The 446,715-nt window shown below is 68.1% G+C and carries 429 protein-coding genes, 6 tRNA genes, 2 rRNA genes, 1 other RNA gene, 3 pseudogenes and 1 riboswitch (2 of these 442 running past the window's edge); of the genes and pseudogenes, 206 read left to right on the top strand and 235 right to left on the bottom strand.

Features of this window, described 5'->3' with window-relative positions; all coding sequences use genetic code 11:
* The 6 genes from M8231_RS05285 to M8231_RS05260 form a co-directional block, all read left to right on the top strand.
* Nucleotides 1-51, top strand: a tRNA-Leu gene (locus M8231_RS05285); it begins 34 nt to the left of the window's first position.
* 66 nt (nt 52-117) lie between these two features.
* Entirely contained in the window at nt 118-1,533 is a 1,416-nt protein-coding gene (gene mgtE / locus M8231_RS05280) for a magnesium transporter (RefSeq protein ID WP_250202402.1), read from the top strand.
* A gap of 80 nt (nt 1,534-1,613) precedes the next feature.
* On the top strand, nt 1,614-2,696 hold the full coding sequence (locus M8231_RS05275; protein WP_250202401.1) for a lysozyme: 1,083 nt from the start codon (nt 1,614-1,616) through the stop codon (nt 2,694-2,696).
* A gap of 46 nt (nt 2,697-2,742) precedes the next feature.
* The gene (locus M8231_RS05270; RefSeq protein WP_249750904.1) at nt 2,743-3,906 is read left to right on the top strand and encodes an isovaleryl-CoA dehydrogenase; all 1,164 of its coding nucleotides are present in this window, start codon (nt 2,743-2,745) and stop codon (nt 3,904-3,906) included.
* Between the two features lie 32 nt (nt 3,907-3,938).
* Nucleotides 3,939-4,121, top strand: coding sequence for a DUF3008 family protein (locus M8231_RS05265; RefSeq protein WP_250202400.1), 183 nt, complete (start codon nt 3,939-3,941; stop codon nt 4,119-4,121).
* 79 nt (nt 4,122-4,200) lie between these two features.
* Nucleotides 4,201-4,860 carry an exopolysaccharide biosynthesis protein gene (locus M8231_RS05260; RefSeq protein ID WP_249750905.1) on the top strand — a complete coding sequence of 220 codons (660 nt, stop codon included), beginning with the start codon at nt 4,201-4,203 and terminating at the stop codon, nt 4,858-4,860.
* A 248-nt stretch (nt 4,861-5,108) separates the two neighbouring features.
* Here M8231_RS05260 and flaF read toward each other — a convergent pair whose 3' ends face one another.
* Nucleotides 5,109-5,471: a flagellar biosynthesis regulator FlaF gene (gene flaF, locus M8231_RS05255; RefSeq protein WP_249750906.1), complete on the bottom strand. Its 363-nt coding sequence runs from the start codon at nt 5,469-5,471 to the stop codon at nt 5,109-5,111.
* A complete protein-coding gene (gene flbT, locus M8231_RS05250) occupies nt 5,431-5,853 on the bottom strand; it encodes a flagellar biosynthesis repressor FlbT (protein ID WP_249750907.1) in 423 nt (140 codons plus the stop codon). Before flbT ends, flaF begins: the two co-directional genes overlap by 41 nt.
* Before the next feature lie 158 nt (nt 5,854-6,011).
* Between flbT and M8231_RS05245 the strand changes: the two genes are divergently transcribed.
* From M8231_RS05245 to M8231_RS05215, 7 genes are all read left to right on the top strand, one after another.
* A complete protein-coding gene (locus M8231_RS05245; RefSeq protein WP_250202399.1) occupies nt 6,012-6,452 on the top strand; it encodes a hypothetical protein in 441 nt (146 codons plus the stop codon).
* 10 nt (nt 6,453-6,462) lie between these two features.
* Nucleotides 6,463-6,657 carry a hypothetical protein gene (locus tag M8231_RS05240; RefSeq protein WP_249750909.1) on the top strand — a complete coding sequence of 65 codons (195 nt, stop codon included), beginning with the start codon at nt 6,463-6,465 and terminating at the stop codon, nt 6,655-6,657.
* A 63-nt stretch (nt 6,658-6,720) separates the two neighbouring features.
* Nucleotides 6,721-7,581, top strand: a complete 861-nt coding sequence (locus tag M8231_RS05235; RefSeq protein ID WP_249750910.1) for an AAA family ATPase — start codon at nt 6,721-6,723, stop codon at nt 7,579-7,581.
* A gap of 75 nt (nt 7,582-7,656) precedes the next feature.
* Entirely contained in the window at nt 7,657-8,442 is a 786-nt protein-coding gene (locus M8231_RS05230; RefSeq protein WP_249750911.1) for a methyltransferase type 11, read from the top strand.
* Between the two features lie 98 nt (nt 8,443-8,540).
* Nucleotides 8,541-9,182 (top strand): YfbR-like 5'-deoxynucleotidase, encoded by a 642-nt coding sequence (locus M8231_RS05225; protein WP_430641182.1) that lies wholly within the window; start codon nt 8,541-8,543, stop codon nt 9,180-9,182.
* Between the two features lie 4 nt (nt 9,183-9,186).
* Nucleotides 9,187-10,128, top strand: coding sequence for an NUDIX hydrolase (locus tag M8231_RS05220; RefSeq protein ID WP_250202398.1), 942 nt, complete (start codon nt 9,187-9,189; stop codon nt 10,126-10,128).
* 94 nt (nt 10,129-10,222) lie between these two features.
* Nucleotides 10,223-10,312, top strand: a tRNA-Ser gene (locus M8231_RS05215).
* A gap of 52 nt (nt 10,313-10,364) precedes the next feature.
* Here M8231_RS05215 and nadC read toward each other — a convergent pair.
* The 6 genes from nadC to M8231_RS05185 all read right to left on the bottom strand — a co-directional run bounded on the left by nadC (nt 10,365) and on the right by M8231_RS05185 (nt 15,641).
* Entirely contained in the window at nt 10,365-11,225 is an 861-nt protein-coding gene (gene nadC / locus M8231_RS05210; RefSeq protein WP_249750912.1) for a carboxylating nicotinate-nucleotide diphosphorylase, read from the bottom strand.
* Complete coding sequence (locus M8231_RS05205; RefSeq protein WP_249750913.1) at nt 11,222-12,739, bottom strand: L-aspartate oxidase; 1,518 nt, start codon at nt 12,737-12,739, stop codon at nt 11,222-11,224. The genes nadC and M8231_RS05205 overlap by 4 nt, the downstream gene beginning before the upstream one ends.
* On the bottom strand, nt 12,736-13,605 hold the full coding sequence (locus tag M8231_RS05200; protein WP_249750914.1) for a metalloprotease: 870 nt from the start codon (nt 13,603-13,605) through the stop codon (nt 12,736-12,738). Before M8231_RS05200 ends, M8231_RS05205 begins: the two co-directional genes overlap by 4 nt.
* Before the next feature lie 55 nt (nt 13,606-13,660).
* Nucleotides 13,661-14,740 carry a quinolinate synthase NadA gene (nadA, locus tag M8231_RS05195; RefSeq protein ID WP_249750915.1) on the bottom strand — a complete coding sequence of 360 codons (1,080 nt, stop codon included), beginning with the start codon at nt 14,738-14,740 and terminating at the stop codon, nt 13,661-13,663.
* An 84-nt stretch (nt 14,741-14,824) separates the two neighbouring features.
* Entirely contained in the window at nt 14,825-15,034 is a 210-nt protein-coding gene (locus M8231_RS05190; RefSeq protein ID WP_249750916.1) for a helix-turn-helix transcriptional regulator, read from the bottom strand.
* A complete protein-coding gene (locus M8231_RS05185; protein ID WP_250202397.1) occupies nt 15,027-15,641 on the bottom strand; it encodes a hypothetical protein in 615 nt (204 codons plus the stop codon). The genes M8231_RS05190 and M8231_RS05185 overlap by 8 nt, the downstream gene beginning before the upstream one ends.
* 524 nt (nt 15,642-16,165) lie before the next feature.
* On the opposite strand from M8231_RS05185, the gene ilvA reads away from it, so the two are divergent.
* Nucleotides 16,166-17,680 carry a threonine ammonia-lyase, biosynthetic gene (gene ilvA, locus M8231_RS05180; RefSeq protein ID WP_250202396.1) on the top strand — a complete coding sequence of 505 codons (1,515 nt, stop codon included), beginning with the start codon at nt 16,166-16,168 and terminating at the stop codon, nt 17,678-17,680.
* Nucleotides 17,681-17,879: 199 nt separating this feature from the next.
* Complete coding sequence (locus tag M8231_RS05175) at nt 17,880-18,221, top strand: VOC family protein (protein ID WP_249750919.1); 342 nt, start codon at nt 17,880-17,882, stop codon at nt 18,219-18,221.
* Nucleotides 18,222-18,224: 3 nt separating this feature from the next.
* Here the strand turns inward: M8231_RS05175 and M8231_RS05170 are convergent, their stop codons facing one another.
* Complete coding sequence (locus M8231_RS05170) at nt 18,225-19,064, bottom strand: hypothetical protein (RefSeq protein WP_250202395.1); 840 nt, start codon at nt 19,062-19,064, stop codon at nt 18,225-18,227.
* A 61-nt stretch (nt 19,065-19,125) separates the two neighbouring features.
* Nucleotides 19,126-20,424 (bottom strand): sensor histidine kinase, encoded by a 1,299-nt coding sequence (locus M8231_RS05165; RefSeq protein ID WP_250202394.1) that lies wholly within the window; start codon nt 20,422-20,424, stop codon nt 19,126-19,128.
* Nucleotides 20,425-20,501: 77 nt separating this feature from the next.
* Between M8231_RS05165 and M8231_RS05160 the strand changes: the two genes are divergently transcribed.
* Nucleotides 20,502-21,691, top strand: a protein-coding gene (locus M8231_RS05160; RefSeq protein ID WP_376785546.1) for an IS3 family transposase whose coding sequence is annotated in 2 segments (ribosomal slippage) — nt 20,502-20,760 and nt 20,760-21,691 — 1,191 coding nt in all. Because the reading frame shifts where the segments join, the coding sequence is not laid out codon by codon here.
* On the opposite strand, the gene M8231_RS05155 is transcribed toward M8231_RS05160, so the two are convergent.
* Entirely contained in the window at nt 21,661-22,071 is a 411-nt protein-coding gene (locus M8231_RS05155) for a hypothetical protein (RefSeq protein ID WP_250202393.1), read from the bottom strand. The genes M8231_RS05160 and M8231_RS05155 overlap by 31 nt on opposite strands.
* 63 nt (nt 22,072-22,134) lie before the next feature.
* Nucleotides 22,135-22,788 carry a thiamine phosphate synthase gene (gene thiE / locus M8231_RS05150; protein WP_250202392.1) on the bottom strand — a complete coding sequence of 218 codons (654 nt, stop codon included), beginning with the start codon at nt 22,786-22,788 and terminating at the stop codon, nt 22,135-22,137.
* A 120-nt stretch (nt 22,789-22,908) separates the two neighbouring features.
* Between thiE and M8231_RS05145 the strand changes: the two genes are divergently transcribed.
* The 6 genes from M8231_RS05145 (at nt 22,909) to M8231_RS05120 (ending at nt 27,015) form a co-directional block, all read left to right on the top strand.
* Nucleotides 22,909-23,094 carry a (2Fe-2S)-binding protein gene (locus M8231_RS05145; RefSeq protein WP_249750923.1) on the top strand — a complete coding sequence of 62 codons (186 nt, stop codon included), beginning with the start codon at nt 22,909-22,911 and terminating at the stop codon, nt 23,092-23,094.
* 135 nt (nt 23,095-23,229) lie between these two features.
* Nucleotides 23,230-23,730, top strand: coding sequence for a bacterioferritin (bfr, locus tag M8231_RS05140; protein WP_249750924.1), 501 nt, complete (start codon nt 23,230-23,232; stop codon nt 23,728-23,730).
* Between the two features lie 59 nt (nt 23,731-23,789).
* Nucleotides 23,790-24,350: a tryptophan-rich sensory protein gene (locus M8231_RS05135; RefSeq protein ID WP_250202391.1), complete on the top strand. Its 561-nt coding sequence runs from the start codon at nt 23,790-23,792 to the stop codon at nt 24,348-24,350.
* Nucleotides 24,351-24,452: 102 nt separating this feature from the next.
* Nucleotides 24,453-25,019, top strand: a complete 567-nt coding sequence (efp, locus tag M8231_RS05130; protein ID WP_249750926.1) for an elongation factor P — start codon at nt 24,453-24,455, stop codon at nt 25,017-25,019.
* Nucleotides 25,020-25,112: 93 nt separating this feature from the next.
* A complete protein-coding gene (locus M8231_RS05125; protein WP_249750927.1) occupies nt 25,113-25,919 on the top strand; it encodes an inositol monophosphatase family protein in 807 nt (268 codons plus the stop codon).
* A 40-nt stretch (nt 25,920-25,959) separates the two neighbouring features.
* Nucleotides 25,960-27,015, top strand: a complete 1,056-nt coding sequence (locus tag M8231_RS05120; RefSeq protein WP_249750928.1) for a glycerophosphodiester phosphodiesterase — start codon at nt 25,960-25,962, stop codon at nt 27,013-27,015.
* Nucleotides 27,016-27,081: 66 nt separating this feature from the next.
* On the opposite strand, the gene M8231_RS05115 is transcribed toward M8231_RS05120, so the two are convergent.
* Complete coding sequence (locus M8231_RS05115; protein ID WP_250202390.1) at nt 27,082-28,938, bottom strand: ABC transporter transmembrane domain-containing protein; 1,857 nt, start codon at nt 28,936-28,938, stop codon at nt 27,082-27,084.
* A gap of 135 nt (nt 28,939-29,073) precedes the next feature.
* Here M8231_RS05115 and rpmE point away from each other — a divergent pair, with 135 nt between their 5' ends.
* Nucleotides 29,074-29,298, top strand: a complete 225-nt coding sequence (rpmE, locus tag M8231_RS05110) for a 50S ribosomal protein L31 (protein ID WP_201217105.1) — start codon at nt 29,074-29,076, stop codon at nt 29,296-29,298.
* A gap of 159 nt (nt 29,299-29,457) precedes the next feature.
* On the top strand, nt 29,458-31,020 hold the full coding sequence (locus M8231_RS05105; RefSeq protein WP_249750929.1) for a L,D-transpeptidase family protein: 1,563 nt from the start codon (nt 29,458-29,460) through the stop codon (nt 31,018-31,020).
* 11 nt (nt 31,021-31,031) lie between these two features.
* On the opposite strand, the gene rcdA is transcribed toward M8231_RS05105, so the two are convergent.
* The 3 genes from rcdA to M8231_RS05090 all read right to left on the bottom strand — a co-directional run bounded on the left by rcdA (nt 31,032) and on the right by M8231_RS05090 (nt 32,572).
* Entirely contained in the window at nt 31,032-31,568 is a 537-nt protein-coding gene (gene rcdA, locus M8231_RS05100; RefSeq protein WP_430641183.1) for a protease adaptor protein RcdA, read from the bottom strand.
* 91 nt (nt 31,569-31,659) lie between these two features.
* Nucleotides 31,660-31,863: a DUF1192 domain-containing protein gene (locus M8231_RS05095; protein WP_249750931.1), complete on the bottom strand. Its 204-nt coding sequence runs from the start codon at nt 31,861-31,863 to the stop codon at nt 31,660-31,662.
* A gap of 106 nt (nt 31,864-31,969) precedes the next feature.
* Complete coding sequence (locus M8231_RS05090) at nt 31,970-32,572, bottom strand: beta/gamma crystallin-related protein (protein WP_249750932.1); 603 nt, start codon at nt 32,570-32,572, stop codon at nt 31,970-31,972.
* Nucleotides 32,573-32,796: 224 nt separating this feature from the next.
* Between M8231_RS05090 and M8231_RS05085 the strand changes: the two genes are divergently transcribed.
* Complete coding sequence (locus M8231_RS05085) at nt 32,797-33,459, top strand: DUF1013 domain-containing protein (RefSeq protein WP_250202389.1); 663 nt, start codon at nt 32,797-32,799, stop codon at nt 33,457-33,459.
* 97 nt (nt 33,460-33,556) lie between these two features.
* Here M8231_RS05085 and M8231_RS05080 read toward each other — a convergent pair whose 3' ends face one another.
* The gene (locus M8231_RS05080; protein WP_249750933.1) at nt 33,557-33,730 is read right to left on the bottom strand and encodes a YdcH family protein; all 174 of its coding nucleotides are present in this window, start codon (nt 33,728-33,730) and stop codon (nt 33,557-33,559) included.
* Between the two features lie 116 nt (nt 33,731-33,846).
* Between M8231_RS05080 and M8231_RS05075 the strand changes: the two genes are divergently transcribed.
* From M8231_RS05075 to M8231_RS05050, 6 genes are all read left to right on the top strand, one after another.
* Complete coding sequence (locus M8231_RS05075; RefSeq protein ID WP_250202388.1) at nt 33,847-34,446, top strand: UbiX family flavin prenyltransferase; 600 nt, start codon at nt 33,847-33,849, stop codon at nt 34,444-34,446.
* A complete protein-coding gene (locus M8231_RS05070; RefSeq protein ID WP_250202387.1) occupies nt 34,443-34,913 on the top strand; it encodes a TIGR02444 family protein in 471 nt (156 codons plus the stop codon). The genes M8231_RS05075 and M8231_RS05070 overlap by 4 nt, the downstream gene beginning before the upstream one ends.
* Before the next feature lie 35 nt (nt 34,914-34,948).
* Nucleotides 34,949-35,173: a YdcH family protein gene (locus tag M8231_RS05065; RefSeq protein WP_249750935.1), complete on the top strand. Its 225-nt coding sequence runs from the start codon at nt 34,949-34,951 to the stop codon at nt 35,171-35,173.
* A 175-nt stretch (nt 35,174-35,348) separates the two neighbouring features.
* On the top strand, nt 35,349-35,996 hold the full coding sequence (locus M8231_RS05060) for a M23 family metallopeptidase (RefSeq protein ID WP_250202386.1): 648 nt from the start codon (nt 35,349-35,351) through the stop codon (nt 35,994-35,996).
* An 80-nt stretch (nt 35,997-36,076) separates the two neighbouring features.
* Nucleotides 36,077-37,036 (top strand): ABC transporter ATP-binding protein, encoded by a 960-nt coding sequence (locus M8231_RS05055; RefSeq protein ID WP_249750937.1) that lies wholly within the window; start codon nt 36,077-36,079, stop codon nt 37,034-37,036.
* Nucleotides 37,033-38,397, top strand: coding sequence for an ABC transporter permease (locus M8231_RS05050; RefSeq protein ID WP_250202385.1), 1,365 nt, complete (start codon nt 37,033-37,035; stop codon nt 38,395-38,397). The genes M8231_RS05055 and M8231_RS05050 overlap by 4 nt, the downstream gene beginning before the upstream one ends.
* Nucleotides 38,398-38,479: 82 nt before the next feature.
* On the opposite strand, the gene rpsU is transcribed toward M8231_RS05050, so the two are convergent.
* A complete protein-coding gene (gene rpsU / locus M8231_RS05045) occupies nt 38,480-38,716 on the bottom strand; it encodes a 30S ribosomal protein S21 (protein WP_250202590.1) in 237 nt (78 codons plus the stop codon).
* A gap of 188 nt (nt 38,717-38,904) precedes the next feature.
* Between rpsU and M8231_RS05040 the strand changes: the two genes are divergently transcribed.
* Nucleotides 38,905-39,564: a COQ9 family protein gene (locus M8231_RS05040; RefSeq protein ID WP_250202384.1), complete on the top strand. Its 660-nt coding sequence runs from the start codon at nt 38,905-38,907 to the stop codon at nt 39,562-39,564.
* A gap of 41 nt (nt 39,565-39,605) precedes the next feature.
* Here the strand turns inward: M8231_RS05040 and M8231_RS05035 are convergent, their stop codons facing one another.
* Nucleotides 39,606-40,688: a 5-(carboxyamino)imidazole ribonucleotide synthase gene (locus tag M8231_RS05035; protein ID WP_250202383.1), complete on the bottom strand. Its 1,083-nt coding sequence runs from the start codon at nt 40,686-40,688 to the stop codon at nt 39,606-39,608.
* Nucleotides 40,689-41,180, bottom strand: a complete 492-nt coding sequence (gene purE, locus M8231_RS05030; protein ID WP_249750940.1) for a 5-(carboxyamino)imidazole ribonucleotide mutase — start codon at nt 41,178-41,180, stop codon at nt 40,689-40,691.
* A 122-nt stretch (nt 41,181-41,302) separates the two neighbouring features.
* Here purE and M8231_RS05025 point away from each other — a divergent pair, with 122 nt between their 5' ends.
* Nucleotides 41,303-41,866 (top strand): GGDEF domain-containing protein, encoded by a 564-nt coding sequence (locus M8231_RS05025; RefSeq protein WP_249750941.1) that lies wholly within the window; start codon nt 41,303-41,305, stop codon nt 41,864-41,866.
* 22 nt (nt 41,867-41,888) lie between these two features.
* Here M8231_RS05025 and M8231_RS05020 read toward each other — a convergent pair whose 3' ends face one another.
* Nucleotides 41,889-43,706: an SGNH/GDSL hydrolase family protein gene (locus tag M8231_RS05020; RefSeq protein ID WP_250202382.1), complete on the bottom strand. Its 1,818-nt coding sequence runs from the start codon at nt 43,704-43,706 to the stop codon at nt 41,889-41,891.
* A 128-nt stretch (nt 43,707-43,834) separates the two neighbouring features.
* Nucleotides 43,835-44,737, bottom strand: a complete 903-nt coding sequence (locus M8231_RS05015) for an enoyl-CoA hydratase-related protein (RefSeq protein WP_249750943.1) — start codon at nt 44,735-44,737, stop codon at nt 43,835-43,837.
* Nucleotides 44,738-44,853: 116 nt separating this feature from the next.
* Between M8231_RS05015 and tldD the strand changes: the two genes are divergently transcribed.
* The 3 genes from tldD to M8231_RS05000 all read left to right on the top strand — a co-directional run bounded on the left by tldD (nt 44,854) and on the right by M8231_RS05000 (nt 47,256).
* Nucleotides 44,854-46,284 (top strand): metalloprotease TldD, encoded by a 1,431-nt coding sequence (tldD, locus tag M8231_RS05010; RefSeq protein WP_249750944.1) that lies wholly within the window; start codon nt 44,854-44,856, stop codon nt 46,282-46,284.
* Between the two features lie 62 nt (nt 46,285-46,346).
* The gene (locus tag M8231_RS05005; RefSeq protein ID WP_249750945.1) at nt 46,347-46,637 is read left to right on the top strand and encodes a hypothetical protein; all 291 of its coding nucleotides are present in this window, start codon (nt 46,347-46,349) and stop codon (nt 46,635-46,637) included.
* A gap of 10 nt (nt 46,638-46,647) precedes the next feature.
* Entirely contained in the window at nt 46,648-47,256 is a 609-nt protein-coding gene (locus tag M8231_RS05000; RefSeq protein ID WP_250202381.1) for a hypothetical protein, read from the top strand.
* On the opposite strand, the gene M8231_RS04995 is transcribed toward M8231_RS05000, so the two are convergent.
* The gene (locus M8231_RS04995) at nt 47,250-48,215 is read right to left on the bottom strand and encodes a TraB/GumN family protein (protein ID WP_249750947.1); all 966 of its coding nucleotides are present in this window, start codon (nt 48,213-48,215) and stop codon (nt 47,250-47,252) included. The two genes, M8231_RS05000 and M8231_RS04995, sit on opposite strands and share 7 nt — an antisense overlap.
* A gap of 165 nt (nt 48,216-48,380) precedes the next feature.
* Here M8231_RS04995 and M8231_RS04990 point away from each other — a divergent pair, with 165 nt between their 5' ends.
* Nucleotides 48,381-50,456: a TonB-dependent receptor plug domain-containing protein gene (locus M8231_RS04990; RefSeq protein ID WP_249750948.1), complete on the top strand. Its 2,076-nt coding sequence runs from the start codon at nt 48,381-48,383 to the stop codon at nt 50,454-50,456.
* Between the two features lie 75 nt (nt 50,457-50,531).
* Here the strand turns inward: M8231_RS04990 and M8231_RS04985 are convergent, their stop codons facing one another.
* A complete protein-coding gene (locus M8231_RS04985; protein WP_249750949.1) occupies nt 50,532-52,316 on the bottom strand; it encodes a peptide MFS transporter in 1,785 nt (594 codons plus the stop codon).
* Between the two features lie 236 nt (nt 52,317-52,552).
* Here M8231_RS04985 and M8231_RS04980 point away from each other — a divergent pair, with 236 nt between their 5' ends.
* Nucleotides 52,553-53,704, top strand: a complete 1,152-nt coding sequence (locus M8231_RS04980) for an N-acetyltransferase (RefSeq protein WP_249750950.1) — start codon at nt 52,553-52,555, stop codon at nt 53,702-53,704.
* A 4-nt stretch (nt 53,705-53,708) separates the two neighbouring features.
* Here the strand turns inward: M8231_RS04980 and mscL are convergent, their stop codons facing one another.
* The 5 genes from mscL to aroA all read right to left on the bottom strand — a co-directional run bounded on the left by mscL (nt 53,709) and on the right by aroA (nt 58,503).
* Complete coding sequence (gene mscL, locus M8231_RS04975) at nt 53,709-54,131, bottom strand: large-conductance mechanosensitive channel protein MscL (protein ID WP_249750951.1); 423 nt, start codon at nt 54,129-54,131, stop codon at nt 53,709-53,711.
* 17 nt (nt 54,132-54,148) lie between these two features.
* A complete protein-coding gene (locus M8231_RS04970; RefSeq protein ID WP_249750952.1) occupies nt 54,149-54,439 on the bottom strand; it encodes an integration host factor subunit beta in 291 nt (96 codons plus the stop codon).
* A gap of 254 nt (nt 54,440-54,693) precedes the next feature.
* Nucleotides 54,694-56,397 (bottom strand): 30S ribosomal protein S1, encoded by a 1,704-nt coding sequence (gene rpsA / locus M8231_RS04965; RefSeq protein WP_249750953.1) that lies wholly within the window; start codon nt 56,395-56,397, stop codon nt 54,694-54,696.
* Nucleotides 56,398-56,551: 154 nt separating this feature from the next.
* Nucleotides 56,552-57,196 (bottom strand): (d)CMP kinase, encoded by a 645-nt coding sequence (cmk, locus tag M8231_RS04960; protein WP_249750954.1) that lies wholly within the window; start codon nt 57,194-57,196, stop codon nt 56,552-56,554.
* Nucleotides 57,193-58,503 carry a 3-phosphoshikimate 1-carboxyvinyltransferase gene (aroA, locus tag M8231_RS04955; protein WP_250202380.1) on the bottom strand — a complete coding sequence of 437 codons (1,311 nt, stop codon included), beginning with the start codon at nt 58,501-58,503 and terminating at the stop codon, nt 57,193-57,195. Before aroA ends, cmk begins: the two co-directional genes overlap by 4 nt.
* 127 nt (nt 58,504-58,630) lie before the next feature.
* Between aroA and M8231_RS04950 the strand changes: the two genes are divergently transcribed.
* From M8231_RS04950 to M8231_RS04935, 4 genes are all read left to right on the top strand, one after another.
* Nucleotides 58,631-59,089: a TIGR02300 family protein gene (locus M8231_RS04950; RefSeq protein ID WP_249750955.1), complete on the top strand. Its 459-nt coding sequence runs from the start codon at nt 58,631-58,633 to the stop codon at nt 59,087-59,089.
* A gap of 210 nt (nt 59,090-59,299) precedes the next feature.
* Nucleotides 59,300-59,375: transfer RNA gene (locus tag M8231_RS04945), tRNA-Ala, on the top strand.
* Between the two features lie 91 nt (nt 59,376-59,466).
* Complete coding sequence (locus M8231_RS04940; protein WP_249750973.1) at nt 59,467-60,531, top strand: glycosyl transferase family 90; 1,065 nt, start codon at nt 59,467-59,469, stop codon at nt 60,529-60,531.
* A gap of 100 nt (nt 60,532-60,631) precedes the next feature.
* A complete protein-coding gene (locus tag M8231_RS04935; RefSeq protein ID WP_249750974.1) occupies nt 60,632-61,006 on the top strand; it encodes a hypothetical protein in 375 nt (124 codons plus the stop codon).
* A gap of 6 nt (nt 61,007-61,012) precedes the next feature.
* Here M8231_RS04935 and M8231_RS04930 read toward each other — a convergent pair whose 3' ends face one another.
* Nucleotides 61,013-61,171, bottom strand: a complete 159-nt coding sequence (locus M8231_RS04930) for a hypothetical protein (RefSeq protein WP_250202379.1) — start codon at nt 61,169-61,171, stop codon at nt 61,013-61,015.
* A gap of 167 nt (nt 61,172-61,338) precedes the next feature.
* Here M8231_RS04930 and M8231_RS04925 point away from each other — a divergent pair, with 167 nt between their 5' ends.
* The 4 genes from M8231_RS04925 (at nt 61,339) to M8231_RS04910 (ending at nt 66,261) form a co-directional block, all read left to right on the top strand.
* Nucleotides 61,339-62,970, top strand: a complete 1,632-nt coding sequence (locus tag M8231_RS04925; RefSeq protein ID WP_250202378.1) for a peptide chain release factor 3 — start codon at nt 61,339-61,341, stop codon at nt 62,968-62,970.
* 112 nt (nt 62,971-63,082) lie between these two features.
* A complete protein-coding gene (locus tag M8231_RS04920; protein ID WP_249750975.1) occupies nt 63,083-64,498 on the top strand; it encodes a tetratricopeptide repeat protein in 1,416 nt (471 codons plus the stop codon).
* A gap of 86 nt (nt 64,499-64,584) precedes the next feature.
* Nucleotides 64,585-64,920 carry a hypothetical protein gene (locus tag M8231_RS04915; RefSeq protein ID WP_249750976.1) on the top strand — a complete coding sequence of 112 codons (336 nt, stop codon included), beginning with the start codon at nt 64,585-64,587 and terminating at the stop codon, nt 64,918-64,920.
* 105 nt (nt 64,921-65,025) lie between these two features.
* Complete coding sequence (locus tag M8231_RS04910) at nt 65,026-66,261, top strand: hypothetical protein (RefSeq protein WP_250202377.1); 1,236 nt, start codon at nt 65,026-65,028, stop codon at nt 66,259-66,261.
* 3 nt (nt 66,262-66,264) lie between these two features.
* On the opposite strand, the gene M8231_RS04905 is transcribed toward M8231_RS04910, so the two are convergent.
* The 6 genes from M8231_RS04905 to M8231_RS04885 form a co-directional block, all read right to left on the bottom strand.
* Nucleotides 66,265-67,494 carry an MFS transporter gene (locus tag M8231_RS04905; RefSeq protein WP_250202376.1) on the bottom strand — a complete coding sequence of 410 codons (1,230 nt, stop codon included), beginning with the start codon at nt 67,492-67,494 and terminating at the stop codon, nt 66,265-66,267.
* Nucleotides 67,495-67,515: 21 nt separating this feature from the next.
* Complete coding sequence (locus M8231_RS04900; protein WP_249750980.1) at nt 67,516-68,337, bottom strand: TIGR00282 family metallophosphoesterase; 822 nt, start codon at nt 68,335-68,337, stop codon at nt 67,516-67,518.
* Nucleotides 68,334-68,879: a 5-formyltetrahydrofolate cyclo-ligase gene (locus M8231_RS04895; protein ID WP_249750981.1), complete on the bottom strand. Its 546-nt coding sequence runs from the start codon at nt 68,877-68,879 to the stop codon at nt 68,334-68,336. The genes M8231_RS04900 and M8231_RS04895 overlap by 4 nt, the downstream gene beginning before the upstream one ends.
* Nucleotides 68,880-68,944: 65 nt before the next feature.
* Nucleotides 68,945-69,106: non-coding RNA, 6S RNA (gene ssrS, locus M8231_RS17060), on the bottom strand.
* A gap of 57 nt (nt 69,107-69,163) precedes the next feature.
* Nucleotides 69,164-69,469: a cell division protein ZapA gene (locus M8231_RS04890; protein ID WP_249750982.1), complete on the bottom strand. Its 306-nt coding sequence runs from the start codon at nt 69,467-69,469 to the stop codon at nt 69,164-69,166.
* A complete protein-coding gene (locus tag M8231_RS04885; protein ID WP_249750983.1) occupies nt 69,469-69,720 on the bottom strand; it encodes a hypothetical protein in 252 nt (83 codons plus the stop codon). The genes M8231_RS04890 and M8231_RS04885 overlap by 1 nt, the downstream gene beginning before the upstream one ends.
* 138 nt (nt 69,721-69,858) lie before the next feature.
* Here M8231_RS04885 and tkt point away from each other — a divergent pair, with 138 nt between their 5' ends.
* Nucleotides 69,859-71,808, top strand: a complete 1,950-nt coding sequence (gene tkt / locus M8231_RS04880; RefSeq protein ID WP_249751844.1) for a transketolase — start codon at nt 69,859-69,861, stop codon at nt 71,806-71,808.
* A 198-nt stretch (nt 71,809-72,006) separates the two neighbouring features.
* Nucleotides 72,007-73,203: a formate-dependent phosphoribosylglycinamide formyltransferase gene (gene purT, locus M8231_RS04875; protein WP_249750984.1), complete on the top strand. Its 1,197-nt coding sequence runs from the start codon at nt 72,007-72,009 to the stop codon at nt 73,201-73,203.
* A gap of 194 nt (nt 73,204-73,397) precedes the next feature.
* Here purT and M8231_RS04870 read toward each other — a convergent pair whose 3' ends face one another.
* Nucleotides 73,398-74,672, bottom strand: coding sequence for a S41 family peptidase (locus M8231_RS04870; RefSeq protein ID WP_249750985.1), 1,275 nt, complete (start codon nt 74,670-74,672; stop codon nt 73,398-73,400).
* A gap of 107 nt (nt 74,673-74,779) precedes the next feature.
* Between M8231_RS04870 and M8231_RS04865 the strand changes: the two genes are divergently transcribed.
* The 3 genes from M8231_RS04865 (at nt 74,780) to carB (ending at nt 79,284) form a co-directional block, all read left to right on the top strand.
* Nucleotides 74,780-75,478: an HAD family hydrolase gene (locus M8231_RS04865; RefSeq protein ID WP_249750986.1), complete on the top strand. Its 699-nt coding sequence runs from the start codon at nt 74,780-74,782 to the stop codon at nt 75,476-75,478.
* 127 nt (nt 75,479-75,605) lie between these two features.
* Nucleotides 75,606-75,920 (top strand): hypothetical protein, encoded by a 315-nt coding sequence (locus M8231_RS04860; RefSeq protein WP_249750987.1) that lies wholly within the window; start codon nt 75,606-75,608, stop codon nt 75,918-75,920.
* 25 nt (nt 75,921-75,945) lie between these two features.
* Nucleotides 75,946-79,284 (top strand): carbamoyl-phosphate synthase large subunit, encoded by a 3,339-nt coding sequence (carB, locus tag M8231_RS04855; RefSeq protein ID WP_249750988.1) that lies wholly within the window; start codon nt 75,946-75,948, stop codon nt 79,282-79,284.
* Here the strand turns inward: carB and M8231_RS04850 are convergent.
* From M8231_RS04850 to M8231_RS04825, 6 genes are all read right to left on the bottom strand, one after another.
* A complete protein-coding gene (locus M8231_RS04850) occupies nt 79,275-80,270 on the bottom strand; it encodes a mitochondrial fission ELM1 family protein (protein ID WP_250202375.1) in 996 nt (331 codons plus the stop codon). The genes carB and M8231_RS04850 overlap by 10 nt on opposite strands.
* 62 nt (nt 80,271-80,332) lie before the next feature.
* The gene (greA, locus tag M8231_RS04845; RefSeq protein ID WP_249750989.1) at nt 80,333-80,806 is read right to left on the bottom strand and encodes a transcription elongation factor GreA; all 474 of its coding nucleotides are present in this window, start codon (nt 80,804-80,806) and stop codon (nt 80,333-80,335) included.
* 142 nt (nt 80,807-80,948) lie between these two features.
* A complete protein-coding gene (locus M8231_RS04840; RefSeq protein WP_249750990.1) occupies nt 80,949-81,143 on the bottom strand; it encodes a hypothetical protein in 195 nt (64 codons plus the stop codon).
* Between the two features lie 43 nt (nt 81,144-81,186).
* Nucleotides 81,187-81,852 carry a glutathione S-transferase family protein gene (locus tag M8231_RS04835; RefSeq protein WP_249750991.1) on the bottom strand — a complete coding sequence of 222 codons (666 nt, stop codon included), beginning with the start codon at nt 81,850-81,852 and terminating at the stop codon, nt 81,187-81,189.
* A 65-nt stretch (nt 81,853-81,917) separates the two neighbouring features.
* Complete coding sequence (locus M8231_RS04830) at nt 81,918-82,127, bottom strand: cysteine protease (protein ID WP_249750992.1); 210 nt, start codon at nt 82,125-82,127, stop codon at nt 81,918-81,920.
* An 83-nt stretch (nt 82,128-82,210) separates the two neighbouring features.
* Complete coding sequence (locus tag M8231_RS04825) at nt 82,211-83,533, bottom strand: amidohydrolase (RefSeq protein WP_249750993.1); 1,323 nt, start codon at nt 83,531-83,533, stop codon at nt 82,211-82,213.
* Between the two features lie 126 nt (nt 83,534-83,659).
* Here M8231_RS04825 and M8231_RS04820 point away from each other — a divergent pair, with 126 nt between their 5' ends.
* Both M8231_RS04820 and M8231_RS04815 read left to right on the top strand, forming a co-directional pair.
* Complete coding sequence (locus tag M8231_RS04820; RefSeq protein WP_249750994.1) at nt 83,660-84,949, top strand: dicarboxylate/amino acid:cation symporter; 1,290 nt, start codon at nt 83,660-83,662, stop codon at nt 84,947-84,949.
* A gap of 24 nt (nt 84,950-84,973) precedes the next feature.
* Entirely contained in the window at nt 84,974-85,996 is a 1,023-nt protein-coding gene (locus M8231_RS04815; protein ID WP_249750995.1) for a mechanosensitive ion channel family protein, read from the top strand.
* Nucleotide 85,997: 1 nt separating this feature from the next.
* Here M8231_RS04815 and M8231_RS04810 read toward each other — a convergent pair whose 3' ends face one another.
* Nucleotides 85,998-86,750: an alpha/beta hydrolase gene (locus M8231_RS04810; protein WP_250202374.1), complete on the bottom strand. Its 753-nt coding sequence runs from the start codon at nt 86,748-86,750 to the stop codon at nt 85,998-86,000.
* Nucleotides 86,751-86,812: 62 nt separating this feature from the next.
* On the opposite strand from M8231_RS04810, the gene M8231_RS04805 reads away from it, so the two are divergent.
* On the top strand, nt 86,813-87,877 hold the full coding sequence (locus tag M8231_RS04805; RefSeq protein ID WP_250202373.1) for a FecCD family ABC transporter permease: 1,065 nt from the start codon (nt 86,813-86,815) through the stop codon (nt 87,875-87,877).
* Nucleotides 87,874-88,650, top strand: a complete 777-nt coding sequence (locus M8231_RS04800; RefSeq protein ID WP_249750998.1) for an ABC transporter ATP-binding protein — start codon at nt 87,874-87,876, stop codon at nt 88,648-88,650. Before M8231_RS04805 ends, M8231_RS04800 begins: the two co-directional genes overlap by 4 nt.
* 4 nt (nt 88,651-88,654) lie before the next feature.
* Here M8231_RS04800 and M8231_RS04795 read toward each other — a convergent pair whose 3' ends face one another.
* Genes M8231_RS04795 through M8231_RS04775 form a run of 5 tightly spaced genes read right to left on the bottom strand, consistent with a single transcriptional unit; the run spans nt 88,655 to nt 94,782 of the window.
* Entirely contained in the window at nt 88,655-89,509 is an 855-nt protein-coding gene (locus M8231_RS04795; RefSeq protein ID WP_249750999.1) for a class I SAM-dependent methyltransferase, read from the bottom strand.
* Between the two features lie 14 nt (nt 89,510-89,523).
* Nucleotides 89,524-90,645, bottom strand: a complete 1,122-nt coding sequence (locus tag M8231_RS04790) for a YncE family protein (protein WP_249751000.1) — start codon at nt 90,643-90,645, stop codon at nt 89,524-89,526.
* 24 nt (nt 90,646-90,669) lie between these two features.
* On the bottom strand, nt 90,670-91,794 hold the full coding sequence (locus tag M8231_RS04785; protein WP_250202372.1) for an ABC transporter substrate-binding protein: 1,125 nt from the start codon (nt 91,792-91,794) through the stop codon (nt 90,670-90,672).
* 10 nt (nt 91,795-91,804) lie between these two features.
* A complete protein-coding gene (locus M8231_RS04780) occupies nt 91,805-92,725 on the bottom strand; it encodes an alpha/beta hydrolase (RefSeq protein ID WP_249751003.1) in 921 nt (306 codons plus the stop codon).
* The gene (locus M8231_RS04775) at nt 92,725-94,782 is read right to left on the bottom strand and encodes a TonB-dependent receptor domain-containing protein (protein WP_250202371.1); all 2,058 of its coding nucleotides are present in this window, start codon (nt 94,780-94,782) and stop codon (nt 92,725-92,727) included. The genes M8231_RS04780 and M8231_RS04775 overlap by 1 nt, the downstream gene beginning before the upstream one ends.
* A gap of 196 nt (nt 94,783-94,978) precedes the next feature.
* On the opposite strand from M8231_RS04775, the gene M8231_RS04770 reads away from it, so the two are divergent.
* From M8231_RS04770 to M8231_RS04765, 3 genes are all read left to right on the top strand, one after another.
* Complete coding sequence (locus M8231_RS04770; protein ID WP_250202370.1) at nt 94,979-97,015, top strand: TonB-dependent receptor; 2,037 nt, start codon at nt 94,979-94,981, stop codon at nt 97,013-97,015.
* A 330-nt stretch (nt 97,016-97,345) separates the two neighbouring features.
* Complete coding sequence (locus M8231_RS17055; RefSeq protein WP_082382656.1) at nt 97,346-97,828, top strand: isoprenylcysteine carboxylmethyltransferase family protein; 483 nt, start codon at nt 97,346-97,348, stop codon at nt 97,826-97,828.
* Nucleotides 97,829-97,973: 145 nt separating this feature from the next.
* Nucleotides 97,974-98,387 carry a four-helix bundle copper-binding protein gene (locus M8231_RS04765; protein WP_054765342.1) on the top strand — a complete coding sequence of 138 codons (414 nt, stop codon included), beginning with the start codon at nt 97,974-97,976 and terminating at the stop codon, nt 98,385-98,387.
* 65 nt (nt 98,388-98,452) lie between these two features.
* Here M8231_RS04765 and M8231_RS04760 read toward each other — a convergent pair whose 3' ends face one another.
* From M8231_RS04760 to M8231_RS04740, 5 genes are all read right to left on the bottom strand, one after another.
* Nucleotides 98,453-98,833 carry a copper-binding protein gene (locus tag M8231_RS04760; RefSeq protein WP_054765341.1) on the bottom strand — a complete coding sequence of 127 codons (381 nt, stop codon included), beginning with the start codon at nt 98,831-98,833 and terminating at the stop codon, nt 98,453-98,455.
* Nucleotides 98,830-101,979: an efflux RND transporter permease subunit gene (locus M8231_RS04755; RefSeq protein ID WP_054765340.1), complete on the bottom strand. Its 3,150-nt coding sequence runs from the start codon at nt 101,977-101,979 to the stop codon at nt 98,830-98,832. The genes M8231_RS04760 and M8231_RS04755 overlap by 4 nt, the downstream gene beginning before the upstream one ends.
* Complete coding sequence (locus M8231_RS04750) at nt 101,976-103,277, bottom strand: efflux RND transporter periplasmic adaptor subunit (RefSeq protein ID WP_082382655.1); 1,302 nt, start codon at nt 103,275-103,277, stop codon at nt 101,976-101,978. Before M8231_RS04750 ends, M8231_RS04755 begins: the two co-directional genes overlap by 4 nt.
* Entirely contained in the window at nt 103,274-104,473 is a 1,200-nt protein-coding gene (locus M8231_RS04745; protein WP_250202369.1) for a TolC family protein, read from the bottom strand. Before M8231_RS04745 ends, M8231_RS04750 begins: the two co-directional genes overlap by 4 nt.
* 244 nt (nt 104,474-104,717) lie before the next feature.
* Entirely contained in the window at nt 104,718-105,167 is a 450-nt protein-coding gene (locus M8231_RS04740) for a hypothetical protein (protein WP_224761380.1), read from the bottom strand.
* A 122-nt stretch (nt 105,168-105,289) separates the two neighbouring features.
* Between M8231_RS04740 and M8231_RS04735 the strand changes: the two genes are divergently transcribed.
* Nucleotides 105,290-106,561: a hypothetical protein gene (locus M8231_RS04735; RefSeq protein WP_054765339.1), complete on the top strand. Its 1,272-nt coding sequence runs from the start codon at nt 105,290-105,292 to the stop codon at nt 106,559-106,561.
* 30 nt (nt 106,562-106,591) lie between these two features.
* Here the strand turns inward: M8231_RS04735 and M8231_RS04730 are convergent, their stop codons facing one another.
* From M8231_RS04730 to M8231_RS04715, 4 genes are all read right to left on the bottom strand, one after another.
* On the bottom strand, nt 106,592-107,320 hold the full coding sequence (locus M8231_RS04730) for a PepSY domain-containing protein (RefSeq protein WP_054765338.1): 729 nt from the start codon (nt 107,318-107,320) through the stop codon (nt 106,592-106,594).
* 13 nt (nt 107,321-107,333) lie between these two features.
* Nucleotides 107,334-107,762, bottom strand: a complete 429-nt coding sequence (locus tag M8231_RS04725; protein WP_054765337.1) for a DUF411 domain-containing protein — start codon at nt 107,760-107,762, stop codon at nt 107,334-107,336.
* Between the two features lie 95 nt (nt 107,763-107,857).
* Nucleotides 107,858-108,325, bottom strand: a complete 468-nt coding sequence (locus M8231_RS04720) for a YybH family protein (RefSeq protein ID WP_054765336.1) — start codon at nt 108,323-108,325, stop codon at nt 107,858-107,860.
* A gap of 89 nt (nt 108,326-108,414) precedes the next feature.
* Nucleotides 108,415-109,065: a DUF2231 domain-containing protein gene (locus M8231_RS04715; protein ID WP_054765335.1), complete on the bottom strand. Its 651-nt coding sequence runs from the start codon at nt 109,063-109,065 to the stop codon at nt 108,415-108,417.
* A 117-nt stretch (nt 109,066-109,182) separates the two neighbouring features.
* On the opposite strand from M8231_RS04715, the gene M8231_RS04710 reads away from it, so the two are divergent.
* The 5 genes from M8231_RS04710 to M8231_RS04690 all read left to right on the top strand — a co-directional run bounded on the left by M8231_RS04710 (nt 109,183) and on the right by M8231_RS04690 (nt 111,368).
* Nucleotides 109,183-109,464 (top strand): hypothetical protein, encoded by a 282-nt coding sequence (locus M8231_RS04710; protein ID WP_066551049.1) that lies wholly within the window; start codon nt 109,183-109,185, stop codon nt 109,462-109,464.
* Nucleotides 109,464-109,901, top strand: a complete 438-nt coding sequence (locus M8231_RS04705) for a Spy/CpxP family protein refolding chaperone (RefSeq protein WP_054765334.1) — start codon at nt 109,464-109,466, stop codon at nt 109,899-109,901. The genes M8231_RS04710 and M8231_RS04705 overlap by 1 nt, the downstream gene beginning before the upstream one ends.
* An 8-nt stretch (nt 109,902-109,909) precedes the next feature.
* On the top strand, nt 109,910-110,488 hold the full coding sequence (locus M8231_RS04700; protein ID WP_054765333.1) for an RNA polymerase sigma factor: 579 nt from the start codon (nt 109,910-109,912) through the stop codon (nt 110,486-110,488).
* 108 nt (nt 110,489-110,596) lie between these two features.
* Complete coding sequence (locus M8231_RS04695) at nt 110,597-110,932, top strand: hypothetical protein (protein WP_054765332.1); 336 nt, start codon at nt 110,597-110,599, stop codon at nt 110,930-110,932.
* A 25-nt stretch (nt 110,933-110,957) separates the two neighbouring features.
* Complete coding sequence (locus M8231_RS04690) at nt 110,958-111,368, top strand: copper resistance CopC family protein (protein ID WP_066551038.1); 411 nt, start codon at nt 110,958-110,960, stop codon at nt 111,366-111,368.
* A 160-nt stretch (nt 111,369-111,528) separates the two neighbouring features.
* On the opposite strand, the gene M8231_RS04685 is transcribed toward M8231_RS04690, so the two are convergent.
* The 6 genes from M8231_RS04685 to M8231_RS04660 form a co-directional block, all read right to left on the bottom strand.
* Nucleotides 111,529-112,092, bottom strand: coding sequence for an HAD family hydrolase (locus tag M8231_RS04685; RefSeq protein ID WP_250202368.1), 564 nt, complete (start codon nt 112,090-112,092; stop codon nt 111,529-111,531).
* Between the two features lie 312 nt (nt 112,093-112,404).
* Nucleotides 112,405-113,928 carry a copper resistance protein B gene (locus M8231_RS04680; protein WP_250202367.1) on the bottom strand — a complete coding sequence of 508 codons (1,524 nt, stop codon included), beginning with the start codon at nt 113,926-113,928 and terminating at the stop codon, nt 112,405-112,407.
* Entirely contained in the window at nt 113,925-115,727 is a 1,803-nt protein-coding gene (locus M8231_RS04675) for a copper resistance system multicopper oxidase (RefSeq protein WP_054765329.1), read from the bottom strand. Before M8231_RS04675 ends, M8231_RS04680 begins: the two co-directional genes overlap by 4 nt.
* A gap of 137 nt (nt 115,728-115,864) precedes the next feature.
* Nucleotides 115,865-116,356 (bottom strand): DUF305 domain-containing protein, encoded by a 492-nt coding sequence (locus tag M8231_RS04670; RefSeq protein WP_224761373.1) that lies wholly within the window; start codon nt 116,354-116,356, stop codon nt 115,865-115,867.
* A 49-nt stretch (nt 116,357-116,405) separates the two neighbouring features.
* Complete coding sequence (locus tag M8231_RS04665; RefSeq protein WP_054765328.1) at nt 116,406-117,086, bottom strand: DUF305 domain-containing protein; 681 nt, start codon at nt 117,084-117,086, stop codon at nt 116,406-116,408.
* Between the two features lie 274 nt (nt 117,087-117,360).
* Nucleotides 117,361-119,715 carry a heavy metal translocating P-type ATPase gene (locus M8231_RS04660; protein WP_250202366.1) on the bottom strand — a complete coding sequence of 785 codons (2,355 nt, stop codon included), beginning with the start codon at nt 119,713-119,715 and terminating at the stop codon, nt 117,361-117,363.
* Nucleotides 119,716-119,815: 100 nt separating this feature from the next.
* Between M8231_RS04660 and M8231_RS04655 the strand changes: the two genes are divergently transcribed.
* Both M8231_RS04655 and M8231_RS04650 read left to right on the top strand, forming a co-directional pair.
* Entirely contained in the window at nt 119,816-120,091 is a 276-nt protein-coding gene (locus tag M8231_RS04655) for a metal-sensitive transcriptional regulator (protein ID WP_066551027.1), read from the top strand.
* A 283-nt stretch (nt 120,092-120,374) separates the two neighbouring features.
* A complete protein-coding gene (locus tag M8231_RS04650) occupies nt 120,375-121,535 on the top strand; it encodes an acyltransferase family protein (RefSeq protein WP_250202365.1) in 1,161 nt (386 codons plus the stop codon).
* Here the strand turns inward: M8231_RS04650 and M8231_RS04645 are convergent.
* Nucleotides 121,498-121,887, bottom strand: coding sequence for a hypothetical protein (locus tag M8231_RS04645; protein ID WP_066551023.1), 390 nt, complete (start codon nt 121,885-121,887; stop codon nt 121,498-121,500). The two genes, M8231_RS04650 and M8231_RS04645, sit on opposite strands and share 38 nt — an antisense overlap.
* 158 nt (nt 121,888-122,045) lie before the next feature.
* On the opposite strand from M8231_RS04645, the gene M8231_RS04640 reads away from it, so the two are divergent.
* From M8231_RS04640 to M8231_RS04630, 3 genes are all read left to right on the top strand, one after another.
* Nucleotides 122,046-124,178 carry a TonB-dependent receptor gene (locus M8231_RS04640; RefSeq protein ID WP_250202364.1) on the top strand — a complete coding sequence of 711 codons (2,133 nt, stop codon included), beginning with the start codon at nt 122,046-122,048 and terminating at the stop codon, nt 124,176-124,178.
* A 7-nt stretch (nt 124,179-124,185) separates the two neighbouring features.
* Nucleotides 124,186-125,229: a PepSY-associated TM helix domain-containing protein gene (locus M8231_RS04635; RefSeq protein WP_250202363.1), complete on the top strand. Its 1,044-nt coding sequence runs from the start codon at nt 124,186-124,188 to the stop codon at nt 125,227-125,229.
* A 280-nt stretch (nt 125,230-125,509) separates the two neighbouring features.
* Nucleotides 125,510-126,553, top strand: a complete 1,044-nt coding sequence (locus tag M8231_RS04630; protein WP_250202362.1) for an acyltransferase family protein — start codon at nt 125,510-125,512, stop codon at nt 126,551-126,553.
* A 29-nt stretch (nt 126,554-126,582) separates the two neighbouring features.
* On the opposite strand, the gene copD is transcribed toward M8231_RS04630, so the two are convergent.
* Entirely contained in the window at nt 126,583-127,503 is a 921-nt protein-coding gene (gene copD, locus M8231_RS04625; protein ID WP_054765322.1) for a copper homeostasis membrane protein CopD, read from the bottom strand.
* A 4-nt stretch (nt 127,504-127,507) separates the two neighbouring features.
* A complete protein-coding gene (copC, locus tag M8231_RS04620) occupies nt 127,508-127,870 on the bottom strand; it encodes a copper homeostasis periplasmic binding protein CopC (protein WP_066551017.1) in 363 nt (120 codons plus the stop codon).
* A gap of 1,036 nt (nt 127,871-128,906) precedes the next feature.
* Between copC and M8231_RS04615 the strand changes: the two genes are divergently transcribed.
* Both M8231_RS04615 and M8231_RS04610 read left to right on the top strand, forming a co-directional pair.
* Nucleotides 128,907-129,143, top strand: a complete 237-nt coding sequence (locus M8231_RS04615; protein WP_066551015.1) for a hypothetical protein — start codon at nt 128,907-128,909, stop codon at nt 129,141-129,143.
* A 273-nt stretch (nt 129,144-129,416) separates the two neighbouring features.
* On the top strand, nt 129,417-130,922 hold the full coding sequence (locus tag M8231_RS04610; protein WP_250202361.1) for a TonB-dependent receptor plug domain-containing protein: 1,506 nt from the start codon (nt 129,417-129,419) through the stop codon (nt 130,920-130,922).
* A 15-nt stretch (nt 130,923-130,937) separates the two neighbouring features.
* On the opposite strand, the gene M8231_RS04605 is transcribed toward M8231_RS04610, so the two are convergent.
* Nucleotides 130,938-132,127 (bottom strand): IS3 family transposase gene (locus M8231_RS04605; protein ID WP_250201334.1). Its coding sequence is split into 2 segments (ribosomal slippage): nt 130,938-131,875 and nt 131,875-132,127, totalling 1,191 coding nucleotides; the frame shifts between segments, so codons are not numbered across the junction.
* A 94-nt stretch (nt 132,128-132,221) separates the two neighbouring features.
* On the opposite strand from M8231_RS04605, the gene M8231_RS04600 reads away from it, so the two are divergent.
* The 3 genes from M8231_RS04600 to M8231_RS04590 are packed head-to-tail and all read left to right on the top strand — an operon-like array spanning nt 132,222 to nt 134,897.
* On the top strand, nt 132,222-132,530 hold the full coding sequence (locus tag M8231_RS04600; RefSeq protein WP_250202360.1) for an ATPase, T2SS/T4P/T4SS family: 309 nt from the start codon (nt 132,222-132,224) through the stop codon (nt 132,528-132,530).
* Nucleotides 132,496-134,316: a type IV secretory system conjugative DNA transfer family protein gene (locus tag M8231_RS04595; RefSeq protein WP_112862334.1), complete on the top strand. Its 1,821-nt coding sequence runs from the start codon at nt 132,496-132,498 to the stop codon at nt 134,314-134,316. The genes M8231_RS04600 and M8231_RS04595 overlap by 35 nt, the downstream gene beginning before the upstream one ends.
* Entirely contained in the window at nt 134,313-134,897 is a 585-nt protein-coding gene (locus M8231_RS04590) for an LPD7 domain-containing protein (RefSeq protein WP_112862335.1), read from the top strand. The genes M8231_RS04595 and M8231_RS04590 overlap by 4 nt, the downstream gene beginning before the upstream one ends.
* A gap of 9 nt (nt 134,898-134,906) precedes the next feature.
* Here the strand turns inward: M8231_RS04590 and M8231_RS04585 are convergent, their stop codons facing one another.
* The 9 genes from M8231_RS04585 to M8231_RS04545 form a co-directional block, all read right to left on the bottom strand.
* Complete coding sequence (locus tag M8231_RS04585) at nt 134,907-135,755, bottom strand: hypothetical protein (protein ID WP_201462396.1); 849 nt, start codon at nt 135,753-135,755, stop codon at nt 134,907-134,909.
* Complete coding sequence (locus tag M8231_RS04580) at nt 135,752-136,768, bottom strand: nucleotidyl transferase AbiEii/AbiGii toxin family protein (protein ID WP_112862337.1); 1,017 nt, start codon at nt 136,766-136,768, stop codon at nt 135,752-135,754. Before M8231_RS04580 ends, M8231_RS04585 begins: the two co-directional genes overlap by 4 nt.
* Nucleotides 136,761-137,354 carry a DUF6088 family protein gene (locus tag M8231_RS04575; protein WP_161638948.1) on the bottom strand — a complete coding sequence of 198 codons (594 nt, stop codon included), beginning with the start codon at nt 137,352-137,354 and terminating at the stop codon, nt 136,761-136,763. The genes M8231_RS04580 and M8231_RS04575 overlap by 8 nt, the downstream gene beginning before the upstream one ends.
* 71 nt (nt 137,355-137,425) lie before the next feature.
* Nucleotides 137,426-138,418: a relaxase/mobilization nuclease domain-containing protein gene (locus M8231_RS04570; protein WP_112862604.1), complete on the bottom strand. Its 993-nt coding sequence runs from the start codon at nt 138,416-138,418 to the stop codon at nt 137,426-137,428.
* On the bottom strand, nt 138,415-138,936 hold the full coding sequence (locus M8231_RS04565; RefSeq protein WP_055808206.1) for a MobC family plasmid mobilization relaxosome protein: 522 nt from the start codon (nt 138,934-138,936) through the stop codon (nt 138,415-138,417). Before M8231_RS04565 ends, M8231_RS04570 begins: the two co-directional genes overlap by 4 nt.
* Before the next feature lie 227 nt (nt 138,937-139,163).
* Nucleotides 139,164-139,310 (bottom strand): hypothetical protein, encoded by a 147-nt coding sequence (locus tag M8231_RS04560; RefSeq protein ID WP_169802110.1) that lies wholly within the window; start codon nt 139,308-139,310, stop codon nt 139,164-139,166.
* 49 nt (nt 139,311-139,359) lie between these two features.
* Nucleotides 139,360-139,701 carry a hypothetical protein gene (locus tag M8231_RS04555; protein WP_157076425.1) on the bottom strand — a complete coding sequence of 114 codons (342 nt, stop codon included), beginning with the start codon at nt 139,699-139,701 and terminating at the stop codon, nt 139,360-139,362.
* A 91-nt stretch (nt 139,702-139,792) separates the two neighbouring features.
* Nucleotides 139,793-140,683: an ArdC family protein gene (locus M8231_RS04550; RefSeq protein ID WP_250202359.1), complete on the bottom strand. Its 891-nt coding sequence runs from the start codon at nt 140,681-140,683 to the stop codon at nt 139,793-139,795.
* A 68-nt stretch (nt 140,684-140,751) separates the two neighbouring features.
* On the bottom strand, nt 140,752-141,048 hold the full coding sequence (locus M8231_RS04545) for a DUF736 domain-containing protein (protein ID WP_054765695.1): 297 nt from the start codon (nt 141,046-141,048) through the stop codon (nt 140,752-140,754).
* 924 nt (nt 141,049-141,972) lie between these two features.
* Between M8231_RS04545 and M8231_RS04540 the strand changes: the two genes are divergently transcribed.
* Both M8231_RS04540 and M8231_RS04535 read left to right on the top strand, forming a co-directional pair.
* Nucleotides 141,973-143,319: a dihydrolipoyl dehydrogenase family protein gene (locus tag M8231_RS04540; RefSeq protein ID WP_248119741.1), complete on the top strand. Its 1,347-nt coding sequence runs from the start codon at nt 141,973-141,975 to the stop codon at nt 143,317-143,319.
* A gap of 69 nt (nt 143,320-143,388) precedes the next feature.
* Nucleotides 143,389-143,625: a DUF2188 domain-containing protein gene (locus tag M8231_RS04535; RefSeq protein WP_054765692.1), complete on the top strand. Its 237-nt coding sequence runs from the start codon at nt 143,389-143,391 to the stop codon at nt 143,623-143,625.
* Nucleotides 143,626-143,654: 29 nt separating this feature from the next.
* On the opposite strand, the gene M8231_RS04530 is transcribed toward M8231_RS04535, so the two are convergent.
* From M8231_RS04530 to M8231_RS04510, 5 genes are read right to left on the bottom strand one after another with little or no spacing between them, the layout of a single operon-like run.
* Nucleotides 143,655-144,776: a hypothetical protein gene (locus M8231_RS04530; protein WP_054765691.1), complete on the bottom strand. Its 1,122-nt coding sequence runs from the start codon at nt 144,774-144,776 to the stop codon at nt 143,655-143,657.
* Nucleotides 144,760-145,680: a HEPN domain-containing protein gene (locus tag M8231_RS04525; protein ID WP_066625035.1), complete on the bottom strand. Its 921-nt coding sequence runs from the start codon at nt 145,678-145,680 to the stop codon at nt 144,760-144,762. The genes M8231_RS04530 and M8231_RS04525 overlap by 17 nt, the downstream gene beginning before the upstream one ends.
* A 46-nt stretch (nt 145,681-145,726) precedes the next feature.
* On the bottom strand, nt 145,727-146,086 hold the full coding sequence (locus M8231_RS04520) for a bleomycin resistance protein (RefSeq protein ID WP_054765689.1): 360 nt from the start codon (nt 146,084-146,086) through the stop codon (nt 145,727-145,729).
* A 34-nt stretch (nt 146,087-146,120) separates the two neighbouring features.
* Nucleotides 146,121-146,339, bottom strand: coding sequence for a GDCCVxC domain-containing (seleno)protein (locus M8231_RS04515; protein ID WP_054765688.1), 219 nt, complete (start codon nt 146,337-146,339; stop codon nt 146,121-146,123).
* On the bottom strand, nt 146,336-146,722 hold the full coding sequence (locus tag M8231_RS04510) for an MFS transporter permease (protein WP_066624881.1): 387 nt from the start codon (nt 146,720-146,722) through the stop codon (nt 146,336-146,338). The genes M8231_RS04515 and M8231_RS04510 overlap by 4 nt, the downstream gene beginning before the upstream one ends.
* A 110-nt stretch (nt 146,723-146,832) precedes the next feature.
* Between M8231_RS04510 and M8231_RS04505 the strand changes: the two genes are divergently transcribed.
* Nucleotides 146,833-147,192 (top strand): MerR family transcriptional regulator, encoded by a 360-nt coding sequence (locus tag M8231_RS04505; protein WP_248119735.1) that lies wholly within the window; start codon nt 146,833-146,835, stop codon nt 147,190-147,192.
* Between the two features lie 43 nt (nt 147,193-147,235).
* Here the strand turns inward: M8231_RS04505 and M8231_RS04500 are convergent, their stop codons facing one another.
* A complete protein-coding gene (locus M8231_RS04500) occupies nt 147,236-147,799 on the bottom strand; it encodes a manganese efflux pump MntP (RefSeq protein ID WP_054766931.1) in 564 nt (187 codons plus the stop codon).
* Between the two features lie 223 nt (nt 147,800-148,022).
* Here M8231_RS04500 and M8231_RS04495 point away from each other — a divergent pair, with 223 nt between their 5' ends.
* The 5 genes from M8231_RS04495 to M8231_RS04475 all read left to right on the top strand — a co-directional run bounded on the left by M8231_RS04495 (nt 148,023) and on the right by M8231_RS04475 (nt 150,436).
* Entirely contained in the window at nt 148,023-148,298 is a 276-nt protein-coding gene (locus M8231_RS04495) for a metal/formaldehyde-sensitive transcriptional repressor (protein ID WP_054765685.1), read from the top strand.
* Nucleotides 148,299-148,308: 10 nt separating this feature from the next.
* The gene (dmeF, locus tag M8231_RS04490) at nt 148,309-149,178 is read left to right on the top strand and encodes a CDF family Co(II)/Ni(II) efflux transporter DmeF (RefSeq protein WP_248119732.1); all 870 of its coding nucleotides are present in this window, start codon (nt 148,309-148,311) and stop codon (nt 149,176-149,178) included.
* A gap of 256 nt (nt 149,179-149,434) precedes the next feature.
* Nucleotides 149,435-149,635 carry a hypothetical protein gene (locus M8231_RS04485; RefSeq protein ID WP_250202358.1) on the top strand — a complete coding sequence of 67 codons (201 nt, stop codon included), beginning with the start codon at nt 149,435-149,437 and terminating at the stop codon, nt 149,633-149,635.
* Nucleotides 149,636-149,707: 72 nt separating this feature from the next.
* Nucleotides 149,708-149,938 (top strand): hypothetical protein, encoded by a 231-nt coding sequence (locus M8231_RS04480; protein WP_054765671.1) that lies wholly within the window; start codon nt 149,708-149,710, stop codon nt 149,936-149,938.
* Between the two features lie 30 nt (nt 149,939-149,968).
* Nucleotides 149,969-150,436, top strand: a complete 468-nt coding sequence (locus tag M8231_RS04475) for a DUF411 domain-containing protein (RefSeq protein ID WP_201462388.1) — start codon at nt 149,969-149,971, stop codon at nt 150,434-150,436.
* Here the strand turns inward: M8231_RS04475 and M8231_RS04470 are convergent.
* The 8 genes from M8231_RS04470 to M8231_RS04435 form a co-directional block, all read right to left on the bottom strand.
* Nucleotides 150,401-151,567: an acyltransferase family protein gene (locus M8231_RS04470; protein WP_250202357.1), complete on the bottom strand. Its 1,167-nt coding sequence runs from the start codon at nt 151,565-151,567 to the stop codon at nt 150,401-150,403. The two genes, M8231_RS04475 and M8231_RS04470, sit on opposite strands and share 36 nt — an antisense overlap.
* 118 nt (nt 151,568-151,685) lie before the next feature.
* Entirely contained in the window at nt 151,686-152,285 is a 600-nt protein-coding gene (locus M8231_RS04465) for a cation efflux transmembrane domain-containing protein (RefSeq protein WP_250202356.1), read from the bottom strand.
* Entirely contained in the window at nt 152,285-155,506 is a 3,222-nt protein-coding gene (locus M8231_RS04460; RefSeq protein ID WP_201462386.1) for an efflux RND transporter permease subunit, read from the bottom strand. Before M8231_RS04460 ends, M8231_RS04465 begins: the two co-directional genes overlap by 1 nt.
* Nucleotides 155,507-155,514: 8 nt before the next feature.
* Nucleotides 155,515-156,702, bottom strand: a complete 1,188-nt coding sequence (locus tag M8231_RS04455; RefSeq protein WP_066624849.1) for an efflux RND transporter periplasmic adaptor subunit — start codon at nt 156,700-156,702, stop codon at nt 155,515-155,517.
* Entirely contained in the window at nt 156,702-157,958 is a 1,257-nt protein-coding gene (locus tag M8231_RS04450; protein ID WP_250202355.1) for a TolC family protein, read from the bottom strand. The genes M8231_RS04455 and M8231_RS04450 overlap by 1 nt, the downstream gene beginning before the upstream one ends.
* 53 nt (nt 157,959-158,011) lie before the next feature.
* A complete protein-coding gene (locus tag M8231_RS04445; RefSeq protein ID WP_066624846.1) occupies nt 158,012-158,341 on the bottom strand; it encodes a hypothetical protein in 330 nt (109 codons plus the stop codon).
* Nucleotides 158,342-158,409: 68 nt separating this feature from the next.
* A complete protein-coding gene (locus tag M8231_RS04440) occupies nt 158,410-159,060 on the bottom strand; it encodes a class I SAM-dependent methyltransferase (protein ID WP_054765663.1) in 651 nt (216 codons plus the stop codon).
* Nucleotides 159,057-159,707, bottom strand: a complete 651-nt coding sequence (locus M8231_RS04435) for a cation efflux transmembrane domain-containing protein (RefSeq protein WP_054765662.1) — start codon at nt 159,705-159,707, stop codon at nt 159,057-159,059. Before M8231_RS04435 ends, M8231_RS04440 begins: the two co-directional genes overlap by 4 nt.
* A gap of 157 nt (nt 159,708-159,864) precedes the next feature.
* Here M8231_RS04435 and lspA point away from each other — a divergent pair, with 157 nt between their 5' ends.
* The 7 genes from lspA to M8231_RS04400 all read left to right on the top strand — a co-directional run bounded on the left by lspA (nt 159,865) and on the right by M8231_RS04400 (nt 167,746).
* Complete coding sequence (gene lspA / locus M8231_RS04430) at nt 159,865-160,389, top strand: signal peptidase II (protein ID WP_082382684.1); 525 nt, start codon at nt 159,865-159,867, stop codon at nt 160,387-160,389.
* On the top strand, nt 160,386-160,928 hold the full coding sequence (locus tag M8231_RS04425) for an MAPEG family protein (RefSeq protein ID WP_054765661.1): 543 nt from the start codon (nt 160,386-160,388) through the stop codon (nt 160,926-160,928). The genes lspA and M8231_RS04425 overlap by 4 nt, the downstream gene beginning before the upstream one ends.
* Nucleotides 160,929-160,982: 54 nt before the next feature.
* A complete protein-coding gene (locus M8231_RS04420) occupies nt 160,983-161,417 on the top strand; it encodes a MerR family transcriptional regulator (protein ID WP_054765660.1) in 435 nt (144 codons plus the stop codon).
* Between the two features lie 163 nt (nt 161,418-161,580).
* A complete protein-coding gene (locus M8231_RS04415; RefSeq protein WP_201462384.1) occupies nt 161,581-162,840 on the top strand; it encodes a cytochrome P450 in 1,260 nt (419 codons plus the stop codon).
* 72 nt (nt 162,841-162,912) lie between these two features.
* Nucleotides 162,913-164,313 carry a dihydrolipoyl dehydrogenase gene (gene lpdA, locus M8231_RS04410; protein ID WP_197273300.1) on the top strand — a complete coding sequence of 467 codons (1,401 nt, stop codon included), beginning with the start codon at nt 162,913-162,915 and terminating at the stop codon, nt 164,311-164,313.
* Between the two features lie 163 nt (nt 164,314-164,476).
* The gene (locus M8231_RS04405; RefSeq protein ID WP_250202354.1) at nt 164,477-166,408 is read left to right on the top strand and encodes an FTR1 family protein; all 1,932 of its coding nucleotides are present in this window, start codon (nt 164,477-164,479) and stop codon (nt 166,406-166,408) included.
* Between the two features lie 228 nt (nt 166,409-166,636).
* A complete protein-coding gene (locus tag M8231_RS04400; RefSeq protein WP_250202353.1) occupies nt 166,637-167,746 on the top strand; it encodes a Fic family protein in 1,110 nt (369 codons plus the stop codon).
* Between the two features lie 186 nt (nt 167,747-167,932).
* Here M8231_RS04400 and arsH (M8231_RS04395) read toward each other — a convergent pair whose 3' ends face one another.
* From arsH (M8231_RS04395) to M8231_RS04375, 5 genes are read right to left on the bottom strand one after another with little or no spacing between them, the layout of a single operon-like run.
* On the bottom strand, nt 167,933-168,688 hold the full coding sequence (arsH, locus tag M8231_RS04395; RefSeq protein ID WP_003169308.1) for an arsenical resistance protein ArsH: 756 nt from the start codon (nt 168,686-168,688) through the stop codon (nt 167,933-167,935).
* Nucleotides 168,685-169,104 carry a GNAT family N-acetyltransferase gene (locus M8231_RS04390; RefSeq protein WP_003169309.1) on the bottom strand — a complete coding sequence of 140 codons (420 nt, stop codon included), beginning with the start codon at nt 169,102-169,104 and terminating at the stop codon, nt 168,685-168,687. Before M8231_RS04390 ends, arsH (M8231_RS04395) begins: the two co-directional genes overlap by 4 nt.
* On the bottom strand, nt 169,104-170,192 hold the full coding sequence (gene arsB / locus M8231_RS04385) for an ACR3 family arsenite efflux transporter (protein ID WP_054765657.1): 1,089 nt from the start codon (nt 170,190-170,192) through the stop codon (nt 169,104-169,106). The genes M8231_RS04390 and arsB (M8231_RS04385) overlap by 1 nt, the downstream gene beginning before the upstream one ends.
* Nucleotides 170,189-170,614, bottom strand: coding sequence for an arsenate reductase (glutaredoxin) (arsC, locus tag M8231_RS04380; protein WP_003169312.1), 426 nt, complete (start codon nt 170,612-170,614; stop codon nt 170,189-170,191). Before arsC (M8231_RS04380) ends, arsB (M8231_RS04385) begins: the two co-directional genes overlap by 4 nt.
* Nucleotides 170,615-170,621: 7 nt before the next feature.
* A complete protein-coding gene (locus M8231_RS04375; protein ID WP_250202352.1) occupies nt 170,622-170,957 on the bottom strand; it encodes an ArsR/SmtB family transcription factor in 336 nt (111 codons plus the stop codon).
* 206 nt (nt 170,958-171,163) lie between these two features.
* Here M8231_RS04375 and M8231_RS04370 point away from each other — a divergent pair.
* Nucleotides 171,164-172,359, top strand: a protein-coding gene (locus tag M8231_RS04370) for an IS3 family transposase (protein WP_250201343.1) whose coding sequence is annotated in 2 segments (ribosomal slippage) — nt 171,164-171,434 and nt 171,434-172,359 — 1,197 coding nt in all. Because the reading frame shifts where the segments join, the coding sequence is not laid out codon by codon here.
* Nucleotides 172,360-172,372: 13 nt separating this feature from the next.
* Here M8231_RS04370 and M8231_RS04365 read toward each other — a convergent pair.
* The 13 genes from M8231_RS04365 to M8231_RS04305 form a co-directional block, all read right to left on the bottom strand.
* Nucleotides 172,373-173,215 (bottom strand): hypothetical protein, encoded by an 843-nt coding sequence (locus M8231_RS04365; RefSeq protein WP_250202351.1) that lies wholly within the window; start codon nt 173,213-173,215, stop codon nt 172,373-172,375.
* A 240-nt stretch (nt 173,216-173,455) separates the two neighbouring features.
* Nucleotides 173,456-174,367, bottom strand: a complete 912-nt coding sequence (locus M8231_RS04360) for a HEPN domain-containing protein (RefSeq protein WP_054765272.1) — start codon at nt 174,365-174,367, stop codon at nt 173,456-173,458.
* Between the two features lie 147 nt (nt 174,368-174,514).
* Complete coding sequence (locus tag M8231_RS04355; RefSeq protein ID WP_250202350.1) at nt 174,515-176,524, bottom strand: ParB/RepB/Spo0J family partition protein; 2,010 nt, start codon at nt 176,522-176,524, stop codon at nt 174,515-174,517.
* Nucleotides 176,525-176,888: 364 nt separating this feature from the next.
* Nucleotides 176,889-177,947: an acyltransferase family protein gene (locus tag M8231_RS04350; RefSeq protein WP_250202349.1), complete on the bottom strand. Its 1,059-nt coding sequence runs from the start codon at nt 177,945-177,947 to the stop codon at nt 176,889-176,891.
* Nucleotides 177,948-178,015: 68 nt separating this feature from the next.
* Nucleotides 178,016-178,426, bottom strand: a complete 411-nt coding sequence (locus tag M8231_RS04345; protein ID WP_112862346.1) for a hypothetical protein — start codon at nt 178,424-178,426, stop codon at nt 178,016-178,018.
* Nucleotides 178,427-178,430: 4 nt separating this feature from the next.
* The gene (gene copM, locus M8231_RS04340) at nt 178,431-178,874 is read right to left on the bottom strand and encodes a CopM family metallochaperone (protein WP_250202348.1); all 444 of its coding nucleotides are present in this window, start codon (nt 178,872-178,874) and stop codon (nt 178,431-178,433) included.
* An 82-nt stretch (nt 178,875-178,956) separates the two neighbouring features.
* A complete protein-coding gene (locus tag M8231_RS04335) occupies nt 178,957-179,868 on the bottom strand; it encodes a cation diffusion facilitator family transporter (RefSeq protein WP_055808174.1) in 912 nt (303 codons plus the stop codon).
* Entirely contained in the window at nt 179,865-180,467 is a 603-nt protein-coding gene (locus M8231_RS04330; RefSeq protein WP_017505580.1) for a cation efflux transmembrane domain-containing protein, read from the bottom strand. Before M8231_RS04330 ends, M8231_RS04335 begins: the two co-directional genes overlap by 4 nt.
* Nucleotides 180,467-183,688, bottom strand: a complete 3,222-nt coding sequence (locus tag M8231_RS04325; RefSeq protein ID WP_017505581.1) for an efflux RND transporter permease subunit — start codon at nt 183,686-183,688, stop codon at nt 180,467-180,469. Before M8231_RS04325 ends, M8231_RS04330 begins: the two co-directional genes overlap by 1 nt.
* A 12-nt stretch (nt 183,689-183,700) precedes the next feature.
* Nucleotides 183,701-184,900, bottom strand: a complete 1,200-nt coding sequence (locus tag M8231_RS04320; RefSeq protein ID WP_017505582.1) for an efflux RND transporter periplasmic adaptor subunit — start codon at nt 184,898-184,900, stop codon at nt 183,701-183,703.
* A complete protein-coding gene (locus M8231_RS04315) occupies nt 184,900-186,153 on the bottom strand; it encodes a TolC family protein (protein WP_219895948.1) in 1,254 nt (417 codons plus the stop codon). Before M8231_RS04315 ends, M8231_RS04320 begins: the two co-directional genes overlap by 1 nt.
* Before the next feature lie 58 nt (nt 186,154-186,211).
* Nucleotides 186,212-186,565, bottom strand: coding sequence for a hypothetical protein (locus M8231_RS04310; RefSeq protein ID WP_017505584.1), 354 nt, complete (start codon nt 186,563-186,565; stop codon nt 186,212-186,214).
* A 130-nt stretch (nt 186,566-186,695) separates the two neighbouring features.
* Nucleotides 186,696-187,373, bottom strand: coding sequence for a cation efflux transmembrane domain-containing protein (locus M8231_RS04305; protein ID WP_219895949.1), 678 nt, complete (start codon nt 187,371-187,373; stop codon nt 186,696-186,698).
* A 55-nt stretch (nt 187,374-187,428) separates the two neighbouring features.
* Here M8231_RS04305 and M8231_RS04300 point away from each other — a divergent pair, with 55 nt between their 5' ends.
* A complete protein-coding gene (locus M8231_RS04300) occupies nt 187,429-187,854 on the top strand; it encodes a MerR family transcriptional regulator (RefSeq protein ID WP_017505586.1) in 426 nt (141 codons plus the stop codon).
* 12 nt (nt 187,855-187,866) lie between these two features.
* Here M8231_RS04300 and arsH (M8231_RS04295) read toward each other — a convergent pair whose 3' ends face one another.
* The 5 genes from arsH (M8231_RS04295) to M8231_RS04275 are packed head-to-tail and all read right to left on the bottom strand — an operon-like array spanning nt 187,867 to nt 190,894.
* A complete protein-coding gene (gene arsH / locus M8231_RS04295) occupies nt 187,867-188,634 on the bottom strand; it encodes an arsenical resistance protein ArsH (RefSeq protein ID WP_055808170.1) in 768 nt (255 codons plus the stop codon).
* Nucleotides 188,634-189,050 carry a GNAT family N-acetyltransferase gene (locus tag M8231_RS04290; RefSeq protein ID WP_017505587.1) on the bottom strand — a complete coding sequence of 139 codons (417 nt, stop codon included), beginning with the start codon at nt 189,048-189,050 and terminating at the stop codon, nt 188,634-188,636. Before M8231_RS04290 ends, arsH (M8231_RS04295) begins: the two co-directional genes overlap by 1 nt.
* Complete coding sequence (gene arsB / locus M8231_RS04285) at nt 189,050-190,129, bottom strand: ACR3 family arsenite efflux transporter (protein WP_055808168.1); 1,080 nt, start codon at nt 190,127-190,129, stop codon at nt 189,050-189,052. The genes M8231_RS04290 and arsB (M8231_RS04285) overlap by 1 nt, the downstream gene beginning before the upstream one ends.
* Nucleotides 190,126-190,551, bottom strand: a complete 426-nt coding sequence (arsC, locus tag M8231_RS04280) for an arsenate reductase (glutaredoxin) (protein ID WP_017505589.1) — start codon at nt 190,549-190,551, stop codon at nt 190,126-190,128. The genes arsB (M8231_RS04285) and arsC (M8231_RS04280) overlap by 4 nt, the downstream gene beginning before the upstream one ends.
* Nucleotides 190,552-190,558: 7 nt before the next feature.
* Nucleotides 190,559-190,894, bottom strand: coding sequence for an ArsR/SmtB family transcription factor (locus M8231_RS04275; protein ID WP_017505590.1), 336 nt, complete (start codon nt 190,892-190,894; stop codon nt 190,559-190,561).
* 135 nt (nt 190,895-191,029) lie between these two features.
* On the opposite strand from M8231_RS04275, the gene M8231_RS04270 reads away from it, so the two are divergent.
* Nucleotides 191,030-191,323 (top strand): helix-turn-helix transcriptional regulator, encoded by a 294-nt coding sequence (locus M8231_RS04270; RefSeq protein WP_081600486.1) that lies wholly within the window; start codon nt 191,030-191,032, stop codon nt 191,321-191,323.
* On the opposite strand, the gene M8231_RS04265 is transcribed toward M8231_RS04270, so the two are convergent.
* From M8231_RS04265 to M8231_RS04230, 8 genes are all read right to left on the bottom strand, one after another.
* Nucleotides 191,277-192,530 (bottom strand): tyrosine-type recombinase/integrase, encoded by a 1,254-nt coding sequence (locus M8231_RS04265; RefSeq protein ID WP_055808164.1) that lies wholly within the window; start codon nt 192,528-192,530, stop codon nt 191,277-191,279. The two genes, M8231_RS04270 and M8231_RS04265, sit on opposite strands and share 47 nt — an antisense overlap.
* 567 nt (nt 192,531-193,097) lie before the next feature.
* Nucleotides 193,098-193,976, bottom strand: a complete 879-nt coding sequence (locus M8231_RS04260; RefSeq protein WP_250202347.1) for a hypothetical protein — start codon at nt 193,974-193,976, stop codon at nt 193,098-193,100.
* 30 nt (nt 193,977-194,006) lie between these two features.
* Complete coding sequence (locus tag M8231_RS04255) at nt 194,007-194,939, bottom strand: NAD(P)/FAD-dependent oxidoreductase (protein WP_250202346.1); 933 nt, start codon at nt 194,937-194,939, stop codon at nt 194,007-194,009.
* A 490-nt stretch (nt 194,940-195,429) separates the two neighbouring features.
* Nucleotides 195,430-196,539: a major royal jelly family protein gene (locus M8231_RS04250; protein WP_250202345.1), complete on the bottom strand. Its 1,110-nt coding sequence runs from the start codon at nt 196,537-196,539 to the stop codon at nt 195,430-195,432.
* Complete coding sequence (locus M8231_RS04245) at nt 196,539-197,213, bottom strand: putative quinol monooxygenase (protein WP_250202344.1); 675 nt, start codon at nt 197,211-197,213, stop codon at nt 196,539-196,541. The genes M8231_RS04250 and M8231_RS04245 overlap by 1 nt, the downstream gene beginning before the upstream one ends.
* A gap of 57 nt (nt 197,214-197,270) precedes the next feature.
* Entirely contained in the window at nt 197,271-198,110 is an 840-nt protein-coding gene (locus tag M8231_RS04240; RefSeq protein ID WP_250202343.1) for an aldo/keto reductase, read from the bottom strand.
* Between the two features lie 198 nt (nt 198,111-198,308).
* Nucleotides 198,309-198,617, bottom strand: coding sequence for a putative quinol monooxygenase (locus M8231_RS04235; protein ID WP_250202342.1), 309 nt, complete (start codon nt 198,615-198,617; stop codon nt 198,309-198,311).
* Nucleotides 198,618-198,656: 39 nt separating this feature from the next.
* Entirely contained in the window at nt 198,657-199,070 is a 414-nt protein-coding gene (locus M8231_RS04230) for a GlcG/HbpS family heme-binding protein (protein ID WP_250202341.1), read from the bottom strand.
* Between the two features lie 242 nt (nt 199,071-199,312).
* Between M8231_RS04230 and M8231_RS04225 the strand changes: the two genes are divergently transcribed.
* Together M8231_RS04225 and M8231_RS04220 are read left to right on the top strand one after the other, a co-directional pair.
* Nucleotides 199,313-200,560 (top strand): zinc-dependent alcohol dehydrogenase, encoded by a 1,248-nt coding sequence (locus M8231_RS04225; RefSeq protein ID WP_250202340.1) that lies wholly within the window; start codon nt 199,313-199,315, stop codon nt 200,558-200,560.
* A gap of 426 nt (nt 200,561-200,986) precedes the next feature.
* Nucleotides 200,987-201,615 (top strand): annotated as a pseudogene (locus tag M8231_RS04220) (IS3 family transposase); the annotation flags it as partial.
* Nucleotides 201,616-201,634: 19 nt separating this feature from the next.
* On the opposite strand, the gene M8231_RS04215 reads toward M8231_RS04220, so the two are convergent.
* Together M8231_RS04215 and M8231_RS17050 are read right to left on the bottom strand one after the other, a co-directional pair.
* The gene (locus tag M8231_RS04215; RefSeq protein WP_250132254.1) at nt 201,635-202,702 is read right to left on the bottom strand and encodes an IS3 family transposase; all 1,068 of its coding nucleotides are present in this window, start codon (nt 202,700-202,702) and stop codon (nt 201,635-201,637) included.
* Nucleotides 202,669-202,821: pseudogene (locus M8231_RS17050) on the bottom strand (transposase); the annotation flags it as partial. The gene M8231_RS04215 and the pseudogene M8231_RS17050, both read right to left, overlap by 34 nt.
* Before the next feature lie 64 nt (nt 202,822-202,885).
* Between M8231_RS17050 and M8231_RS04205 the strand changes: the two are divergent.
* A pseudogene (locus M8231_RS04205) lies at nt 202,886-203,422 on the top strand (IS3 family transposase); the annotation flags it as partial.
* Between the two features lie 130 nt (nt 203,423-203,552).
* On the opposite strand, the gene M8231_RS04200 reads toward M8231_RS04205, so the two are convergent.
* The 7 genes from M8231_RS04200 to M8231_RS04170 form a co-directional block, all read right to left on the bottom strand.
* Nucleotides 203,553-206,207, bottom strand: coding sequence for a DEAD/DEAH box helicase (locus M8231_RS04200; protein ID WP_250202339.1), 2,655 nt, complete (start codon nt 206,205-206,207; stop codon nt 203,553-203,555).
* A complete protein-coding gene (locus tag M8231_RS04195; protein WP_250202338.1) occupies nt 206,204-213,715 on the bottom strand; it encodes a sacsin N-terminal ATP-binding-like domain-containing protein in 7,512 nt (2,503 codons plus the stop codon). Before M8231_RS04195 ends, M8231_RS04200 begins: the two co-directional genes overlap by 4 nt.
* Before the next feature lie 71 nt (nt 213,716-213,786).
* Nucleotides 213,787-214,946 (bottom strand): IS3 family transposase gene (locus tag M8231_RS04190; protein ID WP_250202337.1). Its coding sequence is split into 2 segments (ribosomal slippage): nt 213,787-214,688 and nt 214,688-214,946, totalling 1,161 coding nucleotides; the frame shifts between segments, so codons are not numbered across the junction.
* Between the two features lie 30 nt (nt 214,947-214,976).
* On the bottom strand, nt 214,977-216,293 hold the full coding sequence (locus M8231_RS04185; RefSeq protein WP_250202336.1) for an McrC family protein: 1,317 nt from the start codon (nt 216,291-216,293) through the stop codon (nt 214,977-214,979).
* Entirely contained in the window at nt 216,293-218,422 is a 2,130-nt protein-coding gene (locus tag M8231_RS04180; protein WP_250202335.1) for an AAA family ATPase, read from the bottom strand. Before M8231_RS04180 ends, M8231_RS04185 begins: the two co-directional genes overlap by 1 nt.
* 39 nt (nt 218,423-218,461) lie before the next feature.
* Nucleotides 218,462-219,523, bottom strand: coding sequence for a hypothetical protein (locus M8231_RS04175; RefSeq protein ID WP_250202334.1), 1,062 nt, complete (start codon nt 219,521-219,523; stop codon nt 218,462-218,464).
* Nucleotides 219,524-222,883, bottom strand: a complete 3,360-nt coding sequence (locus M8231_RS04170; protein ID WP_250202333.1) for a TM0106 family RecB-like putative nuclease — start codon at nt 222,881-222,883, stop codon at nt 219,524-219,526. It lies immediately after the preceding gene.
* 51 nt (nt 222,884-222,934) lie between these two features.
* Between M8231_RS04170 and M8231_RS04165 the strand changes: the two genes are divergently transcribed.
* Nucleotides 222,935-223,918 (top strand): helix-turn-helix transcriptional regulator, encoded by a 984-nt coding sequence (locus M8231_RS04165; protein WP_250202332.1) that lies wholly within the window; start codon nt 222,935-222,937, stop codon nt 223,916-223,918.
* A 20-nt stretch (nt 223,919-223,938) separates the two neighbouring features.
* Nucleotides 223,939-224,610, top strand: a complete 672-nt coding sequence (locus tag M8231_RS04160; RefSeq protein WP_250202331.1) for a HEPN domain-containing protein — start codon at nt 223,939-223,941, stop codon at nt 224,608-224,610.
* Between the two features lie 140 nt (nt 224,611-224,750).
* Here the strand turns inward: M8231_RS04160 and M8231_RS04155 are convergent, their stop codons facing one another.
* Nucleotides 224,751-225,341, bottom strand: coding sequence for a DUF6088 family protein (locus M8231_RS04155; RefSeq protein ID WP_431307126.1), 591 nt, complete (start codon nt 225,339-225,341; stop codon nt 224,751-224,753).
* 371 nt (nt 225,342-225,712) lie between these two features.
* On the opposite strand from M8231_RS04155, the gene M8231_RS04150 reads away from it, so the two are divergent.
* From M8231_RS04150 to M8231_RS04105, 10 genes are all read left to right on the top strand, one after another.
* A complete protein-coding gene (locus M8231_RS04150; RefSeq protein ID WP_250202330.1) occupies nt 225,713-226,447 on the top strand; it encodes an alpha/beta fold hydrolase in 735 nt (244 codons plus the stop codon).
* Nucleotides 226,440-227,570 carry a PAS domain-containing sensor histidine kinase gene (locus M8231_RS04145; protein ID WP_250202329.1) on the top strand — a complete coding sequence of 377 codons (1,131 nt, stop codon included), beginning with the start codon at nt 226,440-226,442 and terminating at the stop codon, nt 227,568-227,570. Before M8231_RS04150 ends, M8231_RS04145 begins: the two co-directional genes overlap by 8 nt.
* A gap of 431 nt (nt 227,571-228,001) precedes the next feature.
* The gene (locus tag M8231_RS04140; RefSeq protein ID WP_250202328.1) at nt 228,002-229,423 is read left to right on the top strand and encodes an IS1182 family transposase; all 1,422 of its coding nucleotides are present in this window, start codon (nt 228,002-228,004) and stop codon (nt 229,421-229,423) included.
* A gap of 160 nt (nt 229,424-229,583) precedes the next feature.
* Entirely contained in the window at nt 229,584-230,534 is a 951-nt protein-coding gene (locus tag M8231_RS04135; protein WP_250202327.1) for an ArdC family protein, read from the top strand.
* Between the two features lie 163 nt (nt 230,535-230,697).
* Nucleotides 230,698-232,836, top strand: coding sequence for a ParB/RepB/Spo0J family partition protein (locus M8231_RS04130; RefSeq protein ID WP_250202326.1), 2,139 nt, complete (start codon nt 230,698-230,700; stop codon nt 232,834-232,836).
* A gap of 128 nt (nt 232,837-232,964) precedes the next feature.
* Entirely contained in the window at nt 232,965-233,381 is a 417-nt protein-coding gene (locus tag M8231_RS04125; RefSeq protein WP_250202325.1) for a hypothetical protein, read from the top strand.
* Complete coding sequence (locus tag M8231_RS04120) at nt 233,378-233,641, top strand: DUF6117 family protein (protein ID WP_250202324.1); 264 nt, start codon at nt 233,378-233,380, stop codon at nt 233,639-233,641. The genes M8231_RS04125 and M8231_RS04120 overlap by 4 nt, the downstream gene beginning before the upstream one ends.
* On the top strand, nt 233,638-233,934 hold the full coding sequence (locus M8231_RS04115; protein ID WP_250202323.1) for a hypothetical protein: 297 nt from the start codon (nt 233,638-233,640) through the stop codon (nt 233,932-233,934). The genes M8231_RS04120 and M8231_RS04115 overlap by 4 nt, the downstream gene beginning before the upstream one ends.
* Before the next feature lie 161 nt (nt 233,935-234,095).
* A complete protein-coding gene (locus M8231_RS04110) occupies nt 234,096-238,403 on the top strand; it encodes a strawberry notch family protein (RefSeq protein WP_250202322.1) in 4,308 nt (1,435 codons plus the stop codon).
* A complete protein-coding gene (locus tag M8231_RS04105) occupies nt 238,403-239,467 on the top strand; it encodes a DUF7146 domain-containing protein (protein WP_250202321.1) in 1,065 nt (354 codons plus the stop codon). Before M8231_RS04110 ends, M8231_RS04105 begins: the two co-directional genes overlap by 1 nt.
* 21 nt (nt 239,468-239,488) lie before the next feature.
* On the opposite strand, the gene M8231_RS04100 is transcribed toward M8231_RS04105, so the two are convergent.
* Genes M8231_RS04100 through M8231_RS04090 form a run of 3 tightly spaced genes read right to left on the bottom strand, consistent with a single transcriptional unit; the run spans nt 239,489 to nt 241,237 of the window.
* Nucleotides 239,489-240,742, bottom strand: a complete 1,254-nt coding sequence (locus tag M8231_RS04100; RefSeq protein WP_250202320.1) for a type II toxin-antitoxin system HipA family toxin — start codon at nt 240,740-240,742, stop codon at nt 239,489-239,491.
* Nucleotides 240,735-241,046, bottom strand: coding sequence for a helix-turn-helix domain-containing protein (locus tag M8231_RS04095; RefSeq protein ID WP_250202319.1), 312 nt, complete (start codon nt 241,044-241,046; stop codon nt 240,735-240,737). Before M8231_RS04095 ends, M8231_RS04100 begins: the two co-directional genes overlap by 8 nt.
* 20 nt (nt 241,047-241,066) lie before the next feature.
* The gene (locus M8231_RS04090) at nt 241,067-241,237 is read right to left on the bottom strand and encodes a hypothetical protein (protein ID WP_250202318.1); all 171 of its coding nucleotides are present in this window, start codon (nt 241,235-241,237) and stop codon (nt 241,067-241,069) included.
* A 392-nt stretch (nt 241,238-241,629) separates the two neighbouring features.
* Between M8231_RS04090 and M8231_RS04085 the strand changes: the two genes are divergently transcribed.
* The 32 genes from M8231_RS04085 (at nt 241,630) to M8231_RS03935 (ending at nt 266,047) form a co-directional block, all read left to right on the top strand.
* Nucleotides 241,630-242,556 carry a DUF2493 domain-containing protein gene (locus tag M8231_RS04085; RefSeq protein ID WP_250202317.1) on the top strand — a complete coding sequence of 309 codons (927 nt, stop codon included), beginning with the start codon at nt 241,630-241,632 and terminating at the stop codon, nt 242,554-242,556.
* Nucleotides 242,557-242,640: 84 nt separating this feature from the next.
* The gene (locus M8231_RS04080) at nt 242,641-242,853 is read left to right on the top strand and encodes a FitA-like ribbon-helix-helix domain-containing protein (protein ID WP_250202316.1); all 213 of its coding nucleotides are present in this window, start codon (nt 242,641-242,643) and stop codon (nt 242,851-242,853) included.
* 38 nt (nt 242,854-242,891) lie between these two features.
* Nucleotides 242,892-243,314: a type II toxin-antitoxin system VapC family toxin gene (locus tag M8231_RS04075; protein WP_250202315.1), complete on the top strand. Its 423-nt coding sequence runs from the start codon at nt 242,892-242,894 to the stop codon at nt 243,312-243,314.
* 285 nt (nt 243,315-243,599) lie between these two features.
* On the top strand, nt 243,600-243,767 hold the full coding sequence (locus M8231_RS04070; protein WP_169800607.1) for a hypothetical protein: 168 nt from the start codon (nt 243,600-243,602) through the stop codon (nt 243,765-243,767).
* A gap of 132 nt (nt 243,768-243,899) precedes the next feature.
* Nucleotides 243,900-244,340 (top strand): hypothetical protein, encoded by a 441-nt coding sequence (locus M8231_RS04065; protein ID WP_250202314.1) that lies wholly within the window; start codon nt 243,900-243,902, stop codon nt 244,338-244,340.
* A gap of 573 nt (nt 244,341-244,913) precedes the next feature.
* Entirely contained in the window at nt 244,914-245,240 is a 327-nt protein-coding gene (locus tag M8231_RS04060; RefSeq protein WP_250202313.1) for a DUF736 domain-containing protein, read from the top strand.
* Nucleotides 245,241-245,559: 319 nt separating this feature from the next.
* Nucleotides 245,560-245,826 (top strand): helix-turn-helix domain-containing protein, encoded by a 267-nt coding sequence (locus M8231_RS04055; RefSeq protein ID WP_250202312.1) that lies wholly within the window; start codon nt 245,560-245,562, stop codon nt 245,824-245,826.
* A 96-nt stretch (nt 245,827-245,922) separates the two neighbouring features.
* Nucleotides 245,923-246,183, top strand: a complete 261-nt coding sequence (locus tag M8231_RS04050) for a DNA -binding domain-containing protein (protein ID WP_250202311.1) — start codon at nt 245,923-245,925, stop codon at nt 246,181-246,183.
* Between the two features lie 72 nt (nt 246,184-246,255).
* Nucleotides 246,256-246,651: a transcriptional regulator domain-containing protein gene (locus tag M8231_RS17045; RefSeq protein WP_431307125.1), complete on the top strand. Its 396-nt coding sequence runs from the start codon at nt 246,256-246,258 to the stop codon at nt 246,649-246,651.
* On the top strand, nt 246,542-247,072 hold the full coding sequence (locus tag M8231_RS04045; RefSeq protein ID WP_250202310.1) for a DUF2285 domain-containing protein: 531 nt from the start codon (nt 246,542-246,544) through the stop codon (nt 247,070-247,072). The genes M8231_RS17045 and M8231_RS04045 overlap by 110 nt, the downstream gene beginning before the upstream one ends.
* Nucleotides 247,073-247,207: 135 nt before the next feature.
* The gene (locus M8231_RS04040; RefSeq protein WP_250202309.1) at nt 247,208-247,489 is read left to right on the top strand and encodes a helix-turn-helix transcriptional regulator; all 282 of its coding nucleotides are present in this window, start codon (nt 247,208-247,210) and stop codon (nt 247,487-247,489) included.
* Nucleotides 247,490-247,506: 17 nt separating this feature from the next.
* Nucleotides 247,507-248,664 carry a replication initiator protein A gene (locus tag M8231_RS04035; RefSeq protein WP_250202308.1) on the top strand — a complete coding sequence of 386 codons (1,158 nt, stop codon included), beginning with the start codon at nt 247,507-247,509 and terminating at the stop codon, nt 248,662-248,664.
* Entirely contained in the window at nt 248,661-249,314 is a 654-nt protein-coding gene (parA, locus tag M8231_RS04030; RefSeq protein WP_250202307.1) for a ParA family partition ATPase, read from the top strand. The genes M8231_RS04035 and parA overlap by 4 nt, the downstream gene beginning before the upstream one ends.
* On the top strand, nt 249,311-249,562 hold the full coding sequence (locus tag M8231_RS04025; RefSeq protein WP_183952318.1) for a hypothetical protein: 252 nt from the start codon (nt 249,311-249,313) through the stop codon (nt 249,560-249,562). Before parA ends, M8231_RS04025 begins: the two co-directional genes overlap by 4 nt.
* The gene (locus M8231_RS04020) at nt 249,559-250,080 is read left to right on the top strand and encodes a DUF2840 domain-containing protein (protein ID WP_250202306.1); all 522 of its coding nucleotides are present in this window, start codon (nt 249,559-249,561) and stop codon (nt 250,078-250,080) included. Before M8231_RS04025 ends, M8231_RS04020 begins: the two co-directional genes overlap by 4 nt.
* Nucleotides 250,077-250,622 carry a S26 family signal peptidase gene (locus tag M8231_RS04015; RefSeq protein ID WP_431307124.1) on the top strand — a complete coding sequence of 182 codons (546 nt, stop codon included), beginning with the start codon at nt 250,077-250,079 and terminating at the stop codon, nt 250,620-250,622. The genes M8231_RS04020 and M8231_RS04015 overlap by 4 nt, the downstream gene beginning before the upstream one ends.
* Nucleotides 250,623-250,690: 68 nt before the next feature.
* Nucleotides 250,691-251,026, top strand: coding sequence for a DUF736 domain-containing protein (locus M8231_RS04010; RefSeq protein ID WP_205396686.1), 336 nt, complete (start codon nt 250,691-250,693; stop codon nt 251,024-251,026).
* Between the two features lie 69 nt (nt 251,027-251,095).
* Nucleotides 251,096-251,806 carry a lytic transglycosylase domain-containing protein gene (locus tag M8231_RS04005; RefSeq protein WP_250202305.1) on the top strand — a complete coding sequence of 237 codons (711 nt, stop codon included), beginning with the start codon at nt 251,096-251,098 and terminating at the stop codon, nt 251,804-251,806.
* A 246-nt stretch (nt 251,807-252,052) separates the two neighbouring features.
* Entirely contained in the window at nt 252,053-253,792 is a 1,740-nt protein-coding gene (locus tag M8231_RS04000) for a relaxase/mobilization nuclease domain-containing protein (protein WP_250202304.1), read from the top strand.
* Nucleotides 253,793-253,818: 26 nt separating this feature from the next.
* Nucleotides 253,819-255,822, top strand: coding sequence for a conjugal transfer protein TraG (locus tag M8231_RS03995; protein ID WP_250202303.1), 2,004 nt, complete (start codon nt 253,819-253,821; stop codon nt 255,820-255,822).
* Nucleotides 255,823-255,826: 4 nt separating this feature from the next.
* The gene (locus M8231_RS03990; RefSeq protein WP_250202302.1) at nt 255,827-256,276 is read left to right on the top strand and encodes a CopG family transcriptional regulator; all 450 of its coding nucleotides are present in this window, start codon (nt 255,827-255,829) and stop codon (nt 256,274-256,276) included.
* A gap of 167 nt (nt 256,277-256,443) precedes the next feature.
* Complete coding sequence (gene trbB, locus M8231_RS03985) at nt 256,444-257,427, top strand: P-type conjugative transfer ATPase TrbB (protein WP_250202301.1); 984 nt, start codon at nt 256,444-256,446, stop codon at nt 257,425-257,427.
* 29 nt (nt 257,428-257,456) lie between these two features.
* Complete coding sequence (locus M8231_RS03980) at nt 257,457-257,756, top strand: TrbC/VirB2 family type IV secretion system protein (RefSeq protein ID WP_250202587.1); 300 nt, start codon at nt 257,457-257,459, stop codon at nt 257,754-257,756.
* Nucleotides 257,756-258,037, top strand: a complete 282-nt coding sequence (locus tag M8231_RS03975; protein WP_250202300.1) for a VirB3 family type IV secretion system protein — start codon at nt 257,756-257,758, stop codon at nt 258,035-258,037. The genes M8231_RS03980 and M8231_RS03975 overlap by 1 nt, the downstream gene beginning before the upstream one ends.
* A gap of 14 nt (nt 258,038-258,051) precedes the next feature.
* Complete coding sequence (trbE, locus tag M8231_RS03970; RefSeq protein WP_250202299.1) at nt 258,052-260,511, top strand: conjugal transfer protein TrbE; 2,460 nt, start codon at nt 258,052-258,054, stop codon at nt 260,509-260,511.
* On the top strand, nt 260,508-261,305 hold the full coding sequence (trbJ, locus tag M8231_RS03965) for a P-type conjugative transfer protein TrbJ (protein WP_431307123.1): 798 nt from the start codon (nt 260,508-260,510) through the stop codon (nt 261,303-261,305). The genes trbE and trbJ overlap by 4 nt, the downstream gene beginning before the upstream one ends.
* Before the next feature lie 10 nt (nt 261,306-261,315).
* Entirely contained in the window at nt 261,316-261,600 is a 285-nt protein-coding gene (gene trbK-alt, locus M8231_RS03960; protein ID WP_250202298.1) for a putative entry exclusion protein TrbK-alt, read from the top strand.
* A 3-nt stretch (nt 261,601-261,603) separates the two neighbouring features.
* Nucleotides 261,604-262,962, top strand: a complete 1,359-nt coding sequence (gene trbL, locus M8231_RS03955) for a P-type conjugative transfer protein TrbL (protein ID WP_250202297.1) — start codon at nt 261,604-261,606, stop codon at nt 262,960-262,962.
* Nucleotides 262,959-263,648 (top strand): conjugal transfer protein TrbF, encoded by a 690-nt coding sequence (gene trbF / locus M8231_RS03950; protein WP_250202296.1) that lies wholly within the window; start codon nt 262,959-262,961, stop codon nt 263,646-263,648. The genes trbL and trbF overlap by 4 nt, the downstream gene beginning before the upstream one ends.
* Nucleotides 263,645-264,625 carry a P-type conjugative transfer protein TrbG gene (gene trbG / locus M8231_RS03945; protein ID WP_250202295.1) on the top strand — a complete coding sequence of 327 codons (981 nt, stop codon included), beginning with the start codon at nt 263,645-263,647 and terminating at the stop codon, nt 264,623-264,625. Before trbF ends, trbG begins: the two co-directional genes overlap by 4 nt.
* Nucleotides 264,622-265,806: a TraB/TrbI/VirB10 family type IV secretion system protein gene (locus M8231_RS03940; RefSeq protein ID WP_250202294.1), complete on the top strand. Its 1,185-nt coding sequence runs from the start codon at nt 264,622-264,624 to the stop codon at nt 265,804-265,806. Before trbG ends, M8231_RS03940 begins: the two co-directional genes overlap by 4 nt.
* A gap of 1 nt (nt 265,807) precedes the next feature.
* Nucleotides 265,808-266,047, top strand: coding sequence for a DUF2274 domain-containing protein (locus M8231_RS03935; protein ID WP_250202293.1), 240 nt, complete (start codon nt 265,808-265,810; stop codon nt 266,045-266,047).
* Here the strand turns inward: M8231_RS03935 and M8231_RS03930 are convergent.
* A complete protein-coding gene (locus M8231_RS03930; RefSeq protein WP_250202292.1) occupies nt 266,042-266,935 on the bottom strand; it encodes a LysR family transcriptional regulator in 894 nt (297 codons plus the stop codon). The genes M8231_RS03935 and M8231_RS03930 overlap by 6 nt on opposite strands.
* 369 nt (nt 266,936-267,304) lie before the next feature.
* Here M8231_RS03930 and M8231_RS03925 point away from each other — a divergent pair, with 369 nt between their 5' ends.
* From M8231_RS03925 to M8231_RS03895, 7 genes are all read left to right on the top strand, one after another.
* Nucleotides 267,305-268,531 (top strand): ATP-binding protein, encoded by a 1,227-nt coding sequence (locus M8231_RS03925; RefSeq protein WP_250202291.1) that lies wholly within the window; start codon nt 267,305-267,307, stop codon nt 268,529-268,531.
* 55 nt (nt 268,532-268,586) lie between these two features.
* On the top strand, nt 268,587-273,755 hold the full coding sequence (locus M8231_RS03920; protein WP_250202290.1) for a DEAD/DEAH box helicase: 5,169 nt from the start codon (nt 268,587-268,589) through the stop codon (nt 273,753-273,755).
* Between the two features lie 4 nt (nt 273,756-273,759).
* The gene (locus M8231_RS03915; RefSeq protein ID WP_250202289.1) at nt 273,760-276,525 is read left to right on the top strand and encodes a DEAD/DEAH box helicase; all 2,766 of its coding nucleotides are present in this window, start codon (nt 273,760-273,762) and stop codon (nt 276,523-276,525) included.
* A 3-nt stretch (nt 276,526-276,528) separates the two neighbouring features.
* Nucleotides 276,529-281,355: an Eco57I restriction-modification methylase domain-containing protein gene (locus M8231_RS03910; RefSeq protein WP_250202288.1), complete on the top strand. Its 4,827-nt coding sequence runs from the start codon at nt 276,529-276,531 to the stop codon at nt 281,353-281,355.
* Nucleotides 281,348-283,318 (top strand): DUF2326 domain-containing protein, encoded by a 1,971-nt coding sequence (locus M8231_RS03905; RefSeq protein WP_250202287.1) that lies wholly within the window; start codon nt 281,348-281,350, stop codon nt 283,316-283,318. The genes M8231_RS03910 and M8231_RS03905 overlap by 8 nt, the downstream gene beginning before the upstream one ends.
* A gap of 8 nt (nt 283,319-283,326) precedes the next feature.
* On the top strand, nt 283,327-284,085 hold the full coding sequence (locus tag M8231_RS03900) for an HNH endonuclease (RefSeq protein WP_250202286.1): 759 nt from the start codon (nt 283,327-283,329) through the stop codon (nt 284,083-284,085).
* A gap of 156 nt (nt 284,086-284,241) precedes the next feature.
* On the top strand, nt 284,242-284,526 hold the full coding sequence (locus M8231_RS03895; RefSeq protein WP_250202285.1) for a helix-turn-helix transcriptional regulator: 285 nt from the start codon (nt 284,242-284,244) through the stop codon (nt 284,524-284,526).
* Here the strand turns inward: M8231_RS03895 and M8231_RS03890 are convergent.
* The 6 genes from M8231_RS03890 to guaB all read right to left on the bottom strand — a co-directional run bounded on the left by M8231_RS03890 (nt 284,504) and on the right by guaB (nt 291,803).
* Nucleotides 284,504-285,760, bottom strand: coding sequence for a tyrosine-type recombinase/integrase (locus M8231_RS03890; protein ID WP_250202284.1), 1,257 nt, complete (start codon nt 285,758-285,760; stop codon nt 284,504-284,506). The two genes, M8231_RS03895 and M8231_RS03890, sit on opposite strands and share 23 nt — an antisense overlap.
* A 317-nt stretch (nt 285,761-286,077) precedes the next feature.
* Nucleotides 286,078-287,640 carry a glutamine-hydrolyzing GMP synthase gene (guaA, locus tag M8231_RS03885; protein ID WP_250202283.1) on the bottom strand — a complete coding sequence of 521 codons (1,563 nt, stop codon included), beginning with the start codon at nt 287,638-287,640 and terminating at the stop codon, nt 286,078-286,080.
* Nucleotides 287,637-288,332, bottom strand: a complete 696-nt coding sequence (locus M8231_RS03880) for a 5'-methylthioadenosine/S-adenosylhomocysteine nucleosidase (RefSeq protein ID WP_249751066.1) — start codon at nt 288,330-288,332, stop codon at nt 287,637-287,639. Before M8231_RS03880 ends, guaA begins: the two co-directional genes overlap by 4 nt.
* Nucleotides 288,329-289,774, bottom strand: a complete 1,446-nt coding sequence (locus M8231_RS03875; protein ID WP_250202282.1) for an RsmB/NOP family class I SAM-dependent RNA methyltransferase — start codon at nt 289,772-289,774, stop codon at nt 288,329-288,331. The genes M8231_RS03880 and M8231_RS03875 overlap by 4 nt, the downstream gene beginning before the upstream one ends.
* A gap of 9 nt (nt 289,775-289,783) precedes the next feature.
* Complete coding sequence (locus M8231_RS03870) at nt 289,784-290,176, bottom strand: MAPEG family protein (RefSeq protein ID WP_249751069.1); 393 nt, start codon at nt 290,174-290,176, stop codon at nt 289,784-289,786.
* A 169-nt stretch (nt 290,177-290,345) separates the two neighbouring features.
* Nucleotides 290,346-291,803 (bottom strand): IMP dehydrogenase, encoded by a 1,458-nt coding sequence (gene guaB / locus M8231_RS03865; protein WP_249751070.1) that lies wholly within the window; start codon nt 291,801-291,803, stop codon nt 290,346-290,348.
* A gap of 190 nt (nt 291,804-291,993) precedes the next feature.
* Here guaB and M8231_RS03860 point away from each other — a divergent pair, with 190 nt between their 5' ends.
* Nucleotides 291,994-292,536, top strand: a complete 543-nt coding sequence (locus tag M8231_RS03860; protein WP_249751071.1) for a DUF2061 domain-containing protein — start codon at nt 291,994-291,996, stop codon at nt 292,534-292,536.
* Between the two features lies 1 nt (nt 292,537).
* Here M8231_RS03860 and M8231_RS03855 read toward each other — a convergent pair whose 3' ends face one another.
* Complete coding sequence (locus tag M8231_RS03855; RefSeq protein WP_249751072.1) at nt 292,538-293,263, bottom strand: RlmE family RNA methyltransferase; 726 nt, start codon at nt 293,261-293,263, stop codon at nt 292,538-292,540.
* A 71-nt stretch (nt 293,264-293,334) separates the two neighbouring features.
* On the opposite strand from M8231_RS03855, the gene M8231_RS03850 reads away from it, so the two are divergent.
* The 3 genes from M8231_RS03850 to M8231_RS03840 all read left to right on the top strand — a co-directional run bounded on the left by M8231_RS03850 (nt 293,335) and on the right by M8231_RS03840 (nt 295,433).
* Nucleotides 293,335-293,796 (top strand): peptidylprolyl isomerase, encoded by a 462-nt coding sequence (locus M8231_RS03850; protein WP_201216905.1) that lies wholly within the window; start codon nt 293,335-293,337, stop codon nt 293,794-293,796.
* Between the two features lie 279 nt (nt 293,797-294,075).
* A complete protein-coding gene (locus tag M8231_RS03845; protein ID WP_249751073.1) occupies nt 294,076-294,780 on the top strand; it encodes a CoA transferase subunit A in 705 nt (234 codons plus the stop codon).
* Between the two features lie 2 nt (nt 294,781-294,782).
* Entirely contained in the window at nt 294,783-295,433 is a 651-nt protein-coding gene (locus M8231_RS03840) for a CoA transferase subunit B (RefSeq protein ID WP_249751074.1), read from the top strand.
* Between the two features lie 3 nt (nt 295,434-295,436).
* On the opposite strand, the gene M8231_RS03835 is transcribed toward M8231_RS03840, so the two are convergent.
* From M8231_RS03835 to flgK, 8 genes are all read right to left on the bottom strand, one after another.
* Nucleotides 295,437-296,111, bottom strand: coding sequence for an ABC-type transport auxiliary lipoprotein family protein (locus M8231_RS03835; RefSeq protein ID WP_249751075.1), 675 nt, complete (start codon nt 296,109-296,111; stop codon nt 295,437-295,439).
* Nucleotides 296,108-297,046: an MlaD family protein gene (locus tag M8231_RS03830; protein ID WP_250202281.1), complete on the bottom strand. Its 939-nt coding sequence runs from the start codon at nt 297,044-297,046 to the stop codon at nt 296,108-296,110. Before M8231_RS03830 ends, M8231_RS03835 begins: the two co-directional genes overlap by 4 nt.
* A 13-nt stretch (nt 297,047-297,059) precedes the next feature.
* Nucleotides 297,060-297,860, bottom strand: coding sequence for an ABC transporter ATP-binding protein (locus M8231_RS03825; protein ID WP_249751077.1), 801 nt, complete (start codon nt 297,858-297,860; stop codon nt 297,060-297,062).
* Entirely contained in the window at nt 297,857-298,972 is a 1,116-nt protein-coding gene (locus tag M8231_RS03820; protein WP_249751078.1) for an ABC transporter permease, read from the bottom strand. The genes M8231_RS03825 and M8231_RS03820 overlap by 4 nt, the downstream gene beginning before the upstream one ends.
* Before the next feature lie 229 nt (nt 298,973-299,201).
* Complete coding sequence (locus tag M8231_RS03815) at nt 299,202-300,653, bottom strand: UdgX family uracil-DNA binding protein (RefSeq protein ID WP_250202280.1); 1,452 nt, start codon at nt 300,651-300,653, stop codon at nt 299,202-299,204.
* Nucleotides 300,654-301,892, bottom strand: a complete 1,239-nt coding sequence (locus M8231_RS03810) for a putative DNA modification/repair radical SAM protein (RefSeq protein ID WP_250202279.1) — start codon at nt 301,890-301,892, stop codon at nt 300,654-300,656.
* Nucleotides 301,893-301,960: 68 nt separating this feature from the next.
* On the bottom strand, nt 301,961-302,929 hold the full coding sequence (locus tag M8231_RS03805) for a flagellin family protein (protein WP_249751080.1): 969 nt from the start codon (nt 302,927-302,929) through the stop codon (nt 301,961-301,963).
* Nucleotides 302,926-305,016 (bottom strand): flagellar hook-associated protein FlgK, encoded by a 2,091-nt coding sequence (gene flgK / locus M8231_RS03800; RefSeq protein WP_249751081.1) that lies wholly within the window; start codon nt 305,014-305,016, stop codon nt 302,926-302,928. The genes M8231_RS03805 and flgK overlap by 4 nt, the downstream gene beginning before the upstream one ends.
* Before the next feature lie 390 nt (nt 305,017-305,406).
* On the opposite strand from flgK, the gene M8231_RS03795 reads away from it, so the two are divergent.
* From M8231_RS03795 to mnmA, 5 genes are all read left to right on the top strand, one after another.
* Nucleotides 305,407-307,383, top strand: coding sequence for a flagellar hook-length control protein FliK (locus M8231_RS03795; RefSeq protein ID WP_249751082.1), 1,977 nt, complete (start codon nt 305,407-305,409; stop codon nt 307,381-307,383).
* Nucleotides 307,384-307,385: 2 nt separating this feature from the next.
* Entirely contained in the window at nt 307,386-308,108 is a 723-nt protein-coding gene (locus tag M8231_RS03790) for a flagellar hook assembly protein FlgD (RefSeq protein WP_249751083.1), read from the top strand.
* A 49-nt stretch (nt 308,109-308,157) separates the two neighbouring features.
* Entirely contained in the window at nt 308,158-309,921 is a 1,764-nt protein-coding gene (gene flgE / locus M8231_RS03785; RefSeq protein WP_249751084.1) for a flagellar hook protein FlgE, read from the top strand.
* A 172-nt stretch (nt 309,922-310,093) separates the two neighbouring features.
* Entirely contained in the window at nt 310,094-310,378 is a 285-nt protein-coding gene (gene sciP, locus M8231_RS03780) for a CtrA inhibitor SciP (RefSeq protein WP_201217154.1), read from the top strand.
* 102 nt (nt 310,379-310,480) lie between these two features.
* A complete protein-coding gene (mnmA, locus tag M8231_RS03775) occupies nt 310,481-311,698 on the top strand; it encodes a tRNA 2-thiouridine(34) synthase MnmA (RefSeq protein WP_430641186.1) in 1,218 nt (405 codons plus the stop codon).
* Here mnmA and M8231_RS03770 read toward each other — a convergent pair.
* Genes M8231_RS03770 through M8231_RS03760 form a run of 3 tightly spaced genes read right to left on the bottom strand, consistent with a single transcriptional unit; the run spans nt 311,695 to nt 313,328 of the window.
* A complete protein-coding gene (locus tag M8231_RS03770; protein WP_249751086.1) occupies nt 311,695-312,036 on the bottom strand; it encodes a VOC family protein in 342 nt (113 codons plus the stop codon). The two genes, mnmA and M8231_RS03770, sit on opposite strands and share 4 nt — an antisense overlap.
* Before the next feature lie 54 nt (nt 312,037-312,090).
* On the bottom strand, nt 312,091-312,792 hold the full coding sequence (locus M8231_RS03765) for a helix-turn-helix transcriptional regulator (RefSeq protein WP_249751087.1): 702 nt from the start codon (nt 312,790-312,792) through the stop codon (nt 312,091-312,093).
* A gap of 44 nt (nt 312,793-312,836) precedes the next feature.
* The gene (locus M8231_RS03760) at nt 312,837-313,328 is read right to left on the bottom strand and encodes a winged helix-turn-helix transcriptional regulator (RefSeq protein ID WP_249751088.1); all 492 of its coding nucleotides are present in this window, start codon (nt 313,326-313,328) and stop codon (nt 312,837-312,839) included.
* A 174-nt stretch (nt 313,329-313,502) separates the two neighbouring features.
* On the opposite strand from M8231_RS03760, the gene M8231_RS03755 reads away from it, so the two are divergent.
* Nucleotides 313,503-314,375 (top strand): acyl-CoA thioesterase, encoded by an 873-nt coding sequence (locus M8231_RS03755; protein WP_249751089.1) that lies wholly within the window; start codon nt 313,503-313,505, stop codon nt 314,373-314,375.
* Between the two features lie 56 nt (nt 314,376-314,431).
* On the top strand, nt 314,432-314,710 hold the full coding sequence (locus M8231_RS03750) for a hypothetical protein (protein ID WP_249751090.1): 279 nt from the start codon (nt 314,432-314,434) through the stop codon (nt 314,708-314,710).
* On the opposite strand, the gene M8231_RS03745 is transcribed toward M8231_RS03750, so the two are convergent.
* Genes M8231_RS03745 through queC form a run of 3 tightly spaced genes read right to left on the bottom strand, consistent with a single transcriptional unit; the run spans nt 314,707 to nt 316,429 of the window.
* Nucleotides 314,707-315,075, bottom strand: a complete 369-nt coding sequence (locus M8231_RS03745) for a 6-pyruvoyl trahydropterin synthase family protein (RefSeq protein ID WP_249751091.1) — start codon at nt 315,073-315,075, stop codon at nt 314,707-314,709. The genes M8231_RS03750 and M8231_RS03745 overlap by 4 nt on opposite strands.
* Nucleotides 315,075-315,710 carry a 7-carboxy-7-deazaguanine synthase gene (gene queE, locus M8231_RS03740; RefSeq protein ID WP_249751853.1) on the bottom strand — a complete coding sequence of 212 codons (636 nt, stop codon included), beginning with the start codon at nt 315,708-315,710 and terminating at the stop codon, nt 315,075-315,077. The genes M8231_RS03745 and queE overlap by 1 nt, the downstream gene beginning before the upstream one ends.
* Nucleotides 315,707-316,429, bottom strand: coding sequence for a 7-cyano-7-deazaguanine synthase QueC (gene queC / locus M8231_RS03735; protein WP_249751092.1), 723 nt, complete (start codon nt 316,427-316,429; stop codon nt 315,707-315,709). The genes queE and queC overlap by 4 nt, the downstream gene beginning before the upstream one ends.
* 209 nt (nt 316,430-316,638) lie before the next feature.
* Between queC and M8231_RS03730 the strand changes: the two genes are divergently transcribed.
* Nucleotides 316,639-318,255 carry a response regulator gene (locus M8231_RS03730; RefSeq protein ID WP_250202278.1) on the top strand — a complete coding sequence of 539 codons (1,617 nt, stop codon included), beginning with the start codon at nt 316,639-316,641 and terminating at the stop codon, nt 318,253-318,255.
* Here the strand turns inward: M8231_RS03730 and M8231_RS03725 are convergent.
* Nucleotides 318,252-319,286: a ligase-associated DNA damage response exonuclease gene (locus M8231_RS03725; RefSeq protein ID WP_250202277.1), complete on the bottom strand. Its 1,035-nt coding sequence runs from the start codon at nt 319,284-319,286 to the stop codon at nt 318,252-318,254. The two genes, M8231_RS03730 and M8231_RS03725, sit on opposite strands and share 4 nt — an antisense overlap.
* Before the next feature lie 72 nt (nt 319,287-319,358).
* Between M8231_RS03725 and M8231_RS03720 the strand changes: the two genes are divergently transcribed.
* From M8231_RS03720 to M8231_RS03700, 5 genes are all read left to right on the top strand, one after another.
* Nucleotides 319,359-319,814 (top strand): PaaI family thioesterase, encoded by a 456-nt coding sequence (locus M8231_RS03720; protein ID WP_249751095.1) that lies wholly within the window; start codon nt 319,359-319,361, stop codon nt 319,812-319,814.
* Nucleotides 319,811-320,209 (top strand): PaaI family thioesterase, encoded by a 399-nt coding sequence (locus tag M8231_RS03715; RefSeq protein ID WP_249751096.1) that lies wholly within the window; start codon nt 319,811-319,813, stop codon nt 320,207-320,209. Before M8231_RS03720 ends, M8231_RS03715 begins: the two co-directional genes overlap by 4 nt.
* Nucleotides 320,210-320,372: 163 nt before the next feature.
* Nucleotides 320,373-320,723, top strand: coding sequence for a hypothetical protein (locus tag M8231_RS03710; protein WP_249751097.1), 351 nt, complete (start codon nt 320,373-320,375; stop codon nt 320,721-320,723).
* 93 nt (nt 320,724-320,816) lie between these two features.
* Entirely contained in the window at nt 320,817-321,245 is a 429-nt protein-coding gene (locus M8231_RS03705) for a hypothetical protein (protein ID WP_249751098.1), read from the top strand.
* Between the two features lie 56 nt (nt 321,246-321,301).
* Complete coding sequence (locus M8231_RS03700; RefSeq protein ID WP_249751099.1) at nt 321,302-321,937, top strand: S24 family peptidase; 636 nt, start codon at nt 321,302-321,304, stop codon at nt 321,935-321,937.
* Nucleotides 321,938-322,064: 127 nt separating this feature from the next.
* On the opposite strand, the gene M8231_RS03695 is transcribed toward M8231_RS03700, so the two are convergent.
* The 3 genes from M8231_RS03695 to M8231_RS03685 all read right to left on the bottom strand — a co-directional run bounded on the left by M8231_RS03695 (nt 322,065) and on the right by M8231_RS03685 (nt 324,980).
* Nucleotides 322,065-322,538, bottom strand: coding sequence for an SH3 domain-containing protein (locus tag M8231_RS03695; RefSeq protein WP_249751100.1), 474 nt, complete (start codon nt 322,536-322,538; stop codon nt 322,065-322,067).
* Nucleotides 322,539-322,857: 319 nt separating this feature from the next.
* On the bottom strand, nt 322,858-324,528 hold the full coding sequence (locus M8231_RS03690) for a lysine--tRNA ligase (RefSeq protein WP_249751101.1): 1,671 nt from the start codon (nt 324,526-324,528) through the stop codon (nt 322,858-322,860).
* A gap of 41 nt (nt 324,529-324,569) precedes the next feature.
* On the bottom strand, nt 324,570-324,980 hold the full coding sequence (locus M8231_RS03685) for a hypothetical protein (protein WP_249751102.1): 411 nt from the start codon (nt 324,978-324,980) through the stop codon (nt 324,570-324,572).
* 145 nt (nt 324,981-325,125) lie between these two features.
* On the opposite strand from M8231_RS03685, the gene queA reads away from it, so the two are divergent.
* Nucleotides 325,126-326,211, top strand: a complete 1,086-nt coding sequence (gene queA / locus M8231_RS03680) for a tRNA preQ1(34) S-adenosylmethionine ribosyltransferase-isomerase QueA (protein ID WP_250202276.1) — start codon at nt 325,126-325,128, stop codon at nt 326,209-326,211.
* A gap of 45 nt (nt 326,212-326,256) precedes the next feature.
* Here queA and M8231_RS03675 read toward each other — a convergent pair whose 3' ends face one another.
* Nucleotides 326,257-328,638: a penicillin-binding protein 1A gene (locus tag M8231_RS03675; RefSeq protein WP_250202585.1), complete on the bottom strand. Its 2,382-nt coding sequence runs from the start codon at nt 328,636-328,638 to the stop codon at nt 326,257-326,259.
* Between the two features lie 176 nt (nt 328,639-328,814).
* Here M8231_RS03675 and M8231_RS03670 point away from each other — a divergent pair, with 176 nt between their 5' ends.
* From M8231_RS03670 to ychF, 5 genes are all read left to right on the top strand, one after another.
* The gene (locus M8231_RS03670) at nt 328,815-329,243 is read left to right on the top strand and encodes an organic hydroperoxide resistance protein (protein ID WP_249751103.1); all 429 of its coding nucleotides are present in this window, start codon (nt 328,815-328,817) and stop codon (nt 329,241-329,243) included.
* Between the two features lie 4 nt (nt 329,244-329,247).
* A complete protein-coding gene (locus tag M8231_RS03665) occupies nt 329,248-330,357 on the top strand; it encodes an FAD-dependent oxidoreductase (protein WP_249751104.1) in 1,110 nt (369 codons plus the stop codon).
* Nucleotides 330,358-330,367: 10 nt separating this feature from the next.
* Nucleotides 330,368-331,372: a cobaltochelatase subunit CobS gene (gene cobS / locus M8231_RS03660; RefSeq protein ID WP_249751105.1), complete on the top strand. Its 1,005-nt coding sequence runs from the start codon at nt 330,368-330,370 to the stop codon at nt 331,370-331,372.
* Nucleotides 331,373-331,398: 26 nt separating this feature from the next.
* On the top strand, nt 331,399-331,899 hold the full coding sequence (locus M8231_RS03655) for a surface-adhesin E family protein (RefSeq protein ID WP_249751106.1): 501 nt from the start codon (nt 331,399-331,401) through the stop codon (nt 331,897-331,899).
* A gap of 136 nt (nt 331,900-332,035) precedes the next feature.
* On the top strand, nt 332,036-333,133 hold the full coding sequence (gene ychF / locus M8231_RS03650; RefSeq protein WP_250202275.1) for a redox-regulated ATPase YchF: 1,098 nt from the start codon (nt 332,036-332,038) through the stop codon (nt 333,131-333,133).
* Here the strand turns inward: ychF and M8231_RS03645 are convergent.
* On the bottom strand, nt 333,123-333,455 hold the full coding sequence (locus tag M8231_RS03645; RefSeq protein WP_250202274.1) for an ArsR/SmtB family transcription factor: 333 nt from the start codon (nt 333,453-333,455) through the stop codon (nt 333,123-333,125). The two genes, ychF and M8231_RS03645, sit on opposite strands and share 11 nt — an antisense overlap.
* A gap of 109 nt (nt 333,456-333,564) precedes the next feature.
* Between M8231_RS03645 and M8231_RS03640 the strand changes: the two genes are divergently transcribed.
* Nucleotides 333,565-334,308 (top strand): glucose 1-dehydrogenase, encoded by a 744-nt coding sequence (locus M8231_RS03640; protein WP_249751110.1) that lies wholly within the window; start codon nt 333,565-333,567, stop codon nt 334,306-334,308.
* 18 nt (nt 334,309-334,326) lie between these two features.
* On the opposite strand, the gene M8231_RS03635 is transcribed toward M8231_RS03640, so the two are convergent.
* From M8231_RS03635 to petA, 6 genes are all read right to left on the bottom strand, one after another.
* The gene (locus M8231_RS03635) at nt 334,327-334,833 is read right to left on the bottom strand and encodes a hypothetical protein (RefSeq protein ID WP_249751111.1); all 507 of its coding nucleotides are present in this window, start codon (nt 334,831-334,833) and stop codon (nt 334,327-334,329) included.
* Nucleotides 334,834-334,877: 44 nt separating this feature from the next.
* Nucleotides 334,878-336,488, bottom strand: a complete 1,611-nt coding sequence (locus M8231_RS03630) for a M28 family peptidase (protein WP_250202273.1) — start codon at nt 336,486-336,488, stop codon at nt 334,878-334,880.
* Nucleotides 336,489-336,563: 75 nt separating this feature from the next.
* Nucleotides 336,564-338,225: a M28 family metallopeptidase gene (locus M8231_RS03625; protein ID WP_249751114.1), complete on the bottom strand. Its 1,662-nt coding sequence runs from the start codon at nt 338,223-338,225 to the stop codon at nt 336,564-336,566.
* 155 nt (nt 338,226-338,380) lie between these two features.
* Entirely contained in the window at nt 338,381-339,253 is an 873-nt protein-coding gene (locus M8231_RS03620; RefSeq protein ID WP_250202584.1) for a cytochrome c1, read from the bottom strand.
* A 10-nt stretch (nt 339,254-339,263) separates the two neighbouring features.
* Entirely contained in the window at nt 339,264-340,604 is a 1,341-nt protein-coding gene (locus tag M8231_RS03615; RefSeq protein WP_250202272.1) for a cytochrome b, read from the bottom strand.
* A gap of 16 nt (nt 340,605-340,620) precedes the next feature.
* A complete protein-coding gene (gene petA / locus M8231_RS03610) occupies nt 340,621-341,178 on the bottom strand; it encodes a ubiquinol-cytochrome c reductase iron-sulfur subunit (protein WP_249751115.1) in 558 nt (185 codons plus the stop codon).
* A gap of 195 nt (nt 341,179-341,373) precedes the next feature.
* On the opposite strand from petA, the gene M8231_RS03605 reads away from it, so the two are divergent.
* Nucleotides 341,374-341,823, top strand: a complete 450-nt coding sequence (locus M8231_RS03605) for a tRNA (cytidine(34)-2'-O)-methyltransferase (protein WP_250202271.1) — start codon at nt 341,374-341,376, stop codon at nt 341,821-341,823.
* Between the two features lie 8 nt (nt 341,824-341,831).
* Here the strand turns inward: M8231_RS03605 and M8231_RS03600 are convergent, their stop codons facing one another.
* Entirely contained in the window at nt 341,832-342,563 is a 732-nt protein-coding gene (locus M8231_RS03600; protein WP_249751116.1) for a CPBP family intramembrane glutamic endopeptidase, read from the bottom strand.
* A 117-nt stretch (nt 342,564-342,680) separates the two neighbouring features.
* Between M8231_RS03600 and M8231_RS03595 the strand changes: the two genes are divergently transcribed.
* Entirely contained in the window at nt 342,681-343,217 is a 537-nt protein-coding gene (locus M8231_RS03595; RefSeq protein WP_249751117.1) for a hypothetical protein, read from the top strand.
* A 6-nt stretch (nt 343,218-343,223) separates the two neighbouring features.
* Here the strand turns inward: M8231_RS03595 and M8231_RS03590 are convergent, their stop codons facing one another.
* The gene (locus tag M8231_RS03590; RefSeq protein WP_250202270.1) at nt 343,224-344,105 is read right to left on the bottom strand and encodes a LysR substrate-binding domain-containing protein; all 882 of its coding nucleotides are present in this window, start codon (nt 344,103-344,105) and stop codon (nt 343,224-343,226) included.
* 144 nt (nt 344,106-344,249) lie between these two features.
* On the opposite strand from M8231_RS03590, the gene M8231_RS03585 reads away from it, so the two are divergent.
* The 4 genes from M8231_RS03585 to M8231_RS03570 all read left to right on the top strand — a co-directional run bounded on the left by M8231_RS03585 (nt 344,250) and on the right by M8231_RS03570 (nt 350,261).
* Nucleotides 344,250-345,392 (top strand): TIGR03364 family FAD-dependent oxidoreductase, encoded by a 1,143-nt coding sequence (locus M8231_RS03585; protein WP_250202269.1) that lies wholly within the window; start codon nt 344,250-344,252, stop codon nt 345,390-345,392.
* A complete protein-coding gene (phnX, locus tag M8231_RS03580) occupies nt 345,392-346,234 on the top strand; it encodes a phosphonoacetaldehyde hydrolase (protein ID WP_250202268.1) in 843 nt (280 codons plus the stop codon). The genes M8231_RS03585 and phnX overlap by 1 nt, the downstream gene beginning before the upstream one ends.
* A 15-nt stretch (nt 346,235-346,249) precedes the next feature.
* Complete coding sequence (locus M8231_RS03575; RefSeq protein WP_250202267.1) at nt 346,250-347,518, top strand: DUF5690 family protein; 1,269 nt, start codon at nt 346,250-346,252, stop codon at nt 347,516-347,518.
* A gap of 154 nt (nt 347,519-347,672) precedes the next feature.
* Nucleotides 347,673-350,261 carry a TonB-dependent receptor gene (locus M8231_RS03570; RefSeq protein WP_249751122.1) on the top strand — a complete coding sequence of 863 codons (2,589 nt, stop codon included), beginning with the start codon at nt 347,673-347,675 and terminating at the stop codon, nt 350,259-350,261.
* 94 nt (nt 350,262-350,355) lie between these two features.
* On the opposite strand, the gene M8231_RS03565 is transcribed toward M8231_RS03570, so the two are convergent.
* From M8231_RS03565 to M8231_RS03495, 15 genes are all read right to left on the bottom strand, one after another.
* Entirely contained in the window at nt 350,356-351,036 is a 681-nt protein-coding gene (locus M8231_RS03565) for a hypothetical protein (protein ID WP_250202266.1), read from the bottom strand.
* A 253-nt stretch (nt 351,037-351,289) separates the two neighbouring features.
* Nucleotides 351,290-351,366: transfer RNA gene (locus M8231_RS03560), tRNA-Arg, on the bottom strand.
* Between the two features lie 194 nt (nt 351,367-351,560).
* Entirely contained in the window at nt 351,561-351,971 is a 411-nt protein-coding gene (locus tag M8231_RS03555) for a hypothetical protein (protein ID WP_249751158.1), read from the bottom strand.
* 59 nt (nt 351,972-352,030) lie between these two features.
* The gene (locus M8231_RS03550; RefSeq protein ID WP_249751159.1) at nt 352,031-352,618 is read right to left on the bottom strand and encodes a response regulator; all 588 of its coding nucleotides are present in this window, start codon (nt 352,616-352,618) and stop codon (nt 352,031-352,033) included.
* Nucleotide 352,619: 1 nt separating this feature from the next.
* Nucleotides 352,620-352,958, bottom strand: a complete 339-nt coding sequence (locus M8231_RS03545) for a DUF8776 family protein (RefSeq protein ID WP_249752008.1) — start codon at nt 352,956-352,958, stop codon at nt 352,620-352,622.
* Nucleotides 352,958-353,500: a chemotaxis protein CheD gene (locus M8231_RS03540; RefSeq protein WP_250202265.1), complete on the bottom strand. Its 543-nt coding sequence runs from the start codon at nt 353,498-353,500 to the stop codon at nt 352,958-352,960. The genes M8231_RS03545 and M8231_RS03540 overlap by 1 nt, the downstream gene beginning before the upstream one ends.
* Nucleotides 353,497-353,886, bottom strand: a complete 390-nt coding sequence (locus M8231_RS03535) for a response regulator (RefSeq protein WP_250202264.1) — start codon at nt 353,884-353,886, stop codon at nt 353,497-353,499. Before M8231_RS03535 ends, M8231_RS03540 begins: the two co-directional genes overlap by 4 nt.
* 17 nt (nt 353,887-353,903) lie before the next feature.
* Nucleotides 353,904-354,938, bottom strand: coding sequence for a protein-glutamate methylesterase/protein-glutamine glutaminase (locus M8231_RS03530; RefSeq protein WP_249751161.1), 1,035 nt, complete (start codon nt 354,936-354,938; stop codon nt 353,904-353,906).
* Complete coding sequence (locus M8231_RS03525; RefSeq protein ID WP_250202263.1) at nt 354,935-355,798, bottom strand: CheR family methyltransferase; 864 nt, start codon at nt 355,796-355,798, stop codon at nt 354,935-354,937. The genes M8231_RS03530 and M8231_RS03525 overlap by 4 nt, the downstream gene beginning before the upstream one ends.
* Entirely contained in the window at nt 355,795-356,250 is a 456-nt protein-coding gene (locus M8231_RS03520) for a chemotaxis protein CheW (protein WP_250202262.1), read from the bottom strand. Before M8231_RS03520 ends, M8231_RS03525 begins: the two co-directional genes overlap by 4 nt.
* Before the next feature lie 2 nt (nt 356,251-356,252).
* Nucleotides 356,253-358,424 (bottom strand): chemotaxis protein CheA, encoded by a 2,172-nt coding sequence (locus tag M8231_RS03515; protein ID WP_250202261.1) that lies wholly within the window; start codon nt 358,422-358,424, stop codon nt 356,253-356,255.
* A gap of 27 nt (nt 358,425-358,451) precedes the next feature.
* A complete protein-coding gene (locus M8231_RS03510; RefSeq protein ID WP_250202260.1) occupies nt 358,452-358,817 on the bottom strand; it encodes a response regulator in 366 nt (121 codons plus the stop codon).
* Nucleotides 358,814-359,089 carry an STAS domain-containing protein gene (locus tag M8231_RS03505; RefSeq protein ID WP_250202259.1) on the bottom strand — a complete coding sequence of 92 codons (276 nt, stop codon included), beginning with the start codon at nt 359,087-359,089 and terminating at the stop codon, nt 358,814-358,816. Before M8231_RS03505 ends, M8231_RS03510 begins: the two co-directional genes overlap by 4 nt.
* Complete coding sequence (locus M8231_RS03500) at nt 359,089-361,032, bottom strand: methyl-accepting chemotaxis protein (RefSeq protein WP_250202583.1); 1,944 nt, start codon at nt 361,030-361,032, stop codon at nt 359,089-359,091. Before M8231_RS03500 ends, M8231_RS03505 begins: the two co-directional genes overlap by 1 nt.
* A gap of 43 nt (nt 361,033-361,075) precedes the next feature.
* Entirely contained in the window at nt 361,076-361,744 is a 669-nt protein-coding gene (locus M8231_RS03495) for a TorF family putative porin (protein WP_249751163.1), read from the bottom strand.
* Nucleotides 361,745-361,971: 227 nt separating this feature from the next.
* Between M8231_RS03495 and M8231_RS03490 the strand changes: the two genes are divergently transcribed.
* From M8231_RS03490 to M8231_RS03475, 4 genes are read left to right on the top strand one after another with little or no spacing between them, the layout of a single operon-like run.
* Entirely contained in the window at nt 361,972-363,453 is a 1,482-nt protein-coding gene (locus M8231_RS03490) for a sensor histidine kinase (RefSeq protein ID WP_250202258.1), read from the top strand.
* Nucleotides 363,450-364,061 carry a response regulator FixJ gene (gene fixJ / locus M8231_RS03485; RefSeq protein WP_250202257.1) on the top strand — a complete coding sequence of 204 codons (612 nt, stop codon included), beginning with the start codon at nt 363,450-363,452 and terminating at the stop codon, nt 364,059-364,061. The genes M8231_RS03490 and fixJ overlap by 4 nt, the downstream gene beginning before the upstream one ends.
* A 34-nt stretch (nt 364,062-364,095) precedes the next feature.
* Nucleotides 364,096-366,582 carry a helicase-related protein gene (locus M8231_RS03480; RefSeq protein WP_250202256.1) on the top strand — a complete coding sequence of 829 codons (2,487 nt, stop codon included), beginning with the start codon at nt 364,096-364,098 and terminating at the stop codon, nt 366,580-366,582.
* A complete protein-coding gene (locus M8231_RS03475; protein ID WP_249751166.1) occupies nt 366,579-366,854 on the top strand; it encodes an RNA-binding S4 domain-containing protein in 276 nt (91 codons plus the stop codon). Before M8231_RS03480 ends, M8231_RS03475 begins: the two co-directional genes overlap by 4 nt.
* On the opposite strand, the gene M8231_RS03470 is transcribed toward M8231_RS03475, so the two are convergent.
* Nucleotides 366,844-367,470: a YceI family protein gene (locus tag M8231_RS03470; protein ID WP_249751167.1), complete on the bottom strand. Its 627-nt coding sequence runs from the start codon at nt 367,468-367,470 to the stop codon at nt 366,844-366,846. The two genes, M8231_RS03475 and M8231_RS03470, sit on opposite strands and share 11 nt — an antisense overlap.
* A gap of 174 nt (nt 367,471-367,644) precedes the next feature.
* On the opposite strand from M8231_RS03470, the gene fdxA reads away from it, so the two are divergent.
* On the top strand, nt 367,645-367,986 hold the full coding sequence (gene fdxA, locus M8231_RS03465; RefSeq protein WP_250202255.1) for a ferredoxin FdxA: 342 nt from the start codon (nt 367,645-367,647) through the stop codon (nt 367,984-367,986).
* Between the two features lie 11 nt (nt 367,987-367,997).
* Here fdxA and M8231_RS03460 read toward each other — a convergent pair.
* The 7 genes from M8231_RS03460 to M8231_RS03430 all read right to left on the bottom strand — a co-directional run bounded on the left by M8231_RS03460 (nt 367,998) and on the right by M8231_RS03430 (nt 373,178).
* A tRNA-Leu gene (locus tag M8231_RS03460) sits at nt 367,998-368,084 on the bottom strand.
* Nucleotides 368,085-368,130: 46 nt separating this feature from the next.
* On the bottom strand, nt 368,131-369,576 hold the full coding sequence (locus M8231_RS03455) for a M20/M25/M40 family metallo-hydrolase (protein WP_249751168.1): 1,446 nt from the start codon (nt 369,574-369,576) through the stop codon (nt 368,131-368,133).
* A 64-nt stretch (nt 369,577-369,640) separates the two neighbouring features.
* Nucleotides 369,641-369,880 (bottom strand): DUF3297 family protein, encoded by a 240-nt coding sequence (locus tag M8231_RS03450; protein WP_249751169.1) that lies wholly within the window; start codon nt 369,878-369,880, stop codon nt 369,641-369,643.
* 95 nt (nt 369,881-369,975) lie between these two features.
* The gene (locus M8231_RS03445; RefSeq protein ID WP_249751170.1) at nt 369,976-370,884 is read right to left on the bottom strand and encodes a MotE family protein; all 909 of its coding nucleotides are present in this window, start codon (nt 370,882-370,884) and stop codon (nt 369,976-369,978) included.
* Between the two features lie 16 nt (nt 370,885-370,900).
* On the bottom strand, nt 370,901-371,458 hold the full coding sequence (locus M8231_RS03440; protein ID WP_249751171.1) for a DUF6468 domain-containing protein: 558 nt from the start codon (nt 371,456-371,458) through the stop codon (nt 370,901-370,903).
* Entirely contained in the window at nt 371,458-372,519 is a 1,062-nt protein-coding gene (gene fliM / locus M8231_RS03435; protein WP_431307122.1) for a flagellar motor switch protein FliM, read from the bottom strand. Before fliM ends, M8231_RS03440 begins: the two co-directional genes overlap by 1 nt.
* Nucleotides 372,520-372,521: 2 nt before the next feature.
* The gene (locus M8231_RS03430) at nt 372,522-373,178 is read right to left on the bottom strand and encodes a flagellar basal body-associated FliL family protein (RefSeq protein WP_249751172.1); all 657 of its coding nucleotides are present in this window, start codon (nt 373,176-373,178) and stop codon (nt 372,522-372,524) included.
* A gap of 162 nt (nt 373,179-373,340) precedes the next feature.
* On the opposite strand from M8231_RS03430, the gene flgF reads away from it, so the two are divergent.
* From flgF to M8231_RS03390, 8 genes are all read left to right on the top strand, one after another.
* Nucleotides 373,341-374,081 carry a flagellar basal-body rod protein FlgF gene (gene flgF, locus M8231_RS03425; protein ID WP_249751173.1) on the top strand — a complete coding sequence of 247 codons (741 nt, stop codon included), beginning with the start codon at nt 373,341-373,343 and terminating at the stop codon, nt 374,079-374,081.
* A 12-nt stretch (nt 374,082-374,093) separates the two neighbouring features.
* Complete coding sequence (gene flgG, locus M8231_RS03420; RefSeq protein ID WP_249751174.1) at nt 374,094-374,882, top strand: flagellar basal-body rod protein FlgG; 789 nt, start codon at nt 374,094-374,096, stop codon at nt 374,880-374,882.
* Between the two features lie 3 nt (nt 374,883-374,885).
* Nucleotides 374,886-375,503, top strand: coding sequence for a flagella basal body P-ring formation protein FlgA (locus M8231_RS03415; protein ID WP_249751175.1), 618 nt, complete (start codon nt 374,886-374,888; stop codon nt 375,501-375,503).
* A gap of 20 nt (nt 375,504-375,523) precedes the next feature.
* Nucleotides 375,524-376,258, top strand: a complete 735-nt coding sequence (flgH, locus tag M8231_RS03410) for a flagellar basal body L-ring protein FlgH (protein WP_249751176.1) — start codon at nt 375,524-375,526, stop codon at nt 376,256-376,258.
* A 77-nt stretch (nt 376,259-376,335) separates the two neighbouring features.
* On the top strand, nt 376,336-376,800 hold the full coding sequence (locus M8231_RS03405) for a hypothetical protein (RefSeq protein ID WP_249751177.1): 465 nt from the start codon (nt 376,336-376,338) through the stop codon (nt 376,798-376,800).
* Between the two features lie 49 nt (nt 376,801-376,849).
* Complete coding sequence (locus M8231_RS03400) at nt 376,850-377,278, top strand: hypothetical protein (protein ID WP_249751178.1); 429 nt, start codon at nt 376,850-376,852, stop codon at nt 377,276-377,278.
* 5 nt (nt 377,279-377,283) lie between these two features.
* Nucleotides 377,284-377,778: a hypothetical protein gene (locus M8231_RS03395; protein ID WP_249751179.1), complete on the top strand. Its 495-nt coding sequence runs from the start codon at nt 377,284-377,286 to the stop codon at nt 377,776-377,778.
* A gap of 77 nt (nt 377,779-377,855) precedes the next feature.
* Nucleotides 377,856-379,649 (top strand): DUF885 domain-containing protein, encoded by a 1,794-nt coding sequence (locus M8231_RS03390; RefSeq protein ID WP_249751180.1) that lies wholly within the window; start codon nt 377,856-377,858, stop codon nt 379,647-379,649.
* A 127-nt stretch (nt 379,650-379,776) separates the two neighbouring features.
* Here M8231_RS03390 and M8231_RS03385 read toward each other — a convergent pair whose 3' ends face one another.
* From M8231_RS03385 to cysG, 5 genes are read right to left on the bottom strand one after another with little or no spacing between them, the layout of a single operon-like run.
* Nucleotides 379,777-380,775 (bottom strand): cysteine synthase A, encoded by a 999-nt coding sequence (locus tag M8231_RS03385; protein WP_250202254.1) that lies wholly within the window; start codon nt 380,773-380,775, stop codon nt 379,777-379,779.
* Between the two features lie 31 nt (nt 380,776-380,806).
* Entirely contained in the window at nt 380,807-381,883 is a 1,077-nt protein-coding gene (locus M8231_RS03380; RefSeq protein ID WP_249751181.1) for a phosphoadenylyl-sulfate reductase, read from the bottom strand.
* A complete protein-coding gene (locus M8231_RS03375) occupies nt 381,867-383,537 on the bottom strand; it encodes a nitrite/sulfite reductase (protein WP_250202253.1) in 1,671 nt (556 codons plus the stop codon). The genes M8231_RS03380 and M8231_RS03375 overlap by 17 nt, the downstream gene beginning before the upstream one ends.
* Nucleotides 383,537-383,824 carry a DUF2849 domain-containing protein gene (locus tag M8231_RS03370; protein ID WP_249751183.1) on the bottom strand — a complete coding sequence of 96 codons (288 nt, stop codon included), beginning with the start codon at nt 383,822-383,824 and terminating at the stop codon, nt 383,537-383,539. The genes M8231_RS03375 and M8231_RS03370 overlap by 1 nt, the downstream gene beginning before the upstream one ends.
* Entirely contained in the window at nt 383,821-385,206 is a 1,386-nt protein-coding gene (gene cysG / locus M8231_RS03365) for a siroheme synthase CysG (RefSeq protein WP_250202252.1), read from the bottom strand. Before cysG ends, M8231_RS03370 begins: the two co-directional genes overlap by 4 nt.
* 123 nt (nt 385,207-385,329) lie before the next feature.
* On the opposite strand from cysG, the gene gcvA reads away from it, so the two are divergent.
* Nucleotides 385,330-386,259: a transcriptional regulator GcvA gene (gene gcvA, locus M8231_RS03360; protein WP_249751186.1), complete on the top strand. Its 930-nt coding sequence runs from the start codon at nt 385,330-385,332 to the stop codon at nt 386,257-386,259.
* A 36-nt stretch (nt 386,260-386,295) separates the two neighbouring features.
* Here the strand turns inward: gcvA and M8231_RS03355 are convergent, their stop codons facing one another.
* From M8231_RS03355 to M8231_RS03340, 4 genes are all read right to left on the bottom strand, one after another.
* A complete protein-coding gene (locus M8231_RS03355) occupies nt 386,296-387,333 on the bottom strand; it encodes a DNA adenine methylase (protein ID WP_249751187.1) in 1,038 nt (345 codons plus the stop codon).
* Between the two features lie 57 nt (nt 387,334-387,390).
* Nucleotides 387,391-388,836, bottom strand: coding sequence for a pyruvate kinase (gene pyk / locus M8231_RS03350; RefSeq protein WP_249751188.1), 1,446 nt, complete (start codon nt 388,834-388,836; stop codon nt 387,391-387,393).
* Between the two features lie 137 nt (nt 388,837-388,973).
* Nucleotides 388,974-390,641: an alkaline phosphatase family protein gene (locus M8231_RS03345; RefSeq protein ID WP_250202251.1), complete on the bottom strand. Its 1,668-nt coding sequence runs from the start codon at nt 390,639-390,641 to the stop codon at nt 388,974-388,976.
* Between the two features lie 92 nt (nt 390,642-390,733).
* Nucleotides 390,734-391,987 (bottom strand): dipeptidase, encoded by a 1,254-nt coding sequence (locus M8231_RS03340; protein WP_249751190.1) that lies wholly within the window; start codon nt 391,985-391,987, stop codon nt 390,734-390,736.
* Nucleotides 391,988-392,196: 209 nt separating this feature from the next.
* Here M8231_RS03340 and hemF point away from each other — a divergent pair, with 209 nt between their 5' ends.
* Both hemF and M8231_RS03330 read left to right on the top strand, forming a co-directional pair.
* Nucleotides 392,197-393,078, top strand: coding sequence for an oxygen-dependent coproporphyrinogen oxidase (hemF, locus tag M8231_RS03335; protein ID WP_249751191.1), 882 nt, complete (start codon nt 392,197-392,199; stop codon nt 393,076-393,078).
* The gene (locus M8231_RS03330; protein WP_249751192.1) at nt 393,075-393,266 is read left to right on the top strand and encodes a hypothetical protein; all 192 of its coding nucleotides are present in this window, start codon (nt 393,075-393,077) and stop codon (nt 393,264-393,266) included. Before hemF ends, M8231_RS03330 begins: the two co-directional genes overlap by 4 nt.
* 18 nt (nt 393,267-393,284) lie before the next feature.
* Here M8231_RS03330 and M8231_RS16865 read toward each other — a convergent pair whose 3' ends face one another.
* Nucleotides 393,285-394,160, bottom strand: coding sequence for a LysR family transcriptional regulator (locus M8231_RS16865; RefSeq protein WP_283843777.1), 876 nt, complete (start codon nt 394,158-394,160; stop codon nt 393,285-393,287).
* Between the two features lie 77 nt (nt 394,161-394,237).
* Between M8231_RS16865 and M8231_RS03315 the strand changes: the two genes are divergently transcribed.
* Nucleotides 394,238-395,293, top strand: coding sequence for a YeiH family protein (locus M8231_RS03315; RefSeq protein WP_250202250.1), 1,056 nt, complete (start codon nt 394,238-394,240; stop codon nt 395,291-395,293).
* On the opposite strand, the gene M8231_RS03310 is transcribed toward M8231_RS03315, so the two are convergent.
* The gene (locus M8231_RS03310) at nt 395,290-396,021 is read right to left on the bottom strand and encodes a glutamine amidotransferase-related protein (protein ID WP_249751193.1); all 732 of its coding nucleotides are present in this window, start codon (nt 396,019-396,021) and stop codon (nt 395,290-395,292) included. The two genes, M8231_RS03315 and M8231_RS03310, sit on opposite strands and share 4 nt — an antisense overlap.
* Before the next feature lie 22 nt (nt 396,022-396,043).
* Complete coding sequence (gene rlmJ / locus M8231_RS03305) at nt 396,044-396,856, bottom strand: 23S rRNA (adenine(2030)-N(6))-methyltransferase RlmJ (protein WP_249751194.1); 813 nt, start codon at nt 396,854-396,856, stop codon at nt 396,044-396,046.
* Nucleotides 396,857-396,964: 108 nt separating this feature from the next.
* On the opposite strand from rlmJ, the gene M8231_RS03300 reads away from it, so the two are divergent.
* Nucleotides 396,965-397,990, top strand: a complete 1,026-nt coding sequence (locus tag M8231_RS03300; protein ID WP_249751195.1) for a DNA topoisomerase IB — start codon at nt 396,965-396,967, stop codon at nt 397,988-397,990.
* 77 nt (nt 397,991-398,067) lie between these two features.
* Here M8231_RS03300 and tdh read toward each other — a convergent pair whose 3' ends face one another.
* The 7 genes from tdh to M8231_RS03265 all read right to left on the bottom strand — a co-directional run bounded on the left by tdh (nt 398,068) and on the right by M8231_RS03265 (nt 407,235).
* On the bottom strand, nt 398,068-399,120 hold the full coding sequence (gene tdh, locus M8231_RS03295; RefSeq protein WP_249751196.1) for an L-threonine 3-dehydrogenase: 1,053 nt from the start codon (nt 399,118-399,120) through the stop codon (nt 398,068-398,070).
* Nucleotides 399,120-400,310, bottom strand: a complete 1,191-nt coding sequence (locus M8231_RS03290; RefSeq protein ID WP_249751197.1) for a glycine C-acetyltransferase — start codon at nt 400,308-400,310, stop codon at nt 399,120-399,122. The genes tdh and M8231_RS03290 overlap by 1 nt, the downstream gene beginning before the upstream one ends.
* A 64-nt stretch (nt 400,311-400,374) precedes the next feature.
* The gene (locus M8231_RS03285; protein ID WP_249751198.1) at nt 400,375-401,253 is read right to left on the bottom strand and encodes a DUF4232 domain-containing protein; all 879 of its coding nucleotides are present in this window, start codon (nt 401,251-401,253) and stop codon (nt 400,375-400,377) included.
* 51 nt (nt 401,254-401,304) lie between these two features.
* Nucleotides 401,305-401,727, bottom strand: a complete 423-nt coding sequence (gene mce, locus M8231_RS03280) for a methylmalonyl-CoA epimerase (protein ID WP_249751199.1) — start codon at nt 401,725-401,727, stop codon at nt 401,305-401,307.
* Complete coding sequence (scpA, locus tag M8231_RS03275; RefSeq protein WP_249751200.1) at nt 401,724-403,880, bottom strand: methylmalonyl-CoA mutase; 2,157 nt, start codon at nt 403,878-403,880, stop codon at nt 401,724-401,726. Before scpA ends, mce begins: the two co-directional genes overlap by 4 nt.
* Nucleotides 403,877-405,256, bottom strand: coding sequence for a methylmalonyl-CoA mutase family protein (locus M8231_RS03270; protein WP_250202249.1), 1,380 nt, complete (start codon nt 405,254-405,256; stop codon nt 403,877-403,879). Before M8231_RS03270 ends, scpA begins: the two co-directional genes overlap by 4 nt.
* Complete coding sequence (locus tag M8231_RS03265; protein WP_249751202.1) at nt 405,256-407,235, bottom strand: acetyl-CoA carboxylase biotin carboxylase subunit; 1,980 nt, start codon at nt 407,233-407,235, stop codon at nt 405,256-405,258. Before M8231_RS03265 ends, M8231_RS03270 begins: the two co-directional genes overlap by 1 nt.
* A 125-nt stretch (nt 407,236-407,360) precedes the next feature.
* On the opposite strand from M8231_RS03265, the gene M8231_RS03260 reads away from it, so the two are divergent.
* Nucleotides 407,361-407,735 (top strand): GIY-YIG nuclease family protein, encoded by a 375-nt coding sequence (locus M8231_RS03260; RefSeq protein ID WP_250202248.1) that lies wholly within the window; start codon nt 407,361-407,363, stop codon nt 407,733-407,735.
* Nucleotides 407,736-407,884: 149 nt separating this feature from the next.
* On the opposite strand, the gene M8231_RS03255 is transcribed toward M8231_RS03260, so the two are convergent.
* Nucleotides 407,885-409,420 (bottom strand): acyl-CoA carboxylase subunit beta, encoded by a 1,536-nt coding sequence (locus M8231_RS03255; RefSeq protein WP_250202247.1) that lies wholly within the window; start codon nt 409,418-409,420, stop codon nt 407,885-407,887.
* A 131-nt stretch (nt 409,421-409,551) separates the two neighbouring features.
* Between M8231_RS03255 and M8231_RS03250 the strand changes: the two genes are divergently transcribed.
* Together M8231_RS03250 and M8231_RS03245 are read left to right on the top strand one after the other, a co-directional pair.
* Nucleotides 409,552-410,994 (top strand): helix-turn-helix domain-containing protein, encoded by a 1,443-nt coding sequence (locus M8231_RS03250; protein WP_249751203.1) that lies wholly within the window; start codon nt 409,552-409,554, stop codon nt 410,992-410,994.
* A gap of 174 nt (nt 410,995-411,168) precedes the next feature.
* Complete coding sequence (locus M8231_RS03245) at nt 411,169-411,501, top strand: response regulator (protein WP_249751204.1); 333 nt, start codon at nt 411,169-411,171, stop codon at nt 411,499-411,501.
* A gap of 22 nt (nt 411,502-411,523) precedes the next feature.
* On the opposite strand, the gene M8231_RS03240 is transcribed toward M8231_RS03245, so the two are convergent.
* From M8231_RS03240 to M8231_RS03205, 8 genes are all read right to left on the bottom strand, one after another.
* The gene (locus tag M8231_RS03240) at nt 411,524-412,711 is read right to left on the bottom strand and encodes an acetyl-CoA C-acyltransferase (protein WP_249751205.1); all 1,188 of its coding nucleotides are present in this window, start codon (nt 412,709-412,711) and stop codon (nt 411,524-411,526) included.
* Between the two features lie 62 nt (nt 412,712-412,773).
* Entirely contained in the window at nt 412,774-413,715 is a 942-nt protein-coding gene (locus M8231_RS03235; protein ID WP_250202246.1) for a flavin reductase family protein, read from the bottom strand.
* 80 nt (nt 413,716-413,795) lie between these two features.
* Entirely contained in the window at nt 413,796-414,581 is a 786-nt protein-coding gene (locus M8231_RS03230) for an enoyl-CoA hydratase (RefSeq protein WP_249751207.1), read from the bottom strand.
* Nucleotide 414,582: 1 nt separating this feature from the next.
* Nucleotides 414,583-415,482, bottom strand: a complete 900-nt coding sequence (mmsB, locus tag M8231_RS03225) for a 3-hydroxyisobutyrate dehydrogenase (RefSeq protein ID WP_250202245.1) — start codon at nt 415,480-415,482, stop codon at nt 414,583-414,585.
* A gap of 28 nt (nt 415,483-415,510) precedes the next feature.
* A complete protein-coding gene (locus M8231_RS03220; protein ID WP_249751208.1) occupies nt 415,511-416,560 on the bottom strand; it encodes an enoyl-CoA hydratase/isomerase family protein in 1,050 nt (349 codons plus the stop codon).
* Entirely contained in the window at nt 416,557-417,693 is a 1,137-nt protein-coding gene (locus M8231_RS03215) for an isobutyryl-CoA dehydrogenase (RefSeq protein ID WP_250202244.1), read from the bottom strand. Before M8231_RS03215 ends, M8231_RS03220 begins: the two co-directional genes overlap by 4 nt.
* A 7-nt stretch (nt 417,694-417,700) precedes the next feature.
* On the bottom strand, nt 417,701-419,203 hold the full coding sequence (locus M8231_RS03210; RefSeq protein ID WP_250202243.1) for a CoA-acylating methylmalonate-semialdehyde dehydrogenase: 1,503 nt from the start codon (nt 419,201-419,203) through the stop codon (nt 417,701-417,703).
* Between the two features lie 84 nt (nt 419,204-419,287).
* Entirely contained in the window at nt 419,288-420,187 is a 900-nt protein-coding gene (locus tag M8231_RS03205; RefSeq protein WP_250202242.1) for a LysR family transcriptional regulator, read from the bottom strand.
* A 98-nt stretch (nt 420,188-420,285) separates the two neighbouring features.
* Here M8231_RS03205 and M8231_RS03200 point away from each other — a divergent pair, with 98 nt between their 5' ends.
* The 4 genes from M8231_RS03200 to M8231_RS03185 all read left to right on the top strand — a co-directional run bounded on the left by M8231_RS03200 (nt 420,286) and on the right by M8231_RS03185 (nt 426,014).
* Nucleotides 420,286-422,418, top strand: a complete 2,133-nt coding sequence (locus M8231_RS03200) for a malate synthase G (RefSeq protein WP_249751209.1) — start codon at nt 420,286-420,288, stop codon at nt 422,416-422,418.
* Nucleotides 422,419-422,468: 50 nt separating this feature from the next.
* Complete coding sequence (locus tag M8231_RS03195; RefSeq protein WP_249751210.1) at nt 422,469-423,383, top strand: HpcH/HpaI aldolase/citrate lyase family protein; 915 nt, start codon at nt 422,469-422,471, stop codon at nt 423,381-423,383.
* A 156-nt stretch (nt 423,384-423,539) separates the two neighbouring features.
* Nucleotides 423,540-424,517, top strand: coding sequence for a LacI family DNA-binding transcriptional regulator (locus M8231_RS03190; protein ID WP_348521885.1), 978 nt, complete (start codon nt 423,540-423,542; stop codon nt 424,515-424,517).
* Nucleotides 424,518-424,667: 150 nt separating this feature from the next.
* Nucleotides 424,668-426,014, top strand: a complete 1,347-nt coding sequence (locus tag M8231_RS03185) for a glycoside hydrolase family 30 protein (protein ID WP_250202241.1) — start codon at nt 424,668-424,670, stop codon at nt 426,012-426,014.
* Here M8231_RS03185 and M8231_RS03180 read toward each other — a convergent pair.
* From M8231_RS03180 to M8231_RS03165, 4 genes are all read right to left on the bottom strand, one after another.
* Nucleotides 425,987-427,516 (bottom strand): tryptophan halogenase family protein, encoded by a 1,530-nt coding sequence (locus M8231_RS03180; RefSeq protein WP_250202240.1) that lies wholly within the window; start codon nt 427,514-427,516, stop codon nt 425,987-425,989. The two genes, M8231_RS03185 and M8231_RS03180, sit on opposite strands and share 28 nt — an antisense overlap.
* A gap of 32 nt (nt 427,517-427,548) precedes the next feature.
* Nucleotides 427,549-429,498 carry a glycoside hydrolase family 3 protein gene (locus M8231_RS03175; RefSeq protein WP_250202239.1) on the bottom strand — a complete coding sequence of 650 codons (1,950 nt, stop codon included), beginning with the start codon at nt 429,496-429,498 and terminating at the stop codon, nt 427,549-427,551.
* 86 nt (nt 429,499-429,584) lie between these two features.
* Nucleotides 429,585-432,491, bottom strand: coding sequence for a TonB-dependent receptor (locus tag M8231_RS03170; protein WP_431307121.1), 2,907 nt, complete (start codon nt 432,489-432,491; stop codon nt 429,585-429,587).
* Between the two features lie 219 nt (nt 432,492-432,710).
* A complete protein-coding gene (locus M8231_RS03165) occupies nt 432,711-433,697 on the bottom strand; it encodes a LysR family transcriptional regulator (protein WP_250202237.1) in 987 nt (328 codons plus the stop codon).
* A gap of 178 nt (nt 433,698-433,875) precedes the next feature.
* Here M8231_RS03165 and M8231_RS03160 point away from each other — a divergent pair, with 178 nt between their 5' ends.
* From M8231_RS03160 to M8231_RS03145, 4 genes are all read left to right on the top strand, one after another.
* On the top strand, nt 433,876-435,894 hold the full coding sequence (locus M8231_RS03160) for a TonB-dependent receptor domain-containing protein (protein ID WP_250202236.1): 2,019 nt from the start codon (nt 433,876-433,878) through the stop codon (nt 435,892-435,894).
* A gap of 23 nt (nt 435,895-435,917) precedes the next feature.
* The gene (locus M8231_RS03155) at nt 435,918-437,327 is read left to right on the top strand and encodes a YncE family protein (RefSeq protein ID WP_249751216.1); all 1,410 of its coding nucleotides are present in this window, start codon (nt 435,918-435,920) and stop codon (nt 437,325-437,327) included.
* 7 nt (nt 437,328-437,334) lie between these two features.
* On the top strand, nt 437,335-437,769 hold the full coding sequence (locus M8231_RS03150) for a transcriptional repressor (protein WP_249751217.1): 435 nt from the start codon (nt 437,335-437,337) through the stop codon (nt 437,767-437,769).
* A 142-nt stretch (nt 437,770-437,911) separates the two neighbouring features.
* Nucleotides 437,912-438,283, top strand: coding sequence for a MerC domain-containing protein (locus tag M8231_RS03145; protein ID WP_250202235.1), 372 nt, complete (start codon nt 437,912-437,914; stop codon nt 438,281-438,283).
* A gap of 52 nt (nt 438,284-438,335) precedes the next feature.
* Here the strand turns inward: M8231_RS03145 and M8231_RS03140 are convergent, their stop codons facing one another.
* Both M8231_RS03140 and M8231_RS03135 read right to left on the bottom strand, forming a co-directional pair.
* Nucleotides 438,336-439,091, bottom strand: coding sequence for a class I SAM-dependent methyltransferase (locus tag M8231_RS03140; RefSeq protein WP_249751218.1), 756 nt, complete (start codon nt 439,089-439,091; stop codon nt 438,336-438,338).
* A 5-nt stretch (nt 439,092-439,096) separates the two neighbouring features.
* The gene (locus tag M8231_RS03135) at nt 439,097-439,384 is read right to left on the bottom strand and encodes a helix-turn-helix domain-containing protein (RefSeq protein ID WP_250202234.1); all 288 of its coding nucleotides are present in this window, start codon (nt 439,382-439,384) and stop codon (nt 439,097-439,099) included.
* Between the two features lie 76 nt (nt 439,385-439,460).
* Here M8231_RS03135 and M8231_RS03130 point away from each other — a divergent pair, with 76 nt between their 5' ends.
* Entirely contained in the window at nt 439,461-441,533 is a 2,073-nt protein-coding gene (locus tag M8231_RS03130) for a TonB-dependent receptor domain-containing protein (protein ID WP_250202233.1), read from the top strand.
* A 55-nt stretch (nt 441,534-441,588) separates the two neighbouring features.
* Here the strand turns inward: M8231_RS03130 and M8231_RS03125 are convergent, their stop codons facing one another.
* From M8231_RS03125 to M8231_RS03095, 7 genes are all read right to left on the bottom strand, one after another.
* Entirely contained in the window at nt 441,589-442,128 is a 540-nt protein-coding gene (locus M8231_RS03125; RefSeq protein WP_250202232.1) for a flavin reductase family protein, read from the bottom strand.
* Between the two features lie 25 nt (nt 442,129-442,153).
* The gene (locus tag M8231_RS03120; protein WP_249751221.1) at nt 442,154-443,152 is read right to left on the bottom strand and encodes a bile acid:sodium symporter family protein; all 999 of its coding nucleotides are present in this window, start codon (nt 443,150-443,152) and stop codon (nt 442,154-442,156) included.
* Nucleotides 443,153-443,157: 5 nt separating this feature from the next.
* A complete protein-coding gene (locus tag M8231_RS03115) occupies nt 443,158-444,186 on the bottom strand; it encodes a methionine synthase (protein WP_249751222.1) in 1,029 nt (342 codons plus the stop codon).
* A gap of 27 nt (nt 444,187-444,213) precedes the next feature.
* Nucleotides 444,214-445,200 (bottom strand): DUF1852 domain-containing protein, encoded by a 987-nt coding sequence (locus M8231_RS03110; RefSeq protein ID WP_249751223.1) that lies wholly within the window; start codon nt 445,198-445,200, stop codon nt 444,214-444,216.
* A 109-nt stretch (nt 445,201-445,309) separates the two neighbouring features.
* Nucleotides 445,310-445,532, bottom strand: a riboswitch (cobalamin riboswitch).
* Between the two features lie 306 nt (nt 445,533-445,838).
* A tRNA-Met gene (locus M8231_RS03105) sits at nt 445,839-445,915 on the bottom strand.
* Nucleotides 445,916-446,019: 104 nt separating this feature from the next.
* Nucleotides 446,020-446,134: ribosomal RNA gene (gene rrf / locus M8231_RS03100) — 5S ribosomal RNA — on the bottom strand.
* 89 nt (nt 446,135-446,223) lie between these two features.
* Nucleotides 446,224-446,715: ribosomal RNA gene (locus M8231_RS03095) — 23S ribosomal RNA — on the bottom strand; it runs 2,288 nt beyond the window's last position.

Here is a 446,715-nt window from a genome sequence, read left to right as displayed (position 1 = left end):
GAGGTCGCTGTGGGGCAACCCGTGGAAGTTCGAGTCTTCTCGACCGCACCATCTGGTTTGACAGGGCGATTCATCGGCTAACTGCGGCTGGGCACACTACCAACGGGAGGCGACAACGTGAGCACCACGGACACCGCCCTCCTGAGCGCCGAGCCGGATGTCGAGGAACACGTCGCCCTGGACGAGGACTACGTCCTCACGCCCGGCTTCGTCGAAAAGGTCGTGGACGCCGCCGACGACGGCGACGGAATGCGGCTGCGCTCGCTGCTGGAAGACCTGCACCCCGCCGACGTCGCCGACCTGATGGGCTTCCTGACGGCCGAGCACCGGGCCGTGGTGGTGCTGTGGCTGCCGCCCGAACTGCTGGCCGAGACCCTGCCCGAGCTGGACGACGGCATCCGCGAGGAGGTGCTGGAGCGCGTGCCGCACGGCACCCTGGCCGAGGCGCTGCAGGAACTGGATTCCGACGACGCCGCCGCCGTGGTCGAGGACCTGGAGGACGACCAGCGCGAACGCGTCCTGGCCGCCATGCCCGAGGTCGACCGCGCCGCCATCGAGAGCAGCCTGGGCTATGCTGAGGATTCCGCCGGCCGCCTGATGCAGCGCGAGGTCATGGCCGCGCCCCAGTTCTGGAACGTCGGCGACACCATCGACCACATCCGCCGCCAGGGCGACGACCTGCCCGAACTGTTCTTCGACATCTATGTGGTCGATCCCGTGAACCGCCCCGTCGGCGGCGTGGCGGTCAGCAGCCTGCTGCGCGCCCCCCGGTCCACGCCCCTGTCGGACCTGATGGACCCGATCAACGAGATCGCCGTCGACCAGGACCAGGAAGAGGTCGCCTACATCTTCGAGAAATACCACCTGATCTCGGCGCCCGTGGTCGACGCCGGCGGGCGGCTGGTGGGCCAGATCACCGTCGACGACATCGTCAACATCATCCAGGAAGAGAACCGCGAGGACATCCTGCGCCTGGCCGGCGTGTCCGACGAGGATCGCGGCTCCAGCGTGGCCGAGATCGTGCGCGGCCGCGTGCCCTGGCTGGCGATCAACCTGGCCACCGCGGCCCTGGGCGCCAGCGTCATCGGCCTGTTCGAGGGCACCATCCAGCAGATCGTGGCCCTGGCGGTGCTGATGCCGATCGTGTCGGCCATCGGCGGCAACGCCGGGACCCAGGCCCTGACGGTGACGGTGCGGGCGCTGGCGACGCGTGAGCTGAACTCGGCCAACGCCACGCGCACCTTCCTGCGCGAACTGGCGGTGGGCATGGCCAACGGCCTGGTCCTGGCGCCGCTGATCGGCGTGGCGGCCGCCTTCTGGTTCCGCGACGAGGACTGGCGCATCGGCCTGGTCATCGCCGCCGCCATGGTGCTGAACCTGCTGGTCGCGGCGATGGTGGGGATGCTGACGCCCCTGACCCTGTCGAGGCTGAAGCTGGACCCCGCGGTGTCCTCGGCCGTGTTCGTCACGGCGACGACGGACTTCTTCGGCTTCCTGATCTTCCTGGGCCTGGCGACGATCGTCCTGCTTTAGCCGCGAGGCGGGCGTAGGTCGGCCCGCCCCTTGCTGAGATCGGTGCGAGGGCCCCGCCTCCGTATCGAATTGGGTCAATCGTGTCCGAAGCCGTAGTGAATCCGAACAAGGTGTCCCGCGCCGGGGTCATCCTGATCAAGAGCTTCGAGGGCTTTCGCCCGGCGGCCGTGCGCCGCGCCGACGGCGTGTGGGTGATCGGCTATGGCCACACCGCCTCGGCCCGCGAGGGCGCCACCGTCTCGGAATCGGACGCCGAACTGCTGCTTCAGTACGACCTGATCCCGGTGGTGCGCGCCGTGCGCGAGGCGGTCACGGTCCCGCTGAACGGGCATCAGTTCGACGCCCTGGCCAGCTTCGCCTTCTCGGTCGGGGTCGAGCGGTTCCTGGTCTCAGACGTCCTGGTCCTGGTCAACGCCGGCCGGCCGCAGGACGCCGCCGCCGCCATCCTGGGCTGGCACGACGCGGCCGAGGCACATCTGCCGCCGCGTCGCCGCACCGCCGAGCGCGCCCTGTTCAACACCGCGCCCGGCGCGCCCGCCGCCCTGGTCGACCTGCTGATGCAGCCTCTGGCGCCGTTTCCGGCCGTGGCCGCGCCGCAGGACGCCTCGCCCCAGGACGCCGACGTGGCGCCTTTCCCCAGCGCGAACGACGCCGATTTCGGAGCCTCGGCTCCGGCGGGTTTCGGCACGGACGGTCCCCTCACCGCCCGTGATCCGATAAGAGCGGCCCCGGCGTCTCTCGACGCCGGGGCGGTTCTGACGCTGACCGAACGGACCGCCACGGACCGACTGGCCCTGTCGGCGGCCAACGACGCCCCGCCCGCGCCTGCGGCTGCGGACCCCGCCCCGGCGGACACCCGCGTGGTGTGGTCGGGCGACGCCCCGGCCGCACAGACTGACGAGGCCGCCGCCCCCGCCGAGGCCGCCGAGACCTTGAAGCCGGCCCCCGCCAGCGCCGATCCGGGCAGCCCCTGGCCCTTCTTCATCCTGGGCGCGCTCGGCATGGTGGCCTTGGGGGCCGCCGGGGCCGCCTTTCGTCGTGCGGCGCATCCGGGCGGCGGCGACACGGGACTGATCGGCGCCGCCCTGGGCGTCATCGCCGTCGCCTGCATCGCGGTCGCGGGCTGGAACCTGTATCAGCGCTGGGGCCGTCCCGGCCGCTGAAGGCCGCGCTTGGCGAAGGGCCGTGCGCGATGCTACGCCCTTGGGCATGAGCATTCCCTTCGCGCCCCAATCCATGGAATTCGGCCTCGGCGAGACCGCCGACGCCATTCGCGACACGACCGCCCGCTGGGCCGCCGACCGGCTGGCGCCGCGCGCGGCCCAGATCGACGCGACCAACACCTTCGCGCGCGACCTGTGGCCCGAGATGGGCGAACTGGGGCTGCACGGAATCACTGTCGAGGAAGAGTTCGGCGGCCTGGGCCTGGGCTACCTGGAACACGTCGTGGCGATGGAGGAGGTGTCGCGCGCCTCCGCCTCGATCGGCCTTTCCTACGGCGCCCACTCCAATCTGTGCGTCAACCAGATCCGCCGCTGGGGCACGCCCGAGCAGAAGGCGAAATACCTGCCCAAGCTGATCTCGGGCGAACACGTCGGCTCCCTGGCGATGTCGGAGGCCGGCTCCGGCTCGGACGTCATGTCGATGAAGACCCGCGCCGACAGGAAGGGCGACCGCTACGTCCTGAACGGGACCAAGTTCTGGATCACCAACGCCCCGCACGCCGAGACCCTGGTGGTTTACGCCCGCACCGGCGACGGCAACGGCGGCGTCACCGCCTTCCTGATCGAGAAGGGCATGAAGGGCTTCAGCGTCTCCAAGAAGCTGGACAAGATGGGAATGCGCGGCTCCGACACCGCCGAACTGGTGTTCGAGGACTGCGAAGTCCCCGAAGACAACATCATGGGCGGCGAAGGACGCGGCGCCGCCGTGCTGATGAGCGGCCTGGACTATGAGCGCGCGGTGCTGTCGGCCGGTCCGCTGGGCATCATGCAGGCGGCGCTGGACGTGGTCCTGCCCTACGTCCGCGACCGCAAGCAGTTCGGCAAGGCCATCGGCTCGTTCCAGCTGATGCAGGCCAAGGTGGCCGACATGTACGTGGCCCTGAACAGCGCCCGCGCCTACGTCTATGCGGTCGCCCGCGCCTGCGACCAGGGCAAGACCACCCGCTACGACGCCGCCGGCGCCATCCTGCTGGCCTCCGAGAACGCCGTGAAGGTCACGCTGGAAGCCGTCCAGGCCCTCGGCGGCGCCGGCTACACCAGGGAATGGCCGGTCGAGCGGCTGGTCCGCGACGCCAAGCTCTACGACATCGGCGCCGGCACCAACGAGATCCGCCGCTTCCTGATCGGCCGGGAACTGCTGGGAAGCTGACGGCTTCTCCTTCACGGAAGGAGACCATCCCCATGCCCGCCAAATCCGCCGCCCAGCAAAAGGCCGCCGGCGCCGCCCTGTCGGCCAAGCGCGGCGACACGCCCAAGTCCGAACTGAAGGGCGCGTCCAAGTCGATGCTGTCGATGAGCGAAAAGCAGCTCGAGGAATTCGCCCACACCAAGCGCAAGGGCAAGCCCGAGCACGTCAAGCGCTGAGCCTGCGGCGCGGCGGCTTGGCGATCTTACGAAACGGTATGTGGCGGGCCGGGATCATCTCGCCTAAATGCCTCCAACCGTGACCCGAGCGCCGCTGCCGATGCCCCCGATCGACGACCAGACCGACGCCACGCGCCGCTTCTCCGACGTGCTGGAATCCCTGGGCGAGGGCGCGGACCCGAAACTGACGCTGCAGGAACTGGTCGCCGCCTTTGGCGAGCGCGGCTTCGGCGCGATCATCCTGGTGCTTTCGCTGCTGGCCCTTCTGCCCTGGCCGCCGGGCGGCAAGGCGGTCTTCGCCCTGCCCATAATCCTGATGTCGCTGGAGCTGGCGTTTCAGCGCGACACCGTCTGGCTGCCCCGCTGGGCCCTGCGCGCCTCGGTCAGCCGCGCGGCCTACCGATCGGGCGTCTCGCGCATCATGAAACTGATCCGCAGGGTCGAGGCGCTGACCCGGCCCCGCCTGCACTATCTCACCGGCGAGGTCGCCGACATCGTGACCGGCCTGGTCTGCGTGGTCCTGGCGCTGATCATGGCGCTGCCCATTCCGTTCGGGGACGCCCTGCCCGGCATCGCCCTGGTGCTGTTCGCCATGGGCATGATGCAGCGCGACGGCGCCGCCATCATCCTGGGCGTGATCGCCACGGCGGCCTGCGGCCTGTACCTGTTCCTGATCTGGGCCACGGTGGTGGAGGTGGCCCACCACGTCGCGGGCTGGTTCGCCCACCTGGCGGGCTGAGAGAACAAAAGGGCCGCCGCGTCGCCGCGACGGCCCTTCATTGTCTGACCGCGAACGGCCGGACCGCAACTCAGCCTGAAAGGATCAGGCCCGAACCTCTCCGAGGCCCAGGGTCGCGGCCACCGCACGCGATTGATGACAATGAGACACTGGATCACCTCCTTTCGACTGTTGAACAGGGAGATGAAAGGTAAGACGCCCCAAGGCCTTGTGCAAAGAGGCTTCCCGATTTCGTGAAGGGCGCGCCGTCAGGCCGCCTGCTGCTGGCCCGACAGGCCCTGCATCATCATGCGGTTCAGGTCGATCAGGTCCTGGAAGGTCTCCTCGCCGCGCATGACGGCCGACGAATGGCGGTTCACGAACAGGCTCAGCGAGATGATCTGCGCCCGCATCGACTGGCCCAGGGCGTTGTGCGGGCTGGTGCAGTCGGTCGCCAGCGCGCTCCACAGCCGCCGGTTCCAGTCCAGGGCGTCGATCCGCGTCGCCACGTCGGTCGGCTCCACGCCCGAGGCGTGGACGAGCGCGCGCGTCACCTGACCGAACAGGCGATACTCCATGTCGCGCGGCGACTCAGTCCGGGTCGCCGCCGCCGTGTACGCCTGAAGCGACATTCAGCACTCTCTCTTCATATTCGACAATCTTGCGGGCCGACATCAGGGCCTTGTAGTATTCGCGCGCCAGCACGTGGCGCGACGCCGAGACGCACTCGGCCAGGATGTCCGCATTGCGGGTGGCGCCCATGAACTCGGTGATGCGCAGCGCCATCTCGTCGTAGAACTTGGCCGCCGATCCCTCGTCCAGATACATCATCATGATCGGGAAATAGATGCGGCGCGCGGGCGTGGTGACGTCCTCGGCCTGCATGATGTCCTTCTCGCGCAGGACGCTGGCCTTGTTCTGCAGGATCAACACGCCCCGACGATCGCCGTTCTGCACCACGGCGCCGTTCAGCACGAACTTCTCGCCCGGCTTGAGAGACAGCTTCAAAGGCATCGGCGGAGGACTCCCACGATCCGGCGCGATCGCTTGCGTCATAAGCCGACCGGAACGAATCCAGGTTAAAGAAGCAGGGTTAACCATCCCTTGTCCGCCGGGTCCGTGGGAACGCCTAGCCCCCGCCTCACGTTGTCGAACCAGACAGGAGGCGAACGATGGCCGACATCGATTTTGACGACGATCAGGAACAGTCCGAAACCTTCGACGAGACGCATCTCGACGACGAGGGCGACGGCGAATTCCTGCTGGACGAGGCCGATCCGGTGCTGGACGTGACCCAGGCCGACGGCGACGCCGACGAGGACGCCTTCGACGAGGACGACCTGGACATCGACGACCAGCTGGCCCTGGACGGGGTCGAGCGCGAAGCCGACGCCCTGCTGGGCGTCGACGGCGAGCAGCGCAACCAGTCCGACGCCGACAGCAACGGCGCCCAGGCCGACGACGAGGTCGAACTCGTCTATTCCGGACTGATGCGGAACCAGCGCGGGGCCCAGGCCAGCGCGGCGCACTGGGAGGCCAAGCGCCTCTCGGACGACGACATCGAAGACCTCGGTTACGGCCCCGACGCGGACGCCGATCAACCGCAACGATAAGGAGAGACCCATGGACAAGGACGCCCGTCGCGACGCCGACACCGACACCCCGCACGCCAAGCGCGCGCCCGCCGACGCCGCCAAGCCTGATCAGCTGAACGAAGGCGACCGCAAGGCCGAAAGCCGCCAGGAAGCCCTGGTCGACGAAGGCATCGAGGAAACCTTCCCCGCCAGCGACCCGGTCTCGGCCAAGCGCATCACCTGATCGCTGTTCAGGATCGCCCCGATCCGCTAACCCGCTTCGTGACATTCACGGAGCGGGTTTTTCATGGGCCGGTTCGAAGGCACCGATCGCTATATCGCCACCGACGACCTGAAGGTCGCGGTCAACGCCGCCGTGGCGCTGGAACGGCCGCTGCTGATCAAGGGCGAGCCCGGCACGGGCAAGACCGTCCTGGCCTATGAGATCGCCAAGGCCTTCGACGCCCCCCTGATCACCTGGCACGTCAAGTCCACGACCAAGGCCCACAACGGCCTTTACGAATACGACGCCGTCAGCCGTCTGCGCGACAGCCAGCTGGGCGACGAACGCGTGCACGACGTCCGCAACTACCTGAAGAAGGGCAAGCTGTGGGAGGCGTTCACCGCCCCCGTCCGCCCCGTCCTTCTGATCGACGAGATCGACAAGGCCGACATCGAGTTCCCGAACGACCTGCTTCAGGAACTGGACCGGATGGAGTTCTACGTCCAGGAGACCGACGAGACCATCCGCGCGGACATCCGCCCCATCGTCATCATCACCTCCAACAACGAAAAGGAGCTGCCGGACGCCTTCCTGCGCCGCTGCTTCTTCCACTTCATCCGTTTCCCGGACGCCGAGACGCTGGCCGCGATCGTCGAGGTCCACTTCCCCGGCGTAAAGCCGCGCCTGGTCGCCGAGGCGCTCAGGACCTTCTACGAGATCCGCGACACGCCGGGCCTGAAGAAGAAGCCCTCCACCTCGGAACTGCTGGACTGGCTCAAGCTGCTGCTGGTCGAGGACATCGACGCCGAGACCCTGCGCGAAAAGGCGCCGAACAAGCTGATCCCGCCGCTGCACGGCGCCCTGCTCAAGAACGAACAGGACGTGCACCTGTTCGAGCGGCTGGCCTTCCTGAACCGCCGCGAAGGCGGCCGGCCCGGCGGCTGAGGCCGGCATTACCTCGATTTCACTGGAACGGCGGCGCGCCAGGCGCACAATGACCGGCGACAAGAGGTGTCGACCATGCGTTTCGTTCTGATCCCCCTGATGCTTGCCGCCGGCCTGGCCGGCTGCGACGGCGACAACGCCGTCCGCATCACCACGACCACCACCTCTTCCTCCTCCCCTGACGCCCTGGGCGTGCTGAAGGTGGTGGACGCGCTGCAATGCCCCCAGACGCTGGGCGCCCTGACGCGCAAGGGTTCGGCCGATCCGGGCGGCGCCGCCTGCACCTATGGCGGGCCGCGCGGCTCCGAGGTGGTGCTGCATCTGGTGCCGCTGGACGGTCTCACCGTCGAACAGGCGCTGGCGCGGTTCGAGCAGGACGCCCTGGCGGCCATGCCCCAGGCCGCCGTCCGCATCGACGCCCGCGCCGATGACGGAGACCAGCCGGAAACCGCTTCGGTCCAGGCGCCGGGCGTCAACATCCAGGCCAAGGGCGAGGACGCCACCGTCAGCCTGCCGGGCCTGCACATCGAGACCCAGGGCGACAAGGCCAGCGTCCGCATCGCCGGCATCAACATCCAGTCCGCGGACGGCCAGGGCGTTCGCACCGAAAAGACCGCCGTCAGCGTCGACTCCGCCGGCGACACGACCCGCGTGCGCACCCGCGCGCCCGGCGACAGCACCCGCGTCACCTTCCTGCTGGCCGACGACGCGGTACCGCCCGGCGGCTGGCGCCAGGTCGGCTTCGAGGCGCGAGGCCCCGCCGGCGGCCCCCTGGTGGTGGCGGCCGTGCGCTCCAAGGATCGGCATGACCGGGTGTTCGACGCCGCCAAGGACCTGGTCGCCCTGAACGTCGGCGACTAGGCTTTTCCACGCTTGGCGTGCCCTATCGGGCCGCCGCGCCTTGATCCGCGGCGCGCAATGCGTCACCTGACCTGCCCAACGACTGCAGGACGGACGACTTGGCCGAGCGCCCCCGGAAGAAGAACGAACCCCGCGCCTGGCAACGGATGCTGTCCGGCCGCCGGCTGGACCTGCTCGATCCCTCCCCGTTCGACATCGAGATCGAGGACATCGCCCACGGCCTGGCGCGCGTGGCGCGCTGGAACGGCCAGACCATCGGCGAGCACGCCTTCTCCGTCGCCCAGCACAGCGTCGTGGTCGAGGAGATCGCCGCCCACATCAAGCCGGGCCTGGACCCGAAATGGCGCCTGGCCGCCCTGCTTCACGACGCCTCGGAATATGTGATCGGCGACATGATCTCGCCGTTCAAGGCGGCGCTGGGCTCGGGCTACAAGGAGTTCGAGGCGCGGCTGGAGGCGGCGATCCACGTCCGCTACGGCCTGCCGCCCAAGACGCCCCAGACCATCAAGTCCCTGATCAAGAAGGCGGATAAAGCCTGCGCCTTCTTCGAGGCCACCCAGCTGGCGGGCTTCACCGAAAAGGAATCCCTGGGCTTTTTCGGGTCGCCCCCGCCCGGCTACAGCCTGGTGATCGAGCCCCAGCCGGCCTCGGTCGCCCAGGCCCGCTATCTGGAGCGATACCAGGTGCTGGCCAAGGCGGTCGGTCTGATCCCCTCCGACGACGCCTGGCACACGGAGTAGGGACATGGCGCAGGCGACGGAACAGGGGGTTCGCATCGGCCTGTCGGTCGTCGTCATGACCCTGCGGGGCGCCCAGGCCGTCGTTCTGACCGCGCCGATCGAAGGCGGCGTCCGCGCCCTGCCCTTCGGCCCCTTCGACCCCGCCCGCGACCGCACGTTCGAGCGGGCGCTGCGCGACTATGTGACCGACCAGACCGGCTTTCGCCTGGGATTCGTCGAGCAGCTCTACACCTTCGGCGACGCCGGCCGCGCCTCGCCGCGCGCCACGCCGGGCCCGGACCAGATGCGCGAGGTCTCGGTCGGCTATCTGGCGCTGACGCCCGACGCGGCCGACGACCAGACCCACGATTCGCGCTGGGACGCGGTGTTCGACTTCTTCCCGTGGGAGGACCGGCGCGGCGGCGCGCCGGCCCTGCCCGCCGCCGTCGCCCAGCGCCTGCTGGACTGGGCCGGCGCCGACCCGCGCCGCCTGGCCCGCGCGCGCGCCCTGTTCGCCCTGGCCCCCGACCACCGCTGGAACGAGGAGCGGGTGCTGGAGCGCTACGAGCTGCTCTATGAGGCGCGCTTGGTGGCCGAGGCCTTTCGCGACGCCGACCAGCCCGCCCCGCCCGACACGCCCGGCCGGCCGATGGCTTCGGACCACCGCCGGATCCTGGCGACGGCCCTGGGCCGGCTTCGCAGCAAGCTGAAATACCGCCCCGTGCTGTTCGACCTGACGCCCGAGACCTTCACCCTGTCCCAGCTTCAGGCCGCGGCCGAGGCCATCGCCGGGCTGTCGCTGCACAAGCAGAACTTCCGTCGCGGGGTGGAGCGCACGGGCCTGGTGGAGCCCACCGGCGTGATGTCGGCCGCCACCGGCGGCCGGCCCGCCGAACTCTTCCGGTTTCGCGGCGTCGATCCCCAGGCGGGGGCCGCTCCGGGCCTGTCCCTGCCCGCCCAGCGATAGCGGACGGATTTCTTTCACGAACGGCTTGCGATGCGCCGCGCCGCCCATTAGAGAAGCCGCTCGCTCAACCATGCCTTCATGGAAACGGCCTCGCGGAGAGGTGGCAGAGTGGTTGAATGTACCGCACTCGAAATGCGGCGTGCCTTTACGGGTACCGGGGGTTCGAATCCCCCCCTCTCCGCCATTCCGCCGAAAACAGCCTGGTCTGATCCGCCGATCCCGGCCGACGGCGCGGGTCAGAGCGCGTCCAGGCCGATGTCCAGATTCGGCGCGGAGTGGGTCAGGGCGCCGACCGAGATGACGTCGACGCCGGTCTCGGCGATGGCGCGCACCGTGGTCAGGTCCACCCCGCCCGAGGCTTCCAGCGTCAGCCGTCCGTCCACGCGACGCACGGCCCGGCGCAGGTCCGCCAGGCTGAAGTTGTCCAGCATGACGACGTCCGGCCCGACGCCCTCGGGCAGCAGGGCCAACACCTGGTCCAGCTGGTCCAGCCCGTCCACCTCGACCTCGACCTTCATCAGGTGCGGCGCGAAGGCGCGGGCGCGGCGCACGGCCTGCCCCACCCCGCCGCAGACGGCCACGTGGTTGTCCTTGATCAGTATGGCGTCGTCCAGGCCGAAGCGGTGGTTGATCCCGCCGCCGCAGGCGACCGCGTGCTTCTCCAGCGCCCGCAGGCCCGGCGTGGTCTTGCGCGTGTCGGCGATGCGCGCCTTCGTGCCCGCGACGGCCTCGACATAGGCGCGCGTCAGGGTCGCCACCCCGCTCAGCCGGCCCAGCAGGTTCAGCGCCGTCCGCTCGGCCGACAGGAAGGCGCGCGCGTTCGCCTCGACCACCGCCAGCACCGTCCCGGCCTCGAACGCCTCTCCGTCGCGATGACGCGGGTCGACGCGCGCCTCGGCGTCCATCGCCCGCACGGCCAGCCGCACCGCGTCGATCCCGGCCAGCACCCCGGGCTTGCGCGCGGTGAAGGCCGCCGTCATCCGCGCCGTCGCCGGAATGCAGGCGGCGGCCGTCACGTCCCCGGCCCGCCCCAGGTCCTCGGCCAGGGCCAGGCGCACGACGGGCTCGATCATGACGTCGGGAAGGCTTCGCATCATTCCGCCGCCAGCATTTCCGGCTGCGTCAGGCGCACCCGCGTGCGCCGCGCCTCGGCCGCCGTTTCCGGATAGTCCGAGCGATAGTGCCCGCCCCGGCTTTCGCGCCGGTCCAGCGCCGCCTGCACGACCAGCCGCGCGGCGATCAGCGGCGCCGCCGGGCCGTTCTCGGCCTCCAGCCGGTCGATCAGCGCCAGCACGCCCGACAGGCCCGCCGCGTCCCGCACCACCCCGACATGATCGGTCATCGCCGCCCGCAATTCCGCCAGCGCCGCCTCTGGCAGGTCGGCCAGCCGGGGCGCCGGGCGCGGCCGCCCGCCTCCGGTCTGGGCCGCCGCCGCCCGGCCCGCGCCGCGTCCGAAGGCGGCCGCCTCCAGCAGCGAGTTGGACGCCAGCCGGTTGGCCCCGTGCACGCCGGTCGCGGCGCACTCTCCGACCGCGTACAGGCCCGCCAGGCTGGTGCGCCCGTCGACCTCGGCGGCGATCCCGCCCATGTGATAGTGGCAGGCCGCCATCACCGGGATCGGACTGACGCGCGGGTCCAGCCCGCTTCTCAGACAGGCGGCGAAGACGGCGGGAAACTCGTGCGGGAAGGCCTCGCCCACCGCTGCGCGCGCATCCAGAAAGGCGCCGCGCCCCTGCATCCGCGCCGCATGGACGGCCCGCGCCACCACGTCGCGCGGCTTCAGGTCGGCGTCGGCCGCCTGGCCCAGCAGGAACCGTCCGGCCCCGTCGATCAGCCGCGCCCCCTCGCCACGCAGCGCCTCGGTCGCCAGCGGCGCGGGGTCCAGCCCCACGTCCATCGCCGTGGGATGAAACTGCACGAACTCGGGATCCAGGATTTCGGCCCCGGCCAGGGCGGCCAGCGCCATCCCCTCGCCCTTCAGCGCGCCGGGCGTGGTCGTCGCGGCGTAGAGGCCGCCCGCGCCGCCGGTCGCCAGCACCACGGCTCGCGCGACGATCTCCAGGCGTCGCCCGGCCCCGCCGCGCCCCACCGCCGCGCCGACCACGCGGCCCGTCTCGTCCTGCAACAGGCCGGTCAGCCGGGCGTCTTCCCAGACCTCGATCGCCTTCTCGGCGCGCACGGCCGTGACCACGGCCGACAGGATGGCCCGCCCGGCCCCGTCGCCGCCCACGCGGGCGACGCGGGCCACGCTGTGCGCCGCCTCCAGGCTGACGACGAAGCCGCCGTCGGCGTCCCGGTCGAACGGCGCGCCCAGGGCGGCCAGCCACTCCACCGTCTCGCGGCCCCGGTCCGTCAGCGCGCGCGCCGCCTCGGCCTCGACCAGGCCGGCGCCGGCCGCCTCGGTGTCGCGGGCGTGCAGGACGGGCGAATCCGCCGCGGTCAGCGCCGCCGCCATTCCGCCCTGCGCCCAGGCCGAGGAACAGCCGCTCAGCAGCGGCTCGGGCGTGACGACCAGCACCCTGGCCCCCGCGCGCGCCGCCTCCAGCGCCGCCGACAGCCCCGCCAGGCCCGCGCCGACCACCAGCACCCCGTCATGGCGCACGCGGTTCATCGCCCGAACCCCAGATAGGCCAGGCCCAGCCGCACGGCGTCGGCGGGCGAACCCTCCGCCACCGGCAGCAGGGCGCCCACGGCCGCCGCGCCGCACAGCGCCGCCGTCAGCAGATACAGACCCAGGCTCTTGCCCGCCTCGAGCCAGCTCAGCGTTCCCCAGGCCGGACGCCACACGCCCCGCTTCAGGTGCGCGACGACCGCCAGGCCCAGGAAGACCGCCAGGATGAACCGCCCCGTCGAGACGCCCCACCAGACCACGGCCGCGCCGATGACCAGCAGCACGACCTGCTCCAGCCGCGGATGCACCCGGGTCAGCACCGGCCCCAGCGCCTTGGAGCCGTCCAGCGGCGGCGCGGGAACCAGGTTCACCAGGTTCAGCATGGCGATGAAGAAGGCGCCCGCCATCCACTCGCCCTGCCCGGTCGCCAGGCCGACGGCGACGAAGGGGATCATGGCCAGAAGGCCGAACGCCGGCCCCGCCAGCGACACCAGCACCCCGTCCCATTCGCTTCGGGGCTCGCGCCGGCCCTTGGCCAGACCGCCCAGGAACGGAATGATGTAGATGCGCGCCGGCCCCATGCCCACGCCGTTCATCACCAGGGCGTGCCCCGCCTCGTGCACGAACAGGCCGAACAGGATGGCGCCGGCCACGATCACGCTGCCGGTGATCCACCACAGGAAGCCGCCCATCAGCAGGGTGGAGGCCGCGGCCCAGACCAGGCTCTGGTCCTTTTCGACCGGCGCTTGGTCCGCGGCGGGGGCCGTGGCGCGGGCCGGCCCGGCGACGGGGGCGGCCTCGGGCTTGGGGTCCCAGGGGCCTGGGGCGCGGCCCGGCTTGCGAAGGGTGTTTTCGGTGTCGCTCATGGCGGTTCAGATGGGCCTCGCGCCCGGTCCCGACGAGGGGACCGAACGCCGCGCCTCAGATCAGCTCCACATCGACGTGGTGGCGCGCCTTGACCAGATCGTAGCGCGCCGGCTTCACCGGCGGCGGCAGGTCGATCATCCGCTGCACGGCCAGGCGGCCGCGCTCCAGCATCTCTTGCGGCACGGTGACCTCGAACTGCATGTGCGCCAGGCAGTCGCGGATGTTCTCCAGGGTGATCCGCTTCATGTGCGGGCACAGGTTGCACGGCCCCACGAACTCGACCCCCGGCACGTCGCCCTTGATGTTGGACGCCATCGAACATTCGGTGATCAGCACCACCCGCTTGGGCTTTCGCTGCTCGACATAGTCGGTCATCGCCGCCGTCGATCCGGCGAAGTCCGACGCCGCCAGGATTTCTTCGGGACATTCGGGGTGGGCCAGGACCTCGGCGTCCGGCCAGGCGTCGCGCATGTCGGCGATGTCCTGGACGGTGAAGCGCTTGTGCACCTCGCAATGGCCCTTCCAGGCGATGATGCCCACCGTCGTCTGGGCCGCGACGTTGCGCGCCAGGAATTCGTCGGGGATCAGGATGACGCGGTCGACGCCCCATTCCCTGGCCGCCCATTCCACCACCTGCACGGCGTTGGCGGATGTGCAGCAGATGTCGGTCTCGGCCTTCACGTCGGCGGTGGTGTTCACATAGGTCACGACCGGCAGGCCCGGATAGCGCTGCTTGATCAGTCGCACGTCCGCGCCGGTGATCGACGACGCCAGCGAACAGCCGGCCCGCAGGTCGGGGATCAGCACCGTCTTCTCAGGCGACAGGATCTTGGACGTCTCGGCCATGAAGTGCACGCCCGCCTGGACGATCACCTTGGCGTCCGACCGCGCGGCCTCCTTGGCCAGGCCCAGGCTGTCGCCGACATAGTCGCCGACGCCGTGGAAGATTTCGGGCGTCATGTAGTTGTGGGCCAGGATCACCGCGTCGCGCTCGCGCTTCAGCCGATTGATCTCGCTGATCAGCCGGGCCTGTCCGGGCCATTCCAGCGGCGTGACGTGGTCGCGGACCTTGGCCCACACCCCGGCGGTCTCCCGCTCCAGTTCCTTCGTCAGACCAAAGGCGCCGTCGGCCATGATCGTCACTCCCTACCCTTATGCTCAAAGTTAGCATAAGCAGGACCAATGTAGGCCGATCCAGGGGGGACGCAAGGCCTTCGTTCAGTCGCTCAGTCGGAACAAATCGTCCAATGGCGCATCCAACGCCTTGGCCAGCATCAGCGCCACCACGACCGAAGGCGTGAATACACGGTTCTCGATGGTGTTCACCGTCTTGCGCGACACCCCAGCGCGGTCCGCCAGTTCTTGCTGCGTGAGCCCCGCCTCGACCCGCACGTCTTTCAACCGCACAAGCAATCTGGGCTCAGCCACGCGACGCCTGCCGATCCAGCCACCAATACCTCAGCGCGGCGGTCAAGGCCGCCAGTTCGAACAGCGCGGGCATGCCCGCCACCGCCAGCGGCGGCTGGAACAGACCGGCGACAAACAGAACGGCCGCCGCGATCAAGGTCGCCGTGACGGCCCAGACCAGCGCGTCCTGCCGGAAGAAAATCGTCAGTTCGTCCGCTGGCTTCGGCAAGGCGCCTGGCCGCCTTCGTGCCTGCTTTCGTCCCAGGATCACAGCCATGACCGCCACCGGAATGGCGAGTGAAGACAACGCTCGATATCCCTCGCGCAGCCCCTCGTCGCCCGCGGCGACTCCCCAGGCCGCTTCGACGCCAAACACCATGTAAACGAGGCCGAATGCAGCTAGCCCGAGCAGGTTCAATGCTTCCGCGCTTTGAACGTGATCCCGCCCGCCACCGATCCTTGCCGCCTCAAGGTCTGCTTCGCGTTGCCCCCACAGATCGAACGCCAGCACGACCGTCAAACCCAAAACCAGAAAGGCCAGGCCCAAACCGGCCATCGAGAACAGCGCATATCCGCCGCGCATGGTCGCCGACACCGCCAACAACGCCGAAGCCGCCATCGTCAGCAAGCCCAGCAAGCCCCATTGCCACCGCTGTCGCCGCAACCGGGCCCGCGCCCTCGACATCGCCAGATTCTCAGACGTCCGATCCATACCCCCCTCCGGCAAACGATACCTATGGGTTACATATAACCTACAGGTTACATCAGCAAGGGCCGAACTCGGCGCGCCGCGCGTCAGGCCACGCCCCCATCCTATTTCTCGCGAGAAATCGAAGACCAATCAACGACATGGTCTAGGGACATCGCCATCGACCCGCCACGCCCTGAAACCGTGTCATGCTCATGCTGACGACCGGGCTGGACGGCAGAGGGAGATTTCGCACTATTCACACTATTCACACGGTCTTTTTCGCCGCCGCCATCCGCAGCCGCGCCCGGAGGCCGACGGATTCACACGATTCACACTGTGTTTTTTCGTTGGATGCGAAATCGCGGCCGGCGCCGTGGCCGCAACAACCTTCCCCGGGCGGCCGACATCGCCTAGACGGACAGCGCGATCCTTCCGACCGACGGCCCCAAGACGACATTTTCATGCAGGACACCCTTCGCCGCATCCTCACCGCCCGCGTCTATGACGTGGCCGAGGAAACGCCTCTCGACCCGCTGGAGCGCCTGTCGGGCCGCCTGTCGCGTCCGGTGCTGCTGAAGCGCGAGGATCTGCAGCCGGTCTTCTCGTTCAAGATACGGGGCGCCTACAATCGCATCGCCCAGTTGACCCAGGCCGAACTGGCCCGGGGCGTCATCTGCGCCTCGGCGGGCAATCACGCGCAAGGGGTGGCGCTGGCGGCGGCGCGGCGCGGGGCGGCGGCGACCATCGTCATGCCGACCACCACGCCGGGCATCAAGGTGGCGGCGGTGCGCGCCCTGGGCGGCCAGGTCGTGCTGCACGGCGACGGCTTCGACGACGCCTACGCCCATGCCCGTTCGCTGGAGGCCGAGACGGGCGCGACCTTCATCCACCCGTTCGACGATCCCGACGTCATCGCCGGCCAGGGCACGGTCGGCCTGGAGATCGCGCGCCAGCACGCCGATCCGATCGAGGCCGTCTTCCTGCCCATCGGCGGCGGCGGCCTGGCGGCGGGGGTGGCGGCCATCCTTCGCTTCCTGCGGCCGGAGACGAAGATCATCGGCGTGGAGCCGGTGGACGCCCCCACCATGAAGACCGCCATCGCCGCCGGCGAGGTGGTCAGCCTGAACGAGGTCGGCCTGTTCGCTGACGGCGTGGCCGTGCGCCGCGCGGGCGACCTGACCTTCCGGCTGTGCCGCGACCTGCTGGACGAGATCGTCCTGGTCGACACCGACGCCATCTGCGCCGCCGTGAAGGACATCTTCGACGACACCCGCGCCATCGCCGAACCGGCCGGGGCGCTGGCCCTGGGGGGGCTCAAGGCCTGGGCGGCCGATCATCCCGGCGCCGGCTCGCTGGTGGCGATCAATTCGGGCGCCAACGTCAACTTCGACCGGCTGCGCCATGTCGCCGAGCGGGCCGAGCTGGGCGAGGGCGCCGAGGCCCTGCTGGCCGTGACCATGAAGGACGACCGCGACGACTATCGCCGCTTCCTCGACAGCCTGGACGGCCGGTCGGTGACCGAGTTCAACTATCGCTGGTCCGGCGACGGGGTGGCGCAGATCTTCGTCGGCGTGGCCCTGCGCGGCGGCCAGGACGAACGGCTGGACCTGGTCCAGGCGCTGCGCGCGGGCGGCTACGACGTCGAGGACATGAGCGACAACGAAACGGCCAAGCTGCACGTCCGCTACATGGTCGGCGGCCGCACCGTCGGCCTGCCGCACGAGCGCATCCTGCGCTTCCAGTTCCCCGAGCGGCCGGGCGCCTTCCTGCGCTTCCTCAACAGCCTGCAGCCAGAATGGGCCCTGACCCTGTTCCACTATCGCAACCACGGCGACGACGTCGGCCGCGTGCTGGCCGGCATCAGCGCCCCGCCCCAGGATCAGGCGCGCTTCGACGCGGCCCTGGCCGCCCTGGGCTATCCCTACGTGGAGGAGACCGACAATCCCGCCTGCCGGCTGTTCCTGGACGGCGCCTGAGGCCGGTCGTTGGCGGGCCGCTCGGCCGCGGAGGGTCCCGCACGCCCCTGCCCCGTTCGCATGAGGGCCAGAAGCCCCGTCGATCCGGTCATCACGATCATGCCCGACTCCCTGCTATTGCGAACCGTTAGCAGGTTTGCGCGGATCGGCCCTTCGTGCAAGCGTCAGATGTCGGTGGCGATCGACAGGAGCATCAACCGTGCGTGAAGACGGAAAACTCGACTACCTCGAACTGCCCGCGACCGATCTGGGAGCGACCAGGGCCTTCTACGCCGACGCCTTCGGCTGGACCTTCCAGGACTACGGCCCGACCTACGCCGCCTTCGACCAGGGGCTGGACGGCGGCTTCGACGCCGACCCCGCCGAGCGGACGCGCACGCCCCTGCCCGTCCTCTACGCCCACGACCTGGAAGCCATGCTGGCCAAGGTCCAGGCGGCGGGCGGAACGGTGGCAAGGCCCATCTACGCCTTTCCGGGCGGCCGGCGCTTCCACTTCACAGACCCGGCCGGGACCGAACTGGCGGTGTGGTCCGAGACGTAAGGCTCAGCGCGGCTCGACCGACTGGGCGATCTGCTCGGCCAGCAGGCTGTCCTCTCCGTCCAGATAGGACAGCCAGACGTGGGTCTCGCGCGATTCCAGGTCCTTGGCGAACAGGTGCTCCACGGCCCGGCGGCGGCCGTCCTGCTCGATCACCACCGAGGCCCGGCCGCCAGCGTCGATCAACTGCCCGTCATAGATCGGGAACTGCGAGGCCGGACCCTGGTAGATCATCACGAAGCTGCGCCCGTCGCGCTTCACGGCATAGACCTTGGCCTGCGGCCCCGCGTCCGAGGGCTCGATCGTGAAGCCGGCCGGCAGATCGATCCGAAACGGCAAGGCCGCCAACGGATCGGCCGGCGTGTCCGCCGCCGGCGCGGGCCGCGTCGCCGGGGCTGGCGAAGCCGCGGCGGTCGGCGGCGGGGCCGCGACCGGGACCCGCGCGGGCGCAGGCGCGGGCGCGCGCTCTGGGGCGGGTTCCGGAGCCGGCTGCGGGGTCGGGGCGCGCGTCGAGGGCGCCACGGTCGGGGGCGCCGCGGTCGGGGGCGCCATGATGGCGGCGGGCGGGGCGCTGTTCAGGTCCCGGGTCAGCGACGCCCCCGGGCGTTCCGGCGCCGGGACCGAGGGCGCGGTCGCGGCCCGCGGCGGCGTCGAACGGCGAGCCGGCGCCGGGGCTTGGGTTTCAGGTTCAGGTTCGGCTTCAGGCTCCGCCGGCCGGACGGGCGCGGGGGTCGTCATCGCGCCCGGCGGCGCGCTGTTCAGGTCGCGGGTCAGGTCGGTCGCCGAGCGCGCCGGCGGCGCGGCCTGGCCGGAAAGGAGGACGGCGGCGAGAACGAGCACGGTCATGCGACGACCATCGCCCGCGACTGCGGCGACGGCAAGGCCACGCCGCCGCGCGGGGCGCGTCTCACGCCTTGGGCAGCAGGATCCAGAAGGTCGCGCCTTCGCCTGGCGCCGAGATCACGCCGATCGAACCGCCCTGCAGCTCCACCAGCCGCTTGGCCAGGGCCAGGCCGACGCCGTGCCCCTCGATCGTCGACCGCTCCAGCCCCAGGCGGTTGAAGGGCTCGAACAGCTGCGCCTGCTTCTGCGCGGTCAGTCCGGGCCCGAAGTCGGTGACCTCGATCCTGATCCAGTCGTCCAGGCGCGAGGCCCGCATCAGCACCCGCTCGCCCGCCGATCCGTACTTCAGGGCATTGGTGACCAGGTTGCCGACGACCTGGGCCATCCGCTGGGAATCGGCCAGGGCGATCAGCCCGTCGCCTTCGCAAAGCAGGTCGATCGCGACGTTGCGCGCCTCGGGCCGCAGGATGGCCGAGCGGCGCACGTCCTCCAGCAGGCCGGGCACGTCCGTGGGTCGCAGCTCGACCTTGACCGCGCCCGCCTCCGCCCGCGCCACGTCGAGCAGGTCGTGGGCCAGCGCCTCCACCTGGCGGGCGGTCTTGACCAGCATGTCGGCCATCTCCGCCTGCTGCGGCGTCACGGGGCCCAGCTGACCCTTGCCCCACAACTCGCCGATGCCGATCACGCCGGCGACCGGGCTCTTGATCTCGTGGGCGACATTGGCCAGGAGGCGCGACTTGGCTTCCGAGGCCTTCTCGGCGCGGATCTGGCCCAGCCTGGCGCGGTCGGCCAGCCGGTCGCGTTCCTCCAGCAGGGCGGCGACGAGCAGCACGGGCACGAAGGCGATGAGCACCAGCATCTGGGCGCGCAGCACCTGCTCGCTGGGCGTCAGGCCCTGCGAATAGGGGCCGTAGCCCTCCATGGCGCCGCCAATGGCCAGGACGGCGACCACGACCAGGCTGAAGCTCATGCCCGCCACGCCCAGCCGCACGGCGATCAGGAACAGCATCGGCGCCATGAAGGCGCCGATCGGCGCATGCGCCATGAAGGCCAGATAATAGACCAGGAACAGCCCGCCCAGCAGCACCGCCGCCTCCAGCGCGCGCGCGGGCCGGGCGAAGCGCCGCAGGGTCGATCGGGTCAGCGACAGCCCCAGGCAGCCGATCAGCGCGATCCCCAGCGCATGGCCGAACCACCAGGTCTGGGCCGCCTCCACCAGGTCGCCGGCGCCGAACAGGCTCAGCGCGCCGGCCGACAGCACGGCCGCCGGCAGCGGCGCCAGCGCCGCGCATCCCAGGAAGCGGACGATGCCCGTCAGGCTGGACACGTTCAACGTGGGCGCGAACCGCCGGGCCAGCACCACGGCGGTGACGATCTTGACGTGACCCCCTGAAACTCCTCCAGGAATAGCTAGAGTCCGCCCAACGAAGGACGGACAGAATGAAGCGATCGAGGTTCACGGAAGAGCAGATCATCGGGATCCTGCGGGAGCAGGAGGCCGGTGTGGCGACGGCGGAGGTGTGCCGACGCCACGGGGTCAGCTCGGCGACCTTTTATAAATGGAAGGCCAAGTTTGGCGGGCTCGACGTGTCGGAGGCTCGGCGGCTCAAGGCGCTCGAGGATGAGAACGCCCGGCTGAAGCGGATGCTGGCGGACGCGATGCTGGACAACGTGGCCCTGAAGGACGTGCTGGGAAAAAAGTGGTGACGCCCGCCGGCTATCGCGAGGCGGCTGGCCATCTGCAGGCCGCCTACGAGATGAGCGAAAGGCGGGCGTGTCGTGTTCTGGGCGTCGATCGGACGAGCGTGCGCTATCAGGCGACGCGCCCGGACGACGGCGCTCTGCGCGACCGGCTGAAGGCCCTGGCCCAGGAACGTCGACGGTTCGGCTATCGTCGCCTGCACGTGCTGCTGCGGCGCGAGGGCCATGCGGTCAACAGGAAGCGGGTCCAGCGGATCTATCGCGAGGAGCGATTGACGGTGCGCCGGCGCGGCGGCCGGAAGCGAGCGATGGGCACGCGGCGACCACTGGACCTGCCGCTGGCGCCCAACCAGCGCTGGTCGCTGGACTTCGTCGCAGACCAGATGACGGACGGGCGGCGCTTCCGCATCCTGACGGTGATCGATAACTGCACGCGCGAGTGCCTGGCGCTGGTGGCCGACACCTCGCTGTCGGGCGCGCGGGTCGTGCGGGAGTTGGACGCCGTCATCCGGCAGCGAGGGCGGCCCGACACCATCGTCAGCGACAACGGCACGGAGTACACCTCGAACGCTGTCCTGGCCTGGGCCGACGACACCGGCGTCGGCTGGCATTACATCGCACCGGGCAAGCCCCAGCAGAACGGCTTCAACGAAAGCTTCAACGGGCGGCTGCGTGACGAGCTGCTGAACGAGACGCTGTTCCGCTCGCTGCCGCACGCTCGCGCCGTGCTGGAGGCGTGGCGACGCGATTACAACGAGCAGCGTCCGCACTCGAAGCTCGGGTGGCTGACGCCGCAGGCTTATGCAGAAGCGCTCACCGGAAACATCGGCCGGCCTGCTGCGCTGGTTGATGGCTGCGCAGACCGGCCTCTTGCCAACCCAGCCAATCACGGCTCAGATCAACCTAGGACTCTCGTTATGGCTGGATGAGAAACGGGGGTCACGTCAATCTCCACCATGTTGGTGGCGGTGAACAGCATCGACAGGGCGGGCGGGTTTCCCGCCACGATCTCGCCGATCAGGATGCTGCCCGCCAGGATGGAGCCCAGCGCCAGATCATGTCGCCGCCCGCGACTTGTCCTGAGCCAGACGGCGACCGCGACGCCGCCCGCCGCCCAAAGGCCCACGATGAGGCCCGAGGTTCGCGCATAGCCGACCGCCAGGGCGACAAGGATCGCGACCGCCAGCGCCGTGACCACCGGCACCATCGGGTGCGCGAACAGGTCGATCCGGCCGGCCTCCAGGGCGACGGCCGGCGCGCCCTGGGGGCGGACCTCGGACTTGACGTCGAGCGCAGGGCTCATGGTCATGTGGGACTCGCTGAACTTCACTGTTCCGCAGAGTGGCCGATCTTCCCTAAGATTCCCCTGAGATCAGGTTTTCAACGCAAGATTGAACGCCTTAACGGCGGCGGCTTCACCTTCGCCATAGCTCCAGACGCCGGCGCTGACCGCCACGAAGTCGGCCCCGGCCCGGGCCGTCTCGGCCGCCGTCTCGACCGTTATGCCGCCGATGGCGACGCAAGGGACCTCGACCGTCTCCTGCCATTCCGTCAGCAGGTCGAGCGGGGGTCGATGGGTCGTGACCTTGGTGTCGGTGGGAAAGAAGGCGCCGAAGGCGACGTAGTCGGCCCCCGCTTCGGCGGCGTCCCAGGCCAGGTCGCGGTCGTCGTGACAGGTCACGCCGATCATGGCGTCCGGCCCCATGATGCGGCGCGCGTCGGCCAGGGAGGCGTCCCCCTGCCCGATGTGCACCCCGTCGCATCCCGTCTCTCGCGCCAGGTCGGGCCGGTCGTTCAGGATGACGGCGACGCCGCGCCGTCGCGCGACCGGCGCCAGCACGGCCACGGCGCGGCGGATCGTGTCGTCGTCGGCGGGCTTCAGCCGGATCTGCAGCGCCGCGACGTCGCCGGCGGCCAGGGCCGTCTCCAGACGCCCGGCGAACGCCTGCAGATCGGCGATCGCGGGCGGGGTGATCAGATAGAGCCGGCACGGCGGCCGGTCGGAAATGCGAGGTTCACGCGCCATGCCTTCGCCCTGCGCCGCCCCGCTCGCCGCGTCAACGGCGCAGGCGTGCGAACGACTTGCAATCGCCTTTATCCTCGCTATAGAGAACCATTATCAGTCTCATCGAACGCGTGATCCCTCGTGTACGTCTGCAACTGCAACGGTCTTCGCCAGCGTGACGTCGCCCAGGCCATCGAGGCCGGCGCCTGCCGCCCGCGCGACATCTTCGCCCGCCACCAGTGCCAGGCCCAGTGCGCCAAGTGCGTCTGCGAGATGCGCCAGATGATCCAGGACAGCCACGAAGCCTTCGCCCTGGCGGCCGAATAGTCTTTCCGCGTCCGAAAATCACTCGCACTATCAATGTAGTGATAAAAACTCGCAAATAAACAACGCGGGTTTTACTGTGATATCCACGGCTCGAAGGACGGCGCGCTTGGCCCGTCGCGACGAAGGACAAGAGCCATGAAGGGCGATCCCGCGATCATCCGCACCCTGAACGCGGTGCTGACCAATGAACTGACGGCGGTGAACCAGTATTTCCTGCACGCCCGGATGTTCGAAAGCTGGGGCCTGGCGCACCTGGGCGACGTGATCTACCGGGAATCGATCGGCGAGATGAAGCACGCCGACATGTTGATCAAGCGCATCCTGTTCCTGGACGGCCTGCCCAACCTGCAGGATCTGCACAAGCTGAAGGTCGGCGAAGAGCCGATCGAATGCCTGAGCGCCGACCTGCAGCTGGAGATCGACAGCCGCGCGGCGACGGCGGCCGCCGTGACCCAATGCGAAGAGACGCGCGACTATGTCAGCCGCGACCTGCTGATGAAGATCCTGGCCGACACGGAAGAGCACATCGACTTCCTGGAGAACCAGCACAAGCTGATCGAGCTGATGGGCGCGCAGAACTATCTGCAGTCGGCGATGAAGGAGATCGTCACCGAAGGCGCGGCCACCGGCGGCTGACGGAACCCGGGTCGGTCCCGGTCATTAGCCCTTTTCGAAGAGGCAGCTGGGAGCCGACCATGACCGACATCGACGACGCCATCGACGACGTGAGGGACGCCGCCACAGACTTCCTCAACAGCGAGGGCCGCAGCGTGGGGCACGTCGCCCTGGGCGTGGCCCTGACGGTCGGTTTCGCGCTGCTGGCCTCGGGCATCGCCTCGGGCGCGCTGCGGCCCAAACGCACGCTGAAGCACGTCCGGAACCGCGACCTGCCGGTGACGGAAAAGCCGCGCGGGGCGTTCAGCCTGATCCTGCCGGCGGTGTTTTCCGCCACCACCCTGTCGGCGGTGCGCGTCTGGAACGCCCCGCCCCGGCGCGAGCGCACGGTGGCGATGGCGCTGTGGGCCGCGGCCCAGACCGTCAACGCCGTCTGGCTGGGCCTGCGGCCGTCGTCGATGTGGAAGCAGGTCGCAGCCGCGATGTCGGCGGCCGGCCTGGCCGCCGCCTTCGCCCACGAGGCGCGCAAGCTGGACGAAGGCGCGGGCAAGATGGCTTCGCCCACCGGGTCCGGGGTGCGGCTGGGCAACTTCCTGCATCGCAAGGCCGACGAGGCCGCCCGCGAACGCACCCTGCACTGAGACGCGCGCCAGCTTGCCCTTTGCCGGGGCTTCCTCTAGGGATCGCGCCCTGTTCGCCCCGCCGCCTCGGCCGCGCGGCCCGCTCTTTCCCCATGTGAATCCATGAAGATCAACGGCAACACCATCAAGCCCGGCATGGTCCTGCAGCATAACGGCGGCCTGTGGGTCGTCACCAAGGCCAGCCACGTCAAGCCCGGCAAGGGCGGCGCCTTCGCCAACGTCGAGGCCAAGAACCTCGAGACCGGCAACAAGCTGAACGAACGTTTCCGCTCGGAAGACAAGGTCGAGCGCGTGACGCTGGAACAGAAGGACTTCTCCTATCTGTTCGACAACGGCGACAGCCTGGTGTTCATGGACGACGCCACCTACGAGCAGATCGAACTGCAGAAGGACTGGGTCGGGGACGAACGCATCCCCTATTTGCAGGAAGGCATGAAGGTCGTCATCGAGATGCACGAAGAGCGTCCGATCGGCCTGGAGCTGCCGGAACAGGTCGTGCTGGAAGTCGCCGAGACCGAGCCCACGGTGAAGGGCCAGACCGCCTCTTCGTCCTACAAGCCCGCCCTCGCCTCGAACGGCGTGCGCATCATGATCCCGCCGTACATGTCGGCCGGCGAAAAGATCGTCGTCGACACCACGACCGGCGAATACGTCCGCCGCGCGGACTAAGACCACCGGCCCGTTCGGGCCGGTCCCTTTTTGAACTTCTCCGCCTGTCCGGGCTCGACGCCTTTCAAGGACCTGCGGACCAGGAGATCCTCGATGGCCCTCGCCTCCGCCCTTCTTCAAGTGATGACCGACGCGGTTCGCAAGACCGCCCGCCCGATGATGCGCGACTTCGGCGAGGTCTCGCAGCTTCAGGTGTCGCGCAAGGGGCCCGGCGATTTCGTCACCGCCGCCGACCTGAAGGCCGAGGAGACGCTGTTCGAACTGCTGACCAAGGCCCGCCCCGGCTACGGCTTCCTGGGCGAGGAGCGCGGCCTGGTCGAGGGCACGGACAAGTCCCACACCTGGATCGTGGACCCGATCGACGGCACCACCAACTTCATGCACGCCATGCCCCACTTCGCCATCACGGTGGGGCTGGAGCGGCGCGCGCCGGACGGGTCGTCCGAGATCGTGGCCGGCGTCACCTACAACCCCGTGATGAACGAGCTGTTCTGGGCCGAAAAGGGCAAGGGCTGCTATCTGAACGACCAGCGCATCCGCGTCTCGGGCCGCAAGGACCTGGCCGACAGCCTGGTCGCCACCGGCCTGCCCTTCATCGGCAAGACGGGCCACGCCCAGGCCATCAAGGACATCCATGCGGTGGGCCAGCGGGTCGCGGGCATCCGCCGCCTGGGCTCGGCCGCCCTGGACTTCGCCTGGGTCGCGGCGGGGCGGTACGACGCCTATTACGAGCGCAATCTGAAGCCCTGGGACGTGGCGGCGGGCGTCCTGTTCGTCACCGAGGCCGGCGGCACGGTCACGACCATCGAGCCCGATGGAGACCCCAAGACGGGCGCCAGCATCCTGGCCACCAACGCCGAACTTCACCCCGCCCTGCGCAAGGTGCTGCAGGCGGCGTGATCGTCACCGGCCTGTCGCGTCGGCGCCCTACCCAGGGCGCATGATCCGCGCCATCGTGACCGCCCTGACCCTGCTCGCCGGAGCGCCCGCCGTGGCCCAGTCGCCGCTGATCATCGCCCATCGCGGCGCGTCCGGCGAACGGCCCGAGCACACGCGGGCGGCCTATGAGCTGGCGATCGAACAGGGCGCGGACGTGATCGAGCCCGACCTGGTCCTGACCAGGGACGGCGTCTTCGTCAGCCGCCACGAGAACGAGATCGGCGGCACGACAGACGTGGCCGACCGGCCCGAGTTCGCCGCCCGCCGCACGACCAAGGTCATCGACGGCGTGGAGACCAGCGGCTGGTTCACCGAGGACTTCACCCTGGCCGAACTGAAGACGCTGCGGGCCCGGGAGAGGCTGCCGCAGGTGCGAACGGGCAATGTCGCCTTCAACGACCGCGATCCGATCCTGACCTTCGACGAGGTGGCGGCCCTCGCCCGCGAGGCGTCCGCGCGGACCGGGCGGACCATCGCCGTCGCGCCGGAACTGAAGCACCCCACCTATTTCGCCTCGATCGGCCTGCCGATGGAGGATCGGTTCGTCGCCGAACTGGAAAAGCTGGGCCTGACGGGCGCCGACGCCCCGATCCTGATCCAGTGTTTCGAGGTGGGGCCGCTGGAGCGGTTGTCGATGCGTATCGACGCGCCGCTGGCGCAGTTGATCAACGGCTCCGGCGCCCCCGCGGATCGGCCGCAGCAATCCTATGCCGAGATGATCACGGCGGAGGGGCTGGGCAGGATCGCCGGCTACGCCGCCTGGGTCGCGCCCGAGATGACGCTGGTCCTGCCGCGCGACGCCGAAGGACGCTCGGGCGCGCCCAGCCGGATCGTGGCCGACGCCCATGCGGCGGGGCTGAAGGTCGTCGTCTGGACAGCGCGGGCCGAGAACGCCTTTCTGCCGACGGAACATCGGCGCGGCCAGGACTTCGCCGCCCACGGCGACATGCCGGCCTATGTCCGCGACCTGGCGAGGACGGGCGTGGATGCGGTGTTCAGCGACTTTCCGGGCCTGGCGCGCGAGGGGCTGGAAAAGGTCGAGGCTTCGACGCCCTGACGCCTCGGCTTCCCCCGTCCCGCCATCGTCGGGCCACGCCAGGGGACGACGGGACGAAGGGGACCGTCAGGTGCCCCGGAACTGCAGTTCCGCCAGCCGGGCGTAGAGGCCGCCGCGCGCGACCAGTTCGGCGTGCGTCCCCTCCTCCACCACGCGGCCGTCGTCCATGACCACGATGCGGTCGGCGCGCAGGACCGTGGCCAGGCGGTGGGCGATGACCAGGGTGGTGCGCTCCTCCATCGCCTGGTCCAAGGCCGCCTGGACCAGGCGCTCGCTTTCGGCGTCCAGGGCGCTGGTGGCCTCGTCCAGCAGCAGGATCGGCGCGTCGCGGACCAGGGCGCGGGCGATGGCCAGGCGCTGGCGCTGGCCGCCCGACAGGCTCTTGCCGCGCTCGCCCAGCGGCGTGTCGAACCCTTCCGGCAGGGCGTCCAGGAAGGTCAGGGCCTGGGCCTTCTCGGCGACGGCGCGGGCCTCCTCGACCGTGGCGTCCTCGCGGCCGAAACGGATGTTCTCCAGCGCCGAGCCCGAGAACAGCGGCGTCTCCTGCGACACCCAGGCGAAGCGATCGCGCACCTGGACCGGGTCGGCGTCGCGCACGTCCACGCCGTCCACCGACACCAGCCCCGACTGCGGGTCGTAGAAGCGCAGCAGCAGGCGGAACACCGTCGACTTGCCCGCGCCGGACGGGCCGACCAGCGCCACCGTCTCGCCCGGCCGCACCGTCAGGCTGAAGCCCTTGAGCGCCGGCAGGTCGGGCCGCCCCGGATAGGCGAACTGGACCGCCGACATCGACACCTCGCCGCGCGGGGGTTGCGGCAGGGCGCGCGGATGGGCGGGCGCGGCGATGCCCGGCGTGGCCCGCATCAGCTCCTCGATCCGCTCCATGGCGCCGGCGGCCTTCTGCACGTCGCCCCAGCTTTCGCCCAGCGCGCCGACCGCGCCGGCGGTGAAGACCGACAGCAGCACGAACTGCAGCAGCGCGCCCGGCGACATCACGCCCGACACCACGTCCAGCGCCCCCAGCCACAGCACCAGGGTCACGCCGCCGAACATCACCACGATGATCATGGCGGTCATCAACGCGCGGGCCTTCATCCGCTTGAGAGAGGCGTCGAAGGCGTCCTCGACCGCCGCGCCGAAGCGGGCGATGGCGCTGTCGCCGCGCCCGAAGGCCTGGACCGTCTCGATGGCGTCCACGCTCTCTCCGGCGAAGCCCACGGCGCCGGCGAACCGGTCCTGGGAGGCGACGGTCAGCTTGCGCACCTTGCGGCCGAACAGGAAGATCGGTCCCAGCAGGAAGGGCACGATCAGCAGCACCAGGCCCGTCAGCTTGGGGCTGACCACGAACAGCAGGGCCAAGCCGCCGATAAGGGTCAGGAAGTTCCTCAGCGCGAACGAGATGGAGGTCGTCATCAGGGTGTCGACCAGGGCGATGTCGGTGGTCAGGCGCGACAGCACCTCGCCCGTCCGCATCCGGGCGTAGAAGGACGGGTCCAGGGTCAGGATGCGCCCGAACAGACCCTTGCGCAGGTCGGCGATGGTCCGCTCGCCGGTGCGGGTGACGAAATAGTAGCGCGCCGCCGACGAAACGCCCAGGAACAGGGCGTTGGCCCCCAGCAGCAGGAACCAGAAGTTCAGGTTCCGGCCGCCGTCCTCGAACCCGTGGTCGATGGCCCCGCGCGCCAGGGCCGTCAGCGACAGGGACGACGCGGCCGCCGCCACCAGCCAGAACAGCGCCGCCAGCGCATGGCCCTTGTGCCGCATCGCAAAGGGGATCAACCGGGCCAGGGGGCGGATGTCGCGGCGGCGCGCGCGCTTGTCCCCGGCGTCGGCCATCTGCTCGGCCAGCACCGCGCCGGCGCCGGGACGTCCCTGGGCCTCGGCCCGGGCGGAATAATCGGTGGCGTCGTATCGGTCGGTCATTGCGCCCGCCTCTTGCCCCGGAACGCCCCCCGGTGTAAACGCCGCCCCTCATTCCCGCCGGAGTTCTGGCGGGTTTCTCATTTCATGCGCAGCGACGGTCGGCATCGTCATCGCGCCAGAGACCGGACGACGACCATGAAGGCGGACACGCACCCCGACTACCACTTCATCACCGTGGTGATGACCGACGGCACTTCCTACAAGACCCGTTCGACCTACGGGAAGGAAGGCGACACGCTGAACCTGGACATCGATCCGACGACGCACCCGGCCTGGACCGGCGGCAACGCCCACCTGATGGACCGCGGCGGCCGCGTCTCGCGCTTCAACAACAAGTTCGCCGGCTTCATCAAGAAGTAAGCGCGACCCCGCTGCGACACGGTGCAGCGATCAGGTCTCGAAAAGCGCCGGTCGGACGACCGGCGCTTTTTGTTTGCCCGGAACGCCGATAACATGGCGGCGTTCGGATTTCAGGGGCTCCGGCGTCGCGCGCCGGGTCGATCAAGAAGCGGAAGAGTCATGAACAGACGGCAACTGGGTCTCGGCGTCGCATCGGCGACCCTTGCCCTCGGCTCGGCGGCGCGCGCGCAGCAGGTCTATATGCAGCGCTCGCCCGAGGCGACCGCCTTCTACAACAGCTTCACCGACCAGATCGGCCGCCTGCCCCAGGATCAGCAGCCGGACGTGCGCGCCTTCTACGAACTGAACGGCTGGCGGCCGGTGTGGACGCGCGAACGCCTGCGCGACCTGAACGCCGTCGCCGCCCGCGCCGAACGGCACGGCCTGTCCGGCGCGGACCAGTTCGACTTCGTCGGCCTGGCGGCCGATCCGGCCACCTCCGACCTACGCACCACCGCCGCGGCCCTGGCCTACGCCCGCATCCTGGCCGAGGGCAAGGTGCGCCCCGAGACGGTCGAGGAGCTGTGGGAAATGCAGAAGAACCGCGTGGACCTGCCGCGCGGCCTGAACGACGCCCTGTCGCGCGGCGTCCTGTTGGACTGGTACGAAGGCCTGGCGCCGACCGACATCGGCTACACCAACCTGTCGGCGGGCTATGTCCGCTACAGCCGCCTGGCCAATCAGGGCGGCTGGCCCGCCTTCGCCGCCGGCGCGACCATCGAACCGGGCGCCAGCGACCGCCGCGTCCCGGCCCTGATCGACCGCCTGACGGCCGAGGGCGACCTGTCGGCCGCCGACGGCGCGCGCCTCAAGGCCCAGGGGCTGGTCTATGATTCAGAGCTTCAGGCCGCGGTCCGCAGCTTCCAGACGCGTCACGGCCTGGGCGCCGACGGCCGCGTCGGCCCGGCCACCCAGCGTTCTCTGGGCGCCTCGGCCCAGGACCGAGCCCGCCAGATCGCCCTGAACCTGGAACGCCGCCGCTGGCTGAAGCGCGACGTCGCGCCCGAGCGGATCGAGGTCAACACCGCCGCGGCCATCATGGTCTATTGGAAGGACGCCAAGCCGGTCCATTCCAACCGCGTCGTCGTCGGCTCGCACGACAACCAGACGCCCAGCCTGGAGAAGCCCTTCGCCTCGGTCGTGGCCAACCCGCCCTGGTATGTCCCCGCCGGCATCGCCCGGCGCGAGATCCTGCCCAAGGGCCCCGGCTATCTGGCCGCCAACGACATGTATGTGTCGAACGGCACGGTCATCCAGCGCGCCGGTCCGAAGTCGGCGCTGGGCTATGTGAAGTTCGAGCTGCGCGACAGTTACGCCATCTTCCTGCACGACACGCCGTCCAAGGCGGCCTTCAACCTGTCCATGCGCCAGCGCAGCCACGGCTGCGTGCGTGTTCAGGGCGCGGTGGAGTTCGCCCGCCTGCTGCTGTCGCCCGATCCGGCCAAGCTGGAACAGTTCGACGTGGCGCAGGACAGCCGCGAGACCACCCGCGTGACCACGGGCCGCGAAATCAGCGTGCGTCTGCTGTACTGGACCGCCTTCGTCGACGGCCAGGGCCGCGTGGCCTTCCGCGAGGACGTCTATGACCGCGACGCCAAGCTGGCCCAGGCGCTGGGCATCGCCGTCAGCCTGCCGCGCGTGGTCGACGACGGCCGCAAGGACGAGAACGACGTCGGGCCGTAGGGCCGGCCGGATCAGCCCCGGAAGGCCGCCTCCAGCATTCCCAGCTGGCTGAGGACCGGATTGGGCGGCGTCTCCTGGGCGTCGCCCAGATACATCCGGCGGTCCAGGTGCAGGGCCCGGTCGAACAGCTTTTCGGACCGCACCAGGTATTCGACCAGGGCGATCGGCAGTTCGGCGTGGCTGGGCTCGGCGTCGATCTTGCGCTCGTTCAGGCGATAGCGCGGCTCGCACGCGGCTTCGGGCGTCATGTCGCCTTCGCGCACGGCCCGCTGGACCAGCAGCCAGGACGCGATCTGCATCAGGCGCGTGGTCAGCTTCATGCTTTCCGCCGCATAGGCCAGGGCGGCCGAGCGGGACAGGATGCGGGATTCGCGCCGCCCCTCCCCGTCCAGATACGCCGCCGTTTCCTCGACCAGCTCCATGCCCTCGCGGAAGGTGCGGTCGAACAGTTCGGAACGCGCGAAGTCACGCACCGTGCGGGCGCGGTCCGGCCCGGCCGGAGGTTCGGAAAAGGAAGGATCGCCCACGGTCAACTCAGACATCTTCATCGGGAATACGCACGCCTGTCCTGCAATCGGCCGGGGAGCCGGAACTCCGAACACGGACTGCAATGGTCATGCCACGAAAGCGGCGCAAGCGTCAGGGCCTGAAGGTGAAAAGCGCGTCCGCCGCGCTCTTCTTGGCGCGCTTGGCGTCCATGGCGGCGCGCGACCGTTCGATCTCGGCCTCCAGATCGGCGACCCTTTCGGTCAGGTCCTCCACCGAATAGGCGTCCAGGTCCTCGCGTCGCAGGGCGCTCAACGCCTCGTCCCGCCGCGGGCGCGGCTCCAGATCCTCGAACATGGCCTCTCCTCGCGTCGCTGGCCGGATTCCGAGTCCTATCACAAAGCCGGGCGCTGACGAATGGGCGCAGGCGGGCGACGCGTCCGTCGACGCGTCGCCGTTCGTTCTACCAGCGCCGCGCGGGACGGAGCGAGGAGATGCGGTCGTTGAAGCCGCTGGAGCCCAGGTTGCGCTCGTCGCCGCTGACGACGCGGCAGGACCCGCGGAAATAGGCGTCGGTGCAGACCTCCCAGCGCCCGCGCAGGCGGATCGAGCTGATCCGGTCGTTCATGCCCGACCGATCCAGGTTGGCCACCTCGCTGTTGAAGCTCATGGAACGGCCGCGGTAGTTGGAATCCTCATAGACGGTGATCGACGTCCGGCCGCCGCCCCAGCCGTCGCCGGGACGGTCCGGCCGGTCAGGGCGACCCGGCGTGCCCGGGTATCCTGGACGGCTGTCCTCATAGCTTCCCCGCACATTGCCGCAGACCAGCAGGCCGTTGTCGTTGGCGATCTCGGCGCTGGAACAGCGCGCCAGTTCGATGGAGGTGCCGCGCGGCTGGCCGCGCTGGTCGCGGCAATCGGCGTAGAGACGGCCCTGGTTCACATAGGCGCCGGTGCAGCTCTGGGCGTAGCTGCCGCGGGGGGCGACCCGTTGCTGAACGTCCGTCGGCCCCTGTCCGGGGGCCATCATCGCAGCGGCCATGGCCGCGCCAAGCAGAATCGACATGGGTTGGTTCCTCTCTCTCTCCCGGATGTCTAAGACTTCAGGACCGCCAAGGTTGCGCGGCGCACATGAACCTTTGCTGTACGCCCTTGTCGGGCGGCGTTTTCTTTTCTTCCGAATAGGCCTATATCGGCGTCATCAGCGCCCGGTCGAAAGGCCGGGCGCCGTCGTATCCAACGCCCGCCGCATCGCGCCGCGCGGGCCCAGAAGAACCGGGACCCAAGTCCATGAGCGACATCCTGATGCCCAAGGCCACCGCGGTCTGGCTGGTCGACAACACCTCCCTCAGCTTCGAGCAGATCGCCGACTTCTGCGGCCTGCATCCGCTGGAAGTGCGCGGCATCGCCGACGGCGACGTGGCGCGCGACATCCGCGGCGTCGATCCGGTCACGGGCGGCCAGCTGACGCGCGAGGAACTGGACAAGGCCCAGGCCGATTCCAACTACCGCATGAAGGCGGTCGTCAGCCGCCACGCCGAACTGCTGAAGTCGGCCAAGCCCGCCCCGAAATACACGCCCGTCTCGCGTCGCCAGGACCGTCCCGACGCCATCGCCTGGTTCGTGCGCAACCACCCGGAAGTGACCGACGCCCAGATCGCCAAGCTGCTGGGCACCACCAAGTCCACCATCGAGAGCGTGCGCAACCGCACCCACTGGAACACCGCCAACATCAAGCCGGTCGATCCCGTGACCCTGGGCCTGGTCGGCCAGCTGGCGCTGGACGAAATCGTCAGGAAGGCCGCCGAGAAGAAGGCCAAGGACGACGCCAAGAACGGCGGCGGCACCATCCTGCCGGTCGCCGAGGAGATCGAGCCGGAGTTCGTGCCCGAGGAGCCGGAGGCGCGCGGCGCCGAGCCCACGGCGGATTCGGTGTTCGGCACGAAGAGCTGATCGTCCAACCCTTCCCAAGTGGAGAGGGCCCGAACGAAAAACGGCCCCGGAGAGCGATCTCCGGGGCCGTCGTCGTGTTTCGGGAGGTCGGGAACCGCTAGTGGGTTCGCGCCTCCAGGCTGGTGATCTCTTCCTTCAGCCGAAGCTTTCTCTGCTTCAGCTCCCTGACCTGCAGCGTGTCCACGGATGGCCGGGTCATCTCCTTCTGGATGGTCTCATCCAGGGTGCGATGACGATTACCCAGTTCGCGAATACGAGCCTCGATGGTCATGGCTTGCGCCTCCGTTGGTTAGGGACCACTAGAGTGAGCGCCCGGTTCGACAGGCTGTGGAATCACATTCCGGTGACAGCCGGCCGCGCCGGACACCAGGGAGGCTGACCCCTAAAATGGTCGATGATGTGAACGGAGCCGTACGAAATTCGCCGCCCCGGATGGTCGTCGGAATTTCAGGCGCTTCCGGCGCGATCTACGGCGCCCGCGTGCTGGACGCGCTGAACGACCTGGGCGTCGAGAGCCATCTGGTCGTGACCAAGGCCGCCCTGCTCACATTGTCGCAGGAGACGGATCTGACCGCCGACGGCCTGTCGGCGAAGGCCACGGCGACGCATCGACTGGCCGACGTCGGCGCCAGCATCGCCTCCGGCTCGTTCCGCACCCTGGGCATGATCGTCGCGCCCTGTTCGGTCCGGACGATGAGCGAGATCGCCACCGGCGTGACCTCATCGCTGCTGACCCGCGCCGCCGACGTGACGCTGAAGGAGCGCCGACCGCTGGTGCTGATGGTGCGCGAGACGCCCCTGCACCTGGGCCATCTGCGCACGATGACGGCCCTGGCGGAAATGGGCGCCGTGATCGCCCCGCCGCTGCCCGCCCTCTACGCCCGCCCCGCCTCGATCCAGGAGATGGTCGATCAGTCGGTCGGCCGCGCCCTGGACCTGTTCGGCCTGGACTGGAGCGCCGTGCGCCGGTGGGACGGCCTGAAATGAGCGGAGGCCTGTGGGACTGGTCCGTGGCCGCCTATGGCGCGCCCGGCGTCGCCGACGCCTGCCTGACCCTGCAGGATCATCACGAACAGAATGTGCCGCTGCTGCTGTGGTCGGCCTGGCTCGCCGCCACCGGCCGACGCCCCGACGAGGAAACCATCGAGGCCGCCTGCGACACAGCCCGTGCGTGGGACGGCGTGGTCGTGGCGCCGTTGCGCGCGGTGCGCCGCACCCTGAAGGCGCCGGTCCCCGACATCGACGACGGCCCCCGCCAGTCCGTGCGCGACCGCGTCAAGGCGCTGGAACTCGAGGCCGAGCGCCATCTGCTGGAGGCGCTGGAGGCGCTGGCCCCCGCGCCGGACGGCGCGCCGCGCCCGGCCATCGATGGCCTGACCGCCACGACGCGCCTGTGGTCGCGCGTCACGCCGCGCCCGGCCCTGATCCGCCTGGCCGAGGCCCTTCCGGCGTGAATCGCCCTGACGTATAAGCCCGCCGGGGATTCGACATGAACGACGACGTTCCGGAAATCAGCGAGGAGGAAGCGGCGCTTCACGCCCGCGTCAAACTGCTGCGCCAGGAGCACGCCGAGCTGGACGCCTCGATCGAGGCCCTGTCCGCCGCCGCCGTGCCGGACCAGCTGATGATCGCCCGGATGAAGCGCAAGAAGCTGTCGATCAAGGACGAGATCGTGAAGATCGAGGACCGCATCCTGCCCGACATCATCGCCTGACGGACCGTTCGGCGCGCGCGTTCCCCCGGTGCGACCATGCGCCGCCCGCCCCGTCCCAAAGTCGCCCCATGCGCCCGGCATAAGCGGCCTCCTCGCCGGGATGGCCGCGCGGCCCCGCGCCGCCCCGTCCCGGTTCCCGCGCCCTCATCGCGCCTGTTGTCGGAGACGCCGCCGAATGCGACGCCTGTTCTCGTCCGCCCCCCTGGAAAAGGCGGGGACGCGGGCGAAATCCCTGTTGATCCACTCCGGCCAGACGGCCGCCTTCGCCGCCGTGGCCGTCCTGGCCGCCGCGGCCGCCCCGAATGTCGCCACCCAGCCGCCCGCGCCCCTGACGGAGGCCAAGGCGGCCCCGGTCGCGCCGCCCGTCAAGGCCGAGGTCGAGGACGCCGGCCCGATCATGCGCCAGATCGTCTTCGCCGCCCCGGTCCGCGGCCATGCGGTGAACTCCAAGTTCGGCCTTCGCAAACTGGCGATCGAGGCCAAGGCCCGGGCGCACAAGGGCGTGGACATCGCCGCCCCCAAGGGCACGAGCGTCTTCACCGCCGCCGAGGGCCGCGTGGTCCGCACCGGCTACGAGGCCGGCGGCTACGGCGCCTTCATAGAGGTGCGCCATCCCAACGGCATGAGCACCCTGTACGCCCACCTCAGCCGCATCGACGTGACGCGCGGCGCGGCGATCGCGGCCGGCCAACGCATCGGCCTGGTCGGCTCCACCGGCTATTCCACCGGGCCGCACCTGCATTTCGAGGTGCGCCGCAACGACGCCCAGATCAATCCGGCCAAGGTCGTCGGCCGCAGCTTCGCCGTGGTCGTCGAAGCCTGACCGCGACAGCGGGTCCGTCGTTTGCCGCTGGCCTTCTGCGTCGCCCTTGCTAGGCTCGCCGCAAAGGGACGGGAGGCGACATGGCGGCGGCGTTGACGCTGGAAGGCGTGGGCAAGCGGTACGGAACGTTCGAGGCCGTGCGCGATCTCAGCTTCCAGGTGGAGAAGGGTTCGATCTGCGGCTTCTTGGGCCCGAACGGCGCCGGCAAGACCTCGACCCTGCGGATGATCCTGGGCCTGCAGCCGGCGACGTCCGGGCGCATCGACATCCTGGGCGCGGCCGACGGGCGCGAGGTGCGCGACCGAATCGGTTTCCTGCCGGAGGAGCGCGGCCTCTATCGCAAGATGACGCCGGTGGAGGCCATCGCCTTTTTCGGTTCGCTGAAGGGCCTGCCCGCCCATGAAGGCCGCAAGCGCGCGGTCGCCCTGCTGGAGCAGCAGGGGCTGGGCGCCTCGCAGAAGAAGAAGATGAAGGAGCTGTCCAAGGGCATGGCCCAGAAGGTCCAGCTTCTGGCCTCTGTCGTGCATCGCCCCGAATTCGTGATCCTGGACGAACCCTTCTCGGGCCTGGACCCGGTCAACCAGCAGGGCCTGGAGACCATGATCCGCGACCTGGCCGCCCAGGGGGCCACGGTCCTGTTCTCCACCCATGTGATGCAGCACGCCGAGCGGCTGTGCGACAAGGTGGTGCTGCTGGCGCGCGGGCGAAAGGCGTTCGAGGGCTCGGTCGAGGCCGCCAGGGCCACCGCGCCCCGCTTCCTGGAACTGGACGGCGCCCTGTCGACCCAGGCGGTCGCCGCCCTGCCCGGCGTGACGGGGGTCGAGGTGGTGGACGAGGCGGGCGACACGCGGCGGCTGAAAGCGGCGCTGGCTGCGGGCGCGGGCGGCCAGGACACGCTGAAGGCCGCCTTCCTGACCGGACTGGACGTGCGCGGCTTCGCCCTGAAGGAGCCGACGTTGCACGACGCCTTCATCGGCCTGACCGGCGACCATCCGGACCAGCCCCAGACCTCTTCCCACACCGCGGAGGCGGCCCGATGAACCGCACCCTTCTGATCGCGCGCCGCGAATACGTGGCCTACGCAAAGACGGTGGGCTTCTGGCTGTCGCTGTTGGCCTTTCCGATGTTCGCCGTGCTGGGCGGCGCCATTCCCGTTCTCATCCGCTCGTCCGAGCCGGTGCGCGCCGTGGCCGTGATCGAGGAAGGCCCGGCCGCCTCCGGCCTGGCCGCCGCGGTCCGCGACGCCCTCCAGGCCGAGGTCGATCAGGCCCGAACCCGCGTGGAGGACGCGACCGGACAGGCCGAGGCCGGCGCCGGCCGGGCCGTGGCCACCGCCCTGGCCGCGCCCAAGATGCGTCTCGTCGCGCCGCCCCCCGCCATCGCCGACGCCCCGCCGGGAGCGGCGCGCGACGCCGCCATCCGCGCGGCGCTGGACAAGCAGGCGCCCGAGGACCAGCGGCTGGACGCCGTCGTCTTCCTGACGCGCCAGGACGGCAAGCCCGCCGCCCAGGTGTGGACCAGCCGCACCAACGACGACAACGTCGCCGGCTTCATCCGCGACGCCCTGTCCGACACCTATCGCGAGCAGACGCTGGGCGCCGCCGGCGTGCCCGCCGCCGTCATCGCCGATGTCGAGGACTTCCGGCCGGAGGTGAAGGCCTTTTCGCCCAATGCGGCGGGCGGGGGCGAGGTGTCCCTGCGCGACCGCCTGCCGTCGTTCATCGGCCTGGGGGCCGGGTTCGTTCTGTGGTCGCTGATCCTGACCGGCGCCTCGATCCTGCTGAACAGCGTGATGGAGGAAAAGTCCAACCGCATCCTGGAGATCCTGCTGTCCTCGGCCTCGGCGACCGAGATCCTGACGGGCAAGGTGCTGGGCGTGGCCCTGCTGACGCTGACGGTCCTGGCGGTCTGGGGCGGCATCGGCGCCTTCAGCCTGCTCAGCGCCGCGCCCGACGTGGCCGTGGATGTGGGCCAGGCCCTGCTGCGCGACGGCATGGTCTTCTACTTCATCGCCTACATGGTGGGCGGCTATCTGATGTATGCGGTCCTGTTCGCCGCCATCGGGGCCTTTTGCGAGACGCCGCGCGACGCCCAGACCCTGATGGGGCCGATCATGATGGTGCTGGTGGTGCCCATCCTGGTCATGCAGATGGCCCTGCGGACGCCCGACGCCATCGTGGTCAAGGTGCTGTCGTGGATCCCCCTGTTCACCCCCTTCCTGATGAGCGCGCGCGCGCCCGCCCATCCGCCGATGATCGAGATCGTGCTGACCCTGATCGGCATGTTCGCCGCCGCGGCCCTGATGGTCTGGATCGCCGGCCGCGCCTTCCGCGCCGGCGCCCTGTCGGACGTGAAGCTGAGCTGGAAAAGCTTCGGCCGGGCGATCACCGGCCGGGCCTGACGCGCGGAAGAAGTCCTCAACACGGAAAGAAAAAGGCCGCTCCGATGGAGCGGCCTTTGATCTTTCAGGCTTTCGCCTGGTCTTAGCGGCCGGCGCGCGGCTTGGGCGCGGGCAGCAGGCCCTCGCGCTGGGCGCGCTTGCGGGCCAGCTTGCGGGCGCGACGGACGGCTTCCGCCTTTTGGCGGGCGCGCTTTTCCGACGGCTTTTCGTAGTGCACGTGGCGCTTCATTTCACGGAAGCTGCCTTCGCGCTGCATCTTCTTCTTCAGGGCCTTGAGCGCCTGATCGACGTTGTTGTCGCGGACGAAAATCTGAACCAGGGTTCTCTCTCCTTTGGCCGCCCGCCGCGTCCTTTCGAAGGGAGACGGGCAGACAAATAAAATCCTCTTCCGAAAGCAGGGCTCCCGGATGAAGGCGCGCTGATACACGAGCCTCCCGCCGCTGTCCAGCCGATGCCGACGATTGTGAAGGCTCGAAAGCGGTCGCCGACAGGCGTATGATCGGCGTCATGACGCACGCCGCCGACGGGGCCCCCGACTGGGCCGCCCAGACCGAACAGACCGTCCTGGACGCCGCCATCGCCCGCGCGCCCGCCCTGGGCTGGAACGCCCGGCTGGTCCGCGAGGCGTGCGAGGCCTGCGGCCTGTCGCTGGGCGATCAGGAACTGCTGCTGCCCAACGGCGCGCGCGATCTGGCCGCCCTGCTGTCGCGTCGCCACGACGCCCGCGCCCTTCAGGCCCTGGGGGCCGTCGACGCCGCCGCGCTGAAGATTCGCGAGCGAATCGCCCGCGCCGTGTCCGAACGGATGGAGGCCGGCGCCGCCGACCTGGAGGCCACGCGCCGCTGCGCCGCCTTCCTGGCCCTGCCGGTCAACGCCGACCTGGGGCTGAAGCTGGCGTGGGAAAGCGCCGACCACCTGTGGCGCTGGGCCGGCGACACGGCGACAGACTGGAACCACTATTCCAAGCGCACCATCCTGTCGGGCATCCTGATCCCCGCCCTGACCCTGCGCTGGTTCGACGGGCGCGAGGCGGCGGAGGCGTTCGTGGCGCGCCGCATCGACAACGTCATGGCGTTCGAGAAGTGGAAGGCCGGCAAGGACTTCGACGCGCCGTTCCGGAAGGTGACCGACGCGCTGAGCCGGATGCGCTACGGCGCGCGAGCGTAAGCGCCTTTCCGTTCATCCCGGCTTTCGCCGGGATGAACGGATCAAAGAGAACCGAGCACCCGGTTCACATGGGCCATCTTGCGGCCCGGGCGCGCCTCGGCCTTGCCATAGAGATGCAGACGGCGATCGGACTTTCCGGCCAGGTCGCGCCACTGGTCGACCTCGTCGCCCAGCAGGTTGCTCATCTCGACGCGGGCGTGCGCCGCCGTGGGGCCCAGCGGCCAGCCGGCGACGGCGCGGACGTGCTGCTCGAACTGGTCGCAGACGCAGCCGTCCTGGGTCCAGTGGCCGGTGTTGTGGACGCGCGGCGCGATCTCGTTGACCAGCAGGACGTCGTCGCCCAGATCGAACAGCTCGACCCCGATCACGCCGACATAGTCCAGGCCGTCCAGGATGGCCTCGGCGATGGCGCGGGCGCGGACCTGGGTGGCCTCGTCCACCGTCGCGGGGGCCAGGGTGGTGCGCAGAACCCCGCCCTCGTGCCGGTTCTCGCCCAGCGGATAGACCGCCATCCGCCCGTCCCAGTCGCGCGCGGCGATGACCGACAGTTCGCGCACGAAGGCGGCGCGCGCCTCCAGGATGGCCGGGCGGCCGCCCAGGCTCTCCAGCGCGGCGGGCGCGTCCTCGATGGCGCGGATCCAGACCTGGCCCTTGCCGTCATAGCCCTCGCGCCGGGTCTTCAGCAGGGCCGGCAGGCCCAGTTCGGTCAGGCCCACGACCAGGTCGTCCAGGGTGTCGACCACGGCGAAGGCCACCGTCGGCGCCCCGACCGCGTTCAGGAAGGTCTTTTCGTCCACCCGGTCCTGCGACACGCGCAGCGCCGTCGGCCCTGGCGCGACCAGGGCCCCGGCCTCGGCCAGCCGCTCGATCGAATCGGCGGGCACGTTCTCGAACTCGAAGGTCACGACGTCGGCGGCGCGGCCCAGGGCGGTCAGGGCGTCCGGGTCGTCATAGGCGGCCACGATCTGGCGGGCGGAAACGCGGCCGGCGGGGCTGTCGGGCTCCGGGTCCAGGATCACGACGTCCAGCCCGAGGCGCGAGGCGGCCTGGCTGAGCATCCGGCCCAGCTGGCCGCCGCCCAGGATGCCAAGGGTCGAACCGGGGGGAAGCGGCAGATCGGGCACTCAGTCCTCGACGGTTTCGGCGATGGAATCGGTCTGGGCGGCGCGGAAGTCTTCCAGACGTCCCGCCAGGGCCGGGTCGGCCAGGCCCAGGATCTGCGCGGCCAGAAGCCCGGCGTTGGCGGCGCCCGCCTCGCCGATGGCCAGGGTGGCGACAGGCACGCCCGCCGGCATCTGCACGATCGACAACAGGCTGTCCAAGCCCTTCAGCGCCTTGGACTGGACCGGCACGCCCAGCACCGGCAGTTCGGTCATGGAGGCGACCATGCCCGGCAGGTGGGCCGCCCCGCCGGCGCCGGCGATCACCACCTTGAAGCCGGCCCCCTTGGCGCCCGTCGCGAACTGAACCAGCCGATGGGGCGTGCGGTGCGCGCTGACGACGCTGGCCTTCCAGCCGACGCCCAGCTGGTCCAGCCGATCGGCCGCCAGCTTCATGGTGGGCCAGTCGGACCGGCTGCCCATGATGATCGCCACCGGGGTTTCGGAAGTCGCCATGCGTTCGGGCCCCTCTCGGAAAGGCGCCCGTTACAGCACACGCGTTGCGCCCGCAACCAACGGCGTTAGCATCGGCCTGTCGCGCGACCTGCTGAGTCGCGCTCCGGGGAGCCTTTCGCGCCGTGACCGACGTGGCCGATATCGACCTGAACGCCGAGATCGAGCGCCTGCGCGCCGAGGTCGAGACCTTGCGCCTGCGCGCCGAGGCGGCCGAGGCGGCGGCCGATCACGACGTCCTGACGCCGGCCCTCAACAGGCGCGGCTTTGTTGCGGTCATGCAGCGGACCATCGCCTACTGCCGGCGACACGACGTGCCGGCGACGCTGCTCTATCTGGATCTGGACGGGTTCAAGGGGGTCAACGATCGGCTGGGCCACGCGGCCGGCGACGCCGCCCTGGTCAAGGTCGCCGAACTGATGCTGGCGAACCTGCGCGAATCGGACGCCGTGGGCCGCCTGGGCGGCGACGAGTTCGCCCTGCTGATGCTGAATGCGGGGCTGGACGAGGGCCGCGCCAAGGCCCGGCAGCTGGCGGAAACCCTGGCGGCCGAACCCTTCGCCTGGGAGGGCCGGACCGCGCCCCTGGGCGGATCGTTCGGCGTGCGCGCCTGGGACGGCCATGCCGATCCCGAAGCCTGGCTGGCCGAGGCCGACGCCGCCATGTGGGTGCGAAAGAAGGGGCGCTGAGGCCCCTTCCCGCTCGTATTGCTTACAGCGGCAGCCGAAGCTGGACGCCGCCCATGTGGCTGTCGGCGTGATCGCCGAAGCGGCCGCGATAGCCGACCGTCACCCGAACGGGCCCGACCTCGCCCTCCAGCCCGGCCGAGGCCAGGACCTGGCCGCCGAACGGATCGTCGATCTCGCGTTCCAGAACCTGGGCCGGATTGTTGTGGAGGCCGACCCGCAGCGGATCGGAGCTGTCGTCCAGCGCATCGCGATAGCCCCCTTCGGCGAACAGGGCGAAGCCGCCCAGGTCGGCCTCGGCGCGCAGCGCCACCTCGCCGCTCAGCGCCTTCAGGTCTCGATCCTGATACGCGTACTGGGCCGCGAGACCCTGCTCGAAATAGCCGTCCACCTGGCTGGAGGTCCACGTCAGGGCCGCGCGCGGCGACAGGGCGACGCCGCCCATGTCGAACCAGGTTCCCGCCTGCAGGCGCGCGCCGGTGCTGACCGCGGTCGTCTCGGCGGTGTGGACGATCGGCGCCAGGCTGGTGATCCGCTTCATGTCGTCGATATTGTCGCGCGCCACCCCGACCACGCCGTTGACGAAGACGCCCGACGGCGCGCGCCAGCCGGCGTAGAGGTCCAGGCCGAAGCTCTCGACCTCGAACGTCAGCGTCTGGCTTTCCACGTCGCTGACCCGCGCGGTCCCCGCCAGGCCGACGCGCATCGCCTCGGACGGGCCGGCCTCCAGCGCGATCCGCCCGCCCCAGCCGTCGGACGACGCGTCGCCCACGACGCCGCGCGCGTCGTAGTCGGCGCTGTCGACCATGGCCGAGCCGGTCAGGGACACCCCCCGCGTCCAATCCTGGCGGCCCGAGAAGGCCTCGCTGGCGGCGTCCAGCGCATCCTCGCGGTGCCGGAAGGCCGTCTCGCCCGCCAGCGTCGCCTGGGCGCCGATGTCGGCGTAGTAGAGATAGTCCGTCGCCAGGCGGGCGATCGCCCGGTGGCCGGCGGCCGTCGGATGGACGTCGTCGAAATAGAAGTAGGTGTCGGGACTGGCGCAGACGCTGGTCCCGGTGAAGCATTTGTCCGTAACGTTGGTGAAGCCGAAGTCGGCGGGATTCGCGGCGATGACGTCGCCAATCCTGAACAGGTCCATCAGGATGATGTTGCTGCCCGGTTGCGCCGCCGCTGTGGCGTTCAGCTTGGTCAGCAGCGTCGAGTTGAAGTTGCCGGCCGCGGCGTCCGCCAGGCCGGCCGCGGGCGCGCCGGCGGGCGAGCGAAACTGCGGCGTCAGGCTGAGCTTGGGCAGATTGGCCACCAGGATCGTGCCCGCCCCGGCGCCGGCGACGGCGTTGACCAGGGTGTTGACGTTGCTCGAGGCGGTGTTGGTGACCGTGTTCATATAGGCCAGGGGCGCCGACGAGGCGCCGGCCAGGGCCAGGGTCTGAAAGATGTCGTTGGCGCCGCCCAGCACCGTGACCAGGTCGCCCTGGCCGAACCGGCCGCCGCGGCCGGTGTAGGCGCCCAGTTGCGCCAGCATTCCCGGCGGGGGCGTGGTCGACGCGTCGGTCCGCGATCCCCCGAAGGCGTAGTTGATGCTGCCGGAGACCGAGCCCGTGAAGTTGGCGGCGTTGAAGCCCAGCAGCTCGGTCCACACCGGCCCGCTGGAGAAGCGGCCCTGGAAATAGGGCGGCGACGGCGGCGTCGCGCCTCCGGTCGCCAGATACAAGTTGCCGTTGTCGCTCAGGCTGTCGCCGAAAACGACCAGGCGATCATAGGATTGCGCCGAGGCGGCGCCGGCGAAGGCGCAGGCGGCGAGCGCGAGGGCGGCGACGGCGCCGCCGGTGACGAAACGTGGCATTGAATCCTCCCACGGCCGTCATGAGCGCGGCCGTTGAGGCTCACTGTGCGCCTGTTCGCGGCGAGCGCAAGATGCCGTTTCGTCAGCATCTGGAGCAATTTTGCGCGACCTGATGCGGCTGTGCGGCTTTACCCCGCCCAGTTGGGCGGGCGCTTGTCCAGGAAGGCGGCGACGCCTTCGCGGCCTTCGTCGGACACGCGGGCGCGCGCGATGCGGCGCGCGGTGTCGTCGATCAGACCCGTGTCGATCTTGTGGTGAGCGAGGTCGTGGACCAGCCGCTTGGCGTCGCCCATGGCGCCGGGCGCATTGGCCGACAGGCTGTCGGACAGCATCTCGATGAACTGGTCGACCGAACCTTCCGGCAGGACCATGTCGATCAGGCCGGCGTGGGCCGCGTAGTCGGCGTCGAAGATGTTGCCGGTCAGGAACAGCTGGCGCGCGCGGCGCGCGCCGACCGCCTCGATCACATAGGGGGCGATGGTCGCCGGAATCAGGCCCAGCTTGACCTCGGAAAAGGCGAAGCGCGCGCCCGCCACGGCCACGGCCATGTCGCAGGCCGCCACGATGCCGGCGCCGCCGCCCATGGCCGACCCTTCGACCACCGCCACCGTCAGGGCGGGCACGTCGTGCAGGGCCTTCAGCATCCGGGCCAGGCCTTGCGCGTCGGTGCGATTGTCGGCCTCGGACCAGCCGGCGGCGTCGCGCATCCAGTTCAGGTCGGCGCCGGCGCTGAAGGTCCCGCCCGCGCCGCGGATGAAGACGACGCGAACCCGGTCGGCGCCGTGCAGGGTCTCGAACGCCTCGTGCAGGGCGGCGATGGTCGCGGCGTCGAAGGCGTTCTTCTTGTGCGACCGGTTGATGGTGACGAAGACCACGCCGTCGGCGGTGGCGTCGATCTGGACCAGATCGTCGTTGGCGTCCGGCGCCGGGTCGGCGACCAGCGGGTGGGCGATGCGGTTGATCTCGGCCTCTTCGGCGTCGGTGACGTCCAGGGCTTCCAGGTCGGCTTCGGTCGGCTTGCGGTCGGTCATGTCGGGCTCCTTGGCCGAAGAACGTTCGGGAGGGATGTAGCGCTCCCGGTCGCCGTTGGAAAAGCGCTTGTCGCCGGACAGGTGACGAAGCGCGCGCGAGACCCTACCTAGAGCCCATGACCGTTCACGCCTCCCCGCCGCCCATCCTCGAAACCGCCGGGGTCGATCCCGACGAGGCCCTGTCGATCCTGAAGGGCGCCTTGGCCGGCGCCGACGACGGCGAGCTGTTCCTGGAACGCGCCGAGAGCGAGAGCCTGGTGTTCGACGACGGGCGGCTGAAGTCGGCGGCCTATGACGCGACCGAGGGCTTCGGCCTGCGGGTCGTGGCGGGCGAGACCGCCGGCTACGCCCACGCCAACGAGATTTCGGCCGCCGCCCTGCGCCGCGCCGCCGATAGCGCCGCCCTGGCCAAGCAGGGCCACGCGGGCGTCGCGGCCGACGCCCCGCGCGCCACCAACCAGAAGCTCTATGGCGAGGTCGATCCCCTCGCCTCGCCCGCGTTTTCCGACAAGATCGCCCTGCTGGCCGAGATCGACGCCTGGGCCCGCGCCCGCGATCCGCGCGTGGTGCAGGTCTCGGCCTCGCTGGTCGGAGAGCGGCGGGCCATCGAGATCCTGCGCGCCGACGACCGGGCGGTGCGCGACATCCGCCCGCTGGTGCGGCTGAACGTCTCGGTCACCGTCGAGCAGGACGGGCGGCGCGAGAGCGCCTCCTCCGGCGCCGGCGGCCGCGCCGGGTTCGAGACCTGGGTCGCGCCCGAACGCTGGCAGGCCCAGGTGGACGAGGCGTTGCGCCAGGCGCTGGTGAACCTGGAGGCGGTCGACTGTCCGGCCGGTGAGATGGACGTGGTGCTGGGCGCCGGCTGGCCCGGCGTGTTGCTGCACGAGGCCATCGGCCACGGGTTCGAGGGGGACTTCCACCGCAAGGGCTCGTCGGTCTTCAACGGCATGATGGGCAAGCGGGTCGCCGCGCCGGGCGTGACGGTGGTGGACGACGGCTCCATCGCCGGGCGGCGCGGCTCGCTGTCCGTCGACGACGAGGGCACCCCGACGCAGCGAAACGTGCTGATCGAGGACGGGATCATGGTCGGGCTGATGCACGACCGGCTGTCCGCGCGGCAGATGGGGGTTCAGGCCACCGGCAACGGGCGACGCCAATCGTTCGCCCATATGCCCATGCCGCGCATGACCAACACCTTCATGGAGGGCGGCAAGGATTCGAAGGCCGACATGATCGCCGGCACCAAGCGCGGCCTCTACGCCGCCAACTTTTCGGGCGGCCAGGTGGACATCACCAACGGCAAGTTCGTCTTCCAGTGCAACGAGGCCTATCTGATCGAGGACGGGGTGATCACCGCGCCCGTCCGGGGCGCCACCCTGATCGGCGACGGCGCCACGGCCCTGACCCGGATCGAGATGATCGGCGACGACTTCGCCTTCGACCCCGGCGTCGGCGTCTGCGGCAAGGCGGGCCAGGGCGTGCCGGTCGGCATCGGCCAGCCCAGCCTGAAGATCGCCGGCCTGACCGTGGGCGGCACGGCGGTCTGAGCCTAGCGGAACCGTATCGGACAGTGACGTGTTTCCCCGCCACACCGGAGAGGAGACCCCCAATGCCCACCGAACGTACTGTTGAGCATCCCGACGGCCGCGTCGAACGCATCACCGAGACCTCGGCGGCCCCCACCGTCGTCGAACGTCGCGGCGGCGGCGGCATGGGCGCCATCGTGGCGCTGGTCATCGGCCTGCTGGCCGTGCTCGTGATCGGCTATTTCCTGATGAACATGAGCCGCAACGACGCCGTGGAATCCAACGCCATCGCCGGCGCCGCCGACAGCGTGGGCAATGCGGCGGACAACATCGGCGACGCCGCGCGCGACGCGGTTCCCGAACGCCCCAACTGATTTCGCTTCGATGGCGCCGCGCCCGGATCGGCTGAACGCCTGGCTTTCCAGTCCCCGCCTGCGCTGGGGACTGGGCGGTCTGGCGATCGTCGCGACCGGCGCGGCGTTCGTCGCGATGACGGCGCGTCCTGCGCCGGCGACGGCCGAGATCGACCCGTCCCTGATCCAGATTCGCCTGGTGGCGCCCCCCGAGCCCGAGGTCGAGCCCGGAGAGGTCATGGATGTGGGGCGGCTGAGCGACGGTTTCGACCGGGCCGTGCTGATCCGAGCCGAGGCCGCCCGCCGCGCGGACGAAGCCGCCGCCGCGGCCGCCCTGGCCTATCATGAAGACGACTATGGCGACGCCTACGTCGAAGAGTCTGATCAGGACGCCGTTCGCGGGGTTCGATCCGACGGCTGGCGGCCGGTCGTGACCCTGCCGGCGCCGCCCCGGCGCCCGACCGACCAGGCGCAGGCCTTCGTCGGGTCCCCCGCCGCCTACGGGTTCGACGCCCCTCGGCCCGACTACGCCGCAGAACGTCGCGCCCGACGCGACGCGTGGGAGGCGCGGGCCGCCCAAGACGCCGCGCGCGACGCCGCCGAACGGCGCGCCCGCCCCTACGCCGACATGGGCTACTGAGCCGCCGACGGCCCGGCGCGCCAGTCGGGACCGCGCACCTCCAAGCCGGCCGCCTGAAGACGATCCAGCACGCCCTCGTCCTCGGCCAGGAGCCGCAGCGGCGCCACCGCCAGCGTCACGCCGGGCTCCGCCAAGGCGGCCTGAACCGCCGCGATCCAGCGTTGCCGCAGCGCCGGCCCGATTTCGGGATCGCCCGTCGGCCAGCAGCGGTCGAAGGCCTGGTCCAGCGGATTGGCCAGCACGGCCGCGACCCGCAGTCGGCTCCAGTCGTCCAGGCGTCGCGCCGCCCCCTCGGGCCCCGCCTCGGCCGCGCGCGACGCCGCGTCCAGACAGGGCAGATAGGTCTCTGGCGGCGCCTGGAGCAGGTTGTCGATCATCTCGTCGCCCCGCACGAAGCCCACCGACTGGCCGGGCACGTCGGCCTGGCGCGCCGCTTCGCGCACCACGCGCTCCACCGCCCGCTCTCCCCGGGGCGCGCCCGCGCTCCTGAGCAGATCGAAGCTCTGGGCGGTGGGCGTCTCGGTGCGCCACCCCTGCGCGCGCTCGCCGGCGTGCAGCCGCTCCAACCGCGCCATCAGTTCGGGTGACGCGTAATCGGCGATGGTCGTGTCCTTGGGCAGCCGGGCCACGGTGCGGATGCGCCAGATGACCCGCATCACATCGGCCAGCGAAGCCCGGCCCTCGATCGGATAGAGGATCCGCTCGGCCCGCGCGGTCGCCGCCTCCAGCGCCTCGGGCCGCCAGGCGTAGTCGCGGGGCACGCCGGAGATGGCGCCGACCAGGATGACCGATCCCGTCGCGGTCTCCACGGTCCACATGGGCAGGCCGGCCCGGCGCGCCACCACCACGATCTCGTCCACCGTGGCGACGGCGTCCTGCGGCGGGGCCGGCTGGGCCGAAACGCCGCCAGCGCCCAGCAGCCCGACCATCAGGCCCAGGCAGACGATCTTCAATCGCATGGCGACCTCCCAAACATTACAAACCGTATAGACTTCGTCTCTGAAGTATTGGCACGTGAAATCCCTGTAATGATGTCGCCGATTTAATCCACCTTTCCGCCTTGTAACTGGAGATGACCGGCGCGGATCGTCACACCTTCCCCACCAAATCCGAGGGGAAGACCAATGACAAAGACCGCCCTGATGGCCACCACCGCCCTGCTGTTCGCCAGCTCCGCGGCCTGGGCCGGCGACGAACCGCAAGTGGCCGAGGCCCCCGTGCCGACCGGCGCGACCCGCCAGGCGCCCCTGGCCGACGCCGCCCAGCGCGGCGTGCTGGTGTTCACGCCCGACTTCTTCGCGGCCCAGAGCCCCAACACCGCGCTGGACATGGTCAACCGCGTCCCCGGCTTCTCGGTCGACGACGGATCGGGCGCGCGGGGCTTCGAGGGCGCGGTCGGCAACGTCCTGATCAACAACGCCCGGCCGGCCTCCAAGAACGACACCGGCTCGAACGTCCTGTCCCGCACCCTGGCGCGTCAGGTGGACCGGATCGAGCTGATCCGCGGCGGCGCGCCCGGCATCGACATGCAGGGCTATTCGGTCGTGGTGAACGTCATCCTGAAGGCCGAGAGCAGCCGCCAGTCGATCCTGACCTGGAACACCACCCAGTTCGAAGGCGCCGGTACGGACCTGTACGGCGGCAGCTATCAGTTCACCGCGCGCGAGGGCGACCGGAGCTGGGGCGTGACGCTGTCCGACGGCGTCAGCATGAGCGATTCCAACGGCGCCGGGCGGCTGATCCGCCGGGATGCGGCCGGGAACGTGCTGCGCGACGAGGCGACGATCAACGACGGCTATGGCGGAGGAAACTCGATCCGCGGCACCTACGCCGGCCCTCTGGCGGGGGGCAAGGTGGACCTGACGGCCCGTTACGGCGTCAACGACTGGCACAGCTACGACATCGCCCAGTCCGCGACGGCCTATCGCGAAAGCCGCGACGGCGAGGACAGCGACGGCGGCGAGTTCGGCGTCACCTGGGAGCGTCCGCTGAACGACCGCTTCAAGCTGGAAACCCGGCTGATGCACGATTTCGGCAGCTGGGACGGGTTGTCGACCTATACGGTCCGCGAGGACGGCGTCGCCGCCCCCGAGCAGGCCTTCGCCTATTCCGGAAACAGTTCGGAAAGCATCCTGCGCGCCCTGGTCCGCCACGAACGTTCGCCCAAGGTGACGATCGAGACCGGCGGCGAGATCGCCTACAACATGCGCGAGACCGAACAGGCCTTCACCGTCGGCGGAACGAACATTCCCCTGCCCAGCGCCTCGGTGAAGGTGGAGGAGACCCGCGGCGAGCTGTTCTCCAAGGGCACCTGGCGGCTGCACCCCGATCTGACGCTGGAGGGCGGTCTGCGGCTGGAGGCCTCGACCATCAGCCAATCGGGCGACGCCGACCAGGAAAAGAGCTTCTTCTTCGCCAAGCCGCGCTTCCAGGCGACCTGGACGCCGATGCCCGACAACCAGCTGCGCTTCCGCTTCGAGCGCGAGCTGGGCCAGCTGGACTTCTCGGACTTCGCCGCCTCGGCCGAACTGCAGGACGAGAACGTGTTCGGCGGCAACGTCGACCTGGAACCGGAACAGCGCTGGATCAGCGAACTGACCTACGAGCGCCGCTTCTGGGGCGAGGGCGTGGTCTCCATCGGTTATCGCCACGACGAGATCGTCGACGTGATCGACGTGATCCCCCTGGCCGACGACCTGTCGGCGATCGGCAACATCGGCGACGGCACGCTGGACCAGCTGTCGCTGAACGTGGTGGTCCCGCTGGACAAGATCGGCTTCACCGGCGGCCAGTTCACCTTCAAGAACGACTGGAACAAGACCCGCGTGACGGACCCGACCACGGGCGAGGAACGCCCCATCTCGGGCGTGCGCTCGACCCAGGCCAACGTCGGCGTGCAGCAGGACATCGCCAGCTGGAAGCTGCAATGGGGCGTCAACTGGCTGCCCTATCTGAGCGGACAGCCGACCTACGACCCGGACCAGGTCTCGGGCTGGCGCGGATCGGACTATGTCGAGGCCTTCGTGGAATACAAGCCGACCTCCACCCTGGCGATCCGCGCCCAGCTGAACGTGTGGGACGACTTCACCCTGCGGCGCACGGTCTTCACGGACCGCGAGACGCGCGACACCCTGTTCGTCGAGGAGCGGGAGATCGATCCCCGCACCTTCGTCTCCCTGCGGATCCGCAAGACGTTCTGAGGTCGGAGAGCGGCAAAGAAGAAGCCCCGGCGGATCGCTCCGCCGGGGCTTTTCCGTGCCGGATGGTTCAGCCGGTCAGTGGACGCCGGCCATGCCCTTCTTCAGCAGCGGCGAGATCAGCAGCAGGAAGACGCCGACGCCGACGCCGACCCAGCCGATGGTCCCGAAGATGGAGCCATACGTCTGCAGCGCCAGTGCCGGGCTGGTGACCACCCCAGCGACGGTGTCCGTCGCCGTCGCCTTGGCGATGATGCCGGCGACGATGTGGGCCACCGAACTGGACAGGAACCAGACGCCCATCATCAAACCGACCACCCGCGCCACCGACAGCTTGGTGATCATCGACAGGCCCACGGGCGACAGGCACAGTTCGCCGATCGTGTGGAAGAAGTAGGTCAGGAACAGGAACATCAGGGGGACGCGGAAAGCGTCGTTCGCCATGTTCGACGCCGCCCAAGTCAGGACCAGGAAGCCGAAGCCCACCAGCACCAGACCAAAAGAGAACTTGACCGGCGTGGAAGGCTCGCGATTGCGCTTGGCCAGCCAGACCCACAGGGCGGCCATGACCGGGCCGCCGAGCACGATGATGCCCGGATTGAAGGTCTGGGTCATGGCCGCGTTGAACCAAGAGGGCATTTCGGTCGACTGGTCTGCGAACAGGGTCAGCGAGGAGCCGGCCTGTTCGAACAGGGCCCAGAACAGCACGGAGAAGAAGATCAGCACCTGGGCGACCAGCATGCGCGACCGCTCGGCGCCCTTCAGACGCAGCACGGTGAAGCCCACCACGCCCGCGAAGATAACCCCGGCGATCCACGGCAGCGCCGTCTCGATGATCTCGTGACGCTGCATCAGGAGCCAGGTCGGGATCACCGCGATGATGCCGGCGATCCAGAAGAAGGGCACCAACGGCACGCCCAGGATCGAACGGCCCTGGATCGGAACCGGCGGTCCGCCACGGCCCTCGAGCCACGACTGGCCCAGAACGAAGGTCAGGAGGCCCGCCAGCATGCCGATGCCGGCCAGACCAAAACCGTAAGCCCAGCCGTATTTGATGCCGAGATAGGAACAGGCGATCGTGGCCAGGAAGGAGCCGAGGTTGATGCCGACGTAGAAGATGGTGAAGCCGCCGTCGCGACGGGGATCATTCTCTTCGTAGAGGGCGCCGACGACGGTGGAGATGTTGGCCTTCAGGAATCCGACGCCGACGATGATCAGCGACAGCGCCAGGAACAGGACCGGCTCGCCCAAGGTGGTGTCGCGGGTGGTTTCCAGCGTGTATCCGCCGGCGGCGGTGAAGGCGGGGAAGCCGGCCTGGGCCGATGCTTGCGGCGCGGCGGCGGCGGCCGGATCCAGAGCGCCGGTCGGTTGGGCGTCGAGAGCGGCTCCTGTGGCGACGGCGGCGACGTCGGCGGCGTTCGCGGCCGACGGCTCGGCGCCGACGGTGGAGACGCCTTCGGGCGTGATTGCGATGTGAACGCGCTCGTCACCGTTGACGGCGAAGATCTGACGGTTCTGGTCGCGACCCTCGACCTGAAGTTCATAGGTGGTGTCGCCGATGGTCAGGCGTTCACGGCCGCCCGAGCCTTCGAAAGCCATGGTGAAGTGGCCCAAGACCAGCAATACGGCGCCGATGATGACCGCCTTGCGTGATCCCAGATACCTGTCGGCGATCATGCCGCCGATGACCGGCATCAGATAGACCAGGGCGGCGTAGGCGGCGTAGATGCCCTGCGCCTCGGCCGGGCCGAACAGGAAGTGCTGCGTCAGGTACAGGACCAGCAACGCCCGCATGCCGTAGTAGGAGAACCGCTCCCACATCTCGGTGAAGAACAGGATCACCAGCCCCCGCGGGTGGCCCAAGAATGTCTTGCGAGGCGCGAGCGCCCCCCCATCCGTCGCTGTCAACGGCTCACTCCCAACTGCCGCGCCATGACCCGGCGCGCGAAAGGCGCATAAGCAGCACGGTCGGCCCGCCCGAACAAGGCTTAAGGCTAGCGCCGCGTTAACTTGTCCCGTCCCCGGCGGGCTGGCCCGCGCCGTGCTTGATGGCTGGGCGACCGGCGCGGGATGTGCCGGCGTGGGACGAGGAGAAGGCGATGGCCGTGCGGCCGATGCAGCCGTCGGACTATGAGGGGGTCAACCGCCTCTATCGCTCGGTCGGCTGGCCGGAACGGTCGCTGGCGGGCTGGCGCTGGCTGGAGGCCAACCCCGCGCGGCTGGAGACCGCCGCGCCGGTCGGATGGGTGATCGCCGACGAGGCCGACGCGCCCGCGGCCGTGGTCGGAAACCTGGTGCAGCGCTTTCACGCCGGCGAGCGCCGACTGATCGGCGCGACGGGCTTTTCGATCGTGGTGCCGCCGTCGCGGGCGGGGGTCAGCCGGTCCCTGATCCGTGCGGTGATGAAGCAGCCGGGTCTGTTCGCCGCCTACACCTTCAACGCCAATCCCAAGGCCGCGCCGCTCTACAAGATGTTCGGCCTGCGTCCCTTCCCGGACCGGACGCACGCCTTGAAGCTGTCCTGGCGGGTCGACTGGGCGGCCAGCCTGGGCGGACGCCTGCTGCGCGCCCTCTACGCTCGCACGCCGGCGGAACGGGCGCACCGGATCGGCGAACGGCTGCTGAACCGCCGACTGGATGCGAACCGGCCGTTGCGACTGCCCGAGGGGGTGCAGGTTCTGCGCGATCTGTCGGACCGCTCGGCCTACGCCGCCTACTGGACGACGCTGAAGGCGGCGACGCCGCTGGTCGCGGATCGGTCGCCCGAGACGATGCGCTGGCGACTGGCCGACCCGGACCAGGCGCGCCCGCCCCTGCTGCTGGCCGTGGTGCGCGACGGCGCGATCCAGGCCACGGCGATGGCGATGATCGCCAAGACCAGCATCCTCGAGCCGCCCTGTCTGGACATCATCGACCTGACCGCCCTGCCCGGCCCTGGGGCGGACGGGGACATCCAGGATCTGGCGCGCACGCTGATCGCCAACGCCCGGGGAATGGGCGCGGCCAAGGTGCGGTTGCCGATGGTGTCGCCAGACCTCTTGGCCCGGTTGGGGCCGCTGGCGACGCGGGCCCGCAAGGAGGGCGGCTGGGGTCATTGCCACGCCCGCATCACGGACGACGCCCTGGCCGCGCTGTGGGCGCCGACGCCGTTCGACGGCGACTTCTCGATCTGCTCGCGGCCGGCGCCGGTTCGGTCCGTCCCCGCGGCGCGGCGCCGGCCCGCAACCGTCGGTCAGGCGATGAAGGCCTGACGCCTCAGGGGTTGGGGCGGGCCTTCAGTTCGTCGCGGATCTCGGTCAGCAGGGCCTCGGTCGGGGTCGGGGCCGCCGGCGCCGGATCGGGCTGGGCCGCCTGCTGACGGCGCAGGGCGTTGACGCCCTTGACCACCAGGAAGACCACCCAGGCCACGATCAGGAACTGGATGACGGTGTTCAGGAAGGCGCCGTACTGGATGGCGACCTTCTCGACCTCTTCGGTCGCCGGATTCTCGGGCCGCAGCACCCATTCCAGCTTGGAAAAGTCGATGCCGCCGGTGATCAGGCCGATGGGCGGCATCACCACCTGGTCCACCAGGCTCTTGACGATGCCGTTGAAGGCCGCGCCGATGATGACGCCGACGGCCAGGTCGACGACGTTGCCCTTGACCGCGAACTCGCGGAATTCGGAAACCAGGCTCATGGGATGCTCCTTACGGTTCAGGCGTCGCCGGATGCGTTCAGACGTTCGCGCAATTCCTTGCCGCTCTTGAAGAAGGGCACCGCCTTGGCGGGGACGTCGACGGTCTCGCCGGTGCGCGGGTTGCGGCCCTGCCGCGCGGGCCGCGACCGGACGGAAAAGGCGCCGAAGCCGCGCAGTTCGACCCGGCCGCCCTCGGACAGGGCGTCGGTCATCTTGCCGAGAATGACATTGACCAGCCGCTCCACCTCCGCATGGGTCAGATGGGTGTTCTCGGCCGCCAGTTTCTCGATCATCTCCGACTTGATCATGAAAGCCCCTGCCCTGACCCTTCCGCTGAGACGTGCTTTGAGGTTCGGTCCACCCTAACCCCCGAACGACATTGCACAAAGCCCCTTTGCGCGCCTTCGTTCGACGGCACCATGTCGGTTGCCGGACAGAGGCGCAAGGGGACAGGCGGGCGCCGACGCGCGCCCGGACGCAAAAAAGGGCGGCGAGGTGATCCCCCGCCGCCCGATCTTGGCCTCCGTCGCGGAGCGCGAGGCGCTCCGCGATTTGAGAGTCCTTACTCCTTGGAGCCGGCGTTCTTCAGCGCGGCGCCCAGGATGTCGCCCAGCGAAGCGCCCGAGTCGGACGAGCCGAACTGTTCGATGGCTTCCTGTTCGTCCTTCATTTCCAGCGCCTTGATCGACACCGAGACGCGGCGCGAGGCCTTGTCCACGGCGGTGATCATGGCGTCGACGCGGTCGCCGACCGAGAAGCGTTCCGGACGCTGCTCGTTACGGTCGCGCGACAGGTCCGACTTGCGGATGAAGGCCGTGACGGGCGCGTCGTCCTCGCCGAACTTGACCTCGATGCCGCCGGTCTCGATCGACGAGACGGTGACGGTGATCTGCTGGCCGCGGCGATAGGTGTCGCCTTCGCCGATCGGATCGCCGCCCAGCTGCTTGATGCCCAGCGAGACGCGTTCCTTCTCGACGTCGACGTCCAGGACCTTGGCCTTGACCATCTCGCCCTTGCGGTAGCGCTGGATGGCTTCCTCGCCCGACACCGACCAGTCCAGGTCGGACAGGTGCACCATGCCGTCGATGTCGTTGTCCAGACCGATGAACAGGCCGAACTCGGTGGCGTTCTTGACTTCGCCCTCGACGGTCGAGCCGATCGGGTGGTTGGCGACGAAGGCGTCCCACGGATTGTCCTGGGCCTGCTTCAGGCCCAGCGAGATGCGGCGCTTGGAGGCGTCGACGTCCAGCACGACCACGTCCACTTCCTGCGAGGTGGAGACGATCTTGCCCGGATGGACGTTCTTCTTGGTCCAGGACATTTCCGAGACGTGCACCAGGCCCTCGACCCCGGCTTCCAGCTCCACGAAGGCGCCGTAGTCGGTGATGTTGGTGATGCGGCCCGTGTACTTGGCGCCGACCGGATACTTGGCTTCCACGCCGTCCCAGGGGTCCGACTGCAGTTGCTTCATGCCCAGGCTGATGCGCTGGGTGTCCGGATTGATCTTGACGATCTGCACCTTGACAGTGTCGCCGACGGCCAGGACCTGCGACGGGTGCGAGACGCGCTTCCACGACATGTCGGTGACGTGCAGCAGGCCGTCGATGCCGCCCAGGTCCACGAACGCGCCGTAGTCGGTGATGTTCTTGACCACGCCTTCGCGGACTTCGCCCTCTTGCAGCTGGCCGACCAGCTCGGTGCGCTGTTCGGCGCGGGCTTCTTCCAGGATGGCGCGACGCGAGACGACGATGTTGCCGCGCGGACGGTCCATCTTCAGGATGGCGAAGGGCTGCTCCTTGCCCATCAGCGGGCCGACGTCGCGGACCGGACGGATGTCGACCTGCGAGCCCGGCAGGAAGGCCGAGGCGCCGCCCAGGTCGACGGTGAAGCCGCCCTTGACGCGGCCGACGATGGCGCCGTTGACCGGCTGGCCTTCGGCGAACACGGCTTCCAGACGGGTCCAGGCTTCCTCGCGGCGGGCCTTATCGCGGCTGATGACGGCTTCGCCCAGGGCGTTCTCGACGCGCTCCAGGTAAACCTCGACGTTGTCGCCGACCTTGGGCAGCTTGGCGTCTTCGCCCTGGCCGAACTCGCGCATGGCGATGCGGCCTTCGGTCTTCAGGCCGACATCGATGATCACGATGTCCTTTTCGATGCCGACGACGCGGCCGTGAACGACCTGGCCTTCGCCGAAGTCGCGGCCTTGCAGCTGTTCGTCGAGAAGGGCGGCGAAATCGTCGCGGGTGGGGGTGAGAGTGTCAGTCATGGAGCCGAGAAGCGTCCTGTAAGGGCTAGGGCGCGCGACCGGACGGTCCCGCGCGGGATGGATTGAAAGGATAGTCAGGTCGTCGGATGCGAGACCGGTCGGCCAGGAACGCCCGCGGAGATCGAGGCCGGCGCGTTGGATTTGCGATCGGGGCTCAGAGCCCGTGTCTCGCTCGCGCGGTCTCGACGATACGGCGGGCCGCATCGAAGGCGGCCTCTATACCCATGTCGGTGGTGTCCAGCAAGACCGCGTCCTTCGCCTGCACCATCGGGGCGGCGCCGCGGCCGGCGTCGCGCTCGTCCCGGCGGCGGATGTCGGCCAGCATGGCGTCGAAGGAAATATCGATGCCGCGCGCCGTCAGCTGCTTCCAGCGCCGCGTGGCGCGGACCTCGGGCGTGGCGGTGACGAACAGCTTGGCCGCGGCGTCCGGCGCGATCACCGTGCCGATGTCGCGCCCGTCCAGCACCGCCCCGCCCGGCTGCCCGGCGAAAGCCTGCTGCAGCTCCAGCAGGGCGGCGCGAACGGCGGGATGGCCCGCGACGCGGCTGGCCGCCTCGCCCGCCTCGCCGGTGGTCAGGCGTTCGTCCTCCGTCAGGCCGGCCGGAACCAGGGACCAGGCGGCGGCGGCGGCGGCCTCGGCGTCGTCCAGCGAATGGCCGTCTCCCAGCACCTTCACCCCCACGGCGCGATACAGCAGGCCGGTGTCCAGGTGCGGCAGGCCGTATGTCCGCGCCAGGCGCGCGGCGATGGTGCCCTTGCCCGAGGCGGCGGGTCCGTCGACGGCGATGACCAGGGTCACCCCATTTCTCCGCCCAGGCCGTTCATCATGTCGACGAAGCCGGGGAAGCTGGTGGCGATCATGCCCGGCTCGTCGACGGACACCGGCTCCTGCGCGGCCAGGCCCAGGACCAGGTGGCTCATGGCGATGCGGTGGTCGTGGGCGGTGTGGACGGTCGCGCCGCCGGCCACCGAGGCCGAACCGGTGACGATGAAGCCTTCGGGCTCCTCCTCCACCTGGACGCCGCAGGCGCGAAGACCCGCCGCCATCAGCGCGATCCGGTCGCTTTCCTTGACGCGCATCTCACCGACGCCGCGCATGACGGTGACGCCCTCGGCGAAGGCGGCGGTGGCGGCCAGGATCGGATATTCGTCGATCATGGAAGCGGCCCGGGCCTCGGGCACGACGATCCCCTTGAGCTTCGAATGCCGAGCGGTGATGTCGCCGACCGCCTCGCCCCCCGCGTTGCGCCGGTTCGCGATCGTCAGGTCCGCGCCCATGGCGATCCAGGTGTCGAACAGTCCGGTTCGGAGGGGGTTCAGCATGACGCCCTCGACCGTCACTTCCGAACCGGGGACGATCAAGCCGGCGGCCAAAGGAAAGGCGGCCGACGACGGGTCGCCCGGCACGGCGACGAAGGTTCCCGTCAGCGGCTGACCGCCTCTCAGCGAGATTGTCCAGCCCTCGCCGTTGTCCTGAACCCCGACCTCGGCGCCGAAGGCGCGCAGCATCCGCTCGGTGTGGTCGCGGCTCTTCTCCGGCTCGACCACCGTCGTCACGCCGTCGGCGTTCAGCCCGGCCAGAAGGATCGCCGACTTGACCTGGGCCGAGGCGACCGTCTGCACATAGTCGACGGCCTTCAACGCCCCGCCCGTCAGGGCCACCGGCAGCCGGTCCTCGGCCGCCAGCCAGTCGAAGCGCGCGCCCATGTCGGCCAGGGGTCCGGTGACCCGCTTCATCGGCCGCTTGCGCAGCGACTGGTCGCCGTCGAAGGTCGCCGTCAGCGGATAGCCGGCCGCCGCCCCCATCAGCAGGCGCACCCCCGTTCCGGCGTTTCCGCAGTCGATGACCGACCGCGGGGTGCGAAAACCGCCCGCGCCCTCGACCCGCCATCTGCCGTCTTCCAGGCGGTCGACGCGGGCGCCGAAGGCCTGGACGGCGCGGGCCGTGGCCAGGACGTCGTCGCCTTCCAGCAGCCCCTCCACCTCGGTGACGCCCGAGGCCATGCCGCCCAGAATCATCGACCGGTGCGACATCGACTTGTCGCCCGGCGCGCGCACCCTCCCCGACAGGGCGGTCGAGCGTCGGGCGGTCAGTTGGGAAGGCATCGGCACCCGCTTCAGGCTGGATCATGGGGGAACGCCGCGCGGGCGCGCGAAAGACAGCTTTTGACAGCGGCCCTAAGGGGTGGCAAGGGACCGCCCCGAAATTCAATCCGTTGGAAAGTCTCCTCCCGTGGCCAATCCCGAACTGGGCGCCAAGCAGGTCTGCCCGAACTGTCAGGCGAAGTTCTACGACCTGAACCGTCGCCCCGCCCACTGCCCCAAGTGCGGCACGGACTTCGATCCGGAAGAAGCGCTGAAGCTGCGCGGCCGCCGCGTCCGTCCCGGCTATCCCGCCGACGACGAGGACGCCGAGGACCAGGTCAAGGACAAGGCCGCCGACAGCGACGACGACGAGGAAGAGGACGTCCGCGCGCCGGAGATCGACGAGGAAGGCCATGAGCCGATCCTGACGCCCGACGACGATGACGACGCGAGCGACAACAACGACGACGCCGGCATGAACTCGTCCGACGGCGACGACGACGACGTCCTGGACGACGACGATGACGACTCCGTGCCGTTCATCGAGGACGACGACGACGATTCCATCGACGAGGACATCGCCAAGCCGTCGCGCGACGACGACTGATCCCAGGGGTTGCGCCTGCCGCGTCACGCGGCGCGGCAGGCCGAGTGTTTTCCGCCTTCAAGGTTGAAAACACGAAGAATTTTCGCAAATGGAAGCGATGCGAAAATAAATCTGAAAACGGGCTTGATCACCGAAAAGCCCTGACATAGTTTCCGCCGCCTCGCCGGGGGCCATCGCAAGATGAACCGGGCGGACCAGACCGAAAGGTCCGGGGCTATAGCTCAGTTGGTAGAGCGCTTGAATGGCATTCAAGAGGTCAGCGGTTCGACTCCGCTTAGCTCCACCAGTTTCCTGAAGCCCGGTTGCGAAGGCAGCCGGGCTTCTTTGCTTTTCGTCTCGCGTTGACCCGGCGCGCGACGCGCCGCATGGCTGCCGCGATGACCGACGCGCCCTCATTCGACGACCGCCTGGCGACCTATGCGGCCCCGATCGCGGGGGCGACGCCGACGACCTATGACGTGCCCGATACGGTCGAAATGGCGCTGTGCGGCCCGGCCCAGACGGTGGACGAGGTGCTGGAGACGCTCGCTGGCCTGCCCTACGGGCGCGCTCAGGCGGCGAAGTTCCCCTCCCGGCGCCTGCGCGAACTGGTCGAGACCTATGTGGCGCCCGTGTCGCGCGCCTTCCTGGCCGCCGGACGGCGGCGCCCCTTCCTGGCCCGTCTGGGCGACAACCGCGACGCCATGAGCCGCCCCGGCTTCGTCAAGTCGCGGATGATCGAGGATCCGGGCCAGGGCGTCCTGGCCCCGCTGAACCACGCCCGGCATTTCAGCCCCGTCGCCGATGTCGCCGCCGTGGATCGCCCCTACGCCGACAAGGACGACCGCCTGGTCTGGCGCGGCGCGACCACCGGCCGCTTCATCCGCGCCGAGCCGGACGCCCCGCCCTATTCGGCCCGCTACCATGTCCACCGCCTGGCGGGCGAAGGCGCGGCCCGCGCCGACTGGGATATCGGCTACAGCCTGGTCACCCGTCCGCAGCACCTGGTCGACGTGCCGCTGGAGACGATCCACGCGGCGACGCGCCCGCACCTGTCGATGACGCAGCTGCTGGGCTCTAAGTTCCTGCTGGTGCTGGAGGGCAACGACGTCTCCTCCGGGCTGAAATGGATCCTGGCTTCGCAGTCGGTCCCGGTCATGCCGACGCCGACGGTCGAATCCTGGGCTTGCGAGGCGATGCTTCGGCCGTTCGTCCATTATGTGCCGGTCGCCTCGGACCTGTCCGACCTGGCCGAGGTCCACGCCTGGTGCCGCGACAACGACGCCGCCTGCCGCGACATGGCCCGCGCAGGCCAGGTCTTCATGGCCGCCTTCGGCGACCCCGAGAGCGAAGACCGGCTGCTCGCGGCGGTGGTCCAGACCTATGCCGACCGGGTGACGCTGGCGCCGGGCGGACCCGAGGCGCGCGCCGTCCTGGCCCGGATCGCCGGACTGTCATGGTGAGATTCGCTTAACCGCGTCCGTGAACGGGACCGCAAGCGCCGATCGCTAGGGTGATCGACAGGACGACGTTTCCGTCCGGCCTGTCCGAGCGTTTCGCCCCATGCTGTTTCTTCTGAACGACGTCGTGTTCGATCTGGACGAGGCCTGCCCGGCCACGCCCGCCGACGCGCGCCGTTTCGAACAGCTGGGCTTCGACTATGTGCTGGAGCTGGGCTGCGAGCTGTTCGCCGAGGATCCGCTGCTGCATCGAAACGACCCGGCCCGGGCGCGTCGCCTGGCCTGGTTGATCGCCAACCGCAGCCCCGACGTGAACGCCGCCCTGTTCGCCGCGCCGGACGCCGGGTGCGAGCCCGATCTGGTCGAGCCGCGCTTCTGCGCCCTGCCCGAAGCGGTCATCCGCCAACTTCAGGCCAAGGGCCGTCGCCTGGACGCGGTCGCCGCCGACCGCGCCGTCTGGAACCGCCTGGCGGCCTGACCCGGTCTAGACCAGGGTGTTGAACACCACGTGGACCAGCGTGGCCACGCCGACAATGAAGCCGAAGCCGACCGCCAGGCCGATCGCGGGATGCAGCTTGTGTTCGGTGGAACGTTCGCTCGGCGCATAGCCGATCGCACGGTCTTCAGGATGGATCACAGCCATCGTCGTTTCCTTTCCCTTCACGGGCGTCCCGCTCTGATGGCGGGATCGGCGCCGTTGACAGGACAATGACTCCAATAGCCCTCTATGGCGAGGGGTTATTTGATCTCGCGCAAAATCGTGACTTCGGGCCCGGTTCGGGCTAGTTGCGCCGCTCCGAGGATCCCGACATGTCGACACTGACCCTGCCCGAGGAGGCTGCGCGACGGCGCACCTTCGCCATCATCGCCCACCCCGACGCCGGCAAGACGACCCTGACGGAGCACATCCTGCTGGCCGGCGGCGCCATCCGCGCGGCCGGGGCCGTGCGGGCGCGGGGCGAGAACCGGCGGGCGCGCTCGGACTGGATGAAGATCGAGAAGGAACGCGGCATCTCCGTCACCGCCTCGGTCATGACGTTCGAGCACGACGGCAAGATGTTCAACCTCTTGGACACGCCGGGGCACGAGGACTTCTCGGAAGACACCTACCGCACGCTGACGGCCGCCGACTGCGCCATCATGGTGCTGGACGCCGCCAAGGGCATCGAGCCGCAGACGCTGAAGCTGTTCGAGGTCTGCCGCCTGCGCGACATCCCGATCATCACCTTCATCAACAAGCTGGACCGCGAGGCCCAGGACCCGATGACGCTGCTGGACGACATCGCCAGCCGGTTGCAGCTGGACCCGTCGCCGATCTGGTGGCCCGCCGAGAGCGGTAATCGCCTGCGGGGCATGGCGCAGCTGGGGACCGGCACGTTCCAGCCTTACGCCCGCAAGACCGCCGGCTCGGACGAAGACCCGGACCATCCCGCCGCCCTGCCGCTGTCCGACGCCGCCGCTCATTTCGAGGGCTCGGAGCAGGCCGACCTGGCCGAGGCGCTGGAGCTGGTCGAGGCGGGCTACAAGCCCTTCGACCGTCAGGCCTTCCTGGAAGGGCACATGACGCCGGTGTTGTGGGGGTCGGCCCTGCGCCACTTCGGCATCGACGAACTGCTGAAGGCCATCGGCGACTGGGCCCCGGCGCCCAAGACCATGAAGGCGAGGAAGGAGGCCCCGCCCGAGACCCGCAACGCCCCGGCGCCCGAGGATGTCGTGGTCGAACCCGGCAAGGACGAGGTGACGGGCTTCGTCTTCAAGGTCCAGGCGAACATGGACCCCAACCACCGCGACCGCATCGCCATGTTCCGCATGGCCTCGGGCAGCTTCAAGCGCGGCATGAAGCTTAAGGTCCAGAACACGGGCAAGCAGCTGTCGGTGAACGCACCCATCATGTTCTTCGCCTCCGATCGCGAACTGGCCGAGGACGCCTACGCCGGAGACGTGATCGGAATTCCGAACCACGGCGTGCTGCGCGTCGGCGACAGCCTGTCGGAAAGCGGCATGATACGGTTCGCCGGCCTGCCCAACTTCGCCCCGGAAATCCTGCAGCGCGTGCGGGTCAAGGATCCCCTGAAGGCCAAGCACCTGAAGAAGGCGCTGGAAGGCCTGGCCGAGGAAGGCGTGACCCAGCTGTTCCGGCCCGAGTTGGGCTCGGACTTCATCGTCGGCGCCGTGGGCCAGCTGCAGTTCGAGGTCATGGCCGACCGGCTGGGCGAGGAATACGGCCTGGAAGTCATCTTCGAGCACAGCCCCTACGCCGAGGCGCGCTGGATTTCGGGCGAGAAGGCGGACCTGGAGGATTTCGCCTCCAAATACCGCCCGCAGATGGCCGTCGATATCGACCAGAACCCGGTCTTCCTGGCCAAGTCGTCATGGGAGACCGGCTATGTCGGCGAACGCTTCCCCAAGATCGCCTTCCTGAAGACAAAGGAGCGCGGCTGATCGGGGCAGGACGTCGCGTTGCGGCTGTCATCTTCTCCGAGTAAGCCCTGTGGGGGGACGTGTGGAGGACGGCGTGAGGGTTGGGGCGATTGTATCGGCGGCCGCAGTCGCGATGGCCGCAGCGACGCCGGCGAACGCCGAATGGCTGCGGGCCGAGACCGACAACTTCGTCGTCTATGGCGAGGGGCGGCCCGACGACCTACGCCGTCATGCCGAGAAGCTGGAACGGTTCGACGCTATGATGCGTCGCCAATTCGGGATCGGCGCGGCGGAGGGCGCGCGCAAGTTGCCGGTCTATTTGGTCTATACGGGCCGGGAACTGCGGGAAATTCACCCCGGCCTGCCGGAAGGCGCGGCAGGGTTCTATTCGGCGAGCGAGATCGACGTCTACGCCGCGCTTAATCGGCGCAGCGGCGACGACGTGCTGCTGCACGAATACGCCCACCACTTCATGTACCAGAATTTTCCGGGCGCCTATCCCGGCTGGTTCACGGAAGGATTCGCCGAGTTCTTCATGACGGCGACGGTCGAGAACGCCGACGCCGTGAAGGTCGGCTACTTCAATCAGGGCCGCCTTAACGTACTGAACCACGTCGCCTGGATTCCCATGGAGACGCTGCTGACGGCGCGGCCGCGCCAGTTGCAACAGCGCTATGCGCGCGCCGCCTTCTATTCGCAGTCCTGGCTGCTGACCCACTATCTGGTTATGGACCCCGAACGTCGCCGGGGCCTGGACGCCTATCTGGCGGCCGTCGGCCGCGGAACGCCCGAGGCGGAAGCGCTAAAAACCCACCTGGGCCACGACTACGCCAGCCTGGAAGCCGCCTTGCGCGCCTATCTTCGCGGACGAATGGGTTATGCGGAAGCGGACCTGTCGGACGTCCATCCGGAGGTGCGCTTCGCCGCGCTGCCGGCGAGCGCCGATCGTCTCCTGTTCGACAGCTTGACGATCCGCTACCCCAAGTCGCCGCAGGAAATCCAGGAACTTCTCCCTCGCATACGGGCGGACGCGGCCCCCTATCCCGAAGACCCTCTGGCCCTGACCACCCTTGCCCGGGCCGAATTCCAGTGGGGTGATGCGGAGGCGGGCGAAGCGGCGCTAGCCAAGGTTCTGTCGATAACGCCCGACGACCCTGAGGCCCTGCAACTGGCTGCGAACCGGCGAGTAATGCAAAGTCGGGAGGCGACGGACGAGGCGGCGCGGCTGATCCTCGTCAACGAGGCGCGCGGCTATCTGGCGCGTGCGGTCCAGGCCGCGCCGACGGACTACCGCATCTACCTAGCCCTGGCGAGAACGCGACGCGGCGCGACGGGATATCCCAACGACAACGACCTGCAGACGTGGCGTCTCGCGGTGGCCTATGCGCCTCAGGTGATGGGGATAAGGCAGGAAGCGGCCGAGGCGTTGAGGGCCGGCGGACGGGAAGACGAGGCCCGGGCCGTGCTTCAGGCCGTCGCGAACAATCCCCACTCGGATGGCCGAACAGCCTTGCCCGAAGGCGCCCAGTCAGGCGCCGATGCACGCTGAACGACGACGCGGTCGCCCGCCCCTTCCCCTGCGACGAGGAAGGCGCCATCGTTCCGCCCGTCGGGCGCCTTAGCGCCGGAGGCATCATGGTTCTCGCACCCGCCGTCGCCGCCGTCCTGTTCGCCCAGTCCCCGGGCGGGCTGGTTTCCTATGAGGAAGCGGTGCGCTGCGCCGGCCTGACCCAGGCGGCGTCGGAACTGGAGGGCGGCGAAAGCCCGGAGGGGCGCGCGCTCTATGACGCCGCCCTCTACTGGTCGCTGGCGGCCATGCGGGCCGGCACCGCGGCGGGCCGGACCAGCCAGGCGGCCGAAAACGACCAGACCCGCGCCCGCATCGAAGGTGTGCGCCAGTTGAGCGCCGACGCGCCCGCCGCGCGGGCCGCCCTGCGCCAATGCCGCGAGCGCGCGCCCAAGCTGGACTGAAGCTGGGGATAAGACCCGGCGAACCGGAGCGGCGGCGTCGCGTTTGCTTTGCAGACGCCTGGGGCGCAACCTTCGTCCCGAACCGGGAATACACGCGAGTCGCCCATGTTCGAGTTCGGCCGAGACCTTCGCAAACTGTTCGACAAGGCGCGCGAGAGCGAGGATCTGGGCTGGGTCGAGCTGATCGGCGTGGACCTGTTGCACGCCGAGGCGCGCCGCGAATCCATCGACGCCGGCCGCGTCTCCTGCGCCCGACCCTTCGAGACCGAACGCCGCGCCGGCGCGCTGTGGCGCGAGCACGCCCGCCGCACGGGCGCGGGCGACAGCCTGGATCGGGCCGAGCGCGCCGCCGAAGGTCTTTCGCGCGCCGCCGCCTCTGACGATCAGCGCGCCCTGGCCGCCATCGACCGCGCCCAGGTGCTGTTGTTGCGGTTCGACCTGTGCGGCGATCCAACCCGGTTGGCGATGGCGCTGGAGGGTTTCGGCGCGGCCCGGCCGACGCGACGGGGCTGGGTGACGGCGGAGGCGATGGCGGTCCAGGCCCTGGTCCAGGCGCGCCAGGCCCGTCTGTCGAACCAGGGAGAGGCGCTGCAGGAGGCCTCCGCCGCCCTGGACGCCGCGGTGCAGGCCGCCGTCGCCAAGGGGCTGCCCAACGCCGACGACCTGAAGCTGGATCGCGCCGCCCTGGCGCTGGAGGTCGGGATCCTGAACCGCGACAGCCGCCTGCTGGACCTGGCGGGCCGGGACCTGAGCGCCCTGGCCGAGACCTTTTCGCCCGACCGCCGGCCGCTGAGCCGGGCGCGGGTGCTGGCGCTGTGCGGCGCCGGACTGTCGGCCCTGGCCGCCGCCGCCGGCCATTCCCAGGCCCAGGCGCAGGGGCTGATGATGTTCCAGGCCGCCGCCGAACAGTTCACCCCCGATCACAGTCCCCTGGACTGGGCCGCGATCCAGGTGGCCCAGGCCGGCGAAGGCGACGGCCCGCTGATGCCTCTGGTCCAGGCGGAGGCCCTGACCCAGGGCCAGGGATTGGTGCTGGGCGCCCTGTCGCGCGAACGACGGCTGGCGCGCGAGATCGCCCTGGCGGCCGAGGTCGGCGACCGGGCCGGGCTGGACCAGATCGAGACGCGGCTGCGCGACCGCCTTCCGGCCGCGGGCAAGGCGCCGCTGGACTGGGTCGCCGATCAGCTGGGCATGGCCCGCCTGGCCCTGGCGCGCCTGGCGGTCGGCAAGGCGCCGCCCCCCGCCCTGACGCTGGGCCTGCTGGAGGCCGAGGCCGTGGCCCGCGAGATGGGCGCTCTCGTTCTGGCCGACCGCGCGGTCGGTCTGCGCGCCCGGGCGTAAGGGTCAGTTCCGCTTCAGGGCCCCGAACAGGACCGCGCCCATCGCGAAGGCGGCCGCCGACAGCCACAGCACCGGACGGTAGCCGGCCTGGACCAGATCCAGCGCCGCCAGGGCCATCAACGGGGCCCAGGCCTGCGGCAGGGCGGCGGCCAGGTTGATCAGGCCCAGGTCCCCGCCTCTCTGGTCGCGCGGCGGCAGGGCGTCGACCATCAGCCCGGTCTCAACGGCGTAGTAGATCCCCGTGCCCAGGCCGTGAACGGCGAAGGCGGCGACGACCCAGGGCCAGTCCGACGCCATCGCCAGAAGCCCGCCCGACATCGCCAGAACCGCCGCGCCGGTCACGGCCGCCCCGCGCCGCCGTCGCAGCCGCCCACCCGCCAGTCCCAGGACCAGCGACACCCCCAGGACGACGCCGAACGACACCCCGGTCAGCAGCGCCAGACCGGCCTCCGGCGGCGCGCCGTAACGGGCCTGGAAGTTCGTGTCCGCGGCGATGAAGTAGAGCAGATAGACGTTGCCGACGACGAAGCCGGTGGTCATCGCCGACCGGCCCAGCCAGACCAGAACGAAGTCCCTGTGGGCGAACGGCCCGAACCAGGCCGTGACCGAGCCGGGCGTCGCCTCGACCGGCGCTTCGCCGTCGCGCGCGCCGTCTTCGCGCATGCGGAACACGAAGGGCAGGACGCCGACGACCAGGATCGCCGCCAATGCGCCGTAGCGGGCCCCGTCCTGTGTCAGCCAGCCGCCGACCAGGGCCGCGCCGACCATGTTTCCCAGCGGATAGCTGACCCCCATCGCCGCCGACAGACGCCCCCGCGCGGCCGCGGGCGTCCGGTCGGCGAACAGCGCCAGAAGCGCGGCCAGCAAGGCGTTGAAGCCGATCTGGAACAGCACCACCCCCGCCGTCAGCGCCGCGCCCGTGGTCGCCGTGGCGATCACCGCATAGGCCGCCAGAACCCCGGCGACGCCGCCCGCCATCCACGGCCGCCGACGCCCCAGACGCGAGCGCGTCCGATCGCTCAGCACCCCGGCCGCGACATTGGAGACCGCCGCCGTGATCGCGCCCCAGAACAGGGCCGTGCTCAGCAGGGTTTCCTTGGCGGCGGCGTCGATCGCCTCCGCCCGCAACGGGACCAGCATTCCCAGCAGCGGCGCCATGGCGATGAAGGCCGCTAGATAGGCGACGCCCAGCCCCGCCATGAACGCCGACGACGGCGCCGCATCATCGCGCATGACGCCCTCCCCGGCGGGACTTCAGACCACGGGCACGGCCTGGCTCAGTCGACCGCCGACGCGGATCGGCTCCACGCGCGTCGCCAGGCCGGTGCGGTCGTCGGTCTCGACGAAGACGCCGCACACCGTCGCGGGTCCCGACGCCGGCGTGTAGCGGCCGCCGGAGATGCGGGTGGTGAAGCGCCGCAGGGGCTCGTCCTTCTCGTTGCCGATGACGCTGTCGTAGTCGCAGCAGCCGCCGGCGTCGGTCTGATAGGCCGTGCCGCCGGGCAGGATCTGGCAGTCGGCGGTGGGCACGTGCGTATGGGTGCCGACCACCAGCGACGCGCGCCCGTCGCAGAAGTGGCCCATGGCCATCTTCTCGCTGGTCGCCTCGCAATGCATGTCGACGATCACGGCGTCGGCCACGGCGCCCAGGGGGGCGGCGGCCAGTTCGCGCTCCACCGCGCCGAAGGGATCGTCCATCGGATCCATGTGCACGCGGCCCAGCACGTTCATGACCAGCACGGTGCGGCCGCTGTGGGTTTCGAACAGATTGGCCCCGGCGCCCGGCGCGTCCATCAGGCGCGGATAGTTGGCCGGCCGGATCAGGCGCGGCTCGCGCACGATATAGGTAAGAGCCTCGCGCTGGTCCCAGCTGTGGTTGCCCAGCGTCAGGCAGTCGGCGCCCGCCATGAACAGTTCGCGCGCCGTGTTCTCGGTGATGCCGAACCCGCCCGCCGCGTTCTCGGCGTTGACCACCACGAAGTCGAGCTTCAGGTCGCGCTTCAGGCCCGGAAGATGGTCGCTGATCCCGTCACGGCCGGACTTGCCGATGACGTCGCCGAAGAATGCCAGTCTCATTCGAAAGCCGTATAGCCGGTCTCGGCCAGAACGCCATGCAGGCGGATGTCGTGCGGGTCGAGGTCCAGCCGATCGACGACTTGGCCAGCATAGGCGAAGCCGACCCGCGCGACGTCGGGCCGGGCGGCGAAGGTGCGATCATAGTAGCCGCCGCCCTGCCCCAGCCGCCCTCCTTCGGCGTCGAAGGCCAGCAACGGCGTGACGATCAGATCGGGGTCGACCACCGCCGCCAGCGGCAAGGGGGCGGGACATCCCGCCACATCCAACTCCAGCGGATCACCGAACGACCAGGCGCGAAAGATCATCGGCGCGGCGCGTTCAAGGACCACGGGTAGGCACAGCCGGCGCCCGGCCGCTTCCAGCGCCATCGCCAAGGCGTCGGTGTCCAGTTCCGAGCCCACGGCGCGATAGAGGGCCACGATCTGGCCCGGCGGCAGGCGATCAGCATGGGAGGCGGCGCGCGAGGCGGCCGTCGGATCGGCCTCGGCCAGCCGCTTTCGCAGGGCGCGGGCCGCCGATCTGAGTTCGTGCTTGTCGGACATTGCGGGCGCTCAAACAGCGAGCGACCGCGTCGCGAGCGGTGGCGCCCAGACCAAAGAGAAAGGGTGGCGGCGCCGCGTGAACCGTGAAGGGCGGTTTAAATCCTCTCGACCTGGGTAGCCAGGTGGGCTCCGTGTGCCCGGGCCCTCGAGCCCAAACAGGGACAGATCCCTTCGAGTGAATTAAGGTCGCGAGGAAATGTTGCCTTCGACGAGGGCCGCAGCAGGACCCGCCGCCGGACAAGATAGGCGTTCGCGTCGTCCGGCGCCAGAGCGCCGTGCTGTCGTCAGACGCTCTGGGCGATCTTCTCGATCCGGGCGGCCACGGCGTTCAGCGCCTCGGCCACGCCGTCGGACGATGCGGCCGCCGGCGCCGCCGACGCCTTGCCGCCCCTCGCCTCCTGCAGTTCGTCGGCCAGGATCAGCGCCGACATCAGGAACAGCCGCAGGTCGCCGACATTGCCCACGCTGTCGGCCACGGCGCGCACCTGGGCGTCGAACTGCCGGGCCAGGGCGCGCACGCGGTCCTCCTGGCCGTCGGCGCATCCGACGGCGTAGGGGCGCCCGTTGACCTCGACCGTCACCGTCGCCATCAGACGGCCCCTTCCGTTTCGGCCAGCACCTCGCGCACCGCCTCGGCGGCGCGGGCCAGGGCCTGGGACGCCTCGCGACCGGCGGCCTCCAATTCGGCCACGCGCGCGGCCTCGGGCCGGGGCGCGAACAGGTCGTCGTCCGGGATCGGCGGCGCCGAGGCCGGGCGCGCCTTCAGGTCCAGGATCTTGCGTTCCAGTTCGGCCAGGGCCCGGTCGATGCGGGCCCGTGCGGCCGTGGTGGCGTCGGCCATCGGTCGCTCCTTCAGATTCCGTATAGAACCCGAGGACGCGTCGGGGTAAAGGCGGCGCGCCCCTGTTTTTCCGCCTTCCGACGAAAGGTCTCCGCCGTGACCGACGCCAAAGCCGCACCTAAGGCCACCCCCGAGCAGATGGCCAACGCCATCCGCGTCCTCGCCATGGACGGGGTCGAGAAGGCCAAGTCGGGCCACCCCGGCATGCCGATGGGCATGGCCGACGTGGCCACGGTGCTGTTCTCCAGGTTCCTGAAGTTCGATGCGGCGCATCCCGACTGGGCCGACCGCGACCGCTTCATCCTGTCGGCGGGCCACGGCTCGATGCTGATCTACGCCCTGCTGCACCTGACGGGCTACAAGGCGGCGACCAAGGAAGAACTGTCGAACTTCCGCCAGTGGGGATCCAAGACCGCCGGCCACCCGGAATACGGCCACATGCCGGGCGTGGAGGTCACCACCGGCCCGCTGGGCCAGGGGCTGGCGACCTCGGTCGGCTTCGCCCTGGCGGAGCGCCATCTGGCGGCCAAGTACGGCGACGATCTGGTCGATCACCGCACCTGGGTGATCGCCGGCGACGGCTGCCTGATGGAAGGCGTGTCGCAGGAGGCCATCGCCCTGGCCGGCCGGCTGAAGCTGTCGAAGCTGACGGTCCTGTGGGACGACAACGAGATCACCATCGACGGCAAGGTGTCGCTGTCGGACGCCACCGACCAGAAGGCGCGCTTCAAGGCCGCCGGCTGGGCCGTGCGCGCCATCGACGGCCATTCGATGAGCGAGATCAAGGCCGCCCTGAAGTGGGCCCAGCGTCAGGAAAAGCCGACGCTGATCGCCTGCAAGACCAAGATCGGCAAGGGCGCCGCCACCATGGAAGGCAGCCACAAGACCCACGGCGCGGCCCTGGGCGCCGCCGAGATCGCCGCCACCCGACTGGGCCTGGCCTGGGACCACGACCCGTTCGAACTGCCCGCCAACATCGAGGAGGCCTGGCGCAAGGTCGGCCGTCGCGGCGCCAAGGATCGCAAGAAGTGGGAGGCCCGCCTGGCCGCCTCGCCGCAGGCCGCCGACTTCACCCGCGCCATGAGGGGCGACCTGCCCGAGGGCGCCTTCGACGCCCTGAACGCCAAGATCGCCGAACTGGTCGAGACCCAGCCCGCCCAGGCCACGCGCCAGTCGTCCGGCGCCGCGCTGGAGCAGGTGTTCGCCGCCATCCCCGAACTGGTCGGCGGCTCGGCCGACCTGACCGGCTCGAACAACACCTTCGTCAAGGACACGCCGATCCTGGACGCCCCGACCTATGAGGGGCGCTACGTCAACTGGGGCATCCGCGAGTTCGGCATGGCCGCCGCCATGAACGGCCTGGCGCTGCACGGCGGCGTCATCCCCTACGGCGGCACCTTCATGGTGTTCTCCGACTACAGCCGCCCGGCCATCCGCCTGGGCGCCCTGATGGGGGTCCGCGCCATCCACGTGCTGACCCACGACTCCATCGGCCTGGGCGAGGACGGCCCGACGCACCAGCCGGTCGAACACCTGGCCGCGCTGCGCGCCATTCCGAACCTGCTGGTCTTCCGCCCCGCCGACACGGTCGAGGCCATGGAATGCTGGAAGATCGCGCTGGAGACGAAGACCGCGCCGTCGGCCATGGCCCTGTCGCGTCAGAAGACGCCGGCCGTCCGCACGGTCGCCGCGTCGGACAATCTGTCGGCCCGCGGCGCCTATGAGATCAAGGCCGCGAACGGAGAGGCCAAGGTCACCATGTTCGGCACCGGCACGGAGCTGGCGCTGGCGCTGAAGGCGGCCGAGACGCTGGAGGCCGAAGGCGTGGCGACCCGCGTCGTCTCCGTCCCCTGCTTCGAACTGTTCGAACGGCAGGACGCCGCCTATCAGGCCTCGGTCATCGGCCGGGGCACGGTGCGCGTGGCGGTGGAAGCCGCCATCAAGCAGGGCTGGGAACGCTTCATCGGCGAGGACGGCGGCTTCGTCGGCATGACCGGTTTCGGCGCGAGCGCTCCGGCGGAGGTGCTTTACGAGAAGTTCGGCGTCACGGCCGAGGCGGTGGTCGCGGCGGCCAAGGCGCGTCTGTAAGCCTCGGATCCTCCCCCGCTTGCGGGGGAGGGGGACCACGCGCAGCGTGGTGGAGGGGGCGGATGCAGGCGAGATGTATCCGCATGGACTCCGCTTGAACTTTCCACAGCCGGTGCGAGGTCCGCCCCCTCCACCGCTTCGCGGTCCCCCTCCCCCGTTGCGCTGCGCTTCACAGGGGAGGAGCGCAAGGAGCAGATGATGAAACTGGGCACCCCGCTTTCAGACAGCGCCGTCCGCGTGATGCTGCTGGGCTCCGGCGAACTGGGCAAGGAAGTCGCCATCGAGCTTCAACGCCTGGGCGTCGAGGTCATCGCCGTCGATCGCTATCCCAACGCCCCCGCCATGCAGGTCGCGCACCGCAGCCACGTCATCCCCATGACCGACGCCCAGGTGCTGAACGGCGTCATCCTGGCCGAGGCGCCGCACATCATCGTGCCCGAGATCGAGGCCATCGCCACCGACGTGCTGGCGGGGATCGAGGCCGCCGGCCTGGCCCGCGTCATCCCCACCGCGCGCGCCACCCAGCTGACCATGAACCGCGAGGGCATCCGCCGCCTGGCCGCCGAGGAGCTGGGCCTGCCGACCAGCCCCTACGCCTTCGCCGGCAGCGCGATGGAACTGGCCGAGGCGGCGAACCGCATCGGCCTGCCGGTCTTCGTCAAGCCGGTCATGTCGTCCTCGGGCAAGGGGCAGTCGATGATCGACGCCCTGGAGGACGCCCCCAACGCCTGGGCCTACGCCCAGTCCGGCGGCCGGGTGGACGCCGCCCGCGTCATCGTCGAGGGCCGCATCGACTTCGATTTCGAGATCACGCTTCTGACCGTCCGCTCGCTGGGCGCCGACGGCCAGGTCCGGACCGACTTCTGCGCCCCCATCGGCCATCGCCAGGTGAAGGGCGACTATGTCGAAAGCTGGCAGCCCCAGGCCATGAGCCCCGCCGCCCTGAGCGCCGCCCAGGACATCGCCGGCAAGGTCACGGACGCGCTGGGCGGCCTGGGGGTCTTCGGCGTGGAGCTGTTCGTCAAGGGCGACCAGGTCTGGTTCTCAGAGGTGTCCCCGCGCCCGCACGACACGGGCCTGGTCACCCTGGCCACCCAGACGCAAAGCGAGTTCGCCCTTCACGCCCGCGCCATCCTGGGCCTGCCGGTCGACGTGAGCCAGCGCGAGCCGGGCGCCAGCGCGGTCATCTATGGCGGCGTGGAGGCGCAAGGCATCGCCTTCGAGGGCGTCGCCGAGGCTCTTTCTGTTCCGACCGCCGACCTGCGCCTGTTCGGCAAGCCCGAGAGCTTCGAGCGGCGGCGCATGGGCGTCGCGACCGCGCGCGGCGCCGACGTCGATCAGGCCCGCGAACGGGCGCGCCAGGCCGCGGGCCGCGTCCGGCCGGTCGCCGGCTGACGTCCAATCGACGTTCAGTCTGGCGTCGTCCTTCCTGGGCGTCCGTGAGGACGAACCCGGAACCCAGGAGGCGAGCATCCGGCGTCGAACCCGGCCAGTAGCGTGACTGAAGCCCTGGGTTCCGGGTTCTTCGCTACGTTCAGCCCCGGAATGACGGACTAGGCATGCCCGGGCCCCCTGAATGTCGATCAAACCTAGCGATCCAAGACGGCTGCGGCCGTCGAGCCCACCCCCTTCAGGGCCGCAATGGCCGCCTCCAGGGTCGGATCGTCGCCCGAGCGCCGCTGGGCCAGGGTGCGCGGCGCGGCCAGGTCCGGCGTCACGCCCCGCTTCTCCAGCCGCACGCCGCCTGTCGTGACGAAATCCGATCGGCTCAGCGTCAGCCGCCCGCCGTCCGGCAGGTCGGTGTCCTGGGCGATCAGGACGGACCCGCCCGTCGTCTCCCCGACGACCAGGCCGCGCCCGGCTTCCTGAAGGGCGGCGGGGGTCAGTTCGGCGGCGCTGCGGCTGGCGCGATCGACCAGCACGGCGACCGGATTGGCGACCGGCTCTTCATGATCGCCGCAATCCCCGTCGGCGCGCAGCACGATGGCGCGCCCCGAGCGCGTGGTGCGGGTCGCCCAGGCCTGGCCGCGCGGCAGGAAACAGGTCAGCACCGACTCCGCCTCCCACAGCCGCCCGCCGGGATTGGCGCGCAGGTCCAGGATCACGTCGACGTCCGGCTCCAGTCCGTCGAGCTGGCTTGCGACCCAGCGGCCCAGGCCTTCATCGAACTGCTCGACCGTCAGCACCAGGACGCCGGGCCGGGAGCGGTCGGCGGTGAACGGCTGGGGGCCGTCCATCAGGCGCGGCGTCACCGTCACGTCGCGGCGCGCGCCGGTCTCGTCGGTCAGCGCCAGTTGAACCGGCCGCCCGTCGAACACCTCGACATCCGCGCCCCAGGCCCGGCCGTCCAGGGTGTTCAGGGTCCAGCCGATCTGCACGCCCGCGGCCTCGGCCGGCGATCCGGCCCGCACCCGCTCCACCGTCCAGACGTCCCGCTGGTCCCCCGCCATCAGGGTCAGCCCCATGACGGCGCGGCGCTGGTATTGGCGATCCTGGCGGCGCACGGCAGCCGGCGGGCTGGCCCCGGCGTGGCCGTCGTCCAGCAGCTCCAGCATCTCGTTCAGCACATGATAAAGCGCGCGGTCGTCGCCGGCCGCCAGCGCCTGCGGCCGGAACCGCTCGCGCGCCGCGCGCCAGTCCACGCCGTGGAGCGTCGGATCGTAATAGCCGCGTCTAACCTCTTCCCACACGCGGTCGAAGACACGCCGGTTCATGCGTGCGCGCTCAGGGCTGGGCCCGACCATGGCCGCGGAGGCGGCCGGCGCGTCGACGGCCTGGCTCACCGAAACCGCGGGCGCCCCCGCCGTCAGCGCCAGGCCGATCAGGACGACGCCCAAGAGCCTGCGATGCGCGGTCCGGTTCATGACGACGTTGTCGGCAATAACACGCCCCGCATCAAGGGGCGGCGCCCGCGCACGCTTGCTTCCACGCAGGCGCCGCGCCAAACAGCCCTCCCATCCCCGGAGCGACCATGCCGATCACCACCGTGGGCCTCGACGCCGACGACACCCTTTGGCACAACGAGACCCTCTTCCGCCTGACCCATGCGCGGTTCGTCGACCTGCTGGACGACCACGGCGACGCCGACGTGATCGAGGCGCGCCTGGCCCAGGTCGAGCGTCGCAATCTTCGGCTCTACGGCTATGGGATCAAGGGCTTCACCCTGTCCATGATCGAGACCGCGATGGAGTTGTGCGACGGCGGCGCCCCGCCCGAGGTGGTGCGCGAGATCTTGGCCGCCGGCCGCGAGATGCTGGCCCATCCGGTCGAGACCCTGCCCGGCGTGGACGAGGTGGTCGCCCAGCTTTCCGAACGATACCGCCTGGTCCTGATCACCAAGGGCGACCTTCTGGACCAGGAGCGCAAGCTGGCGGCCTCGGGCCTGGGCGAACGTTTCAGCGCCGTCGAGATCGTCTCGGAAAAGGATCGCGGGACCTACGAGCGCGTCTTCGCCCGCCACGGCACCGGTGCGGCCGAGGCCGTCATGGCCGGCAATTCCATGAAATCCGACGTGCTTCCCGCGATCGAGGCCGGCGCCTTCGGCGTCCACATCCCCTATCACGTCACCTGGGCGCACGAACTGGCGGACGCCCCGGAAGGCCACCCCCGCTACGTCTCGCTCAGCCGCATCGGCGAACTGCCCGACTGGATCGCAGCGATCGACGCATAAGCTCTTGCCCCCCCGGCCTGCCCTCTCTAAACGGGCCGCTTAACCGACAACATGACGCGCACGTCGCATGGCCCCGCCGTGCGGGGACTTCTCGCGCGCGCGACGAGCGAAGGACGACGCGAAGACCTTGGACGCCTCCGACATCAGTCATGACGAACGCGACGCCATGGTGCGCGCGGCGCTGGCCGAGCAGGGCGACAGCGGCGTGACGCCGCGCCATACGCTGTTCTACTTCTATGGCGAGGGCGACCACGGCGATCTGAACGAGGTCGCCCGTCGCGCCGGCTTCCTGACGCGCGGCGCCGACGACATGACGGTGCTCGAGACGACCATGGCGGTGGACGAGGCGTCGTTCTCGGCCACCTCGGCCATGATGCAGACCTGGGCCGCGGCCTTCCAGCTGGACTACGACGGCTGGGAATGCGCGGTCGTGACCCATTAGCGTTCAATAAGAAGAAGAGGCTCCCATGCCCAAGCGCACGGACATCCAGTCCATCCTCATCATCGGCGCCGGCCCGATCGTCATCGGCCAGGCGTGCGAATTCGACTATTCCGGCGTGCAGGCCTGCAAGGCGCTGAAGGCCGAGGGGTACCGGGTCATCCTGGTCAACTCGAACCCCGCCACCATCATGACCGACCCGGAGGTGGCCGACGCCACCTATATCGAGCCGATCACGCCCGAGATGGTCGAGAAGATCATCGTCAAGGAAAAGCCCGACGCCCTTCTGCCCACCATGGGCGGTCAGACGGCGCTGAACACCGCCCTGGCCCTGCATGAATCGGGCGCGCTGGAGAAGCACGGGGTCGAGATGATCGGCGCCAAGGCCGAGGTCATCGACAAGGCCGAGGACCGCCAGAAGTTCCGCGACGCCATGGACAAGCTGGGCCTGGAGAGCCCCCGCTCCAAGGCCGCCCATTCGATGGAAGAGGCGCTGGAGGGGCTGGAGTTCGTCGGCCTGCCCGCCGTGATCCGCCCGTCCTTCACCCTGGCCGGCACCGGCGGCGGCATCGCCTATAACCGCGAGGAGTTCGAGGAGATCGTCCTGCGCGGCCTGGACCTGTCGCCCACCACCGAGGTGCTGATCGAAGAGTCCGTGCTGGGCTGGAAGGAATACGAGATGGAGGTCGTCCGCGACACGGCGGACAACTGCATCATCATCTGTTCGATCGAGAACGTCGATCCGATGGGGGTCCATACGGGCGATAGCATCACCGTCGCCCCTGCGCTTACGCTGACCGACAAAGAATATCAGCGGATGCGGACCGGCTCGATCAACGTCCTGCGCGAGATCGGCGTCGAGACCGGCGGATCGAACGTCCAGTGGGCGATCAACCCCGCCGACGGCCGCATGGTCGTGATCGAGATGAACCCGCGCGTGTCGCGCTCGTCCGCCCTAGCGTCCAAGGCCACCGGCTTCCCCATCGCCAAGGTCGCGGCGCGCCTGGCCGTGGGCTATACGCTGGACGAACTGCAGAACGACATCACCCAGGTCACGCCGGCCAGCTTCGAGCCGTCGATCGACTATGTCGTCACCAAGATCCCGCGCTTCGCCTTCGAGAAATATCCGGGGTCGGAGCCCCTGCTGGGCACCTCGATGAAGTCCGTGGGCGAGGTCATGGCCATCGGCCGGACCTTCCAGGAATCGATGCAGAAGGCCCTGCGCGGTCTGGAGACGGGCCTCAACGGCTTCGACGAGATCGAGATCGACGGCGTGGCCGGCGCCGAGGACGACGCCGCCGCCCGCGCCGCCGTGGTCCGGGCCCTGGGCGTCCCCACCCCCGACCGCATCCGCGTCATCGCCCAGGCCTTCCGCCACGGCCTGACGGTGGAAGAGGTCGCCGCGGCCTGCGCCTATGAGCCGTGGTTCCTGCGCCAGATCGCGGACATCGTGCGCGAAGAGGGGCATATCCGCGTCCGGAGCGCGGACCTCCAGGTCCGCACCGGCGAGACGAAGGCGGACGTGGACATCCGCGCGCCATTGTTCCGCAAATGGAAGGCGATGGGCTTCTCCGACGCCCGGATCGCAAAGCTGACCGGGACGACCGAGCGCGAGGTCCGCACCCTGCGCCGTTCGCTGGGCGTCCGCCCGGTGTTCAAGCGCATCGACACCTGCGCGGCCGAGTTCGCCAGCGCCACCGCCTATATGTATTCGACCTACGAGACCGGCGTCCTGGGCCAGGTCCCCGAGTGCGAATCCGAGCCGTCGGACAGGAAGAAGGCCATCATCCTGGGCGGCGGGCCGAACCGGATCGGCCAGGGGATCGAGTTCGACTACTGCTGCTGCCACGCGGCCTTCGCCTTCGACCAGATCGGCGTCGAGTCGATCATGGTCAATTGCAACCCCGAGACCGTCTCGACCGACTACGACACCTCCGACCGCCTGTATTTCGAGCCGCTGACGGCCGAGGACGTGCTGGAGCTGATCGAGGTCGAGCGGTCGAAGGGCGACCTGATCGGCTGCGTCGTCCAGTTCGGCGGCCAGACGCCGCTGAAGCTGGCCCATGCGCTGCAGGAAGACGGCATTCCGGTGCTGGGAACCTCGGTCGACTCCATCGACCTGGCCGAGGACCGCGAACGCTTCCAGCAGATGCTGGAGGGGATCGGCCTGCGCCAGCCGCCGAACGGCCTGGCCCGCAGCGCCGAGGAAGCCGCCGCCGAGGCCGACCGCGTCGGCTATCCCGTGGTCCTGCGCCCCTCCTACGTCCTGGGCGGACGGGGCATGATGATCGTCCACGACCGCGAGCAGCTGGACCGCTACGTCCATGAGGCCATGCGCGTCTCGGGCGACGATCCCGTCCTGATCGACCACTATCTGAACCGCGCCACCGAGGTTGACGTCGACGCCCTGTGCGACGACGAGACGGTCTTCGTCGCCGGCGTGCTGGAGCATATCGAGGAAGCCGGCGTCCATTCGGGCGACAGCGCCTGCTCCATGCCGCCCTACTCCCTGTCCGCCGAGACGGTCGCCGAGCTGAAGCGCCAGACCACCGAAATGGCCAAGGCCCTGAAGGTGCGCGGCCTGATGAACGTGCAGTTCGCCATCGAGGAGCCGCACGGCGAGAACCCGCGCATCTTCGTGCTGGAGGTCAACCCGCGCGCCAGCCGCACGGCGCCCTTCGTGGCCAAGACCATCGGCCAGCCGATCGCCGCCATCGCCGCCAAGGTCATGGCCGGCGTTCCGCTGTCCTCCTTCGGCCTGACGGACAAACCTTACGACCATATCGCGGTGAAGGAGGCGGTCTTCCCCTTCGCCCGCTTCGCCGGCGTCGACACCGTGCTGGGGCCGGAAATGCGCTCGACCGGCGAGGTCATGGGCCTGGACTGGAAGCGTGACGGCGAGGCCGACATGGCGCCCGCCTTCGCCCGCGCCTTCGCCAAGTCCCAGATCGGCGGCGGCACCACCCTGCCGACCTCGGGCTGCGCCTTCATCTCGGTCAAGGACGAGGACAAGCCCTTTATCCTGGATGCGGCCAGGACCCTGCTGGCCGAGGGCTTCACCCTGATCGCCACGGGCGGCACCCACGCCTATCTGGTCGAACAGGGGCTGGAGGTGGGCCTGGTCAAGAAGGTGCTGGAAGGCCGCCCGCACATCGTCGACGCCATGAAGAACGGCGAGGTCCAGCTGGTCTTCAACACCACCTCGGGCAAGCAGTCGCTGCAGGACAGCTTCAGCCTACGCCGCACCGCCCTGATGATGAAGATCCCCTACTACACCACCACCGCCGGCGCCCTGGCGGCGGCCCAGGCCATCGGCGCCATCAAGGCCGGCGACCTGGATGTGAAGGCGATCCAGGCCTACGCCTGAGCCGCCATCGCCTCCAGCACCGCGCGCGCGGCGCGGTCGGTCTCCGCCAGCGGCTCATAGGTCCAGGGCGTCAGCGCCCCGTCGAACGGGCGCGCGGCGCCGTGGGACCGAAGGTCGGCGTGCAGGCGGGCGAACTTGCCCGCAGGCTTCAACGGGACCATCGGCAGGACATGGACCGGCTTGCCGGTCGAGGCGGCCTCGGTCGCCATGTTGGCGCTGTCCTCGGTCACCAGCACATGGTCGGCGGCGTTCAGGAAGGCGAACAGGGGATTGTCCCCCTGCCCGTCCCAGATCCAGCCCGGCAGCGGCGACAGCCGCGCCGTTATCGCGGCCCTGGCGGCCTCGGGCGTGCGGCGCGAGAAGGTCAGCAACAGCGAACCGCCGACCGCGTCCACGGCGCGCGCGATCTGATCGGCCAGGGCGGCGGCGTGGGCGTCAGGCAGATCAAAGGCCTTGGACCGACCGCCCACGAGAACCGCCACGTGCGGATGCGGCAGGCCCGCCAGCCGGTCCGCGAAGGCCGGCGCCGCCTCGGCCAGCCTTGCCGGCGTGATGCGGTGCGGCGAGCCGGTGATCTCGAACACGTTATCGCCCGACAGGCCGTCGTGCGCCGGCGCCACCACCATGCCGAACCGCCCCAGCGCCCAGCGGGGATCCTGGGTCTGGACCACGAAGGTCCGCCCGCCGCTCCAGCGCGCGACGCGGACGGATAGCGGCAGGGTCGCCCGGCCGGTGGCGATCCACAGGTCGGGCCACGGCGGCGTCAGCTTGTCGGAGGACGGGTCGAGCATCGCCGACGTCTTCCACGCCGACGGCAGACGGTCGAACAGCGGCCGCCAGCGGATACGCTTCACGGCGATGTCGGCGGGGGTCAGCCGCTGCACGGCCTCGGCCAGGCCCAGCGCCTGGTTCTCGATCCCCGCGCGGCCGTCGGAAACGACCCAGATGGACAGAGGATTGGAGCGGCCCTGCGGGGCCGCCCCCACCCGGTCGCTGGCGCGACCACCCTCCCCGGACGGGGAGGGAGAGACGTTCGGGCGCGGCGCCCCTACTTCCACTCGACCTTGAGGATTTCGTAGGCCTTGACGCCGCCGGGGGTGTTCACCTCGACCACGTCGCCGACCTCCTTGGAGATCAGCGCGCGCGCGATCGGCGAGGCGATGGAGATCTTGCCCTGCTTCACGTCGGCTTCGTGTTCGCCGACGATCTGGTAGCGGCTCTCTTCCTCGGTGTCCTCGTCCACGACAGTGACGGTGGCGCCGAACTTGACCTGTTCGCCCGACAGTTTGGAGACGTCGATCACCTGGGCGCGGCTCAGCTTGTCCTCGATCTCGGCGATCTGGCCCTCGATCCAGCCCTGGCGCTCCTTGGCGGCGTGATACTCGGCGTTCTCGGACAGGTCGCCGTGCTCGCGCGCCTCCGAAATGGCGGAGATGACGCTCGGCCGTTCGACCGACTTCAATTGCTTCAGTTGATCGTCGAGGACGCGGTAGCCCTCGGCCGTCATCGGCACTTTTTCCATTGGTGTCGTGATTTTCTGGTTTCGCCCGGAGACAGGGAATGGGTACGCGACAATAGAAAAGGCCGCGGGGCGGGCGCGGCCGGGCGAATAAGCTAGGGCGCCGGCGGGCGAAACTCAAGAGCCTCGCCCGAATCCCGACGCATCAGGCCTGGGATGTCGGCGCGCCGCCGCGATGGCGAACGCGCTTGATCAGGCTGTAGGCCAGCCATCCCAGGGCGGCCAGGCCCAACCCCATGAACAGGGCCGACGCCACGGCGGCGCCGGCGGCCATGAAGGCGAGAACGAAGGCCACGGCCGCCAGCAGCCCAGCCACGATTTGGACGGTGTACAGTTTCATGCCCTGTTAACGCCTCGCCCGCCCCGGGGTTGCCTGGGGCGGATCACGCGTAGGTGTAGGCCCCGCCCCGCTCCAGCGCCCGCTGGTAGGCCGGACGGGCGTGAATGCGCTCCAGGAAGCCTTTCAGATTGGGCCTGGCGGCGGCGTCGAAGGCGCGGTCCGCCCCCGCCTCCACCGGAAAGCTCATCATGATGTCGGCGGCGCTGAACTCGTCGCCCGCGAACCAGGCGCTGCGGCCCAGCTCAGCCTCCCAATAGTCGACATGGGCCTGGGTCTGGGGATCGACGAAGCTGGTCTGCGCCTTGGCCGCGATGCTGTTGACGATCGGCTTCATCAGGGCCGGGCTGCGACGCGGCAGCATGGAGAACACCAGCTTGAGCAGCAGCGGCGGCATGGCGGACCCTTCCGCATAATGCAGCCAATAGGTGAACCGACGCCCCGCCTCGGTGCCTGCGGGCGGACGCAGCCGACCGCGGCCATAGGTCTCCAGCAGATATTCGACGATGGCGCCGGTCTCCGCCACGGTGACGTCGCCATCCTGGATGACCGGCGATTTGCCCAGCGGGTGGATGGCCTTCAGCTCGGGCGGCGCCAGCCGGGTCCGGGGGTCGCGCTCATAGCGTCTGACCTCGTAGTCGAGACCCAGTTCTTCCAGCAGCCACAGCACGCGCTGCGACCGGCTGTCGGCGAGGTGGTGGACGATGATCATGGCCGTGCTCCGTTTGACGCCTGCTATAGCCCGGCCGTGCGCGCTTCCCCACCCCCGCCGGCCTGTCAGCTGGGGCGACGGCCGCTCCAGCGGGCGCGCGGCGCCGGGCGCGTCTTTTGCGGCTTGGCCTGCGGGGTCGCGCGTCGGCTGCGCCAGACCTCATAGGCCAGGGTCGCCAGCGCCAGCTTGCCGGCGTGGCGGCCCGCCATCCGGCGACCGCCCTTCGACAGCAGCAGCCCGCCGACCAGGGGAACCAGCTTGTGCATTCGGATCATGGAAATCTCTCCTTCGCCGCACAGAACGCGCAGGCGTCGCCGGCGTTCGCCGGGTGCGGCGACAGGGCGAGGCGGCGAACGCCTCAGACGCGCGGGGCCAAGGCCTCGACCGCGGTGACCGTCGCTTCCACGCCCGATCGGACGGCCGGCTCCGGCTCGATCCGGAACAGCGGGGAATGATGGCTCGGCGCGGTGTCGACCTGGCCCGCGGGGGTGCCGCCCACGGCGAAATAGACCCCCTCCACCCCGGTTTCGGGCGTGATGAAGTAGGAGAAGTCCTCGGCTCCCATGCCTTCGCGCGGCTTGTCCACCACCCGGTCGGCGCCCAGGCCGGCGATCAGGGCGTCGCGCACCCGCTGGGCCGAGGCGGCGTCGTTGACGGTCGGCGGCGTCGTCTCGACCGTCGAGCGCGTGACCGTCGGCAGTTTGTCCTCGGGCACGCCCAGGGCCAGGGCCGTGCCCCGCGCCACCCGGTCGACGCCGTCCAGAAGCTGGGTCCGCACCTCGGGGTCGTCGGACCGCACCGTCAGCTGAAGATCCACCGTCTCGGGGATGATGTTGTGCTTTATCCCGCCGTGGATCGACCCCACGGTGATCACCGCGCCCTGCAGCGGATCCACCGTGCGGCTGACCACGCTCTGCAGCGAGACGACGATCTGCGAGGCGATCAGGACCGGGTCGATCCCCTTGTGCGGGCTGGCCCCGTGCGCGCCCACGCCATGAACGCGGATGTCCACGCTGTCGGAACTGGAATAGGCCGCCCCCAGCGGCACCACCACCTTGCCGGACTCCAGGCCCGAGGAGACGTGGAAGGCCACGGCGTAGTCCGGCTTGGGGAACCGCTCGTACAGCCCGTCCTGCATCATGGCCCGGGCGCCGAAGATGCGCTCCTCGGCCGGCTGGCCGACCAGGACCAGCGTCCCGGACCAGCGGTCGCGACGCGCCGCCAGCTGGCGCGCCGTGCCGATCAGGGCGGTGACGTGCACGTCGTGGCCGCAGGCGTGCATGACCGGCTTTTCGACCCCGTCGCTGTCGACCTGACGCGCGCGCGACGGATTGGCGACGCCCGAGGCCTCCTCGATCGGCAGGCCGTCCATGTCGGCGCGGACCAGGATGGTCGGGCCCTGGCCGTTCCTCATCACCGCCACCACGCCGTGACCGCCGACGCCGCGCGTGACCTGGTAGCCCAGGGCCTCCAACTGGTCGGCGACGACGCCCGAGGTGCGGACCTCCAGGCCCGACAGTTCCGGGTGCTGGTGGAAGTCGTCGAACAGGGCGGCCAGGTTGGCGTCGTAGTCCGCCTTCACCGCCGCCTCCAGGGCCGCGTCCTGGGCCGCGTCCTGGGCGAACGCCCCGCCCGCCTGAAGCGCCGCCGCCGCCGCCAGAACCGTCCAGAGCCTGCTCATCGTCCTCGTCCCCCGAAATGACCCTGCGGCAGACTGCGACGGGCGGCCACGCTTGGCAACGGCGCTGAAGGCGTCGGCGAGCAGGTTTCGCGAGCGCGGGCGCGAAAGCGGTGCTAGCGGTGGGCGATGACCCGATCCCGCGTGGCCGCCTTCTTCTCTTCCCTCAGCTTCTTCGTCATAGCCGCCCTCGTGGCCGGGGTGGCGGTCGGCGCCCTGGCGCAGGAGGCGGACGCGCCCGTGGCGACCGCGGCTCTGGAGGCCGTCGAAGCCCTGGGCCAGGTCTGGTTGAACGCGCTGCGGATGACGGTCATCCCGCTGGTCTTCAGCCTGCTGGTCACGGGCATCGTCGCCATCGCGGACGCGGCGGCGACGGGGCGGCTGGCGATCCGGGCGCTGATGGTGTTCGCGGTCCTTCTGATCGGGGCGACGGTCTATGCGATCCTGGCGGGACTGGGGCTGCTGGCGCTGTGGCCCATCGACCCGGCGTCGGGCCAGGCGCTTCTGGCCGGCGTGCCGGCGGAGGCCGCCGCGACGGTGGGCGAAGCGGCCCACGCCGACGGCCTGCGCGCCTTCCTGACCAGCCTGGCCCCGGCGAACGTGGTGTCGGCGGCGGCGACGGACAGCGTGCTGGGCGTGGTGGTGTTCGCCATCGCGTTCGGCTTCGGCGCGACGCGGATCAAGGCGGACCTGCGCCGTCCCATGGCGACCTTCTTCGAAGGCGTGGCCGAGACGATGGTGGTCATCGTCCACTGGGTGCTGCTGGCCGCGCCGTTCGGGGTGTTCGCCCTGGCGCTGGGCGTGGGCCTGCGGGCCGGGCTGGGCGTGGCGGGGACGCTGGGCCACTACGTCGCCATCGTCTGCCTGAGCCAGATCGGCCTGATCGCCGTCGTCTATGTCGTCGCCATCGTCTGGGGCCGCGTCTCGCCCGGCCGGTTCGCGCGCGCCGTCGCCCCGGCCCAGGTGGTGGCGATCTCGACCCAGTCGTCCCTGGCCAGCCTGCCGGTCATGGTCGAGCGGGCGCGCGACGGGCTGGGCGTGCCCCAGACGACGGCCGGCCTGGTGCTGCCGCTGGCCGTCGCCGTGTTCCGCATCACCAGCCCCGTCGCCAACCTGGCGGTGTGCCTGTACGTGGCCCAGTTGTATGGCGTGTCCTTGAGCCTCGGCGCACTGATCGCCGGGGGGCTGACGGCCGTCGCCGTGTCCATCGCCTCCGTCGGCCTTCCCGGACAGGTCAGCTTCTTCGTCGCCATCGGGCCGATCTGCCTGGCGATGGGATTGCCGCTCGGCGTCCTGCCGCTGCTGCTGGCGGTGGAGGTCATCCCCGACATCTTCCGCACCGTGGGCAACGTCACCGCCGACCTGGCCGCGACCCGCATCGTCAACGGCCCGGACGAGGCGGTCCCGGCGGAACCTTGACCGTTCGCCACGCGCTGTTGAGCCATGAACCCGATCACGACGTTCGACCTGTCCAGGTTCGAGCACTCGTCCCTGACACGCTTCGCGGGCGCCAACATCACCGTCGGCGGCCTGATCAGCGCGGCGGTGATCCTGGCCGGCGCCTTCGTGCTGAGCTGGATCGTGACGCGCGCCCTGCGACGCGTGCGCGAACGCTCGGACCGCAGTCGGCAGGTGGTCTATCTTCTGGAGCGGCTGGCCAGCTACGGCATCATCGTCTTCGGCGTCATCTCGGCCCTGTCGGCGGCCGGCCTGAATCTGTCGTCGCTGGCGGTCTTCGCCGGCGCCCTGGGCATCGGCGTGGGCCTGGGGCTTCAGGGGGTGGTCAAGGAGTTCGTCTCGGGCCTGTTCCTGATTTTCGACCGGATGGTGTCGGTCGGGGACTATATCGAGATCGAGGACATCGGCATCCGCGGCGCCATCATGGAGATCGGCCCGCGCGCCCTGCGCGTGCGCACCAATGACAACGTCAACGTCCTGGTCCCCAACTCGCGCCTGATCGAACAGCCGGTGACCAACTGGACGCTGAAGGGCGACACCCGGCGCATCCACATCCCCTTCTCGGTCGCCTATGGCGCCGACCGGGGCAAGGTCCGCGACGCCGTGCTGGCCGCCGCCCGCGCCAGCCCCTTCACCCTGCCCGAGACCGAGGCCCGCAAGAGCCAGGTCTGGCTGGTGTCCTTCGGCGACAAGGGCCTGGATTTCGAACTGCTGGTCTGGCCGACGCGCGATGCGGTCAAGCGGCCGGCGGCCATGCACGCGGCCTACACCTGGCTGGTGGCCGACGCCCTGGACGAGGCGGGCATAGAGGTGCCCCTGCCCCAGACCGACCTTCGCATCCGCAGCGCCTTCGGCCTGGAGGGCGACGACGCTCTGCGCCGGCTGGGCTACGGCAAGGGGCCCGCGCCCCGCGCCCCCGCGCCCGCCGGCCGCGCCCCGTCCGCCAACGACGCCGCCGAGGACGTGGCCCGCCCCGCCGACATCGAGCCTTCGCCCGACAAGACGTGACTCAGGCGCCGCTCGCGTGGCGCAGCGCCTCGGGGATCAGGGCGAACGGCGCCGAGCCGTGGTCGGCCCCGGCCGCCATCCTCAGGCGCGGGACGTGGCCTTCGCCCCCCGCTTCGGCCGCCCAGGCCTCGATCCGCCTCCGCATGTCCCGGCCCGTCTCGCCTTCGCCATAGCCCAGCAGCAGGCGATCGTCGGCGTTGTCGACGGCGGGCGTGCGCCACCACAGGGACGGACTGAGGCTGATCCAGCGCGCGAACAGGTCGGGACGCCGCGCCAGCGTCTCCAGCACGAACAGGCCGCCCAGCGAATGGCCGATCAGCGCGCGTCGGTCGCCGTCCAGCGGCGCGGCTTGCGTCGCGGCGGGCCACGCCTGCTCGACTAGGAATCGTCTAAACGCCTCCGCGCCGCCGGACGGCCGCGTCCAGTCCGGCTCGGGACAGGGCGTGTCCGTGAAGTCCAGCGCGCGCGCGTCCTCGACCGAGCCTTGCGTCTCGTCATGGAAGACGCCGATCACCGCCAGCGGCCGCACCCCGGTCTTCTCCGGCCGCGTGGCCAGGGCCGATGCGGTCGCGGCGACAGCCAGGAACAGCCGATGCCCGTCCAAAACTGTCAGCGACGTCCATCCATCGGGCGGCGGCGGCCCATCGGGCAGGGAAACGGCCACGCGGTAACGGCGGCCCGCCGGCGTCTCCAGCGGCCGCATCCACTGGCGCTGAGGTTGAAAGGGCGTCCACGGCGATGTCGGATCGAGCATGGCCTTTCCTAGCCCATTCCGTCGCGGTGTTGTAATGCGACGCAATCCCAATCCCAGGCGCCATGACCGTTTCGATTTCCGCCCCTCCCCCGTCCGACGCCCTGACCGACCATCGCCGCAGCCAGGCGAGGCGACGCCTGGTCCTGGTCGTGCTGGCGCTGGCCTGCCTGGCCGCCCTGACGCTGGACGTGATGACCGGCCCATCCTCCATGCCTGTCGGACGCATCCTGGCGGGCCTGGTCGATCCCGGCCGGCTGAGCGCGCCCGAGGCGGCCATCGTCTGGGGCATCCGCCTGCCCTCGGCCCTGCTGGCGGTCCTGGTGGGCGCGGCCCTGGCCCTGTCCGGCGCCGAGATGCAGACCGTGCTGAACAATCCGCTGGCCAGCCCCTTCACCCTGGGCGTGTCGTCGGCCGCCTCGTTCGGCGCCTCGCTGGCCATCGTGCTGGGGCTGGGCCTGCCGTTCGTCCCGGCCGATGCGGTGACGACGCTGAACGCCTTCGTCTTCGCCTTCGGGTCGGTGCTGCTGCTGCAGGGCCTGGCCCGGGCCCAGCGCGGCGGGGTGCAAAGCGTCGTCCTGTTCGGCATCGCCCTGGTCTTCGCCTTCAACGCCCTGACCGCCCTGGTTCAGTTCGTCTCGTCCCAGGAGGCGCTGCAGCAGCTGGTGTTCTGGACCATGGGCTCCCTGTCGCGGGCCAGTTGGCGCGCGGTCGCCTTCATGGCCGCCGTCGTGGTCCTGGCGGCGCCCTTTTCCCTGTGGTCGGCGCGGGCGCTGACGGCGCTGCGTCTGGGCGAGGACCGGGCCATGAGCTTCGGCGTCGACGTGGGGCGCCTGCGGTTCCTGGCCCTGCTGCGCGTCAGCCTGCTGTCGGCGACGGCCGTGGCTTTCGTCGGCGTGGTGGGCTTCGTCGGCCTGGTCGCGCCCCATATCGCCCGCCTGCTGGTGGGCGAGGACCACCGCGTCTTCCTGCCCGCCAGCCTGCTCAGCGGCGCGCTGCTGATGTCGCTGGCCTCCACGGCGGCCAAGGCCCTGGTTCCCGGCGCCCTCTTGCCGGTCGGCATCGTCACCGCCGTGATCGGCGTGCCGGTCTTCCTGCTGCTGATCTTCCGCAACGGAGCGCGCGGATGAGCGCGCCCCTGCACATCCAGGGCCTGGGCGCCGGCTATCGCGACCGCGCGATCCTCCAGGGCCTGGATCTGGCGCCCCTGCCCGCCGGACAGGTGGTGTCGCTGGTCGGGCCGAACGGCGCGGGCAAGAGCACCCTGCTGCGCGCCGTCGCCGGCCTGATCCCCGCCTCGGGGTCGGCGCGCCTGGGCGATGTGGAGCTGAACGCCCTGTCCATCGGGGAACGCGCGCGTCACGTCGCCTATATGCCCCAGACCCTGCCGCAGGACGTGGCCCTGACGGTGCTGGAGACGGTGATCGCCGCGCTGGAAGCCTCGCCCCTGGACGGCCCGCCGCGCGGCGCGGCCGAGGCGGCGATGGCGGTGCTGGAGCGCGTGGGCGCCGCCGAACTGGCCGGGCGTCGCCTGGACCGCCTGTCGGGCGGCCAGCGCCAGATCGCGGCCCTGGCCCAGGCCATGGCGCGCCAGCCCCGGGTGCTGCTGCTGGACGAGCCGACCAGCGCCCTGGACCTGCGCCATCAGCTGGAGGTGCTGACCCTGGCGCGCGACTATGCGCGGGAAAGAGCCGCCGTGGTCGTCATGGTGCTGCACGACCTCCAGGCCGCGGCGCGCGCCTCGGACCATGTGGTCGTGCTGGCCCAGGGGCGTCTTCGCGTCGAGGGACCGCCGGCCCAAGCCATCACGCCCCAGGTGCTGGCCGACGTCTGGCGGGTGCGCGCGCGGGTCGAGCCCTGCGCCCGGGGCCAGCTTCAGGTAATGGTCGACGCGGTCCTGTGAGGCCTCAGGCCCTTTGCGCCGTCACGATCCAGGCCGCGCCGTCGATCACGACGCCTTCGGGCGCGACCTTGCGCGCAAAGGCCTGACGCACCGCGTTCAGCGCCTCTTGTCGGACCGGCTCGGGCTGATCGGCCAGGGCGCGGCTCAGCGGGCCGACCTGCACCGCCAGGTCGACGGCGTCCTCCGTCGCATCCTCGGCCGTGTCGCCCTCGCCGAACAGGATGGGGTGATCGAAGGGCGTCAGCCGGATGTCCGTCCAGCCTGCCTGACGCAGTATCCGCTCGACCCGCGCGGCGTCGCCGAAGGAGAAGGGCCCCGGCGCCTCCAGATCGGGCGGCGGCGGAGGGGGAACGATGTCGCGGATCGCGGTCATCGGCAATCGCGTCCAGTCATTCTCGCCCGCGGCCCGCCAGCAGACGAAGACGAGGCGACCGCCGGGTCCGACCGCCTGAAGCAGATTGGCGAAGGCCGCCTCCGGTTCCGGGAAGAACATCACCCCGAAGCGCGAGACGATACAATCGAACGCCGCCTCGGGCTCGAACGTCGCCGCGTCGGCCAGCTGGAACCGGACGGGCAGGTCCAGGGTCGCCGCCTGCCGTTCCGCCAGCGCGACCAGCGCCTCGGACACGTCCAGGCCCAGCACCTGGCCGGACGGGCCGACCGCCCGGGCGCAGTCGAAGGCGCTGGCGCCCGCGCCGCAACCGACGTCCAGCACCCGCTCGCCGATCGCCGGGGCGGCGGCGGCGAGCAGGGCTTCGCCAAAGGGCCGCAGCATCCGGTCGAGCCGCGCCTGGTTGGCGACCCAGCGGTCGCCGTTCGAACCGTTCCAGTCGAACGGACGCGCGGGCGCGGCGGACACGGCGGGCCTCTCGGTCAGGGACGGATCAGGGTGACGGTGTCGCCCGCCGGATCGACCGGCGCCGGCGTGCCGGCCGGGGCGTTGCGCGGCAGGCCCCGCGCCTTGTTCGTCACATAGACGGCGTTGGTCGCGGGATCGATGGCGATGGTCTGGGGGAAGGTGCCCGTCTGCAGATTGGCCAGGACGGCGTAGTCCGCGCCGCCGACCACCGTGACCGTGCCCGCCTGACGGTTGGCGACATAGATCTGGTCGACGCCAGGGTTGTAGGCGACGCTCAGCGCCCCCTCGCCCGTCGGCGTCTTCTTGATGATCGCGCCGTCTGCGGCGTTCATGACGGTCAGGTCGCCGGAGCCCTGGCTGGCCACGAACAGCCGCCCGCCGCGCGCGTCGAAGGCGACGTTGGTGGGCCGCTCGCTGCCGGTCGGCCAGCGGCCGGTCGCCTCGCCCGTCGCCAGGTCGATGGCGGCGATGTCGCCCGAGCTCATGCCGGTCACGAACAGGCGGTTGTTCTCGACGTCCAGCGCCGCGCCGGTCAGGCCCCCGACAGGAACGTCGATCTTGCGCTCAAGGGTGTTGGTCGCGCCGTCGATGACCCAGACCTGGTTCGGGCGGCTCGCATCCCCGGCCTCGCCGCCGACGATGGTGACATAGACCTTGTTGCGTCGTTCATCGACGACGGCCTCGCGCACGTGGGCGGAATCGTCGTCGCCATCGGTGATGTGGGCCACCACCTGGCCGGTGCGGACGTCGACCGCGTCCACCGAGCCCGAACGGGTCGCGGTGCCGTACAGGATCTGGGTGCGGCTGTTGAAGCCCAGGCCGTACAGCGGATTGGCCGAAACGTCGATCGCCGCCCCCGGCGTCAGGTCGGCGTTCAGCCGCGCCACGGCGCCGCGCGTCTCGCCCCGCGGGCCGACCGCGGCGACCAGCACGGTGCTGTCCGCCGGATTGAAGACGATCTGATAGAGGCCGCCCGGCTCGACCTTGACGGACTTGACCACCGTCGGCGCGGCGGCGCGGGCCGGGGCGGACGCGGTTGGGGCGGTCGGGGCCTGAGCCTGCGCCTGCGCCAGGGCGGGAAGCGCGACGGACGCCAGCAGGGCGGCGGTCGCGGCGGCGAAACGAAGGGTGTTCATCAGCTTGCTCCTATCCGGGGAAGGTCAGGCGGTCTTCAGGTCGGCCCAGTAGTCGCCGCGATAAGGCACGGCCAGGAAACGACGGTTGATCTCGTCCAGCGTGGCGCGGGGATCCAGGTCGACGAACAGGTCGGGATGGATCCACTTGGCCAGAACCTCGACCGCCACCACGTCGATGGGCGAGTTGATCAGTTGGTGCGACAGGCCGTGGGCGCGACCTTGGCGCACCGCCTTCAGGGTGGATATGCCCGCCCGGCCCGCCACGCGGCGCAGGCCGGCCTGCGACTGCTCGGCCGTGAAGTCCGGCCCCACCACGAAGCCGCCCGCCTTGGCCAGGTGCGGCCCGCCGGTGGCGATATAGACGTCGGGATCGCGCTGGATGACATATTCCAGGTTCAGCTTGCCCGTCGGCTGGTCCAGCACGTCGGCGCCGATGTTGCGGCCGCCGACGAAGGCGATGTAGTCGCCGATGTTGCCCTTGCCCGGAGAGGCGCAGCAGTCCGGGCTGATCATCGCATGAGGCTCCAGGAAGACGGTCGGGCGGCGGTCTTGCGGGATCGCGGCGACCTTGGCGGCGATGGCGTCCAGCCGGGCGGCCTTGAAGGCGTTGAAGGCGTCCGCCTGCGCGCGCCGGCCGATCAGGTCGCCTAGCAGCGCCAGGCTGCGCGACTGGTTCTGGAAGGGGTGCGAGAAGAAGTCGATGAAGGCCACCGAGACGCCGGCCGCCTCCAGTTGCGCGGCCTGGGCGTCGGTCGGGCCGGAGCCCAGCGACACCACCGCCGTCGCCGGCCCCGCCGCCAGCACCGCCTCGGCGTTGAAGGCCTGGCCGGACTGGGCGATCTTGGGCACGTCGGGCAGGGTCGGGAACTTGTCGACGAAGGCGCGGTACATGTCCGGGCTGATGCGATTGACGTCCCCGCTCCACGCTGCCAGCAGCGACACCGGGTCCGGATGGATCAGCGACAGGGCGATCAGGTAGCGGCCGTCGTCGATGCTCAGCTTGCCGCCGGGCGGCAGGGCGCGCACGGCCCGGTCGCGCAGGTCGGTCAGCCCCTCGCCGCCCGCTGACGCCTCGTCGCGCCGACCGCAGGCCGACAGCAGCGCCAGGCCGCCGAGGCCGCTCAACAGGATGCGTCGGGACGGGTTCATTCGCACTTCCTCAGGCCGCCGACGCGACGCCGGCGATGGACAATAGGGCGCGCTCCAGCGATGCGCCCAGCATGGGGCCGTGGCCGAGGCCGGGCAGTTCCTCGTAACGCGCGGTCACGCCCGCCGCCTCCAGCCGCTCGGCCAGGGTGCGGATCGCGCTGGAGGGCACGGATGACCACATGGGATGGGTGCGGCGGCCGGCCGAGCGACCGGCGACCTCCTCCCCGCCGCTCATCAGCGTCAGGCGCAGCCCCGCCGGGGGCGGCGCGGCCAGGAACGGGTCGACCTCTTCCAAGACCGATCCGTAGTTCCACCACAGGGACGGGCTGGCGGCGTAATAGGCGTCGAAGGACGCGGGCCGGGTCAGGGCGGCGTGCAGCACGCACAGGCCGCCGTAGGAGTGGCCCCAGATCGCGCGCCGATGCGGATCCAGCGCCGCCCGGCCCTGCGCCGCCTGGGCGATCTCGCCCTCAAGGACGTCCAGGAAGGCGTCCGCTCCGCCGCCGGGGCGTCCCGCCGGGTCGGCGACAGGCCGGCCGTCGGGCGCGGCGGGCGTATAGTCCAGGGCGCGCGCCAGGACGTCGAACTGCCGGTCGCCCTCGTAGCCGACGGCCACGATGACGGGCGGGTCGCCGGCGTCGAGCCGCGCCAGCAGCGGCTCGCTTATCCGGGCCAGGGCCGCGTCGCCGTCCAGCAGATAGACGACCGGATAGCCCTGCGCCGGCGGCGCCTTCTTCGGCGTGGCGATCCGCACCCGATACAGCCGCGCTCCATCCCGCGAGGGCACGCTCAGGTGTTCGAAGCCGTAGTAGGCGGACCCTTCCTCGGCCACGGTCGGTCCCGCCGGCGCCTGTCCGCGCGCCTGGCTCATCGCCGGCGCGGCGATCAGGGCCAGCAACGCGGCGATCACAATGACGCCCGGTCTCGCCATCAGAATTCGTAGTTCACGCCGATCCAGCCGCGACGGCCGTCGCCCTGGAAGTCGTAATCCGCCACGTCGATGTCCTCGTCGGCCAGGTTATAGACGCCCAGCTTCACGCTGACCGCCGGCGTCACCCGCCAGTTCGCGCCGATGTCGATGGTGGTGTAGCTGGGGTAGCGACGTCCCACCTGGGTCGAACCGTTCAGGACGGGCTCGCCGTTCGAGCCGACGCGCAGGCCCGCGTTGATCTCCTCGCCGTGGTAGTTGACGGCGCCCCACAGGTTCAGGTTCGCCGCGGCGTCGTAGTCGGCGCGGATGTTGGCCATGTGCTCGGGCGTGCGCGACAGCGGCAGGCCGGCGTAGGTCCCCGACTTCTGCTCGGAGTCGGTGTAGGTGTAGCCCGCCTTCAGGCCCAACGCCGCGAACGGCCGCCACCGCCCCGACAGCTCCACCCCCTGCAGTTCGGCGTCCTGCAGATTGTACCAGTAGTACAGCCGGTAGTTCGGATTCTCGCTCCAGCGCGCAATGGAGCCGTCCTCGTTATAGACCAGGGCGCTGTCGATCTTGTCCTTGAACTCGGTGCGGAAGACCGTGGCGCTGGCGGACAGGGTCCGCGACGGGTTCCACAGCAGGCTGACCTCGTAGTTGGTGCTGGTCTCCGGCACGATGTCCGGATCACCGATGATGACGCCGCAGGTGCCCGTCGGCCCGACGGTGCAGGTCGCCCCGCCGGTGGTGTAGGCGTAGCCTTCGGCGACCTGACGCAGTTCCGGCGCGCGGAAGCCGGTCGAGATCCCGCCCTTGATCGTCCACGCCTCCGAAGGCGTCCACACCGCATACAGGCGCGGGCTCCAGTGCGAGCCATAGCGTTCGTGATCGTCGAACCTCAGCCCGCCGGTCAGGGCGAACTGCGGGCTCAGCCGCCATTCGTCCTCGACGAACAGGGCCCGCTGCCAGACCTCGAAGGTCTGCGCCTGACGCGGATCGACCCCCGGGTTCACGTCGCTAAGCTGGTTCTCGATGTACTGGCCGCCCACCACCAGCTGGTGGTCGCCCAACGGCGTGCCTTCCAGGGGGATGTTGAACAGGGCGTCATAGACGGTGTTGGTCAGCTCCGGCGCGCGGACGTTCTTGACGAAGTCGCCGCCGCTCATGGCGTAGTTCTCGCGCGTCGTCTCCTCGCGCAGCACCGAGAGCTGGCTGGTCCCCCAGTCCCAGCGCCCGTTCCAGCTCAGCGAGCCGGCGGTCCGGTCGTTGGTGTTGTAGTTGGCCGCGGCCGTGGCGGCCAGGGTCCCGCCCGGGTTGAACTCGCGCTTCACGTCGGTGCGGTCGACCTGCGCCAGCACCTCGTGGTCGGCGTTGGGCGTCCAGGCCAGGCGGCCGGTCAGGTTCCAGTCCTCGGCCCCGCCGACGCCGCCCAGGATGGCGTCCTCGTCGCGCTGGTAGGACCGACCCCAGATCTGCGCGCCCAGCACGCCCTCGACCAGCGGACCGGCCAGATAGCCCTGAACCTGGCTCCAGTCGCCGCTGTCGCCGTCCTCCTGGGCCACATAGTCCGCCCCGATGGAGCCGCCCCACCGCACGGGAACCTTCTTGGTGATGATGTTGACCACGCCGCCGATCGCGTCGGAGCCGTACAGCGACGACATCGGCCCGCGCACCACCTCGATCCGTTCGATGGCGCCGACGGGCGGCGTGAAGCTCTGCTCCAGGCCGGCGTTGCCGTTGGTGCGGCTGTCGCGGGTCGACTGGCGCTTTCCGTCGACCAGCAACAGGGTGTAGCTGCCCGGCAGGCCGCGGATGTAGATGTCCTGGAAGTTCGATCCGCCGCTGACCGACACGCCCTCCACGTCGCGCAGCGCATCGGTCAGGTCGGCGTTGGGGCGGTTGGCCAGGGTTTCCGCCGTGACGATGGAGATCGACGCCGGCGCCTCGACCACGCGCTGGGCCCGCGTCGAGGCGGTCACGACGATGTCGTCGACCTGCGCCGGTCCTCCGGTCTGCGCCATCGCCGCCGTGGGCAGCGTCAGGGCGGAAAAGGCCAGAAGGGACAGGCGGCGGCGCATGATGACGGATCTCCTGAAAGACAAGGCCGCCGGACTAGTGCGAATGGTTATCAAAAGCAATGGCCCTTCGCCAGGAACCTTCGCTTTTCCGCTCCGCAACACGCGCGTCTGGTCTGCCCGAGCCTCCGTCCAAGCCGCTTGACGAGCCGTGATGTTATCTCATAACAAGTCAACTTCGCTTTCGAAGGTCTCCCCCATGCGCCGCCTCCCCGTGTCTCGATCCCTCCTTCTGGCCGCCGTCGGGTCGTCGGTTCTCGCCGGCGCCGGCGCCGCCGCCGCCCAATCGACGCAGACGCCCACCCAGGTCGACGACATCATCGTCACGGGGGCGCCCTACGGCGTCAGCCAGCGCGCGGCGGTGATCGCCACCGACGTGCTGGACGAGGAGACCTTGGCCACCGCCCCGGCCGCCTCGCTGGGCGATCTGCTGAACGGCCGTCCGGGCGTGCGCTCCACGGACTTCGCGCCCGGCGCCAGCCGCCCCGTGATCCGCGGCCTCAGCGGCCCGCGCGTCCAGGTGCTGACCAACGGCATCGGCCTGATCGACGCCAGCTCCGTCTCCCCCGACCACGCCGTGGCGGCCGATCCTGCGGAATCCAACCGCATCGAGATCATCCGCGGCCCGGCCACCCTGGTCTATGGCGGCTCGGCCATCGGCGGGGTGGTCAACATCCTGGACGACCGCATTCCCACCAAGATGCCGGAAGGCGGGATCGACGGCGTGGTGTCGGCCCAGGCGTCCAGCGTCGATGACGGCCGGGGCGGCTTCGCCCGCGTCACGGCCGGCGCCGGCAACTTCGCCTTCAACGTCGATGCGGTGAAGCGCAAGACCGACGACTACGACATCCCCGCCCCGGCCATGTCCCAGCGCCTGGCCGACCGCGAAGGCGTCGAACGCGAGGACACGGGCTCCCAGCCCAACAGCTACACCGACCTGGAGGCCTGGGGCGTCGGCGGTTCCTACATCGGCGACAAGGGCTTCGGCGGCCTCTCCTACAAGGAGACCGACAGCGAATACGGCACCGTCGCCGAAGAGAACGTCTTCATCCAGCTGCACCAGGAGCGCTGGGACGCGCGCGGAGAATACCGCTTCGACGACGGCCCGTTCTCGGCCGTGCGCGGCTCCTACGGCCATGCGAAATACACCCACACCGAGTTCGAGGATGTCGGCGAGCCCGGCACGGTGTTCAACTCCGACGGCTGGGAAGGCCGCGCCGACCTGGTCCAGCGCGAGCGCAACGGCTGGAACGGCGCCGTGGGCGTCCAGGCCCTGTCGCGCACCTTCGAGGCCATCGGCGAGGAGGCCTTCGTGCCCACCGTCGATATCGACGAACTGGGAATCTACACGGTCCAGCGCCTGGATCGCGGGAACCACGGCTTCGAGGGCGGCCTGCGCTACGACCGCCGCGAGCTGAAGGGCACGCCCATCGGCGGCGACAGCGAACTGAACCGCGAATTCGACAACTGGTCGGCGTCCGCCGCCGCCTTCCTGCGCCCGGCCAAGGGCCTGTTCCTGGGCCTCAGCGTGGCCCACAACGAACGGGCGCCCAGCGAGGTCGAGCTGTTCGCCGACGGCGTGCACATCGCCACCGCCGCCTATGAGACCGGCGACGTGAACCTGGACACCGAAAAGGTCACCACGCTGGAAGGCACGGCCCACTACGACAGGGGCCGCTTCTCGGGCGACCTGCACGTCTATCATTCCTGGTACGACGGCTTCATCGACGAGCGCCCGACCGGCGAGGAGTTCTATTTCGACGAGGAGGACGAATACTTCCCCGTCTATCAGTTCACCCAGACCGACGCGAAGTTCTACGGTTTCGAGGCCGAGGGCTCCTACGCCGTCTGGCAGGACGGCGACCGCACCCTGTCGCTGGAAGGCGCGGCCGACTATGTCCACGCCGAGACCGATTTTGGACCGGCGGCGCGCATCCCGCCCTACTCCGTGACCGGCCGCCTGGCCTTCACCTCGACCCGCTTCGACGCCAGCGCCGAGGTCCGCCACATCGGCGAGCAGGACCGCGTGGCCAACGAGTTCGAACTGCCCACCGACGACTACACCCTGCTGAACTTGTCGGCGGCGGTGCGGCCCTTCGCCCAGCAGGACGTCACCCTGTTCGCCGAGGCCCGCAACCTGACCGACGAGGAAGCCCGCGAGCACGCCTCCTTCCTCAAGGACATCGCGCCCCTGCCCGGCCGAAACCTGCGAGTCGGCGTCGCCTACCGGTTCTGACCCGACCTTCGCCCGCCGTCCCTGTCGAGACCCCCTGTCCGACAGGGACGCGCGGCGCCCTCCCGTCCCAGGCGACGCGCCGCGCCCTTACGACACCCGGCCTGAGTGAACCGACCCGTGGGTCAGACCTTCAACGGATCGACGCCGTCGCCGTCACTCCCACTCGATTACACGAACGCTGGTAATGATTTGATCCATATGGGCTTTATGCCAATGGGCGTCAACAGCGCCGTGTCGCAGTCCGAATAGATCGAGGAATGTTGAAAACAATGAAGAAATAGTCTGATGTAAAAAGCGCGTGATCACGACATCTTTCGAGATGTATTGACAATGCCGAAAGCTTGGTTTGCGAGAGAAGCGAGCCGATATACCTCGCTGACACGGGATACCACAACCGAACGATCTGACGAACAGGCTGGATCTACAACCCGCTCCGGAGGCGGTCGCAGCGGCTGGCGTGACCCGTCGGCTCAAGGAAGCCTGACGGCCTTCAAACCCGTGCGACGATCGAGTCGTTGCGCGAGTCCGGGTCACCCAGTATGGGTCGAAGGTCAGGAAACCTGTATTGACGCGACTGCTCCGCCAATTCTGCGCCGGCCTCGCCGTGACCATCGTGATCGCGCTGCAGTTCCAAGACGCGGCCCCTACCGGTTCACTCGTCACCCAAAATATGTGATCGCGTCCCTCGAAATCCTCGTCCTGCCGCTCGCGTTCGGCCAAATCTGGATCGCCCTCGCATGGACCATCGCTAACGCCATGCTTCTGGCGTGGCGTATTCGGGTGGAGGATGGGGCGCTTGCCGACCGCAGATAGGCCCTCAGGAGCATGACCGGACAGCGTGATCCCAGCCTAGCTGTGCGTCCGGGGAGGCACGCTGTTCACGTTTCACGGCGCACGCGATCACCGGGGAACGGCGGCCGTTCCGGCGGGTTGACCGAGTCCGCCATCGGAGAATCCCATGCATATCCAGTCCATGATCAGCGCCCATCCTCACGTCAAAGGCTCGACCAACGACGCGCTGATCCGCGCCGTCGAGGCGGCCTACGCGTGCGCCGCGACCTGCCGCATCTGCGCCGACGCCTGTCTCGGCGAAGCCATGGTCGCCGATCTCGTACAATGCATTCGGCTCAACCTCGACTGCGCCGACGTCTGCGCGGCCGCCGGCGCGGTCGGCGCGCGCCGCACGGGGAGCAACGAGGCGGTCATCAAGGGCCAGCTCGAGGTTTGCGCCGACATCTGCGCGGCCTGCGCCGCGGAGTGCGACAAGCACGCGGACATGCATGAACATTGCCGCATCTGCGCCGAGGCCTGCCGCCGCTGCGAAGAGGCGTGCCGGGAGGCGGCTGGCACGATCACTCCGTCGAGCCGTTGATGGAGCACCGCCTTCACCGTGCGTGCGCTGACAACGCCCCGCACGAACGGTGAAGGCGAGTCCGGCTATTCCGGGCGAATGGCGGTGACTTCACCCGCGTTGCCCTGAACGGTCAGGTCGAACTCGACGCGATCCCCGACAGCGGCTTGCTGTACCACGGCGGGGTCTGCCGTGAAGCTCATCGTCATCGCTGGCCAGCCGACCGCCGGAATAGCCTCGTGATTGATCGTCACGGTGCCGGCCGCCGCATCCACGGCGGTGACCACGCCCGCGCCGCTGCCGGATCTGGAGCCCGCAGCAGGGGATGTCGCCGTGTCCGTCGCGCCGGCCGCGGAAGCCGTGTCGACGGGAGCGGCAGCGTCCGGTTCGGCGGCCGGGTCTGCGGGTTGGCCGCAGGCCGATAGCATCATGACCGCGCCGGCGAGTGCGATAAAGGTTCGAGTCATGGAGTCGCTCCTTGGGTTGAGAGGGTCGAACGGGCCTTGCGGCGCCTGAGGAGAAGATAGCCCGCCGGGATAACGAGCATCGAGAGCAAAGGCGCGGTGATCATGCCTCCGATCACCGGCGCGGCGATCCGGCTCATTACTTCCGAGCCCGCGCCGTGGCCGATCAGAATCGGAAACAGGCCCGCGAGGACAACGGCGACCGTCATGGCCTTGGGCCGGACCCGCAGCAGGGCGCCTTCGCGAACGGCGTCTTCGACCTGTCCGCGATCGGGGTCGGCTCCGCGATCCTTCAATGCGTGCTTCAGATAGATCAGCATCACCACGCCGAACTCGGCCGAGAGGCCGGCCAGGGCGATGAAGCCGACGCCGGTGGCGACGGACTGGTGAAAGCCGAGTAGATAGAGCAGCCAGATCCCCCCGGTCAGGGCGAACGGCAGGGTGGCCATGATCAGCAGGGCTTCGTCGAAGCGCCCGAAGGTCAGGTAGAGCAGGATGAAGATGATCGCCAGCGTGGCCGGGACAACGATCCTGAGCCGCGCGGTCGCCCGTTCGAGATATTCGAACTGGCCCGAGTAGGCGATGCTCACGCCAGGCGTGAGGGTGACATCGCTGGCCACCGCTCGACGCAGATCCGCGACGACCGAGGCCAGGTCGCGTCCCCGCACGTCGACATAGACCCAGGTGGTCGGCCGGCCGTTCTCGGACTTCAGCATCGGCGGCCCGTCGGCGACCCGCAGATCGGCGACGGTGCCCAGGGTGATCTGCTGGCCTGAAGGCGTCAGGATCGGCAGGGCTCGCAGCTGCTCCACGCTGTCCCTCAACTCGCGCGGATAGCGCACGCTGATGGGATAGCGCGCCACGCCCTCCACGGTCTGGCCGATGGTCTCGCCGCCGATCGCGCCGGAGACGATCGACTGCACATCGGCGATGTTGAGCCCGTACCGGCCCGCCGCGTCGCGGTCGATGTCGATATCGATGTAACGGCCGCCCGTCAGCCGCTCGGCCAGCGCCGAGCTCACGCCTGGCACGGATCGGGCGATCTCTTCGACCTCGGCGGCGATGCGGTCGATCTGACCGAGGTCAGCGCCGGACACCTTGACGCCGACCGGGCTCTTGATGCCCGTCGCCAGCATGTCGATGCGATTGCGGATGGGCGGAACCCAGACGTTGGACAATCCCGGCACCTGAACCGCGCGGTCGAGCTCCTCGACCAGCTTCTCCGGAGTCATGCCGTGGCGCCATTCATCGCGCGGTTTGAACTGAATGGTGGTCTCAAACATTTCCAGCGGAGCCGGATCCGTCGCGGTTTCCGCCCGGCCCGCCTTGCCGAACACGGTCGCCACTTCCGGCACCGTGCGGATCATGCGGTCCGTCTGCTGCAGCAGTTCCGCGGCCTCGGCGGCGGACAGGCCGGGCTGTGCGGACGGCATGTAGAGCAGGTCGCCTTCATCCATCGCCGGCATGAACTCGCCGCCCAGCTGACTCAACGGCCAGGCCGTGGTCGTGAAGGCCGCGAGGGCGATCAGCAGGGTCCGCTTCGGATATCTGAGCACCCAGTCCAAAGGTCCGCAATAGGCATGTGTCAGCCAGCGATTGATCGGATTGCTCCGCTCCGCCGGTATCCGCCCGCGGATCAGATAGCCCATCAGCACGGGGACGAGGGTGATCGACAGGATCGCGGCCGCCGCCATCGCATAGCTCTTGGTGAAGGCCAGAGGCGCGAACAACCGGCCTTCCTGCGCCTGCAGGCTGAACACGGGGATGAACGACAGGGTGATGATCACCAGGCTGAGGAACAGCGCAGGCCCGACCTCGACGGCGGCCTCGGTGATCACGGCCCAGCGGGTTTCGCCGTCCAGCCTGTCGTCAGGATGATCGTGCTCCCATCGCTCGATGTGCTTATGGGCGTTCTCGATCATGACCACCGCCGCATCGACCATGGCCCCGATGGCGATGGCGATCCCGCCCAGCGACATGATGTTGGCGTTCACCCCCTGCACATTCATGACCAGGAAGGCCGCCAGCACGCCGAGCGGCAGTGTCAGGATGGCGACAAGCGCGGATCGCGCGTGCCAGAGGAACAGGCCGCAGACCAGGGCGACGATGAGGAATTCCTCGATCAGCTTGCCGCTCAGGTTCTCGATCGCCCGATCGATGAGCCGGGACCTGTCGTAGGTGGTCACGACCTCGACGCCCGGGGGCAGTCCGGCCTTGAGCGTCTCGAGCTTCTCGGCGACGGCGGCGATCGTTGACCGCGCGTTCCCGCCGGACCGGAGGATGACGACGCCGCCGGCGACCTCGCCCTGCCCGTTCAATTCGGCGATCCCGCGCCGCATCTCCGGACCGATCTGAACCGTGGCGACATCGCCGAGCCGGATCGGAACCCCGCCGGCCGCGGTGCGGAGCGGTATGGCCCGGAAGTCCTCCAGCTCGGTCAGATAGCCGTTGGCGCGCACCATATACTCGGCCTCGGCAAGCTCCAGCACGGACCCGCCCGTTTCGCCGTTGGCGCGCTGGATGGCCTCCACCGCGGCCTGATGGGTCACGCCGTACGCGGCGAGCCGGACGGGGTCGAGCACCACCTGATACTGCCGCACCATGCCGCCCAGGCTGGCGACCTCCGCCACGCCCGGCACGGTCTTCAGCTCGTAGCGGAGAAACCAGTCCTGCAGGCTGCGCAACTGCGCCAGATCGTGGCGGCCGGTCCGATCGACCAGGGCGTACTCATAGACCCATCCCACGCCGGTGGCGTCGGGACCCAGCGCCGGTTGGACCGTGGCCGGAAGCCGCGCTTGAACCTGGTTCAGATATTCCAGCACCCGGGACCGGGCCCAGTAGAGATCGGTCCCGTCCTCGAAAAGCACATAGACGAAGCTGTCCCCGAAAAAGGAGTAGCCCCGCACCGTCCGCGCGCCGGGCACCGACAGCATGGTCGTCGCCAGCGGATAGGTGACCTGGTTCTCGACGATCTGGGGCGCCTGGCCCGGGAAGTTGGTGCGGATGATGACCTGCACATCCGACAGGTCCGGCAGGGCGTCGACCGGCGTGCTTCGCACCGCCCACAGGCCGGCCGCGAGCAGGGCGAAGGCGGCCATCAGGACGAGGAAACGCCCCTTGACCGAGGCGCGAATGACGGCAGTGATCATTGCGCGGGCCTCGCGCGCGCAGCGGACGCCGCCGGCCCGCCGGCGACCGACCGGCCTTCGGCCAACGGCGCGGCGGCGGCCCGTTCGACCTCCCCGATCGGCCGGGCCGCGACCCCCGACATATTGGCTTCGGAGTCGATCAGGAACTGGCCCGACGCGACGATCCGTTCGCCCTCCCTGAGGCCGGCGAGAACCTCGGTCCGGCCGCCGGCTTCCCGTCCGATGCGGACCTCCGCCGCCTGAAAGCGGCCTTCCGGGAGGGCGAGCATGACGAGGTCACGCTCGCCGGTCCGGATCACCGCCTCGGTCGGCACGAGCAGAGCCGAGGTCGAACCGCCGCCGAAGGTGATGCGGCCGAACATGCCGGGCCTGAGACGCCCTCCCCGACTGTCCATTTCTATTCGCGCGGTGACCGTACGGCTATCGCCGACGAGCTCCGGCAACAGGGCGGTCAGGCGGCCGGTGAAGCGCTCGCCCGGGAATGCGGCCAGGGTGACCGCGACGGATTGCCCGACCCGCAGCTGGCCCGCCAACGCCTCCGGAATGGCGGCGTTGAGCCAGACGGTCGTCAGGCCGTTGATTTCGGCCAAGGTCGCGCCCTGAGCCACGCTCATGCCCGAACGCACGCCCAAGGTCTTGACCACGCCGCCGGCGGGCGCCGTGATCGTGATGGTGTTTCGCGCCCGCCCGCTGCGCTCGATCGCGGCGATCAACGCCTCGGACATGCCCAACAGGACCAGTCGCTGCCGCGCCGCGCGGATCAGGGACGTATCGCCGGTGCGTCGCACCGCCAGATATTCGGCCTGGGCGCCGCCCCAGGACGGGATGAGCAGGTCCACCAGGGGCGCGCCGGCGGCGATCACATCGCCCGGCGCGCGATCGTAGACCCTTCGCACGAATCCGTCCGCGCGCGCCTGGACCACGGCGATGTCGCGCTGGTTGAAGTCGATGACGGCGGTGGCCTCGGCATCGGCCTCCAGCACGCCGCGACGCACGAAGGCGAACCGGGCGCCCAGGTTCTGGGTCAGCGACGGATCGATGCGGACGCCAGCCCCCGAACCCACCTCGTCCGCGTATTTCGGGATGGTGTCCATGTTCATGGACGACTTGCCTGGCCCCGGATACCGTTCGTTCGGGACCATTGGATCGTACCAGTAGAGCACCTTCCGCTCCGTAGCGGCGTCATTCGCCCCGCTTCCCGTCCGCTGGGAGATCAGGACGCCCGCGCCGGCCCCGATGGCGACCAGCAGGAGCGCCGCGGCCGCCATCGCCAGACGCTTGTCGCCAAATCCGGTCATCTGTCACCCCCATAGGTCAGGCTGATCTCGACGGCGCCCCGAACCGCCGCCGCTTCCTTGTCCAGCACGTCGAGCCGGGCCTCCGCCACGGCGGTGAAAGCACGGATGATGTCGCCGATCCCGATGCGGCCGGCGGCATAGGCCGCCGTCTCCAGGTCTGATTGCTGCACCACAGCGGGCAGCACCACGTCCCGCGCCCGGATCCACAGGTCCTGATCGGTCGCCTGCCGGGCCAGGGCGCGCCGCAGATCGGCTTCCAGGCGTCGCCGCGTCGCATCGCGCTCCGAGCTCACTCTCAGCGCGTCGGCCGCCCGGGCGGCGATCAAGGATTCCTGACGTTCTCTCTGAAAAAGCGGCAGACTGACGCTGGCGCCCACGGACACCATGTCTCCGAACCGGGGATCGCGACGTTGATAGCTGGCCTCCACCGACCAGTCCGGCCGGCGGCCGGCGCGCGCCAGATCCAGTTCGGCGTCGGCGCGACGTCGCTCGGCGGCGTAGGCCCGGAGCGCCGGCAAATCCTCGAGTCCCGCTCGCAGACGCGTGGGATCGAGTCCCGCCCGGGGCGGCTCTCCCTGCGTGCTCGCCGCCGGATCGCCGGTCCAGCGGGTCAGCTCGGCCCGGGCCGCGTCCCGATCCGCGAGGAGCCGGCTCCGGCGGTCGTCCAGGGCCGCCTTCAGCTGGATCGGGATCAGGGCGGCGGCCGGCCGTTCGGAGCCCGAGGCCACGCCGGACGGGGCCGCCTCCCAGAGGGGTTGCAGGGTCGCCAGAATCTGATCGACGACCGCCAGCTTGCGGTCCGCGTAGTAGAGGTCGATCCAGGCCACGCCGGCCGCGATCCGAACCTCCCGCAGGGCGGTGGCCTCATCCGCCACGGCGACGCCGACGGCGGCCTCGGCCAGGTCCCGCTCCGCCCGGCGGCGCGCCCGGCTCGGCAGATCCTGCTCGACCCCGATCCGCAGGGCGGTGAAATCGTCCTCGCCGAACTGGCCCGCCAACGGCCCAGTCACCGGAAAACCGTCGAGGCCGAATTTGAGACGCGGATCCGGCAGACGCCCGGCGGCGGGCGCGGCGGCCCGAGCCGCGTCGACGCCCAGAGCGCTGGCTCTCAGGCGCGGCGCATCGCTGGCGGCGCGGGCCAGAGCCTCGTCGAAGGTCTGAGGATCGGCGCGGGCCGGCGCGGTCCAGAGTGCCACCACGAGGACTGCCGACAGTGGCCACGGCCGGTGAACGGCGCCCAACCAGCAAGGCCGCCGCACGCGTCGCGGCAAGGGAACGGCCGAAAGACGGCGCACGACAGAGGCCGCCGTGCCGAAGCGAATGATCATGAGAATTCTCGATAACCGCCGCGTCCACCTCGCGGCGTGACGCAGGCGCAGACCTCAGTCGATCGGCGGACGCCGCGAAGCGGTGCGCGGCTTTCCGATCAGCGAAAGCAGTCTACGACAGCGGTTTGGGCGGACTCTTCAGTGGAAGCGGACCCGCGCCTTCCAGCGCGACATCGACCTCGGCGAACGATTTCGCCCCCGACCCGAGCGGATGCTCGATCGCCGGCGCGGGCGGCATCGGCGAGGCGACGGCGGCGCAGCCCATCTTGGCGATGCAATCCGGCGTCATCTTGCTGCACGGGCCTTCGGCGTCGTCGACGGCTTCGTCCGCCATGTCCATCATCTCGGCGCAGTCCGCCTCCGGCATTGCCGCCGTCGCCTCGAACACCTGAACCGGAGTGGCGTGCGCCGACGACTGGCCGATGAACCCGGCCACCGCGAGGGCGAACAGAAGGACGCGGACAATATTCCACATGGCGGCCGAGATAGGCGCTTCGAGGCCCTTCGAGTCAAGACGCGACCGCGCCGGACGGCGCGCGCCGTCCGCTTCAGTCGCGACCATGACGAACGCCCTTCATCGCCGTCCGTCGGGAGCATGATCGACCGCAGAAGAGCCGCTCCAGTGGCGCTTCAGCGCAGACCCGCTTACGCTGGGAGGGAAGATTCAGGATCTGAGAGGATGGCGTGCCGGACAGACTTCGAGACCTCATCGCGCAATGGCGTAACGATCCCTCGGCGACCTACCAGACCTGGTTCCTGTGGGATGAACGGCTGAAGAATTTCCGGTCGATCCGCCGGGGCATCGGCCAGGTAGTCGAGGAGATCGAGACGGGCCGCTTCGGTGTCGCCTATCGCGGCTCGTCCCTGGAGACCATCGTCCATTCCGTCGCCGAGCAGCGACAGATCTTCAAGGGCGCCGACCACGCCTTTCTGTGGAAGCCCAAGTTGAGGATCCCCGACATCTACGAGAACCCGGCGAACCAGCGCGCCTTCGGCCGCCTGCTGCATCATTGCAGCGGCTGTTCCACAGCCGACGAGATTCTCTCCGGCATCCGCACGATCGATCAACTCAAGATCAAGGGCCTCGGGCCGGCCGTCGCCAACCTGATCTATTTCCTGCACCCCACGCATGCGCCCCCGTTCAACACCGCCATCGTCAACGGTTACAACGCGATCACCGGCTCGAAGGTGAAGCTCGGCAGCTGGGAACATTATCTGGCCATGCGGGAGGGCCTCCTGGCGCTGAACGCCCGATATCGTGACCTTCTGTCGAACGATCTGGGCGCCCTCGCGGGATTCCTGTTCGATGTCGGGTCAGGGCGGTATCCGGCGCCGCCCCCCGCCGGTGACGCGCTCTCGCGCCAGGGGTGGGAAGAACGGCTCGCCCAAGCCCGCGCGGAAGCCCTGAAGTTCGAGAAGGCGACGGCGCAGCAACGCGAGACGGATCGCACGCACACGGAAATCCAGGCCTGGCTTCGTGATCTGGGACGCGCGCTCGGCTATCGGGTCTGGATCGCCGCCAACGACCGGAGCCGGCTCCATGACGGCGCGCGTCTCGGCGAGGGCTGTCTCGATCAACTTCCGACGGCGCTGGCGAACGGCGCTGGCGCCGAGTCGATCCGTCTGATCGACGTCCTCTGGCTCGATGCCTCGCCGGATCGCGTAGCGGCGGCCTTCGAAGTCGAGCACTCCACCACCATCTATTCCGGCGTGGTGCGCATGCTGGATCTGGCGCTCTCGGGTGAACTCCACACGTCCGCCGGTCTCTTTCTGGTGGCGCCGGACAGCCGGGAAGGCGATGTCCGGGCCCAGCTCCAGCGGCCGGCTTTCAGCCGGATCTCGGACCTGGACGTCCGATATCTGCCCTATGGGGAGTTGGACCGGCACCGGGGATCGATCGCGCGCTTCGGCTCCGACCTGCGAGGCCTGACCGAAATCTCTCACCGCCTGACCTGACCACCCGCCCGCGCCCGGGCGCAACCCGCATCAACTCGAACCGCCCGTCCGCCGAGACGCCCGGAAAGCCTTCAGATCACGCGCCAGGCGGATCCATAGCAGGATGATCCCGGTGATCACGATGCTCAGGGTGAGGAAGGTCGTGATGATGATCAGCGGATGGTTGAAGTTCTCGCCGGTCTTCCAGTCCATGATGTGGAGCCGCCAGAAGAAGTCATAGAACCGCCAGACGCCCGAGCGGCGCGTCACGACCTCTCCGGTGGCCGGCGACAGATAGAAGGTCGTCCGTTCGCGGTCGGCGAAATCGACCCTCCAGAGCGGTCCTGTCCGGCCGGTTTCCTGAGGCGCCATGGCCAGCAGCACGGCGTCGGACACCTTCGCCTCGCCCTTGTAGCCCGTCCGGGCGAACGCCGAGGCCTCGCCAGCGGACATCGGCCCGAACGGAAGGCCCGTGACGGCGGACACGACGACGGGCTCTCCGTCCGCCGGTTTCAAAGTCCAGGCGGGTCCGCGCGGCGTCGTGCGCAGCTCCGCCTCGACAGGGGCCACGCCCGCGCGACGGGCCACGACGGCGAGGGTCGGAAGAGCTCCAACCTCAAGCAGAGCCGGCTTGAGTTCGGCCGCGCGATGTTCGCTACGCACCGTCTCGATCGGAATGACGGTCATGACCAGACCGCCGCCGACCCAGAACAGAACCTGCAGCCCCACCACGAGGGCGACCCATTTGTGAAGCTGGGTCGACAGCCTGAGAACCTTCATGGAACGAACCCGACTAGCCGTGACGCGCGAAGACGCGTGTGCCGCCGCCCTCGAGGATCAGCAGGGTCTCATAGGGCTCGCGCTGGCCGTCCGGCGTCTCCATGCCCGGCGACCCCAGGGGCATCGCCGGAACCGCCAGGCCCACGGCCTTGGGACGCTCGGCCAGAAGCCGTCTCACGTCCTCGGCCGGCACATGGCCCTCCAGAACATAGCCCCCGATCAGGGCGGTGTGACAGGACGCGAGGGCTTCGGGCACGCCTTGGGTGCTGCGGATCGAGCGGAGACTGGGAAGCTCGCTGATCCGCGCCTCGAAGCCCGCGGCGCGCATGTGATCCACCCAGGCCGTGCAACAGGCGCAGGTCGGCGTCTTGTAGACGGCGAGCTCGTTCGACGCGCGACCGACCGGGGCGCAGGCCGCGACCGCCAGGGCGCCCGTTCCCATGGCGATGAGACTGCGGCGTGAGAGTGGAATGGACTGGGACCCCATGAGACCTCAAGAAAACGATGTGCAAACGGCGCTGACCGTCGCGGTCGCGCTCAGGCCGCCGGACGGAAAGGCCGCGCCGAGGAATGATAGATGTCGAACCTCCACTCGTCACCTCGCTTGCGCAGGACGCTGGTCGCGGCGCCGCGGCGTTCTATGGGAGCTCGCGCGCCGTCCTTGAAGGTGATGTGGTAGGTGTAGGTCTCGCTTACGAAGGCCGTATCGCCATCGACCTCGATCTTCATGTCGTGGTCGCGGAAGTCGAACCCAGCGAGATCGGCGAACTCAGGACCCAGATGGTGCTCCAGATAGTAGGCGAACGATCCCTCCACGCCGCCGTTCTCGAAGATTTCGGAGTCGGACCAGAACAGGGCCGGCGTCTGCGACACATCCATCCGCTCGATGGCGGTCTTGTAGGCGGTGACCACGGCGCGGACCTGTTGTTCGTCCGCGGTCTGGGCCTGCGAGGCGGTGGCGAGGAGAGCGGCGACCGCCAGTCCGGCGAAGGTTGAACGAAACATCGTGGGCGAGGCTCCTGTTTGCCGGCCGCGAAAGGTGTGTCGGACGGGCGTGGGTGAAAAAACGAGAAGGTTGAACGACGGCGCGGCCTTCAGAACATCAGATGTCTCACGCCGTGGGTCAGCATGCCGCCCAAGAGGCCGTTGATCACGACGGCGACGGCGGTGAGCGTCAACAGGCCGATGTAGACTCTCTCGCGCCCGGGCCCCGGCCGGCGGACCCAGTGCTCCTTCGCCCACCAGCTGAGGAGGCCCAGCGCGGCGATCGAAGTGCCGAGCCATCTGTGAGAGGCGTGGGTCGCGTCGTCCCGTCCCGGCATCCCCATGGCGAACCAGCCCAATGCCACTGCGCCGACCGCGGAGATGGCCGCCAAGGCGATGATGACGCGCGTGCCCTGGGTCAGGACCGGACGCCGGAGGGTCAGGGCGGCGATCTCGAGGAGGGCGGCGACGAGGAACAGGGCGATCGGAAAATGCACCGCGGCCGGGTGCATGGCGCCGAGCCAGCGGTACAGGCGCTGCGGCATGGGTTTCGGACCCTCGTCCGCCATCATGGCCCCGTGGTCCATGTCGGCCGCCATGCCGGGCATGGCCGTCATGTCCGATTGCGGCCCCTCGGCGGTCGATGCGGCGCTCTGGCCGCGAACCGCCGGGGCGTCATGATCCTCGTGCGCGATCGCGGGCGCGCTCACCGACAAGGCGAGCGCGAGTCCCAATGCCGGGAAAAATCCGCGTGATGTCATAAACCCTCTCCACTCCAGTCCCTTCTGCTATCTACGCAGCGCGAGGTCCGCCCCCTCGCCCGAGGGATGTCACGGTCTTGGCCGTAGTAGGATGTAGGGGCGCAAGGAGAGTGTTCGATGTCGCTTAAACTGGATGACATTCTGGCCGAGTCCGCGATGACGCCCATCGGCCGGTCGCTCGACGGGCTCGAACCGCTGGTCTGGAGCCGGGTCGAGACGCTTCGCGGCGAAAGACTGGCCACGCAGGTCCGTCTCGGCGCGGTCGCCGTGGCCCTCGCCACCGGTCTGACGGCGGGCGGCGTCGGCGCGGCCGCCGCGCCGAGCCCGCCGGGAGAGATGGCCATCTTCACGGTCGATGCGGGCCTGTCGCCTCTGGTGAGACTGGAAACCGGGCGGTGATGCGCGGCTGGCGCGCGATCGTCCTGACGGCCGTGCTGGCGGCCGTCGCCAGCGGCGCGGGCACCTGGATCAGCGCCAGCTGGGTGCTGAGCCGGCGCGAGCCGCCGTCCCTGCACGACATCGTGCACCACGATCTCAAGCTGTCGCCTGACCAGTTGACGCGCATCGAGGCGGTCGAGGCCCGGTTCGCAGCGCGTCGGCCCGCGCTCGAAGCCGATGTCCGCGCGGCCAACCTCGAGCTGGCGCGCGCGATCGAACAGAGCGACGGCGACGGTCCCCCGGTTCAGGCCGCGGTCGACCATTTCCACGTCGCCATGGGCGCCCTTCAGAAGGAGACGATAGCCCACGTCTTCGAGATGCGGTCGGTGCTGACCCCTGCCCAGGCCGAGGTCTTCGACGACCGCATCGTGGCGGCTCTCGCGCCCGACGAAGGCTAGCGTTCCGGGTGGAGAGTCCAGCGAACCTGTCAGCGCGCGCCGCCGGCGGCGATCGGGCGGCCTTCGGCGCGCTGATGCAGCAGACCAAGACGGCCCTGTTCCGCTTCGTCCGGCGCTATGTCGGCGACGAACAGGATGCGTGGGATCTGTTGCAGGAGACCTATGCGGCGGCGTGGATCAACATCCGCCGCTATGACCCGACCCGGCCCTTCGAAGCCTGGATCCGGACCATAGCGCTCAACAAATGCCGGGACTGGAGCCGCCGCCGGTTCGTCCGACGCCTGATCCGGGGCGACGTCGATCTGGCATCGCCGGAAGCCTTGGCCGTGGCGAACGGCGACGAGCCGGCGGATGAACGGATGGAGGCCGGCGACCGACTCGCCCGTCTGAACGAGGCGATCAGCCTTTTGCCGCCGCATCTCAAGGCCCCGCTGCTGCTCACCGCGATCGAGGGGCGCAGCCAGGCGGAAGCGGCCGAAATTCTCGGCGTGACCGTCAAGACGGTGGAGACGCGCGTGGCGCGCGCCCGTCGCAAGCTGTTCGATGTCCTGGGCGGCGCGGGCGACGTCCCGCCGGCTCCGAAATGACGCGGATGAAGGCCGGACGGCGAGGGCTGCGGCGCTCGCCCGCGTAAACCAGTATGAAGGCGTCGATGGAAATACCTGACCGTCGCCCTCTTATCAGGAGCTTGCCACATGAGATTGCCGATCCTCGCCGCGGCCGCGGCGGTCACCCTGGGCGCCTGCCAGCCCGCCGCCGAGCCTCAACCGGTGGACGCCGAGCCGACGCCGGACGCTTCAGCGATGGCTCCGATGGAAGCCGTGCCGGCCGCAACCCCCGAGTCGACGCCGCCGCAGGCCGCCACGCCCGCCCCTGCCGCATCAACCCCGGCCGCGCCTCCCAAGGCATCGGCGCCCCGCCCGGCCCCCCGGCCCGCGCCCGCGCCAGAGCCGACACCGCCGCCTGCCGATCCGATGGCCGGCCATGACATGTCGAAGATGGACGGCATGACCATGCCGCCCAAACAGTAGTTCGCTTGAAGTCCAGGAGTTTTCGATGAACCGTTCAATACTCGCCACTCTCGCCGCCCTCGCGGCCTTCGCTCCTCTGTCGGCCGCCCAGGCCCAGAGCCAGTCGCATGCCGGCATGTCGGCGCAGGACCACGCCGCCATGCAGGCGCCGGCCAATGGCGTGGCGACCACTCCGGCGGACAACGCCATGCTGTCCTCCGCCCCGACCACCTTCTCGGCGACTTTCCCGCACGCCATGGTCCTGACGTCCCTTCGCCTGACCGGCGGACCGTCGAACCAGGCGGTCGATGTGGCCCTGTCAGCGGAGGCTGCACCCGCGGTCACCGTCAGCGCCCCGCTTCCGGCCCTCGCGCCCGGCACCTACGCCGCCGCCTGGACCGCGAAGGGCGCCGACGGCCATCAGATGAACGGCGTCGTCCGTTTCATGGTTCACTGAGGAGGCGGCCTCCCGCCTCCTGAGGGGCCGAAACCGAGGTGGGGAACGCCGCGCGGCTCGCCGCGCGGCGCTTTTCTTGCGCGATCGGATCGTCGATCTGGCGCACCTCGATCGCGGGCGGCTTAAAAGCGACGCGGCGGTATCCCGCACGCCGAACCCTTCATTCACGCTGAGTGTGAAGCGCAGGCAGACAACGCGCCAGGCCCGTCAAGGTCCTGACCACCACGTCGGCGTCGCTGCGACGGGGTTCGGCCTCAAGGGCCCGTTCCGGATCATACAGCACGGTCCGACAGCCCAGAGCCTTGGCCGGACGGATGTCCCATTCGAGGCTGTCGCCGATCACGCAGACCTCGGGGGCCTCGACGGCCAGGGCGGCGAACGCACGCCTGAACGCGTCGGGAAAGGGCTTTCCCACGCCGACTTCGCCCTCGATCTGAATGTGATCGAAATACGGTTCGAGACCGAACCGTTCGATCTTGGCGCGCTGCAACGGTCCGGCGCCGTTGGTGAGAAGCGCGAGGCGATAGCCCGCGTCGCGCAAGTCGAGCAGCAGGGCCTCAGCCCCCGCCTCGAGCCGCATCTCTCCGTCCCGCCGCCGGCTGAAGGCGTCGGCGAGGCTCGAGACCGTTTCGCAAGCCGGTGCGGGATGGCCTTCCCGAAGCAGGGTCTCGAAGGCCGCTGTCGCGATGAGGCGCCGCGCGTGTCGTGGGTCGGCGCGACCCAACTCATGACACCGCGGGTCGCGCCAGAACGCCTGCCCGGCCCGCGTGAGCGCCTGCGCCGCGATATCCGAGCGAGGCCGCCCAGCTCGGCTTGCATCATCAAGCAGACGCTCCGCCAGGCCAGATCCGGCCGGCGGTAGGCCGAGAGCAGGGTGTCGTCGAGGTCGATGACCACGGCCGAGAGGGGCCGCGGCCTCACCGAGACCTCCCCGTCCTTTCCAGCCGCCGAGACCGGGGACGCCGCGCCTCGGCGACGATCCGCGACCGCCTATCGGGGCCAAGGATCAGACGAGGCCCGCCGCCGCCGACCTTCGCTAGAACCACGTCCGGATGCCGACGACGAGGCGCGTGTCTTCCGAGCTTCGCCCATCGGCTTCGAGGAAGTCCGCCGTATTCCCGAAGCTCTTGGTCCATTCCAGGCCGACATAGGGGGCGAACTCCTTGTGGAATTCGTACCGCAGCCGAGCCCCGATCTGGAGCGACGTCAGGCCGGATCCAATCCGGAGCTCGGGGATATCCTCGGCCGACAGCACGACTTCAGCGCGAGGCTGCACGATCCAGCGGTTGGTGATCCGCTGATCGTATTCGGCCTCCGCCCTCGCCGTGAGTTCACCCTTGTTGGAGAGGAAGGCCGCCGCATCGACCTCGAACCAGTAGGGCGCGAGGCCCTGAACGCCCACGACCAGATCGGTTCGATCGCCCTCCGGACGGTAGGTCTGTCGCAGACCCGTCTGGAAGTCGAAGAAGGGCCGGAACGCACGGCTGTAAAGGGCCTGGATCTCGGCTTCCTCGACCTCGCCGTCGAAGTCGCCCTCGACTTCCGACTTCCACCAGAAGCGGTTGATGTCGCCGCCGGTCCAGCCCTGCGCGTCCAGCGCGTAGCCTTCTTCGCCGTCTCCGAAACTCGCTTCGAGCTGGTCAATGATCACCGCGGTGGTCCGCACGTCGCCATTCTCGACGCGAAGCTGTTCGCGGGCCGCCGCCATCTCCGCGGGATCGAACAGGGTATCGGCGGCGTGAGCGGGGCCGCTGGTCGCCCCGGGCGGAAGGGGCATTTCCGGAGGGCGTCCCGGGTTGTCCGCGCTGGTCGGCACGTCGGGCGGCATCGCCATGGCCGACATGTCATGACCCGGGGGCATCTGCCCCATGGTCGACATGTCATGTCCCGCCGGCATGGCCGACGCGGGCGCGGTCTGCCGCATCGTCGACATGTCGTGCCCGGCGTGGGGATCCGGCTGAGCGGCGGCAGCCGGCTGTTGGCCGCTCTGCATGGTCGACATGTCATGTCCCGCCGGCATGGCCGGCGCCGGCGCGGTCTGGCCCATCGTCGACATGTCATGTCCGGCGTGGGGATCCGGCTGACCGGCGGCGGCCGGCCGCTGGCCGCTCTGCATGGTCGACATGTCGTGGCCCGCCGGCGTGGCCGGCGCGGGCGCGGTCTGCCGCATCGTCGACATGTCGTGCCCGGCGTGGGGATCCGGCTGACCGGCGGCGGCCGGCTGTTGGCCGCTCTGCATGGTCGACATGTCATGTCCCGCCGGCATGGCCGGCGCGGGCGCGGTCTGGCCCATCGTCGACATGTCGTGCCCGGCGTGGGGATCCGCCGACGCCGGCGCGCGCTCGGGCACGGCGCCGGTCGGGCAGACCGGCGCCCCGGGCGTTCCGACGCGGGACGGATCCGCCGTCGGCGCGCCGCGCCGGACGCAACCGGCGGGCAGCTGGACGGCGGTCTGGACGGCGTTAGCCGCCGCGCCGTGCCCGGCGTGGCTCTGGGCGAACACCGGGCCGGCCGAGGCCGCGAGGAGCAGAGGGACGAGACCCACGGACCGACGGATCATGACGAGGCTCCTGACATCGGGCGGACGGTGACGACGTTGAACATGCCCGCGTGCATGTGCATCAGCATGTGGCAGTGGAAGGCCCAGTCGCCCGGTGCGTCGGCGGTTAGATCGAAGGTCACCTTGCCGCCGGGGGCGACGTTGACGGTATGCTTGAGCGGCTGATGCCCGGCCGGTCCGCCCGTGACCAACTCAAAGAAGTGGCCATGCAGGTGGATTGGGTGAGCCATCATGGTGTCGTTGACGAGGGTCACCCGCACTCGCTCATTGCGCTCGAAACGGATGGGCTCGACCAACTCACTGAACTTGCGGCCGTCGAAGCCCCACATGAACCGCTCCATATTACCGGTCAGGTGGATTTCCATCGTGCGCGACGGGGGGCGCTGGTCCCTGTTGGGGACTAGCGACACCAAGTCGGTATAGACCAGCACCCGGTGCGGGACGTCTTCCAGCCCCATCGGCCGTTCACCCAGGCGATTGGCCGGATCCATGGCGATGGCGTCTACGCCGACGCCAACCGCCATGTCTGGCGGAGCGTTTTCAGGGTCGCGCATGTTCATTCCGCTCATGGACATGCCGCCCATGTCTCCCATCGGAGCCCCGCCTTGCGTCGAGGCTCCATGATCCATGCCGGTCATCGCGCCATGATCCATTCCGGACATGCCGTCCATCGAACCGTGATCCATTCCGCCCATGCCCATGTCGCGCATGGTGAGGTTCGGGACCTCGCGCAGGGGAGGGACCTCGGCGGTCATGCCCAGGCGCGGAGCAAGGGTCGCCCGCCCCATGCCGGAACGGTCAATGGCTTCCGACACGATGGTGTAGGCCCGGTCCTCGGTCGGCTGGACGATGACGTCGTAGGTCTCGGCGACTGAAATCTGGAACTCGTCCGTCTCGACCGGGCGCACGTTCTCGCCGTCGGCCTGCACCACGGTCATCGGCAAGCCCGGGATGCGAACGTTGAAGATGGACATGGCCGAGGCGTTGATGATGCGCAGCCGCACCCGCTCGCCGGGCCGGAACAGGCCGGTCCAGTTCTCCTGCGGCCCATGGCCGTTGATCAGATAGGTGTAGGTCGATCCGCTGACGTCGAGGATGTCGCGCGGGTCCATCCGCATCTGGCCCCACATGCGCCGTTCCTCCAGGCTCATGCGGTCCTCGCCGGAGAAGAGGCCCGCCAGGGTCGTGCGCTGCCGGTTGAAGTAGCCGGGGCTCTTCTTCAGCTTGTCGAGGATTTCGTGCGGATGCATGAAACTCCAGTCCGACAGGACCAGCACATGCTCGCGGTCGTAGGCGACCGGATCGGCGCCGGCCGGATCGATGACGATCGGCCCGTAGTGGCCGAGCGCCTCCTGCAGGCCGGAGTGGCTGTGATACCAGAAGGTGCCGGACTGCCTGATCGGAAACTCGTAGACGAAGGTCTCGCGCGGCTTGATGCCTGGGAAGCTGATCCCGGGCACCCCGTCCATCTGGAAGGGTAGAAGAATCCCATGCCAGTGGATCGAGGTGTCTTCGTCCAGGGTGTTCGTCACCGCCAGACGGACGTTCTGGCCTTCGCGCAGCCGCAACACCGGCGCCGGCAGCACGCCGTTGATGGTCGTGGCCGTCGCGGTGCGCCCGTTCACGGTGAAGGGCGTCTGACCGATGGTCAGATCGATATTCGGCCCAGTCAGGGTAGGCAGGTCCGACCGCAGCCCCGGCGAGCCCGTCTGCGCCCAGGCGGGCATCAGGCCCTGCAAGGCGGCGAGACCGCCGCCCGCGACGGCGCCGCGCAGCAGCAGTCGACGATCCAGCTTCATAAGATACTCCTCAAAGTCAGAACCGCGCCTCGGCGAGGCGACGATCTATATGGTTTTACGCAGGCGACCCGGTCGGCCCTCGCGACACGCTGCCGCAGAGCCGACCGGGCCGGAAACTCCCGTCGCCTAGCGCTGGATCAGCGCCTCGCCAGGATGGCTTTCATCTGGGCGATCTCCCTCTCCTGGGAGCTGACGATCTCCTCGCACAGACCCAGCACTTCCGGATCCGTCAGCGAGGCCTGCTGACACATCAGGATGGCGCCGGAATGGTGCGGGATCATCGATTTCAAGAACTCGGTGTCGCCCACCGCCGCCTGGGTCCGCATGCCGTAAAAGCTCACCGCGAACACCAGGGCGGCGGCTCCGCCGATCAGAAGGTTGGTCCGTTTCGACGGATACATCGATCGCATAAAGATCAGCATGAGGATGGCCATCGGCGACACCATCATCAGCGTCATGTAGACGTTGTTGAGGTTGAAATAGAAGTGATTGAGGGACGCGATCATCGTGTACATCACCAGGTACATGATGATGAAATCCACGATGAGCTCGACGCCGAAGGAACGGTAGCTCCCCTTCATCGAGTCCATCGTCTTCATCTTTGAGTCCATCGTCTTCATCTTTTCCATGGATCGGTCCTTTCGCGACAACGCTCTTCAATCACATTCCGATCGCCAATCAGGCAGCGCCGGCCGGATGGGAGTCCAGCCAGGCGCGCAACTCGGCGATGTCGGCGGTCTGCATCTCGATCGTTTTCTGCGCCATGCGCCGGATGTCGGCGTCCTGACTTTCGCGCAACACCACCTGGGCCATGTCGAGGGCGCCCTGGTGATGCGCGATCATCTTGCGAGCCCAGGTCTGGTCCGTGTCGGCCCCGGTCGCGGCCATCATGGCGTCCTTCATCTCGGCCTCGGCCGTCGCGTATGGATTTTCCGCGCTTCCGCCTGGAGCCGCCGCGCCGGCGGCGGCGCCCACGTTCGTTTCAAGCCAGCGCCGCAGCTCGGCGATGTCGCCGGGCTGCATCTCGATGGTCTTCTGGGCCATGCGACGGATATCCGCGTCCTGTGTGTCCCTCAGCACGATCTCGGACATGTCCAGCGCGCCCTGGTGGTGAGGGATCATCTTGCGGGCCCATGTCTCGCCCGCATCCGCGCCCATGGCGGACATCATGGCCTCGTGCATCTTGGCCTCGGCGGCGGAGAACGGAGTCTGCGCCATGGCCATCGGCTCCTGCGTCTGAGCCGAGGCTTCGGCCTCCGTGTTCGCCGGCGGTTCCGCCGACGGGCTGCAGGCCGCCAGAACGAGAGCGGAACAGCCGGCGACCAGGAGAGACGTGCGGGTGAAAGTCGGGATGAGCATAGGGCGTCTCCGCTTGAGGGGGTCGCCGGCGGATCGCCGGACGGCCAGACGAACGATGCGTCCGACAACGCTGCGGCGGGTGCGAGTTTGGTCCCTTGCCCCGACTGCCCACGCCGGACATCGTCCAGCGTAATCCAGCCCCGGCGCCACGGTTCCGCCGTGATTAAATATTCCCGAACGCCGTTGGATCAGGCGAGGGATCGGTCGCCGGAATGCGTATTGGCGCCCCCCCGCGGCTCTCGTCTGCGACGGCTTTCTGGCCAGGGGACATCCATCAGAGTCGGACGGCCCGGAGCCGCAGCGCGTTGGCGATAACACTGACGGAGGACAGGGCCATCGCCAACGCCGCCAGGGCCGGCGACAACAGAAGGCCGAAGACCGGGTAGAGCAGTCCCGCCGCGATCGGAATGCCGAGGGTGTTGTAACCGAAGGCGAAGACCAGGTTCTGACGGATGTTGCTCATCACCGCCCGGGACAGTTTGCGCGCCCGGACGAGGCCCTGGAGATCGCCTCCCAGCAGGGTGACGCCGGCGCTTTCGATCGCCACGTCCGACCCGGCCCCCATGGCCACCCCCACGTCGGCGGCGGCCAGGGCCGGGGCGTCGTTCACACCGTCGCCGGCCATGGCGACGATCCGACCCTCCGCTCTCAGCCGCTCGACGACCGCCGCCTTGTCCTGAGGCAGGACCTCGGCCTGGACGTCGTCTATGCCGAGCCGGCGCGCCACCGCCTCGGCCGTCGTGCGGTTGTCGCCGGTCATCATCACCAGACGCAGCCCCGACGCCTTCAGATCGCGGATGGCCTCGGCGGTGGTCGCCTTGACCGGATCGGCGATGCCCAGCACGCCGGCCGCAGCCCCGTCCACGGCCACGAAGATGGCGGTGGCGCCCTCCTGGCGAAGCGCTTCGGCCTCGACCTCCAGCGTCCCCACGTCGACGCCGATCTCGGCCAGATAACGGCTGTTGCCGAGCGCCACGCGGCGGCCGTCGACGACCCCGGTGACGCCGCGCCCGACGGGGCTGTCGAAGTCCGACGCCTCGGACAGAACCAGATTTTGGTCGCTCGCCGCCCGAACGACGGCGTCCGCCAGCGGATGCTCGCTGCTCCGCTCAAGACTGGCGGAAAGTCTCAGAAGCTCGGCCTCGTCGAACCCATCGGCTGGCCGGACGGCCGTCACCGAGGGGTGCCCCTCCGTCAGGGTGCCGGTCTTGTCGAGCACTAGGGTGTCGACCTTTTCGAAGCGCTCCAGCGCCTCGGCGTTCTTGATCAGCACTCCGGCGTGGGCTCCGCGCCCCACCCCGACCATGATGGAGATGGGCGTGGCGAGCCCCAGGGCGCAGGGACAGGCGATGATCAGGACCGAAACCGCCGCGACGAGCGCGTAGGAAAGCCGCGGTTCGGGGCCGGCGAGCCCCCACACGACCGCGGCCAGAACCGCGATGCCGATCACCGTAGGGACGAACCAGCCCGAGACTTTGTCGGCTAACCGCTGGATCGGGGCGCGGCTGCGCTGGGCCTGGGCGACCATCTGGACGATCTGGGCCAGCAGGGTGTCGGCGCCGACCTTGTCGGCCCGCATCACGAACGATCCCGTCTTGTTGAGCGATCCGGCGACGACCCTGTCGCCGATGTCCCGGGTCACCGGCATCGACTCCCCCGTCACGAGGGACTCGTCGAGGGTCACCCGCCCATCCAGAATCTCGCCGTCGACCGCCACCTTCTCGCCGGGACGGACGCGCAGCCGGTCTCCGACCGCGACCAGGTCGAGGGTGACGTCCTCGTCCCCGCCGTCGTCGCGAACCCGCCGGGCGGTCTTAGGGGCGAGGTCGAGCAGCGCGCGGATGGCCCCTGACGTCTGCTCGCGCGCCCGAAGCTCCAGGATCTGGCCGACCAGCACCAGGACGGTGATGATGGCCGCCGCCTCGAAATAGACCGGCGCGCTGCCGTCCATCCGCCGGACCGCCGCCGGGAACAGATGCGGCGCCAGCACCGCGACCACGCTGTAGATCCAGGCCGCGCCGACGCCGATGGCGATCAGGGTGAACATGTTGAGGCTGCGTTTGCGGAGGGACGCCCAGCCCCGCTGAAAGAACGGCCAGCCGGCCCACAGGACGACCGGCGTCGCCAGGGCGAACTGGATCCAGTTGGAGGTCTGGCCCGGAATCCGCATCGCCAGCCCGGTCAGATGGCCGCCCATTTCGAGCGCGAAGACCGGCAGCGTCAGAACCGCGCCGATCCAAAGGCGGCGGGTGAAGTCGATCAGTTCGTGATTGACCGGCGCCTCCGCGGTGACCGTCTCCGGCTCCAGCGCCATGCCGCAGATCGGACAGGAGCCGGGTCCCTCCTGGCGCACCTCCGGATGCATCGGACAGGTGTAGATCGCACCGGGCGTGACGGGAGCCGGTTCGGGCCGCTCGCCGAGATAGCGATCCGGATCGTCCACGAATTTGGTCCGGCAGCCCGCCGAACAGAAGACATACTCCTCCCCCGCGTGGGCGGCCCCATGCGCCGTGGTCGCCGGATCGACGGTCATGCCGCAGACCGGATCGATCGCCTGGGCGCCGGCTTGAGGCGTCTTGTTCGAACAACAGCCGTGACCGGCGGGATGGGAATGGGATGACGTAGCCATGACGGCTCCTCAGACAACCTCACTAACAAATATACTCCACAGGGGTATCGCGCAAGGTGTGACGGTGAGGTAGGATCGAACGGTCGGAACGAGGAACAGGATGCAGACCGAGATCAAGCCGAAGGTGTTGAACCGCCTGAGCCGCATAGAGGGACAGGTGCGTGGTCTTTCCAGAATGGTCGAGGAGGACCGCTACTGCATCGACGTCCTGACCCAGCTCCAGGCCGTTCGGGCGGCGCTGTCGCGTGTCGAGGGCCAGGTCTTGAAGGACCACATGGATCACTGCGTCATGGGCGCGATCGCGGGTGACGATCTCGCCGACCGCAAGGCCAAGGCGTCCGAACTGATCGAACTTCTCGGCCGCGCTTCCCGCTAGCCGGGGACGGACTCCCGGCGTTTGGTCGCCAGGCCCGGCGGTCGGCCTGGACATCCTCTCGTCTGGCTGAGGGACATGACATGTCTTGGGGGCGGCCTCACCCAGAGCCGCAGCGGTCCAGGCTGGCAAACCGGCCGAGGGCATGCCGAGCCCCGAGCCAGACTTGGACGTCCCGTATGACCGGCCGGCCCCGTCTGGCGTCGCGCATGAGGGATGTTCCCGCCCGATGCGTATCTCAATATGGCGGCGGTGCTGATCCGCCGCCCTTGGGGGGCCATCGCGAATGACATCCGTACCGCCGACCCGAGACGGCTATCCCGCCGATCTCAGGGCCCTGACCAGTCTGCGCGCCTTCCTCGCCTTGGGGGTGGTGCTGTTCCATTATCAGCTCCAATGGGATCCGGCCCTGGGCTTCAGCCCGATCATCGAGCGAAGCCGGCTGGCGGTGGACGCCTTCTTCATGCTGTCGGGCTTCATTCTGGCGCACGTCTACGGTCCGGCCTTCGCGAGCCGCGGTTTCAGTTACCGGCGTTTCATCGTCGCCCGGCTCGCGCGGCTTTATCCCCTGCACGTCGCGGTTCTGACGGGCGCCTTGATCATGGTGCTGGGCGCGACCGCCGCCGGCGTCCGCTTCGACGCCGAGGGCTACGGGCCGCTGGCCTTCTTCCAGACGCTGTTTCTCATCCAGGCCTGGTTTCCGACCGATGCGGAGTTGAACTGGAGCGGCCCGAGCTGGTCCCTGTCGGCGGAATGGTTCGCCTATCTGCTGTTCCCCGCCTACGCCTGGCTGGCCCTCCGTCTGCGAGCGCGGCCGTGGGTGCTGCTGGGGATCGGGGCCGCGGCGTTCGTCGCCGCAGACGCCTTCTACGTCCAGGTTTTCGGGAAGGTTCTTCCGCGAGCTGAGGACTCCCTCGGCATTCTCCGGATCGCCCCGGAATTCCTGGTCGGCATGGCGCTTTACGAACTCGGCCATCGGTGGCGGTGGAACCGTCCTGTGGCCGCCGCGACCGCCCTGTTCACGACCGTTCTGCTGCTGGGCGCGATGCAGCTGTCTCTGGACGACCGCATCATCGTCGCCCTCGCCGCCCCCATGATCCTGACCTGGTCCCAACTCGCGCGCGCGGACTGCGAGGGTCCCCTCGCCTCCCCAGGCCTGGTCTTCGCCGGAGAAGCGTCCTTCGCCCTCTATCTGGTGCACATGCCGGTGATCGTGGCCTGGAAGGGCGTCGTGGCCGAACTGCGCGGCATCGACAGCACCTTCCGCATCACGCCGGTCGAACTGATCGGATTGTTCATCGCCACGGCCCTGATCGCGGCGGCGCTGCATCTGCTCGTCGAAAAGCCCGGCCGAACCTGGATAAGGCGCCGGTTCGACAGGCGTCGCGACGAGCTCGCCCCGGCCGCGCTCAGCCCGCCGGCGCTCCGTGAGCCTGACGACCGCTGAGCCGACCGGTCTCTTCGCCCTTCGCGACGGCCGTCCGCTCGTTGGCGATGACACCGCCGTCGTCGAGAACCGGCCGATCCCGACCTCCGATCGACCCGTCGCGAGGACCTCCGTCGCGGATAAACCGCACCGTCTCCGTTCGGAGATGCGGCTCGGCCACGAAGCCGGCGTCCGCCAGGGCGAGATGCTGTGGCGTCGCGGGCGCGCCGCGCTCAGGTTTCCACCAGCCCTCCGTCGCCGCAGCCTTCGGAAGAAGGCCGCTGATGATGCGTTCGATATCGCGGAACGTTAGCACCACTTCGGTCCGCCTTTGACGCCGCAGATAGGTTGCGAGGGGCGCGTATTTGGCCATGAACCTCTTTTCCTCTCGCCGCCCCGCAGGTCAAGCGCTGCTCGGCCCCTGCGATAGCCACGAAGAAGCCAACACCAGGCTGGCTAGATGCGAGTGCGATTGACTCGCAACAAGGCCTGTGGTCAGACGCCCTCCCTGTCGTTCCCCTGAAGAGCTCCATGTCCCCTCGTCTCCTCGCCACCGTCGCCCTCCTGCCGCTGCTGCTGGCCGCGCTTCCCGCGGCGGCCCAGGAGGGGCCCACCCCGGACGCGACGCTTTTGGACGAGGTGGTGGTCGCCGCCTCCCGGATCGAGACCCCGCGCTCCGCGATCGCCGCCACGGTCGAGCTCATCGACGCCGAGGCCATCGTCCAGCAGACGGCGCTGGCCGCCTCGGCCGTCGATACGGTGGCGGCCCTGGTGCCCTCCTTCTCGCCGACGCGGCAGAAGCTGTCGGGCTTCGGCGAGACCCTGCGCGGACGCTCGCCGCTCTATCTCGTCGACGGCGTGCCGCAGTCGACGCCGCTGCGCGACGACAGCCGCGACGGCTACACCATCGATCCCTTCTTCATCGACCGGGTCGAGGTCATCTTCGGCTCCAACGCCATCCAGGGCGTCGGGGCCACCGGCGGCGTGGTCAACTACGTCACCGCCCGCACGCCGGCCGAGGGCGAAGGCCTGACGGGCCGGATGATGGCCCAGATCACAACCGACGATGAGCTGCAGGGCGACGGCGTCGGCGCCAAGATCGCCGCCATCGGCGGACGTGACTTCGGCGCCTTGGACCTGACCCTGGGCGCCGTCTTCGAAACCCGCGGGGCCTATTACGACGCCGACGGCCGCCGCATCGGCTTCGACGGCGCCCAGGGCGAGGTGCAGGACTCGCAGGTCCTCTCGCTGTTCGCGCGCGGCGGCTGGGATCTAGACGGCGATCGCCGGCTGGAGGGTTGGGTCAACCGGTTCGATCTGGAAGGCGACGGCGACTATGTGACCGTGGCGGGCGACCGGGCGACGGGCGTCCCGACCACGGCCGTGCGCGGCGCGGCACCGGGTAGGCAGCCGTCAAATGCCGTGACATCGGCGGCTCTGAGCTACACCGACCGCGACCTGTTCGGCGGCGTCCTGCGGGCCCAGGTCTTCGCCCACGATTACCAGGGCGTATTCGGCGGCGGCAGCTTCCCCGACTTCCAGGATCCCCGCATCGCCCCGGTCGGGACCCTGTTCGACCAGTCGGCCAACAATTCGGAAAAACTGGGCTTCAAGATCGACTGGCAGGGCCAGGTTCCCGGCCTGACGGGCCTGAAGGCACTGGTCGGCCTCGACGGCCTGCGCGACCGGACCTATCAGGAACTGATCCTGACCGGGCGCAACTGGGTGCCCGAGACGGCCTACGAGAGCCTGTCGCCCTTCCTGCAGCTGAATCAGTCGGTCCTGGCCGACCGCCTCAGCCTGTCGGCGGGCGTGCGGCACGAATCGGCGAAGCTTAAGGTCGACGACTTCCAGACCCTGTACGCCTACGGCCCTCAGACGGTGGCGGGCGGCGAGCCGGGCTTCGAGGAGACCCTGTTCAACGTCGGCGCCGCCTTCGAGGTGACGCCGGCTCTCCTCGTCCACGGCTCCTTCGCCCAGGGTTTCACCATGCCGGACGTCGGTCGGGTGCTGCGCGGCATCAACCGTCCAAACCAGGACGTCGACACCTTCCTCAACGTCGAACCGGTCGTGTCGGACAACACCGAGGTCGGGGTGGAATACCGCGGTGCGCGCGTCGAGCTGTCCGCCGCCGTGTTCCGGTCCGAGGCCGAACGCGGCTCGCTGCTGAACCGCCTGCCCTCGGGCATCTTCGAGGTGCAGCGGCAGCCCACGCGGATTGATGGACTGGAGCTGAAGGGTCTATGGCGCGCCACGGACGCCCTGACCCTTGGCGGCAGCTACGCCGCGCTCGACGGCCAGAGCGACAGCGACGGCGACGGCGACCTGGACCGCGACCTGAACGGGGCCAACATCTCGCCGGACCGCCTGCTGCTGTGGGGCGAGTACGAGACAGGCCCGATCGCCCTGCGCCTTCAGGCCCAGACCTTCCTCGCGCGCGACTTCGACGGCGAGCCCGCGGCGAACGGCTTCGAGGGTTATGCCGTGTTCGACGCCGTGGCCCTCTACGAGACCGGTTTCGGCGCGGTGTCGCTGGGGGTTCAGAATCTGCTAGACGAGCAGTACATTTCCTATTTCTCCGACACTCAGGGCCCGACCGACAACCTTCGCTATTTCGCCGGTCGCGGGCGCACGGCCACCCTGACCCTGACCCAGAGTTTCTGAGCCGGTGATGGGCGCGATCCGCACGTTCCACGCCTGGGCCGGGACCGCCCTCTCGATCCTGGCCGTGTTGTTCGGCCTTACGGGATCGTTGCTGGTGTTCGAGGACGACTGGATCCGCGCCACCGTCCCCGCCGCGCGCGCCGAGATCGATCTCGATGCCGCCCGTCTGGGTGCGGCGCTCAACCGGCTCGAGGCGGCCGAGCCCCGCCTCACCTCGGTGGTCCTGCCGGGCGGGGCGGTCGGCGTTCACCGGCTCTACCTGGCCGACGACGATTTCGGCTACGCCGACGCCGACGGCAAGGTGGTGGACAGCTGGCGCGGCGCGGCGCGAGCCGAGACCTGGATCTTCGACCTGCACCACGAGCTGCTGGCCGGTCACACCGGCAAGCTGGTCGCCGGCGGCGCCGGCCTGGCCCTCGCGCTGATGATCCTGACCGGCCTGATCGTCTGGATTCCCGCCTGGCGCGCCACCGGCTGGCGGGTCTGGCCCCGCTCGGGGGCCCGGCGCGAACTGATCGGCAGCCATCGTAATCTCGGCCTGATCTTCGCCATCCCGCTGGTCGTCTTCAGCCTCACCGGAGGGGCCATCGTCTTTCACGGCACGACCCAAGCCCTGCTGGGGGCCGTCCCGGCGCCGACGGCGCCGGTGGTCGGGACGGGAGACGTCGACTGGGCTCGCGCGCTGACGGAAGCCCAGGCCCGCTTCCCTGAAGCGACCCCGCGCATGGCCGTCCGCCCCGCCGCGCCGGGCAGGCCCGCCACGATCCGTCTGAAGCAGCCCGGCGAGTGGCATCCCAACGGCCGCACCACCGTGACCATCGATCCGGCCACCAGCCGGGCGGTCGCGACCTCCGACGCCAACGCCCTGCCGACCGGCGTCCGGGCCTACAACGCCTTCTACCCCCTGCACGCCAGTTCGGTCGGCGGCTGGCTCTATAGCGCGGTGACGGCGCTCAGCGGCGTCGCCATGGCGGCCCTGGGGGTGGTCGGCGCCTGGGCCTTCCTCGGAAAGCCCCGACGCCGCTCGCCTCGATCGAAACCGACCCGCTGAGGACAAGCGGGCGAGGGAGCGGAAGGGTTTGCCGGATTCCCGGGTCTTGCCCTCCGCTGGTCGCCACTCGAGGCCTGATGCACTCACACCGCCCCGCGCGAACCCCTACGCGCGACCACCGGCGGCAAGGCCTCGTTCACCGTGTCGGGCAAGCCTTCCTTGGCGCCTGTGGGGGGATGATGGCTGGATGACGGAAGATCCAGCACCCCCGGAGCGCCGACGCCCGCCGCCGATCGCGCGCGGCGGCTGGCTCGACCTTCTGCGTTTCGTCGTGGGGGCGATGATCGTCCTCTATCACTTCCGCGAGGCCGCTCCGATCCCCTTGCCGCTCTTCCATCCGGTCTTCGACCGCGGCTATCTGCTGACCGACTTCTTCATCATCGACTCCGGCTACGTTCTCGCCCGCGTCTACGGCGAGCGGCTCGCGAACCGGCGAATTCCGCTTTCCGTCTTCTACCGTCAGCGATTTCTCAGGGTGGTTCCGGCCCACATGACCGTCAGCCTCGCCCTGGCGGGGCTGGTGCTGACGGCGGCGATCCTGGGCCAAACACCCAGCCACCCGGAATGGTTCGACTGGTCCCGGTTTCCCGCCCAGTTCTTTCTGGTGCAGGCCTATGGGGTGCCGGGCGGAGAGGGATGGAACGCGCCGACCTGGACGCTCTCGGCGCTCCTGGGCTGTTACGTCAGCCTGCCCTTCCTCGCTCGCGCGGCGCGCGGCCTGTCCCCATGGCTGATCCTCGCTCTTGGGGTGGGCGGGCTGCTCGCCGCCAACCTGTCCGCCCACGCCGCCTTCGGGTTGCCGATCTACGAGATGCCGTTGCGCCTCGGCTTCCTGCGGGCCTTTCCGCTGTTCGCCCTCGGCGTCGCCGTGGCTCTGTTCGCCCGGCACGTCTACTGTCCGCCCCGACTGGCGGCCGGTCTAGGTGGTTTCGCCCTGGTGGCTGTGGCGGGTCTGCAGGCTCTGGGACCCAATAATCTGGCGACCCTCGGCCTCCTGACCGTCATCATCTTCGCCACCGGGGCCTTGCCGGTCCGGCGCCCGTCCAGGCTGGTCGAGCACCTCGCCCTGATGGCGTTCGCGATCTTCCTGACCAACGAAGTGGCCCGGATCGTGTGGTTCGGCGGGCTCGAGGCCGTCGATTGGCGGAGTTGGAGTCCGTTAGTGCAATGGACCGCCTGGGCGGTCGGCCTGGCCGCGGCTTTCGGCGGCGCCGCCGTCTTCCGCTACGGCTTCGACCGGCCGACGCAGGTCTGGTTCAATCGTCCGAACTCGGAGACGCGATCGACCTCCGCCGCGGCCAAGTCGCCCGTTCCCGCGCTATAGGCCGGTCCTTCGCACAACCTCGGCGAGGTTCACATCATGGCGGCGGGGGGCGCCTGGGTGCCCATGATCGCCACGATCAGAAGCAACATGGCGGCCAGCACGGTCTCTAAAGCCAGGCTGCGCCGCAGGCGGCGCAAGGCGAGCGGACGGGCCTGCTCATCCTCAAGCGCCGATCCGAGATGCGGGGTCAGGACGAAGCGGTTCGACGCCGCGAGGGCCAGCATGCCGGCGAACAGGACGAGTTTCAGGACCAGAAGAACGCCGTAGGGCGTCGTCAACAGGCTCCCGAGCCGGCTGAGTCCGATGAGATAGGCGCTGTTCACCAGACCCGTGATCGTCAGCAGGACGACGGCGAGCGTTCCCAGACCGGAGAACCCCTCCAGGGCGGCGTGCGTCACCGACGCGCCCGCCGCGTGCCCGTGGCGGGTACGCAGCATCAGGAACAGCGCGACCAGACTGCCGAGCCAGAGTCCGGCGGCGAGCGCGTGAACGACATCGGCGATCAGATGCGGCCAGCGGCCCGCCCCTTCCGTCGCCGCGCCGTGACCGGTCCAGGCCAGGCTGGCGCTCAACACGGCGCCGACGACAGTCAGCGCGATCCAGCCGCCGCGTCCCGGTTTCGGGCTGAGCAGCAGCACGGCGGCCAGAAGAGCCATCGCCGCGCGAACCAGGAAGCCGACGCCCAAGCCCGTGCCGAAGGCCACGTAGGACAGCGACTCCGGCTTCAGCGCATCGGTCAGCGATCCCGCCATCACGGCGGTCTGGACCACTAGGTTGGCGAGAGCAGCCAAGACGGTCGCCACGGCGGCGACCAGTAGCGTCGTTCGCGGCCACCTCTCGGCGGCCGCGTCCGACATGGGCATCCTGAACGCGAAGAACAGGGGGACGCCAAACAGCAGGACGGCGCCGATGTACTGCCCCAGCCTCAGCAGGACGACCGTTGTCTCCATCTGATCAGCGGACCGAGAAGTTGGTGGACCCCGTCATCCGGTGCCCGTCCGGAGACGCCACCCGCCAGTTGACCACATAGGCCCCGGCCGCCAACGGCCTCGCCGGAGCGCCCGAGATCGTCTTGCCGTCCTCGGACACCCGTGTCTGGACACGGATGGTCGCGCCCGCCGCATTGACGAGATCGAAACCGGAGAAGGCCGGCGCCACGCGCTCGCTGAAGGTGAGGCTGATGGTGCGCGGCGCCGCGACCGCAGCGCCGGCGGCCGGCGTGGCGCTCACGAGACGCGCGTGTGCATCCGCCTGACCGGCGACCAGGGAAAGCGCCGCGACGGTCGCGGCGAGCGATGCGATTTTGAAACGGGTCAACTCAAACTCCTAGGAAGGGACGCCCCTACTGTCTCTTACGCGGCACGCGCCCCCGCCCCTCACGAAATGAAACTGAAGCCGGCCGGCCCCCGACAAAAACACTCGACGGCGGGTTCATCCACAAACTCGGCTTCAGGGATTTAAACCGGATCAGTTGGTGGCGGCCGGCAAGCAGAGACACATCTACCAAGGGAAGGCCGGACAAAGTGAGTCACGGTCCAGTCGCGCTTCGGCACAGCGGGTCCGCTCAACCGCTGTCACCGGCAGGGCGCCGGTCTGGACGACAACGCCTTGTAGAGGCGCCGCCGCGTCGCAGACCGCAGGTCGCTAAGCGCCGCCTCGCCGATCGCCTAGACGCGGAACTCGAGCATCACGCGAGAATTCGCCGATTACTGCTCGTCGGCGCATAGTCGAAAGTTCATGCGCTTCGGGGCCCACCAGCGCCTGCGTAAACGCTAGCAGTCGGTTCAACCGGTCACTGGATATCCCGCGAGCCTTACCCATCAGTTCGCAACGCGCCATAACGACAGGCACCACAGGCTCGCCGCAGACTGTGAACCCGATCCTCAAGAATCGAAGGAACAGGGCGCCTGAGAACCACGCGGGGTAGAGGCTGGTGCGCCACGGCGCCTGCGCTATCCGACCTGCCGGTCTGCACACATTGGTTTGGGCTCTCTTCCGACGAAGCGCACCGTCTCCGCTTTCAGATCGACTTCAGCTGCGAACCCTGCCGAACCCGAGCCTACTTCTGCGGCGCGCCATCGGCGTCGTCTGCGCCGTGCGACCGCCAGCCTAGGTCACTAGACGCCTTCGGCCGAAGACCGCCGATGATCCGTTCGATGCCGCAGAAGCTTAGTCGCACTCGGTTTTGCGCCGCCGTCGCAAATCACCCGCCAACGGATCATGCCTTCCGTACCCCCATTTCGGCGACGCCAGCGGCGAGGGTCAACCTTGAGGGGTGTTTGGTTTGAACCGTTCCCGAAACGTCGGGTAAGCTGAAACCATCGTCACCCAGGCTCGCAGTTGGAGCAGTTTCTTGACGGCGCTTTCGGACACCATCCAGTTCACAGTCATTCGAGGCGAAGGCGATTGGCGCGTCCTCCGCGATGGCCGAGACGCCGGCCACTTCGATTTCAGCGTCGACGCCATCGAGTCAGCCCTGGTCCGCGCTACCACGTTGATCGAAAAGGGCGAGACCGTCGAAGTTTTCGTCCAGGACGCGGCAGGCCAGCTTAGACAGGTCGATCCTGTCGGTGGCGAGGTACTGCACTAACGTCCTCGACCGTCGTCGAGCGCCGATATCCGGTCTTCTGCACCTGTTCGAGCAATCCCCACCGGCTTGGAAAGCGTTGTTCGACGCGTCCGAGAGCTCCGACCATCCCGGTCGACTGAAAAATTCGCGACATATGAGGGAAGGGAGGAGACGCCGCGCAGTCAACAAAGAGGGGCCGCGATTTGGCCGCAATGTCGCTAGGGGGAAACCATTGGCCAATAAGTTTTCAGGAGCCGGCTCGTCGCCTCCTCTGTCCTGACCGGAATCACGATCGTGGCGACAGCGACGGCCCTGCCTGTCGCGGCGCAAAACCGTCCCTCCTCCGAGACATCGTCATCCGAACCGGCCGCAGAGCTGGAAGCTGTTGTCGTCACCGGGTCTCGCATCGCCCGACAGGACTACATCGCCAACAGCCCGATCGTGACCGTGACCCAAGAGGATTTCCAGGCGACGGGATCGGTCAACATCGAGAGCTTGATCAACGAATTGCCGCAGTTCACGGCCTTGGGCAACGCGGCCTCTAACAGCCCAAATCTGGCGGGCCAAGCCAATGTGCAACTCCGTGGTCTTGGATCGACGCGAACCCTCGTTCTTCTCGACGGGCGCCGGATGGTCCCATCCAACGCCTCGTCGGTCGTCGATCTCAACCTGTTGCCCACCCCCCTGATCGCTAGCGTCGAGACGATCACGGGCGGAGCCTCCTCGACCTACGGATCGGACGCGGTGGGCGGCGTGCTCAACTTCCTGCTCGACCGCCGCTTTGAAGGCTTCAAGCTAGACGCTCAGTACGGGGCCTCCGACCAGGGCGACGCGGAGGCGGAGGCGGTCAGCCTAACGCTCGGCGGGGACTTCGCCGAGGGACGGGGTCACGCTGTTCTTTCGGCCAGCTATTCCAACCGGGCGTCCGTGCTCAACGCCAGTCGCTCTTTCTCGCTCATCGGCGGGTTCGCCGGCGCCTCGCCGCTCGGGTCGACGGTGTTCGACGCCTCAAACTTGCCGACAGCCGCCGCCGTCAACGCCGCCGTTTCCGGCGCTGCACGGGGCGATACGTTCGGCTTCAACAACAACGGAACCTTGTTCACCTATCAGGGCGCGCGCGATTACGTGAGTCCCGGCGGCATAGACTATGAGGGGTTCCGCAAGCCGGGTCCGTTGCAGCAGACGGACTTCACCTACAGCACCGTTGATCGCAACTATCTGATTATTCCCCAGACCCGGTACAATGTGTATGCGGCCGCGAGCTACGAGCTCACCGAAGCGGTCGAGTTTTACACGGACGTCCTGTTTTCTCAGTATCAGGCCGGCAACCAGCTCGCGTCCAACCCGGGTACCGGCCCCACTACGGGCTTCCGTATCCCATCTACCAATCCGTTCATTCCTACTGAACTGCGCGGTGTCCTCAACTCGCGACCCAATCCGGCCGGGAGTTTCCGCCTCGACAAACGATTCAACGAGCTCGGTCCGCGCCGCCAGAACGAAAATTACAGCGTCTACCAGATCACCACGGGCTTACGCGGCGATCTGGTCGGTCTGCGCGACTGGACCTACGACGCCTACTTGACCTATGGCCGGGTAGACAACGACACCAATTACACTGGCTATCTCTCTCGCTCCGCCATTCAGCGGCTCCTGGAGGCGTCAGACGGCGGCGCGTCGCTCTGCACCGGCGGTTTCAACCCCTTCGGCGCCAATCCGTTGAGCGCCAGCTGTATCGCCTATGTCAGCCGGGTGCCGCGCAATAAAACTACGAACGATCAGCGTGTAGTGGAAGCCAATTGACGTGACCCCCGTTTCTCATCCAGCCATAACGAGAGTCCTAGGTTGATCTGAGCTGTGATCGGCTGGGTTGGCAAGAGGCCGGTCAGCGCAGCCTCCAACCAGCGCAGCAGGCCGGCCGATGTGTCCGGTGAGCGCTTCTGCATAAGCCTGCGGCGTCAGCCACCCGAGCTTCGAGTGCGGACGCTGCTCGTTGTAATCGCGTCGCCACGCCTCCAGCACGGCGCGAGCGTGCGGCAGCGAGCGGAACAGCGTCTCGTTCAGCAGCTCGTCACGCAGCCGCCCGTTGAAGCTTTCGTTGAAGCCGTTCTGCTGGGGCTTGCCCGGCGCGATGTAGTGCCAGCCGACGCCGGTGTCGTCGGCCCAGGCCAGGACCGCGTTCGAGGTGTACTCCGTGCCGTTGTCGCTGACGATGGTGTCGGGCCGCCCTCGCTGCCGGATGACGGCGTCCAACTCCCGCACGACCCGCGCGCCCGACAGCGAGGTGTCGGCCACCAGCGCCAGGCACTCGCGCGTGCAGTTATCGATCACCGTCAGGATGCGGAAGCGCCGCCCGTCCGTCATCTGGTCTGCGACGAAGTCCAGCGACCAGCGCTGGTTGGGCGCCAGCGGCAGGTCCAGCGGTCGCCGCGGGCCCATCGCTCGCTTCCGGCCGCCGCGCCGGCGCACCGTCAGTTGCTCCTCGCGATAGATCCGCTGGACCCGCTTCCTGTTGACCGCATGGCCCTCGCGCCGCAGCAGCACGTGCAGGCGACGATAGCCGAACCGTCGACGGTCCTGGGCCAGGGCCTTCAGCCGGTCGCGCAGAGCGCCGTCGTCCGGGCGCGTCGCCTGATAGCGCACGCTCGTCCGATCGACGCCCAGCACACGGCACGCCCGCCTTTCGCTCATCTCGTAGGCGGCCTGCAGATGGCCAGCCGCCTCGCGATAGCCGGCGGGCGTCACCACTTTTTTCCCAGCAGGTCCTTCAGGGCCACGTTGTCCAGCATCGCGTCCGCCAGCATCCGCTTCAGCCGGGCGTTCTCATCCTCGAGCGCCTTGAGCCGCCGAGCCTCCGACACGTTGAGCCCGCCAAACTTGGCCTTCCATTTGTAAAAGGTCGCCGAGCTGACCCCGTGGCGTCGGCACACCTCCGCCGTCGCTACACCGGCCTCCTGCTCCCACAGGATCCCGATGATCTGCTCTTCCGTGAACCTCGATCGCTTCATTCTGTCCGTCCTTCGTTGGGCGGACTCTAGCTATTCCTGGAGGAGTTTCAGGGGGTCACGTCACCCCAAACAGCTTCTGGAAAGCGCCCTGCGCATGCGGCCGGACCGCATCCTGCTGCAGGAGCTTCGCGACGGCACGGCCTTCTTCTACCTGCGCAACGTCAACTCGGGGCATCCCGGTTCGATCACCACCGTGCACGCGGATTCGGCCGCCCTCGCCTTCGAGCAACTGACCTTGCTGGTGCGGGAATCCGAAGGCGGGCGCGATCTGCCGCGCGAGGACATCCGCGCCCTGTTGCACCTGCTCGTCGATGTCGTCGTCCAGATGAAGAAGGTCGACGGCCGGTTCCGTGTGACGGAGATCTGGCATGACCCGCTTCGCAAGCGCCAGCCCGGCGACTAGGGGGGCGCTGATCGCCACCGCGGGCCTCGCCGCCGCCGCAGTCCTGGGCGTTCTCACCGTGACCATCGCCCTCATCGGCCTGGGTCGGTTCTCCGGCGATATCGACCCGACGCGCGTCCCCGGCTGGCTCTGGTACTACCGTCACGATCCCGAGTTGCGGCGCTGGCTGGCCGTGGGCCTGTCATGCGCGGGTCTGGTCGGCGGGATCCTGATCGTCGCCGTGCTGCTCCACCAGAGACGCCCGCTGCACGGCGCCGCCCGATGGGCGTCGGCGGCCGAACAGCGCCACGCCGGTCTGAGGTCGCGCCGCGGCGTGGTCCTGGGGCGGGCCGACGGCGCCTTCCTGATCGCCGACGGCCCCGAGCATGTGATGCTCTACGCCCCGACGCGCACCGGCAAGGGCGTCGGCGTGGTCATCCCGAACCTGCTTGCTTGGCCGGACTCGGTCGTGGTGCTGGACATCAAGCGCGAGAACTATGTCGCCACCGCCGGCTACCGCGCCGAGGCCGGCCAGACGGTCCATCTGTTCGATCCCCTGGCGTCGGACGGCCGAACCGCGCGGTTCAACCCCCTGGCCCACATCGACCGCGCCGATCCGATCCAGGTGCTGGACGAGCTTCAGCGCATGGCGGCGATGCTGTTTCCAGTCCATGACAGGGCCGATCCCTTCTGGGCCGAGGCGTCGCGCACTGGCTTCATCGGCGTGGGCGGCTATGTCGCCGCCACGCCCGATCGCCCCTTCACCCTCGGCGAGATCTTCCGCCAGCTGACCGCCGGCAACGCCCGTGCTCGGCTGCCCCGCATCGTCGCGGCGCGCGCGCGGGAGGGACGCCCTCTTCCGGGGCCCGTCGTCGCCGCCCTGACGGACTTCACCAGCTCCAGCGAGAACACCTTCGCCTCCGTGCGTCAGTCGATCACCACTCGCATGGGGCTGTGGCTCAACCCCCGGATCGACGCCGCCACCTCGGTCTCGGATTTCGACCTGCGCGACCTGCGCCGCGGCGATCTCTCCCTCTATCTGGGCGCCACGCCGGACAACATGCTGAGGATCCAGCCGCTCTATGCGCTGCTTTTTCAGCAGCTGGTCGATCTCAACAGCCGCAGCCTTCCCGCCCCCGCCGACCGTCCGACCCTCGTCCTGCTCGACGAATTCGCTCGCCTCGGCCCGGCGCCGGTGCTGGCCCACGCCTTCGCCTGGGTGGCGGGCTACGGACTGCGTCTGCTGGCCGTGCTTCAGAGTCCCTCCCAGCTCCGGGCGCTCTACGGACCCGATCTGGCAGAGGACGTGATGACCAATTGCGGCATCGAGATCGTCTTCGCGCCCAAGGAACTGAGGATCGCCCGGGAGCTCAGCGAACGGCTGGGCTATTATACGACGGACGGGCGAAGCCGCAGCCGGCCGGCCGGCCTCGCGCGCGGCCGACGCAGTACGACCGTGTCCGACCAGCGCCGGGCGCTGATGCTGCCCCAGGAGCTCATGCAGCTTCCGCAGACCGCCCTGATCGTCCTGAAGGCCGGTCTTCCGCCTGTTCGCGGCCGCAAGATCGCCTACTGGCGCGACCGGATTTTCCAGCGCCGTCTGCGTCCCGCTCCCACGCCCGGGCCGACGGTCGAAGCGCCGGTCGTCCCGCCCGCTCTCGAGGAGGATCCCATGGATTTCGACGTCATCGCCCGCGCCTTCGCCGCCGAAGGCCTTCCTCCGCCCCCGCCCGACGCGGATGAAACCGATGTGGCGGCCTGGCTCGACCGCGTCGTCGACGCCACCCCGCCGGAGCGCGAGCCATGACCCCGTCAGAGCCCGCTCCGGCGGTCAACCGCCTGCGGCCCGCGCCCGGCGCACCCGCCCGCTCCACCGCCAAGGGCGACGTGCCGGACGCGGTGCTCGACCGCTATCTGGTCGAGGGCGATCTCAGGGGCCGGGCGGAGCGGTTCTTCCGGGATCATCGTGCGCCCGCGCCGATGTTCCGCGACCGGGGTGGATCGCTCACCTCGACCCAGGCCTATCCCGACGCCGTCATCGACATGCTCAAGATCGCGCGGCACCGCGGCTGGGAGCGGATACAGGTCTCTGGCGACCCCGCCTTCCGGCGCGAGGTCTGGATCCAGGCCCAGAGCCTGGGTCTGGAGGTCCACGGCCATCGGCCCAGGGACCGCGATCGCCAGGCGGCCGGAATCGACCGGGCTTCCTCCCAGAAGGCCCTCCAGGATCCGCTCGCCGAGCGGCTCGCCCGCGCGGCCGTGGTGGTGGCCCGTCTCATCCCCGATCCCGCCATCCAGACCAAGCTGCTGGAGGCCGCCTGGGCGCGCGCCGGCCGCGCGCGTCCGACGGAACGGGACACGACGCGCGACCGCGAGCGGCGGCGCTAGCGGTCGCGCCTAGAAAGTGTTCTTCAGATACGGCGACACGGTGAAGGCCGGGAATCCGACGCCGTCCCTCATCCGGTTCATCAGGTCCCAATACATGCCCAGCGCCAGCGGATCGCGGATGTCCGCCGGAATATCGAAGCTGTAATCGCCCTCGAACCGGTCGCCACGTCGCCAGGCCCGGGCGAACTCCGGCGAGAGGTAGGCGAACAGGGCCCGGCGGATCTGGTCCAGGAACTCGCCGATGGTGCTGGCGTGATAGGAGAAGACGTCGGTGTAGAACCACTGCTGGAAGTCCGGCACCGACCGATAGACCATCCCCTCATCGACCTCATGGCCGTGCCGCGCGAGCATCGCCCTGATCTGCTTCACCCGGGCATCGAGCCGGGAGAAGTTGTGCTTGTTGGCGTCGCCGACGACCTTGAGCAGCCAGATGCGGGAGACGCGCAGGTCCACCGACAGGTCGAGTCCGGGAAGCCAGACCTTGGGACAGACGCACTCCGCGTTCAGCCAGTCCGCGAAGGCCGAGGCGGAAGCCGCCAGACCGGAGGCGTCGGCGCCCAGCGTCGGCTGACGGCCGATGGCGTCCAGATAGAACAGATAGGTTCGATCAGTTTCGCGCGCGCCTGCGGTCGACGGGGCGAAGGCGAAGGGCAGCGCAGACGGCCGGGGCTGGGCCAGGAAATCCGCCAGCAGGATGGCGAAGACCCGTTTGTGGGTTCCCGACTTGAACACCAAATTGGTCGGGCGGGAGGTCATCGGGTACTCGAAGATCTCCAGATTGACCATGTCGTCGATCATGTCCCAGACCGCCTTGAGCAGGATCGCTTCCTGCTCGATCGGGGCGTAGCGCGGGGTCAACCCGTCGCCGCGGCGTTGGCGCGGTCCGCGAGCGCCGCACACGTCTCCATGAGCTTCTCGAATGGCTCGGCGTCCGCCTCCAGCAGGCCGTCCTCGACCATCCGGCGGTAGTCATCCCCGAGGGCCTCCAGCGAGGCGCCTTCAGGCTTCAGACGCAGCCCGCCCGTGACCGCCTGTCCATAGTCGATCTCCGCGCCGTCGGCGGTCTCGCGGAAGAACATCGCCTTGTGGCGCGCGACCGCCTCGGCGACCGCCCGATCCGCGATCGCGGTCTCGGCGAAGCCGGCCGCGTCCAGTCGGGACAGATCGTGCCAGTGGCGAGAGAAGCGATCGCCCCGGAGTCGTCCCTGCGCGCAATAGACGTGGGCGGCGGTGGCCTTCTCCCAGAACGTCCGCTCGGCCGCCATCACCCGCGGCGTGGCGGTCGGGAAGACGACGCCTTGCAGATGGGCCGCCGCATCGCAGACCACGGGTCGCGGCGCGCTCGGCTCGCCGGTCGCCCGCGCGCCGAACTCGAGCATCACGCTGGGCGAGACATAGCCGGTGCCAGTGCTGGTCGGCGCATAGTCGACGAAGGCCTTGGCGCCTTCGATCCGCACCGTGGCGCCGACGCCGTCTGCGGCGATCCGGGCCTCCAGAAGCGGCCGCACCTCGCCCTCTACCCAGAGCGGCAACAGCCGCTGAACGTCCCGGGACCAGCGCCGCTCCTCGGCGCGAGTCTGCGGCACGGGGTCTTCAGGCGCATCGGCCAGATCGGGAAGCAGGCGACGGATGTCCCAGGTCAGATCGATGTCTTCCGAGAACCGCTGGATGACGTCGTAGGCCTTGGACAGGGATGTCCCGCCCTTGAAGACCAGGCCTTCGCCCAAGGGCGACTCGAACAGCGCGTTCAGGGCCCAGACGACCCAGACGTCCTTCTCGAGCAGATGGGCGGGCCGGCCGGAGTCCGACGCCGCCGCCGCGAGGGCTTCAGCGCGGTCCTCGGCCGAAAGCTGCAGGAAGATTTCAGACATGGGCCGCCTGGCTGACCGACCGCGCCAGCCAGGTGGGCAGACGCGGTCCGACGGACACCAGTTCGCCGAAGGCGGCGGGTCCCAGCTTTCGTTTCAGGGCCTCCAGCGCCGTCGCGGCCTTCTCCGGCCCCAGCCAGGCCAGGGCGCGAACCGCTTCGCCGGCCGGACGATCGGCCAGGAGCAGCTGCCATGCCGGCGCATGTTTGAACTCCACCGTCTGCTTGCCAACGTTGAGGAGCCGGCTCTTGCCGTTGGTCAGATAGACCATGCGGATCGGCACCTGGGTGGTCAGGCCCAGAGCGTTGGCCGCCGCCGCCCCGTTGGAGGCGACGACCTCGCCGCGCTGCTCGCTCACCGCGCGCACGACCGTTTCCACCGAAGGCGTCCGCGATCCGAAGCGGCTTTCCAGCGGACGCATGTAGACGCCGCGCCCGGCGCGCACGAGCCGCCCCCGTCGCACGAGGCGCGACAGGGCCTGATCCACCGCCGCGCGGCTGCCCAGATGGAGCAGCCCCTTGGCGGCGACCGGCGCGCCCTCCGGCAGGGCCCGGACGCGCTCCATGATCTGTTCAGCAAGGACTTGCATGATCGTCTCCGTGTCAGAAATATAGTTCTGTTTCTGACACTCCGCAACCGGGCCCGTGGAGTCGCGCCGCTTCATCGGCTTCGCTCTCGCCCGGTCGAGCGATCGACGCCTGCGTCCCTCAAGGCCTGGTCGCGCGTCTTCGGCCCGGGCCGGTCCCGCACGAACCGCTCCACCACCAGGGCCAGGGTGCGATCCGCCAGCCGATCGGACCGACCCAGTCGAACCGCTTCCGCGACCAGAGCGCGCCGCATCGCCAGTTCACGCGCCTGAATTGCCTCCAGCCACGGTCCCTCCCCGCCGTCGCCCCGGAGCGCGTCGCGGTAGGCGGCGGCGAGCGTCTCGGGCAGATCGCCCTTCCCCGCCACGAACCGCTCCCGCATCTTGCGGATCGGCGTCCGCTCCGCCTTTCGGGTCACGCCGCGCGTCCGCCGCGGGGTGGCCTCCGCCTCGATGGACCGGTCGCGCAGCGCCCGGGCGAAGCCCTCGCGCCAGATCTGCAGGTCGGCCTTGCGCGGATTCAGCCGCTCGCCCTCGCGTCCCAGCCGGCGCACCGTCAGATGCACGTGCGGGTGCCGTCCCTCGTCGTGCAGGGCGAAGACATAGGGGAAGCGCTCGCTGAAGGTCTCGGCCGCGAAGGCCCGGGCGGCGTCGTGCAGACGCACCGCATCCGTCCCCGCCGGCATGCTGAGCACGATCGACAGGGAGACCGAGGCGTCACGCCTGCGTCCCGGTTCCATCGCGAACTCCTCGGCCCAGTCGCGGGCGAGCGCATGCACCTCAGCGCGCCCGTCCAGCCGCTCCCCGTCCGGCCCTTCCAGAGTCAGGGCGCCATTGCGGCTGATGTAGTCGAGGTGCGCCTTCAGGTGGCCGCCGTCCCGGGTACGGCCGGTCACCTTGACCATCACCTCCGGCGCCCGGCGCAGGACCCGGATGAAGCGGGCGGCCGACTCCTGCCCTCTGTTCCGAGACGGCCGAAGCACCGCGGGCGTGATCCGCGCGCGGCGCGGATCGACCGGCGGCCGCAAGGCTTCCTCGAACCCGCGCGGCGAGCGGAAGTCGCTCACGGCCGCCCGGCCCAATAGGACAGGTTGCCGTCAAAGGCCTCGCCGAGCGCTTCCACCCAGGCCGCGATCTCAGCCTGAAAGGCGCCGAGCTGGGCCATCTCCAGATCGAGTACCTGCCCCTCCATCACCGCCGTGTTCAGGGCGCGGGCGATCTGGTTGATGTTCACGCCGATGCGCCGCAGCTCGCGCCGCACCTCGATCAGCGCCAAGGCCTCGGGACGGCTGAACTGCGGACGATCCCGCAACCGCCGCCGGATGAGCGCGACACTCCATTGGGTTCGCGACAGCCCCACGGCGGCGGCCTCGGCCTCCAGGAGACGCAGGTCGGTCTCGCCGAGGCGCAGGGTCAGCTTGCCCGACCTGGGCGCGCTGACCGCCTCCGGCGGCGCCGGAAAGGACGCCTGCGCAGCCCCCTCCATGAGCCGGCGAAGCAAGCGCGAGCGCCCGCCCTGCCCCGCCGCCGCGGCGTCGAACCGGCGGATCAGATCGGGCGAGACGCGAAGGGTGAGGCGGTCCATCGGGAGGTGGGTCTGTCAGACGTTGCCGGCGCAAAGCCTATCCTGCCCTTGACCGTCACCCCCCTCGCCCCGTAGGCCTCCGGTGCTGCACGTCCTCCCCTCGGCGACCGCTGCACGGCCGCTCGCCCGCCGTCCTGTCGGACGCCCCAGCCGGACGGATCATGAGGAGGGAAGCGGCCTCGGAGGCAGACGCCCGCGCTTTCGCGCGGGCGTCCTCCGTCAGCGGATCAGCAGCAGGGTCCGCCGTTACAGCAGGCCGCGAGAAGCTCGCAGCAGGAGGCGGCGGCCTTGACCACCGAGTCGGGCGCGGCCGCGAAGGCAGCCGAGGCCGAGGTCAGCAGCACGAGGGCCGCGAGCGAAAAAGCACGTTTCATTGTTGATCTCCATGGATCGGTTTTCTGAGAAAAGGATCGTCGGTGGAGATCAGGTTCGAGGGGGCGGGTCCTCCGCTTCCGGCTCCACCCCCGCGAGGGCGTCGGCCGGTAAACGATCGTGCACATCGGCGGAGGCCGCTACCGGGACGGCCGCGGCGGGCGTCGGAACCAGGCCATGGCAGAGCACGGCGCACAGCCGAGCGCAGCTCATCTTCACGGGATCGCAGGGGGCATCCGGACTGGAGCCGTCGGCGGGCGCCATCGGCATCGACATGGCCGCGGCCGGAGTCTCCCAGGCCGTGACCGGGCTCGACGCGAACAGCAGGGCGAACACGGCCAGAATGGCCGGCGCCCAGGCCGCAGTTGTTCGACGTCCGATCATCAAGCTCAATACGTCCAGCAAGACCCCAAGGTTACAGCGCAGGTGACGCGCGCGCCAGCCATGACCGGCGCGCGCCCCTGCATCTTTTACGTCCCCGGCGTCAGCCGCCCTCGCCGGCCGCATGAAGAAAGTCCACGGCGCGCTGGGCGTGGGCGGCGGCCGAGAAGATGAATCGCTTGTCGTCGCGCAGCACCTCGAGCCATGAGGCGACATAGGCGGCGTGATCCTCGCGCGGCTCGAGAGCCAGCCCCAGGTCGGCGCAGAGGAAGGCGGCGCCGATTTCGGCCACCAGTTCTTCCCGGGCGTAGCCGGCGTCTCCATGCCGGCGGCGTCCGAAGTCGCGGTCGAGCCGAGCGGGGTGCCTGGTCCAGTGCGTCAGCTCGTGGCCCAGCGTCGCGTAGTAGGCTTCCGGATCGCGGAAGCTTTCGAACACCGGCATCTGCACGAAGTCCGGTCCCGGCGCATAGAAGGCGCAGCCGCCGCCATGACGGACGTCGGCGCCCGTCGCGGCGAAGAACGTCTCGGCCCGGGCGATCCGTTGACCGAGGTTCAGGACCGGCGCGGGCGCCGGGGCGGACGAGGCCGGGAGACCCTCGATCTGTTCGACGTTGAAGACCGTGTAGGCCTTCAGGAACGGAATGCGTCGGGTCGTCTCCTCCCCGGCGTCGTCATCGTCGATGCGGACCAGCTGGTCGGCGTAGACGACGGTGGAGCCCTTTCCGCCCTTGCGGACATGAGCGCCCAGGGCCAGCGCCTGCCGGAAGGTCATCCAGGTGGAGGACTGAAAGCCTCGGGCGGCGGCCTCGCCCCACAGCAGGACGACGTTGACGCCGCGGTAAGGCGTGCCGTCGTGCCGGAGGGGTCGGCTGACGCTTTCGGATGCGGCCCAGGGCTGGCTCCAGGGCCGGACGCCGGCTTCGAGCTGGGCGACGATCTGGTGGGTGATGCGGGTGTAGAGGTCGGGACGTGAGGGTTCGTTGGGGCGCGACATGGCGGCCTCCTCAAGACGGGATTTGAAGAAGGGGCGGCGGCGCTGTCGTCAGCGCCGCCGCGGCTCGCTCAGCGGGACCAGATCAGGCTGTGTCCGCCATCGATCTCGACCAGCGAGGCGTAGATCGGGGCCGGGAAGCTGGGATCGTCGAGCTTGACCGACAGGTAGTCGCGGTTCTGCTGGCTCGTTTTCTTCCAGGCCGCGCCGAACTCGGTCTGGCCGGAGAAGATGCGGAAATCAGGAGCCTTGTCGTCGGTCTTGTCATTGGCCCGGAGTTGGGCCGCCTTGACGTTGAGGGTCAGGGTCTTGATCGAACCGCTGTAGCTGCCGTCCGCTTGCTGGGTGAAGGAACCGATGGTGGCCATGGAAGTCTCTCCTTGCTGATCTCGGGCCACGCCTGCCGCGGCCTCGATGGCGATCGGCGGACCGGAGGCCGGGCGGCCCGCAGGCGAGCACAGGGAGCCCCGCAGCGCAGCGGAGGACCGGGAGCGCGACTTTCTTGCCTCGCGAGGAAGGCCGTCAGGCCGGGGAAGAAAGTCGCGCGAACGGTTGCGGAAGCCGGACGGGCTTCGGTCAGATCAGGCCATTGAGAGGCCGCGCAAGGCTTGGCGCGTCGCAGGAGAGACGGCTGGTCACCGCCGCTTGAACCATGCGGCCAATCGCGGCGCTCGTAGGGATCGTGCCGCCAATGCCGGTGCATCCGCTCCGCCACCAAAGACGTGCCCAGGATTCACCGCTTCCGCGTCGTCGCAGCTGACGCGCGGCATGGCGACGGGCGCGGCCACGCCTGGCATGAATCTGAGGTGTCTCCTGCTATGAAGGGAACCTGAAGCAACTCCAGCTTCGTTCCCCTTCCGAGCGTTCCGTTCGAGGGACAGTCGCGGTGTCGTAAGCCAGCCGGATGAGGCGGCCGGAGCGTGCTCATCGGGAGTCAGAACAATGCGCAACTCCATCAAAATCGCTGGCTGCGGAGACAGCCCTCGGCGTCATCGCCGGTCTCGTGGCCACGAGGGTAACCGAGAGGGCGCAGACGGCGCTCTACCAGATCAAGCCGCCGAAAGTACGGGAAGAGGAAGTGCTGGAGCGACCATGCTCTTGATGATCGACGAAGGTCTGACGCCTGTGTTCGGCTACAGTGCTCCCAATCGAGACAACCCCCTGCTCACCCAGGCTAGAGGGGTCGCCGGGCACCTTCTCTTTGGCGCCGTCAACGCGGTGGTGACCGAGGCACTGTACCGCCTCGTCCGTCCCAAGGTAGCCGCTACAGAGCGAGCGCGGAGCATACATCGATGACCAAACATTATGATCTTGTGGTGATCGGGACCGGGACCGCCGCCATGGTCGGAGCCATGCGGGTTCGCGCTGCTGGTCGCAGCGTCGCGGTTGTCGATTTTCGTCCCTTTGGAGGCACGTGCGCGCTCCGGGGCTGCGATCCAAAAAAAATGCTGATCAGCGGGGCCAACGCCGTCGATCATACATGGCGGATGCGAGGCAGGGGTGTCGCCGGCGACGCCCGAATTGCTTGGGCCGACCTCATGGCCTTCAAGCGGGGTTTCACCGATCCCGTTCCCCAAAAGCACCAAGAGCGGTACTCTGAAAGAGGCATCGACACTTTTCATGGACGGGCGCGCCTCACCGGCCGCAACAGCCTTGAGGTGGGCGAGGAAACGCTGGAGTTTTCGAACCTGCTCATCGCCGCCGGAGCCGAACCCAGGAAACTCGGCATCCCGGGGGAAGAGCATCTGGTCACCAACGAGGGCTTCCTCGAGCTGGGTGACATGCCAAAGCGCATTGTGCTGGTCGGCGGAGGCTATATCGCGGCCGAGTTCTCCCACATCGCCGCGCGGGCTGGCGCCGAAGTCGTAATCCTCCAGCGTGGCGAGCGATTGCTTCCCCAGTTCGACCCGGACGTGGTCGGTTGGCTCATGGAAAGCTTTCGCCAACTCGGCGTTGACGTGCGCCTCGAAACGACAGTCCAGGCGGTCGAGCAGACGCGCGCAGGCTTTCGGGTTCACGCCCAGACGAAGGGGAAAGCCGTCGATGTCCATGCTGATCTGGTCATTCACGCCGCCGGACGAGGACCTGCGATCGACGATCTCGGCCTTGACGCCGCCGGGGTCGAGCATGAAGGAGGCCGCCTGAAGCTCAACGAATTTCTGCAGAGCGTTTCCAATCCAGCCGTCTATGCCGCGGGCGACGCAGCCCAGGTCGGTCCGCCGCTGACCCCCGTGTCCAGCCACGACGCCAAGGTCGTGGCGGCCAACATTTTGAACGGTAACTCCGAAAGGCCGAACTATCGCGGCGTCCCGAGCGTGGCCTTCACAATCCCGCCTATCGCGGCGGTCGGGCTGACGGAGAGGGACGCTAAGGATCAGGGTCTGCTCTACCGAGTCAAAAATCAGAAGGCCTCCGACTGGTTCACAGCACGCGCAGCGGCCGAACCCACCTTCGGCTTCAAGGTCTTGGTCGAGGAAGGGACGGAACGGGTGTTGGGCGCCCACCTCGTGGGCCCGAACGTGGACGAGGTCATCAATATTTTCGCTTTGGCGATCCGCCATGGACTGACTGCGGATGACCTCAAGACCACGATGTTCGCCTATCCGACGGGCGCATCGGATGTGGGCTACATGCTATGACGCTCAAGCGGTGTCGCGGTAGGTTCATGGCGCCATCCGCATCGCGGATTGGAGCGAAGGAGGGATCCCTTGGAGAGGCAGTCCGACACCATCCAGTTCACGGTGATCCGGGGCGACGGCGACTGGCGGGTGCTTCGCGATGGCCGACCCTCAGGGCATTTCGACTTCAGCGTCGACGCCATAGAGTCCGCGCTCGTGAAGGCGACGACGCTGATCGACAAGGGCGAGCAAGTGGAAGTCTTTGTCCAGGACGCGGCCGGCCAGTTGCGTCAGGTCGATCCGGTCGGCGGGGAAGTGCTCCACTAAGAGGACGGCGATTCCGACCTCGTCGCCTTTTAACCCGTCCACTCGAGTTCGAAATCCGGAGTGAGCGCGATCAAGCCTGTTTCGATCTGGTTCCAGGTCAGGCGGAGCGCCTTCAGATCTTCGGGCGTGAACAGGTGCGCATGGTGCGACGCCGCGCGCAGCTTCCCGGCCTGCTTCAGAAGATCGAACACCGCCTCTGGGTCGTCGAAACCAGCCTCGAAGATCGCCTGGAAATGCTCCGGATGGCTCATGATCCGCGCGTAGTGGGTGTAGTCGGCATGGTCGAAAACCTCGCCTCCCCGCTTCTTCCACTTCCCCAGCAAATCCTTGCAGTCGCACAGCGGCAGGCGCTCGTCCGCCCAGTCCTCACCGTAGGTCTCGGCCATCACGGCATCTAGAATTTCCCTCAAGGTCAGTTCGTAGCGGTGAACCAGAGTCTTGGCGCGCTTCACATGCGGCGGGGCCGAGTTGGCCTGAAGGCGGGCCTTCAGGCGACGGCGCTTCTCCGCCATCGTCAGGAGACGCCGTCTCGGCCAGTGCGCAAGCCGCAGTCCCGCCGCGTCGAGGAAACTGCGATAACCGGCCAGATTGGCGAACTGCGGCATCTCCGTGATGGAGAAGGCGCCGACCGCCTCTCGCACTCCCCGCGTCAGCCGGTCGCTCTCGGCGAACATGTCGGCCATCGCCGAGGCCCGCGCGAAGGCCTCGATCTGGGCGGGTCGCCCGATCGCCAGGGCGCTCGCGCCAAGACCACTGTCCGACAGTCGGAGGATGCGATCGACGAAACTGTCCGTCGGCGTCCTGAAGCGCTCGAGACCATCCGGCAAGGCGAAGCCGGCGGACAGTTGCGCGATCCGCTCGGCCTGCTCGATCAGGCCATTCGGAAACGCGGCGCGATAGACGCGGTCCGCGTCGGTCTGAGCCCTCATCAGGGCGCCGACGCCCTGCATCCGGTCCATGAACGGGTTACGACCCATCGCGGCCAAGGCCAGCGGGGTCTCCAGCTTCATGCGCTCGGCGATGCCGAGCACGCCGCTGGCCCGCAGCATATCGTGCTGTCGGCGGACGTCCTCAAAGGGATCGGCCATCCGTCTTGCGGCGTCCAGCGTCGCGCGCATGCTGGGCGGGATCAAATCACGCGGAAGGGTCATCGCTCGCCGCTTCGCGCAGATGGGCCAGCCGTTCCTCGCACACAGTCGTCGCCAGCGCGCGCAGCACCTCAACCCGCTGGGTCAACCAGGTCAGTTCCTCGACGCTGATCTTGTAGTGCTTGGAGTAACGAGCCTTCACATAGGCCTCGCGCAGCAGCTCGAAGCAGCGGCGCTCGAACTTGGTCTCGCGCGGCCAGGCCTCGGCCAGGCGGGCGTCGATCGCCTCGCACTTCTTGCGCAGGAAGGCGAGGTTGTGCGCCTTGCCGCTGTAGAGCGTCACAACCAGCAAAACGCAGTGGTAGAGGTGTTCAGCCGATTGATGAAGGTTGAACGCGGCGAGCTTAGGATCAGCGCCCTCGCCCATATAGAATTTCGCGCCACGAGCAAAGCTGGCCGAACTCTGCGTCCAATCTCCGAAGAACTCCTCCGCTTCCTTAAGGGCAACCTGAGCTTTCAGGTCAGCCGGCTTGCGCAGCTTGGCGCCGGGCGTGTCGAAGAGAACGATGCCCTCACGCACGATGTCGGCCCAGAAGTATCGCCCGCGGTCCAACTGCTCGTTCACGTCTTCCAGACTGTGCACGATAAGGCTCACCGGCGTGCGGATCAGGGTCTCGCCCGGCATCAGCTTGTTCTCGGCGTCATGCCAGAACTCGCCGTCGGTCAGATCCTCATGATCGACAACGATCAACAGATCGAAATCCGAGAAGTAGCGTCCGACCGGATCATGGACCCAATCGCCGCGCGCATACGATCCGTAGAGGATGATCTTGAGGATCTTGCCGTTCTTCAGCCGCTCGGCCCGACGGGTCGAGACGGTTTCGGCGAACGACTCGCGGATCACCTCGACCACCCGGCGCAGTTCCACCTGCTTGCGCGGCGGCAGATGATCGATCGAAGTCTTCATGACGCGAGTCTCGCGCAACGCGTGCATCGGGGCAAGGCGCGAAGCCTCAGTTCTGGATCAGGCGGATCAGGGTTCCGTCCGGGTCGATGAGCGCGCCGATCCGCATGCCCGACTCCTCGATCTTGGGCGCGTGCAATCGGGGTTGGCCCCAGCACGTCTCCGGCAGTCCGGTGCCAAGGCACACGGCGTAGAACGCGTCGAGATCGTCAAGCCGCAGGCAACAGCTGAAGTTGCTGGTCAGCGGATCAAGTTCCGGGTGCGGGAAGAACTCAAGCGTCAGCCCGCCCCGTTTCAGGATCATCCACCCTTCGTCGCGCCAGCCCTGCTGGAAGCCCAGTCGAGTGTAGAACTGGGACGTAGCTTCGAAATCCCGCGACGGCAGGTTGGGCGTGGCGTGATCGGTCACGGCGAACTCCGGAATGCAGCAGTGCCGCCTAAGCCTAGCCGCAACAGCCCTTTCCATCCACCTGGATCGGCGGACACGGCACGTCGGCATAGGAGCAGAACACGCAGCAATCGCCGGGTTGAGGCTTCAGCTTCACGCCGCAACCGAGGCAATCGTAAAACCAGATGCAGGCGTCGGTGGGCATGGTCTCGGTCGCGACGTGACCGCAGTGCGGGCAGGTCAGCGTCGATTCCAGAACGATGGCGGGGCTCATCGCATGGCCGCCAGTCGCGGCATGGCCCATGGTTCGATGTAGGGCTGCCAGGCCAGGGACAGGACGATCAGCAGGCTGGCGATCACCAGCAGCCAGAACGCCAGACGCGAGGGCCGGCGGCAGGATGCGTCCTTCCGACACATCCGCAGGCGACGCCAATGCAGCAGCCAGCCGGCGGCCAAGATGACGGCGGCCAGAAGCGTCAGCCAGGTTCGCGCGCCCGCGATGACCGCGGCGCCGGCGAAGGACACGCCCGCCACCGAGAGAGCCAGAGGCAGTACACAGCACGCGGCCCAGGCGAACACCGAGGCCACACCGCCGATGGCGGCCGAGGCGCTGACGGCGACCTCAGGAATGTTGGGCCGGTCTTGATCGATGGCCATGGGGCCTCCCGTTCGATTTCTGCTACAGGCTACAACCCGTAGCCGCTACGGGATCAAGAGCCATGTCCGCACGAAGTTTGACGATCGGGCGCCTCGCAGAGAGCGCCGGGGTGAACTTGGAAACGGTGCGCTACTACGAGCGGATCGGCCTGATGCCCGCCCCGGCCCGCACCGAGGGCGGACACAGGAGCTATGAGCCGGAACACGCCCAACGCCTGCGCTTCATCCGCCGGTCCCGCGAACTGGGATTCGGCATCGACGCCATTCGGCGGCTGATCGCGTTGAGTGAGCCGGGCGTCCAGGCCTGCTGCGAAGTCCGCGACATGGCCCAGGACCACATCGCCAGCGTGGACGCCAAAATCGCGGATCTGGAGCGGCTCCGGACGGTGCTTAAGCAGGCCGTCGCGGACTGCAGCGAAGGCGGGCGGGTTCGGTGTCCGGTGATCGCAGAACTCGGATCGATCGCATAGGTGATGACCTGCGCACCCTGTCGAGCCGGTAGGGTCCTGGCAATCACGCGCCGATGACGCCGAGGTGCTCAAGCAGGATCATCAGACCGAGCGCGACAAGCGCGAGCCCTCCCAGAAGCTCGGCGATCTTGCCAAAACGCTGGCCGACGGCCCGGCCAATCAGCATGCCGATCGTGGTCAGCAGGAAGGTCGTGACGCCGATTGAGGCCGCGATAACCCAGATATTGGCTCCGATGAAGGCCAGGCCGACGCCAACAGCCGCCGCGTCGATGCTGGTCCCGACCGCCATGGCGATCAGCGCCCAAGGTCCGGACCGGCGTGGGGCATCCTCAGCCAGGGGACGGGTCGCTTCCCAGATCATCTTGCCGCCAACAGCGGCGAGGAGGCCGAAGGCGATCCAATGATCCACGCGTTCGACGAGGCCTGCAGCGACCATGCCGAGCCCCCAGCCAATCACCGGGGTGATGGCCTCGATACACCCGAATACCAGGCCTGCCTTCACGGCGCCGGCCAGGTTCGGTCGATGCAAAGCACCACGCCCAACGGCGGCGGCGAAGGCGTCGGTAGACATGCTGAGAGACAGAACGGCGATGGCGACAGGAGTCATGACGAGCATCCACCCGGCAACGAACAGCGCTTCCCTCCCCGGCCGGTGCGGCGGTGGGACGCGCTGGTCTCGCTAGGCGGCGGTTCCGCTGGTCGGACCGCGCGCCGAAACGCGAGTGTGTTGATCCGACCCCGGCGATCAGACGCCGGAAGCTACTCCCCAACAGGAAGCGGCCTCATAGGAGGTGTCGCGCGCCGGTGCAAGATACTATAGGGGAGTATCCATGGCGCATACCTCCACGAACAAGAAGAAGCTCGTCGCGCGGGTCCGGAGGATCTCGGGTCAGCTCAGCGCAATAGAGCGCGCCATCGAGTCTGAAGCCGGGTGTTCGCAAATCCTGCAGCAGGTCGCGGCCGCGCGGGGCGCCATGGGCGGGCTTCTGGAAGAGTTGATTGAAGACCATCTGCGCCACCACGTCGCTCATCCCGATCTGAGCGAGGACGCCCGGCAGGGCGGCGCCGACGAGTTGATCGCCATCATTCGCCGCTATTCAAAGTAAGGCCCGCGCCATGTCCGCGTCCGAGACCGACTATCTGACCCACGACCACTATTTCCTCAGCCGTTCGCACGACGACAGCGCACGGCGAACGCTGTGGGTGGTCGGCCTGACGGCCGTCATGATGGTCGGGGAGATCATCGCCGGCCTGGTCTACGGCTCGATGGCCCTGCTGGCCGACGGCTTTCACATGGCGACCCACGCCGGCGCCCTGGCCGTTGCGGCCGGCGCCTACGCCTACGCCAAGCGGCATGCCGCCAACCGGCGCTTCAGCTTCGGGACCGGCAAGGTCGGGGACCTGGCGGGGTTCGCCTCGGCGCTGGTTCTGGGCATCGTGGCGCTCGGGATCGCGGGAGAGTCCATCGGCCGCCTGATCGATCCGCGCTCGGTCGCCTTCGGCCAGGCGACGCTGGTCGCCATCCTGGGTCTCGTGGTCAATCTGGTCAGCGCCGTCCTTCTGTCCGGCGGGGGGCACCACCACGGTCGTCATGGCCACGGGCATGGCCATCACCACGACCACGATCATCACGACGACCATGATCACCAGCACGGTCATGGCGGCCATCGCGACAACAACCTGCGCGCCGCCTACATCCATGTGCTGGCCGACGCCCTGACCTCGGTGCTGGCGATCATCGCCCTGCTTGCGGGCCGCTATGGGATGGGTCTGGCTAGACCCGCTGATGGGCATCGTCGGCGCGATCGTCATCGCCCGGTGGTCGTGGTCCCTGATGCGCGACACCGCCGCGGTGCTGCTCGACACAACGGACACCGCCATCGAGGCCGAGGTCCGCGAATTCGTCGAGGGGCCGGGCGACGGGCAAGGGTTGCAGGCACGCGAACTGCGCGCCTGAAACCCTGCCCGTCGGCGAGACCGGGGTAGCAAGGGCCAGGGCGGACCGGCCGGAGGGGGATCGCCCGGCCTGCACAAGCCGACGACGATGATGAAAATGAACAGCATGACCGCGCGGAAGGTCGGGGAGACCGGCCGGTCCGGCGGCGCAGCCGCTTCACCCTGACCCGCGCGAGGGCGGAGCCCTTAGCCTTCTGGGCGGCGTCCCGGCGTGCGCCTGTGGATGACGACGGCGGGCGCGCGAAGCCGGCTTGACCCCGCTTCGTGTTCTGCTTTTGTTCTTGCCATGCCCCTCCGCAAGACCGTCACCATCGAATGGCAGGACGCCGGCTCCAGCCGCGCCTATTTCGTGCGCCCGGGCAGCCGGTCGCGCGCGTGGATCTGGTTCCGGGACGGCGACGTGCCGGCCTTGGAGGAAACGTCCGCCCGCTTCGTGGTCGAGAAGCGCGGCGGACGCTGGGTCGCGGTCGAACGGGTGGACACCTGACCGCAGGGGTCGCCCATTGACGGCGGACGCCCGCGGGCCGATCAAGGCGGCTCGATTTCAAGGAGACCCGCGATGACCCTCAAGATCGCCGCCGCGGCGGCCGCCTTCCTCGCCCTCAGCGCCGGCGCGGTGCTCGCGGCGGAGGCCTGCGCCTGCTGCAAGGACATGGCCCCCGGCGCCGCCATGGAGTGCTGCGACGAGATGAACGCTCCGGCCCCGGCTCCGGACGCACCCGCCCCGGCTCCGGCGCCCGCTCCCGAAACGCCGCAGAGCGGCGGGCACGCAGGTCACACGCCCGGCTAAGCCGCGGCGTCATCGTCACCCAGGACCGCCATGAACCGTTCTCCGACCATCCTTGACCGCCGGTCCATCCTGAGCGGCCTGTCCCTCGCCGCCTTAGCCGCCCCGGCCCTCGCCGCGCCGCCGAAGCGGATGACCGCCTACAAGACGCCCTGGTGCGGCTGCTGCGGCGGCTGGATCGCCCACATGCGCCAGGCCGGCTGGACCGTCGAGGTCGTCGAGCGCGAAGATCTCGCGCCGACCCGGGCGCAACATGGCGTTCCGGACCGGCTGGCCTCCTGCCACACGGCGGTCGTCGGCCCCTATGCGATCGAGGGCCATGTTCCGGCCGGCGACGTCGACCGGCTGCTCAGCGAACGCCCCGCCGCCCGGGCGCTGAGCGCCCCCGGCATGCCGGCTGGCTCGCCGGGCATGGAAGCCGCCGGGCGCGAACCCTATACGACCGTCCTGATCCTCAACGATGGTTCAACCCGCGTGTTCGGCCGCCACAACGGCGCCTGACGCCCGAGGCGTCGCGGGTGCGTTCCTGTCCGCAGCCGCCAGCCTGACGCGCGACGGGTTGAGCCAGCTCTGCACCGGCCGGTCGAAGCCATAGCGGAACACCGCCGCGGCCGCGAAGGCGCCGATGAAACCGATCGACCACAGCGCCCAGCGAACCCCCGACGACAGGGCGTCCTGGCCCAGGGCGTCGAGCAGGCCGAACCAAACGATACGGGTGACCTCATTGGTCAGGAACATCGAGAACGACATCAGGGCCAGATGTTCGATCAGGCGTGACGGCCTGCGCACCGATACGGCCCCGGCGGCCCAGATGATCACGGTCATCAGGCCCAGCGACAACAGGCTGAAGGCGCCGAAGGCCTGAAGGATGACAAGCGCGATGGCGGCGCCGACCCCGATCGCGCCGGCCAGACGGGATGCGACATAGACGCGTGAACCGTAGAAGGCCGCCGCGACCCCGAGCAGGAACAGCGGCAAGGCGCGCAGGACGCCGTAGCGCATCGGCAGGCGGTAGATCGGATCGCCGAGCCACAGCGAGGCCGCGAGGTCGGCGCCGACGACCAGCAGCGTCGCGCCGATCACCACGGCGATCGGCGGCCAGCGCCACAGGGCCCGGCAGATCCAGGGCAGCAGGAGGTAGCAGGCAATCAGGGCCGAGAGCGTCCAGGTCGGGGCGTTCCACCCCTGCCCGCCCGGCACGCCCAAGGCCTGGAGCAGCAGCACCTGGGCCGGCAGCTGCGACCAGTCGAACCAGCGCGGGTTGCTGGGCGCGATCCCCGCCAGAGCCGCGCCGCCGACGAGGACGACGAGGATAAGGCTGACGACGAGGTGGGCCGGAATGACCCGCAGCAGCCGCTGGCGCGCATAGGCGCGCAGCGACGCCTGACCGGCGGCGAGCCGGTCGCCGTAGATGCGCGCCAGGACGTAACCGGAGTCGATGATGAAGAAGTCGGTGAGCAGATAGCCGCGGTCGATCACCGGATGCAGCTGGGGCAGCGGGACCGGCGAGGCCTCGCGGAAATGGTAGAGGATGATCAGCGCCCCGACGATGAAGCGGAGCGCGTCGAGCCAGCCGCCGCGGGCGATGCGCGGTGGGCGGGACTTCATCGGCGCGGCGTCGCTGCGGACCATGGGCGCAGCCTAGTCCGCAACGGGGCAAGGAATGGTTATCAGCGCGGGCCGCTCACTTCGCCACCGACCCGGGCTTTGGCCCCGGCCGTGTGATCATGGGCGTAGCCGCCGTCGTCACTCAGGCTTCTTCCCCCGCTCTCGTTTCGGCCCGGGAGTCGCGGAGGATGTCGACGCCGCCCTTCACCGCGATGCCGGCCACGATTAGGCCCACGACCAGATCCGGCCAGGGCTGATCCAGCCACAGGACCAGGCCACCCGCGATCAGGATGCCGCCGTTGGAGGCGAAATCGTTGAAGCTGAAGGTCTCGGCGGCCTTCATGTTCACATCCTCGCTGCGTTGGCGCCGGATCAGTTCCAGGCACACCAGGTTCACGATGGCGGCGACCACCGCCATGCCCATCATCGTCCAGCCTATGGGCTCCGTCCCCATCAGCGTTCGTCTCAGCACGTCCAGCAGGACGCCCGCAGCGAAGATCAGCAGCAGGATTCCGGAGGCCCGGGCGGCGCGGGTCTTCCAGATCAGGGCGCGGCCCACCGCCAGAAAGCTGATGAGGTAGACGGCGGAGTCAGACGCATTGTCCAGGGCATTGGCCAGCAGAGCGCTGGAATCGGCGAGCAAGCCGCCGATCCCGAGCCCTACAAACAGGGCGGCGTTGAGGATCAACACCACCAGCAGGGTGCGGCGCTGGACGCCTTCCGTCTCGTCTCGTTCGCTCATCAATCCTCGATCCCTTCCGCCTTGCGATGCTTCACCGCCTTGGCGGCGAAGGTGGGCAACACCAGCAGTGTCAACGCAGTCGCCGTCAAAAGGCCCCCGATGACCACTGTGGCCAATGGTTTCTGGACCTCGGCCCCGGCCCCGTGGGCGATGGCCATGGGAATAAAGCCCACGATGGCCACCAGGGCGGTGGTCAGAACCGCCCGCAGGCGGCTGGACGCCCCTTCGATCGCGGCCTCACGCGGCGCCAGGCCCGCCGTCAGCCGCTCGCGGATGGCCTGCATCAGCACCAGGCCATTCAGGGTCGCCACCCCCGAGACGGCGATGAAGCCGACCGCCGCCGAGACGGAGAAGGGCATGCCGCGCAAGAGCAGCGCCAGGGCCCCGCCGACCAAGGCGAGCGGGACGCAGGCGAACACCAGACCGGCTTCAGCGAATGAGCCGAGGGCCATGAAAAGCAGGACCCCGATGAGGATGAATACGATCGGAACCACGAGGCCCAGACGCTGTTCGGCGCGCTTGAGATTCTCGAACTGACCGCCCCAATCGAGCCGGACGCCCGGCGGAAGATCGATCCGCTCCACCCGCGTCTGCGCATCCGTGACGAAACCGCCGAGATCCCGGCCGCGGACGTTGGCCTGCACCACCATGCGCCGACTGCCGTTGTCGCGGCTGATCTGGTTGGGCCCCTCGGCGGTCTGGATGCGCGCCACCGAGGACAGGGGCACCACCACGCCGGTCGAGGAGACGATCGGCAGGGCGGCCAGGCTGGTTGGATCGTTGCGGGTCGCCTCGGGCAGACGGACGACAACGTCGAAGCGCCGATCCCCTTCGAAGATGCGTCCAGCCTCTGTTCCGCCGATGGCGGTGGAGACCGCCTCCGAGACGTCCGCCGCCGACAGGCCGTAGTTGGCCGCCGCGAAGCGGTCGACGCTGACCGTCAGCGTCGGCAACCCCGACGCCTGTTCCACTCGAACGTCGGCGGAACCCGGTGTTTCCTCCAATGCGCGAGCCACCTGCTCGCCGACCCTCTGCAGGGTGTCGAAGTCGTCGCCGTAGACCAGCACCGCCAAATCGGTCCGGACGCCGGAGATCAGTTCGTTGAAGCGCAGTTCGATCGGCTGGCTGAACTCGAAATTATTGCCGATCTGCTGACTAACCGCCTCCTCAATGCGCTCGATGAGCGCCTCCTTTTCGAGGCCCGGGTCTGGCCAGTCGCCTCGGTCCTTGAGGATGATCACGCTGTCGGAGATGTTACGCGGCATGGGATCGACGGCGGCCTCCGCCGTGCCGGTGCGCGAGAACACCGTCTCCACCTCGGGCTGGGCCTTGACGACCCGCTCGAGGGCCATCTGCATAGCCAAGGACTGGTCCAGCGAAGCGGACGGCACCCGCAGGGCCTGCATGGCGATATCGCCCTCATCGAGGGTGGGAATGAACTCCCGGCCGAGGGTGGCGAAGGCCAGACTGCCGACGACCAAGGCGCCCAGGGCCGAGGCGAGCACGACACGGGGCTTGTCTACGGCGGCGCTGATCGCGGGTTGGATCCAGCGGCGGGCGAAGCGCAGGACGCGGGTTTCGTGCTCCTGCACGCGGTCGTTGGCGTCGAGGTGGGCGCTTTTCGGGTCGCGTACCAGCAGCGCAGTCATGGCCGGGACGAAGGTGAAGGAGAAGATGAAGGCGCCGACCAGGGCGAGCATGACGGTCGCCCCCATGGGAATGAAGGTCTTACCCTCCACGCCCTCGAGCATCAGCAGGGGGGTGAAGACCAGCAGAATGATCAGCTGGCCGAAGGCGGCCGGCTTCACCATCTGCCGGGCCGCGGCCATGGCGACGTCCAGTCGTTCGTGACGGCTGAGCATGCGGCCCAATTCCGCGCGCCGCCGGGTCATCATCAGCAGGGTATTCTCCACCACCACCACCGCCCCGTCGACCATCAGGCCGAAGTCGAGGGCGCCGAGGCTCATCAGGTTTCCGCTGATGCCGAAGCGGTTCATGCCGATGACGGCGAACAGGAAGCTGATCGGGATCATCAGGGCGGTGATGCTCGCCGCCCGCAGGTTCCCCAGCAGCAGGAACAGCACGACGATGACGAGCAGGGCGCCTTCGGTCAGATTGCGCGCCACCGTGCCGATGGTGGAGTTCACCAGGGCGCTTCGGTCGAGCACGGTCACCGCCTCGATCCCGGGGGGCAGGGTCTCGCGCACCTCCTCGAGGCGCTCTCCGGCGGCCTGGGCCACGGTGCGGCTGTTGCCGCCGGCGATCATCAAGGCCGTGCCGAGCACCGACTCGTGGCCATCGCGGCTCGCGCCGCCCAGCCGCGGAGCTTGCCCGACCTCGACCGACGCCACATCGGCGACGCGCACCACCAGGCCGCCCCGGTTGACGACCGGGGCCTGGGCAAGATCCTCGACGGTGGAGGCCAGGGCGTCGGTCCGGACGGTCAGCGCCTCGCCGCCGCGCTGGACGTAGCCGGCTCCGGCCTGGGTGTTGGCCCGCTCCAGGGCCGTGACGAGGTCGCCCAGCCCCAGCCCATACGCTGACAGGCGGGCGGCGTCGGGGCGGACGGCGTATTCCTTCACATAGCCGCCGATGGTGTCGACGCCGGCGAGCCCGGGCGTCGTCCGCATCTGCGGCGCGACGATCCAGTCCTGAACAGTGCGCAGGTAGGTGGCGCGCGCCTCGGGCGTGGTCAACCGCTCCCCCTCGGGGGTCAGGTAGACACCGCCTGGCTGCCAGCCGGGTTGTCCCGGCCGGGCGAGGTTGCGGCTGTTGAACGGCAGATAGTCCACGGTCCACATCAGGACCTCGCCGAGGCCGGTGGTGATCGGCGCCAATGCCGGCTCCACGCCCTCGGGCATGCTTTCGCGCGCCTGGGCGAGGCGTTCGGCCACCTGCTGGCGCGCGAAATAGATGTCCGTCTGGTCGGTGAAGATGACCGTGATCTGGCTGAAGCCGTTGCGGCTCAACGAGCGAGTGCTGGTCAGTCCGGGAATGCCGGCCATGGCCGTCTCGAGCGGATAGGTGACCTGCCGCTCGATCTGTTCCGGCGCGAGCGCCGGGGCGACGGTGGTGATCTGGACCTGCCGGTTGGTGATGTCCGGAACGGCGTCGATCGGCAGCTTGGTCAGTTCGAACAGACCGAGCGCGGCGACCAGCGCGGTCGCCAACACAACGAACCAGCGGAAGCGCACCGAGGCTTCAATGATGGATTTGAACATGCCGCGCCTCAGTCGTCATCGCCGGCCTCGCCCTTGGCGAGTTCGGCTTTCAAGAGAAAGGCGTTGGCGGCGGCGATGCGTTCACCCTCGTCGAGGCCGCGCAGGATCTCCGTGCGCCCTCCCGCCTGACGACCGGCCAGCACCGGGACGGCCCGGAAGCCGCCCTGGACCTGAACGAACACGACCGTCGCGCCTTCGATGGTCTGCACGGCTTCGCTGGGGACCGTCAGGCCGCCGGGGACGGCATCGCCCGTAACGATGGCGCCGGTGACGGCGGATCCCGTCGGCGGCAGCGACACGCCCGACGGCCGGGCGCGAATGATCGTCGCGCCGCTCTCGGCGCCGGCGCCGGGCGCCACGCCGGTGACGACGGCTTCGAATTCCCCGTTGGGCCCGGTCGCCCTCAGGCGCGATCCGGCGCGGACCTGGGCGGCCAGAGCCGGCGGCGCGTTGAAGACCAGTTCAATCCGCGCGGGGTTGGTGACCTCGGCGACGACGCCGCCCTGGGGGACAAAGCCTCCGGGGCCGACCTGCACCGAGGTGACGACGCCCGAAATCGGGCTGGTCACGCTCAGCCGTCCCGAAGCGTTTGGCGATCCGGCCGCCGAAGCCCTGGCGCGGGCGGCGCGCGCCGACGCCTCGGCGCTGAGCGACTGGGCTCGGGAGGTCTCCACCTCCTGCCGGGCCACCACGCCCTGGTCGGCCAGGTTGCGATCGCGGTGATAGGCCTGGCGCGCGGCTTCGGCCTGCGCCACCGCCGCGTCGGCGTCGGCGCGGAAGGTCGCGGCGTCGCCGCTGACCAATGTGGCGAGGGCCTGACCGGCGCGCACGGACTGCCCCGGCGCGACGAGCACGCGCTCGACCCGGCCGCCGACCGAGGCGGCCACGGCGGCGCGCGCATCGACCATGGGCTCGACGCGTCCCGCCAGCCGGGTCTCTGACCCGCCGCCGGCGCCGACGGCGACCACGGCGATGCCGGCGGCGCGGATCTGTTCGGCCGTGAGCGCCACGACGCCTTCGGGGGCCTCGGCGCCCTCGCCTTCCGCGTGCCCCTCCTCTTCCGCGTGACCGGCCTCGCCCTCGGCGGCCGGCCGCGCGTCGCGATTGAGAGCCAGGAACAGCCCGCCGCCTCCGAGCAGGACGACGGCGGCGACGCCGCCAATGAGCAGCGTTCTGTTGGATTGCGGCTTGCGCATTATTGGCCCCCTCCGAAGGGTGCGCGCGCTTGCAGGCGCGCGAGATCGATTTCGGCGCGGACGCGCGCCAGGCGGGCGTCGACGGCGGCGTTGCGGGCGGTGATGAGGGCGGCGCGGGTTCCGCGCAGCTCCAGTTGCGAGATGCGGCCGGCCTCGAAGCCGATCCGGGACAGGCGATAGGCTTCCTCGGATGAGGTCACGCCGGCGTCGGCGGCCGCGACGCGGCTCACCGAGGCGTTCAGCCGGGCGACCGCGGCCTGACCGTCGGCCTCGGCCTCCTGGCGCGCGCCGGCCAGGCGGGCGTCCGCGGCGCGGAACTCGGCCTGGGCCGCGTCGATATTGCCGCGGTTCCGGTCGAACAGGGGCAGCGGCATGCTGATGCCGAAGGTCAGCGCTGTCGCATCCTCGGCTTCGTAACGCCGAACGCCGACGCTGGCGCTGACGTCGGGCCGCGCGCGCACTCGCTCGACGGCGATCCGCCGTTCGGCCGCTTCGCGTTCGGCCTCGGCGACGCGAACGGCCGGCGCCCCGGGAGCGGCTTCGATGGCCGTCCGGGTCGGCGCGTCGTCCAGCAGGCTGTCGACGATCGAGGTGACCGGCGCGGGCAGCATCGCGACAGCCGTCAGGCGGGCGAACGCCGCGTCCCGCTCGGCCTGCGCCTCGTCACGGGTCGCGCGGGCCGCCGCCGCCTCGCTCTCGGCCTGGATGCCGCGCAGCATGGGCTCGCGTCCCTCCTCCACGAGCACCAGGGCGGCGCGGGCGTCCGCGATGGTCAGGCTGAGCGCCTCCTCGGCCAGGGCGAAGCGCCGCTCGGCGGCTTCCGCTTCGGCGTAGGCGAGTGCGAGCCGTCCGGCGGCGTCGACGACCGCCTGATCGCGACGCAGCGAAGCCGTTCCGGCCTCCGCCCGCGCCACCTCGACCCGGGCGCCGCGCCGGCCCCACAGTTCGAGGTCCTGGGTGAGCGAGAGCGTGGTCTCGGCGTTGTCGTAGCCGGAAAAGGGACCGCTGCCGAAGGCGTTCTCCGCCTCGAGGGCGGCGGTCGAGTTGGGCCGCACGCGCGCCTGGCGCACCCGGGCCTCGGCCGCTTCGAGCAAGGCGTCGGCCTCGGCCGCGGAGGGGCTGGCCCCTATGCGCTCAAGCAGGGTCCGGAAGGATGGCGCGGGATCGGCCCAGGCCGGGCCGGTCAAGGCGGTCGTCAGGGCGACCACAGCGCAGCCGACCGCGAAAGGCGGCAAGCGGCGAATAGGGGATGGCATGTCTCATGTCCCGGAAGGTTGACGTGAAGGGCGCGCGCGAACGCGAGGTCACGTCAGGTTCTGGGCGGGCGCATGGGACCGGCGGGCATCCGGGAGGCCGGCGCCTGATCGAGCGATGGCGCCAAGGGCGCGCGATCGAGGGCCATCGACCTCATGTCGTCAATCGCCGGCGGCGCGGTAATGCCGCAATGGTGGCAATGGCCGTGGGCGCAGGCGACCTGACCTGCTGCGTCCTTGCGTTCGCCGTGACCTGTATCGGACACAGCGACGACGTCCGACGCGGCCAGGCCTTGCAAGCTTCCGGTCTCGGGTGCGCAGGCGAAGGCGTCGGCTGCGGAAACCAGGACGAACAGGGCCAGGAACGACGCGAGCAGCGCCGCCATCCACCCATGCCTAGTCGAGGGAAACCCCATGCCGTCCCATAACACGGTGCGCCGCGACATCAATCGCCTCATCGTCGCACCGCCCGATACAGAGAGATGGATCCGGTGGCGGTCGGGATGACATCGAGCACTTGAACCTGTGTGAAGCCGGCCTCGGCCATCAGCGTAGGCAGAACGCCGTCGGCGTTCGGTTGGGTGTTTTCGTAGCCGTCCAGAGACTGCACCAGGCGGAAGAGCACGCGCATCGCACCCGACTGGCGGCCGTAGTCCGCGACATGCAGCGTTCCGCCCGGCTTGAGCGCCCGCAGGCTCGCGGCGAGGCCCGCTCGCTTCTCGGCCATGGGCAGCTGATGGAAGACCAAGCTGGAGACCACCTTGTCGGCGGCGTCCTCGCCCAGGAGCGCCGCCACATCGCGCGAAAACCCCTGGATGAAACGGACGGCCTGACCTGCAGCGGCCGTCTTCGTCTCGGCCCGCCTGAGGATGTCGCCGTCGGGATCGAGGCCGAAGATGCGCGCGTCCGGCGCCCGGTTCGCCATGGCGATCGCGAATGAGCCGGTTCCACATCCAAGATCGATGATCGTCTCGCCAGGGGACGGAGCCACCTGTTCGAGAAGGCGGCTCCGCCACAGCGGTTCCCGGGTCAAAAGCGCGATGGCCGGATCATACAGCCCGCTCAGGGCTGTATGGCCGAGCGCGGGGGTGAAGTTCGCGGTCACGCGGCGGCCTTCAGTTCTTCGCGGGACTGACGAATGATCGACCAGCCGGATTGCAGGAAGACCACCGCCAGGATCGCGCCGGCGATCAGGTCGGGCCAGCGAGAGGCGGTCAACCAGACGGCCACGCCCGTGGCCGCGACCACCAGGCTCTGGATCAGGTCGTTGCGCGTGCACAGCCAGACCGAACGGACATTGGCGTCGCCTTCGCGATGGCGGACCAGCAGCAGCGCGGCCAGGGCGTTGGCGAAAAAGCCCAGGGCGCCCAGGCCGGTGATGACGACGCCTTCCGGGGGCGCCCCCGAGGTCGCCCGCCAGATCGCGTAGCCAAGGATGAACAGCGCCAGCGCCGCGAGGCTGGCGCCCTTGATGATGGCGGCCCCGGATCTCACGGCGACCGAGCGCCCGATCACGGCCAGGCTGATGCCGTAGGTGGCGGCGTCGGCCAGGAAGTCGAGGGCGTTGGCACCCAGCGAGGCCGAGCCCTGCAGGGCCGCGCCGCCGGCGATGGCCAGGAAGGCGGCGCCGTTGATAGCGATCACCGCCATCAGGATGCGGCGATAGGCCGGCGTGGCGCCGTCGAACTTGACGGCCGCGCCGCAGCCGCAGCCGGCGGCCGCCGGTTCGGGGGACGAGAGGGAGTCAGTCATCGAAGTCCGCCTTTCACCACGAGAATGCATCCTCCAGTCGCTCGAGGATCAAGAACAAAAATGGATGCCTCGCCCAAAAAGACGCGGTTTGGCGGAACCGACTTGATCCTCTAGTAGCTAGAGGACGCACAATCGGACGAAATCCACAGGAGGCCTCATGATCACGATGCACCCGTCGCGACGCGGTCCCAGCCGCATGCGGGCGATCGCCTTCTCGTTCTTCATGCTGATCGCCGCTCTGGATCAGGCCGCCAAGGCCGCGGCTCGCGCCCGACTCGAGAGCCCGGTGGACCTCACGCCGTTCCTCGCGCTGCGTTTGGGATTCAATCCCGGCGTCACCTTTGGCCTGTTCGCAGACTCGGGCGCGGTGGGACGATGGGCCCTGAGCGCCGTGGCATTCCTGATCATCGGCGTCCTGCTGACCTGGATCTGGCGTACGCGAAGCGCCGTCACGGCGGTCGCGGCGAGCCTCATCGCCGGTGGAGCGCTCGGGAACCTGCTCGATCGTCTGCGCTCCGGCGCGGTGACGGATTTCATCGATCTTCATTGGGGCGACGCGCACTGGCCGACCTTCAACCTCGCCGATGCGGCCATTGTTTGCGGCGTGGCGCTGCTCCTCCTGACCGTCCGGGGCTCGGACGGCCGCCCGGCGACGTCGACCCTGGGACGGGCGGCGCGATGACCTTTTCCGCCGAACAGAAGGCGATCGCCGTCCGTTCGGGGTTGGCGATTCTCATCACCGCTGCGGCGGTGGCGTCAGCTTGGCTATGGCTTTCGCCACGTCTCCTGGGCGCCGCGCCGGACATGGCGACAGCTGATCGGCTGGCCTACGCCCTGAAGGCGGACCTCCTCGTTTTCCTGTGGCTCGCCGGTTGTTTGAGGGCCGTGGCGAGCATCCGGTTCCGGTCCGACGCCGACCGGCCGGGTTCCGCCTATGCGGCGCCCAGCTCGAGGCTCGCCGTGCCTGCCGCCGTGCTTCAGAACACCCTGGAGCAGACGGTCCTGGCGGTGGGCGCCCACCTGGTGCTCGCCACCGTGCTGCGCGGCGAGGAGATGGTCGTGCTGCCGGTGCTGGTCGCCCTCTATCTGATCGGCCGCGTGTTGTTCGCCCACGGTTATGCCCGGGGCGCGGCGGCCAGGGCCTTCGGCATGGCCCTTACCGGCGCTTCCACGATCGCCGCCTTCGGCGCCGCCATCGTCCTCATGGGGCTGGGCCGATGATCCTTTTCCGTCCTGCGCCTGCCGCCCTTCAGCCCGCTGCTGCGAGATGATGCGATGACCCTGCCCTCCCCGGCCTCGTCCGGCCTGCGCCCTATCGGCAAGCTCGCCGCGGCCACCGGCGTCAAGGTCCCGACCATCCGCTTCTACGAGGAGATCGGCCTGCTTCCCGCCGCCCCGCGCACCGCCAGCGACCGGCGGATGTATGACGACGCGGCGGAACGCCGCCTGTCGTTCATTCGGCATGCACGGCAATTGGGCTTCGATCTGGACTCGATCCGCTCCCTGCTGGATCTGTCCGATCACCCTGATCGGCCCTGCGCCGAAGCCAGCATCCTCGCCGAACGTCATCTGGCGGAGGTGACGCATAAGATCGCCCGACTCCGGGCCCTGCAACGCGAGCTTTCGCGGATGACGGCGGAATGTGCCGGCGGCCGCGTGTCCGCCTGCAAGGTGATCGAAGCCCTGCACGATCCCTCGGCGCCGGTTTGAAGACGAACCCGACCCGGGTTTGCACCGCTCCTCGGCCTCGCCGTGCAGGTCGGCGCTGAAGGTCAGAACGGGCCCGGGATGATGCAGGAGCCATTGGGTCACCGCGACGTTTTGAGTAATCCCGCGGCCCTCGTCGCGCTCCCTTCGTCCATGGAGGACTTCGATGGCGCATCGATCGACACAGCGACACGCCGATCAGACGTTCGCCCTTTTGACGGACCCGTACAGGCGCATCTCCCGCCTGTTCGAGCAGGCCGGCGCGGACGCAATCGAGACCCGTCTGGCGCTGAAGGAGACGGCCTGTCTGAGAGGGCGTGAAGCGGCCCAGGTCTTCTACGACGAGACCCGCATCTCGCGCGCGGGCGCCATGCCGGCGCCTGTCCGACGCACACTGCTCGGCGAAGGCGGCGTCCAGGGCCTGGATGGCGAAGCGCACCGCGCCCGCAAACGCGTGTTCATCGCTCTTATGTCGCCGGAACGGATCGCGCGGCTGGGCGACCTGTTCGAGGCGGAATGGCGACGCGCGGCCGTTGAATGGGCTGGCCAGGAAGAGATCGTGCTGTACGACGCCCTGCAGCCGGTGCTCACCCGCGCCGTCTGCCGCTGGGCGGGGGTGCCGCTGAATCCCGACGACGAAGCGAAACGGGTCAGTCACCTCAGGGCGCTGTTTGACGCGGCAGGATCGCGGGGGCCTCGCCACCTGTGGTCGAGGTACGCGCGGCGACGCGTCGACGCCTGGCTGGCCTCGATCATCGAGGGCATTCGCGCCGGACGACTGGCGCCGGATCCAGACACCGCCGCCTACGCCTGGGCCTGGGCGAGCGCGGATGATGGCGAACCGTTGGCGGCCCGGACGGCGGCGGTCGAACTGGCCAATGTGCTGAGGCCGACCGTGGCGACCTCGGTCTATATCGTGTTTGTGGCGCACGCGATGCAGGCGCACCCCGCGGCGGCCCGTCTGGCCACCGCGGACGCCGGCCGCCGCCGCGCCTTCGTTCAGGAGGTGCGACGCCTTTATCCGTTTTTCCCGGCGGTGATCGGGCGTGTGCGCGCGCCGTTTCGCTGGCGCAACCTTGACTTCCCGGTGGGTCGGCAGGTGATCCTCGATCTCTATGGCTCCAATCACGATCCTGCCGTCTGGACCGATCCCGACGAATTCCGGCCAGAGCGTTTCATCGACGGCTCCGGGGACGCGTTCGGCCTGATTCCCCAAGGCGGCGGGAACGCCCTGACCGGTCACCGTTGTCCCGGCGAAAGCATCGTCGTCGAATTGATGGAGCGGGCCCTCGGCATGCTCGCCGGCCTGAACTACCGGCTGCCGGCTCAGGATCTGGAGATCGACTTCCGCCGCCTTCCGGCCCTCCCCAGGAGCGGGTTCCGAATGATGACGCGTCGGACTTCCCCGCGTAAGGGCGGCGCCTGATGTTTGCTCATGCGGGTGGCCGGCGCCTTCGTCCCTCTTTCACTTACAGCGAAGGCTGACGCGATGGCTTCGATGACATCCTATGACCTGGTGATAATCGGCGGCGGGCCGGGCGGGTACCCCTGCGCCATCCGGGCGAGCCAGCTCGGCATGTCGGTGGCGGTTATCGACGACCGGGAACTCCTCGGTGGAACCTGCCTGAACATCGGGTGCATTCCGTCAAAGGCGCTGCTGCAGGCCACAGAGCGGCTGGAGATGGCCCGCAATCTCGAGGCTTTCGGCGTCCTGGTCGACAATGTGCGGGCCGACCTTGCAGGCGTCATGCGGCACAAGGCCAGGGTCGTGACGGAGCTTGGTGAAGGGGTCGCCTACCTCCTGCGCAAGAACAAGGTCACCCGCCTGCAGGGCCGCGGCCGGCTGCTGTCGCGCGACCGTGTGGAAGTGAGCGCCCCGGACGGCAGCTTCGAGGTGCAGGTCCGCAAGGCGATCGTGCTCGCCAGCGGATCGAAAGCGGCGACGTTGCCGGACCTGCCCATCGACGAGCAGCGGATCGTCACCTCGGCGGGCGCCCTCAGCCTGACGGCGGCGCCGCGCCATCTGGCGGTGATCGGCGGCGGCTATGTCGGACTGGAGCTGGGCTCCGTCTGGCGCCGTCTCGGCAGCGAGGTCACCGTCGTCGAGGTGCTCGACCGGATCGCGTCCGGCGTTGATTCAGAGATGTCGACGGCGCTGCACAAGGTGCTCGAGGCCCAGGGCTTCCAATTCTGCCTGGCGCACAAGGTGGTCGGATCGCGAATGGAGGCGGACGACGTCGTCCTTGAGGTCGAGCCCATGGGAGACGGCGCGCGAGGAACCATCAAGGCCGATGTCGTGCTCGTGTCCATTGGCCGACGTCCCGCCACCGACGGACTCGATCTGGAGACGGTCGGCATCAAGCCGGACCCAAGGGGCTATATTCCGGTCGACGACGGCTTTCGAACCAGCGCCGAAGGGGTCTACGCCATCGGCGATGTCATCGGCGGCGCCATGCTGGCCCACAAGGCGGAGGAAGAAGGGATCGCCCTTGCCGAGCGCCTTGCCGGCGCCGCGGGCCATGTCGACTACGGAACGATCCCGGCCGTCGTCTACACCTGGCCGGAACTGGCCTCAGTCGGGCGCACCGAGGACGACCTCAAGGCGGCCGGCGTGGCCTATCGCGTCGGGCGCTTTCCGTTCTCGGCAAACGCCATGGCCAAGGCGCGGTTGGAGAAGAACGGGCTGGTCAAGGTGTTGGCGGACGCCGGCACGGACAGGATTCTCGGCGTGCACATCCTGGGGCCGGACGCGGGCAGCCTGATCCATGAAGCGGTCGCCGTCATGCAATTCGGCGCGGCGGCCGAAGACGTGGCGCGGACGAGCCATGCGCATCCGACGCTTCCGGAAGCCTTGCGCGAGGCATGCCTGGCTGTGGCCGACCGCACGATCCACCTGTAACGACCGCCCGTCGCGTGGCTGCCCGGGCTGGCCGCGCGGCGCCGAGGCGTCCCGGCGGGCGTAGAGGACCCGTAGCCGCCTACGAGCCCGGCCGCGTCGCGAATAAAGCGCGACAGCGTCGCCGCCTGAATGCTAATGCGAGCCGTTCACATCTGGATTGACCATGCGTCCTCTGCTCCGTCTGCTTGCCCTGCTGTTCGCCCTGGGGCTGGCCGCGCCCGCCCTGGCCCAGACGCCGTCCGCCTCCGAGGCCCAGGTCGCCTGGCGGCTGCTCGACTATGTAGCGGTCGACTACGCCGGCGCGGTGGCCGACGGTCAGGTGACCAATCCGGCCGAATACGGGGAGATGATCGAGTTCGGCGGCCAGATCCGGACCCGCCTGGACGCCCTGCCGCCGAATCCGGCCAAGGCCGGTCTGGTCCGCGACGCCGAGGCCCTGCAGGCGGCCATCAGGGACAAGGCGGATCCGCGCGTCGTTGGCGACCGGGCCAAGGCGCTCGCCGGCGCGGTGCTGACGGCCTATCCGAGCCCGCTGGCGCCTTCGTTCCCGCCTGATCTGGCCCGCGGCGCGACGCTCTATGCCGAGCAATGCTCGGTCTGCCATGGCGTGACCGGACGCGCCGACGGCCCGGGCGCCGAGGGGCTTGATCCGCCCGCGATCGCCTTCGCGGATGTGGAGCGCGCCCGTCAGCGCAGCGTGTTCGGCCTCTACCAGGTCATCGATCAGGGGCTGGAGGGCACGGCGATGGCCAGCTTCGCCCATCTGCCGGCCGAGGACCGCTGGGCCCTGGCCTTCTACGTGGGCCGGTTCGCCTTCACCGACGCCGAAGCCGCCGAAGGTCGACGCCTCTGGGAGAGCGACCCGGCGATCCGCGCCGTCTTCCCGGACCTGGCCGCCCTCACCCAGGCGACGCCGGCCGAGCTGGCGACAAGGATCGGCGAGACGAAGGCACGGGCGGTCACGGCCTACCTGCGCCGCCACCCGGAGGCGACGGTCCGCGCCGAGGGATCGACCCTGTCCCTGGCCCGGACGCGACTGGCCGAAAGCGAGGCCGCCTATCGCCGGGGCGATCGCAGGGCCGCGACCGACCTGGCCCTGTCGGCCTATCTCGACGGCGTCGAACCGATGGAGCCGGCGCTGGGCGCCCGCGACGGCGCCTTGCTGCGGCGGGTCGAGACGGCCATGACCGACCTGCGCGTCTCGATCAGCAGGGGCGCGCCGGCCCAGGAGGTCGCGGACCGGGTCGCCCGCGCGAACGCCCTGCTGGACACGGCCGAACGCGCACTCGCGCCCCAGGAGGCGGACAATCTCGCCAGCTTCCTCGGCGCCTTCACCATCCTGCTGCGCGAAGGTCTGGAAGCCATCTTCATCGTGGTGGCGATGATCGCCTTCCTCAGGAAGGCCGAACGTCCCGAGGTGCTGCGCTACGTCCACGGCGGCTGGGTGGCCGCGCTGGTCGCCGGCGGCGCCACCTGGGCGGCCGCGACCTTCTTCATCTCCATCAGCGGCGCCAGCCGGGAGCTGACCGAAGGGTTCGGCTCGCTTCTGGCGGCCGTCGTGCTCGTCTCGGTCGGCATCTGGATGCACGGCAAGTCGCACGCCGACGCCTGGCAGACCTATATCCGCGACAAGCTCTCTCACGCCCTGTCGAAACGGTCGGCCTGGTTCCTGTTCCTGCTGGCCTTCGTGGTGGTCTACCGCGAGGTGTTCGAGACCATCCTGTTCTATGCGGCGATCTGGAGCCAGGGCGGCCATCTCGGCATGCTGGCCGGCGCCCTTACGGCGGTGGCGATCCTGGCCGTGGTGGCCTGGGCCTTGCTGGCCTACAGCAAGCGCCTCCCGATCGGCCGGTTCTTCTCCCTGAGCTCGATCCTGATGGCCATCCTGTCGGTCGTCCTCGTCGGCAAGGGGGTGGCGGCGCTGCAGGAGGCGGGCTGGCTCGATGTCCATCCGCTGGCGTGGATCCCCCGCATCGAGATCCTCGGTCTTTATCCGACGGTCGAAGGCGTCGCCGTTCAGCTTCTGACGATCGCTATCCTCGTGGTCGGCTTCTCCCGGCATGCGGCGCCGAAAGGCGCGCGCCCAGCCTCTTGAGCGGGCGTCTGAGGCCCTCAACTGCGACCCGTTGGCAGGGTTTCGGAGCTGCTTGGGCGCCGATAGCCGCGCAGTCCGCGGATACCCAAGGTGCGGGGCCGCAGCCGATAGCGTGCGGAGACCACCCTTGGTGCGGAGATTAGGCGCCCTATTCTCCGCACTTCGCGCGGAGAATAACCTTGCTCTTGCGGCGAATAGCGCCCATATTCTCCGCAAGGAGTGCGGGGAATGGCGCAATACATCCATGAGATCGAAGGCTGGCCGCGTCTGGACTGGCGCGCTGACGCGCTTGCCGATCGCCTCGCAGCCGTCCGTCATCGCCAGGGCCTTCTGCTTGGCCGGATGCACACGCTCGGCTTCGACCTCCGCGCTGAAGCCGTCCTCGAGACCCTTACCGAAGATGTCCTGAAATCCAGCGAAATCGAAGGCGAGCTGCTCGACAAGGATCAGGTGCGATCCTCCATCGCCCGCCGCCTCGGCATGGATATCGGGGCCCTCGCCGACGCGGATCGCAACGTCGAAGGCGTCGTCGAAATGATGCTCGACGCGACCCAGAACTTTGCGTCTCCGCTCACCGAGGAACGGCTGTTCGCCTGGCACGCCGCCCTGTTTCCGACCGGGCGCAGCGGCATGACGAGGATCGTCGTCGGCGCCTGGCGCAACGAGAGCTCCGGCCCGATGCAGGTCGTCTCGGGCCCCTTCGGACGAGAGCGCGTGCACTATGAAGCGCCCTTTGCCGACCGTCTGCAGGACGAGATGCGGGCGTTCCTCGACTGGTTCAATGACGAGCCGCGGACGGATCCGGTCCTCAAGGCCGCGATCGCCCACCTGTGGTTCGTGACCATCCACCCGTTCGACGACGGGAACGGCCGGATCGCGCGGGCGATCGCCGACATGGCGCTCGCCCGCTCCGAGAAAAGCGCTCAACGCTTCTACAGCATGTCCGCCCAGATCAGGCTGGAGCGCAAGGACTACTACGCCACCCTGGAGGCGACCCAGAAAGGCGCGCTGGACGTGTCCCTCTGGCTGGACTGGTTCCTCGGCTGCCTCGATCGCGCGTTCGATGGCGCGGAAACCACCCTGACGCATGTCATGCGCAAGGCGCGCTTCTGGGAGGCGCTAGCAGGTCAGACGTTGAGCGAGCGCCAGAGCACGGTCATCAACCGGCTGCTCGACGGCTTCGAAGGCAAGCTCACCTCGACCAAATGGGCGGCGCTGACGAGGTCCTCGCCCGACACGGCCCTGCGCGACATCAACGATCTGGTGGGGCGGGGCATCCTCGTGAAGGATGAAGGCGGCGGGCGCAGCACAAGCTATTCGCTGGTCGATCGAGGATAGGCGGGACCGCACGACGCCGGCACGGCACTTCGCCAGGTCGGTCGCTCAAGACCCGAGCCTCAACAGGGAGGATCGCAATTCGCCACATCTGGCGAGTTACCGCCAACAACCCGCCTAATTCGCCAGAAGTGGCGAATTACCACCTTTGCCAGGCGCGCGACGCCGCAAGGCGCCGCCGACGCGGCCTCACGCCTGACGCGCGATGGCGATGGCGGAGAGATCCGCTGCGGCCTCGACCGGACTGCCGGCCGCCTTGCGCTCGGAGTAGCGGTCCACGAGCTGGGTGGCGTGCGGTCGAGTGAGGACAGTGAAGCGCACCAGCTCCTCCATCACATCGACGATGCGCTCATAGTAGGCCGAAGGCTTCATCCGGCCGGCCTCGTCGAACTCCTGAAAGGCCTTGGCCACGCTCGACTGGTTGGGAATGGTGATCATCCGCATCCAGCGGCCCAGAAGGCGCAGGGTGTTGACGGCGTTGAAGCTCTGGGAACCGCCCGACACCTGCATCACCGCGAGCGTGCGGCCCTGGGTCGGGCGCATGCCGCCCAAACTCAATGGCAGGTGATCGATCTGCAGCTTCATCAGTCCGGAGACCTGGCCGTGCCGTTCCGGACTGCACCAGACCATGCCCTCCGACCACAGGGCGTGCTCGCGCAGCTCGCGCACCGCCGGATGGTCGTCGTCGCCGGGCGAGCCCGGCAGAGGCAGGTCGGAGGGGTCGAAGATGCGGGTCTCGCATCCCATGCGCTGCAGCAAGCGGGCCGCTTCCTCGACGCAGAGCCGCGAATAGGAGCGCTCGCGCAGCGACCCGTACAGGAGAAGGATGCGTGGCGGGTGGTCGTGCGGACCCAGGCCGGCGGCCGGGTTGCTCGACAGATAGGCCGCGTCCAGGGCCGGCAGATGATCGGGATCCGGCAGCGGCCGCAGGCGGGCGAAGATCATCCGAGATCCTTGGTCAGATAGGCGGCCGAGGCCGGGCAGATGTCTGCGAACTCGCGGGTTCGCCGGATCGCGGCGGGCGCGGCCGCCCGATCTGCGGCGGCGAAGCCGCGCCGGGCGAAGAAGGGCTCGGCCGTCGTGGTGAGCAGGTGGAGCCGTTCTCCGCCCAGCTCGCTCGCCGCGGCCTCGGCGGCGCTCAGGATCCGGCTCCCGAGCCCCCGCGAATTCAGGCCAGCGAGTACGACCAGGGAGCGCAGCAGCAGGTCCCGCCCCTCTCCTTCCAGGCCGACGTAGCCGGCCAGGGCGCTGTCGTCGTCGGCTCGGAAGTAGCGGCCGGCCCCGGGCTCCGGCAGGCCCTCGCCCTGCAGGGCCGCGATCAGGCCGGCGTCATCCGCGTCCAGGAGATGCAGCACGACCATCAGGCGGCGTCCGCCGGCGGGGCCGTGTCCGGAAACCAGCGTCGGCCCATCCACAGCGCGACCGAGACCAGAAGGATCAGCACCGGCACCTCGACCAGCGGACCGATGACCGCAGCGAAGGCGACCGGCGAGGTCAGCCCGAAGGCCGCGATGGCCACCGCGATGGCCAGCTCGAAATTGTTCGAGGCGGCGGTGAAGGCCAGGGCGGTCGTGCGCGGGTAGTCGGCATCGATCAGCTTGCCCATGAGGAAGCTGACCACGAACATGACGAGGAAGTAGATGGTCAGGGGAATGGCGATGCGCAGGGCGTCCAGCGGCAGGGCCACCACCTCGCCGCCCTTCAGGCTGAACATGACCACGATGGTGAACAGCAGGGCGATCAGGGTGATCGGTCCGATGCGCGGCAGGAAGCGCCGCTCGTACCAGTCGGCCCCGCGGCGGGCGATCAGGCTGCGCCGGGTCAGGAAGCCGGCCAGGAAGGGAAGACCGAGGTAGACGAGAACGGCGCCGGCGATGGTCCAGACGCTGACGTCCACCACGCTGCCCTGCAGGCCGAACAGGGGCGGCAGGACGGTGAGGAAGACCCAGGCGTAGAGGCTGAAGAACAGGATCTGGAAGATCGAGTTGAACGCGACGAGACCGGCGACATACTGGTCGTCGCCCCGCGCCAGTTGGTTCCAGACCAGCACCATGGCGATGCAGCGCGCCAGCCCGATCAGGATCACGCCGGTCATGTATTCCGGCTGGTCGCGCAGGAAGATGACCGCAAGGGCGAACATCAGCACAGGGCCCAGCACCCAGTTCTGGAACAGGGACAGGGCCAGCACCCGCTTGTCGGCGAAGACGCGCGGCAGTTCCTCGTACCGGACCCTGGCCAGCGGAGGATACATCATCAGGATCAGGCCGATGGCGATCGGAATGTTGGTGGTCCCGACCGAGAGGCCGTCGACCCAGGCGGGCAGGCCGGGAACCAGAGTCCCCAGTGCGACGCCCAAAGCCATGGCGGCGAAGATCCATCCCGTCAGCCAGCGGTCGAGAAAGGACAGGCGGCGCGGCGGGGCCGCGTCGGTGACCGGCGTATCGATCATCGCGCCACCCGAAGGCCAGCCGCCTCGATGACGACCTCGCCGTCCTCCTTGGTGAACCGCTTGAGATCATCGGCGGGCAGGAGGTCCAGAACGGCCTCGGACGGTCGGCACAGGCCGACGCCGAGAGGACTGACGACGATCGGGCGATTGAGCAGGATCGGATGGGCCTCGATCGCATCGAGCAACTGATCGTCTGTCAGGCCCGGGTCCCCGAGGCCCAGGTCGGCGAAGGGCGTGCCCTTGTCGCGCAACAGGTCGCGCAGCGGCTTGCCGGTTCGTTCGGCCAGCCAGGCGATCATGACGCGCGATGGCGGCGACCTCAGATACTCGATGACGTGCGGCTCGATGCCGACGTGGCGAATGAGCTCCAGAGCGTTGCGCGACGTCCCGCAGGCCGGGTTGTGATAGATGATGACGTCCACGGGATCCTCAGGCGCAGCAGGGGGTCAGTTCGGCCAGCAGAGGCTCGCATAGCTCCGCCCGGCCGCCGCAGCAGTCCTTGAGCAGGAACAGGACCAGGTCGCGCAGCCGGTCCAGATCGGCCCGGTAGATGATCGACCGGCTGCGACGCTCCGATTTGATAAGTCCCGCTCGGGACAGCACCCCCAGATGCGACGACAGGGTATTGGCCGGGATCGCCAGATGGTTGGAGATGTCACCGGCCGGCAGACCGGCCGGTTCGTGCCGCACGAGAAGTCGGAACGCCTCCAGCCGCCTCGACTGCGCCAGGGCGGCGAGAGCAAGAATCGAGGCTGCGGTTTCCATATTTCCGAACTAGTCGAACTATAGAAATGTGCAATCCCCGCTCTGCAGCCGGCCGTAAGCTTACGGTGGAGAGTTTGGCGGCTTGGCCTGCCGCAGCCTTTCGAGTTCGATTCCCATGACAACATGGAGATCTTCGATTGGTCTGCGCCCTTTGAAGTGATCCATCCCTTATGTTGGTCTGCGGACCGGAACGGATGGAGCCAAGGATGGCCAGGAAGCGTCACAAGCCCGAAGAGATCATCGCCAAGCTGCGCCAGGTTGAAGTGTTGACCGGGCAAGGCAAATCGATCGCGGAGGCGGTGAAGACGATAGCGGTGACGGAGACGACCTACTTCCGCTGGCGAGCGGAGTTCGGCGGGATGAAGACCGATCAGGTCAAACGGATGAAGGCGCTGGAGCTGGAGAACGCCCGGCTTCGTCGGGCGGTGTCGGACCTGACGCTGGACAAGCTGATCCTGTCGGAGGCGGCGCGGGGAAACTTCTGAGCCCTGCCCGTCGCCGGGCCTGCATCGACAAGGTGCGGACCGAGTTGAAGGTGTCGGAGCGGCGCGCCTGCGCGGTGCTCCGACAGCATCGCTCAACCCAGCGAAAGACGCCGAGGGGCCGCACCGACGAGGCGGCCCTGACGGCGGCCATCACCGCACTGGCGGCGACCTATGGCCGTTACGGCTACCGCCGGATCACGGCGCTGCTGCATCAGGCGGGCTGGTCGGTGAACGCCAAAAGGGTTCAGCGGATCTGGCGACGGGAAGGGCTGAAGGTCCCGCAGAAACAGCCGAAACGCGGCCGGCTCTGGCTCAATGACGGGTCGTGCGTGCGGCTGCGCGCCGAGCGGCCCAACCATGTCTGGTCTTACGACTTCGTCGAGGATCGCACCCAGGACGGCAGGAAGTTCCGCATGCTCTGCGTGATTGATGAGTTCACGCGCGAGGCTCTGGCGATCCGGGTCAAGCGCAGGCTCAACTCCACCGACGTGCTAGAGACCCTGGCGGACCTGATGATACTGCGCGGGCCGCCGGCCTATGTGCGGTCCGACAACGGACCGGAGTTCATCGCCACCACCCTGCGTGAATGGATCGCCGCCGTCGGCTCTCAGACGGCCTACATCGAACCCGGTAGTCCCTGGGAGAACGGCTACTGCGAGAGCTTCAACTCCAAGCTCCGGGATGAACTGCTGAACGGCGAGACCTTCTTCAGTCTGGCCGAGGCTCAGGTGCTGATCGAGGCGTGGCGGCGTCACTTCAACGCCGTGCGACCGCACAGCGCCCTGAAGTACCGACCGCCAGCACCGGAAGCCCTCATCCCTCGCGCCGGAAACATCGTGCCGTGGGCGAGCGCGCCAGCGCTTGAAGGCGCGCGCTCGCCCAACCCAACCATGGCGTCAGGCCCGCCCATGAACTAACATCGAAACCGCATCACCCCATGGGGGCAGACCAGGCAGCACCAAAAGGAATGCCGACTCGCCGGATCACTTTCGACGCCTTATCGAACTGCCAGTCGATCGACCCGTGCAGTTTCGACACCCGCACGACGCCTTCCATGAACCGAGGCTCGCCTCGAATTCCCGGCGGGTTGTAGTGCATATCCAGTTCGACCCGCGATGATCGGAAAAGCGGATTGAGCGCACCAACGAAACGATCGACGATCCGAAGACCGGCGAGATCGCAGCCGTGCTCGATCAGCCGCTCGTAATTCGTCGTGAAGACGTGCAGGCGCTCGCGGGACGCCGAACGACTGGCAAAGCTCAAGAGGAAGGATTGGAGGAGGCTTTCAGCTTTCAACCGACCATCTTCGTTGGCCCCTGATATGGCCCGTTCCGTCGCCAGAATGCTGCGCAGGAACTCCAACATCTTGGCATCTATCTGCCTTTTGAAGGCCGCTGCAGCAGCCGCGTCTGTGACTGTCAGCCCCTCAAGAACGGCGAGCGCGCTACGGAACTGATCTTCGATGTTTGCAGCCCCTCGCCCCATTGATTGAGCCGTGGTCTCAGCGTGCCGATTGATGCTTGCATCATAGGCGCTACCGAAGGCGATCTGGCCCATGTCAGCCGCTCGGCCGCCAGCGGCAAAAGCGACCGCTGATGTGAACCCACTGCCCAGCACCAGATTTAGATGCTCGGCTTGGAAGACGGCCGACAACCAAGGTTCGATATAGCGTCGGGACCGCTCAATGAACTTCTCAAGATCTTCACCCGCAGGCAGATCGTCGACGGCCTCGAGGTGCGAGCCGGCCCTGTAACAATGCGGTTTCCAATCCATCGCCTAACCTCCTGGATTTCCCGACGTTGGAGGTTCGGGCCCTCTACGACAAGTTGAACGGTAAAGTGTGCGAGACTCAAGGTCAGTCGCTATTGGTGCGGGCGGTTGGAGTCGAACCGACCCGACTTGCGTCGCGCTCGAAACGATTGGAACGTCCGATCTTCAGATCCGTAGTTGGATGCCGTCAGCGGACGCTCCCAAAGTCCGACATGAGTCAGCAGCAGTCGTGTCGGCGACTCGTTAGCCTTCGGCTTCAGCTTGCCTACGGAGATCTTCCAGCCGTTCGGTGCAAATGGTCGCCGTCAGGCCGCGAAGCACATCGACCCGCTCGGCCAACCATGCGAGCTCCTCGGCAGTGATCTTGAAGTGCTCGGAGTAGCGCGCCTTCACATAGGCCTCACGGAGAAGCTCGAAGCAGCGGCGTTCGAACTTGGTTTCACGGGGCCACGCGTCGGCGAGCCGGGTGTCGATGCCCTCGGCCTTTTTCCGGAGGAAGGCGAGGTTATGAGCCTTGCCGCTGTACAGCGTCGTGACGAGCAAGACGCAGTGGTAGAGATGCTCTGACGCTTGATGCAAGGAGAAGGCGGCCAGGTTGGCGCTTTCACGTTGGATATAGAAGCGAGCACCAGCCTGAAACTCTGCCGAGCTCGCCATCCACTTCTCGTAGTGTCGCTGCGCTTCCTCCAGCGCGAGACGCGCTCTCAAATCGGCCGGCTTGTGCAGCTTGCCCGCCGGGGTATCGTAGACCACCACGCCTTCGCGCACGATGTCGGCGAAGAAGTACCGCCCACGGTCCAGCTGGTCGTTCACGTCGTCGAGCGAATGGACGATCAAGCTGACGGGGGTGCGAATGTCCGGACCGATGGGCATCGTCCGGTTCTCGGCCTCGTGCCAGAATTCGCGGTCGGTGAGGTCTTCATGATCGACGACGATCAGTAGATCGAAGTCCGAAAAATACCGTCCGACCGGGTCGTGCACCCAGTCGCCGCGCGCATAGCTGCCATAGAGAATGATCTTGAGGATCTTGCCGTGCTTGAGCCGATCAGCGCGCCGGGTGGCGGTCGCCTCCTCGAAAGCCGCGCGCACAGTCTCGACCACCTGGCGGAGTTCGGCCTGCTTGCGCGGCGGCAGATGATCAAGGCTCGTCTTCATGGCCGGAGTCTCCGCGATACGGCCGCACACGGCAAGGCTGAAACGGCCTTTCTGTCGACCTTAGCCTTGATGTCATGCCTGATTTCGCCAAACGAAAAAGCCGCGCGCCCCCAAAGGGCGCGCGGCCCGTTTTTGTCTCCAGCGGCGCTATTCGGCGGCGAACGAATAGGCGTCGTCGTCGCGGGGCGTTTCGGCCCCCCGCTCTTCCGGCTCCGCTGCGTCCGACACCGTCCGCAGCGGCGCGGGCAACCACCCCTTGCCCTCGATCAGACGCTCTGCGGCCTCGGCCATGTCCGCCTTCTTGAAGCCGGCGATCCGCGCGGCCTCTTGGGCGCCCGCCGCCTCCGTCACCGCCTCCAGCACCTTGGGTTTGGCGACACGGGTGAAGTAGCTGGCCGCTGTCGCCGTCCACGTCCCCGCCATATCCAGACCGACCGCCGTCGCCAGCGTCTCGGCCTGAGCCAAGGCCCCGGGTCGTCTGTCGTGCGGATCGCGCACGGCGTAGAGGCCGACCCCGGCGCAACAGGCCATCAGGTCCAGTTGGTCCGACGGCGCCAGCGCAGCCACCACACCCCAGAGGTCTTCCGGACGCTCGGGAAGGCGCGCACCCCACGCCTCGCACCGGTCGCGGACCCTCCGACCGGCGGGGCTGTCGTCCACCCCCTGCGCCAGCCGCTCCAGCCCCGTGGTCGTCAGCCGAAGCTGCAGGGGCGTCCAGACGCTGTAGCCCGAATAGAAGACCTGCAGGACGAGGGCGTGGACCACGGTGGCCAGCGCCACGTTCACATCGGCCTGCACCGCATCCCGCAGCCCCATGGTCTTGTGGGCCGTCAGGTCGATCAGCAGACGATCCGACAGGGCCGAAGGCGTTTCGTCCTCGGGCGCGTCCACACTCGACGGCGTTGCGCCGTCCACACCGTCGTCCGCCGCCTCGTCCTCCGACCACGGCGACGGCGGATCGGCGGGCACGTCCTCGGCCCGGACCAGACCGCGCTCGAAGCGGGCGAGGCCGTCGTGACCGAGCATCACCATGACCCCGGCGCGCGCCCTGGCCTCGGGGGCGTAGGCGAAGTCCGGGCCGAAGGCCTGCAAGGCCTTGTCGATCTCCTCCAGCCGCGCGTCCGCCTCGGGCGACAGGCCGTCGTCGCCCGCCTCCGAAACGATGCCGTCGTACTCCTCGGACAGGGCCGCGATCTCGGCGGCGTCCGCCTCCGAGCGTTCGACGGCGACCGGATAGACCCGACCGAACGCGGACAGGTCGGGATACTCCAGACCCGCCTCGGCCCACTTCCAGCCTTCCCGCTCGCGCGCCTCGTCGGCCAAGCCGGTCAGCTTCTCGCCGACCAGCCGGTCCAGCAGGACCACGTCCTCCAACCAGCCTCCGCCGTCCTCGGTGAACAAATCCCGGAGGATTCCCCCGCCCGCCGCCTCATAGGCCTCCACGCCGACGAAACGGGCGCGCCGGTCGCTCACCGCCACCTTGGACTCGGTCATGGCCCGGCGAATGGCGTGGACGGGGCGATATTCGCCCAACTGCTCGAACACCTGCCGCTGCCGGTCCTGATCCGCACTGACGCAGAAGGCCATCAGCTGGTCCAAGGCCAGCGCCCCGGCCCGATAGGCCGCCATCAGTTCGGGCGCCGCCGCGCCCAGCCGCAGTCGCTGGCGCACGACATGGGCCGACACGCCGAACCGGGCGCCGATCTCCTCGGGACCGTAGCCCTTCTCCGTCGCCAGCCGCTGGAAGGCCTCGAATTGGTCGGCGGGATGCATGGCCTCGCGGGTCATGTTCTCGTCGAGACTGATTTCGTGGGCGTCATTCTCGGCGTCCACGATGCAGCGCACGGGATGTGTGCGCTTGATCGCCTTGCGCTTGGCCAGCAGCCGGAGCCCCTGACGGCGACCTTCGCCGATGGTCACGAAGTAGTTCCCGGTCGGAACGCCCTCCCCGTCCCGCTCGACCTCGACCACGGGCGGCTGCAACACCCCCTTGGCCTTGATGGAGGCCGCGAAGGCCTCGATGGTCGCCGGGCTGTGCGGGGTCTTCCGGGCGTTCCTCGGCGAGGCCTTGAGCCGGTTCAGCGGCACGATCACCTCCGCGCCGTGCTGCGGCGCGGTCGCTTCGGTCTGGGCGGTTTGGGTGGATTGAGCAGTCATGTCTGCCTCCTTTGGGCAAGGGTTGCAGGCACGCGAACTGCGCGCCTGAAACCCTGCCCGTCGGCGAGACCGGGGTAGCAAGGGCCAGGGCGGACCGGCCGGAGGGGGATCGCCCGACCTGCACAAGGCTGACCCTGATGATTGTCATGACGCCGATCGCCGGCGCGGAAGGTCGGGGAGACCGGCCGGTCCGGCGGCGCAGCCGCTTCACCCTGGCCCGCGCGAGGGCGGAGCCCTTAGCCCTTCTGCGACGTCCGCAACGTGTCCTTCTGGCGCGGCGTCGCAGGCTCCAGCTTGAGGAAAACGAACTGACCGGGCCTCGCGTGTGAGGTCGTCGCAACGGGGCTTTTGACCCACGGTCGCGTCAGGCCACCGGCCGATCCGCACTGACCCCCGGCGCAGGCGTCGCAGGCCTCGGCGGGTTCAACCGGGCCTGGACCGGCCGATCGAACCCATACCGGAACGCCGCCGCCCCCATGAACGCCGCCGCCAGACCGGCGGCCCAGACGCCCCAGCGCATCCCGATGGACCAGTCCGACTGTCCGACGGCGTCGAAGACGCCGAACCAGACGATGCGGGCGACTTCATTGGTGAGAAACATCGCGAACGACATCAAGCCGAGGTGTTCGATCAGGCGCGACGAGCGCACCACGGGCAAGGCTCCAGCCGCCCAGATGATGATCGTCATCAGCAGCAGGGAGGCCAGGCCGAAGGGGCCAACGGCCTGACCGAGCGCGAGCGCACCGAAAGCGCCGAGTCCCAAGGCGCCCGCCACGGACGGACGCACGTAGACGCGCGCACCGACCACGGCGGCGGCCACGCCCAGCAGGAAGAGCGGAAGGGCGCGGAGGAATCCGAACCGCAGGGGCAGGCGATAGACCGGATCGCCCAGCCAGACGCGGCTGGCGACGTCGGCGGCGAGAAGCAGGGTGATCGCGATCGCGGCCGTGGCCCGGGGTCGGCTCCAGAGCGCCCGGCAGATCCAGGGCAGGAGCAGATAGCAGCCGATCAGAGCCGACAGCGTCCAGGTCGGCGCGTTCCAGCCGACGCCGCCCGGCACGCCATAGGCCTGCACGAGCAAGACCTGGGCGGGCAGCTGGCTCCAGTCGAACCATTGGGGATTGCTCGGTCGGACCCCGGCCAGAGCGGCGGCCGCGACCAAGGCCGCGAGACCGGCGATCACGGCCAGATGGGCCGGGAACACGCGCAGCAGCCGCTGGCGCGCGTAGGCCCCGACGTCGATCCCGCCCGAGGCCAGGCGCTCGCCGTAGATCCGGGCCAGCACATAGCCGGAGTCGATGATGAAGAAATTGGTCAGCAGGAACCCCCGGTCGAACACCGGATGGATCTGTCCGAGCGGCAGCGGGGCCGCTTCCCGGAAGTGGTAGAGGATGATCAGCGATCCCGCGGCGAACCGCAGCACGTCCAGCCACCCTCCGCGGGCGATGCGCGCGGGGCGGCGGGCCTGACCTTCCCCGTCGGAGCTTCTCGTCATTCGCGCTTCCCTGTGGCGGCGGGGCGTTCGTTGGCGTGAGGATGGTCGTGCACGTCCGCCCGCACCCCGTACAGGATGAGCGTTCCGGCGACGCAAAGCACGCCGAGCCCGCCGGCGATCATCAATCCGGCTCGGTCGCGGGGACCGAACACCAGACAGCCGCCCGTCACCAGGCTCATCATCACGCCGTAGCCGATGTAGAGCGGCGTTCCGTAGGCGCCGAGCAGGGAGAAGGCCATGCACAGGACGAAGAAGGCCGCGATCAGGCTGGCGCCGACGGCGATTACGACATCAAGTACTGGCCGGGGCTTCGGCGGCCGGCGCGGGCTCGAGCCGCGGCGGCCCTTGTAGCGCCCTTGGCGCCAGCGGATGCTGCGGCTGCGGACCGTGAAGCGCTTGCCGGCCATCGGGTCAGGGCCGTTCTGAGACTGCCGGCGCGTCCTCGTGCCGCGCCAGCATGATCCGCATCCGCAGGATTTCGGCTTCCTGGGCGCGGATGATCTCCTGCGCGAGACCGCGCACGTCATCCCCCTCGCCCTCCTCCACCGCGATCCTGGCCATGGCGATCGCGCCCTCGTGGTGGGCGATCATGCCGCGCAGAAAGTCGATGTCAGCGTCGCCGGAGTAATCGATGTTCATCGCCTGGTGCATGCGGTCGGCGGCCTCCCGATAGGCGCGGGTCGACGGCGTATCCGAGGGCGCGCCCTCGTGGCCGGCGTGCCCATCAATCGCTCGCGCCTCGACCGGCGGCGGGGCGGAGGCGTCGGGGGCGCCTCGACGGGACAGAATGCCGAAGGCGAAGGCGGCGACGGCGAGGAAGACCGCGATCACCGAGATCCAACCGGTGCGCTTCATGGCGTTTTCCTTTGAGTTTGAAAAAGGGTTTGGATCTCGTCGCCCCTCATGGCGGCGGACCGGGCTGGGTCGTCGCTTCGGGTCATACGTGCAGACCTCCGGCGTCACCGCAGGGCTCGAGCTCGGTCTGGACGGTCGTGTGATGCAGGTCGAAGCGCTCTTCGAGCATGTCGCCGACGGCCTGTCGGACAGCATCGGCGTCGGCGCCCTCCGACAGCACGACGTGAACCGTGCAGCTCGCCTGATCCGCGCCCGAAACCCAGACGTGGAGGTCGTGAAGGCTGGCGACCCCGGGGGTGGCGAGGATGGCGACCCGCACGTCCGACAGGGCCACGCCGCGCGGGGCGCCCTCCAGCAGAATGTGGGTGGTGTCGCGCAGCAGGATCCAGGTGCGGGGCAGGACCCACAGGCCGATGGCGATCGCGACGATCGGATCGACCCAGCGCCAGTCCGTCACGGTGATGACGACGGCGGCGACGAGGACGCCGAGCGAGCCGAGCATGTCCGCCCAGACCTCGAGATAGGCGCCCTTGACGTTGAGGCTGCGATCCTTGCCGCTCGACAGGATGCGCATGGAGATCAGATTGATCACCAGGCCGGCGGCGGCGACGATCAGCATGCCGATCGAGCCGACGGGCTCGGGATCCAGAATGCGCTTGATCCCCTCGTAGAGGACGTAACCGGCGACGACGAAGAGCAGCACGGCGTTGAACGCCGCCGCCAGGATCTCGAACCGCCTGTAGCCGAAGGTGCGTTTCTCATCCGCCGGCCGCTGGCCGATCTTGATCGCCAACAGCGCGATGGCGAGGGCCGCCGCGTCGGTGAACATATGCGCGGCGTCCGACAGCAGGGCGAGGCTGTTGAACACCAGGCCGCCGATGACCTCAACGATCAGGAAGGTCCCGGTCAGCGCCAGGGCGATGGTGAGCTGCCGGGCGTTGGCCCCGGCGGTGTGGTCGTGAGCGTGCCCGTTGGAATGGTCGTGGTTGGTCATGAAGCGCGTTCCTGTGGGTGGTCGGAGGCGGCGTTGGCGTCGCGGAGAATCTCGACGCCGCCCTTGATCGCGATCGCCGCGACGAGAACGCCGACGACGAGGTCGGGCCAGGCCTGGTCGAGCCAGAGGACCAGACCGCCGGCGACGAGGATGCCGCCGTTGGACGCGAAGTCGTTGAAGCTGAAGGTCTCGGCCGCCTTCATGTTGACGTCGCCGCTGTGCTGGCGGCGGATGAGCTGCAGGCAGATCAGGTTGACGACGGCGGCGACCAGGGCGAGCGCCATCATGGTCGGACCGATCGGCTCGGTTCCGGTGATCACCCGGCGCACGGCGTCGACGAGGACGCCGACGGCGAAGACCAGCAACATGATCCCCGACGCCCTTGCGGCGCCCCGTTTCCAGGTCCCTGCCCGACCGATGGCCAAAAAGCTGATCAGATAGACCGCCGCGTCCGAGGCGTTATCCAGCGCATTGGCCAGCAAGGCGCTGGAATCGGCGGACACGCCGCCGATCCCGAGCGCCGCCGCCAGGCCGGCGTTGAGGCCGAGAACCGTCAGCAGCGTCCGGCGCTGCTGACGGTCATCCTGGGGCCGGGCCATCAGTCTTCGATCCCCTCGTCCTTGCGATGACGCACCGCCTTGGCCGCGAAGGTCGGGAGGACCAGCAGGGTCAGGGCGGTGGCGGTGATCAGGCCGCCGATGACGACGGTCGCCAGCGGCTTCTGAACCTCGGCCCCCGCGCCGTGAGCGATGGCCATCGGAATGAAGCCGACGATCGCCACCATGGCGGTAGTGAGCACCGCCCGCAGGCGGCTGGACGCACCCTCGATGGCCGCGTCACGGGGCGGCAATCCCGCCTGAAGCCGCTCGCGGATCGCCTGCATGAGCACCAGGCCGTTGAGCGTCGCCACGCCGGAGACGGCGATGAAACCGACAGCCGCCGAGACGGAGAACGGCATGCCGCGCAGGAGCAGCGCCAGCGCCCCGCCCACCAGGGCGAGCGGCACGCAGGCGAACACCAGACCCGCCTCGGCGAAGGAGCCCAGCGCCATGAACAGCAATACGCCGATCAGGACGAAGACGATCGGAATGACCAGGCCCAGCCGCTGCTCGGCGCGCTTGAGGTTCTCGAACTGGCCGCCCCAGTCCAGGCGAACGCCCGGGGGGAGCTGAACCTGATCCACCGACTTCTGGGCGTCGGTGACGAAGCCGCCCAGATCGCGACCGCGCACATTGGCCTGGACGACCATGCGGCGGCTGCCGTCGTTGCGGCTGATCTGGTTCGGTCCCTCGGCGCTCTGGATGCGCGCGACCGAGGACAGGGGCACGGTCACGCCGGTCGATGAAACGATCGGCAAGGCCGCCAGCGCCGCCGGATCGTTGCGCGCGTCGTCAGGGAGACGGACCACGACGTCGAAACGCCGGTCGCCCTCGAAGATGCGGCCGGCCTCGGCGCCGCCGATCGCGGCCGAAACCGCTTCGGAGACGTCGGCCGCCGACAGGCCGTAGTTGGCCGCGGCGAACCGGTCCACGCTGATCGTCAGGGTCGGCAGGCCGGACGCCTGCTCCACCCTCACGTCGGCCGCCCCGTTCGTCTGGCGCAGGGCGTTGGCCACCTGGTCGGCGACCCGCTGCATGGTGGCGAAGTCGTCGCCATAGACCATGACCGCCAGATCGGTCCGCACCCCCGAGATCAGCTCGTTGAAGCGGAGCTCGATCGGCTGGCTGAATTCGAAGTTGTTGCCGATCTGCCGCGACGCGACTTCCTCGAAGCGGGCGATCAGCTCCTCCTTCTCCAGACCCGGGTTGGGCCAGTCCTTGCGGTCCTTCAGAACGATGACGCTGTCGGAGATGTTGGGCGGCATGGGGTCCACAGCCGCTTCGGCGGTGCCGGTCCGCGAGAACATGGTCTCCACTTCCGGCTGGGCCTTGATCGCCCGCTCGATCGCCATCTGCATGGCGAGCGACTGCTCGAGCGAGGCTGACGGAACCCGCAGCGCCTGCATGGCGATGTCGCCTTCGTCCAGGGTCGGGATGAACTCCCGGCCGAGGGTGGTGAAGGTGACGCCGCCGATGACCAGGGCGCCGAGCGCGGAGAGCAGGACGATCTTCGGACGATCGACGGCCGTGCGAATGGCCGGAGCGATCCAGCGGCGCGCGTGGCGCAGCAGGAAGGTCTCGTGCTCGTGGGCATGGCCGTGTTCGTCGACCTCGACCTTCTTGGGATCCCGCACCAAGAGCGCCGTCATCGCCGGCACGAAGGTGAAGGAGAAGATGAAGGCGCCGACCAAGGCCAGCATAACCGTCGCGCCCATCGGGATGAAGGTCTTGCCTTCGACCCCTTCCAGCATCAGCAGGGGGGTGAAGACGAGCAGGATGATCAGCTGACCGAAGGCGGCCGGCTTGACCATCTGGCGCGCCGCCGCGGCGGCGACGCCGAGACGCTCGCGCCGCGTCAGCATGCGCCCGGCCTCCGCGCGCTTCTGACTGAGCATCAGCAGGGTGTTCTCGACAACGACCACGGCGCCGTCGACAAGCAGGCCGAAGTCCAGCGCGCCGAGGCTCATCAGATTGCCGCTGATGCCGAACCGGTTCATGCCGATGACGGCGAACAGGAAGCTGATCGGGATCATCAACGCCGTGATGCTCGCCGCCCGGATGTTGCCGAGCAGCAGGAAGAGCACGACGATGACCAGGAGCGCGCCTTCGGTCAGATTGCGCGCCACCGTGGCGATGGTCGAGTTCACCAGGGCGCTTCGGTCCAGCACCGTCACGGCCTCGATGCCGGGCGGCAGGGTCTTCTGCACCTCCTCGAGCCGATCGCCGGCGGCTTGGGCCACGGTGCGGCTGTTGCCGCCCGCGATCATCAGGGCGGTGCCGAGGACCGCTTCGTGTCCGTCGCGGCTGGCGCCGCCCAGACGCGGGGCCTGGCCGACCTCGACGGTGGCGACGTCGGCGACGCGGACCACAAGGCCGCTTCGATTGACGACAGGCGCCTGGGCGAGGTCCTCGACGGTCGAGGCCAGCGCGTCCGTGCGAACGGTCAGGGCCTCGCCCGCACGCTGCACATAGCCGGCCCCGGCCTGGGTGTTGGCCCGGTCGAGCGCCTGGATGAGGTCGCCCATGCCGAGCCCGTAGGCCGACAGACGCGCCGTATCCGGACGAACCGCGTATTCCTTCACATAACCGCCGACCGTATCCACGCCGGCCAGGCCGGGCGCCGTCCGCATCTGCGGAGCGATGATCCAGTCCTGCACGGTGCGCAGATAGGTGGCGCGCTGTTGCGGGGTGGTGAGGAGATCGCCTTCAGGCGTCAGATAGGCGCCGCCGGCCTGCCAGCCGGTCTGGCCCGGCCTGGCCAGGTTGGCGCTGTTGAACGGCTTGTAGTCCACCGTCCACATCAGCACCTCGCCCAGGCCGGTGGTGATGGGCGCCAGCGCCGGTTCGACGCCTTCGGGCATCGTCTCGCGCGCCTGCGCCAGTCGTTCGGCGACCTGCTGACGGGCGAAATAGATGTCCGTCTGGTCGGTGAAGATGACGGTCACCTGGCTGAAGCCGTTGCGGCTCAGCGACCGGGTCGAGGTCAGACCGGGGATGCCGGCCATGGCGGTCTCGATCGGATAGGTGACCTGACGTTCGATCTGTTCGGGGGCCAGGGCCGGGGCGACGGTGGTCACCTGCACCTGACGGTTGGTGATGTCCGGCACGGCGTCGATCGGCAACCGTGTCAGTTCGAGGAGGCCGTAGGCCGCGACGAGCGCCGTGGCCAGGACGATGAACCATCGGAATTTGACCGACAGCTCGATGATGAATTTGAACATTCGCGCGCCCCCTTAGTGGCCGTGCTCGGCCTCGCCCTTGGCGAGTTCGGCTTTGAGGAGGAAGGCGTTGGTTCCGGCGACCCGCTCGGACCCGTCGAGGCCGCGCAGGATCTCCGTGCGTCCCCCGGCCTGGCGACCGACGAGCACGGGACGGAGCTGGAAGCCGTTCGGGACCTGGATGAAAACGACGCTGGCGCCGTCGACGGTCTGGATGGCTTCCGTCGGCACGGTCAGGCCGCCGGCGGCTTCACCCGTTACGATCGCGCCGGTGACGGCGGAGCCGGCCGGCGGCAGGGTCGCTCCCGTCGGGCGCGCCCGGATCACGGTGGCGCCGCTTTCCGCGCCCGCCCCGGCGGCGACGCCGGTGACGACGGCGTCGAAATCGCCCGCGGGGCTGGAGACCCGCAAGGTCGATCCCGCGCGGACGAGCGCCGCAAGGTGCGGCGGCGCATTGAACACGAGTTCGACGCGGGCGGGGTTGGTCACCTCGGCGATCACGCCGCCCTGCGGGACGAAGCCGCCCGGGCCGACCTGAACGCTGGTGACCACGCCGGCGATCGGGCTGTTCACGCTCAGCCGTCCGGCGGCGTTGGGCGATCCGGCCGCGCTCGACCGCGCGCGGGCCGCTCGGGCCGCCGCCTCGGCGCTGAGCAGCTGCGCCCGGGACGCCTCGACCTCTTGCCGGGCGACGACGCCCTGGTCGGCGAGGTTGCTGTTGCGCTGATAGGCCTGGCGCGCGACTTCGGACTGGGCCGCGGCCGCGTCCGCGTCGGCGCGGAAGGTGGCCGCGTCGCCGCTCACGAGGCTGGCCAGGGGCTGGCCGATCCGAACGGACTGGCCGGGCGCCACCAGCACCCGTTCCACCCGTCCGCCGACAGACGCGGCGACGGCGGCGCGGGCGTCGATCATGGGTTCGACGCGACCGGAGAGCCGGGTCTCGGCGCCCCCGCCCCGACCGACGCCGACGACGACCAGATTGGCGGCTTGGGCCTGGGCGGCGCTGAGAGCGACGAAGCCCTCGGGCGCTTCGGCCTCGCCTTCGGCGTGACCGCCCTCCTCTTCGGCGTGACTGGCTTCGCCTTCAGCCGCCGCGCCTTCGGCGGCGGGCGGATCCGACCGTCCCATGGCGAGGTAAAGACCCCCGGCCCCGAGGATGACGAGGGCGGCGACCCCGCCGATCAGCAAGGTCTTGTTGGAAGTGCGCTTGCGCATCATTGGGCTCCTTGGAAGGGGGCGCGGCCGTCCTGGCGCGCGAGATCGATTTCCGCGCGGACCCGGGCGAGGCGGGCGTCCACGGCGGCGGTTCTGGCGTTGACCAGGGCGGTACGGGTCGCGCGAAGCTCGAGCTGCGAGATCCGGCCCGCCTCGAAGCCGATCCGCGAGAGGCGGTAGGCTTCTTCGGCGGAGGTCACCCCGGCGTCGGCGGCGTTGACGCGGCTCACCGAGGCGCGGAGGCGCGCCTGTGCTGCGGCCCGGTCCGCCTGGGCTTCCTGACGGGCGGTCATCAGCCGGGCGTCGGCCGCCCTGAAGTCCGCCTGGGCGGCTTCGATGTTGCCGCGGTTCCGATCGAACAGCGGCAGGGGCAGGCTGAGGCCGAAGGTCAGCGCCGTCGCGTCTTCCGCCTCGTAGCGGCGAAGTCCGACGCTGGCGCTGACGTCCGGTCGCGACCGCGTGCGTTCGACCGCGATGCGGCTTTCTGCGGCCGAGCGCTCAGCCTCGGCCACGCGCACGGTCGGCGTCTGGTCCGTCGGCGAAAGGGCGGTCGCCGGCGCGAGGTCCAGCAAGCTGACGTCGATGGTCGTCACCGGCTCGGCGAGCATGGCCACCGCCGTGAGCCGGGCGAAGGCCGCGTCCCGTTCGGCGATGGCTTCGTCGAGACCGGCGCGCGCGGCGGCGGCTTCGCTCTCGCCCTGGATGCCGCGCAGAAGCGGCTCGCGCCCCTCCTCCACCAGCACCAAGGCCGCGCGGGCGTCGGCGAGGGTGAGGCTCAGGTTCTCCTCGGCCAAGGTCGCGCGCCGCTCGGCCGCCTCGGCGTCGGCGTAGACCAGCGCCAACCGTCCGGCGGCGTCGACCACGGCCAGATCTCGTCGGAGCGAGGCGGTCCCGGCATCGGCGCGGGCCGCGTTGATGCGAGCCGTGCGTCGACCCCAGAGCTCAAGATCCTGAGTGATCGAGAGCGTGGTCTCGGCATTGCCGTAGCCAGAGAAGGGCCCGCTCCCGAACGCGTTCTCGGCATCGAGCGCGAGGGTCGGGTTGGGGCGGACACGCGCCTGGCGCGCCCGGGCTTCGGCGGCGTCCAGAAGCGCGCCGGCTTCCGTGGTGGCCGGGGTCTGGTCCAGCCGGGCGAGGAGCTCGGCGAACGAAGGCGCAGGGTCAGCCCACGCGGGGCTGGCCAGCACAGCCGCGATAGCGGCGAGCGCGCAGCCGACCGCGAAACGCGGCGGCCGGCGATATGAGGCAGGCATGATTCATCTTCCAGAGGGAGTGACACGAGAGAGCCCGCGCGGAAGCGCGGTCGTCGTGTCAGGCTCTGGGAGGGCGTTTCAGTCCGTCTGGCGCGATGGAGCCGAAGAGATCGCTCAGGGGCAAGGCGTGGAGCGGCCGGTCGAAGGCCTGCAGAGGCAGGTCTTCGCCGACCGCCGTGCGAGCGGCGGCGGTGTGATGGCAATGGCCGTGCGAGCAGATGCCGTGGTCCTTGCCGCCGGTGTGGTCGCCTTCGGCCGGATCGTGATCAACCAGGGCGTGGGCGGCGGGCGGTTCGGGCTGGCAGGTCGCTGCGTCAGCGATGGGCGCGACGAAGAAGGCGGCGGCGACGAAGGTCACCGCCAGAATCAACTTCGCCCATGTCACCATCGACCAGGTCATCGGCGGCTGCATACTTTCGTTCGCCCGTATCGGCAATCTGTTACAAAATACGCTGCTCCGGCCGCCCCGGCCTTGCGCGACGGGAACGCGCTCCGGCCCGCCCTGCTGCGACGACCGGTCACGCCGGATCGGGCCCGGCGGATCAAGCGCCCGCTCCAGGCAGGGCGGCGGACGAGCGAGCGTTCACGCGGGTCTCGACGAGCGCCTGACGGGTGATCGACCATGCGGATTGAAGGAAGATGAAGGCCAGCAGGGCGCCGGCGGCGAGATCCGGCCAGCGCGATCCCGTCAGCCAGACCAGACCGCCCGCCGCGGCGACGCCGAGGTTGTGGGCCAGGTCGTTGCGCGTACAGAGCCAGACCGATCGAACATTGGCGTCTCCGTCCCTGAAGCGCAGCAGCAGGGTGGCGGCGACCAGGTTTGCGGCGAAGCCGAACAGACCCAGGCCCGTGATCACGAAGCCCTCCGGCGCGGCCCCGGTCATGGCCCGCCAGACCGCGAAGCCGAGGACCGACAGCCCCAGCACGACCAGGCTGGCGCTCTTGGCGAGGGCTGCGCCGGCGCGGAGGCGCACCGAGCGGCCGATAACCCAAAGGCTCACGGCGTAGGTCACGCTGTCGGCGAGGAAGTCGAGGGCGTTGGCGGCGAGCGCGGCCGACCCCTGCGCGAGACTGCCGGCCAAGACCGCGACGAAGCCGACGAGGTTGATGACGATCACGGCCACCAGCACGCGGCGATAGGCCGGCGTGGAGCCGTCAAACTTCACATCGTGTCCGCAGCAGCCGGCGGCCGGGCGGCAGGCGGTCTCGCTCGTGTCCATGAAGACTGGTCTACATCCTCTAGTCACTAGAGGATCAAGCGCCTATTTTCAGCCGATGACGCTCACTCCCGCTCCGCATCTGACCATCGGCAAGCTCTCCGCCGCGACCGGCGTGAAGGTGCCGACCATCCGCTTCTATGAGCAGGCCGGGCTCCTGCCCGAGCCGCCGCGCACCGCCAGCGACCGTCGGCTCTACGACGAACCCGCACTACGCCGGCTCGGCTTTATCCGGCACGCCCGCCAGTTGGGCTTCGACCTCGACGCTATCCGCTCGCTCCTCGACCTTGCCGATCACCCCGACCGCACCTGCAGTGACGCGAACGCCATCGCGGAACGGCATCTGGCCGATGTCACGGAGAAGATTCGGCAGTTACAGGCGCTCCAGACTGAACTTTCACGGATGACGGCCGACTGCGCCGGCGGCCGGGTTTCAGCCTGCAAGGTCATCGAAGTCCTTCAGGACCGAGACTGCCGACATTAAGCAGACCGACATTCAGGCGTTTGGTCGGGATTGGGGCGCAACCGCTATCGACGAGAGATCGGTCGCTGCGTCGATCGGAATTCCGACCGCCTTGCGCTCGGAATAGCGATCGACCAGCTGCGCGGCGTGAGGCCGGGACAGGATGGTGAAACGGACCAGCTCCTCCATCACATCGACGATGCGCTCATAGTAGGCGGACGGCTTCATTCGCCCGGCGTCGTCGAATTCCTGGAAGGCCTTGGCCACGCTCGACTGGTTGGGAATGGTGATCATCCGCATCCAGCGGCCGAGCAGCCGCAGGGTGTTGACGGCGTTGAAGCTCTGCGACCCGCCGGAGACCTGCATGACGGCCAGGGTCCGCCCTTGGGTCGGGCGCACGCCGCCCATGCTCAGGGGCAGATGATCGATCTGCAGCTTCATCAGGCCCGAGACCTGACCGTGCCGCTCCGGGCTGCACCAGACCATGCCTTCGGACCACAGGGCATGGTCGCGCAGTTCGCGCACCGCCGGGTGGTCATCGTCGCCCGGCGCCCCCGGAAGAGGCAGGTCCGACGGGTCGAAGATGCGGGTCTCGCATCCCATCCATTGCAGCAGGCGAGCCGCCTCCTCGACGCAGAACCTCGAGTAGGACCGTTCGCGCAGCGATCCGTAGAGGAGCAGGATCCGGGGTGGTTGGTCGTGCGGCCCCAGACCGCGGGCCGGATCGGCCGAGAGATAGGCCTTGTCCAAGGCCGGCAGGTGATCCGGATCGGGAAGCGGGCGCAGGCGGGCGAAGGCCATCAGAGGTCCTTGGTCAGATAGGCTGCCGACGCCGGGCAGAGTCCAGCGAACTCGCGGGTCCGTCGGATCGCCTCCGGCGCCGTCTGGCGGTTCGCCGCCCGGTAGCCGTGTCGGGTGAAGAAGGGCTCGGCCGCCGTGGTGAGCAGATGCAGGCGTGCGCCGCCCATGTCGCCGGCGATGATCTCGGCGGCGGCCAGCACCCGGGCTCCCAGGCCCCGCGCTTTCCGGTCGGCGAGGACGACCAGCGAGCGGACCAGCAGGTCGCGCCCCTCCCCTTCCAGTCCGACATAGCCGACGACGGCGCCGTGGTGATCGGCGCTGAAGTAGCGGCCGGCGTCGGGCGCGGGCAGGCCTTCGGCCCGCAGCGCGGCGATCAGGCCGGCGTCGGTCGGTTCGATCAGATAGAGGACCACCATCACCCGGCGTCCGCCGGCGGGACCGTTTCCGGGAACCACCGCCGGCCCATCCAGAGGGCGACCGACACCAGCAGGATCAGCACCGGCACCTCCACCAGCGGGCCGATGACAGCGGCGAAGGCGACCGGCGAGGCCAGGCCGAACGCCGCGATGGCGACCGCGATGGCCAGCTCGAAATTGTTGGAGGCCGCCGTGAAGGCCAGCGCCGTGGTGCGCGGGTAGTCGGCCTCGATCAGCTTGCCCATCAGGAAGCTGACGACGAACATGACGAGGAAGTAGATCGTCAGCGGAATGGCGATGCGCAGGGCATCCAGCGGCAGGGCCACGACCTCTCCACCCTTCAGGCTGAACATGGCCACGATGGTGAAGAGCAGCGCGATCAACGTAATCGGTCCGATGCGCGGCAGGAAACGACGCTCGTACCAACCGGCGCCCTTGCGGGCGATCAGGCAGCGGCGCGTCAAAAAGCCCGCCACGAACGGAACGCCGAGATAGACGAGCACGGCTCCGGCGATGGTCCAGACGCTGACGTCCACCACACTGCCCCGCAGGCCGAACAGCGGCGGCAGAACGGTGAGGAAGAGCCAAGCATAGAGGCTGAAGAACAGGATCTGGAAGATCGAGTTGAAGGCCACGAGACCGGCCACATACTGGTTGTCGCCTCGGGCCAACTGGTTCCAGACCAGCACCATGGCGATACAGCGCGCCAAGCCGATCAGGATCACGCCGGTCATATATTCCGGCTGATCGCGCAGGAAGATCGCCGCTAGAGCGAACATCAGCACCGGACCCAGAATCCAGTTCTGGACCAGCGACAGCGCGAGGACCCGCTTGTCGGCGAACACGCGCGGCAAGGCCTCATAGCGGACCTTGGCCAGCGGCGGGTACATCATCAGGATCAGGCCGATGGCGATCGGGATGTTGGTGGTACCGACCGAGAGGCTGTCGACCCAGGCGGGCAGGCCCGGCACCATGGTTCCGAGCAGAACGCCGACGGCCATGGCGGCGAAAATCCACACCGTCAGCCAGCGATCAAGGAACGACAGGCGGCGTGGCGACCTGGCGGGCGCTTCGGTCATCGTCCCACCCGCCGGCCGTCGGCGTCGATGACGACCTCTCCGTCTTCCTTGGTGAAGGGCTTCAGGTTCTCGACCGGCAGCAGGTCCAGCACGGCCTCCGACGGGCGGCAGAGACGAACCCCCAGGGGACCGACGACGATCGGACGGTTGAGCAGGATCGGATGGGCCTCGATCGCATCGAGCAGTTGCTCATCCGTCCGGTCGGGGTTCTCGAGACCCAGCTCGGCGAAGGGCGTGCCCTTCTCCCGCAGCAGGTCACGCAGCGGCGCGCCGGTCCGCCCGGCCAGCCAAGCGACCATGGCGCGCGACGGCGGCGTCTTCAGATACTCGATTACGTGAGGCTCGATCCCGACGTGCCGGATCAGCTCCAAGGCGTTGCGAGACGTCCCGCACGCGGGGTTGTGATAGATTACGATGTCCATGGCGTCCTCACGAGCAACAGGGCGCGAGGTCTGCCAACAGCGGCTCGCACAGGTCCGCCCTGCCCCCACAGCAGTCCTTGAGCAGGAACAGGACCAGGTCGCGAAGCCGGTCCAGGTCGGCCCGATAGATGATCGACCGGCTGCGACGTTCCGACTGGATCAGCCCCGCCCGGCTTAGGACGGCCAGATGGGACGAAAGCGTGTTGGCCGGGATGGCGAGGTGATTGGAGATGTCACCGGCCGGCAGGCCCTCCGGTTCGTGACGGACCAGGAGACGAAACGCCTCCAACCGGGTCGACTGCGCCAGGGCAGCGAGAGCGAGAATCGAGGCTTCGGCTTCCATAGTTCCGCATTAGTCGAAATATGGAAGTATTCAAGCCGCTGACGCCAGGGGATGCGCAAGCCTACGGTGGAGAGGATACGGCTAGGCCTGTCGCAATCTTTCGGGTTCGATTCTCCCAGCAAAGCGGAGATTTCGATGGCCCAGGCCAGCCCACCCCTACGCCGCACGATCAAGAAACCTGAACTGCACCAGATGGTGCCGCTCGCCGACAGCACCATCTGGGAGATGGAGCGCCGGGGCGAGTTTCCGAAGCGGTTCCTTCTGACGCCCCGCTGCGTGGTCTGGGACCTGGCCGAGGTCGAGGCGTGGCTCGAGCGGCGCCGCAACCAGCCGATCCGCCGCGCCCCGCCGCCCGATGTCCGCCGACGCGTCAGCCGACCCGTCAGAACTTTGGATCGAAGCGAGGTCCCTCTCCCTCCGGCACACTGAGCACCGGCGTGAACGTCCGCCCGGCCTCCCAGGCCTCGACCGCGTCCGACCACTGCTGCGCCATATGCCGTCGCTGCATCTCGAACTCCGCCTTGTTGTAGACCCCGCGCGACGACCGCTCCTCGTGAGCCAAGCCCTTTTCGATCCAGTCCGAGTTGAACCCCATCTCGTGCAACAGGGTCGAAGCCGTCCGTCGCAGGTCGTGCACGGTGAACGGCTCCAAAGGCAGTCCCCGCTTCTTCGCCAGCGCGGCGATGGCGGAGGTCACGCGATTGAAGGTCGCCCGCGACATCGGCGCGTCCGCGTCGTAGCGCGACGGCAGGATGTATTTGGAGTTCCCCGCGCAGGTCTTCAGGGCGATCAGGATGTCGAGCATCTGGGTCGACAGATAGACGTTGTGGGGCCGGGAGCGCTTCATCCGCGCCGCCGGGATCGACCAGACGGCGTTCTCGAAATCCACTTCTGGCCAGACGCCATCCTGCAGTTCGCTCTTTCGCACCATGCTGAGCAGGATGAACTTCAGCCCGAGCCGGATGGTCGGCAGGGTCGCCACCTCTCCGAGAAGCCCCAGCATGATGCGGATCTCGCTCGGCGACAGGCTGCGGTCTCGCGGCCGGAAGGTCGCGATCGACGCCGGCCCGACGCCGTCGGCCGGATTGTCGATCTTCTCGCCGTGCAGAATCGCCCAGGCGTAGATCTGTTTGACGATGTCGCGCACATGGATCGCCGTCGCCGGCGCGCCGCGGTCCACGATGGTCTTGCAGTGCGCCCGGATGTCGTCGGGAGTGATCTCGCTAAGCAGGCGGTTTCGCCACTGCGGCAGCACCTCGCGATTGAAGATCGACCGGCGCATGTTCCGTGTGCTGTCCGCCATCGGTGCGGTGTCCATCCAACGCTGGGCGACATGCTCGAAGCTGCGCGCCTCTTTCAGACGACGCTTGGCGCGCTGCTTCTCCAGGGCGGGCGACACGCCGTCCGCGATGGTCCGCTTGATCTCGAACAGACGTTCCCGCGCCTGCGAGAGGCTCAGACCGCCCCGTCCGTAGCGCCCCAGGGTGAGCGTCTCTCGCCGACCGTTGAAGCGATAGTCGTAGCGGAACGAGATCGCTCCCCCGGGCGAGATGTAGGCGTACAAGCCGTCCCTGTCGGTACTCTTGTAAGGCTTTGATTTAGGCTTCAAATTCTTCAGAGCGGCATCGGTAAGCACGGTAAAACCTCCTCGCACCGGACAGGCCCGGAAATCGGCGGTTCGAGGTCGATATTTTCTCGCCTTTTCAGCGTCTTGCTTGAAAAGAATACCGTCAACGGCTCGCCGTGGCCCAGACGGTATGAGCCGGAATCCATGGGAGCAACGGAGCGCGATACCGTCAGACAGGTCGGCATCACGAAAAAAAGACCCTCCGAAAGGCTCCGAAGGGTCTCGACAGAATTCACTTTCGCGTCAGCAACTTACAGCCCATTTCGGAAGCGTTCTCGAAAGCCCCCGAAAGGCCCGAATTATTCCCATTCGATTATTAACAGCCCGCATAACTCTTTGAAAATACGGTGTTAAAAATATTCTTTGCTGCACTATACCGTCAACCGTCCTGCCAAAAAGGCCGGCTCTTGATATTGCTGCATTTTTCCCGGAAACCGCAAAATACCGTAATTTCGGGGACTATCGTCAAGCGATGGACGCCGGAAACAATCCGGCTCGATCCGTGCATCCCGCCGATTTCACGCTGTAGCCTTACCATTGCGATAGCCCATTGTCACTCTGGTCGGCGAGCTAATTCTATGCCGGAGCGGCCCTTAGCAAGACGCAAACGTCATCCCTTGGCGTCATGATCGTGGTGCGGGTCTTCGCGCGCGTGACGCTGACTCGAAAGTTCTGCCGCGCCTGCGTCATCGCTCCATCGTGAACATTCCCGAGCACAATTCGATCGGGATTGCGGACGACCTCATTCTTCACCCGCTTTGGCCATCCTTCGAAGATGATGACTTCGTCGAATTGCTTCCCCTTCGCCTTGTGCATGTTCATCACCACGATGCCGGATTCCGGCTTATGGGCTGTTGCGAAATGCTCCTGGACAAACGACTGGCGGGTAATCGCGAGGGCATTGCCATAGCCGCCAATGTCACGCCAGTCCTGCGCCAATCCCTGACGGAGCTGCGTACCTCGCTCAAGCAGGCGCACGTTGCGGACGTCCTTTGCGACATCCTTCAATCGCTGACAGGCCCCAGCATCCAGCACGCCGCGCACAGCGACCAAATCTGCATCAGGATCACCTGTGAATGTCAGTGCCGCTGTTGCTTGGTGCACAGCGTAGGTTCTCTGCAAGACGCTGTTACCAGGCACCGCTTGTCCCTTCGCTAAACATTCATTCCACTTGACCAGCGCCTTACGGAACCGCGCAGCCTCGTCCATGTCTCCCTTGGTCGGCGTCGCGCCGCCTCGACCGTGGAAATAGCTGCACATCAACTCGACAAATTCATCGAAACATCCCTCATGCCCGCGTTGCTGGAGCAGGAAGGCAATGATCTCTGCGGCGAGGATCGGGCCTTCCATATCGACGGCTGCCGCGTGGGAAATCGGCGGAACATTTCCGAATGGCTCACGCAGAATGTCGGACACCATCCGCGTTGTCTTCTTGGTCGGCACGAGAATCGCCAACGATCAGTCGCGCCGACCAGCATCAACTAGCTAGTCGAGCGTCTGCCCGTCCTTGTCGCGCAGATCGTTGTGGATCGCCACCGCGGCGCGCGAGCCGGTGCCCATCGCCGTGCCGATCTGGTCCAGCCCATCGACCGCGTCGCCGGCGGCATAGACCCCGTCCAGGCTGGCGCGCTGGTGGGGATCGGTCGCATAGCACTGGCCGCCGACCAGATCGGTCCCCAGCATCCGCCCCAGGTCGTTGCGGGTGTGCGACCCCAGCGCGGCATACAGTGTGTCCATCACCTCGGTCTGCCCGTCGGCCAGCGTCAGCACCACCCGGTCGCCCGAGAAGTCGAACCCCGAGACGGGTGCCGCGACGACGCTGATCCCGGCCGCGTCGGACTGCGCCTGGGCGTCGGGGTCCAGCCCCTCGCCGGTCAGCGAGATCATCACGATGTCCGGGCTGTAGGTGCGCAGGAACAGCGCCTCGGCCAGGGCGTGTCGGTCGCCGCCCAGCACGCCGATGCGCTTGCCGCTCTGTTCGAACGCGTCGCAGATCGGGCAATAGCGCAGCAGGCCGCGGTCGACGGCGTCGGCGTGCACGTCCTCGGGGACCGGCGGGCGGTGGTTGACCACCCCGGTCGCCAGCAGGACGGTGCGGGCGGTGATCGGGCCTGCGTCGGTCTGGGCGGTGAAGAGCCGGCCGTCGCGCCGCAGCCCGGTGACTTCCCCTCGGCGCAGATCGGCCCCGTAGCGTCGCGCCTGGTCGGCCATGTTCTCCAGCAGGTCGGCGCCGACCACGCCCTGCGGATAGCCCGCGTGGTTGTGCGACCGCGGGACCATCTTCAGCCGCCCCTCGCCCTTGTCGACCAGCACCACCTTGCGGTGGAAGCGGCCCAGATAGATGGCCGCGGTCAGGCCGGCCGGGCCGCCCCCGACGATCAGGCAGTCAATCCGTCCGGCGGTGGGGGCGTCTGGCATCGGGTCTCCTTCTGCGCGGGTAGGGCGCGACGGGGCGGGGCAAGGGGGTTCAGCGCATCCGCAACTCGCCGTCGATGCGAATCGTTTCACCGTTTAGATAGGCGTTCTCGACGATGAAGGCGGCCACCGGTGTCTCGAAAGCCGTGGCTCTAGAATACGAGTTTCCTGTCCCCGATCTCAAATAGAAAAAGCAGAGAAGGTTGGATTTGAGACCCATCCCCTCCGCCATCCGCATACGTCAAGACGGTGCCGGCACGATCCGCGATACCTGCGGTGTGCGAGCTGATGTTCGAACATAGTGAATCAGGTGTTCGCGCCTGCCACTTCAGAAAGTCACTCGTGACGGGCAGGCTCGATACGAACGCGATCAGGCCGTTTCCGCAGCCGACCTCGACACTGACGAGTGCCCGTTATCGACAGCTGCAAATCGTCGGCGTGCCATTAGACTAACTACATCAAGACACTGGTCGTTAAAACCGACCGCGTCGCGTCACCGCTGAAAGGAAAAAAGCGCGGTTGGCAGCGAAGCGGGGGCGCCCGGCTTATACCAGTTCGTATCCTGGATATGCGAGGCAGTGACATAGATCGTCCCGTCCGGCCCTTCCGACAGCGTATCGGGCCAGCGCAATCTGTTGTCGGTTACCACCGGCTCCAGCGCATCGCCCGTCCAATACTTCACGGAATTGTCGGTTGGTGAGGTGACATAGAGCGTGTCGTCGCTGCCCATCCAGAGGCCGTCCGCAACATTGGTCGTGCCGACGGTCTTCACCGCCGCTTCAACGTCCGAGGCCGAAGTGCCCTTGCTGAGTTTCGATGTATCGATCGAATAGAGCGTTCGGCCGGTCAGCGCCTGCCAGTAAAGCGTCTCTCTGTCGTTGGAGATCGCAAGGCCGTCGGTCGAGAAGCTGGGCTGGCGACCATCGGGCCGACGAAGCGGCTTGCCATCGATTTCGACGATCACGTCCTTCTCGACCTGCGTGGACTTATGGCCGTCGAGCGCGCGGAAGGCGTCACCGGTGTCAAGGTCGACGACTATGATCGCGCCGCGTGTGCCCGAATCAGTAATGTAACCGGTCTTGCCGTCAGCGCTGAATCGGATGTCATTGAGATAGGTGCCCTGAAGCGCCACCGTCTCGTCGAACAGGATCGTCTTGGTGACTTGGTCGGTCGCGAGGTCGACACGGACCAGCTTGGGGCCGCCGGGCAGGATCTTTTCGTTGCCGGGCGCGGCGGGATCGAGCACCCACAAGGCGCCCCGACCATCCGCCACGATCGATTGCACGCAGACGAAATACTCGCCGACCGGCATTTCGCTCGCCTTCGCGTTGCGCCAGGAATTCCATCTCTCGTCCGGATAGGCCTTGAGCTTTCCGCTCGGCAGCAACTCGGCGACTGAGATCGGGGCGTCGTCGGTCCAGCGCGGGAAACAGACGAAGATCCGCCCGTCCTCGGTGACGCTTACGCCGGTCACCTGATGGTCGAAATCCGCGACCTTGGTTAGTTTCGAATCCGTGCCCGCGAACTTGAACGCGAACGCGGCTCCGGCTGCCGCGGTGCCGGCAACGGCGGCTCCGACGAGCGCCTTCTGCTTCGTGTCCATCAGACTGTCCCTCCCTCAAGCGGCCGCGCGACCGACGTGTTCCTGCTCGTCCTCTCCTCATCACCAGCGGATGCAATCTTGAACGCCAAGATTTGTGCGCGGTGGATCTGGGGAGGCCCGGCGAACAGCGAAGCAGCGCTTCCGGATAGCGCCGTGCCGACTTCGCCCGACAGATGCGCCTCGCGCCCTGCCTCGTCGGCGAAGGTATCGACGATGGCGAACCGAGTCTTTCCGAGACGCAGAGCGTACCACGACAGGGTGCCCGGCTCCCGCTCCACGGCCGATCGGGCTCCTTGGAGGAAGCGGGCAACCTCTTCCTCCGCACCATCCCGTGCTTCAAGCGGAACATGCAGGGCCAAGCGCGGCAGGGCGTCCGCCGCCGGCACCTTGAGGGCGAGGATGTCGGCCGGCTCGATCTCCGGCAATCCGTTGAGGATGGTGAAGGTCTTCACCACCAGCGCCCGGCCGACCGTGCCGAACAGATGCTTCAGCCGGCCGGCATTGCCGGGGAAGGTATCGAAGATGGCGAAGTCGGCGGGGCCAAAGCGCAGCGCGTACCAGTGCCGCGTGTCCTGCTCATGCTCGACCGGCTCCAGCGCACCCCGGAGGAATTCAGCGGCATCTTCCTGGTGGGTCGGCCCGGCTTCAATGCCTACGAACAGTGCCTTGTGCATCTTTTCTCTCCTTGTTCAGATGGTAGCGCCTCGAGCTCCACAGAAGGCGTCCGGGGCCTAAATCATGGGAAGTTCGCGCGGCCGGGCGCCGAGCGGGAACGCCGCGTCGATCATGCCGAGTTCGGCGTCCGTCAGCCGCAGCGCGCCGGCGCCCGCATTGTCGGCAGCGTGCTCCGCGCTGGACGCCTTGGGGATAGCGAACAGCGATGGCCGACGCACAAGGAAGCGCAGCGCCACCTGGCGTGCTGTCGCGCCATGGCTCGCTGCAATCTCCTCCAGCACGCGGCCGCCCGGCGTGTCCGGGCCAGGGAAATTGCCATGGCCGAACGGGCTGTAGGCGGTTACCGCGACTCCGTGCTCCTCGCACCAGGGGACCACGGCGTGCTCGATCGCGCGCTCACCTACGTTGTAGAGCACTTGGTTGCAGGCGATGCGGCCTTCGCCCCCCGCTTTCCACGCGGCCTCCAGGTCGGGCACGTCGAAGTTGCTCACCCCCCACGACAGGATCTTGCCCTGCTCGCGGAGCTGCTCGAAAGCGGCGAAAGTTTCCTCGAGCGGGTGTGAACCCGGCCAGTGCAGGAGGTAGCAGTCCAGCCGGTCGGTGCGCAGCCGCGCGAGCGACCGCTCGCAGGCAGCCACCGTCCCGTCGCGGGAGGCGTTGCTGGGGAGCACCTTGGAAACGAGGAAAACCTCGTCGCGCCGGCCGGCGACCGCCTCGCCGACCACATCCTCGGCGTCGCCATACATCTCGGCGGTGTCGATGTGGGTCATGCCGAGGTCGAGGCCCCGGCGCAGGGCGGCGATCGCCGTGGGACCGTGCGCGTCGTCGATGTACCAGGTCCCCTGGCCGATCACTGGGACGTAGTGCGGGACGACGCCGAACGGGCGCCGCTCCATGCCCTCCGGCCCCGGCGAAGATGGCGCGTGCTGCGCGGTGCCGGTCGCAGGAGCAGGCGTCACGCGGCTGTCGCCTCGTCGAGCGCCTTGCGCGGCTCGGTCATGTCGACCTGCTCGAAGCCGTCCGTCACCCAGATCACGACGGTCAGGACATTCAGAGTCTCACTCGCCATCTTCCCATCTCCAATGACGAATGGTCTACGCGGGCTGCTTCTCCGCGACGACGTCGAGCTGCTCAATCGTGGGCTCTTCGAAGAGCACACCCGTATTCTCACCGAGCGCTTTCGCGACCTCGTCCGACAGGTGCGCCTGGCGCCCGTCTTCGTCGGGAAAGGCGTCGAAGATCCCGAACGACGAGGGTCCGAACTGGATTCCGAACCACCTGACGGTTTTGGGCTCGCCTTCGACGATCGACAGCCCCTGGTTCAAGAAGCCGCGGACGTCGTCCTCCCTGCCGGGCAGTGCTTCCAGGCGCACCAGAAGCGCCTTGCTGACCTGTCTCGCCATCTCGGGTCTCTCCTCTGCTCGTTCCCGTTGTCGCGATGATCAGAACGCGGCTGCGGCCGCCTCGGCGACCGTCTGATCCTGCTCGCCTGTGCCCCCGCTCACTCCCACCGCCCCGACGACCTGGCCGTCCTGGCGGAGCGGGATGCCGCCGGCGAAAATCATCACCCGGCCGTGGTTGGAGTTCTGGATGCCGTAGAACTGTGCGCCGGGCTGAGCGTTCTCGGCCAGGTCCTTGGTCGCGATGTCGAACGCGCGCGCCGTGAAGGCCTTGTTGATCGAGATGTCGATGCTGCCCACCCACGCGTGATCCATGCGGATGTGGGAGACGAGGTTGCCGCCCGCGTCGACCACGGCCACGTTGCTCGGCGACCCGATCTCGGCCGCCTTGGCCTGACCGGCGGCGATCACGCGTTGAGCGTCTTCGAGCGACACGGACTCTTGCTTAATGGTCATGAGACTCTCCTTGGCTTGCTCGCAAGCGCCTTCTGCTTCGTGTCCATCAGCGGTGCCTTCAGGTCATTTGGAGGCGTGATCGATAGCGTCAACAAGCCGGTGAGCAGCCGGGTTCCTGGACATTCCTCATAACATAACTTGATAACATAGCTTGATAACATAGCTTGCATAGCTTCATAACGGCGGAACGTTCCGTCAGACGGCTGGTTCACCTGCCATCAACGAAAAAAGGGAGACCCAACATGCGCGCGCTCTGCTGGCACGGAAAAGGCGACGTTCGGGTGGACACTGTTCCCGACCCCGAAATCAAACATCCGCGCGACGTGATCATCAAGGTCACCGCCTGCGCGATCTGCGGCTCCGACCTTCATCTCTTCGATGGCTACCAGCCGACGATGGAGAGCGGCGACATCCTCGGCCACGAGAATATGGGAGAGGTGGTCGAAGTCGGGTCCGAGATCACCAACCTGCAAAAGGGCGACCGCGTCGTAGTGCCGTTCACAATCAGCTGCGGCTCGTGTTGGTTCTGCAAGCAGGGCCTGTTCTCCTGCTGTGACACCACCAACCCCAATGCCGAGATGGCGATCAAGGCGATGGGCCATTCGCCCGCCGGCCTGTTCGGATTCAGCCACATGATGGGCGGCTATTGCGGCGGCCAGGCCGAATATCTACGCGTGCCGATGGCCGATGTCGGCCCGATCAAGATTCCCGACAACATCACGGACGAGCAGGCCTTGTTCCTGTCGGACATCTTCCCGACCGGCTACATGGCCGCCGAGAACGCTCAGATAAAGCCCGGCGACACGGTCGCGATCTGGGGCTGCGGCCCTGTCGGCCAGTTCGCGATACGTTCGGCGATCATGATGGGCGCGGGCCGCGTGATCGCTATCGACGAAGTGCCCGAACGGCTCGCCATGGCCGAGGCCGGCGGCGCCGAGACGATCAACTTCGCCGACGTCGATGTCTACGACGAACTGATGGCCCGCACTGACAATCGCGGGCCAGATAGCGCGATCGACTGCGTCGGCTGCGAAGCTTCGGGGCACGGATCCGCCGACGCCGTACTCGACAAGGCCAAGGCGGCCGTCCGCCTCGCTACCGATCGCGTCCATGTCCTGCGCGAAGCGATCATGAGCGTGCGCAAGGCGGGGACCATCTCAATCCCGGGCGTCTACGTCGGCATGGGCGACAAAATCCCGATCGGCGCCGCGATGAACAAGGGGCTGACCTTCAAGATGGGGCAGACCCATGTCCAGGCCTATACCAAGCCTTTGCTCGACAGGATCGTCGCCGGCGATATCGACCCGAGCTTCGTCGTCACCCACCCCGCCAGCCTCGAAGACGCCCCAGACATGTACAAGCAGTTCCGCGACAAGAAGAATGGCGTTATCAAGGTGGTTCTGCGGCCCGGAGACGCAGCAGGCTCACTGCGATCTGGATCGACCTCGACGATGGAATCCACATCTCCGATGCCGGAGCATGATGGTTAGGCCGATCTGAGGGCCTCTTTGGGACGAGTCAGCGTCAAGGTACGACGCTATCTGAGCGAGAGATGGGACATGAAGTCGCGGCCGCAGGCATCCCGCGTCACCGGCCGGACCTCGCCTGGTACCGAGCAGCTGCAGCGGACGCTCGTATCCGCGAGCTAGGTGTTTGGCATGGCTCAGACAAGGTTCGAGCGCTCATCTCGACAATGTATCCGTACATCGTCCGATCGCGAGAGGATGACGGTTTCGTCGAGGCTAAACTCTTCAAGCACATAAGGCGAGTGCGACGTGAAGAGCGACTGCGCCCGTCGAGCGGGCGCCGAACTCCAGCATGACGCTGGGCGCGACATAGCCTGACCCGACCTGGTCTGCCCCCTGAAAAGTGGTCCTCCCTGAAGTAGGCTTTTGAGCCTTTGGAGGATGCTGAGAATGCCGAGGAAGAAGCCCAGTCCGGAAAAGATCGTCGCCAAGCTGCGGCAGGTGGACGTTCTCGTGTCACAAGGTCGACCGGTGGCGGAAGCCATCCGCACGATCGGAGTGACGCCCTTCACCTACTATCGGTGGCGCAAGGAGTTTGGCGGCCTGAAGGTCGACCAGGTGAAGCGCCTGAAGGAGCTGGAGAAGGAGAATGAGCGCTTGCGCAAGGCCATCTCGGACCTGACGCTGGAGAAGCTGATCCTGAAGGAAGCTGCGTCGGGAAACTGGTAAGCCCCGCCCGGCGGCGTCGCTGCATCGAGCATGTCATGGAGAAGCATGGCGTATCGGAGCGGTTGGCGTGCCGGATCCTGGGGCAGCATCGGTCGACACAGCGCAAGGTGCCGAAGGGGCGTGCCGACGATGCGGCGCTGAGCGCCGACATTGTCGCGCTCGCCACGCAGTATGGTCGCTATGGCTACCGTCGGATCACCGCTCTCCTTCACGAGTCTGGGTGGGTCGTGAACGTGAAGCGGGTGGAGCGGATCTGGCGGCAGGAAGGGCTGAAGGTGCCCGCCAGGCAGCCAAGGAAGGGTCGGCTCTGGCTGAACGACGGCTCGTGCATTCGGCTGAGGCCAGAGCGGGTGACGTGCCCCTGAGTTTTCATCCAGCGGCGACCAGAGTCCTTGGGTTAGTTACGCCTCGCAGCGTGGGGTGAGCAACAGGCCGGGCCGCGCAGCTTTCATCCTGCGCAGCGGGTCGGCCTGTTGCGGTCAGACTGGCGGCAAAAGCCTCCGGGGTGAGGTAGCCGATCGACGAGTGCGGCCTGCGGGTGTTGTAGTCCAGCGCCCAGGCGGCGACCTTCTGGCGGGCGTGATCCAGGCTGAAGAACAGGCTCTCGTTGAGCAGTTCGTCGCGCATCCGGCCGTTGAAGGATTCCACAAACCCGTTCTGGGTCGGCTTGCCCGGCGCGATGTAGTGCCAGTCGACGCCATGATCCTGCGCCCAGGCCAGGATGGCGGTGGACGTGAACTCCGTGCCGTTGTCGCTGACGATCATGGCGGGACGGCCCCGCCGAGCGATCAGCGCTGTCAGCTCTCGCGCGACGCGGCGTCCCGAGATCGAGGTGTCGGGGATCGCCGCCAGGCACTCGCGGGTGACGTCGTCGACCACGTTGAGAATGCGGAAGCGGCGGCCCGTGGCGAACTGGTCGTGCACAAAGTCCAGCGACCAGCGGGCGTTCGGCCTGGCCTCGACCAGGATCGGCGCGCGCGTGCCCATGGCGCGACGACGTGAGCGGCGCTTGCGCACCGTCAGGCCTTCCTCGCGATAGAGCCGGTAGATCCGGTTCTTGCCCGAGGGTTCTCCCTCACGCCGCAGCAGCACGAACAGCCGCCGATAGCCGAACCGTCGCCGCTCGACAGCCAGGGCGCGCAGCCGCTCCCGCAGCGCCGTGTCCGGCTGTCGGCAGGAGCGATAGCGCACCGACTTACGGTCCGCCTTGATGATGGAGCAGGCCCGTCGCTCGCTGACGCCGAACGCCGCCTTCAGATGGGCGACGGCCTGGCGCAGCGCCGCGGGCCCTACCACTTTTTTGACAGCAGATCGTTCAACGCGGCTTTGTCGAGCATGGCGTCGGCCAGCAGGCGCTTCAGCTTTCCGTTCTCGTCTTCCAGGGCCCGGAGGCGCTGGGCGTCCGACACGCTCATCCCGCCGAACTTGGCCTTCCAGGCGTAGATCGTGCCCTCCGACACGCCGTGCTTGCGCGCCAGCTCGCCCGCTTTGGCGCCGGCCTCGTTCTCCCGCAGGATCCCGATGATCTGCTCTTCCGTGAATCTCGCTCGTTTCATTCCGTCCGTCCTTTCAAGGGCCGGACTCTAGCTCCGCGTGGAGGAAATTCTCAGGGGCACGTCACGGGCGAACCACGTCTGGTCCTACGACTTCGTGGAGGACCGCACCCACAACGGCCGCAAGTTCCGGATGTTGAACGTGATCGACGAGTTCACTCGTGAGTGCCTCGCCATCCGCGTCGACCGGAAGTTGAGATCCTCGGACGTCATCGACGTTCTGTCCGACCTCTTCATCCTGCACGGCGTGCCAGGGCACATCCGCTCCGATAACGGTCCTGAGTTCATCGCCAAGGCGGTGCGTGAGTGGATCACGGCTGTGGGCGCCAGAACCGCCTTCATCGAGCCTGGCAGCCCATGGGAGAACGGGTACTGCGAGAGCTTCAACTCCAAGCTCCGCGACGAGCTCCTGAACGGCGAGATCTTCTACAGCCTCGCCGAGGCGCGGGTCGTGATCGAGGGCTGGAGGCGGTACTACAACACGCGCCGCCCGCACTCCGCGCTCGGCTACCGACCACCGGCCGCCGTGCCGTGGCCGGCTGCGCCACCCCAACCCGCTTCGCCGGCCACCTCAAACGTCGCCGGCAAGCCAACCATGCATTAGATTCGAACCGGGCCACCTAATGGGGGCAGGCCACAATGACGCATCAGGCAACTCGTTTTGCCGACTGCTCGCGCAGCGAATGCTTTGAGGATCGAACAGCTCTGCATCCCACAGCCATACCCAGCCCGCGCTACCTTGCCTCGCTCGGAAGGAAGAGCATTTCTGGCCATGACCTCGGTCGCCGGAGCATGGGCACATGGAAGGAGAGGCCGGCGTCAAATGCCTCTTTAAAGCGTTCGATCACCGCCTCAGCGTCCTCTGTCACCGGCCCGGCACAAAGAGCACCTTTGACCGCGGGCGCGTTCATCAACTGCAACAGTTCCCAATCTCGCAAGACTTCGATCTTCCCGTCCTTCTCCGTCACGCCAAAAATCAGCCTATGGACGAGCGAACCGGTACCGGTGACTTCATCCTCAACAGCTAGGATCAGCACCGGACCGCCAAGCCCATCGACGGAAGCGGCTCGCGCCGAAATGCCATGCGCATCGTCGAGCGCAATGTCGAACAGAGGATGACCGATCCCCAGGACCCGGGAGGCGGCATTGGCGCCACGGAGGCTGCGGTCGAAAACTAATCCCTCGTACTTATCCCGGAGCGTGTAGCTGCGCGCTTTCCAATCATCAGGAGTCCTAATCTCCAGACCATCATCCCGCCGGAAAATCCGGCGCCCATGCCTGCCGACGGTTTGGGTGAAGAACCGCTCCAGGTCGGGAAGGTCGACCTTCGGCAGGTCCTTTCCGATTTGCTGAAAATCAAATCTCGACACGGAGCCCAGAAGCTCGCGCACAGTTTCAACCACGTCACGCCCGCCGAGGGTAGAAGTGGTGCGATCGAACCAGGCTCCCAATCGTTCGCCAGAAAGCCCTTCGCTCCCGGAGAACAGCTCGTTGAAGAGCGAACTGCCGGCCATGCCTATGACCAACTGCGAAATATCCTCCTGTTCCTCCATCACCGAGGAGAGAGCAGCCTGAATGCGCTCCAGCTTTGCATTGAGCAAATCCCAAATGCGAGCCTCAACGGTCTGGGGGTTTCGCAAAATATAGACCGAGACGGGCCGCGTCTGGCCATAGCGGGATAGACGCCCGACCCTCTGATGGAGTCGCATCGGGTTCCAGGGCATATCCGCATGGACCAGTACAGCGCAGCGCTCTTGAAGGTCGATGCCTTCGCCGCCAGCCTCAGTGGACACGAGAAACCGCACTTTTCCCGTATTGAAGGCATCCGCAGCGTGCTCGCGGGGCTGGCTGACAATCTTTGCTGAGCCCGAAGGCTGATCAAGACCATCCAGCCGTTCGTCTCCGTTGATGAACGTGGCCGAACCAAACCCAAATCGGCGATGCAGCGCGTTGATGATAAGGGCTTGGGTTGCCTTGTATTCCGTGAAAAGCAGAATCGGCTCGTCAGGGCCAAACTCCTCGCCGATCATCTGAAGCAGGCGCTCGATCTTGGTCTCTCGGGCTATGCCGTCGGCGAGAGCGATCAGTTCGTCGAGACGCTGTATTTCGTCCTCCATCAGCAGGACGGCAACAGATCCGGGAAGCGCCTCTTCGGCTTCTGCCAAATCGTCAAACGTCGCCTGCTCCTCATCAGGAAGCGAGACAGACTCACTTGAACGACCAACGAGGTTCGCGAGCGTTGTTCGACGTTTACGGAGCGCATTGCGAATTGCCGCGATCGAACTTGCAGCCAGCTTCTGCAGTGTGATCAGCACGAGCATCCGGGCTGTCTGCGCACGCCCTTCAAGGGTCGCGGCATAGGCCCTGCCGTCGATGACGAACTCGCTTAACGTCCGATAGAATTGTGTTTCATCATTGTTATATTGGTATTCCCGGCTGAAGACGTTAACAGGCTTGAAGAGCTTTTGACCCTGGAGATCGGTGACAGTCGCCTTGTTGTTTCTGATCATAACTTTGGAAAGCTGAGAGAGCTGTTCTAGCGGGTCATGCTCCGGGTCGAAGAGGTCTGGCCGCACAAGGTGCATCAGGCCGAAGAAGCCGTAGTCTTTCCCACGATGCGGGGTTCCGGTGAAAAACAGCAAGGAGTTGATCTTGCCCCGCTCCTGGAGCTCGGAGACAAGGCTGTATGCCAGCGTCTCGCCAGCGCGTTCATCCACACTGAGGTGGTGAGCCTCATCAACAATGACCAAATCCCAGGGATCGGCGTCAAGGAGCCTTTGTCGCGCTCCACGACGGTCGTCTCGCAGCGTATGGAATGATGCGGCCACCATCGAAGCAGTTGCCCAGAAATCGCCGCGCGCCGTGTCCGCCTGCGTGACATAGCGTTGGAGCCGGATGTCGAACATATCCTTGAGGCGGAATTGCCACTGCGGCACGAGCTTTGCCGGTGCAAGGATCAGCACGCGCCGCACACGCCCAGATGCGATCAACGGCATGAGGACAAGGCCGCATTCGATCGTCTTGCCCAGCCCGACGTCGTCAGCGACAAGCCAGCGGAAGGGCCATTCCTGGGTTACTTTGCGGCAAACCCATAGCTGGTGAGGAAGCAACTGCACGCGCGAGCGAGAAAACACCCCCCACTGGTCATTGACCGATCGGATGGAAAGCGCCTGGGCACGGATCAGCGCATCTATGGGATCGGTGTCCGTGCCCGCGCGGAGAGCCGAGTATAGAGACGGTATCTCGGAAATCTCGCTTGCCAGAACCTGCTCAACAGCCCCGCCAAAACGAACGACGACGGTGGCTCCCATATCCACCACGACGCGCCCATTGCCGTGACGAGGATGGTGAACGGGAATTCCGGCAGCCAATGCTGGTGTTTCCGTCATTCGCCAATACCCTCTATTTCGTCCTCGTCTTCCTGTTCATCGTCATACTCCATCAGGTCTGACGGAGCGCCGCCAACCTCAGCGAAGCACGTTTCCAAAGCACCACGGTGCTTGCGCCGGGTAATCAACTGAAGCGGGAGATCGAAATCGCCATCAAATCGACGGTCGTCTCCCAGATGTTTCGTTACGAAATCACAGATCGTCCGACTTGCTTCTTTGTCCGCCCGCTCGCCGACATCGGCGCCTAGTTCATCTAACAGAATACGCACGCGCCGGGATGGAGCCCAAACATAGGGAAGCATCAGGTGCTCATCGCGAGTCTCATAGGCGTCGTGGCGCAGCAGCTCACGGAGCATCCAGTTCATGCCGATACCGAGAGAACGGTTTATCGGGGCGGCGTCGATGGAAAGGCGCATCGCCGGCGGCCAGTAGCTCGGCTGCAAGGCGCCATTGAGCGAAATGACGCCATGCTCCTCAATAATTCTCGGCAGCTTGACCGCAATCTCTCGATACTCATCCAGCCAACGGGCAACGGAATACAGATCGACAAATGTGCGTCGCCACGTCAGATACTGCTGATCGAAATGATTGGGTGCACTCCATCGTTCGAGCCGTTCAAGCCATGAGTGCACCTCATCGGGCGGCCGTGACTCGGACAATTCTTGCCACCAGCCTTCTCTGAAGCCAGCGTCGACAAAACTCTTGTGCTGCTCGTCCTGCGCTAGGCCGAACGAATGGAAGCAGGCCAAGGCGAACATCGTGAACCATGCCGTGCGATCCTGTGACTCCCGAAGCTGCGACGGCGAGAAATCCCCCGGGTAGGCCCTCTCCGCGTATGAGGCGCGGAGGCTAGAGCCCTCGGCGCGCCACCAGGCGTGGATTGCCTTCAGGACCGTTGCAGGCTCAGGCGGGGGAGACTGAACAGACATTGGCGACAAGAAGGCATCTCGGCCCTGGAGGGCGTACAGGAGATCGTCCTTTTCCTTCTCCGTCCAGCCAGCGAGCAGCGGGCTGATCCGCAACTGCGACGAAGGCCAAGGCAGCCAGCCGGGGCGATGGCGGCGGATCTCATCACCCAATTCTCGGCCTTGGCGACCCTCAATGACGTATCGGAGCGCTGCCGCTTGTCGGCCTTGGTCGTCGTCCGGGATTTCCGCTGTCCAGCCCCCGAGATCACGCGTTTGAGGGCCGAAGCCCGATCGTTCGCGGGCGACCCGGAAAAACTCCAGTGCCGCGCCAGTATATTGCTTGTCGAGCAGATGCTTCGCGGGCGCAAATGCGCATAGCCTGCGCTCTTCGGGGTCCTCGGCGGCATCGGGACTCGGAAGCTGAGCTATCCGCCATGCCTCGTCCTGTGCGAGGAATAATGCCTGCCTGGAAACGTCCAGAATCTCGTAAAGTTCGTTATCAAGCGGCGCTTCCCGAATAGATTGAGATGTAAGGGCAAGGCCGAGGGTCTTCGCCAAATCTGGACTGACATGCTTGTCTTCGCCGATCTGCTGGCGGAGAAGGCTTGAGAAGCGTAGTGGACGAATATTCCCAAAGCCGAGCTTTCTCAATTGCCCAGCTATATCGGATGATACCGTCCGGTCTCGTAGCTCCGTGAGGGCAGGCCAATCCTGTACTTTGGCGAGCATGGGAAGATCCGATAACGCGCCATCGACGAAACAGGCCGCGTCCGACGCCTTTATCAACAAAGCGAATGGAGGCGGCAGGCGGGTCGGCACGACCTGGCGCTGGTCTATGAGGTGGCCATATCCCCGACCATCGGCGTGCAGGTGCCGGGCCAGATCGTCGTCGAAATCCGTTGCGAGAACATCGAATAGGCAAGACCAGAAGATGCTCCACGCCGCTGTTCTAGAAGCGTCAGAGGCATCCAGGTCAAGGCTTTCCGCGAACCCGCGCCAGTCTGCGTCCGCGAGATCGTGCAATTTCAGAAGGCGGTCCCCTAATGTCCGCCCTAGTGTTCGGAATTTCTCCGTCTGATCAGCAATCGAGCCGGCCAGTCCTGTGCGTCCTGGATCGACAGCGAAAGGACCATTGAGCAGCCAGCCAGAGCGGGACGGCACCTCAAGCGGGGCCAGGTTCCAGAGTCGATTCAGATCGTCGGGAAACCTACCTGGACCGGCGGCACCAATATGCAGCAGAAGGGCAAACCCGACCGACAGATCGAAGCGCAGGGCTCGCTCGCGGCGCCCGCCTGACACGGAAACGACTCTGATCTGGCTCTCGCCGAGAAGCGGCAAAGACGAGCAATCTACGCTCGTGGGAACGTCGCCCTCGATCTCGATGCGGCGAATTGTGCGGGCGAAAGCAGGCAGCCATGTCACGGCGGATTTGAACGCCGCCATCGCATCAGCGCCTTTGTCAGCCGTCTCCGCTGAAAGGGGAACTTCGATAACGGTCGCCTTTCGGCCGCCGGGGACTTTTTGCCTCTCTGCTATGTCGATGCCCGCCGGCCAGGGCGTCGGCAAAAAGCCGCCGGCCGTGCGCAGGGCGATGAAGCCGCTGGCGATGCCGACGCCGTCCGACAGCACATGGACGCTCTTGAAGCCCAAGCCAAACTTGCCGGTGAGATCGTCTCCGGAGCGTTTCTCGGAGAAGTTCATCAGCAGCATATTGAGCAGGTCACGATCGTGACCGACGCGACGCCCCTCCTCTGCGTCATGCCCCATGTGATTGATCGGGCGGCCCCAATGAACGACACGAAATCCACCTGGGTCGCCTGGTAGCTGCTCCACCCGGAAACGGGCGTCCGATGCAGTTTCACAATGCTGCCGATAGGCATCGTCGGCGTTCTGGAACAGCTCGAAGAGAACCCGGCTGGCGGAATATCCGAAATCCCCGATCTTGGCGCGAACCGCAGACAGAAGCTCGGCTGCCAGCGTGCTGTCGGATACTTTTCGCCATAGCTCCGCTTTCAGCTCTTCCATCTTCTGCGCCGACGCGGAAAGGTGATGGAGGTGGCTTTCCTCAGCTTGATATTCGCGTAGCGCCTTCTGTGTGCGGTAGTCAGTGGGGAGCTTCAACTCAGCGAGAATCGTGGGGAGCCGGTCTCGAAGCAACCGTTCAGTTTCCTCGATCGTCGATTGATCGACCTCAACCGCCCTGTCCAACATCTCCCGCAACGCTGCACGCTGGCTTTCCATGCCGAGCCACAGACAGTCCGCCGCGACTGTCTCGACAAACCGCCGGAAGATGCCGCTGGCCTCTTTCTGACCGTATCCGCTCGGATTGACGTGCCTGACTGGCAGCGTGATCAATGACCGCACTTTACCATCGGCGGCCCGGATGCCCTCATGGCTCTTGTGCAGATTACCGACGAGGATTCCGTTGCCAGGACCACCCAATGGCGCATCGAACACATCCCCCGACAGGGCGACTGCTTGCACATGCTCGCCCGCGACCGGCACAATCAGGAACCGGCGTTGATCGACCTCATCTGCCAACGGGTTCGGATAGAGGATTTCTCTGGGAAAATGATTGTCGAGGTCAGCCCAAAGGGTATCGACATCGGCCGTCGCGTCGATAGCCCATTCGTTCGCAAGGCGCTGAAAGGGCTCACTGCGGCCTATCAAGCCGAGATAGACAATCACCAGGTCGGATGGTACGCGCCCCTGCCATGTGGTGAGGAACGACCGATGCTGGTCTGCCCACTGGGGCTCCAACGCAGTCAGATCGACATCCCTGATCTCTCCCCGGCGATGGTCGGTTGGAGATGAGTCATGAACTTCATGTCCGGCGCCCTGCCTCTCGGCGAGTGCTGCCTCACGCTTTCCAAGCGTGGATGCGTAGTGCCGCGCCAATACATAATTCGGATCGAGCCCGTCACCGCCCTGGACGACTTCCCGGCCGCTGCGCCAATCTCCGGCCTCGGTAGGAACCAGCGTTTCACCGAACACCTGATAGCGAGTTTCTTCTCGCCAACGAGCGACGACGTTGAAGCCGTGGCGATAGGCTCTGCGGGCGGCCTCGCCTTTTCGCCCGTTTTCCGCCGCCAGCGTCGCCATGCGGTCGAGGTGGGTTCCTGCCAAATTTGCGTTGGAGGGGAGAATCTCCGCGAAAGCGGCGACAACCTTCATCGCGTCCCCGCCATCAGCCTCCGAGGCCAGAACCGCCGCTAGCAGAGGCCAACCCGGCAACCCAACATCGCCGCTGTCTTTCGCCAATGTCGCAAAATCGTCGATCGGAAACTCATCCGCCGCTCCGAGGCGTCCGATGATGCCCGCATCCTCGATCATCAACGCCAGGGCTCCGAATGACGAGCGTCTATCCGGAAGCACCCATTTCCCAAGATGATCGAACCCGCGATGCTCGCGCACATCGATGGCCAGCTTTGCAGCGGGCAAGAACGGCGGCGTTTCTCCATTCTTCAAAAGAAGCGCTCGCGCCGCTTCATCGACCGCTGATGGAAGAGCGAGCACGTCCTGGGGCGCGACAGGCTGCCCGTCCGCCAGAAGCCACGGTTTGGCGCGAAGCGCATCAAGCCGGCGCTCATCGGGCGAAGATTCGAGCTTGGCGAGCGCATCCAGTACATCACCACGAAAGCGGTGTGGATCATTGCAACCGAGCGCGACCTCAATCTGGCTTAATGGCGACCATGCCCCAATAAGCTGCCCTTGCCGTTCCCTCGCCTTCTGGCTTCGGCATGGCTGGACGATGGAGACGACCGCCCGCAACGCTTCAGGAACAGGCCATTCTTTCGTCTCACGAAAGATACCCTTTCCATCGCCAACGGTTCCGTCCCGCCTTTCGTGAATAGGCAGTCGGATCAGCAGATCATCGGGCAGGCCGACCTCAAGGACGGCTTCCCGCTCTGAAACATCAGGGCTGAGTTGCTCGATGGCGGCGATATGCTTCTCGAACAACGCTTCCAGATTGGTCGCGTCGAGAACCTCAATACGAAGATGGTTTCGTTGCGTCCTGGACAGTCCATCAGCTATGCCGGTTGGGACAAGAAATTCGTTCTGGCTCTCGGCAATAAGAGCCGTGGTAATACGCTCTATTCGTTTCTGGTTCGGGTCTAGGGTCCAGAGCTTTGATACTGAATATCCCGCCTCACGACTACCGACACACAGACGCCGGGCGGCGGCTGGATCGTCTTTGCTGTCGATTCCAATCTCATCGAGTAGCCGTTGGCGGGCGCTTATCGGCCCAAAGCTCATGGCTTTGTCGATGAGCGAGAACGCGGCCTCCTTACCCGCCGAATGAAGCGTGAAATTTGCCGCGTCTCGAAGGAGGGGCATCGCACCGCTATCGACGATCAGCGGGGATGCGTCTGGTAATGCCTCCACGAGTAAAGGCAGCCATGTGTTTGCTTGAGGTGAGTTGGAGAACAAGAGTCCGGCTCTGGAGCGCTCAACAAGTGCTTGGAGTGACAGCACAATCGGGCCACGGATACGGACATCCCGCACACGCAGAACCTTGATGGATGCGAAATCGGGATCACGCGCCAATTCGGAGATACTCCGCTCGGCCTGAGCGAGCAGCGCCAACGCGGCGGTAGCCGCTTGATCCGCCTGATCGCCTTCAAGCAGCGGTTCGAGTGCGGTGAGCAACGTCTTGAGGTCTTCATCGGATAGTCGGGGAGGACGTCGGCTATCGTCGAGCCATTCGCCTCGAACTGGCAGGATATTCGCCGGGACACATGCCAGCGCGCGCAGGACTTGCCGGTTTTCGACAGATGGCGGAAGCGGGAACAACGCGCTGTGGGGAATGTGGGCAAGAGCCGATTTAACAAGTTCGGACGGAGCAAGCGTCTGAGTTTCCGCCATTGCTGTCCGCAAGGCCGCGACCATGTGCGGCCCGATCACAGAATCCTCGGCATCGCCGAGCATCGCTATGTCGAGGAAATCGACGAGGAGTCGCGAGAGATCGCGTGACTGAAACGCACGCGGCGATAGGCCGGAAAATACTGCGCCAAGGTCTTCCCCGGTCCAGCGTATCGGTTGCGCGCTCAGCCCGGCGCTGGCATCGACGACGAGACGCACACCGCTTGAATCGGCCCACGCTCCGATGGTTCCGAACAATTCCCCAATCCGCTGCTGGGTATCCGCCACCGAGGCCGGAAGCGGCCGGAGGGCGTCCCCCGACCGGACGACGCGCCAAACGACGGCTTGTCCTTCGAGAACACGCACCAGCGCATTTTCCCGGCAAATCGCTTCGCGGTGGCGCCGAAACCATTCATGACGTGCGAGTGCCGACACAAGCTGTGTGAGTTCCGATGATGCTATCATCGCCTCGCCAAGCGCGTCTCTCAGCAGAGTCGGCAGGAGTGGGAGAACCACGGAGTCTCGAAGTTCGGCATTCCACGCGCGGCGCAACGCCGTAGCATCGGCGGGCAAGTCCGTTTCGACGGAAGCTTTCAGCCCTTCGATCTGACGCCGGCCACTGTCGAGGAAGAAATAGCCGTGCAGCAGGAGGCGGAACTGGCCAAGCGCACCGTCGTGGTCGAGCGGGATGTCTATGCTGGATTCATCGGAGATTGGCAGGAACACGGCCCAGGAAATGCGTAGCCGCGCAGGCATGGCGCGCTCGGTCCCCCCGCGGGGGATGCGCAACAGCGTCGCGGCCCCGTGCGGCTCTCCCTTTTCCGGGACGGGTTGTGGGCTGAGAACGGTGATCGTTTGCGGCCAATGTGGCGTGCTTTTCAGCTCCGCGAGACGACCGTCAAGAGCCATCGTTTCGCGCCCAACAAATGAAGCTGTCGATCTCTCCGGCCCGACTTCGATCTTGCCGCCAAAGGCGTTAACACCATCGCCCAAACGGTTCGGCCCGACGAAGCGACCATGCGCAGCATCCAGTTCCAACGCGCAGCGAGTTTTACCGTTTTCCAGAATCTCAATCGATTTCAGATGACGCAGCGTCGTCAGGACGGCGCGTAAATCATCAGGTCGGACAAGTTCCCTGATTGTTTCTGCTGCCGATGGCATGTTGCTGGAAAAGCCAACCCCCGGGGCTGGCTGGATGCTTTCCCGACGCAGCGGCAACCAAAGAACCAGGTAGCGATCCGGGAAATCTGAGACGACCTCACCTCCCAAAAATCCAACATCGGCAAGCTCGAGAGGCTCCCACTGCCGGCTGATATTGCCTGCGACATCCACCTCCAGGAACGGGTTGACGACCGTGCTGAAGGTGTCGCCGTCTTCTCTTCTGGCGTAGACGATAAACGCATCGCAGAGGTGAAACACGGCCTTCTGGCCGAAACCAAACTTGCCGATCGCGGCATTGTCGGCGGCTTTGCTGCTCTCGCCAAACGACGTGATGCCACCCTCGTCCTGCTTGCGGAAGAAACCATCATTCGCGACCAGAAGGCCCGGCCCGCGCAACAGCGGATGCACCGCATCTGGCCAGCCAGGCAGTACGTCGAGCCTGAATCGTTGGGCTTCCGCGTCGTCAGCGTTTTGCAGCAACTCTTTGAGGATCGGATACCCGGAATCGTACCGATCCTGCAGATTGCTCTTGATCTGATTAACTATCGAGATCGGAGAGATGTGAAAATCAGGCATAGGCGCATCCTGCCAATTCCCGGACCATCGGCTCTTCACTCAAGATGACCTGCCCCCCGTGGGTCCCTCATTCATAACGAGAGTCTGCCGACTTGAGATTGGTAATCGGCGGGTGGTTTCATGGCAAGCGCGCCGGGCGCAGAGCCATCAGGGAGCGCAAGCGTCCGGCGCGCTTCGAGCGGCGTTAGGTTGCCGAGCGAGGAGTGTGGTCTGACGGCGTTGTAGTCGTAGCGCCAGAGGGCGATCTTGCGGCGCGCGTCGCCCAGGGTGTCGAAGATCTCTTCATTCAACAGCTCGTCGCGCAGGCTGCCGTTGAAGCTTTCGATGAAGGCGTTCTGCTGTGGCTTGCCGGGATCGATGTAATGCCAGGCGACGTTGTTCTGGTCTGCCCACCTCAGGATGGCGCGACTGGTGAACTCGGTGCCGTTATCACTGACGATGCAGGCAGGCTTGCCATAGATCCGCACCAGCGCGTCCAGCTCGCGCGCCACCCTTGCGCCCGAGATGCTGGTATCGGCAATCAGGCATAGGTTCTCTCGGCAGCAATCGTCGATCACCGCCAAGATGCGGAACTTGCGCGACGCCCCGAACGTGTCGGCGACGAAGTCCAGCGACCAGCGCTGATTGGGCATCAGGGCCAGGGGCATCGGTGTGCGCGTGCCACGGGCTCGTTTGCGGCCACGCCTGCGCCGGACCGACAGCCCTTCTTCGCGGTAAAGTCGATACAGCCTCTTCGGATTCATCAGCATGCCCCTGCGCTCCAGCATCAGGCCGATCCGCCGATAGCCGAACCGGCGGCGCACGGCCGCGATCTCCTGCATGGCCTTGCGGATCTCCAGATTGTCGGGCGGCCGCTCTCGCCGCACCGTCTTCGGATCGACACCGATCAGGACGCAGGCCCGGCGTTGCGAGATATCGTGATCCCGCATCGCCCTGAGCACCGCCTCCCGCCGCACCTTCGGTGTCGTCAGGGCTTTCCCAGCAGATCCTTGAGCACGATGTTGTCCAGCATCGCGTCCGCCAGAAGACGCTTCAGCTTGCCGTTCTCGTCCTCAAGGGTCTTCAGCCGCTGGGCATCGGATACGTCCATGCCGCCATACTTGGCCTTAAGCTTGTAGAACGTGGCCGGACTGAGCCCATGCCGACGACAGACCTCCGCCGTCGCCATCCCGGCTTCCTGTTCCTTGATCATTCCGATGATCTGCGCCTCGGTGAAGCGGCTTTTCCTCATATCGTCTGCTCCTTCGTGGTGAAGCAAATTCTACATTAAACCGAGGGACATTCCGGGGGGCAGGTCAAAGAACAAGCGCCTCAGCCGCGTCAGCATGTTGGTGCTGTTCGACACATCGATGCTCGCTGTCTCCAGGATAGTGGCGTGTCCCGTGATGCGATGGCGTGCGTGAACCACGCCTTCGGGTCCGAGCCCTGGGTGGTGGGGGTAAAGCAACGTCAAGCGCGGGGCGTGATAGAGCTGCGCATAGGCCATCATCTGATAGACGTCAGCCTGCGAGACGCCTTGCTTGGGATCATCGATCCGCGAGGCTATCCGCTTCCATTTGGTATCGATGACATGTGTTACCATGCCACCTTTGCGGATCAGGATATCGGGCTTGGTCTGGAACAGTCCGCGTTCGCTGTCCTGCGCGGTCAGGCAGAACAGGCGTCCGCCTTGCAGCGAGACGGTGAGGCCCGTTCCCGCCAGCGCACGGGCGATCAGCCGACCGACATATTCTTCAAACAGAGCGTTCATCTCGAACAGCATCGCGGTGCCCTGGCCGGCGCCGCCCGTAGTTGTCTGATAACGATCCTGCAAAAAGAGGCGGGCCATGGCGAACAGCTCTTGCCACGACCGATTGGTCCGATCGATGACGACCTCGTCCCAGCGCAACGCCGCGATCGGCACCTCGCTGATATCGGCATAGACGAAGGCGAGTTCGCGCAGGCGTTGCTGGTTGGCGCTGCGCCGCGAGAGGCGCAACAGGCGGACCACCGCCGCCTTCATGATCCGGTTGAGCGGAGTATCTTCGGATAGGAGATCGAAGCGGCAGGCAAGACGCGAGGGATTGACCGCATGGCGCGTGAACTGGCGCGTGATGTCGAGCTGGCCACGCATGGTCGGCAAGTCTTCTTCGCGCCCGACATAGCGGCGCGGCATGCCTTTGCGGAGGGCTTCCGTCAGCTTTTCGCAAAAGATGCGGATCAGGATTTCGAGCAGGGTTTCGCGCTGCCAGGCGAGATCGGTGACGACGCCGAGGTCGATCTTGAGATCGAGCGCCACGGCCAGCATATGCACCAGGCGTTTGCGGATCGCCGCGTCCTGGTGATCGCGTGTTCCACCGGGCGCAACATCGATCTTGGGCAAGATCTCCAGGCTCGCATCGCCCGCCGCCAGAATTCCGACCACGCCGCGGGCGCGCAAGGCGTGCCGACCATGCTCGAGCACGCCGCCACCTCCCCGACCGGCAAAGGCCGAGCGAGCCGCCAGCCCCGCCAGTCGGTCAGCGTGGCGGGCCGGAATCTGCCCGTCGCCTTCGCCATAGGCGAGCTTGTCCCATTCACGAACCGTGTAGGCGGGCATCAGGCTGCAAAATCCGAGAAATCGAAATTCGCCTTCACGCACCAACGCAGCTTGTCCCCTCCCAACTCATCATCGACAAAGCCGGCGGGCGCCGGAAGACTCTTTGATTCGAGGAAATGGGCCCCGTTGGTACCGTCACCATCGCCGAGCACAGCGGCGACCTTCGACCAGTCTTCGTAGAAATATTCGGCCAGAAGCGGGATGACCTTGTGGCGCATGACGTTCTCGACATCGGCGCGACTACGGCAGCCAGTGAAATAGGCGTGGCCGATCTGGTGTTCGCGATCGAAGAGATATTCGATCCGCTCGTTGAGCGTGTGCAGCAGCTTGCACAGATCGATCCCATCGAGGTTTGCGGCATCGCGCTGCCGCGCGGCCAGCGCCCGGCGCAGTTCTTCAACGTCGGGCATTAGCTCGCGGAAGGTGAATCGGCGGCGCAAGGCGGTGTCGAGCAGCGCGATCGAGCGATCAGCCGTGTTCATGGTACCGATGATGTGCAGGTTGGCCGGCACGCCGAAACTCGTCCCCGAATAGGGTAGCCGGACCCTGACTTCGTTTTCGCAACCGAGCCGCTTGTCGATTTCGAGCAGCGTGATCAGCTCACCGAAGACCTTGGAGATGTTGGCCCGGTTGATTTCGTCGATGATGAGTACATGCGGCCGTGCGCTGGCCACCGGCCTCTCGGCATTGGGATCGATCACCACCGATTCCAGCGCATCCCAGTCGATCCGGTCCGGATCGAGCCGATAGGCCGACTGGCGACGGAAGTTTCGGGCGTAGAATGGTGCGCGCTCCGCTCCATTGTCATCGCGCCAGATCCATTCAACGCTGCGCCTGTGCGGATGGAAATCGGCATCGGCATCAAAATAATATTCCCCGCTCACCCGTCCGAAGGCGCGATAGCTGTCACGCCCATCGGAGATGACGACATAGTCGCCGATCTGGAGACCGGACCGGAACGCGTAGAGCATTTCGATATTGGGGTCCTTGCCGGATGCATCGGGATCCTTCTGGTCGTTCCACGCCTTCCTGATTTCTTCGAAATCGTCGAAGCGCTCGTCGGACCAGTCGATATCGCCGCCCCAGCCGAGATGGATCAATCCGCCATCGAGGCCTTCGCGGATGCGGTCTTCCTGACTGCCGCGCTGGCCGAGCGCGATCTTGTAGATCGGACGCGCACGGTCGAGCCGCTTGGCGGGTGCATCGCCGGTATCGAGCCGTGCTCGCTCGCTGATGATCTTGAATACACCGGCATGAGGCTTGAGGCTGAAGCCGCCCGACGTGCTGGCGCCCTCGTCGTCACCTTCCTGCTCGCTCCCCGTCGTCGGCCGCAGTCCCTCGACGAAATCCTCGTAGGAAAAGGACTGGTGAAAGGTGACGAACTCGATCCGGCCTTCGCCGGCAAGACGGCGATACTCGGCCATCAGGGCATCGCGATCATCGCGCACCGGCTCGGCCGCGGCGTCACCCAGACAAAGCCGCACGGCCTCCCAGGCCGTGGCATAGGTCTTGCCGGTCCCCGGGGGGCCGTAAAGGATGAGATTGGTGGCGGCGGGCATTGCGGTCATGGGTTCAAAGGTCATGGGTTGGCGCCCTTCCGCTGAGACGAGCTGATAGGTGAAGACGGTGGAACTGCTGGGATTGGGCTGGGTGTGCGTTGGCGCCGGGACGCGGGCGCTTTCCTGGAACTTCACGCCGCCGAGGGCGCTGCAAATGGCCGGATGCGCATTGTCCAGGCCCATTTCGCGGCCGAGAGTGCCCGCGCGGATCGAAACCTCTGCCGCGCCGTCCTCACGGGCCGGCTCGATATAATAGTTGCGCGCGCACAGCCGGATGCGGTCGGCATCGCCGATCAGATGCTCATAGCGCTCAGGTGGAGTGACCGGCGTGTCATCTCCATCGACGATGATATAGCCGGCATTGTGGAGCTGCGCGGCTGCATCCGCCTTCTGTCCCCAACCGCCATTGAGCTTCGTCTTCCCGCGCAGGAAGCCGACGATCGGCTTCGATGGGTAGACCCGATTGGGCCGCTCGCGTGTCGAACGGACCCAATAGTCGCGTGGCTCGCCAAAGGCATCGAAGATGGCGCCATGATCGCCTGACTGACGATAGCTGTCATAGGCGTCCATCGCGGCCTCGATCGCCTCGCGCGAAGAGGTGGCCGCGTCTTATTCCTTGTAGTTGTGGACGGTCCACAGCGCGCCTTGCACATCGATCATGTCGCGCGGCGCCAGGCCCTGGGACGCGAAGGCCCGGCGTACCGCCTGCATGAAGCGCAGTTCGTCACGATAGGTGTCGGCCATCGACGCGTGATCAGGAAACTGGCTGCCAACAGCTTCCAGCCAGAGGTCCTGGCGCACGGAATGGCGGATGTAGATACCGTGATCGGGAGCGAGATGAAGGAACAGAAACTCGGCGATCTGCCGAGCCGGATCGGGTTTGCCGTCCGGAACCGCCACGATCCAGGCGCTGACAAAGGTCTCCAGCGCTGAGGCGTGGCCGTCCGGCGCGCCGAGCGCCGCATCTATGAGCGCGCGCAAGGCTGGCCAGAGCTTGTCGCGATCCGCGTCGCCCTTGGGCGACATCGGCCAATAGGCGCGCCATTGCAGAAGGTTGCTTTTGGCCAGAGCGTTGTTGACGGCGTCGGCCAATTCCTGATCGGAGCCGGCCTGCGAGATCGCGGACTTGAGCCCGTCCGCGATCTCCAGCTTGTAGGTCCGTTCCGCCTCGTCGAATTGCGGATCCGGCCGGTCGAAACGGTCGAGTGCCGGAAAGAAATGGCGCAGCCGCTCGATCCAGCGCGTGATCGCAGCCGGGTTGAGCATCAACGCATCGCCGGACTGCAACAGCACCGCGATCAGCCGGCGTAAGGCTTCGGCGCTCTCGATCCGCACGACAAAACAGTCGGCGTCGCTAAAAGACCAGTCGCGGCTGAGGGCGGAATGCCGTCCGCCATCCTTCATGCCAGTCTGAAAGGGCCGCGGTTCGCTGGAAAAGCCGTTCGCTTCGACCAGATCACGCCATTTCGCGTGGAGGAAGACGTTGGCCGGGTTCTGGATTTCCCACAGCAGGTGATCGCCCGCGCCGAACTTGAAGGCCACCATCTTCTTGGTGACCCCGTCGCCGGGGCGCAGACCCGAGCCGCGCAAAACCTCGAAAAGCGCACGGCGCAGCGGTAAAGGACGGTCCCGCTCATTCTCCTCGAGGCGCGCCTCGAAACTCTCCCACATTCAACGATCTCCAAAATCAGGCAAGGCGCACAGCGTGTTGACGAGGCGCATTTGTTCGACGGTGTCGCATTTGGCTTCACGCAACCGCGGCGCGCCGAACACGAGCGCCAGGCCTTTGGCGCGCGAGACGGCGACATTGATGCGGTTGAGCGAGAACAGGAAATCCATGCCGCGCGGTGTCTCCTCGACAGAGGACGCGGTCATGGACACCAGGCAGACGGGTGCTTCCTGCCCCTGGAACTTGTCCACCGTGCCGACACGGATGGCGGCTGGCAAGGCGTCCTGCAGCGCATTGACCTGGGCATTGTATGGCGCGACGACGATGATGTCGGCGGGACCAAGCGGGCGTGTCGTCCCGTCCTTGTCAGTCCAGCTTCCCGACAGCAGATTCTCGATCGTCGCCTTGATCGCGGCGACTTCCTCGGCCGCGATCTGGGCATTGCCTTCATGCACGACCGGCATCCAGAAGGCGCCGGCTTCGGCACATCCCATCGCGCGCACGGCCTGGTTCGCGGTATCGGGCTGGCTCGCCAGTCGACCTTCATAGACCTGCTGCGAAATAAATCCGCACACATCGGGGTGCATTCGGCGCGAGACCGGCAGGAAGATGCCGCGATCGGGCGGGATGGTGGCGTGATCGCCCAACATCCATTCCAGGCAGGAGAGGTTGGCCGGATCGGGATGCGCGCCCTGGATCACCTGCGGCAATTGACGGGGATCGCCGACCAGCACGATGTTGCGCGCACACCGGCCCATGGCGACCATATTGGCGAGCCCCACCTGGCCGGCCTCATCGACGAACAGCCAATCGAGCGCCTGTTCCTGTTCGGGCCGGGCAAAAAAGAAGGCCGTGCCGCCGACCACATGGGCACGGCTCCATAGGGGATCGTCATTGGCGGTCGAGCGGGTGACGCCGACACAGCTTTCGGGATAACCGTCCTCGCCGCCGCTGACCTTGTGGGCGATGCACAAGCCCCGGACAGGTTCGCCATCCTCTTGGGCGGCAAGACATCCCATCAGCACATTTCGGATGGCCTCATGGCTGTTCGAGGCGACACCCACGCGCTGGCCCTGGCGCACCAGCGACAGGATCGCCCGGGCGGTGACATAGGTCTTGCCAGTCCCCGGCGGCCCCTGGATCGGCAGCACGGTGCCGTCCATGGCGGCGATCGCCGCGATCGTGCCCGTCAACGGGTCCGCGCCGTCGAGCAGGTCGGCGCGCGGCCCCGTCGTAAGTCGCGGCGCGGCCCGGCCGAGCAGATCATCGAGCGCGGTCAGACGGCGTGGGCCGCATTGATCGGCGATCACGTCGCGCAGGGCGGCGGCGATCACGTCGGTGTTCAGCGGCCAGTCGGGATGCAGCGTCAGGCGATCGGTCAGAAGATGCGCCTTGGCGGGTCCGGCCTTGACCGCGATGATCCGCGCGGTGCGGTCGAGATCTTCAATGCTGACACTGGCCGGCGGCCCGTCGACGACCGGGACGGTCGCGCTGCGGCCGGCGCGCAGCTTGGTCTCCTGCTGCGGGAAGCGATAGCGACGCATCATGGAGCGTTTGACCGGTACAGCGGGGCCGATCGCCTCAAGGCCGGCCAGCGCATCGAGGTCGTCGATCAGATCGTCCTCGTCCTTGCCGGCGCTGTCGAAGACTGCCCATTGCGCCGGCTTGGCCTCGCGCTTGTGGAACAGGCCGAGATTGAACAGCATCTCCTGTCGGTCCTGCGGCAGGCCGGAAGCGACGAGACTGGCGCGCAGGCCTCGCGTATCGGCATCTTCCTCGACTTCCTTGTCGCTGGCGTCGACCGCCAGCACCGGCCAGGGCGCCGCAGGCCGGATGTTCACCAGCCAGTCGCGCAGCTCCTCGGTCGAGACGCAGTCGACACGATTATAGTCCTCGATTTCATCGAGGATCGATTGCTCACCGGTTTCGCGCCAACGCTCATAAGCGACGACCGAACCACCCGCAGTCTTCACTTCACCGTCGCGTACCCGGCCGTAGAAGGCTTCCATCGACTTGATCGAGTAATTGGCTTCCGAACCGATGAGCCCACCACGCACCACCGCGAAGAGATCGACAAAGCGCCGCTCTCGCAGCAGACGATCGAGGAAGGCCTCGCCGATCCCGTATTTGGCGGTCAGCCGTCGCAAGGCGGTGATCTCATAGGGCGCATAGTGATAGATGCGCGCCTCGGGATAGGCCGCGAGCCGCTGCCGGAAGAAATCGAGGAGCTCGGACAAGGCCCGCGCCTCGGCAGCATGGTCATGCGCCCAGAACGCCTTGAACTGGCCGCCGAGCCAGACGCCGTGCAGATATTCGAGACCGCCCTCGTAATGCGGGTCGCCCTCGATATCGTAGAAGATGTCGCCGGCCCGCGGCGCCGGCAGGAGGTCGAAGCCCTTACCAGGCTCCGGCTCACGCAACTCAAAATCGGGCATCCCGGTCTTGCGGGCATGTTGCAGGCGGGCCTGCGTCACAAGGCGGGCTCGGGTGTTGTCGGCCATGCCGCGGACCGGATGGTCCAGTCCGGCGAGCGCCTCCATGGTCATGACGCCCGCCGCTTCGAGCTTCTTGACCTGGCCGCGGCTGATATTGGCGACGTTGAACAGGCTATCCTCGGCCTGCCACTGGCTCTCGCAATGATCAGCCCAGCGGCACAGCGAACAGTCGGCGCAAGGGACGGGCCGGGTCGACGCCGGGTTTTCCAGGTAGTCCTCGAGCCGGTGGCGCGCCATGCGGGCATAGGCCTGATAGTCGGCGAGGCGCAGGCGCGCACGGCTGCCATCGCCCAGCTCGACATGGGCAAAGTCGGGAGCGACGCCCTGAATCTGCGTCAGCAGGTCCGAATAGAGCACCAGCTGAAGCACATGTTTGGGATGAGGACGTCGCTTGAGCTTGGTGTCGGTTACTTCATAGCTGAAGGGGCCAAGATCCGATGGGCGCTCGACACGTTCGAGAAAGTCCGACCAGCCGCCCCAATTGTCGCCGAGCAGCGCCCCCTGGAAGACAATCTGCGGACCGCCCGCCAGAGCCGCGCGGGTCGCCCGTGCGTTGTCGGCGAGATCGGACCGCGCGATCTCCACGACCGATACACCCGAGGCTTTGAGCCTGGCCAGGTGCGCCGCTTCATGAGCATCGCCCTGTTTCTGGAGCAGAGCCGCATCATCGCTATCCGCGCGGGGCACGGGGCCTTCGCCGCGCATATGGGCGAGGTCGAGTGCTGTCGCGTGGGCGCAGCCCATGAACCGCATCAGATCCGATGCGGACAATAATATTCGGTCCCCTTCGATACTTCGCACTACCACCCCCTGTTCGAGCGCAATCGCGACAAGACTTGCATCTCGACAGATTGCCAGTTCAGCCATAGCGTGCCTGGGTGTCAATATCTGACATAGTCTACGGCCGGGATTTGGATCATGTCGTTCGCCAAGGCTCAGGATCTCATCAGGCTGGCGCGGCTGGCGGCCACCCGCCGGACCGGAATCGGCCTCGATGAGATCTGCGAGGAATTCGACATCTCGCACCGCACGGCACAGCGCATGACCGACGCGCTCGAGACCGTGTTCACCAATGTCGAGGTGATGGATGGACCCGATCGCCGGAGACGCTGGCGCGTCGCTGACACGATGCTCGACCGGCTCCAGACCCGCCCGGAAACGGCGATTGAAGCCTTGGAGATCGCCGGCAGGACGGCGCGCGGCGATGGCCGGCTGCGCCACGCGGCGGCGCTTGACGATCTACGCGGCGGATTGCTGGTCCGCCTGACGACCAAAGACGCCCTGCGCACCGAAACCGATGTTGAAGCCGTCCTCCTCGCGATGGGATCGGTCACCCGGCCCGGTCCACGGGTCAATCTGACGCCGGCGGTGCTGGATGCGGTGATCGAGGGGCTGCGCGGCCCGTTCCGCCTGCGGTTGCGTTACGGGACCGAGGATGCGCCCGAACGGATCATCGAGCCGCATGGCCTCTTGCTGGGCCACCGCAGCTATCTCGTGGCACGCCAACCGGCGCGCGGCGGCGACATGCTGAATTTCCGGATGGACCGTATCCTGAGCGCCCAGACGCTGGACGAGAGCTTCAGCCTGGCGCCAGGCTTTTCGCTGGAGAACTATGCGGCGCAATCGTTCGGCGTCTACCAGGACCCGGCGCAGTATGACGAGGTCATCTGGCGTTTCGCTCCGCATGCCGCAGCGCGGGCGGCCGAGTTCTGCTTTCACCCGAAACAAGCGGTTGAACCGCAGGAGGATGGCGGTCTCATCGTGCGCTTTCATGCGGCGGGCTGGCTCGAGATGGCGTGGCATCTCTATCAATGGGGCGATGCGGTCGAGGTCATCGCGCCCGATGGCCTGCGCGCCCTGATCGAAAACCACCGCAGGAGTGATTTCGACGCCCTGCCCTAAGGCAACAGGAATGAAGCGGAATGACCATGAGAACGGGTATCGCCCATGCCGAACTGAAGACCAAACAGCGCGCCATTCGCGAGGGCTTCCCGCCAACCATGGGCCTGCGCGTCCATCGCGCCATCAGCTGGATCGGCCGCGCCGAGGCCTGCGGGACGGATGACGATGCGCGCTTCATCTTCCTGTGGATCGCGTTCAACGCCGCTTATGCCGACGAAGGGGAATTTCAGACGATCCAGCCGGGTGAGCGGACCGCCTTCGCCGACTTCTTCGGCAGGCTGATCGCGCTCGACGACCAGCGCCGCATTTACGGCGCGATCTGGCAGCGCTTTTCAGGGCCGGTGCGGCTGCTGATGGAGAACCGGTATGTCTTCAATCCGTTCTGGCAGCACCATAACGGGATCACCGGTTTCGAGGATTGGGAGGAACGCTTCAAAGCGTCCTCGCGCGCCTTTGCTCAGGCGATCCAGAATGGCGATACCAAACGCGTGCTCAGCTTCGTCTTCGACCGGCTCTACGTGCTGCGCAATCAACTGGTCCATGGCGGCTCGACCTGGAACAGCGGCATCAACCGCACACAGGTTCGCGATGGCGCAGCCATTCTCGGTTTCCTCATGCCCGTCTTTGCCGATCTGATGATGGACAATCCCGACAAGGACTGGGGCAAGCCCTTCTATCCGGTCGTCCCGTGATGACGATCAACTGCAAACCGTAGTGGACAATGATGGTGCCTGCCCTGCGGGTTCGGACCCTGCCGGGAATTCGCGGACTGGTGAAGGCGGGCGTCTTGGGCAGTCGGCAACGGTCCGAAGTCGACAGGTGACCGAAGGGCTCAGAGATATGCCGCTTTCCCGATGATCTGCGCGAGCCATGTCGGAAGCAGCGGTGCGGCCGCGACCAGGTCGCCGAAAGTCTCGGGAGGCAATGTTCGCTTCAATGTCTTCAGCGCGGCTTCTCCCTTCGCAGGGCCGAGCCATGCCAACGCCCGGATGACATCGCCTGCCGGTCTTCCTGCCAGCGTGAATTGCCAGCGCGGAGCGTGGCGCAATTCCACCATCTGCATACCCAGTTGGATCTTTCGACTGCGACCCGACGTCAGATAGACCGACCGAACAGGCACCTGCGTGGTCAAGCCCAAGGCATTCGCCGCGGCGGCGGCCGTCGAGACAATGATCTCTCCTCGCTGGGTCGCAAGAGCCGCGATTGCCTGCTCGACCGAAGGCGCTCTTGTACCAAACCGGGTGGTGACGGGACGAAGATAAACACCACGACCGATCCGCACGAGTTGCTTGCGTCCGACCAACCGTGACAACGCCTGATCGACGGCGGCGCGATTTCCAAGGTGGAGCAGATTCTTGGCGGACAGGGCCACCCCATCGGGATGTTCAGCCGCAATCGCTAGAATCTGCTCGGTCAAACGCATGATCACGGCTCCTGTCAGAAATCTGCACGTATTTCTGACGCTTCGCAAGAAGCGCCGGGATGGGCGAGGATTGGGGAAGGCCTTCCCCTGCGGCCGAGCCCAGGGTCTCGCCCGACCCCTTCTGCGGGGGGACCCCCAGGCTGTGCGAAAACTAACTTCCACGACGGAGTCGCCCGCACAGGGCTTCCGAGTCAGCTATGCCGTTCGCGCACCTATCGCAGTCGCCGGATAGCTCCCGATCGGTGTTCGAAAAAGCCGATCGCGGTATTGTCGCGTCGAGATGCTGGAGGGGTGGCCACACCTATGATAGCGTGGTGCTGATGGTACTAGGTCGAAACAATGTCCAAATCTCTGGGCAGGGGAACCGCGCGATGATGTTCGCGCACGGGTTCGGCTGCGACCAGCATATGTGGACCGCTGTTGCCCGGGCGTTCGAGGCTGATTTTCGCGTCGTGCTCTTCGATCATGTCGGTGCCGGACAATCCGACCTCGGTGCGTACGATGCCGCGAAATATGCGAGCCTGGATGGCTATGCTGACGATGTCGTCGAGATAGGCCGTGCGCTTGACCTCAGTGATGCCGTGTTCGTCGGGCACTCAGTCAGCGCCATGATCGGCGGCCTCGCCAGCGTTAAGGCACCGGGGATGTTCTCTGACTTGGTCATGGTTGGCCCATCTCCACGCTATATCGACGATGATGACTATGTCGGCGGCTTCAGCCACGCCCAGGTCGAGGAATTGCTCGAGTTCCTCGCCGACAATCACTTGGGTTGGTCGGCGGCCATGGCGCCGGTGATCATGGGCAATCCCGATCAGCCCGAACTCGGCGCGGCGCTTGAACAAAGCTTTTGTGCGACCGATCCTGAAATTGCGCGGCAATTCGCACGGGCGACTTTCTTCTCGGACAACCGTGCCGACTTGCCGAAGATCACGGCGCGGACGCTCGTGCTGCAATGTCGCGAGGATATCATCGCGCCGCCATGCGTCGGTGAATATGTTCACGCACAGGTTCCAGGCAGCAGATATACGCTGCTCGATGCGACCGGCCACTGTCCCAATCTGAGCGCCCCTGAGCAGGTAACGGCGGCGATCCGCGCTTTTGTCTAGCCCGGTTGCTGACGACGATCTCGCCGATCTGGTCGAGAACCTCCCGTGCGGCTATCTCTCGCTGTCGCCCGATGGCCGCGTGCTGCGGATCAACGCCACGCTTGTCGGTTGGCTCGCATCTGACGCCGCGGCGCTCGTGGGCCAATCGATTCACGCGTTGCTAAGCTTCGGCGGGCGCATTGCCTACGAAACGCATCTCGCGCCGATGCTTCGACTGCAAGGCAAGGTCGATGAAATCGCGCTCGACCTGCTGAGGTCCGATGGCGGGAAGCTGCCAGTTATCGCGAACGCCACCGAAAAGCGCGCCAACGATGGTACGCATGTCCTGACGCGGGTCACTTTGTTCAAAGCTGTCGAGCGGCGAGCCTTTGAGCGGACGCTCGTCGATGCTCGAACAAAAGCCGAAGCGGCAGCCAGTGCCGAGCACGATGACGCGGTATTGCGCGAGCAGTTCATCGCAGTGCTCGGGCATGATCTGCGCAATCCGCTCGCGGCGCTGGATGCCGGTGTGCGCATGATCGGCGACAGGGAGACATTGAGCGACCGGAGCCGCTTTCTCATCACCGAGATGGCGAAAAGCGTGGGTCGCGCCGCTCAGTTGATCGATAACGTCCTCGACTTCGCGCGCGGCCGTCTGGGAAATGGGATCAGCCTTACGCGCAACGCGCAAGAACCGCTGGGCCCCGTCATCGAGCAGGTTGTAAACGAGATCCGCGTGGCCTCGCCGGAACGGCGCATCATCACGTCTCTGGCCATCGAAGAGAATGTCGATTGCGATCGGGCGCGTATCGCGCAACTCGCGTCCAACCTCATTGCCAATGCCGTCACTCATGGCGCCCCCGAAATCGAGATCGAAGTGTCGGCCCGCACAGAGGGCGGCAATTTTATCCTATGCGTCTCGAACGGCGGGGCGCCGATTCCGCCCGCCGCCCGCGCACAGTTGTTTCAGCCATTTTTTCGCGGGGCGGCGCGCCGGAGCCAACAAGGACTGGGGCTTGGCCTGTTCATCGTCAATGAGATCGCCAAGGCGCATGGCGGAACGATGGAGGTAACATCGTCCGACGCCATAACGCAGTTCGTGTTCTCGATGCCCCTGACTGACAGCCGTGATCGAAGCCAGTGATGGAGGCGCGGCAGCCAAGTGCCGGACTATCGAGGCGCTCTGCCCAGAAACTTCAGGTGACCGATAACCACCCGATGCCGGAACCGCTCGACTCGACTCCTGAACGCCTGATCTGAATTGCCTGTCGGCCATCCGGCTGTCCGCTAAACTTCGAGGTGTTGCGAGGGCGGGAGGTGCGCATGGGCTTCATTGAAGGCAACGCAGTTCGTGTTCTCGATGCCCCTGACTGACAGCCGTGATCGAAGCCAGTGATGGAGGCGCGGCAGCCAAGTGCCGGACTATCGAGGCGCTCTGCCCAGAAACTTCAGGTGACCGATAACCACCCGATGCCGGAACCGCTCGACTCGACTCCTGAACGCCTGATCTGAATTGCCTGTCGGCCATCCGGCTGTCCGCTAAACTTCGAGGTGTTGCGAGGGCGGGAGGTGCGCATGGGCTTCATTGAAGGCATGGATCGTGGGCAGGCTGCTCTCCTGCCACCTTGCGTTGATGACTACGTAGCGCCGGACGCTTTGGTCCGCGTGGTCGATGCCTTCGTCGCCGACCTCGATCTGGTCGACCTCGGGTTCGACCGCGCGATCAGCGCCGCTACCGGCAGACCTGGTTATCATCCGGCCGACATGCTCCGCCTCTACATATGGGGCTATCTCAATCAGGTGCGCTCGTCCCGCCTGCTAGAGCGCGCCTGCCATCGCGACCTCGAGGCGCTCTGGTTGTTGCGGCGGCTCACCCCGGACTACCGGACGATCGCCGCCTTCCGGCACGACAATCCCGAGGCGATCGTCGCCTCGAGCGCCGCGTTCGTCCAGTTTTGCCGGAGCCACGGCTTGATAGGCGGTCAGACGGTCGCCCTGGACGGCACGAAGATGCGAGCCGTTGCCAGCCCGAAAAATATTGCAGGCGCAGAGAGACTGGCGCGTGACCTTGCGCATACCGAGCGCGAGATCAGCTACTATCTGGATCGACTGGACACTATTGATGAGCAGGTAGAGCAAGGGTTCGGCGACAAGCCGGCCCATCGCGAAGCATTCGGGGGCGCCATTGCCGCGCTCCGGCAGCGTCGGGAACGCTTAGCGAAGCGCCAGCTCGAACTCGAAAAGCGCGAGGAGAAGGTTCTGGTCTTCGGCGAGCCGGAAGCCAAACCGATGGGCTACGGCCGCGCTCCGAAAATGCCTTCCTACAATCTTCAGAGCGTTGTCGATGTGGAAAGCGGCCTCATCATCCATCACGATGTCTTCACTGACGCAAACGACAGCCACCTCCTTCATCCGATGTCGACGGGCGCCAAGGGAGTGCTCGATGCCAAGAAACTCCATGTTCTGACAGATGGCGGCTATTCAAATGCTGAGGAAGTTGCCCGATGCGAGCGCGACGCCATCATGGTGTCAGCGCCGATCAAGCGCGGCGCCATGAACAGCGAACATTTCCGCCCCACTCAGTTTATCTATGACGACGTGAGCGACACGATCCGTTGCCCTGCCGGCGCAACGCTCCGACCATCGGGCAAGCACACACGCAATCGAGCGATCCGCTACCGAACGAGCGCGTGCAAGGCGTGCGCCATAAAATCGCAATGCACCCCCGGCGCCCAGCGCACGATCCATCGCCTGTTCGATCAGGCCGCCCTCGATCGAATGGAAGCCCGCATATATGCTGAACCAGATCTAATGAGGATCAGGCGCTGCACCGTCGAGCACCCGTTCGGCACAATCAAACGAATGTCAGGTGGCGGCAGATTCCTGACGCGCGGACTGAGAGCGGTGAAAGCGGAAGCGGCCCTGTCGATCCTAGCATTCAACGTTCTCCATGCCGTGAACGCCTTCGGGCACCGGAAAATGATCGGGACTGCCTGATCCGCTCGGCCCTTCGGGCCGATTTGCTGGCGGAGGCGTTGCAGAGTTTCTGCACAGCCTGCCCCGCAACGCCCCCGATAGAGTGAGAGTGCGGACGGGTTTTCCGTGACGGGTTGATGGCTGGGAGAGAGGCTCCCTGCGCCCGTCGCGGAGATCCTCGATGTCCAGAAGAAACGCACCCGCTCGCGCCAGTCAGAATCGGGCGAGCCTTTATGATGAAGTCACCGACACGATCATCGCCGAGCTGGAGGCTGGCCGGTTCCCCTGGGTCCAGCCTTGGGGATCAGCCTCGGTGAAGGCCCCTCTCACCATGCCGAAGAACGCCGCGACTGGCCGGCAGTATTCGGGGATCAATGTGCTGATCCTCTGGGGCGCGGTAATCCAGCACGGCTTTCCCAGTCAGAGCTGGCTCACCTTCCGCCAGGCCCTGTCGCTTGGCGGCAATGTCCGCCGGGGCGAGCATGGCACCACTGTCGTCTATGCCGACCGTTTCACGCCGGAGGACGAGAAACGCCGCGCCCGCGAGACCGGAGAGGACGCCGCTGCCATCCCCTTCCTCAAGCGCTTCACCGTGTTCAACGCGGCGCAATGCGACGGCCTGCCGGAGGATGTCGCCATCGTGGCCCCGCCGCCTCCCCCCGGCCTCATCGAACCGCAGGTCGAGGCGCTGATCCGGGCGACGGGCATCGATTTTCGCATCGGCGGCGATCGCGCATTCTACGCCCCGACATCCGACTATGTGCAGGTGCCGCCGCCGCAGGCCTATTTCGAGCCGATCAACTGGCACCGGACGGCTCTGCACGAGCTGGGGCACGCCACGGGCCACCCGTCACGCCTGAACCGTGATTTCTCGGGTTCATTCGGCTCGAAAAAATACGCCTTCGAGGAGCTGATCGCCGAGATTAACGCCGCCTTCTGCTGCGCCTCGCTCGGCATCACGCCCACTGTGCGGCACGCCGATTATCTCGGCTCCTGGCTCGAAGTGCTGCGCGAGGACAACCGCGCCATCGTCCGTGCCGCCTCGCAGGCAAGCAAGGCGGCGGACTGGCTGCTCGGATTCCTGCCGGACGCCGCTGCTGGCTGCGCCGATGACGAACGGCAGGCGGCGTGACGATCCTGAAAACCGGCCTGAAAACCGGAAAGACGAAGACGCGGCTTTACGCCTTTCCGCCTGCGTGGCGCTGCCCTCTTAGAGTGAGAGGGCGGCGCTTCGCTTCGTGACGGGTTGGAGGTCGAGAGAGAGTCTCCCGGCCGCCCGTCGCGGAGTAAAAATCATGGCGACCGCCATTCAGAAGATCACCCTGTCGTCGGCGCGCGACATCCCCTTCAACAAGCTGGTGCTGAGCCAATCCAACGTCCGGCGCATCAAGGCCGGCGTCTCGATCGACGAGATGGCGGAATCGATCGCCCGGCGCGGCCTCATCCAGAGCCTGCATGTCCGGCCCGTCCTCGACGCCGACGGCCATGAGACCGGAATGTTCGAAGTGCCCGCCGGCGGCCGCCGCTATCGCGCGCTCGAAGTGCTGGTGAAGCAGAAGCGCCTGGCCAGGACCGCGCCCGTGCCCTGCGTCGTCGGCGACGCCAACAGCGACATCCTCATCGACGAAGTCTCGCTGGTCGAAAACATGGAGCGTGCGCCGCTGCATCCGCTCGACCAGTTCCGCGCTTTCCGGGCCATGCGCGACAAGGGCATGACCGAGGAAGCCATCGCCGCCGCCTTCTTCGTCGGCGTCACGATCGTGAAACAGCGTCTGCGGCTCGCCGCTGTTGCCCCCGCGCTGCTGGAGATTTACGCCGAAGACGGCATGACGCTCGAACAGCTCATGGCCTTCACCGTCAGCCCCGACCATGACCGCCAGCAACAGGTCTGGGACGCGATCAAGGAAGGCTGGCAGAAGGAGCCCTACCACATCCGCCGGATGCTCACCGAAACCTCGGTACGGGCGTCCGACCGACGGGCCATCTTCGTGGGTGTCGAAGCCTATGAAGCGGCGGGCGGCCTGGTGCTGCGCGATCTGTTCCAGTCCGACGATGGCGGATGGCTGCAAGATCCGGCCCTGCTCGACCGCCTCGTAGCCGAAAAGCTCACGCTCGCCGCCGACGAGATTGCCAGCGAGGGCTGGAAGTGGGTCGATGCTGCCCTGAGCTTTCCCTATGGCCATGAGCAGGGCTTGCGCGAACTCGTCGGAACCGCGGTTGATCTGACTGACGAGGAGTGCGCCGCCCACGAGGCGCTGCGCGACGAATATGACCGGCTCGAGGCCGAATATTCCGAAGCCGACGAACTGCCCGACGACATCGACGCGCGGCTCGGCGAGATCGAACAGGCGCTCGAGGCTTTCGAGCAGCGTCCGACGGTCTATAACCCGGCCGAGATCGCCATCGCCGGCGTCTTCGTCAGCCTCGGCGCCAACGGTTCGCTGTCGGTGGATCGCGGCTATGTCCGCCCCGAGGACGAACGTCCGATCGACGCCGAAGGGGACGACACGCCGGAGGTCGACGGCGGCGACGGTTCTGCGACGACGGCGGCCGTGCAACGCGCCGTCATCACCATCGGCGGTCAGGCTGCGGAGCCCGAAGAGGACGAGGAGGACGGCGTCAAGCCGTTGCCCGAACGTCTGGTGATCGAACTGACCGCGCACCGCACCCTGGCGCTGCGCAACGCGCTCGCCGAGCATCCCGACGTCGCCATGATCCTGTTGCTGCACAAGCTGGTCAGCGACACCTTCCGGCACACCGCTCCCACCGGCTGCCTCGAAGCCAGTGTCCGCCACATCTTCTTCTCCGCCCAATCGGAGGAACTGAAGGACAGTCCGGCGGCGCACGAGATCGCCGACCGGCACGCCCACTGGGGCGATCACATTCCGGCCGACGACCAGGCGCTGTGGGACTGGCTCACCCATCTCGATCCAGGCACACGGCTCGATCTGCTCGCCCACTGCGTCAGCTTCGGGGTCAACGCGCTGTTCGAGCGGCCCAACCCCTATGGATCGGGCGTCAGCCAGCATGGTCTGGAGGTCCGTCTCGCGCAGGCCGACCGGCTCGCGCGCGCGACCGGCCTCGACATGGTGACGGCAGGTTGGCGGCCGACCGTTGGCAACTATCTCGGCCGTGTCACCAAGCCCCGCATCCTCGAAGCCGTCCGGGATGGCGCGGGCGAACGGGCCGCCCAGCTCATCGACCATCTGAAGAAAGGCGACATGGCCAAGGAGGCCGAGCGCCTGCTCGCCGACACCGGCTGGCTGCCGGAGCCCCTGCGCCTGACATCCCTTGATGGCGATCAGCCCATCCCGGACGATCAGACCGGCGCCGGCGAAGACACCGCGCTGCCGGATTTCCTCACCGATGAGGGTGAGGACGAAGACGCGGTCGATGACGAGGACGAGATCCAGCACGCGGTCGCCGCCGAATAGCACGCGCTGCGCGGGGCGGCTCGGTTCGTCTCGCGCGCCATCCCGATCTTCCTTCTGCCCGGTCCCACGGTCGACAGTATGCATGGCTGTGCCGTGCGGTCCGGGCTTTCTCGTTTGAGGAGCCTGTCATGGCTGACTATTTCACCCATTTCTCGTGCCTGCTCGACGTTGGCACACCCGAGAACGCCGCCCGCGCGCTCGACCTCTACAACACGCTCTCCGAGGACGGCGCATCGGAGGAACCGCCCTCCGACGGCTTCCTCCTTTCGATCCAGCCCGAGCATGGCGGTAGCCAGCTCTGGATGCGCGACGACGTGACCGGCGATCCCGAGCGTCTCATCCGGTTCGTGCAGCGCTGCGCCGCCGAGTTCGGGCTCACCGGCAGATGGGGTTTCCAATACGCCAACACCTGCTCGAAGCCCCGGCTCGACGGCTTCGGCGGCGGCGCGCATGTCCTCGACCTCGCCACCGGCGAGACCGTGGACTGGATCTACACCGATGGCTGGCTCGACCAGACCCTATCCGGCGAGGGAGGCCCGCTATGAGCATCCCCGCCCATGCCCGAAGCAATTTCCAGACCCTGCTGCGCGCGGCAGGCGACGGCAATCTCGCGCTCATGGAGTGCCTCGACGCCGTGACGGGTAGTCCACGCTACGTCATCTGCGCCGTGGGACGCGACGAGGGCGACTATGTCTTCACGCCCTTCGGCCATCTCGCCGACGGCAATCCCTTCGACGCCTATCTGCCGCCCGACCCCGACAATCCTGACGGCTTCGTGCGGTCGGAGACCGGAGAGACGCCATGATGGACATCGACGCCATCTTCGCGGCGGATCACGAGCGCCCGCCCGCCGAACGGTCGCTCCCTTGGCCAGAGACCAGAGACGGCCTCACCGTCATCATAGAGCCCAAACCCCATTGGGCCAGCGACATGCGGGCATTCCGAACCAGGACCCGCGAATATTGCGCCTATGCCGATTGGACCGCGAACGGCGCCCGCGCGCGGTTCTTCGGGCACATCGACACCAGCGGCGATGACCTGATCCGCAAGGCGCGCAGGCTCATCGCCAGCGAGATCGCTGACGGACACTGGAGCTGATCTCTTGAAAAGCACCCCGCCGTTCGGCCGGGGTGCTTTTTTCATGCCGGCCGCGAAGGGCATTTCGAGAGTGAGAGGGCTGCCGGGACGGGTCGAGTCCGGGCGGTCGAGAGAGAGCGCCGTTCGGGCGTCCCGGTCCCGCTCTCCCGAGGTTCCCGACCATGAACATCCAATCGCCCGTGCCCACCCCGGCTGCGCCCATCGTCCGTGCGTCTGCCATCATCGCCGCCGCCCATCAGCTTCTCGCCATGCTCGAACGCGGGCAGCGGATCGACAACGCCGGCCTTCGCGCCGCCATGGAGACCGCCTTCGAGGGTTCCGACACGAGCGGCGTCTGGAACTGGAAGACGGCCTATGAAGCCTGCGAATGCGCCACCGTCCTGTTCCTGCGCAAATACGGACGTGCGCTTTTCCGTAAAGCCGACACTCCGGCCGCACGGCTTTGCGCCTTGTCGAAAATCACCGGCCTCCTGCCGACGCACACCCGTCGTTCCGAGGAGAGCCAGGCGCTTCAGCAATTCTCGACGCCGGTCCCGCTCGGCCTTGCCGCCATTTCCGCCGCCGAGATCACGCCGCGCGACATCGTGCTGGAGCCCTCGGCCGGCACGGGCCTGCTCGCCATCCTCGCCGAGATCAGCGGCGGCTCGCTGCTCCTCAACGAGCTGGCGGAAACCCGCGCCGATTTGCTTGGCCAGCTCTTTCCAGCCCTTGCCATCACGCGCGTCGACGCCGCCCAGATCGACGATCACCTCCCGGCGAGCGCCGTTCCCTCCGCCATCGTGATGAACCCGCCCTTTTCGGTGATGGCGAACGTCTCCGGCCGCATGGCCGACGCCGCCTTGCGCCATGTCGCCTCGGCCCTGGCGCGGCTCGCCGACGGCGGGCGCCTGGTGACGATCACCGGTGCGAATTTCGGCCCCGAGCAACCGGCCTGGCGCGATGCTTTCGTCCGGCTTCAGGAGCGCGGCCGCGTCGTCTTCACCGCTGCGATCGACGGCTCGGTCTATGCCAGGCACGGCACGACCATCGAGACGCGGCTCACCGTCATCGACAAGCTGCCCGCCGAAGATCCGGCCGTGTTTCCGGCATCATCGGGTCTTGCGCCCGACGTCGCCACGCTGCTCGCCTGGATCGAGGCACAGGTTCCACCGCGCCTTCCCATCGCTCTTCCCGATAACGCGCGCGCCGTGACGGGCGCGGCGCCTCGCACCGTGCGCGGCTATCTTGCACGAGCCGAAACCGCACGTCCGACCGCGCCATCTTCCATCGACCCGGAAGGTATCGAACTCGCCTACGACCCGGTGGACTGGACGCCGCCGGATGGCGCCAACCTCACGGACGCGATCTATGAAGAATATAGATTGCAGTCGATCCGTATTGCCGGTTGTCAGGCACACCCCACCAGGCTCGTGCAATCGGCGGCCATGGCGAGCATCGCGCCGCCCAAGCCCGCCTATCGGCCGATGCTGCCCACGAACATCACCGATCTTCTGTCGGACGCCCAGCTCGAGACCGTCATCTATGCCGGCGAGGCCCATTCGGACTTCCTTGCCGGTTCGTGGAGCGTCGACGCGACCTTCGATCTCGTCCAGGCGGCTCCGGCCGAGGCTGAGAACGCCGTGCGCTTCCGCCGTGGCTTCATGCTCGGCGACGGCACCGGGGCCGGCAAAGGCCGCCAGTCTGCCGGCATCATCCTCGACAACTGGCTGCGCGGACGCCGCAAGGCGGTCTGGATCTCCAAATCCGACAAGCTGATCGAGGATGCGCAGCGCGACTGGTCAGCGCTCGGTATGGAGCGTCTGCTGGTCACGCCGCTGTCGCGTTTTGCCCAGGGCAAGCCGATCACCCTGTCGGAAGGCGTCCTATTTGCAACCTACGCCACGCTACGCTCCGACGATCGCGGTGAAAAGGTTTCGCGCGTCCGCCAGATCGTCGATTGGTTGGGCTCCGATTTCGACGGAGTGATCATTTTCGACGAGAGCCACGCCATGGCCAATGCCGCGGGCGGCAAGGGAGAACGCGGCGACGTCGCCGCTTCGCAGCAGGGACGCGCGGGCCTGCGGCTCCAGCACGCGCTGCCGAATGCCCGCATCGTCTATGTCTCCGCCACCGGCGCGACCACCGTCCACAATCTCGCCTATGCCCAGCGGCTCGGCCTGTGGGGCGGCGAGGATTTCCCCTTCGCCACCCGCGCCGAATTCGTCGAGGCGATCGAGGACGGCGGCGTTGCGGCCATGGAAGTGCTTGCCCGCGATCTGCGTGCGCTCGGCCTCTATACCGCCCGTTCGCTCTCCTATGATGGCGTCGAATATGAGCTGGTCGAGCACGCCTTGACCGACGAGCAGCGCCGCATCTACGACGCCTATGCCGGCGCGTTCGCGGTCATCCACAATCATCTCGACGCGGCAATGCAGGCCGCCAACATCACCGGCAGCGATGGAACACTGAACCGGCAGGCCAAGTCCGCCGCCCGCTCGGCGTTCGAGAGCGCGAAGCAGCGTTTCTTCGGCCACCTGCTCACGTCGATGAAAACGCCGCCGCTGATCCGTTCCATCGAACGCGACCTGGACGATGGCCACGCCGCCGTCATCCAGATCGTCTCGACCGGCGAAGCGCTGATGGAACGCCGACTGGCCGAAATCCCGACCGAGGAATGGAACGACGTTCGCGTCGACATCACGCCGAGGGAATATGTCCTGGACTACCTCGCTCATTCCTTCCCGGTGCAGCTCTACGAGCCATTCACGGATGGCGAGGGCAATCTGTCCTCGCGCCCGGTCTATCGTGACGGCCAACCCGTCGAGAGCCGCGAAGCTGTCGCGCGGCGCGACGAGCTGATCGAACGGCTCGCGTCCCTGCCGCCCGTTCCCGGCGCGCTCGACCAGATCGTGCATCGGTTTGGCGCCGACATGGTTGCCGAGGTGACGGGCCGCTCCCGGCGCATCGTCCGCAAGGGCGAGCGTTTGGCCGTGGAGAACCGGGCGCCGTCCGCCAACCTCGCGGAAACCGCAGCCTTCATGGACGACCTGAAGCGCATCCTCGTGTTCAGCGACGCCGGCGGCACCGGCCGCAGCTATCACGCCGAGCTGTCGGCGAAGAACCAGCGCCTGCGTGTCCACTACCTCCTGGAACCTGGATGGAAGGCCGACGCCGCCATCCAGGGCCTGGGCCGCACCAATCGCACCAATCAGGCGCAGCCGCCGCTGTTCCGCCCGATCGCGACGAACGTGAAGGCCGAAAAGCGCTTCCTGTCCACGATCGCACGGCGTCTCGACACGCTGGGTGCGATCACGCGCGGCCAGCGTCAGACCGGTGGCCAGGGCCTGTTCCGGCCCGAGGACAATCTGGAATCGAGCTATGCCCGCGACGCGCTGCGCCAGCTCTATCTCCTGATCGTCCGCGGCAAGGTCGAAGGGTGTTCGCTGGGGCGTTTCGAGGCCGCGACCGGCCTCAAGCTGATGGACGACAATGGCATCAAGGACGACCTGCCGCCGATCACCACCTTCCTGAACCGCCTGCTGGCGCTCACCATCGAGCTTCAGGGCATCCTCTTCATTGCCTTCGAGCAACTGCTCGACGCCAGGGTGGCGGGAGCCATCGCCAGCGGCGTCTATGATGTCGGGCTGGAGACACTGACGGCGGAGAGCTTCGTCGTCACCGAACGCACGACCATCTACACGCACCCGGCGACAGCTGCACAGACGCGGCTGCTCACGATCACGGAGCGTCGCCGGAATCGGCCGACCACGCTCGATGCGGCGCTCGGCTGGCTCGACGATCCGCAGACCCGGCTGCTCGTCAACGCGCGCTCTGGTCGCGCCGCTGTTCAGCTATCCGCGCCGTCCATCATGCTCGACGATGGCGAGATCGAGCGCCGCGTCCGGCTGATCCGGCCGATGGAACAGCATCATGCGACCCTCGCCATGATGGCGGACAGCCATTGGCAGGAGACCGAGCGCGACACCTTCGCCGCCTTCTGGCAGCGCGAGGTCGACGAGGTGCCCGCGTTCACCGACGGGACGATCCACATGGTCAGCGGCTTGCTCCTGCCCGTGTGGAAGCGCCTGCCCAACGAGTCGACGCGCGTCTATCGGCTTCAGACCGATGACGGCGAACGCATCATCGGACGGCGGGTTTCACCCGCCTGGGCCGCCACCGCCGCCTCGACCGGAACCACCAATCTCAGCAGCGATGATGCCTATGCCGCGCTGGTGGACGGCCGCACCATCCTCGACCTGGCTGACGGGCTCCAGCTTCGCCGCGTACGTGTCATGGGCGCGAACCGCATCGAGTTGTCGGGGTTCAGCGACACAATGCGGGATCGCCTGCGCGCCTACGGTCTCTTCAGCGAGATCATTTCGTGGAAGCTGCGCTTCTTCGTGCCGGTCGGCGCCTCCGGTCCCGCCGTCCTCGGCAAGCTGCTCGACACCTACGCCATCGAGCGCATCAGCGAGCGCGAGGCGGCGTGATGGCACGGCAGGACGCTTCCGATCTGGCGCACCGTCTCGGCCGACAGGCCGAGGCGGTTTGCCGTCACTATCTTTCGAATGGGCAGCGCCAGGGCAACTATTGGCAGGTTGGCGACGTCCGCAACACCAAGGGCCGCTCGATGTTCGTCCGGCTGAAGGACAGCCCCAAGGGCCGTGCCGGCAAATGGACCGACGCCGCCACCGGCGAACATGGCGATCTTCTCGACGTCATCCGTGAATCGCTCGGCCTCACCGACTTTCCCGATGTCACCGATGAGGCCCGCAGCTTTCTCAGCCTGCCGCACCCCGAACCGGAACCCGCGGCGCCACGGCGCGGCGTTGTCCCGGCGCCTTCGGGATCGGCCGAGGCCGCGCGGCGACTGTTCGCAATGTCGCAGCCGATCACAGGCACCGTCGTGGAGACGTATCTGCGCCGACGCAGCATTACGCTTCTGCACGCAACCGGCAGCCTGCGCTTCCATCCGCGCTGCTATTACAGACCCGACAATGGCCCGACCGAGACCTGGCCCGCCATGATCGCCGCCGTGACCGACCTCGATGGCAAGATCACCGGCGCACACCGCACCTGGCTCGCGCCCGACGGCTCTGACAAGGCGCCGATCGACACCCCGCGCAAGGCGATGGGCGATCTGCTTGGGGCGGCCGTCCGCCTCGGTGTGCCCGGCAGCGTGATGGCGGCAGGCGAAGGTATCGAGACCATGCTGTCGCTCCGGCAGGTCTTACCCGAAATGGCCATGGCCCCGGCGCTCTCGGCGGCGCATCTGGCCGCCATCCTGTTCCCGCCGAATCTGCGCCGACTCTATATCGTCCGCGATGACGATCCGGCCGGTGATGGCGCGCGCGACATGCTGATCGAACGCGCGAACGCCGAGGGCATCGAGGCGATTCCATTGTCGCCGGCGCTCGGGGACTTCAACGAGGATCTCCGGCAGCTCGGCATCGATGCGCTCGCGGCAAGCGTTCGGGTACAACTTGCGCCGGAAGACGTCCTCCGGTTCCTTCGACGCCACGAGACAGGTGGCGCGAAGCCCGGCAAGCGCTGAACCCGGTCAGCCCACGCGCGTCTAGTCGACGCAGCTGTTCAGGATCGGGGTCATCGCCTTCACATGCGCGTCGATCCTCTCGAGCACGGGCGCAGGCACGACTTCGCGTTCGGGAAGTGTCCACCAATGCCGGTTGACTCGGGCGACGGTTTCCACAACCGCCTTCATGACCGCAGGCTCCGGCAGTCTGGCGCGATTGGCGAAGGCTCTCCAGCGCGGCGCCGACATCGCCTTGAACGATCGCTCCCCGCCCAGCGACAGCGCCAGGTTGTCGGCGGGAATATAGGGAACGGTCGACAGCAGGTCATAGACCGGCGCGAGCGCCGGCCTGCCTCCATCGCCCGGATAGATCAGCGACCAGTTCTTCAGATGCATGTCGCCATTGCCCGTCACGACCGCCAGCGCGAGACGGCGCACGAACTCCAGCGCGGCGGCAGGCGAGATCGCGGCGGTCAACGCTGCCGCGATGTCATGATAGGCGGCGCCTTCATATTTGCGCGCCGGATAGACGCCAAAGACCTGAGCGAAATCCTCGATGTGGATCCGCGTCCCATCCGTCCCACGGTCGAAACGCGTGATGAGGAGCACCCGGCCTTCGGCCAGTGTGTCGAACTCTTCCGGGATCCCTTCGAAATCCGATTTGGCGACCAGTTCGTTTGCCGGAACATCCATACCGATCGCGGACGCAAGCGCGAGGGCGGCGAACTCGTTTTCCGAAACGCCGGGAAACGCCGTCGAAGGAAACTTGGCGATATATTGCCCCTGACCGTCACCGAGCGGAAGCGTCAGCCCGCCGCCCTTGCCGGTGTTCTTCATCACCGACAGCTTCATCTGAACGCCCGCGAGAGAAAAGCGCGCTTTGGGCTTTTCGTGTGCAGCGGCTTGCGGAGCCTCATCCATACCCTCGCCGGGCACGACCCGCACCGCGCCTGGCAGATCCGCGCCGAGCGCCGCGAGCAGATCGAAATCATTGCCCGGACGAACGTCGCCGGCATGGTGCTTTTCCATGGCCTCGCGCAGCTTGTCTTCCGGCAGCAGGTTCGCGAAGAACGCCGGAAGCGCGCCCGCCAGAGGCTTGGGGTCTTTGCGCAATCCGCCCGTAGCGGCCCGGAACGAAAGACTTAAAGTCGGCGAACCGCCGCCCGCGCGATACGCCTCATCGAAACTGAACGCATTAAAGTCACCCGGCGTCCTGACGATCGTGCCGACCTTCATCGCGTTCAGGAACACGTCCAGCGACTGGACCGCCCTGGGGGCAAATGGCTTATCAGCCATGGTCGTCTCCGTCGTCTGGCTGCACGGCGAAGGCAGGGCGGTCATCGTCGTCGTGCGGATGCATCAGCGCCTCGATCGCCGGAACCATGGTTTGCGGCACCAGCATCATCTCCAGCCCGAGCGCGCGCGCGATGTTCATGAGCGTCGTGGCACGCGCGGCGGCCGCCCCCTTCTCGATGTCGCGGTAGCGCGGCCGGGATATGCCGGCCAGTTCGGCAACCTGCTCCTGCGTCAGCCCGGCAGCCGTCCGGGCCTGACTGAAGAGCCTGCCAATCTCATGCAGGGTTTCCAATTCAGATCGCATGGAGATCCCTTAACATATCTTCACAGCCAAACATGACGCGAAAACATATCATTTTCCTCGGCGCTATCAAGCTTGATGATCTCTTTTCGTATCACGCCATGCATGAATGATCCGTATTCGCATCCTGCATTCCTGATCCCGCCCTGCGCCTGAACCCCGGCAGCCCCATCCCGCGCGAGGTCGTCCGCCACCTTCTGTAGGTCCTCACGAAGACATACGCCCCCGAGTCTCCGCTGAAAGACGCCGGTCGCATCCTGAGCCTGACGGCAGCGCCGGAAAGGGCTGGAGGGCGGCGCGCAATCGCCATGCCCACGAGGATGCGCCCACCATCGGAAGGGGACCGCGCCTCGGCCTTCGAGAGGGCGATCGGCCGTCAGCCGGGTCGGATCGGCAATGGCTCCTGCCGACGATTTTCCGGCGACCCTTCGGGTCTTTCCATCGCGAAACAAAATCGCCGGCCTTCGCCATCCTCCGCTGACGCTGCGGCCCTTCGGCTCACGCTCCGGGTGCAGGTCCGTCCCGCCCGACGGCTTCGTCGCCATGAAGGCCGCGACGGTCGCGGTCCAATCCGACGGAGCATCCCATGAGCGAGCACGACGACTACGAACCGCACCACGAGTCATCCCCGACCGACCAGCTGATCCAGGACTTGCAACTCCACGGCTATCGTCCTTCCGAAGACGAACTCGACCAGCGCCCGCTGCCGGAAGACCGCATCATCGAAGGCGCCGTCGCCGACATCTTCGACGCCCTCGTCGCCACGATCACCGACACGAGCCTCGATTTCGATCTCCCCGATCTGCTCTGGTCGACCGTCAACATCTTCCACCGCGCGGTGGACCGGATCGAGCAGAAGCTCGACGACAACGAGCAAGCGCAAAAGCAGCTTCAGCGCGAACAGGACGGCTCCGAGGTGAAATCCCTCCAGCTCGAGCGCCTCATCGACATCGGCATGAACCTGATCGACCGCCGCGACGGCATGGAAAGCTTCCGCGAGGCTGCCGCCGAGCGCTACCGCATCGCCACTGGTTCACCCTGGTCGCAACGCACCGGATCGCGGGTCAACCATCGTCACCTCACCGCGTCGCTGATCGACAGCCGCGACTTCCTCGCCGCCAGGAGGCGCGCGGATACCGAGGTGCTCGTGCCAGCCGGCCCGAAGATCGCCTTCTCGGGGGGCGACACCGCCGACCACAAGCATATCTGGGCCAAGCTCGATCAGATCCACGCCAAGCACCCGGACATGGTGCTGTTGCACGGCGGCTCGCCGAAGGGCGCCGAAAAGATCGCTTCCCGCTGGGCCGACAGCCGCAAGGTGCCGCAGGTCGCCTTCAAGCCCGACTGGACCAGGCACGCCAAGGCGGCGCCTTTCAAACGCAACGACCAGATGCTCAGCATCGTGCCGATCGGGGTCGTGATCTTCCCCGGCACGGGTATTCAGGACAATCTCGCCGACAAGGCCCGCAAAATGGGCATCCCGGTCTATCGGTTCGGCTCGGGCGGCGCATGAGCGCCGCCGTCAGCCCCAGTTTGAAAAATGATGGCATTTTTATATTTTGCTATCATCGCTATCAACTTTGCAGGAAGCGCTATCATGCCAGCCGTCACGATCCGGAACCTGTCCGACGCGACGCACCGCGCCCTGAAGGTGCGCGCCGCGCAGCACGGCCGCAGTACCGAGGCCGAGATGCGCGCCATCCTCGAAGCGGCTGTTCGCCCCGACACCCGCCTTCGGCTTGGCACGGCGCTCGCGGAACGCAGCCGCCGGCTCGGCCTGACCAATGAGGACATCGACGCCCTCGATTAGGCGCGCGACAAGACGCCCGCCAAGCCGATGAGCTTCGAATGATCCTCCTCAACACCAATGTCGTATCGGAGGCCATGAAGCCCGCGCCCGACGAAGCCGTGCGGACCTGGCTCGACGAGCAGGCCGCGGAAACGCTCTTTCTCTCCAGCGTCACCATCGCCGAACTGATGTTCGGTATCGGCGCGCTCCCCGACGGCAGGCGCAAGGACAGGCTCACCGACGCTCTCGACGGAGTGATGGAGTTGTTCACCGATCGCATCCTGCCGTTCGACATAGATGCCGCGCGACATTACGCGGATCTCGCCGTCAAAGCCCGAGCGGCCGGGAAAGGCTTCCCGACCCCCGACGGCTACATCGCGGCGATCGCGGCCGCCAAAGGCTTCGTCGTCGCCACACGCGACACCAGCGCGTTCGACGCCGCCAATGTCGAGGTCATCGATCCCTGGAAAACCGGGCGCTGACGACCTGCCACCAGCATCGGAGTGGACCGGGCAAATCGGCAGAAACGGCCCTTGCGGCAAGCAGACAGGCATCATGGTCTCCTGATCGGACGACCACCCCCGCTTCAAGACGCTGATCCTTTGGTTCCGCCGATGGCCTGACGCCATCAACCCGTAAAGGGTCGGACTACGCATGCGCGTGCCGCCGCTCCGGCTGCGCCTTGCGCGGTGATTGCGGCCAACGGCCGAACTCTTCGGGCGCCTGTCAGCGGGGGATGGACCTCCGCTCAAGCAGGAGCCAGGTCGATGTCCTTCCAAACCGCTCACGCCTTCGCCTTCAGCCTCGCCACCACCCTGATGGCCGCCATCGTCATCTACCGCGCGGGCGACGGCACGCTCTCCGTCACCCCGGCGACAGAATATGACGGCGACGACGACGCCATCATCGGTGAAATCGACCCCTTCGCCTCATGAGGCGAACAGGGCCGCACGAACGGCGGACGCGGCGCGCCTGCGCTCCCCCGGCGACAGAATTTCTGCTAATCTCACTGTCGCGCCATGGTGGTGGTGGAGGCGCATCCGTCTGACATTTGCGGAGACACCACCATGATCTTCATCGGCATCCTTCTCAGCATAGCCGCCATCGGCTTCCTCTGCTGGCTGCTGTTCACGCTTGCGGTATTCGCACTTCCGTTCTTCGCCGGCGTGACCGCAGGCACATGGGCCTATGGCACTGGCGCCGGATGGCTCGGCGCGATCCTTGTCGGTTTTGTCGCCGCAGGTCTTACCTTCGGCCTTGGTCAATTGCTGCTCGCGACCGTCCGTCCGACCTGGGCGCGGCTGTTCATCGCCGCGGCCTTCGTCGCCCCGGCCGTGGTCGCCGGTTTCCATGCCACTCTTGGTATCGTGAAACACACCATGCCGTCCGAGGCATGGCAGACCGCATTCTCGATCATCGGAGCCATCGCGGTCGGCATCGTCGCGTTCGCCCGTATCACCGGAATGGCGGCGTCCAGCCCTGTGGCGGGGCATGTGTCCCACACCTAACCCCGACATTCATTCGGAGCAGGACCATACGGCGTATGGCATTCTCGCCCACGCCATCAGGTTGGCCCGACAGGAAGCGGAATTGCGGGGCGTCGGCTGGGCCTGCCTGTTGCGGAACGGTGGAGCGCGCCGGAAGCGGCAGCGACGTCGTGGCCGGAGGAACCTCAGTGTCGAAGCGTTCCGTCAGGACTGATGGAATGGCGAAAGGCGCAGCGCAGGCCTGTTCAAGGGATGTTTCCGCCTGTGATCGCTGATCGGGTCTCTCGGCCCAGTGCGAGGGCCGCCACCGTCTCCGCCAATGATCCGTCCAGAACCCGTTCCAAAACGGCCTCTTCAATGGCCTGATCTGGCCGAAGGACGGCTTCGCCTCGGGCGCCTAAGCCACAACGGCTGGTCCCGACTTTCTTCCCCTGCCGGCTGCGCCGTCATTCCTCGCGAAACAACAAAGTCGCGCCTGCGCCATCCTCCGCTCTCGCTGCGGTCGCAAGCGATGTGTCGGCGCTCGCCTCCGGCCGGTCGATCGCCATCGAGGCCGCAATGGTGCGGGCTCGAAACGGAAAACGGAGACTTACAATGGCGACCATCGGCACCTTCAAGAAGACCGGCTCGAACGAATTCACCGGCGAAATCGTCACCCTCAGCGTCCAGGCCAAGGGCGTGCGCATCGTTCCCGACCTGCGCGCCAACGGCGAGAGCGCCCCCAGCCACCGGGTCCTGGTCGGCCGCGCCGAGATCGGCGCCGCCTGGTCCAAGCGCTCCAACGAGGGCCGCGACTATCTGGGCCTCAAGCTCGACGATCCGAGCTTCAACGCTCCGATCTACGCCAACCTCTTCGACGACGAGGACGGCGAAGGCTTCTCCCTCATCTGGTCCCGTCCCAACGGTCGCCGCAGCGACTGAGGCGGAGACGACAAGGCCCCGGCCGCAAGGCCGGGGCCGCCTTCCCGCTCAAAGCGGATCGGCTGCCACTGGTGTGGTCCGCGGATAGGTGCGCCGCAGCCGAATGCAAGCGGTTCGGTTTTACTGGCGAAACCGAAAAGCCGGGCAGCAGACCCCTCGGCCTCATCAATAACATCAGGACAAATAAGCGAATCGGCCCGTCAGGATCATCGCGATGCCGGTCCCGGCTCAGGTCTTTAAGCTAGCCGGAAGGAACGAGGACGACTAAAATAGTCGTAGTTCTGGAACGCGCGTGGGTTGCGATGGGAGGTGATCATGCATGATCACCGCCCGACAATCCCGGGCCGCACGCGCGTTGCTGGGTTGGACGCAGGAGACGCTCGCTGACAAGGCCCGCATATCGCTGACAGCACTCAAGCGCCTTGAATCCGAAAGCGGGCTCGAGGTGTACGAGACGACACGCGATCAGGCACGCAGGGCCCTGGAAGCCGCCGGTATCGTTTTCCTGTCGACCGACCGCGGGCAAGGGGTGCTGCTGGTCGATGATCGCGGAAACAAGCCGAACCGATCCACCGTCGCGCGCTGACCTACCGGCAGCGAAATCTCCTGTTCCTTACGCCGCCGACGGGCTCGATCGAACTTGGTTAACGCGCAAGCTTCGTTTACCAATCACGCTTGTCCCATGATCACAGCATTCGACGACATCGCGCCGTCCGGGCAGGAACTCACCGACTACGACAGGTCGCATGTCAAACTCTACATGCGCTTGCTGGACGCAGCCGCTGACGGCGCTCATTGGGAGGAAGCCGTCCAGGTCCTGTTCGGCCTCGATCCTGCCCGCGAACCCGAACGCTGCCGGCGCATCCACGACAGCCATCTCGCTCGCGCCCGCTGGATGACGCACACCGGCTATCAGCACCTCCTTCGGCAGGCTCACGGCTGACAGGCTTGCGAGCCGCGTGATGCCCTTTCGACATCGCGCGATGTCCCGCTTCGGGCTTCCGGCATCCATCCCATGCCAAGAAAAATGGGCTTTCGACTTACGCGCACCACGCGGGGAGTTGATGCGATGAAGCCTGATACATCGGACTGGCGAAACGAGGACAGCTACGACTTCCTCGATACTCTGGCGATCGAAGGACTCGCCTGGGAATGCCTTCGCAGATACCGCCCCTATCAGGAACATTACGCCCGCCTGGTCGCCGCCAGCACCGAAACCTTGCCGCTGGCTTCCGAAACGCAGCGGCGCTGGGGGTTGCGATTTCGCGGCCAGACCCAGTCTTTCAGCGGCCCAGCAGCAGGTGGTGTGGTCGCCATCGAACAATCCTGCCCTCGTCGTCCTGACGCACCGGCCAGACTTCCTGCCTTCCGCCCGCAATACTCTCACCGACAGGTTCGGCGCGGAGCATGACGGCCCCGAAGGGGCTTATGCCGCTCTACCCGATCACGACCTCCAGATCCTTTTTCTTCCCGGCGCATCACCAAAGGATCAGCTCGCGGCAGTCATCCCTATCGATGACGACATCCTCGACCGTATCGATGCGCTCGCCCGGCTGTCGCGGGCATCGCTCGAACGTCCGCCACTGCGCGACACACGCATGACCGTCGACCAGCGCCGCCGTTTCCGCTTGAGGCTCCGCGCAGCCGATGGCCGCATGAACGGCGCCACCTATCGCGAGATCGCCATCGCAATCTACGGCGCGGCGCGCGTCGAAGCCGACCCCTGGAAGACATCCCCGCTGCGCGACGCGGTGATCGGGTTCGTCGAGGCGGGCATGGCGCTCATCGGTGGCGGCTATCTGAAGCTGCTCCGGCACCGCCGCCGCGTTTAGCCGGGGCAATGACAGGGGGTGGGAAATTCAGCCACCCCAACTTCCCCATCCCACCCGCCGATGGTCCTCCGCCACCGTGGTCGCTGTCAGCCGCTGTTCGCCAGCGGCCCCCAGCAACCCCACGGAGGCCCGCTCATGCGACCCGATACCGCCGCGCTCCCGCCACGCTATCTGCGGACCAAGGAAGCCGCCGAGTTTCTCAGCCTCTCGGCACGCACTCTTGAAAAGCACCGCACCTATGGCACCGGCCCGGCCTACCGCAAACTCGGCGGGCGCGTCGTCTATTCCGTCGACGACCTCGAATCCTGGGCGGCGCGCGGCGCTGTCACCTCGACCACCGATCCGCGCGGATCGGTCCTGCCCGCCAAACGCCACGCGCTGCCGATCGGCCAGATCGCCGGTCGCTACGCACGCTGATCGCGTCGGTCCCCTTCATGGCGGCGCGTCGTGCCCTTTCGGAGCGCGGGCAGCTCGATCTGTTTCGTGCGCTCCCTGGCGATTTCGCGCCACGAGACGCGCAGGATCTGATGGCCTATCCCTTCTTCTCCCTCTCCAAATCCCGTCGCATCGCCCCGATCGATTTTGCCGCCGGCAACGTCACGATCCGGGTCGAAGCTGTTCCCGATCACGGCATGGCGACGATCTGGGATGCCGACATCCTGATCTGGGCGGCCAGCCAGATCGTCGAAGCGCGCGATGCCGGGCTTCGCACGTCGCGCCTGATGGCAGCGACGCCCTATGAGATCCTCAACTACGTCGGTCGCGGCACATCCTTGCGCGACTATCAACGCCTCAAGGCGGCGCTGGACCGCCTGCAATCCACCACCGTGTCGACATCCATCCGGCAACCGGTCGAGGGCCGCCGCCATCGCTTCTCCTGGATCAACGAGTGGCAGGAGCGCACCAATCGCCAGGGGCGACCCGATGGCATCGAACTGATCGTCCCGGACTGGTTCTACAAAGCCGTCCTCGACGACGCTCTCATCCTCACCATCGACCCGGCCTATTTCGATCTCACCGGCGGTCTCGACCGCTGGCTCTACCGCCTCGTGCGCAAGCATGGCGGCCGTCAGCGCGCCGGCTGGCGCTTCGACCTGCGCCATCTCCATCTCAAATCCGGCAGCCTGTCGCCGTTCAAGCGCTTCGCCTTCGAACTGCGCGACATCGTGCGGCGTCAGCCACTGCCCGGTTACCGCCTCTGTCTCGAAGTGGAGATTGGCGGGCGCACGCTTCTCGCCTTCGAGCCGCTCGCGGCCTGTGGAAAAGCTGTGGACGGCCTCGTGCTATCGGGAACCCGGCCTATCGTGCCATCAGGAACCCGAGGCTCGTGCCATCGGGAACCCAAGTCAGCCCTAAGCTCTGGAAAACACGGGTGGAATCGTACCCTTAACTTAGAGGCTAACCCAGAATCTAACTTTGAAGAGCGCGCGCGCGATATGGGAAGCCTCATCCGCACCGCTGCGAACAACCTCCGCGTCAACGGCAAATCGCCAGCTCGCGACACCTCCGCCACCCGGCCAGGCCGGCAGGAAGGCGAACCGCTTACTGCCGATCCGCGTCCGTTCGGGAACCGCCCCGGAGGTGCGCGATGATCGTCGCGCTGCTCAACCAGAAAGGCGGTGTCGGCAAGACGACGCTGGCGCTCAACCTCGCCGGCGAACTCGCCGGACGCGGCAAGCGCGTCACCCTGATCGATGCGGACCCGCAAGGCTCGGCGCTCGACTGGTCCGAGCAGCGCAGCCGTGGCGACCTGCCGCGCCGCTTCGGCGTCGTCGGCCTGGCCCGTGACACGCTCCACCGCGAAGCGCCGGAACTGGCGAAGAGCGTCGATCACATCATCATCGACGGCCCGCCGCGCGTCGCCGGCCTGATGCGCTCGGCGCTCCTCGCCGCCGACCTCGTGCTGATCCCCGTGCAACCGTCACCGCTCGACGGCTGGGCGTCAGCCGAGTTGCTGGTGCTTCTGGGCGAGGCACGCATCTACCGCCCCGAGCTTGTCGCCCGCTTCGTGCTCAATCGCTGCGACGCGCGCACCATCCTTGCCCGCGAGACAGCCGAGATGCTGGCAGAGCACGACCCGCCGGTCCTCGCCGCCACCATAGGCCAGCGTGTCGCCTTTGCCGCCGCCGCGCAGACGGGCCGTCTGGTCGCCGAACGCGACGATGCGGCATTGGCCGCGCGCGAAATCGCGGCGCTCGCCGACGAACTCCTGCGTCTTTCCATCGGCAGGAGCGCTCCATGACCGAGCGATCCACCCGTCGCGGCTTCGCAGCGCGCCCCGCCGATCCCGATCGATGGATCAGGGGCGCCGACACTGCGCCGCGCACGATCGATGCAAGCGCGTTCACCGCCCGGCTCACCATCGACGTGACGCCCGAACTGCGCGGCCGGATCAAGATCGCCGCCTTCGGTCGCGGCGTCACCGTCGCCGACATGCTGCGCGCGTTGCTCGCGCGCGAGTTCCCGCCAACCGAAGGAGACCCCTCATGAGCGGCATCGCGGCTCCCGGCGTGAGCGGCGGCGCGATGCCGTCAGCACCTCCTCGCGACGACCTGACCCATGTCGAGCTGACATGGGTCGAGCAGAAGATCGAATACTGGATCAGGTTCGGCCGTGAAGCGCGCGAACAGATCATCGACCGCCGGCGGCGTGTCGTCTCGTTCCGTCCCAATACAATATTCGCCTTCGTCCGATGGGCGGCCAACGACTACGGCACGGTCAGTTCTCACATCGACATCGTGCGCGCGATCGAGCCGGGCGAACCGCACCAGACGCTGCCTTTCGTGCGCCCGGGCGGTGAAATCCTGCTGAAGATCGACGGCTGGCCGAAGGTCGAAAGCGTCCTGCGGCATATCGATGGCATCGAGGCGATCGGCATCGACGCGGACACGGCTGCGCCGGACCATTGGCGTCATGTCCACAACCGCCTGGCGGCAGGTCATCACCCTCAGACCTACACGCCCGCGCAGCATCGCGCCTTCCTGCTGCGCACCAAGGTCATGCTGTGAAGCGGCCCGGCCTTATCCTCACGATAGCGCTCGCCACGACGGGCGTTGCGTATCCGGCGCTCACGCCGATGCCGATCAAGCTCCTGTGGAACGCATCGGCCAGCGCGCCGGTCGGGCTCTACATGATCGACTCCGACGACCCAGTCGAAGTCACCGACCTCGTCGCCGTCGATGCGCCCGAGCCCCTCGCCGCCTTCCTCGCCGAACGCGGCTATCTGCCCAAAGGCGTCCCGCTATTGAAGCGCATCCTCGGCGTCGCCGGGCAGACGGTTTGCCGCGCGAACCTCACCGTCACCGTCGATGGCGTCGAGCTGGGTGAAGCGCGGGAACGTGATCGCGCGGGCCGCGACCTGCCCGTCTGGCAGGGCTGCCGCCGCATTCCGACCGGCGAAGTCTTCCTCATGAACTGGCAGGTCCGCGACAGCCTCGACGGCCGCTACTTCGGCCTGACCTCCACCAACCAGATCATCGGCCGTGCGGCTCCGCTGTGGACCGACGAGGAAGGCAACGGCCGCTTCGAATGGCGCGCGCCGACGCGGTGAGCGCGCGACCAGCGGCATTCCCGCCGCCGCCGATTTCATCACCGCAGCACAATCGACAGGAGTCTCGCATGACACAGATCGGAGAGTTCACGAAGCTGAAGACGGGCTATGGCGGGCGCATTCGCACGCTCAGCCTCGACATCGCGGTCGCCGTCGTAGCGGCCGAGCCGAGCGATACCGAGAACGCGCCGGACTATCGCGTTCATGCCGAGGGCGAGGACGGCCCGGAGATCGGTGCTGGCTGGAAACGCTCCAGCGACAAGGCCGGCGCGTTCGTCTCGATCCAGCTCGACGATCCCACACTCCCGCAGCCGATCCGCGCCAACCTCTTCCAGAACGGTGACGACAAAACGTCCTGGTCGTTGCACTGGTCGCGCCCGCGCGACCGCGCCGAGAAGGACTGATCGATGTCTGCTCGCCGATCATCGACGAGCCGGCAGAGTGCGCCCGGGCGGCCTCGATCCGCCCGGCGCATGGCTCTCCTTCTCCTTTCCGGCCTGATCGTCGCCACCGGCGCGGCCGGCGGTGTTGTCGCGCAGACCTCATCCGCCGCGAGCACGACATCAGCCGAACCGCACGCCGCCTTCGTCGCGGAGGCTTCACGGCGCTTCGGCATTCCCGAACGGTGGATCGTCGCCGTCAAGCGCGCCGAAAGCGCGGGTGACGTGCGGGCCATATCATCGGCCGGGGCGATGGGGCTGATGCAGATCATGCCCGGCACCTGGGCGGATTTGCGCACCCGCTATGGCCTCGGCCGTGATCCCTACGATCCACGCGACAATATCCTCGCAGGCGCCGCCTATCTGCGCGAAATGTTCGACCGTTACGGCGATGTGCCGGCGATGCTGGCCGCCTATAATGCCGGTCCTGCCCGCTACGATGCCTATCTGCGGACAGGCCGCGCGCTGCCTGCCGAAACGCGCGCCTACATCGCATTCCTCGCTCCGCAACTCGGCGCGGCGTCGCCATCCGGCCCACCACCCATCGCGCCGCCACCCGCGCCAGATTGGCGTGAAGCGCCGCTGTTCGTCGTGCGGTCCATTGACGCGCGTTCCGTCGTTTCACGGCCAGGCAACGCGCATTCGGACGATCGCCGGCCCTCCGTCACGGCGCGGACATCCGATCAGGCCGAACCGCTGGACACGCCCCTCGTCGTCGCTCGCTCCAATCCGGGAACACCGTGATGAGCCCGTCCGGCATCCGTCGCAACCGGTCGCGCCCTCGCGCAACATGGAGGGCGCAAGGGAGAGAGGCAGGCACAACAACCGAACGATGGCAGGATAAAAGGGCGCACATTGTGCGGCGGTCGGGCGGTTGTTTTTGCAGGGATTTCTGGCGCGCCGCGCACATTGCCATGCTTTTAGGCAATGTGCGCCACAAGCCCAGCGCATTGTATCGGCGTACTTTTTCGCACATTGCGGGCTCGCCTCATGGCCGATGATCATGAGTTCCGCGTTAGGCCTGGGCGCATCCGCTCGACCCGCGCCCAGTCGGCCCGGCCCTTCATTGCCCAGGCGCTCGCCGCAGCGAAGAAAGCGGGCGGCGGCATCTCGCGTTCCGGGCGCATCGTCTCCGCCAATCGCTCCCGCTTTGGCCGCGGCCAACGCGCCAGCATCCAGGCGAACCGCTTCATCACCGCACGCACCCGCGGCGCGGTCATCAAGGCCCGCGTCGTTCGGCATAGCGGCCGCGCCGCCCCCCTCGGCCCCCATCTGGACTATCTCCGCCGCGACGGCGTCACCCGTGACGGGGAAAAGGCGCAGCTGTTCGGGCCAGGGAACGAGGTTGCTGACGGGAGCGTCTTCGCCGAACGGTGCGAGGAGGACCGCCATCATTTCCGTTTCATCGTCTCGCCCGACGACGCCGTGGAGATGTCGGACCTGAAGTCCTTCACCCGCGATCTGGTCGCCCAGATGGAGAAGGATCTGGACACGCGGCTCGACTGGGTCGCGGTCGATCACTGGAACACCGCTCATCCGCACGTCCACCTGATCGTGCGCGGCGTCCGCGACGACGGCCAGGATCTCGTGATCTCCCGCGATTACATCAAGGAAGGGATGCGCGACCGGGCGCGCGACCTCATCACGCGGGACCTGGGGCCGCGCAGCGACCTCGACATCCGCCGGACCCTCGAAAGCCAGATCGGGGCGGAACGCTGGACGCAGCTCGACCGGCAGCTTGTCCGCGATGCTGGAAAAACGGGCGTCATCGATCTCGCCCCCCACGCCGATCGCCAGCCCGACGAGTTCCATGCACTGAAGGTCGGACGGCTGCGCAGGCTGGAGGTGCTCGGCATCGCCGGACAGGTCGGACCTGGACAATGGGTCATCAAGTCCGAGGCCGAGACGGTGCTGCGCGAACTTGGGCTACGCGGTGACATCATCAAGCGCATGCACCGCGCATTGGCCGAGCACGGCATCGAGCGCGGATCGACGAACTATGTCCTGGCCGGCGAAAGCCTCGACGTGCCGGTCATCGGCCGACTGGTCGCGCGCGGCCTCGACGACGAGCTGAAGGGGACGGCCTACGCCGTCGTCGACGGCGTCGACGGCAGGACGCATCATATCAGGCTGCCGCATCTCGACGCCGCCGGTGACAGCCGACCGGGATCAATCGTCGAACTGCGCGCCTATGAGGATGCGCGCGGTGATCGCCGCGTCGCGATCGCCATCCGATCCGACCTCGATCTCCAGCAGCAGGTCCGTGCGGCCGGGGCGACGTGGCTCGACCGGCAGGCCATCGCCCGCGAGCCGGTCGCCATGTCGGAGGGAGGATTCGGCGCGGAGGTCCGGGAGGCGATGCAGCGCCGCGCCGACCATCTGGTTGGCGAAGGTCTTGCCGATCGCCAGGGGCAACGCATCACCTTCGCCCGCAATCTGATCGACACGCTCCGCCGCCGCGAACTGGACGCCGTGGCCGACAAACTCAGCTCCGAAACCGGCCAGCCGTTCAAGCCTGCGGGAAACGGCGAATATGTCGCCGGCGCCTATCGCCAGCGCCTTGCGCTCGCATCCGGCCGCTTCGCCATGATCGATGACGGCCTCGGTTTCCAGCTCGTGCCCTGGTCGCCGTCCCTCGACAAGCATCTCGGCAAACACGTCTCCGGCGTCGCGCGAGCAGACGGCGGCGTCGACTGGAGCTTCGGTCGCAAGCGCGGCCTCGGCCTCTAACCACCCAACAAGAAAGGAGCGCTGCGATGTCCGCGACCAAAATCCTCTGGGGGCAGATTACCGTCGTCTTTCTGATCATCCTGATCACCACCTGGGCGGCGACCCAGTATGTCGCTTGGAGTCTTGGCTTCCAGGCTCAGCTCGGTTCGCCCTGGTTCGTTCTGGCGGGTGTGCCGATCTACTATCCACCTGCACTCTTCTGGTGGTGGTACTTCTACGACGCCTATGCCCCCGACATCTTCGCCGAGGGCGGGATGATCGCGGCGTCGGGCGGCTTCATCGCCATCGCCGTCGCGATCGGCATGTCGGTCTGGCGCGCTCGCGAGGCGAAGAACGCCGAGACCTACGGCTCGGCGCGCTGGGCCGAGAAGGGAGAAGTGAAGGCGGCCGGGCTGCTCGGCGCTGACGGGGTGGTGCTGGGCCGCTACGAACGCGCATACCTCCGCCACGATGGGCCGGAGCATGTGCTGTGCTTCGCGCCGACACGATCGGGCAAGGGCGTCGGTCTGGTCGTGCCGTCTCTCCTGACCTGGCCAGGCTCGGCCATCGTCCACGACATCAAGGGAGAGAACTGGCAGCTTACCGCAGGCTTTCGTGCCCGGCATGGCCGCGTCCTCCTGTTCGATCCGACCAATCCGAAGTCCTCGGCCTACAATCCCTTGCTCGAGGTGCGCCGCGGCGAATGGGAGGTCCGCGACGTCCAGAACATCGCCGACATCCTGGTCGATCCCGAGGGCAGCCTCGAAAAGCGCAATCACTGGGAAAAGACCAGCCACGCCCTGCTGGTCGGCGCGATCCTGCACGTCCTCTACGCCGAGGACGACAAAACGCTGGCCGGCGTCGCGGCCTTCCTCTCCGATCCGAAGCGGCCGATCGAGTCGACCCTCGCGGCGATGATGAAGACCAGCCATCTCGGCGACGCCGGGCCGCACCCTGTCATCGCCAGCGCCGCGCGCGAACTCCTCAACAAGTCGGACAACGAGCGCTCCGGTGTGCTCAGCACCGCCATGTCGTTTCTCGGCCTCTACCGCGATCCCGTCGTCGCCGAGGTGACGCGGCGCTGCGACTGGCGGATCACCGACATGGTGAGCGGCAAGCGCCCGGCCACGCTCTACCTTGTCGTCCCGCCGTCCGACATCAACCGCACCAAGCCGCTGATCCGCCTGATCCTCAACCAGGTCGGGCGGCGCCTGACCGAGGATCTGCAGGCCAAGGCCGGGCGTCATCGGCTGCTGCTCATGCTCGACGAATTTCCCGCGCTCGGCCGGCTCGACTTCTTCGAATCCGCCCTGGCCTTCATGGCGGGCTACGGCCTCAAGAGCTTCCTGATCGCCCAGTCGCTGAACCAGATCGAGAAGGCCTACGGGCCGAACAACTCCATCCTCGACAACTGCCATGTGCGCGTGTCCTTCGCCACCAACGACGAACGCACCGCCAAGCGCGTTTCCGATGCCCTCGGCACCGCCACCGAGATGAAGGCGATGAAGAACTATGCCGGCCACCGGCTCTCGCCCTGGCTCGGCCACCTGATGGTATCGCGCTCGGAAACCGCGCGTCAGCTCCTGACCCCGGGCGAGATCATGCAGCTGCCCCCCACCGATGAGATCGTCATGGTCGCCGGCACGCCGCCCATCCGTGCCAAGAAGGCGCGCTACTTCGAAGACATCCGCTTCAAGGAGCGCATCCTGCCGCCGCCCAAGCTGGAACGCCCCGCCGAAGGTCGGCCAGACGATTGGAGCAAGCTGCCGACGCCAGCGCGCCCCGAGGCGAGCGATGCCGCGGCCCCACCGGTCGGCCCCGATGACGACGACAACGACGATGACGATCCGACCGAGTCCGAGCGACGTCACCAGCCCGAACTCAACCGGGTGACGCCCATCGAGAAGAAGACACCGATCGACAATGAGTTCGAGATCGAACTGCCCGACGATACCGAGGACGAAGCAACCCGTAGTCAGCGGCTGACCAGCGTCATGCGGGGCGTCGCGCGCCAGGTGTCGCTCGATCCGAACGACGGCATGGAGCTGTAGCGCCATGACCGGACGCAAGAAGAAGGCACAGATCTCGGTCTATCTCGATCCCGATGTCATGGCGATGCTCTCCGACTTCGCCGCGCGCCGCGAGCAATCGCTCTCCCTGATCGCCGAAGCCGCCATCGCCTCCTTCCTGTCGCCGGACGACGCGCAGCGGCGGGAGGCGGTGGTCGCCAAACGGCTCGACCAGATCGATCGCCGCCTGACGCGCATCGAGCGCGATGTCGGCATCAGTGTCGAGACCATGGCCGTATTCATCCGGTTCTGGCTGACGACCACGCCGGCGCTTCCCGAACCTGCCGCCCAGGCGGCGCGGGCAATGGCCGGAAAGCGCTATGATGCCTTCATCACGGCGCTCGGACGCCGTTTGGCGCAGGGGCCGAAGCTCCGGCAGGAGATCGTCGAAGATGTCGGCGAGGCGCCGGCGGGCGAGGAGAAGACCGCTTCATAGAAGCTGATCTCGCCGGATCAAGATCAGCGCGCCGCCGCCGTTCTCCTGTATTTGCACGCCACACCACTACGACGACCGATACTTGTTGAACTGGCCTGATTCAGGGCTCTTTTAATCGTCCCCGATCCGGGGATCGCCTTTTCAGCCCCGTGAGAAAGCGGGGCGAAATGACCACGATCAACCAGAAACCGGAGGCATTCGCACGCGGCGCGCGCATGCTGCGCACCGCACTCGGATCGACCATCGCCCATCTGCTCGAAGATCCCGCTGTCATCGAGATCATGCTGAACCCGGATGGGCGCCTGTGGGTGGACCGGCTGTCCGAGGGACTCGCCGATACGGGAGATCGGATGTCGGCCGCCGATGGCGAGCGCATCGTGCGTCTGGTCGCCCACCATGTCGGGGTCGAGGTGCATCCGCGCAGTCCGCGTGTCTCCGCCGAGCTGCCCGAAACCGGCGAGCGCTTCGAAGGCTTGCTGCCGCCCGTCGTCGCCGCACCGGCCTTCGCGATCCGCAAGCCCGCCGTCGCGGTCTTCATGCTCGACGACTATATCGCCGCGGGCATCATGTCCGCCGACCAGGCCGCGATTCTCCGCAGCGCCGTCGCCTCACGCGCCAACATCCTCGTCGCCGGCGGAACGTCGACGGGCAAGACCACACTCACCAACGCGCTCCTCGCCGAGGTGGCGAAGTCGACGGATCGGGTCGTCATCATCGAAGATACGCGCGAGCTGCAATGCGCCGCGCCCAACCTCGTCGCCATGCGGACCAAGGATGGCGTCGCGACCCTTTCCGAACTGGTCCGCTCCTCGCTGCGCCTGCGCCCAGATCGCATCCCCATCGGCGAGGTGCGCGGCGCCGAGGCGCTCGATCTCCTCAAGGCCTGGGGCACCGGCCACCCTGGCGGCATCGGCACCATTCATGCCGGCACCGGCATCGGGGCGCTGCGCCGCCTCGAACAGCTCATCCAGGAAGCCGTCATCACCGTCCCGCGCGCGCTGATCGCCGAGACCGTCGACCTCGTGGCTGTCCTTTCCGGCCGCGGCTCCGCGCGCCGCCTCGCCGAACTTACCCGCGTCGAAGGGCTCGGCCCCGACGGCGACTACAGCATCCGTCCGGCCAACCCCAACCCAACAGGAGACCTGTCATGATCCGCACTTTCGCGCGCGGCTGCCGCACCATGGCCAATGCGGCCGCCGCCGTTTCCCTGAGCCTGATGTTCACCTCGACCGCGCATGCCTCCGGCTCCTCGATGCCGTGGGAAGCGCCGCTCCAGTCGATCCTGGAATCGATCGAAGGCCCGGTCGCCAAGATCATCGCCGTCATCATCATCATCGTCACCGGGCTGACGCTCGCCTTCGGCGACACGTCCGGCGGCTTCCGCCGGCTCGTCCAGATCGTCTTCGGCCTGTCGATCGCCTTTGCCGCCAGTTCCTTCTTCCTGTCGTTCTTCTCGTTCGGCGGCGGAGCGCTTGTCTGATGACCGCCACGCTCGAACAGCTTGGCGAAGTGCCGGGCTTCACCGTCCCGGTTCACAGGGCGCTGACCGAGCACATCCTGCTCGGTGGCGCACCGCGTGCGCTGGCCATCATGAACGGCACACTTGCCGGCGCGATCGGCCTTGGCCTGCGCCTCTGGCTCATCGGTCTGGCGATCTGGGCCATCGGCCATATCGCGGCGGTGTGGGCGGCCAAGCGTGATCCGCTCTTCGTCGAGGTCGGCCGCCGCCATCTGCGAATCCCCGCTCACCTGTCCGTCTGAGGAGGCGCGCCGCGATGATGAACCTTGCCGAATATCGCCGCACAGCAACCCGCCTCGCGGACTATTTGCCCTGGGTCGCGCTCGTCGCCGAAGGCGTCGTCCTCAACAAGGACGGCTCGTTCCAGCGCACGGCGCGTTTCCGTGGCCCGGATCTCGACTCGGCGGTCGCCGCCGAACTGGTTGCCGTCGCCGGGCGGCTCAACAACGCCTTCCGCCGCCTCGGGTCGGGCTGGGCCATCTTCGTCGAAGCGCAGCGCCACGAGGCGTCGACCTACCCCTCGGACCGGTTTCCCGACGCCGCCTCCGCACTCCTCGATGCCGAGCGCAAGGCCGATTTCGAGGAGGCCGGCGCGCATTATGTCTCCGGCTATTTCCTCACGCTCACCTATCTGGCGCCGGCCGAGGACGCCGCGCGCACCGAATCCTGGCTCTACGAGGGGCGCGAACGCACCGGCATCGATCCGAACGAGACCCTCAAGGTCTTCGTTGACCGGACCGATCGCGTGCTGGCGCTGTTCGACGGTTTCATGCCCGAATGCGCCTGGCTCGATAGCGGCGAGACACTGACCTATCTCCATTCGACGGTATCGACCAAACGGCATCGCGTCCGGGTGCCGGAAACCCCGGTCTATCTCGACGCACTCCTGGCCGATCAGCCGCTGGCAGGTGGCCTCGAACCTCGCCTTGGCGCCGCGCACTTGCGCATTCTCACCATCGTCGGCTTCCCGACCGCGACCACGCCCGGCATCCTCGACGATCTCAATCGGCTGGCCTTCCCCTATCGCTGGTCGACGCGCGCGATCCTGCTCGACAAGACCGACGCCACCAAGCTGCTGACCAAGATCCGTCGCCAGTGGTTCGCCAAGCGCAAGAGCATCGCCGCAATCCTCAAGGAGGTGATGACCAACGAGGCGTCCGCGCTGGTCGACACCGACGCCGCAAACAAGGCGGCCGATGCGGACCTCGCGCTTCAGGAACTCGGCGCCGACTACGCCGGCCAGACCTATGTCACCGCCACGATCACGGTCTGGGACGATGATTCGCGTATCGCGGACGAGAAGCTGCGCCTCGTCGAGAAGGTCGTCCAGGGCCGCGACTTCACCGCGATGGCCGAAACCATCAACGCCGTCGATGCCTGGCTGGGTTCGTTGCCGGGCCACGTCTATGCCAACGTGCGCCAGCCCCCCATCTCGACGCTGAATCTCGCCCACATGATCCCGCTGTCAGCGGTGTGGGCGGGGCCGGAACGGGACGAGCATTTCGGGTCGCCCCCCTTGCTGTTCGGCAAGACCGAGGGCTCGACCCCGTTCCGGTTGTCCCTGCACGTCGGCGACGTCGGTCATACCCTGGTGGTCGGCCCGACGGGCGCCGGCAAGTCCGTTCTGCTCGCCGTCATGGCGTTGCAGTTCCGGCGCTATGAAGGCTCCCAGGTCTTCGCCTTCGACTTCGGCGGTTCGATCCGCGCCGCCGCGCTCGCCATGGGCGGCGACTGGCACGATCTCGGCGGCGACCTGACCGACGGCGCGGCGTCCTCGGTCTCACTGCAACCGCTCGCCCGCGTCCACGACACCTCCGAACGCGCATGGGCGGCCGACTGGATCGCCGCCATCCTGATCCGCGAGGGCGTCGCCATCACGCCTGACGTGAAGGAGCATCTCTGGTCGGCGCTTTCCTCGCTGGCCTCGGCGCCCGTCGAGGAACGCACCATCACCGGTTTCACGGTCCTGCTCCAATCCAACGACCTGAAGCAGGCGCTGCGGCCCTACTGCGTCGGCGGCCCCTACGGACGGCTGCTCGACGCCGAAACCGAGCATCTCGGATCGGCGTCGGTCCAGGCGTTCGAGATTGAGGGGCTGGTCGGGACCGGCGCGGCGCCGGCCGTGCTCGCCTACCTGTTCCACCGGATCGGCGACCGGCTCGATGGCGCCCCGACCTTGCTCGTCATCGACGAGGGCTGGCTCGCGCTCGATGACGACGCATTTTCCGGGCAATTACGCGAGTGGCTGAAAACGCTGCGCAAGAAGAACGCCAGCGTCATCTTCGCCACGCAATCGCTGTCCGACATCGACAACAGCACCATCGCGCCCGCCATCATCGAGAGCTGCCCGACACGGCTGCTGCTGCCGAACGAGCGGGCGATCGAGCCGCAGGTCACGGCGATCTATCGCCGGTTCGGGCTCAACGACCGACAGATCGAAATCCTCGCCCGCGCGACACCGAAGCGCGACTATTACTGCCAGAGCCGCAGGGGCAATCGCCTTTTCGAGCTGGGCCTGTCGGAAGTCGGCCTCGCACTCGTCGCGGCATCCGCCAAGACCGACCAATCCGCGATCGCGCGCACGCTCGCCGAGCATGGCCGCGAGGGCTTCCTCGCCGCGTGGTTGCGCCAGCGCGGCGCTGAATGGGCCGCGGACCTCATCCCCGACCTGACGAACCTCATCCCCCCGAAGCCCGAGAAGGAGCAGTCACCATGAAGGCCACCCAAAGTTCACGCCCCAAGGGCTCACGCCAGCGCGCATTGCCGTTCGCGGCGTTGCTGTTTGCGATGCCGATCGCCGTCTCGCCGATACTGACAGCGCCGGCGCATGCGCAGTTCGGCTTTGGCGGCATCGTCTATGATCCGACCAACTATGCGCAAAATGTCCTGACGGCGGCGCGCTCGCTCGAGCAGATCAACAACCAGATCCGTTCGCTTCAGAACGAGGCGCAGAGCCTCATCAACCAGGCCAGGAATCTGGCGAACCTGCCCTATTCGGCGCTCCAGCAGATTCAGCAGAACGTCCAGCGCACCCAGCAGCTCCTCCAGCAGGCGCAGAACATCGCCTTCGACGTCCAGACCGTCGACCGGATGTTCCAGCAGCAATATGGCCGTGTCTCCCTCTCGGCGAGCGACACCAAGCTCGTGACCGATGCCCGCACGCGCTGGCAGAACACCGTGGGCGGCTTGCAGGACGCCATGCGCGTCCAGGCCGGCGTCGTCACCAATATCGACACCAACCGCGCGGAAATGTCGGCGCTCGTCTCCCAGAGCCAGGGCGCGCAAGGCGCGTTGCAGGCGACCCAGGCCGGCAATCAGCTTCTCGCGCTGCAATCGCAGCAGCTCTCCGACCTGATCGCCCTGATCTCGGCCAATGGCCGCGCCGCCGCACTGACGGAAGCGGACCGTGCGACGGCCGCCGACCAGGGCCGGGAACAACGTCGCCGCTTCCTCACCCCCGGCTCGGGCTATCAGCCGGGCAACGCACAGATGTTCGGCAACGACAAGTGAGGGCTCGGCCATGGATGGCAAGATGCTGGCCCGGCTGGGCGCGGTGATCTTCGTATCGCTCGCGATCACGGCGACGGCCATCGAGATGACCCGGACGGAAACGCCCCCGGACAGGGCGCCCGCCCGTGCTGTCGAAGCCGCGCGCGATCCGCTCCGCGAGGACCAGCGCCGGTGCCAGCAGCTTGGCCAGGCCGCGGCCAGTGATGCGCATTGCATGCGTATCTGGGCCGAAAGCCGCGACCGCTTCCTCGGCCGCGCCCCGGCATCCGCCGCACAGCCGCCGGAAGGTCAGTGAGCCATGGGCGGCGCAGGCGTCATCGACAACTTCCTGGGGGTCTTCACCTCCTACATCAACAGCGGGTTCGGGCTGCTCGGCGGCGAGGTCGCGTTCATCGCCACGACGCTCATCGTCATCGACGTGACGCTCGCCGCCCTGTTCTGGAGCTGGGGCGCGGATGACGACATCATCGCCCGACTGGTCAAGAAAACGATGTTCGTCGGCGTCTTCGCCTATCTGATCGGCAACTGGAACAACCTCGCCAGGATCGTCTTCGACTCGTTCGCCGGGCTGGGCCTCAAAGCCTCCGGCACAGGCTTTACCGCACAGGATCTGATGCGTCCCGGCAAGGTCGCGCAAACCGGGCTCGACGCGGCGCGTCCCCTGCTCGAATCCATCTCCGACCTGATGGGCTGGGTCGCCTTCTTCGAGAACTTCATCCAGATCGCCTGCCTGCTTTTCGCCTGGGCGCTGGTGCTGCTCGCCTTCTTCATCCTGGCCATCCAGCTCTTCGTCACCCTGATCGAATTCAAACTGACGACGCTCGCCGGCTTCGTGCTCATCCCGTTCGGATTGTTCGGGAAGACCGCCTTCATGGCCGAGCGCGTGCTCGGCAATGTCGTCTCTTCGGGCATCAAGGTGCTGGTTCTCGCCGTCATCATCGGCATCGGCTCGACCCTCTTCAGCCAGTTCACCGCAGGGTTCGGCGGCGCGACGCCCACCGTCGACGACGCCATGGCGATCGTGCTTGCGGCCCTTTCGCTGCTCGGACTTGGTATCTTCGGCCCCGGAATCGCAGCCGGTCTCGTCAGCGGCGGGCCTCAGCTCGGCGCGGGAGCGGCCGTCGGCACCGGCCTTGCGGTAGGCGGCGCAGCACTCGCCGCCGGTGGCGCCACTGGCCTTGCCCTGAAAGGCGGAGCGGCTGCGATGTCCGGGGGTGCGGCCGCTGTGCGCGGTGGTGCGGCTGCCGCAGGGGGCGCCGCCTCCGCCTACAGTCTCGGCTCTCTCGGTCAGTCCGGCGTCGCGGGCGTCGCATCCGGTCTCGGCGGTGTCGCCCGCGCGGCGGGAGCGGCCACCGTGTCACCGCTGAAACGCGCGGCCTCGCGCGCTGCCGAGAGCGTCAAATCCAGCTTCTCCGCAGGCGCCAATGCCGGCTTCGGCGCAACGGGCGGTTCCTCGACCATGGATGCGATTGCCGGTTCGCAGACCGAGGGCCAGTCCGCAACCACGCCCCGCGAAGGGCCGCCCGACTGGGCCAAGCGCATGAAGCGGAGCCAGTCCCTCGGCCACGGGGCCACGCTCGCGGCCCACGCCGTCCGCTCCGGCGACAGCCATGGCGGCGGTTCATCCGTCAACCTTTCCGAAAGTGACCGCTCATGAGCCTCTTCAAGCGACCCGCTGCCCACTATGGGAAATCTCCCGAACCCCAAACGCCCTATCAAAGGGCGGCCCAGGTATGGGACGAGCGTATCGGTTCGGCCCGCGTCCAGGCCAGGAACTGGCGCATCATGGCGTTCGGTTCGCTGTTCCTGTCAGCCGGCTTCGCCGCGGCACTGGTTTGGCAGTCGGCGCGCGGGACCGTCGTGCCCTGGGTGGTCCAGGTCGATCGCCTCGGACAGGCGCAATCGGTGGCGCCGGCGACAGCTGACTATCGGCCGACCGATCCGCAGGTCGCCTGGCATCTCGCCCGCTTCATCGAGCAGGTGCGCTCGATCCCGGCCGACCCCATCATCGTGCGCCAGAACTGGCTACGCGCCTATGAATGGACGACAGACCGCGGCGCGGCGTCCCTCAATGACTATGCCCGGGCCAACGATCCCTTCACCAAGGTCGGCCGCCAGCAGATCGCGGTCGAGGTTTCCAGTGTCCTGCGCGCCTCGCCGGATTCCTTCCGCGTGGCCTGGATCGAAAAGCGCTACGAGAACGGCCAGCTCGCCGGTTCCGAACGCTGGACCGCGATCCTCACCATCGTCATCCAGACGCCGCGCGACGCCGAACGGCTGCGCGCCAACCCGCTCGGAATCTATGTCAACGCCATCTCCTGGTCGCGGGAGATGGCCCAATGAGCATGTCTATCCGCAGGTCAGCCCCGCCAGCTTTCCGCAAAGCCGCTTTGGCGATGGTGCTGCTTTCCGCAACGACGTTGGCGGGATGCGCGACATTCAAGCCTCCCGCCATCAGTTACGACAACGATGTGCCGCCCTTGCCGGCCGTACCGGCGCCCTTCGCGGAACAACCGCCACGTCCGTTGCATACGCCGCCCGCCTGGACCGTCGCGCATGGCGGAACCGCCGCAGGCACGCCGATCGGTCGGGTCGGGAACGCCAATGCCGCCGCGCGCGTCGAGCCCCGGCGCGAAGGCTACTACAATTCCATCCAGATCTACCCCTGGAGCGAAGGTGCGCTCTATCAGGTCTATGCGTCGCCCGGACAGATCACCAACATCGCGCTCGAGCCCGGTGAAAACCTGACTGGCGCGGGTCCGATCGCCGCCGGTGATACCGCCCGCTGGATCATAGGCGACACCGAGAGCGGGTCCGGGCTCGCACGCCGCGTCCATATCCTCGTCAAACCGACGCGCCCCGACATCACGACGAACCTGGTCATCACGACGGATCGGCGCATCTACATGCTCGAACTGCGGGCGAGCCAGAACCCCTATATGCCGGCGGTCGCCTGGGCCTATCCCGCGTCGCCAGCGTCGCAGCGCGCCAGCATGCCGGCAACGCCGATCATTCCTGCCGCCGCAGCGCGTCACTACCGATACGGCATCACCGGCGACACGCCCCCCTGGCGGCCAATCACGGTCTATGATGATGGCAGGCGTGTCTATGTCGAGTTTCCGCGCGGCATCGCCCAGGGCGAAATGCCGCCGATCTTCGTGCTCGGCTCCGATGGCGAGCCGCAGATCGTCAACAGCCGTGTCCACCAGAACATCCTGATCGTCGACCGCATCTTCGGCGCCGCCGAGCTGCGCCTCGGCAGTGGCGATCGCCAGCAGACAGTCAGGATCGTGCGAACCGATGGGAAGCCCGCATCATGAGCACTGAAAACGACATCGCAGAGCAGGAACATCGGTCGCCTCCTGTTGCCGATTCAGCCCCTCCCATGCGGTTGCGCGCCGAACCGCCGCGCGTAACCCGCCTGTCGCGCAAAGTTCTCGCGAGCATCGGCCTCGTCGTCAGCCTCGGCATTGGCGGCGCCCTCATCTACGCGCTCCAGACCCGCGATACCGGCAAAGCCGGCGAAGAACTCTATTCGACCGACAATCGCGCGACGGCCGATGGCCTGGCCGGCTTGCCGCGCGACTATACCGGGCCAGTCCTGGGTCCGGCGTTGCCCGGAGACCTCGGTCGGCCGATCCTCAATGCGCAAAACCGCGGCCAGCCCGTCACGCCGCCGGCGATGGCGACGCCCCAGGCCGACCCCGAGGAGCAGCGTCGATTGGCTGAACTCGAAGCCGCTCGCACCAGTCGCGTGTTCTTCCAGAGCGGCCCGGTCTCCACGCCGGCAATGCCGGCGAGCATGGGCGTCGGGCCGCTCGGAGGTCTGGCGCCGGGGCCGCAACCTGGCGCGCCGAGCGCGCAGGATCGCCAACTCGCCTTCCTGGGCGCCCCCGTTGACCGGCGCACGGTGGCGGCCGATCGCGTCATGGCGCCGGCATCACCCTATATTCTCCAGGCGGGCGCAGTCATTTCGGCCGCGCTCATAACCGGCATACGCTCCGATCTGCCGGGCCAGATCACGGCGCAGGTGACGGAGAGCATCTATGACAGCCCGACCGGCCGCATCCTGGTCATTCCCCAGGGCACACGGATCATCGGCGAATACAGCAACGATGTCGGCTACGGACAGCGCCGGGTCCTGCTCGTGTGGAGCCGCCTGATTTTCCCGAACGGTCGCTCGATCGTGCTGGAACGCCAGCCCGGCGCCGATCCGATGGGCCATGCAGGGCTGGAGGATGTCGTGGACTATCACTGGTGGGATCTCGCCAAGGCCGCCGGCCTCTCCACGCTGCTATCGGTCGGCGCGGAACTCGCCGTCGATGACGACGACCGGCTCTTGCGCGCCATCCGCAATGGCGGACAGGACACCATCAATGACGCCGGCCAGCAGATCATCCGCCGCCAGCTCCAGATCGCGCCGACCCTGACCATTCGGCCGGGCTTTCCCGTCCGTGTCGTCGTCACCCGCGATCTCATCCTCGAACCCTACGGAGGCTGACATGACGAAATTGAAGCTCGGTCCGATCATGGCGGAAAAGCCCGTCAAGGCCGCGCTGGAGCTGCCGGCCTCGCTTCACCGCGATCTCACCGCCTATGCCGAGGTGCTGGGGCGGCAGACCGGCCAGCCTGTGCGCGATCCCGTCCACCTGATCGTACCGATGCTGGAGCGCTTCATCGCCACCGATCGTGGGTTCGCCAAGGCTCGCAGGGCGAAACCCACAGGCGACGCCGGTTCATAAATCCACGCCCTGACGCCGCGCCATCGTCTTCGCCATGCTGACAAAGCGCCTCAGCGCCGGATTGTCGTTCTTCGGCGACCACACGCCGTTGAAGGGCAGAACCTCGCCGATGATCGGCCGATAGCAGATGCCCGGCACATGGGCTGCCGTCGCCGCCTCGCTCATGACCGTGAGCCCGCTGCCGATTGCAACGAGCGTCAACAGATTGTCGCGCCCGACAAACTGCGCCTGAATCTTCGGGTGATGGCCAAGATCTGCGACCCGCTGGACCAGATAGTCATGGACTTCCTGGCCCGGCGGCACATCGCTGACGATGAAGGTCTCGTGCGCCAGATCATGCCACTCCACCTCCTCTTTCGGGGCCAGGGCATGTGTTTCCGGCAGCACCACGAAAACACGTTCCGACCAGAGGTAGGTGGTCTCGCATCGAGGCCACTCCAGTGTCCCTGTCAGAAATGCGATGTCCAACCGGAACTGCCGGATCGCCGCGACATGCTCTGCGGGATTGCCGTCGGCAACCTCGACATAGACACCGGGGTGCTCCTCGGCGAAGGATCGGAGCAGTTCCTGCAGGAAGCCCGACGCCAGCGACGAGAAGATGCCGACGCGCAACTGACCTTCCGTGCCGCGCCCCACCGCGTCCACGATCTCGGCGCCTTCATTGATGTATCGAAGAACCTTTTGGGCTTTCGACAAAAGCCGCTGCCCAGCAACGGTCAGGCATACACCGCCGCTGTGACGGTGAAACAGCGCTGATCCGAGCCCATCTTCCATGTCGCGAATCCTGCGACTGATGGTGGACTCCTGCACGCCCAGCGCCGCGCCCGCCTTGCGGAAACTCCCGTGCTCGGAAGCCGCCACGAAATAGCGCAAATGTCGAAAGTTCATACTCACACCTGGAAATCGTCCGGGGAGCCCCCTTTTTCCCGACTGCTTGAAGGAGACGCTGCGAGGCTTGCCAAAGCAATGTCCCAGCGTGGCGAAAAATTCAGTTCGTCGGGAAATCGATCCCGGTCAGGCGATTTCCTACGTCACCGCCACCGGACACGCTGGGTGAGCGGCCTTCACGTTCATTGTCTTTGTACAAATCGATCACAAGCAAGGCGCCTTCTTCCGTGTTGTTAACCGGCGCGCTCGTCCCGCGACGATTCGTACCCCGCCCTCATCCTAGGGCATGGCACTGAATTTCCAATTGCCCGACGCATGACTTCCAAATATCATGTTCTATAATCCCAATCATCCAACTCCTGGATCCGCATGTACGAACGGCTTATCGAGCGTCGGGCAGACGAAGCCCTTTCGGATACCCCGGTCGTCCTGATCGTAGGGCCACGCCGGGCAGGCAAGACCACGCTCGTCCGCAAAATGGGGGAAGCCGGGCGAACATATATCACGCTTGACGATCAAACGGTTCTCGATGCCGCTCAGTCCGATCCGGCAGGCTTCATTCGTGGCCTTGACCAAGCCATCATCGACGAGATCCAGCGCGCGCCCGAACTGCTGCTGGCAATCAAGAAGACAGTGGACGAGGACTATCGTCCCGGACGCTTCCTGCTCACCGGCTCGGCCAATGTGCCCACATTGCCGCGCGTCGCCGACAGCCTGGCGGGCCGGATGGAAACAATCCGCATGTTGCCACTGGCTCAGGCCGAAATCACCGGGCGGCCGCCAACCTTCCTGGAGCGCCTGTTCGATGGGAAACTTAAAGCCGACAAGCAAGCGATCCTCGGCGACGACCTCGTCGAGTTGGTGCTGAAAGGCGGCTTCCCAGAGGCGATCAGCCGTGAAACCGAGCGACGACGACAGGATTGGGCGCGGTCCTATCTGACCTCGGTGCTGACCCGCGATCTCAGGGATATCGCCGACATCGAGAAGCTGACGGAGTTGCCGAAGTTCGTGCGGCTCGTGGCGGAGCACTCCGGCCAACTGGTCAACAACTCGCAATTCGGCTCGAGTATTGACGTCAGCCACAAGACCGCACAACGCTACATCGCGCTACTTGAACAGGTATTCCTTGTTACGACCCTCAAGCCCTGGTTCACCAATGCATTGAAGCGGATCGCCAAGACGCCGAAGATCCACTTTCTGGACTCTGGGTTGCTCGCGACGACTCGTGGCCTGAGTTTTGAGAGGGTGAAGGCGGATCGCGGCGTCTTTGGCACGCTGCTGGAAAGCTTCGTCTTTTCCGAAGTTCTGAAGCTGATGGCAGCATCTGACCTGCGGGCTACCCCTTATCACTTCCGCGACCAGCAGATGCACGAGGTCGACATCGTATTGGAGCGCGATGACGGCATGATCGTGGGCATCGAGGTGAAGGCGTCAGCCACCGTAAAATCCAGCGACTTCGCCGGACTACGCACCCTTGCCGAAGCCTGTAAGGAACGGTTCGCCTATGGCGTGGTGCTGTATGACAGTGCCGATTTCGTGCCGTTCGGCGACCGCCTGGCCGCGGCGCCCCTCTCATCTCTATGGGGCGCGGCCTAATGATTCAGAATAGAATTTTGGGTATAGCAAAAGTATCCGGGGGGATTTTCTGACAATGAAGGCGTTCGAATTCGACCATCGACTTATTGAGGCCTATGCTCGTTTCTCTCGGTCTTTTAGTGTCGTTCGATCCGATGATCTGAGGTCCGAGATTGACCGGCAATATGATGAAGGTCGCTTTTGGCCGGATGCCTTGCTGTCCATCAACCCGCGCTTCCTGCAGGGGCCGACAGCTGATGAGCTTGTCACCTCGGGCGATCTCGATGAAGCGACCGGCAAGGTATTCCGGTTTGGACCAGCGCCACTGCGCTTTCACCGCCACCAAGCCCAGGCAATCGCCAAAGCTCGGGCGGGTCAAAGCTATGTAGTTACCACCGGAACAGGGTCGGGAAAGTCACTTTGCTTTTTCGTGCCGGTGGTCGACGCGATTATTCGCGCTAGGAAAGCAGGGAAACCACGCAAAACCAGTGCGATCATCGTTTATCCAATGAACGCACTGGCCAACAGCCAGATGAATGAGATCGAGAAGTTCATCTCCCAATCCGGGCTATCAACTGAACTCAGGCCGGTGGTACGGCGTTACACCGGACAGGAAAGCCAGGAAGAACGGCAGCGGATCGCTGACAATCCGCCAGATATTCTGCTCACCAACTTCATGATGGCGGAATTACTTCTGACGCGGCAAGACAGCCTCGACACTAAGGTCATAGAGAACGCAAGCGGTCTGGAATTCATCGTTCTTGATGAGCTGCATACCTATCGTGGCCGCCAAGGCGCCGACGTGGCTATTCTCGTCCGCCGGCTTCGCAATCGCTGCACGCCAGACAAAGCACCGATCTGCATCGGAACGTCGGCCACCATGGCAAGCGAAGGGTCCGACACCAATCGTGCGCAAGCCGTAGCAGATGTTGCATCCCGTCTTTTCGGGACGGCTATTGGACCGGAGTCGGTCATCGACGAGTCGCTGGAACGCGCCACAGATGATCGACTGAAGCTGGACGATGTGCGTTCGAAACTCGCGTCCGTACTCACATCTACCCCGCCGGACGGGCTGACCGATGAGGTGCTGAAGGAGCACCCTCTCGCGGTTTGGACAGAATTGGCGATCGGCCTGGATGACGCGCAGGAGCTCAAGCGCAAGAAGCCAATTCCGTTCGGTGACGCCGTCGCGCTCCTGTCAAAGGATAGCGGCGTAGAAATCGAAACTTGCCGAAGCCATTTTGAGGCGTTTCTGACTCGTATCAGCCTGCCGGAGGCGGATCGAGGCGGCCAGGGAGCCGGCGCATTCCTGGCATTCAAGCTCCATCAGTTTATCTCGGGCGCGGGCGAGGTCTTCACCACACTGACCGAAAAACCCCGAAACGTGCTCTTCGAGGGACAACTCGAAGATCCTAGCACGCCGGGCCATCGCCTCTATCCCACTCGCTTCTGTCGGTCATGTGGGCATGAGGTTCATGTCGTCACCAGAACCGACGATGCCTTGGGCACTTTGTTTGTTCCGAGGAACATCGACGACGCTCCCCTCGATGACCAGGAGAGTGATGCCGCAGGATATCTAACCCCCACCGGCGATGGCGATCCCGACTATGCCTTCACGGGCGAAATCGAGACCTTCCCTGAAGACTGGCGGGAGGAGCGCAAGGGTGTCGAGCGACTGCGGGCGAACAGAAAGGGCCGAGTGCCGCAAATGGTGTCCGTCACCCCCGATGGTCGCCCTGCGTCAACCGGCAAAGCCTTCTGGTTCATACCTGGCAAGTTCGGTTTCTGCCCTTGCTGCCTTGATCAACCACATCCCAGCGTGCGGGAGCGCTCCAAACTCGCTGGCCTCTCGGGCGAAGGTCGAAGCTCTGCTACGACGCTTCTGGTTTCGACTGCGCTGGAATGGATGAACAACCGCAACAGCGGCGTTCCCAAAGAGAAACGCAAACTCCTCGGCTTCACAGATAACCGCCAGGACGCCGCGCTTCAGGCGGGTCATTTCAACGACTTCCTTTTCGTTAGCCTCCTGCGCGGCGCGATCTTACGCGCCGTTTTGGATGCCGGTGACGACGGCATGACCGAAGACGAATTCGGCCTGAGGGTCGTGAAGGCGCTCGGTTTCACCGCGAGCAACAAGGAGGCTCGCATCCATTGGATGTTGGATCCCGACGCAGGGGCCGTGGTTCGGGAGGACGCTCAGAGATCCCTCGCCAAGGTCCTTGCCCACAGGCTCTGGACAGACCTGCGCCGGGGATGGCGTTACACAAACCCGAGCCTCTCCGTCCTCAAGCTTATCGATGTCGCGTTCATTGGTCTCGATGAGGTCGCGGAGGATACGGAGCGCCTTGCGGCCATCCTGCCTGATATCGCCACGCTGGACGTTTCGAAGCGTAAGGAGATGCTGAAAACGATCCTCGGCGCCATGCTCGATGGTCTCGCTGTTGGAACCGAGGCGCTTGATCTGACCGTCCTCGACACCGTCGCCCAGAAATCCCGCAATCTCCTGCGCGCACCTTGGTCCATCGATGCGAAGGAGACGCCCAGAAGCCGCACGACACTGTTCCTGCAAGCTCCAGGCAAAGACCGGGTCGGGCTCCGGGAAGAGCAGACGATTGTTCGCGCGGGACATAGTTCCCGGATCGGCCGCCTCATCAATCGCAAGAGCGTCCTAGGAAACAAGCTCGGCAAGGATGACTACCTGACCGTCCTGACGGGTTTGATGGAACTTCTGGCCCGCGAAGGTCTGGTATCCCGCGTCGAAATCGAGGCCGATTTGCAAGGTTGGCGTTTATCGCCGTCAGCCGTTCGGATCATACCCGGCGAAGCCATCCAAGCCGGCACGGCCCAAGGAAATCACTACTTCCACGATCTCTACCATGACATTGCCGCCGATCTGAAAGCGGGCGGGAGCAGTTTTTGGGGTCTCGAGGGCCGTGAGCACACGGCCCAGGTATCGCAGAGGCAGCGCGAGTGGCGCGAGTGGCGCTTCAGATACGAAAAGGAAGACCGGGAGAACCTGTCCGCAAACGCTGCCGAACTCAACGCTGTAGGAGAGTCCGAACAGTTCCTGCCCGCCCTTTTCTGCTCTCCGACGATGGAGCTAGGCGTCGATATCTCAGCGCTCAATGCCGTCTATCTGCGCAACGTACCACCGACGCCGGCGAATTACGCGCAGCGAGCTGGCCGTGCCGGGCGCTCCGGACAGGCTGCCGTCATTGTGACCTATTGCGCCGCCCAATCGCCGCATGACCAGTATTTCTTCGAGCGACGCAACGAAATGGTCTCCGGCGTTGTCCGCCCGCCGGCTCTCGACATCACCAACGAAGAGCTTGTGCGTTCGCACCTTCATGCCATCTGGTTGGCCGAAGCGAAACTCGCCCTCTCGCCGGACATCCCGGAAATTCTCGACCTGACGGAGACGGGCTACCCACTGAAGCAAGAGATTCACGACATCATCGATCGGCCAACACTGGCGGCCGCGGCACACGCCCCGATGAAGCGCGTTCTCGATCAGATTCTTGCATCCGTGGATGGCCGGAAGCCGGTTTGGATGAGCGATCCCGACGATTTCGTATCTGCGGTGGCTCAACGAGCGCCGCAGGATTTCGACCTCGCCTTCGACCGCTGGCGGGAACTCTACAACTCAGCCCGAACGCAATTGATGGAGGCCAACGCGCGCTCCGAGATCACAGGCCTTTCGGGCGCGGATCGCCGGCGCATCAAAGCGGCGCAGATGCAGGCAAGCGACCAGATCACCATTCTTGAACAGGGCAAAGCCTCGAACGGCTCTGACTTCTATTCCTATCGCTATCTTGCGACGGAAGGCTTTTTGCCGGGCTACAATTTCCCGCGCCTGCCTCTCTACGCCTTTATCCCTGGAGAGGGAAAAGCTGGTTCGTTCCTCCAGCGCGCCCGCTTCCTCGCCATTTCGGAATTTGGCCCTCGCAGCCTGATTTATCACGAAGGCCGCGCCTACCGGGTCATGAAAGCGAAGCTGCCGCCAGAAGTCCGAACAGGAGACGGATCGGAACTGGCGACAAAAGACATCTTCATCTGCTCAAACTGCGGTGCCTGTCATGATGGCGAGGTCGAGCGCTGCCACGCCTGCAATGCCCCGATGGCGGGTGAGGTGCCGGTACAGCGGACGCTCCGGATCGACAATGTGGAGGCTGCCCCGGCTGAACGGATCACGGCGAACGATGAAGAACGTGTCCGGCAGGGCTTTGATATCCAGACCGTATTCTCCTGGCCGAAACGAGATGGTCGCGCGCAGATCACTGAAGCCCATTTCCGCTGTGACGATGTCTCGATCTTCAATCTGCAATACGCGAACAGTGCCGAGATCAGTCGCATAAACAAAGGACTGAAGCGGCGCGCAAATCAGACCGTCTTCGGCTTTCACATCGATCCGCGGAGCGGATACTGGGCGAAGTCAAGTGATGAAGACCCCGATGTCGATGTACCGCCCGATGTCGTGAAGCCGGTTCGGATCGTTCCCATCGTTCGCGATCACAAGAACGCGCTGCTCTTCCGTTTCAATGACCCCACAGCCTATGCGCCAGAAACCATCGCGACGGTTCAACATGCTTTCATGAGGGGCATCGAGGTCGTCTTCCAATTGGAAGAAGGCGAAATCCTCGGTGAACCGCTCCCCGCCCGCGACAATCGTCGTGCTGTCCTGGCTTACGAAGCCACAGAGGGTGGCGCAGGGGTTTTGAGCCGTCTGATCGAGGACCCTCAGGCTCTCGGGAGGGTTGCTCGCGAGGCACTGATCCTAATGCACTTCGACCGGGTCGATGACGCTATCGCCGCTGGTGATGCCAAGCTGCTCGTGAGCCACGACCAGGAGTCATGTGTCCGTGGCTGCTATCGTTGCCTGCTTTCCTATTTCAACCAACCCGATCACGAGTTGATCGACCGCACGCGCGACGAAGCCAAACAGATGCTGGTCGATCTGGCACGCGGCCAAGTGGTGCTCGCAACCGCGGATCAGGCTGTAGAGGCCGGCGAATGGGTGAATGCCTTCAAGGAGGCAGGGCTTCCCGCCCCGGATGGGTCCGCCATCAAATTCTCCGATCAGGAAATGAGTTTCGCGTGGCGCAGTTATTTCATAGCCGTGTGCATCTCCCCCCTTACGGAGACAACGCACCAGGAAGCGGAAGCCAAGGGCTGGACGCTGTTCGAGTTACCAGAAGCTGTCACTGCGGGTGTACCCGACGCGATGCGCTCGATGTTCGGGGAATGAGCTGATGACGATGAACTTTGCTCCGGGAGACTTGGTGCGAGCGCGCGGACGCGAGTGGGTTGCGCTACCGCCGCCTCGGGATGGAATACTCGCGCTCCGCCCCCTCTCAGGTGGCGGGAACGATACCGTCGTCCTCGATCCAGCGCTCGAACTCTTGCCGGTCGAGCCTGCCCGTTTCGATCTTCCGGTCGAGGCGGAGGCGACGGTTCAAGCCAAAGCGGCACTACTCGCTGATGCGATGCGCCTGACGCTTCGCCGTGGCGCAGGCCCCTTCAGGTCCGCGGCCCAACTTGCCTTTGAACCACGAACCTACCAGCTTGTTCCTCTACTGATGGCGCTTCGCATGGCGGTGCCGCGCCTTCTGATCGCCGATGACGTCGGCATCGGAAAGACGATCGAAGCTGGCCTCATCTTGCGTGAGCTGATCGACCGGGGCGAAGTAGATGCATTTTCGGTGCTTTGCCCACCGCATCTCGTCGAACAATGGCTCGGAGAACTGAAGGCCCGCTTCGGGATTGACGCTGTTCCGGTCACCTCCAGCACCGCGAGCCGGTTGGAACGGGGTCTGCCACTCGCCCAGACTCTATTTGAGGCTTATCCCTTCACGGTCGTCAGCCTCGACTACATCAAGGCTGAGAAACGACGCGAGGGTTTCGCGCGCGCCTGTCCGGACTTTGTCATCGTCGACGAAGCCCATGCCTGCGTGGGAACACATAAGGGCAAGCAGCAGCGCTTCGACCTTCTGCAGGGGCTGGCTCGAAATCCGGATCGCCGGATGATCTTTCTGACCGCAACGCCGCATTCCGGGGATGAGGAGGCTTTCGCGCGCCTCCTCTCGCTAATCGATCCGTCATACGCCTCGATGGACTTCGAGGACACGCGGTATCGTGAACGTCTAGCCCGGCATTTCGTGCAACGGCGCAGGATCGATCTCGTCACCGGAGACTGGAACGAAGAGCGCGCCTTCCCCAAACATGAAACCACCGAGTTTGCCTATCATTTGTCCGACACCCATCGAGATTTCCAGGAGGCCGTTCTCGACTATTGCTTCGGTATCGTCTCCCAGGCGGGATCAGAGCAGCGGGAACAACGTCTCGCCTTCTGGGGCACACTGGCATTGATGCGCTGCGTCGGTTCGTCGCCGGCCGCCGCTCTGAGCGCATTGCGGAACCGCATGTCGAGCGAAAGCGAACGCCTCGAACCTCAAATTTATGATGACGACGGCGACGACGAGGACGCGGTCGATCTTGAACCCGGTACGGCTTTCCATGTCGATCCGGCGCTCGTCGCACTGGTGAAGCGCACCGAGGAATTGGTCGGCAAGCCCGATCCGAAGCTGGCCGCTCTAGTCGAAACGCTGACACCAATCATCAAAAAGGGTGCAAATCCCGTCGTATTCTGCCGCTATCTGGCGACGGCCGAGCACGTCCGCGATGGTCTGCGCAAAGCCTTCCCGAAACTGACCATCGAAGCTGTGACGGGCGTTCTTACGCCGGATGAGCGCCGCGATCGTGTCGCGGACATGGCCCCTTCGGACGAGGAAAAGCCAGCCCAGCGTCTTCTCGTCGCCACCGACTGCCTGTCGGAAGGGATCAACCTGCAACAGCTCTTCGACACGGTCGTCCATTATGACCTGTCGTGGAATCCGACCCGACACCAACAGCGCGAGGGTCGGGTCGATCGTTTCGGCCAGCCGGCGGACCTTGTCCGGTCGATCATGATGTTCTCGCCCGACAGCGCAATCGACGGCGCCGTGCTTGAGGTTATCCTTCGAAAGGCCGAAGAAATCCGCAAGGCAACGGGCGTGACCGTACCGCTCCCGGAGGAGCGAGGCCCCGTGACGGACGCCCTGATGGCGTCGATGATGTTGCGGCGTCGCGGAAGTCCCCAGCTGACGCTCGACCTTCGCTTCGAGGACAGCGTGAAAGCCGTGGAAGCGCGGTGGCGTGACGCCTCCGAGAACGAGAGAAAGTCGCGCGCGCGTTTCGCACAGAATGCCATAAAACCGCAGGAAGTCGCGCCGGAATGGGAAAAGGTCCGCGCGCTCCTCGGCTCACCTGCTGATGCACGCGTTTTCGTCGAACGAGCGATGGCACGTTTCGGCATCCCTCTGGAACCCAGAAAAGCCTTGCTTCTGGCTCATGTCGACGCCCTCGATCCAGGGCTACGCGAGCGTATGGCCGAACACGATCTGAAAGGATCGGTGCGCTTGGCAACGATGGAGCCTGCCCCATCAGGCACAGCGTTGCTCACCAGAACACATCCGCTGACAGCGACGCTTGCCGAGGCGCTGGTGGAGGCGTCGCTCGATCCTGAGTCCTTGTCCGGGCTGGGCATCGGTCGTGTCGGCGCTTGGCCGACCACCGCCGTCCAGCAAGTAACCCGCCTGGCGCTGCTGCGTATCCGCTTCAAGCTGACCGTTCATGCCCGCAAGGAGCGGCTGCTTCTGGCAGAGGAAGCGGCTCTGATTGCGCTTCAGGGAACGCGGATCGTGGCGGTCGACGAAGATGCCCGCGAGCTGCTGAATGCCCCCGCGACGGCCGATCTCGCGCCTGTCGCGCGGGACCGATTCGTCGCCAAAGCCAAGGAAGAGCTGCCCAGCCTGCTCGAAGGATCGATCGCCGAGTTCGCTCGGTCGCGTGCAGAAGAGCTTGTGCAGGATCACGCTCGCCTCCGCGTCGCCTCCGGGTCTGCGTCCCGCGTCACCGTGGAGGCCGTGCTGCCACCGGATATCATCGGTCTTTTCACACTGATGCCGGGGGAGGCCTGAACCATGGCGCGCAAACCCGTCACTGATATGTCAGCATGGCCCTCGCTTACCCTTGAAGGCAACCTCATCGCGCCTGCCATGATCGCGAGCGTCGACCGCCGGCAAGCCTCCGATCAGGCCGAAGAGGATTATCGTATCCGCAAGGGACTGACGATCCGCGAGGAGATTTCAACGTCCTTCCGCGTCGGCCAATCCCATTTCGATGCCTTTGCGAAGCTCCAAAATCCCTCGGTCGAGGCGACCCGACGCTTCGTGCGAGCCTTCCTCACGGAAACCTTCGGCTTTGACGATCTCGTCCCGGTTGATAGCGCGCTATCGTTCCTCGCCGGTGGGCGTATCCCGATTGTCGTGGTGCCGCCGTCCGAGGAAAAGCTCGACCGCCGCAGTCCGACACTTTCGATCGACCGTTCGCGGTCTCCGGCTTTTGCGCTCCAAGACTATCTCAACGACACCGACGACGCGCTTTGGGGGCTGGTGACGAACGGGACCGTTCTGCGCCTCATGCGGGACAACGCTTCACTGACGCGGCCGGCATATGTCGAAGCTGATCTCGCTCAGATCTTCACGAATGAGGATGCCGCCTCCTTTGCGGTCCTCTGGTCGCTGATTCACCGGACACGGTTCGGCGCAGTTGACGCGCCGACTACAGATTGCGCGCTGGAGCGTTGGCGTGAGGCTGGCTCCCGCGAAGGCGAAGCCGCGCGCGATCGGCTGGCGACGCAGGTTGAAACCGCGCTCCGGGTACTCGGCTCGGGCTTCATCGAAGCCAATCCTGATCTCGCCACGCGCCTGAAATCAGGCGAGATTGATCTGACCGAGTGGTTCAACGAGCTGCTACGTCTCGTCTATCGCCTGATCTTCGTGATGGTGGCTGAAGATCGGACCTTGCTCCATCCAGATACGGCGACTCATGACGCACGCAAGCTCTACCGCGAGGGCTACAGCCTCGCGGCGCTGCGGGCTTCATGCATCCGCGCGGCCACCTGGGACAGGCACCACGACCGCTACGAGGGCGTAAAGGTCGTCTTCCGCGCGCTTGCCCAAGGGCAGGACGCGCTCGGCTTGCCGGCGCTCGGTGGCCTTTTCAGTGCCGACAAGCTGCCGCATCTAGAAACGGCGCGTCTGCGCAACCGCGCTTTCATGGAGGCGCTCTACCGTCTCTCCTGGCTTTCAGACAAAACTGGCGTGGTGCCAGTGAACTGGCGCGCGATGGAGACCGAGGAGTTTGGCTCGGTCTATGAATCCTTGCTCGAACTCCAGCCGCAGCTTGGCGAGGACGGCAAGACCTTGCACTTCGCCTCGGAGGCGGTGGAGCAGAAGGGCAACCAGCGCAAGATCACCGGCTCCTATTATACGCCAGACAGTCTGGTGCAGCTTCTGCTCGACACCACGCTCGATCCAGTGCTTGATGAACGGGAGGCTCAGGCCGTCGATCCCGCCGCAGCACTGCTGGAACTCACCGTCATCGATCCCGCCTGCGGATCGGGCCATTTCCTGCTAGCAGCCGCCCGGCGCATCGCCACCCGTGTTGCTCGACATCGCACGGGCGGCGTCCCGTCCGCTTCGGATTTTCGTCATGCGCTACGCGACGTCGCCTGCCGCTGCCTCTACGGCGTGGATCGCAATCCGATGGCGGTCGAGCTGACCAAAGTCGCGCTGTGGATTGAAGCGCTGGAACCGGGTAGGCCGCTCGCCTTCTTCGACGCGCAAATCCGATGTGGCGACAGCCTGATCGGCGTGTTCGACCGTTCCATGCTGCGCGAAGGGTTGCCGGACGAAGCCTACAAGCCGCTCACCGGCGACGACAAGGAGCTCTCCCGCCACTACGCCCGCCTTAACAAGGAGCAACGCGAGCGAGCAAAGAGACACCCACAGTTGTTCAAGAACTGGTCGCCGCCTGAAATCCTTGCCGACCGGGATCACAAGCTGAAGGCGATGGACCAGGATGACCTAGCAAGCGTCGAGGCGAAAGCGAGCGACTTCCAAGCTATACGCTCGTCGGCAGCGTGGCAGAACCTGAAGACGGCCAGCGATCTTTATGTCTCAGCCAATTTTTACATGGCGACGTTCTTCACCGCGAAAGCAGGCGATACAGCAGGCACCGATGCCATGCCGCTCACCGAGCATGTGTGGCAGGCGGCAGGTGGCCAGACGCCGGTCGAACATTTGAACCGAGGCGCCGCGCTGACCTCCGAGAAAGTCAGCGCCTTCCATTGGTTTATCGAGTTTCCGGAAATCATGGAGCGCGATGGAGGTTTCGATGCCGTCATCGGCAATCCGCCATGGGAGCGCATCAAGCTTCAGGAGCAAGAGTTTTTCGCCGTGCGCTCGCCGATGATCGCCGCCGCCCCCAACAAGGCGGAGCGGCAGAAGTTGATCGACGCACTGGAAGCGGCCGATCCAGACAACGCAGACGGTCGTTTGTGGCGGGAATTTGTCTTCGCCAAGCGAACGGCAGAAGCAGCGAGTGAATTTGCTCGTTCGTCAGGCCGCTATCCGCTTACCGGGCGCGGGGACGTCAACACCTATGCGCTGTTCGCTGAACTGTTTTCGCGGCTTGCAAAACGCACCGGTCGCGCAGGCGTCATCGTACCGACAGGGATAGCAACCGATTCCTCTACATCTGAATTCTTCAGCCACCTTGTTCAAAGTCGAAAGCTGCAATCTCTGTATAGTTTTTATGAAGTCAGGGGATGGTTCAAGGCGACGGATGACAGAAAATCATTTTGCATTATTTGTATAGGTGGTCAGACCGAAGCGGCTAGTTTTTGCTTCGACATAAAAGATATCAGTGAAATATCCCACCCAGAACGGATTTTCTATCTTACAGAAGACGAAATATCTTGCATTAATCCCAATACGAAGACGTCGCCGATCTTTCGTACTCGGGCCGATGCGGAGTTGTCGGCGAAGCTCTACGCCCGTGCGCCCGTGCTGATCCAGGAACGGCCGCAGGAGGAAGGCGGAGACATCAATCCGTGGGGCATCACGTTCCAGACGATGTTTCATATGTCAGGCGACTCCGGCTTTTTCCGCACGCCGACGCAGTTGGATGCTGATGGCTGGCAGCGTGATGGTATAGACTGGGTTCGAGAGACGGCCACTAGCGTCGAACGCCGTGTGCCGCTCTACGAAGCCAAGATGATCCATCATTTCGATCATCGTTGGGCGACTTACGGCACCAGTGCGAGCGACTATGAGGACGGCGCCCGCGACTGCACCCTTTCTGAAAAGCAGAATCCAAATTTTGAGCCGTCACCGCGTTACTGGGTGCCTAAGGACGAGGTTATTTTGCGTGCTGCTCGCGTGCCAGCAGCATTAAAGAGCGCCGTCAGGCAAGGACGTGGCGAAGGCAGCAAGGGTCGGCGCAACGCCGGCACCGATGCGCTGGAAATCGGTCGAGCCACCGCACTCAAAGCGTTCGTCACCTGGCTGACTGGAGCTTACCCTGACATAGAAGGACGATCGGCTCGAGAAGCCGACATCTTCCGTCTGCTCGGCCGTGGACAGGACTGGCGGGGCGCGTTGAAGGCATCGCCCGAACGCTTCTCGCTCGACCCCAAGACACTTGCCATCGGTGTCGAGATGCAGCGTGAAACACCGCTGACGGCAGATGATCTCGCTCTCATCGCCGATGGACCGAAGGATGCGCTCGCGCTTGCCGAGATATTGATCGCGGTCAAGCAGCCGCGTTGGCTCATGGGATGGCGCGATATAGCACTCCGAAGTGTCGAACGGACCGTGATCGCAGATGTATTCCCGAAAGTTGGCGTTGGGCACACCATGCCCATCTTCTATTTGAATGGGAACGCTGAGCTTGCGGCGGCGCATTTGGCAATGTGGTTGTCCCTGACATTCGATTTCATTGCTCGACTTTCCATCGGCGGGACGCACCTGACTTATAGCTATTTGAAACAGTTTGCAGCGCTACCTCCCTCCACCTTCTCTAAGAACGACCTCAATTTTATCCGCCCTCGCGTGCTGGAGTTGACTTACACCAGCCATGCCATGAAGTCTTGGGCAGAGGATCTGGGATACTCCGGTAAGCCTTTCGCGTGGGACGACGACCGCCGCGCCCAATTGCGCGCCGAACTGGATGTCTTCTTTGCCCGGAAATACGGCCTGACCGATGAAGAACTGCGCTATGTGCTCGACCCCGCCAAGGTCAAAGGCGTGAACTACCCCTCGGAAACCTTCCGCGTCCTGAAGGAAAAAGAAATCCGCCTCCACGGCGAATACCGCACAGAGCGCCTGGTGCTCGATGCCTGGAAGCGGACGGAAGCCGACGTAGCACCAGCCTCGCTCCCCGCTTCGGTCACGCCACCGTCTCCCGCAGACCTTCCAGATGGTGCGTGGGCTTGGCCGGCCAGCATTCAACCGCGTGACCGGTTCCGCTACGCGGCGCAATATGCGCTTTGGCAGATAGACCCGGCGACGGATGGTTCACAAATCCGGTTCGTCATCGCCAGCCTCGCGGAACCGGCACTACTCACGCCTTTGCTTGCCGCTGGCGACCGGGATCAATGGGTCAGGCTCGTCGGTGCCGAGGCGCAGCCTCCTCAGGGCTCCGTTCGTCTGCGCCCTGATCTCAATGCGGCGTGGCGTTCCATGTTCGAGACGCTGATTGCATCTGGCCAATTAGCAGAAAATTCCGACGGCGCTTTGGCACAGGGAGTGCATTTCAGCACGGCAGGATTGGAAGCCAATTCCATCCATGATCAGCGAACTGCCTTTGCAATGCGTGCAGTGCGCGGCATGGAAATCGGCAAGCTCACCGCGGCCGTTGCACAGGAAGACAATGTGATCTGGGCGAGGTTCGGCCATGGCTAGTCAGGCTGACCTTTTCGCTCCAGCGATGAAACCGCCGAAGGCGCCGGAAGGACGGGCTGAGCCTCGGCTTTGGATTCGTCGTCTGGCAATTTTCAAGGATCGCGAGACCATCATCCGCGATGTGTCGTTGAAACCCGGCCTCAACATCATCTGGACGCCGGACATGTCAAGCACCAGTCGCCGAGCCCTCGCGCATGGCAGCGGCAAGACCACCTTCTGTCGCCTGCTTCGGGCCTGTCTCGGCGAACCGAGCTATGCAACCGACGCCCAACGGTTGCGCCTCATGACGCGACTTCCCAATGGTCTGTTCGCGGCAGAGATCCTGATCGACGGCGTATGCTGGGTTGCCGCCCGCCCGCTGGGGCTGCCGGGCGGCGAATTTGTCGTTCAGGCTGACACCATCGAAGACGCAATCGCGCGCGGACGTAGCGATGGCGATCAAGGAACTATCGATACTGTCATCATCGACACGTTCTTCCCGACGTTAACGGGAGCGACGCCGCCGGAGATCGGCCGCGAACAGGTCTGGGATGTGCTTCGGAGCTGGCTGACGCGCGACCAGGAATGCCGTCTCGCCGACATCCTCGCCTGGCGCTCGTCACAGACCCAGACCCGTTCCCGCGCACAGGTTCTGGGCGAAACCGCAAAGTTGACCATGGTTCGCCTTGCCTTGCGCGCCCTCGATGCAGAAGAGCGTGCGGCCGCTGCTCGTGAGCGGGAGCTGGTGGCCACGGTCGAGGACGAGCGCCGCCGCCATGCCTATCAACAACAACGATATGCTGACGGCTTAAAGGCGGTAAGGCTGGCATTGGGAGCCAGCGATGAGGTCGGGTTCGAGGACACGATCGACCAAAAGGGGTTGGTTTCGTTGGCAGAGGCCGCGCTGGCCGAAGCCATGCGGACGGCCGTCCCGAAGCCTCCCGATGTTGGAGCCATCTTTGCTCGCCAAAAGGCCCTCAATGCCGAGCGGGAAACGCTAACGACGAAACAGCAGCAGTTGGACAACGATGCGCGTTTCAAGCGAGGCGAGGCCGAACGCTACCGCTCCGAAGCCAACCTGGGTGAGATCGACATCACGCAAGGCCGGATCAGGGTGTGCCCCGTGTGCCGGGTCAGCATCGACGAGATCAAGGCGAACGGATGCGGCATTTCGCTCGAACCATGTGATCTGGCGACACTGAAGTCAGCCATAGCAGACAAGCAAAGGAAGGCCGCCGATCTGGATGCTGAAGCCGGCGGTGCGGAGCAGGAGAGCAAGCTCGTTGGGGCACAGATTCAGCAATTGGAGCCGAAGCGGCTCGCGCTGGAGTCTGAGGTCAAAACTGCAGATGACGCCACCCGCGCCACGCACGCCGTGACGAAGGAGATTCAGGACAGAATCTATCGTGCGAGACGCACGCTCGACGATGTGCGATCGCTCCGCGAGAGCGCGAAGAATGAAAAACCTGCTCCTTCTGGAACTGCGGCTTTGGATGCCGTTCGCGTGCAGTTGGATGCCGGGCGCACGCGGGCGCGTGTCGCTATCAGGACGTTGGAGGAGCGGTATCAAGGCGTCATGGCTGCCTGGCTACCCGAGGGAATTACCAGCGCCATCAAGCTGGATGGCCACGGCCTGAAAGTCGATGCTGAGTTCGCGGGACGAGGCGAGGTATCCACCGCAGCTCTGGACTCGCTCAAGATCGTCGCCTTCGACCTCGCGGCACTGCATATGGCCATTGAGGAACAGGCCGATCTGCCGGCCTTCCTTATCCACGACAGCCCGCGCGAAGCCGACCTGGATGGGCAGCTCTATGCCGGCCTGTTCAACCTCGTACATCAGTGGGAGGAAGCAGGAACTCCATGTTTTCAGTACATCGTAACGACGACCACCGCCCCGCCGTCTGAATTGCAGGACGAACGCTACGTCCGGCTTCAGATGAGTTCGACTCCGGCAGAAATGCGGTTGTTTGCGATGGATATTTGAGTTGCGACATGGCTCTTGAGGCTCCCCAATCCTTCATCGTCCGGGAAGAATGCGAGAAAGCCGCCTCGCAAAACGGCTTCCGCCGTGTTCTGGGCGAAGAGGCAGGGTGGCGAGCTTTCGCGTCCACGACCGCCCACGGCGCTATCTATCTGGCTGCCGAAGGCAGCCACGGGCCATGGTTTCTTGCCACCGACCATACCGGCGTTGTTGCTGAATTGGGTTGGCCAGCCACCACAGCGCCCGGTCCCGGCACGAGCCGTTACGCCTTCGCCACGCTGAACGAACTCTACACGGCGCTGAATCGTGTCTACTCCTTGGCGATCAGTCTCCCAGACGCGCCCTTGCGGGAATTCGAGCGGCGCGTGGCAGATCTGCCGACCACCACCGAGGTGGAGCGCCTGGTCGTGCAGCGGATCGGCCAGGATATCTTTCGAAGCCGGCTACTAGATTACTGGCAAGGGCGTTGTCCCCTCACGGGGATTTCCGATCCGGCCCTATTACGTGCTTCGCACATCGTCCCCTGGGCCGACTGCGAAAGCAATGCCGAACGGCTGGACGTGCATAATGGCCTGTTATTGTCGGCACTCTGGGATGCCGCCTTCGATCGGGCACTTATCACCTTCAACGATGAGGGTAATCCTGATTTTTCTCCCTCACTTAGCGAGCAGGCGCGCACTGAACTCCGTTGGAACGCCCCCATTCCACTGACCGAGGACCATCGCCGTCGACTCGCGCATCATCGCGAGCGGTGGCGTTCTCAAATTTGACAGGACATCGGCCATGACGTGCCAACCAACCGCGCTTGTCTCTTGTCCGATTTGCACGCCAGATTACGCCGTAGTTCTACGCTCATCAGTTCGAGCTTTTATCAGCGCCATCTATCGCCTTCATTCATCCAGGCAGAACGGATGAAGGATTTTCAGATGGCGCAGCCAGACCGAGCAATCGCGAAACGCACGATCCGACGGCATGAACTTCGAGAAATCGTACCTCTCGCCGACACCACGATCTATGACATGGAACAGCGCGGCGAATTTCCTCAGCGCTTCTACCTCACCTCCCGCTGCGTGGTTTGGGATCTTGGAGAGGTCGAAGCCTGGCTCGATGACCGGCGCCGGGCTTCACGAGCCAAGGCCGTGAAGCGTGCGCCCATTCCAGACGTTCAACTCCGCAAGACGCGGCCTGTCAGGCATCAAAATCGGGCGTAAGCAGGTCCATCCTCGGCGGATAAAGGGTCGGCGTGTATTTCTGACCAGCGACCCAGGCATCCACCAGATTGGACCATTCCTGCATCATGTGCCGACGCTGATGTTCGTATTCGGCCTTGTTATAGATGCCCCGCGAGGACCGTCCATCCTCATGCGCCAGACACTTCTCGATCCAGTCGCTGTTGAAGCCCACCTCATTCAGCAAGGTTGAGCCGGTTCGCCGGAGATCATGGATCGTAAACGACTCCAGCGGCAACCCTTCCTTCTTGGCGCGCTCCACCACGGCCACGGTGATCCGGTTGAACGTCGCCCGCGACATCGGGGCGTCGGCGTCGTACCGCGACGGCAGAACGTATTTCGAGTTTCCCGCGCAGGTCTTCAGGGCGATGAAAATATCGAGCATCTGCTGCGACAGATAGACGTTATGCGCCTTCGAGCGTTTCATCCGCTCCTTCGGGATCGACCAGACCGCGTTCTCGAAATCGACCTCGTCCCATACGGCATCCTGCAATTCGCTCTTCCTCACCATCGACAGCAGGAACAGTTTCATTCCGAGGCGTATCGTGGGCAAAGTCGCTACATGCTCAAGCTGGGTGAGCATGATGCGTATTTCCGAGGGGGATAGCGATCGATCCTTCGGCACGAAGGTTGCGATCGAGGATGGGCCAACCTCGTCGGCTGGGTTGGAAACCTTCTCGCCGTGCAAGATCGCAAAGGCAAAGATCAGCTTCACGATGTCCCGGACATGGACCGCCGTGGCCGGTGCGCCTCGCGCCTTCACCTTCTCGCACATCGCGCGCAGATCCTCAGGCAGAATCTCGTGCAGAAGCCGGTGCCGGAAGGTCGGCAGAATATCGCGCTCGAAGATGGTGCGACGCATGGCGCGGGTGCTCTCGGCCATTCGCGCGTCTTGCAGCCAACGCTCGCCAAATTCGCCGAAACTCTTGGCTTCCTTAATCCGGCGCTTTTCGCGTCGCTTTTCGAACGCAGGCGAGACGCCATCCTGGATCATCAGCTTGGCCTCGATCAGCTTCTCGCGGGCGCGCGCAAGCGAAACGCCCGTTGGGCCATACCTGCCAATGATCACCGTTTCCCGGCGCCCGTTCAAACGGTAGTCGAAGCGGAAGGTCAACGCACCGGTCGGCGAGACCAACAGGTACATCCCGTCGCGGTCCGTCACCTTGTACATTTTATCTCGTGGTCTCAATGCCTTAATGGCGGCGTCCGTGAGCATTCTTCCCCTCCAAAACAGGATCGAAAGCGGAGAAAGCCACCCACAAGTACGTCAGCCGTTTTTGACCCATAATTTGGAAATTTTTATCTGAATTCCCAATGTGTTATGGTCAAAAAAAGTCCGTCAGCGGCTCTCATACCCTTGACGGTACTTTCAAAAGATCAATTGAGCAAGTTTGTGGGGACCGCCGAAAAGTCCGTCACCCGTAACGCTTACCCGACGATAGACGCCGAAACAGCGCGAAACGATTATCCTTCTTTTTCAGTAAGTTATGTCGTATCGTGGCGTAGCGCTGGATACCCTCGGATGGGTGTGAATCATTCCCACTCGATCGTTCCGGGCGGCTTCGACGTCACGTCATAGACGACGCGGTTGACGCCGCGGACTTCGTTGATGATGCGCGTGGCGGTCTTGGCCAGGACGTCCCAGGGGAAGGGGTAGAAGTCGGCGGTCATGCCGTCGGTGGAGGAGACGGCGCGCAGGGCCAGGACCTTTTCGTAGGTTCGGGCGTCGCCCATGACGCCCACCGTCTTGACCGGCAGCAGGACCGCGAACGCCTGCCAGATCTGGTCGTACAGGCCCGCCTTGCGGATCTCGTCCAGATAGATGGCGTCGGCCTGCTGCAGCGTCTCGACGGCGTCCGGCGTGATCTCGCCAGGGATGCGGATGGCCAGGCCCGGTCCGGGGAAGGGATGGCGCCCCACGAAGGCGTCGGTCAGGCCCAGTTCGCGGCCCAGGGCGCGGACCTCGTCCTTGAACAGTTCGCGCAGCGGTTCGACCAGCTTCAGCTTCATGTAGTCGGGCAGGCCGCCGACGTTGTGGTGGCTCTTGATGACGTGCGCCTTGCCGCTGGAGGCGGACACGCTCTCGATCACGTCGGGATAGAGGGTGCCCTGGGCCAGGAATTCGGCGCCCTCGATCTTGGCGGACTCGCGGTCGAACACCTCGATGAACAGGCGGCCGATGGTCTTGCGCTTGGTTTCGGGGTCGGAAATCCCGGCCAGTTCGCCCAGGAATTCCTTCGAGGCGTCGACGTGGATCAGGGGGATGTTGTAGTGCTCGCGGAACAGGGTGGTGACCTGTTTCGCCTCGTCCTTGCGCAGCAGGCCGGTGTCCACGAACACGCAGGTCAGCTGGTCGCCGATGGCCTCATGGATCAGCACGGCCGCGACGGAACTGTCGACCCCGCCCGACAGGCCGCAGATCACCTTGGCGTCGCCGACCTGCGCGCGGATCTGGGCGATCTTCTCGTCGCGATAGGCGGCCATGGTCCAGTCGCCCTTCAGCCCGGCGATGCCGTGGGTGAAGTTCTTCAGCATCTGGTGGCCGCGCGGCGTGTGCATGACTTCCGGATGGAATTGAACGCCGTAGAAGCGCCTCTTCTCGTCGGCGATCACCGCATAGGGCGAGCCGGACGACGAGGCGACGACGTCGAAGCCCTCGGGAATGGCCACGATCTTGTCGCCGTGGCTCATCCAGACCGTCTCCTCCTGGCCGACGGGCGCCAGGCCGGCCAGCAGGGGCGAAGCCTTCTCGACGGTGATCTCGGCGCGGCCGAACTCGCGGGTGTGGCCGCCCTCGACCTTGCCGCCCAGCTGTTCGCACATGGTCATCTCGCCGTAGCAGATGCCCAGCACCGGAACGCCGGCCTCGAACACGGCCTGGGGCGCGCGCGGGCTGCCTTCCTCGTGCACGCTCTCGGGCCCGCCGGACAGGATGACGGCCGCCGGCCTCATGGCGGCCAGGGCCTCCTCGGCCTTCTGGAACGGATGGATCTCGCAATAGACGCTGGCCTCGCGCAGGCGCCGCGCGATCAGCTGGGTCACCTGGCTGCCGAAATCGACGATGAGCACCTTCTGGTGTTGGGTCGGCTGGGTCATGAGGTCGAATCCGGGGCGAGCGATTGGGCGGGGTCTTGGCCTTGCGGGGCCGGGATTTCAAGCGCGGCGAGCCCCTCGGCCTCCAGCACGGCGGCCAGGCGGTCCAGCGCGGCGGCCAGGTTCTGGTCCACGTGATGCAGGGTGGCGGTCCAGTCCTCCAGCGCCTTCAGCTCGGCCCGGCCGTCCGACACGCCGCGCAGGGCGATCAGGGGCAGGCCGAAGGTCTGGGCCGCGCGCACCAGGGCCCAGGTCTCCATGTCCACCATCTCGGCGTCGATGGCGTCATAGGCGGCGCCGGACACGACGTTCGCTCCGGTCGACAGGGTCGCGGTCGGCACGCCGGGAATGGGGCACGGCAGCGGCAGCACGGCGGGCTGGTCCAGCAGCGGCGTCACCCCTTTCGCAAAGCCCAGCGGGCTGGCGTCCATGTCGCGATAGCTGACCGACGACGCCTGATAGACCGCCGCATGCTCCAGCACCCGGGAACCGCAGGAGCCCAGGGACACGATCAGGTCCGGCAGGTCGCCCGCCGCCTCCAGCCGCGCCAGTGCGGCGGTCAGGACGACCGCGCCCTCGACCGGGCCGATCCCTGTCATCAGCGGATCGATGCGGGCGCGCAGATGGTCGCCGTATTCGGCCGGCGCGGCCATGACCGGCAGGACGGAGACGGAGCCGTGCCGCTCAAGCCTCATGCCGTGCGCTCATAGACGGCGGCGAAGAAGCCGTCGGTATCGGCCGACGCCGGCGACAGGCGAATGCGGTGGCCCTTGGTGAATTCCCCGAGTCCGTCTCTCAAAAATCCTCCCCCGTTCACGGGGGAGGGGGACCGCGAAGCGGTGGAGGGGGCGGACGCCGCACCAGCGTCGGACGCATCTACACCGAGTCCGGTTCCGCCCCCTCCACCCCGCTGCGCGTGGTCCCCCTCCCCCGCGCTGCGGGGGAGGATCGGCACGGGCGCGAACTCCGGGTGCGCCGCCTCGAAGGCGTCGGCGCTGGCCTCGTTCTCGCGGCTCAGCATCGAACAGGTGACATAGACCAGACGCCCGCCCGGCTTCACCAGCCTGGCCGCCTGACCCAGGATGCGGACCTGCAGGCCGTGCAGCCTGTCGACCTCTTCCGCCGTCAGCCGCCAGGCGTCCTCCGGCCGGCGCCGCCAGGTGCCGGAGCCCGAGCACGGCGCATCGACAAAGACCAGATCGGCCTGGCCGTTCAGATCCTCCAGCCCGCCGCCGTTCTGGCCGATCAGCACCAGTTCGGCCTCCACGCCCGCGCGCTCAAGCCGGGGCCGGATGTTCTCCAGTCGCTTGTTGACCACGTCCGAGGCGACCAGCCTGCCCTTTGTCATCCCGGAAACGGCGGAGCCGTTATCCGGGACCGCCATCGCCTGCGCCAGGCCCAGCGTCTTGCCGCCGCCGCCGGCGCAGTAATCCACCACCGTCATGCCCGGCGCCGCCCCCGCCAGCCAGCAGACGACCTGGCTGCCCTCGTCCTGGATCTCGAACCGGCCGGCCTTGAAGCCCTCCAGCGCCTGGATGTTGGGCGGCGGCTCCGACGGCAGGCGCAGGCCCCATTGCGACCACGGCGTCCGCGCGGGCTCCAGCCCCGCCTCGCGCAGTTCGGCCTCGACTTCCTCCACCGTGGCGACCGCGCCGTTGACGCGCAGGTCGATCGGCGCGCGCGGCGCCATCAGGGCGTGCGCCTCTTCCGCCCAGCGCTCGCCGAACGTCGCCTTGAAGTCCTCGACCACGAACTCGGGCAGGCCCGCCGCGACCCAACCGGGCAGTTCCCCCTGCCCCGCCGTGATCCGCGCGCGTTCCTGCTTGGACAGCGGCCGCGGGCCGTAGCCGTCGCCCGAATGCAGCGCCTCGATCTCCTCCAGCGGCAGGCCGTCGAGCGCGTGCAGCGAACCGATCACCAGCGCCCGGCCGTCCTCGCGCCCGCCCATGATCCACGACAGCCGCCCGCGCGCGCGCAGCACCTTATAGACCCGGTCGGCGATGGCGCGGCGGTCCTTGGACCCGGCGTAGCGGTTGGCGGACCCCCACGCCTTCAGGACGGCTTCCGCCGGTTGGCGGCCCTGGGCGATGGAGTCCAGGACGGAGGCGGCGGCGGCGAGACGGGCGGCAGGGGTCAAGGCAGGCTTTCAGACGAACAGGGCCGCCAGGATCATGACCAGTCCCGCGAAGGAGACCGTCCACGCCAGCGACCGGACATAGGGCACGCCGAAGGCGTACAGCGGCACATAGACGACGCGCGCCCAGAAATAGAGCGCCGTCCCCCACGCGGTCAGGGCGCCGTTCCGGCCCGCCACATGGGCGATCAGCACCGCGCCGATGAACAGCGGCAGGGTTTCATACAGGTTGGCCTGGGCCCGCTCCAGACGGCCGGTCAGCGGCGTCTTCGCCGCCGGCGTCTGGTCGCGCGGGCCCGCGTTCCACTTGGAGCCGAACTCGACCGTCCGCGCCCCGGCCGGCAGGAAGACCTGCACCAGCGCCAGGATCAGCGTCACGGCCAGATAGGTCAGCTCGGTGGTCATGGCCTCTTTCTCCAACCCGTCATCCTAGGCCTTGCGCCTAGGATCCAGAAACATCGACGCCAGACGCTGGAGACCAGCTGTCGAACACCGGGAGTCTGGATCCTCGCCACAAGAGCCTGCCCTCGGGCGGGCCGTGCAGGCACGACCCGAGGGGCGAGGATGACGAAAACTACCCTTGCCGATAATTCGGCGCCTCGCGGGTGATCATCACATCGTGGACATGGCTCTCGCGCAGGCCCGCGCCGGTGATCCGCACGAAGCGCGCGCGCTCCTGGAAGTCGGCGATCGTCCCCGCCCCGACATAGCCCATCGAGGCGCGCAGCCCCCCGACCAGCTGGTGCAGCACCGGGCTGATCGGCCCCTTGTAGGGCGTCTGGCCCTCGATCCCCTCGGGCACCAGCTTCTCGGACGAGACTTCCTTCTGGAAGTAGCGGTCGGCCGAGCCGCGCGCCATCGCCCCGACCGAGCCCATGCCCCGGTACGACTTGTAGGACCGGCCCTGGTACAGGAAGACCTCGCCCGGGCTTTCGTCGGTGCCGGCGAACATCGAGCCCATCATGGCCACGTTCGCCCCGGCCGCGATGGCCTTGGCCAGGTCGCCCGAATATTTGATGCCGCCGTCGGCGATGACCGGCGCGCCGGAGTCCCGGGCCGCCCGCGCCGCGTCCATCACGGCGGTCAGCTGCGGCACGCCCACGCCGGCGACGATGCGGGTGGTGCAGATGCTGCCCGGGCCGATGCCGACCTTCACCGCGTCGGCGCCCGCGTCGATCAGGGCGCGGGTGGCGTCATAGGTGGCCACATTGCCGGCGATGATCTGGATGCGGTTCGACTCGCGCTTGATCCGCTCCACCACCGCCGCGACCGACGACGAGTGGCCGTGCGCGGTGTCGATCACCACCACGTCGACCCCGGCCTCGGCCAGCGCCATGGCGCGCTCATAGCCCGCGTCGCCGACGGTCGAGGCCGCGCCGACCAGCAGGCGGCCCTGCTCGTCCTTGGCGGCGTTGGGGAAGGCCTGGGCCTTCTCGATGTCCTTCATGGTGATCAGGCCGACGGCCCGGTAGTCCTCGTCGACCACGATGACCCGTTCGATCTTGCGGGTGCGCAGCAGCTCGCGCGCCTCCTCGCGGCCGGCGCCCTCGCGCACGGTGATCAGGTCGCCCGTCGTCATCAGCGCGGCCGCCGTCACCGACGGATCGCTTTCGAAGCGCATGTCGCGGTGGGTCAGCATCCCGACCAGCTTGCCCGACTTCGGGTCCACCACCGGAAAGCCGGTGATCTTCTTGCGCGCCACGATCTCGCGCACCTCGCCCAGGGTGGTCTCAGGCCCCACCGTGACGGGGTTCACGACCATGCCGCTCTCGTAGCGCTTGACGGCGCGGACCTCGTCGGCCTGCTCCTCGATGGTCATGTTCCGGTGCAGCACGCCCAGGCCGCCCGCCTGGGCCATGGCGATGGCCAGCCGGCTTTCGGTCACCGTGTCCATGGCGGACGACAGCAGCGGGATGTTCAGCTTGATGTCGCGGGTCAGCTGGGTCGAGACATCGACCATCGCCGGCATGAACTCGGACGCGCCGGGTTCCAGCAAAACATCGTCGAAGGTTAGGCCTTCGCGTATCTCCATGGGGAGTCTCCGTTTTGCGGGCCGCGTATAACGGGATGCGGGGCGTCCCGGCAAGGGGCGCGATGCTGCATCGCGGCATTCGACCGATCACGCTTGGCGACAGGATGCGACCGGAACCGCCGCCCGCGCCTATGATCCGGATAGAATTTATTGCTTTGCAACCTTGGGCGCGCGACGCCATTTTCCCATCATGGTCGGCCTGATCCTGAGCACCGCGCGCAAGCTGGCGTTGAAGATCGCCAGCTACGGCGTCATGCACCTGGTCGTGGCCATACTGGTGGCCTTCGCCATCACCCGCGACTGGCGCGTCGCCCTGGCGGTCGGGGTCGTGGAACCCGTGTTCCAGACCATCGCCTATTCGATCCACGACCGCGTCTGGCACCGGATCGAACGGCGCCGCATGGCCTCCGGCATCGAGGAGGCGGCCGAGGCCTTCACCGCCCGTCTCGACATCATGTCGCCCCAGGAACAGGCCCGCGTCCACGACCACCACGGCCATTCCCACGCCCTGCCCCGTTCCTTCCGGCAGATCGCGCTGAAGACCGTCACCTACGGGCTGATGCACTTCGCCGTGGCCGTGGCCGTGGCCTTCGCCCTGACCGGCAGCCTGCGCACCGCCCTGGCCATCGGCGTGATCGAGCCCCTGGTCCAGACGGTCTTCTTCACCCTGCACGACCGCATCTGGTCGCGGATCGAAGCCCGCCGCGCCAGGACGCGCCCGGCCGCGGCCTGACCTACTTCTTGTTCAGCGCCACCAGGAACACCTCGGCGCTGTCCTTCCGGCTGGAGGCCGGCTTGACGTATTTCACCGTCTCGAACTCCTCGCGCAGCCGCGTCAGGACCCCGCCGGCGTCCCCGCCCTGGAAGTTCTTGGATACGAAGTTCCCGCCGGGCCGCAGGGTGCGGATGGCGAAGTCGGCGGCGATCTCGATCAGGGCGATGATCTTCAGGTGGTCCGTCTGCCGGTGGCCCACCGTATTGTGCGCCATATCCGACAGCACCAGGTCCGGCGGCCCGCCGATCGCCTCGATCAACTGTTGATCCACGCCCGGATGGGTGAAGTCGGCCTGCAGCAGGGTCGCCCCGGGGATCGGCTCGATCATCAGCAGGTCCACCCCCGCCACGGCCGCCGCGCCGCGGTCCAGCGCCACCTGGACCCAGCCGCCCGGCGCCGCGCCCAGGTCGATGACGCGCGATCCCCGCCGGATCAGCCGGAACTTGTCGTCGATCTCGATCAGCTTGAAGGCCGCGCGGCTGCGCCAGCCCTCGGCGCGCGCCTTCTCGGACCACTTGTCCGACAGCTGCCGCTTGATCCACTGCTGGCTGGACATCGACTTGGTGTCCGCCGTCTTCATCTTCTGGCCCATGCCGCGCCCGGCGGCCGTGCCGCCCGTGGGCGGGCGCACCATGCGTCTGCGCTCGCCCGCCTTGGGGTCCTGGGGCTTTTCGTCGTCGCTCATCGTTCCCACATAGCCCCGACCGGCGTTGCGGGCTATGACCGCGCCACAACAACATCAAGAGGACGACCGAAATGGCCGACACCCTGACCTTCACCCTGGACACCGGCGACGGCGAAGCGCGCGACGTGGTCATCAAGCTGCGCCCCGACCTGGCCCCCGGCCACGTCGAACGCATCACCGAGCTGGCCTCCGAAGGCTTCTACGACGGCGTCGTCTTCCACCGCGTCATCCCCGGCTTCATGGCCCAGGGCGGCGATCCGACCGGCACCGGGACCTCGGGCTCCAAGAAGCCGAACCTGAAGGCCGAGTTCTCGGCCGAGCCGCACGTGCGCGGCGTCTGCTCGATGGCGCGCACCTCGGACCCCAACAGCGCCAACTCGCAGTTCTTCATCTGCTTCGACGACGCCACCTTCCTGGACCGCCAGTACACCGTCTGGGGCCAGGTCGAATCCGGCATGGAACACGTCGACGCCCTGCCCAAGGGCGAGCCGCCCCGCAATCCGGGCAAGATCGTCAAGGCGACGGTGAACTGATCCCTCAAGGCCCGGACCGACCGTCCGGGCCTTTTTCGTCCGGGACGATTTCACACCATTCACACTATTCAGACGGTGTTTTCGGGTAACGACGATCAGGCGATTTCACACTATTCGCACTATTCAGACGGTGTTTTTTCTCGCCGAAGGGAGCGCGGACCTCCCGGTCCGCCCCAATCACGCTTTGGGATGGGCCGGCCGACTTGCCCCCACCCCGCAGCCGGGGTAGGCGTGGCCCAGGACGCCGATATTCATCAGGCGATGAAAAGAGGGAGAGCGATGCGCAAGATCTACGCCGACGTCACGTCCGCGCTGGAGGGCCTGACCTTCGACGGCATGACCGTCATGTCCGGCGGCTTCGGCCTGTGCGGCATCCCCGAGAACCTGATCGCCGGCCTGCGCGACAGCGGGGTCAAGGGCCTGACCGTCATCTCCAACAACGCCGGCGTCGACGGCTTCGGCCTGGGCCAGCTGCTGGAGACGCGCCAGATCGCCAAGATGATCTCGTCCTACGTCGGCGAGAACAAGGAGTTCGAGCGCCAGTACCTGGCCGGTGAGCTGGAACTGGAGTTCAACCCGCAGGGCACCCTGGCCGAGCGCATCCGCGCGGGCGGCGCGGGCATCCCCGCCTTCTTCACCGCCACCGGCGTCGGCACCCTGGTCGCCGAGGGCAAGGAGGTCCGCGCGTTCGACGGCCGCGACTACGTCATGGAGACCGGCCTGGTCGCCGACCTGTCGATCGTCAAGGCCTGGAAGGCCGACGAGCGCGGCAACCTAGTCTTCCGCAAGACCGCCCGCAACTTCAACCCGATGATGGCCACGGCCGGCAAGGTCACGGTCGTGGAGGTCGAGGAGATCGTCCCCACCGGCTCGCTCGACCCCGACCACATCCACACCCCGGGCATCTATGTCGACCGCCTGATCCAGACCGTCTCCGAAAAGCGCATCGAACAGCGCACCGTCCGCCAAAGGAGCGCCGCGTAACCATGCCCCGCACCCGTGAACAGCTCGCCGAACGCGCCGCCAAGGAACTGCAGGACGGCTTCTACGTGAACCTGGGCATCGGCATTCCGACCCTGGTGGCCAACTACATCCCCCAGGGCATGGAGGTCACGCTGCAGAGCGAGAACGGCATGCTCGGCATGGGCCCCTTCCCCTATGAGGGCGAGGAGGATCCCGACCTGATCAACGCCGGCAAGCAGACGATCACCGAGATCCCGGAAAGCAGCTATTTCAGCAGCGCCGACAGCTTCGCCATGATCCGCGGCGGCCACATCAACCTGTCCATCCTGGGCGCCATGGAGGTGGCCCAGAACGGCGACATCGCCAACTGGATGATCCCGGGCAAGCTGGTGAAGGGCATGGGCGGGGCCATGGACCTGGTCGCCGGCGTCCGGCGCGTGGTCGTGGTCATGGACCACGCCAACAAGCACGGCCAGTCCAAGGTCCTGAAGGAATGCACCCTGCCGCTGACCGGCGCGGGCGTGGTCGACCGCATCATCACCGACCTGGCCGTGTTCGACGTCAAGCCCGACGGATCGGGCCTGGAGCTGGTCGAACTGGCCGACGGCGTCACCCTGGACGAGGTCGCCGCCAAGACCGAGGCCGCCTACACCGTGGCGCCGGGCGTCGGCTGAGCCCTAGCTGGGCGCGGCCGACAGCGGCGCGGGGGCCGACTGGATCGTCCAGTCGACGACCTGGGTGTTGATGTCGCGCGTGGCGATGTCGAAGGCCTCAACGATGGCCGAAACGCGGTTCTCGGCCGCCGGCTGGGACACGGTGAAGACCCGCTCCACCGTGCGGCCGTCCTCGGGACGGATCGGGCCGTCGCCGCGCTCGCGTTCCGGCGTGTTCCGCAGCTGGGCCCGGGCGGTGACGACGATGGTGGGCGCCGCCTCCGGCCCGTTCAGGTAGCGCGCCTCGAAGCTGGAGATCACGACCCGCAGCACCAGCGGCGTGGTGCCCGGCTCGCGACGGTCCAGCACCCGCACCTGGTCCGGCCGCGCGGCGAAGGCGGCCATGAGGCTGTCGTCGAACAGGGTCTCGGCCGGCGACACCCAGCGGGCGCCGCCGATATAGGCCGTCTGGGTCCCCGTCACGCCCAGGATGCGGTCGTCCTTGGACGCCTCGGGGAACTCGATGCGGCGGATCGACACCAGCAGCGGCGCGGGCCGTTCGCCCGCCTGCGACGGCGCATCCATGACGGCGCCGAACCGGTACAGCTGCACCGGATCGGGCGTCGACAGCAGCGAGCAGCCGCTCAGCGCCAGGGCGGCCGCACCCGCGGCGCCGATCTTCAAAGCCGAACCGATCACGGTTGAACCTCCAGTTCCTTGGATTGCGGACGACCGATGAAGTCGCGCGGGCTGGACCGCACGTCGTCGATCAGCGACTGCAGCGACCGCGTCGCGTCCTGCAGCTCCTCGATGGTCCGGCTCAGCTGCGGCAGGCTGGACGTGGCGAACTGATCCAGCGGCTGCTCCAGCCCGGTCACGGACCGGTTGGCCGAAGCGATGGCCTGGCGGGCCTCTGCGGTCGCCTGGTTGATGTTGGCGATGGCCTGGCGGCCGTCGGTGTTGACCACCTGGCGGGCGTCGGCGGCGAGGCCCTGATACTCCTGGATCGCGGCGTTGGCGTGGGTCACCGCCTCTTCCAGCTGCTGGAAGATGGCCTTGCGGGCCTCCAGCTCGGTCGTCAGGGACTCGACGTTCTTCACGCTGGTGGAGAAGCTGCGGATGTTGTCGTCGGACATGACGCGGTTGATGCGGTTCAGGGCGTCCACGGTCTGGGCCAGCACAGCGCCCGACCCGCTCAGCAGCTCGGCGATGGGCGAAGGCTGGCTCTGGATCACGGGCACGACATTGTCTGGATACTGGTCCTTCAGCAGGGCGCTGTCGGCCGCCCCCGCCGTGATCTGGATATACTTCAGGCCGGTGATGCCCTGCGGCTCCAGCTGGGCGCGAGAGGTGACCTTGACCGGCGTCTCGCCGTCGATGCGCACGCGCGCCACCACCTGGTCGCCGCGCTTCTGGTCGATGTTCAGGTCCGTGACCTCGCCGACGCGGATGCCGTTGAAGTGCACCTCGCCGCCTTCCGACAGACCGTTGACCGGCCCGTAGAAGACGATGTCGTACAGGTCGTAGTCGTTGGCGAACTGCAGGCGCGCCAGCCAGATGGTGAAGACCGCCAGGGCCGCCAGCAGGGCGACGGTGGCGATGCCGACGGCGGCGTAGTGTGCGTCTCTCTCCATTGTCCCGCTCTCCTCAGGCGGCCGTCTTGGTGGCGGCGCGACCGCGCGGCCCCAGGAAGTATTCCTTGATCCACGGATGCTCGGAACGCTCCAGTTCCTGCACCGTGGCCTTTTCCACGACCCGCTTGTCCGCCAGCACCGCGACCTTGTCGCAGATGGCGTAAAGGCTATCGAGGTCGTGGGTGATCATGAAGACCGACAGGTCCAGGTCGTCCGACAGATGGCGGATCAGGTCGTCGAACGCGGCCGCGCCGATGGGGTCCAGGCCGGCGGTCGGCTCGTCCAGAAACAGCAGTTCGGGGTCCAGCGCCAGCGCCCGCGCCAGGCCGACGCGCTTTCTCATGCCGCCCGAAAGTTCCGCCGGTTTCAGATAGTGCGATTCCGGCTGCAGCCCGACCATGGCGATCTTCAGCTCGGCTAGCTCGTAGATCGTCGACTTGGGCAGTTTGGTGTGCTCGACCAGGGGCGAGGCGACGTTTTCCAGCACGCTCAGCGACGAGAACAGCGCGCCCTGCTGGAACAGCACGCCGGTGCGGCGCTCGATGTCCGCCGCGTCCGCGCTGCTGAGGTCGGCCCGGTCGTGGCCTAACAGACGGATCGTGCCGCCCTCGGGCTGCTTCAAGCCGATGATGGTGTTCAGCAGCACGGTCTTGCCGGTGCCGGAGCCGCCGACGACGCCCAGCACCTCGCCCCGATCCAGGTCGAGATCCAGGTTCTCGTGGATGGTGCGGTCGCCGAACTGGCTCAGCAGTCCGCGCACCTCGATCATCTTTTCCGGGGCCTTGTCCGGCGCCGGCGCGGCGGCGTCAGTCATATGTCCAGCTCCAGGAAGATCAGGGCGAAGATGGCGTCCAGCAGGATGATGGCGAAGATCGCCTGCACCACCGCCGCCGTCACCCGCCGGCCCAGGCTTTCCACGTCGCCGGCCACCGACATGCCCTGGCGGCAGCCGATCGCGGCGATGACCAGGGCGAACACCGGCGCCTTCACCAGGCCGACCATCATGTGCTGGGCCATGGTCCCGTCCTCGACCAGCCGCTGGAAGAAGAAGGCGGGCCCCAGGTTCAGGCTGGTCCAGCAGACGATCAGGCCGCCGAACAGGCCGCCCAGCATCCCCAGGAAGGTCAGCAGCGGCAGCATGACCACCAGGGCCGCCAGCCGCGGCACCACCAGCGCCTGGAACGGATTGACGCCCATGACCTGCATGGCGTCCACCTCTTGGTTCATGCGCATCGAGCCGATCTCGGCCGCGAAGGACGACGACGACCGACCGGCCAGAAGCACCGAGGCGATCACCACCGCGAACTCGCGGAACATGGCCACGCCGATCAGCTGGACCGCGAACACCTGGGCCCCGAAGTCGGTCAGCAGGTCCACGCCGATGAAGGCGACCACGGCCCCGATGAAGAAGTTGGTCATCATCACGATGGGGATGGCGTCCAGGCCCGCGCGCTCGGCCTGGCTGACCCAGGCGGGCCAGCGGATGTCGCCCGGATGCCGTGCGGCCTCGACCACCGCGGTCATCAGTCGGCCCAGGAAGGCCAGCGACAGCATGGCCTCGGCGCCGAAGTCATAGACGCCGCGCCCGATCTTGGCGAAGGAGCGGGTCAGCATGTCCTGGCGCTTGGGGGCGGGCGCGCTCTTGCGCTCCAGCGCCTCGATCATCTTGTAGATGCGGCCCGCTTCCGGCCGCCCCTTCCAGGCCGACTTCGGCAGGCGACCGCCCGAGGCCTGAACCAGCGCCAGGGCGCCGGCCGTGTCGAACCGTCCCAGATCGGCGGTGTCCACATCCTCGACCCGGCGACCGTCCAGGTCGCTTTTCAGCCGCTGGGGCAGCCGTCCCAGCGCCGTCGTGGTCCAGTCGCCCGTCAGGCGCAGGGTGGCGCCGTCCGCCACGTCCTGGATTTCATAATCCGCCTGACTCATTGGTCCCCGTGTCGGCAAGCGGCCATCGCGGTCGGCGCCCGACCCCGCGACGCAACCGCGATCCCAGCCCGCCTAATGATCAAGCCGGCGGGCGAAGTCAACGTGCGATGACATTGATATGCCGACGCCGCCTTATCTCGCGCGAAGTGTGGATCCCCCATGCGTCTCTGTCCTAACCGCTACGCTCGCAGCCCGGATCAAACGCGGTGAGGCCGGATTCGTTCGCCTGTCAGGCCAGAAGCCGGCGAACGGCGCTCAGATCGTCGATGAATCCGGCGCGCGCCGCATCCCGGGCGGCGGCGTCCGGCAGTCGCAGCAGATAGGACGGGTGGACCGTCAGCACGCCCGTTGCGCCGTCCGCCAGGTCCAGCGGACGACCGCGCTCGCGCATCACCGCGGGCTTTCTGCCCAAAACCGCCAACCCCGCCGTCGCGCCCAGGGCCACGATCACCTTGGGCCGGATCAGGCGACGCTCGGCGTCCAGCCACCAGCGGCAGGCCTGCACCTCCCCGGCGTTGGGGGTCTTGTGCAGACGCCGCTTGCCCCGCGGCTCATGCTTGAAGTGTTTGACGGCGTTGGTGACATAGACGTCGGACCGGTCGATGCCGGCCTCTTTCAGCGCCCTGTCCAGCACCTGGCCCGCGGGCCCGACGAACGGACGGCCCGCCAGATCCTCCTGATCGCCCGGCTGCTCGCCCACGATCATCAGCCGCGCCGATTTCGGCCCCTCGCCGCAGACGCCCTGGGTGGCGTCGCGATACAGCGGACAGCGGCGGCAGGCCTGCACCCCGCGCTCCACCGCCGCCAGACTATCGGGGGTCGCCTCGGCGTCCGGCCGGTCCTGGTGGACGTCGCGCGCCATCGCCTTGGCGAAGCGGGCGTTCGGGTCGGGTGCGGGGGCGGCGACCATGGCCTCCATTCGAACCTGCGCCGACGCCACCAGTTCCGGAATCAGCGCCGCCTCGGGCAGATTCTTCCAATAGCCCTTGGCCATTTCGCCCTGCATCGTCTTCACCTTCAGCCGCGCGGGATTGAAGGTGGAGGCGTAATAGGTCTTCCAGAACGCCTCGATCTCGTCCTCCGCCGGGGCCATGTCGCGGCTGGCGGGCGGGCCGAAGCGCAGGGTCTCGCCGTCCCAGAAGGCCGATCCGTCCGGCGTCAGGATCGACCAGCGCATGGTGGTGAAGCGGCGCTGGAAAAACGGCGCCGTGCGTTCCAGAACCCGGTGCGCCGGCTCGAACCAGGCCGCCCAGGCCTCGCCCTGATCGTCGCAGGTCCGCCGAAAGCGGACGAAAGCCTTCATCTTGTGGGCCGCGCGGCTGACGTTCTTGGCTCTTTCCACGGCGTCGGCGACATCGGGGTCGGAAATGACGCGGATGAGATCGGGCTCATCCCGGAGACGCCACAGAAGGCGGTACATCAGGTCGAACCGGTCGGCCGAGCGATGCAGGATCACCGCCTGCGCCAGATCGACGAAAGCCTTGGGAACCGAAAACTCCGCTTCCAGCCTGCTGTCATGGCGGCGACCAGGCGGCGTGTCGTCGAACAGCCCGCCCTGGCCGGTTCCGCCCGCCACCACGAAACGCGCGGCGGCCGGCTCGACCCCCGCCAGCCGCATCTGGCGCGCCGCCTTCCGCCAGCCGTCGAAATCCGTTTCGGACGCCAGTTCCGCCGTCGCCATTCAGAACAGGCTCAACTGTTCGGGCGCGCGCGTCGTCACCCGCGCCCGAAGGTCGACCGCGTCCGTCAGCCCGCCGGGCGTCCAGTCCAGCGCGGTGATGAAGGGCCGCACCTTGGCCACCGAGCGGGTCAGCCGCCCCACGTCCTCCAGCCTCAGGGTGCGATAGCGCCGCACCGCCACGATGCGGTCGACCGCCTTGACCCCCAGACCCGGCACCCGCAGCAGCATCTCGCGCGACGCCCGGTTCACGTCGACGGGGAACTGCTCGCGCCGGTTCAGCGCCCACGCCAGCTTGGGATCGACGGCCAGGTCCAGCATTCCCCCGGTCGCCGCCTCGCCGATCTCGGGCGCCGAGAAGCCGTAGAACCGCATCAGCCAGTCGGCCTGATACAGCCTGTGCTCGCGCATCAGGGGCGGGCGCGACAGGGGCAGCACCGAACTGGCGTCCGGGATTGGGCTGAAGGCGGAATAATAGACCCGGCGCAGGCCGTATCCGCCGTACAGCGAGGCGCTGCGGTACAGGATTTCCGTGTCCGGCGCTCCATCCGCGCCCACGATCAGCTGGGTGCTCTGGCCGCCCGGCGCGAACCGGGGCGGGCGGGCGCGATCGCGGCGCGCGGGCTTGGCGGCCTCCACCGCCTGGCGCACCTGCCCCATCGCCTTCTTGATGACGCCGACGTCCTTCTGGGGCGCCAGCCGCGACAGCGCCTCGTCGCGCGGCAGCTCGATATTGGCCGACAGCCGGTCGGCGTACAGGCCCGCCAGATCGACCAGCCGCGGATCGGCCTCGGGGATCAGTTTCAGGTGGATATAGCCCCGGAAATCGTGGACCTCGCGCAGGATGCGCGCGACCTCGACCAGCTGCTCCATCGTATAGTCGCTGTCGCGGATCACCCCCGACGACAGGAACAGCCCCTCGATATAGTTGCGCCGATAGAAGTTCAGCGTCAGGTCCACCACCTCCGCCACGCTGAACCGCGCGCGCTCCACGTTCGAGGACGCCCGGTTGATGCAATAGGCGCAGTCGTAGATGCAGAAGTTGGTCAGCAGGATCTTCAGCAGGCTGACGCACCGCCCGTCCGGGGTATAGGCGTGGCAGATGCCCATCCCTTCGGTGGAGCCGATTCCGCGTCCGCCGGTCGAATCCCGCTTCGACGTGCCGGACGATGCGCATGAGGCGTCGTACTTGGCCGCGTCGGCCAGGACGGACAGCTTTCGGCGAAGATCGAGACGGGCCATTCGTTCATGATATGTTCCATGCACCGCTTCCGTCCAGCGTGGCCATTGTCTTTTTCTTTCAGCCGGTTCTAGGTCCGCAGCAGATCCAGCAGCGACGTGGCGCGCAGGGAGTTGACGACCTGGGCCGAGGCCTCGATCGCCACCTGGGCCAATTGCAGATCGGTGATGGCCTGGGCCGCGTCATAGCCGGTCTTGTCGATCATCAGCTTGTCCAGCGAGGTCTGGCGGCCCTCGTGGGCGTCCAGGGTTTCCTCGACGTGGTTCTGCATCAGGCCGTTCTTGGCGGTCTGGTTGGTCACCTCCTTGTTGGCCGCGTCCAGCTGCTTCAGCTGTTCGGTCAGGAAGGCGTGCACGTCGTCGGAAGGCTTGCCGCTCAGCGTCCCCGCGCCGGCGGGCGTATAGGTCACGCCGTCGATGGTGACGGGCGCGCCTTCGTTATAGGCCTGGATGTTGCGAAACACCGTCGCCAGCGGCCCGCCCAGCTCATTGGCCAGGAAGCCGGTCTCCAGCGTCGTGTTCTCGTCGATGCGCGACTTGTGCTTCAGGGCGTCGTTGGCGAAGACGTCGTCCACGCTGGCGGCGGCCGTCAGGTCGGCCATCGACTTGGCGGTGGCGGGGGCGGTGTCGGTCTGGCCGCCGGCGAACAGGTACTGGCCCTGATAGGTCGCGTTCAGCCCCGACTGGAAGGTCTGGAACTGCAGCCCCAGCTCGGTCATCAGACTGTCCAGCTTGCCGGCCGACAGGACGTTGGCGATGGCCTCGCGCGCGCCGTTTCCGCCGGCGTACACCTGGCTCATCGCCAGGTCCTGGGCGTCCAGCCGCCCCGCCGCCGACTTGCCCGCCTCGACGAAGCCCTCCAGCCGCGCCTGAGTCGACTTCAGGGCGGTGATGGATTCGGCCTGACGTCCGTATCCGGCCATGTCGGTGGCGATGCGGCCGCTGTCGATCCGCTCCTGCGCCTGCTGCGCGCGGCTCTGGGCGCCCATCAGGTCCAGCAGCGCGGACTGGTAGTTGGAGAAGGTGGCGACGCGGGTCATCTCAGCATCCCGATCAGCGTGTCATACATGTCGCTGGCCGCCTGGATCAGACGGGCCGAGGCGTTATAGGCCTGCTGGAAGGTGGTCATGTTGACCAGTTCCTCGTCCAGGTTGACGCCTTCCTTGGACTGGCGGCGGGTGTTGGCCTCCTCCAGCACCGCCGAGGCGGTGTCGGCCCGGCTCTGGGCGGCGGCGGCGCGACTGCCGATGTCGCCGGAGAAGTCGGCGGCGTAGTTCGACAGGGTCTTGGACCCGCCCGCCGCGCCGCCGGCCGCCGAGAAGCTGACCGTGCGCTTGCCGACGTCCGACAGCGCCAGGGCGCCGCGCCCGTCCGCGGCGCTCAGCGCCGGGGTCCCCGCCGCCGCCGACAGGTTCAGCTGCGCCAGGGCCAGCTTGGACGGGTTCGACTGGATGTCCTGGCGCACCGAGAAGCCTTCCGTGCGCGCCGCGCGCACCCCGCCGCCGAGGCCGAACAGATTGGACATCGTCACGCCCGAGGGAACCTGGCTGGTGGTGTCGCGCACCACCGACAGGGTCGAGCCGGAGCTGTCGTAGCTCTTGAAGGTCAGGGCCCCGGCCCCGTCCAAGCTGAAGGCGCCGTAGCGGCCCACGCCGGTGACGGGATTGTTCAGCGCGCTCAGCAGTTCGCCCATCGTGCCGGCGCCGGCCGGCACCGCGACGCTGATGTCGCGAACCCGCGCCCCGTCCGCCCCGGTGAAACGGAAGGTCACGCTCTCGCCCGGCGTGAAGCCGTGCGGCGACGACAGGGTCAGACCGGTGTCGTAGGTGGTCGGCGCGTCGCTGACCACCAGGTCGTTCAGGCCGAACCAGTGGGAAAAGCCCTTGCCGCCCTTCAGGCTGGGATCGGTCGCGTCGTCGGCGATCGACAGGCCCGCGCCGCCGTCGCCGTTCAGCGTCAGCACGCCGTTGGAGAAGCTGGCGGTGGCCACCCCGGCCAGCTGGGCGTTCAGGCTCGCCAGGTCGGTCGGCGGATTGTTGGTGAAGTCGATCGCCGCCTGGCCGGTGATGACGCCGGCCGCATCCACGGTGGCGACGGTCACGACCCCGCTGAAGCCCGCAAGCGCCGTCTCCAGCGACTGGCCGGTGTTGCGTCCCGTCAGGGTCGAGGGCGCGGGCACGCTGGTGCTGGCGTTGTGGGCGCGGTTCAGCTCGTCGGCGATGCGCGCGGTCAGTTCGGCCAGACGTTCGGCGGCGGCCGGGGCGTCCTGGTCGCGCAGTTCCACCAGCCCCTTGATCTCGCCCGAGCCGACGCCTTCCAGCGCCAGCGAGCGCGCGCCGCTGGGCTCGGTCAGCCAGATGTCGTTGAAGCTGGTCGTGGCCCCCACCGTGCCCGCCGGCGCATAGGACAGGGTGGCGTGCCCCTCGCCCACCAGGGTCGCGCCGGTGTTGGTGCGGATGGTCACCCCGCCGTTGGCGCGCGCCTCCACCTTGACGTCCATCAACTCGCCCAGCTGGTTGATCAGGGTCTGCTGGGCGTTCTGGGCTCCAGTCGCGTCCTGCCCCGTCACGGTCGCGGTGGCGATGGTCTTGTTGAGCTTGTCGATCTGCTCCAGCAGCGGATTGACCGAGTCCACCACCGTGCCCAGCCGGCTGTCGGCCTCCTGGCGCAAGGCCTGGATGCGCTGCGACACCGACTTGGCCTCGTTGAACAGGGCCTGGGTCTTGTAGATGGTCTCCTGCCGCGCGGGCGAGGAGGTCGGCGTCTCGGCCAGGGCGGTGAAGTCGGCGAACAGGCTGTCGATGTCGCCGAACAGGCCGCCGTCCCCGCTGGGATCGCCGAACGCCGTCTGGATCTGGTCGTAGAGTTCGTTGCGCACGGCGTAGCGCGCGGAATCCGCGCTGGCGCTCATGCTCGCCGCCTGCAGGAAGCGGTCGGTCGACAGGCGCACGCGCGCCACATCCACGCCCGCCCCGCCCCCGGCGGTGACGGCGGCCGTCTGGTCGACAACCTTGCGGACATAGCCGGGGGTGTTGACGTTGGAGATGTTGTCCGAGACGACGCGCAGCTGCGTCTGGGCCGTCTGCAGGCCCGACACGCCGATGTTCATGATCGAGTTCAGCGACACGGCCGGCCCTCCCCGCCCAGGCCCGCGCCCGGCAAGCCTTGCCCGGCCACGCGCAAATCTTGCCTCGCCGCACGGCGCAGCGGCCGCCGCAAGACTTTGATTTGCAAAGATAAGCGTTTTTGACGCGGGTTCATGGCCGGACGCGCCGCAAGCCTTGGGCCACGGCGACCCGCGCGCCGATCCGGCCCCCGCGCCAAGCCCGGCAAAATTGCGGCGGCGCACGGCAAGAATGATCCTGCAACCGATGGCCGCTCCTGAGGCCGGTGCCGACAACATACTGATTTCATTCGCCATTGATGAGCGACGACCGGTGGCCCGACGCTTGCGACGGAGGCGGCGAACCTTCCGGGCGCAGCAGGCGCCGCCGTCTTGAAAGCCGCCTCGCGCCCCATGCCTTCCGCCGCCGCCCTCATTGCTGCTGTTCCGGCCGCCGCCGGCGCCGGCGCGCCTGCGCCGGGCGGCGCCGACTTCGGTTCGGCCGAGGCCTTCGCCGCCGCCCTGGCGGGCGTGCGCGAGGGCGTGGTGAAGGACGCCCCGGCCCGGACGCAGGGCGAAACCGCCTCGCGCGTCTCATCGGTCCGGCTGGTCGGTCGCCTGGATCTGGCCGGCCTGGGCGAGGCCGAGGGCCAGGACGTTTCGGCCGCCGCCGCCGCCCTGCCCCGGCCTGAAGGCGCGATCGTCCAGGCCGAAGCCTCGGACGACCTCCTGTCGACGGTCGTCGATGAAACGGCGGAGATCGCGGAGCCGGAGACGCCGGATGTCGCGGGCTCGCTCCCGCCGGTCCCTCAGGGTCAGGTCGCCCCTCCCGTCGCGCCCGCATCCCTTTCGGTCGAACCGTCCGCCGGAACGGGCGACGAGGCGGCGGCGACCCCGCCCGCTTCACCCTTCGCGCCCGCCGCCGCGTCGGACGCCGCCGATCCGCAGGCGGCGCGCATGGACGTGTCCGCGCCCCTGACCCGCGCCGCCCCCGTCGATCAGAAACAGGACGCCGCCACGGACGCGGCCGCGACGCCGACCGAGGGCGCCGCGGCCGTCCCTGCTCAGGGATCGGACGCCCCGCCCCCGTCCAGGACCGAAAAGCCGGCCGCCGCCGTCGAACGTCCCGTTCCGGCCAAGGCCGAGGCGACGGCCCCCGCCGCGCCCGCTTCCGCCGCGCCGACCCCGTCCAACAGCGCCGCCGTCGGGATTGATGCGGCCCTGACCGCCGCCACGCCCGAGACCGTCCCTGTCGTCCGCGAGGCGACAGGGCCGCAGCCCGCGAAGACGGTCGCCTCGGCCGATCCCCTGCCGGCCGCGCCCGCGGCGCCCACGCCCGAACGGTCCGCCCCCGGGGCGGCCGTGACGCCGAAGACGGCCGCCGCCGACGTGCGCTCCGTCGAGGCCCCGGCGGCGGCCGACGCCGGCGCGGTCCAGATCAGCGCCGTCATCCAGAAGCCGGTCGTCAGCCCGGCCGCCCTGGCCCGTCCCCTTGTGGAAGGGCCCGCCCCGGCCGTTTTGGAGGCCTCGCCCGCCGCGACGGCGGAAACCGACGACGCAGCGACGCCGGACGCCGGCGCCGAACCGGCCTCGCCGTCGCAGGACGCCCCGATCCGCCCGAGCGCCGCGGCCGCCCCGCTCGCCGCCTCGATACGGCCCGAGCCCCAGCCGCTGCGTCCGCTGCGCCATGAGGCGCCGGCGCCGTCGACGTCGGAGCCCGGCGACGCCGCTCAGGCGGCCCCGTCGACCGCCGCCGCCGGCCCGGACGTCAAGTCTCAGGCGCCGGCGCTGGCCGACGCTCCCTCGGGCGCGATCCCGCCGCCGGTCCCGGCGGACCCGGCGGCCGCCGACCCGACCGTGGACGCCGTCCCGGCCGAGACCACGCCGGACGCCGCCCGCGCCGACAACCCGGTCGCCCAGGCGCGCGATCCGCTGGCGTCGGCCCTGTCTCGCGCCACCATCGAGACCACCGCCCATCTGGCCGCCCAGATCGCGCGCAAGCTGGAGGGTCGTTCGACCCGCTTCGACATGGTGCTGACGCCGGAAGACCTGGGCCGCGTCGACGTGACCGTGGAAATCGACGCCGACGGCCAGCTGGCCGCGCGTCTGGCCTTCGACAACCCCGCCGCCGCCGCCGACCTGCGGGGCCGCGCCGACGAGCTGCGTCGCCAGTTGCAGGACGCCGGCTTCCAGCTGTCGCAGGACTCGCTCGACTTCTCCCAGCGTGATCCGTCCTCGGGCGGGGGCGCCTTCGACCGCCAGCAGCAGCGCAACGCCCTGTTCGCCGGCGGCTCTCGCCTGGCCGCCCAGGCCGACCTCGCCGCCGCGCCGATCCCCGGCGCCTGGACCAACCATTCCCTGACGCCCGAGCGCGTCGATGTGAGGGTCTGATCATGGCCGACGCCATTTCTTCCGTCGACGCCGCCGGCCGCCTGACGTCGGGCTCGGTCTCGCTGTTCAACAACTTCGAGACTTTCCTAACGCTGCTGACCACGCAGATGAAGAACCAGGATCCGCTGTCGCCGCTGGATTCCAACGAGTTCACCGCCCAGCTGACCCAGATGGCCGGCGTGGAGCAGCAGCTGCTGACCAACGACCTGCTGACCAGCCTGCTCTCGGCCCAGGCCGCCGGCGGCCTGGACAACGCCTCCAACTACATCGGCAAGAACGTCACCGCCGCCTGGACCGCCACCGAGCTGGACGACGGTCAGGCCACCTGGGCCTACGAACTGGCCTCCCAGGCTGACAACGTGACCCTGCAGGTCGTCAACAGCAGCGGCCAGGTGGTCTGGGAAGGCGCCGCGCCGGACAACAGCCAGGGCGTCCACAGCTTCACCTGGGACGGCAAGATGACCGGGGGCGACGTCGCCGACGACGGCGGCGTCTATACGCTGAAGGTCACGGCCAAGAACGCCGCCGGAGGAACCGTCGACGCGCAGGCGCTGATCCAGGGCCGCGTGACCGGCGTCGAGATGTACAACGGCGAGCCCTATCTGGTGATCGGCGATTCCATCCTTCCGCTTTCGACCGTGATCTCGCTCAACGAGGTCAGGGCCGACAACGACACCGACGATACGGAGAATCCGGACGTCCCGACCGAGGAGGCGGCCGCATGATGCGCTCCGCCGCCTTTTCGATGACCGTTACGCTTAAGGAGCGTCCCCAATGAGCCTCAACAGCGCCATGCTGGCCGGCGTGTCCGGGCTGGCCGCCAACTCCGCCGCCCTGGCCGCGATTTCCCAGAACATCGCGAACGTGAACACCGTGGGCTACAAGCGAACCCAGGGTGAATTCCAGACCCTGGTGAACAGCCAGTCCAAGGCCGGCGGCGGCTATTCCGCCGGCGGCGTCGCCGTCTCGGCCCGGTCCTTCATCAGCCAGGAAGGCCAGCTGCAGCGCACGACCGAGAGCACCGACCTGGCCATCGACGGCCAGGGCTTCTTCGTCGTGACCGACAAGGCCGAGGGCGTGGCCGCCACCGACACCCGCCTGTTCACCCGCGCCGGCGCCTTCCGCGTCGACAACATGGGCTATCTGAAGAACAGCGCGGGCCTGTACCTGCAGGGTTGGCCGGTGGATTCCAACGGCGAGATCTCGACCGACCCGTCGGACCTGTCGCGCCTGCGTTCGATCAACATCGGTTCGGTGGGCGGCACGGCCGAGCCGACCACCCGCGTCCAGATCAACGCCAACCTGCGCTCGACCCAGGAGTCGTCGGCCGCGGGCAGCGCCTCGACCTACAAGGGCGTGGAAGACGCCGCCGACGTCGAACACGACGTCTCGGTCCGCTACACCCGCACCGGCGCCAACACCTACGACGTCACCATCAAGTCCGGCACCCAGACCATCACCGGCCAGGCCGCGTTCGATCCCGCGACCGGCGCCCTGACCGGCCTGACCGGCCTGACCGCCAACAACGGCACGGCGGCGGTCGACGGCGCCCTGTCGACCCTGACCTTCACCCCGGCCACCGGCGCGCCCTTCGGCATCGCCCTGGCCGACATCGGCCTGCAGAACAACGTCGCCGCCGCCAGCAAGTACGACGCGTCGGTCAACTCGATGGCGATGTACGACGCCGACGACGACAATCCGGTGGGCGTGAAGCCGGACTTCAAGATGAACATCCCCGTCTCGGACTCGAAGGGCGGCCAGCGCAACCTGGAAATCCGCTTCCTGAAGAGCGACGAGCCCAACATCTGGTACGCCGAGATCGTCTCGGTCCCGCCCGAGGACGTCGTCACCGGCGCACCCTACAGCAACGGCCAGATCAAGACCGGCAAGATCGCCTTCACCCCGTCGGGTCGCCTCGACGTCGAGACGATGCAGAACTGGCCGGCCGGCACGGGCCTGTTCGACGATCCGACGCAGGCCACCCTGACGTTCGAGGAATCCGATCCCGACGAGGTCATCGATCCCCTGAACCCCGCCGACAACGGCCGGGTGAAATGGGCCGACGGCCTGGGCATCGCGGCCCAGACCCTGACCCTGGACCTGAACACCTCGGCCGGCGGCCTCAGCCAGCTGAACACCGCCTCGGTGGTTCAGTCGACCATCACCAACGGCACGGCCTTCGGCAATCTCAGCGAGATCGCCATCGACGACCAGGGCTTCGTCACCGCCATCTTCGACAACGGCGTCATGCGCCGCATCGCCCAGGTCGCGGTCGCCACCTTCCCCAGCCCCGACAGCCTGAAGGAGGTCTCGGGCAACGCCTACGCCGTCAGCCTGCAGTCCGGCACCTTCAACCTGAAGGCGGCGGGCACCGGCGGCGCGGGCTTCATCGCCGCCCAGCAGCTGGAAGCCTCGACCGTCGACCTGTCGCAGGAGTTCACCAGCCTGATCACCACCCAGCGGGCCTATTCCGCCTCGTCCAAGATCATCACCACGGCCGACGAAATGCTGGCCGAGCTGATCAACATCAAACGCTGATCGCCGAGTAGGTAATCATTAGGTTCAATGAATCGTCGCTCAACCATCGTTGAGAATGTCGGCTGTGGAGGGACGGATGTTAGCCGTTCCTTCACCACGACGCTTAAACGGCCCTTAGCGGCGGGCGCGTACTTTCACCGGACTACGGTGTTGGTGAAAGAGGCATAAGCCCATGTTGCAAGAGCGACGCCTTAACAGCAAAGGCGAACAATACGTGGTCGGACCCACCGGCACGCCGCTGACCCTGAAAGACCTGCCGCCGTCCAACACGGACCGCTGGGTCATCCGCCGCAAGGCGGAAGTCGTCGCCGCCGTCCGCGGCGGTCTGATCAGCCTGGACGACGCCCTGGCGAAGTATCGCCTGACCGCCGAGGAATTCCTGGCCTGGCAGAAGGCCATCGACAAATGGGGCATGCAGGGCCTGCGCACGACGCGCATCCAGAGCTACCGCTCCTAACCGCTTCCCCGAAGCCGATCAGGGGCCGCGTCCGGCGACGGACGCGGCCCTTGTTCTTTGCGGGGCCTCGAAATCGCGCGGGTTCGGTCCTAAATGGCGGCGATGAGCCTGGTCGAAGACATCTGCCCCGTTCCCGACATCGCCCCTATGACCTCGCAGCAGGACATGGACGCGGCGGTCGAGAGCGCGCGCGCCGCCGTCGGCCTGCCCGTCGGCGCCCGCGTGGTGGCGGCCATGTCCGGCGGCGTGGACTCCACCGTCGTCGCCGCCCTGCTGCACAAGGCGGGCTATGACGTGGTCGGCGTGACGCTGCAGCTCTACGACCACGGCGCCGCGCTGAAGAAGAAGGGCGCCTGCTGCGCCGGCCAGGACATCCACGACGCCCGCCTGGCCGCCGAGGCGATCGGCATTCCCCACTATGTCCTGGACTACGAAAGCCGCTTCCGGGACGCGGTGATCGACCAGTTCGCCGACAGCTATCTGAAGGGCCAGACGCCCGTTCCCTGCATCCGCTGCAATCAGACGGTCAAGTTCCGCGACCTGCTGGACGTCGCCCGCGACCTGGGCGCCGAGGCGATGGCGACGGGCCACTATGTCCGCCGCGCCGTCGCCGGCGATCGCTCGCAGATGCGCAAGGCGATCGATCATTCGCGCGACCAGTCCTACTTCCTGTTCGCCACCACCCAGGACCAGCTCGACTATCTGCGCTTCCCCCTGGCCGATCTGGAAAAGCCCCAGGTGCGCGGCGTCGCCGCCTCGCTGGGCCTCAGGATCGCCGCCAAGCCGGACAGCCAGGACATCTGCTTCGTCCCCACCGGCGATTATCGCACCCTGATCGACCGCCTGCGGCCGCAGGGGCGCGAGGCCGGCGAGATCGTGCACATGGACGGCCGGGTGCTGGGCGCGCATGCGGGGATCACCGACTACACCATCGGCCAGCGCCGGGGCCTGAACGTCGCCGTGGGCGAGCCGCTGTTCGTCGTGCGGCTGGAGCCCGAGGCCCGCCGCGTCGTCGTCGGCCCGCGCGAGGCGCTGCTGACCGCCCGCCTGACGCTGGAAGAGACCAACTGGCTGGGCGACGAGGCCACGATCCACGAAGCCGCCGCCGCCGGCGCGCCCGTCCTGGCCCGCGTCCGCTCGACCCGCCCGCCCTCCCCGGCCCGCCTGGCCCTTGTCGAGGATCAGGTCGCGGTCCTGTTCGACCAGGGCGAGGAAGGCGTCGCCCCCGGCCAGGCCTGCGTCCTCTACGATCCGGCCGACCCCGACCGCGTCCTGGGCGGCGGCTTCATCCGCGACACGACGGCCGCCTTCCAGGCCTAGACCGCGGCATAGACCCTCAGCCGATTGCCGTCGGGGTCGCGGGCCAGGAAGCTGCGTCCCCCGTCCTCGTCGGCCGGCGGCAAGACGATGCGCGCGCCCCGGTCCCACCATTCGATATGAAGCTCGTCGACGGCGGTCGACGCGGCCAGGGCGAAGTCCACCTGGGCCGGCGGGATCGCCGCGCCGCGCCACAGGCTCAGGGTCCGGCCCGGTGACAGGGCGAAGACCGCATGGTCCGCGCTCGCCGCCAGCGGCCGGCGCCGCAGCAGGCCCGAATAGAACCGGGCGGCGGCCTCCGGGTCGGCGACGGCCAGCGGAATGTCCTCGATCTCGGTCATGCGTCCCTCCTGTGCGGCGAGAACAAACCTAGACCGTCATCCTGCCAGTTCCTGTCAGCATGGAGCGTCCTGCGCCGCCGTCTCCCGGCTCGCGCGCCACTGCTTCAGCAGCACCGCCCGGCGCGCCGGGCAACGCGCGTCCAGCACCTCGGCCTCCTCGATCCGGTCGGTGCGGAAATGGCGGAAGTCGGCCCGCAGTTCGCACCAGCCGACCAGCAGCCGCACCCGGTCGAAGAAGGCCAGGGCGAAGGGCCAGATCACCCGCTCGGAGGCGGCGCCGGCTTCGTCGCGGTAACACAGCTTCAGCTTCCGCTCGGTGCGGATCGCCTTTCTGAGCAGCGCCGGATCGACGTGGTCGGCCGGAAACGGCGCGCCGGGCACGACCAGCAGGGCCTCGGCCTCCATCTCGTCCCGCAGGTCCGGCGGAACCACCGCGCCGATCCGCGCCAGGGCGCTCAACGCCGCATCGCGCATCCGCGCGTCGGCCCGGTCCGCCACCCAGCGCGAACCCAGCACCAGCGCCTCGATCTCCTCCGGCGTGAACATCAGCGGCGGCAGCAGGAAGCCGGGCCGCAGCACATAGCCCACGCCCGGCTCGCCCTCGATGGTCGCGCCCTGGGCCTGAAGGCTGGCGATGTCGCGGTAAAGGGTCCGCAGGCTGACCCCCATCTCCTCGGCCAGCGCCTGGCCGCTGACGGGCCGGCGACGCCGCCTCAGGGCGTTCAACAGGTCGAAAAGGCGCTCGGACCGCGACATGGCGCGACCCTAGCAGGCCTGCTGACAAAAAGCGGCAGCAGCCGCTACGCCGCTTCCCTCGGCGGCAGAACCTCTCCGACCGTGGGGCGGTTCTCGGCGCGGGTCAGGCGGATGTCCCTGGGTTTGACGATCTCGCCGCAGCAGTTGCAGGCGATCCGGGGGTTCAGGGTGTGGCCGCAGGTCTTGTGGACCATGTCGATGCCGCTGTCGGTCTCGCCATAGACGTGCTTGTTCCCCCAGGCGTGCAGCGTCACCAGAACGCCGTACAGATCCTTGCCCTTGGCGGTCAGGACGTATTCGTTCCTCGGCGGGCGTTCGGAATACAGGCGCGGCTCCAGCACCCCGTGCTGGACCAGGCTCTTCAGCCGGGCGGCCAGGACGTTGCGCGCCACGCCCAGATTGTCCTGCCACTGTTCGAAGCGGCTGACCCCGTTGAAGGCGTCGCGGATGACCAGCAGCGTCCACGGATCGCCGATCACCTCCAGCGTGGCGGCGATCGAGCAACTCTGGCGGCTGTAGTCGGCGGTGCGTCCCATGCGCGGAAAGTGACCCCGCGTCAGCCTGTTGGCAAGAGGGTTGCCAATCCGAACCCAGTCAGTCAGTCTTGTTTCGCAACGGACTTGCGGGCCTCCCGGCCTTCGGTCCTTGTTCCTTGACTGGCGGAGGGTCCGCCCCGACCCTCCGCGCCTCTTCGGCCCTCTGGATCGCCCATGACCACGTTCCCCGCGCCCCTGTCCCCCGCGCCCCTGTCCCTCGCCCAAGCCCTCGCCTTCCGCCCGATGGAGGATGGCGCCCTGTCAGCCTCGGTGGCGGGCGACTTCTCCAACGGCCCCAGCGGCGCGCCGCCGGAGAAGGGCTTTCCCTTCGGCGGGCTGCTGGCCGCGCTGTGCGCCGAGGGCATGCGCCAGGGCCTGGCGCTGACGGCGCCGCTGCGGACCCTGTCGGTCCAATATCTTTCGGCCGCGCGGTTCGGCCAGCCCGTCGCCTTCCGCCCGCGCCTGCTGCGCGGCGGCCGCAACGTGATCTATGCGGCGATCGAGGCCGACCAGGACGGCCGCATGACGCACCACGCCACCGGCACGTACGGCGTCGATGCGGCGACGCCGCCGCTTTCGCCCCTCCATGCGCCGCCGCCGCCGCTGGAGAGCCTCGACCCGGAGGCGCGCATCGGCGGGCCGATGGCGCCGCACTTCGCGCGCCACGTCGATTACCGCTTCGACGGCGGCCCCAACATTCTGGGCGGCAACGAGGGCCGGCCGGTGGTGGAGCGCACCTGGATGCGGATGGCCGACCGCCGACCGCTGGACGAGGTCGGCCTGTGCTATCTCCTGGACGCCCTCTATCCGCCGGCCTGGACCGCCAGCGCCAGGCCCGCCCCCATGACCACGGTGGACCTGCGCATCGACATCCTGGCCGATCCCACGCCCGCCACGGCGCCGGACGGCTGGGCCTTCTTCGAGTTCAGGATGCTGGACCTGGGCCTGGGCTGGACGGTGGACGAAGCGACCGCCTGGGGGGCCGATGGCGCGCCGCTGGCGATCTCGCGTCAGCGCCGAAAACTGCTGCCCCAGCGCGGCGCCTGAAGTCAGCCTCCGTTCATCGTTATGGGCCATTCTTCCAATTCTCTGAAGGAGCCCTCATGCGTCGTCGAAATCGTCGTTTTCCCGTCGCTCAAATCGTCGTCCTCCTGGGCGGGGCGGCGATGCTCCAGGGCTGCGTCGTCGGCGCGGTCGTCGGCGGGACCGCCGCCGTCGTGGGCGGCGCGGCCAAGGCCGGGGGCGCGGTGGTCGGCGCCGGCTTCGACGCCGTCACCACCTCCGACGAGGAGACGCGCCTGAAACGCGAACGCGAGCAGCGCGACTGGGAGCGCGAACAGCGCCGCTGCGAGCAGCGCCGGCGTCAGGGCCGCGACTGCTAAAGCGTCAGCACGCACCGCTCGTTGATGGTCGGCCGCGCCACCTGGATGCGGCACAGGCCCGGCCAGTCGGGCCGAAGCGTTCGGGCGAACCACAGGCACAGGTTCTCCAGGCTGGGCAGTTCCAGCCCCGGATGCTCGTTCAGCATGCCGTGGTCCAGCGTCTCGGCCGCCGCCTTCAGCGCCCGGTCCAGCGCGCCCAGGTCCGCGACCCAGCCATGCTCGGCGTCCAGCGTCTCGGACCGCACCGTCGCCTCCACCGTGAAGGAATGGCCGTGCACCCGGCGATAGATGCTGCCTTCCGGCTCGTTCGGAAAGTGGTGGGCGGCGTCGAATGTCGCCTGTTTGGTGATCTCGAAGACGGGCATTAGCGGACGCCGATGTATTTGTGGGTCTGGACGCTGAGGCGCCATTGGGGGTGGGTCAGGCAGTATTCGATGGCGGCGGCGGTGTTGGCGGCCTGGTCCGGACCGTCCATCGGCTGCAGCCAGAAGCGCTCGAACTCCAGCGCCTCGAACCGCTCGGGCATGGCGGCCGGTTGCGGATAGACCAGCTTCAGCTCCTGCCCGCGCGTCTGCACCACCGGCGCGTCGGCCTTGGGGCTGATGCAGACCCAGTCGATCCCGTCGGGCGCCGCCAGCGTGCCGTTGCTCTCGATGGCGATCTCGAACCCGCGCGCGTGCAGCGCCGCGATCAGCGGCTCGTCCAGTTGCAGCAACGGCTCCCCGCCCGTGCAGACCACCAGCTTCGGATCGCCCTCGCGCCCCCGCCACATCGCCGCGACATGGTCCGCCAGCACGCCGGCCGTGGAGAACTTGCCCCCGCCGTCGCCGTCCACGCCGACGAAGTCCGTGTCGCAGAAGGTGCAGACCGCGCTCGCCCGATCCTGCTCGCGCCCGCTCCACAGATTGCAGCCGGCGAAGCGCAGGAAGACCGCCGGCCGGCCCGCCTGCCCCCCCTCGCCCTGCACCGTGAGGAAGACCTCCTTGGCCGAATAGGTCATCGGGCCGAGACCCATTCCTCGTATCCGGCCGCGCGCAACTCGCACGCCGGGCATTCGCCGCAGCCGTAGCCCCAGGCATGACGATGCGCCCGGTCGCCCCGGTAGCAGGTGTGGCTGTCCTCGACGATCAGCTCGACCAGCCCGTCGCCGCCGATCCGGTGCGCCAGCGCCCACGTCTCGGCCTTCGTCAGCCACATCAGCGGCGTGTCGATCACCACCGGCTTGTCCAGCCCCAGGGACAGCGCCCGCGCCATCACCTCCATCGTCTCGTGGCGACAGTCGGGATAGCCCGAATAATCCGTCTCGCACATGCCGCCGACCAGCACCTCCAGCCCGCGCCGATCCGCCAGCGCCGCGGCCGCGACCAGGAAGATCAGGTTGCGCCCCGGCACGAAGGTCGTCGGCAGGCCGCGCGCGTCCATCTCGATCTTGCGATCGGCGGTCAGGGCGCTCTCGGCGATCCGGCCGTATCCGGTCAGGTCGATCACATGATCCTCGCCCAGCCGCCCGGCCCAGGCCGGCAAGGCCCTGGCCATGCCGTCACGCACCGCCTGGCGGGCCTGCATCTCCACGAGGTGACGCTGGCCGTAGTCGAAGCCGACCGTCTCCACCCGCTCGAACCGCTCCAGCGCCCAGGCCAGGCAGGTGGCGCTGTCCTGCCCGCCCGAGAACAGGACGAGGGCCGAGGTCGAAGGGGTCGTTTCCTGGATGACGCTCATGACAAACCTGCGGTCGGCCGCCGGCCGCGCGCATGCAAAGGGGGTGGGGACCGCATATGGGTCGGGCGCGGCTTCTACACCACCCCGGCCGCCGCTGCAAAAGCCGCGGGATGACGCCGCTGCGCCGAATCGCCGGCGGCGCCCCGCACTTAACGATTCCGCAAAGCCTTCAACGGCATGGTCCCTTCAGTAGTGGAGTATCAGGCCGCATGCCGACCATCGAGGCCCTCTGTGAGCGTCCGAAGCCGATCGCCCCGACGACGTTGGGGTCGGAGGTCTTTGCGCGTTTCCGCAGGGAGCCGGACACGCTGGTCATTCCGGTGGTCGAGGACGACCGCCCCATCGGCCTGATCGAACGCACGACCTTCCTGGAAAAGATCGCCGGCCCGTTCGGCCACGCCCTGTACGAAGGTCGCGCCGTCACCTTCGTGATGGACGCCGAGCCGGCGGTGGTCGAAGCGGGCGTCCGCATCGACGCCTTCTGCGACATCATGCTGAAGGGCGGCCCCGCCGCCTTGCTGCGCGGCTTCATCGTCACGCGCAACGGCCTTTATTACGGCGTCGGAACCGCCGCGACGCTGTTGCAGGCGGTCAACCAGCGCCAGCGCGACCAGAACCGCGAACTGGCCGAACAGGCCGAGGCGCTCAGCGACACCCGCGCTCAGGCCCTGGCCGCCGCCCGCGCCAAGAGCCAGTTCCTGGCGATCATGAGCCACGAGTTGCGCACGCCGATGAACGGCGTCCTGGCCGTCGCCGAACTGCTGCGCCGCCAGCCGCTGAACGAGGCCGCCCAGGCCCACGTCCAGACCATCATGGACTCGTCCGAGACCTTGCTGCGCATCCTGGAAGACGCGCTCGACCTGTCCAAGGCCGAGGCCGGCGAGCTGGAGCTGTCGCCGGCGCCCACGCCCCTTCGCGCCCTGACCGACGACATCCAGGCCCTGTGGGAGCCGCGGGCGTCGCAGGACGGCGTGACCCTGCTGGTCAGCTATGAGGGCGACACCGAACTGGCCGCCGTCATCGACGGCGTGCGGGTCAAGCAGGTGTTCAACAACCTGATCGGCAACGCCCTGAAATTCGCCCGCAACGGCGTGGTCGAGGCTGGGATGAAGGCCTGGGTCGACAACGGCCGCGTCCGCATCGAGGCCCGCGTGCGCGACGACGGTCCCGGCGTCGATCCCGACCGCGTGGATTCCATCTTCGAGCCCTTCGTGCACGGATCCGGCCCGGACGGCGCCGGCCTGGGTCTGTCGATCTGCCGCCAGGTGATCGACCGCATGGGCGGGCGCATCTGGGCCGAGAACAACGCCGGCCGGGGCGCCACCTTCGCCTTCGACCTGACGGCGGAACGCGCCGTGATCGAGCAGGAGCAACCGTCCAACGTCTCGGACCTGGCGGACTTGGAGCTGAAGAGCGCGCCCCACATCCTGATCGTCGACGACAACGCCACCAACCGCGTCGTGGCCCAGGCGCTGTGCGAGATGTTCGGCTGCAGCTCCGAACTGGCCGAGGACGGCATGGAGGCCCTGGCGGCCGTGCAGGAGCAACGCTTCGACCTGATCCTGATGGACATCAAGATGCCCCGCATGGACGGCGTCCAGGCCACCCAGGCCATCCGCGCCCTGCCCGGCGCCGCGGGACGCACCCCGATCGTGGCCCTGACCGCCAACGCCGATCCGGACGACGCCAAACACTATCTGTCCATCGGCATGGCCGCGGTGGTCGAAAAGCCGATCAAGCCGGAACGGCTGCGCATGGCCATGAACGCCGCCCTGACCGAAGACGAAGAGGCCAGCGAGGCCGCCGACGGCCGCTCCGCCGCCTAGGCGCCCTCGGCCGCCTCGTCGGGCCGTTCGTCCTCTTCGTCATAGCCGACCAGGCGAAGCGCGCGGGCCTTCATTCCCCGCAGTTCCGCCCAGCGCAGCAACCCCTCCTCGCGCCCGTGGGTGATCCAGACCTCCTCGGGGTCCAACTCCTCGAAGGTCGCGGTCAGTTCGCCCCAATCCGCATGGTCTGAGATCACCAGCGGCAGTTCCACGCCACGCTGGCGCGCGCGCGCTCGAACGCCCATCCAGCCCGAGGCGAAGCCGGGGATAGGGTCTGCGAATCGACGCGCCCAGCGGTCCTGGATGGCGCCCGGCGGCGCGATGGCCACCTCGCCCCCCAGGGCGCCGCGAGGCAGGTCGCGGGTCGGCAGAAGCGGGCCCAGCGCCACGCCCTCGCGCTCGTAAAGGGCGTTCAACCGCTCCATCGCGCCGTGGACGTAGATGGGCCGGCTCCAGCCCGCCTCGCGCAACAGACGAATGATGCGCTGCGCCTTGCCCAGCGCATAGGCCCCGACCAGATGGGCCCGCTCTGGGAACTGTCCCAGCGAGCGCACCAGCCGGCCGATCTCCTCGCCATCGGGGGGATGCCGAAAGACCGGCAGGCCGAAGGTCGCCTCCGAAATGAAGACATGGCAGGGCACGGGCTCGAACGGCGCGCAGGTCGGATCGCGCCGGCGCTTGTAATCGCCCGACACCACCATGGTCAGTCCCTTCCACCGGACCTCGACCTGGGCCGAACCCAGGACGTGACCGGCGGGGACCAGGCGCAGGTCCACCCCGTTGATCGCCGTCGCCTGCCCGTACTCCGCCGCCTGCTCGCGGCCGGCGAAGTCGTCGCCATAGCGTTCCGCCATGATGGCCAGCGTCTGCCGGGTGGCCAGCACCGAGCCGTGCCCTGCTCGGGCGTGATCGGAGTGGCCGTGGGTGATCACCGCCCGATCCACGGGCCGGACGGGATCGACGTAGAAGTCGCCCGGCGGGCAATAGAGGCCGGCCGGCGTCGGGTGCAGCAAGTCTTCGGGTCGGATCATCTCCCTCTAACGCCCTCGACGCGCTCCGGTCGCGCTTCCTAGAGTGGCCCGACGGAATCGCACGGAACCCCCATGGCCGACAGCACCCTGATCGACATCCTGCCCCAGCTCGCTTCGGGCGCGGCGCACACCCACGCCCTGGGCTTCGTCTTCGAGGGGCTGCACGACGAGGCGTCGCCACGCATCCGCGTCCCGTACCGCCCCGAATGGATCGGAGACCCGGACACCGGCGTCCTGGCGGGCGGATTGGTGACGACCCTGCTGGATCACGTCGGCGGCCTCGCCGTCTGGGTCGCCATGGACGCCTTCCAGCCCGTGGCCACGCTGGACCTCAGGGTCGACTACATGCGGGCGGCCGAGCCGGGCCGCGACCTGTTCGCCCAGGCGCGCTGTTTTCGCCTGACCCCGACCATCGCCTTCGTGCGCGGCTGGGCGTTCGAGGACGACCCTTCGAACCCGGTCGCGGCGTCCCAGGCCGCCTATGTGGTCAACACCTCCCGATCCGCCAAGACGGAGGCCGCCGCATGACCCCGCCCCTGCTGGACCGTCTTCCCTATGCGCGGTTTCTGGACCTGCGGACGCAGATGAACGGAGACGAGCTGACCGTGGTGATGCCGTTCGCGGACCGACTGATCGGCAACCCGATGCTGCCGGCGCTGCACGGGGGCTCGACGGCGGCTCTGCTGGAGATGACGGCGATGGCCCAGGTCGCCCTGGCCTTTCCCGGCGCGCGGCTGCCACGTCCCATCAACGTCACCGTCGCCTATCTGCGCACGGGCCGGCCACGCGACGTCTTCGCGCGCGCCAGCATCAGCCGCGCCGGTCGCCGCGTGGCCCATGTGCTGGCCGAGGCGTGGCAGGACAGCCGCGACCAACCCATCGCCTCGCTGACGGCGCATTTCCTGCTGGAAGACGGCGCCTAGACCGGCGTTTGCGCCGATCCGCACATCCCGTCACTCATGATGCACGCGCATGGCGCGCGCGGTCAACTTCCCCTGATTGCAGGCAAGTAAACAGACCCCTAGGAAACAAGGTTAAATCGTGTTAGGGTTAAGGCCTCGTTGACCATACCCATAGGGGCTTTTCATGGACCGCACTGAAGTCGTCGCTGGCGTCGCCGGCGATCTCTACGCCACCGAACACGCCATCGACGCCGCCATCACCCAGGCCACGACCCTGGTGCAATCGTTCATCGGCGCCCGTGCGGCCCTCGAGCTTTCCCCTGTCGCCGCCACGGGCTCGCAAGCCAAGGCGATGGAAGCGATCGCCGCCCTGGCGACGGCGCGCGAAGCCATCGTCGCCTGCCACGCCGAAATGCAGAAGGACCACCGCCGCCTGGGTTGGGGCACCTACGCCGCGGGCCCGGTCGGCAAGCCCGACGACTGGCTCGACCCGCAGCCGCGCGAACGCACCAAGAACCACCTTCGCGTTGCGTGAAATTACGGTAACCTGAGCGGTATCCGGTACCCGCACCGCTCATTTTAGGTCATTATCGCCCCCAAGGCTGATCGGCTTTGGGGGCGATGTCGTATGTTCAATATGCTCTATGCCCAGATCGGGGCCATCGTGATGATCGCGATGTGCATCTTCGCCTTTCTGAAAGGCGGGGATGTGGAGCGTATCGGCGCCGGGGCCTATCTGCTGGCCTGGTTCGCCTCCATCCTGGTGCAGGGCGATACGGCCACGGCCGCCATACCCTACGGCATGTTCCTGATCGACCTGATGACGCTGGTGGTGTTCGTGGCCCTGAGCTGGCGGTATCGGCGGACCTGGCCCGTGTGGGCGGCCGGGCTGCAACTGATGACGGTGATGAGCCACCTCCTGATCATGACGGATGCGCGATTGCCGATCACCTCGCTCTACACGGTGATGAATCTGGTCAGCTATTTGACCATCGGCTGCATCGCCGTCGGCACCTTCTGGGCCTGGCAGGAGCGGCGGGCCGCCGGGCTGGAATAGGCAGACATTCCTATCTCGTTGCGATAGGCTGAGGCGAATCGCTTCCGGAGGGCGTCATGCCCCTGTCTCATGCCCGATTGTGGAAGGCGCTGGACGCCCTGGCGCGCCGTGAAGGCCTGTCGCCGTCCGGTCTGGCGCTGAGGGCGGGTCTGGACGCGACCGCCTTCAACCCGTCCAAGCGTTTCGGCGCCGGCGATCCCCCTCGGCCGCGCTGGCCCTCCACCGAAAGCCTGACGCGCATACTGGAGGCGACCGGGGTCTCGCTGGCCGACTTCGCCGCCCTGGCGGACGATGCGCCCCCAACGCCCGCCGTCATTCCGCTTCTGGGCCTGGCCCGCGCGGGCCAGGACGGCTTCTTCGACGAGGCGGGTCTGCCGGTCGGCGACGGATGGGATCAGACCGAACTGCCCCGACCGTCCGCCGGCCTGTTCAGCCTCAGGATCAGCGGCGACTCCATGGCTCCGGCCTATCGCGACGGAGACCGGGTCATCGTCGACCGCGAGGCCGCTCCGCCGAGACGCGGGGATCGGATTGTCGCCCGACTGGCCACGGGCGAGGTGGTGGCCAAGGAACTGGCGCGCCTGACCTCCCGGACCGCGACCCTGACCTCGGCCAATCCCGACTATCCGCCCCGGGTCGTGCCGCGCGCGGATATCGAGTGGATGGCGCGCATCCTGTGGGTCAGCCAATAGAGAACCCCCGCCCGGCGGACCGGACGGGGGTTCGTGCTCAGCGGCGCACCGCGAGCGATTCATCGTGATCGCCGGGGACCTTTGGGGGCGAAGGAGGTCCCGGGCGGCTCACGACGCCAGGGGGGCCTCAGTTGGCCGTGACGTAATGGGCGTTGACCCAGCCGCCGCCGGCGATCTGAATCCACTCGCCCTGCGAACCGATGGCGGTGAAGGGCTGGCCCGCCGACAGACTGCCGGCTTGGCGGTAGCCGGTTCCCGGACCGCTGCGGATGCGAAGGTTGGACGAGGCGCGATAGGTGTTGGCGTTCGCCTGAGACGCCGCGCGGGCGCGCTGCTGGTTGCAGCCGATGTAGGAACCGGCCGCAGCGCCGGCGCCGGCGCCGACCACCGTGCCCAGGGTGCGCTCGTTGCGGGCCAGATTAGAGCCGACCACGCCGCCGACCACCGCACCCAGAAGCGCGCCGGCTTGCTGGCGGCCGCCCGGGGCGTCGCAGTTGGTCACGCCGTTGGCCTGGGCCTGGGCCGCCATCGGAGCAGCGGTGACCAGGGCGGCCAGCGCCGCGGCGGTGGCCAGACCGGTGTTCAAGATCTTGTTCGACATGGCTCTTCTCCTGTCATCGAGTGCGTCGATGGACAGAACAATGCCGCCGCCAAGCTGAAGGCTCCCGGAGCCGCGCGGTTATTTTCGGTTCATGTTCGCTGCGGCTGCCGGCCTTCGGCCTGCTTGAGCCGCAGGTCGTCAATCCTCCCCCGTGAAGCGCAGCGTAACGGGGGTGGGGGACCGCGAAGCGGTGGAGGGGGCGGACGCCGCACCGGAGGACGGGATTAAGACCGGATCCCGCCGGACACATCGCGCCCGTTTCCGCCCCCTCCACCACCCTTCGGGCGGGCCCCCTCCCCCGCTTCGCGGGAGAGGATCGTTACCCCGCCAACTCCCCGTTCGCGCCGGCCTCGATCAGAGCGATCGTCTGCGGCAGGCCGTAGATCGCCGCGAACGACCCGAAGCGCGGCCCCTGCGATGCGCCCAGCAGCACTTCGTACAGAGCCCCGAACCACCCCCGCAAAGGCTCGAACCCATGGTCCTTGCCCACGGCATAGACCTCGTTCTGGATCGCCTCGCCATCGGTCGTGTCCGCCGGCAGGGCCTTCAACCGTTCCGCCAGATCCAAGAGCGCCGCCTTTTCCTTCGCGTCCGGCAGACGGTAGGACTTCGCCGGCTTCACGAAGTCCTCGTAGTAGTTCAGCGCGTGGTCCATCAGCCGGTCGAGCAGCGGCTCATTTTCCGGGGTCGCTTCCGGCAGGTAGCGCGCGAAATAGGCCCACAGCTGATCCTTGCTGGACGCATTGGCCACCCCCACCAGGTTCAGCAGCAGGGCGAACGACACCGGCGACGTATGCGACGGCGGATCGCCGGCGTGGATCGACCAGACGGCGTTGTCGATCCGCTTGGCCGGCTCCTGCGTCTTGTAGCTTTCGACGAAGGCCAGATAGTCGTCGATCGCCCGCGGAATGACGTTGAAATGCAGGCTCTTGGCCGACTTCGGCGACTGGAACATGTACCACGACAGGCTCTCGGGCGTGCCGTAGCGCAGCCATTCCTCCATCGTCAGGCCGTTGCCCTTGGACTTGGAGATCTTCTTGCCCTCGATGTCGAGGAAGAGTTCGTAGTTGAAGCCTTCCGGCGGCGTGCCGCCCAACGCGCGACAGACCTTGGACGATTCCCGCACGCTTTCGATCAGGTCCTTGCCCGACATCTCGTAGTCGACATCCAGCGCGGTCCAGCGCATGGCCCAGTCCGGCTTCCACTGCAGCTTCACATGGCCGCCGGTGACCGGAACCTCGGTGCGTCCGCCGGCCGGATCGTCGAAGACGATGGTGCCCTTTTCGACGTTCCGCTCCAGCGTCGGAACCTGCAGCACATGGCCGGTGATCGGGCTGATCGGCAGGAACGGCGAATAGGTCGCCCGGCGTTCCTCGCCCAGGGTGGGCAGCATGATGGCCTGGACCGCATCGAATCGTTCCAGCAGGCGCAGCAGCACTTCGTCGAACCGACCCGACCTGTAGGTCTCGGTCGAGGACATGAACTCGTAGTCGAAGCCGAACGAGTCCAGGAAGGCCCGCAGCCGCGCGTTGTTGTGCGCGCCGAAGCTGTCGTGCGTGCCGAACGGATCGCGCACCTGGGTCAGGGGCTTGTGCAGGTCTTCGGCTAGCATTTCCGGATTGGGGATGCCCTCCGGCACCTTCCTCAGCCCGTCCATGTCGTCGGAGAAGGCGATCAGACGCGTCGGCCAATGGTCGCCGGTCAGGGCGCGGAAGGCGTTGCGCACCATGGTCGTGCGCGCCACCTCGCCGAAGGTGCCCATGTGCGGCAGGCCCGAGGGACCGTAGCCGGTCTCCAGGATCACCGACCGTTGCAAGGCCTCGAACGTCGCCAGCGCCTCGTCGGTCTTGCCGGCGTCGATCAGCAGTTTGGCCGCGTCACGCTCGGCGTCGCTCAGCCGCTTCTTGAGCACATGGGCCAGAAGATTGCGGGCTTGTTCGAAAGGCCACGAGCGGGCCTCGCGGGCGAGGGTTTCGAGGTTCTGCAGCATGGGCCGAGCGTTTGGCCCGTCCACGCGCCCCGGTCAACGCCTCAGCGGCGCCGGCCGACCGCCCACGCCGTGACGGCCGCGCCGGCCGCCACGATCAGCGCGTCCTCGATGACGCCGCTCTTGGTCTGGCCGATCCGCCGCATGGCCCTCTTGCGGCCCGCCAGGGTTAGATAGGCCAGCGGCACGGCCGTGCCGACGGCCAGAGCGGCCCCGGTCTTTTCGCGGCCGCGCGGCGCCAGGGCCGCCCCGGCGATGCCGGCGCTCATGACGCGCGCCAGCAGCCCCAGGAAGACCGTGCGATCCGGCGCGGACTTCATCTTGTCGCCGAACAATTCGCCGACGCCCATCGCCAGGGCTCCGAACTTGAACAGCGGATGATCCAGCAGGACCAGTCGGCCGGGCGTGCGCGCATGGGCCAGGCGCGCCCCGGCGATGGCGGCCATCGGGGTCATGGACCGGGCGCTGGCGACCGCGCCGATGAGGACGGAGGGGAGAAGACGGATCGGGTTCATCCGCATCAAACACGCCAGTCGCCGCACGGTTCACAGGCGTCGGCCCCTTGACCCCCTGCCCGCCTCGTGGCCTGTGCCCGGCCTGATGAAAACCGCCGATTTCGATTTCGACCTGCCCGAGGACCGCATCGCCCTGCGTCCGGCCGATCCGCGCGATTCCGCCCGTCTGCTGGTGGTCAGGGACGGCGCCCTGGATGACCGGATCATCCGCGACCTGCCCGACTTCCTGCAGCCCGGCGACGCCCTGGTGTTCAACGACACCCGCGTGATCCCCGCCCGCCTTTCCGGCGTCCGCCAGCGTTCCGGACCCGAGGGCGAGCCCCTGGTCGTCGACGTCGAGGCGACCCTGCATCACCGCGACGCGCCCGACGTCTGGTCCGCCTTCATGAAGCCCGGCAAGCGCATCAAGCCGGGCGACCGCATCCGCTTCGCACGCGGAACCGACGCCGCCTGCGACCTGGGCCGGCTGGACGCCACGGTCCAGGCCAAGGGCGAGGACGGCCTGGTCGCGCTGACGTTCGACCTGTCCGGCCCGGCGCTGGACGACGCCATTCGCGACGTGGGCGTCATGCCGCTTCCGCCCTACATCGCCGCCAAGCGGCCCGAGGACGATCGCGACCGGTCGGACTACCAGACCGTCTTCGCCGAGCACGACGGATCGGTCGCCGCGCCCACGGCGGGACTGCATTTCACCCCCGCCCTGCTCGACGCCATCCGGGCGAAAGGCGTCTCAACCCACGCCGTGACGCTGCACGTGGGCGCCGGCACCTTCCTGCCGGTCAAGGCCGACGACCTGGCCGACCACAGGATGCACAGCGAATGGGGGGAGGTGTCGGGCGAAACCGCCGCCGCCCTGAACGCCGTCCACGCCCGGGGGGGGCGCATCGTCTGCGTGGGCACCACTTCCCTGCGCCTGCTGGAAAGCGCGACGGCCGAGGACGGCGAAATCCGTCCCTTCCACGGCGATACGGCCATCTTCATCACGCCGGGCTATCGCTTCCGCGCCGTCGACGTTCTGATGACCAACTTCCACCTGCCGAAGTCGACCCTGTTCATGCTGGTCGGCGCCTTCGCCGGGCTTAAGACGATGAAGGCGGCCTACGCCCACGCCGTAGCCGAAGGCTACCGCTTCTACTCCTACGGCGACGGCTCGCTGCTGTTCCGCGCCTGAGCCTGATCCGAGGGATCAGGCCCCGGATTCAGGCGAGAGCGGCCCTCAGTAGAGGCCGCTCAGATCCTCGGCCGGCTCTCGTTTGGGCGGCGGCGGGGCGGACGGCGGCGGCGCGGTGGCGGCCGCAGCGGCCGCGGCGGCCTCTTGCTCGCGGCGGATCACGTCATAGTAGTTCTGCGGCCCTTCAGGGATGACCGGGGCCTGGACCGGCGGCGGCGCCTGGCGCTCGGTGCCCGGCCGGAACGCCTCCTCCACGCCGCGCACCATGCGGAAGACGGCGTTCTTGGGTCGCACGAAGGGCCGGGCCGGGCGCTGTTCCAGCGCCGTCTGCATGAACTGGGTGAACACCGGCACGGCGGCGGTCGAGCCGGTCTCGCCGTAACCCAGCGGCCGGTTGTCGTCGAACCCGATGAAGACCCCCACCACGATGTCGGTGGTGAAGCCCACGAACCAGGCCGAGCGATATTCGTTGGTCGTGCCGGTCTTGCCCGCCACCCAGCGGCCCAGGCCCCGCGCGCCGGTCGCCGTGCCCCGCTGGACCACGCCCTCCAGCATGGAGCTGATCTGATAGGCGGTGATCGGGTCGATGACCTGGGTTCCGCGTGGCTGCAGGCGCGGCGATTCCTGGCCCGAGAAGCCGCGGCCGCATTCGCGGCACTGGCGGCCGTCGGCCTTGAAGATCGTTTCGCCGTTCCGGTCCTGGACGTAGTCGATCAGATAGGGCTGCACCCGGCGCCCGCCATTGGCGAAGGCGGCGTAGGCGGCGGTGATGTCGTAGGGCGTGACCTCGCCGGCCCCCAACGAGACCGACAGATTGGGCGTCAGGCCCGGCAGGCCCATCCGCTCGGACTGCTCCACGATCCGCTTCATCCCGACCTGCTGGGCCAGGCGCACGGTCATGACGTTGCGCGACAGCTCCAGGCCGCGCCGGAGCGTCTGCGGCCCGTAGTATTCGCGGCTGTAGTTTTCGGGCGACCAGCGCTGGCCGTTCGGTCCGCCGGCGAAGCTGATGGGGGCGTCCAGAACGATGGAGGCCGGGGTGAAGTCTCCCTCCAGCGCCGTTGCATAGACGAACGGCTTGAACGACGACCCCGGCTGGCGCTTGGCCTGGGTCGCGCGGTTGAAGCTGGAGAGCGCGTAGGAATAGCCGCCGACCATCGCCAGCACCCGGCCGGACTGCGGCTCGATGGCGACCAGGGCGCCGTTGACGCGCGGCACCTGCTTAAGCGCGTACTGGCCGCCCGTCTTCTGCACATGGATCAGGTCGCCGCGCTTCAGCGGCCGGTTGGCGTTGGCCCAGGCGGCGTCGGCGGCGATCAGGGTTCCGGCGGCGTCATCGCGCGCGGTGCGGATGCGCACCGTATTGCCGCTGACGCTCTCGACGGCGGCGACCTCCCACGAGCGACGCTCGGGCGGGGTCTTCTGCTGTTCCAGGGCGGCCTTTTCCCAGCCGTCGGCGAAGTCGGTCGTGCCCCAGGCGCCGCGCCACCCGTGGCGGCGGTCGTAGTTTTCCAGCCCCTGCATCAACGCCTCGCGCGCGGCCGTCTGCAGCGTGGGGTCCAGGGTGGTGCGCATGTAGAAGCCGCCGGCCCGCAGCTGTTCGCCGAACTGGGGATTGGCCGCGGCCTGGCGACGCGCCTCTTCCACGAAGAAGTCGGCGTCCTTGTAGTCGGCGCGCTGGGGCGCGTCGCGGGTGACCAGCGGCGCGGCGCGGGCCTGCTGCAGCTCGGCCTCGGTCAGCCAGCCGCTCTGCTCCATCTCGCCCAGCACCCAGTCGCGCCGGCCCTTGGCCGCGCCGGGATGGCGCTTGGGATGATAGTTGTTGGGCCCCTTGGGCAGGGCCGCCAGGAAGGCCGCCTCCTGCGGGGTCAGCTGGGCCAGCGACTTGCCGAAATAGTTGTAGGCGGCCGAGGCGATGCCGAACGACCGATATCCGAGGAAGATCTCGTTCAGATACAGCTCGAGGATCTGCTCCTTGGACAGGGTCGCCTCCAGGCGGTTGGCCAGGATGGCTTCCTTCAGCTTGCGGTTCAGGCTGGTCTCGTTGGTCAGCAGGACGTTCTTGGCCACCTGCTGGGTGATGGTCGACCCGCCTTCCAGCCGTCGCCCGCTGGCCAGGTTCAGCACGTTCTTGATCGAGGCGCGGGCGATGCCCGAAACGTCGATGCCGCCGTGCTGGAAGAAGCTGCGGTCCTCGGCCGCCAGAAAGGCGTGGATCACGGTGTCCGGAATCTGGTCGTAGGAAACGTAGATTCGGCGCTCGTCGGAGAATTCCCCGATCAGGGTGCCGTCGCCGGCGTAGACGCGCGTCGCCGTCGGCGGGCGATAGTCGGCCAGCTCGGACGCGTCGGGCAGGTCGTGGAACAGCCAGGCCGCATAGACCGCGACCACAAGGCCCGCCAGGGCGATCGCGCCCAGCAGAAGCATTCCGGCCCACACGAACCAGCGTTCGGCAATCTTCACCCATGCACTCCGAAAGACGCGCCCCGAACGGCTGCTTTAGCCCGCGTCGCCCCCTTGATGCTAGGGCGCCGATGCAACGCCCCTTCCTCCTCTCCCGTTAGGCCCCATATCGCAAGCCTCACCGCAAAGGAGCCTGTCCCATGGAAGTCCTGTACCGCGCCCAGTCCACCGCATCCGGCGGCGGCCGCGAAGACGGTCGTTCCGCCACCGACGACGGCAAGATCGACGTAAAACTGTCCACGCCCAAGGAGATGGGCGGCAAGGGCGGCGACGGCACGAACCCCGAGCAGTTGTTCGCCACCGGCTACGCCGCCTGCTACCTGGGCGCCCTGCGTCTGGTCAGCGGCAAGGCCGGCACGCCCGTCGGCTCCGACACCAAGGTCACCGCCGGCGTCGGCTTCGGCAAGAACACCAAGGGCGAAGGCTTCAACTTGGATGTCGACCTGACCGTCTCCGACCACGGCCTGGAGCCGTCCGTCATCGACGACCTGATCCAGAAGGCCCACCAGGTCTGCCCCTACTCCAACGCCACCCGCGGCAACGTGGACGTGCGGCTGAGCGCCGTGTGATCTCATGGCCGCCGTCCCGCCCGTCCTGATCGTCGGCGCCGGTCCGGTCGGGTTGGCGGCGGCCCTCTTCCTGACCCGTCGAGGCGTTGTGGTCCGCATCCTCGACGCCGAGCCCGCGCCGCGCACAACCTCGCGCGCGCTGGGCGTCAATCCCCGCACCCTTGACCTCCTTGAGGAAACTGGCGTCACCGACGCCATCCTGGCCGAAGCGCAGCCCATCCGCGCCTTGGCGCTGCACCATCGCGGTCGCCCGCTGGCGAAGATCACGCCTGACTGGACAGCCCTGGGCGCCCGCCATCCGATGGTCATCCTGCCGCAAGCGCGTTCCGAGGCCCTGTTTATCGACGCCTTGTCCCGTCTGGGCGTCCAGGTCGAACGGGGCTGCGCGCTCGCCTCCATAGCCCAGACCTGCGACGCGGCGACGGCCGTGCTGGTCGATGGCCAGACCATCACCGCTCCTGTTGTCTTCGCAGCTGACGGCGCCCATTCTGTCGCCCGGCGGTCTCTGGAGATCGGTTTTCCCGGCGACGGCTGGCCGGAGCCCTGGCATCTGATGGATGTGGACCTGGATGGCCCGCCCGCCGATGAGGGCTGGATCGACTTTCAGCCGGACGGCGGCTTCATCTGCCTGCCTTTTTCTGGTCGGTCCTTTCGCCTGTTCGCCTTCGGTCGCCCCTTGCTCGAACGTATCCCGCACGGCTGGCGCGTGGGGGAAATCCATTGGCGCAGTGAATTCAGGATATCCCACCGCATAGCCGAACGGCTGACGATCGGCCGCGTGGCTTTGGGCGGAGACGCCGCCCATATCCATTCTCCCGTGGGGGCGCGGGGCATGAACCTGGGAATCGAGGACGCCTACGTCTTCGCGGCCTGCGCCGCCGACTTTTTGAGCGGCGAGACCGATCGTCTCGAATCCTATCACGGCCTGCGCCATCCCGTGGACGCCGCCGTCGTTCGCAACGTGCGCGCCCTGACCGGCTTCATTAGGAACACAGGCCCCGTCGCCGAGCTGGCGAAGCGGACGGTCCCTCCCATCGCCATCCGTTTTCCGCCGCTGATCAATCGTGTCCTCGGGATCGGCATGGGCCTCGACCACCCGGTCCGCCTGCGCTAATCGCACACCCATGACCTCCCCGCTCGACGCCTCCCCCGATCCGCTGCTGACGCTGGAACCGACCCGCCGCGTGACGCTGCGCGAAGCCTTCGGGATCGACAGCGACATGACCGTGCCCGCCTTCGCCGAGCGCGACAGCCATGTGCCCGAGATCGACGACGCCTATCGGTTCGACCCGCAGACCACGATCGCCATCTGCGCCGGCTTCGCCTTCGACCGCCGCGTCATGGTCCAGGGCTATCACGGCACCGGCAAGTCGACCCATATCGAACAGGTCGCCGCCCGCCTGAACTGGCCGCTGGTGCGCATCAACCTGGACAGCCACGTCAGCCGCATCGACCTGATCGGCAAGGACGCCATCGTCCTGCAGGACGGCAAGCAGGTCACCGAATTCCGCGAAGGCATCCTGCCCTGGTCGCTGCAGCGCCCGATCGCCCTGGTGTTCGACGAATACGACGCCGGCCGCCCGGACGTGATGTTCGTCATCCAGCGCGTGCTGGAGGCGCAGGGCCGTCTGACCCTGCTGGACCAGAACCGCGTGATCCGGCCCAACCGCTTCTTCCGCCTGTTCGCCACGACCAACACCATCGGCCTGGGCGACACCACCGGCCTGTACCACGGCGCCCAGCAGATCAATCAGGCCCAGCTGGACCGCTGGAACATCGTCACCACGCTGAACTACCTGGACCACGACGTGGAGGCCGAGATCGTCGTGGCCAAGGCGCCCGAATACGCCACCGCCGACGGCCGTCGCCAGGTCGCCGCCATGGTCCGCGTCGCCGACATGACCCGCAACGCCTTCATGAACGGCGACATCTCCACCGTCATGAGCCCGCGCACGGTCATCACCTGGGCCCAGAACGCCCTGATCTTCGGCGGCGACGTGGCCCTGAGCTTCCGCCTGACCTTCCTGAACAAGTGCGACGAGCTGGAACGCCCGACCATCGCGGAGTTCTATCAGCGCGCCTTCGGCGAGGACCTGCCCGAGGCGGCGACGCGGGTGAAGGTGGGGTGATGCGCTGATCAGCGCGGGAGGATCGGATGCACAACCTTCTGGTCGCGATCCTCTTCGGGTCGTTCACGTCTGCGACGCTGCAGACTGAACCCGCGACACCGCCTCCCGAGCGGCTGGACGATGCGGGGGTATCGGACTGGCTCGACACCTACATCGAAATGGAAGGATGGGCCGTCATCGCCGCCGACGGGATGGCGGTGGCCTTGGGAAGCCCCGATGGTGTCATTGTGCGCGCCGATGGCGACCTTCAGGCCCAGATCAGGCACGAATACTACAGGCCGACGACGATTGGCCCCTTTCAGACGTCGTCCAACCTCCAGACTCGCGTGATCGACTGCGAAGAACGGCGGCATCGCGTCATCTCAATGACGTTGTTCGAAGGCCACAATCTACATGGGCAACTGGCCAGCCAGAACAACGACTCGGCGTCCTGGACCACGCCGTCCGAAGGCTCCGTCGCTTATCGGGTGATGGACCGCGTCTGTCGCGCCCCTTCCGAAGGCGAATCTCTGCCGCTGGCGAGATAATCGCCGCCATCTTCCAGCGACGTTCCTCAAATCAAACTCGCCTGTTCCCGGAAACAAGGCGCGTCGCCGCTTATCATTCCAACGCCTGACAAACCGGTTCGAACCGGCTAAAGGCTCGCGCCTCGAGAGGATACCCATGGCTCTGAAAGTCGCGATCGTCGGCCTGCCCAACGTCGGCAAGTCCACCCTGTTCAACGCCCTGACCAAGACGGCGGCGGCCCAGGCGGCCAACTATCCGTTCTGCACCATCGAGCCGAACACCGGCGACGTGGCGGTGCCCGAGCCGCGTCTGGACGTCCTGGCCGGCATCGCCGGGTCCAAGGAGATCATCCCCGCCCGCATCACCTTCGTGGACGTGGCGGGCCTGGTGCGCGGCGCCTCCAAGGGCGAGGGCCTGGGCAACCAGTTCCTGGCCAACATCCGCGACTGCGACGCCGTGGCCTTCGTCGCCCGCTGCTTCGTCGACGACGACATCACCCACGTCGAGAACCGCATCGACCCGATCGCCGACCTTGAGATCATCGAGACCGAGCTGATGCTGGCGGACCTGGAAAGCCTGGAACGCCGCCGCGTCCAGGTCGAAAAGCGCGCCAAGGGCGGCGACAAGGAGAGCCAGCTGAACCTGAAGCTGATCGACCTGGCCCTGGCCCAGCTGAACGCCGGCAAGCCCGCGCGCCTGGCCGAGGTGTCCAAGGATGACAAGAAGGCCTGGGACATGCTGCAGCTGCTGACCGCCCTGCCCGCCCTCTATGTCGCCAATGTCGAGGAAGCCTCGGCCGACAAGGGCAACGATCTGTCGGCCAAGGTCGCCGCGCGCGCCGCCGCCGACAACGCCAACTCCGTCGTCATCTCCGCCCAGATCGAATCCGAGATCGCCGTCCTGGACGACGCCGAACAGAAGGAATTCCTGGAAACGCTGGGTCTTGAGGAGCCGGGCCTGAACCGACTGATCCGCGAGGCCTATAACCTGCTGGGCCTGCAGACCTATTTCACCGTCGGCCCCAAGGAGGCGCGCGCCTGGACCATCCACGTGGGCGACACCGCGCCCCAGGCCGCCGGCGTGATCCACACGGACTTCGAAAAGGGGTTCATCCGCGCCGAGACCATCGCCTATCCCGACTATGTCGCGCTGAAGGGCGAAACCGGCGCCAAGGAAGCCGGCAAGATGCGGGCCGAGGGCAAGAGCTACGTCGTCAAGGACGGCGACGTCATGCACTTCCTGTTCAACAACTGACCTTGCGCCCATAGGCGGCCAGGATGGCCGGCACCAGGCCGGGGAACCGCGCGTCCAGTTCGCGGCTGCGGGTCTGGTTGCGGATTTCGACCCCCTGGCGTTCGCTGCGGATCAGGCCCGCTTCGCGCAGAACCTTCATGTGGTTCGACAGGGACGACTTGGGTATCACCCGCTCGCCCAGGTGCGACAGGGCCGAGCATGTTTCCGTCGTTTCCGAGCCGAGAAGCTGGGCGTACATCAGCACACGCTCGGGATCGGACAGGGCGTGCAGGATGGCTTCCGGGCGGACGTCCTCGATCGCGGGGTGAAAAAGCGGTCGCATGACTTTTCATATGCGGCCCCTTGAATGCGAGATCAATTGTTCCAAGTTCCCGAACTTCGGATGAAAAGGCCAATCCCGGCGCGCTGATCCGAATGAAGAGGAATCGAACATGGCCAAGCTGGATGGCAAAGTCGCTCTCGTCACCGGGGGCTCCAAGGGCATCGGCGCCGCCATCGCCGCCGCCCTCGCCGCCGAGGGCGCAAGGGTCGTGGTCAACTACGCGTCGAGCAAGGCCGGGGCCGACGCCGTCGTCGCGGCCATACGCTCTGCGGGCGGAGAAGCGATCGCCGTTCAGGCCGACGTGTCCGACGCGGACCAGGCCCAGGCCCTGGTGACGCGCGCCGTTCAGGAATTCGGCCGGCTCGACGTGCTGGTCAACAACTCCGGCGTCTATGAGATGGGGCCGCTCGAGCAGATGACCCAGGACCAATATCGCCGGATGTTCGATATCAACGTGCTGGGCGTCCTGCTGACGACCCAGGCGGCGCTGGACCATCTGGGCGAAGGCGGGAGCGTCATCAACGTCTCGTCGTCGATCACCACGATCGCGCCGGCGAACTCGGCCGTCTACACCGGCAGCAAGGGCGCCGTGGACGCCATCACGCGTGTCCTGGCCAAGGAGTTGGGTCCGCGCGGCATCCGCGTCAATGCGATCCTTCCGGGCATGGTCGAGACCGAAGGCTCCATCGCGGCCGGTTACATCGGCTCGGACATGCAGACGGGCATCGTGGCCATGACGCCGCTTGGGCGTGTCGGCCAGCCGGACGACATCTCCGGCGTGGCGGTGTTCCTGGCGTCGGATGACGCCGGCTGGGTGACGGGACAGCTGCTGTCGGCCAGCGGCGGCCTGTGACCTGCGGCGGGAAGGGCGCTAGCCGCCCTTCTTCAGCATCTTCATCAGGCCGCTGGTCTGGGCCTCGGGCTTCGGCGAGCCCGGGCAGCGGCCCAGACGGGTCGCGGCATCGCCTGAACGATCCAGATAGACCAAGCTCAGCATGTCGCCGCTGACGGCCGCGAACACCCGCTCGCGCCGCGTCCGGCCCTCGGCGGCGCAGACCAGGGACAGTTCGTAGCCGCTGGCGACCTCGGCGATCCGCTCGATGTCGCAGCGGTTCTCGTAGCCCTCGAAGCGCATCGGCGTGATGTCGATGGGCCGCTTGTCGCCCTGCGGATCGACGCACCAGGCGGCGCTGGCCGCCCACCGTCCCACGAAGCTCTTGGCGCCGCGATTGGCCAGGGACGACGGCCCCGGCGCCTGGATCTCCTGCAGGGCGTCCGGGGATTGGACCGGCCGGGCGGGCTCGTCTGGCGGATTGACGGTCCCCGGACCGCAGGCGGCGAGCAGCAGGGCCAGGAGCAGCGGCGAGGACGATTTCATCCCGCCCTAACGCCCAAGGCCAAGCTGGGGTTCAGCCCCAGCCCTCAGCGGGAAGACCGCGCCGCCTCGCTGCGCGCGCGGACCTGGCCGAACTCCGACGTGGGCTTCCAGGTCGGCCATTCGTCGCCATTGGCCAGGTTCAGGCCCAGGCGATACAGCAGGGTCAGGTTCTCGACCGCGCTGGTCAGATCCCAGTCGGCCGACCATTCGTCCGACGGCTGGTGATAGACACGGCCGAAGCGTTCGCGCCACGCTGCCCAGCCGGCTTCCTTGCCGCCGCCCACGAAATCCACCCCATGCCAGGGCATCAGGGCCGGCACGCCCGCCCGCGCGAACGGGAAGTGGTCGGAGCGGTAGTAGAAGCCCTGCTGCGGCTGGCCGTCGTCCGACACATAACGCCCCTCGGCCCTGGCCAGGGCGTCCAGGTCGTCCTCCAGCGTGTTCTGGCCCTTGCCGAAGATCGGAACATCGCGCGTCGGCCCGGACAGCGGCAGCATGTCGATGTTGATGTCGGCGACCGTCGTCTCCAGCGGATAGACCGGATCGGCGACATAGGCGTAGGCGCCCAGCAGCCCCATCTCCTCGGCGGCCATGTGGGCGAAGACGATGGTGCGCTCCGGCCGGGGCGCCTTGGACAGTTCGCGCGCCATCTCCAGCACGCCGATGGTTCCCGAGGCGTTGTCCCAGGCGCCGTTGAAGATCGTGTCCTCGCCGCCCGCATGCTCGCCGCCGACCCCGATCTGGTCCCAGTGGGCCGAATAGACGATGACCTCGTCCGGCCGCCGGCTTCCCTCGATCCGGGCCAGCAGATTGTGCGTGACCAGGGTGTCGATGGTTTCCGACTGACGCGCCGTCAGGGTCGCGCCCGTCAGTTCAAAGGCCTTGAAGCGTCCGTCCTGCCCGCCCGTCAGGCGCGCCGGATCGACCCCCGCCGCCTGGGCCAGCCGCGCCTTGCCCGCCTCGTCCAGGGTGGCGATGAACTCCAGGTCGGCCGCGCCGGGGGTCAGGATGCGTTGTTGATCCGCCCCGCCCCGCGCGCGCGCCCAGCCGCGTTCGCCCGCCAGGATCACCAGGCCGACCGCGCCCCGGCGGAAGGCCTCGTCGGCCTTGTAGCCCGCCGACTGGTAGTGGGTCGTGTAGGCGCCGTTGAACAGGTCGCCGTCCGGCTCGCCCTCGACCACCACCACGACCTTGCCGCGCACGTCGACATCGCCATAGTCGTCCCAGCCCCGCTCGGGCGCGGTGACGCCGAAGCCGGCGAAGACCAGGGGCGCATCCGAGACGTCGGCCCGGCCGTCGTTGGTTGCGGCGCGCACGATCGCGTCCGTCCCCAGCACCAGCGGATAGGCTTGGCCGTCCGCTCCGGTCAGCGACAGGGCCGCGGCGCCCTGGACCGGGGTGTAACGCCTCAGTTCGATGCGTTGCCGCCACTGACCGTCCGGGCCCCCGGGCTGCAGCCCCATCGCTTCATACTGCGCCTGCAGGAAGGCCAGCGTCTTCTCTTCCCCCTCCGTGCCCGGCTTGCGACCCTGAAAGTCGTCGGCGCTGATGACGCGGATTTCGTCGGACAGGCGTTGGGCGGAAAAGTCCTGGGCCGCCGCCGCGGTGGCGATCATCGCCGCGACGGCGACGCTGGTGGCGAGCAAAAAGCGCATCGAAAACTCTCGGTGACAGACGGCCGAAGCTGTAAGGCGGCGATGCAAGGCGGCCGCCTTACATTTTCGTCATCTTCAGTCCTGGCGCTGGCCCGCCGTCTCGGCGCGGACCGGGCCGAACTCCGATCCGGTCTTCCATTCCGGCCAGTCGCGGCCGTTCGCCAGGGCGCGGCCGACATCGTAGAACACCGTCAGGTCCTCGATCATGCCGCTGTAGTCCCAGTCCGGCGACCATTCGTCGGCCGCCTGGTGGTAGCGCTTGGCGCCGTATTCGCTGCGGGCCGCCTCGCGCGCGGCGATCGGTTCGTCGCGGAATTCGCCCCGGCTGCCGGCGTAGGCCATCGGCACGCCGCGCTTGGCCAGCGGGAAGTGGTCCGACCGGTAATAGGTGCCCGCCGCGTTTTCGTGATCCGGGACCAGGACGCGCCCCTGGGGCTGGATGGCGGCCGCCAGCCTTTCATCGAAGTCCGACTGGCCATAGCCCGTCACGCCCAGGCCGGTGACACGGCCATAGACGTTCATCGAATCCATGTTGAAGCCGCCGACCGTCTTCGCCAGCGGATAGACCGGATTGACGGCGTAGTATTCCGAACCCAGCAAGCCGCTTTCCTCGGCGGTGAAGCTGATCATCACCACCGACCGCTCGGTGCGGGGCGCCCGCCCGAACATCCGCGCCAGCTCCAGCAGGCCCGCCGTGCCCGAGGCGTTGTCCACCGCCCCGTTGAAGATGCGGTCGCCGGTCGCGTCCGGCTCGCCCATGCCGATGTGATCCCAGTGGGCGGTGTAGAGCACCGTCTCGTCCGGGTGGGTCGTCCCCGGCAGGCGGGCGATGACGTTGTGGGTGGTGACCTGGCTGGTCGCCACGTCGAACTCGGTCGAGAAGGACGCGCCGGGCAGCGGGACCGGCTGGAAGTCGCGGCGGCGCGCCTGGGCCTTCAACGCCTCGAAATCCAGTCCCGCGCGGCGGAACAGGTCCACGGCCACGTCGCGCTGGATCCAGCCCTCCATCGCCACGCGCTCGGCCGCCGCATTCTGGCGCAGGATGTCGAACTGGGGCACGCCCCAGGAGTTGGCCACCGTCGCCCAGCCGTACGAGGCCGGCGCCGTCTCGTGCACGATCAGCACGCCCGCCGCGCCGTGACGGGCGGCCTCCTCGTACTTGTACGTCCATCGGCCGTAGTAGGTCATGGCCTTGCCGCCGAAGGTGTTCAACGCAGGCTCCTCGAAGTCCGCATCATTGACCAGGACCACCAGAACCTTGCCGCGCAGGTCCTGACCCTTGAAGTCGTTCCACTGGCGCTCGGGCGCGTTGATGCCGTAGCCGACGAAGACCAGGGGGGCGTCCTTCAGGCTGACATGCTCGGCCGGGCGGCGGGTGGAGATGGCGACCTCGCGCCCCTGGGTCATCGGCAGGGTCCAGTCGCCCAGCTTCAGCGCGGCCGAGACGTTGGACTGGGTGAAGCGGTTCAGGATGACGTCCTGGGTCCATTGGCCGTCGGGGCCGCCCGGCTGGAAGCCGGCGGCGGCGTACTGTTCGCTCAGGTAGCGGACCACCTTTTCCTCGGCCGGAGTCGCGATGCCGCGTCCCTCGAAGCTGTCGTCGGACAGGATGCGGATGTCCTGCGCGATGCGGGCGGCGTCGAACGCCGGAGCCGCGCCGGAGCCGTCGGCGGTGGCGCAGGCCGACAGGGCCGCGCCCGTCATGAGCACCGCGGCGAAGGTGGAGATGAAACGCATGAGGACCTCGGCTCCAGGGAATTTCGGAGCCGACCCTAGGCAGGCGAAGCGGCGCTGTCGATGCGCCGGCGCCTATCCTCGCGCGCGACAAAGAGAAAACCCGCCAGGCGACGCCTGACGGGTTCGGTCTCGCGGCCTTGACGGCCGGATCAGGCCTAGTGCGCCACGCCCTTCCAGATGCGGCGATAGCTGGCGTAGGTCAGGCCCGCGAAGATCAGCAGGAAGATCATCACGCCGAAGCCGGCCTGCTTGCGCTCGACCATCTTGGGTTCCGACGTCCAGGCGATGAAGGCCGCGACGTCCTTGGCGTACTGGTCCACCGTCTGGGGCGAGCCGTCGTCATAGGTGACCTGGCCGTTCTGCAGGGGGGGCGGCATGGCGATGAAGCCGCCTTCCGGCACATGGTCGTGGTCGCCGGTCCAGAACGGCGTCAGGTCGCCGGCCATATAGGGGTTGTAGTGCTGGCCCTCGCGGATCTGCAGGCCGGCCGGCGCGGCGCGATAGCCGGACAGCAGCGAATAGATGTAGTTGGCGCCGTCGTGCCGGGCCTTGGCCATCACCGACAGGTCGGGCGGCGCCGCGCCGCCATTGCCCGCCGCCGCCGCCGTGGCGTTCGGATAGGGTTGACGGAACTTATCGGCCGGCGTGGCGTCGCGCATGATCGCCTCGCCGGTCTCGCTGTCGATGTCGGGCACCTGGTTTTCGGCGGCCAGCGCCTTCACCACCGGGTTGTCGTTCGGGTTCGGATACTTCGGATTCCAGAACGGGCCGTGGGCGTCGCCCAGGTTCCGGTAGTGCATGAGGTTCATGCTGTGACAGGCGGCGCAGACCTCGTGATAGACCTTGTAGCCGCGCTGCAGCTGGCCCTGGTCATAGACGCCGAACGGACCCTCGAAGCTGAAGCCGCCCGAGCGCGGGTGCGCCGCGCCGCCGGCGGCCAGGGCCGGGGCGGCCGAAACCGCCAGGCCCAGCGCCACGGCCGCCGCTGCGATGATCTTGGTCGTCGACACGGTGAGTTTCCCAATCATCATGACGCGCTCAGCCCTTCTTCTCGGGCGACGCCGGCACGGCCGCCGAAGGGGCGCCCAGGGGGGCGTCCGGCCCCGGCAACACGGGCTCGGAGATCGTCGCCGGGATCGGCAGCGGCGTCTCCTTCAGGCCCACCAGCGGCATGATCACCAGGAAGAAGACGAAATAGTAGAGGGTGAGCAGACGCGTCAGCCACAGGTACGAGTTCAGCGCGCCATCGAAGATCACCGGGCTCGGCATGCCCGGCCAGACCGGCGCGTCCGGCAGCTGTCCGCCGCACCAGCCCAGGCCCAGCCCAACCGCCAGGAAGATGAGGAAGAAGGTCCGCATGGTCGGGCGGTAGCGCATCGAGCGCACCTTGGACGTATCCAGCCACGGCAGGACGAACAGCACGCCGATGGCGCTGAACATCGCCACCACGCCGCCGAACTTGTCCGGGATGGCGCGCAGGATGGCGTAGAAGGGCAGCATGTACCACTCGGGCACGATGTGCGCCGGCGTCTGCAGCGGGTTGGCCGGGATGTAGTTGTCCGCATGGCCCAGGGCGTTGGGCATGAAGAAGACGAACAGGGCGAACAGGATCAGGAACAGGATGATCGCGAAGCCGTCCTTGACCGTGAAATACGGATGGAACGGGACCAGGTCCTTCTTGGCCCGATCCTTGGGGATCAGGATGCCGACCGGGTTGTTCTGACCCGCGTGGTGCAGGGCCCACAGGTGCAGGACCACGCAGCCCAGGATGGCGAACGGCAGCAGATAGTGCAGCGAGAAGAAGCGGTTCAGCGTGGCGTTGTCGATCGCCGGGCCGCCGCGCAGCCAGATCAGGATCGGCTCGCCGATGCCCGGAATGGCCCCGATCAGGTTGGTGATGACCTCGGCGCCCCAGAAGGACATCTGGCCCCACGGCAGGACGTAACCCAGGAAGGCGGTGGCGATCATCAGGAAGAAGATCACGCAGCCGATGATCCAGATCATCTCGCGCGGCGCCTTGTACGAGCCGTAGTAGAGGCCCCGCAGCATGTGCAGATAGACGGCGATGAAGAACATCGACGCGCCGTTGGCGTGGACGTAGCGGATCAGCCAGCCGCCGTTGACGTCGCGCATGATGCGCTCGACCGAGGCGAAGGCCAGGTCGACGTTCGGCGTGTAGTGCATGGCCAGGACGATGCCGGTGACGATCTGCGTCATCAGGCACAGGGCCAGGATGCCGCCGAAGGTCCACCAGTAGTTCAGGTTCTTCGGCGTCGGCAGCGACATGTAGTCGGCGCCGAAGCGGATGATCGGCAGACGGCTGTCCAGCCACTTCTCGACGCCCGTCTTCGGGACGTAGGTGCTCTCGTGATCGCTCATGATCCTCCCCTGGTCCTCAACCGATCTTCACGCGGGTGTCGGACAGATATTCGTAGTCCGGCACGACCAGGTTCAGCGGAGCCGGTCCCTTGCGGATGCGGCCGGAGGCGTCGTAGTGCGAGCCGTGGCACGGGCAGAACCAGCCGCCGTAATCGCCGGCGCCGAAGGTCGGCACGCAGCCCAGGTGGGTGCACGAGCCGATGACGACCAGATAGGGCTCGTGGCCCGGCTTGGTGCGCTCCGCGTCGGTCTGCGGCTGCTTCAGGTCCGGGGCGTGGTCGTCGGCGATGACGCGTTGCAGTTCGGCCGGGGTGCGATAGCGCACGAACACCGGCTTGCCCTGCCACTTGATGACGACCTGCTGGCCTTCCTGAACCTTGGTCAGGTCGAATTCGATGGAGGCCAACGCCAGGGTGTCGGCCGCGGGGTTCATCTGGTTGATCAGGGGCCAGGCGACCATGACGCCCGCACCCACCGCCGCGGCGCCCGCGGCGATGTGGATGAAGTCACGGCGATTGGGATCGCCGCTCTCGGGGCCGTGGGAGCCTTCAGAATGCACGACCGATTCGGTCACGTTTCACCTCTCGAACACCGCCCTCGCCTCTTCGGGAGCCTCCCGATCCGGCGCGGACCCACATGTACGAACCCGAAGGATCCCCGCTGGCCCGTGGCTTGCGGCCCCTCGCCGCAAGTTGCTGACGCTTCTTGAGAAACGTTCGCAAAACAGACCGCGACAAACCCCCAGGTCGCGCGTATTGGAGGCCTTAGAATGCGTCTCGCCCTTTTTCAACCGGACATTCCTCAGAACGTCGGCGCCTGCATCCGATTGTCGGCCTGCTTCGGCGTGGACCTGCACGTGATCGAGCCGGTCGGCTTCCGCTTCGACGATCGGGCGATGAAGCGCGCCGCCCTCGATTACGGCCCCCTGTCGCACATGACGCGCCACGTCGATTGGGACGCCTTCCAGCGCGACCGGCCGCCCGGCCGGCTGGTGCTGTTCACCACCCGGGGGGCCGCACGGCTCGATCATTTCGTCTTCCAGCCCGGCGACACCCTTCTGTTCGGCAAGGAGACGGCCGGCGCGCCCGAGCACGTCCACGCCGCCGCCGACGCCCGCGTCGTCATCCCCCTGCGCCCCGAGGCCCGCTCCCTGAACCTGTCCGTGACGGCGGGCATGGCCCTGTGGGAGGGCCTGCGTCAGACAGGAAGGCTCGGCTGAAGTCGAACCTAGGCTGCGCCGAACAGCAGCATCGACCCGAACAGCAGCCAGTCATGGGTGACGTGGGTGACGGTCGACGACCAGACGCTGCGGGTGATCAGGAAGGGCAAGGTCAGCACCAGGCGGGCGACGCCGATCACCCCGACGGCCTGGGCCGGGTTCCAGCCGTAGGTCGACAGGTGCAGGGCGCCGAACAGCAGGGCCGAGATCAGCCAGGCGCAAATCACCGCGGACTTCGGTCCCATGCGGAAACGGCCATGAAACAGGGCCAGCAGGCCCAGGAACGGCAACAGGGTGATCAGTTCCTCGCCCAGCAGCTGCGGCAGGGTGCTGGCGACGAACACGGCCAGGTCCCAGCCCTTCAGGCCGGCCAGAAGGCCGACGACCGGATTGGCCGTGGTCAGGCCGGCGCGAACCACGATCAGGGCGACGATCGCCGAGGCGACCAGGACCGCCGGCGCGAAGGCCAGACCGATCCAGACATCGCGCCCGGTCGGCGGCGGAAACATCAGGCTCCAGCCCCGTCCCGCCGCAAGCCGAAGCCCAGCCAACGGCAAGCCCAGAAACAACAGGACGGACAACCAATGGCCGGCGGCGCCCGGAACCCCCGCCCCCACCGTCGCCAGGGCCAGAAATCCCGACAGACAACCGGCCATGACCAGGGCCCAGCCCCGTCCCGACAAGGCCTGGTCCGATCCCGGCTGAAAGGGATAGCCGCGCCTCTGTTTCTTGGTGGTCATGTCGCCTCCCAGGCCCGGCCGCGACGCTAGGCCTGAACCCTCGCGTTGAACAGCGTGCGCGCCTCTGCGAGGGTGACGCTTTGCTGTCCGCACCGGACCGGCGACGGAGACGACCTGATGTTGCGCCCCCATGTCACCCTGGCCGTCGTCCTGACGACCGCCCTGGCCTGCGCCGCCTGCGATCCCGCGCCATCGGCGCCGGAGCCGGCCCCGGCTCCCGCCCCCGCCCCCGCCCCCGCCGCCGACGCTTCCGAAACGCCGACGACGACGCCCAATCCCGTCGTCGACCGGGCCTCCGTCGAGCGGTTCGTCCAGGACGGAGGGAGCCTGGAGCTTCCCGATTTGCCGGCGACCGGCGACCTGGTGCTGAAGGGGACGGTGCGGGGCTATACGGCGCCCACCTATGGCTTCGCCCTGGCGGCGGGCCAGACCCTGACGATCGCCTTTGAACCGTCCAACGCCAATCTCTACTTCAACGTCAGCGACGCGGCGGACACGAGCGGCGGCGCCCTGCACAGGGGCGAGGTGGACGGCGAGACCGCCGTGGTCACGGCGACACGGGACATGACCCTGGTCGTCACCCCGTTCCAGCCGCGCGCCACGGCCCGGCGCGGCGAGACGGGCGACTATGTCCTGACCGTCGCGCGCCGTTGACGGTCGTCAGCCTGCGGACAGCGTCTCGGCCAGGTCCAGAGCACGCCGGATCGCCGGGTGGCGGCGGCGTTCGGTGCGGCAGGCGATATAGCCGGACACCGAGATCAGGGCGGGCTCCAAGGCCAGCTTCATCACCCGGATGCGGGCGTCCGGCGGGCATTCGCGCGCGAACATGAAGCTGACCCCCAAATCCCGCGCCACCGTCTCGCGGATCATCTCGCGGGTGTGCACCTCCATCACGCGGAACGGCTGGACCTGGTGCGCCTCCAGCATCCGCTCCATCGCCAGCCGGGTGCGAGAGCCGGGTTCGCGCGTCAGCAGGACGCGACGGGACAGGGCTTCCAGATTGAAGACCTCGGCCTGGGCTTCGGGCGCATCGACGGCGGCGATCGCCACGAGCCGATCCTCGTAATAGGGCCGGTAGGTATAGTCGTTGTGGCCGATCGGTTCGCAGACCACGGCGATGTCGACCGAGGCGTTCATCAGCAGCGCATTGGTGTCCTTGGCGTTGCCGATGGTCACCTTGAAGTCGAGATTGGGCGCCTCTTTCGCAAAGGCGGCGATCAGGTCGGCGGCGTAGGGGGGCGAATCCGTGCCGATCCGCAGCAGGCCGCCTTCCTCCGGCGGCGTGTCCCCCAGCAGGGCCTCGATGTCGGCCGAGGTCTGGAACAGGTCGCGGGTCTTTTCGAACAGCGCTTCGCCGGCGGCGGTCAGGGTCAGGGGCGGACGACTGCCGGTGAACAGCTGGACCTGATAGCGCGCCTCCAGATCCTTGATCTGTTTCGACAGCGTCGGCTGGGTGATGGCCAGACGATTGGCCGCGCGCGTCACGCTGCGGTCGCTGGCGACGGCGTGGAACGAACGGAGCTGCTGGAAATTGACGGCCATGACAAGGTCCCCCCGACCGTCCGCTTAGCGATGAAATGCGACGATTTGGCCAAGGCCTGCGTCTATGCCCCCCATTCCCATAATCACATGGCCGCGCGCGGCGGGGCGTGAGAGGTCGGCCCGCTTCCATCGAAAGGCCCGTCCATGATCCCTCGCTATGATGTCGCCGTCGTCGGCATGGGCATCCTCGGCCTGGCCCACGCCCACGCGGCGGCGCGCGCCGGCCTGAAGGTCGTGGTGATCGACCGCGAGCCCGCGGCCCGGGGCGCCAGTATCCGCAATTTCGGCTTCGTGACCGTGACCGGACAGGCGCGGGGCGAGATGTGGACCCTGGCCCGCCGCACGCGCGACGTCTGGGCCGAGGTCGCCCCGGCCGCCGGCGTGGCGGTCGAACAGGCGGGGCTGACGGTCCTGGCGCATCGTCCCGAGGCGGAGGCGGTGCTGGACGCCTTCATGGCGACCGAAATGGCCGAGGGCTGCGAACGGGTTTCGCCCCGCACCCTGGCGGACCGGATGGACTGCGCGGGGCTGGCCCCCTTCCGCGCCGCCCTGTGCAGCAGCCATGAACTGCGGGTCGAGCCGCGCCTGGCCCTGCCGGCCCTGGCCGCCTGGCTGAAGACGCGCTGGGGCGTGGAATTCATGGGTTCGACCACGGTGCTGGACTGCGAGACCGGCCGGTTGTCGACCAGCCGGGGCGAGATCCCCGCCGAGACCGTCTTCATCTGCCCTGGCGACGACCTGAACGGTCTTTTCCCCGAGGTTCTGGCCCGTCACGCGGTTCAGCGCTGCAAGCTGCAGATGCTGCGCCTCGCGTCGCCGGGCCGGCGCCTGGCCACCCCGATCATGGCCGATCTCAGCCTGGCCCGCTACGAAGGCTACGCCGCCCTGCCCGAGGCCGACGCCCTGCTGAAGCGGCTGCGCGAGGAGCGCGCCGACCTGCTGGACCTGGGCGTGCATCTGATCGCGGTGCAGTCCGCCGACGGCAGTCTGGTGGTCGGCGACAGCCATGAATACGAAGCCTCGCCCGATCCCTTCCAGCGCCGCGAGGTCGACGACCTGATCCTGCAGGCCCTGCGCGACACCATGCCGGGCTACGACACCCCGGCGGTCGAGCGGTGGATCGGCTTCTACGCCTGGTCCCCCCGGCGTGCGTGGTTCACCGAAGAGGTCCTGCCCGGCGTGCACATGACCGTGGTGACCTGCGGCGCGGGCATGTCGACCGGCTTCGCCATCGGCGAGGACGTGGTGTCGGCCGCGACGAGGATTTCACTGAAGGGAGCGGCGTGATGAGCGCGATCAAGGCGGTCGTTTTCGACTGGGCGGGCACCATGGTGGACTTCGGCTCCTGCGCCCCGGTGCGGGCGCTGAAGGCCGTCTTCGCGGACGCGGGCGTGCCGATCGGCGACGGTCCGGCGCGGCGATACATGGGCATGGCCAAGCGCGCCCATGTGACCGCCATCCTGTCCGAGACCGAAACCGGCGACCTCTGGCGGGCCAAGAAGGGCGCGGACTGGACCGAGGCGGACATCGACGAGCTGATGGCCGCCCTGGAGCCTGCCATGCGCCGCGAGGCCGAGGCCACGGCCGAGTTGATCCCCGGCGCGCTGGAGGCGCTGGAGGCGCTCAGGGCGCGTGGCGTCCAGGTCGGATCCACGACCGGCTACACCCGCACCATGATGGCCGGGATCCTGCCCCGCGCGGCGGACCAGGGCTATCGCCCCGAGACGGTCGTCTGCGCGGGCGAGACGCGCGAGGGGCGGCCCGCCCCCCTGATGATCTGGAAGGCGCTGGTCGAGCTGGGCGCCTGGCCGACCGATGCGGCGGTCGTGGTCGACGACGCGGCCGTGGGCGTCGAGGCGGGACGCAACGCCGGCTGCTGGTCCGTGGGGCTGGCGGGGTCCGGCAACGGCGTCGGCCTGCCCCTGGCCGACTATCTGGACCTGTCGCCGCAGGATCGGGCGACGCGCCTGGCCGAGGCGGCCGAGGCGCACGAGGCGGCCGGCGCCGATGTGGTGATCGAGAGCGTCGCACAGCTGTCGCAGGCCCTCGCCATCATCGACGACCATGTCGCGCGGGGCCTGAAGCCGGGCCAGGCCGACTGTGTCTGCATCGCTCCGGTCCGCGCCTGAGCCGGGGATCCAACCATGACCGCCGACGTCTCCGCCGCCCGCCCGTCGCGAGACGCCGGCGTGATCCTGATGGGCGGCGTCGCCGCCTTCTGCGTCTATCTGTCGATGTACGCCTTTCGAAAGCCGTTCGCGGCCGCCGCCTATGAGGGTGTGGTCGGCTGGTCGGCGGTGGTCGATTTCAAGGTCGCCCTGGTCGTGGCCCAGGTCGTCGGCTACGCCCTGTCCAAGCTGGCGGGCGTCAAGCTGATCTCGGAACTGAACGGCGCGCGGCGCGGCGCCGCCATATTGGGGCTGATCGGCGTCTCCTGGCTGGCCCTGGTTCTCTTCGCCGTCGTCCCGCCCGGCTGGAAGGTGTTCGCCCTGTTTCTGAACGGCCTGCCGCTGGGCCTGATCTGGGGGCTGGTGTTCAGCTATCTGGAAGGCCGGCGCACGTCCGAAGTCCTGGGCGCCATCCTTTGCGCCAGCTTCATCGTCGCCTCGGGCGTGGTGAAGTCGGTGGCGGTGTGGCTGATGACCGACCGCGGGGTCACGGAGTGGTGGATGCCCGCCGCGACCGGACTGCTGTTCATGCCCCTGCTGGCGCTGTCGGTCGCCGGCCTGTCGCGGATGCCGCCCCCCGATGCAGCCGACATCGCCGAGCGGGTCGAGCGCCGTCCGATGTATGCGGCCCAGCGCCGCGACTTCCTGCGCCGCTACGGCTTCGGCGTGCTGATGCTGGTCCTGGCCTATGTGATGCTGACCGCGCTGCGGGACTTCCGCGACAACTTCGCCGCCGAGATCTGGATCGAGCTGGGCTATGAGGGCGTCTCCAGCGTCTTCACCGCCAGCGAACTGCCCGTCGCCGCGATCAGCCTGGCGGCCCTGGGCGCCCTGATGCTGCTGCGCGACAACCGACAGGCCTTGATGGCCATCCACGCCATCACCGGTTTCGGCCTGGCCCTGATCGGCCTGTCCACCGTGGCCTTCCAGCACGGTCTCCTGGCGCCCCTGCCGTGGATGATCGCCTCCGGCGCGGGCCTCTACCTGGCCTATACGCCGTTCAATGCGATGCTGTTCGACCGCCTGATCGCCGCGACGCGTCAGGTCGGCACGGCCGGGTTCCTGATCTACCTCGCCGACGCCTCGGGCTATCTGGGCAGCGTGGTGCTGACCCTGACGCGCAATCTGGCGACCGTCTCCATGCCGTGGCTGTCCTTCTTTATGGCCAGCGCGGTGTGGTCGTCGATTATAGGCTGTGTCCTGACTATAATCAGCGCCGTATACTTTTCACGAAAGCTGCGTTGAAGATCGCCCGGCGTTACGTGACGTTTTTGCGAAGCACATCTCTCGCGAAATCTATGAGAGGCATTGAGGCAATCAAATGGTTCGCATGACGCGGTCGTGGTGATAGGTCCATCGCCGGACGCGAACGTCGGCGAAACCTCTTGAGAGACCTCCGATGAAGCGCGCCTTCCTCCTCGTCGCGGCCAGTTCGGTCGCCCTCGCCGCCGCCGCTCCGGCGCTGGCCCAGACTTCCGGCCAGACTTCCGGCCAAGCTTCGGCCCAGCCCGCCCAGGTCGACGACATCGTCGTCACCGGCGCCATCGTCAGCGGCGAACGGCGCGCGCTCAACATCCAGAAGAACGCCGACAACATCCTGAACGTCGTCTCGTCCGACGGCATCGGCCGCCTGCCCGACCGCAACGCCGCCGAGGCCGTTCAGCGCGCGCCGGGCGTCGCTATCGAGCGCGACCAGGGCGAGGGCCGCTTCGTCGCCGTGCGCGGCCTGCCGTCTCAGTGGAACTCCACCCTGATCAACGGCGACCGCCTGCCGACCGCCGAGGAAGAGACCACCAGCCGCGCCACCGCCTTCGACTTCTTCCCGTCCGAACTGATCGACCGCGTCGAAATCTCCAAGGCCGTGACGCCGGACATGGAGGGCGACGCCATCGGCGGCAGCGTCAACTTCATCACCCGCACCGCGCCCGCGGAGCGGACCGTGCAGGCGACCGGGGGCCTGACCTATTCGGACAAGGCCGGCGAATACGGCGATCTGCTCAGCCTGACGGTCGGAGATCGGCTGATGGACGGCAAGTTCGGCTTCCTGCTCAGCGGCACGCGCTATGTCCGCGACTGGGCCACCGACAACTATGAGCCGCGGCGCGGCGGCGACGGCATCGGCGTCACCCGCCTGGAGCTGCGCGACTACACCGGCACGCGCGAGACGGTCGGCCTGAACGGCGCGGCGGAATACAACTTCGACAACGGCGGCCAGGTCTTCGGCCGCGCCATCTACGGCACGCTGGAAGACGACGAGACCCATTACAAGCACCGCCTGAACTTCGCCTCGAACCGCGTCGAGGTGCAGCACATCTTCAACACCCTGATCACGGAAATGAGCGGCGGCGAGATCGGCGGCCGTCATCCGCTGGCGGGCGGGGACCTGAACTGGAAGATCGGCTCCTACCAGAACGAGTTCCGTTACGGCGACACGCCTGACGGGCAGGATCACTCCTACTTCGTGGTCCGCTTCGACCAGCGCGGCGTGGGCTACCAGGGGCTGGAGAACCGCGGCGCGGGCACCCTGGCCTACAACACCATCGACGGCGGGACCGATCCGGCCGACGCCATCAGCAACCACCTGCCGGCCGGCTTCCAGATGAACCCGGCCCTGACGCGCCTGGCCAATGTCGAACTCTACAAGGTCGCCGTCACCGAGCGCGACCGCGTCGTGGCCCAGGTCGACTACACCCGCGAGATCGGTTCCAGCCTGGAGCTGAAGTTCGGCGCCAAATATCGCGACAAGCAGCGCGACGCCGCCTTCGAGGACCTGTTCTACACCTGGAACCCGGCGGCCGGCCCGGTCCCCACGCTGGCGGACTTCGCCCTGATGGACCAGCCGGGGCGCGGCGACTTCCTGGACGAACTGGACATCGGCGCCCAGTATCGCAACCAGTTCTCCCAGGTGGTGTCCGAGGACGACATCACCGCCTGGTACAGGGCCAATCGCCAGAACCTGATCCTGGACGCCGCCGGCTCGGCGACGCTGGAGAACGGGGGCGCCCTGGGTCGGACCTTCACCCTGAACGAGAAGCAGAGCGCCGCCTACGCCATGGCGACCTGGCGGCCCGACCCGCGCTGGACGGTCCTGGGCGGCTTGCGACTGGAGCACACCGACACGGCGGTCGACGGGCAGGTGCTGATCGACGGCGACCTGTCGCCCGAGCACCGGTCGAACGACTATCTGGCCGTGCTGCCGTCGCTGCACCTCACCTACAGCCTCGACGCGGACACCAACCTGCGCGCCGCGGTCACCCGGACCTTCGCCCGGCCCGACTTCGGCGACCTGGCCCCCGGCGGCGCCTTCATCGAGGCCGACCTGGAGTTCGCCGGCGGCAACCCCGATCTGAAGCCCACCTATTCGACCAACCTCGACCTGATGTTCGAGCGCTTCTACAGCGACGTCGGCGTGATCTCGGCGGGTGCCTTCTACAAGCGGATCGAGGACCCGATCTTCGACTCGCGCACCATCGGCAGCTTCCGCGGCGTCGACGGCGTGGCCTTCCTGACGCCGGCCAACGGCGAGCCGGGCTGGCTGTACGGCCTGGAGCTGAACCTGCAGCGCCGCCTGACCTTCCTGCCGGGCGCCCTGTCGCACGTCGGGGTGAACGCCAACTACACCTATATCCAGTCCGAGTTCGAACTGCCCGACGGGCGCCACGCCGCCATCCCGCGCCAGGCCGACAATCTGGGCAACGTCGCCGTCTATTACGACGACGGCCGCCTGTCGGGCCGCCTGGCCCTGAACTACAAGGGCGCCTTCATCGAGGAATATGGCTCCGACGCCGCCTCGGACAGCTACTACGGCGAGTACACCAGCCTGGACTTCAACCTGGCCTATGACCTCACCGACCGGGTGACCCTGTTCGGAGAAGCCTCCAACCTGACCGACGAGAAGCTGTTCTACTACCTCGGCGACGAGGATCGTCCGCTCCAGGTCGAATACTACGGCCCCCGCTTCCTGGCGGGCGTCAAGGCCCGGTTCTGAACCGGTGGAGGGCGGGAGCCGTCGTGCTCCCGCCCCTTCGACGGGCCAGCCTCAACCGCCGGCCCGGCCCGACGGGCGTAGAGGCCTCAGACGGTCAACGCGCGCCGACGTTCAGGGTGTAGCGCGCCGTCTCGCCGCGACGCGCGGCGTTGCGCATCAGATAGACTTCGATCCGATAGACGCCGCTGGCGCGGGTGCGACCGGAATACCGAGCCCCGCTGCTCGAGCCGTTGAACAGGGCCTGCTGCGCGCCGGGCGCGGTGATGTTGAAATAGTTCGAACGGTTCGACGTCTGCATGGTCACGTTCAAGGTCTGCCCTGCACGAAGCGTCAGCAGATAGGTCCGCGTCTCATAGCCGGTGATCGCGCCCCGCCGCGTCGCCGACGACGTTCCGCGCGCGAACTGGATGGTCTCGGTCGGCCCGCTGGCGACAGGCCCGCCCACCGGTCCGGGCAGCGTCGTCGGGCGGTCGCCGTCACGGCGGCAGTCGGCCGACGGGCCGGACACGATCGATTGATAACGCCCGTCGACCGTCGCGACCGTCAGGCATACGCCGCGGCGCGCGTTCCACCAGTAGGTCCAGACCCGGTCGCTTCCCACCTGACCACCGGTGTTCTCGTACCCCCGCTGCTGCAATTGCGCCTCGCCGCTCGAGCCGCGGACCCCGATCAGGTCACGAACATCAGACGGCGTCGTCTGGGCCGACGCCATGTCGACCGGCGCCAGAAGGACGCCCGCCGAAAGCGCCGAAATGATCATATGGAAACGACGCATAACCAGAGTTCCTGACCATGAAGTCCCAAGGGACGTTGAAGGATAAGGTCCGTGCGAACGGCGCGAAAGCCGGGACTTGTGCGATATCCGGCCAAGGGGCGCCGGCTTCCATCATACGCTCCTGATCGCTTGAAGTTGCGTCGTCGGGCTGACGGTTGCGTGAGAGGATCGATCCCACGTCGAAGCGGCGGCGCGATGCAGCGCCCCACAGCGCCGCTGGTGTCATCCTGCGGGGGCGGTTTGACCGGCGCGATGGCGACCCCGGGAGGACTCCAACCTCCGACCTCGGCTTTAGGAAAGCCTTGCTCTATGCAGCTGAGCTACGGGGCCACGGGCACGCACCTAGCGTCCGGGGGGCGCCGGGTAAAGGGCCGCGGCGGACGGGCCCGGCGCTTTCGCTAAATCGCTTGTGCCCGCGCGGCTTCGGCACACAAGATGTGGCGGTGAACAAAGATCGAATCACGGCGTGTCGCTGATTCGGTCCTGATTCGTTTCGCCCCTGTTCCGCCGGATGTGAACCGTCGTTAACCGGCGCGCCCAGCGTGTTCGCGCACCGCCTTCAAACCGTCCAGAAGCTGCACGGCCGCCGGCGAACGCTCGGCGGGGGCCAGCAGAATGAGAGACAGGGCGCGGACGTGGACCTCGACCGCGGGCCAGCGCCAGGTTCCGGCGGCCTCCATATGACTGGCCGTCTCGCACAGGCTGTAGGCGGCCTCGTAGAACGGGTCGATGGACAGCAGGCCCGCGATGTCCACCAGCGCGGACGACAGGGCGTAGACCTCGGCTTCGGCGCCGGGCGAACGCGCCGCGCACAGCGCCGCCAGCCGATCCACGTCGCCCGCCAGAAGGCCCAGCGCGTGCTCCCTTTGCCCATCAAGGTTGGCCTGGGCGCGCGACAGCAACTCCGCGGCGGTCGACCCGCCGGGACGTGACATCTTGTACTGGAGCGACGTCGCGACCTTCCGGATGCGCGTCGGCCGCGGCGTGGCCGGGGTCACAGGCTGACCCGCGCGGGTTTCATCATCATGTCGATCTCCGATTGATCCATGTTGCCGCCGACGGGTTCCCCCAGGTCGCCCGTCAGGTCGCCGTCGCGCCGACCGTCCTGGCCGGGCGGCGGGCCATAGCAGCGCACCCGGCGATCCGGGCCGATATAGACGTCGGAGTCGACGAAGGCGCGCTCCTCGGTCCCCAGCCACTGGATTCGCTTCAACAGGACGCCGGGCGTCAGGGGCTTGGCCAGGATGAAGCTGGCGCCGGCGTCGCGGCCGCCTTCCACCCGCGACTTGGCGGCGTGGCCCAGGATCAGGATGGCGGGGGTGTATCGCACCGCATTGGGCGCCTCGCGCCGGAGCCAGCGCACGAAGTCGTACCCGTCCATCTCCGGCATGATGCAATCGACGAGGATGAGGTCGACCTGCCGACGCTGCAGGGCCTCCACGGCCGCCCGGGCCGAGGTGCACTTCACCTGCTCCTTGACGCCGAAGCCCTGGACCACCGACGCGAGCAGTTCCAGCGACGCGGGCTGGTCATCGACCAACATCACGCTGGTCTGGGCCAGATTGATCTTGTCCGTGCTCATGTCAGAAAAGCTGCAATTCTCCCGTTGCGCGGGTCGGGCGGGGTTCGGCGGTCCCCTCGCCCAATCGCGCGGCCAGGTCGGCCAAGGGCAGGTTCATGATCGCGTCCTTCGGCGGGACCCCCTGGCCCAGCCGGGCCAGCACCGTGGCCAGCGCGTCCAGGGTCTGGGAAAGCGCATCGAGGCCCTGCGCTTCCACGACCGTCCGGGCGCGTTCGGCCGCGGGCGCGTGGCACGCCAGTCGCGCGACCAACGCCTCGACACGCTGGACCTCCTGGCGCGCGCGCGCCATTTCCTCGGCCAGATCGCCCAGCAGCGCGTGATGGTCGGGCGGCGCGCTCATCAGAACAGCTCCAGCGCCCCGGTCTCGACCGGAGGCGCGACGGGCGCCGGCCGCGGCGCCACGGTGTCGGTCACGGCGCGCTGAAGGGCGCGGCCGCTGACGGGCCAGTAGTGGAGGCGCCGCCCGCCGTCGCCGCGCAGGCTGCCGCCCACGACCGGAATGCCCTCGTCACGCAGGAAGCGTTCGGCGAAGTCGGCGTTGGTGCGGCCCACGTCGCGCAGGCTGTCGAACATGCGGCCGCCGCCGAACAGCTTGGCCTGGAGCCGGTCGCGTCGGCCGCCGGCCTTCAGGACGTCGTTGATCAAAAGCTCCATCGCATAGGCGCCGTAGCGCCGGCCCGCGTCGGTTCCCGCCCCAGCCCCTTCCGGCAGCAGGAAGTGGTTCATCCCCCCGACCCCCGCGTACGGGTCGCGCAGGCACATGGCGACGCACGAGCCCAGGATGGTGCTGAGCACGACATTGGGATCGGACGTGACGTGGTGCTCGCCCTGACCGACGTGAACGCGCTTTTCCACGCTCTCTCTCAGGGCGGCGAAACTCATGTCAGGGCGCCGAACACGGCTTCCAGCTTGCCTTTCAGCTGGGCCACGGTGAAGGGCTTGACCAGGTAGTTGTTAACGCCGAACTGCACGGCGCGCTGCACCAGTTCGCGGTCGGCGCGGCCGGTCAGCATGATGAAGGCGGTCTTGGACGTCGGCGGGTGCGCCCGCACCGCGCGCAGCAGGCCCAGCCCGTCCAGATTGGGCATGTTGTAGTCCGAGATGACCAGGTGCGCGGGCTTGGCGATCAGTTCGCGCAGGGCGATCTCGCCATCGGCCGCCTCGCGGATCTCGCGCACGCCCAGTTGCTGCAGACTGGTCCGCACCAAGGAGCGCATGGTCATCTGATCGTCGACGACCAGGCAGTGAAGTGAGGCGGCGGCCGGCATGGACTACGCTCCCGAAATCAGGCGACGGACCGTGCGGCCGGATCGGCGCACAGCTCAAGAATGGCGGAGGACAGGCGGTGCAGCGGAAGTTGCCGCTCGACGCCGCCCAGTTCGAAGGCGGCCTTGGGCATGCCATAGACCACGCTGGTGGCCTCGTCCTGTCCCAGGGTGCGGGCCCCGGCCTCGCGCATGGCCAGCAGGCCGCGCGCGCCGTCCTTGCCCATGCCGGTCAGGATCACCCCGGTCATGGGCCGGCCCAGGCGGGCGACCGACTGGAACATCACGTCGACCGAGGGGCGGTGGCCGTTGACGGGCTCGCCGGCGGTCAGGCGGCAGGACGGCGTCAGGCCGGGCGCGACCTCCAGGTGGGCGACCCCGCCGGGGGCGACATAGACATGGCCGGGCTGCAACGGCGCGCCCTCCCGCGCCTCGGCGACGACGGGCGCGCAGACGCGGTCCAGGCGTGCGGCGAAGCTGGCGGTGAAGGTCGCCGGCATGTGCTGGGTGACGACCGTGGCCGGGCAGTCGGCGGGAAAGCCGCCCAGAATGGTCAGCAGCGCCTCGACCCCGCCCGTCGACGACCCGATGGCCAGCACGTGGCGCGGGTCGGCGCGATAGGCGCTGGGGGCGGCCTCGGCGGCGGGGGCGTCTCCCCTCGCCCGCACGCGCGAACGGGCTGCGGTCTTCACCTTGCCGATCAGATCGCGGAAGGCCTCGGGCGTGGCCGAGGCCGGCTTGGCCACGGCGTCGACCGCGCCGATCTCCAGCGCCGCCAGGGTCACGTCGGTGCCCGCCGCCGTCAGGGTGGAGACCATGACCACCGGCATGGGCCGCAGCCGCATGATCTTTTCCAGGAACTCCAGCCCGTTCATGTTGGGCATCTCGACATCCAGCGTCAGGACGTCGGGGTTCAGCGCCTTGATCGCGGCCCGCGCCTCGATCGGATCGGCGGCGGAGCCCACCACCTCGATCTCCGGGTCCGAACGCAGGGCCGCTGCGATCAGGTTGCGCATCGTCAGGCTGTCGTCGACGACCAGGACCTTGACCGTCATGGGCGACCTCCCAGGCGATAGGTCGTCAGACCCGCGGTGTGCAGTTGCGCCGCGGCGGGGCCGCTGACCCGCTCGGAATGGCCGATGTAGAGGGTGGCGCCCGGCGTCATGATCGGGGTGAAGCGGCTCCACACCCGCTCCTGGGTCGCGTCGTCGAAATAGATCACCACGTTGCGGCAGAAGATGACGTCGAAACGGCCGCGCATCGGCCAGTCGCCGATCAGGTTCAGCTCGCGAAACGCCGTCAGCCGCTTCAGCTGCGCGCCCGCGACCCACTGGCCGCGGTCCGCCCGGTCGAAATACCTGCGCCACAGGGTGGCCGGCGCGGGCTCCAGCGCCTCTTCGGAATAGACCCCGGCGTGGCCCTGGGCGACCATGTTGGGGTCGATGTCGGTCGCCAGGATGCGTACGTCCAGGTCCGCCGCCTCGGGCAGGACCGACAGGACCGTCAGCGCCATCGAATAGGGCTCCTGGCCGTTGGAGCAGGCCGCCGACCACAGGCGCACCCGCCCCCCCGCCCGCGCACGCTCGGCCAGCGCCGGCATGACGCGTTCGCGCAGGTCGTCGAAGTGGTGCGGCTCGCGATAGAAGCGGGTGACGTTGGTGGTCAGGGCGGCCGTCATCGCCTGGCGCTCGTCCAGCCCCTCGACGCCCTCCACCAGGGCGCAGTATTCGCGGAAGCTGCGCAGCCCCAGCGTCCGCAGCCGCTTGGCCAGGCGGGAATAGACCAGCGCGGCCTTGCCCTCGTTCAGGGCGATGCCCGCGTGGGCGTGCAGCATCTGGGCGATCTGGCGGAAATCCTCGGCGGTGAAGACGAACTCGCCCTCGACCAGGGATCCCCGCCCGGCGGCGGGCGTCATGCGGCCTCGGCCTCTCGTTCCGGCAGGACGTGGTCCAGTTCGATCAGGCTGATCATGCGGCCGTCGATCGAGAAGATGCCCTTGACGAAGGACTTGACGTGCTCGCTGGCCACGTCGGGCGTGGGTTGAACGGCGGCGTCGTTCATCTGCAGGATGTCGGAGACGGCGTCGACCAGCAGACCGACGGTGCGACCGCCGATGTGGGCCACCATGATGACGTGACGCGCGGTCGGTTCGGTCGTGGGCAGGCCGAACCGCGCGCCCAGGTCGATGATCGGCAGCACCGTGCCGCGCAGGTTGATCACGCCCTTCATGTAGCCGGGCGAACGCGGCAGGGGCGTCGCCGGGGTCCAGCCCCGGATCTCCCGCACCGACATGATGTCGACGCAGAACTCCTGGGCGCCGATGCGGAAGGCGATCAGTTCGCGTTGGGTGTCGTTGGCTTCGGTCATGATCAGCTCGCGAGCTTCAGTTCGGAACGGGCGCCGGTGCGGCGGATGGCGACCAGGGCGTCGACATCCAGGATCAGGGCGACCCGGCCGTCGCCCAGGATGGTGGCGGCGGCGACGCCCTCCACCTGCTGGTAGTTGGATTCCAGGCTCTTGATGACGACCTGGCGCCGACCCTGAATGGCGTCCAGCAGCAGGGCGGCGCGCTGGCCGGACTCGGTCTCGACGATGACGGCGATCCCCTGGGTCGGGTCCATCGGCGTCTCGTTGAAGCCCATCGCCACCGCCACGTCGACCAGCGGCACGAAGGCCTCGCGGAACCGGATCACGGGGTCCAGGCCGCCGACGTAGTGGATGTCCGTCGGCTGGGGCGTCAGGCTCTCGACGATGGCCGGCAGCGGCGCGATCAGCGTCTGGTCGGCGGCGGTCGTCACCATGCCGTCCAGCACCGCCAGCGTCAGCGGCAGGCTGAGCGTGAAGGTCGAGCCCCGGCCCGGGACCGAACTGATCGAGATGCGGCCGCCCAGCGCCTGGATCGAGCGCTTGACGACATCCATGCCGACCCCGCGGCCGGAGATGTCGGACACGACCGCGGCAGTCGAAAAGCCGGGCAGGAAGATCAGGTTGTCGACCTGCTCGTCGCTCAGCAGGGCGTCGGCGGCGATCAGGCCCTTGTCCACGGCGATCTTGCGCACGCGCTCGCGGTTGATGCCCCGGCCGTCGTCGGCGATCTCGATGACGATCCGGCCCGAGCGATGCAGGGCCGCAAGGCGCACCGTGCCCTCGGCCGGCTTGCCGGCGGCCACGCGCTCCTCGGGCGTCTCCAGCCCGTGGTCGATGGCGTTGCGCAGCATGTGGGTGATCGGTTCGGCCAGGCGTTCGACCACGGTCTTGTCGACCTCGGTGTCCTCGCCCGTCGTGACCAGACGGACCTGTTTTGAGACCATGTCGGCGACCTCGCGCACCAGGCGCGGCATCCGCTGGAACACCGACTTCACCGGCTGGGCGCGGATGGCCATGACGCTGTCCTGGATCTCGCGCGTCAACAGTTCCAGATCTTCGAGACCCAGCGCCACGCCGGACGAGCGCGCCAGGCCGCTTTCCAGTACGCGCTGGGACAGCATGGCCTGCTGGATGACCAGTTCGCCGACGGCGTTGATCAGGCGGTCCACCCGGTCCAGATCGACCCGGATGGTCACCGGCGCGACGGCGGCTGAAGGCGCGGCGGCGGCGGCGGCCGGCGCAGGCGTTGCGGGAACGGCGGCCGCCTCCGGAGCGGGCGCAGGTGGCGGCGCCGCGTCGACGGGGGCCGGGGCCTGGGCCTTGGCCAGCAGGGCGGCGATGTCCAGGTCGTCGCTGGCGGGCGGGACGACCGGCGCCTCGTCCAGGAAAGCCAGCTCCGGGCCGGTCTCGCCCTCGCCCATGGGTGTGATGCTCAGTTCGCAGTCGGCCTCGACGAAGTCGAACACGTCGCGCACCGCCGCCTCGTCCACCGCAGCCCTCAGCTCGACCGTCCAGGTCAGCCGGCCTTCCTCGACGGCCAGGGCGTCCAGCGCCGGCAGGTCGCCCTCGTCCAGCGACACCACGGTCGGCCCCAGGCGTCCCAGTTCGCGCAGCAGCAGCCCGGTTTCATTGGCGCTGGCGTACATCCGCCCGTGCGGCTTGAAGACGATGCGCCAGCCGGTCGCCGCCTCGATCGTCGGCGGCGCGTCCAGGGGCATGTCGAACGCCATCGGGGTGAAGCCGAAGTCGTCGTCTTCGTCCTCCATCGCCGGGATCGGCGCCGCGCCGCCGTGCGTCAGCATCTCCAGTTCGGCCACCAAGGCGGCGGAACGGGCCTGGTCCACCGGCGCGGCCAGTCCCTGCGCGGCCTGCACATGGTCGGCCAGCACGTCGGAGGCGCGCAGCAGCGTCTTGATCGTGACCGGGTCGCACGGTTTGCGCCCGGCGCGCAGTTCGTCCATCAGCGTCTCGAAGACGTGGGCGAACCGCACCAGGTCGTCCAGGCCGAACGCCCCGGCCCCGCCCTTGACCGAATGCACGGCCCGGAACACGGCGTTGATCGTTTCCAGATCGGTCTGGCCCTGCTCCAGCAGCATCAGCTTCTGCTCCAGGTCCGCGAGCAGTTCGTCGCATTCCTGGAAGAAGGTGGCCTTGATGGCTTCGAAAGCGTCCATGAGGCGCGGTCCGACCGATCTGTAGGGTTAAGCCGCCACGCGGCGCACGGCGTCGACCAGCTTGACCGGGTCGAACGGCTTGACGATCCAGCCGGTGGCGCCGGCGGCGCGCGCGCGCGCCTTCTTGTCGGCGTCGCTTTCGGTGGTGAGCACCAGCACGGGCGTCGTCCGATGGTTCGGATCGGCGCGCAGGCCCTCGATGAAGCCGAAGCCGTCCATGCGCGGCATGTTGATGTCGGTGATGACCACGTCGGCGCCCTTGGCCGCCAGGGTCTCCAGCCCGTCCACGCCGTCCACGGCCTGGATCACGGTGTAGCCCGCATCCTGCAGCGCCAGCAGCAGCATGTCGCGCATGGTGCGGGAATCGTCGACGGTCAGAACGGTCTTGCTCACGCCAGCCCCCCCTCGGTGTTGAACGCGGGCGCGCCGAAGGCGGCCCATTGGTCGGCGAAAGATTGCGACACAGACCCTAACCTCAGGTTGACGCCATCCGCCTGCCAGGTGCGGCGCGCCGACAGAAGGACCTGCAGGCACAGGCCGCCCAGGCGATCGACGGACGCGCCGTCGATCGTCAGGTCGGCGCCGCGACGCGCCATCAGTTCAGCCTTCAGCGGTTCGGCCGCGTTCAGGTCCAGAACCGGCGCAAGCGTGAGCGACGCGGTCATCAGAACTCCTCCCATCCGTCTTCGACCAGGGCGGTCTCGGTTTTGGGGGCGGCGCCGCCGCGTCCCAGGGTCTTGAGGGCCTGGATCATGCGGCCCGAGCGGGCGGGCTCGGCCGGGCGGACCGGAGCGGCGGGCGCCGGTCGGGCGGGGACGGCGCGCGCGGCCGGGGCCCGCGCCGTTTCGCCGACGCGGAACTGGGCCACCGACGCCTGCAGCGCCTCGGCCTCCTGGGCCAGCGAATGGCTGGCGGCGGTCGACTGCTCGACCATGGCGGCGTTCTGCTGGGTCACCTGGTCCATCTGGTTCACCGCCGTATTGACCTGGGCCAGGCCCACGGCCTGCTCCTGGGCCGAGGCGGCGATCTCGGAGACCAGGCCGTCGATCTCGGCGACCCGGTCGACGATCCGCTGCAGCGCCTCGCCGGTCTGGCCGACCAGGCGCACGCCCGAACCGACCTGGCCGGTGGAGGCCGAGATCAGGGTCTTGATCTCCTTGGCCGCTTCCGCCGAGCGCTGGGCCAGGGCCCGCACCTCGGACGCGACGACCGCGAAGCCGCGGCCGGCCTCGCCCGCGCGGGCGGCCTCGACCCCCGCGTTCAGGGCCAGCAGGTTGGTCTGGAAGGCGATCTCGTCGATCACGCCGATGATCTGGTTGATCTGGGCCGAGGACTGTTCGATCTGGGTCATGGCCTGGACCGCGTCGCGCACGATCACGCCCGAGGTCTCGGCGTCGCCGCGTGCAGCCTGGACCACGTCCGAGGCCTGGCGGGCGCCCGAGGCGGTCTTGTTCACCGTGGCGGTGATCTGGTCCAGGGCGGCGGCGGTCTCCTCGAGGCTGGCCGCCTGCTGCTCGGTGCGGCGCGACAGGTCGTCGGCGGCCTGCGAGATCTCGCCGGCGCCCGAACGGATCGCCGAGACATTGGACACCACCACCGACACCGCCTGCTGAAGCTGGGCGATCGCCGAGTTGAAGTCTGTCTTCAGCTGTTCGGCGCGCGGGGCCACGTCGGCGGTGAAGCGGTGCGTCAGGTCCCCGTTGGCCATGGCCGACAGCCCTTCCGCCAGGGCGGTGATGGCGATCCGGTCCTCTTCGGCCGCGCGGGCCTTCTCCGCCTCGTTGGCCGTACGCTCCTGTTCCGACAGCGAACGCTGGGCCACCGCCTCGGCCTCGACGCGCACCTTGTCGACCGCGGCGTCGCGGAAGGCCACGATGGCCTTGCCCATCTGGCCGAACTCGTCCTTGCGGTTCGCGCTGGCGACAGTGATGGCGGTGTCGCCGCCCATCAGCTTCTTCATGTAGCCGATCATGACGCCGATCGGCTGCACGATGGCGCGCGTCGCCACCCACCCGGCGGCCAGGGCGATGGCCAAGGTGGCGATCAGGCCGACGATCATCGCCACGACGGCCGCCTTGCTCGCTGCATCCTGCGCCGCGCGCGCGGCTTCCAGGTGGGTCATGCTGTCGGCCTTCAGCTTGTCGAGCTCGGCCTCGACCGGAGCGACAAAGCTGTCTGAGACGCCGTCGCGGCGCGCCAGCGCCAGGGCCTCGGCGCCCCGCCCCGCCGCGATCAGGGCCTTGGCCTGCCCCACGACGTTCTGGTGCCAGACGTCGGCGGCCTCCTCCGCCTTGGAGGCGGGGCCCTCGCGACCGGCCGGCAACTCGCCCGCCAGTTCTTCCAGCTTGGCCCTGAAGTTGGCGCGGTGCGCCTCGATGCGCTCCAGATAGTAGCCGTCGCCCGTGACCAGGTAGCCGCGGAAGCTGTTCTCCTGACGCGCCATGTAGAATTCGGCCGCGGCCGTCGCCTGGTTGATCTTGTTTTCCAGGCTGCGATCCTCGCCGGCGCGGGTCAGCGCCATGAGGTTCACCCCCACGACGACGCCCATGACGGCGATCGCCGCCAAGACCGTGGCGAAGGCCACGAAGAGCTTGCGCCCCACGGTCAGATCATCAATCCACTTCAACTCGGTTCCCCCGTTTACAGCGCGGTCAGAAAGAATAGGTCGCGGCGGCCACCAGGCGGCCGTCGTAGTTGTCGCCCAGGTCGAGGCTGTCGGTGTCGTACCAGCGCAGGTCCAGCGCCAGGGCGTCGGTCAGCTTGTGCTTCACGCCGGCGTTCCAGGCGCGATAGTCGGCCCCGCCGTCGGCGGACCGGTCGGCGATCGCCGCCGAGGCCTTGGTGCGCGGGCCGGCCGAAACCGTCCCCTGCAGTTCGACCCACCAGGCTTCCTTGGTGGCGGCGAAGCCGTCAGGCGAATAGTTGACGCGCAGGCGCGTGGCGACCGGACCCAGCTTGCGGGATGCGTCGGCCTGGTACTCCCAGTAATTCGAATCGACCCCCGCCCGCGTTCCGGGCAGGTCACGGTTCATCACGCCCAGGTCGAAGGTGAAGCCGGCCGCGCGCGGCCGCCAACCCGCCATGGAGACGATCTCGGAATCGAAGCCCTGGGCGCCGCTGGCGCTGGAAACGAAGACGTTGGCGTAGAGACCGCCCTGCTCGATCTCGACCTTGGCGAACGGGGCGACGTCCTCGCCGCTCTTGCCCAGGCCCTTGCCGACATATTGACTGGCCACGCCGACATCGACGCCGACGGATTGAGCGTGCGCTCCGCCCGCCAGGGCCGCGATCGAAACAAGGGCGAGAGGAAGGCGACGCAATTGGGGAGTCATTTCAAACCTTGGAGAGTGCATTCTGCTCTCCAAGAATGAGGCGAGGATTAATACCGTTCGTGAACCAAGGCCTACGTAGCATTCCCTAGCTTCGCCGTGGCGCAGAGGCCTGACTGAAATACGTATTTGCCCGTATCGCCGCGGCTGCTATAGGAATTCCGGCAAATTCGTGGCGGGGAGGCCTCGGGGATGCTCTCTCCCAGCGAAGATCAGGCATGATCGGGTTGGCGGCCATGGCGCGCGACGTGCGCCAGGGGCCACGAACCGACGCGCGCGCACGCCCGACCTGGGTGCGGCGAATCTGCGTCGCCGGCCTGGCCATTGCGGCCGCGGTCGCCTTGCGGACCGTTCTGGAAACCTTCGGGGACTTCTACTATCTGCCCATGATCCCGGCGGTCATGGCGACCGCGCTTCTGGCCGATCGGCAGGCCGTCGCCCTGGCGATCCTGCTCAGCACCGGCTTCAACCTGGTCGTGGTGCATCGCCTGAACGTCGTGGACGCCGCCGTCAACGCCGCGCTGTTCGCCGTGGTGGCGTGGGGCATCGCGGAAGTGTGCCAGCGCCTGATCGAAGCCTTGGCGCGCGCCCAGGATCTGGCGCGGAACCTGACCGTGCGTCAGGCCCTGCTGGACGCCATCCTGGGCTCCACGCCGGTCGTCACCGTGGACCGCGCGGGAACCGTCCGTCGGATCACCCCGGCGGCGGCGGGCCTGTTGGGCGAGGATCCGGACGCCGTCACGGGCCGACCCTTCGCGGACTGGGTCGCCGCCTTCGACCTTGAAACCCTGTCCGCGCTCGAAGGCGGGGGACGACTGGGCACGCCGCCGGATGGCCACTGGACGGCGGTGAAGGCGAACGGCGACGTCGTTCCCATGACCCTCCAGGCCGCCCTTCTGCCGGACCAGGCCGCGCCCGAGCACATCGTGGTGTCCCTGGCCGACCAGGGCGAATCCGAGGCGGCGCGCAAACGAGCGCGCGACCTGCAGACGCAACTCGAGCAGGTCTGGCGCCTGAACTCGCTGGGACAGATGGCCGCGACCCTGGCGCACGAGCTGAACCAGCCCCTGACGGCCGCCGCCGTCTATCTTCACGCCGGCCACGCCGATGTGGTCCGCTCCGGACCCCTGGGCGACAGCGCGGGGCGCAACCTGGACCTGGCCAAGACCCAGATCCTGAGAGCCGGCGAGATCATCCGGCGGATGCGCGACCTGATCGCCACCGGCAGCCGCAGTTTCAGCCGGGAACACGTGCAATCGATGATCGACGACCTGTCCCCCGTCTTCTCCCTGATCAGCCGCGACTCCGACGTGCCGATCCGCTGCGAGATCGACGCCGACGACCTTGTCGTCGCGGACCGCGTTCAGGTTCAGCAGGCGTTGACCAATCTGGTGCGCAACGCGGTCGACGCCGTCGGCGGCCAGTCGGGCGGCGCCGTCGCGGTGACGGGGCGCTCCTTCGGCGTGGAAGGCTATGAATTGACGGTCGAGGACAATGGACCCGGCATTCCCGAAGCAGAGCGGGCTCATGTCTTCCAGCCGATGGCCACGACCAAGTCGGGCGGCATGGGCCTTGGCCTGTCCGTCACCCGCGCCATCGTCGAAAGCCACGGCGGCCAGCTGATCGTCGGGCGAAGCGCCCAGGGCGGCGCCGCCTTCTCGTTCCGCCTTCCCCGCACCCTGGAGGCCGCCGCCGCATGACGCCCCATTCCGTCTTCGTCATAGACGACGACCCCGCCACGCGTGATGCGCTGCTGACCTTCCTTCGCGGCGCCGGCCTGCGCGCCCGGGCCTTCGCCGACGGCCAGGACTTCCTCGACCACCTGCCCGAAGACACGACGGCGTGCGTGCTGACGGACGTGCGCATGCCCCATCTCGACGGTGTGGAACTGGTCAGGCGGCTGCGAGACCTGCGCGGCCATCGTTGGCCGGTGATCGTCATGACGGGCCACGCCGACGTGCCGCTGGCGGTCCAGATGATGAAGGCGGGCGTCGTGGACTTCATCGAAAAACCCTTCGAGCCCAATCGCATCCTCGATTCCGTGCGGGGCTGCATCAACGCATTGGCCAGCCTGAGGCCCGAGATTGAGGCGCGCGAGGCCGCCGCCGCCCGGCTGGCGACCCTGACGCCGCGCGAACGGCAGGTGTTCGACGCCCTGATCCGGGGCCGCTCCAACAAGGAGATCGCGCTGGACCTGGACATCAGTCCACGCACCGTCGAAATCTTCCGCGCCAAGGTGATGCAGAAGATGCAGGCCGACAGCCTGTCGGCCCTGGTCCGCATGGGATTGCGCATCGGCGACGCTTGAGCCCGGACGCGATCGTCGCCACCTTGTCGGGATCATGAGCGACCGTGCCGCAGGCCTGGCCCCTTCCCGCGTCACCGCGGTCCTGGGCCCCACCAACACCGGCAAGACCCACCTGGCGGTCGAGCGGATGCTGGGTCACGCCTCGGGCATGATCGGCCTGCCGCTGCGCCTGCTGGCGCGCGAGATCTACGAGCGGATCGTCCGCCAGAGGGGCGCCGCCGCCGTCGCCCTGATCACCGGCGAGGAGAAGATCGTCCCGCCCCGCCCGCACTATTTCGTCTGCACGGTCGAGGCCATGCCGATGGAGCGGGCGGTCGAATTCCTGGCCGTCGACGAGATCCAGCTGGTCGCCGACCCCGAGCGGGGCCATGTCTTCACCCAGCGGCTGCTGCACGCGCGCGGCCGGTTCGAGACCATGTTCCTGGGCGCCGGCACGATGGAGCCGCTGATCCGGCGGCTGGTTCCGGATGTGGAGATAGTCACGCGCGACCGGCTGTCCACCCTGTCCTACGCCGGATCCAAGAAGCTGACCCGCCTGCCCCGCCGCAGCGCCATCGTCGCCTTCTCCACCGAGCGGGTCTATGCGATCGCCGAGCTGATCCGGCGCCAGCGCGGCGGCGCGGCCGTGGTCATGGGCAGCCTGTCGCCCCGCACCCGCAACGCCCAGGTGGCCCTTTATCAGTCGGGCGAAGTGGACTTCCTGGTCGCCACCGACGCCATCGGCATGGGGCTGAACATGGACGTGGACCATGTCGCCTTCGCCGGCCTCAGGAAGTTCGACGGCCGCCGCACCCGCTGGCTGCACGCCCACGAGATCGGCCAGATCGCCGGCCGCGCCGGCCGCCACCTGCGCGACGGGACCTTCGGCGTCACCGCCGAGGCGGAAGACCTGGACGCGGACCTGGTCGAGCAGGTGGTCGAACACCATTTCGAGCCGGTTCCGGCGGCCGAATGGCGCAACGCCCGACTGGACTTCGACACCCTGCCCGACCTGCTTCGCTCCCTGACCGTGACGCCGGAACGGGCCGGACTGTCCCTGACGGCCGAGGCGCTGGACGAGACCCTGCTGCGCCGCCTGATGAAAGACGAGACGATCGCCCGCATCGGTCGCTCGCGCGGGGCGGTCATGCGCCTTTGGGAGGCGTGCCAGTTGCCGGACTTCCAGAAGACGACCCTGGACGAGCACGCCCGTCTGGCCAAGGACGTCTTCACCGCCCTGACCGGCAAACGCGGCCGGCTGACCGACGACTGGATGGCGCCCCGTTTCGCCGAGGTCGATCGCGACGACGGCCAGATCGACCAGTTGTCCGCGCGGCTGTCGGCCGTGCGCACCCTGTCCTACATCGCCAACCGGCCCGACTGGGTCCATGACGCGCAAGGCTGGCGCGACCGCACGCGCGCGCTGGAGGACAGACTGTCGGACGTCCTGCACGAACGGCTGACCGCCCGCTTCGTGGACCGGCGCACCACCGCCCTGATGCGGGCGCTGAACGTGCGCGAAGACACCTTCGCCGGCGTCGCGGACGATGGCGAGGTGACGATCGAGGGGCAGGCGGTCGGGCGGCTGGAAGGCGTCCGCTTCCAGATGGAGAAGGGCGCGTCGGCCCTGGAGGACCGCACCCTGCGCCAGGCGGCCGTCCGCGCCGTCACGCCCGAGATCAGCCGTCGCCTGGGGCGGCTGGCCGCGGACGCCGACGACGCCTTCGCCGTCCTGGCCGATGGGGCGGTCCTTTGGCGCGGCGTCCTGACCGCCCAGGTCCAGTCGACCGCCGAAGGGACGGACCCCTTCTCGCCCTCGGTGCGCCTGTTGGGCGAGCTTGGCCCCACGCCCGCGCGCGAGCGCGCGCGGCGCCGCATCGAGGCCTGGCTGGCGGCCGAGGCCGGGCGGGCGCTGCGCGACCTGCGACGGCTGAGGCAGGCGGTGGAGAGCGGCGCGCTGAAGGGCCTGCCGCGCGGGATCGCCTTTCGCCTGATCGAGGCGGGCGGCCTGATCGACCGACGCGACGTCGAACGCGACCTGGCCGCCCTCAGCCAGGCCGAGCGCCGCGCCTTGCGAAGCTTCGCCATCCGCGTGGGCGTCCATTCCGTTTGGCTGCCGGGGGCGATGAAGCCCCGCGCCCGCCATTTCGCCCAGGCCTTCCTGGCGCCGCCGCTGATCGCCGCGACGCCGGACCTGATCCCGGCGCCGACGCCGCCGCCCTCCCCGCGCCGGCTCTCCGCCCACGGCCTGCGCAAGGCCGGCCGGTGGCTGGTGCAGACGGAGACGCTGGAGAAGATGGCCGAACTGCGCGCCGCCGGGCATGGACGCCTCTCGGACGCCGCCCTGGTCGAACTGGGCTGGAGCGCCGACCAGGCCCGGCAGGTGATCGCCGCGCTGAAAACCGTGCGCGCCCAGATGCCCGACAAGGCCGGCCGGGCGCCGCCGATCCCGCACTCCCCCTTCGCCGCCCTGGCGGCGCTGACCGAAGCGCCCGCCGCGCCGCGAAAGCCGCGCCGGCCGCGCCGCAAGGCCCGCGCTTGAGCGAGACCTGTCGCATCGACGTCTGGCTGTGGCGCGCGCGCTTTCTGAAGACGCGCGGACTGGCGGCGGCCTTCGTCGAGGGGGGCGCGGTGCGGCTGACGCACAACGGCGTCCAGGTGCGGCTCGACAAGCCCAGCCGCGCCGTTCGAACCGGCGATCTTCTGACCTTCGCCCGCAACGGGCAGGTCACGACCCTGCGCGTCGAGGCGCTGGGGGAACGGCGCGGGCCCGCCGAGGAGGCCCGCGCCCTCTATTCGCTCGTCACGACTTGATGACGAACTCGCCTTCAATGTGCAGCGCGACCTCGTCCGACACCGCCGGCAGCGCATAGCTGATCCCGAAATCGGAGCGCTTGATCGTCGCTTCGCCGTCGAAGCCGGCCTTGTAGGCGCCCATGGCCGTGCCGGCCTGGTTGAACTCGACCTCGATCGTCACGGGCTTGGTCACGCCGCGCAGGGTCAGGTCGCCGACCACCGTGGCCTCGTTGGGATCGTCGGCGTCCACCGTCACCGAGCGGGACACGAAGGTGGCGGTCGGGTGGTTGGCGGTGTCGAAGAAGTCGGCCGTCTGCAGGTGACGCTTCAGCGCATCGTCGTTCGGCGCCACATCCGTCAGCGGGATGGTGGCTGTCAGGGTGCTGGCCGAGGGATTGGCCGGGTCCAGCGTCAGTTCGGCCTTCACGTTGACGAACTGGCCGACGTACTTGGAGAAGCCCAGGTGGTCGACCGACCAGGTGATCTTGCCGTGGCCGCTGTCCAGCTCATAGGCGCCGGCGCGGACCTCGGCCGGGTTCTGCGTCAGGGCGGCCTGGGCGACCACCGCGCCGCCTGCGCCGAGGCTGAGGGCCACGGCGCCGGCGAGGGCGTATTTCAGGAAGGGAGCGCGCATGGATATGCCTCGTGTCTGACGATTGAAATGCAATCGATACAGTTGCGAATAAGCCTCGCGGTTGTCAAGCCGTCTTGCGAACGCCTCTCGGCTTATACCCCGATGTTGACAGTTGGTTGCACGGCCGCCATGTCGCAGGCCTCCCGCCAGCAACCTCGACCGTCCGACCGCCCAATGACCTACATCGTCACCGACGCCTGCGTGAAATGTAAGTTCATGGACTGCGTCGAGGTGTGTCCGGTCGACTGCTTCTACGAAGGCGAGAACTTCCTGGTCATCGCGCCCGACGAATGCATCGACTGCGGCGTGTGCGAACCCGAATGCCCCGTCGACGCCATCGTCCCGGACACCGAGGACGAGCCCGACGGCAAGTGGCTCCAGATCAACGCCGAATACGCCAAGACCTGGCCCAACATCACCGTCAAGGGCACGCCCCCCGCCGACCGCGAACAATATGAACGCGAGACCGGCAAGTACGAAAAGTACTTCAGCCCCAAGCCCGGCAAGGGCTCCTGATTTCATCGGCCTGGTGCGGGCGGCCGGGGTCGAACCGGCAAGGGCTTGCGCCCGACGGATTTTAAGTCCGTTGCGTCTACCAGTTTCGCCACGCCCGCGATCCGGCGCGTCTGTATAGCCAGACGCGCCGGACGGGCAAAGGCGTCAGTGTGCGGCGTCGGGCGAGGCGTCGGCGGGACGCATGGCGCGGAAGTCGACGTCGGAATCCGCGATCAGCCAGACCAGGGCGGCCCAGGCCGCGACGTTCTGGGTCAGCTGCGCCGGGTCGATCTTGTCCAGGGTGTCGTTGGCGGTGTGGTGCAGGTCGAAATAGCGCGTCCCGTCCTGGGCCAGGCCGAAGAAGGGCACGCCCAGCGGCCCCATGGGCCCGATATCGACCCCGCCCTCGGTCTCCACCTGACGCGAGGCCAGGACGCCGATGGGATAGAGGACCCGGTTCGCGGCCTTCTGGAAGTCAGACCCTTGCGCGCCCGCGGGCAGACGCAGGGCGTAAACCCGGTCCGCGCCGAAATCGCTCTCGCCGGCGATGATGTGCGTGTCCAGCGCCGCGCCCTGATTGCGGGCATAGACCCCGCCGCCGTTGCCGGTCTCGCGCGTCGGCTGCGCCACTTCCTCGGACCCGTACAGCACGACGCGGATGGTGCGCGCCGGGCGCCGGCCGCTGTCGGCGATGGCCTTGGCCGCCGCCAGGGTGATGGCGCCGCCTGCCGCGTCGTCGATCGCCCCGGTGCCCAGGTCCCAGCTGTCCATGTGGGAGCCCAGCACGATCACCTCGTCCGGCCGCGCTGCGCCCGGCAGGTCGCCGATCACGTTCTGGCTGTGGGTCTCGTAGGTGCGCGCGGTCGAGGTCAGACGCAGACGCACAGGCTCGCCCATCGCCACCAGCCGGCTGACCTGGTCGGCGTCGGGCGCCGCCAGGGCGAAGGACGGTATGGTCGGCTTTCCGTCGACGTACTGGGTGGTGCCGGTGTGGGGCAGACGGTTCTCGTCCGAGCCGACCGAGCGAAGAATGAAGGCGGCCGCGCCCTTGGCCGCCGCCACGCCCGGCCCGGCGCCGCGCACCCGCGTCTGCGGCCCATAGCCCGAGCCATCCTGCATCGGCCGCATCTGGCCGAAATCGACATAGGCGATCTTGCCGCGAAGCGACCCCTCGGGCGCGGCCTGCAGGTCCTCCAGCGAGGTGAAGCGCACCACCTCGCCCTCGATCCCGCCCCGCGGCGTGGCCGGCGAATGGCCCAGCGCCGCCAGGGCCAGGACCTGGGGATGCGCGCCCAGGACCTCCCCGCTGCTTTGCCCCCGCTCCCAGCCGACCAGCGGGAATTCCTCGATCCGCACATTCTGGAACCCGTGGGCGCGCATGTAGTCGGCGGCCCAGGCGGCGGCCTGCTGCTCGGCGCGCGACCCCGCCGGCAGGGCCCCGAAACGGGTGGTCACCTGGGTCACATAATCCAGGGCGATGTTGGAGCGCATCGCCTGGTCGCGAATGACGACGGCCTGGGCCTCGACGGCGGCGTCCTGCGCCGCCGCGGGCGATGCGCAGACGGCGAGGAAGAGCGCGGCTGCGCTCACGGACAACAGGCGAAGGGACATCGGCGGCTCCGGGACGAAACGAAAGAGCCTGGACCCTAGAGCGTCATCCCAGCCGCCGAAAGGCTCAGCCGTTCTGGAAATAGGGCTCGACCGGCCCCTGCAGCTTCACGGTCAGCGCCTTGCCCTTGCGGTCGACGCGGTTGCCCAGGGCCAGACGCACCCAGCCCTCGGACACGCAGTACTCCTCGACATTGGTCTTTTCCTCGCCCTTGAAGCGCACCCCCACGCCGCGCTGCAGGGCGTCGGCGTCATGGTGCGGGCTGGACGGGTCGACGGACAGGCGGTCGGGCGGGGTGTCGGACATGGCGGGCTCGGCGATCTGGAAAGGCGGGGTGATAGCGCCCCGAGGTCGCGGCGCCAACCGACGTCTGTCGCCCGAACGGCGCCCGGGCCCCGCTTCTACTGGACCGTCTGTCGGGGCTGGGCGTCGGCGCCGGGGGCCGCCTGATAGGGTTGCGGCCCGCTGGCGGCCGGGCTTGCGGCTCGGGTCGCGGCGGGCCGGTTGGCGGAAGCGGCGGGCTGACGGGTCGCGGGCCGGCGCGCGGCCGCACGCGTCGACGCGGGGCGCGGGGCCGTCGCCGCGGGGGCGGCCGCCGGGCGCGGGGCCGGGGCGGCGGCGGGCGTCGGCGTTTCCGGCTTCGGCGCCTCCGCGGCCGGGGGCTCCGCGCTTTCGGCGGCCAGGGCGCGGGCGGCCATCTGCTGGGCCTGGAAGCGGGCGGCCAGCTTCTCGGTCAGTTCCTTGGCCTGGGCCGGCTGCATCTGGGCCATGATGGCGGCCAGGGTGCGCGGGCGCATGGCGGCGGCGACCGGCAGGCGGACCCGGTCCTCCAGCGCGGCCATGACCGGCGCGGCCTCCTTGGGCCGCATGGCGGAATAGACCTGGACCAGGCGGTCGATCTCGGCCTTCTCGCGTTCGTCGACCTGGCCCAGCATCTGCTTCATCTCGGCCTTCAGCGCCTCCAGCGCCTGGACCTTGGCGTCGAGTTTCTGCTCGGCGGCCGTCATCAGCGGCAGCATGGTGGCGAAGTCCTGGTCGCGCGCGTCCAGCTGGGTGCGCCGCTGCGACAGCGACTGGATGATGCGCAGTTCGGCCGGAGAGATGCCGGCCTGTTGGGCCAGTTGCTCGGGCGTCAGGGCGCAGGCCGCCGGGGCGGCCTTGGCGGGCGCGGCGGCGGCCGACGGCGCGGCCTCCTCGGCCCAGGCGCGCGCGCCCTCGAACAGGCCCGGCGCCACGCCGACCGCGCGCACGGCGACCACTCCGCCGATGGCGACGGCGATCAGGGGCAGCAGGCGGGGGATGCGGGCCATGGCGGGTCTTTCGGTCTCAGGCGGCGAACAGATCGTCGTCGAGATTACGACGCGCGGTGTTGAGGCTTTGTTTGGCGGTTTGGTTAGCGATCCGCCCGGCGCTCAGCGCCTGGACGATGGAGGCGACATTGTCGCGGCCCGGCGCGGCGGCGCGGCGGCCGCCCGACGGCCCGGCCAGGCCCTGGATGCGCTCGGCCAGGGCGGCCATGCGGCGGGCGCGGTCCTCGTCTTCGGCAGAGACGGCCGGAACGGGCGTTGCGGCGACGGGCGCCTCTTCCTCGGACCTGCGGGAGGCCGGGGCGGGCCCTCGCGCGATCAGCGCCTCCAGCTGCTGCTTGACCTCGCGGGCCTTGATGATCCGGTCGTGCAGCAGATCCGTCTCCTGGCCCGAAGCCCTGAGCGTCGCCAGCGCCGCCTCGGCGCGCCCGGCCGCGGCGTTCAAGTCCGTCACCGCCTGGGCGAACGCCAGCTGGCCCGCGCGCAACGCCGTCAGCTTGCGCTCCAGCTTCACGCCATAGCCGACCGCCGCCACCAGCAGCAGCATCAGCACCGCGTCCATGATCATGCCGGCCATCAGGCGGTCCTCCGGGTCAGGCGCGTCGCCGCGTCCGTGGTGATGGGGCCTTCGACGCGCACGGCCACGTGCTGGCCCTTGCGTCCGATCCGCCCGGTCGTCAGCGGGACCGACCCCGCGCGGATCGACACGTCCGAATCCGGCGCCGTGTTCAACATCAGGGTGTCGCCGACCTTCAGGTTCAGCACGCTGGACAGCGGCGCCTGCTGCTCGTCCAGCACCACCCGCACCTCGGTGTCGGTGGTCCAGAGTTCGGTCGCCAGGTGGCTTTCCCAGATGTTGTCGCGGCCGAATTTCTCACCCATGAACTGCTGCAGCAGCATCTTGCGGATCGGCTCCAGCGTCGCATAGGGCAGCAGCAGTTCGATGCGTCCGCCGCGATCCTCCATGTCGATTCGCAGCTTGATCAGGATGGCCGCATTGGCCGGCCTGGCGATGGCGGCGAATCGCGGATTGGTCTCCAGCCGGTCCAGGTTGAAGTGGACGGGCGTCAGCGGCTCGAACGCCTGGCGGGCGTCGTTCAGAACCACCTCGATCATCCGCTGCACCAGAACGCGCTCGATGGTGGTGTAGGGCCGGCCCTCGATCCGCAGGGCGGCGGTGCCGCGCCGTCCGCCCAGCAGCACGTCGACGATGGAATAGATCAGGTTGGAATCGACCGTCAGCAGGCCGTAGTTGTCCAACTCCTCGGCCCGGAACACCGCCAGGATGGCCGGCAGCGGGATGGAGTTCAGATAGTCGCCGAACCGGATGGAGGAGATGTTGTCCAGCGACACCTCGACGTTGTCCGAGGTGAAGTTGCGCAAGCTGGTCGTCATCAGCCGCACCAGGCGGTCGAAGACGATCTCCAGCATCGGCAGCCGTTCGTAGCTGACCAGGGCGGAGTTGATGATCGATCGGATGCCGGACCGTTCGGAGCCGTCGTCGGCGCCCAGGTCGAAGCCCAGCAGGCTGTCGATCTCGTCCTGGTTCAGCACCCGCTCGGACAGAGCGTCGCTCATGTCGCTCAACGGCTCGAAGCCGGCGCCGCCCAGGGGATCGAGTTCGGCCGTGTCGCTCATGCCTATTGCACCAGCATTTCTTCGATCAGCACGGCGTCGACCTTGCCCGGCGCGGCGATCAGGTTGACGCGGCGGAGGATTTCGGCGCGCAGCTGATAGGTGCCGGCCGATCCGCTGAGGTCCTCGGGACGCAGTTCGCGCACGAAGCCGGTGAACATGTCCTGCAGGCGCGGCATCTCTTCCTGCAGATGCGTGGCGACCGAGGCGTCGTGCGTCTCCAGCGTCAGCTTCAGCTTCAGGAAGGTCGGACGTCCGTCGGCCGACTGAATGTTCATCACCATGTCCGGCAGGGTGAAGAAGGTCACGCCGTCGGGACCTTCCGCGATCTTGCCCAGGGCGGGATCGGCCTCGCCGCCCTCGCCGCCCCCGCCATGACCGCCGCCCTCCTTCTTCTCCTCGCCGTGACCGCCGCCCTTCTCGGCCTTGGCCTCGCCGTGGCCGCCTTCGGCCTCGGCGGCCGCCGGCTTGGGCTTCAGCATGAAGAAGGCCGCCGCGCCGCCGCCGCCCAGCACCAGCAGGGCGACCGGCGCGATGATGAACAGCAGCGGCAGCTTCTTCTTCTTGGGCGCGGCCTCGCCCTCCCCGCCCTCGCCTTCGGTCGGGGCGGGCGGCGCGGCGTCCGCATTCGCGTCGCCCTTCTTCTTGCCCAGCTTCAACATGCGGTCGACTCACCCCGGATGGTCCCCGGGGAAGATCGACCCAGCTTGGTTAACACGGCGTTTACGATCGGCAGGATTTGCCGAGCGCCACGCCCGCCGCGCCTGGATTAACCCTGTTGGCACGACCGTTGCGAGCCATCGGGGCGAAGGAGCACGCCCCTCGTGGAAAACGCCGCCTACATCGGACTGTCCCGCCAGATGACCCTGCGCCGCGAACTCGACATCGTGGCCAACAACGTCGCCAATGCGGACACCACCGGCTTCAAGGTCGAGCAGCTGATGCTGAGCGCCGAGGTCGGCCAGCGCGCCCGCAACGACGCCATCCGCCCCGGCGCCAGCTTCGTGCTGGACAACGGCGTCGGCCGCGACTTCGGCCAGGGAACCCTGCGCCAGACGGGCCGCACCCTGGACTTCGCGGTCGAGGGCGAAGGCGCCTTCTTCGTGGTTCAGGATGGCGCCGGCCGCCAGGCCTACACCCGCGACGGCGGCTTCACGACCGATCCCACCGGCCGGCTGACCACCAAGCAGGGCCAGCCCGTTCTGGGCGGCGGGGCCGAGATCGTGCTGGACCCCGAACTGGGCGCACCCAGCGTCGGCGCCGACGGCACCATCACCCAGGACGGGGAGATCGTCGGCCAGCTGTCGGTCGTGCGCTTCGGCGCGCTGGGCGTGCTGGAAAAGGGCGGCGACGGCCTCTACCGCAACGCCTCCAACGTCCAGCCGATCGAAGCCAACGACGTGCAGATCCGGCAGGGAATGCTCGAAGGATCCAACGTCAATCCGCTGCTGGAAATGACCAGCCTCATCGAGATCAGCCGCGCCTATGAAAGCGTCACGCGGATGATCGAGAACACCACCGACCTCAGCCGCCGCGCCGTCGAGCGCCTCGGCAAGGCCGCTTAAGGAGAGCCCCTCATGCGCGCTCTGAGAACCGCCGCCTCGGGCATGGCCGCCCAGCAGCTGAACGTGGAGGTCATCTCCAACAACATCGCCAACATGAACACGGTGGGCTTCAAGAAGCAGCGCGCCGAGTTCCAGGACCTGCTCTATCAGAACATCGAGCGGATGGGCGCGCAGTCCTCGTCCCAGGGCAACGTGGTGCCGACCGGCATCCAGGTCGGCGCGGGCGTCAAGGCCGGCGCGGTCTATCGCATCACCGAACAGGGCACGCCCCAGCACACCGGCAATCCCTACGACATGGCCATCGACGGCAAGGGCTTCTTCCAGGTCACCCTGCCCTCGGGCGAGATCGCCTACACCCGGGCCGGCAATCTGCAGGTCAATCCCGAAGGCCAAATGGTCACCGACGACGGCTATCTGCTGGAGCCCGCGGTCACCATCCCCCAGGACGCGGTCGACATCATCATCTCCAAGTCCGGCCTGGTCCAGGTGACCACCGCCGGCCAGGCCGAGCCGACCACCGTGGGCCAGATCGAACTGGCCACATTCTTCAACGAAGCGGGCCTGGAGGCCATCGGCGACAATCTGCTGCTGGAAACCGCCGCCTCCGGCGCCGCCACCATCGGCGCCCCGGGCGAGGTCGGCTTCGGCCAGATCCTGCAGTCCTACACCGAAGCCTCCAACGTCGACGCCGTGTCCGAGATCAGCGCCCTGATCGTGGCCCAGCGCGCCTATGAGATGAACTCCAAGGTCATCAGCACCGCCGACGAGATGCTGTCCGTCGCCGCCCAGGTGAAGAGCTAGATCATGACCCTGCTGCACCGAACCCTGGCGCTGAGCGCCGCCCTCGCCGTCCTGGCCGGCCCGGCCCTGGCCGCGCCCGTGACGCTGAAGGCCAATCCGGTCGACGACGACGGCCGCGTCACCTTGGGCGACATCTTCGATGGCGCGGGCGGGGCCGCTGATGTCGTGGTCGCCCGCCGCGTCGGCCCGTCGGTGGTGATGGAGGCCGGGCAGCTCCAGGCCCTGGCGCGCCAGGCGGGCCTGGACTGGGTCAATCCCAACGGCCTGCGCCGCGTCGCCGTGCGCCAGGGGGTCGCCGAGGCGCCCGGCGCCGTTGCGGCGATCCAGACGCCCGCCGCCGCCCCCGCCCCTGTTCGCGCCGCCTCCCGCCGCCCCGCCGCCCGCGAGACGGTCATCAAGCGCAACGACATGGTGCGCGTCACCTACGAGGTCAGCGGCGTGAAACTGGCCGTCTTGGGCCGCGCCATGCGCGACGCCGCCGTGGGCGAGCCCGTCGCCGTCACCAACACCACCTCCAACCGCATCATCGACGCGGTCGCCGCCGGTCCGGGCCAGGCGGTCGCCGGTCCTGCGGGCGACGCCATCCGCGCCGAAGCCTTTTCCCAGTTCGCCGCCCGCTAGTCCGAGCAGAGAGCCCCGTCATGCGTAAAACCCTTCTCGCCGCCGCCCTGCTGACCGCGTCCGGCCTGAGCGCCTGCTCCACCGCCGTGGAGGCCGTGCGCGGTCCCGAACTGGCCCCGATCGGCTATCCGGCGGCCCTGGTCCCCGTCCAGCAGACCTATCTGCCGGCTCCCCGCTCGGAGGCCCAGCCCGCCAGCGCCAACAGCCTGTGGCGCACCGGCGCCCGCTCCTTCTTCGGCGACCAGCGCGCGCGTCACGTCGGCGACATCCTGACCGTCCGCATCGACATCGACGACCGCGCCCAGACCCAGAACAGCACCACGCGCGCGCGCTCCAACGACATCTCCGCCGGCGTCAACAGCCTGCTGGGCCTGGAAAGCGCCGCCAACCGCGCCTTCCCCAACGCCTTCGACCCGTCGCGCCTGGTCGATCTGGGCGGCGAGGTGAATGCCGCCGGCTCCGGCTCGGTCAATCGTTCGGAACGCGTCTCCCTGACGGTGGCCGCCGTGGTGACCGAGGTGCTGGCCAACGGAAACCTGGTGATCCAGGGCCGCCAGGAGGTCCGCACCAACCGCGAGGTGCGCGAACTGACCGTCGCCGGCATCGTGCGGCCCGAGGACATCTCCTCGGCCAACGCCATCAGCCACACCCAGATCGCCGAGGCGCGCATCTCGTACGGCGGACGCGGGGACATCAGCCGGGTGCAGGCCACCCCCGCAGGCCAGAGCCTGATCGAGCGTTTCAGCCCCTTCTGACGCGGCGCCCGGCAGAAAACGCCGGGCCCGGCAAGCGCGGCCGTGAACCCATGACGCCAACCGGCGTTAGTTCGGCGATGTTGAAGTTCCTGGTCCCCGCCGTCGCCTGTGTCGCCCTGGTCGCCGCCAGCGCCCGGACGCAGACGCTCGACGCCGCCTCCACGGCCCCGGAGATGGCCTGGCGCCTGGACCACGAGGGTCCGGTGGCCAAGCTGACCTACGGCGCGGCGAATTCGGATCACCTGGCGGTGATGATCACCTGCCAGCCGGGCGAGGGCGTGGCGGTCTTCTATGGCGCCGCCCACCCGGACAGCCCGCGTCTTCTCAAGGCCTCCAGCACCCCGCAGCCCGTGGACCCCCTGTCCAACGGCGCCGCCTACGAAACCCAGGTCGCGCTGGACGATCCCAGCCTGACGGGCCTGGCGCGAAACGGTTCCTTGCGTCTGATCGGCGACGACGGTTCCACGGTCCTGACCGCAGATCGGCAAGCTCGCGGCATGGCGGCCGACATGCTGGCCTATTGCGGTTCGTCGCGCGTCTGACGACATTGGCGCCGACGCGGCGTTGCGCGTCGTCGGCGGGGGCTGACGCATGACCCTGATGGTTTCCCTTTTGCTCGCCGCCGCCTTGCAGGCCGCGCCCGGGCCGGCGTGGACCTGGACGCTTTATGACGGCGACGGGCCGGTGGTCCTGGCGAACGAGGCGCCCGACACGCCCGATCTGCGCGCCACCCTGCAATGCGACCGCGGCGCCGGGGCCGTTGAGGTGTCCCTCTATGATCCGCCGGCCCAGCCCGGATTCGCCCGCGTCAGCGCCGGTCGCGCCTCGACGACCACCGAGGCGCAGGCCGGCCGCGACGGCGCCGTCAGCTTCGTCGTGCGCGCAGACCATCCGGTCTTCGCCGCCTTCGCCGGAACCGGCCTGATGACCGTCGCAGTCGGCGACGACCAGAGCCAGATCGTGGTCCAGCCCCGTCATCTGGGCAAGCTGCGCCGCTTCACCGACCTTTGCGCGGGATAGAGATCATGCGCCTCGCCATTCTTTCCGTTGCACTGACCGCCGCCGCGCTCTCGGCCTGCGCCACCTCGCCCCGCCAGCCCGCCCCCGTCGCCGCCGCCGCCGCGCCCGCGCCGATCGACGGCTACGACTGGTTCATGCACCAGGACGGCGGCGAGGCCATGCTGGCCTACGGCGTGGCGGACAGCGACGAGGTCAAGCTGCGCTTCGACTGCGGCAAGGGAACGGGCCGCCTGCATCTGATCGCGCCGGCCGTGAAGGGCGAGCGGCAGTTCCATCTGGAATCCGGCGGCGACACGGAACGGTATCCTGCCTCTCTCGAGCCCTCGGGGCTGCACGACGGCGACCTGATGAACGGCGAGGCGCCGGCTGACGCGCCCGTGTTCCAGCGTTTTCGCCGCCTGGGCTGGATCGCCGCCTGGCGGGGTCAGGACCGCGAGGTCTATGCCGCCCATCCCGGGTCCGAAGACAAGGTCGAGGCCTTCTTCAGCGTCTGCGGCTGACCCTTTCCCCTTTTCCGTGACGGCTTGACGGCGGCGCCCGCCTCGGCTTGCCTGCCGCCCTGTTTCGGGAGGGGTTCATGAAGGTGTCTCATCTGGCCGTCGCGGCGGCCCTGGCCTTGGGCGCGCCGGCGGCCGCCCTGTCCCAGGCGGCCTCGCCCGCCGAAGCGTCCAGCCCTTCGCCCAGCACGGCGGACGCCGCGCTGGAACAGATCGTCGCCGACTACGAAGCCTATCAGAAGTCCGTCGACCCCCTGTCCGCCAGCGGCGAGGGCGATCTGGAGGCGATGGCGCGGATTCCCGACCTGTCGCGCGCCTTCGAACTGGCTCAGAGGGCGCCGATGGAGGGCTTCGTGCGCCGCCTCCAGGCCATCGACACGGGCGACCTGTCCCACGCCAACCAGATCAACCACGCCTTCCTGCTTTACGTCCTGGCGCGCGGGATCGAAGGGCTGGATTACGACACCGGCCGGCTGGCCTTCGACAGCGAGGGCGGGCCGGGCACCTGGGCCATCTACATGGGCTCCAGCACTCGCCTGAACTCGATCGCCGAGGCCGAGGCCTATCTGAAACGGGTCGAAGGCTTCGCCACCATCTACGCCCAGACCACCGACAACGCCCGGCGCGGGCTGGAGACGGGCATGGTCCAGGCCCGTTCCGTGACCCAGAGCGCCATCGAACTGGCCCGCAACGACGTCGACACGCCCGCCGACGCCGATCCCCTGTTGAAGCCCCTGTCGACCCTGCCCTCGACCGTCTCCCAAGCGGACAAGGATCGCCTGGCCGCGCGCGCCGCCGAGGTGATCGCCCGCGACATCGTGCCCGCCCGTCAGGCCTGGCTGGCGTTCCTGGAAACCGAATATCTGCCCAAGGCGCCCGTCGAGCCTGGCCTGGCGCACCGGCCGGGCGGAAAGGCCCTCTACGCCTATCTGGTTCGCGGCCACACCACTACGGACCTGACGCCGGACCAGATCCACCAGATCGGACTGGACGAGGTCGCCCGCATCCGCGCGCGCATGGACGTGGAGATGAAGGCCTCCGGCTGGACCGGCGACTTCGCCGGCTTCCTGAACTTCCTCCGCACCGATCCGCAGTTCTACGCCGCGACGCGCGAGGAACTGCTGGAGAAGGCCTCGGAAATGGCCAAGCGCGCCGACGGCGGCCTGCCGCCGCTGTTCGCCACCCTGCCGCGCCTGCCCTACGACGTGCAGCCCGTCCCGCCCCAGATCGAGGAGAACTACACCACCGGCCGGTACAATGGCGGCTCGATGCAGAACGGCGTGGCCGCCCACTACATCGTCAACACCTCCAAGCTGGACCAGCGCCCGCTCTACGAACTGCCGGCCCTGACGCTGCACGAGGCCGTGCCCGGCCACCACGTCCAGATCGCCCTGCAGCAGGAGGCCGAGGGCCAGCCCTACTTCCGCCGCCAGGCCAACGTCAGCGCCTTCACCGAGGGCTGGGGCCTGTACGCCGAGTATCTGGGCGAGGAGATGGGCTTCTACCGCACGCCCTATGAACGCTTCGGCCGGCTGTCCTACGAGATGTGGCGCGCCTGTCGGCTGGTGGCCGACACCGGCCTGCACTGGATGGGCTGGAGCGAGGAGCAGGCCCGCGCCTGCTTCCGCGACAACTCGGCCCTGGCGCCGCACAACATCGAGACCGAACTTCAGCGCTATATCGGCTGGCCCGGCCAGGCCACGGCCTACAAGATCGGCGAGATCCGCCTGCGCGACATCCGCGCCCGCGCCGAGCGAGAACTGGGGTCGAACTTCAACATCCGCACCTTCCACGACGCCCTGCTGACCGAAGGCCCCCTGCCCCTGGCCCTGCTGGACCAGCGCATGGACGCCTGGATCGCGGAGCAGAAATAAGCCCTTCCCCGCTTGTCGGGGGAAGCGTCAGGTCGTGCCGCGCAGCGACACACCTGACGATGGGGGAAGTATCCTCTTGAAGGAGCACGTCCCTCTTCGACCCTGGTTCGCTTCGCGAACGACGACCCTACGCCCACTCCGGGACCGGAAGGCCCTTCGACGCCAGGAAGGCCGGGTTGAACAGCTTGGACGCATAGCGCGATCCGGGGTCGCACAGGCAGGTGACGATGGTCCTGCCCGGCCCCAGTTCGCGCGCCAGGCGCACGGCGCCGGCGATGTTCACGCCCGCCGACCCGCCCAGCGACAGCCCCTCGTGCTTCACCAGGTCGAACAGGATCGGCAGGAACTCCGCGTCCTCGATCCGATAGGCGTAGTCGGGCTTGAACCCCTCCAGATTGCCGGTGATGCGCGCCACGCCGATGCCCTCGGTGATGGACGACCCCTCGCCGCTCATCTCGCCCTTGGTGAACCAGTTGAACATGGCCGCGCCCGCCGGGTCGGCCAGGGCGATGGTCACGTCGGGCTTCTGTTCGCGCAGATAGGTCGACACGCCCGCGATGGTGCCGCCCGATCCGACGGCGCTGACGAAGGCGTCCACACGCCCCCCGGTCTGGCGCCAGATCTCCGGGCCGGTGTTGAAATAGTGGGCGTCGCGGTTGGCGGTGTTGTCGAACTGGTTGGCCCAGATCGCGCCGGCGTCTTCGCTCTCGTTCAACTCGGCCGCCAGACGCCCGGAATAGTGGACGAAATGGTTGGGGCTGGAGAAGGGCGCGGCGTCCACCTCGACCAGGCGGGCGCCCAGCGAACGGATGGCGGACTTCTTCTCCTCGGACTGGGTGCGCGGAATGACGATCACCACCGGATGGCCCAGCGCCGCCCCGACCAGGGCCAGGCCGATGCCGGTGTTGCCGGCCGTGCCCTCCACGATCGTCCCGCCGGGCCGCAGCGCCCCCGACGCCCGCGCGCCCTGGACGATGGACAGGGCGGCCCGGTCCTTGATCGAGCCGCCGGGGTTCATGAACTCGGCCTTGCCCAGGATCTCGCACCCCGTCTCGTCGGACAGGCGGTTCAGGCGGATCAGCGGCGTATCGCCGATCAGGTCGATGACGGAGGCGTTGGCGGACAATGTGAAACTTTCAGGCGAAGTCGAAGGAGGATCAGGCGGCCTTGCGCTTGCCTAAGTGGATGCCGCACTCGACCTTGTCCATGCCCGACCAGCGGCCGGCGCGCGCATCCTCGCCGTCGTCCACCGCGCGGGTGCACGGCCAGCAGCCGATCGAGCGATAGCCCTGCTCGACCAGCGGGTGGCGCGGCAGGTCGCGCGCATCCAGCCAGGCCTCCACGTCGTCCCCGGTCCACTCCGCCAGCGGATTGATCCGCAGCACCCCGTCCAGCACCTCGAACGGCCTCAGGTCCGCCCGGGTCGAGGCCTGATAGCGCTTGCGCCCGGTGATCAGGGCGTCGAACCCCGCCGTCGCCCGCGCGAGGGGCCGCACCTTTCTCAGGTCGCAGCAGGCGTCGGCGTCCGTCTTCCACAGGTCGTCGCGCGCATCCAGCGTCGCCTTCTCCTCGGCGTCCGGCGTCACCAGCCGCACGTCCGTCAGGCCCAGCGCCCTGGTCAGCTGGGTGCGATAGGACAGGGTCTGCAGGAAATGCTGGCCCGTTTCCAGGAAGACCACCGGCACGTCGGCCTTCTCGCGCGCCACCACGTCCAGCAGCACCGCCGATTCCGCGCCGAAGGAGGAGATGGCGCCGACCTTCAGCCCCAGCGCCGGGTCCAGGGCCGCCTTCACGATCTCGGCCGCGCCCTTGCCCGCCGTCTCGCGGTTCAGACGGTCTGCCAGGGCGTCCAGGTCGCGGTCGTTGGCCGCCGCGCGGCGGCGCCGCCAGATGGACGGATCGGGATCGACGGCGGGCTGATAGGCGGCGCTGAAGGCCTGGTCCATCCGCGCCCAGGCCGCCCGGTCCGCGCCGGGCGCCAGCTCCACCGCGTCGAACCCCGAACGCCGCAAATGCCGCGCCTGGTCCGGCAGCACCTTGCCCGCCGCGATCAGCTGGCCGCGATAGCCCCGCTCGCGCAGCACCGCGGCCAGGGAAAAGCCGCGCCCGTCGCGGAAGGCGTCGAACTCCAGCACCAGCACGTCCTCGGCCGCCGCGGCGGCCTCCACCTCTTCCAGCGGGGTCGTCACCGAAAGGCGCAGGCCGTTCTGAATTCCCTCAAGCGTTTGCAGCATCGAGCGTCTCATAGATGGCGTCGCGGAAGGGCTCGGGACCGACCCGGCGCACCGTGTCGATGAAGCGCTCGCCCTCGGCGCGGATTTGCAGATAGCGGTCCAGGGTCCGCTGGATGGCCGGCGCCACCTCTTCGGACGGCAGGCTCTTGCCGACGATGTCGCCCAGCGCCGCCTGTTCGTCGGGCGAGCCGCCGACGGTGATCTGGTAATATTCCTCGCCCTTGCGATCGACGCCCAGCACGCCGATGTGGCCGACGTGGTGGTGGCCGCAGGCGTTGATGCAGCCGCTCATGTTGATCCGCACCGGACCCAGCTTCTCCTGATAGTCCAGGTCCGCCAGCCGCTTGGACAGCGCCTGGGCCACCGGGATCGAGCGGGCGTTGGCCAGGCTGCAGTAGTCCAGCCCCGGGCAGGCGATGACGTCGGTGGCCAGGTCCGCATTGGCCGTCGCCAGACCCGCCTGGCGCAGGGCCCGCCACACCGCCGGAACGTCGTCCAGCCTGACGTGCGGCAGGACCAGGTTCTGCTCATAGGCGGCGCGCAGTTCGTCGAACGAATAGCGCTCGGCCAGGTCCGCCACCGCCTCCATCTGGTCCGCCGTGATGTCGCCGGGCACCCCGCCGACGGGCTTCAGCGACACCACCACCGAGGCGTAGCCGGCCTGGCGATGGCGGCGCACATTGTTGCGCGCGAACCGGGCGAAGTCGGGATCGGCCAGCAGCGCCCGGTCGAACGGCGCGCTGACCTTGGGCAGGTCCTCGAACGGCGGCGGGGCGAAATAGGCCTTGATCCGCTCGGCCTCGTCCTCGGGGATGCGCAGGTCCTCGCGGCGCAGGGTGGCGTAGTGCCGATCCACCTCCTCGCGGAAGGCGTCGATCCCCAGCGAGGCGACCAGGATCTTGATCCGCGCCTTGTGGATGTTGTCGCGCCGCCCCAGCAGGTTCCAGGCCCGCAGGATGGCGGTCAGATAGGCCAGCAGGTCCGCCGTCGGGACAGCCGATGCGATCTCCTGGCCGATGTGCGGCAGACGCCCCTGCCCGCCGCCGACGAAGACGCGGAAGGCGGTCCCGCCGTCGTCGCCCTTCACGATCTGCAGCCCCACGTCGTGGGTGCGGATCGCCGCCCGGTCCTTCTCGGCCCCGATCACCGCGATCTTGAACTTGCGCGGCAGGAACGAGAATTCCGGATGGATGGTCGACCACTGGCGGATGATCTCGCACCAGGGACGCGGATCCTCGATCTCGTCCTCGGCGGCGCCGGCGAAGACGTCGGTGGTGACGTTCCGGATGCAGTTGCCGCTGGTCTGGATGGCGTGCATCTCGACCTCGGCCAGGTCGCTCAGGATCGCCGGCAGGTCGGTCAGGGCCGGCCAGTTGTACTGGATGTTCGTCCGCGTGGTGAAGTGGCCGTAGCCCTTGTCGTAGGTGCGCGCGATGTGCGCCAGCCGGCGCATCTGGCGGCTGTTGAACGTCCCATAGGGAATGGCGACGCGCAGCATATAGGCGTGCAGTTGCAGATAGACGCCGTTCATCAGCCGCAACGGCTTGAACTCGTCCTCGGTCAGGGCGCCGGACGCGCGGCGGGCCACCTGGTCGGCGAACTCCTCGACCCGTTCGCGCACCACGGCGTGGTCGAACTCGTCATAGCGATACATCAGGCCAGGCCCCCATTGACGTCGAGGTCGACGCTGTGGCCGACGGTCGGCCCGGCCGAGCGGATGCGCTCCTTCAGCCGGTCGCGCCCGGACGGCGTGCGGTCCTGCACCTCGACCAGATAGGGGTTCACGAAAACCTCGGGCCGACCGGCGACCTCGGCCAGGACGATCTCGGCGGCCGGATCGTCCAGCACCGAAGCCTGGTCGATGCGGTCGACCGGCTGGTTGTCCACGCCCGCATAGATGACGCGGCCGTCCGACAGGCGGTTGGCGGTGACGATCTTCATGCCGCGAACTCCGCGCGGACGTCCAGCTGGGCCGCCGAAAACGCCGCCGTCTCGCCGACGAACAGCAGGGCCGGGCCGGTCAGGCTCGCGCCGCGCACCAGGGCGCCCAGGCCGTCCAGACGGCCGGTCAGCACCCGCTCGTCCGGCCGGCTGCCGTTCTCGACGATGGCGACCGGGGTCGATCCGGCGCGTCCGGCGGCGATCAGCCGGGCCGCCGTCTCCTCGGCCCGGTCGACGCCCATGTAGATGGCCAGGGTGTGGTTCGGCGCCGCCAGCCGCGTCCAGTCGGCGTCGACGCCGCCCGGCTTGGCCTGGGCCGTGACGAAGGTCACGGCCTGGGCGTGGTCGCGATGGGTCAGGGGCACGCCCGCCGAGGCCGCGCAGGCCAGCGCCGCCGTCACGCCGGGAACGACGAAGACCGCAACGCCCGCCGCGCGCACGGCCTCCAGTTCCTCGCCGCCGCGCCCGAAGACGAAGGGGTCGCCGCCCTTCAGCCGAACCACCCGGTGGCCGGCGCGGGCCTCTTCGATCATCAACGCCTCGATCTGGTCCTGAGGGACCGAGTGGTCGCCGCGCGCCTTGCCGACATACAGCCGCTTGGCGTCGCGCCGCGCCCGCTCCAGCACCGCCTCGGGCACCAGGCGGTCGTGGATGATGACGTCGGCGTCCTGCAGCACCCGCAGCGCCTTCAGCGTCAGCAGTTCGGGATCGCCCGGCCCCGCGCCGACGATGTGGACCACGCCCTGTTCCGGCGCGGCGACGTTCAGCAGGCGCAGCATCTCGCGGCGCGCCTCGGCCGTGCGGCCCTCGGCGGCCAGATCGGCGGCGGGCCCTCGAAAAGCCCGTTCCCAGAACCGGCGGCGCGCCATGAAGTCCGGCACGCTGGCCTTCACCGTCTCGCGCAGTTCGCGCGCCATCCGCGCGACATTGGCCAGGCCGGCCGGCAAGACGCCTTCGATGCGCGTGCGGACGTCGCGCGCCAGGATCGGCGCGGACCCGCCGGTCGCCACCCCGACCACCACCTCGTCGCGATCGATCAGGGCGGGGGTCTGGAAATCGCTCAGCCCCGGCTGGTCCACCACATTGACCTGCGCCCCGCCCGCCCGCGCCAGCCCGGCCAGGCGCGCGGCCTCGGCCACGTCCTGCAGGGCGATGAAGACCAGGCGCGCGCCGGCGAAATCCTGGGCGTGCGGCGTCCGGCCGGCCGGCGCGGGCGCGCCTTGCGGCGTTTCCAGCGTTGCGGGCTCGCCGTCCGGCGCGAACCAGGCCAGGTCGGCGGGCGTGTTCAGAAACAGTCGCAGTTTCGCCAGCGCCGGCTCTCCGGCGCCTACGATCACGACCCTGGCGGCCTCCAGCGGCACGGAGGCGAGAAATACACGCATCGTCTTGCTTTCACGGCCGTCGCGGGGGGAAGAAGGATCGACGGCGAAATCGCACCTTCGGATTCCCGTCCGTTTGTCGCAAACCAGATTGCGTCCCGCTCACTGATAGGATTTCTAACGGCGATGGCTCGATCGCTCCTTCCCCTGAACGCCCTGCGCGCCTTCGAGGCGGCCGCCCGGCACCTGAACTTTTCGCGCGCGGCGGACGAACTGGCCGTAACGCCGGGCGCCGTCAGCCAGCAGATCCGGCTGCTGGAGGACATCGTCGGCGGCCCCCTGTTCATGCGCGAGGCGCGGGGCCTTCAGCTGACCGACCTGGGCCGGGGGGCCACGCCGCTGCTGCGCGAGGGCTTCGAGCGGCTGATGGACGCCTCCGCCCTGCTGCGCGAGCCGCCGCGCCGGAAACAGGTCTCGATCAGCGTCGCGCCCGGTTTCGCCTCCAAATGGCTGATGCCGCGCATGGACGATTTCCACGCCGTTCACCCGGAGATCGAGCTGTGGGTCTCGGCCGACATGGAGCCGGCGGACCTGTCCGAGGGCAAGATCGACCTGGCGGTGCGCTACGGTCCCGGCGACTATCCCGGCCACACCGTCGAGCGGCTGATGACCGAGACGGTGCTGCCGGTCTGCGCCCCGGCGCTGATGCATGGCGACCATCCGATCCGCGACCCCGCCGACCTTCTGCACCACGCCCTGCTGCACGACATGTCCAACGACGGCGACCCCAGCCGCCCGGACTGGGCCATGTGGCTGAAGGCGCGCGGCGTTCGCCATCCCGACCCGCGCCGGGGTTCGCGCTTCAACCAGTCCAGCCTTCTGATCGAGGCGGCGGCGTCGGGCCGCGGCGTGGCCCTGGCCAAGCGCACCCTGGCCCAGGCCGACCTGACCTCCGGCCGACTGGTCGCCCCCTTTCCCGACGGGTCGGAGGCGGTGGGCTTCGTCTATTCCGTGGTCCAGCCCCGCGACCGGCCGCCCTCGCCCAGCGCCACGGCCTTCGTCGCCTGGCTGAAGAAGCAGGCCGTGGACCACGACAACACCATGGGCCAGCTCTGAGGCCCGCCTCTGAGGCCCAGTTCCAGGGTGAAGACCTCAGGCGGCGGCTGGCAGCGCCACGGGCCGGTCGGTGACGACGAACAGGTGCTCGACGTTCCTCAGCCGCCCGACCTGACCGACCTTCTCGCCCTTGGGATTGTGGATGCCGATGCGGGCGCCGACGTAGCGGGGGTGGGCGATCTCCACCACCTGCACATGGCCCCGCGCCGACAGCATCTCGACCAGGTCCGCGCGGCTCAGATAACCCTCGTCGTTGAAGCTGACGATCAGGTTCGGCGCCCGCACCCGCTCGATCACCGCGCGCAGGGCGGGGCCGATGCCGGGGCGGCTGTTGAAGGCGCTCTTGCGGGTCTTCACGTCGATGCGCTTGTTGGCCACGCCATAGGTCTCGGGCCGGTCCCACAGCACCAGGCTCTCCCACACATGGTAGTTGGCCAGGTAGGAATGCTGGTTGTAGGGCGGGTCCAGATAGACCAGGTCCGCCTCCACCTCCGCCGCCATCTCGATCGCATCGCCCCGCGTCGCGCGGCATGGCGCCCCGACCGAGGGCAGGATGTCGGGCAGGCGCAGTTCCAGCGGCTTCAGCGCCCGCGGCGCCCAGCGCTTCATATAGGCCATCTGCACCCCGGCGGTGGAATCCACCCGGTCGGCGGCCTCCATCAGGCTGACCAGGGCGACGGCCTTCAGTTCAGGCTCCAGGCTCAGGGTCTCGATCCGCTCGCGCATGGCGTCGATCCGCGCCCCGTTGTCGGGATGGAAATAGCGGGCGTCCTCGCAGAAGGCCTGGGTGAACCAGCCGGCCTGGGGCCGGACCTCCCGCAGTTCGGCCAGCACCGCCTCGGCCGGCGCCAGCCAGCGGTCCCGGTCCGCCTGGACATAGGCCGTGGCCAGGGTGTGGGCGTAGGCGTTGTGGTCGTTCGACCAGACCTCGAAGCCCTGCCGCTTCAGCGCATGGCCGACCCGGGCCGTGCCGGAGAACAGGTCGCACACCCGTCCGCGGTCCGGCAGCAGGCCCGCCACCGCTCCCGTCACATGACCCAGCAGGGCGCGCTTGGAGCCGATGTACTTGATCATGTGCGCGGCCGACTCATCGACCTCAGACTAGCCGCCCGCGCGACAAAGCGGGAGGGGTCACCCCTTGCGGCGCGCCTTGGGCTTGGCGGCCGGCGCGTGGGCCAGGCGCAGCAGATTGGCCGCGCCCGGCGCCCCGAAGGGCGTGCCGGCCAGGATCAGGATGCGCTGTCCCGGGTCGGCCAGGCCGTATTGCAACGCCCCGGCGACGGCCTGGTCGGTCACCTGTTCCAGCGAATCCGGCTGGTCGCCCAGGCGCGGCTCCAGCCCCCACACCAGCGCCAGCCGACGCGCGGTCGAGGCGTTGGGCGTCAGGGCCAGGATGGGCTTCAGCGGCCGTTCCCGCGCCATGCGCCGCGCCGTGCCGCCCAGGGTGGTGAACACCACCATGCAGGCGGTGGACGGGGCGTCGGCCGCCTTTCGCGCCGCGCCCACCAGGGCGTCGACGTCATGTTCGTCCATGCCGGCGTGTTCGGCGCCCATCAGGCTGGGCCACATGGGGTCCCTTTCGACACGCTCGATGATGCGGCTCATGATGCCGACGGCTTCCAGCGGATAGTCGCCCGAGGCCGTCTCGGCCGACAGCATCAGGGCGTCGGCGCCCTCATAGACGGCGTTGGCCACGTCGGTCGCCTCGGCGCGGGTCGGGGCCGGGGCGCTGGTCATGGATTCCAGCATCTGGGTGGCCACGATCACCGGCACGCCGCGATTGCGGGCGGCGCGCACGATCTGCTTCTGAGCGACCGGCACCTCCTCGGGGTCCATCTCGACGCCCAGGTCGCCGCGCGCCACCATCACCCCGTCGCAATAGTCCAGGATGGCCTCCAGGTCGGCCAGCGCCGCCGGCTTCTCGATCTTGGCCAGGCAGGCGGCCTGACCGTTCACGATCCGCTTCAGCTCGGCCATGTCCTCGGGCTTCTGCACGAAGCTCAGCGCCACCCAGTCCACCCCCATGCGCAGGGCGAAGGCCAGGTCCTCGCGGTCCTTGGGCGTCAGGGCCGAAACCGGGATCACCGCCTCGGGCACCGCCACGCCCTTGCGGTCCGACAGCTTGGAGCCGCTCTCGACCGTCACGTCGGCCCATTCGTCGGTGCGCTTGCCGACGCGCAGCCGCACCCGGCCGTCGTCCAGCAGCAGCAGCATCCCCTCGCGCAGGGCCTTGAAGATTTCCGGATGCGGCATCTGCACCCGCGTCTCGTCCCCCGGCGTCGGGTCCAGGTCGAAGCGCATGACGTGGCCCGGCTTGACCGCGATCTCGACATCCTTGAACCGGCCCAGCCGCAGCTTGGGCCCCTGCAGGTCGGCCAGCACGCCCAACGGCCTCTGCAAGGCCATCTCGGCCCCGCGCACGGCCTTCAGCGCCGCCGCGTGATCGTCGTGCGAGCCGTGGCTGAAGTTCAGGCGGAACACGTCCACCCCGGCCTGGGCCAGGGCCTTGACGGTCCCCGGCGCACGGCTGGCGGGCCCCAGGGTCGCGACGATGCGCGCGCGGCGGGCTCTGTTCATGGGGGCTCCTGGGGGCTTGGCGGCTCTGGCGGCCGCTGGGGATCAGCGTTCCGGCCCTCTACTGCCAACGAAACCCCCGCGGCGTAAGGCCTCGCCCCCGCCGGGAAACACGAGTTTACGACCCCCGAAACAGGAGTTTATCGGCCCCCGCCCGTCGGCGTCGCGTCGCAGGCGTCGACGGCGAAGCCGTTCAGGTCGATGCAGCGCCCTTCGACCTGCGGCGTCTGAACCCCGATGACGTGGGCCAGGGTGGGGGCGATGTCGATGGTCCGGATCGGCAGGAACCGCTCCTCACCCGTCGCGCCCGGCCACCAGAAGATGATCGGCACCCGGCGATCGTATTCCCACGGCGTCCCGTGGCCCGAAATCGCGCCCCCGACCCGGCCGCCCATCACCACGTTCGGCTGGAAGGCCAGGATGATGTCCGGCGACCGCTCCGCGACCACCGACAGGCGCATCCGCTCCTCGACGGTCAGCATTTCGGGATTGCGGGTGTCCGGGAGCGGCAGGGCCAGCATCCGCTCGCGCGTCTCGGCGAAGGCGACGTCCGGCAGCTGGCGCAGGCGTTCCACCGCCGCCTCGGCCACCTGGGTCCGCAGGGGTTCGGGCAGGGCGCGGCCGTGGGCGTCGGCCACGATGACGCCGCTGCCTCCCTGCTGCAGGGGCGCCGCTTCCAGGCCGAAGCGTTGCGCCAGTTCGGCGCTCACCGCCTCGAAGGCGTCCATGTCGGCCCGGTGGGCGTGGGGATAGCCGCGCGCGGCCAGGCGCTCGACGAAATCGGATCCGCCGTGGTCGGCCGTCAGCACCACCAGCGCCCCGCCCGGAACCTGGGCCAGCCTGTCCAGGAAGCCGCCCAGGGCTTCGTCCAGCCGGTGCTGCTGCTCGCACATCTCCGGCCCCTGGGTGCCATAGCCGTGGCCGATGCGATCGGTGCCCGACAGGCTGACGCCCAGCATGTCGACCGACGCGCCCTGCCCCAGCTTCTGGCTGTCCAGCAGATATTCCGCCGCCTTCACCGTCTGTTCGTCCAGCATCGGCGAGGTGTCGAACTTCAGGTTCGTCGGCGGCAGGACGGAATGGAAGGTCTGGCCGCGAATGACCCAGTCGCCGCCCAGCGCGCGGCAGTCGTCGTGGCGATAGTCCCACGTCACCGGCTGGGCGGCCATCTCGGCCCGGAAGGCGGTGTTGAAGCCGGCCACCGGCGCCAGCCGCGCCTCGGCCCTCTGTCCCGGCTCGACATAGGTGGTCAGGCCGAAGTCGTCGGTGAACCAGAAGGCCTGGCCGTGATGGCCCGCCAGGTTGATCGCGCCCCGGTCCTTGCCCGAGACGGCGAAGACCTTGCTGTCGGGGCTGACGGCCAAGAGCCAGTCGCCCAGCGTGGTCGCCTTCAACTGGTCGGGGCCGACCGGGCCGTTGTCGGTGTCGCGCCCGTGCGCCAGGGTGTTCTGCGGCGCGGCCAGGCAATAGACCTCCTTGCCCGTGGCGGAATCGATCCAGTCGTTGGCGGGAAGGCCCGTTTCGGCCGGGTGCATCCCGGTCAGGACGGTGGAGTGGCCGGGGCAGGTCTCGGTCAGGCCGTGCGTCTGATAGCCGTTGATCGACACCAGCCCCTGGTCGGCCAGCCGCTTCAGACCGCCCGTGTAGCGGCCGCGATACTGGTCGAACAGATTGGCGCTGAATTGGTCGACCACGATGGTGACGATCAGGCGGGGCGGCGCGGCGCGCTCCTGGGCGGTCGCCAGGCCGGGGACCGCCGCCCCCGCCGCCAGAACCGCCGAAAGCAAGGCCGGTGCGAACTTCATCATGCCACTCCTGAAACGTCGGACGCTGTTGCCTCTATCGGCGCCGCATTGCAACGCCGTGACAGACGCCCGCCGGTCTCAGGGGATCGCCGGTCTCAGGTCGCGGCCTCGGGCTCCAACCGCGCCATCGAGGGGCGCTCGTCCGCCTTGGACGCCGCCACGGCCTCGACCGCGCGCATGACGCGCAGCAGGTTCTCGCCCGAAATCTTGCGGATGTCCGCCTCGGTCCAGCCCGCCGCCATCAACGCGGCCAGGATGCGCGGATAGGCGTCGACCCCGCCCATGCCTTCCGGCAGGCTGCCGATGCCGTCGAAGTCGGCGCCCAGGCCCACATGGTCGATCCCCGCCACATCGCGAACGTGCTGGATATGGGCGACCACGTCGGCCAGCGTCGCCTGGGGCGTCGGATGCGCCTGCATCCAGGCCGTCATGCCCGCCTCGACCGCCGCTGGATCGCCGGGGTTCAGCGACTTCAGCCGGGCGTCCTCGGCCGACCGATCGGCGTTCCAGGCGCGCACCGTCTCCGAGACGAAGCCGGGCGCCAGGTTGATCATCACGATCCCGCCGTCCTCCGGCATCATCCGCAGCACCTTGTCGGGAACGTTGCGGGGGTGGGCCGTCACCGCCCGCGCCGAGGAATGGGAGAAGATCACCGGCGCCTGCGACACCCGCATGGCGTCCAGCATGGTCTCCTCCGAGACGTGGCTCAGGTCCACCATCATGCCCAGGCGGTTCATCTCGCGCACCACCGCCTCGCCAAAGGCGTTCAGCCCGCCCCACTTCGGCGCGTCCGTCGCGCTGTCGGCCCAGCTGGTGGTCTTGGAATGGGTCAGGGTCATGTAGCGCGCGCCGGCCCGGTGGAATTCGCGCAGCAGCGCCAGGGAGTCGTCTATGGAATAGCCGCCCTCCATGCCGATCAGGCTGGCGATGCGCCCGGAGGCGAACACCGCGTCCACCTCGTCGGCCGTGGTCGCCAGGCCGAAGGCGTCGGGATGGGCGGCGATGATCCGCTTGGCCGTGTCGATCTGCTCGAAGGTCGCCTGGACCGCCTCCAGCGGCGTCAGGCTGGCGGGGACATAGACCGACCAGAACTGCCCGCCCACGCCCCCGGCGCGCAGGCGCGGAATGTCGGTGTGCAGCGGGGTCGAGGCCGCCAGATTCCGCGTCAGGTCCACCGCATGGACGTCGTTGCCGTAGTGCTGGCGCAGCGCCCACGGCAGGTCGTTGTGCCCGTCGATCAGCGGCGTCGTCTTCAGGATCTCCATCACCCGCGCCTCCCCGGCGTCCTGGGCGTGGGCGACGGTGGCGAGGGCGGCCATTGCGGTTGCGGCCAGCAGGCGACGGATCATGAGGCGACTCCCTTGTGTCTTCGCACACTGGCAGATGCGTCCGCCCACACAAACCCTCTCCCGCTTGCGGAAGAGGGGGCCCGGCGTTCGCGCAGCGAACCCGGGTCGGAGAGGGAATTATCCCTGAACTTCCCCCATCGTCAGCCGCCTCGCTTCGCTCGCCGAGCTGACACTTCCCCCGCAAGCGGGGGAAGGTCTAAAGACGCGCCATGAGCGACGCCGCCTTTTCCGATCCGCTCGACCTTCGCAAGGTCGAGACCCGCGCCTGGTTCGAACACCTGCGCGACCGCATCCACGCCGCCTTCGAGGCGCTGGAGGACGCCGCGCCCGCCGACCTGTTTCCCGGCGCGCCCGGCCGCTTCGTCCGCACCCCCTGGGCCCGGCCGGAAGGCGGCGGCGGCGTCATGGGGATGATGCATGGCCGCCTGTTCGAAAAGGTCGGGGTGCACGTCTCGACCGTGCACGGCGCCTTTCCCGCCGACTATGCGAAGACCGTGCCCGGGGCCGCCGACGACCCGCGTTTCTTCGCGACGGGGATCAGCCTGATCTGCCATCCCGTCAGCCCGCGCATCCCGGCCGTGCACATGAACACCCGCTTCATCGCCACGACCCAAAGCTGGTTCGGCGGCGGCGGCGACCTGACTCCGGTGCTGGCGGCCGACCGTCGCCAGGACCACCCCGACACCCTGGCCTTCCACGCCGCCATGAAGGCCGCCTGCGACGCCCACGACCCGACCTGGCACGCCAGGTACAAGGCCTGGTGCGACGACTACTTCTTCCTGCCGCATCGGAACGAGCCGCGCGGCACCGGCGGGATCTTCTACGACCACCACGACAGCGGCGACTACGACCGGGACTTCGCCTTCACCCGCGACGTGGGCCTGGCCTTCCTGGACGTCTATCCCCGCATCGTCGCCGACCGCATGGCCGAGCCGTGGACGCCCGAGGAACGCGAGGAGCAGCTGGTCCGGCGCGGACGCTACGTGGAGTTCAACCTGCTCTACGACCGTGGCACCATGTTCGGCCTCAAGACCGGCGGCAACGTCGATTCGATCCTCAGCTCCATGCCCCCGGTGGTGAAGTGGCCATGACCTCTCCGATCGTGAAAATCCTGCTGCGCAGCCTCGTGGCGACGCTGATCTTCGTAGTCCTGTACGGGATTTACATGGCCATCGGCCGCCAGCCGGGCATCGCGGGAACCCTGGCTGTCCTGGCCGCCTTCTCCTTCGCCGCCAACCTGATGGTGGAGCGGGTCTTCCTGTCGCGTCCGCGCGCCTGACCGCCGACGCCCCGGCGCCTAGACCATAGCGGTGGTGAAGGCGTCGCCGGCCTTGCTGCGATAGCGTTCCTTGTGGCGCAGCAGGCGAAAGGGCCGTTCCGGCAGGGCGAACGGCGCCGTGGCCAGCCGCCCCGCCGCGACCGAGGCGTAGGCCACGCTTTCCGACAGGGCGGTGGCGCCCGCCCCCGCCTCGGCCGCCGCCAGCACCGCCTCGTTGGACGGCAGGGTCATGGCCACGGGCAGACCCGCCGGATCGACGCCCGCCGCGCGGATCGCCGCCTCCAGCGTCGAACGGGTGCCCGAGCCCGCTTCGCGCAGCACCCAGGGCGTCGCCGCCAGGTCGTCGGCCGCCAGCCGGCTGCGCGTCGCCCACGGGTGGTCGGGCCTCACCAGGACGGCCAGTCGATCGGACCCGACCGTCGCCTGCGACAGGGCCGGCGCGTCCACCGCCCCCTCGACCAGGCCGATCTCGGCCGCGCCGTGCAGCACCGCCTCGGCGGCCTCGCGCGTGTTGCCGATGGCGACGTCCAGTTCGATGCCCGGATGCGCCGCGTGGAAGGCCACCAGCCGGCGCGGCAGCCAGTAGCTGGCGATGGTCTGACTGGCGAAGACGGCCAGCCGCCCCCGACGCAGCGCGCTCATGTCCGCCAGCGCCGCCTCGGCCGCCGCCGCCCGCGCCAGCACCGCCTTGGCCTCGGGCAGGAAGGCGCGTCCGGTCTCGTTCAGCACCACGCCGCGCCCGACCCGGTCGAACAGGCGCACCTGATGCTCCGCCTCCAGCGCCGCCAGCGCGTTCGACACCGCCGACTGGGTCAGGTTCAGCGCCCGCGCCGCCGCCGTCACGTGATCGCGCTCGGCCACGGCGACGAAGATGCGAAGGCGTTCCAGGGTCACGACTGATCTCTAAATCGGATTGGATCGACAATATCTATTCGTTGGACCGCCGTCGAGGCTCGCCGCACCTTGCCGCCATGTCCGTCGCCGCCGCTCCTGTCGCCGCCTCCGCCCGCCCGGTGCGCGGCTGGCGGATCGCGCCGGGGCTGGCGTTGTGCGCGGCCGTCGCCGCCGCGGCCTACGCCCTGGCCGCCTGGGAGCAGCGCCTGTTCGGCCATCCGTGGCTGGAGCCCTTGGTCCTGGCCATCCTGCTGGGCGCGGCGGCGCGCAACGTCTGGTCGCCCGGCGCGCGCTGGACGCCTGGGGTCGAGTTCGGCGCCAAGACGGTGCTGGAGATCGCGGTCGTCCTGCTGGGCGCCTCGGTCAGCGCGGCCACCCTGTCGTCGCTGGGCGTGTTCGTCGTCGTCGGAATCTTCCTTCTGGTCGTCGTCGGAATCGTCGTCGGTTTCGGCCTGGGGCGGGCGTTGGGCCTGACCCCGCGCATGGCCCTGCTGGTGGCCTGCGGCAACGCCATCTGCGGCAACTCCGCCATCGCGGCGGTGGCCCCGGTGATCGACGCCGACGGGGACGAGGTCGCCGCCTCGATCGCCTTCACCGCCGTGCTGGGCGTCATCGTGGTCCTGAGCCTGCCGCTGCTGGGCGTGCTGCTGCAGATGTCGACGCTGCAGTTCGGCGCCCTGGCCGGCCTGACGGTTTACGCCGTGCCCCAGGTGCTGGCCGCCGCCGCCCCCTTCGGCCCCGCCGCCGCCCAGACCGGCACGGTGGTCAAGCTGGTCCGGGTGCTGATGCTGGGGCCCGTGGTCTTCGCCCTGTCGCTGGTCGCGGGCCGCAGGGGCCAGGAGAGCAAGAGCCAGGCGCGCGCGCCCGGCCTTCACCGCCTGGTTCCGTGGTTCATCGTCGGCTTCCTGGTCATGATCGGCCTTCGCTCGCTGGACCTGATCCCCCAGGCGGCCCTGCCCTGGCTGGCCTCGGCGTCGGGCCTGCTGACGGTGGTCGCCATGGCGGCGCTGGGGCTGCAGACCGACATCCGCGCGGTGGCGCGCGCCGGCGGGCGGGTGGCCGCGGCGGTGGTGTTGTCGCTGGCGGCGCTGCTGGCGCTGGCGCTGCTGCTGATCCGGCTGATGGGCCTCTAGATTCCGCTGCCGTCGGTCTCCACCGGCGGCGGGGTCAGCAGCAGGAAGGCGCGGATCCAGGCCGTCAGCACCGATCGGTCGTTGGGCCGCGCCAGACTGGCCAGCGCCGCGTCGGCCACGGCGTCCGGGATGCGGTCCCCGCGCCGGCTCTTCACCAGGGCGGCGGCGTATTCCGGCTGGAACTCGGGATGGCACTGGAAGGACACCGCGTCCTCGCCCCAGGCCAGGCCCGCATAGGGGGTGAAGTCGCACGCGGCGATCACCCGCGCGTCCGGCGACACCGTCGTCACCTGGTCCTGATGCGACACGGGAATCGAGATGGCCCCCGCGCGCGGATGCATCCACGGCTCGTCGCGCCGCACCTCATACTTGTGCAGGCCCACGCCCCAGCCCTTGGCCGACTTCTCCACCGCCCCGCCGAAGGCCGTCGCCATCGCCTGGTGGCCGAAGCAGATGCCCACCAGCCGCGTCCTGCCCCGCGCCGCCCTCAGCCAGTCCAGCAGCAGGGGAATCCAGAACAGGTCGTCATAGACCCCCGCCGCCGACCCGGTGACGATCGCGCCCTGGAAGGCGGCCGGATCGTCCGGCAGATGCCCGCGCTGCACGTCGAACCGCGTCGTCGGCACGCCCTCGCCCAGCAGCGCCCGGAACCGCGCCGGATAGTCGTCGAACTGGTCCTTCAGGTTTTCCGGCGGATGGCCGGTCTCCAGGATGGCGATACGGGTCATGGCCTCACACTAGGACCTGCGTTCAGAAGGTCCAGACCTCGGCCTTGGCGCACGCGTCGCCCAGCGCCTCGACCACCCAGCCGCAGACCTCGCGCGCCGCCGCTTCCAGGGCCGGCGGCGGATTGACCACGACCAGCGCGCAACCGTTCATCTTCATCGGGTTCGTCAGCGGACGCAGCCGCGCCTCGGCCACCAGGGTCGGCCCCGCCTTGCCGTCCAACCGCCGGATGAAGGCGTCGAAGGTCTCCAGATCCTTGAGCGGCGTCCAGATCGCGACCGTCGCGCCCGGATCGCGCCGCCGGATCGCCACGGCCGTCTCGGCCGCGCGGACATAGTCGTCGGGCTTTTCGAACGGCGGGTCGATCAGGACCAGCGGCGCCCCGCCCCGCGCCGCCTCGGCCGCCGCGCCCTGGTAGCCGTCGCCCTCGACCGCCCGCGCCTCGGGGTGATGCTTCAGCGCCTCGGCCAGCAAGGCGCGCACCGGCGGATTCAGTTCGAAGCCGACATAGCGCCCGCCCGGTCCCAGCCGCCGCGCGATCAACAGCGGCGATCCCGGATAGAAGCGCGCGCCCCCGTCCGGATTGGTCGCCGCCACCTCGGCCGCCAGGGTCTCCATCAGCGGCGGCCGGCCCTGGGCCGACATCAGCTTCAGCACCCCGTCCTCGGCCTCCCTGGACCGCGCGCCTTCCCCCGCCAGGTCGTAGAGCCCCGCCCCCGCATGGGTGTCGATGACCACGCGGGGCTGGGCCCGCGGCGCTTCCATCAGCGCGATCAGCAGGGCGTGCTTGACCAGGTCGGCGAAGTTCCCGGCGTGGAAGCTGTGGCGATAGTTCATGGCGCCCTCGTCCCCCGCCCCGCCCCTGGGGTCAAGCGGAACCCGGCGGACCGGCCTCGCGTTCGTGGCTCGCCCCGGCGGTGGCCGGCGGAGTTCAGGAAGACGCCCATGCCCGACGGTTCCCCCGCCTTCGAACCCGACATCGAGGTTCCGCAGGGCCTGTCCTGGTGCAGCGACGACCATCCCGGCCTGAGCCGCCGGCGCGCCGGCAAGGGCTGGTCCTATCGCGACGCGAAGGGGCGGCCGATCCGCGACCCCAAGGTGCTGGACCGCATCCGCGCCCTGGCCATCCCTCCGGCCTGGACCGACGTGTGGATCTGTCCGCGCGCCAACGGCCACATCCAGGCCATCGGCCGGGACGCCAAGGGCCGCAAGCAGTACCGCTATCACGCCGACTGGAGCACGGCCCGCTCGACCAACAAGTTCGATCGCCTGCCCGCCTTCGCCCGCGCGCTTCCCAAGCTGCGCGCCCAGGTGGAACACGATCTGGGCCTGCGCGGCGTGTGCAAGGCCAAGGTGCTGGCCACCGCCGTGCGTCTGCTGGAACTGACGCTGATCCGCATCGGCAATGCGGTCTATGCGAAGCAGAACCGCAGCTACGGCCTGACGACCCTTCACAAGCGCCATCTGGATGTCGACGGCGCCGCCCTGACGTTCGAGTTTCGCGGCAAGAGCGGCAAGGATCATTCCGTCAGCGTCCGGGACCGCCGCCTGGCCCGCGTGGTCCGCGCGCTGGAAGACCTGCCGGGCCAGCAGCTGTTCAAATATCGCGACGCGGAGGGCAACCTGTGCCCCGTCACCTCGGACGACGTGAACGCCTATATCCGCGACGCCATGGGCGAACAGTTCTCGGCCAAGGACTTCCGCACCTGGGCCGGCACCGTCTCGGCCGCGCGGGCGCTGCGCGAGATGGAGCCGCCGACCTCCCAGACCGACGGCAAGCGCAAGATCACCCTGTGCGTGAAGGCGGTGTCCGGCCTTCTGGGCAATACGCCGACCGTCTGCCGCGCCTCCTATGTCCACCCGCGCGTGTTCGACCTGTTCCAGGCCGGAACGATGGCCGACGTCCTGCCCGGTCCCGAGGCGAAGGCCTTCGAGACCGCCCTGGTCAGGGCGCTCCGTCAGGCCGGATAGGACGGCGCCTTACTCGGACCGTCACGCCGTCCCGATCAGGCCGCCCCGGTCAGGCCGCCCCGGTCAGGCCGCCCCGGTTAGGCCGCCTTGTCCCAGTCCAGCACCACCTTGCCCGACTGTCCGGACTTCATCGCCTCGAAGCCTTCGCGATACTGGTCATAGGCCAGGCGGTGGGTGATCAGCGGGCTCAGGTCCAGGCCGGCCTTCAGCAGGCCCAGCATCTTTCTCCAGGTCGTGAACATCTCGCGGCCATAGACGCCCTTGATCGTCAGCGCCTTCAGGATGATGGCGCCCCAATCCGTCTCCATCGGCTTGGAGGGGATGCCCAGCATGGCCAGGCCGCCGCCCATGATCAGGGTGTCGACGCATTGCCTGAAGGCGATGGGCGAGCCCGACATCTCCAGGGCGACGTCGAAGCCGACCTTCATGCCCAGTTCCTTGACGACGTCGTGCAGGTCTTCCTTCGTCGTATTCACCGTCCGCACGCCCGGCGCCACCTTCTGCGCCAGTTCCAGCCGGTAGTCGTTGATGTCGGTCAGGACCACCGTGCGCGCGCCCGCATGGCGCGCCACCGCCGCCGCCATCACCCCGATCGGCCCGGCGCCCGTGACCAGCACGTCCTCGCCCAGCAGGTCGAACTGCTGGGCCGTGTGCACGGCGTTTCCGAACGGATCCAGGATCGAGCCGATCTCGTAGGGCACGTCGTCGGGCAGCTCGATCACATTGAACGCCGGCGCCACGACATATTCCGCAAAGGCGCCCTGGCGGTTCACGCCGATGCCGCGCGTCTTGGGGTCCAGATGGAAGTGCCCGGCCCGCGCCGCTTCCGAGTTCAGGTCGATGACGTGGCCCTCGGCCGAGACGCGCTGGCCGATCTTCAGCGGGCGATCGACCTCCTTGCCCACGGCGACGATCTCGCCGGCGAACTCGTGGCCGGTGATCATCGGCGTCGGCACGTTCTTCTGGGACCACTCGTCCCAGTTCCAGATGTGGATGTCGGTGCCGCACACGGCCGTGCGGTGCACCTTGATCAGCACGTCCTCCGGTCCCGCCTCGGGGATCGGCGCGTCGATCAGCTCCAGCCCCTGCACCGGCCCGGTCTTGGCCAGGGCCTTCATCGTTTCCGCCATCAGATAACTCCCAACTCCTTGCCGGCCGTCGTGAACGCCGCGACCGTCTGATCAATCTGCTCGAAGGTGTGCGCCGCCGACATCTGGGTGCGGATGCGCGCCTGGCCGCGCGGCACCACCGGGAAGCTGAAGCCGATCACATAGACGCCCAGCTCCAGCGCCCGCGCGGCGAAATCCTGGGCCAGCTTGGCGTCGCTCAGCATCACCGGGATGATCGGATGCTCGCCCTCCAGCAGGGTGAAGCCGGCGTCCGCCATGGCCCCGCGATAGCGATGGGCGTTGGCCGACAGGCGCGTGCGCAGCGCATCGCCCTCGGTTCCCTGCGCGATGCGGATGGCCTCCAGGCTCGACCCGCACACCGCTGGCGACAGGGCGTTTGAGAACAGATAGGGCCGCGCCCGCTGCTTGAGCAGTTCGACCACCGCCTTCCGGGCGCAGATGAATCCGCCCATGGCCCCGCCCAGCGCCTTGCCGAAGGTGCCGGTGACGAAGTCCACCTCGACCCCATGATGGGCGAACGACCCGCGCCCCTGCGGCCCCAGGAAGCCGGTCGCATGGCAGTCGTCGACCATGATCAGGGCGTCGTACTTGTCGGCCAGCGCGCGGATGTCCTTCAGCTTGGCGATATAGCCGTCCATCGAGAAGGCGCCGTCGGTGGCGATGATAATGTCGCGCGCGCCGTCGGCCTTGGCCTGCTTCAGCTGCGCCTCCAGCGCGTCCATGTCGGAGTTGGCGAAGCGGTAGCGCTTGGCCTTGCACAGCCGAACCCCGTCGATGATCGAGGCGTGGTTCAGGCTGTCCGAAACGATGGCGTCGCCCTCGCCCAGCAGCGGCTCGAACAGGCCGCCATTGGCGTCGAAGGCCGCCGCGAACAGGATGGCGTCCTCGAAACCCAGATAGCCGGCGATGGCCGCCTCCAGTTCCTTGTGGATCTCCAGGGTGCCGCAGATGAAGCGCACCGAGGCCGTGCCCGCGCCCCACTTCCGCTGCGCGGCGATCCCGGCCTGGGTCACCCGCTCGTCGCCCGCCAGGCCCAGGTAGTTGTTGGCGCAGAAGTTCAGCACCTCGCGCCCCGCCACCTGGATCACCGGCCCCTGGCGCGAGGCGATGACGCGCTCGGGCTTGGTCAGCCCCTGCGCGTCGATGTCGTTCAGTTCGCCGGCGACGCGGTCGTAGAAGCTCTGGGTCATGGCCGCGACCTACGCCGAATCCGGTCCGCTTTCCACCCCGCCCGACGCCGCGCCCGTCGCCCCATCAGTCCGCCGCGCGAAGCGGGCTGACCCGAATGCGTCCACCGCAGGGCGTGAACTCGAAGGGGGTCGTCAGGGCCGCCGTATCGGCGGGCGCGACCACGCGGATCGTCTTGGCTGCGGGGCAGGTCTTCTCGCCTTCCCCCTCGTGCGGCACCACGTTCCAGGCCACCTCGAACAGGGCCTTGCCGCCCGGCGCCAGGCTGACGGGCGTGGGGGCCTGACCCTGGCGGAAATAGCTGCCCGGGCTCTGCTCGGCGCGGATCGAGGACAGCACATCGCCGTCGGCGTCCCTCACCGTCACGGTGGGATAGCCGGTCAGGGTGCAGGGCTGGCTCCCGGCATTCTCCAGGGCGAAGTTGCGCACGCGATTGCCCGCGCCGGCGTCGCCGTCCCCGACCGACAGCCTCAGTTGCGGCCCCTTGCACGGGGTCGACGCCGGCAGGACGCCGCCGGGAGCGGGGGTCGGGGCGGGCAAGGGCCCGACCGGGTCGCCGCCCGTGGTCGGCCGCGTGCAGCGCTCCATCACGGCGGTTCCCGTCTGGTCGTTCGGGCCCAGACGGCTCAGGGTGGCGCTCTCCTCGCCGTTGCGGTTGGCGGTCCACCATTCGACGCCCTCGCCGACGTAGCGCGCGCCGCTGGCCGCCACGGCCGAGCGCAGGGCCAGCGTCTGGTCGCGATAGACCAGCTCGGCCGTGGCGCTGTCGGGGTAACGCGCCTGGATCGTGACCCCGCTCTCGCAGGCGTAGCCGATGGCGGGCGCGGTGCTTGGCGCCGCTTCGACTGGCGGCGTGGGCGCGGGCGCGTCGTCCGGGGCCGGCTGCTGGCAGGCGGCCGCGCCGGTCAGGCAGGCCAGGGCGACGACGGCGAGACGACGGGTCATGAGAAGGCTCCTTCCTCCGCCTCAACGGCCCGAACCGTCGAAAGGCTCCGCTTAGTGATCGCCTTTCGGCGTCTCCATCAGCTCGATCAGCACCCCGCCCATGTCGCGCGGATGCAGAAAGACCACCGGCGTCCCATGCGCGCCGATCCTCGGCTCCCCCGTGCCCAGAACGGTCACCCCCTTGGCCCGCATTTCCGCCAGGGCGGCGTGGATGTCCTCGACCTCGAAACAGACGTGGTGCTGCCCGCCCTTGGGGTTCTTGGCCAGGAAGCCGACGATGGGCGACGTGTCGTCATAGGGTTCGATCAGTTCGATCTGCGCCGTCGGCGTGTCGATGAAACAGACCTTGACCCCCTGGGCCGGCAGGTCGAACGGCTCCCCGACCTTGGTCGCGCCCAGCACGTCGCGATACAGCCGGATCGAATCGGCGATGGACGGCGTGGCGACGCCGACATGGTTCAGGGCGCCGATCATGCGGTCTCCTTCGGGGCGGGCTGGGCGTAGCCCAGTCGCTGGTTCAGCTTCTCGATCAGGTCGATGGCGGTGTCGGCGATGACCGATCCGGGCGGATAGACCGCCGCCGCCCCCATATCCAGCAGGGGCTGCACGTCCGACGGCGGGATCACGCCGCCGACCACGATCATGATGTCCGGCCGCCCCAGCCTCTCCAGCTCGGCCTTGAGTTCCGGCACCAGCGTCAGATGCCCCGCCGCCAGCGACGAGGCGCCCACCGCATGGACGCCCTTGTCCACCGCATCCTTCGCCGCCTCGGCCGGGGTCTGGAACAGGGCGCCGGCGGTGACGTCGAAGCCCAGGTCGCCGTATCCGGTGGCGACCACCTTCTGGCCCCGGTCGTGCCCGTCCTGGCCCAGCTTGGCGATCAGGATGCGAGGCGGCCCGCCGTCGTTCTCGACGAAGGCGGCGACCATGTCGCGGGCGCGGGCGAAACGGGCGTCGCCGCCCGCCTCCTTGGCATAGACGCCGGACACCGTCTTCACGGTCGCCACGTGTCGGCCGAAGGCGGCTTCCAGCGCGTCCGAGATTTCGCCCACGGTCGCCTTGGCCCGCGCCGCCCGCACCGATAGCTCCAGCAGATTGGCGCTCCCGCGCGCGCCGTTGGTCAGTTCGGTCAGGGCGGCCTGGGTCGCCGCCTCGTCCCGCTCGGCGCGCAGGCGCTGCAGCTTCTCGATCTGGCGGGCGCGGACCTCGGCGTTGTCGACCTTCAGCATCGGAATGTCGTCGACCACCGGATTCAGATATTTGTTCACCCCGACCACCGTCTGCTGGCCGGTGTCGATCCGCGCCTGGGTCTTGGCCGCCGATTCCTCGATCCGCAGCTTGGGAATGCCGGCCTCGATGGCCTTGGCCATGCCGCCCAGCGCCTCGACCTCGGCCATGTGGGCGCGGGCGCGTTCCGCCAGCTCCTGGGTCAGCCGCTCGACGTAGTAGCTGCCGCCCCACGGGTCGATCACCCGCGTCAGCCCGGTCTCCTGCTGCAGCAGGATCTGGGTGTTGCGCGCGATCCGCGCTGAGAAGTCGGTCGGCAGGGCCAGCGCCTCGTCCAGCGCGTTGGTGTGCAGGCTCTGGGTCTGGCCGCCCGCCGCCGCCATCGCCTCGACCATCGTCCGGCTGACGTTGTTGAACACGTCCTGCGCCGCCAGCGACCAGCCCGAAGTCTGGCAGTGGGTCCGCAAGGACAGCGACTTGGGGTTCTCGCCTCCCTCGCGCCGCACGGCGTCGGCCCACAACAGGCGGCCGGCCCGCATCTTGGCCACCTCCATGAAGTAGTTCATGCCGATGGCCCAGAAGAAGCTCAGGCGCGGCGCGAACCGGTCGATCGACATGCCCGCCGCCTTGCCCGCGCGCAGATATTCGATCCCGTCCGACAGGGTGTAGGCCAGTTCGATGTCCGCCGACGCCCCCGCCTCCTGCATGTGATAGCCGGAGATGGAGATGCTGTTGAACCTGGGCGTCTCCTGCGCCGTCCAGGCGAAGATGTCGGCGATGATCCGCATCGAGGGTTCGGGCGGATAGATGTAGGTGTTCCTGACCATGAACTCCTTGAGGATGTCGTTCTGGATGGTCCCGGTCAGCTTGGCGTGGTCGACGCCCTGCTCCTCGCCCGCCACGACATAGAGGGCCAGGATCGGCAGGACGGCGCCGTTCATCGTCATCGACACCGACATCTGGTCCAGCGGGATGCCGTCGAACAGGGTGCGCATGTCGTAGATGCTGTCGATGGCCACGCCCGCCATGCCGACGTCGCCTTTCACCCGCGGATGGTCCGAATCGTAGCCCCGGTGCGTGGCCAGGTCGAAGGCGACCGACAGGCCCTTCTGGCCCGCCGCCAGGTTGCGGCGATAGAAGGCGTTGGACTCCTCGGCGGTCGAGAAGCCCGCATACTGCCGGATCGTCCACGGCGCGCCCGCATACATGGTCGGATAAGGGCCCCGCACGAAGGGGGCGAAGCCCGGCAGGCCATGCAGATGCTCCAGCCTCTCCGCGTCGGGCGCGCCATAGGCCGTCTTGACCGTCAGCCCCTCGGGCGTGATCCAGGGTTCGCGCGCGGGTCCCGTCTCGGTCGGCGCCAGATCCAGGGCGATCTTGCTGAAGTCGGGAAAGCTCATTGCGCCGCCTCCTCGAACGGGGCCGCGAAACGGATCGGCCTCAGGGCCAGGTCGGGGTTCGCCGGCGCGCGCCGCGGGGCGTCGGCTTCCACCGGCGCCGGACGCGGCTCGGGATCGACGTATTTGGTCACGCCCACGATCTGGGCCGCGCCGTTGGCGAAGCCGGCCTCGCGCATCTGGCGCGCCCGCGCGATCCGGCCCTGGACGATCCCGCCCTTCAACGCCTCGATCAGGCCGCCCTCGGCCTCGATGGCCTGGAACTCGGCCCAGCCCGCCTCGGCCAGTTCGCGCGTGCGGGCGTCCAGATACCAGGAGCCCGACGCCGGATCGTCGACCCGGCCCAGATTGGCCTCCTCCATCAGGACCAGTTGGGTGTTGCGCGCCTGGCGCCGGGCGAAGGCGTCGGCCAGGCCCTCGGCGCGGGTGAAGCCGTCCAGCACCACCGCGTCCGCGCCCCCGACCGCGCCGGCGAAACCTGCCGCGGTCAGCCGCAGCAGGTTCGGCCACGGATCGCGCGCCGACAGCATCCGCCGCGACGAGCGCGCCTCGATCACCGCGGGCGCGTCCACGCCGAACGCCTTGGACAGGCTGGCCCAGATCAGGCGCAGGGCCCGCACCTTGGCCAGGCCGTCGAAATATTCCTGGTCGACCGACAGGCTCAGCGTCACGCCGCGAAGCGCCGCCTCGACCGTCAGGCCCGCCGCGACGCCCGCCTTGACATAGGCGACCGCGGCGCCGGCCGCGAAGGCCAGTTCCTGGGCGATGGAGGCGCCCGCCTCGTGCGCGACCCGGCCGCTGGCCAGGAACAGGCCCGCCTCGGGATAGGTCGCCGCATGGCGCGCCGCGGCCTCGGCCGCCTCTGATAGATGATCCTCGATCGGGCGCGGCGATCCGCCCGCCTCGGCGAAGGCCGAGATCGGGTCCAGATGAAAGCGCAGCAGCGCGCGCGGCGCCCCCTTGGCCAGGGCCGCCAGCGCGTCCGCCGCCGCCGGCCCGTCGAAGCCCGCGTCCAGCGCGACCGGCGCCAGGTCCAGCGCCACGCCGTCCAGCGCACGCCCCAGCCAGGCCCCGTCCGACAGCACCCCGCCCGCCAGCAGGACCGAGGCCGCGCCGTTCTCCAGGTCGGTCAGGACCGCGGCGTTCACCGCCTCGGCGTCGTCGCCCTCGACCAGGGTGCGCAGATCCCAGGCCCGCCCTTCCGCATCGGACGGGCGCGGCGCGAAGACCGGCTGCACGCCCGTCGCGTCGGCGTAGAGCGGACGCGTGACCAGTCGGTCCGCGTCCAGATGCAGCAGCGACTCCAGCGGCCGGTCCTTCAGCGCCTTCTCGGCCGCCTCGCGCCATTCCAGGGGGGTGGGGATGGGGAAGCCCCCCATCATCCGAACTCCACCAGCACGTCGTCGGCCGCCACCGGATCGCCGGCCTTGGCCGAGACCGCCTTCACCACGGCGTCGCGCTCGGCCTTGAGGATGTTCTGCATCTTCATGGCCTCGATGATGGCGACCGTTTCGCCGGTCTTGACCTCCTGGCCGACCGCCACGGGAATATCGACCACCAGGCCCGGCATCGGCGACAGCACCAGCTTGGACGTGTCCGCCGCCACCTTCTCCGGCAGGCGCGCATACATCTCGGCCACGTGCGGGCGCAGCACCCGCACCCGCGCCCTGGCCGCGCGGTGACGGATGTCGAAGCCGTCGGCGGCGCGCTTGACCTCGGCGGTGAAGGGTTCGCCGTCCAGCTCGGCCTTGAACTGGGCCAGGCCCGGGCGCCAGTCGATGTCCGACAGGCGGATGTCGCCCCCGCCCGTCAGGGTCAGGATCATCGCCTCGTCGGCGTCATACGACAGGCCGACGCCATGCATCCCGCGGTCCAGCATGACGATCCAGTCGGTGCGGTCGGACGGATCGCCGTCCTGTTCGGCGATGATCTCGTGCATCGCCATGCCAGCGGCGATCAGGATCCGCTCCTGCTCCGCCGAAGGCTTCAGTCCGTGGAAGCCCTCGGGGAACTCGTCCTTGATATAGCTGGTCGACAGCTGGCCCGACCTGAACCGCTCCTGATCCATCACCGCCGCCAGGAAGGGCACGTTATGGCCCAGGCCCGACAGGTGGGTGTCTTCCAGGGCGCGTGCCATGCCCTCGACCGCCGCCTCGCGCGTCGGCCCCCAGGCGCACAGCTTGGCGATCATCGGGTCGTAGAACATGCTGATCTCGTCGCCCTCCCGGACGCCGGAATCGTTGCGAACAGTGTAGTCGCCCTGATCGCCTTCCTCGGGCTGCTCGTAGCGGACCAGGCGGCCGATGGAGGGCAGGAAGCCGCGATAGGGGTCCTCGGCGTAGATGCGGCTCTCGATGGCCCAGCCGTCGATCGACAGGTCCTCTTGCTTGAACGCCAGCTGTTCGCCCCAGGCCGAACGGATCATCTGTTCGACCAGATCGACGCCGGTGATCAGCTCCGTCACCGGATGCTCGACCTGCAGCCGGGTGTTCATCTCCAGGAAGTAGAAGCTCTTGTCCTGACCGGCCACGAACTCGACCGTGCCGGCCGAGTCGTAGTTCACCGCCTGGGCCAGGGCGACGGCCTGCGCCCCCATGGCCATGCGGGTCGCCTCGTCCAGCAAGGGCGACGGCGCCTCCTCGATGACCTTCTGGTTCCGGCGCTGGATCGAGCATTCGCGCTCGAACAGGTGGACGATGTTGCCGTGCTTGTCGCCCAGCACCTGGATCTCGATATGGCGCGGATCGACGATGAACTTCTCCAGGAAGACCCGGTCGTCGCCGAACGCGTTCAGCGCCTCGGCCTTCACCGCCGCAAACCCCTCGGCCATGTCGGCGTCCGAATGGGCCACCCGGATGCCCTTGCCGCCGCCGCCGGCGCTCGCCTTGATCATGATCGGATAGCCGATCTCGTTGGCGATCGTGACCGCCTCCTCCGGCGTCTCGATCAGGCCCATGTGCCCCGGCACGGTCGACACGCCCGCTTCGGCCGCCAGCTTCTTGGAGCTGATCTTGTCGCCCATGGCCTCGATGGCCTCGGGGTTCGGACCGATGAAGGCGATCCCCTCGCCCCTCAGCCGTCGCGCGAACCCGGCGTTCTCGCTCAGGAAGCCAAAGCCCGGATGCACGGCCTGCGCCCCCGTCTGGCGCACCGCCTCGACGATCTTGTCCGCCAGCAGATACGACTGCGCCGCCGGCGCCGGCCCGATCAGCACCGCCTCGTCGGCCATCTCGACCGCCAGCGACCCGGCGTCGGCCTCCGAATAGACCTGCACCGTTTTGATGCCCATGCGGCGGCAGGTCTTGATGATCCGAACCGCGATCTCGCCCCGATTGGCGATGAGGATTTTGGAGAACATGGCTATATTTCCTCTGCCGCCATACTAGGCCTTGCGCCTAACATCCGGAAACTCCGTCGTGGCCGAGGGGCCACGGTCGACACCGGGAGTCTGGATCCTCGGGACAAGCCCGAGGATGACGGGAAATGGGGGATGCGATGGTCGGACGCGACGGCCTGATCGGCTGCTACATGATGACCAATCGAATGCACGGCGCGATCTACATCGGCGTCAGCAGTCAGTTGGTCTCGCGCGTCGCCCAGCACCGCGAAGGCGTCATCGACGGCTTCACCAAGCGGTACGGCCTGAAGCGGCTGGTCTGGTACGAATTCCACGACACCATTACCGGCGCCATCCAGCGGGAGAAGTCGCTGAAGCGCTGGCCTCGCGACTGGAAGGCGAACCTGATCGAACGGACGAACCCGGACTGGGCGGACCTGTTCGACGGATTGGCGCGAAACGGGGTCGAGACGCCGTCCGATCCCGAGACGTACCGCGACTGGCCGCCGGAGGAGGAGTGAGCCACCGTTTTCAACCTCGTCATCCTCGGGCTTGTCCCGAGGATCCAGACTCCCGGTGTTCGAAGGTGCGCACCGTCCTCGACGGAGTCTCTGGATCCTAGGCACAAGGCCTAGGATGACGGGAGGGGAAATATGCAAGGAAACGCCCCTCACAGCGGAATATTGTCGTGCTTCTTCCAGGGGTTCTCCTGGACCTTGTTCTTCAGCGTCCGAAGCGCCTTCACCAGCCGGCGCCGCGTGCCGTGGGGCATGATGACGTCGTCGATATAGCCCAGGCCCGCCGCCACGAAGGGGTTGGCGAACCTCTCCTTGTATTCGGCCTCGCGCGCGGCCAGGGCCTCGGGATCGCCGGCCTCCTTGCGGAAGATGATCTCGACCGCCCCCTTCGCCCCCATGACGGCGATCTCGGCGGTGGGCCAGGCGTAGTTGACGTCGCCGCGCAGGTGTTTCGAACTCATCACGTCATAGGCGCCGCCATAGGCCTTGCGCGTGATGACGGTCAGCTTGGGCACCGTCGCCTCGGCGTAGGCGAACAGCAGCTTGGCCCCGTGCTTGATCAGGGCGCCATACTCCTGCTTCGTCCCCGGCATGAAGCCCGGAACGTCGACGAAGGTCACCAGGGGAATGTCGAAGGCGTCGCAGAAGCGAACGAAGCGCGCGGCCTTGCGGCTTGAATCGATGTCCAGCACGCCCGCCAGCACCTGGGGCTGGTTGGCGACCACGCCCACCGTCTGGCCGTCCAGTCGGCCGAAGCCGCAGACGATGTTCTTCGCGAAGTCGGCGCCGATCTCGAAGAAGTCGGCCTCGTCCACCACCTTCAGGATCAGCTCCTTCATGTCGTAGGGCTGGTTCGGATTGGCGGGGACCAGGGTGTCCAGAGAGGCCTCGTCCCGCTCCGGCTCGTCATAGCTGTCGCGCACCGGCGGCTTTTCGCGGTTCGACAGGGGCAGGAAGCCGATCAGGCGGCGCACCTCCGACAGGGCCTCTAGGTCGTTCTCGAACGCCCCGTCCGCCACGCCCGACTTGCCCGCATGGACCCGCGCGCCGCCCAGGTCCTCGTGGCTGACCACCTCGTTGGTGACGGTCTTCACCACGTCCGGGCCGGTCACATACATGTAGGACGTATCCTTCACCATGAAGATGAAGTCGGTGATGGCGGGGGAATAGACGTCGCCGCCCGCGCACGGCCCCATGATGACGCTGATCTGGGGAATGACGCCCGAGGCTAGGGTGTTCTGCAGGAAGATGTCGGCGTAGCCCGCCAGGCTCTCGACCCCCTCCTGAATCCGCGCCCCGCCGGCGTCGAACAGGCCGATGATCGGCGCGCCGGTGGTCAGGGCCATCTTCTGCAGCTTGACGATCTTGGCCGCGTGCGCGCCCGACAGACTGCCGCCGAAGACGGTGAAGTCTTTTGAGAAGACATAGACCAGCCGGCCGCCGATGGTCCCACGCCCGGTCACCACCCCGTCGCCGGGGATGCGCTGATCCTGCATCCCGAAGTCGTGGCTGCGGTGCTCCACGAACATGTCGGTCTCCTCGAAGGAGCCCTCGTCCAGCAGCACGTCGATGCGTTCGCGCGCGGTCAGCTTGCCCTTGGCGTGCTGGCCGGCGATACGCTTTTCCCCGCCGCCCCGCTTGGCGGCGGCGCGGCGGCGCTCCAGTTCCTCCAGGATGACTTGGGTCATTTCGGTGTCGGACCTCCCGTTCGTTGCGCTATGGGTGGCGGCTTCATCGCAAATACGCAAACGCAACTTCGCAAAAAGTGCGGAACTGCGGGGGTTTGCAAAGGATGTTGGGTTGATCTGCGAAGTTGCGAATGGCTGAGAAGCTGTTTCTGGGCGCCAAGCTGAGGAAGCTGCGAGAGGCGCGGGGCTGGACGCTGGAGGCGTGCGCCGAGCGTCTGGGCCTGTCGCCGTCTTATCTGTCGCAGCTGGAAACGAACCAGAGGCCGGCGACGGCGCGCGTTCTGATCGCCCTGACGCGCGCCTTTCACGTCGACGCCAGCCTGTTCGACCTGGAGGGCGACGCGCGCCTGCTGGCGGACCTGCGCGAAGCCACCACCGACATCGCCGGCCCGGTCAGCGGCGAGGCCGAGCCCCCCACCGCCGCCGAGCTGAAGCAGGCGGTGGTCAATACGCCGCGACTGGCGCGTCAGTTCCTGGCGCTGCACCAGACCTTCCGCCGGCTGGACGAGCGGGTGAAGGCGCTGGACGACACCCTGGGCCGCGACGAACGCGGCGCCGGCGTGGCCGTTCTGCCGTTCGAGGAGGTCCGCGACTTCTTCCACTATCGCGACAACTATATCGACAGCCTGGACACGGCGGCCGAGAGGCTGGCCGCCGGCCTTCCGCGCGAAGGCCAGATCGAGCGGTCGCTGGAGGCGGCGCTGGGCGACATCCACGGCGTGCGGGTCGTCACCGTGGGCGGGCAGGAGGCGCTGCGCCGCTATGACCCGGTCAATCGCGTGCTGACGCTGGACGCCTGGCGGCCGGGCGCGACCCGCACCTTCCAGATGGCCCACCAGCTGGCCCTGCTGTCGTTCCGCGGGCAGATCGAAGCCGAACTGGACCAGGCGGCCTTCCGCACCGACGCCGCACGCGACGTGGCCCGCATCGGCCTGGCCAACTACGCCGCCGGCGCGACCCTGTTGCCGTACAAGACCTTCCTGGAGGCGGCGCGCGAGGAGCGGCACGACATCGACCGGCTGCGGACCCGTTTCCAGGTCAGTTTCGAACAGGTCTGCCACCGACTGTCGAACCTGCAGCGGCCGGGCTGGCGCGGCGTGCCCTTCTACTTCGCCCGCGTGGACATGGCCGGCAACATCACCAAGCGGCACAGCGCGACGCGCTTCCAGTTCGCGCGCTTCGGCGGGGCCTGCCCGCTGTGGAACGTGCACGAGGCCTTCGCCGCGCCCGACCGCATCGACGTGCAACTGGCCGAGATGCCGGACGGCTCGCGCTATGTCTCGATTGCGAAAAGCGTGTCCAAGCCCAGCGGCTCCTACCTGGCCAACGACCGTCGCTACGCCCTGTCGCTGGGATGCGAGGTCGAGCATGCGCCGTCGCTGATCTATTCGGCCGGGCTGGACCTCAATGGGCCGGCGACCAAGATCGGGGTCAGCTGCCGCATCTGCGAACGGACCGACTGCACCCAGCGCGCCTTCCCGCCGATCGATCGCACCCTGGAGGTGCCCGAGAACGAGCGCGGCGTGGTGCCCTACCGCTTCGGAAGCGCGCCCGCCCAGCGCTTTGACAGGTGATCGGGTTCGGGTAACACTGGTCTCGTCGTCGCCTGTCAGGTTGATTCGCCTGGACAAATCGACTTCCGACCCGAATTAAACCCAAGCTTCGGCATCCGCGCCGACCTTGATTGCGTATCGCGCCCTATGTCGTTTCGCACCCTTCTGATTCTGCATGTCGATGATGACGCCGAAATGCGCGATCTGATCGCCCTGTGCCTGGCCACGGCCGAGGACATGACCCTGACCTCCCTGGATTCGGGACCGGCGGCGCTGGAGCATCTGAAGGCCGCGCCGCCGCCCCATCTGATCCTGCTGGATGTCTGCATGCCGGAGATGGACGGCCCGGCGACGCTGGCCGCCTTGCGGGGCCTGGACGGCCTGGCGGAGACGCCGGTGGTGTTCCTGACCGGCCGGGCGGCCGAGCACGAATGCGCCCGCTATCGCGCCCTGGGCGCGGCGGACGTGATCGCCAAGCCGTTCGACCCGGCGCGCCTGGCCGACGACATTCGCCGCCACGCCGCCTAGGTTTTCCCGCCTCTCAGGACGGTCAGACCAGTTCCACCGTCATGGCGGTGGCTTCGCCGCCGCCGATGCACAGGGCGGCCGCGCCCTTGGTCTTGCCCCGCGCCGTCAGCGCCGACAGCAGGGTGGTCAGCACGCGCGCGCCAGAGGCGCCCAGCGGATGGCCCAGGGCGCAGGCGCCGCCGTTGACGTTGATCTTGTCGTGGGGGACGCCCAGCTCCTGCATGGCGATCATCGGCACCACGGCGAAGGCCTCGTTGACCTCCCACAGGTCCACGTCGTCGGCCGACCAGCCCGCCTTTTCCAGCGCCTTGCGCAGCGCGAACACCGGGGCGGTGGTGAACAGGCTGGGCTCGTGCGCATGGGCGGCCTGGCTGACCACGCGGGCGACCGGCGTCAGGCCCAGCGCCTCGGCCGTCGACTGGCGCATCATGACCAGGGCGGCGGCGCCGTCCGAGATCGAGGCGGCCGAGGCGGCGGTGATGGTGCCGTCCTTGCCGAAGGCGGGCTTCAGGTTCGGGATCTTGGACGGATCGGACTTGGTCGGCTGCTCGTCGCGATCGACCGTGACCACGCCCTTGCGCGTCTTGACCTCGACCGGCACGATCTCGGCGTCGAAGCCGCCGCTGTCCTGCGCCGCCTTGGCGCGCGCGGCGCTGGCGGTCGCATAGGCGTCCTGCTGCTCGCGCGTGAACTGATAGGCCTGGGCCGTGTCCTCGGCGAACTGGCCCATCAGCTTGCCGGGATTGTAGGCGTCCTCCAGCCCGTCCAGGTACATGCTGTCCGAGATGACGTCGTGGCCGATGCGGGCGCCGCCGCGGTGCTTCTGCATCAGATAGGGGGCGTTGGTCATGGACTCCATGCCGCCCGCCACGATGACGTCGGCGGACCCCGCCAGCAGGGCGTCGCGCGCCATCATCGCCGCCTGCATGCCCGAACCGCACATCTTGTTGATGGTCGTGGCCTCGGTTCCGACCGGCAGGCCGGCGCCCATGCCCGCCTGACGCGCCGGCGCCTGGCCCAGGCCCGCCGGCAGGACGCAGCCCATGATGATCTGCTCGACCTTCTCGGGGGCCAGGCCGGCCCGATCCAACGCCGCCTTCACCGCCGCCGCACCCAGGTCGGTGGCCTTGGCGTCCGACAGCGCGCCCTGGAAGCCGCCCATCGGCGTGCGGGCGTATGAGACGATGACGACGGGATCGGACGCGGACATGACGGTTTCCTCTTGATCTTCGGCGCACAGATAGGACGCGCCAAGCGTCGTGAACAGGGCGCTCAGGCGAAGTGAAGCCGCCGATACTTGCCCCGGAAATACAGCAGCGGGTCGCGCCGCGGCTCGAACCGCGCCCGCAGCACCCGGCCGATGAAGACCAGATGGTCGCCGGCCTCGACCACCTCGTGGGTGGCGCATTCGAAACTGGCCAGGGCGCCCGACAGGATCGGCGCGCCGGTGTCCCACGCCTCCCAGGCCACGTCCTGGAAGCGATCCTCGGTCGAGCGGGCGAAGACGCCCGAGGTCGGCTGCTGGCCGATGTGCAGCACATTGATGGCGAAGTGTTCGGCCGTCCGGAACCGGTCCAGGTTGCTGGAGCTCTTGGCCAGGCAGAACAGGATCAGCGGCGGGTCCAGCGACACCGCGCTGAAGGAGTTGGCGGTCAGGCCGACGGGCAGACCTTCGCCGTCGCGGGTCGTCACCACCGTCACGCCGGTCGCGAAACAGCCCAGGGCGTCGCGCAGGGTCCGCGCGTCCGACCCCGAGTGATAGACCAGGGCCTCGCGCGGGGCGGCCTTCTCCAGGAAGCCGACGACCGCGGTGTCGAACGCCTCGCCCTGGTCGGGCGCCACGACCAGCACCGGCGCGCCGAACGCTTCGATCTCGACGGCCTCCCCGCCCGCGACGATCACCGCCGCCGCCAGGGACGGGCCGGCGCCCGACAGCGCCTGGACGACCCGGTCGCGACTCTCGGCCGCGCACAGGATCGAAGGCCTCGACGACATTTCCGTCACCAGACGGCGCAGGGCCGCCGCCGCACGGGCTGGTTCCAGCCCGTCCAGGTCGGGCGCGACCACGCGCCGTCCCGCCTCGACCAAGGCCCGGACAGAGGCGCGCCAGTCCGCGGAAAGCCTTTCGCGCGGACCGACCAGCACCACCACGGGATCGTCGGCCTCGCCCCAGGACTCCAGGTCCGGTTCGTCGATGGCGAAGGGCGAGGACATGAAGGCGAGGCGATCCTGGATCGTTGAAGGGTTCGCCCTATTAAGGCGTCACGGCGGTCCGGCGCCAGCGCGCGGGGGCGTCAGCGGCCCTTGAAGTCCGGTTTGCGCTTTTCGACGAAGGCGGACATGCCCTCCTTCTGGTCCTCGAAGGCGAAAAGACTGTGGAACAGGCGGCGTTCGAAGCGCACGCCCTCGGTCAGGGTCGTCTCCAGGGCGACGTTGACCATTTCCTTGTTCATCATCACCGCCAGCGGGCTTTGCGAGGCGATCTTCGCCGCCGCCGCGCGCGCCTCGTCCAGCAGGGCGTCGGGCGCGACCACCCGGCTGACCAGCCCGGCGCGTTCCGCCTCGGCCGCGTCCATCATCCGCGCGGTCAGGATCATGTCCATGGCCTTGGACTTGCCGACCAGGCGGGTCAGCCGCTGCGACCCGCCGATGCCGGGCGCGACGCCCAGGTTGATCTCGGGCTGGCCGAACTTGGCCGTCTCGGACGCGATGATGAAGTCGCACAGCATGGCCAGTTCGCACCCGCCGCCCAGCGCATAGCCCGACACCGCCGCGATGATCGGCTTCCTGAACCGGGTGATGCGGTCATGGCCCAGGGCGAAGAAGTTGCCCTTGAACATGTCGGCGTAGGACTGGTCCGCCATCTCCTTGATGTCGGCGCCGGCGGCGAAGGCCTTGGCCGATCCGGTCAGGACCAGGCAGCGCACGCTGTCGTCGCCTTCGACCGCATCCAGAAACGCCGCCAGTTCCCCGAACAGGGTCGAGTTCAGCGCGTTCAGCGCCTCGGGCCGGTTCAGGGTCACGACCGCATAGCCGTCCGCGTGGCGTTCGATCAGCAGGGTCGAATAGGCGTCGGCCATGTCAGGTCTCCAGTTCGGAAAGGCGGCCGCGCAGCAGCTGCAGCATGGCCGAGAAATCGTGGCCGCCATGTCCCAGGCGGTCGAACAGGGCGTACATGGCCTCGGCCTGGGCGCCCAGGGGGGTCGAGGCGCCGCTCTTGGCCGCCGCGTCCTGGGCCAGCTTCAGGTCCTTCAGCATCATGGCCGTGGCGAAACCGCCCTGATAGCCGCGGTTCGACGGCGCCGTCGGAACCGGACCGGGCCAAGGGTAATAGCTGGTCACGCTCCAGCACTGGCCCGACGACTTGGATGCGATCTCGAAGAAGCGCTCGGGGTCCAGGCCCAGCTTCTCGGCCAGGGCGATGGCCTCGCAGGTCCCCATCATGCTGACGCCCAGCAGCATGTTGTTGCAGATCTTGGCCGCCTGGCCCGCGCCGTGGTCGCCGGCCCGAATGGTGATGCGGCTCATCGGCTCCAGCGCCGCCTCGACGCGGCCGAAGTCGCCCTCGTCGCAGCCGACCATGAAGGCCAGCGTGCCAGCCTCGGCCGCCGCCACGCCGCCCGACACCGGCGCGTCGGCGAAGGCGTAGCTGGCGTCCCGCGCCAGGCCCGCGACCTTGCGCGCGGTCTCCACGTCGATGGTCGAACAGTCCAGCAGCAAGGCGCTGGACGGCGCGGCGCCCAGGATCTGTTCCGAATAGACCTTCAGGACGTGCGGACCGGCCGGCAGCATGGTGATGACCACCTCGGCGTCCTTCACGGCCTCGGCGACCGATCCGACCGGCGTGCAGCCCGCGCCCCCCGCGCGCTCCAGCGCCTCGGCCGACAGGTCGAAGGCGGCGACCGCATGGCCGGCCTTGGCCTGGTTCGCGGCCATGCCGCCGCCCATGTTGCCCAGGCCGATGAAGGCGATCTTGGTCATGGTCTCTCTCCCTTTGTCGGCGCCGCGGTCAGGCCAGCGGCGTCCATTTTTCATTGTCCGGCAGCGGCGCGAACAGATCGTCCAGCACCGCGTCGGTCACGCCGTCCAAGGTCGCGGGCGACCATTTCGGCGCATTGTCCTTGTCCACGATCACGGCGCGAACGCCTTCCTGGAAGTCGTGGGTCCGCACCACCCGGCCGCCCAGGGCGTATTCCATCGCCATGTTGTCGGCGAAGCTGTTCAGCGTCGCGCCGGTCCGCAACTGGCGCAGGGTGACCTTCAGCGACTGCGGCGACTTGGTCTTCAAGATCGCCAGCTGCGCCATCGCCCAGTCTGAGCCCTCGGCCGCTAACGCCGAGAATATCTCCTCGACCGTATCGAAGGCGAACAGTCGGTCGATGGCCTCGCGATAAGGCTCAAGCGGTGCCGGGCCGGTCGCGCTCGCCCAAGCATCGGCGTCCGCATTGGGGGCATGGGGGTGGTATCCGATCGACTCAACCAAATCGATCAGATCGTCGGCAGCCACGAAATGCGTGTGTATGCCCAGCGCCACCGTATCCGCCGCCTTCAGCCGCGCGCCCGTCAGCGCCAGCCACACGCCCGTCTGGCCCGGCAAACGCGGCAGGAACCAGCCGCCGCCCACGTCGGGGAACAGGCCGATGCCCGTTTCCGGCATGGCGTAGGTCGTCCGCTCGGTCGCGATCCGCACCCTGGCCGGCTCCGAGATGCCGACCCCGCCGCCCATGACGATGCCGTCCACGATGGCCGTGATCGGCTTGGGATAGTCGAACATCAGGTGGTTCAGCCGGTATTCGGCCAGGAAGAAGGCCTTGGCCTCGGACGCATCCCCCGCCCCGCTCTCGGCGATCATGCGAATGTCGCCCCCGGCGCAGAAGCCCCGTTCGCCCGCATGGTCGATCAGGATGGAGGAGACGGCAGGGTCGTCGCGCCAGGCCAGCAGGGCCTCGGTCATCGTTTCGCACATCGCCCGGTTCAGCGCATGGATCGCCTTGGGCCGGTTCAGCGTGATGCGGCCGACGCCGTTCTCGATGCGGGTGATGACCTCCGCTTCGCTCACTTCGCCATCTCCCGTGCGATGATCACGCGCATGATCTCGTTGGTGCCTTCCAGGATGCGGTGCACCCGCAGGTCGCGCACGATCCGTTCTAGCGGATAGTCCTTCAGATAGCCGTAGCCGCCGTGCAGCTGCAGCGCCTCGTCGGCGATGTGGAAACAGGCGTCGGTGGCCAGGCGCTTGGCCATGGCGCACCATTTGGTCTTTTCGGGATGGTCGTTATCGATGGCCCACGCGCCGCGCAGCACCATCAGCCGCGCCGCCTCCAGGTCCGTCGCCATATCGGCCAGGCGGAACTGCAGCGCCTGGAACTCGCCGATCGGACGGCCGAACTGCTTGCGGGTGGCGACGTAGTCCTGGGCCGTCTCCAGCGCCAGTCGCGCCCCGCCCAGCGAACAGGCGGCGATGTTCAGCCGTCCGCCGTCCAGCCCGGCCATGGCGTATTTGAAACCCGCCCCCTCTTCGCCCAGCAGGTTGGCGACCGGCACGCGGCAGTCGTCGAACTGGACGATGGCGGTCGGCTGGGCGTTCCAGCCCATCTTCCTTTCCTGGGCCCCGAACGACAGGCCGGGGGTCCCCGCCTCGACGACGATGGCGGAAACCCCCTTGGGCCCCTCACCGCCCGTGCGGACCATGACGACATAGACGTCCGACGTTCCGGCGCCCGAGATGAAGGCCTTGGAGCCGTTCAGCACATAGCAGTCGCCGTCGCGCACCGCCGTGGTGCGCAGCGCCGCCGCGTCGGACCCCGAGCCCGGTTCGGTCAGGCAATAGCTGGCGATCTTCTCCATGCCGACCAGATCGGGCACGAACCGCGCGCGCAGATCGTCCGCCCCGAACCGGTCGATCATCCACGTCGCCATGTTGTGGATCGAGAGGAAGGCCGCCGTCGCCACGTCGCCGCGCGACAGCTCCTCGAAGATCACCGCCGCCTCGACCCGGCCCAGCGCCATGCCGCCGTGTTCCTCGGCCGTGTAGATGCCGCAGAAGCCCATCTCGGCCGCCTGCTTCATCACCTCGACGGGGAAATGCTTGTCCTCGTCCCACCGGGCCGAATGGGGCGCCAGCTCCGCCTGGGCGAAGGCGCGCGCCGCATCCTGAATGGCGCGCTGATCGTCGGTAAGGGCGAAATCCATGTCGGCCTCAACGCATCGTCGGAATGACGAAGGAACTGTCGGCGTGCTCCAGTTCGCTGTCCGGCCACCGGGCCGTCACGGTCTTGGTCTTGGTCCAGAAGCGGACGCCCTCCATGCCGTGCTGGTTGATGTCGCCGAAAGCCGAGCGCTTCCAGCCGCCGAAGGTGTGATAGGCGACCGGCACCGGGATCGGCACGTTGACGCCGACCATGCCGACGTTCACCCGCGCGGCGAAGTCGCGGGCCGCGCGGCCGTTCTGGGTGAAGATGGCGACGCCGTTGCCGTATTGGTGGTTGGACGGCAGGGCCAACGCTTCCTCGAACGTCTCGGCGCGCACGATCTGCAGCACCGGGCCGAAGATCTCCTCCTGATAGGACGACATCTGGGGCTTCACATGGTCGAACAGCGACGGGCCGATGAAATAGCCCTTCTCGTGCCCCTGCAGGCTGAAGTCGCGGCCGTCGACCACCAGTTCGGCGCCTTCCTGGACGCCCTTCTCGATCCAGCCGGCGATGCGGTCGCGGTGCTGGGCGGTGACGACGGGGCCGTAATGGGCGCCCGCGTCGGTCGAGACGCCGACCCGCATCGTCGGGATTTCGGCGACCATCCGCTCGCGCAGTTCGTCGGCGGTCTTCCTGCCCACCGGCACGACCACCGGCAGGGCCATGCAGCGTTCGCCGGCCGAGCCAAAGGCCGCGCCCGACAGGTCCTTGATCACCTGGTCCATATCGGCGTCGGGCAGGACGATCCCGTGGTTCTTGGCGCCGCCCATGGCCTGGACCCGCTTATGGTTGGCCGCGCCGGTCTGATAGACATAGTGGGCGATGTCGGACGAGCCGACGAAGCTGACGGCGTGCACCAGCGGATGGGTCAGGATGGCGTCCACCGCCGTCTTGTCGCCGTGCACCACGTTCAGCACGCCGTTCGGCGCCCCGGCCTCCAGCATCAGTTCGGCCAGGCGCACCGGCACCGACGGATCGCGTTCCGACGGCTTCAGCACGAAGGTGTTGCCCACCGCGATGGCCACGCCGAACATCCACATCGGGATCATGGCGGGGAAGTTGAACGGGGTGACGCCCGCCACCACGCCCAGCGGCTGGCGCATCGAATAGACGTCGATGCCGGGGCCGGCGCCCTGGGTGTATTCGCCCTTGAGCGCGTGGGGGATGCCGCAGGCGAATTCGATCACCTCCAGCCCGCGCTGGATGTCGCCCTTGGAGTCGGCGATGACCTTGCCGTGCTCGCTGCTGAGCCGTTCGGCCAGTTCGTCCATCCGCGCCTCAACCAGGCGCTTGAACTCGAACATGACCCGCGCGCGGCGCTGGGGATTGGTGCTGGCCCAGCCGTCGAAGGCGTTCTGGGCGGCCTGCACCGCGCGGTCGACCTCGGCCGTCGTGGCCAGCTGCACGCGCGCCTGCACCTCGCCCGTGTTGGGATCGAACACGTCGCCGAACCGGCCCGAGGAACCCTCGAAAGCCTGACCGTCGATGAAGTGGCGGATGTCGCGCATGGTTTCCTCCTTGTTTTGGGCGTGTCTAGCAGTCCTGTGGCCGCCGACGAAAGCTGGACGCCAGGAAATTCGCCCCGACCGGCGTCATTCGGCGCGATCTTCCCAAGGCGGATGATCGCCGTAGAGGTCCGCCAGATAGGCGACGAAGGCGACGACCGAGGCCGGGACCAGGTCTGAACGCGGATGCACGGCGTAAAGCCCCACCGACTGCGCGCCCTGGTGATCGGGCAGCACGACCCGCAGACGGCCCGCCGCCAGATCCTGGTGAATGTCCCAGGTCGAACGCAGCGCGATGCCCGCGCCGGCGACGGCCAGTTCGCGCACCACCTCGCTGGAGTTGGTGGCCACCCGGCTGTCTACCGTGACCGACACCGCGCCGTTCGGCCCCTGCAGCCGCCACGGCGACTGGCCCGCCGCCGCCAGAAGCCGGTGGCCTGACAAATCCCGCAACGTCCGGGGCTCGCCGTGTTCCACGATATAGGCGGGGCTGGCGCACAGCACCCGCCGATTGGACGCCAGCCGCACCCCGACCATGGAGGCCTCCACCCGCTGGCCGATGCGGATCGCCAGGTCATAGCGTTCGCCCACCAGATCGACATAGGCGTCCGACAGGTCCAGCCGCAGCGCCACCTTGGGATGACGATCCAGAAACCCCTTCAGATAGGGCGCGACGTGCATCCGCCCGAACGAGGTCGGCGCGGTGATCCGTAAGGGTCCCGCCGCCGTCCGGGCGCCGCCCGCGACCAGCGCCTCGGCCTCGCGCGAGGCCGCCAGTATCTCCACCACGCGGCGATAGAAGGCCGCCCCCGCCTCGGTCGGGCTCTGGCGGCGGGTGGTGCGGTTCAGCAGCCGGACGCCCAGCCGGTCCTCCAGCCGCGCCAGCCGACGCGACGCCATCGCCGGCGACAGGCGCATCGCCCGCGCCGCGGCCGACAGGCTGCCGTGCTCCACCACGGCGGCGAACAGGGCGTATTCGTCATCCATGACTGATCTTTGCATGATCCGCACGACAGATCATCCATCTTTGCGTCTGGCGTGCGGGCCGCAACCCCTTAGGATGGGTCGTGAAAGTGAGGACGCCCATGAGCACCGTCGATCGCGCCGGCCTGTCCGTGGCCCGGGACCTGGCCGCCTTCGTGGAAACCGAGGCCCTGCCCGGCCTGGGGCTGCAGGCGGACGCCTTCTGGCGCGGCTTCGCCGTCCTGCTGGACCGGTTCACGCCCGAGAACCTGGCCCTGCTGGCCGAGCGCGACCGCATGCAGGCGCGGATCGACGCCTGGCACGACGCCCGCCCCGGCGCCGTGGAGGGCGCCTCCTACACCGACTTCCTGACCGAGATGGGCTATCTGGTTCCCGAACCCGCGCCGTTCCAGGTCGAAAGCGAAAGGGTGGACGCCGAACTGATCGCGGCGGGGCCGCAACTGGTCGTGCCGGTGCTGAACGCCCGCTTCCTGCTGAACGCCGCCAACGCCCGCTGGGGCAGCCTGTATGACGCCCTGTACGGCACGGACGCCATTTCGCCGGTCCCGGCGGCGGGCGGCGGCTACGACCCCGCGCGCGGGGGCAAGGTCATCGCTTGGGCCAAGGCCTTCCTGGACCAGGCCGTTCCGCTGGCCGAAGGCTCACACGCCGAGGCGTCAGGCTGGTCGGTCCGTGACGGCGCCCTGTCGCCGGCGCTGGCGGATCCGGCCGCCTTCGTGGGCTATCGCGGCGACCCGGCGGCGCCGGAGGCGGTGCTGCTGCGCCACCACGGCCTGCACATCGAACTGGTCATCGACCGCGCCCACCCGATCGGGGCGACCGATCCGGCGGGCTTGGCCGACGTGGTGCTGGAATCGGCCCTGTCCACCATCGTCGACCTGGAGGATTCGGTCGCGGCCGTGGACGCCGCCGACAAGGTCGCGGCCTATCGCAACTGGCTGGGCCTGATGAAGGGCGACCTGTCGGCCGACTTCGACAAGGGCGGCCGGACCCTGACCCGCCGCCTGGCCGAGGACCGCGCCTATGTCGCACCGGACGGCGCGCCCCTCGCCCTGCCCGGCCGCAGCCTGCTGTTCGTGCGCAACGTCGGCCACCTGATGACCACGCCCGCCATCCGCCTGCCCGATGGGTCCGAGGCGCCCGAGGGTCTGGTCGACGCCGTCCTGACCACCCTGATCGCCAAGCACGACCTGGACGGCGCCGGCCGTTTCCGCAACAGCCGCGAGGGCTCGGTCTATATCGTCAAGCCCAAGATGCACGGGCCGGCCGAGGCCGCCTTCACGAACCGCGTCTTCGATGCGGTCGAGGACCTGCTGGGCCTGGCGCGCCACACGATCAAGATCGGGGTGATGGACGAGGAACGCCGCACCTCGGCCAATCTGGCCGCCGTGATGGCCGCGGTCCGGGGCCGGATCGTCTTCGTCAACACCGGCTTCCTGGACCGCACGGGCGACGAGATCCACACCTCCATGCGCGCCGGGCCGATGGTGCGAAAGGCCGAGATGAAGGCCTCGGCCTGGATCCAGGCCTATGAGGCCCGCAACGTCGCCATCGCCCTGGCCGCCGGAATGGCGGGGCGCGGCCAGATCGGCAAGGGGATGTGGGCGGCGCCCGACCGCATGGCCGCCATGCTGAAGGAAAAGATCGCCCACCCCCAGGCCGGGGCCAACACCGCCTGGACGCCCAGCCCGACCGCCGCGACCCTGCACGCGGTCCACTATCACCAGGTCGACGTCGCCGCCCGCCAGCGCGAACTGGCGGGCCAGGCGCCGCCGCCGTTGTCCGATCTGCTGACGATCCCGCTGGCCACCAACACCAACTGGTCGCCCGACGAGGTCGCGCGCGAACTGGACAACAACTGCCAGGGCATACTGGGCTATGTCGTGCGCTGGATCGACCAGGGCGTCGGCTGCTCCAAGGTGCCCGACATCGACGACGTGGGCCTGATGGAGGATCGGGCGACGTTGCGGATATCGGCGCAGCACCTGGCCAACTGGCTGATGCACGGCGTCTGCACGGCCGAGCAGGTTGACGACGCCCTGATCCGCATGGCCGCCAAGGTCGACGCCCAGAACGCCCGCGACCCCGCCTATCGACCGATGGCGCCGTCCCCCGACGACAGCCTGGCCTTCCAGGCCGCGCGCGCCCTGATCTTCGAGGGCGCGGCCCAACCCAACGGCTACACCGAGCCGCTGCTGCACGCCTTCCGCGCCAGGGCCAAGGCGGCGCGCTGAAGGCCGTGCTAGACAGGCGGCGGAATCGTCCGTCGCCTGAGGCCGCTCTCATGTCCGCTCCTGTCCGCCTGAACCGGTCCCAGTTGTCGGTCCCCGCCGCTTCGATGCGCTTCATCGAAAAGGCGGCGACCAGCGATGCGGACGTGGTCTTCCTGGACCTGGAGGATTCGGTCGCCGACGCCGACAAGGCCCAGGCCCGCGCCAACGCCGCCCGCGCCCCGTCGATGTTCGACTGGGGCTCAAAGACCCTGTCGATCCGCGTAAACGCCTGGGACACGCCCTGGACCTTTCGCGACGTGGTCGCCGTGCTGGAGGGCGAAGGCGACCGGCTGGACCTGTTGATGCTGCCCAAGGTCCATCGCCCCGCCGATGTCCACGCCCTGGACGCCCTGGTCGCCCAGGTCGAGCGCGAACAGGACCGCGCCAAGCCCGTCGGCCTGGAGCTGATCATCGAGAGCGCCCAGGGGATCGCGAACGTCGACGCCATCGCCGCCGCCTCGCCGCGTGTCGAGGCCCTGCACTACGGCCCCGGGGACTACGCCGCCTCGACCGGCGCCCGCACCACCGCGATCGGCGAACAGGACCCGGCCTACCCGGGCGACCTGTGGCACTATCCGATGTCGCGCATCCTGGTCGCCGCGCGCGCCAACGGCCTGCGCGCCCTGGACGGCCCGTGGTCGCGCCACGCCGACCTGGATGGTCTTCAGGCCGCCGCCCGCCGCACCGCCGCGATGGGTTTCGACGGCAAATGGGCCATTCACCCCGGCCAGATCGAGACCATCAACGCCGTCTTCACCCCCCCGGAAGGCGAGGTCGCCCAGGCGCGCCGCATCCTGGCCGCGATGGACGAGGCGGCGGGCCAGGGGCGCGGCGCCGCCACGCTGGACGGCCGCATGATCGACGTCGCCTCGATCCGCCAAGCTCGAGGCCTGGTGGCCAAGGCCGAACGCATCGCCGGCCGCTGATCGCCCCATCCCTGGATCGGGCGCGAACGGTCGGAGAGGTGGACGAACCGCGGCCGTTTCCTCCATAGAAGGGCCGCGCTTCGCGGGATAAGAATGCAGGCTCGCCGACCGACCATCGATGACGTGGCGCGCCATAGCGGCGTAGGGCGCACGACGGTGTCCCGCGTGCTCAACGACGGGCCGAACGTCCGCCCCGAGGTCCGCGATCGCGTCTGGGCCTCGGTCCGGTCGCTGAACTACTCCGTCAACCCGCAGGCGCGCAGCCTGGCCAGCGGCAGCAGCGGTCTGATCGCTCTGGTGTTCGCCTCCGACTTCGATGCGCAACCCAACTCGTTCTACGCGTCGGCGCTGGAGTTGGGCGCGCTGCGCGAGTGCCTGGTCCAGGGGCGTCATCTCCTGACGCACCACGTGCCGCAGCACAGCCCCGACTGGAAGCGGCAGGTGCTGGAGCTGATCCGCACCCAGCGCTGCCAGGGCGTGGTGCTGACGCCGCCGTTCTCTGACGACCCTGATCTGGTGAAGGCCGCGACCGCTCAATGCGCCGTCGCCCTGATCTCGCCCTCGCCGTCGACCCGCGGCCTGGCCGACGGCGTCGGCGTGGACGATGAGGCGGGCGGTTACGACGTGGCCCGCCACCTGCTCGGCCTGGGTCACAGAAACCTGGCCTACATCACGGGCCTTGAGAGCCACCTCTCAGCCGCCCGTCGTCTCGAAGGGCTGCGCCGCGCGGTGAAGAGCCAAGGCCTGGACCCGGCGTCCGTCCGCGTGCTGGGCGGCGACTTCACCTTCCGCTCCGGGGTCGAACATACGCGACGGCTGCTCGGCGAAAGGAGCCCGCCCACCGCCATCATCTGCGCCAACGACGACACCGCCGCCGGCGCCCTGTCGGTCGCGCACGGCCTGCACCTGTCGGTGCCGGACGAACTTTCCATCACGGGGTTCGACGACACGCCGATGTCGGAAATCGTCTGGCCCCCGCTGACGACCGTGCACCAGCCGTTGAAGGACATGGCTGGAGCGGCGGTGAGCGCGATCGCCCGGCGACTGGCGGGGGAAGAGGACGGCCCCCGCTTCGAGACCCTGCCCCACAGGGTGATCGCCCGCGAGTCCAGCGGACCGCCCGGCGCGCCTTGACTCGATAACCAGGACTGCGATGCTGGAAGCGCTTCCATAACAATGACCGGCCGGCAGGCGGGCAGGAGGAAATCCATGCGACGGACGAGAACAATCCTCGGGATCCTGGCGGCCGCGACTGTGGCGGCCGCGATCCTTGAGACGCCAGCCTTGGCGCAGACGCCCGTGCGCCACTGGGTCACGACCGGCGACCAGAGCCGGCTCCTGAGCGAGCAGACCCCGTTCGTGCTTCGACGGGACGGGCGCGACGCCCCGGGGATCGTGGTCACGCCGGACGATCGCAAGCAGTCCATGGTCGGCTTCGGCGCCTCCATCACCGACGCCTCGGCCTATTTGATCCAGACCCGCCTGACGCCCGCGGCGCGCGACGCGCTGCTTCGAACCCTTTTCGGGCGCGACGGCGAAGGACTGGGCTTCAGCTTCACGCGGGTGACGGTCGGCGCCTCGGATTTCTCGCTCGACCACTACAGCCTGGCCGACGCGCCCGACCCCACACTGGCGGGGTTTTCGACGCGCCGCATGGAAGAGCATGTCTTCCCGACGGTGCGCGCCGCGATGGCGATCAATCCGGACCTCAAGGTCATGGCCTCGCCGTGGAGCGCGCCCGGCTGGATGAAGACCACCGGCAGCCTGATCCAGGGCACGCTGAAGCCCGAACACTATACGACCTACGCCGACTACTGGCTGCGTTACATCCGATCCGCGGCCGACAACGGCGTGCCGACCGACTACCTCAGCATCCAGAACGAGCCGGACTTCGAGCCGGACAGCTATCCCGGCATGCGATGGCCGGCGACGCAGCGCGCGGTCTTCATCGGCCGCCACCTGGGGCCGGCCCTGGCCCAGGCCGGGATCGACGCCAGGATCCTGGACTGGGACCACAACTGGGACCAGCCCCAGCAGCCGCTGGGCGTGCTGGCCGACGACACGGCGCGCCGTTACGTCTCGGGCGTCGCCTGGCATTGCTACGCCGGCGACGTCGCCGCTCAGGACCAGGTCCGACGCGTCCATCCCGACAAGGACGTCTTCTTCACCGAATGCTCAGGCGGCGACTGGGCCGCCGATTTCGGAGACTCCTTCGGCTGGACGATGAAGACGCTGATCATCGGTTCGACGCGCAACTGGGCGCGCGGCGTCCTGATGTGGAATCTCGCGCTGGACGAGAACCATGGACCGCACGCCGGCGGATGCGGCGACTGCCGGGGCGTCGTGACGATCGACAGCCGCACGGGCGCGGTGACGCCGAACCAGGAATACTACGCCTTCGGCCACGCCAGCCGCTTCGTGCGGCCCGGGGCCGTGCGGGTCGGGTCCAGCCAGATCGAAGGCGTCTCTAGCGTCGCCTTCGTCAACCCCGACGGCCAGCGCGTGCTGGTGCTGTACAACGAGCGCGCCGAGCCCGCTCCGCTGACGGTGGGCGAGGAAGGCTGGCGCGGCGAGACGGTTCTGCCGGCCCGCAGCGCGGCCACCTATGTCTGGGAAGCGCCGGCCGCCTGACCCTGCGGCGCCTGGACGATCCGGGCCACATAGTCGGGGTGCGGCGGCATCCTGGCGACGCACTTGCCGACGACGCTGCGGATGTCGCCCAGATAGCGGTCGATCGCCGCCTCGTCGGTCACGTCGACCAGGGGATCGGGATGGCGCGGCGTGATCCCCTGCCCCAGGAAGACCTGGATCCAGCTCTCCTCGGTGAACAGTTCGTCGTCCTCGCGGAACACACGGCCGTTGGCGCGGAACAGGTCGATCTTGCGCTGGAGGGTGTCGGGCACGGGCATGTCCCGGCAGTGGCGCCAGAAGGGCGTGTCGTCCCGCTCGGTCGCCTTGTAGTGCAGGATGATGAAATCCCGCACCCGCTCGTATTCGAAGTCGGTCTGGCGGTTGAACTCGTCGATGTTGGCGGGGTCGAACCCGGCGTCGGGCATCAGCCGCACCAGACGGATCAGCGACGACTGGATCAGGTGCAGGCTGGTGGACTCCAGCGGCTCCAGGAACCCCGCCGCCAGACCGACCGCGACGCAGTTCCGGTTCCATATCCGGCGCCGCTTGCCAGTGACGAACCGTATGCGTTTGGGTTCGGCCAGCTGCGCCCCATCCAGATTGGCCAGCAGGACCCGTTCGGCCTCGGCCTCGTCCATGTGCCGGCTCGAGAAGACGTGGCCATTGCCGGTGCGGTGCTGCAGCGGAATGCGCCACTGCCATCCGGCGTCCCGCGCCGTGGCCCGCGTGTAGGGGGTGAACGGCTCGGTGCGGGCGCAGGGCACGGCGATGGCCCGGTCGCACGGCAGCCATTGCGTCCAGGCTTCGTAGCCGGTCTTCATGGCCTCCTCGATGATCAGGCCGCGGAAGCCCGAGCAATCGACGAACAGGTCGGCGGCGATGACCTCGCCGTCTTCCAGGGTGACGGACTCGACGAAGCCGTCCTCGGCTCGCAGCTGGACGGCGCAGACCTTGCCCTCGCGCCGCACGACGCCGGCCGCCTCGGACATCTGTCGCAGGTAGCGGGCGTAGAGCCCGGCGTCGAACTGGAAGGCGTAGGTGATCTGGCCCAGCGGGGACGACCTCATCTTGGGGTCGGGCCGCATGAAGCGGTTCTCCAGCGCGGCCGCCGCATTGATGGAATAGGCGCCAAGGTCGCCCGCGCCGCCGCTCTCCCGCATCTTCAGCCAGTATTGGTGGCAGCGCAGCCAGCCCAGGTCCCGTCCGATCACGCCGAAGGCGTGCATGTAGCGATCGCCCTTGCGCAACCAATCGACGAACTGGATGCCCAACTTGAAGCTGCCCTGGGTCCGACGGATGAAGTCGTTCTCATCCAGTCCGATCAGCTCGTTGAACTTCCTGATCGCCGGGATGGTGGCCTCCCCGACGCCGATGGTTCCGATGGCGTCCGACTCCACCAGCGTGATGTCGTACCGGCCCCGGAACAGTTTCGAGAACAGGGCGGCCGTCATCCAGCCGGCGGACCCGCCCCCGACGATGAGGATCCTCTTCAGTTGGCGCACGCCTTCCTCCCTGGAGGGTCTTGTTGTGCTGCTTAGTCGCAGGTTCCCGGCGTCGCGGGCAAGGGAAGTTCGCCGGTGCGCGCGGGCCGCGCGTAGCTGAGGCCGTAACCGCGTGGGAACTGCACCACGTCGCCCGCCCCCTCGCCCGTGCTGCAGGCCGATCCGGGCCACGCGAAAGACAGCCGTCCCGTGAAGTCGAAACGGCCGCCCAGCAGCACGTCCGCCAGCCCCGCGCCTTCCGTGCCCGGCAGGAAGGCGGCGACGAAGGCGTCCGACAGGTTGATCAGGTCGTTGGCGTAGGCGGGGCGCCCGGAATAGAGCACCGACACCACCGGCACGCCCTTGCCCGATACGGCGCGAAGGGCCGCCAGGTCGCGCGGATGCAGGCGGCTGTGCTGGACCGGCGTGGGGAAGCGGACGTCGCCGTTGTATTCCGCGTAAGGCGTCTCCCCCAGCACCACCACGACCTTGGAGAAGGCGCTCATGTCCACGCCTGAGCCGTCGGGCGAATAGACCACGTTCTCCGCGCCCAACTGGGACTTCAGCGCGCCCAGCAGCGTCGATCCGGTCGCGAAGTCGGCGTTGGAGTTTTCCGTCCCCTGCCACGTCAGGGACCAGCCGCCGGTCTGGTTCGACAGGCTGTCGGCGCTGTCGCCAACCACCAACACCTTGCCCGCGCCTCGCGCCAGCGGCAGGGCCTTGTCCTCGTTCTTCAGCAGCACGACCGACTTGCGGACCGCTTCACGGGCCAGTTCCGCCGCGTCGATCGCCTCCGCGCGGCCGTTGAAGCGACTGTCAGACGGGGCGCGGTCGAACAGGCCGGAGCGCAGCTTCACCCGCAGGATGCGCGTCACGGCGTCGTCGATGCGCGACACGGGAATGCGGCCGGCCTCCACGTCCTGGGTGGTGTTCTGGATGAAGGCGCGCCAGTCCTCGGGGACCATCACCATGTCGACGCCGGCGTTGATCGCCTGGGGACAGTGCGACTTGGTGCAGCCGGGGACCTGCTCGATGCCGTTCCAGTCCGAAACGACGAAGCCGTCGAAGCCGAGGCGGTCCTTCAGCACGTCGGTCAGCATCTCGCGGCTGCCGTGCATCTTGCCGTAGTCGCGCCCGGCCTGGACGTCGTTCCAGCTGCTGTAGGAGGCCATGACGGTCTGCACGCCGGCGTTCAGCGCGGTGTAGTAGCCGGCGCCATGCCGGGTGATCATCTCGGCGCGGGTCGCGCGGGTCTCGCCCTGGTCGACGCCGTTGTAGGTGCCGCCGTCGCCCATGTAGTGCTTGGCGGTGGCGACCACGTCCCCGTCGCCGGTCAGCCGCCCCTGAAGTCCGCGGACCAGCGCCTCGCCGTATTCGGCGACCAGTTGCGGATCGCTGGAATAGCTTTCGTAGGTCCGGCCCCATCGGCGGTTCTCGCCGACCGCCAGGGTGGGCGCGAAAACCCAGGTGATGCCCGTGGCGCGCACCTGGCGGGCCGTCGCCCGTCCGATCCGCTCGATCAGCGCGGGATCGTGCGCGGCGCCCAGGCCGATGTTGTGCGGAAACAGGGTGGCGCCCGAGACGTTGTTGTGGCCGTGAACGGCGTCCGTGCCCCAGATCAGGGGAATGGGCGTGGCCATGTCGGTCGCCAGCGCCGCATCGTGGAAACGGTCCGACAGGGCCGCCCACTCGGCGACCGTCGCGTGCTTGTTCATCCCGGGCCAGGCGCCGCCGCCGTTCAGCACTGATCCGATGTAGTACTGACGGACCTCGTCGGGCGTGATGTAGCGCACGTCCGGCTGGGTGATCTGGCCGATCTTCTGCGCCAGGGTCATGCCCGCCACGATCCGGGCGATGCGGGCCTCCATCGCGGCGTCCGGCGCGGGCGCCCGAAGCGCGGGCCAGTCCGAGCCGTCTATCGGACCCGCGACGTCCGTCATGGGCGCGACGGCGCAGCCGGCCAGCAGCAGCAGGGGAAGCAGCGTCGTCTTGTGGAAGGTCATGCGCCGAATCTCTTCGTTTCTGGATAAAAGAAAGACGGGCGGGACGACGGGCGTCCCGCCCAGGCCAGAGCGGGGGAAGACGCGCCCTAGAACCGGTAGTTGACGCCGAACAGGAACTGCCGGCCGTACTCTTCGTAGGTTTCCGGCAATGCGCCGCCGTCCGCCGTGGTGACGCCGCCGCCGTCGATGCCGATCCGCGTGCGATAGGGCGAGTTCGTCAGGTTGTTGACCTGGAACAGTAGGCCCAGTCCCTCCAGCGGCCCCTCCTCGAAGGTGTAGCCGATCTGGGCGTCGATCTGCTCGTCGTCGAGAATTTCCGTGTAGCCGCGCGTGGCGAACAACTGGACCACTTCGCCCTTGAACGCCTCGCGGAACCGCTTGGAGATGCGGGCCTGGAAGCCGTTCCTCTCGTAGTAGCCGGTGATGTTGTAGACCGTGCCCGACAGGCCCGGGATGCGCACCGTCTGTCCGTCCGGGGCCGGATTCAGGTCCGACTCCGTAAAGGAGATGCTGCCCAGCACGCCCAGGCCGTCCAGCGGCTCCCACACCGTGCCGAAGTTCAGCGCCCCGCTGATCTCCAGTCCCTGCACCGTGCCGCCGTCGCCGTTGGCCGGCAGGCTGATCTGCCCGATGGGACTGATGATCGCGCCCGTCTCCAGGATGGCGGATGCGGTGGACGGCAAGGGAATGCCGGTGAAGTCGAACGTGCCGTTCTGGACGTAGATGTAGCTTTCCAGATCCTTGTAGAAGCCCGCGATCGACAGATAGGTCGTGGCGTCCACGTACCACTCATAGGCCAAGTCGAAGGCGTTCGCCCGCCACGGCTCAAGCTCCGGATTGCCGCCCGAGGCCGACCACGGATTGACCACCTGCCCCGGCTGGCAGCTCTGCCCGGTGCAGACCAGGGAGTTGAAGCCCGGCGTGACATTGGCCCGCATCTCGTCCATGCGCGGCCGCGCCATGGTGCGAGAGGCGGCGAACCGAATGCGCTGTCCGCGGCCCAGGTCGTAGATCAGGTTCAGGCTGGGCAGGATGTCGAGATAATCCGCCCCCTTCGTCACCGAGGTTGGCACGATCGGCTGTCCCGCCTCCGTGCCATTGATGACGACGCCGGTGGACTCCTGGTGTTGGCCCACGAACTGCATGCCGACGTTGCCGCGCCAGTTCCCGCCCTCGAAGTCCAGCTTGACGAAGGCGGTCGTGACCTCTTCCTCGATGTCCCAGTTCTTGTCGTAGAAGTTGGCGTCCAGGATCGGCGCCCGGTCGTAATAGACGTCCAGCGCGCGCTCCAGATCGATCGACAGCACCTCGCCGAAGCCGGCCCAGTCCAGCGAGGTCGGCGTCACCAGATATTGCGGATCGACCAGCACCTGCTGACGTCCGTTCTTCAGGAACAGGTCGAAGTCGTCGACCCGCTTGGACTTGTCGCGGTTGGCCCAGTTCACCCCGTAGGTGAGGGTGTGGAAGAAGCCGTCCATCGTCGTCTCGCCCTTGACGTCGAAGGCAAGGATGCTCTCTTCGACATCCGGGAAGCGAATGGCGCCATCGTGCGCCCAGCCGCCCCACGGCGCGCGGTCGCCCAGCGTCACCTGGGAGGCGTCGGCGTAGTCCAGTCCTTCCGAATAGGTCGGATAGCCGTCGTCGTTGATGACGAAGTCGATCACGTCATAGGTGCGGCCGACGTCCGGCGTCGCCCCCGACACGCCGCCCACGCCCTGGCCGTAGCCGGCGTAGGTCTCGAGGATCTGCTCGGTCCGCTGATTGGTCGAATACGACAGGTCGGCGACGATCCGTGTCCGGTCGCTCAGCTGGTATTCGGTGTTCAGGCCGGCCGAGAAAATCTCGTCCTGGCGGGTATTGTAGTCGTTGCGGATGATCGGGACGGCGTTGTGGTGCGTGCCGCTGCGCGCGATCAGAGACCCGCCGACATCCTCAGCGACGACATCGGTGAAATAGGCGCCGTCCGCCCAGCCGTTGGAGAACCACTGCGCGCCGCGCGTCGCAGCTTCCTGGTCGAACTTGGAATAATAGAGGTCCAGGACCGACCGCAGCCGGTCGTTCGGCCGCCACTCGATGATGCCGATGGCCGCATCACGCTGATTCAGACGCGAGGTGGCGAAGATTTCCTGCCCGTTCACGATCAGGGCGGCGTCGGCCGCGTCCGGCGTCACCGTATTGGGCGAACAGGGCGCCACGTCGTCGGGATTGGGCTGGCACACGCCGCCGAAGGCCTCGTAGTTGTAGGCCTTGAAGTGCTGGTTCTGGGACGGGGAATCCAGGTGAGCGTAGCCGAAGGCCACGCCCAGGGTGTCGTCCATGAACTGGTCGATATAGCTGATCGAGAAACGGCCGCCGTAGTTGCGCATGTCGTCGTTCAGCGCGTCGCCCTCGGTCATCTCGCCGCGCAGGTTCATCGCCAGGGCGCGGTCGCCGAACTCCAGCGGACGCACGGTGCGCAGGTCCGCCGTGCCCGACAGGCCCATGCCCGAAATCTCGGCGTCCGGCGACTTGTAGATCACCACGCCGGACAGCAGTTCCGACGGATACTGGTCGAACTCCACCGCCCGGTTGTCGCCCGAACTGGCCTGCTGGCGACCGTTCAGCAGGGTGGTGGTGAAGTCCGGCGCCAGGCCGCGAATGGAAATGACCTGGGCGCGTCCGTTGACCCGCTGCGCCGCGAGCCCGGGCAGGCGCGCAATCGACTCCGCGATCGAAACGTCCGGCAGCTTGCCGATGTCCTCGGCCGACACCGCCTCGACGATCGAGGTCTCGTTCCGCTTGGTGGCGATCGAATCCGCCAGGCCCCGCCGCAGGCCGGTGACTACGATCTCTTCGACCTCGGTCGGCTGGCTGGCGTCCGCCGGCTCCGTCGCCTGCTGGGCCAGGGCGGCCCCCGGCAGCCCCGCCGCCAGCGCCAGAAGAGACGCGGTCAACCGCAGTCGCGACCTTCCCTTCGAACGTGTTTCATCAAAGCCAGCGAATGCGCTGCCCATGGCTCTCCCCTTCCGTTCCCTCGACACGCCTTGGCGGCATGCCCCTATTTCATTGGCGCTGTTGGAAGCGCTTCCATAACCCTATCGCATCTTGGAGGAACTGCAAGTCCAATGGCGGTGTCTCAGCGGGCCTGCCGATCTGGATGGGAGGTCAGGACGGCGCCAGTGCGGTCACGGGCAAAGCGGCGTCCAGCGGACAGGGTCCCAGAGGCGATCCGCTCACCGCGCCGTTGCGGCCAGCAGACCGATCGGGGGCGGCGTGGCCGGCATCCTTGGCGGCCGGACGACCGCTTGGCGCTTCCGTTCTTCGAAGGCGGCGACGGAGTCCGCCATCTCCTCGGCCAGCCATTGCGTGGCGCGGTCGGCGAGGGACCGATCATGCCACGCGACATAATAGTCGAAGGTCGGCAGCGGGATCGGCGGCTCGAAGGTGTCCAGGTCGTAAACCCGGGCGAAGTGACGCGCCGCCTTCGACGGCAGGATGGCCAGGGCGTCGGTGTCGGCCACCATGAAGGGCACGCTGGCGAAGCTCGGGGCCGCCATCAGCACCTTCCGGCCCTGGCCTTCGCCGGCCAGGTGCTCCAGGGGATCGCTGAAGCCGTCGCCGACCAGGGCCGTGACATGCGGCCAGTCGAACAGATTGTCCGGCGTCAGCGCGACAGCCGAGGCGGGGTGCCCGCGTCGCATCAGGCCCAGGCGGCTTTCGGTGAACAGCTTGCGGAAGCGGACGCCGTTGCCCTCGGGCGGATAGCCGATGACGACGAGGTCCAGCCGCCCCTCGGCCAGCCGGCGCAGGCTGTTGGCGGACAGGGCCTCGATCTCCATCGAGGCGCCGGGCGCCGCCTCGGCCAGGGCCGGAGCCACGGGCCGGATCACGCTGAGGATGCCGAAGTCCGTGGAGGCGATGCGGAAGGTGCGGTCCAGGCTGGCGGGATCGAACGCCGCCGGCCGCAACATGGCCTCCCCCTGGCTCAGCCAGCCCTTCAGCGGACCCGCCAGCGCCTCGGCCCGCGGCGTCAGGACCATGCCGCCGCGCCCGCGCACCAGCAGCGGATCGTCCAGCTGGTCCCGCAGGCGCGCCAGGATGCGGCTCATCGCGGGCTGGCTGACGCCCAGACGGTCGGCCGCGCGCGAGACGCTCCTGGTCTCCAGCAGGATTTCCAGGCTGGACAGAAGGCGCAGGTCCAGGCGGCGCGCGAGGTGCAAGGCGGTGGTCTCCATTATGTGACGCGCGCATGAGCCTCATGCCGAGGTCGTCATGGCCCGTTCTGCGAATGACTATTAGATGCGCCCGGCTCCGCTTTCAAAGGCGGAGCCTGACCGATCTCGGCGGCGGATCGACGCAGGTCGAACGCTGTCGCGCCGTCTTCACCAGGGGAGCTTCATGCCTGTCTTCACGACCCGACCGCGTGTCCTGAGCGCCGTCCTTCTCGCCACCACCGCCCTGTGCGCTTCGGGCGCCCGGGCCCAGAACACGGTCCAGAACACGGTCCAGGCCACGGCGCCGTCGGAACTGGAGGAAGTGGTGGTCACCGCCGCCGGGCGCGAGCAGCAGGTCAAGGACGCGCCGGCCTCCATCAGCGTCATCACGCGCGAAACCCTGGAGCGCAGCCCCTACACCCAGATCACCGACGTGCTGCTGGACGTGCCCGGCGTCACCGTGACGCCTGGCGAGGGCAACAGCCGCGACATCTCCATCCGCGGCCTGGGCAGCGCCTACACCCTGATCCTGGTGGACGGGAAGCGCCTGAACTCGCGCGAGTCGCGCACCAACGGCGGCAACATCGCCGAAAGCGGCCTGCTGCCGCCGGTTGAGATGATCGAGCGCATCGAGGTGGTGCGCGGCCCGATGTCGTCCCTCTACGGCTCCGACGCGATGGGCGGGGTGATCAACGTCATCACCCGCCGCATCGGCGACGAATGGACCGGCAGCGTCCGCGTCAACGGCACGGCGCAGACGGACGGCGACTACGGCGACTATTACGACGCCAGCGTGTACGCCAGCGGGCCGCTGATCGCCGACACCCTGGGCCTGCAGCTGTCGGCGTCGATGAACCGCCGCGCCGAGGACGACATCCTGACCGCCTCGCCCGAGCGCAAGGACGACAGCCTGTCCGCCAAGCTGGGCTGGAGCCTGAACCCGAACCACGACCTGCTGTTCGAGGCCGCCTACTACGATCAGGAGTCCATCCAGACGGCGGGCCGCACCACCGAGATCACCGAAGACGCGCCGGAAGGCACGAAATCGATCCAGAGCCAGGAGCGCTTCGTCTATTCGATCAACCACTCGGGCGTCTGGGGCCGCTCCACGTCCCAGTCCTTCGTCCAGTTCGAGGACGCGACCCGCAAGGAAACCGACGTCAACATCAAGAACACGGTCGCCCAGACGGCCTGGATCGTGCCGATCGGCGCGCACATCCTGAACATCGGGGCCTACTACAACTTCGCCGACCTGTATGCGCCCAGCGGCAACGGCCTGACCGTCGACGGCAATGTCCGCGACGCGGCCGACCGGACCCAATGGGCCCTGTTCGCCGAAGACGAATGGAGCCTGACCTCCCGCTTCGCCCTGACCGCCGGCGTGCGCCTGGATGACCACGACCTCTATGGCTCGCAGGTCTCGCCGCGCCTGTACGGCGTGTGGAAGCCCACGGACGGCCTGATCGTCAAGGGCGGCGTCTCGACCGGTTTTCGCGCGCCCGACATCCGCCAGACCCTGGCCGACTGGGGCCAGAACAGCCGGGGCGGCACCATCTACGGCAACCCGGACCTGGAGGCCGAGACCTCGCTGACCTACGAGGGCAGCGTCATCTATACGGTCTCGCCGCGCGTCGAGATCGGGCTGACGGCCTACCAGACCGACTTCAAGGACAAGATCCTGCGCGTCACCTGCCTGGAGGCCCAGGCCTGGTGCGTTGACGAGCCGCTGAGCTCCATCGGCCGCCCGCCCACGACCTACGTCAACATCGACGACGCGCGCATCCAGGGACTTGAGGCGACGCTGGACGCCCGCCTCACCGACAGCATGACGCTGAAGGCCACCGGCACCCTGACCGATTCCGAACAGCTGACGGGCGCCCAGGCCGGGGCGTCGCTGAACCAGACGCCGGAATCGCAGGGCAGCGTCGCCCTGACCTTCCGCCCGCGCCACGCCCGGGTCAGCGGCTTCATCCGCGCCATCTACTACGGCCAGGAACTGCAATCGACGGTGCAGCCCAGCGGGTCGAACATCCTGGCCCCGGCCTACACCACCGTCGACGTCGGCGGCTCCTACAGGCTCGACGACAAGGTGACGCTGCGTGCGGGCATCCAGAACCTCTTCAACCACGAGATGAACTACGAGGAATACGGCTACGTCAACGACAAGGCCCGTGTCTGGGCCGGTCTGACCGCCCGCTTCTGATCCAGGCCGAAGGAACCATGACCATGATCCGCGACATCGCCGCTTCCGCCGCCGTCCTGGCGCTTCTGGGCGCCGCCCTGCCCGCCTCTTCCGCCCTGGCCCAGTCGGCCGCGGCCTTTCCCGCGCCGGCCAAGACCTTCGAGGGCCGGGTCGGGTTCGCCGCCGCGACGCGGGGCCAGCCCATCCTGCCCGGCGCCGAAGTGACGGCCACGGGCCAGGGCTTCGCGCCCGGCCAGACCGTGCGGCTGCTGCACGGAACCACGCCCCTGACGCCCGACCTGACCGCCGACGCCGAGGGCGGCTTCGAGGCCCGCTTCCGCCTGCCCGCCGACGCGGCCGTGGGCGTCCACCCGCTGGTGGTCGTGTCGCCCGCCCCCTACGCCGCCGTCGTGGCCGAGCTGAAGGTGTCGCCGGCCATCCCGGCCTCGGGCGAGGACCGCTACGACATCCTGCGCGGCGCGGCGACGCGCGGCCTCTATCAGTCGGCCTACAGCGCCAAGAACGACGCGATCTTCGTCACCTCGGCCGTGGGCCGCCCGCCGGTGCGCCAGTCCGAGCTGCTGCGCATGGACGCCGACACCCTGGCCATCGAGGCGCGCATGACGCCGGCCCCGGCGCCGGCGCGCGTCGGACGCGACGGCGCGCCCGCCGACGGCGGCCTGTTCGCGGTGTATGGCGTCGGCGTGGACGACGCGCACGACACCGTCTGGGTGACGCAGAGCCGCCAGAACACCGTGGCGGTCTATCGCCAGTCCGACCTGTCCCTGGTGCGCCAGTTCGATCCGGGCACGGTCAACCACGCCCGCGACGTCGTCGTGGACCAGGCCCTGAACAAGGCCTACGCCAGCGCCACCTTCGAGCCGGAAGTCGTCGTCTTCGACACCGCCCGGCCCGAGGTCGCCCGCCGCATCGCCATCGCCTCGACCGTGCGCGGCGAGCGGTTCTCGGCCGCCAGCCTGTCGCTGAACGCCGAGGCGCACCGCCTCTATGTCGTCAGCAACAGCACCAACGAGGTCGCCGTCATCGACACCCGCACGGACGCGGTGCTGAAGGTCCTGCCCGTCCCCGGCGCCCGCAGCGCCATCGGCGTGTCGCACGATCCCCGGACCGGCCGGATCTTCGTGGCCGCGCAGGGGTCCGACAATGTGGTGATCCTGGACGGCGAGACCGGCGCCGTGGTCGCCGACACGCCGGTCGGCGCCGGCGCCCTGAACGTCGTCTTCGATCCGGTCAGCCGCCAGGCCTTCGTGGCCAATCGCGGCTCCAGCACGATCGCGGTCGTCGATGCGGACGGCCGGCTGCTGGCCAGTCTGGATGGCGCGCCCCAGGCCAATCACGTCGCGACCGACGGCCGGGGGGTGATCTATGCGGTGACCAAGGGCGGCGAACAGGACGACGCCAACACCGTCTGGCGCATCACGCCGCGCCGCTGAGGCCGGCATGACGGCGTCCTCGGCCGAGAGGCTGGCCGGCGTGCTGAAGGCGCGCGGTCACCTGGTGAACCCGGAGCGCGCCGCCGTGCTCCGGGCCTTCGCCGCCGCGGATCGGCCGGTTCACGCCGAGCAACTGTGGCTCGACGCGCGCCGGCATGGTCCCGTTTCCCGCGCCACGGTCTCGCGCACGCTGAACCTGCTGCGCGACGCCGGCGTGGCGGAGTTGTCGGCGCGGGACGGCCGCCGACATTATTTCAGCCTGAAGGGCGCCGCGCGCCGCATCACCCTGGTCGACGCCAGCGCCGGCGCCGTCCGCCAGATCGAGGCTCCGGACGCCCTGGACGCGCTTCACGCCGCCCTGACCCGGGCCGGCTTCGCCCTGGCCGAAGGCGTCGAGGTGCGGGTCACGCCCCTGCCCGCCCGGCCGGACCTTCAGGCCTGAACACGGGGGAGCGGCGTCGCAAGAGACGCCGCCCTTGCCCTCGACCGTGCGGCGCACAGACGCATCAATTTCACGACCTGGGGGCTGGCCTCAGCTTCATGTGTTATTATATAACGTTTCTACAGAAACGGAGAGGCGGCACATGGCGATGCAAAGAGCGGGCGATGCGATGGGGGTTACCCTGTCGGGACTGTGCATGATCCATTGTCTGGCCCTGCCGCTGTTGGTCAGCCTGTTTCCGCTGGCGGGCGCCTGGGCCGAGGCGGCGTGGGTGCACTGGCTGTTCGCCGGCATGGCCGGACCGTTGGCCGCCTATGTGCTGAGCCTGCCCGATGCGGAGGGCCGGCGGAACTGGTCCCTGATCGGGGCCGGCGCGCTGGGCGTTGCGCTGCTGTTTCTCGCCGCGGCCGAGTTCCCGAGCCACGAGGCCGAGACGCCGATGACGATCGCGGGCGGCCTGATCCTGGCCAGCGCCCATATCGTCAACTGGCGCAAGCGAAGCCACGCCCACTGATCGGCTATGGCGCCCGCCGCAAACAGGCGCTTGAACCGGAGGGGCGGCGGGTTCAGGCCACCGCCGCCCGGATCACCCAGTCGGCGCCGCTTCGAAGACCGTCCTCGCGCCGGCACAGGGTCAGGCCCTCGGCGCGCAGGCGTTCGATCGACTGGCCCAGCCGCTCCGCCAAGCCCTGGTCGGCGATCCGGGGCAGGCGACGCCGCGCCATGTCGAGTTGGCCGTTCACCCAGGACTCCCGATAGCGGTTGGGAAACCGTCGCGCCGAGGTCACCGTGAACCCCGCCTCCGTCAGGCTGTTGACCGCCCATTCCGCCGGATATTCGCGATAGGGCGTCTCATCGGCCAGCGTCAGGCAGACATCGCGCATCCGCCCAATGGCCCGCACCATGCGATCGGCCTCGGTGTCGACCGGGCCGACGACATAGGGGTCCAGACCGACCACATAGAGGACGCCGCCGACATGGGGCTTCAGCCGCCGGAACAGCTGCGCCTGGAAATAGGGCGAAAAGCCCTCCACCGCCCCCAGCAGATAGTCGGCCAGGACCGTGTCGAACCGGTCCCCGGCCAGCAGTCCTTCGTCGGTCCAGTTCCCGACCACCAACCGGTCCTGCGGGCGTAGGGCCGCGCCGGCCCGATCCCGCACCTGGGCCGCATGGCCGGCCGATCCGGTCACGCCGACCCAGCGCTCGGTCTTGAGCGCCGTGCTCCACAGGCTGGAGTTCACGCCCGTGCCGGCGTCCAGGAAGCCGCCCCAGGGCGTGCGTCCCTGCAGCGCCTCGACATGTCCGAACAGCGCGGAGGCCATGCCGCTCAGGCGGCCTGTTCGAACGGCGGCCGAGCGGGCTCCAGCGCGCGCGTGCGGCACTCCAGCCGCGCGTCCATGCCCGCCAGCAGGCGGGCCGCCGCCTTGAGCGTCATGTGCTCGGGCCGGCTCAGCCAGTAGTGCACCCGCTCTCGCTGCAGACCCATGCGACGGGCCAGCTCGGCCTGGGTCAGCCCCTCCTCGTCCCGACGCCGCGCGAAGGCGCGATGCACCTCCCTCCAGATCTCTTCCTGAAGGTCCCGTGCGACATCCTGCCCCATCCCAGATCGGCTCATTCCTTCGGTCACGCCCTTGAGTAACGATACGGTATAACATAGCCAAAAGCCCTCTTTCGAAAACGGGGGTGCGACAATGCGTTCCAAGACCATGCTTCTATCCGCCGCGGCAGCGGCCGCTGTCGCCACCGGCGTTCAGGCCAAGACAGCCTATCAGTCCGGACCGGGCGTCCCGCAGTTGCAGGAGGTGGTGGTCACCGCCGATCCCCTGGGACGGTCGCGCGACGCCGTCGTCTCCAACGTCGCGGTGCTGGCCGGCGACGACCTGGTCCATCGCCGCGAGGCGACCCTGGGCGACACGCTGAATGGCCTGCCGGGGGTCAGTTCCGACACCTTCGGCGGCGGCGCCAGCCGGCCCGTGATCCGGGGCCAGACCGCCCCGCGCGTCAAGGTGCTGACGGACGGTTCGGCCCTGATGGACGCCTCGGAGGTGTCGCCCGATCACGCGGTGGGCGGCGAGCCCCTGCTGCTGGACCGGGTGGAGATCCTGCGGGGTCCCAGCGCCCTTCTCTATGGCGGCGGCGCCATCGGCGGCGCGGTCAACCTGATCGACAAGAAGGTGCCGACTGCCGTGCCGGCGAACGGCGGCGAAGGGGTCGCCGAGGTGCGTCTCGGCTCGGCCGACAACGAGGAGGCGGCGGTCGCGGGCCTGACCGCCGGCGGAAACGGCTTCGCCGTGCGGGTCGAGGCCGCCACGCGCAGCACCGACGACTACGAGATCCCGGACGGTGACGAGGACGTGCTGGACGGCTCGTTCAATAGCTCGTCCACCGGCACGCTGGGCCTGTCGTGGATCGGCTCGCGCGGCTACCTGGGCGCGGCCTTCACCGAACAGCGCAGCGAATATGGACTGCCGGGCCACAGTCATGAGTACGAGGACTGCCATCCGCACGGCTCCAGCCTGCACTGCGGCGGCCATGACCATGACGAGGACGACCATGACCACGATCACGACCATGACCACGAGCATGAACACGAACACGTGCCGACCGTCGACCTGGTGAGCCGACGCGTCGACGTACGCGGCGAGTTGCGCGATCCCTTCGCGGGCGTGGAGCGCATCCGTTTCCGCGGCGGCTACACCGACTACCAGCACGACGAGATCGACGACGGGACGGTCGCCACCACCTTCTCCAACACCGGCTACGACGCGCGCCTGGAGGTGCAGCACGCGCCCGTCGCCGGCTTGCGCGGCGTGATCGGCGGCCAGGTCTCGCGCAGCGACTTCGCCGCCGACGGCCTGGAATCGTTCGTCCAGCCCAGCGAGACCGAGACGGCCGCCGTGTTTCTGCTGGAGACCTACGATCTGGGCGACTGGAACCTGGAGGGCGCGCTCAGGCAGGAATGGCAGACCTCACGCGTTCCGGGCGGAACGCCGGCCAGCCGCTACCCGGAACGCGACTTCCAGCCCTTCTCCGCCTCGGTCGGCGCCAGCTGGCGTTTCGCGCCCGACTACGCCCTGTCCCTGTCGGTCGCCCGCTCCCAGCGGTCCCCGAACGTCCAGGAGCTCTACGCCCGGGGGGTGCACCTGGCGACCAACACCTATGAGATGGGATCGGCCGATCTGGACGAGGAAACGGTCGTCTCGGCCGAACTGGGGATCAAGAAGACGCGCGGCGACACCACCTTCGCCGCCAGCGCCTATCGCTACGCCTATGACGGCTACATCTACGCCGACACGCTGGACCAGTTCGAGGACTTCCGCCTGATCCAGTACACCCAGGCGGACGCGACCTTCACCGGCGTCGAGGGCGAAGCGACCCATCGCTTCGCGCCGGGCCTGTCGGCCACCGTGTTCGGCGACTACGTCCAGGCGGAGTTGGATGACGGCGGCGACCTGCCCCGCATCCCGGCGGCCCGCCTCGGCGCCCGCGGCGATCTTGTCCAGGGCCCCTGGTCCGGCTCGCTGGAATACATCCGCGTCTTCGAACAGGATCGGATCGCCGACTATGAGACGACGACGCCGGGCTACGACATGGTCAACGCCACGGCGGCCTACGACTTCGACCTGGGGCCGGTCGGCGCCCAGGTCTATGTGCGCGGAACCAACCTGCTGGACGAACGGGCGCTGAACCACGCCTCCTTCATCAGCACCCTGGCGCCGCTGCGCGGCCGCAACTTCGTCCTGGGCCTGCGCGCGCGGTTCTGAGGCGCAAGGCGGAGGCGACAGGATCGCCTCCGCCGACCGCCCGGACGCCCTGCGTTCAGGACGCCTGAGGCGACGACGTCACCGCGGCGGCGCTCGCTCGTCGGAGCGGCGTGATCGTGTGGAAATCGCTGGAATGGAAGATCAGCGGCAGCACGCCGTCGGCGGCGGCGGACCGGTGGAGCCGAAGGAGGACGATGTCGTGGTCGCCCGCCTCGATCTCCTTGTCGATCGAGCATTCCAGCCAGGCCGTCGCGCTCGCCAGAAACAGGGCGCCGCTGGCCCCCGCCTCATAATCCAGGCCTGAGAACCGCTGCTCTCCGCGCTGCGCCAGTTGGCGCGCCGCCACGGCGTGGCTGTCGCCGAGAAAGGAAATGCCGAGGCGTTCGCGCGTACGCAGTCGCCGCCAGGTCCAGGAGCCGTGCTTGACGCACACCGACACCAGGGGCGGATCGAGCGAGACCGCGACGAAGGCGCTGGCGGTCATGCCGAGCGGTTGATCGTCATCCATGGCGCACAGGGCGGTGACGCCGGTCGGGAACCGCCCGAACAGCCGACGCAGATCGGTCTGTTCGGTGATGTCGCTGAGGGGGGTCATGTGCGGGACCTCGTTGCGCGCCGCGTCATGCGGGCGCCGTGACCGGCCGGACCGCCTCTTCCGGCCGCCGGCTGTAACGCCGGGCCAGGGCGGCGCAGACCATCAGCTGCATCTGGTGGAACAGCATCAGCGGCAGGACGATCAGGCCCACCGTGGCGGCCGGAAAGATGATGTTGGCCATCGGCAGGCCGCTGGCCATGCTCTTCTTCGAACCGCAGAAGACGATGGCGATCTCGTCCTCGACGCTGAAGCGCAGAAGGCGGCTGGCCGCGGTCGTGAAGACCAGGACGATCGCCAGCATCAGGAGGTCCAGAACGACCACCAGCGCCAGGCTTTGCGGCGTGACCTGGCTCCAGATCCCGGCCACCACCCCGGCGCTGAAGGCCGAATAGACCACCAGCAGGATCGACCCGCGATCCACCAGCATCGTCAGCGTCCTCTGCCGGGTGAACCAGTCGCCGACGATCGGCCTGGCGACCTGACCCAGCACGAACGGCAGCAGGATCTGCAAGGCGATGTCGCGAACGGCGTCCAGCGACAGGCCGCCGGACTGGGCGCTGAGGAACATCGTGGCCAGCACCGGCGTGATCACCACCCCGGCCAGATTGGACACCGATGCGCAGCAGATCGCGGCCGGGACGTTGCCGCGCGCGATCGAGGTGAAGGCGATCGAGGACTGCACCGTCGAGGGCAACAGACACAGGAACAGCAGGCCGGTGACCAGGCCGTCGTCCAGATGACCGCGCGTCAGGGCGACGATCCCCAGCCCGATCACGGGGAAGACGACGAAGGTCGTGGCGAAGACCAGGCCTTGCAGCCGCCAGTGGGTGATCCCCGCCCAGATCGCCGCCGGCGAAATCTTCGCGCCATAGATGAAGAACAGGATCGCGATGGCGGCGTGCACCACCACGTCCAGCACGTCCTTGCCGGCGCCGCGCGCGGGCAGCACCGCCGCCAAGACCACCATGGCCATGATGGCGAGGATATACGGGTCCAGCCGCAGCCGGTTCAGCAACGCGGTCATGCCGATCAGGCCGCCTGTTCTTTCCGCAGGATTTCGGCGCCCGCGCCCAGGGCCTTCAGCTTGCCGTTGGCGACCCGGCGCGACAGGGGTGTCATGCCGCAGTTGGTCGATGGATAGAGCTTGTCCGCGTCGACGAACTGGAGCGCCTTCCTCAGGGTGTCGGCGACCTCCTCGGGCGTTTCGACGATGTCCGAGGCCACGTCGATGGCGCCGACCATGACCTTCTTGCCCCGGATAAGTTCGATCAGGTCCATCGGCACGTTCGAGTGGTGGCATTCCAGCGAGACGATATCGATGCTCGATTTCTGCAGGTTGGGGAAGGTCTCCTCATACTGGCGCCATTCGGAGCCGAGGGTCTTCTTCCAGTCGGTGTTGGCCTTGATGCCGTAGCCGTAGCAGATGTGGACGGCGGTTTCGCATTTAAGACCCTCGGCCGCCCGCTCCAGCGCAGCGATCCCCCAGTCGTTGGCCTCTTCGAAGAAGACGTTGAAGGCCGGCTCGTCGAACTGGACGATGTCGACCCCCGCGGCCTCCAGCTCCCGCGCCTCTTCGTTCAGGATCCTGGCGAACTCCCAGGCCAGCTTCTCGCGGCTCTGGTAGTGGGCGTCATAGAGGGTGTCGATCATCGTCATCGGCCCCGGCAGGGTCCATTTGATCGGCTGGTCGGTCTGGGCCCGCAGGAACCTGGCGTCCTCGACGAAGACCGGCTTGGAGCGCGATACGGCGCCGACCACCGTCGGCACGCTGGCGTCGTAGCGATTGCGGATGCGCACCGTCTCGCGCTTCTCGAAATCCACGCCGTCCAGGTGCTCGATGAAGGTCGTCACGAAATGCTGGCGGGTCTGTTCGCCGTCGCCGACGATGTCGATGCCCGCCTTCTGTTGATCGTCGACCGCCAGACGCAGGGCGTCCTGCTTGCCGGCGACCAGATCCTCGCCTTCCAGCTTCCAGGGCGACCAGAGCACCTCCGGCGTCGCGATCCAGGAGGGCTTGGGCAGGCTGCCGGCGGTCGAGGTGGGAAAGAGTTTGGTCATGCGTCGGGCTCGTGAATTCGGGACGGATCAGGCGGCGAAGTCGGCGGACCACTGGTCCAGGACGGCCCGGTGGGGCTTGATGAAGCGCTCCTCGACGAACCGGCCCTGTTCGACGGCCAGCCGGCTGCGCTCCTCCCGGTCATAGACGATCCGGGTCAAGGAATAGTCCTGGGCCTTCAGGCTGGGTTGATATTGCTCGGTCGCCGGGGAGTTGGCGTTGTAGATCTCGGGCCGATAGATCTTCTGGAAGGTCTCCATCGTGGCGATGGTGCTGACCAGCTCCAGATCGGTGTAATCGCCCGTCAGGTCGCCGATGTGATAGAAGGCGAACGGCGCCACGCTGCCCTTGGGCATGAAATAGCGGACCTTCATCCCCATCTTCGCGAAATACTGATCGGTCGGCGAGAACGCGTCGTTCTCATATTCCATACCCAGCACGGGGTGCTCGGCGCCGGTCCGGTGATAGGTCTTGTTGCTCGACACGCTCAGGCAGATGACCGGCGGCTTGCCGAAATTGTCCCGATAGGCGGCCGACTTCAGGAAATGCTTGAACAGCTTGCCGTGCAGGTCGCCGAAGTCGGCCGGCGCGAAGGCGCCGGGATTGGCCTTCATGTGCGCCGGCAGCACCACGCTGAAGTCGTAGTCGCGGACGTAGGAGGAGAAGTTGTTGCCGACGATCCCGTCGATGCGCGCGCCGGTCTGTCGATCGACGATGGTCGTCTGAAGGATTTCGATCAGCGGGAAGCTGTCTGTCCCCTCGCCCGGGGCGACGCTCATCTCGACGGAGACGATCTGCAGTTCGACCGCATAGCGATCCCCCTTCGGATTGTCCTGAGCCGCCAGCGAGTTGAAGCGGTTGTCGATCATCCTGAGGGTGTTGCGCAGGTTCTCCTGACGGCTCTCGCCCCGGGCCAGATTGGCGAAGTTGGTCGTGATCCGCGTGTTTTCGGCAGGAACGTAGTTCTCGTCCAGCGCGGTGCGCTTGAGGGTGAAGGTGAAGTCGCTGCTCGCCATGCTCTTTGCCGTTGATGCTGTGGCGAGACAGCAGGCAGGAACGCGCGACCGCTCGCACGCGGGATCGTCCCGTGCCGGCGCTCATGCGGCCTGACCGACACCCCGCCGGAGGACGTTATCTGTCGGGGCAGGTCTCCTGGCTCGCGGGTCACGGCTTCCGGTCCGGCCTTCCCAACGCCCGGGGGCGTCAGTGACACGAGATGGACCTTCGGCTCGCCGCTCACAGTTGCGGGGGCAGCGCCGGAATCAACGCAGCAAGCGTTCCACCGGCTTCCCTCTTAGCTCCGCCCAGCCCGAAAGCCGCGCGCAGAACCTCGACGCCGCTACCCTGCCACAGGCGCCGGCGAAGTCAAGAATGATATAAGGATATCCTTATATGTTTATTTCCCATAGGCGACCCTGGCCGCCGCGTCGGCCTCACGTCAGGACGCCGCGTGCTGATCGGCGTGAAGACGCACCTGACCTGCCGGATCGCGGAAATGCACCTTCCCTGCAGGCCTGCAACAAGGTGGCCAAGGACGTTTCGTGCGCCGGGCTATCGCGTTTTCTCCGGCACGGAATCCAGACAAGTAAAACCCCCGCGGCGGCTGCCGGCGGGGGTTCTGATATTCGGCTCACTTTGGAAAGTGAGGTGACATTGGGTGCGGGAGCAGGATTTGAACCTGCGACCTTCAGGTTATGAGCCTGACGAGCTACCGGGCTGCTCCATCCCGCGGCGAACGGTAGGATCGTGAGGAAGAACGGTTCGAGCCTGGCCTCAAGTCGCGCGAAGCGCGGTAGGCCAAGGATAATCGCTTCATTCGGCTGTCCGCCTGGTAGACCCGGCGGCGACCTACTCTCCCGCGCCTTAAGACGAAGTACCATTGGCTCTGGAGGGCTTAACGACCGAGTTCGGAATGGGATCGGGTGGGGAACCTCCGACATAGCCACCAGGTCAACGAGGCGGACAGCGGAATGAAGAGAAGACATTGTCTGAGATTGCTTCGGTCAAGGAAGCAATCATCGAATGAGTTTTGCTGAGAAACGATCAAACCGATCGGATTATTAGTACCAGTAAGCTACACGCGTCGCCGCGCTTCCACACCTGGCCTATCAACGTGGTAGTCTTCCACGATCCTCAGCGAAGCCTTGTTTTGAGGTTAGTTTCCCGCTTAGATGCTTTCAGCGGTTATCTATTCCATACTTAGCTACCCTGCTGCGCAGCTGGCGCCACGACAGGTCCACCAGAGGTATGTCCATCCCGGTCCTCTCGTACTAGGGACAGATCCTCTCAAGCTTCGAACACCCACGGCAGATAGGGACCAAACTGTCTCACGACGTTCTGAACCCAGCTCACGTACCACTTTAAATGGCGAACAGCCATACCCTTGGGACCTGCTCCAGCCCCAGGATGTGATGAGCCGACATCGAGGTGCCAAACTTTGCCGTCGATATGGACTCTTGGGCAAAATCAGCCTGTTATCCCTAGAGTACCTTTTATCCGTTGAGCGATGGCCCTTCCACGCGGGACCACCG

Origin of the sequence: Brevundimonas albigilva, from assembly GCF_023573565.1 — a bacterium.
GTDB lineage: Bacteria > Pseudomonadota > Alphaproteobacteria > Caulobacterales > Caulobacteraceae > Brevundimonas > Brevundimonas albigilva.
The sequence above is the reverse complement of the archived record's forward strand: the minus strand, read 5'-3'. Positions and strand labels throughout refer to the sequence as shown.

Excerpts from the sequence above, each read along its gene's own strand:
- mmsB (WP_250202245.1), bottom strand. The coding sequence starts at position 415,482 with ATGACCAAGATCGCCTTCATCGGCCTGGGCAACATGGGCGGCGGCATG.
- M8231_RS03470 (WP_249751167.1), bottom strand. The coding sequence starts at position 367,470 with ATGCGCGCTCCCTTCCTGAAATACGCCCTCGCCGGCGCCGTGGCCCTC.
- M8231_RS04980 (WP_249750950.1), top strand. The coding sequence starts at position 52,553 with ATGGCCGTGCGGCCGATGCAGCCGTCGGACTATGAGGGGGTCAACCGC.
- M8231_RS04835 (WP_249750991.1), bottom strand. The coding sequence starts at position 81,852 with ATGATCATCGTCCACCACCTCGCCGACAGCCGGTCGCAGCGCGTGCTG.
- M8231_RS03910 (WP_250202288.1), top strand. The coding sequence starts at position 276,529 with ATGGCGCGCAAACCCGTCACTGATATGTCAGCATGGCCCTCGCTTACC.
- purE (WP_249750940.1), bottom strand. The coding sequence starts at position 41,180 with ATGGCGACTTCCGAAACCCCGGTGGCGATCATCATGGGCAGCCGGTCC.
- M8231_RS04355 (WP_250202350.1), bottom strand. The coding sequence starts at position 176,524 with ATGACTGCTCAATCCACCCAAACCGCCCAGACCGAAGCGACCGCGCCG.
- flgH (WP_249751176.1), top strand. The coding sequence starts at position 375,524 with ATGCGTAAAACCCTTCTCGCCGCCGCCCTGCTGACCGCGTCCGGCCTG.
- M8231_RS04825 (WP_249750993.1), bottom strand. The coding sequence starts at position 83,533 with ATGAGCAGGCTCTGGACGGTTCTGGCGGCGGCGGCGGCGCTTCAGGCG.
- M8231_RS05075 (WP_250202388.1), top strand. The coding sequence starts at position 33,847 with ATGGTCGATGATGTGAACGGAGCCGTACGAAATTCGCCGCCCCGGATG.
- fdxA (WP_250202255.1), top strand. The coding sequence starts at position 367,645 with ATGACCTACATCGTCACCGACGCCTGCGTGAAATGTAAGTTCATGGAC.
- M8231_RS03370 (WP_249751183.1), bottom strand. The coding sequence starts at position 383,824 with ATGAAGATCGTCACCGCCAACCGCCTGTCGGACGGCCGCGTCATCTAT.
- M8231_RS03815 (WP_250202280.1), bottom strand. The coding sequence starts at position 300,653 with ATGGCGACGGCGGAACTGGCGTCCGAAACGGATTTCGACGGCTGGCGG.
- M8231_RS04765 (WP_054765342.1), top strand. The coding sequence starts at position 97,974 with ATGCATATCCAGTCCATGATCAGCGCCCATCCTCACGTCAAAGGCTCG.
- M8231_RS03400 (WP_249751178.1), top strand. The coding sequence starts at position 376,850 with ATGACCCTGATGGTTTCCCTTTTGCTCGCCGCCGCCTTGCAGGCCGCG.
- sciP (WP_201217154.1), top strand. The coding sequence starts at position 310,094 with ATGTTGCAAGAGCGACGCCTTAACAGCAAAGGCGAACAATACGTGGTC.
- M8231_RS04675 (WP_054765329.1), bottom strand. The coding sequence starts at position 115,727 with ATGAAGCTGGATCGTCGACTGCTGCTGCGCGGCGCCGTCGCGGGCGGC.
- M8231_RS04715 (WP_054765335.1), bottom strand. The coding sequence starts at position 109,065 with ATGACATCACGCGGATTTTTCCCGGCATTGGGACTCGCGCTCGCCTTG.
- M8231_RS03300 (WP_249751195.1), top strand. The coding sequence starts at position 396,965 with ATGCCCGACGGTTCCCCCGCCTTCGAACCCGACATCGAGGTTCCGCAG.
- M8231_RS03880 (WP_249751066.1), bottom strand. The coding sequence starts at position 288,332 with ATGAGGCTTGAGCGGCACGGCTCCGTCTCCGTCCTGCCGGTCATGGCC.
- M8231_RS03270 (WP_250202249.1), bottom strand. The coding sequence starts at position 405,256 with ATGGGGGGCTTCCCCATCCCCACCCCCCTGGAATGGCGCGAGGCGGCC.
- M8231_RS04235 (WP_250202342.1), bottom strand. The coding sequence starts at position 198,617 with ATGGCGAGACAGGTCAGCAAGGCGCTTCTGGTGCGCCTGGAAGCACTG.
- M8231_RS03605 (WP_250202271.1), top strand. The coding sequence starts at position 341,374 with ATGCGTCTCGCCCTTTTTCAACCGGACATTCCTCAGAACGTCGGCGCC.
- M8231_RS04225 (WP_250202340.1), top strand. The coding sequence starts at position 199,313 with ATGCGCGCGCTCTGCTGGCACGGAAAAGGCGACGTTCGGGTGGACACT.
- M8231_RS03130 (WP_250202233.1), top strand. The coding sequence starts at position 439,461 with ATGCGTTCCAAGACCATGCTTCTATCCGCCGCGGCAGCGGCCGCTGTC.
- M8231_RS03770 (WP_249751086.1), bottom strand. The coding sequence starts at position 312,036 with ATGACCGAGATCGAGGACATTCCGCTGGCCGTCGCCGACCCGGAGGCC.
- M8231_RS03545 (WP_249752008.1), bottom strand. The coding sequence starts at position 352,958 with ATGAGCGCGCCGCCCGACCATCACGCGCTGCTGGGCGATCTGGCCGAG.
- trbE (WP_250202299.1), top strand. The coding sequence starts at position 258,052 with ATGATGAACCTTGCCGAATATCGCCGCACAGCAACCCGCCTCGCGGAC.
- M8231_RS04070 (WP_169800607.1), top strand. The coding sequence starts at position 243,600 with ATGTCCTTCCAAACCGCTCACGCCTTCGCCTTCAGCCTCGCCACCACC.
- M8231_RS04760 (WP_054765341.1), bottom strand. The coding sequence starts at position 98,833 with ATGACTCGAACCTTTATCGCACTCGCCGGCGCGGTCATGATGCTATCG.
- M8231_RS04770 (WP_250202370.1), top strand. The coding sequence starts at position 94,979 with ATGCGCCGCCTCCCCGTGTCTCGATCCCTCCTTCTGGCCGCCGTCGGG.
- M8231_RS03255 (WP_250202247.1), bottom strand. The coding sequence starts at position 409,420 with ATGACCCAAGTCATCCTGGAGGAACTGGAGCGCCGCCGCGCCGCCGCC.
- carB (WP_249750988.1), top strand. The coding sequence starts at position 75,946 with ATGCCCAAGCGCACGGACATCCAGTCCATCCTCATCATCGGCGCCGGC.
- M8231_RS03215 (WP_250202244.1), bottom strand. The coding sequence starts at position 417,693 with ATGGATTTCGCCCTTACCGACGATCAGCGCGCCATTCAGGATGCGGCG.
- tkt (WP_249751844.1), top strand. The coding sequence starts at position 69,859 with ATGGCCAACGCCATCCGCGTCCTCGCCATGGACGGGGTCGAGAAGGCC.
- M8231_RS03585 (WP_250202269.1), top strand. The coding sequence starts at position 344,250 with ATGATCCCTCGCTATGATGTCGCCGTCGTCGGCATGGGCATCCTCGGC.
- cysG (WP_250202252.1), bottom strand. The coding sequence starts at position 385,206 with ATGCGTGTATTTCTCGCCTCCGTGCCGCTGGAGGCCGCCAGGGTCGTG.
- M8231_RS04005 (WP_250202305.1), top strand. The coding sequence starts at position 251,096 with ATGGCTCTCCTTCTCCTTTCCGGCCTGATCGTCGCCACCGGCGCGGCC.
- M8231_RS03530 (WP_249751161.1), bottom strand. The coding sequence starts at position 354,938 with ATGACGGTCAAGGTCCTGGTCGTCGACGACAGCCTGACGATGCGCAAC.
- M8231_RS17055 (WP_082382656.1), top strand. The coding sequence starts at position 97,346 with ATGCCGAAAGCTTGGTTTGCGAGAGAAGCGAGCCGATATACCTCGCTG.
- M8231_RS04640 (WP_250202364.1), top strand. The coding sequence starts at position 122,046 with ATGTCCCCTCGTCTCCTCGCCACCGTCGCCCTCCTGCCGCTGCTGCTG.
- M8231_RS04750 (WP_082382655.1), bottom strand. The coding sequence starts at position 103,277 with ATGACCGGATTTGGCGACAAGCGTCTGGCGATGGCGGCCGCGGCGCTC.
- M8231_RS04120 (WP_250202324.1), top strand. The coding sequence starts at position 233,378 with ATGAGCATCCCCGCCCATGCCCGAAGCAATTTCCAGACCCTGCTGCGC.
- trbG (WP_250202295.1), top strand. The coding sequence starts at position 263,645 with ATGAGCATGTCTATCCGCAGGTCAGCCCCGCCAGCTTTCCGCAAAGCC.
- M8231_RS05055 (WP_249750937.1), top strand. The coding sequence starts at position 36,077 with ATGGCGGCGGCGTTGACGCTGGAAGGCGTGGGCAAGCGGTACGGAACG.
- M8231_RS04105 (WP_250202321.1), top strand. The coding sequence starts at position 238,403 with ATGGCACGGCAGGACGCTTCCGATCTGGCGCACCGTCTCGGCCGACAG.
- M8231_RS04365 (WP_250202351.1), bottom strand. The coding sequence starts at position 173,215 with ATGGATTGGAAACCGCATTGTTACAGGGCCGGCTCGCACCTCGAGGCC.
- M8231_RS05065 (WP_249750935.1), top strand. The coding sequence starts at position 34,949 with ATGAACGACGACGTTCCGGAAATCAGCGAGGAGGAAGCGGCGCTTCAC.
- M8231_RS03260 (WP_250202248.1), top strand. The coding sequence starts at position 407,361 with ATGGGGGATGCGATGGTCGGACGCGACGGCCTGATCGGCTGCTACATG.
- M8231_RS03490 (WP_250202258.1), top strand. The coding sequence starts at position 361,972 with ATGATCGGGTTGGCGGCCATGGCGCGCGACGTGCGCCAGGGGCCACGA.
- M8231_RS03160 (WP_250202236.1), top strand. The coding sequence starts at position 433,876 with ATGCCTGTCTTCACGACCCGACCGCGTGTCCTGAGCGCCGTCCTTCTC.
- M8231_RS04020 (WP_250202306.1), top strand. The coding sequence starts at position 249,559 with ATGAGCGGCATCGCGGCTCCCGGCGTGAGCGGCGGCGCGATGCCGTCA.
- M8231_RS04740 (WP_224761380.1), bottom strand. The coding sequence starts at position 105,167 with ATGGTCGCGACTGAAGCGGACGGCGCGCGCCGTCCGGCGCGGTCGCGT.
- M8231_RS04110 (WP_250202322.1), top strand. The coding sequence starts at position 234,096 with ATGAACATCCAATCGCCCGTGCCCACCCCGGCTGCGCCCATCGTCCGT.
- M8231_RS03915 (WP_250202289.1), top strand. The coding sequence starts at position 273,760 with ATGACGATGAACTTTGCTCCGGGAGACTTGGTGCGAGCGCGCGGACGC.
- M8231_RS04415 (WP_201462384.1), top strand. The coding sequence starts at position 161,581 with ATGGCGCATCGATCGACACAGCGACACGCCGATCAGACGTTCGCCCTT.
- M8231_RS03210 (WP_250202243.1), bottom strand. The coding sequence starts at position 419,203 with ATGCGCGACATCCGCCACTTCATCGACGGTCAGGCTTTCGAGGGTTCC.
- M8231_RS03655 (WP_249751106.1), top strand. The coding sequence starts at position 331,399 with ATGCACAACCTTCTGGTCGCGATCCTCTTCGGGTCGTTCACGTCTGCG.
- M8231_RS04550 (WP_250202359.1), bottom strand. The coding sequence starts at position 140,683 with ATGTCGCGCCCCAACGAACCCTCACGTCCCGACCTCTACACCCGCATC.
- trbJ (WP_431307123.1), top strand. The coding sequence starts at position 260,508 with ATGAAGGCCACCCAAAGTTCACGCCCCAAGGGCTCACGCCAGCGCGCA.
- M8231_RS04075 (WP_250202315.1), top strand. The coding sequence starts at position 242,892 with ATGATCCTCCTCAACACCAATGTCGTATCGGAGGCCATGAAGCCCGCG.
- M8231_RS03705 (WP_249751098.1), top strand. The coding sequence starts at position 320,817 with ATGTTCAATATGCTCTATGCCCAGATCGGGGCCATCGTGATGATCGCG.
- M8231_RS04480 (WP_054765671.1), top strand. The coding sequence starts at position 149,708 with ATGACCCTCAAGATCGCCGCCGCGGCGGCCGCCTTCCTCGCCCTCAGC.
- flgG (WP_249751174.1), top strand. The coding sequence starts at position 374,094 with ATGCGCGCTCTGAGAACCGCCGCCTCGGGCATGGCCGCCCAGCAGCTG.
- M8231_RS04375 (WP_250202352.1), bottom strand. The coding sequence starts at position 170,957 with ATGGAAACCGCAGCCTCGATTCTTGCTCTCGCCGCCCTGGCGCAGTCG.
- M8231_RS04485 (WP_250202358.1), top strand. The coding sequence starts at position 149,435 with ATGCCCCTCCGCAAGACCGTCACCATCGAATGGCAGGACGCCGGCTCC.
- nadC (WP_249750912.1), bottom strand. The coding sequence starts at position 11,225 with ATGATGCGAAGCCTTCCCGACGTCATGATCGAGCCCGTCGTGCGCCTG.
- flbT (WP_249750907.1), bottom strand. The coding sequence starts at position 5,853 with ATGCCTTTGAAGCTGTCTCTCAAGCCGGGCGAGAAGTTCGTGCTGAAC.
- M8231_RS03595 (WP_249751117.1), top strand. The coding sequence starts at position 342,681 with ATGTTGCGCCCCCATGTCACCCTGGCCGTCGTCCTGACGACCGCCCTG.
- M8231_RS05095 (WP_249750931.1), bottom strand. The coding sequence starts at position 31,863 with ATGTTCGAGGATCTGGAGCCGCGCCCGCGGCGGGACGAGGCGTTGAGC.
- M8231_RS03730 (WP_250202278.1), top strand. The coding sequence starts at position 316,639 with ATGCCGACCATCGAGGCCCTCTGTGAGCGTCCGAAGCCGATCGCCCCG.
- M8231_RS03395 (WP_249751179.1), top strand. The coding sequence starts at position 377,284 with ATGCGCCTCGCCATTCTTTCCGTTGCACTGACCGCCGCCGCGCTCTCG.
- M8231_RS04080 (WP_250202316.1), top strand. The coding sequence starts at position 242,641 with ATGCCAGCCGTCACGATCCGGAACCTGTCCGACGCGACGCACCGCGCC.
- lspA (WP_082382684.1), top strand. The coding sequence starts at position 159,865 with ATGATCACGATGCACCCGTCGCGACGCGGTCCCAGCCGCATGCGGGCG.
- M8231_RS03630 (WP_250202273.1), bottom strand. The coding sequence starts at position 336,488 with ATGCGCTTTTTGCTCGCCACCAGCGTCGCCGTCGCGGCGATGATCGCC.
- queC (WP_249751092.1), bottom strand. The coding sequence starts at position 316,429 with ATGAGCGTCATCCAGGAAACGACCCCTTCGACCTCGGCCCTCGTCCTG.
- M8231_RS04040 (WP_250202309.1), top strand. The coding sequence starts at position 247,208 with ATGCGACCCGATACCGCCGCGCTCCCGCCACGCTATCTGCGGACCAAG.
- M8231_RS05105 (WP_249750929.1), top strand. The coding sequence starts at position 29,458 with ATGAACAGACGGCAACTGGGTCTCGGCGTCGCATCGGCGACCCTTGCC.
- queE (WP_249751853.1), bottom strand. The coding sequence starts at position 315,710 with ATGACCTATTCGGCCAAGGAGGTCTTCCTCACGGTGCAGGGCGAGGGG.
- M8231_RS04515 (WP_054765688.1), bottom strand. The coding sequence starts at position 146,339 with ATGAGCCCCGCCATCGTTCTGGAATCGACGCTGACCTGCCCGCACTGC.
- M8231_RS03790 (WP_249751083.1), top strand. The coding sequence starts at position 307,386 with ATGGCCGACGCCATTTCTTCCGTCGACGCCGCCGGCCGCCTGACGTCG.
- M8231_RS04085 (WP_250202317.1), top strand. The coding sequence starts at position 241,630 with ATGAGCGAGCACGACGACTACGAACCGCACCACGAGTCATCCCCGACC.
- M8231_RS04315 (WP_219895948.1), bottom strand. The coding sequence starts at position 186,153 with ATGCCTGCCTCATATCGCCGGCCGCCGCGTTTCGCGGTCGGCTGCGCG.
- queA (WP_250202276.1), top strand. The coding sequence starts at position 325,126 with ATGAAAACCGCCGATTTCGATTTCGACCTGCCCGAGGACCGCATCGCC.
- mce (WP_249751199.1), bottom strand. The coding sequence starts at position 401,727 with ATGATCGGCGCCCTGAACCATGTCGGCGTCGCCACGCCGTCCATCGCC.
- M8231_RS04130 (WP_250202326.1), top strand. The coding sequence starts at position 230,698 with ATGGCGACCGCCATTCAGAAGATCACCCTGTCGTCGGCGCGCGACATC.
- M8231_RS04720 (WP_054765336.1), bottom strand. The coding sequence starts at position 108,325 with ATGTTTCGTTCAACCTTCGCCGGACTGGCGGTCGCCGCTCTCCTCGCC.
- M8231_RS05240 (WP_249750909.1), top strand. The coding sequence starts at position 6,463 with ATGGACAAGGACGCCCGTCGCGACGCCGACACCGACACCCCGCACGCC.
- M8231_RS03840 (WP_249751074.1), top strand. The coding sequence starts at position 294,783 with ATGCCCCGCACCCGTGAACAGCTCGCCGAACGCGCCGCCAAGGAACTG.
- M8231_RS04450 (WP_250202355.1), bottom strand. The coding sequence starts at position 157,958 with ATGCCATCCCCTATTCGCCGCTTGCCGCCTTTCGCGGTCGGCTGCGCT.
- M8231_RS05125 (WP_249750927.1), top strand. The coding sequence starts at position 25,113 with ATGGCCCTCGCCTCCGCCCTTCTTCAAGTGATGACCGACGCGGTTCGC.
- M8231_RS03535 (WP_250202264.1), bottom strand. The coding sequence starts at position 353,886 with ATGCCGGCCGCCGCCTCACTTCACTGCCTGGTCGTCGACGATCAGATG.
- M8231_RS04560 (WP_169802110.1), bottom strand. The coding sequence starts at position 139,310 with ATGAAACGTGCTTTTTCGCTCGCGGCCCTCGTGCTGCTGACCTCGGCC.
- M8231_RS04025 (WP_183952318.1), top strand. The coding sequence starts at position 249,311 with ATGACCGAGCGATCCACCCGTCGCGGCTTCGCAGCGCGCCCCGCCGAT.
- M8231_RS04865 (WP_249750986.1), top strand. The coding sequence starts at position 74,780 with ATGCCGATCACCACCGTGGGCCTCGACGCCGACGACACCCTTTGGCAC.
- gcvA (WP_249751186.1), top strand. The coding sequence starts at position 385,330 with ATGGCTCGATCGCTCCTTCCCCTGAACGCCCTGCGCGCCTTCGAGGCG.
- M8231_RS04510 (WP_066624881.1), bottom strand. The coding sequence starts at position 146,722 with ATGGCCATCGATCAAGACCGGCCCAACATTCCTGAGGTCGCCGTCAGC.
- M8231_RS04800 (WP_249750998.1), top strand. The coding sequence starts at position 87,874 with ATGAGCGCGCCCCTGCACATCCAGGGCCTGGGCGCCGGCTATCGCGAC.
- M8231_RS05245 (WP_250202399.1), top strand. The coding sequence starts at position 6,012 with ATGGCCGACATCGATTTTGACGACGATCAGGAACAGTCCGAAACCTTC.
- fliM (WP_431307122.1), bottom strand. The coding sequence starts at position 372,519 with ATGAGCGACACGGCCGAACTCGATCCCCTGGGCGGCGCCGGCTTCGAG.
- M8231_RS05005 (WP_249750945.1), top strand. The coding sequence starts at position 46,347 with ATGCCCACCGAACGTACTGTTGAGCATCCCGACGGCCGCGTCGAACGC.
- M8231_RS04405 (WP_250202354.1), top strand. The coding sequence starts at position 164,477 with ATGCGTCCTCTGCTCCGTCTGCTTGCCCTGCTGTTCGCCCTGGGGCTG.
- M8231_RS03925 (WP_250202291.1), top strand. The coding sequence starts at position 267,305 with ATGTACGAACGGCTTATCGAGCGTCGGGCAGACGAAGCCCTTTCGGAT.
- M8231_RS04905 (WP_250202376.1), bottom strand. The coding sequence starts at position 67,494 with ATGCGCGATGATGCGGCGCCGTCGTCGGCGTTCATGGCGGGGCTGGGC.
- M8231_RS03285 (WP_249751198.1), bottom strand. The coding sequence starts at position 401,253 with ATGACCCGTCGTCTCGCCGTCGTCGCCCTGGCCTGCCTGACCGGCGCG.
- M8231_RS05070 (WP_250202387.1), top strand. The coding sequence starts at position 34,443 with ATGAGCGGAGGCCTGTGGGACTGGTCCGTGGCCGCCTATGGCGCGCCC.
- arsC (WP_017505589.1), bottom strand. The coding sequence starts at position 190,551 with ATGGACATCGTAATCTATCACAACCCCGCGTGCGGGACGTCTCGCAAC.
- M8231_RS05120 (WP_249750928.1), top strand. The coding sequence starts at position 25,960 with ATGATCCGCGCCATCGTGACCGCCCTGACCCTGCTCGCCGGAGCGCCC.
- M8231_RS04425 (WP_054765661.1), top strand. The coding sequence starts at position 160,386 with ATGACCTTTTCCGCCGAACAGAAGGCGATCGCCGTCCGTTCGGGGTTG.
- cobS (WP_249751105.1), top strand. The coding sequence starts at position 330,368 with ATGACCTCCCCGCTCGACGCCTCCCCCGATCCGCTGCTGACGCTGGAA.
- M8231_RS03755 (WP_249751089.1), top strand. The coding sequence starts at position 313,503 with ATGACCACGTTCCCCGCGCCCCTGTCCCCCGCGCCCCTGTCCCTCGCC.
- M8231_RS04710 (WP_066551049.1), top strand. The coding sequence starts at position 109,183 with ATGTCGCTTAAACTGGATGACATTCTGGCCGAGTCCGCGATGACGCCC.
- M8231_RS03625 (WP_249751114.1), bottom strand. The coding sequence starts at position 338,225 with ATGCGTTTCATCTCCACCTTCGCCGCGGTGCTCATGACGGGCGCGGCC.
- M8231_RS04165 (WP_250202332.1), top strand. The coding sequence starts at position 222,935 with ATGTCGTTCGCCAAGGCTCAGGATCTCATCAGGCTGGCGCGGCTGGCG.
- M8231_RS04525 (WP_066625035.1), bottom strand. The coding sequence starts at position 145,680 with ATGAAGACTTCGATCGATCATCTGCCGCCGCGCAAGCAGGTGGAACTG.
- M8231_RS04035 (WP_250202308.1), top strand. The coding sequence starts at position 247,507 with ATGGCGGCGCGTCGTGCCCTTTCGGAGCGCGGGCAGCTCGATCTGTTT.
- M8231_RS04195 (WP_250202338.1), bottom strand. The coding sequence starts at position 213,715 with ATGCCTGATTTTCACATCTCTCCGATCTCGATAGTTAATCAGATCAAG.
- M8231_RS03810 (WP_250202279.1), bottom strand. The coding sequence starts at position 301,892 with ATGGCCCGTCTCGATCTTCGCCGAAAGCTGTCCGTCCTGGCCGACGCG.
- M8231_RS04925 (WP_250202378.1), top strand. The coding sequence starts at position 61,339 with ATGTCGACACTGACCCTGCCCGAGGAGGCTGCGCGACGGCGCACCTTC.
- M8231_RS04780 (WP_249751003.1), bottom strand. The coding sequence starts at position 92,725 with ATGGCGAGACCGGGCGTCATTGTGATCGCCGCGTTGCTGGCCCTGATC.
- M8231_RS04095 (WP_250202319.1), bottom strand. The coding sequence starts at position 241,046 with ATGCGATCTGAATTGGAAACCCTGCATGAGATTGGCAGGCTCTTCAGT.
- M8231_RS03670 (WP_249751103.1), top strand. The coding sequence starts at position 328,815 with ATGGAAGTCCTGTACCGCGCCCAGTCCACCGCATCCGGCGGCGGCCGC.
- mscL (WP_249750951.1), bottom strand. The coding sequence starts at position 54,131 with ATGAGCCTGGTTTCCGAATTCCGCGAGTTCGCGGTCAAGGGCAACGTC.
- M8231_RS03675 (WP_250202585.1), bottom strand. The coding sequence starts at position 328,638 with ATGCTTCTGCTGGGCGCGATCGCCCTGGCGGGCCTTGTGGTCGCGGTC.
- M8231_RS04160 (WP_250202331.1), top strand. The coding sequence starts at position 223,939 with ATGACCATGAGAACGGGTATCGCCCATGCCGAACTGAAGACCAAACAG.
- copD (WP_054765322.1), bottom strand. The coding sequence starts at position 127,503 with ATGGAGACAACGGTCGTCCTGCTGAGGCTGGGGCAGTACATCGGCGCC.
- M8231_RS03805 (WP_249751080.1), bottom strand. The coding sequence starts at position 302,929 with ATGACCCGCGTCGCCACCTTCTCCAACTACCAGTCCGCGCTGCTGGAC.
- tdh (WP_249751196.1), bottom strand. The coding sequence starts at position 399,120 with ATGGCGGAAACGATGAAGGCCCTGGCCAAGACCGGGCCGGTGCAGGGG.
- aroA (WP_250202380.1), bottom strand. The coding sequence starts at position 58,503 with ATGCCTTCCCAACTGACCGCCCGACGCTCGACCGCCCTGTCGGGGAGG.
- thiE (WP_250202392.1), bottom strand. The coding sequence starts at position 22,788 with ATGGCGCGTGAACCTCGCATTTCCGACCGGCCGCCGTGCCGGCTCTAT.
- trbK-alt (WP_250202298.1), top strand. The coding sequence starts at position 261,316 with ATGGATGGCAAGATGCTGGCCCGGCTGGGCGCGGTGATCTTCGTATCG.
- M8231_RS04175 (WP_250202334.1), bottom strand. The coding sequence starts at position 219,523 with ATGTGGGAGAGTTTCGAGGCGCGCCTCGAGGAGAATGAGCGGGACCGT.
- parA (WP_250202307.1), top strand. The coding sequence starts at position 248,661 with ATGATCGTCGCGCTGCTCAACCAGAAAGGCGGTGTCGGCAAGACGACG.
- arsB (WP_055808168.1), bottom strand. The coding sequence starts at position 190,129 with ATGACCGAAGCGCCCGCCAGGTCGCCACGCCGCCTGTCGTTCCTTGAT.
- M8231_RS03635 (WP_249751111.1), bottom strand. The coding sequence starts at position 334,833 with ATGAAATCGTCCTCGCCGCTGCTCCTGGCCCTGCTGCTCGCCGCCTGC.
- M8231_RS04400 (WP_250202353.1), top strand. The coding sequence starts at position 166,637 with ATGGCGCAATACATCCATGAGATCGAAGGCTGGCCGCGTCTGGACTGG.
- M8231_RS04690 (WP_066551038.1), top strand. The coding sequence starts at position 110,958 with ATGAACCGTTCAATACTCGCCACTCTCGCCGCCCTCGCGGCCTTCGCT.
- M8231_RS03430 (WP_249751172.1), bottom strand. The coding sequence starts at position 373,178 with ATGTTGAAGCTGGGCAAGAAGAAGGGCGACGCGAATGCGGACGCCGCG.
- M8231_RS04590 (WP_112862335.1), top strand. The coding sequence starts at position 134,313 with ATGACCCCGTCAGAGCCCGCTCCGGCGGTCAACCGCCTGCGGCCCGCG.
- M8231_RS05200 (WP_249750914.1), bottom strand. The coding sequence starts at position 13,605 with ATGAGCGACACCGAAAACACCCTTCGCAAGCCGGGCCGCGCCCCAGGC.
- M8231_RS03750 (WP_249751090.1), top strand. The coding sequence starts at position 314,432 with ATGCGTCGTCGAAATCGTCGTTTTCCCGTCGCTCAAATCGTCGTCCTC.
- M8231_RS03640 (WP_249751110.1), top strand. The coding sequence starts at position 333,565 with ATGGCCAAGCTGGATGGCAAAGTCGCTCTCGTCACCGGGGGCTCCAAG.
- M8231_RS03175 (WP_250202239.1), bottom strand. The coding sequence starts at position 429,498 with ATGACCTTCCACAAGACGACGCTGCTTCCCCTGCTGCTGCTGGCCGGC.
- greA (WP_249750989.1), bottom strand. The coding sequence starts at position 80,806 with ATGGAAAAAGTGCCGATGACGGCCGAGGGCTACCGCGTCCTCGACGAT.
- M8231_RS05015 (WP_249750943.1), bottom strand. The coding sequence starts at position 44,737 with ATGACCGACCGCAAGCCGACCGAAGCCGACCTGGAAGCCCTGGACGTC.
- M8231_RS04230 (WP_250202341.1), bottom strand. The coding sequence starts at position 199,070 with ATGACCATTAAGCAAGAGTCCGTGTCGCTCGAAGACGCTCAACGCGTG.
- M8231_RS04815 (WP_249750995.1), top strand. The coding sequence starts at position 84,974 with ATGAACCCGATCACGACGTTCGACCTGTCCAGGTTCGAGCACTCGTCC.
- M8231_RS03795 (WP_249751082.1), top strand. The coding sequence starts at position 305,407 with ATGCCTTCCGCCGCCGCCCTCATTGCTGCTGTTCCGGCCGCCGCCGGC.
- M8231_RS03900 (WP_250202286.1), top strand. The coding sequence starts at position 283,327 with ATGGCTCTTGAGGCTCCCCAATCCTTCATCGTCCGGGAAGAATGCGAG.
- M8231_RS03570 (WP_249751122.1), top strand. The coding sequence starts at position 347,673 with ATGAAGCGCGCCTTCCTCCTCGTCGCGGCCAGTTCGGTCGCCCTCGCC.
- M8231_RS04300 (WP_017505586.1), top strand. The coding sequence starts at position 187,429 with ATGACGCTCACTCCCGCTCCGCATCTGACCATCGGCAAGCTCTCCGCC.
- M8231_RS03540 (WP_250202265.1), bottom strand. The coding sequence starts at position 353,500 with ATGAGTTTCGCCGCCCTGAGAGAGAGCGTGGAAAAGCGCGTTCACGTC.
- M8231_RS04775 (WP_250202371.1), bottom strand. The coding sequence starts at position 94,782 with ATGCGCCGCCGCCTGTCCCTTCTGGCCTTTTCCGCCCTGACGCTGCCC.
- M8231_RS03265 (WP_249751202.1), bottom strand. The coding sequence starts at position 407,235 with ATGTTCTCCAAAATCCTCATCGCCAATCGGGGCGAGATCGCGGTTCGG.
- M8231_RS04655 (WP_066551027.1), top strand. The coding sequence starts at position 119,816 with ATGCAGACCGAGATCAAGCCGAAGGTGTTGAACCGCCTGAGCCGCATA.
- M8231_RS04435 (WP_054765662.1), bottom strand. The coding sequence starts at position 159,707 with ATGACTGACTCCCTCTCGTCCCCCGAACCGGCGGCCGCCGGCTGCGGC.
- M8231_RS03405 (WP_249751177.1), top strand. The coding sequence starts at position 376,336 with ATGTTGAAGTTCCTGGTCCCCGCCGTCGCCTGTGTCGCCCTGGTCGCC.
- M8231_RS04420 (WP_054765660.1), top strand. The coding sequence starts at position 160,983 with ATGACCCTGCCCTCCCCGGCCTCGTCCGGCCTGCGCCCTATCGGCAAG.
- M8231_RS03995 (WP_250202303.1), top strand. The coding sequence starts at position 253,819 with ATGTCCGCGACCAAAATCCTCTGGGGGCAGATTACCGTCGTCTTTCTG.
- M8231_RS05080 (WP_249750933.1), bottom strand. The coding sequence starts at position 33,730 with ATGACCATCGAGGCTCGTATTCGCGAACTGGGTAATCGTCATCGCACC.
- M8231_RS04930 (WP_250202379.1), bottom strand. The coding sequence starts at position 61,171 with ATGGCTGTGATCCATCCTGAAGACCGTGCGATCGGCTATGCGCCGAGC.
- purT (WP_249750984.1), top strand. The coding sequence starts at position 72,007 with ATGAAACTGGGCACCCCGCTTTCAGACAGCGCCGTCCGCGTGATGCTG.
- M8231_RS04360 (WP_054765272.1), bottom strand. The coding sequence starts at position 174,367 with ATGAAGACGAGCCTTGATCATCTGCCGCCGCGCAAGCAGGCCGAACTC.
- M8231_RS04870 (WP_249750985.1), bottom strand. The coding sequence starts at position 74,672 with ATGAACCGGACCGCGCATCGCAGGCTCTTGGGCGTCGTCCTGATCGGC.
- M8231_RS03135 (WP_250202234.1), bottom strand. The coding sequence starts at position 439,384 with ATGAGCCGATCTGGGATGGGGCAGGATGTCGCACGGGACCTTCAGGAA.
- tldD (WP_249750944.1), top strand. The coding sequence starts at position 44,854 with ATGACCGTTCACGCCTCCCCGCCGCCCATCCTCGAAACCGCCGGGGTC.
- M8231_RS04530 (WP_054765691.1), bottom strand. The coding sequence starts at position 144,776 with ATGACCCTTCCGCGTGATTTGATCCCGCCCAGCATGCGCGCGACGCTG.
- M8231_RS04325 (WP_017505581.1), bottom strand. The coding sequence starts at position 183,688 with ATGTTCAAATTCATCATCGAGCTGTCGGTCAAATTCCGATGGTTCATC.
- M8231_RS03695 (WP_249751100.1), bottom strand. The coding sequence starts at position 322,538 with ATGTCGAACAAGATCTTGAACACCGGTCTGGCCACCGCCGCGGCGCTG.
- M8231_RS03895 (WP_250202285.1), top strand. The coding sequence starts at position 284,242 with ATGGCGCAGCCAGACCGAGCAATCGCGAAACGCACGATCCGACGGCAT.
- M8231_RS03330 (WP_249751192.1), top strand. The coding sequence starts at position 393,075 with ATGACCTCTCCGATCGTGAAAATCCTGCTGCGCAGCCTCGTGGCGACG.
- M8231_RS04465 (WP_250202356.1), bottom strand. The coding sequence starts at position 152,285 with ATGAGCGAACGAGACGAGACGGAAGGCGTCCAGCGCCGCACCCTGCTG.
- hemF (WP_249751191.1), top strand. The coding sequence starts at position 392,197 with ATGAGCGACGCCGCCTTTTCCGATCCGCTCGACCTTCGCAAGGTCGAG.
- M8231_RS04135 (WP_250202327.1), top strand. The coding sequence starts at position 229,584 with ATGTCCAGAAGAAACGCACCCGCTCGCGCCAGTCAGAATCGGGCGAGC.
- M8231_RS05230 (WP_249750911.1), top strand. The coding sequence starts at position 7,657 with ATGCGTTTCGTTCTGATCCCCCTGATGCTTGCCGCCGGCCTGGCCGGC.
- M8231_RS04900 (WP_249750980.1), bottom strand. The coding sequence starts at position 68,337 with ATGAGACTGGCATTCTTCGGCGACGTCATCGGCAAGTCCGGCCGTGAC.
- ilvA (WP_250202396.1), top strand. The coding sequence starts at position 16,166 with ATGCAGGACACCCTTCGCCGCATCCTCACCGCCCGCGTCTATGACGTG.
- M8231_RS03850 (WP_201216905.1), top strand. The coding sequence starts at position 293,335 with ATGGCCGACACCCTGACCTTCACCCTGGACACCGGCGACGGCGAAGCG.
- rpsA (WP_249750953.1), bottom strand. The coding sequence starts at position 56,397 with ATGACTGACACTCTCACCCCCACCCGCGACGATTTCGCCGCCCTTCTC.
- M8231_RS03355 (WP_249751187.1), bottom strand. The coding sequence starts at position 387,333 with ATGATCAAGTACATCGGCTCCAAGCGCGCCCTGCTGGGTCATGTGACG.
- M8231_RS05220 (WP_250202398.1), top strand. The coding sequence starts at position 9,187 with ATGGCGCAGGCGACGGAACAGGGGGTTCGCATCGGCCTGTCGGTCGTC.
- M8231_RS03150 (WP_249751217.1), top strand. The coding sequence starts at position 437,335 with ATGACGGCGTCCTCGGCCGAGAGGCTGGCCGGCGTGCTGAAGGCGCGC.
- M8231_RS04650 (WP_250202365.1), top strand. The coding sequence starts at position 120,375 with ATGACATCCGTACCGCCGACCCGAGACGGCTATCCCGCCGATCTCAGG.
- M8231_RS03830 (WP_250202281.1), bottom strand. The coding sequence starts at position 297,046 with ATGGAGAGAGACGCACACTACGCCGCCGTCGGCATCGCCACCGTCGCC.
- M8231_RS04730 (WP_054765338.1), bottom strand. The coding sequence starts at position 107,320 with ATGAAGGTTCTCAGGCTGTCGACCCAGCTTCACAAATGGGTCGCCCTC.
- M8231_RS04290 (WP_017505587.1), bottom strand. The coding sequence starts at position 189,050 with ATGGTGGTCCTCTATCTGATCGAACCGACCGACGCCGGCCTGATCGCC.
- M8231_RS04725 (WP_054765337.1), bottom strand. The coding sequence starts at position 107,762 with ATGGGAACGGGCGCCCTGGCGGTCGCGGCCTGCGCCCCGGTCGGTCGC.
- M8231_RS03200 (WP_249751209.1), top strand. The coding sequence starts at position 420,286 with ATGAGCACCGTCGATCGCGCCGGCCTGTCCGTGGCCCGGGACCTGGCC.
- M8231_RS03205 (WP_250202242.1), bottom strand. The coding sequence starts at position 420,187 with ATGGATGACGAATACGCCCTGTTCGCCGCCGTGGTGGAGCACGGCAGC.
- M8231_RS04830 (WP_249750992.1), bottom strand. The coding sequence starts at position 82,127 with ATGATCCGAATGCACAAGCTGGTTCCCCTGGTCGGCGGGCTGCTGCTG.
- M8231_RS04155 (WP_431307126.1), bottom strand. The coding sequence starts at position 225,341 with ATGCGTTTGACCGAGCAGATTCTAGCGATTGCGGCTGAACATCCCGAT.
- M8231_RS03550 (WP_249751159.1), bottom strand. The coding sequence starts at position 352,618 with ATGAGCACGGACAAGATCAATCTGGCCCAGACCAGCGTGATGTTGGTC.
- M8231_RS03940 (WP_250202294.1), top strand. The coding sequence starts at position 264,622 with ATGAGCACTGAAAACGACATCGCAGAGCAGGAACATCGGTCGCCTCCT.
- M8231_RS03230 (WP_249751207.1), bottom strand. The coding sequence starts at position 414,581 with ATGGCCGACGCCTATTCGACCCTGCTGATCGAACGCCACGCGGACGGC.
- M8231_RS04990 (WP_249750948.1), top strand. The coding sequence starts at position 48,381 with ATGACAAAGACCGCCCTGATGGCCACCACCGCCCTGCTGTTCGCCAGC.
- M8231_RS03765 (WP_249751087.1), bottom strand. The coding sequence starts at position 312,792 with ATGTCGCGGTCCGAGCGCCTTTTCGACCTGTTGAACGCCCTGAGGCGG.
- M8231_RS03390 (WP_249751180.1), top strand. The coding sequence starts at position 377,856 with ATGAAGGTGTCTCATCTGGCCGTCGCGGCGGCCCTGGCCTTGGGCGCG.
- M8231_RS03245 (WP_249751204.1), top strand. The coding sequence starts at position 411,169 with ATGCGCGATCTGATCGCCCTGTGCCTGGCCACGGCCGAGGACATGACC.
- M8231_RS03125 (WP_250202232.1), bottom strand. The coding sequence starts at position 442,128 with ATGACCCCCCTCAGCGACATCACCGAACAGACCGATCTGCGTCGGCTG.
- M8231_RS03720 (WP_249751095.1), top strand. The coding sequence starts at position 319,359 with ATGGCCGACAGCACCCTGATCGACATCCTGCCCCAGCTCGCTTCGGGC.
- M8231_RS03505 (WP_250202259.1), bottom strand. The coding sequence starts at position 359,089 with ATGACCGCGTCGCTCACGCTTGCGCCGGTTCTGGACCTGAACGCGGCC.
- M8231_RS04840 (WP_249750990.1), bottom strand. The coding sequence starts at position 81,143 with ATGAAACTGTACACCGTCCAAATCGTGGCTGGGCTGCTGGCGGCCGTG.
- M8231_RS04185 (WP_250202336.1), bottom strand. The coding sequence starts at position 216,293 with ATGCCCGCCTACACGGTTCGTGAATGGGACAAGCTCGCCTATGGCGAA.
- M8231_RS03990 (WP_250202302.1), top strand. The coding sequence starts at position 255,827 with ATGACCGGACGCAAGAAGAAGGCACAGATCTCGGTCTATCTCGATCCC.
- M8231_RS03520 (WP_250202262.1), bottom strand. The coding sequence starts at position 356,250 with ATGACCGAAGCCAACGACACCCAACGCGAACTGATCGCCTTCCGCATC.
- fixJ (WP_250202257.1), top strand. The coding sequence starts at position 363,450 with ATGACGCCCCATTCCGTCTTCGTCATAGACGACGACCCCGCCACGCGT.
- guaA (WP_250202283.1), bottom strand. The coding sequence starts at position 287,640 with ATGACCCAGCCGACCCAACACCAGAAGGTGCTCATCGTCGATTTCGGC.
- flgE (WP_249751084.1), top strand. The coding sequence starts at position 308,158 with ATGAGCCTCAACAGCGCCATGCTGGCCGGCGTGTCCGGGCTGGCCGCC.
- M8231_RS03315 (WP_250202250.1), top strand. The coding sequence starts at position 394,238 with ATGTCCGTCGCCGCCGCTCCTGTCGCCGCCTCCGCCCGCCCGGTGCGC.
- M8231_RS03600 (WP_249751116.1), bottom strand. The coding sequence starts at position 342,563 with ATGACCACCAAGAAACAGAGGCGCGGCTATCCCTTTCAGCCGGGATCG.
- M8231_RS03685 (WP_249751102.1), bottom strand. The coding sequence starts at position 324,980 with ATGACCCCGATGGCCGCCATCGCCGGGGCGCGCCTGGCCCATGCGCGC.
- rpmE (WP_201217105.1), top strand. The coding sequence starts at position 29,074 with ATGAAGGCGGACACGCACCCCGACTACCACTTCATCACCGTGGTGATG.
- M8231_RS03340 (WP_249751190.1), bottom strand. The coding sequence starts at position 391,987 with ATGATCCGTCGCCTGCTGGCCGCAACCGCAATGGCCGCCCTCGCCACC.
- M8231_RS03665 (WP_249751104.1), top strand. The coding sequence starts at position 329,248 with ATGGCCGCCGTCCCGCCCGTCCTGATCGTCGGCGCCGGTCCGGTCGGG.
- M8231_RS04580 (WP_112862337.1), bottom strand. The coding sequence starts at position 136,768 with ATGTCTGAAATCTTCCTGCAGCTTTCGGCCGAGGACCGCGCTGAAGCC.
- M8231_RS05050 (WP_250202385.1), top strand. The coding sequence starts at position 37,033 with ATGAACCGCACCCTTCTGATCGCGCGCCGCGAATACGTGGCCTACGCA.
- M8231_RS03725 (WP_250202277.1), bottom strand. The coding sequence starts at position 319,286 with ATGATCCGACCCGAAGACTTGCTGCACCCGACGCCGGCCGGCCTCTAT.
- phnX (WP_250202268.1), top strand. The coding sequence starts at position 345,392 with ATGAGCGCGATCAAGGCGGTCGTTTTCGACTGGGCGGGCACCATGGTG.
- M8231_RS03710 (WP_249751097.1), top strand. The coding sequence starts at position 320,373 with ATGGACCGCACTGAAGTCGTCGCTGGCGTCGCCGGCGATCTCTACGCC.
- M8231_RS03450 (WP_249751169.1), bottom strand. The coding sequence starts at position 369,880 with ATGTCCGACACCCCGCCCGACCGCCTGTCCGTCGACCCGTCCAGCCCG.
- M8231_RS04055 (WP_250202312.1), top strand. The coding sequence starts at position 245,560 with ATGATCACCGCCCGACAATCCCGGGCCGCACGCGCGTTGCTGGGTTGG.
- M8231_RS04935 (WP_249750974.1), top strand. The coding sequence starts at position 60,632 with ATGCTGTTTCTTCTGAACGACGTCGTGTTCGATCTGGACGAGGCCTGC.
- M8231_RS04470 (WP_250202357.1), bottom strand. The coding sequence starts at position 151,567 with ATGGTCCGCAGCGACGCCGCGCCGATGAAGTCCCGCCCACCGCGCATC.
- M8231_RS03930 (WP_250202292.1), bottom strand. The coding sequence starts at position 266,935 with ATGAACTTTCGACATTTGCGCTATTTCGTGGCGGCTTCCGAGCACGGG.
- M8231_RS03860 (WP_249751071.1), top strand. The coding sequence starts at position 291,994 with ATGGTCGGCCTGATCCTGAGCACCGCGCGCAAGCTGGCGTTGAAGATC.
- M8231_RS04695 (WP_054765332.1), top strand. The coding sequence starts at position 110,597 with ATGAGATTGCCGATCCTCGCCGCGGCCGCGGCGGTCACCCTGGGCGCC.
- M8231_RS17045 (WP_431307125.1), top strand. The coding sequence starts at position 246,256 with ATGCCAAGAAAAATGGGCTTTCGACTTACGCGCACCACGCGGGGAGTT.
- M8231_RS03250 (WP_249751203.1), top strand. The coding sequence starts at position 409,552 with ATGGCTGAGAAGCTGTTTCTGGGCGCCAAGCTGAGGAAGCTGCGAGAG.
- lpdA (WP_197273300.1), top strand. The coding sequence starts at position 162,913 with ATGACATCCTATGACCTGGTGATAATCGGCGGCGGGCCGGGCGGGTAC.
- M8231_RS03590 (WP_250202270.1), bottom strand. The coding sequence starts at position 344,105 with ATGGCCGTCAATTTCCAGCAGCTCCGTTCGTTCCACGCCGTCGCCAGC.
- M8231_RS04595 (WP_112862334.1), top strand. The coding sequence starts at position 132,496 with ATGACCCGCTTCGCAAGCGCCAGCCCGGCGACTAGGGGGGCGCTGATC.
- M8231_RS03115 (WP_249751222.1), bottom strand. The coding sequence starts at position 444,186 with ATGACCAAACTCTTTCCCACCTCGACCGCCGGCAGCCTGCCCAAGCCC.
- M8231_RS04345 (WP_112862346.1), bottom strand. The coding sequence starts at position 178,426 with ATGGCCGGCAAGCGCTTCACGGTCCGCAGCCGCAGCATCCGCTGGCGC.
- M8231_RS03455 (WP_249751168.1), bottom strand. The coding sequence starts at position 369,576 with ATGTCCCTTCGCCTGTTGTCCGTGAGCGCAGCCGCGCTCTTCCTCGCC.
- M8231_RS04785 (WP_250202372.1), bottom strand. The coding sequence starts at position 91,794 with ATGAACCCGTCCCGACGCATCCTGTTGAGCGGCCTCGGCGGCCTGGCG.
- M8231_RS03480 (WP_250202256.1), top strand. The coding sequence starts at position 364,096 with ATGAGCGACCGTGCCGCAGGCCTGGCCCCTTCCCGCGTCACCGCGGTC.
- M8231_RS04255 (WP_250202346.1), bottom strand. The coding sequence starts at position 194,939 with ATGCCAGACGCCCCCACCGCCGGACGGATTGACTGCCTGATCGTCGGG.
- M8231_RS03575 (WP_250202267.1), top strand. The coding sequence starts at position 346,250 with ATGACCGCCGACGTCTCCGCCGCCCGCCCGTCGCGAGACGCCGGCGTG.
- M8231_RS04940 (WP_249750973.1), top strand. The coding sequence starts at position 59,467 with ATGACCGACGCGCCCTCATTCGACGACCGCCTGGCGACCTATGCGGCC.
- M8231_RS03935 (WP_250202293.1), top strand. The coding sequence starts at position 265,808 with ATGACGAAATTGAAGCTCGGTCCGATCATGGCGGAAAAGCCCGTCAAG.
- M8231_RS03645 (WP_250202274.1), bottom strand. The coding sequence starts at position 333,455 with ATGCGACCGCTTTTTCACCCCGCGATCGAGGACGTCCGCCCGGAAGCC.
- M8231_RS03555 (WP_249751158.1), bottom strand. The coding sequence starts at position 351,971 with ATGTCACGTCCCGGCGGGTCGACCGCCGCGGAGTTGCTGTCGCGCGCC.
- M8231_RS04660 (WP_250202366.1), bottom strand. The coding sequence starts at position 119,715 with ATGGCTACGTCATCCCATTCCCATCCCGCCGGTCACGGCTGTTGTTCG.
- M8231_RS05205 (WP_249750913.1), bottom strand. The coding sequence starts at position 12,739 with ATGAACCGCGTGCGCCATGACGGGGTGCTGGTGGTCGGCGCGGGCCTG.
- M8231_RS03140 (WP_249751218.1), bottom strand. The coding sequence starts at position 439,091 with ATGGCCTCCGCGCTGTTCGGACATGTCGAGGCGCTGCAGGGACGCACG.
- M8231_RS04050 (WP_250202311.1), top strand. The coding sequence starts at position 245,923 with ATGATCACAGCATTCGACGACATCGCGCCGTCCGGGCAGGAACTCACC.
- M8231_RS03825 (WP_249751077.1), bottom strand. The coding sequence starts at position 297,860 with ATGACTGACGCCGCCGCGCCGGCGCCGGACAAGGCCCCGGAAAAGATG.
- M8231_RS03290 (WP_249751197.1), bottom strand. The coding sequence starts at position 400,310 with ATGACCCAGAGCTTCTACGACCGCGTCGCCGGCGAACTGAACGACATC.
- M8231_RS03620 (WP_250202584.1), bottom strand. The coding sequence starts at position 339,253 with ATGATTGGGAAACTCACCGTGTCGACGACCAAGATCATCGCAGCGGCG.
- M8231_RS03415 (WP_249751175.1), top strand. The coding sequence starts at position 374,886 with ATGACCCTGCTGCACCGAACCCTGGCGCTGAGCGCCGCCCTCGCCGTC.
- M8231_RS03565 (WP_250202266.1), bottom strand. The coding sequence starts at position 351,036 with ATGCGTCGTTTCCATATGATCATTTCGGCGCTTTCGGCGGGCGTCCTT.
- M8231_RS05090 (WP_249750932.1), bottom strand. The coding sequence starts at position 32,572 with ATGTCGATTCTGCTTGGCGCGGCCATGGCCGCTGCGATGATGGCCCCC.
- M8231_RS03380 (WP_249751181.1), bottom strand. The coding sequence starts at position 381,883 with ATGCTGCAAACGCTTGAGGGAATTCAGAACGGCCTGCGCCTTTCGGTG.
- M8231_RS04755 (WP_054765340.1), bottom strand. The coding sequence starts at position 101,979 with ATGATCACTGCCGTCATTCGCGCCTCGGTCAAGGGGCGTTTCCTCGTC.
- M8231_RS05000 (WP_250202381.1), top strand. The coding sequence starts at position 46,648 with ATGGCGCCGCGCCCGGATCGGCTGAACGCCTGGCTTTCCAGTCCCCGC.
- M8231_RS05020 (WP_250202382.1), bottom strand. The coding sequence starts at position 43,706 with ATGCCACGTTTCGTCACCGGCGGCGCCGTCGCCGCCCTCGCGCTCGCC.
- copM (WP_250202348.1), bottom strand. The coding sequence starts at position 178,874 with ATGAAGCGCACCGGTTGGATCTCGGTGATCGCGGTCTTCCTCGCCGTC.
- M8231_RS03920 (WP_250202290.1), top strand. The coding sequence starts at position 268,587 with ATGAAGGCGTTCGAATTCGACCATCGACTTATTGAGGCCTATGCTCGT.
- M8231_RS04500 (WP_054766931.1), bottom strand. The coding sequence starts at position 147,799 with ATGACTCCTGTCGCCATCGCCGTTCTGTCTCTCAGCATGTCTACCGAC.
- M8231_RS04805 (WP_250202373.1), top strand. The coding sequence starts at position 86,813 with ATGACCGTTTCGATTTCCGCCCCTCCCCCGTCCGACGCCCTGACCGAC.
- M8231_RS04565 (WP_055808206.1), bottom strand. The coding sequence starts at position 138,936 with ATGGACCGCCTCACCCTTCGCGTCTCGCCCGATCTGATCCGCCGGTTC.
- M8231_RS04330 (WP_017505580.1), bottom strand. The coding sequence starts at position 180,467 with ATGGCCCGGCCCCAGGATGACCGTCAGCAGCGCCGGACGCTGCTGACG.
- M8231_RS03310 (WP_249751193.1), bottom strand. The coding sequence starts at position 396,021 with ATGACCCGTATCGCCATCCTGGAGACCGGCCATCCGCCGGAAAACCTG.
- M8231_RS03195 (WP_249751210.1), top strand. The coding sequence starts at position 422,469 with ATGTCCGCTCCTGTCCGCCTGAACCGGTCCCAGTTGTCGGTCCCCGCC.
- efp (WP_249750926.1), top strand. The coding sequence starts at position 24,453 with ATGAAGATCAACGGCAACACCATCAAGCCCGGCATGGTCCTGCAGCAT.
- M8231_RS04140 (WP_250202328.1), top strand. The coding sequence starts at position 228,002 with ATGGGCTTCATTGAAGGCATGGATCGTGGGCAGGCTGCTCTCCTGCCA.
- M8231_RS04150 (WP_250202330.1), top strand. The coding sequence starts at position 225,713 with ATGATGTTCGCGCACGGGTTCGGCTGCGACCAGCATATGTGGACCGCT.
- M8231_RS04390 (WP_003169309.1), bottom strand. The coding sequence starts at position 169,104 with ATGGTCGTGCTGCATCTCCTGGACGCGGATGACGCCGGCCTGATCGCG.
- M8231_RS04680 (WP_250202367.1), bottom strand. The coding sequence starts at position 113,928 with ATGATCCGTCGGTCCGTGGGTCTCGTCCCTCTGCTCCTCGCGGCCTCG.
- M8231_RS03615 (WP_250202272.1), bottom strand. The coding sequence starts at position 340,604 with ATGAGCGATCACGAGAGCACCTACGTCCCGAAGACGGGCGTCGAGAAG.
- rlmJ (WP_249751194.1), bottom strand. The coding sequence starts at position 396,856 with ATGAACTATCGCCACAGCTTCCACGCCGGGAACTTCGCCGACCTGGTC.
- M8231_RS04115 (WP_250202323.1), top strand. The coding sequence starts at position 233,638 with ATGATGGACATCGACGCCATCTTCGCGGCGGATCACGAGCGCCCGCCC.
- M8231_RS03715 (WP_249751096.1), top strand. The coding sequence starts at position 319,811 with ATGACCCCGCCCCTGCTGGACCGTCTTCCCTATGCGCGGTTTCTGGAC.
- M8231_RS04600 (WP_250202360.1), top strand. The coding sequence starts at position 132,222 with ATGCGGCCGGACCGCATCCTGCTGCAGGAGCTTCGCGACGGCACGGCC.
- M8231_RS04820 (WP_249750994.1), top strand. The coding sequence starts at position 83,660 with ATGACCCGATCCCGCGTGGCCGCCTTCTTCTCTTCCCTCAGCTTCTTC.
- trbF (WP_250202296.1), top strand. The coding sequence starts at position 262,959 with ATGAGCCTCTTCAAGCGACCCGCTGCCCACTATGGGAAATCTCCCGAA.
- arsB (WP_054765657.1), bottom strand. The coding sequence starts at position 170,192 with ATGATCGATACGCCGGTCACCGACGCGGCCCCGCCGCGCCGCCTGTCC.
- M8231_RS03375 (WP_250202253.1), bottom strand. The coding sequence starts at position 383,537 with ATGTATCGCTATGACGAGTTCGACCACGCCGTGGTGCGCGAACGGGTC.
- M8231_RS04895 (WP_249750981.1), bottom strand. The coding sequence starts at position 68,879 with ATGTCCGACAAGCACGAACTCAGATCGGCGGCCCGCGCCCTGCGAAAG.
- M8231_RS04200 (WP_250202339.1), bottom strand. The coding sequence starts at position 206,207 with ATGACGGAAACACCAGCATTGGCTGCCGGAATTCCCGTTCACCATCCT.
- M8231_RS05170 (WP_250202395.1), bottom strand. The coding sequence starts at position 19,064 with ATGACCGTGCTCGTTCTCGCCGCCGTCCTCCTTTCCGGCCAGGCCGCG.
- M8231_RS04125 (WP_250202325.1), top strand. The coding sequence starts at position 232,965 with ATGGCTGACTATTTCACCCATTTCTCGTGCCTGCTCGACGTTGGCACA.
- M8231_RS05235 (WP_249750910.1), top strand. The coding sequence starts at position 6,721 with ATGGGCCGGTTCGAAGGCACCGATCGCTATATCGCCACCGACGACCTG.
- arsH (WP_055808170.1), bottom strand. The coding sequence starts at position 188,634 with ATGGCCTTCGCCCGCCTGCGCCCGCTTCCCGATCCGGATCACCTGCCG.
- M8231_RS04670 (WP_224761373.1), bottom strand. The coding sequence starts at position 116,356 with ATGGAAAAGATGAAGACGATGGACTCAAAGATGAAGACGATGGACTCG.
- M8231_RS05085 (WP_250202389.1), top strand. The coding sequence starts at position 32,797 with ATGAGCGACATCCTGATGCCCAAGGCCACCGCGGTCTGGCTGGTCGAC.
- M8231_RS04645 (WP_066551023.1), bottom strand. The coding sequence starts at position 121,887 with ATGGCCAAATACGCGCCCCTCGCAACCTATCTGCGGCGTCAAAGGCGG.
- pyk (WP_249751188.1), bottom strand. The coding sequence starts at position 388,836 with ATGAACAGAGCCCGCCGCGCGCGCATCGTCGCGACCCTGGGGCCCGCC.
- M8231_RS03345 (WP_250202251.1), bottom strand. The coding sequence starts at position 390,641 with ATGATGAAGTTCGCACCGGCCTTGCTTTCGGCGGTTCTGGCGGCGGGG.
- M8231_RS04890 (WP_249750982.1), bottom strand. The coding sequence starts at position 69,469 with ATGGCGACGGTGACGGTCGAGGTCAACGGGCGCCCCTACGCCGTCGGA.
- M8231_RS05270 (WP_249750904.1), top strand. The coding sequence starts at position 2,743 with ATGAGCATTCCCTTCGCGCCCCAATCCATGGAATTCGGCCTCGGCGAG.
- M8231_RS04705 (WP_054765334.1), top strand. The coding sequence starts at position 109,464 with ATGCGCGGCTGGCGCGCGATCGTCCTGACGGCCGTGCTGGCGGCCGTC.
- arsH (WP_003169308.1), bottom strand. The coding sequence starts at position 168,688 with ATGATCTTCGCCCGCCTGCGGCCGCTGCCGGATCCCGATCATCTGCCG.
- M8231_RS04545 (WP_054765695.1), bottom strand. The coding sequence starts at position 141,048 with ATGGCCACCATCGGTTCCTTCACCCAGCAAGCGGACGGCAGCTACAGC.
- ychF (WP_250202275.1), top strand. The coding sequence starts at position 332,036 with ATGGCTCTGAAAGTCGCGATCGTCGGCCTGCCCAACGTCGGCAAGTCC.
- M8231_RS04060 (WP_250202313.1), top strand. The coding sequence starts at position 244,914 with ATGGCGACCATCGGCACCTTCAAGAAGACCGGCTCGAACGAATTCACC.
- M8231_RS04270 (WP_081600486.1), top strand. The coding sequence starts at position 191,030 with ATGGCCCAGGCCAGCCCACCCCTACGCCGCACGATCAAGAAACCTGAA.
- M8231_RS04275 (WP_017505590.1), bottom strand. The coding sequence starts at position 190,894 with ATGGAAGCCGAAGCCTCGATTCTCGCTCTCGCTGCCCTGGCGCAGTCG.
- M8231_RS03760 (WP_249751088.1), bottom strand. The coding sequence starts at position 313,328 with ATGGGACGCACCGCCGACTACAGCCGCCAGAGTTGCTCGATCGCCGCC.
- M8231_RS03690 (WP_249751101.1), bottom strand. The coding sequence starts at position 324,528 with ATGCTGCAGAACCTCGAAACCCTCGCCCGCGAGGCCCGCTCGTGGCCT.
- trbB (WP_250202301.1), top strand. The coding sequence starts at position 256,444 with ATGACCACGATCAACCAGAAACCGGAGGCATTCGCACGCGGCGCGCGC.
- M8231_RS04995 (WP_249750947.1), bottom strand. The coding sequence starts at position 48,215 with ATGCGATTGAAGATCGTCTGCCTGGGCCTGATGGTCGGGCTGCTGGGC.
- bfr (WP_249750924.1), top strand. The coding sequence starts at position 23,230 with ATGAAGGGCGATCCCGCGATCATCCGCACCCTGAACGCGGTGCTGACC.
- M8231_RS03515 (WP_250202261.1), bottom strand. The coding sequence starts at position 358,424 with ATGGACGCTTTCGAAGCCATCAAGGCCACCTTCTTCCAGGAATGCGAC.
- M8231_RS03820 (WP_249751078.1), bottom strand. The coding sequence starts at position 298,972 with ATGAGTCAGGCGGATTATGAAATCCAGGACGTGGCGGACGGCGCCACC.
- M8231_RS03110 (WP_249751223.1), bottom strand. The coding sequence starts at position 445,200 with ATGGCGAGCAGCGACTTCACCTTCACCCTCAAGCGCACCGCGCTGGAC.
- M8231_RS04665 (WP_054765328.1), bottom strand. The coding sequence starts at position 117,086 with ATGCTCATCCCGACTTTCACCCGCACGTCTCTCCTGGTCGCCGGCTGT.
- M8231_RS04100 (WP_250202320.1), bottom strand. The coding sequence starts at position 240,742 with ATGGCTGATAAGCCATTTGCCCCCAGGGCGGTCCAGTCGCTGGACGTG.
- M8231_RS04885 (WP_249750983.1), bottom strand. The coding sequence starts at position 69,720 with ATGGCCGACGCCACCACGGCCGCACGGGCCCGCATCGACCGGGCCCTG.
- M8231_RS04335 (WP_055808174.1), bottom strand. The coding sequence starts at position 179,868 with ATGACCAACCACGACCATTCCAACGGGCACGCTCACGACCACACCGCC.
- M8231_RS04915 (WP_249750976.1), top strand. The coding sequence starts at position 64,585 with ATGGTTCTCGCACCCGCCGTCGCCGCCGTCCTGTTCGCCCAGTCCCCG.
- M8231_RS03145 (WP_250202235.1), top strand. The coding sequence starts at position 437,912 with ATGGCGATGCAAAGAGCGGGCGATGCGATGGGGGTTACCCTGTCGGGA.
- M8231_RS04245 (WP_250202344.1), bottom strand. The coding sequence starts at position 197,213 with ATGCACAAGGCACTGTTCGTAGGCATTGAAGCCGGGCCGACCCACCAG.
- M8231_RS03745 (WP_249751091.1), bottom strand. The coding sequence starts at position 315,075 with ATGCCCGTCTTCGAGATCACCAAACAGGCGACATTCGACGCCGCCCAC.
- M8231_RS04445 (WP_066624846.1), bottom strand. The coding sequence starts at position 158,341 with ATGGCGGCGCTGCTCGCGTCGTTCCTGGCCCTGTTCGTCCTGGTTTCC.
- M8231_RS04310 (WP_017505584.1), bottom strand. The coding sequence starts at position 186,565 with ATGCAGCCGCCGATGACCTGGTCGATGGTGACATGGGCGAAGTTGATT.
- M8231_RS04170 (WP_250202333.1), bottom strand. The coding sequence starts at position 222,883 with ATGGCTGAACTGGCAATCTGTCGAGATGCAAGTCTTGTCGCGATTGCG.
- M8231_RS04305 (WP_219895949.1), bottom strand. The coding sequence starts at position 187,373 with ATGGACACGAGCGAGACCGCCTGCCGCCCGGCCGCCGGCTGCTGCGGA.
- M8231_RS03905 (WP_250202287.1), top strand. The coding sequence starts at position 281,348 with ATGGCTAGTCAGGCTGACCTTTTCGCTCCAGCGATGAAACCGCCGAAG.
- M8231_RS03240 (WP_249751205.1), bottom strand. The coding sequence starts at position 412,711 with ATGTCCGCGTCCGATCCCGTCGTCATCGTCTCATACGCCCGCACGCCG.
- guaB (WP_249751070.1), bottom strand. The coding sequence starts at position 291,803 with ATGGAGATACGCGAAGGCCTAACCTTCGACGATGTTTTGCTGGAACCC.
- nadA (WP_249750915.1), bottom strand. The coding sequence starts at position 14,740 with ATGGCCGACGGCGCCTTTGGTCTGACGAAGGAACTGGAGCGGGAGACC.
- M8231_RS03170 (WP_431307121.1), bottom strand. The coding sequence starts at position 432,491 with ATGGGCAGCGCATTCGCTGGCTTTGATGAAACACGTTCGAAGGGAAGG.
- M8231_RS04575 (WP_161638948.1), bottom strand. The coding sequence starts at position 137,354 with ATGCAAGTCCTTGCTGAACAGATCATGGAGCGCGTCCGGGCCCTGCCG.
- M8231_RS03440 (WP_249751171.1), bottom strand. The coding sequence starts at position 371,458 with ATGGCCGGCATGATCATGGACGCGGTGCTGATGCTGCTGCTGGTGGCG.
- M8231_RS04630 (WP_250202362.1), top strand. The coding sequence starts at position 125,510 with ATGATCGTCCTCTATCACTTCCGCGAGGCCGCTCCGATCCCCTTGCCG.
- M8231_RS03855 (WP_249751072.1), bottom strand. The coding sequence starts at position 293,263 with ATGAGCGACGACGAAAAGCCCCAGGACCCCAAGGCGGGCGAGCGCAGA.
- mnmA (WP_430641186.1), top strand. The coding sequence starts at position 310,481 with ATGAGCCTGGTCGAAGACATCTGCCCCGTTCCCGACATCGCCCCTATG.
- M8231_RS04065 (WP_250202314.1), top strand. The coding sequence starts at position 243,900 with ATGATCTTCATCGGCATCCTTCTCAGCATAGCCGCCATCGGCTTCCTC.
- M8231_RS04460 (WP_201462386.1), bottom strand. The coding sequence starts at position 155,506 with ATGTTCAAATCCATCATTGAAGCCTCGGTGCGCTTCCGCTGGTTCGTT.
- M8231_RS04790 (WP_249751000.1), bottom strand. The coding sequence starts at position 90,645 with ATGAACACCCTTCGTTTCGCCGCCGCGACCGCCGCCCTGCTGGCGTCC.
- trbL (WP_250202297.1), top strand. The coding sequence starts at position 261,604 with ATGGGCGGCGCAGGCGTCATCGACAACTTCCTGGGGGTCTTCACCTCC.
- M8231_RS03700 (WP_249751099.1), top strand. The coding sequence starts at position 321,302 with ATGCCCCTGTCTCATGCCCGATTGTGGAAGGCGCTGGACGCCCTGGCG.
- scpA (WP_249751200.1), bottom strand. The coding sequence starts at position 403,880 with ATGAGCTTTCCCGACTTCAGCAAGATCGCCCTGGATCTGGCGCCGACC.
- M8231_RS05155 (WP_250202393.1), bottom strand. The coding sequence starts at position 22,071 with ATGACCATGAGCCCTGCGCTCGACGTCAAGTCCGAGGTCCGCCCCCAG.
- M8231_RS03845 (WP_249751073.1), top strand. The coding sequence starts at position 294,076 with ATGCGCAAGATCTACGCCGACGTCACGTCCGCGCTGGAGGGCCTGACC.
- M8231_RS04250 (WP_250202345.1), bottom strand. The coding sequence starts at position 196,539 with ATGGACACGAAGCAGAAGGCGCTCGTCGGAGCCGCCGTTGCCGGCACC.
- M8231_RS04920 (WP_249750975.1), top strand. The coding sequence starts at position 63,083 with ATGGCCGCAGCGACGCCGGCGAACGCCGAATGGCTGCGGGCCGAGACC.
- M8231_RS04475 (WP_201462388.1), top strand. The coding sequence starts at position 149,969 with ATGAACCGTTCTCCGACCATCCTTGACCGCCGGTCCATCCTGAGCGGC.
- M8231_RS04320 (WP_017505582.1), bottom strand. The coding sequence starts at position 184,900 with ATGCGCAAGCGCACTTCCAACAAGACCTTGCTGATCGGCGGGGTCGCC.
- rcdA (WP_430641183.1), bottom strand. The coding sequence starts at position 31,568 with ATGAAGATGTCTGAGTTGACCGTGGGCGATCCTTCCTTTTCCGAACCT.
- flaF (WP_249750906.1), bottom strand. The coding sequence starts at position 5,471 with ATGTCGCTTCAGGCGTACACGGCGGCGGCGACCCGGACTGAGTCGCCG.
- M8231_RS03980 (WP_250202587.1), top strand. The coding sequence starts at position 257,457 with ATGGCCAATGCGGCCGCCGCCGTTTCCCTGAGCCTGATGTTCACCTCG.
- M8231_RS04810 (WP_250202374.1), bottom strand. The coding sequence starts at position 86,750 with ATGCTCGATCCGACATCGCCGTGGACGCCCTTTCAACCTCAGCGCCAG.
- M8231_RS04635 (WP_250202363.1), top strand. The coding sequence starts at position 124,186 with ATGGGCGCGATCCGCACGTTCCACGCCTGGGCCGGGACCGCCCTCTCG.
- M8231_RS03525 (WP_250202263.1), bottom strand. The coding sequence starts at position 355,798 with ATGACGCCCGCCGCCGGGCGGGGATCCCTGGTCGAGGGCGAGTTCGTC.
- M8231_RS04240 (WP_250202343.1), bottom strand. The coding sequence starts at position 198,110 with ATGGAGCGGCGCCCGTTCGGCGTCGTCCCGCACTACGTCCCAGTGATC.
- M8231_RS04910 (WP_250202377.1), top strand. The coding sequence starts at position 65,026 with ATGTTCGAGTTCGGCCGAGACCTTCGCAAACTGTTCGACAAGGCGCGC.
- M8231_RS03445 (WP_249751170.1), bottom strand. The coding sequence starts at position 370,884 with ATGGCCCGCATCCCCCGCCTGCTGCCCCTGATCGCCGTCGCCATCGGC.
- dmeF (WP_248119732.1), top strand. The coding sequence starts at position 148,309 with ATGTCCGCGTCCGAGACCGACTATCTGACCCACGACCACTATTTCCTC.
- M8231_RS05265 (WP_250202400.1), top strand. The coding sequence starts at position 3,939 with ATGCCCGCCAAATCCGCCGCCCAGCAAAAGGCCGCCGGCGCCGCCCTG.
- M8231_RS03870 (WP_249751069.1), bottom strand. The coding sequence starts at position 290,176 with ATGACCACCGAGCTGACCTATCTGGCCGTGACGCTGATCCTGGCGCTG.
- M8231_RS04000 (WP_250202304.1), top strand. The coding sequence starts at position 252,053 with ATGGCCGATGATCATGAGTTCCGCGTTAGGCCTGGGCGCATCCGCTCG.
- M8231_RS04970 (WP_249750952.1), bottom strand. The coding sequence starts at position 54,439 with ATGATCAAGTCGGAGATGATCGAGAAACTGGCGGCCGAGAACACCCAT.
- M8231_RS03975 (WP_250202300.1), top strand. The coding sequence starts at position 257,756 with ATGACCGCCACGCTCGAACAGCTTGGCGAAGTGCCGGGCTTCACCGTC.
- M8231_RS04180 (WP_250202335.1), bottom strand. The coding sequence starts at position 218,422 with ATGGACGCCTATGACAGCTATCGTCAGTCAGGCGATCATGGCGCCATC.
- M8231_RS03890 (WP_250202284.1), bottom strand. The coding sequence starts at position 285,760 with ATGCTCACGGACGCCGCCATTAAGGCATTGAGACCACGAGATAAAATG.
- M8231_RS04010 (WP_205396686.1), top strand. The coding sequence starts at position 250,691 with ATGACACAGATCGGAGAGTTCACGAAGCTGAAGACGGGCTATGGCGGG.
- M8231_RS05115 (WP_250202390.1), bottom strand. The coding sequence starts at position 28,938 with ATGACCGACCGATACGACGCCACCGATTATTCCGCCCGGGCCGAGGCC.
- M8231_RS04455 (WP_066624849.1), bottom strand. The coding sequence starts at position 156,702 with ATGCGCAAGCCGCAATCCAACAGAACGCTGCTCATTGGCGGCGTCGCC.
- M8231_RS03235 (WP_250202246.1), bottom strand. The coding sequence starts at position 413,715 with ATGTCCTCGCCCTTCGCCATCGACGAACCGGACCTGGAGTCCTGGGGC.
- M8231_RS05040 (WP_250202384.1), top strand. The coding sequence starts at position 38,905 with ATGACGCACGCCGCCGACGGGGCCCCCGACTGGGCCGCCCAGACCGAA.
- M8231_RS03155 (WP_249751216.1), top strand. The coding sequence starts at position 435,918 with ATGATCCGCGACATCGCCGCTTCCGCCGCCGTCCTGGCGCTTCTGGGC.
- M8231_RS03120 (WP_249751221.1), bottom strand. The coding sequence starts at position 443,152 with ATGACCGCGTTGCTGAACCGGCTGCGGCTGGACCCGTATATCCTCGCC.
- M8231_RS05060 (WP_250202386.1), top strand. The coding sequence starts at position 35,349 with ATGCGACGCCTGTTCTCGTCCGCCCCCCTGGAAAAGGCGGGGACGCGG.
- M8231_RS04495 (WP_054765685.1), top strand. The coding sequence starts at position 148,023 with ATGGCGCATACCTCCACGAACAAGAAGAAGCTCGTCGCGCGGGTCCGG.
- M8231_RS04540 (WP_248119741.1), top strand. The coding sequence starts at position 141,973 with ATGACCAAACATTATGATCTTGTGGTGATCGGGACCGGGACCGCCGCC.
- M8231_RS05135 (WP_250202391.1), top strand. The coding sequence starts at position 23,790 with ATGACCGACATCGACGACGCCATCGACGACGTGAGGGACGCCGCCACA.